The following is a 461,373-nucleotide window of genomic DNA, read 5'->3' on the forward strand; positions in this document are numbered from 1 at the left end:
ATCGTGTTCGAACCGCGCCAGGTGCTGGCGCAGGTGTTGGACCGGCTCGCCGGCAAGGGCATTCATCCGGTGGTGGCATTCGAACTCGAGTTCTATCTGTTCGATAAAAAGCTGCGCGACGGGCTGCCGCAGTTTCCCCGGGATGACCTGACCGACGATGCCGACGATCAACCGAACATGCACATCGAGCGCCTGTCGCGCTTTGCGCCGGTGCTTGATGACATGGTCGAGACGTCGCAGGCGCAAGGCATCGACACCACGGTGATCACCGCCGAACTCGGCCCGGGCCAGTTCGAAATCAATTTCGGCCATCTCGACGATGGTTTGCGTGCGGCGGACTGGGCGGCGTTGTTTTGTCGCAGCACCCGTGGCGTGGCCCTGAAACACGGCTACCGCGCCAGCTTCATGGCCAAGCCTTACTTGCAGCACCCGGGCAGCGGCATGCATGTACACGTCAGCCTTTATGACGCCGCCGGCAATAACATTCTCGCGGCGAATCAGCAGCAATCACTGCGTCATGCCGTGGCGGGATGCCTGGAACTGCTGCCGCATTGCATGCCGATCTTCGCACCGAACCAGAATGCTTTTCGTCGTCTGGGCGGCACGACTAACATCGCCACGCGGGCGAGCTGGGGCTTCGAGGATCGTGATGCGTGCCTGCGCATTCCGGAATCCGATGCGAAAAACCTGCGCATCGAACATCGCCTGTCGGGTGCCGATGCCAACCCGTATCTGGTGCTGGCGGCGATTCTGGTGGGACTCGAACATGGCCTGGAAGCGGGCAACGAACCGATCCTGCCGCTTAACGAAGACCGCAGCAGCGGGGTCGACTTTCCGCTGGAGATGCTCGAAGCGGTGCGCGCCATGCAGCATCAACCGCAGTTGCGCGAAGGGCTGGGGGCGGAGTTCGTCGACGTGTATTGCGAGAACAAGCGCCAGGATCATCTGGCGTTCATGCAGGAGATCAGTGCCCGGGAGTATCGCTGGTATCTGTAATGCACTTTTATAAAGCTTTCGTGGTGCGTCATGCACTACGCCAAGGCAGAAACGGCAGAACCGATCCCTGACAAACCCCGGCGCAAGCCTTAAAACACTGATATTCAGCGCTTGGCACAATCGCTGCATTACATCGATCAGGCCCACCGTAAACGCAGTCGAGTGGGCAGCCCCCTCGGTCAACGACGATCGATTCGTGGGCAACATCGGTGGGTCAGGCATAGACGTCTGGTTTCAACACCGCAAAAGAACAGGCAAAGACGCCTGGAACCGCAAGGTTTCAGGCGTTTTTTTTTGCTTTTTGAACCGTGATGGGCTTAGCCGGGTGCTTCTTATGAATTCCAATGTGGCCGCGTTGAACAAGCTGCAAACGCTGATCGTGATCGGTAACGGCATGGTCGGACACCATTGTGTCGAACAGCTGATCGAGCGCGGGGCGCTTGATCACTATCGGCTGCACGTCTTCAGCGAGGAGCCGATGCGTGCCTACGACCGGGTGCACCTTTCCGAATACTTCACCGGCCGTGATGCCGAATCGCTCGCCTTGGGTGAAGCTTCGCTGTACCAGACTCCGGGTGTCACCTTGCATTTGGGTGTGCCGGTCCTGGAAATCGACCGCGCCCGACGCCAGCTGGTCACCGCCCAAGGCTGCGTCGCTTACGACAAATTGGTCCTGGCCACCGGGTCCTATCCGTTTGTGCCGCCGATCGAAGGCGCCGAGGGCGATTCGCGCCTGGTGTACCGCACCCTTGAAGACCTCGATGCGATCCGTGCCGCTGCGTCCAATGCCCGACGCGGCGTGGTCGTCGGCGGTGGCTTGCTCGGGCTGGAAGCCGCCAACGCCCTGAAAAGCCTGGGCCTGGAAGCCCACGTGGTGGAATTCGCCCCGCGCCTGATGCCGGTGCAGCTGGACGAGCAGGGCGGCCGTGCGCTCAAGGCACAGATCGAACGCCTCGGCGTCGGTGTGCACCTGTCACGCGGCACTCAATCGATCAGCGCCGGCGAGGAATACCGCTATCGGATGAATTTCGCCAATGACGAATTCCTTGAAACCGACCTGATCGTGTTTTCCGCCGGTATCCGCGCCCAAGACACCTTGGCCCGCCAGTGCTCGCTGGAAGTCGGCCCGCGTGGCGGTGTGGTGATTGACAACCAATGCCTGACCAGCGATCCGCACATCTACGCGATCGGCGAGTGCGCCGCGTGGAACGGCAGCATCTTTGGCCTGGTCGCCCCGGGTTACCAGATGGCCCGCGGTGTTGCTGCACTGTTGTGCAACGAAGCCGCCGAGCCGTTCATGGGCGCGGACATGTCGACCAAGCTCAAGCTGCTGGGCGTCGACGTCGGCTCCATCGGCGATGCGCACGGCAGCACGCCGGGCTCGCGCAGTTATCAGTTCATCGACGAAACCACCGCCAGCTATCGCCGCCTGGTGGTCGATGCGACCGGCAAACACGTGCTCGGCGCGGTGCTGGTTGGTGACAACAGCTATTACGACACGCTGCTGCAATACATGCAGAACGCGATCGCACTGCCGGCGGAACCTGCGAGCCTGATTCTGCCGTCGTCCGAAGGCGCGCCAACCCTGGGCCCGGGCGCATTGCCCGAGTCGGCCACGGTGTGCTCGTGCCACAACGTCACCAAGGGTTCCATCTGCTCGGCCATCGACGGTGGCTGCACCGACCTCGGCCTGCTCAAGTCGCAAACCAAGGCCTGCACCGGTTGCGGCGGTTGTGCCGGGTTGCTCAAGCAAGTGTTCGAGCATGAGCTGATCGCCCGTGGCGTCAGCGTCGACAAGAGCCTGTGCGAACACTTTGCCTACACTCGCCAGGAGCTTTACGCGCTGGTACGGGTTGAAGGCGTGATCACCTTCGAAGAACTGCTGGCCAAGCATGGCCGTGGCCACACCGGTTGCGACGTCTGCAAGCCGGCGGTGGGCTCGATCCTCGCGTCGTGCTGGAACCAGCCGATCATGGACGCCTCACTCGTGCCGTTGCAGGACACCAACGACACCTTCATGGCCAACATGCAGAAAAACGGCACCTATTCGGTGGTGCCGCGCATCCCCGGTGGCGAGATCACCGCCGACAAACTGATCGCCATCGGCGTGGTGGCGAAGAAATACGACCTCTACACCAAAATCACTGGCGGCCAGCGCATCGACCTGTTTGGCGCGCAGTTGCACGAGTTGCCGGACATCTGGGCCGAGCTGATTGAAGCGGGCTTCGAAACCGGGCATGCCTACGGTAAATCGACTCGCACGGTGAAGTCCTGCGTCGGCAGCACCTGGTGCCGTTACGGCGTGCAGGACAGCGTGCAAATGGCGCTGACCATCGAGGATCGCTACAAAGGCCTGCGCTCGCCGCACAAGCTCAAGTTCGCGGTGTCCGGTTGCACCCGTGAATGCGCCGAAGCCCAGAGCAAAGACGTCGGCGTGATCGCCACCGAGAAAGGCTGGAACCTTTACATCGCCGGCAACGGCGGCATGCGCCCACGTCACGCCGAGCTGTTTGCCACTGACCTGGACGATGAAACCCTGATCCGCTACATCGACCGCTTCCTGATGTTCTACATCCGCACCGCCGACAAATTGCAGCGCACTTCGGTATGGCGTGAAAGCCTGGAAGGCGGCCTCGATTTCCTCAAGGACGTGATCATCCACGACAGCCTTGGCCTGGGTGAAGAACTCGAATCGCAGATGCAGTTGGTGGTCGACCGTTATGAATGCGAGTGGGCCAACGCCCTCAAGGACCCGGAAAAACTCAAGCGTTTCCGTACCTTCGTTAACGATAAACGCCCGGACCCGGACATCCACTTTGTCCAGGAACGCGGCCAGCGGCGCCCGATCATGGCCGCCGAACTCAACCTTATCCCTGTCACCGAGGAGATTGCCTGATGAGCCAGCCCACTACCCGCCGCATCGCTTCCCTGGAAACCGCCGACGCTTGGCAAACCGTGTGCGAACAACAGGACCTGGTCAGCAACTCCGGCGTGGTCGTGTGGCTTGACGGCGCGCAAGTGGCGCTGTTCTACCTGCCCGGCGCTGAGGGCAAGACCCTTTTCGCCATCGACAACCATGACCCGCAATCCGGGGCGAATGTCATCGGCCGCGGCCTGGTCGGCAGCATCAAGGGCGATCTGGTGGTTGCGTCGCCGATCTACAAACAGCATTTCCGGCTTGAGGACGGCAGTTGCCTGGAGTACCCGCAACAGCGTTTGCGGGTCTGGCCAGTGCGGTTGAACGGCGGGGTGGTGGAAGTCGGGGTGGTTTGACGGTCATTAACGGCATTGGAGGCAAGTATGAAAACAGCCGCACAGCTGCTCAAACTCAAGGTCGTGCAAAACCGTCAGGTGCATAGCATCGCGCCTGACGAAATGGTGCTGGACGCATTGAAGCTCATGGCCGAAAAGAACGTCGGGGCACTTCCCGTCATCGAGAAAGGCCAGGTGGTCGGGGTGATCAGCGAGCGCGATTACGCCCGCAAGGTCGTGTTGCAGGGACGTTCTTCGGTGGGCACGCCGGTGCGTGACATCATGAGCGCGCCGGTGGTGACGGCGCCGAGTCAGCAGAGCATCGAGCGCTGCATGGAAGTCATGACCGACAGCCATCTGCGTCATTTGCCGGTGGTGGACGACGGTGAACTGATCGGCCTGTTGTCGATTGGCGATCTGGTCAAGGAAGCCATCGTCGAGCAGGCCGATCTGATTCGGCAGCTGGAGCATTACATTCGCGGGCACTGAAACGGTGGGTGGTCTTGCGCCAAGGCCATCAGCCGACCGGCTCGACGGTACAACTCATTTCCCGTGAGCCTGGTTTCTGGAAAAGCACCACGCCGCCGTCCTGCCAGAAACTGTAGTTGCCCTGGTAATCCTTGCCGGTATAGCGGGTGCCTGATTCGCTCGGTACCTGGTTCAGGGTGATCGCGGTGTTGGCCCATTTCAGGTACACGACACCCGGTTGTGTGCTGAAGAAGGTGGCGGCAATCAACGCGTTGAACCCCGCACAACGATACGCGAGGGGGCCTTCGGTGAGTCGGTCCGGGTCCTTGGTCCGGACAATGGCCGAGCCTTGGCGCAGCTGGTGCGCACGTTCGGCATAACTGCGGATGACGCAGCCTTTTTGCTCCGGTCCCGAGGCACACTCGTTGCGGGCCGCGATCCAGAACTGCTGGTCGATGATGATGCTGTCCGGGGGCGGCACTGAGCGTTGATCCGTGAGCGCGAGGCGATAAAGGCGCGTCAGTTCATTGTCCATCTGCATCAGTTGCGGATCACGACAGATCAGCTTTTCGACGGAGGCCTTTGCCTGGGCACAATCGATGCCGGGAGGGGGGGCTGCATTGGCGCAGGTGCTCACCGCCGCGCACACGCTGGCAGCGAGCAGACAGGTGAAAAGGGCCGTGACCGTTTTCATGTTGGCTTCACCCAGATCATTGCTTGATGCCCGGATTGCCGTGGGTGTACGCAGTGTAAGTCAGTGCTCAAAACTTGCCACACCCGCCCGGCGGCGGGTGTGCCTCAGAATCGATCCAGACGGTACGGATCAATGGCTGGTAACCCATCGGCAGCGGTCGCCGGCGAAGCCAGTTGCGCGATGAGTTCGGCAGTGACCGCGGCCTGCGTCAGGCCCAGGTGCTGGTGACCGAAGGCGAGCAGCACCTTGCCGTCGCACACCCGGTCGATGATCGGAAGGGAGTCCGGCAAGGACGGGCGAAACCCCATCCATGGTGTCGCCGCCTCAGCGCTCAAGTCGCGCTTGAACAGGCCGTCACTCAGCCGGTGCAACTGCCAGGCGCGTTCCATCACCGCAGGCCGGTCAAGGCCGGCGAACTCGACGGTGCCGGCCAATCGCAGTCCATCGGCCATCGGGGTCATGATGAACTTGCGCTCCAGCGAGGTGACGGCGAACGGCAGCCGTCCGTGTTCATGGGGCAACATCAGGTGATAGCCGCGCTCGGTATCCAGCGGCACCTTTTTACCGGTCAGCGCTGCCGTCAGCTTCGCGGAGTGCGCGCCGCAGGCAATCAAGGTCTGGCGGGCGGTTAATCGGCCCTGGTCGGTGATGAGCGAGACGCCGTTCTCCTGCAGGTTTGCGCCCAGAACCTGCTGCTTGAGGAAATGCACGCCGCCGGCCTTGGCGGCATGGACCAGTTCGCAAACCACCCGGTAAGGGTCGAGAAAATGCCCGGTGCGCGGAAAGAACAGCCCGCCCTGAATCAGCTCGCTGAGTTGTGGCGCGGCCTCGCGTACGGCGTTGGCGTCCCAAAAGTCGACCGGCACCTGTTGATGACGCATCCGTGCCTCTAGCGCTTCGATCGCCTGACGCGAGTCGGCGCGCTCGAACACCAGCAACGAACCGTCCTCACGCAGCAGATCGGGGCGGGCAATGTCCCCCAGCAGACGGTGCCAGGCGCCAAGACTGCTTTCATTGAGCGCACGGATACCGGCCACGGTCCGCTGGAAGGGAGCCGGGCGCAGATTCAGCAACAGGCGCGTGAACCAGGGCAGGGCGCGCGGCAGGTATTTCCAGTCCAGGCGCAGCGGGCCCATCGGGTCCATGAGCATGCCGGGCAGGCGCTTGAGGATGGACAGGTCGGCGATTGGAAACACCTGTTCGGTCGCCAGATGCCCGGCATTGCCGAACGAGGCTCCCCGGCCGGGGTCCTGCTGGTCGATGACCACCACCCGCAGACCCTGGCGTGCCAGTCGCAGGGCGCAGGCGACGCCGATGATGCCGGCGCCGACCACGGCGACATCCGCGTTGTCGTGCGGGTTGTTTGCAGCGGGGGAGTCAGACATTTTCCTGGGTTTCCCTCTGGCCATCGAGCAGGCGACGCAACTGCAACGGATTGCTGTGCTTGAGCGCGGCAGGCAACAGGGAATCCGGGAAATCCTGATAGCAGACTGGCCGCAGGAACCGCAGAATGGCCGCCGTGCCGACCGAGGTCGTGCGCGAGTCGGAAGTAGCCGGGAAGGGACCGCCGTGGACCATGGCGTCGCACACCTCGACACCGGTTGGCCAGCCATTGACCAGCAGGCGACCGGCCTTGCGTTCCAGTGCAGGCAATAACGCTTGGGCGCTTGGCAGATCGGCGTCATCCAGGTGCAGGGTGGCGGTCAACTGACCTTCAAGGTGTTCGATGACCTGATGAATTTCGTGGTCGTCGGCACATTGCACGATCAGCGATGCAGCACCGAACATTTCTGCCTGCAACATCGTGTCGGCAAGGAAATCCTGTGCCTGAGTGACGAACAGATGGGCCTGGCACTGGTTCGGCGTTTCACCCTCAAGGCCGTTGGCGGACGCCTCGACACGTTGAAGCATCGAACCGACGCCTGCCTCATAAGCTTTGAAGATCCCGGGCGTGAGCATGGTCTGCGCGGGGCTGCGCCGGACGAGGTCCGCCGCCGCGTTGATGAAACGATCAAGGGCCGGACCTAGACGGGCAATCACCAGGCCGGGGTTGGTGCAGAACTGTCCAGCGCCTTGGGTCAGGGAGGCGACAAACCCTTGGGCCAACGCTTCGGCGCGGGATTCCAGGGCAGTCGGGAACAGCAACACCGGGTTTATCGAGCTCATTTCCGCGTACACCGGAATGGGTTCGGGACGTGCCTGGGCCGCCTGGCACAACGCGATGCCGCCACTGCGCGAACCGGTGAAACCCACAGCCTTGATACGCGAATCGGTGACCAGGGCGATTCCGACTTCGCGGCCGGAACCGAACAGCAGCGAAAACACACCTTCGTGCAGCGCACATTTCGCCACGGCCCGGGTCACCGCGCGGCCCACCAGTTCGCTGGTGCCGGGGTGCGCGCCATGGGCCTTGACGATCACCGGACAACCGGCGGCCAATGCCGACGCGGTGTCACCGCCAGCGACCGAGAACGCCAGCGGAAAATTGCTCGCGCCGAACACGGCCACCGGCCCCAGCGGCACCTGCCGCTGACGCAGGTCCGGGCGCGGCAGGGGTTGGCGTTCAGGCAGCGCTGTGTCGACCCGAACATCCAGCCATTCGCCGGCCCGCACGGTGCGGGCAAAGGTGCGCAGTTGCTGGCAGGTGCGGCCACGCTCACCCTGGATACGCGGGCGCGGCAGGCCTGTCTCGGCGACAGCCCGCTCGATCAGCTCATCGCCCACGGCTTCGATTTCATCGGCAATCGCTTCGAGGAACTGCGCGCGTGCAGCCAGTGATGTTTCGCGATAGCTGTCGAAGGCTGAACTCGCCAGAGCGCAGGCTTGTTCGACATGCTCGTGGGTACCACCGGGATAGGCCGGTTCGAGCGGTTTGTCGGTGGCGGGATTGATCGCCCGGATCGCTTCGCGAGTGCCGGTAATGGCGTGCTGACCAATCAGCATCTGGCCTGTCAGAGTCATGGCGCTTTCCTGGAAAAGAGGGTGGCCCGCTGTGGTTTCACAGCGGGTGCGTTCAGGTGAGATCAGGCGACGTTCTGTTCTGCCGACCAGTTTTTGTACCACTGGCGGAACAACGTGTACTGGTTCTCGGCGTAATGACGCTGGGCATCGCTGAGCGCATCGGTCTCGTTGAAATGCAGCGTGTATTCCTTGTCGCCATTGAGCACCATCAAGTGCTTGTAATAGAGCACCAGGTCGCAGCCTTCATCAAAGGACGACAGGACGGCCAGCGCCGATTCCAGCTCCCTCGCCAGGCGACGAGCCTTGGCGTCGCCTTTGGCTGCCTGCTTGCTCAGGGCGACCAATTGCAGCACTTCGCGGGGCAGCGCGTTGCCGATCCCGGTGATGGCGCCGGTGGCATTGCAGTTGACGAAACCGTGTACCACTTGAGTATCGACACCGACCATCAGGGTGACGTCATCGTCCTTGGACGTGATGTTCTCGGCGGCGTAGCGCAGGTCGGCGGCACCGCCGAACTCTTTGAAGCCGATCAGGTTCGGGTGTTCGCGACGCAGTTCGAAGAACAGATCCGCACGGGTGGCGAACCCATAGTAAGGGCTGTTGTAGATCACCGACGGCAGATTCGGGGCCGCCTTCAGGATGGCGGAGAAGTGAGCTTTTTGCGCGGCCGGAGAGGCGCCCCGGGACAGAACGCGCGGGATCACCATCAGACCATGGGCGCCGACTTTGGCCGCATGGGCGGCGTGGGAAATCGCTTCCCGGCTATTGACCGCGCCAGTACCGACAATCGTCGGAACGCCGGCGGCAACCAGGCGGGCCACGCCTTCCTGACGCTCGCCTTCGGTAAGCAGGGGCCAGTCGCCCATGGAGCCGCAATACACGACCGCACTCATGCCGATATCAATCAGTTCGCGACCTTTGGCCACCAGCGCGTCGAAGTCGGGTTTTCGCTCGGCCGTGCAGGGGGTCATCAGTGCCGGAATGCAGCCAGTGAAGATGCTATCGCTCATTGTTGTAACTCCTTGAAGCGTTCATTCAAATGGATTGAGGGAAGTGCCGCGTGGTCGCTCAAATGCCCCACGCGAAGGGATCCTGTTCGTCGATCAGCAGCGTGCTGTCGGCGGTCATGAAGGCCTGGCCGGTAATGAACGGGCGCACACGTTCGCCTTCCCATTCATAGCTGCCGACGAATTGGCTGGCAGTGATGCTCGCTTGTACCCAAGGCTCACCGGCGGCCAGTTTTCCATCGGCCGCCAGGCACGCCAGTTTGGCGCTGGTGCCAGTGCCGCAGGGCGAGCGGTCGTAAGCCTTGCCCGGGCACATGACGAAGTTGCGGCTGTCGGCCTGGTCGTCGTCGGCGAACAATTCGACATGGTCGATGAGGGCGCCGTCCTCGCCGTGAATGCCCTGGGCTTCAAGGGCTTTGAGCATCGCCCAGGTGTATTCGGTGAGGGCTTCGACGTTGTCGAGTTGCAGCACCTGCCGGTGGTCGGAGACCAGGAAAAACCAGTTACCGCCCCAGGCGATATCGCCATAAACGCAGCCGTGTCCGGGGACTTCCACCGACACCTGTTGACGGTAACGGTAGGCGGGCACGTTGCGCAGGGTCACGGTGCCGTCGTCATGCAGGGTGGCGCTGACCGGGCCGACGGGGGTGTCGATCTTGTGCACGCCGGGGGCGATGTGCCCCAGGTAGTGCAACGAGTTGACCAGGCCGATGGTGCCGTGACCGCACATGCCGAGATAACCGGCATTGTTGAAGAAGATCACGCCGCAAGTCGCATCCGGCGAGACCGGCTCGCAATACAGCGCGCCGACCAGCACATCGTTGCCACGGGGCTCCAACAGGCAGGCTCGACGCCAGTGGTCATGCTGATCGCGCAGCGCATCGCGCTTCTCGACCATGGTCTGGCCGGGCAGCTTGGGAAAGCCGCTCATCACCAGGCGAGTCGGTTCGCCGCCGGTGTGGGAGTCAATGACATGAACCCGTTTCATAAACCTATCCTTTAGAAGTGCGCAGGGGCAGGGCGCTGGGCCGTTGTGGTGCAGGCGCGAGTCAAATCGGCTTCGCTTTCATCGTCCTCGGATTCCAGACGGACCAGATGCGCCGGAACGCCAGTCGCCGCGCCCCAGCAATAGATGCCCAGTGCGCAGACCGCCACGACCAGAGTGTCGAAGGGATGGCTGAGGACGCCCAGGCCACCGAAGCTGCCGAGTTTGGAGAGCACGATGGTCACGGCGTAGAAGCCGATCAGCCATGCGGACGAGCGTACTTGTTGGGTCAGGCTCAGATGCTGGGTCGGCACAAAACGACCACACATCAGGTACACGACGAACATCAGAATCTGCAGGCCCAGCAGCCATGACACGGTGCTCCAGCCCGACCAGTAGACGATCAGCGCCGCGATGACGAATGACAATGGACCGAGGACGCTCATCCACTTGACCCTGAACGGGCGCGGCATATCCGGCGCATTGCGGCGCAGCGCGGCAACAGATACCGGCGCGACGGCGTAGCTCAACACCAGAGCGGCGGAAACCACATTGATCAGGGCTTCCCAGGAGGGGAAGGGCAGGGTCCAGAACACCGACAGGGCGAAGGTCAGCCATAGCGCCGGGCGCGGGATGCCGGATTGTTCGTCGATACGGGTGAATACCTTGAAGAAGGTGCCGGTTCGCGCCCAGCCATAGATCACGCGGGGTGTTGCGTTCATATAGATATTGCCGCAACCGCTGGGGGAGATCACCGCGTCGGCGACCACCAGGTAGGCCAACCAACCCACGCCCAGCGCCAGGGCGATGTCGCGATAAGGCAGGGCCAGTTCCTTGGCGACACCGGCCCAACCGTTGGCCAGCATCTCGGTGGGCACGCCGCCGAGGAAAGCGACCTGCAACAGCACGTAGATCAAGGTGGACAGCAGCACGGACAGGATCAGTGCAATCGGAATGGTCCGTTGCGGATTCTTCACTTCGCTGGCCACCGATATGATCGGCGTCAGTCCCAGGTAAGCGAAGATCACACCGCCGGCGGACACCGCCATCTCGATGCCCGACAGGCCGAATGGCGCGAAGCCTTGTGCCTGGAAGTTTTCTGGTTTGAAGAAGGTGAACAGCACACCGATGACCAGCAGCGGGACGATGAACTTGAACACGCTGACCAGGTTATTGGCCATGGCGAAGGTCTTCACACTCCGGTAGTTGAGCAGGAAAAACAGGCAAAGCAGGCCGAATTGCACGAGCCAGCCGATGATCGTCGGATCGCTGGAGCCGGCCTTGGTCAGCTCCGGAAACCAGGCGGCGGCATACTGCCGGGAGGCGACCACTTCGATCGCCACCAGGCTGGTGAAAGCGATCAGCGTGATAAAGCCCATCAGGTAGCCGAGCAACGGACCATGGGAATAGACCGGATAACGAACCACGCCCCCGGCACGCGGCAGCGCCGCCCCCAATTCGCAATAAACAATGCCCAGCAGCAGGACGGCAAAGCCGCCCAAGAGCCAGGAAAATATACCGGCCGGCCCCGCAATCGCAGAGACGTGACTGGCTGCAAACAACCAGCCGGAACCGAAAATGGCGCCCAAGCCGATAAACGTTAGGTCCATCAACGAAAGTTGTTTTTTGAACTTGCCTTTGCCTGACATAGCGTCGCCTTCTTGTGAGTTATTGGATAGGCAGGTGTGCATGCAATGGCGATAGAGTGAACGCGTCAGGACGCTGGCGATTGATGTTTTGCATGGATGCGAATGACGAAATCAGCACAATGCGGATGGCTGATCCGGCTATGTTCCTATCAGCTCGACACGGGGTAAGCCTTGGGGCAATCTGCCTGCGCGCGCCTCAATAACGCCGCTGAAAGGCACTGGACAACGTGCTGAGCGAAGAGGGCGCAAGCGTGTTTTTTCAGTGGGAGATCAAGATTGATGACGCAGAACGCATTGGCGATCCTGTGCCAGGGAAACGACCAGAATCGTCCCGATACCCTCGAAGCATTACTGGCGGGCGTGGCACTTCTGTTGCCGATGCTGGATGTGATCCCCAATGCCGCGATCTTTATCAAAGACATCAAGGCGCGCTATGTCATGGCCAACAGCACGCTGGTTCAGCGCTGTGGATTGAAACAGTTGCAACCGCTGCTGGGGAAAACCAGCGCCGAAGTTTTTCCAGAACAATTGGGGCCGGGCTACACCGAACAGGACCGTCGTGTACTGGAACAAGGCTTTGTCCTGGAAGACCAACTGGAATTGCACTTGTACGGCAGTCGAGAACCCGGTTGGTGCCTGACGCATAAACGCCCGCTGTATAACCGCCACGGTGAAATCATTGGCCTGGCCGGGATTTCGGTCGACCTGCAATCGGCCAGTGACACGCATCCGGCTTATCAACGGCTGGCCGCCGTGGATGAATACATTCGCGCGCATTTCAATCGCCGCATCACCTTGGGCGAACTCACGCGGATCGCCGGCATTTCAGTGGCGCAACTGGAAAGGTATTGCAAACGCGTGTTCCACCTGACGCCGCGGCAGATGATTCAAAAGGTTCGCCTGGAACACGCACACCGTTTGCTGCACACCGAGATTCCCATTACCGACGTGGCATTGCAGTGCGGCTATACCGACCACAGTGCGTTCACTCGGCAGTTCAAGGCATTGACTGGATTCACGCCACGGCAGTATCGGCAGGCGACGGGGTATTGAGTCGGACCGAACCCTGATCGGAGATAGAATTGAGACCCGTTAGCCAGAAACCACGTTAGAGTGTTCATCAATGTCTGTTCATAAGGGCCCTTCACTCGATACGCGTAGCCGCGCCAAGCGGTTCCAGCGAGCGAACCGGGCAAAAAAAACCGTGTATCAATCGTTGTTTGAAGAATGAATCCTCCACTGTTTGTTTCGCTAGATGGGCCCAAGGGAACCGGCAAAACCACACTGTTGGAGGCCGTTACGAAAGTACTGAGGGCGGACAACAAAAAGGTGATCCGACTTTCCGAGAGTAAAAGCGATCCCTTTAGGGGTGAAACAATGGCCCTCGTTAACAAGCTCGTCAGAAATCCCACCCGGGATTTGGAGTTCGAGGTTTGTGAGCGCCTTGCGGATAGCCGTACCTGGATTTCCCGGCACGTGCTGGCAAAACAGCCACCCGGCAGCATCATCTTGATCGATCGCTGGTACCCGTCTGATGCCGCGTTCCGCCGGATAATTCCGTTTGCGCAGATCCTGCAGTTGAACATTGATCGAAACGTGCGAGTGCCAGACCTGCATGTCGGGGTTGTCACCGTCCCTGAAATTTCATGGGCGAGGGCTGCGGCACGATCGCGTGGGCTGAGCAGTACGGTGATGCATAAGCTGGAAGAACATGTCGCTTGTACCCAGGCGTTCGAGCGAGCGATTGCAGATAACGGCTGGGTTTTATGCCGTAATGAAGGAACGATTGAAGACGCAACGATGCAGGTGATTTCGGAGATCTATAAAGTCCTTTGATGCCCTTTAGGCGAAGTTCGCTGCGCTGGCCTTGATGCGGTTGAGAGCGTTATAGATTTAGATCGTTAGCGGGATCGAAGGGGGATTTTGGGGTGGTCGATCCAAAGCAACACTCCATCCCATGCGCCACGCTAATAGAAAGCCTCGCAGCATAGAGCATTCAGAACAAGCGAAAAGACGGGTGTTGGCAAGCGACGGCTTGGGTAGTACAGGTGATAACCCGAGAACAAAGGGCACCAGTCCTTTAGGACTTTTACCAAACCGCACCGGCACGGTGAGCATCGTTTTCGAATTGCAGAAATGAATAAAGCATCAATGCACCGTTTCACTCGGGCACATAATAACGACGGGGAGATACATCAATGCCTAATGCGGTTCTTGTCAGCAGAACCATTTTGTTTGGAGACTGTGATCCTGCGGGAGTGGTTTACACTCCGCGATTTTCATATTTTGCTGTAGAAGCTATTTATGTAGCCCTTGATAAGTGGTTGGGAGTGCCCGGGCTTAGAACTTTGATGGGGTTTGATATATTGCCGCCAGTACGCGCCATGTCATTTGAGTTGCTGGCGCCTGTGACATGGGATGATAAATTAAATATTAAAGTCGGCGTGGCCAAGTTGGGTGCTCACTCTTTCACTTTTTTGGTTGAGGGTTTTTTAGATAATGGAACACTGTCCTTCGTCGCGAATATCACACATGTATGTGTCTCGCCAAAAACCAAAGAAGTTGTAGCCGTGCCAGCCCAGTTGAGAGCGCTTCTTTCATAAAAGCGTCAATGGTGGACAAGTCCAGCAGCAGTGTCCCGGCGACAGAGGCACTAAGCCCCACCGCATGCAGGCATGCGGTTTTCGTCCGGGCAGAAAATATCAGCCGGCCATCGAAGCGCTGCCTGCGTCCTGGTGGCGGCGGAACACTTCTAGTGCGTGACAGGCTAATGGCCAATCGAAAGCAAGCGGGTGTGCTATTACCTGACTGTTTCTTATAGTGATGCCCTGACCACCAATGGGCAATCAACTGGCTGGGCTCCCGATTCTTCAAGGGTCTCGATCAAGTGCCGGGCAGCCTTGCGACCGATCTCGTAGTACGGCAGTTGCACCGTGGTCAGCGGCGGGATGAACAGCTCGGCAATGCCGATCATGTTGTCGTAGCCGAGCACGGCGACATCGCTGGGAATTTTCAGGCCACGGCCCAACAACAGCTGATAGGCACAAAACGCAATGCGGTCGTTGCCACAGATCAGAATATCGAATTGGGGGCGACCATCAATGATGTGCCGGTCGAGGATGGCGGCGGTTTCACCATAGGCGTCATGATCGGAAAGGTCGTATTGCAGGAGCGCGTCAGGCGCTAGTCCGAATGCCTGGCAGGCACGCTGCATGCCTTTTTGTCGGAGCCCCCAGGCCAGACTCTGTTTTGGCAGATTGATACAAAGAGGGCGCCGATAGCCCTGGCTCAACGCATGATGTACCGCTCGATACTGCCCCGTTTCGTCGTCTGGCACATAACTGACCAGGCGACTGTCATCTGCCAGGCAATTGGCGAGTACCAGGGGTTTGCTCTTCAAGCGCTCGGGAATACTCACGTGGCGAAACCCCATAGCGCTGAAGATCAACCCGTCGGGACGGTGCGATAGCATCAGGTCGATATTCTGGTCGGTGGGCGGGTTGCTTAGCAGGTTGAGGATAAAGACATTCCAGCCGGCTTGTTGCGCAGTCTGTTCGATGGACAGCAGCAACTCGACCGCGAACGGTGTGGTCGCAGTGTCCAGAGCGAACACACCGATGGTGCGCGACTGGAGGTTGTCGCCGCGCATCTTGCGCGCCGACAGGCTCGGTACGAATTGCAGTTCATCAATGGCGAGACGTACCCGCTGAAGGGTTTCGGGGCTCAGTTTTTCCGGATTGTTGAGCGCTCGAGAAACCGTCATCAGGGACACGCCGGCCAGCTGTGCAACGTCTTTCACTGAAGTCATGCGTGGCGAAACCGGTCAGGTTGACGCAGGATCATGACACATGGCCCGCGCTTCTCGCGACTCGAATGAGGCTGCTCATAGCCATCCCGAGGCAAGAGGCCATGCCCTGGGAATCGAGACACGCCCGCCGGTCCCGCTTGCGAGAAGCTTTACACCCAGACTATCGCGTTGTGGATAGATGCGACTGCTGAGGCTGAAGCGCCCGTTTTCGTCGAACACCTCAATGGACGAGCGATCGAGGAACACACGCAATGCCAGTAACGCTTGTGTCGGGTCTATCGCCACGCTGCGCTGACCGGTGACTTGCGCACCCGAGCGGTTGCGGTCCAGCACCAGGCGCTGCAGCGCCGCATCGTAGTAGAGCAGGGTTTGTTCATCGCCATCGTCGCTGCAGCGCAACGCGATTCCCAGGTGGCCGTCGGTACAGCCGAGTAAATCCAGGTTCACATGGATTTCGAGCATATCGCCGTTCACTCCTGGCACCCACTGGGTGCCCGACGCCTCCCACCACGGCGTGCTCGGCAATAGCGTCTTGCGCAGAGCGGTGAGCTCCCGTGCGGGAAACACGCACAGGCGATCTGCGCACAGTTCAAGTTCGCGTGGCAACCCGAGCATGCCGCACCAGTGATGGGCCTGGCTCGGCATCGGGCTGTCCCACATGTCGAGCCACGCCCACACGAGGCGCCGACCATCGGCGGCCAGTAGCGTTTGCGCTGCATAGAAATCGTGGCCGTTATCCAGTTCGATAAAAGGCCCGCCCATGAAGTGCCAGTCGCTGTCGAGTCGACCCACGCGATAACCCGTCTGGTACTTGTTGAGCCGTTCGTAACCTTGGGATGACATGCCTTGGGGGGAGTACAGCAGCACATCGCTTCCGTTCAGTCGGAACAGATCCGGGCACTCCCACATATAGCCATCGCCCTCGCTGCCACCGGCCACATAGTCAAGGAACTCCCAGACGTGCAGATCCGTGGAGCGGTACAGCGGGAGCACCGGCCTGTCGCCCAGACGTGCGCCGGCAATGAGGTACCAATAGCCATCCTCCTTCCATACCTTGGGGTCACGAAAGTGCATGATCGTGTCTTGCGGTGCGGTCTCGATGACGGCGCCATGCTTGACGAACCGGACGCCATCGATGCTGGTGGCCAGGCACTGGACCTGACGGATGAAGCGCTCGTCACCCACTTCCCCCAGCCAGGTGTGCCCCGTGTAGATCAGCGCCAGGGTATCTCCGCACACCACCGCACTACCGGAAAAGCAGCCGTCACGGTCGAATTCATCGTCGGGTGCCAGCGCAATGGGCAGGTGCTGCCAATGAACCAGATCGGCACTCTTGGCGTGCCCCCAATACATCGGCCCCCATTTCGCTTCGAAGGGGTAATGTTGATAGAAAACGTGATATTCGCCACGAAAGAACACGACCCCGTTAGGGTCGTTCATCCAGCCTGCCGGGGGGGCGATATGATAACCGGGGCGATAGTCCTCGATGACGCGAGACAGGCCGTCACTCAGCGCACGCTGCGCAAGGTCAAGGGTAGAAGGCATTGGATCGCTCATGTGATTCGAAGGCAAGGTCATAGGGCCCGTGCTCGGACTGAGCGCAGAGAGACATCATTCGGCTGGTTTTCCATGGCTTGTGGGTGGCGCTCCAGGGCCGTGCCGTCGTCGTCGAACAGGTGCAGGTTGTCGATGTCCAGCTGCAGTTCGACCCGATCGCCCACCTGCCATCCGGCGTTGACCTCGCAACGACAGATCATTGACTCGTCCCGCCCCGTTTCGAGGTGCACATACGTTTCGCTGCCCAGGTATTCGACCCCGATCACGACGATGCCGACGGCTCCATCAGCCTTTTTGAGCGAAATGTGCTCCGGGCGAATCCCCAGGCTCAACAACGTCCCCGCCGCCAGGTTCGAGCTGTCGAAGGGCAGGGTGGTCATTCCCAAAACGGGGGTGTCGACCTCGCTTGTTTCGCCCGGGGCATGCAGGCGCGCCGCCATAAAGTTCATTTTGGGTGAACCGAGAAAACCGGCCACAAAGCGGCTCGCCGGGCGCTCATAGAGATCGCGCGGTGAGCCGACCTGCTCTACGTGACCGCCATTGAGCACAACAATTTTGTCGGCCAGGGTCATCGCTTCCACTTGATCGTGGGTGACGTAGATCATGGTCGAGCCCAGTCGATCATGCAGCCGGGCGATTTCGTTGCGCATCTGCACCCGCAACGATGCATCCAGATTGGAGAGCGGCTCATCGAACAACAAAATGTCCGGCTCCCGTGCCATGGCTCTGCCCATTGCCACACGCTGACGCTGTCCTCCAGAGAGTTCTTTTGGTTTGCGTTGCAGCAGTTTGTCCAGTTGCAGGATTTGCGCAGTTTTCAGCACGCGCTCGCGCAGGCTGGTCTTTTCAGTCTTGGCCAGTTTGAGACCAAAGCTGATGTTGTCGTAGACGCTCATGTGCGGGTACAGCGCATAAGACTGAAACACCATGCCGACGCCACGCTCGCGCGGCTCCAGGTCGTTGACCCGACGCCCGTCGATCAGCAGGTCGCCGCCGCAGATCGAATCCAGTCCAGCGATCAGTCGTAGCAGGGTCGATTTTCCGCAGCCCGAAGGGCCGACGAACACCACGAATTCACCCGCCGCGATTTCCAGGCTGACGTCGCGAAGAATGCGCATCCCGCCCAATTGTTTGTTCACGTTGTCCAGTTTCAATTTGATCACGATGCTGTTCCTTGTATTTGTTGGGCATCAACCCTTTAACGCGCCGGCAGTGAGACCGGAAACGATTCGGCGCTGGAAGATCAGCACCAGAATCACCAGTGGGACGGTGACCACCACCGAGGCGGCCATCAACAACCCCCAAGGCAACTCATGAGGGCTGCCGCCGGAAATCAAGGCGATGGCGACCGGCACCGTGCGTTGTGTGTCGGTGAGGGTGAAGGTCAGGGCAAACAGGAACTCGTTCCACGCTGCGATGAAGGCCAATAAGCCCGTGGTGACCAGTGCGGGCCAGAGCAGCGGCAACAGCACGCGGGTCAGCGTGACCCAGGGGGACGCTCCGTCCATGATTGCTGCTTCTTCCAGTTCATGGGGCAGTTGGCCCATGAACGTGGTCAGCACCCAGACGGTGAAGGGCAGGGTGAAAATCGTGTAGCTCAGGATCAATGCCCAAGACGTGTTGTACAGGCCCAGGGCGCGAATCACTTCGAACAGCCCCGACAGCACAGCGACCTGGGGAAACATCGACACGCCTAGAACCATCATCAAGACCGTGCCACGTCCACGGAATTTCACCCTTCCCAAGGCATAGGCTGCGGTGACACTGAGGAACAACGCCAGCGTCACAACGCTAAGCGCAACTACCAGCGAGTTACCGATAGCCCGCAGGAATGAGGCTTGGTGGAGTACCGCCGCGTAATTGGAGAAGTCGGGGCTTTCGATCCAGTAGCTCACCTGGAACAGGGCACTGGATGGCTTCAGCGAAGTCACGATGGCGTAGTAGAAAGGGAAGACCGCATACAGCAGCAAAACCCCGATCAGACACCAGAATCCGAGGCGCAACAGCGCCTTTTTGAGTAGGCGCAGGCTCATGACCGAACCTCCATTTGACGGCGTCCGAGGTAGAGATAAAGCATGGCGATTGCCGCAACGACCAGAAACAGCAGAGTCGAGGCCGCACTGCCATAGCCAACATCCTGGAACTCCACCAAGTGTTGGCGGGCATAGACCGACATGCTCATGGTGCTCGAAGAATTCGAGGTCAGCACATAGATGACGTCGAATACCCGCAGGGAATCGAGGATGCGGAAGATCGCCGCCACCAACAATGCAGGCATCAACAGCGGAAGCGTGACGCGCCAGAACACTTTCAATGGATGAATGCCATCGACCCTGGCGGCTTCGTAACAATCGCTCGGCAACATCTGCAAGGCGGCCAGCATCAGTAGCGTGACAAAAGGTACGGTCTTCCAGACGTCGACGATGATGACCGCCCACATCGACAGATCCGCATCTGCTGTCCAGGCCAAGGGGGCATCAATCAGACCGACGCTCAGCATCATGTGATTGATGATGCCGAACTGGTCGTTGAGCATCCATGACCAGATCTTCGCCGAGACAATGGTAGGAATCGCCCAAGGAATCAGAATCAACGCACGCACCAAGGAGCGGCCGGTGAACTTGATGTTCAACAGCAACGCCACCAGTAGCCCCAGGACGACTTCCAGTCCTACCGACACCACGGTGAAATGCAAGGTGTTGCGCACAGCGTTCCACCATTGAGGATCAACCAGGATGCCCGACCAGTTGGAGCCGTTGTGGAACAGATAATTGCTCAAACCTATGAAGGTTCCGCCACCGGTGTCCGCCAGGTTGGCGTCGGTCAGGCTGAACCAGAATGTTCGCAGCAGCGGCCAGGCGGCCACCAGGGTCAGACACAGCAACATGGGTGTCAGAAACAGCCAGGCGGCGCGTACTCGGCGGCGCTGTACAGGCGTTTCCCTGGTGAGCAGCAGCTCGTCACAGGGGGCATGGATAGTAGAGACAGACATGGTGATTTCCTTCCTTGTGGCTTACCAGTTCCGGCGTTTGATGCGCGTGAGTTCGCTTTCCAGTTCAGCCAGCGCCTGATCGACAGGCAACTCGCCCGCCAGCACGCCATGCACTCGATCGAAGAACGCGTTGGAGACCCGTGGATAGCGATCGGCGGTTATTGACGCGGGGCGCATGACCCCTTGGTTGAGAATGCTGAGGAGTTGACTGTAATAAGGCATGGCCGCGAGTAACTCGGGATCCTGATAAAGCGACTCGATAACCGGGTTATAGCCACCTACCAAAGCTCGCTGTTTTTGCTGCTGGGCACTGGTCAGGTAGGTCACCAGTTCTGCGGCAAGTTTTGGATGGGCGCTGTAACGCGATACCGCCAGACCCCAACCACCGAGGGTGGAGGCATGGGTGCCGGACATGCCGCCGCGGGGCAGGGGAGCGACGCCGACTTTATCTTTTACGGCACTGTCCTGGCTTTGTACCAGGGCCCAGACATAAGGCCAGTTCCGCATGAACAACGCATTTCCCGACTGGAATACGCCACGCCCTTCTTCCTCGGTGTAGTTGAGTACGCCACGCGGGGAGATGTCTCCTACCCAACTTTTCGCCAGGGCCAAAGCAGTTCTTGAGGCCTGACTGTTGACCACGATATCGCCTCGTGGGTTGACCAGTCCGCCTTCCGGTTGGCTGCTGATCCACTCCAGCGCATTACACGTCAGCCCCTCGTAAGCGCGCCCCTGAAAGATGTAACCCCATGCATTGGGGTTCCCGGCAGTGCGCTCTGCCTGTTGAACATCCCTGGCGGTAGCGGTCATTTCCTCCCAGGTCTGGGGAACCTGCTTGGCGTACTTCTCAAGCAAGTCCTTGCGGTAATACAGCAGGCCCGAGTCGGTGAACCACGGCATCGTCACCAGCCGTCCATTCACTGTGGCGTTATCCACCTGTGCCTGGAAGTAACCGTGAGTGGCGTTGGCGGGCAGCACCTCACGCAGATCCATCAGGTGTTTGGCCAGCATCCCCGGCCACACCATATCGATCTGAATGATGTCGATGTCGCTGGACTGCGCACTGAGGATTTGTTGGTAGAACGACAACCTCTCGGTCGCCGAGTTAGGCGTGGAAACCACCTCAACGTTGTTGCCGGTCTGCTTCGACCAGGTCTCGACAGCTTCCTTGCACAGTTGTAATTCCGCACCCACTGCACCGCACGAGATCGTCAAATCGGCTGCGCTCGAGAGCGATGGAAGCCCGGCACAAAGGGTAAGCAGTGCTGCTGGAAGGAGAGATTTGAGCAGTTTCATAAAGCCCTCTTTATTTTTGTTTTTAGAAAAGTTAACGTTAACATCGCCAAATGTAGCAGCGTATTTGCGATGAGGCATCCTTTTTTTCGTCGATTGCGACAATTCGCAACTCACGAAAAATGGCCGGTCGCGGGAACAAAACAATAAAAACAAAACAGGGAAATCCACATGCAGAAAGCACCAGGCTGGCTACTCGCAGGCGTGCTCGGCACTTCGGCGGCAACCTCTCAGGCCGCGACTCTGGAAGAACGCATGGCCGCGTTTGAAGCCCGTGCCGCCGCAGCGGAAAAGCGCGCAGCCGCAGCCGAACAGGTAACCCAGGCACTCGCCAGGGAATTGCAGCAGATCAAGCTCGCCACTCCCGCCTCGCAGCCCGTTGCGTCCACTGCGACAACCATTGCGGCGCCCACTTTGGACACCCGGCTGGCAAAACTCGAAGCCCGTCAGCAAAGCATGGAGAAAGAGAGCAGTACCGCACACCTCACTGACGGGTTCAGCTTCAAGGGCTACGCCCGTTCCGGATTGCTGATCAACGATGGGCTGGGTGGTGGTCGTGGAGGACCTTATACAACCCCGGCCGGTTCAGTCGGTGGCGCCGTCGGGCGACTCGGCAATGAAGACGACACCTACATGCGCATCGACCTGTCGAAAGAGGCCTATGCGCAGAACGGCACCCATTCCAAATTCACGGTTTCCATCGCCGATGGTGTGGAAAGCTCCAATGACTGGACGGCCGACGAGAGCAACCTGAACGTGCGTCAGGTCTTTACCGAACTCGATCATCTCGCTGCATTCAAGGGTAATTCAGTGTTCGAGAACGCCACCTTGTGGGCAGGTAAGCGCTTTGATCGAGATAACTTCGATATCCACTGGCTGGACTCGGACGTTATCTATCTGGCTGGTACCGGGGGTGGAATCTACGATGTGCAGATGAACAAGAATTGGCGCTCGAATTACTCTTTGATCGGGCGTAACTATGGGGATTTCAGTGAGGGCGGCATCAACGCCGATGTGGAAAGCTACATCCTGACCTCCAACCAGTTCTTCGATAATGGTCAATGGCAGTGGATGTTCAATGCCATCGGCTCAAAGAAAAACGACATTGGCACTCGCAGCAATGAAGCAGGTCTGGCGCCTGCGGATTCTGGCTTGCACAGTATGCTGGCCAATCATCAGAAAACCTTTTTCGGCAGAGAAGGCTTCTTCAAAACCGCGCTGCTCTATGGGCAAGGTCTGGGGGCAGAGGTCAAGAACGTCGGCTCGGATGGTGAGCTGATTGACGATGCCCGCGCTCTACGTCTGGCACTCTACGGCGAGACTCCCATTGCGCCTGGTTGGCGCATCGGTCCCAGCTTGTTGGCCGAACAAAGCAAGGATAGATACGTCAAGGGTGACAATTACCGCTGGATGACCCTGAACATGCGTTTGGCCAATGAAATCAACAGCAACTTCGAGATGGCTTACGAAATGAGCTGGCAAACCATGAACCTCGACCCGAAGGGGTATCTACAACGTAATGCGGTCGACGGTAACTTCTGGAAATTCACGATCGCCCCGACATTTAAACCTGACGTTGGAGACCTGCTCACACGTCCTGAACTGCGTGTGTTCGCGAGCTTCATGAATTGGTCTTCGGATCTGGACAGATACAGTTCCTCAGACTCCTTCGGCAAGACGGACTTCAACGCCGGAGGTGTATGGCAATACGGTATACAAATGGAAACCTGGTTCTAATGTTTGAACGCGTCGGCCAACACACCGCGAAAAAGAGGAGGAGGGTGAAGCGTGTTCTTGATCTGCTGATCAGGTCTCCGCGAACCTCCATTACTGTCGAGTCGGCTCTAGGCTGCCCGGGAACGGATTCTTCCCGGCGCCCGGGCGAATCAGTGTGCGAACGATCTGAAGTCGCGTATCTGTCAGGCTGCGGAAAATTTGCCGTTTCAGATTGCCGATCAGGGCGACCAGGTTGTCGGCTTGACGACCGCTTTGGAGCCAGATGGCGTAACCGTCCTGTAAAGCCAGAATCGCCTCGAAGTGGCAGGCCAGGATTGCGTCATCAATTGAGGTCACTCGCGCGTGAATGTGCCGCAATAATGTTGTAAGCGCGGTGCCTGAGTTTTAGGAACGAGTGTGGGCACCGGCGCCGCATCTTCAGTCTGCATGAGCAGCGGTGCGCGCTGACTGAAGAGAAACGGCATTCAATGACTCGCCGTGAATACGTTTGCAAATGGCCCGTTTTGAGACTGGACGTCAGAAGCGAATTTGTCGAATCAGTGCCTTACGAGACTCATGATGTCAGGATTTCCAAATTAACGGACACCCCCTAACTCCCTGAATGTCCGAAGCTTTCGGTTAATTAAATTTTCTTATGTTGGAATTTTCACTACAAAATCCAACATCAAAAAATTTCCAACATAAGAAAATTATCCAATTAAAACAAATATCTAAAAGAAATTTATTTTGAAGGTTTTGATTTTCTCAGAAAAAGGGCTATACCTTCGATTTCCATGTAGTCGTGGGAACGGTCATGAAATCTGGCGCGTTTTCAACCCTCGATTCGCTGGCCAACACAGGCCATTCCATACGGGAATATCTGATTTCCGGCACAGCTGAGCGCGTTATCGACCAACCCCAGGCTAATCATTGGACGCCCCATAAGCCACGAGGGAGCGCTTTCAAATGATCGAAGTAGGCAACCTGGTTACTGAAAAAGGCCCCGATAACGAGCTCTACAAAGCCCTGGAGGTAGTAGATCGCGATCGCCATCTCGTAAAAATTCGCTCAGTGCTCACTGATGCAATAAAGGTTGTTGATGTCAACAATCTGATCCCCGTGACGCCCAGCGACATTATCAAAATGCAAGAGGGTGTCAAAGGGCGTGCCGAAGATTTAGATAACGACGTATCGGAGGATCCGATTACACAAGAGCAATACGCACTTGCGCAGGATCGGTTTAATGCATTCAAAAAATTCAAAGATGGGCATTTCAAAACTAAAGAGCAGGTCTACTCTGAGTTGAATATTAGCCGGAGTACTTTTTATAATTTGCTTGACCAGTTTGATGAGAGCGTTGGTGTCGCGTCGATGATCGTAAACTCTAAGGGGCGGAAGAAGGGCAGCACCCTGCTGACCGAAGATCAAGAAGACGCTATTATGTACTGTTACAATACATATGCCGGCGAAAACTGGACACTCTGTTACCTCCACTCAAAGCTTCAAACAGAATGCTCTGAACGCGGTATTCCCTGCCCATCCCTGTCGGCCATGCGCAAGCGGATAATGCGCATCGACCCTGAGGATAGAGTTGCTCGTAGGGAGGGTGAACGCACCGCAGACGATACATATGTCCTCCGGAAGTCGAGGAGACTTACCCGCGCCCTGCAAGAGGTGCAGCTTGATCATACTCTGGCCGACATCTTCCTGCGCTCCGAAGTCGACGGCGAGCCCATCGGGAGGCCGTATCTTTCATTAGCTATTTGTCGCCACACGGGCGTTATTGTAGGATTTCATCTTTCCTTCGATCCGCCAAGTTCTCGGACAGTCTCGAATTTGATGCTGCATGCTCTCATGCCCAAAGTAGCATTCATGGAAGAACTTGGCCTAGGCGGGCTGCTTTATCCGTACTATGGCAAACCAGAAGTCGTATTTACGGACAATGCCAAGGAGTTTCATGCCAAAGCATTTCGTCGTGCCTGCGATAAATGGAACATTAAAGTAAAATTCCGTCAATCGAAACAAGCAGGAGGTAAGGTCGAAAGGACTTTTGGATCTTTAAATACAAAATTTATACATTTGCAGCGCGGAACAACCTGTTCACGTCCTAAGCGGACAAGCGACTTTGACCCAGCTAAAGGCTCTGTAATGGCATATAGGGAGTTTTTGATCGAGTTGACTAAGGCGATTTGCCAATACAACGAAACTGCGGACTACTCTGGCAAATCTCCAGCCCGACGCTGGAAAGAATATTATACTGGTGCGGATGGTCAAATGCTGCTGCCGGAAGCCATACTCAACCCTAAACGCTTTGCGCTTGAAATACTGCCAGAATTCTCAATCACGTGCACAAACACTTACGCAGAATATCGCAGCATCCAATACGATATCGGGGAGGCCAAGGATCACACTCGCCGGAAACTTCTTGTCAAACCCGATGCGCTCAATATTCACACGATCTGGGCTTATTTGTCGGCCGAGGATAGATGGATCGAACTTGATGCAATCGACGAAGATCTCCCTCGCACGATGACGGAGTACTTGCTCCGGAAAAAACTGCTTGATCAGCCAGGCTATCTAAGTCTCGAAGGCATCAAAGCCACGCAACTTCTGAACGAAGGGCATGCGCAGAACGAAGCGAAGTTCCGGCGTGCCCGGGAGGCCGGCCTCGTCGACAAGCAGTATCACTCCCGGAGTGAGCGCAAGCCGAAGTTGCCAACCACCTACATCAAGCGTGATTTCACACAACGGGCATCCGCGATGCTCGGGGAGAGCTAGATGAACCATCTCAGTGAAGCCGCACGCACGTATATGGACAAATCTGACGAGGAGCGAATCCAGGCGTGTCGCCGGAAGATTTTCATGGCCATGCCTGAATTCATGAAGACCTACGACATAGTTTCTGACCTTGTCGCTGCCGAGCGATCGGACAGCAACATTGGTCTCATCATCGTGGGCCCACCCGGCGCTGGCAAGACGACCATAGGCAAAAAGATCGCAGAGGTTTTCGAGGACTCGCCGCATGGCAAAATTCTGTACATCGACCTGGCCAACTACGCGGAGGACATGGATCTGCGGGCTATTTTGCACCGTGCGTTGGGGGTGGTCAAAACACCCCATAATCCTTACACCGCCTACGATAACGTCCATGAGGCGTGGCGCTTGATTAGGGAGAAGAACATTCGTTGCTTGGTGCTGGATGATACTCACGATCTGGGGCGTGCAGTCAGTGCTAGGCGTGGCCAGGCAAATCTCACCGCCTTAAGGTCATTTTCCAACGCCGACTACGGGCTCACGGTGATCATCATTGGCATCAAAGAGCTCTACAAGGTGCTCGAACCCGATCCGCAGCTCACAAGCCGCTACACGATCCGTCGGGTGACGATTGAGGAATGGAAAGCAGATAGCGAGTTGCTGGCAAACTTTCTCACGGGTTACGTCAGCCATCTTCCGCTCAAAAAGGAGTCCATCGTTGACGGTATGGACTTCATGGCTGCAGTCGTTAAGTTGCGGGGTAACACCAGGGCCATCACGGATTTGCTCCGTGCTTGTGGCATTGAGGCCATCCGCAGCGGGCAGGAGTGCATCACGCTGGAGTTGTTTAAAACCATGCACTTTGAGTACTTCGGTATGTTAAGCGTGGAGGACATCGTGCTGGAGTCGGATACTGAAGCTGGGTCAGCGCAGAGTACTCAAGTCGTCCTGGAGCAGCGTCGCGCAAAGTCCGGGAAGCGCAAGCGCACTCCGAAGGCCCCCAGTATCCCGGCAACCCCAGAAATTTTTGCATTCACGGGCTCCTAAAACGTCGGCGCCCTCAAGATAGCTTGTTGTGCCCGAACAGCATTACGAATAGGGCTCTCTGAGGCGCTGTAGATCGTTTCTCTACCACTACACAGGTCGGCCAAGGCCGACCTGTATTTCGTGTCGACACGCGTGGCTGGAGGCAGGATGGGGCGATTTCCGCGGTGGATCAGCTCCTCAGATAACGAATCGGTGCTTCAGCGATGCCTGAAGATAGTCCGAAGCTCCCTCGCGCTAACAGCAACCCGTCAGGCGGCAAACAGTCACAGCGTAGAGCAGCATGCAACAGCGCAGCAGTCACTACCACACCAACCCAGAAACGAAGCTCCCAAGTCCAATGCTGACACCCAGGTAATCTTGCTTTCTGGCGATGCTGGCTGCGGTATGAGCGCGCTAACTCATCAATTATGCAGGAGGCTCTGCCGGCAAGGCATCAACGCGTTGGAGTTGCCGGAAATACCTGTTCACCCGAACCCGACGTTGGTTGACGGGCTTGTGGAAGCTCTGGGGTTGCCACCTCAAATGATGGCGGGTCAGAAGGCCCAGATTGAGTCCATCTACAACGCTACGTTTAAGTTGCGCGATATTCAGGTAACCATCGTGAATGACGTGCAATCGTATATGAGGCGTCCGTACAGCAATGCTTCGCCGGTGGTGACCCAAATCGCCGGGTTTATCCACTCCGGGATTTCAAAATTTGTTTTCTTGAGCGCCACTACGCGATGTTGCGACGCCTTGGCTGAGGGCCTTCAGGTTGAAGGGATCACGTACTCGAGGATACACGTGCAGAGAATGCCATTCGGTGCCAATTACATCGGTTATGTCACCGATGCCGTTGAAAGGTTGACCGGAATTTCCGAGCTCCCTGGGTACCTGCCGTTAGAGCTGTACCAGCTTTCAGATGGCTTGATCGGTATGACCATGAGTCATATTCGGTGCTTGGTAGCTCCCTGCTCTAAAACGAGACGCTCCGACACGCCCCAGAACAAAACGTGGTTCGGCGGCTTCTGTCGGCCCGCCGATGATGAGACGTTCTCCTCCTGGCTCATGCGGAACGCGTTCAATAAGGGCGTTTGGTGGATAACCGGTAGAGAACTGGACGATTGCCGGCAAGCAGCGAGGTTGTACAGGGGGAGGGACGTAGATCGCATTTCAGACCTGATAGCGGCCGGTAAGGGCGGTAAAGTATTGTCGAAAGCGCTCGGTATCCCAACGCTCGCCGGTACATTCGAACTGCAAGATACCCGGGTGTTTCCGAGTGACTACCTTTTAGCGTATTGCCCGCAATGCCTGGCTGATGATGTGGCGTGTGGGCGACTTCCATCATGGCGCAAAGCGTGGAGGCAGTACGGGTATTGCGTGTGTGATAAGCACGAGATGCCCGTAACGCTCTCTGTTCTGCAACATCCCAATCCTGATCCTTTCTTTAGGGCGTGGGAGGCGTTCACTGAATACGTCCAGTCGCCACTTTTCCGGCTTAAAAGAAGGTTGGTAAGCGGCACGCTCTCTAATGAGAAACTGCAGATGCGGGAACGAAAGGTAGGACTACTGATCTTGCGGGTTCAAAGCTGGATACTAAACGAGGTTCTCACTGGCAGCTGTCCTCATCTTTCCTCCATCGGAGCTCGGTTTTTACTAAACGTCCTTTTACACGAGCCGATTCACAAAGGATCGCCGGGCGGATTCGCTAGAGCGTATTTCGACTCACGAGACCTAGCTCATGTCTTCTATACGAGCAATCGGAATTCAGGTGATCTTCATGGACACTATCTGACCGCAAGCCCCCGGCAAACCCTGACAGCCTATCTCCTGATCGGCATCGCTTATGACGTGATTAAACGACCGGAAGCAGCCTTTCTTCAAAGCGTGTTGGGAGTCACCCGCGCAGCTTTTCCGACCTGCCGTTCCGAAGTTTCTCACGCTGCGGTCACAATATTCACGCCCGAACATTGGGCAGCTATAACACGTACGGCGAAACGGGACTTATCCTTCGAGGATATATTGCAGCTCGATTGGATTTTTAAACATGAGTCGAAACGCAAATGATCTGAGGATAATATCAATCAAATGCACTTCGGCTATCGTGTCGTATTTAAGAGTGTTCTGTTCATGCACTGAAAAGTTAAGAAATGGAGCAATAGCGACCCACTTATTAACAGATTTTTAGCTATTTGTGATGACGAGCCTGAACCGGATAATGTGCGGATTAAGACCTTTATTGACAAAAAAGGTCAGCTATACTGACTTCGTAGGCTACGGTACGAGGTTTGATTGCCATGACTAAGCTATTGACTCGTAAGGATTTAGAGCGAGAGCTGGCCCAGGCCAAACAGAGGCTTGCTCAGCAGAGCGAGGAGCTTGACACTCTACGGGAGCGCATGGAGTCTACGAGATCAAGAGATTTCTTTGAGAAATTTTATGCTATTGCTGATCGATACGGTTTTACTGCTGAAGAAGCTCGCGCAATAATATTAAGTGATAGTGCTCAAATTTCTGATGAGCAATGGGATGTTCGTCAGAGACAAGTTTCAGAATCGCTCTCTAATTCGTTGGAAGACCTGTTTGAGTTCGCCTGCACGGGCGAGATAGGACAGACTGCGCTACGTAAAGTCTTGGATACTGGGTTGGCTAAGCACAGCCGTGAGGTGGAGGAGAGCGCTTAGGCACTTTTCATAACTGGCTACGAAATTCAATGATAGCTCAAGCGGACAATGTATGTGAGTAACGGGTCAATGTGTTGGTTAAGACTGAGAGGAGAGTAAAGTGGCATCTGTGATTTTGCGACCCAAGACTAAAGAGTATCTTGAAGGGCTTAAGAGGGCCATGGATGGGTCTGCGCTTGCCCTCCAGGCGGGTTACAAATATTTGTTCCTCAGTGAAGTCTGTCATCTGCTGGAGGCCTACGATTATTCATTGGATGACATTCGCAAGATTCTAAATGGAGATTCTTCACCTCAGCCATCTTTTCCATATCGCTTATCCAGGGGTCATAGAAAAAATGGCGTCCCGGTTCGTTCGGATTCACAAAGCACCGGCCCCGTAAAAGGGGTGACTCGCAAAGAGAAGAGCTATCGGAATCCTCACACTGGAGAAACTATCTCGCTACGAAGTAGTAAGAATAAGGTACTAAAGCTGTGGCAACAAACGTATGGGGTTGAAGCCGTTGAGCAGTGGAGACTGAATGTCTAAGCATGCTAAATCTCTGCTCGAGACGGAGTTACGTGTCATAGACTCAATATCAGAGAGCCCAGTCGGCAATATCGCCTAACGAGTCCAAAGTGAAAGAAGCTTGCAGCCACTGTTCGCCAATTTGAACGTCCACATCATGGTTGAGGCGATGATGTTTTTTGCTCAGGGAGTGAGACAGAAGCGGTGAGTGCAGACGCCATCGCTAATTCTCCAAAGGAATCTGAGCTGTCGATGTAGCGCATAGCTGACTTCATATCCTTCCATCCGACGTACTTCATCAGTGCTTTTAAATCCCAGCCGTTCGCTGAAGCCCAGGTCGCGAATCCGCGTCGCATGGAATGACTGCTATAGAGGTCAGCCGATACGCCAGTCTGCTCGAAGATTCGTATGCGTCCGGGCATCCCGTCTTTCGTAACTAAACCGGTTGCCACCGACCCGAACCTCACAGAGAAAGCTACAGCTGCGAACGCGCTGATTGACCCGAATGCGGCAACCAAGCCTATGCGTCCGGCCATCACGCCCTGCGTGATTAAACCGGTTGCCACTTATGCGGCAACAACTGATCGATTTCATTCGCCCGCTGCGTCGGCAGGCGTGTGAGTACATCTTTCAAGTAAGCATACGGATCATGCCCATTCAGCCGCGCAGACTGGATCAAACTCATGATCGCTGCCGCACGTTTTCCGCTGCGCAGCGACCCTGCGAAGAGCCAATTTTTACGTCCAAGAGCCCAAGGGCGGATCTGGTTCTCACACCAGTTGTTATCTATGGGTACGGCCCCGTCACCAAGGTAGCGCGACAGCGCTGCCCAGCGTTTCAGGCTGTAATCGAGTGCTCTGCTGATGGCCGAGCCTTCGGGCACGAGGTCACGCTGGGCGATCATCCAGGCATGCAGCATATTCATCACTGGGACGGCTTTTTCTTGCCGTATTCGGCGCCTTAAATCCGGCTCCAGGTCGCGGACTTCTCTTTCGATTTCGTACAACAACTGGATATAGCGCAGGGCTTGCTCGGCGAGCGTGCTTTTATTCGTAGCGTGCAGTTCGAAGAACTTGCGCCGTGCATGGGCCATGCACCCAATCTCGGTCACGCCGAGTTCAAAGCTGGCCTTGTAGCCGCCAAAATCGTCGCAGACCAGCTTGCCCCTCCAGTCTTGCAGGAAGTTGCGAGCATGCTCACCGGCACGGCTGGGACTGAAGTCATAAACCACCGCTGCCAAGTCCGAGAACTGGCTGGTGGCGTAGGCCCACACATAGGAACGGTGAGTTTTCTTTGTTCCCGGCATGAGCATCTGCACCGGTGTTTCATCGGCGTGGATGACTTGTTGCCCAAGCACTACGTCGCGCAGCGCGTCGACCAGAGGCTGCAACTGCACGCCCGTCACGCCAACCCATTGAGCCAATGTTGAACGTGGAATCGCCAAGCCTGCTCGACCGAAGATCGATTCCTGACGGTAAAGCGGCAGATGGTCAGCAAACTTGGCAATCATGACGTGTGCAAGTAGGCCCGCAGTCGGGATGCCCTTATCAATAACCTGCGCCGGAACCGGTGCCTGGATCAGCGTTTCGCAGTCATCGCAGACCCACTTGCCACGGACATGGCGTTCGACGGTGAACACGCCGGGCATGTAGTCCAGCTTCTCGCTAACGTCCTCACCGATGCGCTTGAGGGCGCAGCCGCATGGGCAGTGAGTGTTGTCCGGTTCGTGATGGATCAGTGTGCGTGGAAACTCAGCCGGTAATGCAGTGCGCTTGGGTTTCTGCTTTTTCTCGGTCGCCGCTGGCACTGTCTGCAAGGCCTGAAGCTCTGCTTCAATCGCTGCGATATCGGTATCGATCAGGTCATCGAGCAAACTGGCCTGCTCAGAATTCATCTGCTCGCTGCGCTTGGCAAACTTCAAACGCTTGAGCTGGGCGATCTCGTGGGTCAGCTTCTCGATCACCGTCTGATCGCGGTTGATCTTCTTGCCCATCGTCTCAACGGTTTTACCCATCGTCTCTACCGTCTTGCCCAGCGTGTCGACCTGGTGGTCGAGCGTTTCGACACGCTGCATCAACTGCGCCGCCAAGGCGCGCAGTTGTTCAGGGGGCAGGTGATCGAGATTGGGTAGCGAAGTCATGGGGCCGATTTTGCCAGAGCAGGCAATTCGCGACGATAGACCGATAGGCTAATGGCAGCCGTTAAAGCAGTGTGATCGAGCCTTCAGAACCTGCGCGTTGCCATGGCAGACCCAGCACCAATGCCTGAAGTTGCTCGGCATCCAGTTCCATCTCAGAACCATGGCGAATGCCAGGCCAGTGGAACTTGCCTTGGTTCAACCGGCGCGCCGCCAGCCATATTCCGAAGCCGTCATGCACCAGCACTTTCATGCGATTGGCGCGGCGGTTGGCGAACAGATAAGCGCAGTGCGGCTGCGCCGCACCGAACACTGCGATCACCTTGGCTAACGCCGTTTCGGTGCCTGCGCGCATGTCCATCGGTTCGGTGGCGAGCCAGATGGAGTCGATGCGAATCATCGCAAAAGGTCTCGAAGAAAAGTCGCACAGGCGGCAGCACTTTCAGTTGGCCAGTTCACTTTGATGGTGCCGCGCGGGTGCTGTATTTCAACGCAGATATTCGATGATGCTGGATGGGAGTTTGCCCCGGCCAGCGGCATGGCTAACGGAATAAATGCAGGTGGGAGCGCCGGGCTTTTCTGCGCTTGCAGCCGAATCCATTTGTGGACGAGGTTTGCGTTGAGGCTATGGCCGAGCGCGACGCTGGCAATCGAAGCGCCGGGCTGTGCACACTCTTGAATGACCTGGGCCTTGAAGGACTTGGAATAGGAACGGCGTGTTGGCTGCATGAAATACCCGCTTAAAAGGCTAGAACTGGTGCCCACTTAAATTTAAGTGCACACCATGTCTTGGCTTTGCGGGGCTGGGTAGATGACTTGGCCGGACGGTTACGAAGATTCGACGAAGAAGGGGTATCAGGCTGCCGGAGTTGATGCCGTCCTTAGACAAATTACCCCAGCGATCCACTTTCCTAAATACTGGCCCGCGCGCAATGCCGGCGACGGTGACCCAGTTGATGTACGCCTGCACAGGGCAAAGCTTCCTAAGGGCCGGGGGGTGGAACGAAGTACCCAGATGTTGTCGATCGCCTTTCGTGTGCGGGAGATAGAAAGTGATTCCTTTCCCTGATTCGGCTTGGGTGTGTTCGACCTGAAGACGTGCCAGCTCGTCACCCCGGAACCCGCGCCAGAACCCGATCAACACCAGCGCGATGTCTCGCCGATGCCTGATCATTCTTCCCAATTCACCGCGCTCCGCCGCGAGAGCTGCCTCTCGCTCGAGCCAGCTTACTGCTTGTTCCAGGTGAAGTAGAAGGAGAGGGGCTGCCTGTTTTTCTTGGGTCGGATGCAACGTCCGGATGCCCTTGATCATTTGCCTAACCGTCGGCGTTTTTGTGGGATCCGGGAAACCCTGCGTGACGTGCCATTGCGCCAGCGCGGCCAGGCGTTGCTTGAGCGTGTTGATGGTGTGCTTGTCCGCGTACTCGGCGAGGTAACGCACGATGCCATCGCCAGTCGCCGGTAGAAACCCACCCCAGGTCACTTCGAAGTGTTCTATCGCTGCACGGTAGCTGCGCCGGGTGTTTTCCCGGGTACCGGCCTGCAGGTAACGATCAACCTTGTTCATCTCGACCCTTCTACGCGAAACGTGCCATTTCCGGCGACGGAAAAAGCTAAAAACAGACTTATGATGCGATAACGCTCGATTATTTGATCATAGAAACTCGATTTTTGTGATTGATTTTTTGTCTTAATGTAATATGTAAATACACATTACATTTACACTACGAAATCGTAGGAGATGACATGGCACGGGGCGGTATTAACAGGGCAATCGTCCAGATAGCACGGGATGCGCTGATCGCTCGAGGTGTAAATCCCAGCATCAACGCTGTGCGGGTCGAGCTTGGAAATACTGGTTCTATGACGACCATTGCCCGATATCTAGGCGAACTCGGGAAAGGAGATCCACTCCCGATGGGGCGCCGAGAACGCTTGAGTGATGAACTCAGCGGTTTGGTTGGTCAGGTGTTGGATCGCCTGCTTGAAGAGGGCGCCGAAGAAGTGGCCGAAGCCCGAGCTGAGCTCGATAAGTACCGAGCGTCAGTCAATGAGCAACTTTCGCAAACGCAAGCCGCTCTGGCGGAATTGCAACGCCAGCACGATAACCTTCAGGCAGCGCTCGACATCCAGGCCGGAGAGCTGAGTACGTGCCAAAGCAGTTTGCAGTCCGAGCTCACTCGCAACGCTCGCCTGAGCCAAAGCTGTGCTGACCTAGAAGTACGGGTACATGAGAAAGACGAGCAGGTTCGTTCGCTGGAAGAAAAGCACCTGCACTCTAGAGATGCGCTTGAGCATTACCGTAATGCTGTCAAGGAGCAGCGAGATCAGGAGCAGCAACGGCACGAAGGACAGGTGCAGCAAGTTCAGGTTGAGCTGCGCCAACTCCAGCAGACATTGATGGTCAAGCAGGACGAACTGACTCGACTCAACAGAGATAACGAGCGCTTGCTGAGTGAGGCGCGGCAGCAGGCCAAAGCAGCGACGACGCATGAAGACGCGGCGCTTCGATTGACCGGTGAGATTGCCGCCATGAAGACAGCAGTTGCCAAGGCTGACGGTGCGAAAGAAGCACTTCAGGAACAGCTTGGTCTGTCCCACGCGGAATCTAGGCGGCTAGAGGAGGGCCTGTCGCGGGCAAGTGCGCAATTGACCGAAGCCCAAAGACTGTCGGAACAATATTTTGCGGAGCTCACTCAGTTACGGCAAACCATGGATCACCCTGCCGTTGAAAACCAGAGCAAAAACCAAATCGAAAACCAAAGCAAAAACGCCACAAAATAAAACCAAGGGAGAGTTAGATTGATCAAATTTGACGCAGCGTGTAGCGGTACTGTTGCAAGCACTCTTGACCAAAAATATGCGCATGAGCGCCTGAATCAGATAGTTTTTTCTGACGATTTTTTGGGGCCACTTAAGCGCATTGGGCGAGTCGCGTCTCGTGTGACTGCGGTGACACCTAAAGTGGGCAGGAGGGAGAACCTTCATGCGTAGAAAGCAAAAAGGCGCTGAGAAATTCTAGGGGTTGTTTTGACTTGTGGCTTCTGATTGGGAAGGTAGCCTAGATGGCGGGTTGCTTTCATCCCTACCTAGGAGCTTTTATGCAGTTGAAAAAAGGTTACATCCTAATTCCCGCCCTCATCGGGCTGGTCATCAGTACGATGTTCCTCGTCGTTCAAACCCGAGCGTTCGATCTGATTGAGTGGAATTACAACTTCTGCCATGCGCTGTACGGCTTTACCTTTCCTTTCGTGATGAGCTATCTCTCATTTGAATTGAGCAAGGTGCAGAAGATTCCTCTGATCCTAGTGATCAAGCGAATCCTGAGCATCCCCTGGTACACCTGGCCTTTGGCATTTGTGCGTGTGATGTGGCGATCGATTGTGCGAGATGTCAGCGAAGGGATTTGCTGGATCCCGCTCGCCGGCGTTGCCTATGTTCTCTTGGGTTCGATTGGTAACGAAGTGTTCGTCGACCCTGCGACCAATGGAATCCCGTTTACCTTGGCCTATGAGAATTTCGTGGCTGACGTCTTCGGCATGTCGCTATTTCTGCTGGTCACCTTTCCGTTTGTGACGCGCCAGAAAAAAGCACGAGCGTTGTTAACCAGCAACGCATAAACCATTCTCAATGGAGGCGGCTGCGCCGGTAGGCAAGTAATCACACCCCTCCAGACCGGCGCAGACCCTCGCTGAATAGCCAGAACAAGCCAAACAGGCTTTATGTTTTTGATCGTATGAGGCGAGGTGTTACAGGAATCACTCCTCAATGCGCTTCCAGATTCTTCCGACCGTTGATGTCGGAATACCCAGAATGTCCGAAGCCTGCTTTTGAGTCAGCCCGTGTGCGCGGCATCGGAGTACGGCGTCGACCTTCTCCGGAGGAGTGCGCTGACCTGGCAGCCGAGGTTTCAAGGCGCCGTCTACGAACTGCGTCGGCAATCCCTCCAAAACCCCCAGATCTTTCAGCTTCTTGATCTCTTTGTTGAGGTACTTGAGAAAGTCTTCGGGGGACTGCTGTTTTTGAAAACTCGCCGCAACGGCGAGGAGAGCCAGCGGCTCTACATCCAGATGTTCAGCGAGAATTTCCAGCGTGTCGAGGGTCACACTGGCCTTGGCGTGCTCCAAGTTATAGACATGCTTGGCATCCAATTGGCCATGGAAATCTTCTTTCGCCAGGCCACGGGCCGACCGAACGAGGCGGATGACTGCTGCCAACGGATCTCTCAACGGCATTACAAATCCCCAAAGCTGAGGATAAAGCCATATTGATCAATCCCAATCCATGGAATATAGTCCCCGTACTGGGATTATCACTTGGCCACGGCTTTCCCTTGGATTGTCCTTCGCTGGGTTGAACCTGATCCAGGCGCATGCAATCCGTGCTGATCTTCTCCTTGCGTCTCTACTCGGCTAGCCCGAAAGGTGTGAGTGGTAAGACGGTTATCAATATATCGCCTAATCGAAGTTGCCGGTTCACCATGAAGCTCCAAATTTATTCAGATTTGCACAACGAGTTCGCCTCCTTCGCGGCGCCTATTGGCGCCGCGGATGTCGCCATTCTCGCGGGCGACATTCATACGAAGACCAGAGGTGTGGTGTGGGCCGGCGAGACCTTTTCTTGCCCGGTGATTTACGTCTGCGGCAACCATGAGTTTTATGGTGGCCACATCGATCACACGCTGGAAAAAATGAAGGAAGCTGCCTCACCGCACGTCCATGTCTTAGAAAATGAGGTCTTTGTTTGGAATCAAACACGGTTCCTTTGCGCCACTGGGTGGACTGATTTTTCCGCTACCGGCGATATCGGGGCCGCGACGCGAATTGCATGGGAGTGGATGAATGATTTCCGTGTGATCCTTGCTGATGACAGCTTCCGTAAGCTGCGCCCCTGTGACCTGGTCAACCGAAATCATGCAACGCACGACTGGCTTGCCCATGAACTGGATAAGCCTTTCGACGGCAAAACAGTTGTCGTGACGCATCACGCACCTGTGCCCGAAGTGGTCGGGGATAAGCATGAGGGGCATCTGATCGCTGCTTACACCAACGGCTGGCATGCGCTTCTGGAAAAAGCGGATCTCTGGGTTTTCGGTCATACGCATCGCGCCATCGACGTCAAGCAAGGCCGGTGTCGCGTGGTCTCTAACCCACGCGGCTACCCACGGGAAGACATTGGTTTTGATCCTAGTCTGGTGGTCGGCCTTTAATGAGTGCGGTCAGAGGTCATGCGCCCACTGAGTGCGCCTTCAAACCGGTGAAACGGTTCCGGCACATGTCGACCCTGTCTACATTCAATGCTGTGAACACGCCTGTCGGTGTCCGATTTTTTCATGATATGCGGACTTTGAATGATGCATAAAAAAGACCAAACACGACCCTTGCTGACTCAGATGAACTCCTTAGGCGCAGCGGCATGAGTGAGGGAGACCTTGGCCCGTCGATTCCGGCAGCAGTCGTCATGGCAATGGCGATGGATTTCGGTATGCCCATCACAGCGTATTTGCTTGCAGCCGTCGACAGCCCTCCAATACTGATGGGGACAGTTTATGGCGACACAACGGGGCGCTTTCGCGAAGGCGCCAGCATCCGCACGTCAAGGATTACAAGCGTCGACTTCGTCAATGGCTATGCAATATGTCAAACCATTGCAGGAAGTCGGTACTTGATAGTCAGTTGGGCGCCCGGCGGCAACAACCTCTATATGAATCGGATTTATCACTGAGCCATCCGCAAATGCGGATACGCGTCGCAAAAAAGCTTCGGGTTATCCAGGTGGTAACGGGATCGGGAAAATGATTCTTGGCCTGGTACCCGCGGCAAGAGTTGAAGCGAGATTATGAATACAAGAGTTACGAATGCAGACCTTCTGGGCGATTTACTGTTCGGCTCAGCACTCCCTCTAGGAGGCTCAAAACTTGGCGACGATGAGTTGATCGAATTGGCCGCCGATACCTTCAGGGAAAAGCCTTTTTGCATCGTCAGACATTGGATGGTTTTGGATGTGATGCTCCCAGAATTTCAGGAGCGAGAAATCAAAGCGCAGGGGCTTGAGGCAACACTTTTATACGCCCAATCCGCGGTGTTCGACAGCCAGAACACGTACAAGCCTGGCGATCGGATCGTAAGCGGATATCAACGTGATTTTGACGGTTGCTTTTTTGAAAGTAACGACACGATCTTCATCCTGGCAGGCCGAGGCGCGCGCAAGCATGCGAGCTTTCCCGCTGTCCAGGCACTATCTGTGTGTGAGTAAGCGAGCACAAAATCCAATGATTGAAGATCTGCTGCCTGTCCTGCGTGATCGTTACCCAACGTTTTTCTGCAGCGCGCCTCTTCGCGAAATCGGATGCCTGCCAGGTTGGCTGGATTTAATCGATGAGCTTTGTCGCACGCTGAAAACTTACATGGATGCTCACCCTGAGCTGCCGTCGATTCAGGTGCGTCAGGTCAAGGAAAAATTCGGGGGGTTACGCTTCTACTATTCCGGAGGTGATGCGGCGTGCCGTGAAATGATTACTTTTGCAGAGCAGCGGTCAATGTCGATCTGCGAGGTTTGCGGGCAAGCCGGGACTTTGGGAGGGGAGCGATGGATCAGCGTGCGATGCCTCGATCACGTCAACTGGTCACCTTGCAGCGATTGCGCGTGAACCAGGGAAAGCTCCTTGTTGAATTCATGAAAACGGACATTTGGGTCACTGTGAATTGGCCCTCGCCAGGCATTGAACTTCACGATGTCGTTCGGCGCCGTATGCCTTTTCGCCCATTTCAGTTTCTAGCCGAGATGTTGTGTATCGATGAAGAGCTGCTTGGTAAGCACATGGGTTGTCGGCGCTGATTGAAAACTGACCCACCCTGCCGATTGAAAATTGACCCAGGGCGGATTGCTGATTTTGGCATCAGCAATTGTGGATAAGCTTAGCAGTCGTGTCCCGGTGGAAGAGGCATTAAAGTCCCACCGCATGTGGGCATGCGGCAGGGTATTTTCGGTGCAGATCAAAACAGCTCATCGTCCTCGGCACCATCATTGTCTTTGCGCTTTCGTTCACGTGATTTGATCTTGGTCTGGGCGACCAAGCTGCTGTGTTGCAGGCGGTAGGACTCGTTGCCCGTTTCGACGATGTGGCAGTGGTGTGTCAGCCGATCCAGCAACGCCGTGGTCATCTTGGCGTCACCAAACACACTCGACCATTCCGAGAAGCTGAGGTTGGTGGTGATCACCACGCTGGTGTGCTCGTACAGCTTGGACAGCAAGTGAAATAACAGGGCACCACCGCTCTGGCTGAAGGGCAAATACCCCAGTTCATCGAGTATCACCAGGTCTGTTCGTAACAGCCCTTGAGCGATGCGGCCCGTCTTGCCATCGTACTTTTCGCGCTCCAGCAGATTGACCAGATCCACCGTGGAGTAGAAGCGCACGCGTTTGTGATGCGTCGTGATCCCGGACACAGCCAAGGCGGTGGCGAGGTGTGTTTTGCCTGTTCCAGGCCCGCCGATGAATACGACATTCTGCGCGGTATCGGTGAACTCCAGGTTGGACAGATCCCTGACCAGGCGGGCGTCTGCGCTGGAAGCGCTAAAGTCGAAGCCGGCCAAATCACGATGCATGGGGAGTTTGGCCATATTCATCTGGTGGTTCACTGAGCGCACCGCTCGATCCGCATGTTCTTGTTGGAGAAGATGCTCAAGCAGCCATTTCGACGAGGTTGTTGAGGCTTCGCCTTGCGAGGCCAGTTCTTCCCAGGCGCTGGCCATACCATGCAGACGCAGTTCTTTGAGTTCCGCCTTAAGATCACGCATTGCGAGTCTCCTCATCGGTGGTACGGAGCCGGTCGTAACGTGCCGTATTGGCAACAGGCACTATCTTGAGTTGAAGGCTGGTTTCGGCGGACGGAGGGGCTGCTGTCGATGTCAGTCGAGCCAGGACATTCAGGATGTGGTCAGCACTCAAGCTGCCTGATTCAAGTACCAACTCCACAGCCACTAACACCGCATCGAGCCCGGCGATGGGAACAGCCGCCAGTACCTGCGTCATGATTCGATCACCGTTGGTGTGACGCCTCAGACCGCGTTTTAGCAGTTGCAAAGGCTTCGGCAGATCAGCAAACGGAGCGCCATTGCGCAGCGCTCCGGGCTTGCGCTCGATAAGCGGGATGTAATGCTGCCAGTCAAAACTGACCTGATCTCGATCAAACAGGCGCTCATGACTGGCAATCGTCGTTTCATCGACGATGACTACAATCCGGGAAGGATACAGACGGCTGCTGACCCACTGGCCGACCCGCTCACACGGCACCGAATAGCGATTTCGCGCCACGCTGATCAGGCAGGTGCTGGAGACCCGCACGGTGCGCTCGACGTAGCCATCAAAGGCAGTCGGCATCGGCATCAATTCAGCGCGTTCCAGCTCCAGGACGTCCGCCACGGTCAGCCCGTTGTACTGCGGGTGCAGCAGTTCGCCCCAGAGTGCACGGCAGCGTTGGCCGAGCCAGGCATTCAATTCCTCGAAGGTGTGGAACATGCAGTTTTGAGCATCGAGCCAGATGCGCCGTCGGCTGTCTTGGACGTTCTTTTCAACGATGCCTTTTTCCCAGCCGGAAGCGACGTTGCAGAAGTCCGGGTCGAACAGGTAGTGCGCACACATCACGGCAAACCGAGCATTGACCGTGCGGCCCTTACCCTTGTTGACCTTGTCGACAGCGGTCTTCATGTTGTCGTAGATGCCGCGACGCGGCACCCCACCTAACGCGCCAAACGAGCGGGTATGGGCATCGAACAACATCTCGTGGCCTTGGCTGGGATACGCAACCAACCAAAATGCGCGACTGGCGCACAGCTTCATATGGGAGACCTGGATGCGTCGGAACAGGCCGCCGATCAGCAGACCTTCTTCGCTCCAGTCGAATTGAAAAGCCTCCCCGAGTGCAAAGGTCAGCGGCACAAAGGCTCGTAAAGACTTGCCTTGCTCGCCGCGCCACGAGCGTATAAAGGCGGTGAGCTGGCTGTAGCCGCCGTCGTACCCCTCGGCCTTGATCTGTTCGAAGAGTGCTTTGGCACTTCTGCGGTTGTGCTTTGCCCGAAACGAATCGGCCTTGAGCGCCTGCTCCAGCGTCTCGTGAAATGGACTGAGTTTGTTGAAGGTTGCGCACCGTTGGTACGCCGGCTGAGTGGCTTCGGGTGCTCTGACCCATTTTCGAATGGTGTTTCTCGACAGCCCGGTACGCTTGGCTATCTGATGCAGCGAGAGCTTGTCGCGGAAGTACATCCGCCGGATTTTTCCCAACATTTCCATGCTGATCACCCTGTGTTCTCCTGCTCGAAAAGTGAGCAGAAGCAGTTGAACACCTGGGTCAGTTTTCAGTCGGCAGAACAGCCTTTACTGGGTCAGTTTTCGGTCAGCGGCAACACACATGGGTATTTCTTCCGAACTCATGTCGAGCGCGACGACTATAGGATTTTTTCCTTTGTGCGAGAGCCGACGCCTGTATGGATTGATTGTTGCTCTACAGGCGTCCTACGAACTGTTCGAAGGCGACGCACAGGCAGCCGGGGCTTTCTTACGCTCGCCGTTGCGTTGTTTTAACTCAAAGGCTCCTTTGGAAATGCTCATTACGGAGGAGGGCGCGAGCGCCGTGATCGATCTGATCGGACAGCTCGAACACGGCGTGCTCACCTGATCGGTTTCCTTTTTACGCGCTGACAAAAACGACGCCGAAATGGGAGCCTCTTGAAAGAATATTGCGCGGTAGTCCAGATGCTGACTTTGTTGAGCGCTGACATTTTTCACCGGCCCGAACGGTTGCAGCCGTTTCACTAAGGGTGATCGGACAGCATGCCATGCAAAGCCACGTATAAGGGGTAGGGGATGTATAGGGAGCGTGATATGGCCATTTGGAGGTCTGTGTATGAGAAATTTGGCGTCACGACGTTTGTGAGCCTTATTGAAGCGGCGCTCGACAGCTACAAGCCTATGCCTAGGGTTGATTGGCCCACTCGAGTTACCGTATCCGAACTCGGGTTACCGTGCGTTCAGGTATTGCAAAACGTAGTGAGCGGTCGAGATTTATATGCCCGCATCTCAGAGAACTACATCGAGATCGGATCGCGTTTAACAAATCATTTGTCGCATCAACTGCAATGGCATCTCGTGGTCAATAACCTGGCCACTGACCACATGAAGGAGGATCAATTGGTCAGAGATTTAGGGCTGTAACTGGCTGACTTGCTGCCGCGTCGCCGTACTTTCGAGACGATCCTTTTGACGCGTGTCATTTACTTCAGCCCGCACCTTGAGGGTCGGGTACAGCAGTCTTGCGCTACCAAACCAGGTCAGCTTCCCGGACTCTTTTTTTGTGTGCGACAGGCTGGTGGAGAGGAGGGGATAGTCGGCGTCGCGAACCAAGAGAAATTACGCGAGACGGTGAGCCGCTAAATGCTCCATGTCTCGAATCCAGACCCTCAGAAAACGACGCCAGTCATGGGCATAGCTTCCTTGCGAAAAACGTTCGGCGAGCGCGTTGGCTGCTTCGAATCTCGTTCGCCAAATTTCAGGTATGTGGTGGTCTAGAACGATCACGAAATGGTGGCCGTCGCTGCTTTCGTACGGCGTTTCCGGTACAGAGTCTCTCAACTCATCGATCGTCACGGTCTGAGCTTCCCCATGAGGTTGTTCGAGATCTTGTCGCTCAATTTCATCGAGAATTCTCAGGAGAGGTTTTGCGCGGTCATCGCCGGGTCGCAATTCCTCCAGATCCCACAAAGCCGCCCGCCTTGCACGCTCACGCTGCCACAGGCTTTTCAAATCGACTGCCATCCAGGTTTCCTTAATTCACATTCTGCGCTGACGTGTATCGGCAGGAGTGGAATTAATTTCAGTCACCACCTTCCTGGACGACCCAGACGTTTCTACACCTAGCGCAATTGTACGCTGTTAGGCGTTTAGATCTGCAACCACGCATCACACACCCTTCAAACAGAAGAAAATCGGTGCGTTGTGGATGCTTGCTGGTCAGTGTCAACAAAAATATATTTTCAGATCTCCCCTTGAAATTTTTTTTCAGCGACGGATCTTTATATTTGAGGACAACAGAAAAGCAGAGGTCTCGGAGCTCCATCTTTCGAAGTTTCTGCTGAAGAAACGGTGTGTTTTTTTTGCTTTTGCAGTGCTTCTGCTTCGGGCCTTTTCTTGCGATTTATCCTGCTAACGCTGATGTGTGATTGCCGTATGGCCATAGCAAAATCGCCACTTCGCGGCGTAAGCCGCTGCTTTCCAGTTTGATTTCAAAACAACGAGCATTTTCTTAAAAAATACTCATGCCGGACAACTTTCAAATGAGGGGAAGTCCGCGTAGGAACTGGAGAGAACAGATGGAACAAGAACTTGAGTTGGAGGTTTGGCGTTTGGCGCATCGGACATGTGGCACGCCGGCGTTTGTACGACTGATTGAAAAGGGGGTCGACAGTTTCAGGAGAAATCCTGGGTACGATCCTTCCCTGAGACTGCACGCCTCAGGGATTGGCGTTGATAGCATCAGGGTGCTACGTGAGGTGCTGAAACGTCGTGGTATCTATGCAGGGCCAACTGCAGGCTACGTTGAGCTCAGGTCTCGTCTGAATTTGCATTTGCGAGGACATTTGCAATTGCATCTTATGGAGGCGGGGCGGGCCACCGAAGAAATGAAAGCGGATCAGTTGGGTCGAGATCTGGGGCTCTAAAAGGATCCGTTTCAGCATCCCACCTGTCTAAATTTTTCGGCTGAGATTGACCGCAAGCAGTCTTCGACGTTAACTGTATGCATATACAGTTTATGTTAAGGCATGCCTCATGAGCGTCACCATTCTCGGCCCGCTGGTGGAGGGGGGAGTCCAGCTCCCTTTTTACTTGTTCAAAGTCCCTGCAGGTTTCCCATCCCCTGCGGCTGATCACCTTGAGCAACACATCTCCATCGACGAGCTTCTGGACATTCGAGCACCGCATATCTACCTGGTGCGCATCGAGGGAAGCAGCATGGAAGGTGCTGGAATATTCGATGGGGATATGGCTGTGGTTGATCGCTCGATCACCGCTGAGCATGGACACATCGTTATTGCGGCTGTGAATTGCGAGCCGGTCTGCAAGCGTCTGTGCAAACGTGGGCCCAACATCATCTTGATGTCCGAGAACGTAGGTTACCCGCCGCGATACATCCTCGAAGGCGATGAGCTGATCATCTGGGGGGTGGTGACATTCAGCGTGCGTGCACATGATCCAAAAGCCTAATCCCGTCTTCGCCTTGATCGATTGCAACTCCTTCTACGCGAGCTGCGAGCGCGTTTTTCGTCCAGATTTGGCCAAGACGCCCATCGTGGTGTTGTCGAACAATGACGGGTGCGTAATTGCACGTAGCGCAGACAGCAAACCGTTCGTAAAAATGGGTGAGCCGTACTTCCAGATCAAGCACAAGCTTAAGCAACATGGCATCGTCGCGTTCTCTTCGAACTATGCGCTTTATGGCGATATGAGCGAGCGCGTGATGAGCGTAATCGAGTCGCTAGTACCGGCTGTTGAGGTCTACAGCATCGATGAAGCGTTCGCTGATTTGGCAGGTGTGCCAGGTGATCTCGAGGCGCTCGGTCGGCGAATTCGGGCACAGGTATATCGGAGTACCGGCATCCCGGTCGGCGTCGGCATTGCCGGTACGAAAACGTTGAGCAAGCTCGCCAATCACGCGGCCAAAAAATGGCAGGTGCAGAGTGGCGGTGTCGTTGATCTACGTGACCAAGTTAAGCGCGATTGGGTACTCAAGAAATGCTCGGTCTCGGACGTATGGGGTGTCGGACGCAAGATGACTCTTCACTTGGAGGGTATGGGCATTAAGTCAGCTTGGGATCTCTCCAAAACCGATCCCTGGACGTTGCGCAAGAAATTCAGCGTAGTGATTGAGAAGACGGCACGGGAGCTCGCGGGTACGCCATGCCTTGAGCTCGATGAACCTGACCCACCGAAGCAAGAGATCTGCTGCAGCCGGATGTTCGGCAAGCGTCTCACCGACATTGGGCCGATCAAAGAAGCCGTGGCTACCTACATGCAGCGCGCTACCGAAAAGCTCCGCGCTCAACAGTCGCTGTGTAAGAAAATTCGAGTCAGCATCCGCACCGGGATGTTCAGTCCAGAGGAAGCCAAGTACGCCAACGGTGTACTGGTGGAATTGCCCTATCCAACAGACGACGTTCGGTTGATGACAAAAGCTGCGGTGGACGCGGTGGATAGGGTCTTCCGACCTGGCTTCAAATACAGCAAAGCCGAGGTACTCCTAGTCAACCTATGCTCAAAAGGCGAGTACACCGAAGATCTCTTTTCGATCTCCCAGCCGGTCGCCACTGAAAAGGTCATGACAGTGCTGGACTCCATCAATAAGAGATGGGGTAGGGGAACACTGCGCTCGGCGAGTGTGCCAATCAATCCTGATTGGGGGATGCGGCGGGAGATGATGAGCCAAAGCTTCACCACACGTGTGGATCAGCTTTGGACTGTGTACTGCAAATGAGTAGGTCTAAAGCTGGTGAACAGATTTGATTTTGAGTTGCTTTCAATGTCGAACTTGGCAATGGGGTTGACGTAGGAAATACGCCGTTCGAGGAGGAGCTGTTCATTGGGGCTAACGACGTCAAGGCCTCAGCACGGTTTTATGATCGTCACGCCAGGCTGGGCTTCGCATCGCTAAATGCAATTTTCGCCTTCGGAAAAAAAGCCTCCGATTATCGCGGCTCGGCTTTTACTGAACTGCTCGTGGAGTCACCAGACCGGGGCTCAGTTTGCAGGCTATACAATTCCGACAAACGATAGAATCACCAAGACAATCACGACTGCTCCAACGATGTAGATAATATTGTTCATAACAACCTCTCTATCTCAACAGGGTGTACTACACCAAGGTGCCTAATTCAAATGACACCCTGGTTCGCATTTCCGTTCCGTAAAACGTTGCGACCTCGCATCATTCTCTCGTCGCCACTGGGCGTTCTGGCTGCTGGGACTACTGCAATGGATGCTACTTACTGATCAAAGTGAACGCCGTTGCTTTATGTAAGTCCAAGTTTTGGTGTACCGTTAGGAAACTAACCACATAGAGATTTCTCATGTCCAAACTCGCAGAATTTCGTCAGCTCGAAAAACACCTAGCAGAACAGCTACAAGCGCTGGAGGCCCTCAAAGGTGATGCTGGCCTTAAGAAAGAAATCGAATTCGAAACAAAGCTTCGGGCTTTGCTGGCCAAGTACGGCTACAGCCTGAAAGACATCGTCAATCTGCTTGATCCACATGCCAGTCGCAAAGCACCTGTGGCAGAGCAAAAATCCGGCAGCCGCAAACCTCGCCAAGTGAAGATTTACAAGAATCCTAAAACTGGCGAAGTCGTGGAAACCAAAGGTGGCAACCACAAGACGTTGAAAGAGTGGAAAGCTGAATACGGCTCCGACACAGTCGAATCTTGGCTGACCAAGTGAGTTTGGTTTGAGTACAAAGGGCCCGAGAGGGCCCTTTTTGCTGTGTGGATTTTATTCAGAACTGGTCTTTACCTGGTCACTGATAAGTTGGGCCAAAATTCGTACAGGCTCGGTAAAACTCTGCCGAGACCGATGTACGAGCCCGATATCACGATGGAAGGTGTGCTGTCCGAGGTCGAGTGCTCGTACACCCGCAGGCCATTCCTGGTGGGTTGCTGTCTGCGGCACTAGAGCTACACCGACACCATTTTCAACTAGCTTGATGATGGCCTCCAGTTCATCCAGCTCGCAAACTTCACGCAAGGTGAAATGCATCTGCCGAAGGAAGCGATCCACTTGTCTGCCCCCGAATGATGATCGGTCATACCGTATGAACGGTTGGCTGGAAAGTATTGCTGACCAATCTTCTCCCGGCAGTTCGCGCGGCACAATCAGACGGTAGGGCTCGAGCGCCAAGGTCGTCCAGCGCAGATCGCTTTGAAGCGAGAAGGGCGGGCGAATGATTGCGGCCATGTCGATTTCGCCGGCATCCACGAGGTTGACCAACTCCATGGATAGTCCCGGGATTACGCGGGTACGGCATTGCGGGCATTGTTGGTGAAACTTGGCTAGTGCATCGGGAAGATAGGAGCGCTGAACGGAGGCGATAGCACCGATGTTCACCAGTACGCTCGCAGGAAGTCCCACCGTGGTAGAGCCCAGATTATCGTAAAGACGAAGCAGCTCTTGCGCTTGCAGGAGTATCTGGTGGCCCATCCTGTTGAGGTGAGCCGAGCGTCCCTTCCTGTCGAATATCTCAAAGCCGAGCTCGGCCTCCAGACGCTGAATCTGGGCGCTCACCGCTGCTTGGGTGAGGCCGATTTTATTCCCGGCAGCGGCAAACGTACCTTCCCGTGCAACGGCGATGAGTGTTTTCAGTTCTTTGATCATTCACAAATAATAATTGTGTTTCTAAGAAAATTATATTGATTTTTTTGCTTGGTTAGCCGCCCTACGATGTACCTATCCCCCGGCAACGGCCCGAACCTACAAGCCGATGTCGGTGGGACGGCGGAGTTTGAAGCGTCGCTAAAAAACAACGACCAGCATTCATATGCTTCGTCCTTCACCAACAAAAAAACCGCATTGGAGTTCTGATGAGCCTCTCGCCTTTCCACCTCGCAATTCCCGTTTACAACCTCGCTGGCGCACGCACATTTTACGGCGAAGTGTTCGGCCTGGAAGAAGGTCGTTCCAGCAACCAGTGGGTCGACTTCAACTTTTATGGCCACCAACTGGTTATTCACGAACACCCAAAAACCGCTTCCCAGGAAAGCGTCCATAGCAACCCGGTAGACGGCCACGACGTACCTGTTCCGCACTTCGGCATCATCCTGGGCTGGGAAGAATGGGAGGCTCTGGCCGAGCGCTTGAAGTCTTTCGGCACAGAGTTTGTGATCGAACCCTACATTCGTTTCAAAGGGCAGGTAGGCGAGCAAGCCACTATGTTTTTGTTTGACCCTTGTGGCAATGCCCTCGAATTCAAGGCGTTCAAGGATATGAGCCAGCTCTTCGCTAAATAAGAAAAGTGTAGGCACAACAGCGTTGTGCCATTTGAACTCAAGTGAGCTGGAAGCTCATGAATCTAGCAACTGCCAATTAACGCAGTCCTTTCATTCCAACAAGAAGGCTAGACATGAAACGTATTCCCTTGGTGTGGCAAATCATTGCCGGGCTGTTGCTTGGCGTGCTCGTCGGTTGGTATTTCAATACCCATCCGCAGTATCAATCTTGGGTCAGTGCAGAAATTCTGAAACCGCTTGGCGATATCTTCATCAAGATGATGAAGATGGTCGTTGTACCGATCGTGTTCTGTTGCATGATCCTCGGCATTGCAGGAGGCGGCGATAACAAGTCATTTGGCCGTATGGGCATAAAATCGCTGGGGTATTTTTTTGCGATCACCGGCCTGGCGATTGTGATGGGTCTTTGTTTCGCGAATATCTTCGAGCCTGGCACAGGCACTGATATTTCCGGCATTACGCATAGCGCTGCGTCCATTACGATGGAGCCTTCGAAGGGGGCTCTGGTGATTGTGCAGAACATCGTCCCGGACAACGTCTTTGTGGCAATGTCGGAAGCAAAACTGCTGTCGGTGCTGTTCTTCGCTGTCCTGTTCGGCATGGCATTGAACTCGCTACCTAGAGAGAAAAGCGCGCCAGTGGTCGCGCTGGTTCAGGGTATTTCCGATGCGATGTTCAAAGTCGTCTCAATCGTCATGGCTTATGCGCCAATAGGCGTGTTCGGCATGATCGGCGCTACCGTCGCAACCTTTGGCTTTGCCTCGCTATTACCCTTGCTCAAGCTGATTGGAGTGGTCTACCTGGCACTGATTGTCTTTGCATTGGTGGTACTTGGCGGTATTTGCTATCTGATCGGCGAGAACATTTTCAAGCTGATCAAGTATTTCCGGAATGAGCTGATTCTTGCGTTCTCGAGTGCCGCATCGGCAGCGGTCATGCCGCAGCTGATGAGCAAGCTGGAGAGCTATGGAGTCCCACGCCGAATCGTAAGTTTTGTGGTGCCAGTGGGGTATGCATTCAATCTGGATGGTGCATCGATTTTCCTGGGCGTTGCGACGATTTTTGTCGCTCAGCTTTATGGAATTGATCTGTCGTTGTCTCAGCAGATCTTGCTGGTGGTCACAATGGTGCTGACCTCCAAAGGTGCTGCAGGGGTGCCTGGATTCGCCATCATTATCTTGTCTGCGACGTTGGCTTCTGCCGGTCTTCCATTGGAAGGGGTGGCGCTTATCGCTGGCATCTTCAGGATCATCGATAGCGGTACCACCACATTGAACGTGTTGGGGAATGCCATTGCACCGTTGGTTATCGCCAAATGGGAGAGGGCGGCCCTTGAGCCTTCACGAGTCAATCCGGTAACGCAAAAAGCATAGCAATCCACGAGTAGAGATCTGATAGGTAACGCTAACGACTCAGTCAATTCGTCAGGTGGGGTGAGAGCTTGTAGACGACCGGTCTATTTTTGTGTAGGCTGCCTTCCCTATGAAGAAACCTATCCAAGATATGCGACAGCACATTATCGATGTGGCCAAGTCGCTGATGACCAACAAGGGTTACACCGCCGTGGGGCTGTCAGAAGTGCTGACAACCGCTGGTGTACCTAAAGGGTCGTTCTATCACTACTTCCGCTCAAAAGAGGAATTCGGCCAGGCGCTGCTCGAAGAATATTTTCAGGAGTACATCGGGCGCGTCGATATCGTGATGGCCGCAGAAGGAACCGGAGCCGAGCGGCTACTGGGCTATCTGCACTACTGGGCAAAGACGCAAGCGTTCGATCATCCCGAGGAGAAATGCCTGGTGGTGAAACTGGGCGCTGAAGTCTGCGACTTGTCAGAAGACATGCGCACGGTGCTGGAGGAAGGCACCGCGCTGATCATTCAGCGGATCATGCGTTGCGTCGAACAGGGCATGGCCGATGGTTCCATCTCGCCGACCCAGGACGCGGCGATATTAGCCGAATCGCTTTATCAGCTATGGCTGGGCGCTTCGCTGTTGGTCAAGGTCAAGAAGACCACGGCCCCGTTTGAAACCGCACTGATCACAAGTAAACGCCTGCTGGCCTAGGGGCGTTTTTTTTAACCAAATTACTAGACGACCGGTCTAATATTTGAGGTATTCAACATGATTGATAACAGTCATAACACCGACCTTTTTTCGCCCACGCAGATGGGCGCCTTGCAACTGGCCAACCGTATTGTCATGGCTCCGGTGACACGCAGCCGGATGGCAGAGGACGGCGTGCCGAATGAACTGCACGCCACTTACTACGCCCAACGTGCCGGCGCAGGCCTGATCATCGCCGAAGCCACGAACATTTCTGCCCAGGGCCGCGGCTATGCGATGACGCCGGGTATCTGGTCGGAAGAACAGGTGGCAGGCTGGAAAAAAGTCACTGACGCGGTACACGCGGCAGGCGGCAAGATCGTCAGTCAGCTATGGCACGTAGGCCGCTTCTCCAGCGTCGAGTTACAGCCAAACGGCGAGGCACCGGTCGCGCCCTCGGCAATCAAGGCCGAAGGCACGACCTACACCAACAATGGCATGGTCGAAGTGTCCATGCCTCGGGCGCTTGAGACTTCAGAGATCCCGGGGATCATCGAGCAGTACCGGCATGCGGCAGAAAATGCAAAGCGAGCCGGTTTCGATGGTGTGGAAGTCCATTCTGCCAACAGCTATCTGCTCGATCAGTTCCTGCGTGATTCCACCAACCAGCGCACTGACCAGTACGGCGGCTCCATCGAGAACCGGACGCGGCTGACGCTTGAAGTCACCGAAGCCGTGGTCGCGATCTGGGGCAGTGACCGGGTCGGCATCCGTCTTTCGCCGGTGACACCTGACGCTGGCAATACACCTCCTGACAGCAACGTCATGGCGACTTACGGCTACCTCATTCAGCAGTTGAACAGATTCAACCTGGCCTATCTGCACTTCGTCGAAGGCGCCACCGCCACTTCTCGTACCGTTCCGGAAGGGGTGGATCTGGACGCGCTGAGTGCGCAGTTCGAAGGGCCGTTCATTGGTAACAACAACTACGACCTGGATATGGCGCTGGAACGACGGGCACAGGGCCGGATTGACGCGGTAGCGTTCGGTCGTTTGTTCATTGCCAATCCAGACCTTGTAGAGCGCCTGCGTCGTGGTACCGAACTGACCATCGCGCCACGTGAGAGTTATTACGGCGGAGGCGCCAAGGGCTACACCGATTGGCCAACGGCCAACTCCAACTAATCACAGGTTCCCCCTGCGTCGACTCGGCGCGGGGAGGCTCCGTCGCGAACGCATTTCGCCGCACAAGAGGCACTCAAGTATGAATTATCTGCAAAACAAGGTCGCCATCGTCACTGGCGCATCTTCCGGCATCGGCGCCGCCACCACTCGTGCACTCGCCGCACAGGGTGTCCGCGTAGTAGCGGCAGCACACGATCAGAAAGGGCTGGAAGCGTTTGTTGCAGAACTGCTTGAGTCAGGCAGCGATGTGGTTGCCTTCACCACCGACGTCACTCATCTGGATCAAACCAAAGCGTTGGCGAAGTTTGCACAAGACACCTTCGGCGCCGTGGACATCTTGGTCAACAACGCCGGCCTGATGCTCTTTTCCAACTGGGTCGATCTGGCCGTGCACGATTGGGAAAAGATGATCGATGTGAACATCAAGGGCTACCTCAACGCTATTGCTGCTGTATTGCCGTTCATGCTTGAACAGAAATCCGGGCAGATTCTCAACATGGACTCTGTTGCAGGTCATCAGGTCGGGCCGGCGGCGGGTGTTTACAGCGCAACCAAGTTTTTCGTCCAGGCCATGACCGAATCCATGCGCAAGGAGTTGGGCGTGCAGCACGGTATCCGCGTCAACACAGTCAGCCCCGGCGTGATCAATACCGGCTGGGCGGACAAGGTCAGCGATCCTGAAGGGCGCAAGGCTGCTCAGGAGCTGAACCGGATTGCCATTGCGCCTGACGATATCGCCCGTGCTGTGATTTACGCGCTCAACCAACCGGAAAACGTCACCGTCAACGATCTGATCATCTCGCCGACACGCCAGGATTGGTGATCGTTGGTGGGCCATGCCCGCGCCCATACAGAGCTGATGGGCAATCGGAAATTTTTCAATCAGAAGTTCATCATGAGCAATCCAACTTACGTCCAGGAATACAACGCGATCGTCGACGTGCTTAGCCAATACAACGAAGGTGGGGCCAAGGCTGACAGCGCTTTGATGAAGCCCGCGTTCAACGAGCAGGCCACCATGTTTGGGGTCGACGGCGACAAGCTCGTCGGCGGCGCGATCCAGAATCTGTATGAAGTCATCGACAACGTATTCCGCCCATCTCCCGAAGCCAAAGCCGCGATCGTTCGCATCGACATCGTGGGCACTGCCGCCAGTGCTCGCGTCGATACCGACAACGTTTCGGGATTTCGTTTCACCGACTTCTTCAACCTGCTGAAGGTAGAAGGCAAGTGGACGATCGTCAGCAAGATTTACCACACCCATCCGAGCGCTTGAGCAATCGAGCGCCTGTGGCGAGGTGTGTTGTACCTCGCCCTTATTGAAAGGAAAGAACCATGTCAAAGAACATCAAGACAGTACCGACTTCCGAGTACAACGCTGTCATCGCTACCGCCAATCAGTACGTTGAAGGTCTGCGTGTGGGCAGTGCAGAAGGCGTTGCCCAAGCTTTCCATAAAGACGCCGTGATGTACGGTTTCACTAATGGCGAGCTGCTTGGCGGCCCGATCAAGAATCTGTTTGATTTCGTCCAGAAGAACGGCAGTGCCCCAGAAATCACGACTCGGCTCGACATACTGGCGATCACACCCACGACAGCCGTGGTGCGTGTCGATATGGAAAAGGATGCGATCGGTGCCGACTACAACGACTACCTGACCCTGATCAAAATCGACGGCACCTGGAAGGTCATCGCCAAGGTTTATCACCAGTTCGAAGGTTGAGCGTCCACCGATCCCGGTTGAGTCAATGCCGGGGTCGGAGCTCGTTTATCGTCAAATGGAGAAGCGATCATGAGTAAGGTTTTCATCATTGGCGCCGCTGGCAAAGTAGGGCGGCGATTGGTTAAGCAACTCGTTGGACGAGGTCACGAAGCGATCGCACTGCATCGGAACCCTGAGCAGGGAAGTGAGCTAGCGGCTCTGGGCGCGATGCCCGTTAAAGGCAATTTACTTGAGCTTGATCCCGGGCAAATGGCGCGACTTATGTCGGAAAGTGATGCCGTGGTCTTCACGGCAGGGGCAGGCGGCGCGGGTATGGATCTGACCAATGCGATTGATGGGCGGGGATTGGAGTTGGCAGTGGCCGCAACTGTTCAAGCAGGTGTCCGGCGTTTCATTCTGGTCTCGGCCTTCCCCGATGCGCTGCGTGGTAGCCCGGTATCCGAAGGTTTCGAAAATTACATTGCCGTGAAAAAACGAGCTGATGCTCACTTGGTGGGGACGGGTTTGGATTGGGTGATTGTACGCCCAGGAACGCTTCTGGATGACACAGGCACTGGCAAAATCCGTGCTGACGTCGCTATTCCTTACGGTGAAGTTTCAAGAGATGACGTGGCAGCGACACTTGCCGAGTTGATCGATCAGTCCAAGGTGAGCCGGGTCATTATCGAACTTACTCAGGGTGACACGCCAGTCTCCGACGCGGTTCGCAGGCTTGATCGTGGACGTTGCTCGCAATGAAGTTGATGTTGGTTGGCGCTACCGGTCTTGTTGGGCGCGAGGTACTGAAACAGGCGCTCGATGATCCACGAATCAGTCAGGTGGTTGCACCGACTCGCTGTGCGCTTGCTGCGCATCCCAAGTTACATGCGCCTCTAACAGACTTCGACAATCTACCGGAAACAGTCGACTGGTGGCGGGCGGATGCCGTGATTTGCACATTGGGTACGACGATGCGGCGCGCTGGATCGAAAGACATTTTTCGACTTGTTGACTACGAGTACCCGTTGGGTGTGGCGCGCTTGGCCAGGATGAATGGCGCCTCAGCATACATTCTGAACTCGGCCACCGGAGCAAACCCAAACTCCGGCTTTTTCTACAACCGGGTAAAGGGAGAGTTAGAGACATCTCTCGCAAGGCTTGATTTTGAATCACTCACTTATGTGAGGCCCGGTGTCATCAGTGGGGCGCGCGAGGAATTGCGGTTGGGTGAGCGTGCACTGGTAGTGGTACTGGGCCTGGTGGGGAGATTGTTACCCGTTCGCTGGCAACTTAACCCCGCGTCGCGAATCGCCCAGGTGTTGCTCGAATCAGCCCTTGAACACAGACCGGGTGTTCACATCATCACCTCCGAGCGCTGCATTTGAGCAAAGGTTAGTTGTTTTTTCAAAAATAGATAATTTGAACGGAGGTACACAATGCCAATGGTTGAGTTTTCCGCTGTCTTGGACAGCAATACAGGACACGCCTGGAGCGTGTTGAAAAAATTTGGAGAGATTCATAAATGGCATCCGTCGATTGTCGAAAGCAGCATTGAGGACAACCAACCTGATGGATTGGTCGGCTGTATTCGCAGACTCACGCTGGCCGATGGCGCAGTTGTCAGGGAGCGTTTGTTATCGGTCGATGATCACAATACAACGCTATCCTACCGCTTCGAGGAGGCTCCATTACCGCTGGACAACTATGTTGCCACGGTGAAATTGGCCTCTCTCACTGGACAGTCCAAGACGTTCATCAATTGGTCTGCAAGCTTTGACCTGCAAGATTTGAATACAGCAGACCACTACCAAGAACTCATACGAGGACTGATCATGGATGGTCACAATAGTCTTCAGTTGTTTCTAATCCGGCATTAAACATTTCAAAGAATTGACACGTACAGTCTTGGCTAGGCAAGTATTCTAAACTTGAATACAAAGGGCCCTGGAAGCTGATGATAGTCGGCTAAATATATCCAGCATTTGACGAGACCTAATTATCTGGAGTAATACAGCGCCTGATTGTTGGGTGCCGGGTGAAGTCGCCATCGCTTGGGCACGAGAGGCGCCGCCAGCCCCAGCATTTCCACCAATATTTCGCTTGGCAAGATGGATTTGTTGGCATGATCGCCGATCACGTTAGGGCGTATTGAGGCCAAAGCAGTGCTGAAGCACAACGCCCTCGCGTGATCAAATGGTGGAACAGGAGGCGACCGAACTTACCGGTACCGCAGAGCGCCTGAGTTCCAAAATCTTACGCTCATGAACAGCTCCCCATTCCCGCATGGCACTCACCAAGGGCGCGAGAGAATTACCTAATTCCGTCAGCGAATACTCCACCTTTGGCGGCACCTCGCGATAGATTTCTCGATGAATAACCCCATCAATCTCCAGCTCTCTCAACTGGAGTGTCAGCATCCTCTGAGTGATATCTGGGATTAGGCGCCGCAGTTCGTTGAAGCGCTTCGTTCCTGACATCAAGTGGAACAGTATGAGCGATTTCCATTTTCCACCAATGACACCGACAGTAAACGCGACGGGACAAGCGAAGGCTTCAATTTCATCTTGAGGGTTACATTTTTTCACTGCTGTCACCATGGTATAAAAAGTGTGCCTACAGCACATAATTGTGCGTACTTACGCGTAGGTGCTGTGTAAGCTAGCATGATTCCATATTGACCATTATGGAATCCGCTAGATGAGCTTGTTGCTATCCCCCCACCAAATCAAAGGCCTGAAACTGAAAAACCGGGTCGTCATGTCCCCTATGTGCATGCACATGGCAGCGGATGATGGCTTCGTCACTGACTGGCACCGTGTTCATTATGGGGCGCGCGCTCTGGGTCAGGCGGCGCTGATTTTTCCCGAAACGTTGGCTATTCAGGCTGCCGGTCGTATCGGAGCCGGTGACCTTGGTATCTGGAGTGATGAACACGTTGTCGGCTTAAAGTCTTTGACTGAACTGCTTCACAGCTTTGGTGCAAAAGCTGGTGCCCAAATCGGTCATGCAGGGCGCAATGCCGATCTGCCCAACCTTATTCATATCGCACCTTCGGCGATTCCGTTCACGGATACCAGCCCTGTGCCACGTGCACTCTTGGCTGACGAAATTCCGGGTTTGGTAAAGCTCTATGGCGATGCCGCACGACGCGCCAGTGAAGCAGGCTTTGATGTGCTTGAGATCCATGCCGCACATGGTTATTTGCTGAGTGAGTTCCTCTCTCCACTCGCCAATACCCGCGACGACGAATACGGTGGTGATGCCCAGCGTCGCTATCGCTTCCTGCGCGAAGTGCTGGAGGAGGTCAAAACGCATTGGGGCGATCGCCCTTTGTTTGTTCGGATATCCAGCTCTGATTACGCCGAAGGTGGAAATACGCCTGAGTCATTCCTTGAATACGGTCGCTGGATGAAAGAGCAGGGCGTCGATCTGATCGACTGCAGCTCCGGCGGGATCAAGATGATCAAGGTTCAGACCTATCCAGGTTACCAAGTCCCGGCTGCTGAGTTGCTGCGTAAGGAACTGCATATTGCTACAGGGGCCGTGGGTGTAATCCAGAGTGGTAGTCAAGCCGAAGAAATCCTGCAGAACGGCCGAGCCGACCTGGTGTTTGTCGGGCGGCCAATGCTGCGTGATCCATTCTGGGTGCGCACTGCGGCGGATGATTTGAAAGAAATCATTGAGATTCCTGCTGCCTACACTCGTTACGGTTCTGTATGGCTTGATACCAAAGCGTGAATTAGTCCACGTCCTAAGCGGGCGGCTGGAAGGCGCTAGTCCTCAACCCAATCCAACGAAGCAGGAGTAAAACCATGAGCAAACCTACTTACGTACACGAATACCAAGCCATCACCGAGGTGCTGAACAATTACATTGAGGGCTGCAAGCAAGCGAAGAGCAGCATCATGAAGTCTGCTTTCAATGAGCAAGCGACAATGTTTAGCGTCGATGGCGACGGTAAGCTGGCCGGCGGCGCAATTGCAATCCTGTTCAAGGGGATCGACGAGGGTTTTCGCCCATCTCCAGATGCACCGGCAGCTATCGTACGCATTGAGATTGTCGGTACGGCGGCTAGCGCGCGCATCGACGCCAACGACATGTCAGGAATTTCCTTCACCGACTTTTTCCATTTGTTGAAAGTCGATGGCCAGTGGACGGTCGTCAGCAAGATCTTTCACACCCACGTCGCGTCTTGAACCTCTGTCGTCCTTGAGCCTGCGGTAGTTGAGGCTTCCCAGCACTCAGACATAAAAATGGAAACGTCATGAAAACCCTTACCTCTGCTCTCGCTCCTACCGTCGTTGCTCTTGCGCCTGGTACTGCCTCCGCCACCACATACCCGGGAGTTGAGCACAACACGGCGAAACTCTTGCAATCGCTTGAAGGTGGCCAGACGCTCGACTCCATGACGCCGGTCGATGCCCGTGCCGCGCTGGCGGGTGCCCAGGCTGCCCCCCAAGTGGCCTTGCCGGCAACTGATGTCAGCGAGATGACGATACGAGTCAACGGCAGCGATCTGAAGTTGACCATCGTGCGTCCGGTCGGTAGCCAACAGAAGACGCTGCCCGCGTTCATGTATTTCCACGGCGGCGGCTGGGTGTTGGGCGACTTCCCGACCCACGAACGACTGGTGCGTGACCTGGTGGTAGGCTCGGGTGCGGTGGCGGTCTTCGTCAACTACAGCCTCTCGCCAGAGGCGACATATGGCGTCGCCACCGAGCAAGCCTATGCCGCGACAAAATGGGTCGCCGAACATGGCGAAGATATCAAGGTAGACGGCACTCGCCTCGCCGTAGCTGGCAACAGCGCAGGCGGGAACATTGCCGCCGTAGTTGCCCTGATGGCCAACGAGAAGGGTGAACCCGCACTGCGCTCGCAAGTGTTGCTGTGCCCAGTTACAGACTCCAAATTTGACACGCCGTCGTACAAGGAGTTTGCCAACGGCTATTTCCTGACGAAGGACATGATGGCGTGGTTCTGGGACAATTACGCACCCGACGCCGAGGCACGCAAACAGATTTACGCTTCTCCACTGCAGGCAACGAGCGAGCAACTGAAGGGCTTGCCGCCGACGCTGATCCAGACCGCCGAATTTGATGTTTTACGCGATGAAGCTGAAGCTTACGGCCGCAAGCTCGACGCTGCGGGTGTAGCTGTTAAGTCGGTACGCTACAACTGCATGATTCACGATTTTGGGCTTTCGAACGCATTCAGCCATCTGCCGGCACCTCGCACCGCGATCGAGCAGGCATCTCAAGAGCTCAAAACCAGTCTGAGTGAGTAGTTTCAAGAAAAAAGAATCCGCAGGTTACGGTGAATCTGCAGAAATCATCGTTGAAACACATCGTTGGTTTCACTGCGAAGCTACAGTAGCATCAAAGTTTTTCGGATCGCCCGCTGTGTTTTTGCAGTTGAGCATAAATTAATACTCGAATTACTTATTAAATTAAGAGTTAAAAATGAAAATTACTTTTATAAAGAGTTTGTTTTTTGTCGCCCTGATTTCGAGCTTTGGCGCGATTGCTCAAGCAGAAAACCTACCGGGCGACCCACAAGTTATCAGTAATAAAACAATGAACAAACCTACGTACGTAGACGAATACCAAGCTATCACTGAGGTGTTGAACAAGTACATTGAGGGCTGCAGGCAGGCTAAGAGCAGCATCATGAAGCCCGCGTTCAACGAACATGCAACGATGTACAGCGTCGGTGCCGATGGAAAGTTGTCCGGCGGAGCGATTCCAATCTTGTTCGATGGGATCGACAAGGATTTCCGCCCATCTCCTGACGCAAAGGCTGCTATTACCCGCATAGAGATTGTCGGTACTGCCGCTAGTGCTCGAATCGACGCCAACGATATGTCAGGCATCTCTTTCACCGACTTCTTTCATCTGCTGAAAGTCGAAGGCAAGTGGACTGTGGTAAGCAAGATTTTCCAAACGCATATAGCGCCCTAATGACTTGAGCCGTCCGGCGGCTTAAAAACGAGATCTACACCTAATAGCGTAAAGCAAACTGATACAAGGTGTGGATTGAAAAAAGCTACTGGGAGGCTCCAGGAGGTTGCTCATATAGACCTGAAAAAATTTGGGCATGAAATGCCTACAATGTTTCGGAACGCCTCATACGAGACGAATTATTACAGAATCTGACAGAGCGGCAGTAGATGTTGGGTATGGCTGTGCACCGAATTTTCCCCCCAGTGACTCGTAACACCATCCGGCCAGCACATCTTCCTGGCCCCATCGCTTTAATAATCTGTGTCAGGAAGATGTGTTGGCCGGACTTTACTTTCGAGAGTGGGCAGATTTAGGATCAACGTAGCGAAATAAAAGTTACCCCTCTCGAGTGGATGACTCGGCTCTGTGGTCATCAGTAGGATAAAGACCTCGCCATTCTTGCGACGCTTTCCTGTACCCACTGCTCTGCTATGGGGTGCGTAGCAGGGATAAAAAGGCCCGATTCACTGACCTCCTTTTCGCGATGCATTGGCATTGAGTAACTGGTGGGCATAGTCGCTGGTGGTTCTTCTAACTTCGCCATCTCAAGGTTTTTTAGCGTGATGCGATACCAGCCGCTCCCGAATACGGCCACCTGGAAGCAGGAAAGGAGCAGTTTAGAGAGATGAGTGGGAGACACGAAGTAGAGGCCAGCCGAACGACCTTGCACAGGCACACTTGCATCTGTCTCGATGAGAATCAGCCCGTCGTCGAAAACCCGCCAGGTTGTATCTCCCGACTTCAGGCCGGTAAACGATTTGTCATCCCAATCTGAATAGCCTTGCTTGAGTGTTGCGAGGCCCAAGCTAAGAAGACTTTGAAAAATCTCATCACGGCGCTGAGACGCTTCATGCACCGCTTGATTCTCGGTAGGCTGCGGTAAATATGCGAACTCGAGGCGCGGTGCGTACGAATGGCTTCCGTAAGCACGCGAGTTCGAAGCCCCATTTAAGCGTTCTAGAAACTCCTTTTCGGGAACAGAGCTTTTGGACTTTTCCATCCTGGTAAGGCCTTGGATGATCGCCGTTAGCAACTCCTGCGGGCCGGAAAATGAGGCGCGAAAGAAACCTAGCTTGTAGTCAGATACTTCGTTGACGAACACGGCCTGCTTTTCATCAAATTCCGTCTGCTGAATGAAGACCAAGATCGGTTTTCGCCTGCTGACTGCTTGGCGAAATTCCTGCTGAGTAACCGACATACCGGGCTCAGGCTCGTAGCCGTAGTTAACGCCCAAAATGAGCACAAAGACGTCGCACTGATCAACCTCTGTCAGGCAGGCATGCTCGGAGGAATAGGTGCGGGCTCCAAAATGCTCACTCATGATCGGCTTCATATCCAGAGCTTCTACAGCGTCCTTTGCAGCCGCTCTGAATTGCTCAAATCCCCTTACCACCGAGCTTATGAATACCTTCATCTGTTCCTCCTCAAAATGCTGGCGCCTGTCGATTTGACTGATGCCTAGTGGGATTGTTTCCAGAAACCATCACCTACAGCGTCGAGTGCTCAGCGCCGTTGACCAGATATCATGATCGCACCGTGAGCAGCGTGCTTGTTGCCCTGCATGAATAGATTGTGCAAAGCCACAACTCACGCAGCAATAGAGTCCCGAGGCGGGCACTTTTATAAACTCCGCACTATGCTCTAAAGGTAAGACTGACAAACCAGGGCGAACGTCTTCTTGATCGTAAAAATAAAGACTGATGTCGCCATCTGTTTCCATAAGCGCCAATCTTACTTGGCCTAAGTGCTCAACGCCCCGTTGTCGAAGCTCCATCAATATTTCACTCGATGAAATATTCAGCTTCTCCAAGGATTTAGGTTCATATAAGCCATTGCGAATGACGGTTACAGGTAGACCATCAATCCATGCTTCAAATTTCTTGCTTTTGGTCATGACCAAAACGGTCATGCGATAGAGCAGCAACAGCGTGAGGAAAACGACTGCGACGGGCAACAGTGGTACATCATGGTAGAAGGACACGTCTCCGGCAGCGGAGCCCAACGTCAATATCACGACCAACTCAAAAAGTGAGAGCTGTCTTATCCCGCGCCGGCCACTTGATTTTAAAAACAAGAAAACGGCAAGAAAGGCAAAAGTTGCCCGAAACCCTACCTCTAGCAAAAATGATAGTGGAAACTCATCTATCAAAATCCGTTGAATATCAAAGGGAGACATCATCACCTCTTTTTTGGTTTTTTAGATAATCATTGAATTGTGCGAGTCCTGCCCATCTAAAGAGTTACATCCTCTGAGTAGCTCCACGGGGGCGATGAAAACGGTCTAGTCGTGGAATTTGAATCTCCATTGCATGAACCTTAGCCTCGATTCACCAAAGAATGGTGAGCCTGATTTGCACAGTCCTTTACTCACCGGAAGGCTTGCTAGCGAAGGCGCGGAATCAGCCCTGTAGGTGCTTGTCGTTTCGCTGGCACGGATTTTACGATCCGGTAAGGTGGGTGAGGGATAGACCTGCGGGCAGCGCGATCATTGCCACCACCCACTGGATGATCGCAACGGTCTGTGTGCGTTTCCTGACATCAACATGAATCTCACGGTGCTCATGACGCCAGAGACCTGACCTAATGCAATTTTTCACACGGAGAATTCCAGAATGGCAGCGCATCATAAAGAGAAACACCCAATAGACAACATTGGTTGGCTGCGCGCTGCCGTATTGGGGGCCAATGACGGAATCGTTTCAACTTCAAGTCTGATTCTGGGCGTAGCCGCCTCTCACGCAACTCACAACAGCATCCTTATAGCGGGTGTCTCTGCTCTCGTCGCCGGTGCTATGTCGATGGCTACCGGAGAGTACGTTTCCGTGCAGTCCCAAGCCGACACGGAAGCGGCTGCCCTAGAGGCGGAGCGAATTGAGATTCAGGAAAATCCGAAGGGCGAGAATCGTGAACTGACAGGAATTTATGTTGAGCGAGGACTTGAGGTGCCGCTTGCAAAAGAAGTCGCGACTAAACTAATGGATCACGACGCCTTGGGGGCGCATGCCCGAGATGAGTTGGGAATCACCGATGCGATGAGTGCAAAGCCATTACAGGCTGCTCTTGCATCTGCGCTAAGCTTTGCCGTAGGTGCGGCACTACCATTACTCGTGGTCGTAGTAGTTCCACAAGAACATCTCATCCCAGTCATCGTCGTCGCGTCGTTGGTCTTCCTTGCTATCCTTGGCGGCTTGGCGGCCAAGGTCGGCGGGGCGAATATTAAAAATGGGGTTTTACGTGTGACTTTTTGGAGTGCGCTTTCGATGGCGGTGGCAGCAGGAGTCGGTACCCTGTTGGGAACCACAGTATAATACCCGGAGCGGGTTCCAGAATTAAATTCTTGATGGTGAGAGTGGGCCTTTATACAAGGATGGAACAGGGTTTATATATTTGAAGGCAAGAGAAAAGCAGCGCTGCCCCCACACACCTTTATCCGATAGGATGCCGCCGGTTTTTTCTTCTGTTTTCTTTAGCTTTTTAATCCCACAGGATTGAAAGCTGGAACAGAAGCTGAAACTGAAACGCAGGCCTTGGGGCCCATCCTATCAAGCATGCTAGCGCATGCCCCGACGCTACTGCTCGCCACGAAAACCTAGGCGGAGGCGGCATACGAATTGCAATCAAGTTACCTTCACCAACCGGTATAAGTTTTGATACAAAAGGATCATTTCTCGGGTTTCACGACGTTCAGAATTTTCCTCTAAACCCTCACCCTGCACGTCGTGCTGCTCGAGCAATTCATCCTCTTCCTCGTGAACTTCCAGGACTGAGGATGGCACCAGTTCCAGTACTCGGTTGTGACCACGTTCCGCGAACAAGCATGCGCCCTTGGCTGTGAGAACTATCGACTGCCGAGCTTTCAAGAACGAAAGGATTGTTTGTTGGCGACCTCGCGAGTCAACCAGCAACAACCGGGAACGGTGCGTGGCGTCCTCCCTAATCCACAATCCACAATCCACGCTCATCGCACTTTAAGAACGTAGGCTGGTTTAAATTTGCCGACACGGCAGGATCGTTGCGGGCTTCGGTCAACTGATGAACCACACCTTTTTCCTTTTCTGTGAAGAGCATACGGCCATCATTGCAGCGAGTGACCAAGCAGGGTACTTATGACGAGCGCGAAGGCTTTCGGCCTTGGAATTACGTGACCTGCAGGGAGGACATTGAAGGCCAGGAAGTCTGGCGGATCAACGTCGAGGTGAAGCGTGGTGATTCCGCTTGCAGCGGCTGACCATGGGCTGGTGCAGGTTGCTGAGCACGAGGTCGGGGCGCGGATGATGGCGGAGCGCCCAACGCAAAGATGAAATCAGGAATAAATACCCTTCGGCAGTCGTTAGTGAATGACCAACGCTGACGTGGGAGATATCCAGTTCAATTCGCGGATTGGGATGGGTGGTAAGCCGGCTTCACATGTTTGATAAGGATGAACCCACCGTGCCTAGAATTTTGACTTCCCAGATAAGTGATACCGCACTAAACGAGCGCAATGCCAGGATGTTCGGATCGCCAAAGGAGCGCCTGGATTTTTACCGAAGAGAGATTCAGTACGAAACCAGCATCTTGGCTAATCGAACTGACGCCTTCTTGGCATCTCAGTCTTTTTTGGTCATCGCATTTGCCTCTTCTATGGGCAATCTCAACCCCGAATGGGGCAAGTTGTTCACGCTGGTAGTACCACCGTTTCTTACGTTGCTTGGAGTGCTAAGTTCGTTGAATGCTTGGCCCGGTATTCGTGCGGCATACGACATTATCGGCCATTGGCATTTCAAGCAGAGCGAGCTATTGCATAGCGAGCCTGTAATGGGATTGGCTTATGACGAGTCGCCTTTATTTTGTGAAAGAGAGTCCACGCAAAAGGGGTATCGAAAGGCGTTGCTGTTTTCGGTGCGCACACCTTGGATCTTTGCGACATTCTGGATATTGCTTGGCATTTGGTCGGTTTGTATCCAAATCACAAATCCAGGTGCTTGAGACGTAAACAGAGAGGTAAACCCTTGCTGTTTGGGACTACTTTTCTTCAGCCACCTAGCAGGCTCCGAACATCATCAGCTCTGCGCCCAAATGAAAACTCGATCACAGATTATAGGGTGTACCATCGATAGGTGCCCATCAAAAATTAGTGAGCCATGTCCAGGGAAAGCGAAGAGGGCCGCCAGATCGTAGCTTCTCTGGCGCGCCGGGTCGGTGACATTGCTGATCTTGCAAAGACCGCCCACGCAATTATTTCAACCTTGCAGGATATGGACGCAGCCCTCAGGCCCATCATCGGCCAGCAAGGGGTTGTCGCGCTTTATCGCCGCAGCCTCCATCTGTGCGTTTCCAATCATCCGCGACTGGCCGGCACCTGTGACAGAGTGCAGGCAGGCATGGATCTGATTGCCCTCAAATCCGTAATCGTTGAGCAAAGCGACGCCGATGCGCTCTTTTTCGGTGAAGTGTTGCTGACTACCTTTTACGCACTGCTGACCACGCTGATCGGGCCCTCGCTCACCGCACGTTTGCTTCGTGGTATGTGGGAACCTTTATTGAGCGACACCCCTTCGCAGGAAAATTCGCTATGAGCACCAAAGTGACTATCAACCGCCTGGCCACCGGTGTGCCAGGGCTAGACGAGGTGCTGGGCGGAGGACTGCCTGAGTTTTCGTTCAACCTGATCGCCGGCCCGCCGGGTTGCGGCAAAACTACCCTGGCGCACCAGATGATGTTTGCCCTGGCCACGCCCGAGCGCCCGGCGCTGTTCTTTACCGTACTGGGCGAGCCGCCGCTGAAGATGTTGCGTTATCAGCAGCAATTCGACTTTTTCGACAGCGAAGCGATCAACCAGTCGATCCGCTATATCAACCTGACCGACGACACCCTGGCCGGGAATCTGGACGAAGTGCTGCGGCGCATCGTCAGCGAGGTGGAGGCTTACTCCCCGGCGCTGGTGTTCGTCGACTCTTTCCGTTCGGTGGTGCTGGCCAGCCAGACTCAGGACAACCCCAACAACAACCTGCCGCAGTTCGTTCAGCAACTGGGCATGTTGATGACCACCTGGCAGGCGACGACCTTCCTGATTGGCGAATACTTCAACGAAACCGACACCAACCCGATTTTCACCGTGGCCGATGGCCTGATCTGGCTGCGCCAGAGCGTTCAGCGCAACTCGATGGTGCGCAAGATAGAAATCATGAAAATGCGCGGACAGCCAACATTACCGGGGCTGCACACCTTCCGCATCGGCCCCTCGGGGATAAAGGTCTTCTCGCCTGCAGCGTCAAATCTGACGGAAGTGCCTCTGGAATTCCCGATCAAACGCCTGAAGATGGGTGTCCCGCAGCTCGACGAAATGCTCGGTGGAGGCCTACCTCGGGGTTATTCCTTGCTGGTGGCTGGGCCGTCGGGGTCGGGCAAAAGCATCCTGGCGGCGACGTTCCTGGCCGAAGGCGCACGCAACGGCGAAACCGGCGTCATCGCGGTGTTCGAACAACGGCCCAATCATTTTCAAAATGCCGCCCTCATTCAATTGATCCAAAACGGTCAGGTCGGCTTGGTGGACAGTCGCGCACCGGACTTGTCCATCGACGAAATCGTGCAGTTGCTGCTCAGCGAGATCAGCCGACTGAAAGCCACCCGGGTGGTGATCGATTCGTTGTCGGGCTTCGAACTGGCGCTGGCGCCGACCTTCCGCGAAGACTTCCGTGAATCGCTGTCGCGTATGGTCACCGCGCTGACCAGTGCCGGGGTCAGTGTGCTGATGACCTCAGAGCTGGAAGACCGCTACACCGACTTGCGTTTCAGCCCTTACGGCACGGCATTTCTCACTGACGCGATCATTGTCCAACGCTATATCGAAGTAGAGAGCCGCTTACTGCGGATCATGGCAGTGGTCAAGTTGCGGGCCAGTGCCCACTCCGATGAGCTGCGCTTATACCGCGTCGATGAAAATGGCTTGCAGATTGGCGAAATGCTTCATGACCAAGAAGGTCTGCTCGGAGGCCGACCTACAAAGCGGATTTCAGGTGTACCACATCCAAGAGAAAAAAATGCTTGAGCCCGACTCATGAGTAATGTCGATGGCAAGAAAGAGCGTGAGATCGCTAATGCCGCTAACGAGCTCTTCCTGCTTGGCCAGCCGTTGAAGCGCGCGCCGTGCTGGCAGCCTTGCAAAAAGAGTTGAGCGACGCTAGCAACCCGCTGGTGGACAGTCAGCAGATCGAGCAAGTGATTGAGGCCGATCAGCAGTTGGTACCGGCTAAACTCCTCGTGCAGTCAGACGCAGTAGTTGCCCCTCGTTTGGAAGAACAGCGGATGTATCAGGAACTGCGTGAGGCTAATGCGCAATTGGTCATAGCTGCGCTCAGCGCTCAAGACCTTCAAGCTGTAGCCGAGCGCGCACTGAGTCAGCAAAAAAGCATACTGGCGACAGTGGCCCATGAGCTACGTAACCCATTAACACCTATCAGCATGATTGCAGAACGTATGGTTCGGATGCCTAGTGACGAACTGCCTCGAATGCGGGAGTTGATCGAGGGCCAAGTGCAACATATGTCACAGCTGGTCGACGATCTGCTGGACGTCTCCCGTGTCAGCACTGGGAAGTTGCGACTCAATCGCCGCGATGTCGACATGATTCAAGTTCTACGTGAGGCCATTGATGCGTGTCGCCCTTTAATGAGCGCACAGGAGCAGCGTTTCGACGCCCATCTTCCCGATGGCATCTTGATGGTAAATGGTGACCCGGGGCGCCTCGCGCAGATTATCCACAACCTTCTGGCGAATGCGGCTAAATACACCCCACCCCACGGTGGAATCGCACTGTCTTTAACAGTAGCGTCCGACGTTTTGAAGATAAAGATTTCCGACAATGGAATCGGTATTTCCGCTAAAGCACTCCCGTTTATTTTCGATCCCTATATTCAAGACGTGCATGCCGTCGGCTTCAATGGATCAGGCTTGGGCATCGGACTGACGGTCGTCCGCGAGTTGGTTGAGGCGCACGGCGGTAAGGTTACTGGTATGAGTGAGGGTGATGGCAAGGGTAGCGAGTTCGTGGTCACGTTACCGTTGGCGATCCATTCAAGCGGATAAAAAAGGCGTGGACGCTGATTTATCTGAGTCCAGGGGCACGCGCCAGATCCCACCAGGCATTACGATGGCCGTCCTTCGCTATGGCTGTACGCGAATTCCTCTGCCAGGAGCACAGCGATGAAGAGCCCGCACCGATGATCGCCAACGGCATGTTAAAGCCAAGCCCACCGGAAGCTAGGGCGTAAAGCCCTAGCGGATAGCAGATGTCACTTTTTCTTTTTCTCCGGCTTTTCTGCCTTCTCTGATTTCTTAGCCTTTTCTGGCTTGCTATCAGCTTTTTTTACAGATTTCTTCGGTTCGGCATCTTTTTTCTTGTCTTTCTTTTCGGAGGATTTCGAAAGAGCCGAGGCAGCAGCTGATTTCTTTGCCGGTGATGACTTTTTGTCTTTTAATTCCTTGCTGGCTTTGGAAGCTTCACCTTTGCTTTTCTTCTCGTCTTTAGCCACGTTGCCCACCTCTCGGAGTATGCCGCTATTGGCAAATTGCCTGTGGGATTATCCACAAGCTGATCATTAGGAGAGCGCGTCTAAAAGCGGTTCAAATTATTTTGAAGCGTCGAGACAGGCTTTGGGTGATGGGCTTCCACCGCAATCTGGTGTAAGAGCTCATTAAGGAAGGGTTGCCGATTCTCCCGGTGTATCTCGGCAACTCGGTTAAGATGCGTGAATCCAATGAGCGGTGCCTACCCTTGATTCATTTCGACAGGCATCACAAGCTGACAGGCCAGTTCGTTGAGCTCTTGAATGTGTTGGAGGAAGCAAAGTGAATCAGCGCTGCTCAATCTGACCTGTCTACCGCCACCGCAATGCCCACCGATGACGCGGGCATTGAAAGATTTGGAAATAGTACATTCCATCGACTTGAAGCCGGGTGATCACAAACGCTGCTTAACTGAGATTGTCGTTTTCTCAGATCACTGTTCGAGCGGAGGAGAAAGGAATGACTGGCAAAATGCGGGTGCTGTTTGTCTGCGCCAAGAATGATGTCCGTTCCCTGTGGGCAGAAGCGCTGCTTCGCCACACTGACTCCTCAAACTTCGAAGCTTTTAGTGCTGGCCTTGAGCCTGGTGAAGTTGATCCGACAACCTTGGAGTCTCTCGAGCACATAGGCATAGAGACCAATGGCCTGCGCAGCAAATCAATCGGTGAATTTGAGGGGCAGGAGTTCCATTACGTGATCACACTGTGTGACAGGTCTTCCGAGGAGGCAGCACGGATGCCGACCTCCGGCGAGGTCATCGTGTGGAGTTTTGAAGACCCGACGACCAGTGAGCGACATGAACCTTTTCGACATGCGCTTCAGGAGATTCACGACCGGATTAAGATGTTTGTCACGGTAAAGACTAGGCAGTGAAGATATGAGCGCTCAGCAAATTTATCTGCAAAAAGGATGAGCTGATTCGACTTCCATTTATGCATGCAACGTAATGTCTCGTGCCAACGAGCCTCAAACCCCGTAGCGTTTATTTCCGCCAGAAGTGATGCAGTAACGACCGACTCTTGGGCCGATGAAGACACTGCCTGAAGAGCAGGAGCATGAGGAACCGTAGGCAGGCGTTTGCTTGCGAGGTGCTGTGCTGTTGGTTCCATCGGCGATTTTCGATCAGAGGCGACGGAGCAGTTCGATCCGCTGCAAAGGCTTTTGGATAAAAGCCATTGTTCCGGCTGACCGTCGATGCTGATTCGCACCCAATCATTACTCTTTTCGAAGACTTGAACCTCGTTACGATGAGTCAACGGCGACTCGATTGCACGCTTTAGCCCGAAAGATTAGTGATGAATGTTCGGGGCGGGTGGGGAATATTTTTGAGGTGAGTGGCGATCACCTTGAGATCGAAAAGCGATTGAAAGAATTCGATGGGATTGGCCAGAAGACTGTTAAAATTTTCATGCGTAAAGTACGCAGGTTGCTAGCCTAATCGTACGTGCTCACCTCATGAGTTTGTACGCCCTCGTAGGTACGTTTTGTAAATTCGGATAATCATCGAGCGCAAGGCTGAGCACGTCTCTATCCTCAGGTTCGAGCTTCGGTTTGTGAATCACTCCAACTTCAGCGTCAAGTGGCTACCGCCTCATAGCTACCGATACACCGAGCCATTGAGGTCGATCAACTGCTACCGCACCTATGGCACCCAACTGTTTGAATATTTGAGCCTACCGCCGCACGCGAATTTAAGTGTCAAAGGCGTAACCAAAGACTGGATGATGGAGGAGAGCAGCAGCGATCTAAGTTTAGTGTGAGGCTCTGATGCCAGAGCTAGTAAATAGTTGTTTGAGCCAAACTTCATAATCTGCTGCAGGCATTGGGCGTCCATACAGGTACCCTTGGCCTTGATCGCATCCTATATCTTTTAGAAACCTGTTTTGCTCTTCGGTTTCAACGCCTTCTGCTATGATTTTGAAGCCCAGAGCATGTCCAAGCTCCACGATGGTTTTAGTAATCGCCACATCACTGGGGTCGAGAGGTAATTCTTTAATAAAAGTCCGGTCAATTTTCAAGCTGTTGATGGGTAAGAGCTTAAGATAAGCTAAAGAAGAGTACCCTGTGCCGAAGTCATCGATGGCGGTCGTTACACCAAGACTTTGTAGCGTTCTTAATACCTCTCTCGAATGTTCTGGGCTCGCCATCATTAAGCTTTCAGTCACTTCAACCTCTAAAACACTGGCAGGCAAATCATATTCTTCCAGAGTGCTTCTGATGGTTTCGATGAAATCGCTTTTGTCGATTTGCAATGCGGCTACGTTCACCGCGATTACCCCGGGTTCAATTCGCCGATCACTCCACCGCTTTATGTCCCTGCAAACGATATCAATTACCTGCTCACCGATCTGAATAATCAATCCTGTAGTTTCTGCCAAAGGAATAAAATCGGCAGGTGAAATAAGCCCCTTTACAGGGTCGCGCCAGCGTATCAGCGCTTCCGCTCCCTCAACATTGTTATTTAAGAGGTTTATTTTAGGTTGATACCAAACTTCGAATTCATGGTTTTGCACCGCTCGCCTTAAAAAGCGTTCGCTGTTCAATCTTTCTTGAGCGCGCAACGTCATCTCTGGCTGGTAAAAGCGATAGCCGTTACGTCCGCACTCTTTGGCACCATACATGGCCGTATCAGCCTGCCTCAGCAACTGCTCTGGCGTTTCGGAATCATAGGGCGCAACAGATATTCCGATGCTGGCCGTCAGCAGAGTAGATGTGCCTTTTAAATCGAAGGGCTCCTGCAGCGCATTCAACAGTTTTTTCGCGATGATAATGGCATCGGTAGGGTGCGCAAGATTGTTCAGAATCAACGCGAACTCATCTCCACCTAATCGCGAGACAGTGTCCTCCGAACGCACGCACGATAAAAATCTGGTCGCTGCCTGTTGTAACAGCAGGTCTCCCATTGAGTGGCCAAGACTTTCATTCACTGTTTTAAAACCGTCCAGGTCTAATACGATCACGGCCAAGGATTGGTTGTAGCTCAGAGTCAGGTCGAGCGAGTGTTGCAATCGTTCGTGGAACAGCGACCGATTAGGGAGAGCCGTCAACGGGTCGTAGTGCGACATGCGTTCGAGATCAGTCTGCGACTGATTGATGGCTGACATGTCGGAGAATACGGCAACGTAGTTAATGACTTTGCCAGCATCATTGTAAACTGTATTGATGGTCAACCATTCTGGATACTGCTCTCCATTTTTTCTACGACTCCAAAGTTCGCCGCGCCAAAAACCTGTTAATTTCAGGTTGTCAAGGATGTCGCGATAGAATGCATTGTCTTGTTTTTCGGAAGTCAGGATGTTGTGTTTCAGGCCTATGGAATCTTCGGCGCTGAAGCCCGTAATTTTGGTAAAGGCGGCGTTGACCGATAATATATGTCCACGTGCATTGGTGATGATCACTCCGTCAGCAGTATTATCCAGAACGATGCCGGCGAGACGAAGCTGTTCAATATTCTGTTTGATTTCGGTGATGTCAGTAGAAATCCCCAATACCCCAGTGGCTTGCCCTTCGGTGCCTCGCAATACGCACTTTGTCGTCAAGTAGGTATGCAGTTTTCCATGCTTGAGGATCTGATCTTCAAAGCGAAAGATTCCGCCCTTTGAGAGCACTTTTTTATCGTTGTTCCGAAGGGTACTCGCTTCTCCAAGGGGCAGATGCTTTTCTCGCGTGCTGCCCTCCATCTCTTGGAATTTGAAACCCGCCGTTTGTTCAAAAAGGCGATTGCACAGGCGCAGCCGTCCTTCGGTGTCATACACATAAATTAGAGAAGGGGCGTTATCAACAATATCCAGCAACAAGGCTTTTTGGGTCAGTAAGGCTTCTTCAGCCTGTTTCCGGTCAGAAATATCGCGTACCACGGCGTACAGCATCGGCTCGCCGGACAGCGTTACCGCACAAAGTGTTAATTCGGCAGGAAAGACAGTCCCATCAGCGCTTCTGTGTAGCCACTCAAAACGATGCACGCCATTCGCCAGGGCAGTTTCAAGCATCACTTGTGCTTTGATCGTGGTCGATTGGCCATCGCTCTGCAGTATCGGCGAGATGTCGGTTGCCCTGATCCGATGTAGCTTCGCTAGATCATTAAAGCCGAACATCTTGATGGCCGCTGCGTTCGCATCGGTGCAAATGCCTCTTCGACTCAGGATGCAAATGGGATCGGGAGAACGCTCAAAAAGGGCTCGGAAACGAGCCTCACTTTGTACCAGAGATAACTCCACGGTTTGGCGATCTCTGATTTCTTTCGCAAGCTCTGTATGACGCTGGTGTATGACCCTGTTGCTTTTGCTGAGCTGGGCTGCGAAATATGTGAAAAACCCGGTACACGTGAGGGCAATGAGAAAAAGAGGAGAAGTGAATAAGGAGGTGGTTGGCCAACCGTTCACGGGTATCGCCGCAAGTTGCCAGGTGCCACCGGGCACCTCGACATCGGTGGTGACAGCTTCTTCCAGAAAGACCCGGCCGTTCCCGAAGAACGTGTCTCCACGGGCACCCAATCCGTCTTTTCCGCGAACTGCTACCTGGAGGCTATCAGGCACGTTAACGCCGCTAGCGTTGAGAAGGGGGGCAACATCTGCAACCACCGATGCGTTACCCCAATAGCTCTCTTCGTCGGTTGAATTTTTCACAAAAATCGGACGACGATAAATAAACCCTTGACCGCCTTGCACTAACTCAACGGGGCCAGCCAGCAGTGACGTTTTCTGCTTACGAGACCGTAAAAGCGCGTCGTATTGATCGGGTATCTTGCGATAGTCCATGCCTATGACTTTCTCGTTTCCTTCAACGGGAAAGACGTTACGCACGATATCGTTGGGGGCCAACGCGATGTGGTGAATATGGGATTTCGACGAAATAGCTTGTTTGGACATGCCGACAAAATGCTCGGACGAAATTCCGCCATCCAGCCTAAGCAACTGCGCTATGCCGTCCGTGACGTCAAAGGTCGAGCGCACTTCACTTTCAAGTTGTGTCCGCACATTCGCTAATTTTGAAATAACTTGAGCTTTCGCCTCGAAGGATTTTTCTCGTACATCAAAGTTGCCAAGAGCTACAGAAAGCGCGACTCCAGTGAGAAAAATGCTTACCGGTAACCAACAGGTACGCCACAAGTTTTGGTGCGCGTTACCTAACACAGATTCATCCTGATTTGCATGTGCCGCTCGTGATTTTTTCAAGCGTCACTCCTAAGGATCAATCATTTTAAAGGCTCCTGCGGCATCGCCTGGGTGCACCGTGATTCGCTTCAGAGTGATTCCATTTGATAAGATCGGCTGCAGGCCGCACTTGGGGGCAGAAAATTGAAGAAAGAATGAGATTGAATGAGGAAAAGGGGCTCCTCTACTGAATCATCAAGAATCGGATGGTCAGAGTCACCCTATATCAGCTGACCGCAGCTGAGCTGGATAGGTTCACATTTTCACGACAAGCGTTAGGGGGGGAGGGAACCCCACTTCTCGTGAGCCATTTAAGCAAGTTGGCTGACTGACGTCGGTGTCAATTACCAGCCAACAGGCCTCTAACAGTGGCAAGGATCGAATCGATGTTGAACGGCTTTTCCAAAACAGCATTGAACAAATCTGATTTCTTCATACCGATGTGGCTTGCGCGCCGCTGATCAAGATGATCGGTAAGTGGTTAACTGAGGGCAAGGCGCGGATGGCTTTGGCGAATTCGAGTCCGTCCATGACAGGCATCATGAAGTCGGTGATGATTAAGGCAGGCCGCTCTCGCTCAAACACCTCTAGACCTTTTTGGCCATTGCTGGCTTTCACGACCATGAAGCCTTCATCCTCGAGCGCGTAGCAGAGAATATCAGCGATTAAATATTCGTCGTCGACGACCAGGATACCAACAATTCTGATCCCCATGACTGATAACCCCTCGTGCAAGTGGGCGGTGACGTCACTCACTCTGGCATAGCGATACGATTATGGGCGGAGGCGTCCATCCCATTGCCTACTTGATGCTGCGCGTCGAGACGACGGGCATGTAACTCACCATCACAAAACAGTTATTTGGATTGCGGGTGCAACGGTAGCGTGACGATAAACTTGCTGCCGAGCCCTAAGCCACCGCTGAACACGCTTACCGAGCCTTGGTGCCCCTCGACCAATTCGCGAACGACTGTCAGACCAACCCCCAGGCCTGTGCCGTTTACCCCAATCGCGTGGGCGTCCTGAACGAAGGGATCGAAAATAAAAGGCAGAACCTCAGCGCTAATACCTATTCCGGTATCGGAGAAGGTCAAGGTGATGTCCTCGGTACCGGCACCGACTACTAGCTCGATCGAACCATTATTGGGTGTGTACTTGGAGGCATTGCCAAGCAGGTTGCATAAAATTTGCGTCAATCTGAGCTGATCGCCATTGATCATCAGCGGGCGACTTGGCTGGTGTACGACAAATTGCTGAAAGCGTAGATTGATCGCTGGACGACAAACATTGACCGTCTCATCGATAATCGTTGCTATGTCCACAGGCTGGAAGTTCAGGTTGAGCTTGCCTGTCTGGGCCCTGGATACGTCCATCAGGTCGTCGACCAGCCGCGCAATATGGCTCGTCTGACGCTCAATAATTGCCTGTATAGTAGCCAACCGTTCAGGGGAGGAGCGCATCAGCATCCCCGCCGCCAGGGTTAGCGGTGTCAGTGGATTGCGCAACTCGTGGGCAACTATTGCCAGAATTTTTTTCTGCTTATTAAGGGCGTCCTCCGCAGCGGCCTGGAGTTGTTGCGCGTTGAGGGCCGTTAATACCAACTGCTCGTTGGCCTCCCGCAATTGAGCACGCCGTCTTTCGTATTCCCCGGGGGCTATGTAGTGGTGGGCGCCGGGGTTTTTTTGTGTCTGGATAATGAAGAGGCGGGTAGGCAGCGGTACTGGAGGCAAGTCGGTGCTATGAAAGGCTACCCCTAGACCATGCCGTTTCGCCCGATACATTGCCGCGTCAGCACAGTCGATCAACGTGTGCGGGTCATCTCCATCTTTCGGGTAATAACTCACTCCAATGCTCGCTGCCAGTTGCAGAACTTGATTCCCGATAGGATGTGGCACTCCAAGCGCCTTGATTATTTTCTCGCAGATACCCAATACATCGGCATGGCTGGTAGCGCCTCCCAGCAAAATAATGAACTCGTCCCCGCCGTATCGTCCAACCGTATCGTTCTTGCGTACCGCGCCACTGAGTCGCAGTGCAGCCTCCTTGAGCATTTCATCGCCGGCACTATGCCCCAAAGTGTCGTTGATCAATTTGAAGTGATTTAAATCCAAAAAGAGTACCGCGAGACCATTTCCGTCCGGCTTCGCCTCTTCGACCGCCTGGGCCAACCGTCCGAGTAGCAATCTGCGATTGGGTAGCCCCGTCAATACATCGAGCTGCGCGGCGTGAGAAACTTCACGCAGTGCAGTGGCTGCCTGTTCAACGCCAACTTGGGCTTGGAGAAGCGCCAGTACCAGTTGTTCATTGGCTTCGATTAACTGCCCGGACTGGTGGTTTTCCAGCACTTGGTGCTGAGTGTTCACGACTTTCTGCTCAAGAGCATCAAGCTTTAGGCGAGCCTCCTGAGTTTTTTGAACAACCAGAGTCAGCTCGATGCTCGCAGCAGCGAGCGCTTGTTTGTCGTTGTCCGTTTCGCGGTTCACGAAAGCGCCCCAAGTTCATCCGTCTCAAACTGCGGCAACGGCATTTGATTGTTCTTCTGAGTCGGGCGGCCCCCTAAGAGACCTTCTTGCTCAACAAGCATTTTGCTAATACGAATGCCGTAATCGTCGATTTGGTACAGGCGTAACTCATCGGAGTAATCGCTTGCACGAACCTTCTCCTCTGCCATGACTCGCAGCAACCGACTTTCAATTTCGATACAGCGCTGAACAATAATCGTATCGGTCGAGAACGCCATGCCGTAAGGGCTGAAGCGGAGGTCGGTGATGTACCGGATCGAACGCGTCACTGCTTCGTTGTCGAAGAACTCAAACTGCTGCTGATACCGCAACATCTTTAATGGCGGCTCACCCAGCACGATGAAATACAGAGCTGGTCGTTCCGGTGTAGCCAGGGCGAACATCATGTGATGCGCCAGCGTTTTCTTTCCGCAGCCCGGTGGGCCGGTGATCAGATTGAACGAAAACTCCGGCAATCCTCCGCCTAGCACCTCATCCAGTCCTGGCACACCTGTGCGCAAGCGATTGATTGTCATTTTGGTATTCATGACGAGGTATCCTGCGCAGGGGTGTCGCTAAAAGAGTTTTCCCACACGGGCTGCAACAGACGTTCGGATAGAGAAGATCCTATAAACGAGATCAGCAGCTCATTCAGAGTCTTCAGTAAATCGTCACCATATGCTGTGGCTGTGTCGCTGGTTTGCTGCGCGAGCAGGGATCTCAACCTAGAAAAGTCTTTCTCGGGGTTGTCGTTGAGGCTGGAGAGACAATTGTGACGTGAGGCACAGATAAAAACGCTTCGCCTATAAAGCGCTAACACTCCTCCCTGGCCAATAATCGGCGCGAGAGTAGTATAAATATCCCTGAATGTTGCCACTACCGCATTGGCGATTTGTCCGGCGTTCGGAGTGTCCCCGGCGCGTTTAGCCGTCGATGCCGAAATCCTACGGCTATCATCCCTTTCCATGCATAGGTATCACTTCATGATGATATTTCTCGATGTTACACCCTGTTCCCCAGATCAACAGGCCTATTTTCAGCAAGGGATTTTGCGGGCGACTCCCGCTATTGTACAGGTAAAGTATCACTAAAACTTAACGCTTCCACTCTCCGACTTTGAACTCTGGCACATCGGTTACGTGGACACCATTACCTGTAGCGTGAGCATTTGAGTAGGTGTATTGGCCAGGCGCCTACTTTATGCTGAAATAGTTGCCAGTATTCAGGTACGTAGACTTCTGTGAGCGCTCAGCTCGGTTTCATTGCTCGTCGTGGGCTCATTGGCGATGACGGCTGCCAGGCTACTATCAATTGATTGACGGCGTTAGGAACTAGAAATGAAGTGCTTTCTGTGAATTTTCTTTATCCAACGGATCATCGATAGTAAGGGTTGATGTTCGGCATTTGAAGAAATGGGAATGTGTCGTACGACAATCTACAGGTATCGAGCGTATTTACATAAAAAGCCCATTCGATATGTGCTCATTGAGCAAAAAAAACAAACTTATCAAGCCTTGTTTAGCCCCGGCATCCTTGCGCGAATGTCGATTCAGCTCAGTTTGGATACTAATCGCTTGTCAGTGATATTAGTAGCTTACGAGCAGAACGCAAGCTTCTCGCGCACCAGCCTGGGTGGAAACACAGCCTGATGAAGTTGAATCTCAGCATGTGGGGCCTAAATTTGCTGGCTTTAATTCGACTCAATGCGTTTGTGTTGAGGTCTGTGAGAGAATTTTGCCAAGCGCTAAAATGGCCTGGCAACCGAATTTGTACGAAAGTGTCAGGGGCAAATCTCAGAAAATAAATAAATGCCTTGAATAATTAGTATTCGCTTTCGAAAACGATAGGGTTATTTTTAGTAACCTAAACAGTTATTTAGAGCGGCATATGTATAAATTAGCGAGCCCGCTTCGAGATTTAATCGTATCCAATGACTTTTTCATGCTGGATAGATTTATGCGTTGTAGACCAAAGTACTATGTTTTATTAATAACGATTGAAATCAGGAGGTTGAAAGACCATGGCGTATCGATAACAGGGGCGAGTTTTTTTTTCGGGATTTAATTTTATGTTTTTTACATTTAAAAACCTTTGTAGTGCTAGGATGCTGCTAGCCATCTAATAGCAAAACAAATTTTATCATATAAAGTTTTTATGAAAGTCAGAAGTATTACCATTGCTACTAGGGCCACGCTTACAGTCCGATTGGGAATTGCTCAAATTACTATTGTACTTCGCGGATGAGCGGGAAAATGAATCTTACATTCGAAGAAACATCGATACAGGCATTATTGGCAGCACCTGACCGATTGGATACTCTAGACTTCGGTATTATTGGCTTCAACGACGCCTCAGAAGTGGTGGTGTACAATACTTATGAAGCCTCAAGTGCGGCCTTAAGACAGACACGTGTTTTAGGTAAAAATTTATTTTTGGAAATTGCTCCCTGCTTGAATAATTCTATGGTCGCTCAAAGATTTGACAGTGAATCTGAGCTGGATGTGATCATTCCTTATGTCCTGGCGCTTAGAATGCGGCCAATACCCGTTAGGTTAAGGCTGCTTAAAGATAGCAATACTAGCACCCGCTTCCTATTGGTTGATCGGGCGATTTAAAAATGATTAGTGATGAACAAGATAATGATTCAATTGAGTTAGAGTATGAAGCACTACTGTCATTTATGTATCTATCGCCCGTAGGGCTGGTAAGAACCGACCCCAGCGGAAAAATTGATATGCTTAATCCCATGGCAACACAATTGTTGATGCCATTGGTTAAGTCTTTTGGTCTTGAAAATCTTTTTGAAACACTTGCTTCCGTGGCGCCTGAGTTACGTAACCTTGTAACGAGTTTTAGAGAGTCATGCGGATCAATATGTGTAAATCATAGAATCCACGTGTCGTCCGCAGCCGACGGAGGTATTGTACTTGCTTGTACAATTGTAAAGGTCATCGAAGAGGTTCTAATAACAGTTCTGACTGATATCTCTTGCCAAGTTGCAACTGAACGGAGGCTAAGGCAGACCGACTCATGGCTGGACGCCATCTACACGATTGTTAACGATTTTGCAGTTCTCGGCTTGACTAATCAAGGAGTAATTAATAGCTGGAGCCCTTCGGCAGAGCGTTTAACAGGTTATACGGAATCCGAGGCTGTTGGTGAGACGTTGCGCCGCTTCTGTAGTTTGTCTGCCATGGAAGCTGATGTTTTGGAAGAACAACTCACATTCGCACGTGAAGAAGGTTGGCATTCACGAGACTATCTTTGCCAATACAAATCAGGGCACTTTTTTTTCGCTCAAACAATGATCGCCGTTTTGCGTGACGAAAATGACGAGTTTTCTGGCTATACCGTTGTGTTTCGAGATATCACCGAGAGAAAGGTGTCGAGTGATAATCTGGCCAATTTGCTCACTAAAGACCACCTCACAGGCGCAGTTAATCGCGCTCATTTTTTCAACTTGGCAGATAAAGAATTTGCTCGGGCAAATCGATACCAGCACTCAATATCGATAATCATGCTAGACGCCGATCACTTCAAGCATGTTAATGATAGCTGGGGGCATCCAATTGGCGACGAAGTTCTTAAGTCTATTGTGAAAATTGCTGAGGGAGTTATTCGTCCCGGAGATACTATAGCTAGGTTTGGAGGCGAAGAATTTGTCGTTATGTTGCCTAAAAGCAATAGCCTCGATGCTTCAGTTATTGCGGAGCGACTAAGGAGCAGCATTGAAGCATCTAGTGTCGATGCTGGTGGTGAGGAAATCAAAATCACAGTCAGTGTTGGGTGTGCCTCGATGAGTCAATCGCGATCCACTCTCAAGGAGCTGTTAATCTCCTCAGATAGTGCTCTCTATCATGCAAAAGCCAATGGTAGGAATTGTGTAGTTGATATTGATGACTGCTAATTTATGGCATCACCTGGGTTAACAAGAGATATGTCGCAAAGACATTAATGAAGATATTTAGGAGACGTGCCAGCTGTTCCCGATACTGAAGAAGACGCAAGCAGCATGCGGGCACGATTGACACGACGCACAACTCGGTTTAGGGCAACGTATGCGCGCTCTGAAAGGTGGTTAGGTTTGCGACGATAGTCACGGATCAGGTTGCGTGTGAGCTCCAAGTCAGTAAGGTAGCTGAAACGGCATATGAGATTTCTCAGCAGACCGATGTTAGTGTTCAACACGGCGCGGTCGTAGGGATGACCACCTTTTATCTCCAATCGAATCGAAGCTCTGCAGCAATATAGGCGATTTTTGCAGAGAAAAAATCCTGGCGGTCGGTGACTTGGACTCGGAGTTAGTACCTTGCTAAACGACAACCAATATTTGGTGTTTGAACAGGGGACTTTATTAGACCGGACATTGCTGGAGCGTTAACTTATCAAGTCCGTACGGAGTTAATCTTGGCGCTCCAATTATCCGAGTTGCTTCTTCAACAGTGCGAGTTCAGCTTCCAGTTCGCGCACTCGCTCGCTAGCCTCAACCTCGACGCTGACGTCCTTCTGGATACCGATGAAGTAGGTGAGTTGATCTGCGTCGTTGAACACTGGGGTAATCGACAGTTCGTTCCAGAAGGCGCTGCCGTCCTTGCGATAGTTGCGAATGACTTGGCGGCAGGGGAGAAGGTTCCTTATCGCCTCGCGGATTACTGTCAAACCAGCTTGGTTACGGTCATCACCCTGCAGGAAGCGGCAGTCCTGGTACAGGATGTCGTCAACGCTGTACCCCGTCAGGCGCTGAAAGGCGGGGTTGGCATAGATCAGGATGTTTTCGTCGCCTTCCTGCTCTGCTACCACGATGCCGTCGTTGGATGCTTCAACCACCAGTTTCAGCAGTTCTGCGTCGATCATTTTCAGAGCCCCAGTGAGTGACATCTCATTTTCAGCGGTTACCCGCCATACACGGAGTAATCAGTATAACCCTCGGCATACCGCCATACAGTATGGCTGAGTTCTGAGGGTTCAGCGGCCAATCGTTCGCGATTCTGGCTGGTAGATCCGGGGTGGCCATGAACGTACGGCCGAAAGCGACAAGGTCGGCCAGTCCTGAATCCAGCAACTGTGTAGCGCTTTGTGCAGTGTACCGACCGGCGTAGGTGATCGCCCCGCTGAAGGAGCTACGGACTGCGCGACGGAACGATTCCGGCATCCGTGGTGCATTATCCCAGTCCGCTTCGGCGATGGAGAGGTAAGCAATGCCAGCATACTCAAGAACTTTGATCGCTTCGATGTAGGTGGTATGAGGATCGTCTTCAACCATCCCTAGGTAAGTGCGCTCCTCATCGGTGCTGCTGACAATGGCGCGAAACGGACGCCAACCTTCTCTTTGCCAATACACTCGGCTACCCCAGCAACCACCTCACGCAAAAACCGTAGGCGGTTGTGAAGGGAGCCGCCGTACTGGTCTTCGCGATGATTGCTATGGACTGAAATGAACTGATTGACCAGGTAACCATTGACGCAATGTAGCTCAATACCGTCGAAGCCTGCTTCCATGGCATTACGTGCCGCCTGAATACAAAGCTGTACAAGTTCTTCTACTTCACGGGTGGTCAGAGCTCTTGGGGCTGATGGCCTCACCAAGGCTCCGGCACCTGGTTCTGTTTCTATGAAGACACTCACTTGTTCGGTCGCAATGGCAGAAGCCGAAACAGGAGCTGCACTCTCAGGTTGCAGGGAGGTGTGAGAGACGCGTCCTACGTGCCAGAGCTGCTCGAAGATACCGCCTTCGCGGGCATGCACAGCTTCGGTCACTTTAGGCGATCCAGCGATCTGCTCGGTTGTATGGATGCCTGGAGTCCAAGCATAACCTTGTCCCCGGGTTCGATCTGAGTGCCCTCGGTAACAATCAAGCCCGCACCCGCGTAACTCAATGGTAAGCAGGCGGTGGTGGTACTCAAGGTGAGCACGAAGGAGATGGGACAATTCGAGTAATGCTGGGAGCAAACAGATTCTCCGCAAAACACTCAGAGTATTGATCGCCTCGATTTATAAAAAATCAGGGTACCTTATCCCTAGTCAATGTTCTGAGGCGGCCATTTCACGTTAGGCAGTGTTTCATATTCGGGCCTTGCGAACAGATAGCCTTGATAGAAGTAAATGCCGAGGGCTAGTAACTGCTGTAATTCAGCATTGGTCTCTACGCCCTCTGCAATCACTTCAATATTGAGCGCCTTGCATACACCGAGGATGCCTTGGACGATTGCCTGTCGAACCGGGTCAGTGCCTATGCTACGTACCAGGGTCATGTCCAGTTTTATGATGTCGGGTTGAAACTCTGCCAGCAAATTGAGCCCCGAGTACCCAGCACCGAAATCATCTATCGCTGTCTTGAAGCCTTTAAGGCGATATTCTCGAATGATGCTTTTTAGATGTTCCTTGTCCACCAGTTCTTCGTTTTCGGTGATCTCGAAAATCAGCCTTTCGGTAGGAAATCCAAATCTGCGTGCGGCTTCAAGCGTCGCACGAATGCACGTGGCTGCTTGATATACCGCATTGGGTAAGAAGTTGATGCTGACAAAGCAGGGTGTTTGTAAGCGCGAAGCAAGCTCAACAGCCTTGACTCGACATGCTTGGTCAAAGGCATAACGGTTCTGTTCGTTCACCTTTCCAAGAATGGCAGCGGCACCTCTGCCATCGCAACCACGTACCAAAGCCTCGTAGGCAAAAATACTGTTGTCGCGCAGATCTACGATTGGCTGGAACGCCATACTGAACTCAAAATCCAGTTCATTGCCCTCCCGGCAGGCGCTACAAGGAGATAATGGTGGTTATTTTTCGTTCATTCAAACCCCGCTTTCAATCACTATCCATGTGTCGATCAAACCAAGATTTTGCACATGCCGCAAGGCTGAATCATCTAGCTAATGTCGACGAGAAATTGCTGATCGCCTTTACGACTTGGCGAGCACTATCCTGAATATCCAGGATTACTTGACCAGCCTCACCGGCTAATTTGACTCCTTGTTCTGCCTTGTCTTTACTCGCCTCCATCCTGGCCACTGCCCCCTGGGCCAATAAACGATTGTGCTGCACCACCTCGACAATTTTGATGGTGGCCTGGCTTGTGCGCGAAGCCAGATTGCGCACTTCGTCAGCGACCACCGCAAAACCTCGACCCTGCTCTCCGGCACGAGCGGCTTCGATGGCGGCGTTTAGCGCAAGAAGATTCGTTTGTTCGGCGATGCCACGGATGGTCTGCACGATGCTGCTGATTACTTCCGACTGCTGGCTGACATCATTGATACCTTCGGCTGCGTGATTCAATTCGCCAGCCAGGCTTTGCATGACATCCACGGTCTCCTGCACCACTCGGGCGCCTTCGTGTGCTGTATTGTCGGTTTTCAGTGAAGTCTCGTAAGCCATGCGTGCTGCTCGTGACTCAGTTTCCTGCTGGAGAACCTGAGCCGTGATATCGCTCGCAAACTTAACTACTTTGTAAAGGCTGCCGCTGGCGTCGAACACCGGATTGTAAGTCGCACGTAACCAGACGATTTGTCCCTGGTTGTTGAGGCGTTTGAAGTTACCGGAGAAAAATTCGCCGTGATTCAGGCGCTCCCAGAACTGGCGATACTCGTTGGATTCACTTTCGCTACGCTCACAGAACAGACGATGGTGCTTGCCAACAATCTCATCCAAGCGGTAACCCATCACTGCAAGGAAGTTTTCGTTGGCGCTGATGACTTCTCCCTGCCGGTTGAACTCAATGGTTGCCATGGAACGGTTAATCGCTTTGATTTGGCTCTCCTGCTCTTGTTCCTTCCGCACCCGGTCAGTTACATCAGTAGCAATCTTGACGACCTTAATCACCCGTCCAGAGGCGTCGCGAACAGGGTTATAGCTGGCCTCCAGCCAGATCTCACGCCCCTGTTTGTCCAGGCGCAGGAAGCGGTCGTTTATGAACTCACCATTACTCAGCCGTGACCAAAAACCTTGATAAGCGACGCTGTTGGCGTATTTCGGTGTACAGAATAAGCGGTGATGCCGGGAGTGAATTTCCTCAAGACGATAGCCCATTACGCTCAGAAAATTGTGATTGGCGCCGAGGATCGTGCCATCAGGTTGGAACTCAATCAGAGCCATGGAACCACCTAATGCTGCGAGGGTGGCTTCGTAGTCAGCCAAACGCTGCTTGCTGATGGTCAGTTCTTTTTTGATTTGCGAGTTGAACATACGAACCTCAGTGGCTATGGACTGCTTGGCACTTTCATCAATCCAACGCAAAACCTATACAGCGACATGGTGATTGTACAAGAAATTTCCAGATTGAACACGAGGGAAGCATGTTGATCGCGAGTAATGCGATGATCGGGTAGGGGATTGCGCTCCGGCAATAGACTATCGGTTTACGTAGCTTTTGCACTCTCGGCAGAGCACTCGATATCCGACTGAAAGGGGCGTGCGGATTGCACCTCAAGTGATTTTTGTGGCCTAAATTCCTAACGTTTACAGCACGAGAGCGTCAAGGCGAGGGTTCAATCCGATCACAACGGATACCAATAAATAGCGGTTGGGACTCATTGGCGCCTCTGCGCAGGTCATTGATGTATAGCGCGCAGAACGGGCATTCATCGATAAAGTAAGGCGTCACCGCCTGCTGATCAGTCTTGTGCGAATTTCAGGGTCTTGTATAGGTTTGTATCAAGTAAGCACAGGAACACACTGAGGATGGACGCTATTCTTTGCGCCTTGAAATCCACCGCATGCCTTGTCTCGGCATGACCAATCGGGTGGGGTGATAAGTGGCCTGCAGTTCATGGTCGAGGATCAGAAAGGTGCTGTCACCGGCACCCCCCCCTGAAACGTGAACCAAGCCTAAGGAGTGAGCGTGGTCATTGCTTAAGGTTTTGATGCCGAAAAAGTTAATCGACAGTGCCGCCCTTTTGAGTAGGGCGGCTGTCTTCACGTTCGTGCGGTATCCATTTGGTATCGTTTAACGATCAATTTCCTCGGTATGTGGAGAAGCCGTAAGGGCTGAGAAGTAACGGGATGTGATAGTGAGGAACGGTACCGTCCACTTCAAAAATGACGGGCACCTCCGGAAAGAAGCTGGACGTTTTGTGCGCCTTGAACCACTCACCAGTCTTGAAGGTGACACGGTAGGTACCTTTCTCCAGACCCCGACCTTCCGGATACAGCCCGGTGATACGACCTTGCTCGTTGGTTGCCGCGCTGTTGAGCATGTCCCAGTCTTTCCCATCCTGTTTTTCCAACGTGACATTGACTCCAGGGGACGGCAAGCCATCCTGCAAGTTGAGTACATGCACGCTCAAAGGATTTGTTGCCGCTGATGCAAGGGCTGAAATGGCACTCAATACAGCGCCAGCGAACAAGCTTTTCAATACAGTCATGGTGATGTCCTTAGTTTTTAACGGCAGGTAGAACTTTGTTGATAGCGATCTCTGCACAACCTTCATCGTTTGCAGCGCCACCCGCACCGGCCACACCGATGGCGCCGATGACCTGACCCTCGAACTTCAATGGCACGCCTCCGCCCAGCAGCAGCAACTCATCAAGGGTGTTGAGGTTTTCAGCCTCTGGATTAGCGCGAGCGCGTTCAGCTAGCAACCGCGTCGAAGTCTTGGTCGACAGGGCGGTATAGGCTTTGCGTTGCGCGGCTAACGTGTTGTGTGGGCCGACATTGTCATCGCGTTGCACGGCAACCAGATTGCCGCCTCGGTCAACAACTGCGGCAACGGCTGTGCGGCCATCGGCGTGACAGGCGGTCAGCGCGGCCGTTAGCAAATCGTTGGCCATTGCAAGTGACACGTCCTTGCGCTGCGCAACCTGATCCGGGGCTGCAACGGCGAATGCAGAGTTCATTGCGAGTGTGATCAGCAATGAAGTCGATAGGCTTGTACGCATGCTGTTTCCTTGGTTGGTTGAGTCTGTCTGGGTCATTGCCAGACATCATGACCAGCCCGCTCCGTCAGAATGATTACCTCCTGATTACCAATATGTAATGTGAGAAATCAGCGAAGCGGGCTAGCCTGTGCGCCAGTCCTGGAGGAAAAAATGCGTATCCTGGTGGTTGAAGATGAAACGAAAATGGCGGATTACCTGCGTAAAGCCCTGACTGAATCGGGCTATGCGGTAGAGATCGCCCTTGACGGGCTGGACGGCCAGCATTTGGCACAGGAGAGTGAGTTCGATCTGATCATTCTGGATGTCATGTTGCCGGGGTTGGACGGCTGGCAATTGCTGCAAATCATCCGGCGTAAGTGGCAGACCCCGGTACTGTTTCTTACCGCACGTGATTCGGTTGATGATCGGGTCAAAGGGCTGGAGTTGGGGGCTGATGATTATCTGGTGAAACCCTTTTCCTATGCCGAGTTGTTGGCACGCGTACGCACTTTGCTGCGCCGTGGCCCGCCTCGCGAGGTGGAGCATTTTGTGGCTGGCGACCTGAGCCTGGACTTGTTGCGACGCAAGGTAACGCGCAACGGCGAGCGCCTCACCCTGACCAACAAGGAATTCGCCCTACTGCACTTGCTGCTTAGTCGTGAAGGGGAAGTGCTATCTCGTTCGTTGATTGCCTCACAGATCTGGCAAATGAACTTTGACAGTGACACCAATGTGGTGGATGTCGCTATTCGTCGCCTGCGGGCCAAGATTGACGATCCATACTCACTTAAGTTGATACACACAGTGCGTGGTATCGGTTACATGCTCGAGGTGCAATCCTGAAACTGTTTCCGCGCACCCTGAGTCTGCGCCTGGCGATCATGTTCGCGTTGGTCAGCGCACTGTTACTGGGCTCCATTGGTTTTTATCTTTATCAATCGTTACAGCGAGAGATTGCCTGGCGCGATGATCAGGCCCTGCTGGGGCGCCTGGAGCGAATGCAAGCATTGATCAGCGATAGCGACAGCATCGAGCAACTGCAAGGTCGACCCAAGCTCTACGAAAACATGTTGGGCAATCGCGACAATCTGCTATGGATTGTCGATGGCACCGGCAAGGTGTTGATCGAAATCAACCCTGTGGGTATGACTTTTCCAAAGTTGCCGGCTGCACCCCAGGCTCGCCTCGTTGACGATCACTCTTCCGAGCCAGTGCGGCTTGCCTGGCAGGATGTCACGCAGGGTGATCGCGGTTTGACCCTGATCGCTGGCAAGTTGTTGAGTGAGCGCGACCAAATGCTGAGGGCCTACCGACTCAAGCTCTGGCTGGCCATGTCAGTCGGCGCGCTGTTGGCTTTCGCATTCGGCTGGTGGGTGAGTCAACGAGGCTTGCACCCTGTGCGACTGCTGGCCAAGCGCGCCGCTGGAATCGATGTGCAGCATCTGCATCTGCGGCTGGACGAGTTTAATGAACTGGATGAGCTCAAACTGCTGTGTAGTGCCCTCAACCAGATGCTTGCACGCCTTGAGGACGGATTCGCCCAGCTTTCACGCTTCTCGGAAGACCTCGCCCATGAGATGCGAACCCCGCTTGGCAACCTGATGGGACATACCCAGCAAGCTTTGAGGCGCAGTCGCTCTATCGAGGACTATCAGAATTTGCTGGTTTCCAATCAGGAAGAGTATGAAAGGCTGGCGCGAATGATCGACAGCATGCTGTTTCTCGCTCGCACCGAGCAGCCAAACGCCTGCGCAAAATTCGAGCAAATCAACCTGCACGATCTAATTGAGCAACTATGTGAGTATTTCGAAGGCGTGGCGCAAGAGCGAGATGTGCAACTGATAAACCAGACCCGGCATCAGTTGCTGGGGGATCCAGGTTTGATCCGTCGAGCATTAGCTAACTTGCTGGCTAATGCGCTGCGCTACGCAACTCCCGCCTCTGCAGTGACGATCAGCAGCGAGATTTCGGAGGACACGCTCGAAATCACGGTGCACAACCACGGCGAGCCGATTGCAGCAGAACATCTTCCACGATTGTTTGAGCGCTTTTACCGGTGTGACCCATCACGCAATCAACCCGATGATTCCGGTGGTCTGGGATTGGCCATCGTTCGTTCGATTATGCAACTGCATGGCGGTTGTATAACCGTTGATAGCACTGACGCAGGTACGAGCTTTCACTTGGAGTTTCCCCTTATAAACGACTGAGCTCGAACCGAAGGTATTGCACACGACACAGCGAATGCTGGCAAATTGCCCTATAGTGAGTTTCGTTGCAGTGATGACCATCTAGGAAGCAGCAAATGGGGCTCGAAAATTTTTCTTTCGAGCACATGCGAAAGGGGTAGTCGCAAGTGCAGAGCAGAAATCGTATCGGATCTGATCCCTTGGGAGTTGTTTTCAATGCTCAGCGACCTTCAAATCGGCATTTATCGGTCGTTCACCCGCGATCTCGTTTAGCTTCAACGGTGCTTGCCAAGGCTCGGCTCTCGCTCTGCGCCTTGGAAAAGTTAAAGTGATGCTTACTAGGCGGCGCAGCTCCCTAGCAGGTTTCATTATCCTCGCTGTCGGATTGGTTGGTTTTTCAGCTCTGTTACTGCTGAAGTCCGAGACTGAACGTAGAGAAAAGCGTTTCTCGGAATACGTGCAGAATATTTCCGGCATCGTGCGCAATCAGCTTGATACTAATGAGGCTGTGTTGGCCGGTTTCTCTGCATTTCTTCAGGCCGTCGATCAGAGCGATACGGAAGCTGCGGCCCGGTATGCGGCAGTCGTTTTAGCCGCTTATCCTCATATTTACATGCTTGAGGCGGCGAGGGCGGTACCCATCGCCGAACAGTCGGCTTTTGAAGATCTGTTGCGTCGTACTTGGCGTCCAGACTTCCAACTCAAGGATTTTCCGAGTCTCACTCATCAACCTGCACAACATCAGGTCTATCTCAATGAGACTTGGCCTGTGTTGTTCATGTACCCGTTACTCCCTGAATCCAGTTCGATCTTTGGCGTCAAGCTAGAAACCGTCGCCTATCTCTCCTATGCGTTGGCTCGAACCCACAATAATCAGAAGCCGGTCGTATCTCCTGTTTTCTCAATGTATGAGGGTGGTGACGCTTACATTCTGATGCAGTCAGTCAGTCGTCCTGAACAGGATCGAGAGAACACTCGCCCCAATTTCTTTGGTAGCACGATGGTGTCTTTGCTTTTGATCAAGACGGATTCGCTACAGGATGCTGTGAGTTATGCGAACGTAGATCCCCTGGTTCGCGTCAGTGCTGTCCTGAAAACCGCTGCAGGATCTCAAAGCAATGTCTTTTCAACGCAGACCGAGCAAGCCGGTATCCTGGATCGCTTCCTATTACCGGCGCTATCTGACCGAGTCGAGATCAGGAGTGTTTCACAACCGATGACCTTGTTGTTTGAGCGTCAGTTGCGATTGGGCGATATTCTGACAGCGGAAACATTGATCATCCTTGCGGTTCTCGCGGGGGCATTCGTGCTTGTGCCTGTGGTGTTGATTCGGCATTTCAAAGCGATCGAAAAAGCAGAGGTTGAACACGAACGCTCGGCTTATCTCGCAACACATGATGTTCTAACCCAATTGCCGAATCGCTACCTCTTCGCCGACCGTTTTGACCAAGCCCTCTCAAACTGGACAGTGCGTGGGACTGCGTTCGCCGTTCTGTTGATAGATCTGGATCATTTCAAGGACATTAACGATAAGCATGGCCATGAGGTGGGTGACCAGGTTCTCAAGGCAGTCGCCAATCGCATGCTTCAGGTCACTCGTTCTTGTGACACCGTCGCACGCTACGGTGGAGATGAATTCGTGATTCTGATCACGGATCTTATCAACTCAGAGAGTGCTGAACTCAACGCTGAAAGAGTGCTGGAAGTCATTGCGCAGACAGTAGCGACAAGCGCAGGAGAGCTGTCACTGTCGTGCAGTATCGGAGTCTCTCTGTGCCCTGATCATGGCCAAAGTTTGGGCTCATTGCTGAAAGCGGCGGATCAGGCGATGTACGGCGTTAAACAACTGGGGCGAAAAGGAGTCGCGATGACTGATTCCCCGGAAGCTTGAGGTGCTTATAGGATATTCAGGCTCAATTAATCGCTAAGTTCGGCAACAAAAACCCAGGGAGCCAGGCTTTGTTAAAGGTTCTCTGGATGCAGATATCATTTCTGCATATCGGCATTCCGACTTCTGATGCGGCCTACTAGCTTGAAACACCTTTCAACCCTTGTGTGATTGAGAAACCGCACGCGTCTCTCTAGATTTGATGTCGCAATGCCGGGCCCCTATGACAGCTACCCGCTGCCATGTCGGAGTTGCAGTTTTTATAACTTCGACACTTAGAGGAGGGGCTCATGACTGCCCTAGAACCGTTCGTTCCGGCCGAGTTCCTCGGCACCGCCACTTGGTTGTGGCTAGTCTTTATAAGCATCGTGATAGGCCTGTTGGTCTTCGACCTCGGGGTTCTCCACCGTGAGCAGCGAGAAATCGGCGTTACTGAAAGTCTGCTGCTGTCTGCTGGCCCCGGCGCTAAGCGTTGCGATAAAAGCGTAGATCCTCGGGTGCTTTGAGTCCCTGCACGAGACGTACTCTTATCTGCTTCACGTTCTCACCATTCTATGCTCCTGCGCCGTTGGCAACGCTCCGAGCAGTAGCGCACCTCAGCCCAGCAGCGCGCCCATTTCTTGCGCCAGGCGAAAGGCAATCCGCAGACCGCACACGCCTTTACGGGCAGTTCACTCTTCTTCAAAACGACTCCCCTGCATCGAGTTTGGCGAGCAGTTTTTGGCCCCGTTTCCAGAGCGCGTCCTGCTTGGCTTCAGTCATCCGATCGAGGTTCTTGTAGACCATGCCCATGCGCTGATTGCTGCGCAATAGGTCGCCGTGACGCATCAGGAAATGCCAGTAAAGCGAATTGAAAGGGCAGGCGTCGTCGGTCGTGCTTTCACTGACTTTGTACGCGCAGTTACGGCAGTAATCCGACATGCGCTTTATATATTGGCCACTGGCGCAGTAAGGCTTTGAGCCTAGGTAGCCGCCATCGGCATGCATCACCATGCCCAGTGTGTTGGGCAGTTCGACCCAGTCGAACGCGTCCATGTAGATCGCCAGGTACCAGTCGCAAATCTGGCTCGGCGCGATGCCGGCCAGCAGCGCAAAGTTGCCGGTCACCATCAGCCGCTGGATGTGGTGGGCATAGGCATGTTTCAAACTTTGGCCGATCGCCTGGCCCATGCAGTTCATCTTGGTGTCGCCTGTCCAATAGAACTCTGGAAGCAGCCTGCTGTTACCAAACAGATTGCCGCCGGCGTAGTCGGGCATTTTCAGCCAGTAGACGCCCCGTACATATTCACGCCAGCCGATGAGTTGACGGATAAAGCCTTCGGCGGCGTTTAATGGAATGTTGTGCGCCCAATACGCTGCCTCGACGTCGCTGCACAATTGACGCAGATCCAACAGGCCAATATTCAGCGCGGCGCTGATCCGCGCATGGAACAGGAAGGGTTCATCACTGACCATCGCATCTTGGTAGTCGCCGAAGGCTGCCAGACCCCAGTCGAGGAAGTAGTCCCACAACGCTTGGGCATCGGCGTGGGTTACCGGGTAATCAAAAGTGTCGAGTGCGCCGTAGTGGCTGGAGAAGTTTTTTGCGACCAGCTCAAGCACTTCCTGGGTGATTGCATCGGCTGAAAATCGCACTGGCGAGGGAGCTCTCACTCCTTTGGGCAGTGCCTTGCGGTTTTCGGCATCAAAGTTCCAGGCACCGCCGACCGGGCTGCCGTCGCCGTTGAGCAACAGACCACTCTTGCGTCGCATCTCACGGTAGAAGAACTCCATGCGCAGCTGCTTTTTGCCTTCGGCCCAGGACGCAAACTCGAGTCGGGTGCAGAGAAAACGGGTATCGGTATGCCACTGAATCGCCAAGCCGCAATCTTTGATCGACTGCTCCAGGCGCCAGTCACCGCATTCTGTCAGGTGCAACTCATCCGGTTGCAGCAGCGACTGCCAGCGCCGTAACTCGCCCGGCACCGAGCCGCTATTTTGCGGATCATCGAGCGTGACGTATTGCACGCGGATGCCGCGCTGCTGCAACGCCTCAGCAAAATGGCGCATGGCACTGAAGACCAGCGCGATTTTTTGCGGATGATGGGGCACATGGCTGGCTTCCTCCATCACCTCCACCAGCAAAACCGTATCGCGCTGCCTATCCAGCCCCTTCAATGAGGCCAGGTCAAAAGACAACTGGTCGCCCAAGACCAGGCATAGTCGGTGAGTCTTATTCATTCGACAGAGTCCAACGGAAGGTGACTCACCAAGGCGCAGTCAGCGAGAAAGGAATGCGTAACGGCTCAATGCGCCCTTCACGTGAGCCGCACATCTCGTCATGGACGCACTGCTGCACAAGCACGCAGGGAAATGGCGGGACAAACTGCAACAACTCACGCAGGTGATTGATGGAGCGAAGGCGCATAGGCTTTGCTTCGTCGTCCAGCAGTGTGAACTGGCCTTGATCCAGCCCGACTCGCGCCAGATAAAAACCGCCTTCCAGAGACAGCAGCTCCAACTCTCGTACTTCGCCATTCGCGGCCCGTTCGGTCAACGCTTGCAGATTCAAGGTTCACTCCCTGCCTACCACGGTAGGCGTTCTCCGTTATAAGCAAAGAAATTGCCGCTGTCGGCAGGCGCCAAGCGGTCAATCAGTGATAACAATTCGCGGGCAGCGAGGCTTGCAGGCCTGGCGGCAGAAGCGCCTTTAAAGGGCTGGGACAGGCCCGAGATGACCGTACCTGGATGAAGAGTCAGCAAGCGGGTCTGAGGGCGTGTTCGTGCCAGTTCGATCCCAGCCGTTTTAATCAACATGTTCAACGCAGCCTTGGAGGCGCGATAGGCATACCAGCCGCCCAAACGGTTATCACCGATGCTGCCCACCTTGGCGGAGAGCACTGCCATCGCACCACGAGGGTCAAGCAAGGGCAGGAAGTGACGCAAAACCAGTGCAGGGCCGAGTGTGTTGACTTGGAATATCGCCTGGAGCGCATCCGCTTCAATAGCAGAGTAACTTTTTTCAGGCTTGATATCGTCGCGATGGAGCAGACCGGCAGCATGCAAAATCAACTGGTATGGGGCTTCTTCAGCTAATTCATCGGCTGCCCTGGCGATACTGTCGGGCTTTTCCAGATCCAATCCTGGAGCACTGTTGCGTCCCAGCTCACGAACAACCGAGCATCTAGGATCTTCGTTGAGCAACTCACAAAACGCCTCGCCGAGCGCTCCACTGGCGCCTATCACCAAGGCACGGTAGCCCTCGCCAAGGGAGTTCATCTCAAAGGAACTGTTCATTTAGCCTCTCCGCAGACAGACGTGATTTATTGGCGCTAAGCGAGTCGCCCTATCAGTTGCAGGAACTCGAGACGCGTAGCGGATGACTCGCGAAAGGCCCCCAGCATCACTGAGGTCGTCATCACAGAGTTTTGCTTTTCCACGCCCCGCATCATCATGCACATGTGCTTTGCCTCAATGACCACGGCCACGCCGGCCGCATCGGTGATGTGATGGATGGCATCAGCAATTTGTTTTGTGAGGTTTTCCTGGATCTGTAAGCGGCGGGCGAACATATCGACGACTCGGGCGACCTTTGATAGACCCAGTACCCTTCCTGTGGGGATGTACGCGACATGAGCCTTGCCGATGAAGGGCAGCAGGTGATGCTCACACAATGAATACAGCTCGATATCGCGCACGATGACCATTTCATCGTTTTGCGATTCGAACAGGGCACCGTTAGTCACGTCTTCCAGACTCATCGTGTAGCCGTTGCAAAGGTATTGCATCGCTTTGGCTGCGCGCTTGGGCGTGTCCAGCAGTCCTTCACGCTCAGGGTTCTCGCCTACGGCGACGAGAATTTCCCGGTAATGCTCGGCTATTGATGGGTTCATTTAGACTCCTCGCAGCCATGCTGCGCTTAATGTGGCGGCAATCCTTGGCAGTAGGGGAGTGCCTGCTGCTAACCAGAAAAAACATTGTTCACCAGATCAGCTATGACCCAGCTTCTTCGTCCGGCCATGACAAAGCGAAGCTTTCTAGGTCTGCTTTGTTTTCAAAGTGGGCCGCTCGTCAGGTGCGGGTTTTGACTCCGGCACCCCGCAACGGTCATCGACACAGCGACGGCGGCCATCAGGGTGAGGAAGCCACGCCAAATGGGGGCGTATGCGGCAGAAGAGGCGATAACCTAAAACAAGCAGCGGTCGGATGGCACGCCATGTCAATGGCGCAGCCCAAAACCCCAAGCCGGCGGCTCGCCAGCTCCACAAGGTGGCGTCCAGACCGGTTACCCAGCGGCCATCGGCGAAACGGGCGTGCAGCGAGGACTGCATTTGCTCGAACGTGAACCCGAGTACCTTGGCGTCGAACGCTCCGCTGCTGATGTCAATAAATAGCAGTCGACTTTCTGCGGCGTGTCGATGCAGGATCTTGATTTCGCGCGCACACAGCGGACATTGACCGTCAAAGTACAGCGTCAGTGGCCAATCCTTTTTATTGTACATTTCTATTGGCCTTGTATAGGTTTTGCACAAGATATGCTGAAAGAAAAGGACTGACAATGGGCCCGCCCTAAGCCACGCTGAAAAATGCGACCTTCTGGGTAAGACGATCAGCAAGCTGCGCTAACTCCTGGCTGGCCGTTGCAACTTCACGAGAGCCAGTTGCCGACTGCACCGTTGAGCTATGGATGCGCGTGATATTTTGCGCAACGTCTTCGGCCACGACGCTTTGCTGGATAGATGCGCTGGCGATTTGGGCATTCATGTGGTTTATAGCGCCGACTTGCTGGCTAATTTTAGCTAACGCCGTCTGGGCGTTGCGGGTTTGCGCAACGGTGTGGCTTACCAGTTCGCAACTATTACGCATGGTTTGTGCAGCAGTTTCAGTACCGCTCTGCAAGGTGCCTATCATTTCGCGAATTTCCCGCGTCGACTCCTGAGTTCGATTAGCTAGAGAGCGTACTTCATCGGCCACAACTGCAAACCCTCGGCCATGCTCACCTGCTCGGGCCGCTTCGATGGCAGCGTTCAGCGCCAACAGGTTAGTTTGCGTGGCAATTGAATTGATTACCTCGATCACTATTTCAATCTCTTCACTACGCTTGGACACCTGTTCTACGGTATTGGTAGTTTCAACAAGTGTGTTGGCTAATTGTTCAATAGCGAGAGTGGTGTCCGAAACGACGCGATTACCGCTTACAACTTCAGCATCGGCTAGACGCGTTGCGTCCGCTGCTTGAGATGCATAGCCCGAAACTTCATTGACCGTTGCCGCCATTTGCGTGATTGCTGTTGCCACCTGCTCGGCTTCGTGGGTCTGCAGGCTGATTTGGCTGTTATTGGCAGACGATGTGGTCAACATATGCCTGGATGAATTGTTGACCTCTTGAGCAGCAATGCGTACTTCACTGATGGTGTCAGCCAAGCGGCTGAGGGCGGTTTTCAAAACGCCCATCACACTGTTCGGATAATCGGTATCAATCGTTTGTTGCAAATCGCCCGCGGCCAACCGTTGGATGGCCTGTGCAACCTGAGTCGGATCAGCACCCAGCGTTGACTTGACGAAGCGAATAATAGAGATTGCCAGGATGATGCTCAGCAGCAGCGCTATCCCGGTGGCCATGAGCATCAGTCCGCGAAACTCACTAGCGGTGGCTTGTACCGCACTGAGTTGGCTTTTGATTGAGGCTTCTTCATAGTCAATCAATGCATTCACGCGTTTCAACCACTCGCTGTATTCACCGGAGGTTTGGCGCAGCAGCAAAGCCTGTGCACCAGAAATATCCCCGGCGCGACGCAGGGCAATTACCGATTTAGTAGAAGCTAGCGTTTGCTTTTCAATGTCTTTAATCGCCCGTAACAGCTGTTGCTCCTGCGATGTTATTCCTGCAATTGCGAATAGCTGATCCATTGGTATGGCTGAATCGGAGTAAGCCTGTTCTAGATTGATAACTTCATTGAGGTGGACGTTTAAGTCTTGTTCACTATCCACCAACACTGCGTCCCGAATAGCAATGGCCCGGTTGTGCACGCTTCCGCGAAAGTTAATAGCGTAGCGTTGAATCTTTGCCGCATTTTTGCTTACGTCTTCCAGGGTGGAATCGATAAAACCCACACGTTGAATGCCCACGGCGGTGATTAGTATGAGCAACGACACAATTACGGCGAAGCCAAGCCCTATGCGCGAGGCTAGTGAGATTGAGTTTTTCATGGGCTGAGCTCTTAGATAGACCCTGTACGGGCAAGACGTGGTGGTTCCATTTTGCTATCCATGTCAAGGGCTGCTTGTGTGCCTCTACCGCCGATTTGAAAGTGACGACAGCCTGGCGAGGCACGAGCGCGAGCAGCTGGTGATAGCTGGCTGATGGCAGAGTGACACACATCGCGGAAAACCTATACACGAATTTAATTTTGTATAGGTTTATTGCTTCTCGCAAAGTCGAAGCGCTGCTGGCAGTCGCAGTCTGGTTTCGGTTATGCACCAAGATGGCGAGCGGATCGGCTCGTAAAATGCTAAGTGGCCCGATGAGTGAACTGGGATTGGTCAGCGAGAACCCGGGTTCTTATGCTTAAAAGCGACGGTGAACCTTTTTTACGATGCTTCCAATCGACTCATGTCCGGTCGTGCTTCTCATCGGAAATTGACTGTGGTCGCTTGCGATGGTGGCTCATAGCCGCTAATAGTGAGGAGGTGCTTGGAGAGGATGTGAAGATGATGTCGAGATTTGTTGTTGTCCCTGCAATCCCAACGGAAACGGGATCAATGCGTAACGGATCGCGCTTCTACTGCCAGACTGTACCTATAGGCTTTAACCTCTATGACAATGAGGAGAAGCTTCGGCTGAAGACTACCTATCAGATCCGAGAAGAAGCCGAGGGTGTTGTTGCGTAAAGAATAAATGTAGAAACAAAGGCCGCATTTGCGGCCTTTTTTTAGGGTGTTACTCGTGTGAATGGCCAAGCTCAGCGCTTTCGGAGGTTGCGCCTTTTTCACCGCCGCCGCATGCCGTCATCAGGCCAAGGAAGCAGATCAGGAGCATCGAACGGATCAGGGTTGTTGAGGTTTTCATCGGAAGACTCTTCAAAAATAGATGAAATAAAATGGCCTGTGGTCAGGCTGAACTCTGTATTCCTGGCTGTAGAACAGCCATCGCTGCTTCGGATTACTGTTTGACGCTCAAGTAATTACCGGTCGTTTTCAGTGAGATGGTCACGTCGTTGTTGCTGCGATTACGCCAAAACCAACCGTGGGTGCCGTCAAAAATGGCGGTGAACTCACCTTTGTCACTTTTGACTTGCTTGCCCTTGTTGTAGCTGTGGAAGTACCCCTTTTCACCGTTGAAAGGCTCTCCATGGGTGTCGTAGTTCACAGGCCCACCAGCCGCTGTCCATTCATAGCTGACGGTTTTGTTCTTCAACATTTCCAGCTTGATTTCTGTCCCTTCACCTGGCTTGAGCGTGACGGTCATTTGATCCGTCTTCAAAGCAGGGTCAGGTGTCGCCACCGGCTGGGCAGCAGGTTTCGCAGTAGGTTGGAATTGTGCAACCTGCGGAGCTGGAGCTGGAGCTGGAGCTGGAGTTGGAGCTGCTGGTTGCGCTGGCGCGGCATCCGCCAAAGCTTCCTGGGCAAGGATGATCTTCAGTTCGCCCATCTGGGTCAGACCCAGTGCGCGGCCCACACCCGTAGGATCAATGGCATATTCCGAAGGCATGACCACTGTCACCAGCAGGCCGACCGCAGTCAGCAGTGCAATGACAGTCGAACGCACCAGTTTGCGAGTGCTAGGCAATTCATTAACAGTTGGAAGCGGAGTATTGAACATGGTCAGAATTCCTTACGCGGAGACAAACAGGCCGGTGATCTGGTAACCCATCAGGAGGAAACCGGCACTCATCATGGCGACGTTGGCGGTATAGGCGTGGCGCCAGAAACTGCCCGTGCGACGCCAATACCCCATCAGAATGAGAATTGCGCTGAGAGCCAGCAATTGGCCGATCTCGACGCCGACGTTGAACGCGATCAGGTTCGGAATCAGGCCATCAGGCGAGATTTCGTACTCCTGGATCTTTGTGGCCAGCCCGAATCCATGGAGCAGGCCGAAGATCAGCGTGGCCACCTTAGTGTTGGGTTGGAAACCGAACCAGCGCTGGAACGCACCCAGGTTATCGAGCGCCTTGTACACCACCGAAAAACCGATAATGGCGTCGATGATGTAGGAGCTGATGCTGACCTCTGTAAGTACGCCAAGCAGCAGCGTGACCGAATGGCCTACAGCGAACAGCGTGACGTAGAGCCCCACGTCTTTCAGGCGATAGAGGAAGAAGATCACCCCGAACAGAAACAGGAGGTGGTCGTACCCAGTCATCATGTGCTTGGCGCCCATGTAGATGAAGGGCAGCAACATGACGCCGGAACTTTCCTGGATGAAGCCCTTGTCACCTTCCGCGACGGCGTGAGCCATCGCCTCGGGCATCCCGAGGAAAAGTGCAGCGACAAGTAAAAACAACAGCAGTAGCGGGCGGTGCGATGGCGCAGTGAATGCGACAACGCCGCTCATCGAGTGCGAATGCATAGATCAATCCTACGTTGCAGGGATCAAAGGCCGCAGTGCGGCGATGGTCAGGATGCGAACGAAGGACGGGGTGGACGCTCGATCAAGAAAATCGGCGGACGAGGAACGGAATATTGCCGTGCATCAACTCGTATGGACAGCTTCGGCTGTGCAGCCAAACTCAAGGCGGACGTGAGCTGTGGCGTTTCGTGCTGATGGTCAGGGGTCAACGGCGAGTGGTAATGATCCGAGTAGCTCGCACTCGACGTGTCAGCCTGTTGCTCATGGGAATGATGGGCGTCTTGTGCAATCTCCCAAGCTGGCTGTTTAGATGTCACCGACAACGTATAGGTATGCCCGGCCCAGGCCACAAACATGGCGAGAGCAAGCGCGATTACCACCGTCGTTGTCAGTGTTCTGCTGAACATGGCGTTAGGGATTCAACTCGTTTTATAGGGCTTTTACGCGTTTGACCGCATCCCCCTAGGGGGGATAGGATGCCAGCGTAATTCATTGAGGCCTGAGGCTCAAGTCATGAGTGAGCACGAACACGAACACAGCCATCCCCATACCCACCAAAGTCACGAGGCGATCATCAAGCGTCTAAAGCGGGCGGACGGTCATTTGCGCGGCATCATCACCATGATCGAAGAGGGTCGTGAATGCGTGGACATTGCTCAGCAGCTGCACGCTGTTGAAAAAGCAGTGTGCCAAGCTAAGCGCACGCTGATCCAGGATCACATTGACCACTGCCTGGAGGACACCGTTTCGGCGTTGGGCAATGGCGAGCGCGCACCACTGGAAGCCTTCAAGCAAATCACCAAGTACCTCTAGGTCTGACATGCCCAACTTCGCTGAACTGCTGCAACAAGGCGGGGCTCACGCCTGGCTGTATTTCCCGAGTGCTATTTTGCTCGGTGCCTTGCATGGCTTGGAACCGGGCCATTCAAAAACCATGATGGCGGCCTTTATCGTGGCCATCCGTGGGTCGGTCAAACAAGCTGTTTTGTTGGGACTGGCCGCGACGCTGTCGCACACCGCAGTGGTGTGGTTGGTCGCCATCGGCGGCATGTACCTGGGCAAAGGCCTGGATGCTCAAACCACTGAGCCGTACTTCCAGCTTGCGTCCTCTGCACTGATCATCGTGATTGCGCTTTGGATGCTGTGGCGTACCTGGCGCGGTGAGCAGATGTTCAAGTTCGAGCAAGCTGATGACCACCACCACGGTTCGCATGACCATGGTCATCATGATGAAACTCATCGAATCGATACCGGCCACGGGCGCATCGAACTGTCGATTTTTGAAGTAGGTATGCCACCGCATTGGCGCCTGAAGACATTGACCGGACATGCCTGGGCTGCCTCAGATGTTCGCCTGATGACTACCCGTCCAGACGGCAGCACCCAATCGTTCTCTTTCGTCGAGCGCGGAGGCTTCCTGGAATCGGCAGTCGATATCCCGGAACCTCATGAGTTCAGTGCTCGCTTGAGTCTTGGGCATGCGGGCCACTCCCATGATTATGATCTGGACTACCAGGAGCATGATCACGGGCATGCGCATTCCGAACTGGAAGGTCTGGAGTTGTCGATTGACGGCTATCAGGATGCGCATGAGCGTGCGCATGCCAACGATATCCGTAAGCGCTTCACCAACCGCGAGGTAACCACGGGCCAGATCGTCATGTTCGGTTTGACGGGTGGTTTGATTCCTTGCCCTGCCGCCATTACCGTTCTGCTGCTCTGCCTTCAAGTTAAAGAGGTCGCACTGGGAGGCATGCTCGTTCTGTGCTTCAGTATTGGCCTGGCGCTCACGCTGGTCACTGTCGGTGCTGCTGCGGCCATTGGCGCTAAACAGGCTTCCAACCGCTGGCCATGGCTTGGCACCGTTGCTCGTCGTGCGCCGTATCTCTCCAGCGTACTGATCATCGGTGTTGGTCTCTACGTGGGCTTCCATGGCTGGATAGGCCTAAACGTATAACGGGCTTCGATTGCTGAAGAAGTAGCGTTGGAGGTCGACATGAAAGAGGTTTTGCGTCATGCCATAACCGAGGCGTTCCATGAGGCTGGGCTCGCTATGAGGGCCCATGACTTTCAGGCTGCCTACCGCTGGATTGAGCGTGCGCACATCCTTACCCAGCGTATGCCGCTGGCTCACGCGAAATCTCATTGGCTTATGTTGAGCCTGGGGTTGCTGACGAAGGATTGGCGGGAGGTTGCAGGTCAGCTTTCTCGGATCATTGCCGCGTTGTTGTTTTCGAGGATCTGGGTGCCTGTCGGCAACACGGGAAGAGCGCGCGTCAGTGCTTTTGCCGCCATGCCGCTTTCTGCCGATCTAGAGGAACTGTTGCGCGAAGACTAGCGCACCCCACTGGCTCTTCTTTCCACAACCCTGAAACTCAGATGCACGGATGTTCCCTGATCTTCGTGGTGGGTCAGACTGGCTTCTCCACCAAAATTTTCCATGATCTGCTTCACTATGATCAGCCCTATACCGAGCTTGCCTTGCTTGGTGGTGTAGAAGGTCTTGAAAGCCATCATTTCCTGTTGTCGTGACGTTCCATCCCCGGTGTCACCAATGATGAGATGCAGCCACTGATGGGTGTCATCCACGTTCGCATGGATGGTTAGCTTCCCGCCTCCCGGCATAGCCTCTATTGCATTGGCAATGACGCTATTGAGAATTTGAGAAAGCAAAAGTGGATTGCTGATGATCCGGGGTGTCGGCTCATTGTTGAACTCGACCTGGATTCTTGATTGAGCCAGTTGCGCGCTGTAGCCGGCCAACGTGGCCTGTACCACATTCATCGGCTCCACCAGTTCCGCCTCTCCACGAATCGGTCGCAAGCACAGCAACAGTTCATGCACCCACTGCGACATCCGATCCACTTGGCTGACAATATCGTCGATGTTCTTCTTGGCGGGTTGGCCCTCCGTTTCGTTCGCCAGTTCTGCGCTGGAGCGGATACAGGCCAAGGGGTTGCGCAGACTGTGGGCGACTGCCGTGGACATCTCGACCAAGCCCACGTAAGTCTTGTTGGCGACGAGTTGCGCCTCTTGTGAGGCCAACTGAATCGATGCCCGTCGAACGATCCAATACAGCCCGAAATAAAGCAGTAGACCGCCCAGTGCGGTAGACAGCCAGATGATCCAGTGGCCCCGGTTAAGGCGTTCGATCAAATCGGCTGGTTCCTTATAAATTTCCACCACAGCCAGGGTATTCCCCAGATCATCTACAAGGGGGATGTAGCTCTCGATGAAGAACATTTTCGGTGCGAGCAAAAACTGCTGTTCGGGACGGCGTTCATCAGCATTGCTGTACTTAGTGGAAACCCTGTCTTTCGAGCTGAATGCCGCTTCAAGTGCTTCGTCGTTGAGGATTTTCTGTCCAATCAGTTGCGGATTGGTTGACCACATCACCGTCCTAAGTGGCGAGTAGATGCTAATCAGGAGTGAATCCGGGAGGTGTTAAAGGTGGTCGAGGAACTCGGAGCGGGCACGGTGCCGATTCAGCGCCATTTCTTCCGACAGCATTCCATATGGGGTGGCTGCCAAAACGTCACCCATCCGCATCCCGGACAACCCGTGGTGACGGATTTCACCCACAGCGATGGTCTGAATAAATTGCGCCGACAGCAGCGCGTCGCGCTCCAGGCTTTCGATGACCAGGAAGCGAGTCGATACTGAACCCAGCCCAAAAGCTATCGCGCTGATCAGGATGAAGCTGATGATCGAAAACCAGCGCAGGAGATTTGGTTGTCTGGTCGAAGCAACTGAGTCATCTGCTACCCGATGTAGGCGCCTAAACAATACTGATATTGCAGGCATGATAGCGTCCTATAGAGAATTTCCTAACTACACCTTCAATTTGAATTTCTCAATGAAGCCTAGGTGACATCCAGCATTCTCTATGCCAAATGTTCGCTACCAAGCAATGATGGTGCGCGCAGCCCGTATCTGAATTGCGCTGCGTTGAAACAGGAAAATTAAATCCGCGACCGTTCCGACAATCAGACACGAGCATTGGGGAAATACAGCCAACTCCGGGGAAAAATCCCCTTTGATTGGGGCGCGCAGGGCCGGGATTTTTTATGGTTAAAGCGATGGGTTAAATATCTATTTTTGACACGTAATTCTGTCTTAATTGATGTCAGGTGTGATTGCCTACATCACACCTTGACGACCGGGCGCTGTTGAAACATGACCAATTGTAAGAGCCATTTGCAGCGACTACACTCCAGCCCATGAAACGCTATCTGCGGTTTTGCATCATCTTCATGATTAGCTTGGCGCTTCCCCTCAGCGGGATGGCGGGCGTCCAAGCACCGACAGAACCGTGCCCAATGAAGACGATGGGCATGGCGATGATGGACGACATGGGCATGGACTGCTGCAACGACATGAAAAGCCCTTCCGAGCACGGTAAACCTTGCAAGCCGGGCCAGGAATGCAAGACGGGCGGCATGCTGCAAGTCTCGATCTTAAAGCCTCCAGTAACCGTATTCAGCCCCGTAGTGCTTTCATTCTTCAGCGATTCCTTACCTGTAAAGACCTCGTCCGGGGTTTGGCGACCGCCCCGCGTTTGATTCCTGTCCCACATTGAGCCTCATTCCGCATTAGCGGGATGGACTAGCTGCGCGCATGTCTTTTGACGCGTGCAGTGGATGATTACAGGAATCGTAAACATGAACTCCAAGTGCAATTGCACAGGCTGGTCTCTCGTGGCCGGCCTAGCAGCAAGCGTGCTGGCATTGCCGAGTTTCGCTGCCGCATTGACGCTCGATGAAGCATTGCGGCTGGCAGAAAACAATGCGCCGTCGCTGACCGCACAAGACGCGAAAATTCAGGCTGCCAGCAATGCAGCCATCCCTGCTGGTGAATTACCTGATCCCAAGCTCCTGGTGGGCCTGCAGAACTACCCCATCGGCGGCCCGGATCGTTGGAGTATCGACCAAGACTTCATGACTATGCAGATGGTCGGGGTCAGGCAGGAGATGCCCAATAGCGACAAGCGCAAAGCGCGTATCGAAGTCGCCGATGCAGCTATTGATCGTGCTTCTGCGGAGCGTCGAGTCGAACGTCTGAAGGTGCGCCAGTCCACGGCGTTGGCCTGGATCAGCAGCTACTCGGTTGAGCGCAAAGATGTGCTGTTCCAGGACTTCTACAAAGAAAACCGCCTGCTGAGCGATACCGTCCGGGCCCAAATTGCCGGTGGCCGCGCTCAACCCGCCGATGCGGTGACACCCAAGCAGGAAGCAGCTCAACTGGCGGAGCAGCAGGACGATCTGATTCTCCAGAGAGCACAGGCTCGAGCGGCCCTCAAACGCTGGATTGGCTCCGCCGCCAACGACAAGCCTGTGGGCAGCTTGCCTGAATGGCCCGTCGACACCTCAAGTTACTCTCATAAACTGCAACACCATCCCGAGTTGGCAGCGTTTGCACCGATGACCCGCGAAGCGCAAGCCAAGGTTCGTGAAGCTGTGTCGGAGAAGCATTCAGACTGGAGCTGGGAACTGGATTACCAGCGCCGTGGCCGTGAGTTCGGCGATATGGTCAGCGTGCAATTTTCCTGGGATCTGCCGCTGTTTCCTGACTCTCGCCAAAACCCCAAAATCGCAGCCAAACAGGCGGAACTCAGTCAGCTTGAGGCCGAGCGTGAAGCCCTGTCACGCGAGCATACCCAGCAACTGGAAAACGAACTGGCTGACTATGAGCGCCTGAATCGTGCGGTACGCCGTAACCAGGAAAGCCTGTTGCCGCTGGCTAAGGAAAAGGTCGAACTCAGCATGGCCAGTTATCGCTCGGGAAAAGGCGATTTAAACGCGGTTGTTGCCGCCCGACGTGAACTCATCGAGGTTCGTCTCAAACAGATCGACGTGGAAGAGCAGCGAGCACTGACCAGTGCGCGTCTGTATTTTGCTTATGGGGAGTCCAGCCAATGATCCTTAAAAAATGGAACGGGGCATTGCTGGTAGGCATCTCGCTGGCATTCGGTGTTGCCGGTGGTTACTGGTTCGCACATCAACGCATGAGCGGAGTACCTGTTGCCAGCCCGGAGCAGAGTCCCAACTCCCCAGAGGAACGCAAGGCTCTGTATTGGTACGACCCCATGTACCCGCAGCAAAAGTTCGATAAACCGGGTAAATCTCCTTTCATGGACATGCAACTGGTTCCTCAGTACGCCGGTGGCGCAGGAGATCGTGCGACCGTCAGTATCGATCCGAGTCTGATTCAGAATCTCGGTCTGCGTTTTGCGACAGTCACCCGTGGAATCTTTAACTCCAGTCTCGACGTCACAGGAGTCTTGGGATTCAACGAGCGTGATGTCGCTGTGATTCAGGCCCGCACCACTGGCTTTGTGGAGCGGGTCTATGCCCATGCTCCCGGCGATGTACTCAAAGCCAACGCGGCGTTGGCGGATATCCTGGTGCCCGAGTGGGAAGCCGCCCAGACAGAGTTCCTTGCCCTGAAGCGCAACGGTGATGCTGACTTGTTGGCTGCCGCCCGCCAACGACTGCGGCTCACAGGGATGCCGGCAACACTGATTACTCAGTTAGAGCGTGGCGGTAAGGTTCAGCCTTACCTGACGCTCACCAGCCCTATTGCCGGTGTGCTGCAAGAGTTGAATGTACGTGCGGGTATGACCGTGGCGACTGGCGACACTCTGGCGCGCGTCAATGGCTTGAGCAGTGTCTGGCTAGCCGTGGCAGTTCCAGAATCGGATTCCGGAGCTATCACCGTGGGGCAGGCGGTCGAAGCGCGTCTGCCAGCCTTCCCAGGAACAACACTCAGTGGCAAGGTCAGCGCGATTTTGCCCGAGACCAATCCGGACAGCCGCACCCTTCGGGTACGTGTCGAGTTACCCAATCCGGACGGGCGCCTCAGACCGGGTTTGACGGCGCAGGTACGCCTGAACCGCTCGACCGAGCAAAGTGTATTGTGGGTGCCCAGCGAGGCGGTGATTCGCACTGGCCGACGTGCCTTGGTAATGCTCGCCGAAGACGCGGGCCGCTACCGTCCCGTGGAGGTGCAACTCGGGCAGGAAAGCGATGGCAAGACGGCGATATTGAAAGGCCTGGAAGAAGGACAGAAGGTAGTTACCTCTGGCCAGTTCCTGCTCGATTCGGAGGCCAGTCTTAAGGGCATCGTTGCAAGCTCAGAGGAAGAGTCACCATCCAGCGCAGCAGCCTCCAGCTTTCATGAAGCGGATGGGCAGATCGTTGAGATCAACGAAAAAGAAGTCACGCTCGCCCACGGCCCCTTCAAGACGCTGGGCATGCCTGGCATGACGATGACTTTCCCACTCGCCAACCCGGCTCTGATGCAGGGCCTTAAAACGGGCGACAAGGTTCGGGTCGCGGTGAGCCAGACCGACGATGGCTTGCGTGTTGAGCGTCTGGAAAAATCGGGGAGCCAGCCATGATTGCTGCCCTGATCCGTTGGTCAGTGGCCAACCGATTCCTGGTGCTACTGGCGACACTGTTCGTCACGGCTTGGGGCATCTGGTCGGTGCGGAGCACGCCCATCGATGCGCTGCCCGATCTCTCGGATGTTCAGGTGATCATCCGCACCCCTTATCCGGGGCAAGCGCCGCAGATTGTCGAGAACCAGGTGACCTATCCGTTGGCCACCACCATGCTCTCGGTGCCGGGCGCCAAGACGGTACGCGGTTATTCCTTCTTCGGAGATAGCTTCGTGTACGTGTTGTTCGAAGACGGCACTGACTTGTACTGGGCTCGCTCGCGGGTGTTGGAGTACCTGAGCCAAATACAAAGTCGGTTGCCGGCCAGCGCCAAGCCGGCGTTGGGGCCGGATGCGACGGGGGTGGGCTGGATCTTTCAATACGCATTAGTGGATCGCAGTGGCGGACACGACTTGGCACAGCTCCGTGCTCTTCAGGACTGGTTCCTTAAGTTTGAACTCAAGACCCTGCCGAACGTTGCAGAAGTGGCCACCGTGGGTGGCATGGTCAAGCAGTACCAAGTACAGCTCGATCCGCTGAAATTGGCCAGCCTCGGTATCACTCAGGCTGAGGTGACCGAAGCCATCGGCAAGGCCAATCAGGAAACCGGTGGTGCCGTGCTGGAGATGGCGGAGACCGAGTTCATCGTGCGCGCTTCGGGCTATCTGAAGACGCTCAATGACTTCCGGGCGATCCCGCTTAAGTTGGGTGCGGGTGGTGTACCAGTGACCCTTGGCGATGTCGCAACGATCCAGTTGGGGCCGGAAATGCGGCGGGGCATTACCGAACTTGACGGCGAAGGCGAGACCGTCGGTGGCGTGGTGATTTTGCGCAGTGGCAAGAATGCTCGCGAGACCATTGCGGCGGTCAAGACTAAACTCGACGAACTGAAAAGCAGTCTGCCGTCCGGGGTGGAAATCGTTACCACCTACGACCGCAGCAAGCTGATCGACCGCGCTGTTGAAAACCTCAGCCACAAGCTGATCGAAGAGTTCATAGTCGTCGCGTTGGTTTGTGGAATCTTCCTCTGGCACCTGCGCTCATCCCTGGTGGCGATCATCTCCCTGCCTGTTGGTGTGTTGATTGCCTTCATCGTCATGCGCTACCAAGGCATCAACGCCAACATCATGTCCTTGGGCGGGATTGCCATCGCCATTGGCGCCATGGTCGATGCCGCAGTGGTGATGATCGAGAACGCCCACAAGAAGATTGAGGCATGGCACGCGGCCAATCCGAGGGAAGAACTGAAGGGTGAACGTCATTGGCATGTAATGACCGAAGCGGCGGCAGAGGTAGGCCCCGCGCTGTTCTTCTGTTTGTTGATCATCACCCTGTCGTTCATTCCGGTGTTCACGTTGGAAGCTCAGGAAGGACGGTTGTTCGGCCCTTTGGCTTTCACCAAGACCTACGCCATGGCGGCAGCGGCGGGATTGTCAGTGACCTTGGTGCCAGTGCTGATGGGCTACTGGATTCGAGGACGAATTCCCAGTGAACATCAGAATCCGTTGAACCGGTGGTTGATTCGGATCTATCAGCCAGCCCTGGACGCAGTCTTGCGTCGACCAAAGATCACTCTGCTGGTGGCGCTATTGGTTTTTGTCAGTGCGCTATGGCCAATGTCTCGCTTGGGTGGCGAGTTTCTCCCCCCGTTGGACGAGGGTGACCTGCTCTATATGCCTTCAGCTCTACCGGGATTGTCGGCGCAGAAAGCGGCACAACTGCTGCAACAGACTGACCGTCTGATCAAGACCGTGCCTGAAGTCGAACACGTCTTCGGTAAAGCGGGGCGCGCTGAAACCGCCACCGACCCCGCACCGCTGGAGATGTTCGAAACCACCATCCAATTCAAGCCGCACGAGCAATGGCGTCCAGGCATGACCCAGGAAAAGTTGGTGGAAGAACTGGATCGAGTGGTACGAGTCCCTGGGCTGACGAATATCTGGATACCACCGATTCGCAACCGTATCGACATGCTGGCTACGGGTATCAAGAGTCCAATTGGGGTGAAAGTTGCCGGCACCAACCTGACGGAGATCGATGCCGCTACTCAGGCGGTCGAGCGGGTGGCAAAGGATGTGCCCGGTGTCAGTTCGGCTCTGGCTGAGCGACTGACCGGTGGCCGCTATATCGACGTGGATATCGACCGCAAGGCCGCCGCCCGCTACGGACTGAATATCGCCGATGTGCAGTCCATTGTGGCCGGCGCTATCGGCGGTGAAAACGTCGGGGAGACCATTGAAGGGCTTGCACGCTTCCCGATCAACGTCCGTTACCCCCGTGAGTGGCGTGACTCGCTAGGCGCTTTGGAGCAGTTGCCAATCTACACACCGCTAGGTAGCCAGATCACCCTCGGCACGGTAGCGAAGGTCACGGTCACTGACGGGCCGCCAATGCTCAAGAGCGAGAACGCACGGCCTTCAGGCTGGGTGTATATCGATGTGCGTGGTCGGGACATTGCTTCTGTGGTCGCCGATCTACGCCAGGTCGTCAATGAGCAGGTCAAGTTGCAGCCCGGCATGAGCCTGAGTTACTCAGGGCAGTTCGAATTTCTGGAACGGGCTAACGCACGCCTCAAACTGGTGGTGCCTGCCACGCTGTTGATCATCTTCGTGCTGCTCTACCTGACTTTTGCCCGCTTCGATGAGGCGTTGTTGATCATGGCCACGTTGCCATTCGCATTGACTGGCGGGGCATGGTTCCTCTATCTGTTGGGGTTCAACCTGTCGGTCGCAACCGGGGTCGGCTTTATCGCACTGGCCGGTGTTTCTGCCGAATTTGGCGTGATCATGCTGCTCTACCTGAAGAACGCCTGGGCCGAACGTGAAGACCTCGGCGACAACACTGAGCGTGGGCTGGTTGCGGCCATTCGCGAAGGCGCTGTGCAGCGCGTTCGACCCAAGGCCATGACCGTTGCCGTGATCATTGCCGGCCTTTTACCCATATTGTTGGGCAGCGGTACTGGTAGCGAAGTGATGAGCCGCATCGCCGCGCCTATGGTCGGCGGCATGATCACGGCACCCTTGCTTTCCCTGTTTGTCATTCCGGCAGCCTATCGCCTGATGCGTCGCCGGCACCTCATAGTTGAACCCATCAGCTCTCAAGGAAAAGTCATATGAAATTGGCCATGATTGCAGTTGCTAGCACCGTAATTACGCTGTCTCTTTCTGCCCTGGCAGAGGACATGCCGGGCATGAAAATGGACGGTATGGAGGGCATGCAGATGGAGCAGGAAACAAAACAGGCTCCAGTCGCTAAAGCCGAGGGGACGATCAAGGCTATAGATACTACGAAACATACGGTGACCATCTCCCACGGAGCTGTTCCAGCCGTACAGTGGCCGCCGATGACTATGGCTTTTTCCGTAAAGGAGGATCAGCTGACAGGGCTGATGGCCGGAGACCGTGTATCGTTTTCCTTTCGGCTAGATGGTGGCAAAGCCGCAATTGTTTCCATTAAAAAATGAGACTGTAGTGATGAAAATTACCGGCACGCTCTGTCGCGCCGGTTTCTCCCCAACATTGAGCTGCACATTGTCGCCAACCTTGAAGTCGGGGTTGCTGCTGTCCTCACCCGCGTAGCAATCACACCCGGGTACCCGCCTGCGGCGCAGGCTGATTGAGACTCTGGAGGATAAAACTCGTGAAATCGCGTACCTGCTTGATCGTGAATCGGGGGCTCCGCTTTAAAGCCTCATGACGGGGGCCTGATTTGTATAAGTCTCCCATGCTGTCGGGCGAGCGCCGATGAGCCGCGCGACAAGTTTGAAAGTTTTTTGCGGTTGGAGCGATATTCGCCTAACGCCCCGGGGGCGACTGACTGCAACGGTCGATCAGTCGCAGACGGTAGGTGCTCACTGACGTTTGCAGCTCAGAACCATATCGCCGAATTCATTGAGGCTGCTGAAGTCTTTACCGCCCTGTCGGTTCAGAAGAAACCCCGGTATGCCCACGGCGTTGGGGCCATCACGGTCACATTTTTCAGAATCGCCGATCATGACCACATTGTCGCCTCCAGAGTAGTAGCTGGTGTCTGCTCCCAAAAGCTCACATGTGCCCCTGTAAAAGAAAGGCTCGGGCTTCATGGCCCCGAGCGCGAAGCTGAAGCCGTACGCATCCACAGTCGGGAACAGCCGCCGAATAGGCCACGCGTAAGGTGCAGCTAAATTCGACGCAACAGCTGTTTTGATGCCCTCAGCCTGCAGCTTTTCGACCGCGCGAAGACCATCTTCGAACGCTTCAATGCTCTGAAGATCGGCCTCTAGATCTCCTTCAATATCAGCCATGTGGGCTGAGTGGATTTTGATTCCAAACAGCTCTGCTGCCTCGGCCAAATTCAGGTTACGAGTCAGGATTTGACGAAGGTCGTCTGGGTGGGTCCGGCGCCCTTGTCGAGTACCTTCTCTCAAAATTTGGCGATAGGGGTGTCGGCCTTGGGGAATCTGAAGGAGGGTGCCGAAGGCGTCGAATAGAACGAATTTGATAGGCATCTGGGCGCTTGAGTGGATGGCGGGGACGAAGCCGACCCGCAACATGGGCAGAATATCTTGGATCAACAATGAGTGGTGGTGGGCCGCTCCTCAAGCGTTGTGCACGCAACGTTTCAACCGCGAGCTTCCAGATCTCACCCTTTCTCGGAATCGTCATCGAGATGCGAGCTCCAATTGGGATGGCCCTGAATAGTCACTGAGAACTTCGGGTGCTTGTTAATTCGGACGCTGGGAAGTTCATCATCTGTCCGCTATATGCCCTTATCCCACGAATTTTTAAGATGCTGAGCCAAAGCCTCCTTCAATTCAAGCAACGCCTCTCGCAGTCGTGAATCCTCACGAGCATCGCCTGAGTTCGGATTGAACGTTTCAACGTGCCTGAGTAAAGCTTCGGTGTCGTTTGTGTTGAGATCAAAAACAATCATGTTGAGTTCGAGGATTTGGGGGAGAGGCTCGCATTAGCAGGCGAATCCGTGACTGAGTTTTTCGAGCTCAGCCTTTACGAGTTCGTATCCCGCTTCAGTGGAAGCGAGTTCCAATGGTGTGCTGCCACTTAAGGCGATTTTCGGTTGGTGCAGCCAGGTATCGGCTTTGTCTTTGTTGCCAAATACCAGCTCGGCTTGAAGCTGAATCAGCTCGACGTAATTCATTTTCGGGCCCTCGGGCGACTCACCGACGTTCGTTCGGTATCAGTTGGCGGTCGACGTCGATGCTGGGGCCTTGGCGCAATATTCGCGAAACGCCTTGATGCCACGCGTGATGATCAATATTGGCTTAACCATGTAGCGATAGCTGACGAACAGATTGAGCGCGATCCAGGCTAGCTGGTAGGACGAGCCGTGAAATCCTCCGTGGTGCGTGCTGTTTTGCCAGAAGCCATAAGCAACAAATATAGTAAAGATGGCGACCGCCAGAGGCAGGATCCCTAGCCTTCCTAGGGAGACGCCAATGAAGGGAATCGTGACCACCGAACGAACAGGCTCTCCGGCTACCTGAATGGCCCAGATTCTGTTGACCTTGTCTTTGCCCAGTTGAGCCGTCACTCGAACCCGATCCCCTGCCTTCACATGAGCGTCCAGCACATCTGGGATCTCGATCGGTTCGAGTTTTTTGCCGTCAATTTTCCAAAAATGGTAGCTCACCATGTCGCCGCCGAAGCCGCGCGATTTCTCGTCGAGCCGGCCGTCTACGATCTGCATTTCCTTCATCTTGAGTCCCTGTCCGAGCGCTTGGAGTGATGGCAAAAGGATATTTCTGCCAAATACTAAGGATTACTTAGTATGCGGGCAAACCGAATCTAAGAATCTCTTAGCCTTTTGCGGCGAGAGAAAATGGGTACGTTCGGCAAGCGTTTGAAAGAGGCGCGCAAGGCAAGAGGGTTTTCACAGGAGCGTTTGGGGATTGAGGCGGGCATTGAGCCGGCCACAGCTTCGGCGCGGATGTCTCAATACGAAAAGGGCGTTCACCTGCCTGGTGAAAGCATTGTGAAGCAGATTGCGACGGTGCTGGATCTACCCGTGGCGTATTTTTATTGCGCAAACGACGATGAAGCTCATCTGCTGCAATGCTTTCATTGCCTGAAACAAGATGATCGAAAACAAGTGGTCGAATTGGCCGAGAGCCTTGCTTTCAGTTAATGATGCCCATCCGTTAGATTGGCAAGCTTTCCAAATGGCCTCCGCGCTACTGACAACGGCGCCTTTTCTTCGTTGTCGGGTGAATCGTCACGAACGCCATGTGAATTTAAGCCGGACACAGGTGTTCCCTCCGCGAGCGGTGCTGGGAGTGTTGGCAGTATTTTGGCTGAATCTGGATATCGGCGTGTGATTTCGGAGGGCGGCTGGCAACGACAATAGGCGCTCATTTATACAATTGCCGAGCCAGCTGAAATATTCACATCGCTTGATTCAAGGAGTTTTCTGAATGCTGGTGCAAGAGGCAGTGAGCTTTACTAAAGAGGATCAACGGATCCTGGATTCTTTGATGCCTGGACAGGAGGGATGGCACACGCCGAGTGATCTGGAGTGCTTGCCCACCTGCCCATATTCAAGTCGGTGTGACGGCCATGGGCCGGCAAAGAAAGTTTGCTCAGATGATTGGAGACGAGCGCGATGGGATGAAGATTCCTCCAAGGTCTTCGTGCATGTCCTGAAGAACTTTGATTTTTACAACCAGGGCGATTTATTGCATTTAACCACCCAATCAAATCAAGTAGCGGGGCTTCATTTCAAATTCCTGAAAGCAAGGGAAAGCTTGGTTGCCCCGGAGTATGCGGAAGGATCTCTGCAAATGACCACGCATCGTCGGCGTGAGCGAGCCAAAGGTGTTTCTCTGCAGCTGAAGAACGAGCGTTTTTCCCAAACAGAAAAGCTTGAGTGTGAGGCGTGTGGCGTTGATTTTTACGCGCTTTACGGCACGGATGGCTTTCGGGTAATTGAATGCCATCACCAGATCCCACTGGCTCATGCTGACCATAAAGGGAAAACCAATGTGGAGGATTTAGCGTTGCTATGCGCGAATTGCCATAGGCTCGCTCACACATCGGAGTCACTGTATCTAACTCAGGCTTTGCGCCAATACGTTCAGGGGAAGGCAGGTAAATAATGGAAGTCTCAGCGCGGCTTTAGAACCGCGCTGAGCGTCTTCCCTGCATGCTCCCATTCGTATCCCAGGGAGATACTGGGTATCAAATCTTCTTGGGTTAACCCAGGCCATCAGGTGGGTTTTGCGCTGCGTTTGCGTTCTCACGCTCGATTGTATGAGGGAGAGATATGGTTCATTAGCTCTTCAAATTCTCCTTCAGAGGCCGAATACAGCGGTTCGAATTGCCCCTCATCTCCCGCAAAGACATATTGAGAACAGCGACACGCGTCTGCGTCCTCTTCACAGTTTTGGCAGGGGGAGGAGCAAATTTCTATCATTCGATCGATCGCCGTCGAAGGGTCAAAAGGATCGTAGGTATCGGAGTAACCCCCATGCCAAATGATCACTTCACCTTTGGCAAATTCCAGCACACTCTCTGCACTGTCGAACTCCCAATTAGCCAAAGCCCTTAGCGCTGGCAGAAGCACAACCCGGCAATAGTCGAATCGGTAGTTTTCCAGATGACATAGCACGCAACCCTCATCCTCCACTAAGCTCTGAAAAGAAATCTGCCCGTAGCGCTCACCAAGGCTCTTGTATCGCCGAGGATCAACTCGAATATGTTTGAGCGCATTGTTGATCGCATCGATCAACTCCATTTTGCGGTTACTCAGATACGCACCCGATACCGCGAATTTTTCGTCAAAGGACTTCACGAGATCAGTGCGACTTTCTTTTATCCCGGCGGCCGATCGGATGGCCTGCAAGTAGTCAACACTGTGGGCCACAATCAAATTCACTCCAAAAGCCTGATGGAGCAAAACCTCATTGTTTCTTACTTTCGCCTCCAACTCTTCCTTTGCAGGCTCAAGGATGAATTCAATGTAGTGTTTGTAATCGTCGCAGGCGTCTCGGATAGAGGAGGTCATTTCGACCACTGGCCGAGACGTCGAGTCATTGATGATTGCCATTGAGTTTCCTTGTTTATTCGAGGTCAGGCGGCATCAGCGGACGCCGTCCGCCTTACACATCCCTCTGTGAGATACCGCTGACTGCCCACTGAATGATGTCACTTTTCGAAGGGAGTCAGAGGTGCTGACTCTATCCTCAAAATACGAATGGACAATTTGTGCTGTGCGATTTCAGTGGGTATTCATGCGCAGTGCTTTTGCGATGAAGCCCATTGATATCGCCATCCTCTTGACCCAGCGATAGGTGAGCGTCGGATTGGTCACCAGATGGTAACGATCATTGAGATCCTGAATTCGAACCAGGATCTGCTGGCGCTCGATAGCGGAAAGATCCCGCTGCATCAGGTGTGCTTCCAATTTAGCCAGCTTGGCTTCGTACTCACGTGTCCAGGCGGGCCTTAGGTAGTTCTGAATCTTTTCCAGGTTCAGGTAGAGGACTCCAGCAGCCGAGAGCGTGATGGAACTCGTCACGATGGTCAGGTCACCTTGATTCCACAAGGTGGCGAGTGCCATACATGGCGATAGTGCAACCAGACTTAGGTACAGCAGACGCTTTGGAGGATCTTTCCTGTCTTCCGGAGCCGTGCGCAGCAGAGCAGTGAACATGGATTCGTCCTTCAGTGGATTCGAAGCGGATGCTCTCATAAATTATTTGGCCAGAGAGGCCAGAATTTGTTACCGATTTTATGCATGGCCGCCGCTCTGCCAAAGCGCCACTCGCAGGCTTCTGAGACCGCTGACGGCAGTTATTTTCTCGATGACCTTCCGAAGCCCAGGTTGCCCGCGATTTCAGGCACTGCAAAGAATCAGCTAGGCACCAAAGCGCGTTCACAGCTTGTTGATTAACGCCTCTGTCAGCCGCCGAATTTCCCCAGCTGCATGCGAGTGCGCGTCGACGTCCGCAAAAGAATGGAAATAGCAATAACCATTCAAGAACGCCCGGCTTTCATTGTAATGTTCGATAGCAACTTTGTATGAGGCCGTCATTTCGGTGGAGAGTATCGGGAAGTCCAGCGCTCGGTTCATCTGATAAATGCGCTCGCGACGCAGGGTCTGCGCACGCTCGGCTTGCTTCCCTTCGTGAAAGCCCAAATCTAGCTGGTCATTTGTTCAGGACTCTGGGTGATGGACAACGAAGAGGGACGTTGCCTGCAATGGCATGCAACGAATCCGAAAGCGACTAAGGCTCGATCCAGGTCGACTTCGGCTAGATTCAGCTAAACCTGCTATTGAGGTACGATAGCTGACATGCGTTGCACCCAGGCAAATGTCCGGGAAACACCACTCCATGGAGGGAATCAATGTCTGACCAGAACCGTCACCTTTCGTTGTTTGAGGAAGACTATCTTCTCCGTGAACTGGGCCCGGTTGCGCACGTGCCGCAGGTGGCGCTGACTGAGCTTGTGGCCAACGCCTGGGACGCAGGCGCGAGCAAGGTCGATCTGTTTCTACCTACCGAGCTTGGCGGTACCCTGACCGTGGTCGATGATGGACACGGAATGTCTGCCCAGCAGTTCAGGAAACGTTGGATGACGCTTCGATATAATCGTCTCAAGCACCAAAGTGCCAAAGTTGAATTTCCCAAGGAGAGGAGCTCCAAACTCAGGAAAGCCTATGGGCGTAACGGGGTGGGTCGACATGGGCTGCTATGTTTCGGTGATCAGTACCAGGTCGACACATGGCGCGACTCCAAGCTCAGCACCTTCGTGGTGAGTACAGAGTCTGGGCCCAGTCCGTTTGTGGTGCGTTCAGAAGAGTTTGCCGAGCGTGAAGGGGCTGGCACACGGCTGTCTGTTTCAGTCACCCGCAAGATGCCGGATGTCAAAGAAATCATCACGGTACTCGCCGCACGATTCATCCATGACCCGGGATTCCAGATTCGAGTAAATGGTACGCCTTTGACCTTGGCGAAACTTGAGCAGCATGCCCGCACGCACGCCCTGAAGCTGAGTGATGGCCGCACGGCAAAAGTCATCGTCATCGACTCCACACAGCAGAACCATTCGTCCATCCACCAAGGCGTGGCATTTTGGGTTGAACACCGACTCGTGGGTAACCCCTCTTGGGTCATCGGCCAGGTCGCGAACTTCGATGGGCGTACGAGGTTCGCCAAACGTTACAAGGTTATCGTGGACACTCAGGGCTTTGAAGGTCACGTGACCCAAGACTGGACAGGGTTTCAGTCGACACCTGCCGTCGAGGAGTTGTACAAGGCCGCTGCGGAATGCATCACTCGGGTGGCGGATGAACTGGCGACAGAGGTCGTGGAGGCCACCTCCGAAGATGCCCTGGTACAGAACCGTTCAGAGCTCAAATCCCTGGGGCATGGTGCTCAACTCGAAGTATCAGAGTTCACGAAAGCTGTCGCCCAGGCCCACCCTATGGTGTCTCCAGAATTTCTCGCCACGGCGGTGAAAGCAGTCATCAACCTTGAGAAGTCCAAGAGCGGGGCATCCTTACTACAAAAGCTGGCTAACCTGCCTGCGACCGATATTGAAGGCTTGGATTCCCTCTTGGCAGACTGGTCAGTTAAGGACGCATTGCGCGTGCTTGACGAGATTGATGGCCGGCTCTGCGTCATTGAGGCCATCACCAGGCTGGCGGAAGATCCTGAGACGGATGAGCTCCACACCCTACACCCTCTGATTCTGCGATCCCGCTGGTTGTTTGGCCCCGAGTTCGAGTCGATGGAGTACTGCTCAAACATGACGTTGAAAAGCGTTGCGAAACAGCTCTGGGGGGATGGCGACGCCTCCTTTGCCAACGAGCGTAAGCGACCAGACATCGTGGTGCTGCCAGATCGATCCACAGTACAACTGGTGGGTATCGAGCATTTCGATCCTCAAGATGCGTCTATCGTCCAGATGCAGAACATCCTTCTGATTGAGCTCAAGAAAGGCGGCTTCAAACTCAATCGGCAGGAGGTCAACCAGGCCGACGGGTACGTCCAAGACATCGCGGGCTCAGGCTACGTCAACGGCTCACCGTTCATAACGGCCTGGGTCGTGGGGCAGTCGATCGCTGCCGGGGTTGGTACTTCCAAGACGGTAGGGGATGAGTCCCGTAAGTACGGGCAAGTCCGAGCTACTACTTATGGAGCTTTGGTTAGCACAGCCAACTTGCGGCTGATGCGGTTACGGAAAACCTTGGAAGACCGGTACGACAACATCAAAACGGACGCGCTCCTCGTCAAGGTATTGTCGACCCAAGAGCAGGGCAACCTCGACCTTGACGCGTCTCGTGCTGCTGAAACGCAGGACACCGCTATCAAGGAAGCGGTCTAACAACAGAGGAGGAGGAGAGCTGAATTTCGTGATCAGATTTATTGCCTGAATTGATCCTCAGCTCAGGCTTTCATTTGTAGGATGCTCTACAGCTCATGACTTTCAGCCCACGCTCTCTCGAAAAGCTGCGAGCGCGTCTGGATGTATAGTTCGGTAGAATGAAAACCCACCGCTGATTCCAGCTTGCCGGCCTTTCCGAAGTCACTGCTAGAGACCCAGACAGTATCAGGAGCCACCAGGACGGCTTTTGGACCTATGTCACGGTGCACAGCGATCCGGAGCCAGGGCCTCGCTGCCTTCAGGGTTTTAGCGCCAGCAGTGGCGTCTGCGTGCGCCACTATCCATATGTCTCGGGGCCGCTTATCCAGAATTTTCGTGATGTAATATATATCAGGCAGACCACGGGTCAGGATCAAGATTTCGCCGGTGGCTTTGCTGATTTGACTCAAACGCGTAGCCCATGTCGACGCGCCAATGGACATCTTTGCGTCCGAGCATGAAAAAGCGAATCCGCCGCTGTCATCGCTGAAAGCCATGTCATCTTCACCCCATTTGTCTAGTGCATGATCGTGGCATAGAAGGACGTATGAGGTCGACTAGCTTGCTCGACACGTTTTGTTCCATTCTTTCAAGAGTTAGGGGGTGAACGGCCTGTGTTGGAATGGCCGAACGAATTCCTCAGGCCTCGCGTTCTTGGGAAGGGCCAGATAGCATTCCCAATTCGGCATCTGCAAAGTTTTGCGCCACAATCACTCGCGTTGAAGTTTCTCCACAGCGCTCCGCACGCCCCCAGCTTTGGGTGATACTTGAGGAAGGTGGGTTAGATGGATCCCTACAAACGCAAACACTACGTAAGAAGAATATCCAGTGAAATCGGTTCAATAGGCCAAGCCTTCGAGGCATTCGGGGGGCTAGTCCTGAATCTGGTTCTCAAGGTGCCGGTGAGCTCTCGAGGAATCAATCCCAGAGGTTTCCCCGTTGCAGGCGTTGTTGATGGAGTCTCGCCGGACGGTTCTCACGCTGCAGAGTATTCCGCCGTTGAGAAGTACTTCGCGTCTGCCATGGACAAAGCACAGTCTGACGTGCGCCATGTGCTGGCGAAAGCTCCACATGCCAAAGAGATCTACTTGCTCGCCAGCGCTTTAAAGGCTCCCCAGATCGCTCAGGCCTTTGAAACTAAAGTGCTTGGTTGGCCAGAAATGAAAGGTCGATCACTCCATGTCCTGGGGGCTTCAGAAATCGCGGATGCGATCATAGAGAACGGCCTGGACGACGAACATGTCGTTCGCAAACTGGGCCATTACTTACCATCCCTGTCTCGTTTCTCAGAAGAGGAAGCGGCACAAGCACTTGTTCCTCAGATAGACCCCGCGCGCATCCCCCGGCCAGAAGTGGACGGATTGCTTGATAAGCTTTTTGCTGAGCGAAGCTGTGTGATTCTCGCGGGCTTGGCCGGTAGCGGGAAGTCGGACGCGGCGGCCGCTTATGCTCACCGTAACTGGCACAAGTACCACACGGTGCTGTGGCTTCCAGGGGGGGATCTGGAGAGAATCGAAGATCTCCAAGCGGTACCAATCACTCGAATGGGCGAACGCCGCAACGTAGCAGGCCTACTGAAAAGTCGCCCGTGCTTGGTGATCATTGATGATGCAAAGGAGCATTTTACATCCGGTGCGCTTTCATCGCTGTGCGGGCCAGGATCCCATGTGTTGCTAACCCGTAGAGCCCTCTCAGTTGACGCACACGGAATTCCTCCGATGTCACCATGGGATGCCCAGCAATTGCTGACGCGAAACCTGTCACCCTGTCCAACTCGGACTTGGGACAAGATTTGGCAGTCTGTCGGAGGGCATCCCCTAACCATCAATCTACTCAATGCAGCGGTTTGCGAAGGTGCGTCCTGGGCCGACATTGAGCAGGATTGCCAAATGCCTGGAACGCTCGAATCAAATGGCCAAATATTGGCCGATCGGCTGCTCGGTCGATTACGTATTGCTTCTGAGCAGGGGCTTGCATTCTTTGAATGGGCGGGCAACTCGCAAATTGATTACAAGCTGATGGTGGCGTTGTCCACTCCAGCGCTGGCAAGGACGTTGCGCAAGTACGGCCTGACCGCCCCGAGTAGGCCAGGAGTTTTACGCCTCCACGATGTGGTTTATGCCAGCCTTTCAGCCCAGACCTGGTGGACGCAGTCTCATCGGGATGCAATCACCGACAAGGTTTGCGCTTACATGGGTACCGTTGCGTTGGGTACCGATTTAGCTTTTTGGTCGGCAGCGATCAACCTGCGTGTCAAGATTGAGCGCCTGGTTGAAGGGGGAGATCGTAGACCCGCATTCATCTACGCCATGTTATCTACATGGGCGCCGTCGGAGGTACGACCAGATCTGTTAGCCAACCCACGCATGGATGCCGACCTGATAGGCGAAGGCGCTAACCCCGCTTCGCCGATAGCGACGATGGCCCTGATTGAGACGGTTGAGAAACTCTATCTGCATGAGAAAATCACCTCCCGCAGCGACGCACAGCACATGCTTGGTGAACGGATTGAGGTATTCGACAAGCTGGCTGTAGCGAAAGGGTTAACCATCAAGCAGCAGTCTGAGATCCAGCACCACAAGGGAAAGGCACTTGTACGCCTGAACCGTGAGGCTGAGGCACTCACCATTTTCGACGCAGTCTTGGCCGGGCCTCATCCCTTGCCGGAAACCGAAATCCAGATCATGCGCCTCTTCAAGAAAGGTGGCCCTCTTAATCAGGAGCGTGCTGCCGATATTGCCAATGGAATTTTCACTGCAGCCGCTTCCAACGAGCCGGTCTCCCATTCAGTGTTCTTTGCCGCGGTTGAGCTAGCGACCTGGCTGCGACTCGCTGACCTCATTATTAAGCATGAGACTCTCATCACTACGATGCTCGTCGAGGCAGCAGAACTAGGCATCTCCCAAGCTCTTCAGACGATGTCCTCCATTTCAAGATTCCTTTCAAAGGAAGCCCCCGATTTTCTAAACAGACTCATCTCGGCGATCCCTCCTAAAGTCATTGATGAACTGCCTCTTCCGCAGGACAGGTTTGCTTGGGCCGATATTCTGTTTGAAGCGTCACGTATCGCTGATGCCTCTGCTGAATCACAACGGGCAGAATCATTGCGTCTGTTCGAGACGCTCCCGCCTGAGAGTTTCCACAGCCAGCGCCATGCTGAGTTACTGCTGCTAATGCAAAGACCTGAAGAAGCCAAGGCATTGCTGAGTACACGAGAAGACTTACAAAACGGCCCCTTTGCCCAACGACTCATGGCAATTGCTGAATATCAGCTGGGGCATCCGACCGTTGCTCTAAAGTGGATTGACAGTGCGTTCGAACATCTGTCACCCAAGCAGTCGAAGTACCGATACGAGTTTCATGAACACCGTTTCGACTTCCTCGCCGCGATCCCGGGTGCATCACCTTTAGCTGAGCTCGAAAGAGCGATTGAGCTGAGTGCCTCCGGGAAAGAGCACGAGCGTTTGAAAGGTCGGTTAGCAGCTTTTCTGAAGGGTCGGTAAGAGCCAGCCGACGGAGCAACCCAGAATTGAGAAACAACTGCCGAGGATTGCTCGGTAGTTGGTCTCATTCGAGCGTTTCACTCTTGTTCACCTCGAAACAAAAAGCTCTGTCTCGGTACATTTGGCGTTTCTTTGCCTCCATCACGGATTACTCGAATGCTCGGCGTTAGCCTGAATTCCAGCAGCATCGCTACCTACGACCACTTAACCCAAACCATACATTTAAAACGAACTGAAGAGCCTGACCTGTTGAAACTCACCGAGGCCATCTACGCCCCAAAGTGGGATGCAGGCCTTGCATTGGTCGACGGCGCACACAACGTACTTGCTCCGCTGGCGCATGAGACCCGTCACTGGCTCGACATGAATTGTTCAATCAGGGGGCTCAAAACGCTGAAGGCGATTTTTGAACTCCAAGCCAATCCTGTGGCAGGTAACCCTTCGGTGAAGGCGCTGAAGCGAGACATTACTCTCAATCGTTTCATCGAACGTTTTGAACACCAGGATTTAGCCGCTCGCTATCCTTGGCAGGTCGATTTTAGCCTTAGCATCCCGCATTCCCACGAGCAAATCGAACACATTTCCCTATGCTTTTACGGAGGGCAAGACCGTTCTCGTAATACCATACTGTTCAAGTCCCCCATCTACCTCGGAAGCCTACTGGAGACATGCGCTGTCTACCAAGAGCAGCGTGATATCCTGCCTTTGTTTTTGCGGGAGGGTCTTCCTCAAGGCGCCCGTGATGAAGCCGAAGCGAAAGCTCTGCGTCTTTTTCAAGATCCCACTGCTCCGGAATATCACGCCATCACTCATGCTGTCTCGAGTGCAGCACGCCAGCCCGAAGCAGTCGATGGAATCTCGCTCGCCGCAGGTCTTTGTACGTTGCTGCTGAATATGCCAACGCAGATGCTTAAGGACAGTTGCCAACGGTTTGAGGATGCACTGGGTAACAGACGTTACGGAAACGGCCACGTCTTAGCGGCCGACCAGTTGAGGCGCATGGTAGGGGTTTCTCCGGAAGCAGCACTAATCCATAGCGTCGTGAACGAATTGGCTCGTCGCTCAACTGCCGGTGCGTTGTCCTTCAGCACTGACTTGATCTTCGATCTGGTGCCATTCTGGCGCAAAAGGCAGGATGAATTCTTCGAGCGCAGCCATGCCCATTTCGTGACGCAAATCAGCCAAATCAAAGGGCCTGAGTATTTCCATGACGCCGTTCCTGCACTGATTGAGAACAATCGGTGGCTGATGGAGCAAAAGTCCTTGGACCTGACCCTAGGCGGGCTACCGAATCGCCCTCCGATCATCTTTGGTGATGGATTTGTACTGAAAGGTGCTGATGCTTTCGAAGGCTTGGTACCTAATTTTGAGAGTGCGGATAACTCCGTAGTAGCATCCCTGCTGAACATCCAGGAACTGAGCCGTGACGCTGGATAAGGGCGGCATATCAGGGCTTTCGTCAGTCCCTTCATGAGCACGGTCTAATGATGATGAGCCCGTGCATGGGTTAGACACTCGCAGCCTGCTCAACACCAGCTAGATCAGGCGAGCCGCAGGCTGTGCCAAGCCATAGACTCAATCAAAAGCGACCCTTCCTCAGCTTCTCGGCAACCGGATGATCCTCTGCAATCTGCCGGGCTGCGTGAAGCGGGGAGGGAAGCCGAAGAAAACCATCCCACAATGGGGCATTCTTGCACCAGTATCCGGCCTGCAGCGCCATCTGGTCTTTGTTTGCAAAGTTGCCTTCCTGGATCATCACAAACTCCGTCACTCCCAGCTGCTGCCACGAATCCTTGAGCTGCGACTGGGTGACGTCGTAACGGGTGTGGTAACGGTGAGAGCGCACCTTATTGAAGGTCTTCGAGTAAGACGTGAAGTAATACACCAGTTCCTGGTGCTCAGCTTGGTGCACGCCGATTCGATTTCCTATGAACATCGGCGCCAGAGGTGAAAGTGACTGCACACCGGTCATTTGAGCTGTTTGATAATCAGACCGCGTGCGTATCAACCAAGCGTTTTTTGGAACGGGAGGCAATCCTTGGCCTGCGCCATCATTCATGCCTGGGTACAGGCGCTTCGCACCGGCGTTGATGTACACAATCAATGGACTCTCGGCCACGGCAGTAGGCGCGAGGAGTGCTTGCCTGATCAGCAGTTTGGCAGCGTCCTGATCCAGCAACTTCGGGCTTGCATGAATGGCACAGAGTCCTTCGCTGTAGCTTTTCCACTGACCTGGTTGACCACCTGCACCATCAACGTAGACCTGTAGATACCGGGTATTGACCAAGGAGCGCGTGATCACGGGCAGGTAAGTGTTGGACTTTTGGAGGTAATCGACATAAATCGAAACGACGGTCGTATTGGCCGGGATGCCTGCGGTACGTTTCAGTGGTAGCGGAACATAGCCGGTACCACGAGTCGCATCGATGAGGCTGTTGATGGCTGGGTAATCGACATGCGGATCAGACTCCTCAGTCTTGCCTTTGCGCAGCCGACTCTTCAATCCTGGAGCAGTGCCCTTCGATGACGTGGCTCCTTCACCTTGAGACGGCAGGTGGAAGATGAATTGCGTTGAGATCCCATGTTTGGCGCAGAGTGTCCGCAACACATGCTTCGGATCGTTTTCGTCCTTCGTGGCCACCTCGGGGGTTGTTTCGATAATCGCGGCGTCCGGCGCCAGGCTGGTCAGCCGTGGCAACAATTCATGGGTAAACCAGTTCTGAATGTCCATCGAGGTTGTCCTGGAAGTCAGTACCCGTTGCGCATCCTTGCACTGGATCTGCTGGAGTAGGACTTTAGGCTTGGGCTTTTCCTTGAACACGGGAGAAAGAGACTCCAGGTTTTCGTAGGCCGTGTTGATGCGCATCATGATGTCCGTGTGCGCGGTCACTACTGCGATTCGAATCGGCCGCTCTGGCTCGTCTGACGTTTTGTCTCGCTGAGCGATGAGCCGGCCCACATAGCGCGTCAGCATGGGCTTGGCTGAGATCAGGGTCTTCTGGACGTGAAAGCTTGCCTGGTCGAGGATGACCGTACCGACGCCACTGCCAATGGGCGAGCCAATCGGCGTGTGGGCATGAATCGGCCGGAGGGCCCCGGCCATAGAAATCTCATCGCCACCCAGCGCCGGCAAACTTCCTTCGCCCATGTGTTGGATGAGTTCGGCGGCAGGACTGGTGTAGACGGTCTGAAAGTGACCATCATCTGTCCGCAATGTGCGGATCTGGAACTTGGAAATTCCGCGAGCGGTTTTGATCCAGGTCGAGTGTGTGGTGTGACGCCACTCGGGCAAGATATGGCTCAGGTGAACCGTAACGGACGCGTACTGACTGGGCACCTTGTGCAGCAACAACAAACTCGTTGAAACGGAGTGCATAGCCACTGCGCGGCGATCGCCACGTTCGTAGAACAGCGGGTTGTCCCAGGCAAGCAAGGAGCCATCGCTGCAGACAGAGAGGTTTAACGGGACGGAAGACTCCATCGGTTTGCTCGATAATTGCTGCGCGAGCATCCACGGTACAACCTTGTAAGCCACCGTTGACTGTCGTGGGTCGTGCATTACGTCAGATGCATGGATAGGAATTGGGCGCTCTGGCACGAGCAGATCGATGAAGTCCTGTTGGCCTGGCATTGCTTTGCGCAGGATGTGCTGAGCCCATACGTTGATTGCCCGGTTCAGTTTGCCTGGGTCGATGGGCTTGAGTGACGCGATGGCTGGCGCCTCCTTGCTCTTGAGCAGTTGCGCGTTCACCCATACCGGGCCGCCTGACAGGTAACTGAGAATCTCTTCAAGTGACTCAGTGGGCAGATAGGGCTTACCGAAATGATTGGTGAGCAGTTGCCATCCATTCACGAAATCCCGTGAAGCGTGGTATTGCATGACGGGAGGAAGCTCGTCCGGGTCGAATCGGAACAGGTTAGTCCTCAGGGAAATCGTCATCAGGTAGCCCCTCTGTCTCTTGCGTGCCTGCAGTGGCTTGCGGGCCTACCGCTTCGATGTAAAGCGTCATGGCTTCCACCAGGCCCGCATGGTGCGTTGAAAATTCACTCCAGTGGCCATCCTGCTTGAGCTTCTCGATCGTCCGATTCAAAAGCATCGCCCAAGTGTAGCGGCTGTCGAAAAACGCCGCGTCAGCTAGATAGCAGGTGACGGGCGTGCCGCCACGCCTGGCACGCCCGACAAGCTGGGTGAGTGTCACCAGCACGTTCATGATGGTGAAGAACCGTATGCCTTTGGGTTGGCTGTAAAAGTAGGGGGGAGCCAGCCGGATGCCATTGAGTATTCGGTTCGCCATGGCTCGCTCCTTCAGTAGCGCCAGCCCCGGGCTGGGGGACGCTTCCACGCTTTCACCAACGCTGTAGCAAAGGTGTGCAAGGTTGTTGCCTGGCTGATCGGAAGAGGGCAACGGTCGCACACAAACGACTACTCCACCCAAGGCCGACTTCCCGTCCCTGGTCACTATGTTGTGACCACGCGCCATTGGGTAGATGGAGCTAACCATCAATTGCACATCAGCATTGGGGCCATCGGCAAACTCCACGAGATCGTCGTAAGTGAGCTTGTTCGCCAGGGGCAACCGCTCCTGTCGATCGGCTTTCTTGCCTCCCCGAATCCATACGACTTTGCGCTGGCCCGCTGAAATCTCGTAGAGCGTCGAGGCGAGTTGCTCTGCCTCGGCATCACTCCCCGTGACCAACAGCAATCGTGCTCGATGGCACGTGCTGTCATCTTGCTCCAATGCTGCTAAGCGACTGGTAAGCCATGGCCACAGCTCATAGGCCAGATCCCGGACATGAATGAGTCGAGAATCAAGCGATGCCCCCGATACATGCACTGAGACATTGACGTTTTCGAAGCGAATGTTCCCCTTGGCATCCGGTACGTCAATCAGCGTCTTTGCGTTCAAGTCGAAGCAGCTGGCGCCAGGGAAAAATGCCGTGGCACTGAAGCCAATAAAGGTGCGATTCACGCCGGCATGGATTTTCGATGTCAGGTTGGGCAGGTATTGAAGCGTCCGGTGAGGGTCGCCGGACATCGCCACTACCTGGAGCGACCACGTGTCCCGTCCATCCTGCTTGCGTTTGAATCCGTAAACTACACGCTGGAGAGGGCCAAGCGGCGTAGGGCTGAAGGGTGCTGATCCTGAAAGATCCTGCTGCACCCTCAGTGCTGCGGCTACTTTAGCGCGCGCCAGAACGGGGACATCTGCATAGAGGGTGCGAAGACTGCTTTCAATAAAGTGCAAACTCGTCCTGATGACCAATGACGACCTGAGCCTTTCGAGCTTTTTGTCGTTCAGCCGCTGCCCCAGGTTTTTCCGCTTCGCCAGCGTGCTGAGCAGCGCGCCGATGTTGACGACTACCTCAACCGGGCTCGGCAGTGGGTCGTTGTGTGAGAAGGCTTGCAAGAGTTCCCGCAGCGGCGCCAGGTGGGGAGGGATGGCCTGCTCACCATATCCGCAGACGCCGTCTAGCGCCAATGGATCGACGCCCAGGTAATCAGCAATCATCTGATCTTCTGCCCGCTCCCACACGGTCTCGCGGTCAGGCCAAGTGAGATGCTTCAGGGCCAACTGGAGCAGCCGTGTGGTATGGAGAATCACTGCATTGCACGCCCGTTGAGCACGGTACAGGGTAGACGCGTCGACGTCGGGAATGCTGTCTCGCCCAAAAATTTCCATATGTAGCTCAGCAAGGCTGCTGTGCTCGATGTGATTACTCAAAGGGAGTTCGAAGACGCTGGTATCGATCGCACTCAGCAGCAACCCATCGATCTCATCGACCATGAAGAGCGAGGCCGAACGGAGCAGCAGTTCGAGCAGGCTTCTCGACTCTCCGCCACCACCTTCTGTAGCGATGCGTGTGGTTCCGGAAATCAGGGCATGGTGGTTGACCACCACTATGTCGGCCGCCAAAGCTTGTTCGAGCATGGTGCGCTTGCCACACTGATTCAAAAACGGACAGCTACGAATGCGCTTGAACGTCTCCCGCCCCCGACGCTCGCCTGGAAGCTGCAGGTTGAAGCAGGGCTCCTCATCGCGCGGGCTCACGCTCCCGTCAGTGGCACAGGCATCGAGCAGGCATCGATAGTCGTAAGGATGATCCTCCCTTGCGCGGGCGAAGTAGTAATCACCCGCCTTGGCTATCCGGCGCTGGGAGTGCAGCGGGGCGATCTTCAGGTGAGGGGCCACGACCGGTACCGAGCGCTTCAAGGCTTCAACCATGTTGCGTACGTCAGTCAGGTTGGGCACCGCGATCACCACGCGATGGCACTGCAAGGCGGTGTGGATGCCCATCAACTGCATTACAACGGTTTTCCCCGTCCCAGTCGGCGCATTGACCCGATAGAACTTCCCGGCATGCGCTTCTACGTAACCATCGTTGCGCACGATTGCATTCAAGGAGCTTCGGTGGCTTTGGTGCAGATGGTTCGCGGGGTCACATCCCGCTTGATCCAGTGCACTGGCTATCTCGTAAAGCGAAGCCTTCTCCCAGGAGAACGTCGTGACATCCGAGGCCTCTACCAAGGGTAGACGGGTATCATCCAACACCAACCGCGAACGCTGCGCCTCGGAGATCACGAAAGTGCGGTAGCCATCAGAGTGTGTCTCCCGGAGGAGAATCTGCCCTTCAGTGGGCCATTTAGTGCATGACGGGGCAGTGGACTCCGTCTTGATGGCGTAGAGCTTCTCCTCGATCAGGCCGTCCAGGTCGAAGCCCACTTGAAAATAGTAAACATCAGTCTCCTTGAGGCGAGGAGGGGCTTGCTGGTCACTCAAGAGATCAGCCGCCGCTACCCGAAACGGCGCACCACCACCGAAGATTATTCGCCCGGCCTCTTCGAGAAATCGTCCAGTCTGGTTCAGGTCGACAGGGCGGTACTTGATGAGCGTGATGATCTGGTCGCGCACCCTCTCAGAAGCACTTTCCCAACCGCTCCAAAGATGGGGGCGCCCCACCAGGAATACTTCGGCATCAGCAAGGGTTGGCTCCTTGCTGATGTGCTTGATGGCCAACCCAAGCGCAAGAGCGGTGGCATTTTCAGTTAGCGTTGGCATAGTTTTTTCACCCAACGCAGGCACTGAGACTCAGACATGATCTGCCTGGGCGAGCACTGCTCATCAAGCGTGTGCAGGTATTGCGCCTGGTAGTCAGGGATGACGATGACCGTATCCGTTAGCGGAGTGCTGGCCAGGTGTTGCCCAAGGTTCTTGGTGGAATGCCATACCTTGGCATCCAGCGAGTAGGTTCGATCATCGAGGGTGAAGTGCAGGTCAGCCTGATCAACGTCGGGCCACAATTCGGCAGATACGCCCAGCCGACTGATGCCATCACGCAGGCGCAGCTCCAGTAGCCCAGGAATCAAGGTAAATGTCCACAGAGGTGGGGTGAGCCGGTACTTGTTCTTGGCAGGGTGTGGTGGTATTACCTTCGCGTTTCTAACGCTCACCAGTTCGTCATCCATCCACTGAAAAATTCCGACCGTTTGTTCACACCAGTGCGCGCCACAGGACACAGCGTGGCGGTGAATTTCCATTGGCCATCCACAGCTCGGGCACAGGTAGACCTGACCCAAACGGATCAGATGCTGAGGGATTGGCTCGTACAGCGAGTTGAAACTGACTTGCAGCGGGATCAAAAAGTCGAGGCTTCGGTCAGCATCAACGACACCATGGTCGATCAGAAACATCCGGAACAGCCGGTACTCATCATCCCCGCGGGGTCGCGTTCTGCAGAGGTCGCGAACGTTCTTCACGATCTGTTGAACACGCTCCCAGCCAACGCGAGGATTAGTCTCCAGCGCGATCGCATTGCACAGCATGGTGGGCTCGTCAGCAAACTGCAGTACGCCTTGGTACCCTTGCCTGAAACGGCTATCAAGCCATTGCTCAAGTGGCAGGCTTAGACAGGAGAGCAGGGTGGCGATTGTGCGGGGAGAGGATCCAGGCTCCAGCCACCAGAGCAATGCGCTGGCCTGACGCAGAAGGTCGTGCCGCTCGGCGTGCTGACGGGCATCGAGCTGCGCAGCCTTCACAATCAGGCTAAGCAAGCGTTGGGCGTTGCTGTCCACTGAGTCCATAAGCCCCCCTTGAATTGGAAGCATGCGTCCCTGCGCAGCATCGTGCTCGCATTTCTTACTATCTGATCAAGCAGGCTGGCCCAATATATCGGTAACCGCAAGACAGCCGGTCGGGCCGCGGTTAAAGGGATGGCCCCAGCGACCTAGCGCAAAGCCCATGATGCCTGGTCTGCTGTCTCGTCTCGGTTTCATATCGGGAGGGTAGTTCCGATAAATGGCGACGCGAGCGTGATGATAGCGATCGATTACCATACCGACGTTTCCAGAGCGAGGAAGCATGTTGCAGTATGTTCGCCCGACGCCAGGACAGTGCAACGTCTTGGGCTAGCAGGATTTAATACGACCGAATCGAGTAGCCCTCGACAGGCTTTCGTGGCATACAGCTACCGCATTCAGGGAGGAATGGTTCTAGCCAGGCTGGCGCTGGGCAAACCCTCTCCCTGCCACGGAATCAGGATGGGGGCAGCGCTGTGTACCTTTCGGCTTTGAAAATCAAAAATTTCCGTCAGTTCGGCCATGACAATCATGCGCTGAACATCCAATTCAATGAAGGCGTGACTGCTCTCGTAGGTGAGAACGATGCGGGTAAAACTGCCGTCATCGATGCGATCCGGTACGTTTTGCAGACCCGGGATGCTGAGTACCTTCGATTGCAAATCGAGGACTTCCACATTGCCAACGATGGCACTCAGGCGGAGACCATCACCCTCAGATGCACCCTGGAAGGCCTAAGCGTGGCGGAACTCGGCGCTTTCGCTGAGTACGTGACGTACACCGGTGGCGTTGGGCGACTGTACGTTCACTGGTCGGCTCGCCGCGTCGTTGCATCGGCCTCCACCCGCAAATGGGTCGATATCTCGGTTCGATCGGGTGAGAACGGAGAAGGCCCGGCTTTGGATGTGGGTGTACGGCAACTGTTAGCCACTGCATACCTGAAACCACTGCGGGACGCTGAGCGGGAAATGTCCCCAGGCCGCAATTCTAGGCTGTCCCAGGTATTGAGCAGTTTCCCTAATATTGAGGCGGGCAACTCGTTCGATTCGGCTGCACTCCCGGTCGACCTCTCTGACGCAGAAGCGCTGAGCATTGCCGGCATGGGCGATCTCCTGCGCCACCTTGTGAACCGCCACGGTGCCATCGTCTCCGCTCAAAAGGAGATCAACGAAACTTACCTTCGCCCACTATCCCTCGCTGGCCAACCCCTCACGAGTAGCATCGGTTTTGGGGAAGCCAGGACTGATCCAGCCAAGCTCAAGCAGATCCTGGAGCGATTGGAACTGGGGCTGCTGGATCATGCCACTGGAAAGGCGCGAGGCATCTACGGGCTGGGGTCAAACAACGTGTTGTTCATGGCCTGCGAATTACTGCTGCTCGGTAAGGAGCCCGACGGACTCCCGCTGCTCCTTATCGAAGAGCCAGAAGCCCACTTGCATCCGCAACGTCAGCTCCAATTGATGGAGTTTCTTGAAGCAGCGGCGAGGCCTTCGGCAGGCTTGAGGCCGGTTCAGGTCATCCTCACCACCCATAGCCCCAATCTGAGCTCGAAGATACCGTTGCAGAACTTGGTGCTAATGCAACGGCAACAGGCCTTCTCGCTAGCACAGAGTCAGACCTGCCTGGCGCCTGATGATTATCGCTTCCTCAGCCGCTTCCTGGACGTCACCAAGGCAGGGCTGTTCTTCGCAAAGGGCTTGCTTGTCGTGGAAGGCGATGCGGAAGCAATCTTGCTGCCTTCGCTTGCTCGACGCTTGGGTAAGGATCTTACCAAGCACGGCGTATCGATCATCAATGTTGGCGGTGTAGGGCTGCGGCGCTACTCAAAAATCTTGCAACGCAAAGATGCTTCAAAAGGCGAGATCACTGTGCCTACGGCATGCATCACCGACATGGACGTGATGCCGGACTGCGCGCCCGAGATTATGAGTTTGAAGGGGGTGAAGGGGTCGGTCTGGCCAGACAAAGCCGACCGGCGCTGGCGCGCCATGAAAGACTTTGGTATCACCCCGGCCGACCTTGAAAAAGGTCTCAAGGAGCATCGCGACAAGCGAACCGAGAGCGATGGGCAATGTGTGCGCACGTTCGTTGCCGACCACTGGACGCTCGAATACGACCTGGCGTTCCAAGGCCTTTCGAAGGAAGTCCATCATGCCGGATACCTGGCCATCAATGAGGACAAAATCGATGAAGGCAAGGAAACCAAGGACAGCCTGTTGAAAAAAGCGGACACGGCCTTCGCTAAAATCCAGTCCACCTATACCACCGAGGAAGCTCGGTGCTCCGCGATCTACAAGTTGTTTAAAAGGGCCTCCAAAGCGATCGCAGCACAGCACCTGATCGACCTGATTGACCAACGTTTCGAAGCTCGCACCCTGGATGCCATAACGCTGCGCGGGCTGCTGCCCACCTACGTTGTTCACGCGATCGAATATGCGACGGGGGGTTCAGCACTGGCCACGACCTCCAGTTCGGCTCACACCGTGACCGTGCCCACTGCACCGAATCCAGGATCGGCTGACCCGGTGGAGGAGGTCGCCAAATGACACTCAACCAACTGGTTGCCCCCATCACTGACGCCGATGTGGACTGGGTCATGGATCTGATGGGGCTTGAGGCGCTAGACGAGCCTCGTCGAGATTTTCTGAAGTCGATGGATACCGTTGATGTTGCGGCCTGTCCCGGGAGCGGTAAAACGACCTTGGTAGTGGCGAAGCTGGCGATTCTGGCACGCCATTGGAAGAGCCGTATGCAAGGAATCTGCGTGCTATCGCATACCAACGCGGCTCGAGAAGAGATTGAGAAACGGTTAGGCGGCACCGAGGTGGGGCAACGGCTGCTGCGTTTTCCTCACTACATCGACACCATCCATGGTTTCACCGGCAGATTCCTGGCCTCGCCATGGTTACGCTCGAAAGGGATTACGTTGCAGGCCATTGACGATGAGGCCACGCATAAAGCACGTCGAAGGGAGCTGACGTACCGCGAGCACTTAGGTGCACAAGCCGCCTTCGAGAAGAAATTCAAAAGTCTTCACAGCTTGCGGATCAGGTCTGCTGATTTCGACCGACCCCTCGGCGCTGAAGATATTGGTTTTGCGCCACACACGGCCACCTACAAGAGTGTGGTGAAATCGCTCAGTGGCGCAGCCAAGGCTGGCTACTTCTGCTTCGATGAGGTGTTCGTGCTGGGCCACGCCTTACTCGATCAGGAGGCGGGCGTGGGCGCTGCATTACGCGTGCGCTTCCCTTGCGTCTTGATCGATGAAATGCAGGACACCCAACCTGATCAAGCGGGCGTGCTTCAGCGTGTCTTTCCCCACGATGACCCAGACGTCCGAGTCATTCGCGTCGGCGATCCAAACCAGGAAATCTTCGAGAAGAAGACGCCAATGCAGGATCCGTTCCCTGATCCGGGCCGTCAGCTGGAGATCGCCAGCAGCTTCCGCTTTGATCAGGCCATTGCATCGATCGCCAACCCCTTTGCGTATGTCCCCATCACAAATGGTTTAGTAGGATTAAGGGCGCCGTGTACGCCAGACAGTGTCCCCAACACGATCATCGTCTTCCCTGACGAAGATGCGACCCAGGTATTGGATGAGTTCGCAAAACTGGTGCTTAAGCATCTGCCGACGGAAACCCGCAAGGCGGGTGTGTTCGCTGTCGGTGCGGTACACCGGCTTGAGAACTTCAAAGAGAACCAGTACCCAAAAGCCTTGGAGCATTACTGGCCATCCTATCGGTCTGATACGACCAAGACATCGTTCAAGCCTCGCACGTTCGCCGAAGGTGCACGCATTGCTCGGCGTTATGCGATGCGAGAGCCTACAGCCGCTTCAGCCGTTGAGCTGCTGGCTTACTGCCTGGCCAATCTGAGCGTATTGGCGTTTCCTAATAGCCCGGTGCAACTGAGAGGCCGACACCACGCTTCAGTCGAAGAGATACTCACAACCAAACCTGAAGCGTTCGCTCAATACCGCGAGTGCATCCAGCAAATTCTGTTCGTGCCATCGGAGGTCACAGAGCATGATTGGATCAAGGTCATTTCACCCAAGCTCTTGCTGCTGGCAGCTGTTCTTCATGATGTTGAGGGCGTAGCAGTTGATCTCCAAGCCCATCTGTACCTCGCTTGGGAGCCTGCACCCGCAGCCACTGAAGCCGGAGAAAGCGGCGGATCACTGATAAACACTTACCGATTCCAGGAGGGCGCCGACGGCGTCGATATCCGGATGTCATCCATTCATTCGGAAAAGGGCAAAACCCATTCTGCGACGCTAATTCTGGAGACCTTCAGGAAGACCCACTTAATTCAAAAGCTCATGCCGTGGCTTGAGGGCCAAAAGGCCGCTGCCAAGAGGCCACCGGACAGTGCTAAGAAAGACATGATGCTGATGTACGTGGGGATGACCCGGCCGACTCACATGCTGTGCCTGGCCATACGTCAGAGTACCTTGGGGGAGGGCGCCACTGGAGAGAAGCGCAGGGCGGCGCTCAAAACAGCCGGATGGTCGATTTTGGAACTGACAGCTCTGGCTCCAGTGCCAGCTACTCCGTTGCTCCCGTTACGCGAGGGGCAAAAACGCCTTTCGCTATGAATGACTGAGAGTAGGCCGGATCAAATAGAGAAATTTATTAACCCCTGAGTCGCGATTGCCCTTCCAATACAAACAGAAGGGCAATCGGGGGATCAGTCAGGCGTTGCCGCCAACCACTCTCACGAATTCATCCTTGGCATCCTTGTCGAACAGAAATACCCCATGCTTGTGGTGCTCAGTCTGCGACATGACATAGTAGAGTAGCTCTGACCTCTCACCATCGGATTTCTCGATGAGCTTCTGCAGAAGGGTGAGGCATTCTAGCTGTTTATGGGTAAGCGATTTCTTGGCTTCAGCCAGATCTGCAGCGCTCGTCTTGGCGATAAAAGTGAAATAGTTTTTGAGCAGGCCGCTTATCACATCAGAAACCTGGACAGGCGGGAATTGCTTGGAGTCCACAAACTCGAATTTGCTGGAGGCCAGCACGCCGTCCAAAGTTGAGACCTTTTTAAAGCTCTTCTCGATCTCAAATTCATTGTCAAAAATATGGTGCGACGAAGCGAAGAGGCTAATGCTGTGTCGGTAGAATACCGACAAACCGTCAATGAGTTTGTAGGGATCAGAGGTGTACACCATGTCCAGCGACTCGATGTTTCGACACAAATCAAAGAGTTTCGATAGGCTGATAGTGCGCGACAAGTCTTCCTTGCTCATCTTGCCACCAAGGCGAGCCGAAACCTGTCGATTTTTCTTCGCCACTTCGTTCAGCCGCTTGATGAAAGGTGCTGCATTCTTGGACGTTACGTTGGGATATCGATATTTTGAGAGCGCTGCTAGGAAGTCCCCCTTGTATTTGCACATGAGGTAATACAAGGCGTCCTTGTGGTAGTCCACATATTGCCGCCTCCCACCCGCCGGAGCGTAATTCAACATGCCGTGCTTGTCGGCATGGTCACAGCAGTCATCGATGATGTCGACCAGTGACCAATACTCCATGTTCAGATTCATGTAGTGGAGATAGTAGTCAGAATCAAGCAGCCATTTTAGAACCTGAGTGACTTTCGCCGATTTGAGATTGTCGAGAAAGCCCCCCTTTGCCACTTGCTTGAATTTGAGCTCAGTTGCAGTGGGTGGCAGTTGGAGTGAGTCAATCAGCTCCTGACAATTACTGGTTGCGTGGGCACCCTTGCAAGCGATGCCGGCCAGCACAAAGCAAGGGGAGGGGTTTTCGTGAGAGTCCGTGTTGAAACGGCCATTCGTCAAATATAGAGAACGGATGTTATTCGATTCGTCATAGTAAAACGTGTAACTCATTTGCCGCTCCTTTCAGTTTTGCTTCCACGGCAGGAATCACAAGTTCAAACGAAATCTCGCAAGATGCCCCCTTGTCAGTCATCGATGAAGTACGAGTCAACAGTGATCTGGGGGGGGGGCGGGCATGCTACCTGCCGATCTAAAGAGTTTGCGGGTTTGCAACCCTGTTGGGATCATCGCCACGCGAAGATGGCAAAATGCCATGCGCCTACCTCGCTTGCAAGCGCCAGAGGCTGTAAGAGTGTTTTTTGAGGTGGGACGTGGGGACTTGCTAGACACGTCGTCACCGTACCGAGAACGCCTTCAAGCTGGAAGTAACGATTGTCGATCTCGAGAGATAGGAGCACTTGGCACAGTGCATGGACACTGTGCTGCGCAAGCAACCGATCACTGAAGGTCTAAGGCCTGTTTCCTGAATACCCTAGACTAGCTACCCAATTACGCGAAATCGCGTGAAGGTTATAGGCCAGATTTCGGCAGCACTCTGGTGTGAAGAATGTCGGCGTATCCTCACGGGAATTCACATACTCAAGGATGTTGCCATGGCAGAGGTTGTGCCGCACTCGGGCTATTTCGACGTTCTGGCGTGTTGGTAGATTCGATTCGAAATCCTGCTCACCTGGAAACGCTAAACCGTCGATTGAAATGCCATTGGCTCTAGCTTGACGCAGCAGCGAGTTACTCAGCAGCGCGATATCGTCAACGTTGGCGACCTGAGCAGGAGCTTTCACTTGTGCCATCGTGTTGCGTAGTGACGCCTCGATTGCAGTAAGAAATCCCGCGCATGCTGGAAGGTAGAGCTCGTGCTTCAAGGCATCATAGGCCTGAATGAAAAGCCAATGATTCTCTGCACCCAATCAATGCAGGCGCCAATGGTCGCGTTCGTCGAATGCCCCACACTGATTTCGCAGAAAATGCTCAAGATCGTTGCCTGGAAGATCACGGTGGTCATTCACAATGTTTACCTCATCACAGCAGCCTAGGAGCCTCGTAGAGCTCCTGGGCTCCACGACAGTCGCGAAGTCTACACCCGCGGATAGCAACAGGACGTCATAGGGTGTTTGGGTTAGAGATCCATTGCAACACCTCATCGACACCTGCGCGATTACCCTGCGCACGCAGGGTCTTACAGATCCCGAATGGAGCTTCCTCTCTACAGCGCTCTGCAAATTGGACGAAATTCTTATCTGCGGAGATGAAGACGTCCGCGTCAACCAAGTGTGCCGCCAGTCGAGCGTCACCAGGCGTGCCGGTGGTTATCTTGTGCCAAGCCTGGAGAAACTCAAAAGACCCTCGTAGCCACTGCCGCGGAACCGCTACTGGATCGAGCTCATGAAGCCATAGCCGATTCATCGACTCAGGCGATGAAAGCATGGCGGCAACATCAATCTCGGAATCCAGCCATTCACTCACCGCACTTTCGTGAACACGGAGTTCCGTCATGAACATATGCAGGCTAGGTACACGCCAGTACTGAACGGGGGCACCTGACCAGCCTGGAGTACCGGTTTCTGGGATATATCCGACTTTCTGCAAGTGGTGATGGCTAGCAGGTTTGATTTTCTCCATTCGCTTTCTGATAGCGAATGCCTGTTCAACCGCCAGGCGCTTTTCTTCGTCCCGTCGAACGCTTTCGTTTGTTTCAACGGACTCTATCTCCCGGCGCGCACGATCCCAGAAACCACCATTGCGTCTTACCCAGTCATACCTGAGACGATTGAACTCCGCCATCTTCGGCTCGGCAATGGCCCACTCAGGGCGTAGCCTCATTATCTCTGCCTTGATCTCGGCGCATTCGCTGAACACCTCAGGCATCAGTCGCTTCCAGTCTTTTTTTGTAAGCAACTGAATCAGCCTGCGGCGTCCGACAGGCTCTGACATCTCTTGCACTTCATCTACCACAGCGGGAGAAACGACGATCTCCACGCCTGCCGCCCGGGCGCGCATAGCCAGTTCGTTGCCCGCGTCCTCATTCGCTATGTAGCTCCAGATGTTCGTGTCCAAAAAAAACCGCATCAATGCTGCCTCAATCAAAGAAAGTTGTGAACGTACTACGCTGTGAACACCCTCAGATTCTGGATTAGTACACGTCAAACATCCATCGCGATGCAGAGTTTGTGACACGGCACGCCAGAGCCTCCCGTGAGCGAACGGATGATATGATCAGCATCCTCTGATGGTCTTTCCACGCAGCTCGAGTTGTGCCTGCGAACATTGTTGATCGCCGCACGCCGTGCATACCTTCCTGTTACTTTCTCGCTGCCTTGCAAGGTAAATCTAGGAACAAGGAGCATGCCGTTTGGTAAGCGCGGGGCGTGCGACGGAAGAGATATTCTCTGGACGCTGATAGCATCAGAGCCTGGGCGATTGCTCATGGATGGAGGCCAAGTGCGGCAGATGAGCGTGCAACGCTGGCGGCCAAGACCGTCGCACTGAAAACCACATCTAAATTGATCGACTCAATGCTGCTGAAACTACCTATGCCAACTGGGTAGATGCTGCAGAGTAATAACGAAGGATGCCCGTTGAATTCGTATGGTCAGAGTTTGCAGCTGCTCGCACACGAGGCTGCAGCTTGATTCTGGCCACTAATATCCAACCTTTCTTGTTGTGTCGGCTCAAGCTCTGTCGCGGCAAGGCCTACGTGAAATAAGGAATTCAGACATGTCGTTCGCAAACGTGCATCAGGCAGCGATGAAGCAGCAAAGCCGGAAAGGTCGCTGCCTGCATTTCAGTGATGGACTGCAATGTAACGAGATCATCTCGGCCCACTCGATACAGAAGCGGGGGCAACTGGGCCTGATTGCTGAATCTGGTCACGTATATCGACTCAATGCAGATCTGTCGACGCTGAAGGAAACAGAAGGCAAACCACTGCCGAAAAAAATAGGAGTCAATCGCGCGTCCACCTTTCCCGGGATGTGCAAGCAGCACGATAACAAGCTCTTTTCACCCATTGATGACCACCCGCTGGCTATCGATCACCATCAGGTGGCGTTGTACGCATACCGCAGCATCTGCCGAGAATATTTTGTCAAAGAGAACGCATCGATCTCTCTCACTGAAATGCTTGGGCACCCAGGACTGACTTCCGAGCAGAGCCAGTGGCTGACCGGTGCTGCCTATGGACAGTCTCTAGGGTTTGAACGGCTCAAACGGCATAAGCTCATCTACGATGGCTGCCTCGCGGCCAACGATTTTACCGGTCTGAAGTTCATTGTCTTTGGGTCGACGTCTCGATGCTCGCTACAAGCCTCGGGGCTGATCTTCCCTGATTTTGATTTTCAAGGTCGTCAGTTACAGGACTTGGGCCCCGAAACCAGGGACTTGGATCTCCTGGTTTTCTTCACAGCCCCCACCGAATATGGTTGGGCATTTATCCTCGCATGGCATGAATCAAGCGATCTAAGCTGCCAGCGATTCATCAACTCCTTGGCGAAATCAGGGCGCGATGGCGGAAAGATTGAGGACATGCTGCTCCGATTTTCGCTCGCGTGCTGTGAGAACCATGCGATTCGAATCTCCTGGTGGGATTCGCTACTAACGGTTGCGAAAAATCAGGCGATAGATTTCATGGCGGTTATGGCGGATCCGACCTTGGGAGTACGAGCGGACTACCTGGCGACGGGTTGCGAGGGATTGGCGGACTGGTCATTTGACAACGTTCGAGATGTACGGTGATCCGCATGAATGGCCAGAGCACCTTGGGGGAGGGCGCCGCTGGAAAGATGCGCAGGGCAGCGCTCAAAACAGCGGGGCGGTCGATCTTGGAGCCGACAGCACAGGCTCCGAGGCCATAGCTACTGCGTTGCTTCCGTTACGCGCGGGGCACATGGACGTTTCGCAAGCGCTCGAAGTACTGATCACATTCAAGCGCATTAGGAGGCCATGAGCCTTCCCTCGGCATTACAGGTTGGTATCTGATCCCATTCCACTTAATTGGGATCGTTCATCCATGCTTCGACTTCGGCACTCCAATCCTTAGCGCAAAAATCTAGTGTCGGCCAATAGTTCTGGAATTTGCTGTAATCAAGTTTTAATGCCTCCGCCCTGGATTTTTTGTCAATAACGATCCAAGCGGAATACATTCTAACTTTCCAGCTGTCCGCGGAGAGCAATACATCCCCAATATCTAGACGCCCCCCTAATCCATAAAATCGCGTATTGAAAAAATCAACTCCAACGCGAGCATAGTTAGGCTGGCGCCGGGCGATTTCGTCAACCATGTGGTATAGCAGACCGATTCCTTGAAAAATTGATCGTTCAATTGACTCTTTTTTTTCTGTGGTGTGTTCTGCCTCTAACACGCGCCCAACATGAGTTTGTAATAGCCGAACATCGATGGAAAAGGTAGGCATGATCTGATCCTAATTTAATATCATGATTATCAGGCTAACAATGGATTTTTGGATGGCGCAAGAGTTTTCGGGTTGACAATTCAAATAAGAAGGTTAGAGAACTGGCCGTTATTAGGCAAAGTCTGCCGTGGATCGGATAAAATTTAAACATAATTACTGCGATGAATGGCTTCCGGAATCAGGATTGCAAACATTCGGCCAGTTACCTCGTGGTTGGCAGCACACTGTCTTTAGCTCAGAATGTACAAACGCGAGCTCTCTTCGTCCGAAGCTGTCCTTGATAGCTCATAGCAGAACAAAACAGATATCGCAGTTTTCTATAATAAAAAACTATGACCGTAAGGATAGAAGAAGAGAGCAGCCCACAAGCAACGGCTCCCTATAAAACAACAGCCGTCCTATTTATCGCTATAATTATCGCCAATCTATTTATGTAATAATCGAGCGTCGTATCTATCTGATATAAAAACGAATCTGCAGATTTTAGGTAAGGCTCCGTGTATTCTTTGTGTTTAATATTCGGCGCCGCGACCCTGAAACTTAATTTTCAATAAACACCTAATTAAACGAATCCTCAATATTCGGCTAATACGCACTAAAGCCGCTCGTCATCGCGACACCTTGGAAACCTTGACATGCAGCTTTGCTCAGCTACCGTAAACTATCGAGCACTTACACAAGTTGTATTGAGCCAAACTCAAAAATTATCACCCAATAAACACGTACAAACAATAGAGGACTTAATTTAAAAAGAAACTCATTAAGCGCACTTTTAAGACAAAATCACCAGATGAGTTATCCAACATTTATCACAATCACTCTCGATTCGAATGCGACATTCAGGGCCACAATCACTTGGAGACAACGATGGCTAATTTCATTGATAAGGCAGCCGATGATGCCGCAACAATATTGTTTCTTTCGGGTACAGAGGTCGATTACTCGATATTGAAGGAGGTTCTGGCGGGATGCCTTGGCTATGAATCTTTCAGTGCGCTAGAAGACGACGAAAATAACCTCGAACTCCCATACCATCTTGAGGATGCTGAGGCACTGGTGATAAACGTGGCTAGGGGAGCAGTGCGCGCTACCCAGCTATTTGGCCAATCCGAACCCATCATGGCAGCTTGTATAGGCGCCATTGAACGCACCTGTCAAATCTACCCGCAGCCCAAATTGGTTTCGCCTTCGAGTGGCTTTTCGGCTGACGCTAAAGCCTCCGGAATATCGGTTTATCTCGGGCTCGAGGACTTTTACTCCCGCCACGGTATCAACGCTATAAGGCGCTCCCTAGCCGCTAATGAAGATCTTGCCGTGAAGTTTGGTGAAGGCTGGATGGCGGTTGGCCGTTTTTGTGTGTCCAATACTCTTAGCCACTGCGTGACCGAGAACTTCTGGTGTGCTAGCGAGTATTGGACACTAAGGGGTGACTGTACCTGGCAACGTCCAGGCCACCCCGGGTGCTCAATTGACGGGCTGATCACATATGCGAGAGCGGGGCGGACGGGACTGATCTTTGACTCGCAAGACTTCAACGTGGGCAACACCCATAAGCTCACTGTGAAGCTTAAAATTTTCACCCCTGAAATTTTCGTCCAGAGAAAGGACGGCTCAATGCACCAACCTCAAATTGCGCTCATCTACGACCCCATATCCCAGTGCATTTTGGCAAGTGCGGTATCCGTTGAGGGCGACACTACGCAATTGGCAATGGGTGCCATTCAGGATTCATTCCGGGGATCCAGGGCTAGCGGCGCTGCGGGACAATCAGAGATCCGCCAATTCGTACTAGACACTGTTGAAATGGTAGACAGGCGCGATATCAGAGCGATGAGTGAACTCTGTAAGCAGTTGGGCATTGTTGTTGAGCCTGCGCGAACAAGGTATGCAGGACGCACGGAGCGCTTCATCTCATCGATGAACAAGCGCATTGTTAATCACTTAGGCGACAGTGCGAAGTCGCCCACGGTACTTTCACTAGACCAGGCAATTGACTGCGTGGCGAATCTGAAAGTGCAGTACAACAACACCGTCCGTGTCGATGTTCCAGAAACCCCCATTCAAAGCCGGAAGCGTTACCTCAAATCCTGACTCTTCACTATCCGTGGCGCCGCGCCAGCTAGGTTTTTGCAATGCACTTATGAAAATGCCTCGCTGGCTTGGCGCGATCGTCCAACGGAAACGAACGAGCCATGCGTGGAAGGTCTGACAGCGCCAAGGGCGCTCCACACCGAATCAAACCTTTGGATTTATTAATGCGTAACTCGAATTGCACCACATCCGGGTCACCATGCATCGTGTTAGCAATCGCGGCAATATTAGGGTTGTGGGGCAGGGGATTGAGCTCATTCCAATCCGAATGCCCCAGCCTCAACTGATTTTCCTACCGGCCAAGCCGCCGGCCGGGAACCCTATAATCGCTCCCCAAACCCAGCAACTCCCGAGCTAACACTGCAAGCGGAGCGCGCAGGCGTGAGGATGGATGCCCGCCAGGGTCAAGACACGCGCAGGGCGCGGGCTTGATTCACGACAGCCGCGCTCGAAGAGCCACGCCCATCGTTACTTCTTCTGCCAATGAGTTCGACACGGAGGGCCGTGCAGCTTCACATTGTCAGATGTAGGCGCCCCGTGAATATCATCGAGACCACCTATGAGTGGTCGGTTTTTTACAGGCGAGTTCCAGATTCGCACGCGCCGAACGCCTCACTTGGCTGAACGTCAACTGGGCGAGTTTTGCCGCGGTTTCTGCTGCGTCTAGCAATGTCTCATCATTCCTTGCAGCATCAGCAATAGCGACCCGATGTCGCCGAATCATGGTCTGGACACCTTCGCTAGCCATGACTTTCGAACTCTGAGTTTCCGTCAACGTGCAGACATCAGGGAGCGCACCTCCGGTTGGCAGTCCTCGAGATTCAACATAATCCTTCAAAATCCCAATGAACTGGGTGCAGAGCGGGCGCTCAGTTTCCAGAGGTGCCCCCGGGTTATCAATGTATACCCAGGAACTGCAGCGAGGCGGATCAACAGGTTCGGGCGGGTGCTGGTAAGTCATAAATTGGCTGAGCAAACCTACGTGCTGGCCGTCCCGAGACAAGCCGGATAGCGGAATAGTCGTGAATCTGGCCACCGCGAGCATGAATCGGCACATCTCGTACTCAGGACTGGTTAGGCGCCAGCGTTCGAGGTGTGCGAAGAGCCAATCCATTTCGAGGGGCGATAGATTGGCAGCGTCCAAGCCCTTATCAGACGGGGTTTCAGGAGGCTTGGCCATCACAGGAGCCGGCTGTTTTCGAACGCCGATACGCCACAAATATTGGAGAAAATGGAAAGTAACTCCATGGACTTGGCGCATCACCGTGCTGACGATCGGGGCCTTGGGGTCGGGTCGGTAACATGGGCGCCAGCTCGGATTGATTGGCTGATTTGTGAGAGCCGGATAGCCACTGAGCAAGAAGCGAAATCCAGCCGGACTCTGAGCGACCCAATTGTCGTCAGGCTGTTTTATAAAGTGTAGAAATCGCGTCAGGCTCTCGGTATCCCACTCGGTCATGGGCCGCCGGTCAACCAGGAAACTCCAGTTCAGGGCCATATGCAGCACAGAGGTGTAGTCGCTGTATCGACCTGCCCAAGGTGTTTGCTTGATTTGCATCGATTCGAGGATGAAATCCGCCGCGTGACGGCACATTTCGACTGGGCGGCAGGACGGGTCAATGTCGGATAACCGTCGCAGAACATGGATGTTTGCGGGGAAATCCATGCCTTCGTCTAAGCAGCGAACGAACACCCACATCGTAGGGAAAATGGGGAACGGGTTTGACGTCCAGTTCATAAGAAATGCACGTTTTGTGAGCTCAGGAAAAGTGTAGTTCGGAGAACTCAATGTGGCCGACGTAGGACTCGCCGTGATTATTTTGGAACGGTGATCCGCGGAAATGCTTTGATGCGGTGTCGAAGTCTTCGTCGATAAACGATCGCGAGATGCTTCAACTTATTGGCAAGAGATGCTTACGCCGGCGAGCAGATGTCGATTGTTGCTTGTCGCTTGTCGGCCGATGGAGATCCGTCGATGGGTGGATGTTTGGCAGATCAAGGGAAGGAGTATGATCAATCGACTGGAGATTCTCGGGGCTGAGATTTCACGCCCAGAGCATCCAGTATCAAAAAACGATTCTGAAGACACAGGATCGAGCAGAAAAGGGCAAGCCTATGAATTCTCAAAGGTTCTTGCGTCCAGATTTAGAAATTTTCCGTCCAGTAATTACGAAAGGCTGACACATGAACATTTTTAACATAGCACCTCGTTTAACATAATATACATTACACGTAACATTATGTTTCGAGATTAGCCCGGTTATTGCACCCAGATTTTGAGGCGATCAATTGGCCAGGCTCCTCATTCCTGCGTCAACTCTCCAATCAGCTGCGAATGCTTCGGGAATTGCTCGCTGAGCTTCTGCCGATTACCCAACTCCATATCCGCATAATCAAACCCGGGCGAAACCGCTTCACTGATCAAACCGTATCCCGACAATCCATCCGTAAGCCGCGAGGCTTTCCAGACACCGCCCGGCACATGCAGCTGCAAACATTCTCCGGCGATAACGTCGCTGCCCATCACCACAGTTTTCAACGAGCCGTCTGGAAAAATCAGGCTGTACTGAATCGCGTCTCCCAAATGGTAGTAATGCACGATGTCTGATTGGTTGAGATGGAAATGGCCTGTCGGCGAATCCTGGGTCAGCAAATAATAAATGGATGTCATCAGGTAACGCGGGCCGCTATCTGTTTCAACCATGGCATGGCGATCCGACTGGAAAGTCCTGCGGTAGAAACCACCTTCGGTATGAGGCTCCAAATCCAGTGCTGCGATTAGTGCATCAACGCCAGGAACGACGGTTTTGAACACATTGTTGGTCATTTGGCTTGAGCCCTCTCATTAAGTGACTATCAACCTTTATATATATATTGATTATAACTAATCTAAATGCCTGTTTAGTTTAGTTATATAAATTGTTCAACCCTAGCGACCGACCAGCGACGTTTCGAGCAATGCATCCAACCCCATCGGCTTGGCAAAGTAATAACCCTGGGCCTGCCCAGCGCCTATTTCGCGCAGCAAGACCAGCGTCGCTTCATCCTCGACACCTTCGGCCACCACGCTAAGGCCAAGCGATTCAGCCATTCGTACAATCGCCCGCACGATCGCGCGGCTGCGGGTGCTGGTGGTCAGTTCGAGGATGAATGACTTGTCGATCTTCAAGCCGCTGAAACGGTATTGATGCACGTAGCTCAGGGATGAAAATCCTGCACCGAAGTCATCGAGCACTACCGACATGCCGTTGTCGGCCAATTGCTGCATGTTCTGCCGGGCAATAGCCGGCTCGGCCACCAATGCACCTTCGGTCAATTCCAGGCAGATCCGCGACGGCGCAACCTGGTGCAGTGCCAACAGTGCAAGCACATCACTGGCAAAGTCCGGGCGCGTCATGCTGTAACTGGAGCAATTGACGTGCACCGCCGGCCAATTGGCGTGCTGGGGTTGTGCGAGGATCACTGCGACGCTGGTGAGCATGTACAGGTCCAGTCGACCGATCAGACGCAATCCCTCGACATTCGGCAAAAACTCACCTGGCCCGATCACTCGGCCGCCCGGCTGATGCCAGCGGATCAGCGCTTCAAGTGCCAACAGTTCGCCGCTTTCGACGCTGACAATCGGCTGGAAATACGGCAGCAATTCGTCGGTACGTTTGAGCGCATTGCGCAAGGCCCCTTCTCGCTCCATCTGGTCCGAGACTTCGCGGCGCACCTCCTGATTGAACACCGCGTAGCTGTCGCGACCGGCACTCTTGACCCGGTACATCGCCGCATCGGCATCGCGCAGCAAGTCGGCGGGTTCGTGATGGAACTGACTGTCGGCGCTGACAATACCGATACTGCAGGACGAAAAAACTTCATGGCCATTGATGAAAAACGGCAGGTCAAACGCCACCAGGATCCGTTCGGCGATTTCGATCAGCACATCCAGCGGCGCCTCGGGAGCGAGTACCGAAAACTCATCGCCCCCCAGTCGCGCGAGCATGTCGGTGTCGCGCAGGCAACTGCGTAAACGGTGGGCGGCCTGCATCAACAGCAGATCGCCAAAGTGGTGACCGAGACTGTCGTTGACCATCTTGAAACGATCGAGGTCGATGAACATCACCGCCAGGTGCCCGCCTTCGCTGCCGAATCGCGACCAGGCCAGATTGAGGCGCTGTTGCAGGTAGGTACGATTCGGCAGCCCGGTCAGCGCATCGTGGGAGTTTTCGTGCTGCAACTTGGCATTGGCGTGATCAAGTTCGCGTGTGCGGTTCTGCACCCGGGCTTCGAGCTTGAGGTTGGCAGCGTGGATCGCTTCGGCGGCCGTGCGTCGCGACAACGCTGTATCGATGTGCCGCGACACGAACGTGAGCAGTTCCTGGTCACGCAGCGAGTAGCGCACCTGCGAGGTATAGCTTTGCACCGCCAGCACGCCACGCACCACGTCGCCATCGAACAATGGAATGCCCAGCCAGGAGTAAGATCGGACAGACTCATGGCCCAATTCGATTTCGCCCTGTGCAGACAATCGCTCAGCCTCGCCCGAGTCAATCAGGCAAGGTCGACGCTGGCGGATGATGTACTCGGTCAAGCCCCTGCGCCCACGACGTGCCTTTGGACAAGTCGTCTGTCGCTCATCGACATAATAAGGAAAGGTCACTTCACCGGTCGCGTCGTCGAACAACGCGATGTAGAAGTTCTGCGCGAACAGCAGATCACCGACGATGCCATGCAAGGTTTGAAACAGTTCGGCCATATCGCCAGGCTGGCTCGACAGTTCAGCAATCTGGAATAGCGCACTCTGCAGATGTTCAGCGCGCTCTCGCTCTGCCACTTCCTGCCTCAATGCGGCGTTGAGCGCCGAAAGCTCGAGGGTGCGGCGCATGACAATCCCTTCCAGGTTCTCGCGGTGCAGAATCCGGTCCAGCGCCATGGCCACGTGACGGGCCACCACCAGAAACAGCGCGCGGTCTTCAGCGCTGTAGGTGCGGGAAACGTCGTAGACCTGCATGGCCAGCATGCCAAACACGTCATCCGAAGCATTTTTCAACGGTGCGCCCATCCAGAACTCGGGACGATCCCCCACGCAATAGAAGCGGCCCTCGGCCTGAGCCGCGCGAATACCGGCGGCGTCAATCAGCAACGGCTGACCCGTGGTCAACACCTGGCCGGTCAACGACAGGTGCGAGGCATCAAGGTATTCGTAGTGCTCGGCCTCCACGGCATCAACGTCGATGATGTCGACGTAATACGGGTAGTCGATCTTGCCCGTGTGCGGGTCATACAGCGCGAGATAGAAGTTCTCGGCATCGATCAGGCTAGCCAGCAACTGGTGAACCCCCACCAGAAACACTGACCGGTCGCGGGTCGAACTGGCGAGATAGGTAATTTCATACAGCACACGCTGAGTAATCTGCGCACGGGCCAGGGTGTTGGTTTGTACTTGAATGCCCAGGCGCTGCGCAAATTCTGCGAGCGCCGACTCCTCGGCGTCATCGACTGGCGCGAGTACCCAACCCAGCACACTTTCGCCTCTGCCGGTTGGCCAGCGGTGCAACTGCCGAGTCAGGCAAAAGGCTTCGAACTCTTCATTGGCAACGCTGGATGGCCACTGCGCCTGTGGGTCGCCCTGCCCGACCAAGTGCATTTGTTCACCGGCGCGGTACACCACCCATGCGGTGGTGTGGCACCAGTGGCGCGCTGAGGCCAGCAATTGTTCGACCGCGTCGTCGTTGCCAGTGTTGGACATGCCGACAGATTCCGAACTTCCGTTTAGTTGAGCGGCGACAACGTCGCAATCGATCGATTGCCGCGGGGAGTCGGTCAATGGACGAACACTCATCAGCGCTCCCTGAGCCAAAACTGGCGATACTCATTTATTATTTTCCGGCACTACGCCAGAGAGCCTCCCGTTTAAAGCTTATATACGTTTTTATCAATCGTTTTATTCGCTTTAGTACAAACCTACGGGTGTGCCCCAACAAGTTCCGCCGGGCGTTCGGTGGCCCTTGATGGAACGGGCGCAATGTTTCGCAGCAGGAAATGCGACAGCGCCGGGATAAGGATCAGCGCACCGAGCATGTTCCAAAGGAACATGAAGGTTAGCAGGATGCCCATGTCCGCCTGGAACTTGATCGGTGACCAGGCCCAGCACACCACTCCGGCGGCCAGGGTGATGCCGACCAGACCCACCACCCGGCCGGTGAACGACACCGCGTTACGGTAGGCCTGTGCCAGCGGCAAGCCCTGGCGCTGGTAGTGCAGCTGCACGCTGAGTAAATACAGCGCGTAATCCACGCCGATCCCGACCCCCAAAGCGATCACCGGCAACGTCGCCACCTTCACGCCGATGCCCATGACCACCATCAAGGCCTCGCACAGTATCGACGTCAGCACCAGCGGCAACAGCGCCACCAGCGTGGCGCGCCAACTGCGGAAGGTGATCAGGCAGAACAGCGTCACCGCCGCGTACACGTAAAGCAGCATCGTATGGTTGGCTTCACGCACCACGATGTTGGTCGCCGCCTCGATGCCAGCGGTGCCGGCGGCCAGCAGAAATTGTCGGTCCTCGGTGCTGTTTTCCCTGGCGAATCTGTCGGCGATGGCGACCACTGCGTCCAGGGTTTCTGCCTTGTGGTCCTTGAGAAAGGCAATCACCGGCATGACCGAACAGTCGGTATTGAACAATTCCGGCGCATTGACCGAAGCCTGCTGCGCGGCATAGTTCAGCACGTTCTGGTTGCGTTGGATGCTGTTCAGCTTGGGGTTGCCCTCGAACGATCCCGCGGTGATCTGGCGCACCGCGTTAACCAGCGATGAAGTCGCTTGTACACCAGGGTATTGCTGCAGTTCCCAAGCCAAACGGTCGGCCAGGATCAGCGTCTGATAATTCAGGCAGCCTTCCGGCGGAGTCTTGATCATCACCGCGAACAGGTCGCTGGACAGCGCATAGTGGCTGGTGATGTAAGCGTTATCGCGGTTGTAACGCGAGTCCGCGCGCAACTCCGGCGCGCCGCTGTCGAGGTCGCCGATCTGCAGTTGCAGACTGACCACAAAGCCTGCGATACCCAACGCCACGGCACCGAGCACGATACCCATGGCCCACTTGCGGGTGGTGAAACGGTCGAGCAAATCCCACAGTTTGCCAAAGCCGCGACTCTGCGCAGCGCGGTTGTCGATCTTCAGTGCGCGCTCGGCAGCCTTGGCGCCAACGCCGATGTAAGACAGGGCCACCGGCATCAGCAACAGCGATGTGAAGATCAGCACCGCGACGCCGATACTGGCAGTAATCGCCAGGTCCTGGATCACCGGAATATCGATCAGCATCAACACCGCAAAACCCACCGCGTCGGCCAGCAACGCGGTGACACCGGCGATAAACAGACGCCGGAAGGTGTACCGCGCCGCCACCAATTTATGGGTGCCAAGGGCGATGTCCTGCAGGATGCCGTTCATCTTCTGCGCGGCGTGGGACACGCCAATGGCGAAGATCAGGAACGGCACCAGCACCGAGTACGGATCGATGGCGTAACCCAGCCAGGCCACGATACCCAACTGCCAGACCACCGCCGTCAGCGAGCAGAAAATCACCAACAATGTGCTGCGCAGGCAACGGGTGTAGAGGTAGATGATGACGAACGAGGTGACCACGGCCAGACCGAAAAACATCATCACCTGGATCAGGCCGTCGATCAGATCACCGATCAACTTGGCAAAGCCGATCACGCGGACCTTGTACTTGCCCTGCCCCTCCTCCCCCGCCTGGCGTGCCTTGCTGTCGCCGGCAAACTCGATCTTGTCGCGCAGTTGCTCTTCAAGCATCTGTGCGAACGCGTGGTAATCGATGCTGTGACCGGTCGCCGAGGTCTTGTCCTGCAGCGGCACAATCAACATGCTCGATTTGAAATCGCTGGCCACCAAGCTGCCGACGATGCCCGCGCGGTTGATATTCTGGCGTAGCTGTTCGATGTCTTCGGGGGAGCCGTGGTACGCATCGGGCATCACCGGGCCACCCTGGAAACCTTCCTCGGTCACTTCGTTCCAGCGCACCGAAGGGCTCCACAATGACTTCATCCAGGCGCGGTCAACGCCTGCGGTGAGGAACAAGTCGTCGTTGACTTGCTTGAGCACGGCCAGGTATTCGGGGTCGTAAATATCGCCCTGGGTATTCTCCACCACCACCCGCACGGAACTGCCCAGGCCGCGCAACGATTTGCGGTTCTCCAAAAAGTTTTTAATGTAGGGCTGGCTCTGCGGAATCATCTTTTCGAAGCTGGGACGCAGCTCCAGGCGGGTAGCCGCCATGTAGCCCAGGACCAACGTGATCAACGCCATGAACAGCATGAACAGCGGGCGGTAATTGAATACCCAGCGCTCCAGCCGGTTGCCGGAGTGCTGATCGAAGTCACGCAAGTGGCGGATCACCGGCATGGTGTCTTGCTTGATGTTTGCCATGTCTGGGTACTCGCTCTTATCGATTCGGTTGTTACTTGACGTTCAGTACGCGTGCACCACGGCTGCCCACCAACACCAGGCTGCCGTCGGGCGCCTTGATGGCGCCGGCTGATGGGGACAGGTTTTGCTGAGGCACCAATGTCAGGCGCGCGCCGTCTACGTGGACCAGCATTTGTCCTGCCTGGCTAAACAGCAGGTATCGACCCTTGGCGTCCACCGTGGCAGTGGAGATGCTGACCTGCAGGCCGGTCTTGAGCGGGGTCCAGCTGGAACCGCCGTCGAGGCTGCGAAACACATGCCCGCGCAGACCGTAGACAAGTACTTCGCCAGGCCGGCCAACTGCCCCGAAAAAGCTGCCCTGATAAGGCGAATCGAGTGCCACGAAACGCTGGCCCGGGTCATCCCACTTGAGCAACAACCCCTGTTCGCCAACGATGTAGAGCGCATCCCCCGTGGAGGCGATGGCATTGAGGTGCAACCCTTGCGGGTTGTCGGTGCGGTCCTGGAACGGTGTCCAGTGATGACCGCCATCGTCGGTACGCAGAATCAGGTTGAACGCACCGACCACATAACCGGTTTTTTCGTTGGCGAACCAAACGTCGAGCAGCGGCTTGTCGGCGCCCTCCTCTGTCAGCCGCTGTCCGTCGGCGGCGAGCGTCGCCCATTGCTCATTGGCCGGTTCGGCGCGGGCCAGCGCACCGTAATGTTCAACCAGCAACGCACCGATCTGCCGACCGTCCAGTTGTCTGGTCCAGGTTTCTCCGGCATCGCTGCTGTGCAACACCACGCCATCATTGCCGACCGCCCAGCCCTGGGCTGCTGAAGGAAAACTGACGGCATTGAGGTCGGCACTGACCGGTACGGCGGCCTGTTGCCAGTCTTTGCCGCCATCATCGGAATAGAGAATGTGGCCACGTTGCCCGACGGCGACCAGCCGCTCTCCCGCACGGGCCACGCCCAGCAACGGGCTGCTGACCGCCAGGGCGCTGGCCTTGGCCGGCTGGTCCAGCACGTCGACGAAGCTGGTGGCGTGGGCAAAGCCCTGCAACAGAGCAAGGGCCATGCCCAGCGCCAACTGCCGGTACTTTTTGTACGAACACATACGGCGTCCTCATGAAAAAACGGTGCCGGGCGCACGTCGCGTGCAGCCCGGCGTTGCAACAGGTCGCTTTAGCGAATACCGGCGCCCGCCAGGGACTCCGGCGACCACTGCGCCTTGGACAGCGAGTCGATGTAACGGATGCCGCCGTAAGGGCCCACCACACCGTTGATGTTGTAGGACCCGCCGATCAGGTCGTAGATCATGAAAGGCGTGGAGTCAGGAACCTGCTTGTCATAGCTCTGGCTGAGGAACGCGAAAGAACCACGGTAGAGCTGACCGCGCGCGTCGTACTGGTCAGAAGCCAGTGCGGCCCAGCTGTCTTCATCCAGGTAGAAGCGGCGCTTCTGATAGACGTGACGTGCACCTGCCTTGAGGTTGCCTTCCACCACCCACACGCGGTGTTTCTCCCAGCGTACGAAGTCGGGCGCAAGGTGATTGGGCGTGGTCAGGCTTTTCGGATCCTGGGCGTAGGTCAATTTGTAGGTGTTGTACGGCACGATCATTTCTTGCTTGCCGACCAGCTTCCAGTCGTAACGATCCAGTGCGCCGTTAAACACAAACACATCGTCGTAAGTACCGGCGCCGGCAGTCCCCGGGTTCGGCGTGTCGTACGCCAGGTTCGGCGCCAATTTGACGCGGCGCTGGCCCGGCAGGTACTGCCAGGCGCGGCGCGGCTGCTCCAGCGGGTTGGCCGCATCCTTGAGCATGATCGACTCGCCGGCCCGACGCGCCGGCCCGGTGTAATACAACTTCATCTGGTAGTACACGTCAGCGCTGCTGATGGGCTGCGCCATATTTTCGTAGATCGGGTAAGTGATGAACGCCTGCCCCGTGGTCGCCAGGCTCGCCACCCCGGCCGAGTCGACGTTCCAGGAGTCGTACTTGGAGTTGATGTTGACGCCCTGATAACGCAGCAGGAAATTCCACATCGCCTCGCTGCCCGATTGCGGAATCGGGAACGGCACTCCGGGCAATACGTTGTCGATGGCCAGCCCGCCTTCCAGCGACTTGGCGCCATTGGCGTTCTTCACGCTGTTGTCCAGCACCGCTTGCGGCAAGGCGACGGTGCGATGGGTCGGGTAGACATCGACGCGGTAGCTGGGGAAGCGCTTGGCCAGTTCAACCGTGGTGGCACTGAGCATGCCCTTGTACTGATCAACGTTCTTGCCATCGATCACCAACACCGGTTTCTCGCTGGCGAAAGGGTCCGGACGCATGCTGTCGCCGGCCTTGAAACTGGCCGGGGCGGTGGTCAACCCGCCGGCATAGGCGGGAATGGAACCGTCGGCGCTGGCGGCTTTTTCGGCGCCGATCAGGGTCAGGCTGCTGCCCAGCCGGGCGGCTTCTTGTGTCGATACGGCTGCCTGTACATGAACGGCAGCGGCCATGGCCAGGGACGCGGCCAGCAGAGTTGGGACGAATTTCATGGGTCATACTCCTGCTTAGTGACTAAGTATTGGGTGAATCAGAAGGTGGTTTTCAGCGTCAGGTACAGCGCGCCACGGTCTTCGGTGGTCGCACCGCCGCCCGAGAAGGCTGAATAGCCACCGGCGTAGCACGCATAGTTTTCGTTACCGCTGAAGGCGTTCGGCGTGGAGCCGTCGCCACTTCCGGCGTTGGCAGCACCGGTGCTGTTGCCGCTGACATTGCACTTGTCAGCCTTGCCGAAGGCGTCCACGTACTTGAGGTCTACGAAGTACTTGTTGTAGATCGCTGCACCGACGCCTAACGCATAGTTGCCGGTGTCTTTCGCGCCACCGCCAGAGACAGGTGAAACACCGTCCAGCCCCACGTTGACGGACATCGGCAGGCTCATGTCCACGCCCGGGAATACCTGGTACCAGGTCGGCGTGAAATTGACCGCGATGCCCCAGTTGTCACGGGTCGGCGCATCGAGACCGCGGTAAGTGCTCTTGCCCTTGTAGAGCGCCTCGTTCTTGCTATCGAGCTTGAGCAGGTTGCTGTAATAGAGCTCGGCGAGCAGAACCGCCGAGTCGAACACCGGGGTCTTGGGCAGGGTCATCAGACCGTTGATCGTCCAGTGCAGCGTGTCGCCGGTGGCGCTCATGCTGTCGCCATCGTGCGGGGTGTCGTAGATGACACCGGTGGCCGCAGTTCGCGGAGGCAACAGACCGAGACCACGCCCCAGCCCAAGCGGACTGCTGGTGCTGACAATCGCCGGGATACTGGCCAGCGGCATGTGATGGCGGATGTTCAGGTCACTGCCGACGCTGATACCGCCGATGTCCTTGGACAGGCTCAGGCCAAAGATGTCGATCTTGTCGGAGTACGCCAGTTGATAGGTGGCGGTGCTCAGCGAGTTCAGTGTGTTGACCACCGCCGGCACTTGACCTGCCGGGGCCGTGCCATTGGCATTGGCCGAGCTCAAACCCCTGGCGTCGAGCCAGGCCTGAGGCAAAATGTCCGACGTCTGGCGGTAGTAAACGCCGAGGGTGCCGTCCAGCCAGGCGGGCGACCATCTGGCCATAACGCCCCAATCGCCAGAATTACGAGGTGTCAGGTCATCGCCACGACGCACGTTGGTCAATGCGTTGCAAGGTGCCAGGCCGCAACCCAACGGGCTGCCTGGGACCACGGAATTGGTGTTGCCCAGCAGGAACGACTGCGCGCCGAAACCCACCAGATCGGAACCGCCATAGTAGGTGCCCGCCTCTGGCAGGCGCGCGGCATCCCAATCGAAGAAATACTGGGCACCCACCGTCAGCTCGGGATTGACCGTGAAGGACATCGACATCTGGTTGCGCGGGACAAACAGCTCCTTGGCCTCGGTGCCGGGCGATGCCGCCAGCTTGGCCAGGTCCAGGCCAGCCTGGCCGTAGCTGATCGAATGCACCGGGTTCAGGATGGTTTCGCCCCAGAACACGTTGTGTTGCCCGGCCTTGACGCTGAACAGCGACTCCTCGCCCACTTCGGTGCTGTAAAACACGAAGGCGTCGAGGATTTCCCCGGAAGGACCGGTGTAGTAGCGCTGGGCGTAGTTGCTCAGGTGGGGACTGCCGTTACCGACATTGTCGCGAGTCACGGGCGCCAGGCGCGGGTCATTGGCGACCAGGCCCGAGGTGCCGCCATTGCCGTTGACGAACGGGTTGGAGTTGGAACCGGTGTTTTCATAGGCCTTGTCGTACCAACTCGCGGCACTGACACGAAAACCCATGTGGTCCTTGTAGACCACATCCATCTCGGTCAACAGGTCGACACGGTGGGTGATGTTGGTTCCGGCCTTGCGAAAGTTGTAGTCGCCGTCGTTGTTGTTCGGCGTGCCCAGCATGCGCTTGTCCGCACTTTCGGTGCGCACGCCGTAGTTGTACTTCACGGTGTTATCAAAACGCACGGCCCAGTCAGGATTGCCGGTATCGAGCTCGACGGCGTGGGCCACCGGCATGGATGCAGCGAGAATGGCCAGGGCCAACAGACTGTGACGCGAAGGGTGTGTGTGGCCGTGACTCTTATTGTTATGCATTACGGTGTCTCCGCCATGTTGTACTTATTTTTAAGCGCAGCTTTCCTTGCACAGGCCCTGGTGAAAGGGCCGGCGTTTTTTTCTCGCGTCAGAGCAGTTGCCGGACGTATCGCGGCCGGCCAGATGCCTGACTAGCGATCCAGTTCGAGAATGAGTGCTTCGGCTTGCGGGCAATGGCCAAAGCCCGAGGCAGGATTGAGATGGCCGACCTCGCCGAGGTTGACCAGTTCGCTGCCCCAGTCGCGGGCCATCCGGGTGACGGCCTCGAAGCTCGCTAGGTGATCATTGGTGCTGCCGGCGACGATGCTGCGAAAAGGCAGAGCGCCGGCAGGCAGAGGGTCCCAGCCGTGGGTTCGAAGGGTTTCAGCGGACGGATAGCCCTGGGGCCAGGAGGCATTGAGGTCCGGCGGCGTGGCCAGCAGCGCGCCCTTGATCGGGGCGCGATGCCGGGCCGCCCAGTGCGCGACCATCAGCACACCGGCGCTGTGGGCGACGAGAATCACCGAGCCGTCGATCTGCTCCAGTTCCTGCTGGAGCGCCCGGACCCGGGCCGCGCAGTCGAGCTTGTCGGTTTCAAGCGGCGGGACGCTGCGCACGTTGCTCAACCGGGCCTCCAGCAGCGTTTGCCAGTGCTCGGCAACGTGGTCGCGCAGACCCGGTACGATCAGAACGGTTGCGGCAGTTTGCAGTTTGTTCACTTGAACACCTTCGCCTTCACGATGACTCGACTGGCTGTGTTGCCAGCATCTTTTTGTAGGTCCGACATTAAAGAGCCCACACCCGGTTCGCTTTTCATTTGACGACAGCGATTTTTCTTTTGATGACACCGGGATTGCCGCCGATCAGTCGTCGTTGAGAAGCTGAAAACGCCTCTGCAAAAACTTTTCATTTCATGACGTGCTGGCTATAGTCGGCCACGCTCATTTCCATCGAGTCCCCACCAGGGAAGACTTCTGCATGACCAAGCTTGTTCGCGCCGCCGTCTTGACCAACTACCTGGAAGTGGCCCACTACCTGGCGCTCAATCCCCATGATTTGCTGGCGAACGTCGGACTGAGCAAGGCCCGCCTGCAAGCCCCCGAGCATCGTATTCCGATCGATTCGGCGGTGCGCCTGCTGGAGGATTCGGCGGCGGCCAGCGGTTGTCAGACCTTCGGCCTGAGCATGGCCGAATCGCGTCAGCTCTCGGATTTCGGCGTCGTCAGCCTGCTGCTGACTCATCAGCGAACGCTGCGCGATGCGTTGCACGTGTTGGTGAATTACCGCCATCTGATGAACGATTCCCTGGCGATCTTTGTTGAGGAAGCGGGCAGGATGGTGATCATTCGCGAGGAAGTGGTCACCGAGTCCCCCATGCCCTGTCGCCAAGCCAATGAACTGGCCATTGGTGTGATGTTCCGGCTCTGCGCCGCCCTGCTCGGTGCGCATTGGCACCCCTACAGCGTCAACTTCACTCACCAGGCTCCGGACAACCTGCAGCTACATCGGCGTCTGTTCGGTTGCAACCTGGAGTTCGGCAGCGAGTTCAATGGCATCGTCTGCCCCGATGCCAGTCTCGACATGACCAACCCTCAGGCCGACCCGGCCATGGCCCGTTACGCCCAACGCTACCTGGACTCGCTGCAGAGCCCCGAAGGACCGTCGACCCTGTTCGAAGTGCGCAAGGCCATCTACCTGCTGCTGCCCATGGGGCGCGCCACCATCGAGCAAATCGCCCAGACCTAGGGCATGAACGTGCGCACGCTGCAGCGTCGCCTTAAAGACGATGGCTGCGCGTTCAACGACCTGATCAACGAAGTGCGCCGCGACCTGGTGCTGCGTTATCTGGAGAACCCGAATTACTCGCTGGGCCGGATCGCCGACATGCTCGGCTATTCCATGGCGAGCTCTTTCACACGCTGGTTTATCACGCAATTCGGCATGCCGCCCGCCACCTGGCGCAGCACGCAAAAGCCCGGTCTTTCCAAGGCCTCGACGGACACCCCACCCTCCCTTGGCCCCACATAATCCTGAGCAAAAAAAACGGCGACTGCTGGTGCAGTCGCCGTAAAAAACCGGTGCTTGTGACGCCGGTCGAGTGCCGCACGACGCTGGAGTTAACGCAATGCGGCGGCTGTGGAACAGGGTGCGGCATGCCGTGGGACTTACATCCCCCAGCGCAGTAAAAGCAGCACAAGAATCACAAGGAACACGGTCTCCCCCACCATCAGCAGGATCGGCTTGAGGCCAACGGCGGCCAGTTCCTTGAGTTGGGTTTTCATGCCCAGGGCGCTGATCGAAACCACTAGGCACCAGCGCGACAATTCATTGATCGCCCCCTGCACCTGCGGCGCGACCCATCCGGTGCTGTTGATACAGGCCAGAATCAGAAAACCGACAGCGAACCACGGCAACAGCGGCGGCCGTTTGCCTGTGGGGTCGGCACCTTGCATTCGCGTAATCATGGCCGCGCAGACGATCACTGGCAGCAGCATCGCGACACGCATCAACTTGACGACCGTGGCCGTATCGCCGGTCTCGGTCGACAGGCTGTAACCGGCGCCGACCACCTGGGCGACATCGTGGATGGTCGCGCCCAAAAACACCCCGGCCACCTGCGGCGACAACGACAGCCAGTTGGCGATCATCGGATAGACGATCATTGCCAGGGTTGAAAGCGCCGACACCCCAATCACGGTAAATAACGTGGCACGCTCTTTCTGCGGATGGTTTGGCAGCGCCGCCGCCAGCGCCAAGGCTGCCGAGGCACCGCAGATGGCGGTCGCCCCGCCAGTGAGCATCCCGAACAAACGCTGAAAACCCAGAGCCTTGGCCGCGATCACCGAGACGCCGATGGTCACGACCACCAGAATCACCACCAGGGCCACCGGTTTCCAACCCAGCGCCGCCATCTGTTCAAGGGTGATGCGCATGCCCAGCAACGCCACGCCGATGCGCAATACAGTGCGCGCCGTGAACTCGATACCGGCCTTGCACACGCCGTCACTCGCCAGGAAGTTGAGCGCCATGCCCAGCAACAAGGCAAACAGCATCACCGGCGCACCGTAATGCTCGGACAGAAAGGAAGCGGCAGCCGCGACGATCAAGCTGACGATGAAGCCGGGCGCCAACTCGCGCGTTCGGCTATGGATTCGGGTGAGAGCAATGGCGCTCATGGCGCGGACTCCTGGGAAACGATGACAATAAAGGCCTGGTCGTCGACCACCTCGACCGGGTAGTTGGCGACTTTGAGTGCGTTGGAGTTGAGCAAATAGCCGCTGGCCAGATCGAAACGCAGCCCATGGGCGCAGCATTGAATCGTTCGCCCGTCGAGGCGCCCGCCACACAGCGAGGCGCCCTGGTGCGGGCAGCTATCGTCGATGGCGAACAAATGCCCGTCGACGTTGAACAGCGCCAGACTTTTGTCTTCAAACTCGAACAGCGCACGGCCACCGGCCTGCGGGTGTTTGCCGGCAGGTACGGGAATACGTTTGATCATGCCGGCTGCCGCTCGCGATCACTTTCCTTGAGTGCTTCATTCATGGCCCCGAGCAGCGCCTGGGCAGGTTGTGCTCCGATCACTGTCATACGGCCGTCGAACTGAAAGCCTGGCACGCCACTGGTCGCTCCGGGGAATCCGTCAAAAGGCGTGGCGTCGCCCTTCAGGCAATCGAGCACCGTGTTCGTATCGACGCCGCAGGAGCGGGCAATCGCGAGCAACGTCTCACGGCAACCGAGGTTTTCGCCTTTGCGGAAATAAGCGGCGAACAGTCGTTCGAGCAACATTTCACGCTGAGTAGCATTGCCCAGCGCGCTGACCCGCTCGAACAAACGATGGGCGTCAGCGGTGTTGGGCATCGTTTCGATGCGGCCGAGGTCGATGGCCAGTCCAACTGCCCTGGCAGCCTGCTGAACCTGGGCCTGACGCACGGTCATGGCGCCGGCATTACCCAGACGCTTGCGATAGAAATCGGCGAAGGGTTCACCTTCTACCGGCAACTGAGGCAGCAACTGCACCCCATGCCACGCCGTGGTGATCTGCACACCCGGATGGCGACTGCGAAACTGGACCTGCGCATGCTCCAATTGGCGCTTGCCGATCAAGCACCAGGGGCAGATGAAATCGAAAAACACGTCAATCCGTAAACGACCACTCACAACTTCACCTCGCACGCTGCTGTACCGGGCACGTCATCGACGCGCTCATCCCTCATCCGAGCGATGTCTTTGTGGTAATGACACAGGGCATAAAAGAACACCGCCGCCGCCAGGACACTGACGAGGGGCACCAGTTGGAAGGCGCCGTGCAGGCCGATCACATCGGACACTCGGCCGGTGATGAACGGCCCCGGCGCCAGGCCCAGCATGTTGTTGGCCAGGGTCAAGGTGGCGAACGCCGTGCCGTGGACCGAGTGATGGGTCAGATTGGCAACCATGGCCCCGGCCGGGCCGGTGGTGCCCGCGGCAATCAGCATGCCCAGGCAGATCATCCCCAGTTGCGCAGGCCCCGGCGGCAACGCGAAGGCCAGCGACAACAGCACGCAGCTGCCCAGGCAGTATGCGATGGCCAGGGACACCTTGCGCTCCGGTGAATGACGGCACAGACGGTCACTGAGCATGCCGCACAGGATCATCCCCACGCCGCTGCACAGCACGATGATCGCTGCCATGCCCCCGGCTTTGTCCGTGCCCATGTCGTAGTAGCGATTCAAATAACTGGGCATCCACACGATGACCGTGCCGCCGACGAACAGTTGTAAGCCACTGCCAACATAAGTGGCGATCACCGAGCGGCTGGAAAACAGCGTGCGCAACGGGTGCTTGATCGTCGCGGCGGCCTTGCTCACCAAGCGCTGCGGGGCGATGCGTGCTTCCTTGACGATGATCGGGTAAAGCATTGCCAGGACCAGGCCGAACAGCGCCATGCCGGCAAACGACCAGCGCCAGCCAAGCTTGGCCGCGATGGCGCCGCCCAGGGCCATGCCCAATACCGATCCAAACATGCCGCCCGCCATGAAGGCACTGGCCAGCGTGGCCCGCATATGTTTGGGGAAGACGGAAATCACCACCGCGATGCCGACGCTGCCGTACGCCGCTTCGCCGACGCCGACCATGAACCGTGCAATGAACATCTGCTGATAGTCCTGCGCCACTGCGCAGCCCAGTGTCGCCAGACTCCACAGCAAAGCCATCAGCGCCAGGCTCTTGACCCGGCCGAAGCGATCCGCCAGCAATGACAGGGGAAATGTCAGCAGCCCCACCATCAGCGCGACAATGCCACTGAGCAGGCCGAGCTGACCGTCGCTCAGGGCCCATTCGCCCTTGAGCATCGGAAACACCGCGTTCAGCACCTGGCGCGACATGTAATCGGAAATCAACAGCCCGAACGTCAGGGCGAAGACTATCCAGGCATATTTGCGCGCAACCACGACAGCACCGTCGTCATCGTCTGCGGCGATTGGGTGAAAGGCCATGCAGCCTCCTCAAAGCTTTGTTTTATTGTTGTTATCAAGCGCGTTGCAGTGCAGTGAGCGGGAGGCCACTGACCTCCCCCTTCGTCTGTCGATCAGCCGCGTTGCGGCACACCTTTCTGCCCGGCCTTGCGGTTGGGGGCCATGCCGTTGGCCAGCAGCGTTTCTTCAATGCTCTGGTACTGCACGCCGATGCGGTAGATCTCACGGGCTTCTTTGCCGGTGGCGATTTCGCGACCCAGTTCATGGGCGATGCGCACAGTCTGCTGGATCTGCGCCACTGAGCCGAAACGATCGCCCTTGTGATCAATGATAGTGTCTTCATTGCCCACACGCGGGTGCATCCCCATGGCCATCGACATGGTGTTGAACGGCATGACGTTCTTGAGCAGCGACTCGGAGGTCAGGGTGCAACCGTCTGGCGCGCGGTGGATGAAGTTGAAGAAGTTGAATGGATTGGGGCCATCGAAACCGCCGCCGATACCGATCCAGGTCAGGTTCAACGGGCCCTTGTAGACGCCCTTGCGCACCAGGCGCTCGAGGGTTTCCAGCGCGTGCATGCCGGTCAGCTGGAAGTGCGGCTGGATGCCGTTGTCCATCAGACGCTTGAGGTGCTCGGCGACCCACGCCGGGCCTGCCGGCACGGTCATCTCGCTGTACGCTGCCTGAAAAAGGGGGTTGGCCAGGGACGTGCCTTCCAGGTATTGCGGATAGAGCAGTTCCATGATGTTCATCTGGGTGGTGTTGATCGCCACGGTCACCTGATCCGGTTTTGGCGTCAGCTCGGCCAGCATGTGACGAGTATCGTCGGACAACCACTTGGCCGCTTCTCCATCGCTTTCCGGCGCGAAGGAAATCGAGCCCCCGACCTGAATGATCATGTCCGGCACGGCTTCACGCACACCGGCAATCAACTCGTTGAACTTGGACAGGCGCTTGGAGCCCTTGCCGTCCAGTTCTCGCACGTGCAAGTGCAAAACCGTTGCACCGGCCTCATAACAATCCACCGCCTTCTGCACCTGCTCGTCCATGGTCAGCGGGATGTCTTCGGGAAAGTCTTCCGGCATCCATTCCGGGCCGTACGGGGCCACGGTGATGACGACCTTTTCCATGTTTTCCGGGTGCAGGGAATCGTCGAAGAATTGCATGGGTTACTCCTGTTCTTATTGGTTATCCGCCCAGCCGGGATCGTGCCCGGTGGGCGCAGTGACGAGTGCGAATGCAGAGGGGTCGATCAGTAAGTCTTGTCGCCGATGATCCCGGCACGCTCCATCTTGCGGTGGCACGGCGGGTAATCCATGACCGCGTAGTGCTGGGTGCTGCGGTTGTCCCAGATGGCGATGCTGTTCGGCTTCCAGCGCCAGCGCACTTGATACTCGGGGATGTACGCCTGGCTGATCAGGTAACGCAGCAATTCACTGGCGCCCGGATTGGCGTCCTGGCCGAAGCGCACGCGCTCGGGAGTGTGGTAGTTGCTGAAGTGGGTGGTGAAGGCGTTGACGAACAGCACCTTTTCCCCGGTTTCCGGGTGGGTGCGCACCACCGGGTGTTCTGCGTCCGGGTACATGGCTTTGAGTGCCAAGCGCTTTTCGACCGGCATGGCCGCGCCAAAGCTGGCTTCAATGCTGTGCCGGGCGCGCAGGTCGGCGATCTTCGACTTCACATCATCAGGCAGGTTTGCGTAGGCTTCGACCATGTTCGCCCACATGGTGTCGCCGCCCACAGGTGGACATTCCACGCAGCGCAGCACACAGCCCATCGGCGGCGCCTCGCGCCAGGTTGCGTCGGTGTGCCAGGCGTTTTCGTAGCGGTCCATCGGTTGGTCCGGCTTCTTGTAGATGCGCACCAGACCCGGGTGATCCGGGTCACTGCCGGCCACCGGATGATCCTCCAGGTCGCCGAAACGACGGGCGAAGGCCACGTGCTCGGCACGACTGATGTCCTGATCGCGTAAAAACACCACGCGATGCGTGAGCAACTGGGCACGAATCTCGGCAAAAAGACCGTCGTCATGGATCGCGTCGGCGAGGTTGACGCCGATCAGTTCCGCGCCGATGTTGCAGGTCAATTGTTCGACTTTCATGGCTGGCCGCTCCCTTAAATGACGAAAATCGACGAGCCGGTGGTCTTGCGCGATTCCAGGTCACGATGGGCCTGCACGGCATCCTGTAGAGCATAGTGCTGGTTAATCTCGATCTTGATCCGGCCGCTGCCGACGTGATCGAACAGCTCGCTCGCCAGCGCGGCTTTTTCCGCAGGATCGGCGATGTAGTCGGCCAGGGCCGGGCGGGTCAGGAACAGCGAGCCTTTCATCGCCAGCATCACCGGATCAAAGGCCGGGATCGGACCGGAAGCCGTGCCCACGCACACCATCAGGCCGCGCCGCTTGAGCGAGTCCAGGGAGCCCATGAAAGTATTCTTGCCCACACTGTCGAACACCACGTTGACGCCGACGCCGTCAGTCAGCTCACGAACGCGCTGGGCGACATCTTCATGGCTGTAGTTGATGACATGGTCGCAGCCATGGGCGCGGGCGATTTCACCTTTGACGTCCGTGGAGACGGTGCCGATGACCGTCAGGCCGAGCAACTTGGCCCACTGCGAAACGATGAGCCCCACACCCCCGGCGGCGGCATGCAGCAGAATGCTGTCGCCGACCTTGAAATCATAAATACGCCGCATCAGGTACGCCGACGTCAGGCCGCGCATGGTCATGGCCGCAGCGGTTTCGAAGCTGATGGTTTCCGGCAGTTTGATTAGCGGTGCGGCCGCGATCAGGCGCTCGGTGCTGTACGCGCCCAGCGTATTGAGAAAACCGGTGTAGGTAACGCGATCGCCGACTTCGACTTGGGTAACGCCCTCGCCCACAGCCTGTACGACGCCAGAGGCTTCAACGCCCATGCCGTTAGCCAACGGGATCGGGTAGGTGCCATTGCGAAAGTAGGTGTCGGCATAGTTCAGGCCGACGGCCACATGACGCAGACGAACCTGACCCGGGCCAGGTTCCCCGACCTCGACGTCTTCATAACGAAGGACTTCGGGACCACCGGTTTCGTGGAAGCGGATGGCTTTGGCCATGTTTTCTTATTCTCCAGTCTGCAATGCGTCGATTTACGCTGACTGGACTGTAGGACGCCGCCTGATGAGACGCTTCTCATCAGACGACAATGGCTTTTCATTTCATGACAATCGTCAGAACTTCTCAGCGACCCGTTTGAGCGGGTAATTCGGTTCACGGTAGCCCCCCGGCCGCTGCCGTTTAGGCAACTTCACTTTCTCGCGCGGCACCTCCTCATAGGGAATACGGCTCAGCAAGTCGGTGATGATGTTCAGGCGCGCCCGCCGCTTGTCATTGGAGTTGGCCACCAGCCACGGGGCATGTCCGGTATCCGTCGACTTGAACATGTCATCGCGTGCCCGGGAATAGTCATACCAACGGCTGTAGGACTTCAAGTCCATGGCAGTCAGCTTCCAGATCTTGCGCCCATCCTTGATGCGTTCCTCAAGCCGGCGAGTCTGTTCTTCAGGGCTTACTTCCAGCCAATACTTGAGCAGGATAACGCCCGAGTCGACGATGGCGCGCTCCACCAGAGGGATGGCCTTGAGGAAACCGGCGACCTGCTCTTTGGTGCAGAACCCCATCACCCGCTCGACGCCCGCACGGTTGTACCAACTGCGATCGAAGATCACCACTTCGCCGGCCGCCGGCAGATGCGGCAGGTAGCGCTGCACATACATCTGGCTTTTTTCCCGGTCGGTGGGCGCAGGCAGCGCCACGACCCGGAAGATCCGCGGGCTCACCCGTTCGGTCAGCGCCTTGATCGTCCCGCCTTTGCCGGCCCCGTCGCGGCCCTCGAAGACAATGCAGATCTTGATGCCCTTGTGCTTGACCCACTCCTGCAACTTCACGACCTCGACATGCAACCGGCGCAGTTCGCTCAGGTAGTCCTTGTTTGACATCTTGACGCTGTCGTCGCTTTTTTTGGTGCGTTTCTTGTCCTTTGCCATGACCCAGACCTCACGAGTGCCTCATTCGTTTATCGCCATGAACCAACCGCGTCAGTCTAGTCCATGGCGCGACTGTCTACCGTCATCGAGCCTCTTCTTGCCGATCCACCGGGTGGGTCAGCACATAGCTGTCGACAGCGGCGCCAATTGTTGGAAAAAACGCCTGTTCGCCCAGCTGCTCGAAGAGTCCGAACCGCTTGAGCTTGTCCTTGACCGGGTCTTTCATTTCGGCAATACACAGCTCGATGCCAGCGGCGTGCAACGTTTCGGTCAGTTCAACCAGCATGTCAGCAGAGGTCACGTCCACGCTGGTAACCGGTTCCGCCGTCACGACCAGCCACCGCACTGGCGTCGGCGATGCCGCCAAGGCACTCAGCACGCGGTCCTGAAACTGTTCGGCATTGGCGAAAAACAGCGGTGCATCCCAGCGAAACAGGACCAGTCCGGGGATAAGGCGCGCCTCGGGATAGCGCTGGATGTCATGGTAGCCCTTGAGACCTTCCACGCGTCCGAGCACTGCAGAATAGGGACGCCAGCCATCCCACAGGAATTCGATCACCGCAATCACGATAGCCAGGCCAATGCCCTCGATTGCTCCGAACACGGCCACGCCCACCGTGCAGGCGATCGACAGCCAGAACTCCCAGCGTTGCATGCGATAAATTCGCCGCAAGTCGCTGACCTCGATCAAGCCGATGGCCGATGCAATAACGACAGCCGCCAGTGCACTGGTGGGTAAATGCTGCAGCAAGTTCGGCGCCACCATCAGCAGCAAGGCGACACACAGCGCGCCGACCACGCCGGTCAGCTGGGTTCTGGCACCGGCAGCCTCGGCCACGGGAGTGCGCGACGAACTGCTGGACACGGGAAACCCCTGAAAGAACCCGGCGGCCAGGTTGGCGATGCCAAGCCCGACCATTTCCTGGTTCGGGTCGACATAGGTGCGCGTCCTGGCGGCATAGACACGGGAAAGCACGCTGGTGTCGGCGAACGAGATGAGGGCCACCGCGCAACCACCGATCAGCACGGGGACGATATCGGCGGTCGTGATCCAGGGGATGGCAAAAGAAGGCAAGCCCTGCGGGAGGGAGCCGAGAATCGATACATTTGCCCGCTCGGCGAGGTCCAGCGCACCCACGGCGACGGTCGCCCCAACCACGGCAATTAGAATGCCCGGCACGCGCTTCTGGCCTTTGAGCAGCAAGATGACTGCCAGTGTGGACAGGCCGACCGTGAACACGGTCCAGTTGGTTTCGCCCTCCATGACCGCCGTGGCGATGGCCCACAGGTTTCTCAGCGGCCCGTCAGCTTCGATCGAAAAGCCGAAGAGTTTCGGCAGTTGGCTGATCAATACGGTCAGGGCTATCCCGTTCATGTACCCGTAGCGGATCGGTTTGGACAGCAACTCGGTGACGAAGCCAAGACGCGCGATCCCCGCCAAGACGCAGACCGTCCCTGAGACGATGGCCATCATGCCCGCCAGGGCGACTGCGCGCTGCGGATCGCCGCCGGAGAGTGGCAGGACGACGGCGAGGATGACCGCCACCAATGAGGAATCCGGGCCCAATACGAGAATCCGACTGGGCCCGAAAAACGCATAAGCGAGTAGCGGGACGATGGTCGCGTAAAGACCATAAATGCCGGGCAGGCCTGAAGCTTGCGCGTAGGCGATGCCGACCGGCACCAACATTGTGGTCAGCACCAGCCCGGCCATGATGTCGTGCCGCAACCCGGCAATCGGGTATCCGCGCAGTGTCTGCAGTCCCGGCATCCAGCGACCCCAGCCGGTCTGATCGCCCGCCTTCACCCGCGGTGCAATACGCCCCGGCTCCGGGACTGGGGGCGAAACATTGGAGTCGCTCATAACTCGGTGGCCGCTGAATGGCTGAAAAAAAAAGCATAGCCGCTGGCGAACGCGCATGCCTCACCGGGGAGCAATCAGGTAGTGCGACGACGGCGAAGGCAAAGAAAAAGCCCGGATGACCAGCGATGACGATCTTGAGATCGCTATCGCTGGTCATCCGGGCTCCATGAGAGCGACCCGTTACCTAAGTGCCATTATTCAACAACACTTCGGCCCAGCCTTGCTGCCGTAACGTGCCTCCTGGCGTTCCCGAAAGAACACCTCATAGCTCATCACCGGTTTGTCCGGGTGTTTGCTCTGCATATGTTCGACGTAGGTGTCGTAGTCCGGCATCCCCACCATCAGGCGTGCGGCCTGACCGAGGTATTTGCCGAGACGACTCAGGTCATTGAACATGGGCGCCCTCCTCCGTCACGCTTGCGGCAGCGCCTGGTACGGTGCTTCTTTATCCGTACGCTCCTTGGTGCCCCAGGCGGCGATGCCGACCTTGAGCGCAAAGAACAGAATGCTGAAGACCACCAGCAGGAACAGCGCCGTGAGCGTTGCGTTGGTGTAAGCGTTGTAGATCACGTGGTGCATCTGGTCGATGCTTTTGGCCGGGGCGAGGATCTGACCGTTGGCCAGCGCATCGCTGTACTTCTTGGCCAGCGACAGGAAACCGATCGCCGGGTTGGCATCGAACAGCTTGATGAAGCCTGCGGTGGTGGTGCAAATCAGCAGCCACACCGCTGGCAACATGGTCACCCAGACGTAGCGCTGGCGTTTCATTTTGATCAGTACGACGGTCGCCAACATCAGCGCGATACCGGCCAGCATCTGGTTGGAGATGCCGAACAATGGCCACAAGGTGTTGATGCCGCCCAGTGGATCGATCACGCCCTGGTACAACAGATAACCCCACATCGCCACACAACCGGCAGTTGCGATCAGGTTGGCGGTCCAGGACTCGGTGCGTTTCAGGGATGGCACGAACGAGCCGAGCAAATCCTGGAGCATGAAACGTCCGGCACGGGTGCCCGCATCGACGGCTGTCAGGATGAACAATGCTTCGAACAGGATCGCAAAGTGGTACCAGAACGCCATGGTGTTTTCACCCGGCAGAACGTGGTGCAGGATCTGCGCGATGCCGACTGCCAACGTTGGTGCGCCACCGGCACGGGCCAGAATGGTGGTTTCACCGATGTCCTTGGCCACCGCTTGCAGCGCTTCCGGGGTGATTGCAAAACCCCAACTGCTGACGGTCTGAGCAACCGAAACAGCATCGGAGCCCACCAGCGCCGCCGGGCTGTTCATGGCGAAATACACGCCCGGTTCGATTACCGAAGCCGCGACCATGGCCATGATGGCGACGAAGGATTCCATCAACATGCCGCCATAACCGATGTAGCGGGCATGGCCTTCACTGGCCAACAGTTTCGGCGTGGTGCCGGAGGCAATCAGCGCATGGAAACCGGAGACCGCGCCACAGGCGATGGTGATGAACAGGAACGGGAACAACCCGCCTTTCCATACCGGGCCAGTGCCGTCGATGAACTGGGTCAGTGCCGGCATTTTCAGGTCGGGCATGGTGACCAGAATACCGATCGCCAAAGCGACGATGGTGCCGATTTTCAGGAAGGTCGACAGGTAATCACGCGGCGCCAGAATCAGCCACACCGGCAATACCGCGGCGACAAAACCGTAGCCGATCAACATCCAGGTGATCTGTACGCCACTGAAGGTAAAGGCTTTGGCCCAGACCGGATCAGCGGCAATCTGCCCACCGAGCCAGATCGAACCCAGTAGCAACAGCACACCGACAATGGAGATTTCACCAATGCGGCCCGGGCGGATGTAGCGCATGTAGATGCCCATGAACATCGCGATCGGGATAGTCGCCATCACCGTGAACATCCCCCACGGGCTCTCGGCCAGGGCTTTCACGACGATCAGCGCCAGCACCGCGAGGATGATGATCATGATCAGGAAGCAGCCGAACAGCGCAATGGTGCCAGGGATGCGGCCCATTTCCTCACGGACCATGTCGCCCAGCGAGCGGCCGTTGCGGCGAGTGGACATGAACAGGACCATGAAGTCCTGAACCGCACCGGCCAGCACCACCCCGGCGATCAGCCACAGCGTGCCGGGCAGATAGCCCATTTGCGCCGCCAGAACCGGGCCGACCAGCGGACCCGCGCCAGCGATGGCCGCGAAGTGGTGACCGAAAAGGACGTGTTTGTTGGTCGGCACGTAGTCCAGGCCATCATTGTTGATGACGGCGGGCGTGGCACGATTGGGGTCGAGTTGCATCACCTTGGTGGCGATGAACAGGCTGTAGTAGCGGTATGCGACGAGGTAGATAGCGACGGCTGCGACTACGATCCACAGGGCGTTGATCGCTTCGCCGCGGCGCAAGGCCACGACACTTAGCGCGAACGCTCCCAGGACAGCCACGGCAAACCAGGCGAGGTGTTTAGCCAGACGGGGCATAGCGTGTCTCCTGCCGACAGCCAGTGACTGCGGCGGTAATTTTTATAATTGTGTCCGCGGTGCGGAGCTGGCCCAATATCCCCGCATGCCGTCTACAAATAAATCCGCGTTACTACGTACGTGGCGTCTACGTAGTTCTACGTAGACGCCACTGATCTTTAAGCTGAAATGCAAAACCTGTGGGAGCGGGCTTGCCCGCGAAGGCGGTGTAACAGCCAACAGAGATGTTGGATGTGATGGCCTCTTCGCGGGCAAGCCCGCTCCCACAGGGTTTTGCATTTCAATAGGCGGACACCACCGCCGCAGGTCATTCCGTCCAGCACCGCTACTGGAGCCGCGTATCTTTGGCATATGATGCCGGGCCATCGCCTTCCCTCGGTCCGGCCAGGAGCCAAGATGCAGCTCAAACACAAAATCGTCGCGCTCGGGATTCTGCCGCTGGTGCTGGCGATCGCCGTGATCTGCGCGCTGGTGATTTCCCTGAATCGCCAGCTCGGCGATCAACAGGCGCAACTGATCGAAGACAGCATTCTGGCGAGCAAGCGTGCCGAGCTGAAAAACTACGTGGAAATGGCGCAAAGCCTGATCGCGCCGCTGTACGACGACGGCCACGGTGACGAGCGTGCCCAGCAAAAAGTGCTGGAGGAACTGCGCAAACTCAGCTTTGGCATCAATGGCTACTTCTTCGTCTACGACCGCGAGGGTCGCAGCCTGATGCACGCACGCCAGACGGAACTGGTGGGCAAATACCTGTGGGACATGAAGGACCCGCACGGTTTGCCGGTGATTCAGGCGCTTCTCAAAAGTGCGCAGTCCGGCGAAGGTTTCCAGCGCTACGCCTGGAACAAGCCCTCCTCCGGCCAGGTGACCGACAAACTCGCTTATGTGGTGATGCTGGATCGTTGGGGCTGGATGCTTGGCACCGGCATCTACCTGGAAGACGTTGAACGCGCCACCCAGCAAGCACGCGACGAAGTGGCTCACGGTATCCGCAAGACCATGCTGGCGATTGCCGCCGTCGCCCTCGTGGCCGTGCTGTTTGTCTTCGCCAGCGGCATGACGCTCAACGTCAGCGAACATCGTCTGGCGGACAAAAAGCTACAGCGTCTGACCCAGCGGATCGTCAGCTTGCAGGAAGAAGAGCGATCACGGGTTTCCCGCGAGCTGCACGACGGCATCAGTCAGGTGCTCGTCTCCATCAAGTTTCAGTTCGAACTGGCCAGTCTGCTGCTGGAGAACGACCAAGGACAAGACAAGGGTTTGAGCACGCTGAAAGACGCCACGGCGCGCCTCGGCGACGCGATTGGTGAGGTTCGCAGCCTCTCCCATGACCTCCGTTCGTCACTGCTCGACACCCTGGGCCTGCCGGCGGCGATCGGCCAGCTCGCCGCAGAATTCGAGCAGCGCAGCGGTCTCACCGTGACCTACGACGACAATGAGTTCGACTGCGATCTGGTGGAAGGCGCAGCGGTCTCGCTGTTCCGTATTGTGCAAGAAGGCCTGACCAACATCGAACGCCATGCGCAGGCTAAAAACGTTTCGATTACCCTGCACGGCTCGGAAGATACCGTTCGGCTGACCGTGATCGACGACGGGATCGGTTTCAACGTCGCCCAGGTCGAACGTCGCCACGCCGGCATTGGCCTGCGTAATATCCGTGAGCGAGTCGAACATTTTGGTGGGCGTTTCGACCTGATTTCGATGCCCGGCAGAAGTGAGCTGGACGTGCTGCTGCCAATGAAAATGCCGGGCACAAAACGCTGACTCGCCCCCTTACAACAAGAGTGAATACCGCGATGAACCTGCCCCACCCGATCCGCGTCGCCCTGGTCGACGATCACTCCCTGGTCCGCGACGGGATCAAAGCGCTGCTGGCGGTCATGGCGCCCCTGGAAGTGGTGGGCGAAGCCGAGAGTGGCGCGCAGGCCATCGAGATGGTCGGGCGCTGCCAGCCAGACTTGCTGCTGGTCGACATCAGCCTGCGCGACATGAACGGGCTTGAATTGACCCGCGTGCTGCGCGCCCAGTACCCGTCGCTGAAGGTTCTGGTGCTGAGCATGTACGACAATTACGAATACGTGAGTGAGTCGGTTCGCGCCGGTGCCAGCGGCTATGTGCTGAAGAACTCACCGTCGCGGGAAATCATTGCGGCCATCGAAGCCATCGCCAGTGGGGGCACGTTCTACAGCGCCGAAATCGCCCAGCGGCTGATTGCCGAAAAAAGCACCGACAACGAGCTGACACCCCGCGAAAGCCAGGTGTTGTACAAAATGGCCCAGGGGCTGAACAACAAGGAAATGGCGCGCGAGCTGGACATCAGCGTGCGCACCGTAGAAACCCATCGCCTGAGCATCCGCCGCAAGCTCAACATCGATAAACCCGCGGCGCTGGTCAAATACGCGATCGATCACGGGATCATTTCGCGCTAGCAGGCAGGCCTCACACCGCGTCTGGATTGACGACCTTTGCCGTGCGGATAAACAACGCCCGCACCTTCTCCCAGAAATTGCCCCCCAGCACAAAAAAGCTGCCGATCAGCATGGCATCGCCCAGCAATTGAAGCTGCCAAAGGTTCGGTCTGAACCCCGGCCAAAACGTGTCGACGTAGGGTTCAAGAAAGGCCGAGATCAACGGCAGGCAAAACATCACGATACCGATCCTGTGACGGATCGGCCCCACTTCGGTATCCATGGTCGGCGCCAGCCCGGATACGTAACCGAACAGCTTGCTTTTCAACTGCTGGAACCCGGCCTTGCCCATGACCGCGATGACGATGATCAGCAGGACTTTGTTACTGATGAACAGAACACCGGTCAGCGCAGCGACTCTTGAACCTGGAATATCGAGCGCCGCGGCAATCGGCACCATCAGCCACGACCCCAACATGACACAGATAATCGCGATGCCTACTTTGAAGCGCCAACCAGCGGAATGCGGTTCGACATAACCTTGGGGGTTACTCATGAGTGTCCTGCCTATAAGTGATCGCAGAAGGTTTGAGGGTGCTTGAGAAGCTTAGCAGCCGGTTGCTCATTTGGACGGCTATGCTCCAGTGACCTTTCCCGGTTGGACGATACGCGATGCATCGAGGCCGTTCCTTGCTGAGGCTGCCAGGCCACCTCCTCTTGTTCGCTGCACTTGGCCTGAGTGGCTGCGTGCGGCTGGGGCCGGACTTCCAGCCACCGGGCGAAAAATGGGTCGAACGCTGGAACACCGCCGCCCTTGAACAGGCCAGTCAGCGCGCAACCCATCCGGATATCCGCCAGTGGTGGCAGGTCTTCAACGATCCGCTGCTCAATGAGCTGATTGCCGCGTCCGATGCGCATAACTCCAGCCTGAAGATCGCCGGCCTGCGCGTGATGGAGGCCCGTGCCCAATTGGGCATTGCGCAAAGCGGTCTGTACCCGCAACTGCAGCAAGCCAGCGCCGACAGCTTGTACTTCAACCGCCGGCAATCCGGTGGCACCAATCCTCAGGACAGCCATTTCTGGCAATACAGTGGCGGGTTCGACATTGGCTGGGAGCTGGACTTCTGGGGGCGTTTCGCCCGCGCCATCGAATCGTCCGACGCCAATTACTTTGCGGCCCAGGCCAACTATGAAGACGTGCTGGTATTGCTGCGCGCCCAGGTTGCCGACACTTACTTCTCGTTGCGCACCACCGAGGCGCGGTTGCGCGTCGCCCGGGAGAACGCCAAACAGCAAAAGCGCAACTTCGAGATCACCGAAAAGCTGTTCAACAGCGGCCAGCAAGCCGAACTCGACCTGCAACAGGCCAAAACCCAATACCTTGGCACATTGAGCACCATCCCCACCCTTGAAGACCAGTTGCAACGAACCCGCAACGCCTTGGCCGTGTTGATCGGGCAAGCGCCGGGCGCCTTACCGTTGCTGGTGAATAACGAAGGCTTGATCCCGCTGGTCGATCGCGCCGTGCTTCAGGATGTACCGGCCAATCTTTTGCTGCGTCGGCCCGATGTGCGCGCCGCCGAGCTGAATGTCGCGACCCAGTCGGCGTTGATCGGCGTGGCCGAAAGTGATTTCTATCCGTCGCTGACCTTGCTCGGCAGCATCGTCTGGTCGGCCGACACGCTCAACGGGACGTCCCGGAGCCTGGACCTGATCGGCGGCCCCAGCCTGCGCTGGAACCTGTTCGACCATGGCCAGATCAGCAACAACGTGCGCATCCAGGATGCGCGGTTGCAGCAACTGATCGAGGCCTATCGCGACAAGGTCCGCCAGGCCGCGCGCGAGGCTGACGATGCCGCCACAGGCTTGATCAAATCCCTGGAGCGCGAACGCATCCTCAGTGAGGCCGAAGTGGCGGCCAAACGCTCACTGGTGCTGGCCAGCGCGCAGTACCGCGAAGGTTACTCGGACTTTCAACGCGTGCTGGATGCTCAGCGCGCATTGCTCGAACAGCAGGACAACTACCTGGTCGCCCGCAGCAACGCCGTGAGCAATCTGATCGCCCTGTACAAATCCCTGGGCGGCGGTTGGTACAGCGCCCAGCCCAAAGTCGATGAAGCCACCCGCCAGCAGATGGAAAAACGCACCGACTGGGGCGACCTGCTGAGCGAGCCCGCCGCCCCTCTGCCCCACAAGGTAAACAGCCATGAGTGAAGTCGCGCAGCCTGTCCCCGAGGCACCTGCCCCCAAGCCTCCCGCGCCTGCCGCCGACCCGGCGAAAAAAGGCATCAAATGGGTGCTGATCCTGATCCTCCTGAGCCTGGCGTGGTACTTGGCGGCGGACCGCTTCACGCCTTATACACAACAAGCGCGAGTGGGGGCCTTCGTCATTCCGGTCGCCTCGGAAGTGGCCGGCCGGGTGATTCGCGTCAACGTGCGCAACAATCAGGACGTCAAGGCTGGCGATGTGCTGTTCGAAGTGGACCCGCAGCCGTATCAGATTGCCGTCGACCGCGCCCGTGCCGACCTTGAATCGACCCGTCGGCAAATCGGCGCCAGCACCGCCGGCATCGCGTCGGCGCAAGCCAATTTGCGCGCTGCCCAGGCCAATGAACTCAAGGCGAGACAGGACAATCAGCGCCTCGAAGGTCTGTACCGCGAAGACCCTGGCACCATTTCCGTGCGCCTGCTCGAAGTGTCTCGCGCCAACCGTGAACAGGCGGTCAGCCAGGTCGCGGCCGCTCGCGCCGAAGTGCAACGTGCGCGCGAGCAAGAAGGCGGCAGCGAGGAAGACAACGCCCTGCTGCGTAGCGCCGCCACGGCCCTGTCAAAAGCCGAGCTGGACTTGTCCAATACGCAGATTCGCGCCCGCTCAGCGGGGCTGATCACCGACCTGCGCACCGACGCCGGGCAGTTCGCCGCGGCCGGTGGCCCGGTCATGACGCTGATTGCCATCCACGATGTATGGATCAGCGCGGACATGACCGAAAACAACCTCGGCCTGGTGAAAGTCGATACGCCGGTGGCGATCGTCCTGGATGCACTGCCCGGCGAAGTGTTCGATGGGCGGGTGCGCAGTGTCGGGTATGGGGTCAGCGTCGGCCAGCCTCCCGCGCCCGGTACCTTGCCTGGCGTGCAAAACAGCCGCGACTGGCTGCGGCCGGCCCAGCGGTTCCCGGTGATCATCGAGTTCTCCGAGGACGCCCGAAAAGCCTTGCGTGACAGCCGCGCCATCCGTGCCGGCGGCCAGGCCGAAGTCATGGCCTTCCCTACCCAGGGCAATCCGCTGAACCCGTTGGGCCGGGTGTTTGTGGGGTTCATGAGCTGGTTGTCGTATGCCTACTAAACGCACGCCCCGGGAACAGCGCGCATTGCGCCTCGCCACGGGCACGGCGTTGTGCCTGGCCGCGAGCTTCGGCCTGGGATTGCCGATCCCCTTTCTGGCGCCGGTGCTGTGCCTGATCCTGCTGGCCTCGATCAACCGCCCGTTGCCGTTCAAGGCCGCGGTGGTGCTCGCACTGGCCGCGATGTTGACCACGGGCCTGGGCCTGTTGCTGATCCCGATCCTGCGTTATTACCCTGTCACTGGCGTTCTGCTGATCGGCTTGAGTCTGTTCCTGGTGTTCTGTTTTGGACTGCGCGGCGGCAATGCCCTGATCGTGACGTTTCTGGTGATTGGCCTGACAATGATTTCCTCGGCCGGGGTCGCCGAATTCGATCTGGCGGCGATGGTCATCGGCGCTCTGGTCAAAGGTTTATTGCTCGCCGTTGCGGTCATGGCGCTCAGTCATGGGTTATTCCCGGATCCGCCCAATGCCCCTTCCCCGCCTCCCGCGCCCGCTTTGCCCGCCGAAGAAGTCAGTCGGGTGGCGCTGCGTGCAACCTTGATCGTGTTGCCGACGTTCTTGCTGGCCTTGATCGACCCGGCCGGTTACCTGCCGATCATCCTCAAGGCCGTCAGCCTGGGTCAGCAAAGCTCCACGACCAACGCCCACACCGCCGGCCGTGAACTCGTCGGGTCGACCTTGCTTGCCGGTTTGCTGGCGATCCTGTTCTGGAGCGCCCTCAGCCTGTTTGTGCACCTGTGGATGTTCTACTTGTGGATGCTGCTGTTCGGCCTGGTGCTCGCGCGCAAGCTGTATGCCCTGAGCCCGACCCGGTTCACCCCGGGGTTCTGGCTCAACACGTTGATCACGCTGATCATCCTGTTGGGCCAATCGGTTCAGGACAGCATCGCCGGCAAGGACGTGTACACCGCGTTTGCGGTGCGCATGGGCTTGTTCCTTGCCGTCACGTTGTATGCCTGCCTGATGGTTTATCTGCTGGAGCAGCGGCCACAAAAAGCTCAGGGATTGACCTGATAGCCCTTGCCTTGCAGGCAACTGGTGTACGCCGTCGAGGTGTTCGCGGCACTGGTTTTTTCTTGTGCCCGACGCTCCTGACGCTGACGCGAACCGCCGACCACCGCCCCCGCCGCGGCGGTCTCTTTGGCGCGATTCTGCCGATAGTCCTGCTTCACGTCGTCATCGACACGATCATAAGCCTCGTCATGCCGATTCCCACGCACTTGTGCCCCGGCCGCTCCGGCGGCGGCCCCCACGGCAGCACCTTTCAGGCGCCCTCCTGAGGGAGACGGCGCCGTCGACGCAGCCTGGCTGGCCGCGATGCTGTTGCATTCATTGATGTCCAACTGGGTCTGTTGCGAACTCTGCCCTTTCATCGGAACGACCGTTGCAGCCCAAACCGGGGTGCATGAAACCGACAAGAGAACGCACAGGCCAAAGGACGATACCTTGCTCATTTTGACCTCCAACGCAGCTCGTCACTCTGCAAGAACGCAGGCTGGGTAAAACGCTGACGGCTGATGACGGGCTCGATTCAGCAACAAGAAGTGTAGATCACCCGGCACTCGCTCTCCGTTGGAGGCTGCTAATTGAGGGCCTGAATTAAGGGGTCACCTGGTATCCCTTCGCCAGCAGGCAGTTTGTGTACGCCTGCTTCGTGGCGTCATCGCCTCCTTCATAAAACTCGTCATGCTGACGCCCGGGCTGTTCAGCCACGGTTGTACCTGCAGCAGGCGCCGCCGCAGTGCCCTGGCTGAGCGCTACGTCATGGCAGTCATCAATATCGAGTCGGGTTTGTTGCGAGGTCTGTCCCTGCACCGGCACGACCGTTTCGGCCCAGGCCTGGGTGCATGAAACCGACAACAGAACGCACAGGCCAATAGACGGAATCTTGTTCATGGTGACCTCCCCGGGGCCTTGTTGAGCAACCAAGAGTGTAGATCACGCGGCATCCACTCCCAGCGCGGTATTGCCTCTTCCGGACAGTCAGCAGGATTCTTTTCGATCGTTTTGGCGTGATGGCCTACCCTCATAGGTTGAGCGACCCACAACAGAGTCGAGCACTCCCATGCGTAATGCATTGAAGTTAATGATGTTCGTCGTGCTCACGCTGCTTGGAACCAGTGGCGGAGTGGTGTCGGCCGCCGACCTGCCGGCGACGCCAACCCCTATGTCAGGCACCGCGACTGTTGCTATCTCCCAGAGTGATCTGCTGGAACTGCAACTCCGCCTTGACCGAATCAAGCAACAGATTTCGTTGGCCAATAACCTTACCCAAATGACCGGCCTGCAAGACTCCGTGCAATCGTTTATCAACGATGTGGACAGCCTCCAGTCATCCCTGCTGCCCGAACAGAAGCAACTGCAAGCCCAGCTTGATGTGTTGGGCCCGGTATCACAGGAGGATGTCGCGTCCGAGAAAACGGATATTTCGACGCAAAGGGCCTTCCTCTCCGAACAAAAGACCAAAGTCGACTCCAATCTGAAAACCCTGACGGCGCTTCGAAACAATGCCGCCGACCTCATCATTCAAATCGCCGGCATTCGCCGCAGCCTGCTGGAAACCGAAGTCACGTTGCGCAGCGGCAGCATCCTGGGCCCGGGATTCTGGGCGCCGTTGTTCAATCCGCTGAAGGAGGACCGCCAGCGGCTGAGCAATTTCCTCCAGCAGGCCTCCAGCGCCATCAAGAATGCCTGGCAACCCGGCGAGCGTCTGTTTGCCGTCGCCTTGATCTTGCTGGCCGTGGGCATCTGGTCCTGGGGCCGAAGAATCGCCGAGCGCGGGCTGACCTGGGTGTGTATTCATCGAATGCCGGAAGGACGTTTGCGGCGAAGTTCGCTCGCACTGGCTTCCGTTGTAGCCACGGTATTGGCCACCGCTATTGCGATGCAACTGCTGTTTTATGCGCTGACCCGACAACTGCCGTTGACGCCCCTGATTCAGAACTTTGCCGAAGAATTCGAAAAAGTCATCTACGTCTGCATCCTGATTACCGGCCTGAGCCGGGCGATGCTATCGACCAAACATCCCTCCTGGCGACTGCCGGCGATTGCCGATCCCGTGGCACTGGCGATCCAGCCGTTCCCCGGGATGCTGGCCGTCACGCTGCTGATTCTGGTGGGCCTGGCACAGATCACCAACGTCACCGGCATGAGCCCGCCCGCCATCCTCTTCGGCCGGGGTTTGATCGCGCTGGCGGTCACCCTGATTATCGGTACGTTGTTCCTGCGGGCCAGCAAAGTCCGCAGAGCCGTGGCGGCCACCGGGGAGGCGCCGGAATCGAGTACCACCGTCGCCGGCCTGATTTACTCATTCGCCGGTATCGCCATTGTTGTCGCGATGATTGCCCTGCTGATCGGCTACATCTCCCTGGCGCGATTCATCACCTACCAACTGGTCTGGGGTTTTATCATCCTGTCCGGCTTCTACTTGCTGACCCAGTTGTTCAGAGACAGCTGCGAGTACCTGTTTTCTCCCAAGAGCCCCAGCGGCAAAGCGCTCAAACAGTTGCTCGGGATCGGCGATGTGCGTCTTGAACAAGTGTCGATCATTCTGTCCGGGGTCGGTCGTGCCGGTTTAATGCTGCTGGCGGTCATTTCACTGTTTGTCGGTGGTGTCGGCACCACACTCGGGCAATTGTTCACCCAGACGTTCGCCATCCTCGGCGGCGATGGCCTGCGCAAACTCAATATCATCCCGGGCCACTTGTTGAATGCGCTTCTGGCCCTTTTCGTCGGTATCTACCTGATTCGCACACTGCGCCGATGGCTGGACAACGAGTTCCTGCCCAAGACCGACATGGACCCCGGCATGTGCGCTTCCCTCAGCACACTGTTCGCCAACATCGGCTATGCCCTGGTGATTCTGCTGACACTATCGTCTCTGGGCATCAAATGGACCAATCTGGCGTGGATCGTCAGCGCCTTGTCGGTGGGGATCGGTTTCGGCTTGCAGGAAATCGTCAAGAATTTCGTCTCCGGCCTGATCCTCCTGACCGAACGCCCGGTCAAGGTCGGCGACCTGATCAGCATCAGCGGCGTCGAAGGCGACATCCGCCGCATCAACGTCAGGGCCACGGAAATACAACTCAGCGACCGCTCGATCGTCATCGTGCCCAACTCACAACTGATTTCGCAGAACCTGCGCAACGTCACCCTCGGCGGCAGCGCACAAGGGGTGGCGACACTGGAACTGATGTTCCCGCTGGACATTGACCCCGAGGAGGTACAAAACCTGCTGTACACCACCTACGCCGAGCACGAAACCATCCTCGACAAACCGGCGCCCTTCGTTCGGTTCAGCAAACTGAGCCCCGAGGGCATCACGCTGACGGTCACCGGTTACGTCAGCAGCCCGAGGATTGTCGGCACGACCAAGAGCGATTTGCTGTTTGAAATCCTCAAACGGTTGGGCGCGGCGGGTATTGAGCTGGCGAAACCTGCATCAACCACTTGATAAAACCGGCTATGGCGACGTCAGTGTTGCGCGAGCGTTAACCGCACGCTTGAGCGTTTCACTCGGCAGCTCCTTGAACAACGCCCGGTAACTGCTGGAAAACCGCCCCAAATGCCAGAACGACCAGTTCATCGCCACTTCGGCGACGGTGGTGTCATTCGGTGTTCGCGCGAGCAATTCGCGGTGTGCGCTGTTAAGGCGGCGCAGGCGCAGCCAGTGGGTCGGCGTCATCCCGGTGAAAGCCTTGAACGCGTGCTGCAACTGCCGCAGGGAAACCCCGGCGACCTGGGACAGCTCCAGCAGGTTGAGGGTTTCTTCCGGTGAATCGGCGGCCCATTCGCCGATGCGTTTCATCACCGCGCGTTCTTCGGTGCGGCGCTGCAGGCCGCCGCGATCGAGGCACACGCAGGCGTTGTCGAGGATGTACAGGCAATCCTCGAGCAGTTGCTGGGTCAGCGCTTCTTTGCTGGGCGGGTCGAGCGTTTCGGCGAGCCGGGTCAAGGTGCCGCTCAGCCAGCGGCTGAACAAGGCGTTCTGCCCCGAGTTCAGCGGTGACATGAACAAGCCTTCCAGCCGTGCGACATTCAAACCGTGACGCTGAACGAACTCCGGACCGAACACCACCGCGACTTCCTGATAGTTCTCCGGGGTGATCCAGATGTTGCGGCTTTCGCCATTCAACACATACAGCGCGTTGTCGCTGCGATCGAAACAGAACGCCAGCGAACCCTCGGGCGCGCTGAAATTCTGCTCGACCCGGGTGTTCATCTGCTCTTCGTAAATCTCCACGCCTTGCAGGTCCAGGTAGCGCACACGCCCGGCGAAATGCCCCGGCGACATCTGCTGATAATGCTGGACCCAACCCGGCGTGGCGCGGATTTGCGCGGCGACATCGTCGGTGTTGAACGCTTGAACCTGGATCGGACTGGACGCTGACATGAATGACCTTACGCACTCGTTTGGTGCGTTTTGGTGCTGCTGAAAGTGGATAGATGGAACCGCAAGGCTCGCCCAAGATAGTCGTCAACGCGTCTCAGGGGAAGTGTGTGGTGGATGAAACCACCCTCCCCGGCGTTAATAAAACCAATAACGAGGTCTTTATGAATGCCCCTTTCGATCAGCTGTTCACTTGGCTGAAAGATCACAAGATTACCGAAGTCGAGTGTGTCGTCAGCGACCTGACCGGCATTGCACGCGGCAAAATCGCACCCACCAACAAGTTCCTGCATGAGCGAGGCATGCGCCTGCCGGAAAGTGTGTTGTTGCAAACGGTAACCGGGGACTTTGTCGACGACGACATCTACTACGACCTGCTCGACCCGGCCGACATCGACATGGTCTGCAAGCCCGTCGCCGACGCGGTCTACGTGATTCCATGGGCCATCGAGCCGACCGCCATCGTGATCCACGACACCTTCGACAAGTTCGGCAACCCGATCGAACTGTCGCCGCGCAACGTACTTAAGAAAGTCCTGCAGCTGTACACCGACAAAGGCTGGCGGCCGATTGTCGCGCCGGAAATGGAGTTCTACCTGACCCAACGCTGCGAAGACCCGGACTTGCCACTCAAGGCACCGCTGGGCCGTTCGGGCCGTGCGGAAAGCGGTCGTCAGTCGTTTTCCATCGACGCCGCGAACGAATTCGATCCGCTGTTCGAAGACGTCTACGACTGGTGCGAACTGCAAGGCCTGGACCTCGACACGCTGATCCACGAAGACGGCCCGGCGCAGATGGAAATCAACTTCCGTCATGGCGACGCGCTGGACCTCGCCGACCAGATCACCGTGTTCAAGCGCACCATGCGTGAGGCGGCGCTCAAGCACAACGTCGCCGCGACCTTTATGGCCAAGCCGATTGGCGATGAGCCCGGCAGCGCCATGCACATCCACCAGAGCGTGGTCGACATTGCGACCGGGCAGCCGATCTTCGCCAATGCCGACGGCACGATGAGCGAGCTGTTCCTGCACCACATCGGCGGCCTGCAAAAGTACATTCCGAAAGTGCTGCCGATGTTCGCGCCCAACGTCAACTCGTTCCGCCGCTTCCTCCCGGACACTTCGGCACCGGTCAACGTCGAATGGGGCGAAGAAAACCGCACCGTCGGCCTGCGTGTGCCGACCTCCACGCCGGATTCGATGCGCGTGGAAAACCGCTTGCCGGGGGCTGACGCCAACCCGTACCTGGCGATCGCGGCCAGTTTGTTGTGCGGTTACCTGGGCATGGTTGAACGCATCGAGCCGAGTGCGGCGGTGCAAGGCCGAGCCTACGAGCGCCGCAACCTGCGCCTGCCGATCACCATCGAGGATGCGCTGACGCAGATGGAAGAGAGCGAAACCATCGGCCGGTATCTGGGCGACAAATTCGTGCGCGGTTACGTGGCGGTCAAGCGTGCCGAACACGAGAACTTCAAACGGGTGATCAGCTCCTGGGAGCGTGAATTCCTGATGCTTAGCGTCTGACATTTGCGTTGTCTGTGAAGGCCTCATCGCGAGCAGGCTCGCTCCCACAGGGGAACGCATTCCAAATGTGGGAGCGAGCCTGCTCGCGATGGCGGCCGCCAGGACACCAGAAAAAATGCGGAAGAATCCAATAATTAGAAGAGGTGTCGAATGCGTCTATTGAAATCCATGGTTCCGGCCGCGCTGGCCGTGCTGTTCAGTGCTGTTGCCCAGGCTCAGCCCACCGTCAGCGTCTACAACTGGACCGATTACATCGGCGAAACCACCCTCGCTGACTTCCAGGCCAAATCCGGGATCAAGGTGACCTACGACGTCTTTGATTCCAACGAAACCCTGGAGGGCAAGTTGCTCGCCGGCCGCACCGGGTATGACGTGGTCGTGCCGTCCAACCACTTTCTGGCACGTCAGGTGAAGGCCGGCGCGTTCCTTAAACTGGACCGCGCGCAGTTGCCCAACTTCAAGAACCTCGACCCGAAACTGTTGGCGCTGCTGGAGAAAAACGACCCGGGTAACGAGCATTCCGTGCCGTACCTGTGGGGCACCAACGGCATTGGCTACAACGTCGACAAGGTCAAGCAAGTGCTCGGCATCGACCGCATCGATTCCTGGGCCGTGCTGTTCGAGCCGGAAAATATCAAGAAGCTCAGCCAGTGCGGCGTATCGATGATGGACTCGGCCGATGAAGTGTTCCCGGCGATTCTCAATTACATGGGCATGGACCCGCGCAGCGAGAACCCCGAGGACTTCAAAAAAGCCGAAGCCAAGCTGTTGAGCATCCGGCCGTACATCACCTATTTCCACTCGTCCAAGTACGTGTCGGACCTGGCCAACGGCGACATCTGCGTGGCTTTCGGCTATTCCGGTGACGTGTTCCAGGCCGCGAACCGGGCCAAGGAAGCCAAGAACGGCGTGAACATCGCCTACGCGATCCCGAAGGAAGGCAGTAACTTGTGGTTCGATCTGTTGGCGGTTCCTGCCGATGCCGGCAACCAGAAAGAAGCCCACGCCTTCATCAACTACCTGCTCGATCCGCAAGTGATTGCCAAGGTCAGCGCCTCCGTCGGTTACGCCAACCCGAACCCGGCCGCCAAGCAATACATGGACGCTGAACTGGTGAACAACCCTGAGGTTTACCCGCCCCAGGCAGTCCTCGACAAACTCTACATTTCGACCACCCCGCCCCAGGCGATCATGCGACTGATGACCCGTTCCTGGAGCAAAGTGAAGTCCAACCAATGAATAACGAACACGCACATTCCTATTACACGGCCACCGCCAATGGCCTGACGTCCTACCCCACGCTGGCCTCGGACCTTGCGGCCGATGTCTGCGTGATCGGCGGCGGTTTTACCGGGGTCAATACCGCGATCGAACTGGCTCAACGCGGGCTTTCGGTGATTCTGCTGGAGGGCCGGCGGATCGGCTGGGGCGCCAGCGGACGCAATGGCGGGCAACTGATCCGCGGCATCGGGCATGACGTCAGCGGTTTCACCCGGCATGTCGGTGAGGACGGCGTGCGCTATCTGGAGCGTGCGGGTGTGGAATCGGTTGAACTGGTGGGCAATCGCATCCGTGAACACGGGATTGAGTGCGACCTGCGCTGGGGCTTCTGCGAGCTGGCCAACACCCAGGCGCAGTTCGCGGCGTTCAAGGCGGAGCAGGAAAGTCTGGCCGAATCAGGTTACGCCCATGAAACCCGTCTGGTCGGGCCGGAGCAGATCCGTCAGCAAGTGGTGGATTCAGGTGTGTATGCCGGTGGCCTGATCGACATGGGCTCGGGCCATTTGCACCCGCTCAATCTGGTGCTGGGCGAAGCAAAACTGGCGCAATCCCTTGGCGTGCAGATCTTCGAGCAGAGCCCGGTACTGGAGTTGATCCATGGCAGTACGGTGCAGGTTCGCTGTGCCGGTGGCACCGTGCGCGCCGGCAGCCTGGTGCTGGCCTGCAACGCACACCTGGAAGAGCTCGAACCGAAACTCAGCGGCAAGGTACTCCCGGCGAGCAGCTACATCATCGCCACCGAGCCTTTGGCACCTGAGGTCGCCGCGCAGTTGATCCCGCAGAACCTGGCGCTTTGCGACCAGAAAGTCGGTCTGGATTACTACCGGCTCTCGGCGGACCGGCGCCTGCTGTTCGGTGGCGCCTGTCATTATTCCGGGCGCGATCCGGCCGACATCACGGCGTACATGCGCCCGCAGATGCTCAAGGTCTTCCCGCAATTGCGCGATGTGCGTGTCGACTATCAATGGGGCGGCCGGATCGGCATTTCTGCCAATCGTTTTCCGCAGGTTGGCCGCTTGAGTCAGCACCCGAATGTGTTTTATGCCCAGGGTTACTCGGGGCATGGGCTGAACGTCACGCATTGGTGCGCGAAGCTGTTGGGCGAAGCGATTCATGCCGGGCACAGTCAAGGGTTTGATGTGTTCAGCGCTGTACCGCACATGACATTCCCCGGTGGGCCGATGCTGCGTTCGCCACTGCTGGCGCTTGGGATGTTGTGGTATCGCCTGCGCGAACTGGTTGGCTGAGTACCTGTGGCGAGGGGGCTTGCCCCCGTTGGAGTGCGAAGCGCTGCCAGATATTTTGACAGTTACCTGAATTTTGGGGCTGCTGCGCAACCCAACGGGGGCAAGCCCCCTCGCCACAGGTCGCCGTCTATCCCAATGAAATGTTTAGGCCTTTCGATTTGCTCAATCGCAAGGCACTTCTATATTGAGGAGGTGCTCTGACTTTCCTGCGTTCTGGCGAGTGCGGCCTATGGCTACGACTGACCAACTGATCATCTGCGAGCACTGCGACTGCGTGTATGAAAAAGTCACGCTCGCCAAACATCAAAAAACCCTGTGCACGCGCTGCGGCGGTGTGCTCCAGCGCTATAACGGCCTGACGGTGGAACAACGCCTGGCGTTGACCTGGACGGCGTTGATGCTGTGGATTTTCGCCAATTTCTACCCGGTCATGAGCATCAGCCTCAAAGGCCTGAAAAACAGCGCAACCCTCTGGGATTCGGTCTTGGCCCTGAGCCTGGGACCGATCACCTTCATCGCCATGGTGGCCGCGATCTCGATGATCATCGCGCCGATCTTCCAGCTGTTGTTGTTGATCTGGGTGCTGAGCTACGCCCTCGCCTCCCGACGCGCACCCGGCTTTAAATTCTGCATGCGCTGGCTGGAAACCCTGCGGCCCTGGAGCATGCTCGAAGTCTGCCTGCTGGGGGCGATGGTCGCGGTGATCAAACTCGCCGGGCTGCTGGATGTGCTGCCCGGCATCGGTCTGTTTGCGCTGGCCGTGCTCAGCCTGATGATGATCCGCATCGCCGGGCGCGATGTCCGTGATCTGTGGGACACCTTATGACAAGGCCTCCGGTCGCCAGCGAACTCAACCTGTGCCTCTGTCACAGCTGCGGGCTGGCTTGTGACATGACCCATGATCCCCACGAATGCGAGCGCTGCGGCGCGCCACTGCATCGGCGCAAAACCAACGCGCTGGCCCGGACCTGGGCCTACCTGTTGGCCTCGTTGGTGTTTTACATCCCGGCCAATCTGTTGCCGGTGATGAACACCAAAATGGTCGGCAACGGCGCTGACAGCACGATCATGAGTGGCGTGCTGGATTTCTGGCAGCACGGCGCCTGGGACATTGCCCTGATCATTTTTATCGCCAGCATCGCGGTGCCGGGCATCAAGTTCGGCGCCCTGATGCTGTTGCTGGTCACGGTGCAGCGCGACAGCCTGTGGGCGCGCAAGGAACGCTCGAAGCTTTACCGTTTCGTCGAGGTCATCGGTTACTGGTCCATGCTCGATGTGATCGTGGTGGCCCTGGTGGCCTCACTGGTGAAGTTCCAGGCCCTGGCCGATATCGAACCGCGCCCGGGCATTCTGTTTTTTGGTCTGGTGGTGGTGTTCACCATGCTGTCAGCGATGAGTTTTGATCCGCGCATGATCTGGGATCAGGAGCGCGATCAACCCTCACAAAACGAGGAGGACATGGATGAAGTCGCAAGCCACTGACGGGCCGCAAGCCCCTGGGCAGGCCCCCATCAAGACCCGTCGATTCAGCATTTCGATGGTCTGGATCGTGCCAATCGTTGCGGTACTGGTGGGCATTTCCCTGGTCGTCCACAGCATGATGCAGGAAGGCCCGACCATCACCGTCACCTTCAAGACCGGCAACGGCCTCACCGCCAACAAGACCGAGGTCAAATACCGCAACGTGGTGATCGGGCAGGTCTCGGACGTGGAACTGAGCGACGATCAGAAGAGTGTCAACGCCACGATCAAACTCGCCAAAACGGCGGAAAGCTTCACCCGCGAAGACTCGCAGTTCTGGGTGGTGCGCCCGCGTATCGGTGCCGGCGGCGTGTCGGGCATCGACACGTTGCTTTCCGGTGACTACATCGGCGCCGACATAGGCCAGGCCAACAACCGCTCGAAAAACTTCACGGGTCTGGAAAATCCGCCACCCATCACCTATGGCGAGCCGGGCAAACGCTTTACCTTGCACACCCAGGACCTCGGGTCGCTGGACATTGGCTCGCCGGTTTACTACCGGAAAATCCCGGTCGGCCAGGTCGTGGCCTACGCCCTGGACCCTGACGGCAAAGGCGTGAACATCGACCTGTTCATTCACTCACCGAATGACGCCTATGTCACCGAAAATACCCGGTTCTGGAACGCCAGCGGCATCGACGTCAGCGTGGGCGCCAATGGCTTCGCAGTGAAGACCGAGTCGTTGTCCTCGCTGTTGGTGGGCGGCATCGCCTTTCGCGCGCCGGAGTACAGCCCCAACGATAAACCGGCGCCGGAAGAGTATGCCTACGAACTGTTTTCCGACCAGCAAACGGCCCTCGCCCCGCCCAGTGGCAAGGGCCAATACTTGAGCCTGCGTTTCGACCAGGCCCTGCGCGGCCTCAAGATCGATGCACCGGTGGAGTTCCTCGGTGTGGAGTTCGGCAAAGTGGTGTCGATCAATCTGGATTTCGATGCGAAAAAGCGCACCTTCCCGGTCAACGTCGGCATCGTGATCTACCCGCAGCGCCTCGGTATGGCCCACACCAAAATGCTACAGGCGCTCAATCATGATCCCAATGATGAAGCTGCGGGTGTGCGGTTGATGGGCACCTTTATCGAGAACGGTCTGCGCGCCCAGGCCCGTAGCGGCAATCTGCTGACCGGCCAGCTGTACATCTCGCTGGATTTCTACCCCAAGGCCGAGAAAGTCGCGTTCGACCCGAGCGTCCGTCCGGTCAGTATTCCCACCGTCCCCGGCAGCCTCGAACAGTTGCAGGAGAAACTGGAAGGCATGGTCGACAAGATCAATCAACTGCCGATCGGGCGGATTGCCGGCAATCTGGACAGCAACCTCGTCGAACTGCGCAAAGGCCTCGCCCAGTTCAACGCCAAGACCTTGCCGGGCGTGCAAACCACCCTGGCCGATGTCAGCAAGACGCTGCAATCGGCCAGTTCGACCCTGGCCGAAGACTCACCGCAGCGGGAACAGTTGACCCAGACCCTGGACGAACTCGGACGCATGTCGCGCTCCTTGCGTGAACTCTCGGATTACCTGGGACGGCATCCGGAATCGCTGATTCGCGGCCGACCCAATAATGCCGCACCGATCGACCTACAGGCACCACCGCGCAACTGACCACAGGAGCAACACCATGGCTTTATCGCTGAAGATCACCTTGGTCACCGCGCTGTTACTGCTCACCGCTTGCCGCAGTGATCCAATCCAGTTCCACACCCTGATGCCGACCCAATTGGGCACTCAATCCAGGGCCGGTGCGGCGGAGATTCAGATTGAAGGCATCAGCGTTCCGCCTCAGGTTGATCGTCCGCAGATCGTCATCCGCCAGGGCAACAGCGGCCTGGCCATACTCGAAACCGAATGGTGGGCCGCCAGTCTGGTGGATGAATTGCGCAGCGCCATGGTCGATCAACTGCTCAACACTAACCCTCAGCGCAAACTGTCCGTGCGCCTGGATGTGCAGCGCTTCGACTCAATTCCAGGGCAATATGCATTGATCGACGTCAAATGGCGCCTGCGCAACCTCGGCGAAAGCGATGCCACGCTGCTGACCTGCCGCAGCACCTTGCAGACCCCCTCCGGCCCCAGCATCGATGAATTGGTGGTGGCGCATCAAAACAACGTCAAGCGTCTGGCCGCGGCGATCAGTCAGGCTGCCGGCGGAGCGTCGAGAGGCTGCCCATCCAGTCAATGATGACATCGTTTGATTCAGATCCATCGGGCAAGGAGCCGAGGTGCTGCTAATCTGAATGAAAATGACATGCATTAACGGTTTCTTTGACGTTATTTTCTCATTTTGCTCTCTACATTCCCTGCGACTCACACCCTGCAAACGGTTCGCATCGATTTGCCAGCGAATAGACGTGCATGACTTCCAACAAGAACAGGAGCTGCCGACAGAATGATCCCCCCTATCCCTTCCTTCCTCAAAACAGCCTTGCTGGCCACCACACTGCTCAGCGCCGGACAGGTGTTTGCAGCGGACGACGGCATCGTGGTCTACAACGCGCAACACGAAAGCCTGACCAAAGCCTGGGTCGAGGGCTTCACCAAGGAAACCGGTATCAAGGTCACCGTGCGCAATGGCGACGACACCGAGATGGGCAATCAGATCGTGCAGGAAGGCGCCGCCTCCCCGGCTGATGTGTTTCTGACTGAAAACTCCCCGGCCATGGTGCTGGTGGACAATGCGGGGCTGTTTGCACCGGTTGCGCCAACGACGCTGGAGCAAGTCGATGCGGCTTATCGTCCGGCCCACGGCAAATGGGTCGGGATCGCCGCGCGCTCCACGGTGTTTGTCTATAACCCGAGCAAACTGCCTGAAGCGGACCTGCCGAAATCGCTGATGGACCTCGCCACCCCCGCCTGGAAAGGTCGTTGGGGCGCTTCGCCGGCCGGGGCCGATTTCCAGGCCATCGTCGCTGCCGTGCTGGAACTCAAGGGCGAAGCAGCCACACTCGAATGGCTCAAAGGCATGAAAACCAACTTCACCGCCTATCGTGGCAACAGCTCGGTGCTCAAAGCGGTTAATGCCGGGCAGATCGACAGCGGCGTTATCTATCACTATTACAGCTTCGGCGACCAGGCCAAGACCGGCGAGAACAGCAAGAACACCGCCCTGCACTACTTCAAGCACAAGGATCCCGGCGCGTTTGTCAGCATTTCCGGTGGCGGCGTTCTGGCATCCAGCAAACACAAGGAACAGGCCCAGGCATTGCTGAAATGGATCACCGGCAAGGACGGCCAGGAGATTCTCAAGACCGGCAAATCGTTTGAATATGCCGTGGGCAAAAACGCCGAATCCAATCCGAAACTGGTGCCTTTGCAGCAGCTCGACGCCCCTGCGGTCGATGCCTCAAAACTCGACAGCAAAAAAGCCGTGGAGCTGATGACTCAGGCGGGACTGCTTTAAGTGATGCCTGAAACCCTGCCAACGGGTATCCCCACGGCGATACCCGACAACCTGCGACGCCGCGCCCGCGGCATCTTCGCCGGTCGCGGGGGCGCGTGGGTGGTCGGTTTGTCGGTGCTGGTGTCGCTGCTGGCATTGATGCCGATTGCCTTCGTCATCGGCGTGTCGATACAAACCGGTTGGGCGACGCTGGTGCCGCTGGTATTCCGGCCACGTGTCGGCGAATTGCTGGTCAACACCGTGTTGCTGGTGGTGATCACCATTCCCCTGTGCGTGGTGCTTGGCCTGGCCCTGGCCTGGCTGACCGAACGCACCAACCTGCCGGGACGACGGGGCTGGTCGTTGTTGGCCACCGCGCCGCTGGCTGTGCCGGCGTTCGTTCACAGTTATGCGTGGGTCAGCCTGGTTCCACCGATCCATGGCCTGTTTGCCGGGGTGCTGGTCTCGGTGATCGCCTACTTCCCGTTCCTGTACCTGCCGATCGCGGCGACCCTGCGCCGGCTCGACCCGGCGATCGAAGACGTCGCCGAATCCCTTGGGCTCAAACCCTGGGCAATCTTCTGGCGAGTGGTGATACCGCAACTGCGCCTGGCCATCTGCGGCGGCGCCTTGCTGGTGGGTCTGCACCTGCTGGCCGAATATGGCTTGTACGCAATGATCCGCTTCGACACCTTCACCACGGCGATCTTCGATCAGTTCAAATCCACCTTCAACGGCCCCGCCGCGCACATGCTGGCCAGCGTGCTCGCCCTGTGTTGCCTGCTGATGCTGACCGTCGAATCCGCCGCTCGCGGCACAGCGCGTTACGCCCGGGTCGGTTCCGGCAGCGCTCGTGAACAGCGGGTTGTGCGTCTGGGCGCGCAAGCCACCGTGTTCGGATTGATCCTGCAAATCACCACCTGCGCGCTGGCACTCGGTGTGCCGCTGATCACCCTTGGCAAATGGCTGATCGCCGGCGGCACGCAAGTCTGGGACCTGGCCGAACTGATGCCCGCGCTGGAACAAACCCTGCTGCTGGGGATTTGCGGCGCAATCCTCACCACGGGCGCCGCCATTCCGATTGCCTGGCTGTCGATCCGCTCACCGGGGCGGCTACAACGATGGCTGGAAGGCTGCAACTACATCACCAGTTCGTTGCCCGGGATCGTCGTGGCCCTGGCCCTGGTCACCATCACGATTCATTTCGCCCGGCCTATTTACCAGACCACGGTCATGGTGTTGCTGGCGTATCTGCTGATGTTTTTGCCCCGCGCCCTGGTAAGTTTGCGTGCAGGCATTGCGCAGGCGCCGATAGAACTGGAATACATGGCGCGCAGCCTCGGCCGTTCGCCTGCGCGGGCCTTGTGGCTGATCACCCTGCGCCTGGCCGCGCCGGGGGCTGCCGCGGGTGCTGCGCTGGTGTTTCTGGCGATCACCAATGAGCTGACCGCCACTCTGTTGCTCGCCCCCAACGGCACGCGCACCCTGGCCACCGGTTTCTGGGCACTGACCAGCGAAATCGACTACGCCGCCGCGGCGCCCTATGCCCTGCTGATGATTGTGCTGTCGCTTCCGTTGACCGGACTTCTTTATCACCAATCCAAACGAACGGCTGGCCGATGAACGCTCTGGAACTCCACTCGATCTGCAAATGTTACGGTTCTCAGCGAGCGCTGGAGAACGTCAGCCTGTCGGTGCCCAAAGGTAGCCGAACAGTCATTGTCGGCCCCTCAGGTTCCGGCAAAACCACGTTGTTGCGGATGATCGCCGGCTTCGAATTTCCGGACACGGGCAGTATTTCGCTGGATGGCCAGACACTCGTCGACGACACCCATGAAGTCCCGGCCCACCAGCGCCTGATTGGCTATGTTCCCCAGGACGGCGCCCTGTTCCCGCACATGACCGTGGCCGCCAATATCGGTTTCGGGTTGGCGACCAAGGGTGACGCCAAACACCAGCGAGTCGCCGAGCTCATGGACAGCGTGGCTCTCGATTCGAGCATGGGCAAACGTTGGCCCCATGAGCTTTCCGGCGGCCAGCAACAGCGTGTGGCACTGGCGCGGGCCCTGGCGCAGCAGCCGCGCTTGATGTTGCTGGATGAGCCGTTTTCGGCACTCGATACCGGCCTTCGCGGCGCCATGCGCAAAATGGTCGCACGGTTGCTGAGCGACGCCGGCGTCACCACCATTCTGGTGACCCATGACCAGAGCGAAGCGTTGTCGTTCGCCGATCAACTGGCGGTGATGCGCGACGGTCGGCTGGTGCAGTCGGGCCATCCGCTGGACCTTTACCGCTATCCGGACGATGAACAAACCGCGTTGTTTCTCGGCGACGCCGTGGTCATGCCCGCCCGGATCGAGGCCGGCTGGGCCCATTGCGATCTGGGCCGAATTCCGGTCAACAACCACCGCAACAACAAATCGGCGCAGATCATGCTGCGCCCCGAGCAGCTGCAATTGGTCAGCATCCAGCCCAGCCCGACCGAAGTCGCCGGGTGCCGCGCCGTGGTGACCGAGCGGGATTTCAGCGGCAACACCTGCACCCTGACCGTGGAGTTGCAGCCTACCGTTGCCGGCGACCCGCACGGTCGATCATTGATGGTGCGCGGTTCCGGCATGTACGCGCCACCCGCTGGCAGTGCGGTTCACGTCTCGACCATCGGCCATGCCCATGTGCTGAGCGAACCGTGAACATCAGAGATCGAAGCGATCCACCGCACGCCGCCGCTCGTTGTCGTCGCGCACGTCGTAGTTGGCCGTTGTCTGGATGTTGCTGTGATGAGCGAGTTTCTGCGCGATCGACAGGTCGTGTTCTTCGATCACCCGGGTAATGAACGAACGCCGAAAATCGTGGGGCATGATTTTCACCCCGACCTGCGCGCCGCGCTGACGGGCGATGTAATAGATCGCGTGCTTGGTGATGCGCTCGCGGGTGATGTGGCTGCCACGACGGATGCGGTTGAACAGAAACGGGTCGTCCACCTCGCCTTCCTTGAGGTGCGAACGGCGCAGTTCCAGCCAGGCCTGTAGTTTTTCAAAAGCCCAGGCCGGGGCGTATTTGATCAACTGTTTGTTGCCCTTGGCGGTGACCTGCAAGCTGCGCTCGCTGAAATCCACCTGTGACAGGTCCAGGTTCACCGACTCGGATTTACGCATCCCCGAGCCATACAAAATCCCGATGATCGCTGCGTCTCTCAACCCTTGAGGACGCGGGTCAGCGGCACACACCGCCATCATTTCCTGAATCAGCGAGCGCCGCAGGTTGCGGCCCTGGGACAACCGAGTGCCGGCAATCCCCTTTACCGTACGCATTTTCAGCAGGTGTTCCTGGCTGATCAGGCTCATGCGCCACGCTTCGTTCATCACCCCGCGCACCGCGTTGACGTACAGCGAAGAGGTGTTCGGCGCGTACCCGTCTTCGCGCAACGCCGCGACCAGCGCAATCACGTTGTCGGGCTGGAGTTGATGCCAGGGAATGTCCTCGACGTTCATGTCTTCGAACCCCAGACGGTCGGCCGCATCCTGCAAAACGTAACGCATGGTCAGCTGACTGGAGGGCGCCAGTCGGGCCAGGTAGACGGTCATTGGGTTGGTCTTTGAAGCAATAGGATCAGTATTAGCTAAGTCAATCAAACGAAACGGCCTTGAGTGGAAACAATTCAGTAAAGACAACTAAGGATTGAAACATTGTTCATATAAAGGGGGACACTTCTGTAGGACCATTCTTCTAAAAATCGCGATAAACGGCAGAAGCCTGAACAGCGGCTGTATGACTTTCAGATAAACGATTCGAAGACCGTTTTTTCATGTTCCTTTTACAAAATCGGGCATAACCTTCAATCAACCCGACGAACCCTTGTGGGGCGTCACGCTGCCGGTCGCGGTCCGGAAAGTCAATTGATGGCTTCCTGCTCCGTCAGCCAAACCCTTGAAAACACGCATCTTTCGGCGATTTCGCTGAAGGGCGTCGTTCGCCCGGAGATTCTTATGAATGAGGCGTTTCTGCCCTTCTCCCGCCCCACTATCGGCGAAGAAGAAATCGCTGCTGTAGAGCAAGTACTGCGTTCCGGCTGGATCACTACCGGGCCGAAAACCCAGCAACTGGAAGAGCAATTCGCCCACTATGTCGGCTGCCGTCATGCCGTTGCACTTTCTTCGGCTACAGGCGGCATGCACATCGCATTATTAGCCTTGGGCATCGGTGCGGGCGACGAAGTCATTACGCCGTCCCAGACATGGGTGTCTACCGCCAACATGATTTGCCTGCTGGGTGCCAAACCGGTGTTCGTCGACGTTGACCGCGACACGCTGATGAGCGACCTGGCCAGCATCGAAGCAGCCATAACACCGCGCACCCGGGCCATCATTCCGGTGCATTACGCCGGTGCCGCCTTCGACCTCGATCCGCTTTACGCCTTGGCCGACAGACACGGCATCCCCGTCATCGAGGACGCCGCCCATGCGGCAGGCACCTTCTATAAAGGTCGGCATGTCGGCGCGCAAGGCACGGCGATCTTTTCGTTCCACGCGATCAAGAACATGACCTGCGCCGAGGGCGCGATGTTCGTCAGCGACGATACCGCGCTAGCCAACCGGGTACGCATGCTCAAGTTTCATGGTCTGGGTGTGGATGCCTACGACCGGCTGACCCATGGCCGTAGACCTCAGGCACAGGTGATGGAACCGGGTTTCAAATACAACCTGGCCGACATCAATGCCGCCATTGCCCTGGTGCAGCTGGAACGTCTGGACGCGATCAACGCCAAGCGCACCGAGCTGGCGCGTGCCTACCTGCAACGCCTCGAAGGTTCACCGGTGCAACCGCTGGCCATTCCGACGTACCCGCAGCGGCACGCCTGGCACCTGTTCATCCTGCGCATCGATGCCGAGCGCTGCGGACTGGATCGCGATGCCTTCATGAAGTCCTTGCAGGAACAGAACATCGGCACCGGCATTCATTTCATCGCTACGCATCTGCACACCTGGTACCGCCAGCGTTTTCCTGACATTTACCTGCCCAACACTGAATGGAACTCGGCGCGCCTGTGCTCGATCCCGTTGTTCCCCGACATGACCACCGATGACGTCAATCGAGTCGTCGATGCCATTGAACACACCCTGGACGCCAGCCTGTGAAACCCTATCCGATCCGTTGCGTGTCGATCGTCATCCCGGTCTACAACGAACAAGACAGCCTGCCCGAATTACTGCGGCGCACCGAAGCGGCGTGCCAGCAGCTGCACCATGACTATGAAATCGTGCTGGTCGATGACGGCAGCCGCGACAACTCCGCGCAAATCCTCGAGGACGCAGCCAATCGCGAGTGCAGCCCGGTGGTGGCGGTCATTCTCAACCGCAATTACGGCCAGCACGCGGCAATCATGGCCGGGTTCGAGCAGTGCAAAGGCGATGTGGTAATCACCCTCGACGCCGACCTGCAAAACCCGCCGGAAGAAATCCCTCGCCTGGTGGCGCAGGCAGAGCTGGGCTATGACGTGGTCGCCACGGTGCGTAGCAACCGCCAGGATTCGGCGCTGCGCCGTTGGCCTTCAAAACTGATCAACCTCGCCGTGCAACGCTCCACCGGCGTCGCCATGAGTGATTACGGCTGCATGCTCCGCGCCTACCGCCGCAGCATCGTCGACGCGATGCTCGCCTGCCGCGAACGCAGCACCTTCATCCCGATCCTGGCCAACAGTTTCGCCCGGCACACCACGGAAATCCTGGTGATGCACGCCGAGCGCGAACACGGCGAATCCAAGTACAGCCCCATGCGCCTGGTCAACCTGATGTTCGACTTGATCACCTGCATGACCACCACACCGCTGCGCCTGCTGAGCATCGTCGGTTTCGCCATGGCCGGATTGGGCGTGGCGTTCGCCACCGCGCTGATCATCCTGCGCCTGGTGTTCGGCGCCGAATGGGCCGGCGACGGCGCCTTCGTGTTGTTCGCCGTGCTGTTCGTGTTCACCGGCGGGCAATTCATCGGCATGGGCCTGTTGGGCGAATACCTGGGCCGCATGTACAGCGACGTCCGCGCCCGCCCCCGGTTTTTCGTCGAGAAGGTCCTGCGTAGCCAACCCGCCCCCCCGGCGCCGGTTCTCACCTTTGACGGCCTCACTTCCACTTCTTCCGATCAGGTTCTCTCATGAGCGCAAAAGCTGTTGTCTTCGCCTATCACGATATCGGCTGTGCCGGCATCGAAACCCTGCTCGACTCGGGCTTCGACATCGCTGCGGTGTTTACCCACGCCGATGATCCGAAGGAAAACGCCTTTTACGCCTCCGTTGCGCAGTTGTGCGCGCGCAAGGGCATCCCGATTCACGCCCCGGAAGATGCCAATCACCCGCTGTGGATCGAGCGCATCAGCCAGCTCAATCCCGACTACCTGTTCTCGTTCTACTACCGCCACCTGCTGAGCGAACCGCTGTTGGCCACGGCCCGCCAAGGCGCATTCAACCTGCACGGCTCGTTGCTGCCCCGCTACCGCGGTCGCGCGCCGGCCAATTGGGTGCTGGTCAACGGTGAAACCGAAACCGGCGTGACCCTGCACCGCATGGTTCAGCGTGCCGACGCCGGCGCGATCATCGCTCAGCAACGGTTGGCCATCGAGCGCAGCGACACGGCGCTGAGCCTGCACGGTAAATTGCGCGTGGCCGCCATCGACCTGCTGCGCGATGCCTTGCCGGCGTTGCTCGCGGGTCAAATCAGCGAAACCGCGCAGGACGAATCCCAAGCCACGGTGTTCGGTCGTCGCACCGCGGCCGATGGCAAACTGGTCTGGCAAAAACCGGCCGAAGAACTGTTCAACCTCGTTCGCGCCGTCACCCAGCCTTACCCGGGCGCATTTTGCGCCGTGGGTGAGCACAAGCTGATTGTCTGGAGCGCAGAAGTCGCCAAGGGCAATGAAGGCCTGGCGCCGGGGCGGGTTATCAGCGTCAATCCGTTGCGCATTGCCTGTGGCGAAGACTCTTTGGTGATCAGCGCCGGCCAGCGCAACGACAACGGCTTTTACCTGAGCGGGCCGCAACTGGCCAACGAACTGGGGCTGGTCGAGGGTTCGGTGTTGCGTGGTGCCGAGTCTGGCCGCGCGCCGCGTCGCACTCGGGTGCTGATCCTTGGCGTCAACGGGTTCATCGGCAATCACTTGTCCGAGCGTCTGCTGCGTGACGACAAATACGAGGTGTACGGCCTCGACATCGGTTCCGATGCCATCGACCGCTTGCGCAGCCATCCGCGTTTTCACTTCGTCGAAGGCGATATCAGCATTCATTCCGAGTGGATCGAATACCACATCAAAAAGTGTGACGTGATCCTGCCGCTGGTGGCGATTGCCACGCCGATCGAATACACCCGCAACCCGCTGCGGGTGTTCGAACTGGACTTCGAGGAAAACCTGAAACTGGTGCGCTACTGCGTCAAATACAACAAGCGCGTGATTTTCCCTTCCACCTCCGAAGTCTATGGCATGTGCCAGGACCAGAACTTCGACGAAGACAGCTCCAACCTCGTCGTCGGCCCGATCAACAAGCAGCGCTGGATCTATTCGATCTCCAAGCAATTGCTCGACCGGGTGATCTGGGCCTACGGCCAGAAAGGCCTCAACTTCACGCTGTTCCGGCCTTTCAACTGGATGGGCCCGCGTCTTGACCGTCTGGATTCGGCGCGGATCGGCAGCTCCCGGGCCATCACTCAATTGATCCTCAACCTGGTGGAAGGTACGCCGATTCGCCTGTTCGACGGTGGCGAGCAGAAACGCTGCTTTACTGACATCGCCGACGGCGTCGAAGCGCTGGCCCGGATCATCGACAACGAAAACGATGCCTGCAATGGTCAGATCATCAACATCGGCAACCCCGACAACGAGGCCAGCATCCGCCAGTTGGGCGAAGAGCTGTTGCGTCAGTTCGAAGCGCACCCGTTGCGTGGCAACTTCCCGCCGTTCGCCGGTTTCCGCGACGTGGAAAGCAAGGCTTTCTACGGCACCGGCTATCAGGACGTGTCCCATCGCAAACCGAGCATCGTCAACGCCAAGCGCCTGCTGGACTGGACGCCAACGGTGGAGATGAGCGAGACCATCGGCAACACGCTGGATTTCTTCTTGCGCGAGGCCATGTTCGAGCAAGCGGAGCGCTCTTCAAAAGAGGCATGCTGATGCAGGCAGGCCTTCGAATCGATGTCGACACTTACCGAGGCACCCGCGAGGGCGTGCCGCGGCTGCTGGACATCCTCGATGAAGCGCAGGTCAAGGCGACGTTTTTCTTCAGCGTCGGGCCGGACAACATGGGGCGCCATCTGTGGCGCCTGATCCGCCCGCAATTCCTCTGGAAAATGCTCCGGTCCAACGCCGCCAGCCTGTATGGCTGGGACATCCTGCTGGCCGGCACCGCCTGGCCAGGCAAACCGATCGGCCGCGACCTCGGGCACCTGATGCGTCAGGCCCGGGATGCCGGCCATGAAGTCGGCCTGCACGCCTGGGATCACCATGGCTGGCAAGCCAATGCCGGGCGCTGGAGCGACGCGCAATTGATCGAACAGATCCGCCAGGGCGTGGACAGCCTCAGCGATATCCTCGGGCAAAAAATCGAGTGCTCGGCGTCTGCCGGCTGGCGCGCGGACGAGCGTGTGATCGAAGCCAAGCAAGCCTTCGGTTTTCGCTACAACAGCGATTGTCGTGGCCAATGCCTGTTCCGGCCGACGCTGGCTGGGGGTGGATTGGGAACGCCGCAGATTCCGGTGGACCTGCCGACCTTCGATGAAGTGGTGGGCCCGACCGTCGCAGCCAAGGACTTCAACAGTTTCACTCTCGATCGATTCACCCCCGAAAAACTCAACGTCTATACGGTTCATGCCGAAGTAGAAGGGATTCTGATGGCCAACGATTTCCGCCGACTGCTGGCCGATGCGCGCCTGCGTGGCATCGGCTTCAAACCTTTGGGCGATTTGCTGCCCGAAGCCCTCGACACCTTGCCAACAGGCCGTGTCGTGCGCGGCACGCTCGAAGGCCGGGAAGGCTGGCTGGGAGTGCAAGGCGTATGAGTCAACGCTGGGCACTGCCGCTGCTGCTGGGGATTTTTCTGTTGGCGTATCTGCTGCCATTGAGCAGCCATGGCTTGTGGATCCCCGACGAAACCCGCTACGCGCAAATCAGCCAGGGCATGCTCCTGAGCGGCGACTGGGTGTCGTCGCATTTCATGAACGTGCGTTATTTCGAAAAACCGGCAGCCGGTTACTGGATGATCGCCGCCAGTCAGGCGCTATTTGGTCAGAACCTGTTTGGGGTGCGCTTTGCCTCGGCCCTAAGCACTGGCCTTAGCGTGATGCTGTGTTTCCTGATCGCCAGCCGACTGTGGAACGAACCGCGCAAGAGCTTTGCCTGCGCGCTGCTGTACATGAGTTTCACCGTCATTGCTGGTGCTGCGGGCTACGCCAACCTCGATCCGCAATTCACTTTTTGGGTCAATCTGAGCCTGGTCGCTTTGTGGTTTGCGCTGGACAGTGTCCGCCGTGGCCCGCGCCTGATCGGCTGGGCGGTGCTGGGACTGGCGTGCGGCATGGGTTTCCTGACCAAGGGTTTCCTGGCCTGGTTGCTGCCGGTGCTGATCGCCCTGCCCTTCATGATTTGGCAAAAACGCTGGCGTGAGCTGCTGGTCTACGGTTCGCTGGCGGTTGTCGTGGCTATCGCGGTGAGTCTGCCGTGGGCGCTGGCGGTTCACGCCCGGGAGCCCGATTACTGGCGGTTCTTCTTCTGGCACGAACACATCCGTCGCTTCGCTGGCGACGATGCCCAGCATGATGCGCCGTGGTGGTTTTATCTGCCGTTGCTGGTCGCCTTCAGTTTGCCGTGGGTGGGTTTATTGCCTCCCGCTTTGAAGCAGGCATGGCACACGCGCGCGCAGGCCCCCATCGGGTTCCTGTTGTTGTGGTTGCTGATGCCGCTGCTGTTTTTCAGCCTCAGCAACGGCAAGTTGCCGAGTTACATCCTGCCGTGCCTGCTGCCACTGGCGTTGTTGCTGGGCCACACGCTCGCCGACCGCTTGAAGCTGGAACAGGGCCGGGCCCTTGGGATCAACGGCTTGCTGAACCTGCTGTTGGGCCTGACCACCCTGTTCATCCTGATCTATCTGCAACTGCAAAAGCCGATTTACGACCATGAACTGCACAACCTCGTGCTGGTGTTCATCGGCCTGATCGGCTGGATCATGGCCAACCTGCTGCAAGCCTTCAGACCCCTGCAATGTTGGGCGGCGCCGGCGTTCGGCAGCCTGCTGCTGATCGGGCTGCTGCCCGCCGGGCTGCCCGATACGGTAGTGGCCAACAAGATGCCCGACCAATTCATCCGCGAACATGCCCGGGAACTCGGGCAGACCGACCGCCTGCTGAGCAACGATCTCGGCGCTGCGGCCGCCCTGGCCTGGCGCCTGAAACGCCCGGACGTGGCGTTGTACAACACGATAGGCGAACTGAAATATGGCCTTGCTTATCCTGACTCGGTGCAGCAGCGCGTCGATCCCGATCAGGTTCAGCAATGGATGCGCAACGCCCGGCAGAGCGGCTCGGTCGGCGTGGTGATGCGGGTCAAGGGTGAGGACGAGCTGCAAGAAATCGAACGCCTGCCCAAGGATGGCAAACGCTATGAACAAGGCAATCTGGTGATTCTGATCTTTCCTCAGGGTGCGTCATGAGCCTGCTCCTGTTGTTGGCCGCGTGCCTGCTGACCTGCCTGGGCCAGATCGCCCAGAAGTTCGCCGTCGAGAGCTGGCGCGCGAAGCCGTCGGCCTGGGGCGAGAAACTGCGTTCGCCGTGGTTGTGGCTGGCACTCGCAGCGCTGGGTGCAGGCTTGCTGGTCTGGCTGCTGGTGTTGCAGCGCCTTGAAGTCGGCATTGCTTATCCGATGCTGAGCCTGAATTTCGTACTGATCACCCTGATCGCCCGCTTTGTCTTTCACGAGCCCATCGACCCCCAGCACTGGCTAGGCGTGGTGCTGGTGATTGGCGGCGTGATGCTGCTGGGGCAACACGCATGAGCCTGCGTCGCGGAATCACCTTCGCCATGGGCAGCGTACTGCTCGGCAGCGCGGCGCAGTTGGGCATGCGCTGGAGCATGACGCGCCTGCCATCGCCAGAACATTTACTGACTTCCAGCATCGATCCGACGGCAGTCGCCGTGGTGCTGGGCGCGATCCTGGCCTACGCCCTTTCAATGCTCTGCTGGCTGGCCGCCCTGCGCGATGTGCCGCTGGGCCGGGCCTATTCGCTGCTGAGCATCAGCTACGCGCTGGTGTATCTGCTGGCGGCCAGCCTGCCGCTGTTCAACGAAACGTTCAGCCTTTCAAAAAGCCTCGGGGTGGCCCTGGTCATGCTCGGGGTCATCACCATCAACACCCGTCCAGCTCGCGCGCCCGAACTCAGGAGTGGCTCATGAAAATCAGTGTATTTGGTAGCGGTTACGTTGGCCTGGTGCAAGCCGCCGTCCTGGCGGAAGTCGGCCACGACGTGGTCTGCATGGACATTGACGAGAAGAAAGTCGAGTTGCTGCAACAAGGCCACGTGAGCATCTTCGAACCGGGTCTGGCCAGTCTGGTGCGTGAAAGCCTGGAAGCCAGGCGGCTGCAGTTCACCACCGACGAAAAACTCGCAGTGCAGCATGGTCAGGTGTTGTTTATCGCCGTCGGTACGCCGTCCCGGGACGATGGCTCGGCGGACCTGCGTTACGTGTTGTCAGTGGGTGAAGCGGTAGCGCGGCACCGTGAGCAGCCGGTGATTCTGGTGGAGAAATCCACGGTGCCGGTAGGCACGGGCGACACCTTGCGCGCGCATATCGACAAGTGCCTGATCAAGGTCGGCCGCTTGCTGCAGTTCGATATCGTCTCCAACCCCGAGTTTCTGAAGGAAGGCTCGGCCGTGGCGGACTGCCGGCGCCCGGACCGGATCGTCATTGGCTGCGAAAGTGATGAGGTGCGCGACGTGATGCGTGACCTCTACGCGCCGTTCAACCGCAACCACGACCGCATCATGTTCATGGACCTGCGCAGCGCCGAGCTGACCAAGTACGCGGCCAACTGCATGCTGGCGACCAAGATCAGCTTCATCAACCAGATCGCCGAACTGGCCGAACACTTGGGTGCAGACATCGAATCGGTGCGCCTGGGTATCGGCGCCGACTCGCGCATCGGCTACCACTTCATCTACCCCGGCTGCGGTTATGGCGGCTCGTGTTTCCCCAAGGACATGCGCGCATTGATCCACAGCGCCGAAGAGGCGCACTGCTCCAGCGATCTGCTGCAAGCGGTGGAAGCGATCAACCAGCGGCAGAAGCACAAGCTGTTCGAGCGCATCAATGCGTTCTACCAGGGCGACTTGCGCGGCAAGACGTTCGCAGTTTGGGGGCTGGCCTTCAAACCCAACACCGACGACATGCGCGATGCGCCGAGCCGGGTGCTGCTGGAATCGCTGTGGGCCGCCGGCGCCAGCGTGCGGGCGTTCGACCCGGAAGCCATGCAGGAAACCCAGCATCTGTATCCCGACGAGTCGAAGCTGATGCTGATGGGCACGCCGGAATCGGTATTGGCCGGTGCCGACGCGTTGATCATTTGCACCGAATGGCAGCAGTTCAAGGCGCCGGATTTCAACCTGATCCAGCAGCGCTTGAACGCGCCGGTGATCTTTGACGGACGCAATCTGTACGACGCTGAACGCCTGGCGCGCAATGGTTTTCTGTACTTCCCGATGGGGCGTGGGGAATCGCGCAAGTTGCCGATTCCGCATCAGCAATGGCCGGCGGCGCAGGTCGTCGCTTGATTGCGTTGCCACAACCCCTGCAGCTGTTGTGGCGAGGGGGCTTGCCCCCGTTCGGCTGCGAAGCAGTCGTGAAACCTGCAAATGCGGTGTGACTGACGGAATGCTGGGGGCCGCTTCGCAGCCCAACGGGGGCAAGCCCTCTCGCCACAGGAGCGCCCGAACCACAAAGCAGGCTAGTCAGCTGCTACAGTGGCGCGCATGAATTTTATTGTCCGTCGTGCCCAACTTTCCGACACCGCCGCCCTCCCTGCCATCGAGCGTTCGGCGGCTGAACTGTTTCGCTGTGACCCTTCACTGGCCTGGCTCGCCGATGCTCAGGTGCCCGATGCTGAACACCATCAACGGGCAATAGAGACGGATGACGTCTGGGTGGCACAATCGGTCGATGGCGTACTTATGGGATTCGTCAGTGCGGTTGAAATCGACAACGAATTGCATATTCAGGAACTGTCCGTCAGCCAATACTTTCAAGGGCGAGGCGCTGGACGAAAGTTGCTGTTAGCGGCCATTGAATATGGCCGGAATCGAGAACTCGATGGTCTGACCCTGACCACGTTTCGCGATGTGCCTTGGAATGAGCCGTTTTATCAGCGCATGGGCTTTGAAACATTGAGCCCGGCACAACTGAGCCCACGTTTAACAGCAGTATTGAACAACGAAGTGGCCCACGGTTTACCCGGCGAACGCCGTTGTGCGATGCATTTGAACCTTAGACCGGCGCCTTCAGATCCACACCCAACGCCCGCGCAAACGCCTTGACCAGCGGACTGCGCACGGTGTTGTGCCGCAGGATCAGATTGAACGGCGTGACGATGCTGATCAGGTCCGGGCGCACCGCGCGAAATTGCCCCTGAGCCACCATCGATGCGGCGTAATGCTGCGGCAGAAAGCCCAGGAAGCGCCCGGTCTTGATCAACAATGCCACGGCTTCCACCTGGGTCGCCGACGCGGAAAAACTGTCGTAGTGGGCAAAATTCAGTTTGTCGCGATGAATCGCGTAGCGGTGGTTGATGAACTCGTAATCCTTGAGCATATGGCTGCCGATTTCGGCATCCGGCACCGAGAACAAGGGATGGCCGACCGCGCAGTAAACCTCCGAGCGTTCTTCATAGAGCGCGTAGTAATCAAACTCTTCACGCTTCTGATAAACCGGGACGATTCCCGCCACTAACCGCCCCTCGACCACGCCTCTTTCAACTTCATCCAGTTGCGACGCCTGAAGTTGAAACCTTACTTTAGGCGACTCTTCATTCATCCTTCTAAGTGCAGTAACTAACGGCGAATGAGCATCAGAGATTGTATTGTCAATAACCCCCACACCCAGATCACCGACAAGTTCATTCTGCGCTGAACTAAGCCGATCACGAAAGTTGTCGACCGAGGCAAACAAGTCGATGGACGCCTGATACACCAGGCTGCCTTCTTCGGTCAGGTGAAAACCTTCCCGGCCTCGGGTGCACAGGCGCATGCCGATGCGGATTTCAAGGTCGGAGATCTGTTTGCTGATGGCCGCCAGCCCCACATTCAGCTCGTTCTGGGCCGCACTGAAACCGCCGGCCTCGACCACGGCCTTGAACACTTTGAGCAGTTTGAAATCCAGCCCACTGAGGGTCAGCGGCGCGCGATGCGACGTTTTCAGCGGCGGGTTTCCGGAATTGGAAAGTGGGGTTTCCATAATGCTTATTTACCTCTGGCGCCCTATTCAACACTCTGTGTCCAACAACAAAAACAGTGCTGGTAAATAATAATGACCACAGAAAACCAGGCTTGGCAACCGCTAATAATCCCCGTACTTCAGTGCCAACTCACTGATTTCGAACTATTAAAAGCTGACACTTCGATCAGCTCTCGCAACGATGCAACTGCCCTCTTGAAACCTGCTTTGGCCTAACCACGCCCGAATAATGTCCGGCGAGTGTTCAGGGCCTTGCACACCGATTTCAGTTCGCTTTACCGACGAGGAAAACAACAATGTCTCAAACCACCGACCGTCTCTGGGGTGCGCGCTTCAAAAGCGGCCCGTCCGAAGCCCTGGCGGCCTTGTCCCGTTGCCCTGAGCGCTACTTTCGCCTCACCCCGTATGACCTCGCCGGTTCCAAAGCGCATGCCCGTGAATTGCAACGCGCCGGACTGTTGAGCGAGCAGGAAACCCTGACCATGCTCGATGCGCTGCAGCGCATTGGCGATGACTTCCGCGCTGGCAGCATCGCGCCGACCCTGGATGACGAAGACGTCCACACCTTCATCGAGCGCCTGCTGACCGAACGCCTCGGCGCCCTCGGTGGCAAGCTGCGCGCCGGGCGTTCCCGTAACGACCAGACCGCCAACGACCTGCGTCTGTTCCTGCGCGATCACGTGCGCACCCTGGCCGTTGAAGTGCTGGCCTTGCAGCAAGCGTTGGTGGATCAGGCCGAGCAACACATCGAGAGCATCTGCCCGGGTTTCACTCACCTGCAACAGGCCCAGCCGATTGTCTTCGCCCACCATTTGCTGGCCCACGCGCAATCGATGCTGCGTGACGTGCAACGCTTGGTGGATTGGGACAATCGCACTTCGCTGTCACCACTCGGTGCAGCGGCCATGGCCGGTTCCGCCATCGCGCACCTGCCACAGCAGTCGGCCAAGGAAATGGGCTACAGCGGCGTCTGCGAAAACTCCATCGATGCGGTGGCAAGCCGCGATCACGTCGCCGAGTTCCTGTTTATCGCCAGCATGCTCGGGATCAACATCTCCCGCCTCGCCGAAGAATTCTGCCTGTGGTCGTCGCGGCAATTTCGCTGGGTCGCGCTGGACGATGCCTACGCCACCGGCAGCTCGATCATGCCGCAGAAAAAGAACCCGGACATTGCCGAACTGGCCCGGGGCAAGGCTGGCCGTTTGATCGGCAACCTCACCGGTTTGCTGTCGACGCTCAAATCCCTGCCGCTGTCGTACAACCGCGACTTGAGTGAAGACAAGAATGGCGTGCTCGACAGCGTCGACACCTTGTTGCTGGTGCTGCCAGCCATGGCCGGAATGGTTGCGACCATGAAGGTCAACGTCGAAGAACTGCGTCGTCAAGCGCCACTGGGCTTCACCCTCGCCACTGAAGTTGCTGACTGGCTGGCGGTGCGCGGCGTGCCGTTCAAGGAAGCGCATGAAATCACTGGTGCGCTGGTCCAGGCCTGCGAGAAACACGATATCGAACTGTGGGAGGCCTCCCCGGCGCTGCTGGCCGAGATCGACCCGCGCCTCAAACCGGAAGTGCGCGACAGCCTGACCCTCGAAGCCGCCATCGCTGCGCGCAGTGGCTGGGGCGGCACCGCGCCGCAGCAGGTGCGCGAGCAGATCGGCCGCTTGAAATCCGCCCTTGCCGCGCAGCACGAGTGGACCGAGAACTATCAGGGTTTCCGACTCTAACGGCCGCCACGCATAACCCTGTGGGAGCTAGCCTGCTAGCGATTTGGCTCTGTCTGACAACCATTCGCTGATTGACACACCGCAATCGCTAGCAGGCTAGCTCCCACAAGGATCTGTGTTGGATTTGAAAGAACAGTGTACGGAGAAACAACATGAGCCAGACTCAGGCAGAACGACTCCAGCGGGAGCGAAAACTGGCGGAAAACCAGTTCGACATCACCCAGTACCACCACGTCCCCCGGCGTTACTACGGGCGGATTTTCTTCGCCACCGTGATCGTCATTGCGATTCTCGGGCTGGTGCGGGCCTTCGCCGAAGGCAAGATCGAATGGTCGTACATCGGCCAGTTCCTTACCTCACAGGCGATCATGTGGGGTTTGCTCAACACCATCGTCATGGCGGTCCTGGCGATGGCCCTGGGCATCGTCTTCGGGGTCATCACGGCGATCATGCGCATGTCGGCCAACCCGATCCTGCGTTATGTGGCAGTGACCTACACCTGGCTGTTTCGCGGTACGCCGCTGATTCTGCAACTGCTGTTGTGGTTCAACCTGGCGCTGATCTTCCCCACCATCGGCATCCCGGGTCTGTTCGAAATGGACACCGTGAGCCTGATGACGCCGTTCGTGGCCGCCCTGCTCGGTTTGAGCATCAACCAGGGCGCTTACACCGCCGAGGTGGTGCGTGCCGGGCTGCTCTCGGTGGACACCGGCCAGTACGAAGCGGCCAAGTCAATCGGCATGCCGCGCCTGCAAGCGCTGCGCCGGATCATCCTGCCGCAAGCCATGCGCGTAATCATTCCGCCGGTCGGTAACGAGTTTATCGGCATGGTGAAAATGACTTCGCTGGCGAGCGTCATCCAGTACTCCGAACTGCTCTACAACGCCCAGAACATCTACTACGCCAACGCCCGCGTGATGGAGCTGCTGATCGTCGCCGGTATCTGGTACCTGGCCACCGTCACCGTGCTGTCCTTCGGTCAAAGCCGTCTGGAGCGTCGTTTCGCTCGCGGCGCCGGCAAGCGTTCTTGAGGAGTCGAACATGAGAAGCATCGTCAAGGCCGTGAGCCTGAACAAGTATTACGACCAGTTCCACGCGCTCAAGGACGTCAACATCGAAGTCGAGCAAGGCGAAGTGCTGTGCATCATCGGCCCGTCCGGCTCCGGCAAAAGTACCTTGCTGCGTTGCGTCAATCAGCTGGAAAAGATCGACAAGGGCGGCCTCTGGGTCGACGGCGAACTGGTGGGCTACCGCGTCGTCGGCAACAAACTGCACGAACTCAACGAGGCGCAGATCGCCCGTCAACGCCTGTCCACCGGCATGGTGTTCCAGCGATTCAACCTGTTCCCGCACATGACTGTGCTGCAAAACATCATCGAAGGGCCGTGCCAGGTGCTCAAGCGCTCGCCCAAAGAGGCGCACGAAGAAGCCTTGGAACTGCTCGCCCGCGTCGGCCTTGCCGACAAGCGCGACAGCTACCCGATCGAGCTTTCGGGTGGTCAGCAACAACGCGTCGCCATTGCTCGTGCATTGGCGATGCGTCCCAAGCTGATGCTGTTCGATGAACCCACTTCGGCACTCGACCCGGAACTGGTCGGTGAGGTGCTGTCGGTGATGCGCGACCTCGCGCAAACCGGCATGACCATGATCGTCGTCACCCATGAACTGGGCTTCGCCCGTGAGGTTTCCAACCGCATGGTGTTCATGGACGGCGGGCAGATCGTGGAGGCTGGAAGCCCCGAAGAAATACTAATAAGTCCGCAAAACCCGCGCACCCAAAGCTTCATTTCTGCCGTTCGAACCTAAGCGCCAGCTGGCGTAACAACACTCATAAGAGAACGACCATGAAGAACATAGTTATCCCCGCAGTACTCGCAAGCGTTATGTCTTGCGGCTTCGCCTTCGCCGCCGAGCTACCGGCCAGCATCAAGGAAAAAGGCGAGGTCGTGGTAGCGATCATGCCGAACTACCCGCCGATGGATTTCAAGGACCCGGCCACCAACACCCTCACCGGTCTCGACGTTGACCTGGGCAATGCCCTGGCCGAACGTCTGGGCGTGAAGATCAAATGGCAGGAAACCGGCTTCGAGCAAATGATCAATGCGCTGACCACTGACCGCGTGGACATGGTCATGTCGGGCATGACCGACACCGCCGAGCGCCAGGCCAGCGTGACCTTCGTCGACTACTTTACCAGCGGCCCGCAGTTCTACACCTTGCAGAAGAACAAGGACTTCAACGAGATCACCGACCTGTGCGGCAAGAAAGTCGGCACCAGCCGCCGTACCACCTTCCCGGCGGAAATCGCTGAATACAGCAAGGCCCACTGCGAAGCCGCCGGCAAACCGGCCATCGTGGTCGTCGGCACCGAAGGCTCGGCCGACGCCCGCGCGCAACTGCGCCAGAGCCGTATCGATGCGGCGATGCAGGGCAGCGAGACCCTGCCGTATCTCAAGACTCAGGAAAAGGATATGTACAAGACCGTGGGCCTGCCGATCTCCCAGCAGTTCACAGGCCTTGGCGTGAGCAAGAAAAAGCCTGAGCTGAGTGAGGCGTTGAAGGTGGCATTGCAGAGCATGGTGGATGACGGCACTTACCAGACCATCCTGAAAAAATGGGATCTGGAACTGGGTGCAATCAAAACCGTGACCATCAACGCCGGCAAGTAATCTGGTTCGAAATCGCCCCCTCACCCCAACCCTCTCCCCAAGGGGGCGAGGGGGCTGACCGAGGTGATCTTTCGAAATTCTGCGACCTGCATTACCGAGTCGAGCTCAGGTTTTGAAAACCCTGGAGATCGGCCCCCTTTCCCCCCTCTCCCCTTTGGGGAGAGGGTTGGGGTGAGGGGTCGATTTTGACCGCACCAACGATCAACAACCGGAGCGCCACAACGATGTCCTCCTCACCCCAACCCACTTGGCCCGACCAGCACAAAGCCTGCCTCGCCCTGGCCTTCGACCTTGATGGCCCGACTGGCGATGCGATGCTCAACGGCTCGATCTGGCGCAAGCCTGAGTATTTCGGTTTCGGCGGTTACGGCCCCTATCGGGCCTTGCCACGCATCCTCGATCTGCTCGACGACTACAGGATCCCGACGACGTTTTTCGTCCCGGCCTGGGTCGTGGAAAACTGGCCAAAGCAGTGCCAGGCGATTGTCGAGCGCGGGCATGAGGTGGCGTACCACGGCTACAAACACGAATCCTTTTACGCCCTGACGCTGGAACAGCAAAAGGACGTCATGAAGAAATCCCGCGAGGTGTTCTGGAAGCACCTGAACATCCGCGCCGAAGGTTTCCGCACCCCGTCCGGTGACTGGCGAGCCGAGACCCCGGCCATGCTGGTGGAAGCCGGCGTGACCTACTCCAGCAGCATGCGCGGCGATGACCGCCCGTACCTGGTGAAAGTGCCGGGCCATGAAACGCCACTGGTGGAAATCCCCGGCCGCTGGGAAATGGACGACTACGCCTCCCTCGCCTACACCCGTGCGCCGGACTTTCCTTGCGGGCTGGACCGCACCGCCAGCTACGAACTGACCCTCGACAACTGGTGCCGCGAATACGACGGCGCCATGAACGAGGGCCTGTGCCTGACCACCCTGTTCCACCCCAAAATCACCGGCAAACCCGGGCGCATCCTGCTGCTGGAGAAACTCTTCGAACACATGCGTCAGCGCGACGACGTGTGGTTCGCCACCTGCCGCGAAGTCGCCCAGTGGTGGCTCAAGGAGCATCACCATGGCTGATTCCACCGTCTGGCCAAAAAGCTACCGCTGCGCCGTGGTCCTGACCGTCGATTACAACGACGTCCACGGCATCCTGACCCAAGCGCCGGAAGTCGCCGGGCGCGACAAGACGCTGTCGGTCTGGCGTTACGGCAGCCAACGCGGCGTCGACCGTTTACTCGGTTTGTTCGCCGAACTCGGCGTAAAAAGCAGTTGGTGCATTCCCGGCATCGTCGCCGAGGAAAACCCGGAACACATCAAGGCGATCCAGGCCGGCGGGCATGAAATCGCCTGCGCCGGCTATCGCCATCAGAACTACGACCTGCTCGATCTCGCTGAACAAAACGCCGAGATCGCCAAAGGATGCGACGCACTGACGGCATTGACCGGCCAGCGGCCAACCGGGTTCCGCATCCCGGCCGGTAATGGTGCGCCGGGCTTCATCGAGGCGTTGAGGGACCAAGGCATTCGCTGGTCCTCATCGTGGCGCGGCGATGATTTGCCGTTCGCCCACCCCACGGCACCCGAAGTGATCGAGCTGCCGTTGCACTACGAACTGGAAGACGAACCCTACTTCGCCTTCAACCTCAGCCCGGCGGTGCCGCCGGCGCAATCGCGAATCGCCTCTTACAGCCACACCCTGGGCAACCTGCAAATGGACTTCGCCGGGTTTCATCGGTTTGGCCTGTGTTACGTGCTGCGCCTGCACCCGGAAATCATCGCCACGCCGGGGCGGATTGGCGTGTTGCGAGAACTGCTCCAGGGCATCCAGCAGCACGATGATGTGTGGATCGCCACGGCTGGCGAGGTCGCGCAATGGTGGGCGGATTCCCCCGTACCCGTGACCGAGGATCACCCGGCATCAGTGTATGAACGGCATTATCGGGATTACCTCGTATGACTGAACGCATGCAGCGACTGGCGCAGTTTTGCGTCGACACCAATTTTGAAGACTTGCCACCGGCCCTGGTGGCGCAAGCCAAACGGCACATCCTGGACACCTTCGGCGTGACATTGGCCGGGGCTGGCAGCGAAGTGGCGAAACAGGCGCGTCTGGTGTTTACCGGTGAGTCCGGCGACACCTTGGTCTGGGGCACGGACCTGCGGGTCGGCGCCGCTCAGGCCGCGATCCTCAACGGCATCGCCGCCCATGCCCTGGAACTGGACGACACCGGCGGCTGCGACCACTCCGGCGCGGTGGTGCTGCCGGCGGTGATGGCTGCGGTGTCGATGCAAACGGAACCGGTCAACGGTCGCGAGTTGATGACCGCCGTGGTAATTGGCTACGAAGTCAGCCGTCGCGTGCTCGAAGCCTGCGGCGGCTACTCGGCGCACAACGGCGCGGGCTGGCATTCGACCGCGACTTGCGGGGTGTTCGGCGCAGCAGCGGCGAGTGCGCGGATTCTCGGCCTGGACGTCGCGCAAACCGTGTCGGCACTCGGCATCGCTGGAAGTTTCAGCGGTGGTTTATGGGCCTTCATCCACGACGGCTCGCAGAGTAAAAAGCTGCACAGCGGTCGCGCGGCCGAAGGTGGATTGCTGGCGGCGCGGTTTGCTCAACAAGGCATCAGCGGGCCGAAGAAGTTGTTCGAGGATGCCTGGGGCGGGTTTCTCAGAACCCTGGCCGGCGTGGCTTCAGACCCGAGCGCACTCGATGCGGATCTGGGCGTCGTGTGGAAACTCGCGCGCTGCTCGATCAAGCCGTACGCCGCGTGCCGGGGGACGCATTCGGCGATCGATGCGTTGGGGTTGTTGCTGGATCAACTGCAGGTCCGCGCCGATCAGATTGAAGACATCGACGTTTCGGTGTGCGGGTTTCTTCAGGACATGTGCGGTGGCCAGGAGGTCCGCACCCTGGCGGCAGCGCAGATGAGCCTGCCGTATGCCCTCGCCGCTCGGCTGGTGCATGGGCATTGCCGGCTGGAGGCGTATGACGAAGCACAACGGAGCGATCCGCGGATTGCCCACTGGATGTCGCGCATTCGTCTTGAAGTGGACCCGCAACTGTTCGAGGATGGCGAGCCCGTTGTCAGCGTGCGGACCTTGGATGGTCGGCAGGCGAGCCTGTGTGTCGACCCGCCATTGGGTGCGCCGGGGAATCCGTTGAGTGATGCGGCGCTGGAGGAGAAGTTTTTCAGTCTGGCGTCGCGGGTGATGCCGCGGGAGCAAGCGGCAGAACTGCTTGAGCAATTGTGGCGGGTTGAAGAGCTGGAATCTGTCGAGGCACTGGGTGCATGGCTTGGGGGTTTGGGTGGTCGTTAAAACCACCCCTCACCCCAGCCCTCTCCCCACAGGGGAGAGGGGAAAGGGAGCTGATCTTCATGCTCTTCAAACCTGAATTCGACTCGGAGTTTCAGGTCGATGTAACTCGAAAAACACATCGATCAGTCCCCTCGCCCCTCTGGGGAGAGGGTTAGGGTGAGGGGTGGATCCCAAGCCAAACACCAAAATAAGGACATCCGCACCACCGTGGCCACTTACTCGCTCGTAATCCGCCGGTTGATGATCGTTTCGCTGACCATCGTCGTCAGCCGCGCCATCACCAGCCCGCTGCTCACCTTGTTCCTGAGCAACAAGCTCGGCCTCAACCAACAAGACGTCGGCTTGTTGCTGGGTATCGCGGTGTTCATCGCCACCCTGCTCGCGCTCTACGGCGGTTACATCATCGACCGCCTCGAAAAGCGCCGGCTGCTGATCCTCGCCATGCTCTCCAGCGCCATCGGTTTCGTGCTGCTGACCTTTGCCGAAAACCTCTACCTGACCACCGCCACCCTGGTGATCACCGAAACCGCCTCGGCGCTGTTCCTGATCGGTTCGAAGGCGATCCTCAGCGAAAACCTGCCCATGGGCCAACGCGCCAAGGCCTTTTCGCTGCGCTACACCCTGACCAACATCGGCTATGCCACCGGCCCGATGCTCGGCGTGGTGATTGCCGGCGTGTACCCGATTGCGCCATTCCTGATTGCCGGCGGCATCGCGTTCTTCAGTATTTTCCTGATGATCGGGATTCCCAAGGACTCGGCCCAGTCACCTGCAATTGGCCAGCCCCAGAGTTTTCTCAAGACGCTGATCACCCTGAAAAACGACCGCACCCTGATCATGTTCACCTTCGGCTGCCTGCTCAGCACCGTGGTCCACGGCCGCTTCACCTTGTACCTGTCGCAATACCTGCTGGTGACTCACGACTCCAAACGGGCGCTGGAAACCATGGCTGCCCTGCTCGCCTGCAACGCCATCAGCGTAATCCTGCTGCAATACCAGATCGGTCGTTTCCTCAAGCGCGAACAACTGCGTTACTGGATCGCGGGCGGCACCAGCCTGTTCATCGTCGGGCTGATCGGCTTCAGCCTGGCCGACAGTCTGGTGAGCTGGTGCGTGGCGATGTTCATCTTCACCCTCGGCGAAATGATCATTTACCCCGCCGAATTCCTCTTCGTCGACACCCTGGCCCCGGAAGAACTGCGCGGCAGTTACTACGGCGCACAGAACCTCGCGGCCCTCGGCGGTGCGCTGAGCCCGGTGATTTGCGGATTCCTGCTGATGCACACGCCGGCACCGACGATGTTTTACGCATTGAGCGCGTTAACAGCCATGGGTGGGTTCCTGTGTTTCATGAGTGGCCGCCGCGTCGCTTTACAACAAAAATAATGCACTCAAACTGCATTAATATGAATTTGTCAGCATCGGCAATGAACGGCACACTGTGTCCCGTTCCTCCCCCAATAGTTGGAACTCTTTCAAGGGCTTTCTGGGTTTCCCAGCTAAGCCTTTTTTTTTCCTGAATTTTTACCAACGGAACGTTTGTCTCATGCTCGCTCGCTGGTTACCCGCCGCCGTCAACACCCGTCCTTCCGAATGGAGCCGCGCCGCCATTGGCATGTCCTTGGGAACGCTGTTCAGCGTCTGGCTGTGCGCTCAAGTGTTCGGCATGGAAGTGGCCCAGCATCTGATCGGGCCGCTGGGTGCCTCGGCGGTGCTGCTGTTCGCGGTGTCCTCCGGTGCCCTCGCGCAGCCGTGGTCGATTCTCGGCGGATACTTGAGCGCCGGCGTTGTGGCGCTACTTGTCGCTCACGTACTGGGGCGAACCCTCGGCAGTGCTTGCCTGGCGGCCGGCATGGCGCTGATTCTGATGTGCTGGTTGCGTTGCCTGCATCCGCCGGCCGGGGCGTTGGCGCTGCTGTTGGTGTTGGCCGACCCGGCGACCATCGCGCTGGACTGGAAAGCTCTCGGCGCGGTGATGCTCGCCGCATTGACCATGCTGCTCAGCGCCCTGGCCTATAACAACCTGACGCGCATTCGCTACCCCAAACGTGCCGCAGAACCGGTGGCCGTGGTGCCGGCCGATCATCCGCCGATCGACAGTCAGGCGATCACCGCGCAGGACTTGAAACTGGCGTTGGCGGAGATGGAAGCGTTCTTCGATGTCACGCCGGAAGACCTTGAACAACTGATTCATATCAGTGAGTTGCACGCTAAACGTCGCAGTATTGGTGAAGTGTTGTCACGTCGCGCATAGCGTCGCAGGGATCGAACAGCGATCAACACGTCACCTTGCCTGCCGATAATCTGCAACTAGACTTCCCGGCGGGCTCTGATGATGCCAAACGCTGAAAACCCTGTGGCGAGGGAGCTTGCTCCCGCTGGGCTGCGAAGCAGCCCCAAAACTGCAACCGCGAAACTTTCGGACACACCGCGTCATCCGGTTTACGACTGCTGCGCAGCCGAGCGGGAGCAAGCTCCCTCGCCACAGGTAAGTGGACCACCTCAGGTAAGTTCTCTCTTCAGAATTGAAGCTAGCCCTGCGGGCCGACGTTATCCAGCACCCGGTTCGCCGTAATCTCCGCCATCATGATGCTGTTAGAAATACCCAAAAGCGCGTAACGCGACTCCCCCTCCAGATGATCCACCAACTGGTGCACCATCACATCAACCGAGGCCAGCGTCTCGACCAGATACACCGCCAGGGTTTCAGTCGTGGCCTCTGGGTCTACGGAAAACAGGGTGCTGCGTGTTCGCGGGGTGGCTTTGATGTCGGCGTTCGATGGGAAATGGAAGTCGAGGGCTCGCTCGGCGGCTTCGTTGAGCTTTTTGTAATCGGTGGATTCGTGGGGGGAAACGTCGTCGGTTTCGGGTAGGTTGGGTGTTGGTTTGAACATAGGTGAAACTCCTTGTGCTACCAAAAAAGGAGCCATCACCCTCGCTACCAAACAAAGGGTGGTGGCCATACGCAGGTTGGTAGACCGGGCACAAGGAAACCGGCGCGTCCGAAGACGCCCTGTGCATGACCACCATAAAAGTCGAGACGAAAAGACGCCTCAATTTATGGTGCGTTGCACTCTTGTGAAAAACCGGGCTACCAAACCCCATCGCTGTTCTTCAGCGACGGGGAAACGATAAAACCCAGGCCCAAGGCGCACAAGCCGGCGAATTCTGGCGCAGTCGTAGGCAACGACGCAAGGATGTGTAGCCTGAGTGAGTTTCTGAAGATGTCTATTAAACAACGCTGTTTAATTCTCGCCCTGGCTGAACGGAAGCGTTCTTCGACGTCACCCCGGAAGACCTTGAACAACTGATCCATATCAGTGACTTGCATGCGAAACATCACAGCATTAGTGAAGTCCTGAGCCAAAGTTCCTGACGACACGCCTCCCCCATTTAGAGCCATGCAAATATGCAGGAAGCACCTGCACATATCCCGGTTGTACATCACAAATTTGCACTGTTACGATCCAGCATCGCTCGCGCGCGAGCTTCTCTATAAAGAACAATAAAAGCAGGGAGTTAGTGATGACTGCTCAGGTTTCATCGAAGGGGACTTGGTCCATGGATGCCACCCGAAACGAAGTGCTGGCCGAGGTTCGCAACCACGTCGGTCACCTGACCCTCAATCGCCCCGCCGGTCTCAACGCCATTACCCTCGACATGGTCCGCCACCTGCAGCGCCAGCTTGATGCCTGGGCGTTGGATTCCAACGTACACGCGGTGGTCTTGCGCGGTGCCGGCGACAAAGCGTTCTGTGCCGGCGGCGATATTCGCTCGCTGTACGACAGTTTCAAAAGCGGCGACACGTTGCACCAGGATTTCTTCGTCGAGGAATACGCCCTCGACCTCGCCATTCATCACTACTGCAAACCGGTGCTGGCCCTGATGGACGGTTTTGTCCTCGGCGGCGGTATGGGCCTGGTGCAAGGCGCTGACTTGCGGGTGGTTACCGAGAAAAGCCGTCTGGCGATGCCGGAAGTAGCCATCGGTTATTTCCCGGACGTCGGCGGCAGTCACTTCCTGCCACGGATTCCCGGTGAACTGGGGATTTATCTGGGCGTCAGCGGTGTGCAGATCCGCGCGGCCGATGCGCTCTATTGCGGTCTGGCCGACTGGTACCTGGAAAGCGAAAAACTCAGCACCCTCGACGAGCAACTCGATCAGCTCGAATGGAGCGATACGCCGCTCAAGGACCTGCAAGGCTTGCTGGCGAAACTCGCGGTGCAACAACTGCCCGATGCGCCATTGGAAGCGTTGCGCCCGGCCATCGATCACTTCTTCGCCCTGCCCGACGTGCCGAGTATTGTTGAGCAACTGCGCGAAGTGACGGTCGCCGACAGCCATGAATGGGCGACGACCACGGCGGATCTGCTGGAAAGCCGTTCGCCGCTGGCGATGGGCGTGACCCTGGAGATGCTGCGTCGCGGTCGGCACTTGAGTCTCGAAGACTGCTTCGCCCTTGAGCTGCACCTGGACCGTCAGTGGTTCGAGCGCGGCGACCTGATCGAAGGCGTGCGCGCCTTGCTGATCGATAAAGACAAAAAACCGCGTTGGAACCCGCCGACCTTGCAGGCGCTGTACGCCGAGCACGTCGCGAGTTTCTTCAGCGGTTTTGACCAGAGCGGGAGCTGAGCCATGCACGATATCGAATTGAGCGAAGAACAAGTCATGATCCGCGACATGGCCCGGGACTTTGCCCGCGGCGAAATCGCGCCCCACGCGCAAGCCTGGGAAAAGGCCGGCTGGATCGATGACGGCCTGGTGGCGAAGATGGGCGAGTTGGGTCTGCTAGGCATGGTGGTGCCGGAAGAATGGGGCGGCACCTATGTCGACTACGTCACCTACGCCCTGGCGGTGGAAGAGATTTCGGCCGGTGACGGCGCCACTGGCGCGCTGATGAGCATCCATAATTCCGTGGGCTGCGGCCCGGTGCTCAATTACGGCACCGAAGAACAGAAACAGACCTGGCTGCCGGACCTGGCCAGCGGCCAGGCGATCGGCTGCTTCTGCCTGACCGAGCCGCAAGCCGGTTCCGAAGCCCACAACCTGCGCACCCGCGCCGAACTGCGCGACGGCCAATGGGTAATCAATGGCGCCAAGCAATTCGTCAGCAATGGCAAACGGGCGAAACTGGCGATTGTCTTTGCCGTGACCGATCCGGACCTGGGCAAGCGCGGCATCTCGGCGTTCCTGGTGCCGACCGACACCGCCGGTTTTATCGTCGACCGCACCGAACACAAGATGGGCATTCGCGCCTCCGACACCTGTGCGGTAACGTTGAACAACTGCACGATTCCCGAAGCCAACCTGTTGGGTGATCGCGGCAAAGGGCTGGCCATCGCCCTGTCCAACCTCGAAGGCGGACGCATCGGCATCGCCGCACAAGCGTTAGGCATTGCACGCGCAGCGTTCGAAGCGGCGCTGGCTTACTCGCGGGATCGGGTGCAGTTCGACAAGCCGATCATCGAGCACCAGAGCATCGCCAATATGCTGGCCGATATGCACACCCGGCTGAATGCCGCACGTTTGCTGATCCTGCACGCGGCGCGGTTGCGCAGTGCCGGCAAGCCGTGTCTGTCCGAGGCTTCACAGGCCAAGCTGTTTGCGTCGGAGATGGCCGAGAAGGTCTGCTCGTCGGCGATGCAGATTCATGGCGGGTATGGGTATCTGGAGGATTACCCGGTGGAGCGTTATTACCGGGATGCGCGGATCACGCAGATTTATGAGGGGTCGAGCGAGATACAGCGGATGGTGATAGCTCGGGAGTTGAAGCATTACTTAGTGTGATGGCTGGAATTGGGGGGTGGTCTTGAAATCCACCCCTCACCCCAGCTCTCTCCCCATAGGGGAGAGGGGGAAAGGGAGCAGATCTTCAAGCTTTTCAAAACTTGAGTTCGACCTGATATTTCAGGTCGCCAATTTTCTACAATCACATCGGTCAGTTCCCTCGCCCCTCTGGGGAGAGGGTTAGGGTGAGGGGGTGGATTTCAAGGCCACCCCCGCAATATCACTTACCGGTGAACTCGGCTTCACGCTTGGCAATAAACGCCGCCATCCCTTCCTTCTGATCCTGCGTCGCAAACGCCGCATGGAACACCCGACGCTCAAAGCGCACGCCTTCCGACAGGCTCACTTCAAACGCGCGGTTGACGCTTTCCTTGACCATCATTGCAATCGGCAGCGACTTCTTGGCAATCAATGTCGCGACTTTCAGGGCTTCTTCCAGCAATTCATCTGCCGGTACGATCCGCGCGACAATCCCGCAACGCTCGGCTTCCACTGCATCAATCAAACGCCCGCTCAGGCACATTTCCATGGCCTTGGCCTTGCCCACGGCGCGGGTCAGGCGCTGGGTGCCGCCCATGCCCGGCAGCACGCCGAGGTTGATTTCCGGCTGGCCGAATTTCGCGTTATCGCCGGCAAGGATGAAATCGCACATCAGCGCCAGTTCACAGCCGCCGCCCAGGGCAAAACCGTTGACCGCGGCGATGATCGGCTTGCGGCGGTTGGCCACGCGATCGCTGTCGCTGAACAGGTCGTCCAGATAGATCTGCGGGTAGGTCAGCTCGGCCATTTCCTTGATGTCGGCACCGGCGGCGAAGGCTTTTTTGGAGCCGGTCAGCACGATGCAGCCAATGTTCGAATCGGCTTCCAGGCCATCGAGGGCGTGGTTCAGTTCGCTGACGATCTGCGCATTCAACGCGTTTAGCGCCTGCGGACGGTTGAGGGTGATCAGGCCGACGCGACCATGGGTTTCCAGCAAAATCGTTTCGTAGCTCACAAATGGACTCCTTTTAAAGATTGCGCGAAATAACCATGCGTTGAATATCGCTGGTGCCTTCGTAGATCTGGCACACCCGCACGTCGCGGTAGATCCGCTCCAGCGGGAAGTCGTTCAGGTAACCGTAACCGCCGAGGGTTTGCAACGCCGAGGAGCAGACCTTCTCGGCCATTTCCGAGGCGAACAGCTTGGCCATGGACGCTTCGACCAAGGCCGGTTTGCCGCTGTCCCTCAGTGCCGCTGCGTAATGCACCATCTGCCGGGCGACGGCGATTTGCGTCGCCATGTCCGCCAGGCGGAAGGCTACGGCTTGATGTTCGATGATCGGTTTGCCGAAGCTCTCGCGTTCACGGGCGTAGTCGCGAGCCGCTTCAAACGCGGCGCGGGCCATACCCACCGATTGCGAAGCGATGCCGACACGGCCGCCTTCGAGGTTGGCCAGGGCGATCCGGTAACCCTCGCCCTCCTCACCCAAACGATTGGCCACCGGCACTTTGACGTCTTCGAAGAGGATCTGACAGGTGTCGGAGGCGTGCTGGCCGAGTTTGTCTTCGACTCGGGCGACTTTGTAGCCCGGCGAATCGGTCGGCACGATCAGCGCCGTAATGCCGCGCTTGCCGGCACTCGGGTCGGTCACCGCGAATACGATCACCACCCCGGCGTTCTGCCCGGAGGTGATGAACTGCTTGCAGCCGTTGAGCACGTAGTGATCGCCTTCCAGGCGCGCGCGGGTTTTCAGGCCGCTGGCGTCGGAGCCGGCTTGCGGTTCCGTCAGGGCAAAGGCGCCGAGCATCGCACCGCTGGCCAATGGCTTGAGGAAGCGTTCTTTCTGATCGTCGTTGCCGTACTTGAGGATCGGCACGCAACCGACCGAGTTGTGCACGCTCATGATGGTCGAACAGGCGCCGTCACCGGCCGCGATCTCTTCCAGGGCCATGGCGTAGGCCAGGTAACCGGTGTCGCAACCGCCCCACTCCTCCGGCACCAGCATGCCGAAGAAACCCAGCTCGGCCATCTCGCCGATGGCTTCCTTGGGGAAGCGATGCTCGCGGTCCCACTCGGCAGCGAACGGTTTCAGCCGTTCCTGGGCGAATTGCCGGGCGGCGTCGCTGATCTGAAGTTGTTCGTCATTGGGAATCATGCCAAATCCTTAAATGGGTCAAGACACAGAACCTGGGGGAGTCTTGTGGCGAGGGGGCTTGCCCCCGTTGGGCCGCGTAGCGGCCCCAAGAATCTGCGAGCGCTGCGCACTCGAACGGGGGCAAGCCCCCTCGCCACAAAGCCCGCTCCCACAGGGGCTTGCGTCAGCCTTAGTAGAGGCATTCCACCGCCATGGCCGTGGCTTCACCGCCGCCGATGCAGATCGCTGCAACGCCGCGTTTCAGGCCTTTCTGGCGCAGGGCCGAGAGCAAGGTCACGAGGATCCGCGCACCAGACGCACCAATCGGGTGGCCCAAGGCGCAAGCGCCGCCGTGGACGTTGATTTTCTCGTGGGGGATTTCCAGTTTGGTCATGGTCACGAGGCTGACGACGGCGAACGCTTCGTTGACTTCGAACAACTCGACGTCATCCACGGACCAGCCGGTTTTCTTCAGCAGCTTCTTGATCGCACCCACCGGCGCCACCGGGAACAGGCCCGGGGTGTCGGCAAACGCGGCGTGGCCGTGAATCACTGCCAGCGGTTTCAGACCTTGTTTCTGTGCTTCGGACCGGCGCATCAGCACCAGCGCCGCCGCACCGTCGGAGATCGAACTGGAGTTGGCCGCCGTCACCGTGCCGCCCTCGCGGAACGCCGGTTTCAGCGAAGTGATCTTGTCCAGCTTGGCTTTTGGCGGCTGTTCGTCGTTGCTGATCAGCACCTGTTCTTTGCCGACGGTCACCGTGATCGGCACGATCTCGTCCTTGAAGTTGCCATCCTTGATCGCCTGCTGTGCGCGGGTGGTCGAGGCGATGGCAAACGCGTCCTGGGCTTCGCGGCTGAAACCGTTGGTTTCGGCGCAATCCTCGGCGAAGGTGCCCATCAGGCGGCCCTTGTCGTAGGCGTCTTCGAGGCCGTCGAGGAACATCGAATCGAGCACGCGGCCATGGCCCATGCGGTAACCGCTACGGGCGCGGTCCAGCAGGTACGGCGCGTTGGACATGCTTTCCATGCCGCCCGCAACGACCACGTCGGCGCTGCCGGCGACGAGCATGTCGTGGGCCAGAATCGCCGCTTCCATGCCCGAGCCGCACATCTTGTTCAGCGTGGTGCAGCGGGTCGATTTATCCAGCCCCGCGCCCAACGCGGCCTGGCGCGCCGGTGCCTGGCCGAGACCGGCGGGCAGTACGCAGCCAAACAGCACTTCTTCGACCGATTCAGGGGCGATACCGGCGCGTTCGACCGCTGCACGAATCGCAGCGGCACCGAGTTGCGGTGCGGTCAGGCTTTTCAGTTCGCCCTGAAAACCGCCCATCGGAGTGCGGACGGCGCTGACGATAACAATAGGATCGTTGGAAGTAGTCATGACAAATCCTCCTTATTTGGCGGCCATGCGCAAGGCACCGTCGAGACGGATCACCTCGCCATTGAGCATGCTGTTTTCAATGATATGCCTGACCAGCGCGGCATACTCGTCCGGTTTGCCCAGGCGCGGCGGAAATGGCACGCCGGCCGCCAGGGAGGCGCGGACTTCCGGGGTCATGCCGGCCATCATCGGGGTTTCGAAAATGCCCGGGGCGATGGTCATCACGCGGATGCCGAAGCGCGCCAGTTCACGGGCGGCGGGCAAGGTCAGGCTGACGATCGCGCCTTTGGACGCTGCATAAGCCGCCTGACCGATCTGGCCATCGTACGCGGCCGCCGATGCGGTGTTGATGATCACGCCGCGCTCGCCGTCGGCATCCGCTTCGGTTTCGGCGATGGCCGCCGACGCCAGACGCAGCATGTTGAAGCTGCCGATCAGGTTGACGTTGATCACCTGGCTGAAACTGGCCAGCGCGTGCGGGCCGTTCTTGCCGAGGATCTTCTCGCCCCGCACGATGCCGGCGCAGTTGACCAGACCGTTGAGGCCGCCAAAGGCTTTTACCGTCGCTTGCACGGCAGCTTCGGCGGCAGCTTCGTCGCTGATGTCCGCCACCACGCTTTGCGCACCGAGACGTTCAGCCTGTGCCGCAACGGCCTCGGCGTTCATGTCCACCAGCATCACTTTCGCGCCCGCTGCGACCAGCATTTCAGCGGTGGCCGCACCGAGGCCCGACGCACCGCCGGTGACGAGAAAAACCTTGTTTTCGATCTGCATCATTGTTTCCTTGATTCAAGCTGAAACGTTCTTCGCGGCGGCCTCTTGAGCCTTTGCGATTTCCTGGTTGCGCAAGATAAAGCGCTGCAATTTGCCGCTTGGGGTTTTCGGCAACTCGCTGACAAATTCGATTTCACGCGGGTACGAATGCGCCGCCAGACGCTTGCGCACGTGTTGGCGCAGTTCTTCGGCCAGTTCCGGCGTCGCGCGGTATTGCTCACAAATCACCACGAAGGCTTTCACCAGTTCGGTACGCTCCGGATCGGGTTTGCCGACGACGGCGGCTTCGATCACGGCCGGGTGTTCGATCAGCGCACTTTCCACGTCGAACGGGCCAACGCGGTAACCGGAGGTGGTAATCACGTCATCGCTGCGGCCGACGAAGCTGATGCTGCCGTCCGGGTTCCACTCGACGGTGTCACCGCTCAGGTAATAGTTGCCGACGAACGCTTTGGTTGGCGCGCCTTCGTAACCGGCGAACCAGCACATCGGTGACTGGGTACGGTCGATGGCGAGGATGCCGGGCTGACCGACGCCGAGTTCCTTGTATTCGTCGTCGAGCACCACGATGCGGTGACCCGGCGAGGCGAAACCGGCGGCGCCCATGTGGATCGGGTGTTCCAGGCCGTGGTGATTGCACAGGACCATGCCCAGTTCGGTCTGCCCGTAGTGGTCGTGAATGACCACGCCGAGGTTGTCGGCGAACCAGCGGATCACTTCCGGATTCAGCGGCTCGCCGGCGCTGCTGACAATGCGCAGTTTGCCCTTGATCGATTTGGCGAATTCATCGCCGCCGGCAATCAGCAAGCGGTAGGCCGTCGGGGAACCGGTGAGGTTAGTGATGCGGTATTTGTTGATGACCCGGCAGGTGCTTTCGAGGGTGAACGGGCCGTCGTAAAAGGTGATCGGATGCCCCATCGCCATCGGCCCGGTAACGCCGAAATAGATGCCGTAGGCCCAGCCCGGATCGGCCACGTTCCAGAACGCGTCTTCGGGGCGCAGGTCTACGGCGTCGCGGGTGTAGCTTTCGAAGGCGACGATGGCCTTGAGCGGCACCGACAAGGCTTTCGACGGGCCGGTGGTGCCCGAGGTGAACATCAGCAGGAACGGGTCTTCGCCGGTCAGCAGCACCGGTTCGCACTCGGCGGAGTAATTGGCCAGTTCGGCCCAGAAACTGTAATCGCCACGGACAATGCCTTGGCCTTTCGCACCGCCGACGGTGACGATGGTCGGGCAGTCAGCAACTTCAGCGAGTTTGGGGCGGTTGACCGCGTCGGTGACCACCACTTTGGCGCCGGAGCTACTGAGACGGTGCTCGATGGCTTTCGGGCCGAAGGCGGTGAACAGCGGCTGATAGACCGCGCCGATGCGCCAGGTCGCGAAGACGGTGATCAATAATTCAATGTTGCGTGGCAAGAGGCCGGCGACCTTGTCGCCCCTCTTCACGCCTTGGGCCAGGAGGAAATTGGCAAAACGCGCGGCCTTGTCCTGCAGGTCGCTGAAGGTGTACGTCGCGCTGGCGCCGTCGCGGCCTTCCCAGAACAGCGCAATGCGCCCCGGCAAGGCATGCCGGTCGCAACACTCGACGCAGGCGTTGAGGGCAGTCAAATCACCGGCAAGAGCGGCGTCGACGGTGTGCTGATAATTGAACTGTGACGTGGCAGACAAGTAATCGCGCATTGCCAGAATCCCTCTGTATTTTTGTTAGGTTGGGGGAACCGTAAAAACCACAGAAATACTCGCCCCGCGCGGTGATCGGGGCAATGGTCAAAGCTATCAAGTTGTCTGACTGGTTTGGCCAAGGTTCAAGAGGTGGGTTGCCTTTCCGGGCCTGCTCGCGATGGCGTCAGCCCTGTCAACACAGAATCCGGATCAGTGTGCTTCGTTGAGGATCAAGCTCCGGTAATGCCCCGGATTCGACCCCGACCACTTGCGAAACGCCTTGTAGAACGAACTCGCATCCGCAAACCCCAACCGCGCAGCGATTTCGGCGAAGCTGATGTGCGGCTCGGCCAGCCACACAATCGCCAATTCCTTGCGCACGCTGTCCTTGAGCCCTTGATAAGTCTGCCCTTCTTCCGCCAGCCGCCGGCGCAAGGTCGAGGCCGACATGCACAGTTGTTGCGCCAGCGGTTCAGTCTCCGGCCACTGTTCGGCAGGCAACTGCCGCAGATCATGCTTGATCCGGCTCGCCAGGCTTTCCGGGTCGCGGTACTTGACCAGAATATTCGCCGGCGCATGGGCCAGGAACCGCTTGAGCTCTTCCGGGCTGCGCTTGATCGGCAGGTCCAGGCAATCGGCCGAGAAAATCATCCGCGTGCGAGGCCGATCGAATCGCAGGTTCTCGGAGAACATCACCTGATAGTCATCGCAGAAATCCGGCTCCGGGCAGCGCAGTTCGATGGCCAGAATCGGTATACGTCGCCCGGCCAACCAACAGGCGACACCATGCACGATCATCCAGTAAGTGAAATAGGTAAAGGCGCGGCGCGGGTCCTGGTCGTCTTCCAGCAACACGATCTCCGCCAGGCTTTGCTGATGAACCAACTGCGCGGGCATGCGTTCGAGCATCAACGACAGAAAACTCAGGCCTGAGGTCAGGCCGGCCGCCAGGCTCGGCTGGATCATCGAGCTGCGACAGAGAAACTCAAGGCTGCCGGACTTGAGCTTGCGCGGGTCCATGCCAAAAAACTCGTCATCCCCGCGCCGGGCGAGCAAGCGCCATAGCCGCGCATAGGCAGTGGCCGGGACCCGGGCATCGGTGGTGTGCAGCAGCGCCGGATCGATGCCGACCTTGTTCAACACCTCGTCGGTGGCGGCTCCAGGGGCGCAGCTTTGCAACAGGGCTTCGCGCACCAGTTGAATGGCGATGGTGTCTTTTTCCGACATTGAGCGAGGTGGGCCTTGTTCTTGTTTGAGTGCCGGCATATTAGCGCAGCCGTCAGTTCAATGCAGATCCCATGGACAGCCAAAATCCCTGTGGGAGCGGGCTTGCCCGCGATGACGGCTGCATATTCAAAATAAATGTCGACTGACACTCCGCCATCGCGGGCAAGCCCGCTCCCACAGGGATTAGTGTGATCTTCAGAGTTGTTCAGGTTAGGTTCAGGTAAATGCCAATGAATGCCATTTGGGAATTAGTGTCATTATGTTACAAATTAGCACCCTATCTAATTTCGCGACGGTGCTGAATGCTTGTCCCTTTTTTGATCATGCTGCGCGAAGGCATTGAAGCTGCATTGATCGTTGGCATCATCGCCAGCTACCTCAAGCAGACAGGCCGTGGCCAGTGGATGCCCGCGGTGTGGATCGGCGTGTTCCTCGCCGTTGCGCTGGCCCTGCTGGTGGGCGGTGGTCTGGAACTGGTGAGCGCCGAGTTCCCGCAGAAACAACAGGAACTGTTTGAAGGCGTGGTCGGCCTGGTGGCCGTCGGCATTCTCAGCTCGATGGTGTTCTGGATGCGCAAAGTGGCGCGTTCGATCAAGCACTCGCTGCACGTCTCCCTCGATCACGCGCTGACCGGCTCCAAACATCAGGTGACCGCGCTGATCGCCATGGTGTTTTTCGCCGTGGCCCGCGAGGGTCTGGAAACGGTGTTCTTCCTGCTCGCGGTGTTCCAGCAGAGCGAAGGCCCGGCAGCGCCGATTGGCGCCCTCCTCGGCCTGATCCTTGCGGTCATCGTCGGGTTCCTCATTTACACCGGCAGCATGCGCTTGAACCTCGGCGCATTCTTCCGCTGGACCGGTCTGTTCATCCTGGTGGTCGCGGCCGGCATTCTCGCCAACTCGGTGCAGGCGCTGCATGAGGCCGGGGTGTGGAATCACCTGCAAACCGTGCTCTTCGATTTCAGTGCGACGCTGCCGATGGACGGCCCGGTAGGTTCGGTGCTGGCCGGCATGTTCGGTTACCAGGACGCGCCGACGGTCAGCACCCTCGGGGCCTATCTGATTTACCTGGTAGTGGCGCTGGTGATGTTTTTTCTCCCTGCGCCCGCACTCGCTGAACAACCCTCTTCCGTTTCCAGCCAGTAAGGGCACCCATGCCAAATCAAGCCCCTCTCCAGGCCTTGCCTCCCCGCGCCTTGCGCTGGGCGGTGGCCGGTTCGGTGATCGTGATGATCGCCGCCGGTGGCCTGTTCTACTACGCCTCGAAAATGGCCGCCGCCAAGCGCCAGACCAACCATGATGAAGTGCTGGTGACCATTCACTCGCACAGCTGTGAGCCGAATGCGCTGACCGTTCCGGCGGGCCGCGCCAGTTTCCGTATCGTCAATCGCTCGGATCGGGCCGTTGAATGGGAAATCCTCGACGGCGTGCTGGTGGTCGAAGAACGGGAGAACATCGCGCCGGGCCTGAGTCAGGTCATCAACGCCAACCTGCTTCCCGGCGACTACGCGATCACCTGTGGACTGCTGAGCAACCCGCGCGGCACTTTGCACGTGACCCCGACCGCCGCTTCCGACGCGGCGGCCAAGGCCAAACCGTCGATGGTCGCGTTCGTGGGGCCGTTGTCGGAATTCCGCGTGTACCTGAGCAGCCAGGGCAGCGCACTGATCAAAGCCGTCGCCGCCCTTGAGCAAGCCATCGCGGCCGGTGACCTGAGCCAGGCACAAGCGCTGTATGTGCCTGCCCGCGCGGCCTATCAACGGATCGCGCCGGCTGCCCAGCGTCTGGCCGAGCTGGACAACGCGATCAACGCCCGCGCCGATTACTTCGAGAAACGCGAGCAGGACCCGGCCTTCAGCGGTTTCCACCGGATCGAATACGCGCTGTTCCAGCAACGCAACCTCGACGGCTTGACGCCGGTTGCCCAGCGCATGAGCAACGACGTCACCACGCTTAAGCAGCAACTGCTCGCCCAGTCGCTGCCACCGGAGCAACTGGTGAGCATTGTCGTGCGCGATCTCAACAGCCTCTCCGATGTGCGCGCCAGCAGCGGCGAAGAAGAGCGCTACAGCCACATCGACCTGAACGGTTTTGCCGCCAACCTCTTTGCTGCGCGCAAAGTCGTCGACCTGTTGCGCCCGTTGTTGACCAAGTCTGCCGCCGAGTTGCTGCCCAAGATCGACGGTGCGATCACCGCGCTCGATGCCGAACTTAATGGCCTGAAGGTCAAGGACGGCTACGCGACCTATGACACGGTCACCGCCGAACAGTGCAAACAGATCGCCGACAAGACCAAGGCCCTGGCCGACGCACTCGACGCCATCGATCCCGCCCTCGGCCTCTCCGGCCTTTAAGCAGAAGACTCAAAACGATGAACGATTCAGAACACTTCAACCTCCAGCGTCGCCGGGTATTGATGGGCATGGGCGCCGCCGGTGTCGCGCTGGCAGGCTCCGCACTGAGTTGCCCGGCGATGGCCGCGAGCCCCGCGCAAGTCACCGAGGCGCCGAGCAGCGACAAGACCGAAGACCGCCACGCGTTCCACGGCCAGCACCAGACCGGCATCGTTACCCCGCGTCCGGCGTCCGGCATGTTGGTCTCGTTCGACGTGTTGGCCAGTGATCGCGAGGACCTGGAGCGGCTGTTCCGCACCCTCAACGAGCGCATCGCGTTCCTGATGCAGGGCGGCCCGGTGGCGCAAGTCGATCCGAAACTGCCGCCGGTGGATTCAGGAATCCTCGGCCCGGTGGTCACGCCGGACAACCTGACCATCACCGTGTCGGTGGGCGAATCGCTGTTCGACGAGCGCTTCGGCCTGGCCGCAGCCAAACCGAAACGGCTGATGCGCATGGTCGGTTTCCCCAACGATGCACTGGAAGCCGATTGCTGCCACGGCGACCTGAGTTTGCAGTTCTGCGCCAACACCACCGACACCAACATCCACGCCCTGCGCGACATCGTGAAAAACCTGCCGGACCTGCTGCTGGTGCGCTGGAAACAGGAAGGCAGCGTGCCGCCACAGGCGCCGACGAAACCCGGTGTACCGGCGCAGAGCGCACGCAATTTCCTGGGTTTTCGCGACGGCTCGGCGAACCCCGATTCCAACGACGCCAAGGCCATGGACAGCATTGTCTGGGTGCAACCGGGCAGCGACGAACCGGCGTGGGCGGCCAATGGCAGCTACCAGGCGGTGCGGATTATCCGCAACTTCGTCGAGCGCTGGGACCGCACACCCTTGCAGGAACAGGAAAGCATCCTCGGGCGCATTAAAAGCACGGGCGCGCCCATGGGCGGCGAACATGAAACCCAGCTCCCGGACTATGCCAAGGACCCGGAAGGCAAGCTGACCAAGCTCGACGCGCACATCCGCCTCGCCAACCCGCGCACCGCCGCGACCCAGGCCAACCTGATCCTGCGCCGGCCGTTCAACTACTCCAACGGGGTGAACAAAAACGGGCAGCTGGACATGGGCTTGCTGTTCATCTGCTACCAGGCCGATCTGGAAAAAGGCTTCATCACCGTGCAGACCCGACTCAACGGCGAGCCGTTGGAGGAATACCTCAAGCCCGTCGGCGGCGGTTACTTCTTCACCCTGCCGGGTGTGACGAGCGACAAGGACTTCATCGGTCGCTCGCTGCTTGACGCTACCTCACCCAAAACAAACACCTGATCAACCCCCACACGGAACCGTCCCATGAAAAAGTCGCCACTCGCGTTATTGCTGACCCTTGGCTTGCTCAATACCCCGCTTTCGGCTTTCGCGGCGACGGTGACGGCGCCGTTGGAGCTGGTGCAGCCGATTTCCGATTACAAAATCTACGTCACCGAGCAACTGGATGAGTTGGCCAGCCACACCCAGCAGTTCACCGATGCCGTGAAAATAGGTGACCTGGCCACCGCCAGGAAACTCTACGCGCCGACCCGGGTTTACTACGAGTCGATCGAGCCGATTGCCGAGCTGTTCAGTGACCTCGATGCGTCCATCGACTCTCGTGTCGATGACCACGAAAAAGGCGTGAAAGCCGAAGACTTCACCGGTTTCCACCGCATCGAGTATTCGCTGTTCTCGGAGAACAGCACCAAGGGCCTCAATGAACTGGCCGATGGCTTGAACAAAGACGTCAAAGACCTGCAAACCCGCGTGGTCGGCCTGACCTTCCCACCTGAGAAAGTGGTAGGCGGTGCTGCTGCGCTGCTGGAAGAAGTGGCGGCCACCAAGATCTCCGGTGAAGAAGACCGCTACAGCCACACCGACCTGTACGACTTCCAGGGCAACATCGACGGCGCGAAGAAAATCGTCGACCTGTTCCGTCCGCAGATCGAGAAGCAGGACGCGGCGTTTATTGCCAAGGTCGACAAGAACTTCGCCAGCGTGAACAAGATTCTGGCCAAGTACAAAACCAAAGACGGTGGGTTTGAGACGTATGACAAGGTGAAGGAAAACGACCGCAAAGCGTTGGTTGGGCCGGTGAATACGTTGGCTGAGGATTTGTCGACGTTGCGTGGGAAGCTGGGTTTGAACTGATTTTTTTGTAGCGTCTGAGCGGGCCTCTTCGCGAGCAAGCCCGCTCCCACAAGGGGTTTGTATCGTTCACAATTTCAGTGTCGGAGCGGGCTTGCTCGCGAAGGCATTATCACTGCCGCCGATATTCCTCCTGCCAAGCACACAACCCGCGCTAACATCCCCCGCCAATAACAAAAGCTCACGGAAGACTCACCATGACCACCCCTGCCTTCGACCTGCGCCCACTCATGGTCGCCAACATGGCCTGTTCCATGTCGATGATGGCGTTCGTCTCCCTGATCGGGCCGATCGCCCGGGTGTTGGGCCTGGCCACCTGGCAGGCCGGCGCGGCGGTGACGGTGTCCGGGGTGATCTGGATGTTGCTCGCCCGTCCGTGGGGCCAGGCCAGTGACCGCTATGGCCGGAGACGGATTCTGCTGGTCGCCACGGCCGGCCTCACCCTTGCTTACTGGGCCTTGTGCCTGTTCATCGACGCCTCGCTGCGGTTTCTGCCGTCGGCGCTGCTGGGGTTTATCGGGTTGATGATCGGACGCGGCCTGATCGGCGTGTTCTATGCCGCGATTCCGGTGGGTGGCAACGCGTTGATCGCCGATAACATCGAGCCGCAACACCGAGCCAAAGCCATGGCTGCCTTGGGCGCGGCCAACGCCTGCGGCCTGGTGATCGGACCGGCGATTGCGGCCTTGTTGTCGCGCTTCAGCCTGAGCTTGCCGTTCTATGCCATGGCGGTCCTGCCGTTGCTGGCGTTCGTGGTGCTGCACTACAAGCTCAAGGGGCAGGAACTGCACCTGCGGCAAGCGCCGCGCAAGGTTCATCTGAACGATCCACGGCTACGCCGCCCGATGGCCGTCGCGTTCGTGGCGATGCTCTGTGTGTCGATTGCGCAGATCACCGTCGGTTTTTTCGCCCTCGACCGTCTCGGCATGAGCCCGGCCGATGCCGCGCAAACCGCTGGCATTGCCTTGACCATGGTCGGTTTCGCGTTGATCTGTTCGCAACTGGTGGTGCGCCGGCTCGAATGGCCGCCGCTGCGGCTCATCCGCGCGGGCGCGCTGGTGGCGGCCGTGGGCTTTGCCGGCAGCATCCTGGCGGATACAGCATGGGGGTTGTGGCTGTGCTTTTTCGTGTCGGCGGGCGGGATGGGCCTGATCTTTCCGTCGTTCGCCGCACTGGCGGCCAACGCGGTCGATGCCTCGGAACAAGGCGCCACCGCCGGCTCCATTGGTGCCGCGCAGGGCTTTGGCGTGGTTATCGGGCCGCTGGCCGCGACGTTGATCTACGACATCGAACCGCGCCTGCCCTATCTGGTCGCCGCTGCGCTGTTGCTGTTGGTGGCCCTATGGCCACAACCCCGGCAACACTGAGCCTTACAGAATGCGATAGAGCAACCGCTCGATCCGTACCCGGCTGACGCGCTTGAGGAACTTGGCCACCGCCGCCGGGTATTCCAGCAGCGTCTCCAGATCCTGATAACGCTGGATGCGCGTGGTGTTCTGGAAAATCTCGCCCAGTTCTTTACTGCGCGGTTCCAGCAGTTCGCCTTTCGGGTCGTCGATCAACAGCGCGTTTTCCAGGTCAAGACGGAACGCCCGTGGATTGAGGTTATTGCCGGTCAACAAGGTGTAGCGCTTGTCGATCCACATGCCTTTGAGGTGATAGGTGTTGTCGCCATCCTTCCACAAATGCAGGTTCAGCTTGCCGCTGTCGATGCTGTGCTGATGGCGTTTGGCGAAGCGTCGCAGGCTGATCTCGTAGAGATACGGCAGCGCCGCGATCACCTTGAATGGCTCGCTTGGCGGGATGTAGAAGTCGTTGGCGGTCTTGTCACCGACCACGATGTCAATCTTCACGCCACGGCCCAGGGCCCGGTTGATTTCCCGGGTCACCGCCAGCGGCAGGTTGAAGTACGGGGTGCAGATGGTCAACTGATGCTGAGCGCTGGCGATCAGTTCGCAGATCACCCGACTCAACGGGTTGTTCTTGCCCACACCGAGCAACGGACTCACCGACAAACCGCCCTTCGCGGTACTGCCGGCCGTGGTGTCGTACGCCGCGTGCTTGAGGCGGCTGCGTAAATCGCCAATGTCGTTGCGCAGGCTGCGGGTGGTCGGCAGGTTCGGCAGGTCGAGGCGATGCACCGCTTTGGAGGCGACCAGACCGTGCTGGATCAAGTGCTGCATGGAATCAGCCAATGCGGAGTTCCGCAGCAGGTGATAACGGTCGTAGCGGTACTTGTCGAATTTGTGCAGGTAAACGTTGTTCAGGCTCGCGCCGCTGTAGATCACGCAGTCGTCGATCACGAAGCCTTTCAAATGCAGCACGCCAAACAGCTCGCGGGTTTGCACCGGCACGCCGTAAACCGGCACAACACTTTCGTGGGTGCGCGTCGCCTCTTGATACCAGGCGGAGTTGCCCGGCTGCTTGCCGGCACCGATCAAGCCGCGCTGAGCGCGCAGCCAGTCCACCACCACGACCACGTCCAGTTCTGGACGCGCCAGTTTGGCGGCGTGCAAGGCATCAAGGATTTCCTGACCGGCCTCGTCCTGCTGCAAATACAACGCGACGATGTAGATGCGCTGGGTGGCGCTGGCGATTTTTTCCAGCAGGCAACGACGGAACTCGGCAGCGCCGGAAAGAATGGTGACGGCATCGGCGGTCAGCGGAAAACTGCGCAGTTTAGGCAGCAGAGAGCGTTTGAAAAGCGACGGCATAGGGCTCGCAAAGGGTCAATTCCGAAGAGTCCGAGAGCTTACACCATGGATGGGCTTGGGTCTTGCTGGCGTCTGTGCTACCCCCATCGCTAGCAGGCTAGCTCCCACATTTGAAATGCATTCCCCTGTGGGAGCTAGCCTGCTAGCGATGGCTTTTTAATCAACAATAAAATATCCGCTTGACCAAGGAGAACGATCGTTCTACTGTTTGCCACATGAACGAACTAACCAGCAACGACACACGCGACATCATTCTGGATGTCACCGAAAAGTTGATCTATAAAAGTGGCATCGCCGCCACCGGGATGGATCTTCTGGTGAAAACCGCCGGCGTCTCCAGAAAAAGTATCTACCGTTACTTCGCCAACAAGGAGGAGCTGACCGTCGCCGCCCTGCAACGCCGCGACGTGCGCTGGATGCACTGGTACCGAAGTGAAGTCGATCAGGCTGAAACCCCGGCCGACCGCCTCCTTAACCTGTTTGCCGTGCTCAAGGCCTGGTTCGCCTCCGAAGGCTTCCGTGGCTGCGCATTCATTAACACCAGCGGCGAAACCGGCGACCCGCAAGACCCGGTCCGCCTGGTCGCCAAAGACCACAAACAGAAGCTGCTCGACTACGTGCGCGAGCTCTGCACCGAACATGGCGCTACCGACCCGGAGACGTTGGCCAAACAGCTGCTGATCCTGATCGACGGTGCCATTACCGTAGCGCTTGTGATGGGTGATCACAGTGCCGCCGATAATGCGCAATGCATGGCGCGAAAGTTATTGGACCTGTAACACTTGAACCAAGCCCGACAACTTGCTTGAACTTTAATTTGAGAGGGAGACGTTAAATGTCTAACGCAGAAGTTCGTCCGCCATTGCCGCCCTTCACCCGTGAATCGGCCATCGAAAAAGTTCGCCTGGCCGAAGACGGCTGGAACTCCCGTGATCCGGAACGCGTGTCGCTGGCCTACACCCTGGACACCAAGTGGCGTAACCGAGCCGAGTTCGCCTACAACCGCGAAGAAGCCAAAGGTTTCCTGACCCGCAAATGGGCCAAGGAACTGGATTACCGCCTGATCAAGGAACTCTGGGCCTTCACCGACAACCGCATTGCAGTGCGTTATGCCTATGAATGGCACGACGACTCGGGCAACTGGTTCCGTTCCTACGGCAACGAAAACTGGGAGTTCGACGAGAACGGCTTGATGGCCAACCGGTTTGCCTGCATCAACGACATGCCGATCAAGGAAAGCGACCGCAAGTTCCACTGGCCGCTGGGGCCTCGTCCGGATGATCATCCGAGTCTGTCCGACCTGGGCCTGTAACTTCACCTAAATCCATTGTGGGAGCGGGCTTGCCCGCGATGACTGACTGACATTCAACGATGATGTTGTCTGTCACTCCGCTATCGCGGGCAAGCCCGCTCCCACAGGGATCTATTGTGTTCAGACGACAGCCGTCTGCTTCTTGATAGCTGCTTTCGCCTCCAGCTCCCGCACCAGCGGCAACACCCGCTTGCCGAAATACTCCACTTCTTCCTGGAAGTGCAGGAACCCCGCCAGCACCAGGTCCACGCCCACCGCTTTCAACGCCACGATGCGCTCGGCAATCTGTTGTGGCGTGCCGATCAGGTTGGTCTTGAAGCCATCGTTGTATTGCACCAGATCCTCAAACGTCGATTTCGCCCAGTTGCCCTCGCCCTCTGGTGACGCCCTGCCCGCTTGCTTTGCCGCGTCACCAAAGGCACTCACTGCTTCCGGATCGGCCTGATCGATGATTTGCGCCAAGACTGCCCGGGCCTCTTCTTCCGTGTCGCGGGCGATGACAAACGCATTCACGCCGATTTTCACCGAGTGATGATTGGCTGCCGCCTTGAAGCGGATGTCGTCGACCTGAGCCTTGATGCCTTCAGGCGTGTTGCCGTTGGTGAAGTACCAGTCCGACACCCGCGCCGCCATGTCCCGGGCTGCGCGGGAACTGCCGCCCTGGAATATTTCCGGCTGGCCCAGTGGCTTGGGCTTGAGGCTGTAGTTGTCGAAGCGATAAAAGTCACCACGAAAGGTGAAGTTCTCCTGAGACCAGATGCCTTTGAGTGAGCGAATGAATTCTTCGGAACGGCGATAACGCTCGTCGTGCTCGAGCCAGTGTTCGCCAATCGCCTGGAATTCGCCCTTGAACCAGCCGCTGACGATATTCACCGCGACCCGGCCGTTAGTCAGTTGATCGATGGTCGCCAGTTGCTTGGCCGCCAATGCCGGTTGCCAAGGCCCCGGCAGGATCGCGGCGATCACCTTCAGTTTGGTGGTTGCGGCCAGCAGCGCATGGCTGAAGGCGACCGACTCGTGCTGGAACTCGGCACCGTAACCGGCGGTGAAACGAATCTGCGTAAGCGCATATTCGAACCCGGCCTCTTCAGCCAGTTGCGCCAGCTTGCGGTTGTAATCGATGCCCCAGTGGGTACGTTGCTCGATCTTGCTGACCACCAGCCCGCCGCTGACGTTCGGCACCCAGTAGGCAAATTTGACGGCTTGCTGACTCATTGGCATGTCCTCGGGACGTTGGGAAGTCCTTGGGTCAGAGCAGCAACCGTGCCAGTGCTGGTTACTTGTGAGAGAACTGTGGCGAGGGAGCTTGCTCCCGCTTGAGTGCGCAGCGCTCACAAAAATTCTGGGGCCGCTGCGCAGCCCAGCGGGAGCAAGCTCCCTCGCCACAGATGTCGGTGTGTCCGGGGCAATTTGCGGATGCGCTGTTGGCTGGGCAACAGTTGGGCACTTCTGAACAGCGACCATGTCGCGCAAAACCTGGCCTGAAGTGCCAGGCATGGTCCGTGCAATCCCTCCTTGGCATTCACTGCCCAAGGAATCCTCCCATGACCGAACACCAGATCATCAACCCTCTGTCCATCGGCACTGACTATGAGGCACTGGCCTCAAGATTCCGGCCGATCTTCCAGCGCATCGCCGCCGGCGCCATAGAACGTGAGCAGTCCCGCAGCCTGCCCTTCGAGCCGATTCAATGGCTCAAGGACGCAGGTTTCGGCGCCGTACGGGTGCCGGTGGAATATGGCGGTGGCGGCGCGTCCGTGCCGCAATTGTTCGAATTGCTGATCGAACTGGCCGAAGCCGATTCCAATGTGCCCCAGGCCCTGCGCGGGCATCTCGCCTTTGTCGAGGACCGCTTGAACTCGTCGCCGGGACCGGGCCGGGATTTGTGGTTCAAGCGCTTTGTCGACGGTGACATCGTTGGCAATGCCTGGACCGAAATTGGCAGCGTGGCCATCGGCGACGTCATCACCAAAGTCTCGCCCCACGGTGATCAATGGCGACTCAATGGTGAAAAGTTCTACAGTACCGGCAGCCTGTTTTCCGACTGGATCGACGTGTACGCCCAGCGTAGCGACACCGGCGGCGATGTGATTGCCGCGGTCCGCTCCCGCCAGCCCGGGATCGTGCAGAGCGATGACTGGGACGGTTTCGGCCAGCGCACCACCGGCAGCGGCACCTCGCGGTTTATCGACGCTGAAGTGGACGCCGAGAACGTCATCGACTTCGCCACCCGCTTTAAATACCAGACCGCGTTCTATCAGCTGGTACTGCTGGCAACTCTTGCCGGGATCGGCCGCGCGACATTGCGCGACGTGGCACATCAGGTGCGCGAGCGCAAACGCATTTACAGCCACGGCAATGCTCAGCACGTCAGCCAGGATGCGCAGGTTCAGCAAGTGGTCGGGGACATCGCGGCATGGGTGTATGCCGCAGAAGCGAGTGCCTTGAAGGCTGCGGAACCGGCGCAACGGGCGTATCTGGCGCGGTTCTCGGGTGATGAAGTGCTGGAGCGGGCAGCGAATGTCGCGGCGGAAATCGAATCGGCCAAGGCGCAAGGGGTGGTTTCTGAATTGATCCTGCGGGCGACCACCCAGTTGTTCAATGCGCTGGGCGCTTCGGATGTTCGTGAAGGGAAATCGCTGGACCGGCATTGGCGCAATGCGCGGACGGTGTCGTCGCACAATCCGCTGATCTACAAGGCGCGGATTGTCGGGGACTGGACGATCAACGGGACCGAGCCGCCGTTTGTGTGGCAGATCGGGAATGGGCCGCAGCCAAAGTGATGTGTTGTTTGGGCTGACGCCATCGCGAGCAGGCTCGCTCCCACAGGGGATTTGTGACCGCCACAGATCCAGTGTGGGAGCGGGCTTGCTCGCGATGGGGCCAGACGGGTCGCCGCAAAGTCAGGATCTAGGTAAGATATCGGCCCTTCCCCGCAGCCCCTTGCTGCACCCCGCCGAATAAGCAGATTTCCATGCCTTTCGAACTCAGCGTTGACCTCACCACTCTGGCCATTCTGGCCTTCGTCGCTTTCATTGCCGGTTTCATCGACGCCATTGCCGGCGGTGGCGGTCTGCTGACCACTCCGGCGCTGTTGACCGCCGGCCTGCCGCCGCACCTGGTGCTGGGCACCAACAAACTGAGTTCGACTTTCGGCTCCGCCACCGCCAGTTTCACCTTCTACCGCCGCAAGCTGTTCCATCCAAGGCAGTGGGTGCACGCCATCGTCGGCACGCTGGTCGGTGCGCTGACCGGCGCCGTGGTCGCGCATTACCTGCCCGCCGAATGGCTGAACAAAATGCTCCCGGTGATCGTGTTCGCCTGTGGCCTGTATTTGTTGTTCGGCGGCACGCCAAAAGCGCCGCTGGACAGCGACGCACCGATCAAGAAAAAGTGGCAATCGACCCAAGGCTTCAGCCTCGGTTTCTACGACGGCGTGGCCGGTCCGGGCACCGGCGCGTTCTGGACCGTCAGCAGTATGCTGATGTATCCGATTGACCTGGTGAAGGCCAGCGGCGTCGCGCGCAGCATGAACTTCGTCAGCAACATCGCGGCGCTGTCGGTGTTCGTGTTTTCCGGGCAGGTGGACTGGATCATCGGTCTGAGCATGGGCCTGTCGGTGATGGTCGGCGCGTTCTTCGGGGCTCGCACCGCCATCAGCGGCGGCGCGAAGTTTATTCGCCCGGTGTTCATCACCGTGGTGCTGGGCCTGACCGTGCGGTTAGCCTGGCAACACTGGTTCAGCGTGGCCTAAGCGCCGCGCCACGTAGACGTCGATGAGGTAACGGGCAATCGAGCGCGACGCCGGCAAAGGCGGCAACTCATGCACGTTGAACCACTGGGCGTCTTCGATCTCGTCTTCCTGGCAGACAATCTCGCCGCCAGCGTACTCGGCGTGAAAACCGAGCATCATCGAGTGCGGGAACGGCCAGCACTGGCTGCCCAGGTACTGGATGTTCTTGACCTCGATCTGCACCTCCTCGCGCACTTCGCGAATCAGGCAATCCTCGGCTGACTCACCGGGTTCGGCAAACCCGGCCAACGTGCTGTAGACCCCAGTCACAAAGCGCGGCGAACGGGCCAGCAGCACTTCATCGCCGCGGGTCACCAGCACAATCATGCTCGGCGAGATGCGCGGGTAATAACGCAAATCACACGGCTCGCAGTACATCGCCCGTTCACGGGGCACTTGCGTCGCCGCCTGGCCACAGTTGCCACAAAAGCGATGCTCGCGATACCAGGTGCCAATCTGCGCGGCATAACCGAGCACCTTGTACACCGTGTGGTCGCCATCGAGCATGAACGCCCGCAGGCCTTTCCAGTTGCAGCCCGGCACATCGCTGTGACTGCGCAATTCCAGCAGATAGACCGGTTCACCATCGAGGTGACCGATGCCATGTTCGGCCAGGATCGACAAGTCCTGACGCTTGAGCCATTCGCGAGGGAACAGCGCGCCATTGTCATCGAACAAAAAGCCTTCGGGGCTGCGAGCCACGGCCCAGCCGCCGGGTTGATCGGTGTCCAGTACTGCAGTGGTCCAGCGTGAAGTCATGTTTAATCAATCCAGAAATTCGGGTTTCTGTTTGCTCATATGGGCGGCCATGGCCACGCGCAAATCGGTGGATTGCAGCATGGCGGCGTTCCAGGTGGCGACGTATTCGAGGCCGTCGTCGATGCGGTGGTCGCGCATGTAGCTGATCATCTCTTTGGTGCCGGTGACCGCGATCGGCGACTTGCTGGCAATTTCCCGGGCAATGCCCATCACTCCGTCCAACAGGCTGGCAGGGTCGCTGTAAACGCGATTGACCAGACCGATACTGCGCGCTTCCTCGGCGCCGAAGTTGCGACCAGTGTAAGCCAGTTCACGCAGCATGCCGTCACCGATGATCCGCGGCAAGCGTTGCAAAGTGCCCACGTCGGCGGCCATGCCGATGTCGATTTCCTTGATCGAGAATTGCGCGTCTTCGGCAGCGTAACGCATGTCACACGCGGCAATCAGATCGATGGCGCCACCCAGGCAATAACCCTGAATCGCTGCCAGCACGGGCTTGCGGCAATTATCGACGGCATTGAACGACGCTTGCAGGGCGAGGATTTTGCGGCGCAGCAGGCGTGCATTGCGGCCGACGTCCTTGCCCAGTTCATTGGCCACCCCGGCCAGCATCATCAGGTCGATGCCGGAGGAAAAGTGCTTGCCGGCGCCACTGAGCACCACCACCCGGGCTTCGTCGGTGTCGTCGATCCACTGGAAAATCTCGATGATCTCGCTCCAGAACGCGGCGTTCATCGAATTGATCTTTTCCGGGCGGTTGATCTGCACATGGGCGATTTTATCGGCCAGTTCAACGGTGAACGCGGTGTACTGAGACATGGCAGTGATCCTTTACCGGGGTAGAAATGAGGCCCGGACTATAACAAGGCATCTAGGTGGGGAGTAAGGCAGTGGTTCGGCCAAAAGCGGGACTGGCTCATGAATCTTCAGTGGATGGGCTTGCTCGCTAAGGCCGCACCGCTGAATCAACTGCCCTTCACCGCCACAAACGCCACAGTTTCATACGGCACGGTCACCACATCCTTCCCGCGCAACTCAGGTTCCCCGGCTATCAACGCGTGCAGCTGTTCATCCACGATCTTGCGCTGCTCTTCAGGCAATGCCGCAATAAAACTGGTCGAGCGCACCCGATTGAAAATCACATCCTCCGGCGCTCCCGTGTGCCCATGGCTGAAATGCTGCGCCTGCAACGGCCCGAACGCCGGATGAGGAAAGGCCCGACGCCAGGCTCCCGTGTAATAGCGCGGCGTATCGCCTTCCAGCGCATTGACGATCGCATCCAGTTTCGGCACCCAACTCACCTTGGTGTCCCGCCGGTTCCACACCAGGCCCAGCTTGCCGCCGGGCTTGAGGACCCGCGCGATTTCGGTCAAGGCTTCGGTGCTGGCAAACCAGTGAAAGGCCTGGGCGCAGACCACCACATCCACCGAGGCATCGGGCAGTGGGAGATCCGTCGCCGTGCCACTGACTGCCAAAACGTCCGGGAAGGCCAGCGTCAGTTTTTCAAGCATCTGCGCCACCGGCTCCACCGCAATCACCTGCGCGCCGGTCGCCACCAGTCGTCCGGTAAATTTACCGGTGCCCGCGCCCAAGTCGATGACGGTGGTGTCCGCATTCAATCCCAGGGTCTCGCTCAGCCACTCGGCCACTAGTGGCGGATAATCCGGCCGCCCGCGTACATAAGTGTCGGCGGCGGTTTTATAGCCCGTGGCGGCAGAATGATGGACCTGATCTTTCATGGCAGTGCTCCCGATCGACAACGAATGCTGTCGAGCATAGCGCCTCGATTTGCGCTTTCCCTGCCAAAGAAATGAATAATTGTTCACCCTGCGGTGTTCTCCAATCAACACTTCATGAGAATTGCCCGTGAACAACCTGAACCCCGATTCACCGCCCCGTTACGACCGCCTCACCATGAGCCTGCACTGGCTGACTGCACTGCTGGTGATTGGCCTGTTCGCCAGTGCACAGGTTTGGCAGCAACTGGAAAAAGGCACGCCGTTGCGCAAGGAATTGCAGGCGCTGCACATTTCCTGCGGCATCTTGTTGGCCGTGATCGTGATCGGCCGACTGCTCTGGCGCATGTCCCGCGGACGTCGTTTGCCATCCGCCAATCAGGGCGCTATGAATGTGCTGGCGACGACCGCGCACTGGGCGCTCTATGCTTTGTTGTTGAGCCAGATTGTGCTGGGTTTCGTGTTTCGCTGGGCCCAGGCAGAACCTTTCAACTTTTTCGGCCTGTTCGATGTCCCAACTCTGCTGACGTTCGACAAAAGCATGCGTTCGGTCTTCGGCGGCCTGCACGAACAAGTGGCTTGGGCCATCATCATTCTGGCCGGTCTCCATGCGGTCATGGCGCTTGTTCACCATTACGGCTTGCGCGACAACACCTTGCGCCGGATGCTGCCCGGGCGTGGTTCAAACTGAAACGAATTCAACTGCGGAGCCTTGCTCATGAACATCCGTCTTGCTGTTTTCGCCGCCGCCCCGCTGTTGCTTGCCGTGGCATTGTCCGGCTCGCTGGCCCTGGCCGATGGCGACGATGACGCCCCTGCCAAACCCAACTGCCCCAAAGGCCAGGTTTTCGACACCAAGTCGCAGAAGTGCATGATGCAGACCAGCCGCCTGGTACCGGACGCCGACCGCACCGATTACGCTTATCGCCTGGCCAGGGACGGTCGTTACGAAGAAGCCCTGGCGCTGCTCGACACGCTCAAGAATCCCAATACCGCCAAGGCCCTTAACTATCGCGGCTACGCCACGCGTAAACTGGGGCGCACCGACGAAGGCATCGGTTATTACCTGCAATCGGTCAAACTCGATCCTCGGTATGCGCAAGTGCGTGAATACCTCGGCGAGGCCTACGTGATCAAAGGTCGGCTGGACCTGGCGCAAGAGCAGTTGCAGCAGATCAAATCGATCTGTGGCAGCACGTGCGAGGAATACCAGGACCTGGCCGAAGCCATCAACGATTCATCGAAAACCTGACACACCGAACAGATGGAGGTCGCCATCGCCAGCGATCAGACAATACGAGCAGAACTGGGCCAGCATCTGACGCGTTTATGGCGTTACGGCCTGCTGCTGTCCCGGCAACGACATGTCGCCGAAGACCTGGTGCAAGCCACGTGCGTTCGGGCGCTTGAGCGTGCCGGGCAGTTTGTACCCGGCACTCGCATGGACCGCTGGCTGCTGAGCATTCTGCATTCGATCTGGCTCAACGAAGTACGCTCCCGGCGGGTGCGCCAGGGTCAGGGTCTGGTGGATGCCGATAGCCAGTTGTCGTTTGACGGTGAATCCGTGGCGCAGACCCATGTGCTCGCCGCCCAGGTCATCCGCCGCGTCGACGCCCTGCCCGAGGCCCAACGCGAGACGGTGTACCTGGCGTATGTCGAAGGCTTGTCGTATCGCGAAGTCGCCGATGTGCTTCAAGTGCCCATCGGCACCGTCATGAGCCGCCTCGCCACTGCCCGGGTGAAGCTGGCGGAATATCCGCCGCTGCACACAGTACCGAACCCTTTCACGGGAGAACGTCGATGAACGACCGAACGACACCCACGGACGAGCAACTGGTGGCGTACCTCGACGATCAACTTGATGCCGACCAGCGCACCCGCATCGACGCGGCCATTGCTGAAGACTCGACACTCAACCTGCGCCTGCAATGGCTGGCCCGCAGCAGCCTGCCGTTCAAAGAAGCCTACGACGAACTGGCTCAACAGGCGCCCATCGACCGCTTGCAGTCGATGCTCGACACCTTGCCATCGCCTGAACGCCCGGCCCTGAATCGGCGCTGGTTCCTTGCCGCTGCGGCGAGCCTGGTGGTGGGCGGTGTGGTAGCGGATCGTTTGTTTCTTGGCTGGCAAATGAGCCAGGAAAAGAGCAATTGGCGGGGCCTGGTCGCCGACTATATGTCGCTGTACGTGCCGCAAACCCTGGAGCACTTGCCCGTCGACGAAGCTTCGCAACGGGCGCAATTGCGCACCATCGACGCGCGGCTGGGCTTGAGCCTGACGCCTGCGCAACTGGCCCTGCCTCGGTCCGAATTGAAGCGTGCGCAAATCCTCGAGTACGACGGCATGCCCATCGCGCAGATTACTTATCTGGATCCGTCGCATGGTCCGATAGCCTTGTGCGCCAAGCGCTCCAACAGTGGCAGTCGGCATTTCACCCATGAGATTCGGCACAGGATGAATGTGGTGTATTGGGCGGACATGGAGCATGCGTGGATGCTGATCGGGCATAACCCGGCGGCGGAACTGGAGAGCATGGCGAAGTTATTGCGCAGCCGACTTAGCGCGTGAGCGAAGTTGTCCTATGCTTGGCGTCCGTTTTCCAAGGAGGAACCTAACCATGCCCAACGCTTCTCGCACAGCCTTGCTGGTCATCGACGTACAGAACGACTTCATTCCCGGCGGCCAACTGCCGGTGCCTGAAGGTGACCTGATCGTGCCCTTGATCAATCGCCTCGGCGGCCAGTTCAAACAGGTCATCATCGCCCAGGACTGGCACCCGCCGGGCCATGCTTCGTTCGCCTCCAGTCACCCCGGCCGCGAGCCTTTCGACGTCATTCAGCTCCCTTACGGCGAACAAACGCTATGGCCGGACCATTGTGTTCGAGCGACCGCCGGGGCCGAGTTGCACAAGGATCTGGACCTGCCCCACGCACAATTGATCATCCGCAAAGGCTGTAATCCGGACATCGACAGTTATTCGGCGTTTCTGGAAGCGGATCGCACGACTACCACCGGGCTGGCCGGCTATTTGAAAGAACGCGGCGTCGATACCGTTTACCTGGCCGGCCTCGCGCTGGATTTCTGCGTGATGTTTTCGGCGCTGGATGCACGGGCGGCAGGGTTCAATGCGTTTGTGGTGATGGATGCGTGCCGGGCGATTGATCTGGACGGATCATTGGCAGCGGCGATCGAGCGAATGCAGGTGGCTGGGGTTGGGTTGATTCCCTCCACCGAAGTACCAGGCTAATCCCCTGTAGCAGCTGCCGTTGTGGCGAGGGGACTTATCCCCTCGCCACAGGTGTTACGGGTGTCAGGGCCTCCGGTCAGGTTCGGAACAAACCTACAAATGAACCGCCGGTTTCACGCGTTCAGGCTGTTGACTGCCTTACCTCACTCCCTATCCTCGCGTCCGTCACGACTCATTCGTGATCGGGTTTGACGGCTCGGTAATTCCAAGATGCGCATAGTTCTTCAACTTTGCTCGTGCACTCGTGTGCCCGCGTGCAGCTTAATGGTGACTGTGTGCGGGGCACTTTCGAATGCGCCGGGTTTCTTGGACCGGTCCGTCAACCTGCACACAGTTGCCACCCAATTCGTTTGACGGCGTAAAGCTTCATTACGCTGGGCCAGCCAGCAAATGCTCGGCACCGCACGCTCACTGGTGCAAGCCATCAATCGATGGCCTGCGCGACGCCCAAGCGGGAGGTGAAGCATGAACCCGCACATGCCGATGACCAACAACGACTGCGACATTCCGGTGTTTCTGGTCGCAACCCAGGCACCGCTGGATGTCTTGCACAGCAACGCGTCCACGCGTTTCCTGGCCGTCACGCAGATGATGGAAAGCCTGGCCAACCTCGACATCACCCGCGCCAGTGGCGCAGACGTGCCGCAGGTTACTCATGCGGCGACGCTGCTGCGCGATGGGGATACGCCGGAAATAGTTATCTCAGTAAGAGAATGAAAAATTATCCAGTACAAACCAGTCTCCTCCTGAGTTTTGGAACTCTATCCGCACAATACCGGCCTCGGAACAAACTATTTTATTTGCAGAGTTCAAGTTCAAGAGCAAAAATTGCTGCCCTAACAATCCGTTTACCCCATAAAAATATGCGACATTCGTGGCGTCATTCGTCCCCCCGTACCAGAACGAAACTTCGTTGCATGGTTTCTTCAGGTGTAACGCAATGCGTTGTACTCCCGGGTGTTTGTAACTGATATGTAAAACTTGAAGTTCTGTTTTCGCCGGAATGGTAACGAACCCATCAGTAGTCGGTGCGATCCCCATCATCCCGCCCCCTGATACAAACCCTATTCTCATAGTTGAGGTTTCGATCGTTTGACCTGAAACTACAAGTTGTGTCAATTGACCATCAAAATTTTCAGTGAGAGTACGCTGCACAGTCAACTCACATATCGGAAATAAAACCGGCCTAACCTGATCAGTATTCTGACCGAGAAAAACACTCAAGCTCACATTTGCCTGACTGTCATGTTTCAGACTTTGCAGTTCTTTTCTCCGCAAGGGCACCCTCAGTCCGGAATTCACCTCTTGCATTGTGACTTTATATGCTTTAAGTAGCGGAATCACATACTCGCCGCCTTCGCTACTGATCCCGACGCACTTGAGTTCAACTTCTTGCCCTTCCCGAATCCCCAACCAAGGCAATACCTTCACCTCGGCATCACCTTCAAACTCGCTCAAATTCAACACCTTGTCATCCAGCGCCTGAGGCACCTTCGGCGTTGGCAGTCTCGGATCGCCGTCGACAATCTTCTGCACCGTCAACAATGTCGGCTTCGACCGGGTCTGGACACCGTTTCGCATCAGATCCCACAGCAAGCGGATGACCGTACCGTGTCGAGCAACCAGATCCCGAATTGTCAGCGTGTTATTGACCCGCTTATTGGCATTGAACACCTTGGCGGTAAACGTCGGCAGACCGTCCGCCGTGACCGGTCGGGCATGGAGTTGGCACTGGTCACCCGACTGTGCCTGGGCAAACTCGATACGGGCGATTAGGCCTTCCGGGAAGGCCAGTGCATCAACCGCCAGCCCCGGCTGGCCAACCACGGTCACCGGCGACAGATCAATCAGTGCCTCACCAATCACGTCAACCGTAGTCGTGAAGGATCGCCCAACTTCCTTACCACCGCGCAGCAGCTTGTATTTGAAACTGGCCGAACCGCCCACTGCCTTAACGAAATGAGCGTGGGGCACCGACAGTTTGTAAATGAACGGTGCGCGATCCACGGTTTCCTTAAGAATCAGCACCTCGGTCGAGCCCGTCGCCGAGGTGAACGTGCAGGTCAGTTCAATGACGTCGTTCTTGAGCCATGAACGTTGCGCGTGGACTTGAGCAATCGCTGCTCTCCCCGCCAGCTTGCCCAAATCGATGCTGTCCGGATCGTCCGAGGCGTCGTTCGGGTCTTCGCTGACCAGAGGTGGTTCGTACCATGTGCCGTTCAGGCTGATGAACAGTTCGATGGCCGCCGACCACAGGGCATCCAGATCCACGCTGTTTCCGATCCAGTCCCACACGGTATAGGTCACGACGCACTTCGGAGTGTCACCGATCTTTTTGAACACCGCTTCGTCGATCAAGATCTCCACAGGCTTGCCGGATTTCGCCTCCTCTTCCGAAACCACATGCTCGATCGACTCGCCGCCGCACCTCACGCGGATCTTGTCAAACGCTCGGGTCAGGGGATACAACGCCGTGCAAATCACTCCTTTTCGGGCCTGTTCAGGGTCTACTCCGTCGTCCAGCACGCATGGCGGCCGAATATTGATCGTCAGTTCAGAATGCCATTCGTGGTTACCTTCGAGATCCTTGAGGCCTGGCCGTTGCTTGTGAAACCATGCCCGCAACGTCGTCGACGAGTCGATGTTTTCCGAGCCGCGCCGGACGGTGTAGTGGATTTCATTTGGCCCGTTGAACAGCGCTTTTACTGGTAAATACAGTGTGAAGAATTTATCGGTCAAAGACTCCACGATAGCGACGGACACCACAACACCGTTGAGATAGAGGTCGATGTTGTCACCGACTTCCTGTTGCGCATAGGCGTCGACAAAGACTTTCACCCCTTGCGGATAAAGGTAGGTCAGCGCCAGTGGGATCCCTACGTGCGCATCAACCGGGGCGGGCACGACATCTTTGCAGCCGGGAATTCGTGGGGCGTAGAGGGTCAGTACGGGAATGTCGGTCATGGCAGCGCTTCCAGTCAGTAACGCCGCTCAAGGTGGAGAGAGGCTTCATTGATATGAGAGCGCTATGGTCGGGGGCTTGGCTACTGTCATTTCTGACAGGTGGGGCCTGGGAATTGCTACCGTCTGTCGGCTGGCGCGTCAGTGTTCTTTCAGTCATGCCGCATTGGCTGGTTTCGCGACTGCTTCGCAGCCGAACGGGGGCAAGCCCCCTCGCCACAGGGTTCGGTGTTGGATCAGGCGGAGGTGGGGAGCCACAATCGGAACCGTGCACCACCCAACGGCGACGATTCGACGGTCAGCGTGCCGCCCTGCGCTTCCAGCGCTCGACGGCTGATCGCCAGCCCCAGGCCAAACCCACCCGTTGCCCGGTCGCGGCTGCGGTCCAGTCGATAGAACGGTTCGAATATCCGCTCGCGTTCATCATCGGGAATACCGATGCCGTCGTCATCGACCCAGATTTCGCAACCCTTCGCGCACACCTGCACGCCAATCTGAATGCGCTTTTCGCAGTAGCGCATCGCATTGCGCAGCAGGTTTTGAATCGCGCGAGCGGTAAGTCGCGGATCCAGCACAAAGCGTTCGAGCTGCCCATGCAGCACTACATCGATCACGATGTCCGGCGATTCCAGCTCTTCATCGACGCTGCCCAAAATACTGTCGATAAACTCATCCAGCGACACTTCGACCTGCTCCGGCAGCCGCGCCGGGTTTTGCAGTCGGCTGTAGGACAGCAACTCCAGCACCAACTCATCCAGTTCCCGAATGTGCGCGACCAGCCCCAGCAGTCGTTCGCGGCTGGCGGCCGGCAAGTCGTCGGACAGCGCCAGGGCCAGGCCGAAGTCCAGCCGCGTCAGTGGCGTGCGCAGTTCGTGGGAGACGGCGTTGAGCAGGTCGCGTTGCTGGTTGAGCAGGTTTTCGATATCGCCGGCCATGGTGTCGAAGACGTTGGCCAGGCTGCCGATGTTGGAGTGCGGGGAAATCTGCGTGCGCTCGTCGAGGTGGCCTTTGCCGAAGCGTTCGGCGGTGCCTTTGAGGCGTTCCAGGTCGCGCCAGTGCGGGCGCAGCCACAGTAACAGACAGGCGAGCATGGTCGCGCCGATCAGGACGTTGATGCTCCAGTACAACAGGCTGACGTCCATCGGGTCCGGCGGCACGACCATTTCGACAACGGTCTGCGGGTTCAGCGGCGCCACGGCCAGAGTGCGCCAGCCCCAGTCGCCGATGCGCACGACGTTCTCGCCACGCTGCAAACGCTGGCGTTCATCGGGGGTGAAATCGGGGTCGTCATGGCGGGTCAGGACGATCTGCAGCGGCGCGAATTCCTTGTCCATCTCGCTCGCCAGCGCCGGCCACTGCGCTTCGGGCACGGCGTGGAACTGTTTGACGATGAGGGTTTGCAGCCCGCGCGAATAATCGAGGTTGTAGGTGACAAACCGCTCATGGAATACCTTGATCACCAGGTCCGGCATCAAGTAGATCGCCGCGCTGTACGAAACGATCATCACCAGATAGAGGCGAAACAGGATCCTGAACATCGTCTCAGCATTCCCACTCGGAACGGCTGAACAGGTAGCCCTTGCCCCACACGGTCTTGATCTTGCGCGCCTCGCCCGCGTGGTCGTCGAACTTGCGCCGCAATTTGGAAATCGCCACGTCCACCGAGCGGTCGGTGCCGTTGAATTCGATGCCGCGCAGGCGTTGCAGGATCTGGTCGCGGCTCAACACTTCGCCGGCATGCCGGGCCAGCACCACGAGCAGGTTGTATTCGCCACTGGACAGTTCGACCAGTTGTTCGCGCCAGGTCACGGTGCGCTCGGACAGGTCGATGCACAGGTTGCCCATGAGGATGCGGTCGTTGGCGGTCTGCGGTTCGCTGAGGCTGCTGCGGCGCAACAGCGTGCGCACGCGGGCCAGCAACACGCGGGGCTCGCAGGGTTTGGTGACGTAATCGTCGGCGCCCATTTCCAGGCCCAACACCTGGTCGTGGCTGTCGTCGCGGGCGGTCAGCATCAGGATCGGCAATGTCGCCGAATCCGCCCGCAGCAACCGGCAGACTTGCAGGCCGTCGAGCCCCGGCAGCATCAAGTCGAGGATCACCAGGTCCGGCGGATTGACCCGCGCCCGCTCACGCACATGGTCGCCACGGCTGATCACACTGACGCAATAGCCATTGCGTTCCAGGTAGCTGGCAATCAGTTCGGAGAGCGCGGTGTCGTCTTCGACCAGGAGGATATTGGGCATGGGGTGTTTCCAGAAAGTGCAGTGGCGCCTGTCAGGCCGCCATCGCTAGCAGGCTAGCTCCCACAGGGATTTGATGTGAGCACAGATTTTGTGAACATCCCCAATCTACTGTGGGAGCTAGCCTGCTGGCGATGACGGCATGACCGTCGCAAAAAGTTTCAAGCGGCCAAGGATATACGCCCGCGCCCGCCCGTGAGTAAAACCCTTACACAATTTCACACAGCACCAACAAAGCTTCACCGCTACTCTCCTCGCCTCCCCGTAGGATGCGGGCAGTCATTATTGGGGTATTTACATGTCAAAGAACCTGCTTGCCAAGCTCAGCCTGATGGCTTTGGCATTGACACTAAGCGCTTGTGACAAGTCCTCAAGCGCCGAAGAACAGGCGCCTCTGGCCACGGTCCGCGTCGAAACCATCGAAGCCCGGCCCTTGTCGATCACCAGCGAATTGAGCGGGCGGATTGCCGCGCCACGGATTGCCGAAGTGCGTGCACGGGTTGCCGGCGTCGTGTTGCAACGCGCCTTTCGCGAAGGCAGCGACGTGAAAAAAGGCGACGTGCTGTTTCGTATCGACCCGGCGCCGTTCAAGGCAGACCTGGACAGCGCCGAAGCATCCTTGCGCAAGGCTGAGGCCAACGCCTTCCAGGCCAAACTGCAAGAACAGCGTTATGCCCAGTTGATCGAAGGCAACGCCATCAGCGGTCAGGATTACGACAACGCCCGGGCCAGCGCCCGGCAAACCGCCGCCGACGTCGCCGCCAACAAAGCCGCCGTGGACCGGGCGAAACTCAACCTCGGTTACGCCACCGTCACCGCGCCGATTTCCGGGCGCATCGGCCGTGCGCTGGTGACGGAAGGCGCACTGGTCGGGCAGAACGAAACCACGCCACTGGCACTGATTCAGCAGCTGAACCCGATTCACGCCGACCTGACCCAATCAACCCGCGAACTCAACGACCTGCGCCGCGCCTTCCGCTCAGGCCAATTGAAAGAAGTGGGCCAGGGTCAGGCCAAGGCCACGCTGATTCAGGATGACGGCAGCCTCTACCCGCTGCCGGGCAAATTGCTGTTCACCGACATTACCGTCGACCCGGGCACCGGCCAGATCATCGTGCGCAGCGAATTCCCCAACCCGGACCTCGATTTGCTGCCGGGCAGCTTCGTGCGGGTGCGCCTGGAGCAAGCGGTGAACCAGCAAGGCATCAGCGTTCCGCAACGGGCCATTCAGCGTGACAGCGCCGGTATCGCCCAAGTGCTGGTGCTCGACGCCGAGCAGCGCATCGGCCAGCAACCGGTCGAACTGGGCGCGGTGCAGAACGATCGCTGGATCGTCACTGGCGGCCTCAAACCCGGCGACCGCATCGTCACCGAAGGCCTGCAACACGCCAAGCCCGGTGAAAAAGTCCAGATCGACAACACCCCTCTTCCACTTGCCCAGGTTTCTGGTCAGTAAGCAGGACGCTTTTTTATGCCGCAGTTCTTTATCGATCGCCCGGTGTTCGCCTGGGTGGTCGCCCTGTTCATCCTGCTGGCCGGCGCGTTGGCCATTCCTCAGTTGCCGGTGGCGCAATACCCCGACGTCGCGCCACCGCAGATCGAAATCTACGCCGTGTATCCTGGCGCCTCGGCGCAGACCATCGACGAGAGCGTGGTCAGTCTGATCGAGGAAGAGCTCAACGGCGCCGATCACCTGTTGTATTTCGAATCCCAGAGCAGCCTCGGCAGCGCCACCATCAAAGCCACTTTCCAGCCGGGTACCAACCCTGAAATGGCCCAGGTTGATGTGCAAAACCGCTTGAAAGTCGTGGAGTCGCGTCTGCCACAAGCGGTCAATCAGCAAGGCTTGCAGGTGGAGAAAGTCTCCGCCGGTTTCCTGTTGCTGATCACCCTGACCTCCAGCGACGGCAAGCTCGACGATGTGGCGCTCAGTGATTATCTGGCGCGCAACGTCATGAACGAGATCAAGCGTCTCGACGGTGTCGGCAAGGCCCAACTGTATGGCGCCGAACGGGCGATGCGGATCTGGATCGACCCGCAGAAGCTGATCGGTTTCAACCTGACCCCGGCCGACGTCAACGCCGCCATCGTCGCGCAGAATGCTCAGGTCTCGGCCGGTAGCATCGGTGATTTGCCGACGCGCACCACCCAGGAAATCACTGCGACCATTCTGGTCAAAGGCCAATTGTCGACGCCGGAAGAGTTCGCCGACATCGTCCTGAAAGCCAATCCCGACGGTTCCACTGTCCGGATCAAGGATGTGGCGCGAGTCGAGATCGGCAGCCAGGAATACCAGTTCGGCACGCGCCTGAACGGCAAGCCGTCCACCGCCGTCAGTGTGCAGTTGGCGCCGGGCGCCAACGCCCTGAGTACCGCGACCCTGGTGCGGGCGAAGATGGATGAACTGGCGCGCTATTTCCCGGCAGGCGTGGAATACAAGATTCCGTACGACACTTCACCTTTCGTCAAAGTCTCGATCACCAAAGTGGTTTTCACCCTCGGCGAGGCGATGCTGCTGGTGTTTGCGGTGATGTTCCTGTTTCTGCAGAACATCCGCTACACGCTGATCCCGACGCTGGTGGTGCCGGTGGCGCTGATGGGCACCTTTGCGACCATGCTGGCGCTGGGCTTCTCGATCAACGTGTTGACCATGTTCGGCATGGTGCTGGCCATCGGCATTCTGGTGGACGACGCCATTGTGGTGGTGGAGAACGTCGAGCGGATCATGGCCACCGAGGGCCTGTCGCCCAAAGAGGCGACGCGCAAAGCCATGACGCAGATAACCGGGGCGATCATCGGCATCACCCTGGTGCTGGTGGCGGTGTTCATTCCGATGGCGTTCATGCAGGGTTCGGTCGGGGTGATTTACCGCCAGTTCTCGCTGTCGATGGCCACCTCCATCCTGTTCTCGGCGTTCCTTGCTCTGACGTTGACCCCGGCGTTGTGCGCGACGCTGCTCAAGCCGATTGCCAAGGGCGAGCACCACGAGAAAACCGGTTTCTTCGGTTGGTTCAACCGTGGTTTCGAGCGGTTGACCGCGCGTTATCAAGGCTGGGTCGCCTATGCACTGAAACGCACCGGTCGATATCTGCTGATCTACGGTGTGCTGCTGATCGGTCTGGGTCTGTGCTTCAGTCGTTTGCCCTCCTCGTTCCTGCCGGTTGAAGATCAGGGTTACACCATCACCGACATTCAGCTGCCACCGGGCGCGAGCAAAAACCGCACGGTGCAGGTCGTCGAGCAAATTGAAGCGCACAACGCCACGGAACCGGGTGTGGGCGACAGCACGGTGATTCTCGGCTTCAGTTTTTCCGGCAGCGGGCAGAACGCCGCACTGGCATTTACCACGCTCAAGGATTGGTCGGATCGGGGCAGCGACGACTCGGCAAGTTCCATCGCCGACCGCGCCAACATCGCGCTGAGCCAGATCAAGGATGCCGTGGCCTTCTCGGTGCTGCCGCCGCCGGTTGACGGCCTCGGCACCTCCAGCGGTTTCGAGTTTCGCTTGCAGGACCGTGGCGGCCTGGGTCATGCCACGCTGATGAAAGCGCGCAGCGAATTGCTCACCGCCGCCGAGAAAAGTCCGATCCTGATGAACGTGCGCGAAAGCGCACTAGCCGAAGCACCGCAAGTGCAGCTGGAAGTCGACCGCAAACAGGCCAACGCGCTCGGCGTGTCGTTTGCCGACGTGGGCAACGTGCTGTCCACGGCGGTCGGTTCGGCCTACATCAACGACTTCCCCAATCAGGGGCGGATGCAACGGGTGGTGGTCCAGGCCGAAGGCGATCAGCGCAGTCAGGTGGCCGATCTGCTGAAGATCCATGTGCGTAACGATGCCGGGAAGATGGTGCCGTTATCGGCGTTTGTTCAAGCGAAATGGATTCAGGGGCCGGCGCAATTGACCCGTTACAACGGCTACCCGGCGATCAGCATTTCCGGTGAGCCGTCGCCCGGTCACAGCACCGGTGAAGCCATGGCGGAAATCGAGCGGCTGGTTGCGCTCGGCCCGGCGGGATTGGGTCAGGAGTGGACCGGGTTGTCATTGCAGGAACGTTTGTCCGGCAGTCAGGCGCCGATTCTGCTCGGTTTGTCGCTGCTGATCGTGTTTCTGTGTCTGGCGGCGTTGTATGAGAGTTGGTCGATTCCGACGTCGGTGCTGTTGGTGGTGCCGCTGGGTGTGCTCGGCGCCGTGCTGGCCGTGACCTTTCGCGGAATGCCCAACGACGTGTTCTTCAAGGTCGGGCTGATCACCATTATTGGCCTGTCGGCGAAGAACGCGATCCTGATCATCGAATTCGCCAAGAGCCTGTATGACGAAGGCCATGACCTGATCGACGCCACGCTGCAAGCGGCGCGTCTGCGATTGCGGCCGATTGTGATGACGTCGCTGGCGTTCATTCTGGGTGTGGTGCCGTTGGCGATTGCTACCGGGGCCAGTTCGGCCAGTCAGCAAGCGATCGGTACCGGAGTGATTGGCGGGATGATCACGGCGACGCTGGCGGTGGTGTTTGTGCCGGTGTTTTTTGTGGTGGTGATGAAGTGGGTGAAGCGCATGAATAAAGGGTGACTACCGCCCTCGCGGGTGATGACAATAGTTTTCACCCGCCGAACACAAGTCTGGCCTCAGCCAGAAAAAATCCACTTCAGTTATAAAAAACAGGACTCTTACACCTGTTATATCTGACAGTTACTTAGGAACGATCAAACACATAAGCTGTTTCCTGCCGCGCGGCAATTAAATACTCCCCTACCGGTTCAGGAGCGCATATGGAAATCACCACCACGGGCTTTATCACAGCGAAGTTGAATGACGAGGTCAATTTTCACGGAGACAAGAAACCGACTCTTTACCATGACCCTGTGTACAATTTTTGGGTCGCGAATTCAGCTGATGTAAAAGACGACGGGCAAAGCTTCTTGATCGAGCTGCGGATACCGGATGAGGGAGATGTGACGAACAAGGAGTATTCCATTGACAGTGACTATTCAAACCTTGCCACCGCCAAGGCAAGCTGGATTGAATTTCGGGATTCTAACTGGACGCCTTTTCTGGCTAAATCGGGCAAAATAAATGTAACGATCGATACTAAGCAACAAACTGTAACGGGCACTTTCAACTTTACCGTTCGCCTTTTAGAAAACAAGGAGCTTGTTGTCAGTCAAGGCTTATTGGAGATGAAAGGCTTTGAAGTCCTGGCAACTTCAAAGGCAGATACCGCTGGCACCTTCACGGCTGCGCTTGAAGGTGGCGCGTATAAAAAATACAACGCCAATCAATTTCTACTCGAGGCACGTCCCGGGAATCCGGAGGTAGGCCTGAAGGTTCCACATTGGCTGGCCTGGTCCCAGACCTATTCAGACGGTGTACCCAACCGCCCGCTGGATATAGTCACTATCTCATTTGCACGCGACCTTGGACCTGGCACTTTTGAACTGGACGCATGCAAGGATAAAATCCTCGTCAGTTACAACGAGGTTTATCCGGGAGCGGCAGGCTATCCGGCAAAAAGCGGCAAACTGGTGGTCGAGCAAGTGCCCGCGGATGGTTCATCGCATGGTTTGTTCACGGGCCGCCTGGAATTCATCAGTGAAGTAGCCTCCAACGGGACGCAGATTACGTTCAAAAATGGAGTTTTCACTTTAGACAGTAATCCTCAAACCCCTTGACGCTTTTGACCTGCCCCTTGATTGACCTGAAAGGCAGCGCTTGATGCACCACTCACGGCAAGGCTATGGTGCTGCAGAGCCCCTGACCGTGAGTCTCCATGCCTTTCCTCGCCCGCACCCACCCTCGCCTGTCCGGCGCCACCCTCCTTGGCGTCGCGGCAGGCATTCTGGCTCCGGCCGATTCGATCATCAGCAAAATCCTCATTGGCTGGAATGTCGGGGTCTGGACGTACCTGATCCTGATGCTCTGGCTCACCACGCGCGCCAAGGCCCCGGACGTGAAGCGCATTGCCGAAGTCGAAGATGAAAACGCCGGTCTGGTGCTGTTCGTGGTGTGCATCGCCGCGATTGCCAGCCTCGCGACCATCACCTTTGAACTGGCCGGCAGCAAAGACCTGGAAACCACCCGCAAGCTGCTGCATTACGGCTTCACTGCGCTGACGGTTCTCGGTTCATGGCTGCTGATCGGGGTGATTTTCAGCGTGCATTACGCCCGTCTGTTCTACACCTGGGACGGCAAAGACCTGGCGCTGCGCTTTGCAGAAGGCCTGGAAACGCCCAATTACTGGGACTTCCTGTACTTCTCTTTCACCATTGGCGTGGCGGTGCAGACCTCGGACGTCGGCGTGGCGACCCGGGGCATTCGCAAAATCGTGCTGGCACAATCGCTGATCGGTTTTTTGTTCAACACGGCGATCCTCGGCTTCTCGATCAACATCGCGGCAGGACTGTTCAACTGATGCGTGCACAAACGTTCTAGGCATCGACCTCGGCATCGGCGTTAAATAAACCGGCAATCCGTCCCACAGGTGCAGCATGACCACTCACAACTGGATCGATCTGGCCCAGGACGCCGATACCGGCATCGAGACCCTGCGCGCGCATTTCCAGGGCCACGCCTACGACCCGCATTGGCACGACAGCTACCTGGTGGGCGTCACCGAACAAGGCGTCCAGCAATTCAATTGCCGGAGGGCGACGCATCAAAGCACGCCGGGCAAGGTATTCCTGCTCGAACCGGGTGACATCCACGACGGCGACGCGCCGACTGAAGACGGTTTCACCTATCGCATGCTGTACCTCGATCCGCAGTGGCTGAAACGTGAACTCAGTGCCGTCTTCGAAAATGCCCCCGACAACAGTCAATTGAGTTTCGCCAACACCCTGGCCAGCGATCCACGACTGGCCCACGCCACCAGCCTGGCGTTTCAAACGCTGCATCACGGCGAGCTGAAAATCGTCCGCCAGACCGCGCTCGACAGGTTGCTCGAACGTCTGACCAGCCATTTACACTGGCGCACCCGTTACGGCGAAGACCCGCGCCTGCCGTTGGTGGCGCAGAGGGCTCGTGAGTATCTACACGCCAATGCTCAATACGATATCGGCCTCGATCAATTGGCCGCAGCAACGGGTGTCGACCGTTTTCGTCTGACTCGCGCCTTTAAGGCCGCCTATGGCATGGCACCCCACGCCTACCTCGTGCAATTGCGCCTCGCCACGGCCCGGAGAATGCTGGCCCTTGGCAGTCAACCGGCAGCAGTGGCGATGGAACTGGGCTTTGCCGATCAGAGCCATCTGGGCCGCTGGTTTGTCCGGGCATATGGCTTGACTCCGGCGCTGTACCGCAAGCGCTGCTCAAATCTTCCAGACGCATGACCCGAACTTTGTGAGGATCGGCTCCAGAGATCATTCACGGAGCCCGCTGCCATGTTGTCCACCGTTCCCACACTGCTGCCATTTTTGCTGTTCGCTTTTGTCGCGTCCATCACGCCGGGACCAACCAACATTCTGGTGCTGAGCAACAGCGCCCGCTTTGGCTTCAAGGCAGCGCTGCCGATCATTTTCGGCGCCTGTGCCAGTGCGGCGCTGATTGTGTTGCTGGTGGGGAGCGGTGTGGGTGAGTCGCTCTCCGGATTGCCAGGGGTGCAATCGCTGATGAAATGGGCCGGGATCGCCTGGCTGAGCTTCCTGGCATGGCAGATTTACCATGCGCCGCTCTCGACATTCACCGTGGATGGTGGAAAAAGACGCGAGTTTGGATTGTGGGCAGCCGCGAGCTTGCAGTTGGTCAATCCAAAAACCTGGATGATGGCGTTTGCCGTGGTCGGTGTGTTCGCCGGGGTCGGCGATGATCGTCAACTTCAGATTATCGGGCTGTCGCTGGCATTTTTTCTGGTTTCGCTGCCGTGCCTGACTGTTTGGGCACTGTTGGGAAAGGGTGCAAACCGATGGCTTGGCTCGGCAAAGGCCCTCCGGCGTTTTAATCGCGCAATGGCGTTACTGCTATTGGTTTCTGCCTGGCTTGCGCTGATGTGACGCGAGTCTTTAGCTAAAAAAATGCCCCGAAACGTTCAGGGCATTGTTGTATCGAGTTAGCTGAGAATCGCTGACTCCATCAGAAGAAGTAGCTCAACCACAAGTTCCCACTCCAGTCCTGGCTGACCGTCTTGCCTTTGCTGCCACCGACTTGACCGGACACTTGCCAGTTTTTTTGTGCAGGCGTCCACTTCAGGCGTACACCGTATTCAACGGCACTGCGACCACGATCGTCATCGAAGGCGTCATCGTCATTGATCGTGACCTCGTTGGTTTTTACAAACTCATGAGTGACGGCGGTGACCAGACTCGGCTCCAGCACACCCCCGCCTTCGAGCGCAATTGCTACCCCGCCCCGGATGCCGACTTTGCCTTGAAACGAACGCATGGCATCGCTTTCTACTTCCAGCCCATTGTCCAGTCGATAGTTGTCGCTCTGGGTGATGGCTGTGGCCAGTTGCACTTTAGGTTCGATAAAGTAGCCGCTGTCGAAACGAATATGTTTGCCCACCGCCACCGACCCGCTGACACCCAATGCTTTGAAGTCACCTTTGGCAGGTGTGCCATCGCTCATGATGACCTTGGCCTTGTGATCAAACTCGTTGATCTTGGCCATGACGTTAACGAAGACACCGCTTTTAACATCGAACGTATTGCCATAGACACCGGCGTTCAGGCTTGTAACCGTTGCACTGGATCCGTACTTGAGATCCATCTCGGTATGACTCGACCCGAAAAACCCTCCCAACACCCATAGACGGCCCGCCAAATCGACCGCCGTATCGGCACCTGCAGTGATTCCCCTCTGGTTCTGGGTATACCCGTCGCCGTAGGCATTCTTGACGCTGTATTGATTGCCGTACGTGTGCACCCAGACGCTGTTGCTGAGGTTCATGACCGCGTCGTCACCGGCTGCACGTAACGAACCCATCTGATTGTCGCTCATGCCACGCTCACCCACCTGCTCGCTGAGCATGGTTGTTTCAGCGTACGTGATACTGCGCGCGCTGCCTGCCAGTGCCAAGGCCGTATTGGTCGACTTACTGACTGTCTCCTTGTCCGGGCGCAGGTACAAGCCCTCGCCTTCCCTCGCCAGCCGGTAGACAAACGTGCCGCCGTCCACTGTTTCCCCATTATTCAAGCTGACGTCAGCGTTGCCCGAATTGATAATGCCGATGTGTACGTCCTCGGCAGTCAGCGGATTGTTGCCGGTAGCGGTGACATCAAATTTAATTTGACCGTCCGCGTGCCCGGCATTGAAAAAATCGGTATTGCCGGTGCTCAAGTCTGTCCCCGTGAAAACAGTGACGTTGCCGGAGACGTTAGCGACATCCAGCCGAAGGAACTGCTCGTTGGTGCCCATGCGCACGATGCCGCCGTTGGACGTCAGGTTCTGTATGGCGTTATCCCCGGTCATCACCCACTGCGCCGCGTTGTTGATGCTCAGATTGCCTGAATTGTTGACTTTGCCGGTCAATACCGACCCATTGTCCAGCAGCACGTTGCCATTGATACCGGTAACTACATCACCGGTCATGCTGCTGCCATTGGTCAGCGCAAGGCTGGAAACATTGTCGGCATTGCCGTTGAGCACAGAGCGGTTGTCCAGCGACACGCTGCCATTGGCATCGGAGAGCACGTTACCGGTGATACGACTGCCATTGTTCAGTGCGAGGCTGACGACATTGTCGACATTGCCGTTGATTGCAGAATTGTTGTTTAAATTGACCGTTGCCGCTGTCCCCGCAACAGCCTGCACATTACCGTTCAACGTGCTGTTGGAATCAAGGCTGACCTGAGTGACATTCTGCAAATTGCCATTGATGGAGGCTGCGTTTTTCATCAACAGCGCAACGGTGCTGCCGGTATCGGCAACGACATTGCCATCCAGAGCACTGCCGTCAATGGTGAGATTGGCGGTGGAGCGATTGGTCGCTTGCAACAGGTTACCGTTGCCACCGATCAGCTCGCTGGTGCCAGAAATACTGATATTCGCAACTGTACCGGCAGCACCCGAAGAGCCCAATAAGATGGCTGACCCTGTTCCCCCCGTTACACGGGTACTGTTCAACGTCACAGTGTTGGCATTGACACCGGTTAAATCAGTGTTGATTTGCAGGCCGTTCTTCTCTCCGGACAGAACGCTGCCGTTGGCCGAAAGCGTCGCCCCACCAAGCCTCACACCATAACTGTCCGAACCCGTGCCTCGGACGGTGGAGTTCTCGACGTTTAATACGGCAAAGCCCACCGCATCCGCGCCATTCAGGCCGATGATCGTGCTTCCTCCCTTGACCGTCGCGCTCGAAGACGCCGGGGTAGTGGTATTGCGACCCAAGAGAAGACCGAAACTGTTGGTACTGATGATGGTGCTGTTGTCGATAATGGCGCTGCTGTCGATCAGTTGTATCGCCCCCCTGCCAGCCGCGCTGTTTACAGTCGCACCAGAGAGGTTTACCACTGAAGTGTTGGCATCGATACGGGCGCTTTGACCGCCATTGAAAACGACGTTGGCATTTGATGACGAGATGGTCAGCGCCTGTGCGTTATCAATGGTTAGTGTGCCCCCTTGGGACACCACCCAGGCTTCCGGTGCGGGTGGGTTCGTGACGACTGCGCTCTCACCTGGATTTAGTGTTCGACTGAAGGCCTCGCTGGAGGATAGAAGTGCCGCAGCAATCACTAACTTCTGAAAAGTCACAGAGGGCGGAGATTTAAAACAAAAATGCATGGGGAATTCCTCAAACTGCGCAACTACTGACATTGCTTTTTGGCAGTATTGAAAGCTCCCACCAAAAAAACGTTCGACACTTTAATGAGAAAATCGAGACTTATATGTAGGAATATTCCTTAACAAAAGAGGAATTATTCTCGCCGACTGTAGCGTGTCTACCGTTCCCTTGCCGTTAACACGGGCAATCACGAAAGAAACATCCGTGTCTCTCTCGCGACACCGATCAGCTAATACGCCAACTAAAGAGCAGCCGGAGCAGGTGTCAGATCGCAATAATTGAAACTGTTGCTGATATTGTCGATCTGTTTGATGACTGGGTCAGACGATTGCTGTCCATTGATATCGGTCGTGTACCAATACTTGCCATACGCTATTGCTCCCCTGACAGGTTGTGCCAATTTGAAAATGGCAGGGTTGGCCACTGGCGCGACATCAGGAAGATTGGCGGCTTTGATCTCATAATCTCGAGAGTCTTCAGTACCAGCAATCAGATCAGTGCATGCCACGTCCCTGTAAGCTGCGAAATGTGCTGTAATCGTTTTACCTGGTGGTAGAAGCGGATCTTTTGGAATCTGCAAGCCTAGAACCATGCTACTGGTTGGAGTGATCATGCCGTAGCATTCGATGTAATCACGCAAGGCCGGATTGCGGACCCTGATTGTAGGTGGAGGTAAAGGTACTGCTGCACCAGCAACAGTCACCGGTTGGTTAAGGGATTTCATTACGTTTTTATCACTATCTGCCTTCTGAATGGTCCAGTGAGCATCTACTGTGCCAATGGGCAACCTGGATATGATCTCTGCCGAAACAGGAACATCAAATTCATCCGCATCTTCAAATGGATTAAATTCACCTACAGGCTGACCATTAATGAAACACTTCGCCAACTCGGCCGAAGTAATAGGAGGCTGACCGATTGCAAAGGTAACTTTAAATTTGCCCGGACTGTTTCTGTCACCGGGCCGCAAGTCGTTAGGCGTATTCGAGGCACCCGTCACTACAGGCAACACGAGATCTCTGTTGGTAAGATCTGGAAGATCCGGATTCGTAGGTCCCGCATGGTCGAATGCCAACGTGATGAGTTGAACCGGAGATTCAGCGTTTGGAATACCGGTTCGAAAGATCTCATACCAGATATTGGCCATTTTAGGCTCATCGGCATCGTTAAATATTTGGGAGAGATCCGTGTATGTCAGGGCAAACGTTAAATTGGTATTGGCGACCCACGGTTGGGAGGTAAGATTTACAGAGTTAGTTGCGTCAGTGGCGTCTTCAATGGTGATGAAAATTTCATCGCCTGGCTCTGCATTCGTGATGAAAGCGCTTTCAACGATCGCGGTTATCCCGTCGGCAAAATCGTCCAGATAAAGTGCCGTGGTATAGTTCGGATCGGTTTTCGGTACCAGAGGACCTTTTGTTGAAACTGGAGGTTGTGCCAATGCCAGTGTCAGTACGTCACTTGCGGCAGACTCCCGACTTTCATTACCAGGCAGATCTGTCCATTGATACTGAATTCTGACGCGGCCGTTTGGAAATGTGCGTAACACGGTGTTGTCGATAGTAAATGCGCCGCTAGCGGGTACCGCATCGTTCCACACCTCGACTCTCTGAGCGCCAGAAATCAACCAAACGCGAAGATTTTCGTCAAGACGCCGCAGCGGATAACCAACGTTCACGGTGAAATTCAGGTCGGCGTTAGCCGGCTCCGCCAACCAGGCTTCGTTAATTGTGCGTTGCGCATCCGAGGGTGAATTAACGAACGCGGGGGTTGGCGTTGGTACGGCGAGCGTGACAACGGCATTGCCATTGGCGTCTGACCTTTTTGAACCAAACGGTGCAGTCTTGTCGATAACAAACTCCAACACATTGGAGGGTTCATTAACACCGCCCCCCTCTTTGTAGAGTTGAAACATAACTTCATGAGTGGTGGGCGTTGCCGGTGTTGGAAGTTCTGGAAACAAGCTTGCTGGTAACGGGATCGGTATAGTCCCAACCGGCCGGGTAGCAACCGGACCAAGTGCAATTTTTTGACTCCACGTTGTCAGCGTCTGGCCTTTAACACCGTATTCCAGCTCCAGTTCATCCTCGTCAAACTCTTCTGCAGTGCGGGTAAAGTCAATCGTCACAAACCCGGTGTCCAGCACGCTTTTGGCGATCAGACCGTCTGCAAGTGTGTCTATAGAAATATCAGCCAAGGGGTCAATATTCTTGACACCGTTGAATTCAGGTCTTGGAGTTCTTGGTACGATTTTTATAGCCATTTTTCCATCTCCTTGTGTATTCAGGCCGAAAGGGCCGCTTTCGCCAGGTGTTACCCTGTCTATTTTCACCAAACCTTTTTTCGACTCGCCGACAAGTCGCCCGCCTTTGAACAACTGCCAGTGAGCAATGGCTGAATCATTATCAATAAGTGGCTTGACATTGGGGTCAAACGGAACAACAAACAGCCAATGTCCATTTATATGCTTCGGCTCCAGCGTTATCTCCCAGTCACCGTAAGTACCCCGCACTGGTGGCCCGCTTCCATTCAAACTTGAATACCCTTGCCAATATAATTTGGCTTTATCGCCATCTGCCGCAGGGCTATTGGCTGTAGGTATCAAAACGGTTGCTCCGCAGGTCAACGGCGGTACTGTCTCGTTATTCAAGTAACCCCAAATCGTTGCATGGGGAAACGTAGGTTCATTCAGAACAAGAATGGGCGTGTGATCTATCGTCAGTTTTCTTTCAGGTGATGGATCCGCGATGCCACCGCTCGCTTTCCAAACCAGGTAGGACAAAAGCGCAACGCCGTCAGTTGCGAGGTGCGCTGGCGTCAAATTGAAATAAAGATAAGGTGGTTGTGGTGGACTATAGAATTCTGTGTAGAGCCTTGTAACAGTGCCACCCTGATCCAGTTCAATCCAAAGTTCGTCCAGTGGCTCCGGGTCGGGCCAGTAAGGAATAATGATTCGAGTACCATTAAGCAAAATATTGCGCGGCACGTATCCGTCGAGATCATTATCATCAATACCTTCCACCGATAGCGGGCTCGCTAGAATCCCTGTACTTCTATCGGTCGCCTTCCTCATCGTCATGATGTACTCGCCCGTTCACTTTAATTACGCGGAAGATTTGAGATTCTTCTGGGGGAGATTAAGCGCTCAGACACTGCACCTGCCTACTGTCAGATATGACAGGTAAAGCTACCGTTCGTCGGTTTTAAACGGGCTTTTGTCCATTCCCACATCAAATGCTTCTTGACGGAGATGTGTGGAATGATGTTTCCTGAAACCGGTTTCATAAATTTACGCAGCAGACTCCGACAATAAGAAAATCAACGCCATGAACGACTTCTCCACCGCCCAACGCAGCCGTGTAACCATGCTCGATGTCGCCGAACGCGCCGGCGTATCCAAGGCCAGCGTCTCGCGCTTCATCGGCGATGACCGCGCCCTGCTCTCCGATGCCATTGCCCTGCGCATCGAGCAGGCGATTGCCGAACTGGGCTATCGCCCCAATCAGATGGCCCGTGGATTGAAACGCGGTCGTACGCGCCTGATCGGCATGCTGGTGGCCGATATCCGTAACCCTTATTCGATTGCCGTGATGCACGGGGTGGAAACCGCTTGCCGTCGTCATGGTTACAGCCTGGTGGTGTGCAACACTGATCGCGATGACGAGCAGGAACGTCAGCACTTGGCGCTGCTGCGCTCGTACAACATCGAAGGCTTGATCGTGAACACCCTGGGCCATCACCGCGATGAGTTGCGCGAGTTGCATCGGGAAATGCCGATGGTGCTGGTGGATCGCAAGGTCGAGCAGCTTGAGAGCGATCTGGTCGGGCTGGACAATCCGGCCGCCGTTGAAATGGCCCTCGCCCATTTGCAGGAGCGCGGTTACCGCGATGTGCTGATGGTGACGGAGCCGTTTGACGGCACCAGTTCGCGGATTGAGCGGGTGAGCAGTTTCAAGGCACAAATCGCGCAACGCCCTGCTTTAACCGGCGCGGTTGTTGAGACCGGCAACGAACTGACCTCACGGCTGAAAACCTTCCTGAACACGCCCGGCCCTGGCCCGAAAGCGTTGTTCTGCGCCAACGGCATTGCGGCGCTGGCCAGTACGCATTCGTTGCGCGAGTTGCAGTGCAATCTGTTTGAGGATTTGGGGCTGATCGCGCTGGATGATCTGGATTGGTATCCACTGGTGGGCAGCGGGATTACGGCGCTGGCCCAGCCGACGGCGGAGATGGGCGCGAGTGCCTTTGAGTGTTTGCTCAAGCGGTTGCGCGGGGATGATGGGCCGGTGCGGACGATGGATTTTTCGGCGCGGTTGATTGTGCGTGGGTCGACCCTGGGGGATTTGCGGTGAATGTGCGGGCCTCTTCGCGGGCAAGCCCGCTCCCACAGGGATCGGTGGCGTTCACAAAACCTGTGGGGGCGAGCCTGCTCGCGATGAGGCCCTGAAGAACAGCAGAAAACTTAAGACAGCTCCTTTTTTTTGAACAAAAATGAAACCGGTTTCAGAGGTGCAAAACAATGAATAAACCACCCGTTTCCATCAGCCTGTCGAGCTATGGCGCCGACCTGGTCCGCCAACGCGGCCAAGGCAGTTTTATCGAGGTCTTGGCCGCTGCCGGCGCCTCGCGCATTGAATGGCGCGAAGAGTTGCTGACTGATGAAAATCCGCTGCAACTGGCCGCCGACACCCAGGCCCGAGGTCTGGAAAGCATCTATTCCTCGCCGATGGAGTTGTGGCTGGCCGGCCAGTCGAGACCCAATCCTCAACTGCTCACCACACTCCAGCGCGCCGAAATATTCGGCGCCAAGTGGCTGAAAGTCTCCCTGGGCTATTTCACCGACAACAACGATCTCCAGGCCTTGAGCCGAATCCTCGCGCAAAGCCCGGTGCACTTGCTGGTGGAAAACGACCAGACCTTGCACGGCGGTCGTATCGAACCGTTTCAACGTTTCTTCGGCGAGGTCGAGCAACACAACCTGCCGATCAAGATGACCTTCGACATCGGCAACTGGCAATGGCAGGACCAGTCCGCCGCCAGCGCGGCGCGGTTGCTCGGACGGCATGTCGGCTACGTGCATTGCAAAGCCGTGGCGCGCCGGGCCGACGGCAAACTGGTCGCCACCCCGCCGGTGGCCAGCGACGTGCATCTATGGGAACAACTGTTGCGGCACATGGGCCATGGCGTGATGCGTGCGGCGGAATATCCGCTGCAAGGCGATGACCTAGTGCAGTTGACCACCGAACACGTCGCCACCCTCGCCCGCCTCGGCCAATCCCGCCGGGAGAGTGCTCATGTCTGAGTTCGATATCCTGTCGTTCGGTGAAACCATGACCATGTTCGTCGCCGAGCAGAACGGTGATCTGGCGGCCGTCAGCCAATTCCACAAGCGCATTGCCGGGGCGGACAGCAACGTCGCGATCGGCCTGTCGCGGCTGGGGTTCAACGTGGCGTGGCTGAGCCGGGTCGGTGCCGATTCGCTGGGGCGGTTCGTCGTCGATACGTTGGAAAAAGAAGGCCTGGATTGCAGCCATGTCGCCATCGACCCGGCACACCCGACCGGTTTTCAACTCAAGTCCCGAGCCGACGATGGCAGTGATCCGGTGGTTGAGTATTACCGCCGTGGTTCGGCAGCCAGTCACTTGTCGGTGCAATCGATCTCCGAGCAGTTGCTCAATGCCCGCCACTTGCACGCCACCGGCATTCCGGCGGCGCTGTCTGCGTCGACCCGGGAAATGTCTTTCGAATTGATGTCTCGCATGCGCAACGCCGGGCGCAGTGTGTCCTTCGACCCGAACCTGCGCCCGAGCCTGTGGGCCAGCGAACAATTGATGATCACTGAGATCAACCGCCTCGCCGCCCTCGCCCACTGGGTGTTGCCGGGGTTGAGTGAAGGCCGTTTGCTGACCGGATTTGAAGACCCGGAAGACATTGCCGCGTTTTACCTCGATCAGGGTGCAGAAGCGGTGGCGATCAAGCTCGGCCCGCATGGCGCGTATTACCGCACGCCTCTGGATCAGGGTTTTGTCGCGGGCGTGCCGGTGGCAACGGTGGTCGATACCGTCGGCGCCGGTGATGGCTTTGCCGTCGGCATGATCAGCGCCTTGCTGGAAAACCACAGCTTTGCCAATGCCGTGCAGCGGGCCAACTGGATTGGCAGCCGGGCGGTGCAGAGTCGAGGGGATATGGAGGGGTTGCCGACCCGGCTTGAACTGTCTTCTGAATTTGAGGCCGCCATCGCGGGCAAGCCCGCTCCCACAGGATCGAGTCCAGACGCAAAACCTGTGGGAGCGGGCTTGCCCGCGATGGGGCCCGCCTAGTCACCGCAATATTTCCCCGTTACCTGCTGCGACAAAAACAACAAGCTCAGGAGCACCACCATGAAAACCGCCTCACTCGCCACCCGCCGCTGGTGGTACATCATGCCCATCGTCTTCATCACCTACAGCCTGGCGTATCTGGACCGCGCCAACTATGGGTTCGCTGCCGCCTCCGGGATGGCCGCCGACCTGATGATCACCCCCGGCCTGTCGTCGATGCTCGGCGCGCTGTTTTTCCTAGGCTACTTTTTCTTCCAGGTACCGGGCGCGATCTACGCGCAAAAGCACAGCGTGAAGAAACTGATTTTCGTCAGCCTGATCCTCTGGGGCGGGCTCGCCACACTGACCGGCATCGTCTCCAACGCCTATTGGCTGATCGTGATCCGCTTCATGCTCGGCGTGGTCGAAGCCGCGGTGATGCCGGCGATGCTGGTGTACCTGTGCCACTGGTTCACCCGGGCCGAACGCTCGCGGGCCAACACTTTCCTGATCCTCGGCAACCCGGTGACCATGCTCTGGATGTCGGTGGTGTCGGGTTATCTGGTGCAGCATTACAGCTGGCGCTGGATGTTCATCATCGAAGGCTTGCCGGCGGTGCTCTGGGCATTTATCTGGTGGCGTCTGGCCGACGACCGCCCGGCCCAGGCCAAGTGGCTGACCGACCAGGAGAAGCACGACCTGGAAAGCGCCCTCGCCGCCGAACAGGTCGGCATCAAGGCAGTGAAGAACTACGCCGAAGCCTTTCGCTCACCGAAAGTAATCATCCTGGCGTTGCAGTTTTTCTGCTGGAGCATTGGTGTCTACGGTTTCGTGTTGTGGCTGCCGTCGATCCTCAAGGCCGGCGCACAGATGGACATGATCGAAGCCGGCTGGCTCTCGGCGCTGCCGTACCTGGCCGCCGTCATCGGCATGTTGCTGGTGTCGTGGGGCTCGGACAAATTGCAGAAGCGCAAACGCTTCGTCTGGCCGCCGCTGCTGATTGCCTCGATTGCGTTCTACGGCTCCTACGCCTTGGGCGCTGAACATTTCTGGTGGTCCTACACACTGTTGGTGATTGCCGGCGCCTGCATGTATGCGCCTTACGGACCATTTTTCGCGATTGTCCCGGAGATTCTTCCTGCCAACGTAGCCGGCGGCGCGATGGCGCTGATCAACAGCATGGGCGCGCTGGGTTCGTTTGGCGGTTCATATCTGGTCGGCTACCTGAACAGCTCCACCGGGTCGCCCGGTGCTTCTTACCTGCTGATGAGCGGTGCGTTGATGCTCTCGGTGGTGCTGACGATTTTCCTCAAGCCCGGCGCCAGTGACCGGGTCGTGGCCAAGGCCGCTGCGCAACGGCCAGTGACGGCTCACCCTTGAATTGAAGTTGAGATGATGACGATGACGATGAAAAAGCAGGTCGTGCTGTACAAGAAACTCTCGCCGCTGTTGATGGCTCGCCTGCATGAGCGCACCGAGGTGACGCTGATCGACAATCTCAAGCCGGAGGGCATCGCGCAACTGCGCGACGCCCTGCCCCGCGCTCACGGACTGCTCGGTGCGAGTCTGAAGCTGGACGCCGAACTGCTTGATCTGGCGCCCAATCTTGAAGCCATCGCCAGTGTCTCCGTCGGTGTCGACAACTACGACATCGACTACCTGACCGAGCGACGCATCCTGCTCAGCAATACGCCGGACGTGCTGACCGAAACCACCGCCGACACGGGTTTTGCGCTGATTCTGGCGACGGCGCGGCGCGTGGTGGAGTTGGCCAACATGGTCCGCGCCGGTCAGTGGAACCGCAACATTGGCCCGGTGCATTTCGGCACCGATGTGCATGGCAAGACGCTGGGCATCATCGGCATGGGGCGGATTGGCGAGGCGCTGGCGCAACGTGGGCGTTTTGGCTTTGGCATGCCGGTGATCTACCACAGCCATTCGCCGAAACCGGCGGTTGAGCAACGTTTTGATGCTCAGTACCGCAGCCTGACGGAGCTGTTGCAGCAGGCCGACTTCATTTGCCTGACGTTGCCACTGACGGCTGAAACCGAAGGGTTGATTGGCGCTGCAGAGTTCGCACTGATGCGGCCGGAGAGCATTTTCATCAACATTTCCCGAGGGAAAGTCGTGGATGAGGCAGCGCTGATCGAAGCGTTGCGCACCGGACAGATTCGCGCGGCGGGCCTGGATGTGTTTGAGCGTGAGCCGCTGAATGTTGACTCGCCGTTGTTGACGTTGAACAACGTGGTGGCGACGCCGCACATGGGGTCGGCGACGCATGAGACACGGGAGGCGATGGCTCAATGCGCGGTGGATAATCTGCTGATGGCGTTGGCTGGGGAGCGGCCCAAGAATCTGGTGAATGTTGGGGCGTGGCAGGCTTAGGACATTTGACGCCTGTCAGGCAGCCATCGCGAGCAGGCTCGCACACAGTGGATTTGTGAACGCCACAGATCCCCTGTGGGAGTGAGCCCGCTCGCGATGAGGCCGGCACTGACAACACAAATCAGTCAGGCGCGCCGCGCTTCCAGCAGGTCCGCCGCACACAAGGCGATTCGCCGACAAGCATCGGCCAGTTTCACTTGATCCACCACCAACCCGATCCGGATATGCCCCGCCGCACTCGGCCCGAACGCCTCACCGGCCAGCACAGACACGCCGTACCCCTCCAGCAAACGCTCGGCAAACCCTTGGGCACACAACCCGGTCGGGCGCACATCGACCATCACGAACATCCCGCCATCCGGCCGGACCGGTCGGAGCCCCGCGCAATTGCTCAACCGCGCACACACCAGATCGCGTCGCTGGCGATATTCCTCACGCATCAGCGCGACTTCCGGCAGGTCTTCATCCAGCGCCACCTGCGCGGCTTTCTGCACAAAATCGGGAATACCGAACAGCATGCACAACGACAAATGCACCAGATGCTCGGCCAGCATTTTCGGGCCGATCGACCAACCCACGCGCCAGCCGCTCATGGCGTGGGACTTGGACAAGCTGTTGATGGTCGCGGTGCGTTCGGCCATGCCCGGCAGGCTCGCCGGGCTGGTGTGCTCACCCTCGAACAACAGATCGCTGTAGACCTCGTCACTGATCAGCCACAGATCATGGCGCACGCACAACGCGGCCAGCGCTTGCCAGGTCTTGAGCGGCAAACTGGCACCCGACGGATTGTTCGGACTGTTGAGCAACAGGACGCGGGTCTTCGGCGTGATCAGCGCCGCCACATCCGCCGGGTCAACGCGAAAGCCGTCCTCCGGGCGCACCGCCACCGGCACCACTTTGGCGGAGCAGGCGCCGAACACGCCTTCGTAGGTGACGTACATCGGCTCGGCAACGATCACCTCATCGCCTGGATCGAGCAGGCATTGCGCAACCGAATACACCGCACACTGCGCCCCCGGAAACACAATCACATGATCGGCGTCCACCGCCTGACCACTGCGCTGTCGATGGCGCCGCGCGATGCTGCTGCGCAATCCGCGACTGCCACGCACCTCGGGGTAATGCGTGTCGCCGGCCCGCAAGCTGTCGATGGCGGCCTGGACGATGGGCGGCGGTGTGTCGAAATCCGGATCGCCAATCGACAGAAGCAGCACATCGATTCCCTGCTCGCGCATTTCCAGCGCTCGGTCATGAATCTGCCAGGCTGCCGCTCCGTCGCCGGCGATTCGTTGGGTCAAGGCTGAATAGCGCATGTAATTCTCCTGTCGCGCGCGGACTCCCAGCCACAACCCTATCTCAAATCACGAAACGCGCCACCATCGCATTCAAATCCACCGCCAGGCGCGACAGTTCATGGGTCGCGGCGCTGGTCTGATTGGCACCGGCGGCGGACTGGGTGGCGAGGTCGCGGATGTTCACCAGGTTGCGGTCGACTTCACGGGACACCTGGGCCTGTTCTTCCGAGGCGCTGGCGATCACCAGGTTGCGTTCGTTGATCAAGTGGATCGACTGGGTGATCTGCTCCAGCGCCACACCGGCGGCGCGGGCCATCTCCAGCGTGCTTTGGGTGCGCTGATTGCTTTGCTGCATCGACGAGACCGCTTCGCCCGTGCCGTTCTGGATGCCGGCGACCATTTTTTCGATTTCCTGGGTCGATTGCGCCGTCCGATGAGCCAGGGCCCGGACTTCATCCGCGACCACGGCAAAACCACGTCCGGCTTCACCAGCACGCGCCGCTTCGATCGCCGCGTTGAGGGCCAGCAGGTTGGTTTGTTCGGCGATGGCGCGGATCACGTCCAGCACTTTACCGATGTCGCGGCCTTGCGCGGCCAGGCCTTCGATCATCAACGAAGTGTTTTGCACGTCATGGGTCATGGTCTGGATCGCGTCGACGGTTTCCACCACACGGTCCCGGCCTTCGCGCGCGGCTTGGGTCGATTGGTTGGACGCTTCTGAGCGTCGACACGGCGTTGCGCGCGACTTCTTCCACGGCGGCGGTCATTTCGTTGACGGCGGTGGCGGCCTGTTCGATTTCGTTGTTCTGTTGTTGCAGGCCGCGGGACGCTTCCTGGGTCACGGTGCTGAGTTCTTCAGCTGCGGCGCCCAGTTGCGTGGCGGAGCCGGCGATCTGTTCGATGGTTTGGCGCAGGTTGGCCTGCATGACGGACAAGGCCCCGAGCAAGCGCGCTGGTTCGTCCTTGCCGTCAACCTCGATGGCTTTGGTCAGGTTACCGCCGGCGATGGTTTCGGCCGCCGCCACGGCGCGGTTCAGCGGTGTGACGATGCTGCGGGTCAACAGCCAGGCCAGCAGCACGGTCAAGAGCGACGCCACCACCGACACCGCGATAATGCCGGTCACGGCGGTGTTGTAATTTTCTTGCGCGATAACACCGGCCGCTTTGGCGCCCTCCTGGTTGTACGCCACCAGTTTATTGAGCTGTTCGCCCATCTGGTCGGTGCCTTCCTTGATCCGCGTGTTGATCAAGGTGCGCATCTCATCGACTTTGTTCTGGCGTGACAGGTCCAACATCTCGCGCTGCGCTTGTATGTATTTGTCCAGCGTGGCGCTGAACACTTTATACAGCGCCGCTTCGTCCGGGCCCGCCTTCAATTCGGCATAACTGGCCTGGGCCTTGCGCGCTTTGTCGGTGAGCACGGCAATCCGGGCTTCAGCTTCCTGCAGACTGGCCGGCTCGCGGTTGACCAGAATGCGGAACGACAGAATGCGCATGCGCAGGATGTTTTCGGTGACATTGCCCAGGTACCCAACGCTGGGCAGTTGGGTACTGCCCATCTCGACCGAGGCGTGGCGGATGATCGACATGCGGTTCACCGCGAATACACCCAGCACGATGACGAGCAAGGCAATGAACGCAAAACCCAGGAAGGCTCGAGGCGCGATATTCAGATTACGCAGGGACATAGGACGATACTCGGGTGATTGAAGCGGCGAGCGTCCTTGCGGTGATGGCTGAGTGGCGGGCATGAGGCGCGCGCGGGGTCAGCGTGGCGCCACTGTTGTAATAGGTTTGTGTGCGCCTATTGGATGTATCGGCTGGGGATGAGGTTTTTCGCGGGGATCTCAGAAAAATATTTTTGCTGGGCGACATCTGTTTCAACGCTGAAACACAGTGGCGGCCCTGATGAACATTTGTGGCGAGGGAGCTTGCTCCCGTCCGGCTGCGCAGCGGCCGTAGATTTTGGGGCCGCTTCGCAGCCCAGCGGGAGCAAGCTCCCTCGCCACAAGATTCCTGTGTGCTGACAGTTTTGGTCAGCGCTTGCGGCTGGCCATCCGCCAAACACGCGCGATATCACTCGCCCGATCACGCAACAACCGCGGCGCCTCGGCACACGCCTGTTCCAGCGTCATCGGCCCGCTGGCCAAGGCAAACGCCGCATCAATGCCATGTTCATACAACGCCTGATAACCCTCACCCAACGTCCCCGCGATCACAATCACCGGCACGCCCTGCTCACGGGCAATGCGCGCCACGCCAAACGGCGTTTTGCCGCGCAACGTCTGGGCGTCAAAACGGCCTTCGCCGGTGATGACCAAGTCAGCGCCCTTCACCGCTTCTGCGAGCCCGACCAACTCGGCGACGACTTCCACGCCCGCCTTGAATTGCGCCTCCAGAAACGCCTTGGCCGCAAACCCCAAGCCACCCGCCGCGCCGCTGCCCGGTTCGTCCTGGACGTCCTTGCCCAACGCCTGGGCGCAGAGCTTGGCGAAGTGCCCGAGGGCAGCGTCCAATTGCCGGACCTGCTCAGGCGATGCACCTTTCTGCGGACCAAAAATCGCCGAAGCGCCGTGAGGACCGCACAGGGGATTGTTGACGTCGGCAGCGATGTCGAAGCGCACCTTGTCCAGACGCGGATCGATTTCACTCAGGTCGATCTGAGTCAGGTGCGCCAACGCCAGACCACCCGGTGCCAGCGTTTGCCCCTGCGCATCCAGCAACTTCACGCCCAACGCTTGCATCGCCCCGGCGCCGCCGTCGTTGGTGGCGCTGCCGCCAATGGCCAGGATCACCCGTTGCGCCCCGGCATCCAGCGCGGCGCGAATCAGTTCACCCGTGCCAAAGGTGCTGCTGACGCACGCATCGCGTTGCCCCGGCGCAACCAATTGCAGGCCGCTGGCTTCGGCCATTTCGATGATTGCGGTGTGGGTTTGCGGCAACCAGCCCCACGCGGCATCGACGGTGATGCCGAGCGGACCGCGAACCTGGGTCCTGCGCAATTCACCTTCGCACGCCGCCAGAATCGACTCGACCGTGCCTTCGCCACCGTCGGCCATCGGGCATTTGACCAACTGCGCGTCAGGCCAGACCTGCGCCAATCCCAGAGCAATGGCATCGGCCACACCTTGGGCACTCAGGCTGTCCTTGAACGAATCGGGGGCGATGACGATTTTCATGCGAATTCTCCAGTTCCAATGCGTTCCATGCTGCCAGCAGCCCCGAACAATAACGCCGGTCCGCTGCACAAGCGGGGGTGGCGTTTATTGTTCATTTCTACAAACCTTGCCGACCTACACACTTGTTGTAGCAGCTGACGTTGTGGCGAGGGGATTTATCCCCTCGCCACAGGGCAGCTACAGAAAGAGGGCTTCAGTCGGTTTGGGGGAGGAGTTGGACGCCTAAGTACAGCGCAAGCATCCCGTCCAGTTTCAGCGGGTCAACCCCGCTCAACTCGGCAATCCGCTCCATTCGATAGCGCAAGCTATTGCGATGAATCCCCAGCGCATCCGCACACGCCTGACTCTGCCCGTCGTGCTCACACCAACTGCGCAAAGTCGCCAGCAGTTGACCGTTGCCATCCTTGGCGATGACTTTGCGCAGCGGCTTAAGCAATTCATCCAGCGCATCATCATTGCGATGCCGCCACAGCATCACCGGCAGCCGATACCGGTGGAGCGTCAGCAATCGCGATCGCGGCAACACATCGCGCCCATACGCCAGCAAATCGCCGACCCGTCGATAACAGCGGCGCAACCCGGACAACCCATCCGCCTGCCCGCCCACGGCAATACGCAAAATGTTCCAGCCTAGACCGTCGAGTTTCTCCAGCAGCCGATCATTCTCGATCGCCTGACTCGCCGGCCGGCACCACAGCAACGAAGACTTCGCCGAACTCACGCACCAACTGTCCGGGTACCGCGAGGTCAGCCAGGCACTGAGCGCATCCACCGTTTGCCCCGGCCCATGCTCCATGCCCAACTCGAACAGATACGGCACCCGGGTCATCTGCGGCTTGAGCCCCAATTGCTGCGCTTCATCCAGCAAGCGCGGTGAATCCCCGGCCTCGCTCAGCAGCAACGCCAGTAGATCGTCGCAACGCTGACGCCGCCATTGCTGCTCGGCCTGCTGATTGCGCTGGCCGACCAGCATCTCCGCCGTCATCCGCACCAGCTCGGCATAGGTGCGCAATTGCTCGGGCTCGCCGGTAATCCCCAGCACACCAATCAGGCGCTGATCGAGCAACAACGGCAGGTTGATCCCCGGCTGCACGCCTTTGAGATGAATCGCCGTCTGCGCGTCGATTTCCACCACCCGCCCGTTGGCCAGGACCAGTTGCGCGCCTTCATGGCGGGTGTTGATCCGCTCCGGTTCGCCGCTGCCGAGGATCAAGCCCTGACTGTCCATGACGTTGACGTTGTACGGCAGGATGGCCATCGCCCGGTCGACGATGTCCTGGGCCAGGTCGTGATCGAGTTCGAACATATCGGGATCCTTGAAAGCGTGATGGGGCGGGTTGTTCACCCGCACAGGGCTGGGTTGCAAACCCTGTGCTCAGGCACAAAGACAGCAACCCCGAGGGTGGCCGAGACTCTCTGGGCGATCAACGTTACCCTGCGCATCGCAAAAAATCATAATAAAGAGAGAGCCCGCCATGTCACAGAGCGCCGCCGCTACCCAGGCCATCGTTGACGACAAAAACGCCGTCTACAAACGCATCACCCTGCGTTTGATCCCCTTCATCTTCATCTGCTACCTGTTCAACTACCTCGACCGGGTCAACGTTGGATTCGCCAAGCTGCAGATGCTCGACGCACTGAAATTCAGCGAAACCGTGTACGGCCTCGGGGCCGGGATCTTCTTTATCGGCTACGTGCTGTGCGGCGTACCGAGCAACCTGGCACTGACCAAATTCGGTCCACGGCGCTGGATCGCGTTGATGATGATCGTCTGGGGCACGCTCTCGACCTGCCTGCTGTTTGTCACCACCCCGACCGAGTTCTACACCTTGCGCCTGTTCACCGGCGCGGCCGAAGCCGGGTTCTTCCCGGGCGTGGTGCTTTACCTTTCGCAGTGGTTCCCGACCTTCCGCCGTGGCCGCATCATGGCGCTGTTCATGTCGGCGATCCCGGTGTCCGGCCTGCTCGGCAGCCCGTTTTCCGGCTGGATACTTAACCATTTCGCCGCCGGCCAGGGCGGGTTGGCCGGCTGGCAGTGGATGTTCCTGCTGCAAGGTATTCCGACCGTGATCCTCGGCGCCCTCGCCTATTTCCTGCTGAGCGACAGCTACGCCAACGCCAAGTGGCTGACGCCGTTTGAGCGTTCGGTGCTGGAAGCCGACCACGCCATCGATCTGGCCAACAAACCGAAAACCTCTACCGACTCGTTGCTGGCCGTATTCAAGAACCCGGCGATCTGGGCGTTCGGTTTGATCTACTTCTGCATTCAGAGCGGCGTCTACGCGATCAACTTCTGGCTGCCGTCGATCATCAAGAACCTGGGCTTCAGCGATAACCTGGTGATCGGTTGGTTGAGCGCGATTCCGTATCTGCTGGCGGCGCTGTTCATGTTGATGGTTGGGCGCTCGGCGGACCTGCGCAAAGAGCGTCGCTGGCATTTGGTGGTTCCGATGCTGATGGGCGCGGTGGGCTTGCTGATTGCCGTGAACTTTGCCACAACACCGGCCATCGCGATTCTCGGTTTGACCATCGCCACCATGGGCGCCCTCACTGGCCTACCGATGTTCTGGCCGGTGCCTACGGCGATGTTGAGCGCAGGCGCGGCGGCGGGCGGTTTGGCGCTGATCAACTCCATGGGGCAGATGGCGGGTTTCCTGAGCCCGTACCTGGTGGGTTGGGTCAAGGACAGCACCGGCTCGACCGATGCCGCGCTGTACATGCTGGCGGGTGTGATTGTGTGCGGGAGTTTACTGGCGCTACGCATGACCCGAACGCTGCGGGTGTAATGATCGTTCCAACGCTCCGCGTGGGAATGCAGCCCGGGACGCTCCGCGTCCCCTTCCCGAGCTGGAACGCGGAGCGTCCCTAGAGGCATTCCCACGCAGAGCGTGGGAACGATCAATCTCCAACAGAAACGGCCCTTTCGGGCCGTTTTTCATTTTTCGTTTGCACACACGTTTTATGTGGGCGGGCACACTTTTGTGAACACCCAAGCTTTTGTGGCGAGGGAGCTTGCTCCCGCTGGGCTGCGAAGCAGCCCCAAAAGCTGCAACCGCGAACTTTCAGGCACACCGCATATGCCGGATTTACGACTGCTGCGCAGTCGAGCGGGAGCAAGCTCCCTCGCCACAGGTAAGTACACATCCAGTGGCAAGTGCGCTCTTTAAGCTAACCCTGCGGTCCGACGTTATCCAACACCCGGTTCGCCGCAATCTCCGCCACCATGATGCTGTTGGAAATACCCAAAAGCGCATAACGCGACTCCCCCTCCAGATGATCCACCAACTGATGGACCATCACATCGACCGAGGCCAGCGTCTCGACCAGGTAAACCGCCAGGGTTTCGGTCGTGGCTTCGGGGTCCACGGAAAACAGGGTGCTGCGGGTTCGCGGGGTGGCTTTGATGTCGGCACTCGACGGGAAGTGAAAATCGAGCGCTCGTTCGGCGGCTTCGTTGAGCTTTTTTGAGTCGGGGAATTCGTAGGGGGAAACGTCGTCCGCTTCTGGTGGGTTTGGCGTTGGTTTGAACATAGATGAAACTCCTAATTGAGATTAAGGAGCCCTCACCCTCGCTACCAAACGAGTGGGTGGTGGCCATACGCGGGTTGGTAGACCGGCAATTAGGACCCGGCGCCCCCGAGGGAGCCCTGCGCATGACCACCATAAAAACAGCGACCTGAAAAGGCCTGCAAACGGTGGCGCTATGCGCCTAATTGCCGGGCTACCAAACCCGATCGCTGATATTCAGCGACGGGGAAACGATAAAACCCAGGCCCAAAGCGCACAAGCCGGCGGATTCTGGCGCAGTCGTAGGCAACGGCGCAAGGATGTGTAGCCTGAGTACGTGTCTGAAGGTGTCCGTTAAACAGTGCTGTTTAATACTGTCGCGCCTGCGCCGATAAATTCACTTTTCTGCGCCCGAACGTTCTGGTATTTGATTGAAGCTTTCCCACCGGTAAAAGGATTTCGTCATGAGCTATCGCACGCTGGGTCATTCGGGTTTACAGGTGTCGACCCTGACGTTGGGCACCATGATGTTCGGCGAACAGACCAGCACCGAAGATTCCCTGCGGATCATCGACAAGGCCTGGGACCAGGGCATCAATTTCATCGACACGGCGGACGTTTACACCAACGGCCGTTCCGAAGAGATTGTCGGCGAAGCAATTGCCGGCAACCGTCACGAATGGGTGCTGGCGACCAAGGTCGGTTTTGGCCCGGTGGATGGCGTGCCGAACCGCGCCGGTTTGAGTCGCAAGCATATTTTCAATGGCCTCGATGCCAGCCTGACGCGTTTGGGCACTGACTACCTCGACATTTATTACCTGCACCGCGAAGACCACAACACACCGCTGGAAGTAACCGTGTCGGCGATTGGCGATTTGATTCGTCAGGGCAAGATTCGCTATTGGGGGCTGTCGAACTATCGAGGTTGGCGGATTGCCGAGGTGATTCGGGTGGCGGATCAATTGGGTGTTGATCGGCCGGTGATCAGCCAGCCGCTGTACAACATTGTCAACCGTCAGGCCGAGACTGAGCAGATCACTGCCGCGCAAAACTATGGTTTGGGCGTGGTGCCTTACAGTCCGTTGGCGCGGGGGGTGTTGAGCGGTAAATATGCACCCGATGTCAAACCGGATGCCAACAGCCGTGCCGGACGTGCGGATAAACGCATCCTGGAAACCGAATGGCGCGTGGAGTCGTTGCGCATTGCCCAGCAGATTCAGGAATACACCCAGGGGCGCGGCGTGGGGATTGTCGAGTTTGCGATTGCGTGGGTGTTGAACAACAGTGCCGTTGCTTCTGCCATCGTCGGGCCGCGGACGGAGGAACAGTGGGATGCGTATACCAAGGCGCAGTCGGTGAAGATCACGGCGGAGGATGAGGCGTTTATTGATTCGCTGGTGACGCCAGGGCATTCGTCGACACCGGGGTTTAATGACGTGAGCCATTTTGTGTCGGGGCGTAAATCGCGTACGACTTGAGATTTATCGCGGGCAAGCCCGCTCCCACAGGATTTGTGTTGATCCGCTGGCGGTGATTTGACGCGAATACTTGTGGGAGCTGGCTTGCCTGCGATGGCGGTCTATCATTCATTGCGATGTTGGAAATATTGAGCACCCGACCAATATTCAGCACAAAAACCACGTATCCTCTGCGCCCCGTTTCACCTTCGACCTCGCGAGGGCAGTTTGTCTAAAGGTATCGCTTTATCGGTTTCAGCCTCGGTGCTGTTTGCCGTCATGTATTACTACACGTCGTTGCTCACGCCTTTGAGCGGCGTGGAAATTTTCGGTTGGCGCATGCTGCTGACCGTGCCCTGCATGACCGTGTTCATGGTGGTCTCCGGCGAGTGGAGACGCGTGACCGATATTCTTCGGAGCCTTAACGGCCAGCCGAAACTGATCGCTGGCCTGATCGTCTCCTCGGCCCTGCTTGGTGTGCAGCTCTGGCTGTTCATGTGGGCGCCGCTTAACGGCTACAGCCTCGATGTGTCCCTCGGCTACTTCCTGTTGCCGCTGACCATGGTGCTGACCGGGCGGCTTGCCTATGGCGAGCGCCTCTCCTACCTGCAAAAAATCGCCGTGGTGCTGGCCTGTCTCGGGGTGGTCAACGAGGTGTATCAAGTCGGTGGTTTTTCCTGGGCGACCTTGCTGGTCTGCATCGGCTATCCGCTGTATTTCATCCTGCGCAAACGTCTGGCCGCCGACAACCTTGGCGGTTTATGGCTGGACATGGCGTTGACGCTGCCGGTGGCGTTCTGGTTCGTGCAGAGTGGCGAACAGGGTTTCGGCGTGTTTGACCAACATCCGTGGTTGTCACTGCTGATCCCGATACTCGGGGTGATCAGCGCGTCGGCGCTGGTGGTCTACATCATCGCCAGCCGGTTGTTGCCGTTCAGTCTGTTCGGGCTGTTGAGCTATGTGGAACCGGTGTTGCTGCTGGGCGTTGCATTGCTGCTTGGGGAAAGCATCAAGCCCGGAGAATGGCTGACCTACATTCCGATCTGGCTGGCGGTGGTGGTGTTGATGTTCGAAGGGTTCAAGCATTTGATGCGTCAGCGCAGACCTTAAATACAGCACAAGCAAATGTGGGAGCCAGCCTGCTGGCGATTGCAATCTGTCAGTCAACATCAATGTTGACTCTGAAGACGCTATCGCCAGCAGGCTGGCTCCCACAGTTTTTAGCGGTGAGGCGGATTACTCGGTGGCAAGTACGCCACGACGAACCTGATCACGCTCGATCGATTCGAACAGGGCCTTGAAGTTGCCTTCGCCGAAGCCATCGTCGCCTTTACGCTGGATGAATTCGAAGAACACCGGGCCCATCAGGGTTTCCGAGAAGATCTGCAGCAGCAGACGCTTGTCACCTGACTCGGACGAACCGTCCAGCAGAATGCCGCGCGATTGCAGCTGATCAACCGGCTCACCGTGGTTCGGCAAACGGCCTTCGAGCATTTCGTAATAGGTTTCCGGGGGCGCGGTCATGAAGCGCATGCCGATGCTTTTCAGGTGATCCCAGGTCTTGATCAGGTCATCGGACAGGAAGGCAACGTGCTGGATGCCCTCGCCATTGAACTGCATCAGGAACTCTTCGATCTGACCGGCACCCTTGGACGATTCTTCGTTCAACGGGATGCGGATCATGCCGTCCGGTGCGGTCATGGCTTTCGAGGTCAGGCCGGTGTATTCGCCCTTGATGTCGAAGTAACGGATCTCGCGGAAGTTGAACAGTTTCTCGTAGAAGTTGGCCCAGTAAGCCATGCGACCGCGATACACGTTGTGGGTCAGGTGGTCGATGATTTTCAAGCCTGCACCGACCGGGTTACGGTCCACACCTTCGATGAACACGAAGTCGATGTCGTAGATCGAGCTGCCTTCGCCGAAACGGTCGATCAGATACAGCGGCGCGCCGCCAATGCCTTTGATCGCCGGCAGATTCAGTTCCATCGGACCAGTCTCGATATGGATCGGCTGGGCGCCGATTTCCAGCGCGCGCTTGTAAGCCAGTTGCGAATCCTTGACGCGGAACGCCATGCCGCACACCGACGGACCATGCTCGGCCGCGAAGTACGAGGCGACGCTGTGGGGTTCGTTGTTGAGAATCAGGTTGATCTCGCCCTGACGATACAGGTGCACGTCTTTGGAGCGGTGGGTCGCGACCTTGGTGAAGCCCATGATCTCGAAGATCGGCTCCAGGGTGTTCGGGGTCGGCGATGCGAATTCGATGAATTCAAAGCCCATCAGGCCCATCGGGTTTTCGTATAAATCTGCCATTTTGGCGCCTCATCATTTTTTAGAATTAACGGAACGTTAGATGCTAAGAATGCTGAAGCCGGCGGGTGGCGCGCAGGAGATGCCCCGCACGCTGCGGGCGAGGAAGTCACCGTAGATCAATTGAAACCCAAAACTCTTCATTGTCGACCCAAGGCTGATGCGGGCGAGTCTTCTGCTGCCAGAAGACGATTATTATTGTATGCGTAACCCGATTCTACACAGCGTAAATAGGTTTGTCCGCCTTCTGTATCAAATCCCCTTTTTCCCTGATCGCGCAAGGGGTTTGTTGCACAGGAAAATCCCCACAAGAATCAACCCTCCTCCCAGGCACATCGCCAGCGTCAACTGCTCGTCCAGCAGCAACGCACCAAGGATCACGGCGGTCAGCGGATTCAAGGCAATGAACACCCCCGAACGCGTCGCGCCAATCTGGCGAATGCCGTCGTAATAGCCAATGTAGGCCAGCGCCGAACCCAAGACGCCCAGGTACATCAGGCTCAACCATTGTTGCGGACCGAGGCTGATGAGCGCGCTGACACTCAGTTCACCGCGCACCGCACTGGTCACCCACAGCATCAGCGTGCCCAGCAGTATCGAATAGGTCACCGTCTGCACCGCCCCCAGCGAGTGGTTTAGCTCTTTGGAGCACAGCGAGTAAATCCCCCAACCAATCACGCAGCCGAAAATCAGCAGGTCACCGATCCAGGCGTCGGCATTGCCGGTCAGCAGCTGCGGGTTGCGGCTGACGATCACCAGGCTCGCCCCGACGATGCACACCGCGATCCCGATAACCTTCGCCCGACTCAAGCGCTCCTTGAACAGCAGCCACGACGCCAGCCCAATCACGGCGGGGTTCAGCGCCACAATCAATGACGCACGCGAAGCGTTGATGTAATGCAGTCCATAAAAGAAGCACAGGTTGTAGAAGAAGATCCCGAAGAAGCCCAGCAACGCCAGTTGCAGCCATTGCCTGCGGCTCGGTTTCGCCAGTGGCACCCGGGCAAGCAGCAAAAACAGCAGCAACGCCACGCTGGCCAGGAGGAATCTCAGACTGGCTGCGAACAAGGGGCTGAGGCTGTCCGCGAGAAACCGGCCGGCCACGAACGTGCCGCCCCAGATCATGGTGACGGCGGCGAGTTTGAAATAAACCGGCACATCCGATGACGTTGTTTGCGCGTAAGTATTCATAAGGCGTCGGGACTTCAATCAGGGTAGATGACGTATCATTCGACTAATGCACGATCATCGTAAAATGAGTAAATCCTCATGACCCTGACACAACTCGAGATTTTCTCGCTGGTCGCCGAACTGCGTGGCTTTACGGCGGCGGCCAATCGGTTGGGGATTTCCCAATCAGCGGTGTCGCATGCCTTGAAGTCGCTGGAACAGGAATTGGGTGTCGAGTTATTCAGGCGTCACCAGTCCCATGTTGAACCGAGCGACATCGGCGAACAGCTCTTGTCGCGTGCTCGGGCGATGCTCGGGTTGGCCAACACGTTGCGTCAGGAAGCCGCCGATGCTCGCGGAATGAAGCGTGGCACCCTGCGCATCGGCTCGTTCGGTCCGACTTCATCGATCAAACTGCTGCCGCAGATCCTGCAGCACTACCGCGCTGCCCACCCTGGTATCGAAGTCCACATCGATGAAGGTCCGGACCGGCAGATTATCCAGTGGCTGGAAGAGCGACGAATCGATATCGGTTTCGTGGTGCTGCCAGAAGATCGCTTCGACACCTTCGCGTTAATGGAAGACCAGATGGTTGCGCTGCTACCCTGCGAACATCCGCTGGCAGTTCGCGACCACCTGAGTTTGAGCGACTTGTGTCACGACCCGTTCGTGCTGACCGAAGCCGGGTCCTCGGAGCTGGTTTCACGGCTGTTCAGTGCTGCCCGGCTGACACCGAACATCCGTTATCGCTGCTCGCAGTTGCTCAGCACCCTCGACACCGTGGGCCGCGGCGACGCCTTGACCGTGGTCGCCGAAAGCTCATTGCCCGACGACGACAGTCGCTACGTGAAAAAACCACTGATGCCACCGGTTAAACGGCAGGTCGGTCTGGCAGTGCTCGACCAGCGTCAGTCGTCACCCGCAACGCTGGCGTTTATCCAACTGGCTTCAAGCCTTGACTATGGTTGAGCGGCATAAGTGTTGACGGCCATCTATCATGCCCACTATCTGAACTCTTTATGGGAGGCGTGCCGTTGTCCTCCCGGCTTTTGAGAGCCGTCTTTCATCCTCCCAGGCTTTGCGAATGCCACTGAACGCCAAAACCCGCCATAAACGCGGCAAACGAATGGCTGTAACCATTTTGAGCGGGTTGCTTCCGGTGCTCTTGGGGAGTCTCATCCTCTATGCGCAGGCTGAGCGTGCGCTCGAGCAAAGCACTGAGCTGACGGCCGAAGAAGCCATCCGCCAATTCGAACTGATGCTCGACAATACCGCCCAGGCCGCACGGGAATTGTTGCCGCTGGCCGGCCAGACCTGTAACGACGTCAAGTTGGCCCTGCGCGAACAAGTTACCCGCCGACCGTTCGTGCGCTCGACGAACCTGGTGTGGGACAACAACCTCTATTGCAGTTCGTTGTTTGGTGATTATCAGGAGACGGTCAATCCGGGCGACTACACCCAGGGCAAGTTGTGGTTGATGAATGGCAACCCGGTCACGCCCAATACCGCACTGTTGGTGTATCGACTCAGCGAAGGTAACCAGGGGGCGCTGACGACCCTGGACGGTTATCACTTGAGCAACGTGTTGCGACTGATTGGTCGCAAGACATTGCTGTTGTTGCAAGTCGGCCCTGATTGGTTGTCCGCCGACGGCAAGGTTCACGAAGATGCCCTGCCCGCCTTGCCCGTGGCCAAAAGCAAACTGACATCCTCGCGTTATGCCTTTACGGTCGCGGCCGGTTTTCCCGAAGGTGAAACCTGGCGTTACATGAGCAGCGAGTACCCGCCGCTGTTCAGTTTGCTGATCTTCTTCGGCGTGGTCTCGGGCGCAATCGGGCATGTCCTGCAACAGCGTTCGTCGTCCCCCAGCCACGAATTGCGGCGCGCGCTGGAGGCCGAAGAGTTTGTTCCGTACTTTCAGCCCGTGGTGTATGGCGATACTAAAGCGTGGTCCGGGGCCGAAGTGCTGATGCGCTGGAATCATCCGAAGGAAGGCCTGGTGCGACCGGACCTGTTCATTCCTTTTGCCGAACATTCCGGGTTGATCGTACCGATGACCCGCTCGCTGATGCGACAGACCGCAGTGTTGCTGGCGCCTGCTGCTGCGTCCTTCGACGGCCCCTTCCACATCGGGATCAACATTACCGCCAGCCATTGCAAGGACCTGGAGCTGGTCGAGGACTGCCGGGAGTTTCTCAGTGCTTTCGCGCCGGGTGCCATCAACCTGGTGCTGGAGTTGACCGAGCGCGAACTGATCGAGCCCACGACCATCACGCTCCAATTGTTCGAGCAGCTTCATGCCTTGGGCGTAATGATCGCTATCGATGACTTTGGCACGGGTCACTCAAGCCTTGGTTATCTGCGCCAGTTCAATGTGGACTTCCTGAAGATCGATCAGAGTTTTGTCGCGATGATCGGCGTTGACGCGCTTTCCCGGCACATTCTGGACAGCATTATCGAACTGTCGGCCAAGCTTGATCTGGGCATCGTCGCCGAAGGCGTGGAAACCGAGGAGCAAAGTGACTATCTGGCCGCACACGGCGTGAACTTCCTGCAAGGTTATTTGTTCGGTCGACCGATGCCCGGCACAGAATTCATTAATGCATTAAGGCACCATTAACCTGCGGTTCTAAGCGACGAGGCAACGAAGCGGCGCACCAAATTGAATCAAAAGACTACTGTTGTTACATGAAGAAAAAGACAGGATTTACTCTTGGCCAATTAACTACTACAATTTTTCGTGCCTGCGCTAGATTGGCAGGTGAGCCACTATCACCGAGTCGCTTCAAGGCTCTTGGCTTATAGCTTTGTTTGCGGTTGGTCTCAGCCAAACACACTATTGGAGTAATGAATTTGTCCAGACTCGCTGAATATCGTGCCGCTGAAAAGGCCCTTCAAGACCAGCTCAAGCAGCTGGAATCGCTGAAGAATGACGCCGGACTCAAGAAAGAAATCGAATTCGAAGAAAAGCTCCAGGGGCTGATGAAAACCTACGGCAAAAGCCTGCGCGACATCATCGCCATCCTCGATCCGAACCCGGCAAAATCCGGTCTGCAGGCAGCCGCTCCGAAAACCCGCCGCGCTCGTGTGGTCAAGGTTTATCACAACCCGCACACCGGTGAGCTGATCGAAACCAAAGGCGGCAACCACCGCGGCCTGAAAGCCTGGAAGGAACAATACGGTGCCGCTACCGTAGATTCCTGGCTGCGAGGTTAAGCACTCGCGGTGATAAAAAAAGCCCTGCCGATGCAGGGCTTTATTTTATGGACGACCTTTGAATTCAGCGAGCGCAGCCGATCAACTCGGTACTTGCCGACTCAACTTTAACGCTTAATCCGTTTAGGTATCTAAAGATTTCGGATCGTGCTGAAATCTGCAGTCATGCAAACCGGCCACTAAAGTTTCAAGCTGTTACGGGTCGCCGCTATTTCATCCTGACTTGCCTTATAAGCCTCAGCCTGCCCCGCGTAGGAAAGAACATAGGCTTTATCGGCGTCCACCGCCGCAACCAATGTTTGCGACAGAACATGTCGACCATTCTGTGTAATCGTACAGGTAGTTTCCAATCCCGATAAGCGGCTCAAGGTTGCTGGATGGATTTTGTTGCAGACGCTTTGATAGCCGCCTTGAAAGAAGTCCTTCTGCACCGACTTGCGCATTTCCAGCAATACACCTTCCAGATTGACCTGATGACCGCGCTCTACTTGTGTCATGGTCAACTCCATTACCATTACCGGCGTGCCGCCCTGGTCGTTTTTCACGGCACGCTGGCGTGAAACCGTTGAGTTGGCATCGTCCAGCGGGACGGCCTCGACTTCCCAACCTTCCGGCCACGTCACCACTGGCGTATCCGCATGAGCGCTGGCAATACCCGACAGCAGGCAGAACAGAACGAAGGTTGATTTACAGAATCGGATCATTGCAATGAGCACTCACGAATTGAACCGTAAAGTCTGAGCCTCACCCGTCCGTCAGGCAATAGCCGACTGTTTGCGTTTGGTGATGTCCCAGCCCTTGCGTATCATTGTCGCCATTCGTTAGCCCCACTTATTTTCCGGAGGGCCCATGAGCCTGCACGAATTGAACGCTTTCCCCGGCGTTACCGCCCAACCCGACACCGCCACCCAGAAGTTCGTCTTCAACCACACCATGCTGCGTGTCAAGGACATCACCAAGTCCCTGGATTTCTACACGCGCATCCTGGGTTTTTCGCTGGTAGAAAAACGCGACTTCCCGGAAGCCGAGTTCAGCCTGTACTTCCTGGCGCTGGTCGATAAAAACCAGATTCCGGCCGATGCTGCCGCGCGCACCGAATGGATGAAATCCATCCCCGGCATTCTCGAACTGACCCACAACCACGGCACCGAGAACGACGCAGATTTCGCCTACCACAACGGCAATACCGACCCGCGCGGTTTCGGCCACATCTGTATCTCCGTGCCGGACATCGTCGCCGCATGCGAGCGCTTCGAAGCACTGGGCTGCGATTTCCAGAAGCGCCTGAATGATGGCCGCATGAAGAGCCTGGCGTTCATCAAGGATCCAGACGCTTACTGGGTTGAAATCATCCAGCCAGCGCCGATGTGACACTTAGCCCGCTCCCACATTGGGAATGCGTGAGACACAAAAAACCCCATGATCGCTCATGGGGTTTTGTGTTTTCAGTGTCGGCGTTTAGGCCGGTGCGGAGGTACGGATCAAGTGATCGAATGCGCTCAGCGAAGCCTTGGCGCCCTCGCCCACTGCGATCACGATCTGCTTGTACGGCACGGTAGTCACGTCACCGGCAGCGAACACGCCCGGCATTGAAGTTTCACCACGGGCATCGACGATGATCTCGCCGCGAGGCGACAGTTCGATGGTGCCTTTGAGCCAATCGGTGTTGGGCAGCAAGCCGATCTGCACGAAGATCCCTTCCAGTTCGACGTTACGCAGTTCATCAGTCTGACGATCCTTGTAGCGCAGACCGTTGACCTTCTGGCCGTCACCCAACACTTCAGTGGTTTGCGCACTGGTGATCACGGTGACATTCGGCAGGCTGTGCAACTTGCGCTGCAACACCGCATCGGCGCGCAGCTGTACATCAAACTCCAGCAACGTAACGTGAGACACGATGCCCGCCAGGTCGATGGCCGCTTCGACGCCGGAGTTACCGCCGCCAATCACCGCTACACGCTTGCCTTTGAACAGCGGACCGTCACAGTGCGGGCAGTACGCAACGCCTTTGTTGCGGTATTGCTGCTCGCCCGGGACATTCATTTCACGCCACCGCGCACCGGTCGCGAGGATCACGGTCTTGGCTTTCAGGGTCGCGCCGCTGGCGAAGTGGACTTCGTGCAGCTCACCACTCTTGCCCGGCACCAGTTTGTCGGCCCGCTGCAGGTTCATGATGTCGACGTCGTATTGCTTGACGTGTTCTTCCAGCGCCACCGCCAGTTTCGGCCCTTCGGTTTCCTGCACAGAGATGAAGTTCTCGATGGCCATGGTGTCGAGCACCTGCCCACCAAAACGTTCAGCAGCCACACCGGTGCGAATGCCTTTACGAGCGGCGTAGATCGCGGCCGAAGCACCGGCCGGGCCACCGCCGACGACCAATACGTCAAAGGCTTCCTTGGCGCTGATCTTTTCGGCTTGACGCTCGATACCGCTGGTGTCGATCTTGGCAAGGATTTCTTCCAGGCCCATGCGCCCCTGGCCGAAGTTGACGCCGTTGAGGTAAATGCTTGGCACGGCCATGATCTGACGATCATCGACTTCAGCCTGGAACAGCGCACCGTCGATGGCGACGTGACGGATATTCGGGTTCAGTACCGCCATCAGGTTCAGCGCCTGGACCACGTCCGGGCAGTTCTGGCAGGACAGCGAGAAGTACGTCTCGAAGCTGAACTCGCCTTTTAGCGAACGGATCTGTTCGATCACTTCAGCACTGGCCTTCGATGGGTGGCCGCCGACTTGCAGCAGCGCCAACACCAATGAAGTGAATTCGTGGCCCATCGGGATGCCGGCGAAACGCAGGCTGATATCGGCACCCGGGCGGTTGATCGAGAACGATGGTTTGCGTGCATCGTCACCGTTATCGAGCAAGGTAATTTGGTTGGAAAGACTGGCAACGTCTTTGAGTAATGCGAGCATTTCCTGGGATTTCGCACCGTCGTCGAGGGAGGCAACGATCTCGATCGGCTGGGTGACCCGTTCCAGGTACGATTTCAACTGGGCTTTAAGATTGGCGTCCAACATACGGGCGATTTCCTTTTTGAATTCGAAAAAAAACGCCCGAGCGAATCTCGCCCGGGCGTTTTTGAGGGCGGTTGCGGCTTACTTAGGTGCGGAAACCCGCCCTGATAGTGCTTTCACAGACTTAGATCTTGCCGACCAGGTCCAGGGACGGAGCCAGAGTGGCCTCGCCTTCTTTCCACTTGGCTGGGCAAACCTGGCCTGGGTGAGCAGCGACGTATTGAGCAGCCTTGATTTTGCGCAGCAGCTCGGAAGCGTCACGGCCAACGCCGCCATCGTTCAGTTCAACGATTTTGATCTGGCCTTCAGGGTTGATCACGAAGGTGCCACGGTCAGCCAGGCCAGCGTCTTCGATCAGCACGTCGAAGTTGCGGGAGATGGCGTGAGTCGGGTCGCCGATCATGGTGTACTGGATTTTGCCGATGGCTGGCGAAGTGTTATGCCAGGCAGCGTGAGCAAAGTGGGTATCGGTGGAAACGCTGTAAATCTCGACGCCCAGTTTCTGGAACGCGTCGTAGTTGTCAGCCAGGTCTTCCAGTTCGGTCGGGCAAACGAAGGTGAAGTCGGCTGGGTAGAAGAACACGACGGACCACTTGCCTTTCAGGTCAGCGTCCGACACTTTTACGAAATCGCCATTTTTGAAGGCGTCAGCTTTGAACGGTTTAACTTGGCTGTTGATGATAGGCATCGATGACTCTCCGTCAGGGTTGAAATGATTGGTTGAGAAGTTGATGGGGTGAATCCTACCCACTCGATCGCCGCCTGGCTCATTGGCAAAGCTCATGCTGCTGATTGGTTTTCGCTATTAGGGGACAGTATTAATAGAAGAAAACGGTATCTAGCGCGACAATGGCTTTTCAGCGACCCGGGCCATTCCGAGAAACGGGCTGGCTTCAACATAGCGCATGGCTGACTTCACATCCTTCCATCCCACGTAATTCATCAACGATTTCAAATCCCAACCACTTTGATGGGCCCAACTGGCAAAACCGCGCCGCAGGGAATGGCTGGTGTAGTGCTCGGCGGGGATACCGGCACGCTCCAGGGCTTGGCGGAGCAACGGGATCACGCTGTTAGCGTGCAAACCCTCCTCGCTCAAGTTGCCCCAACGGTCGATACCGCGGAACACCGGACCGCGGACCAACGCAGCTTCGGTGATCCATTGGATATAGGCGTGGACCGGGCAGAGCCGCTGCAAGGCCGGGGTTTGGTAAGTCTTGCCGAGATTTTCGCGATCGCTCTTGCTGCGTGGCAAGTAGAGGGTGATGCCTGAACCGGCGCTCGCCTGCACGTGCTCGATCTGTACGCGGCACAACTCATCGCTGCGAAATCCGCGCCAGAAGCCCAGTAAGATCAGCGCGGTGTCGCGTCGGGCGCGCAGCAAGCCCGGCTGATCGTTTTGCGTCTTGGCGGTTTGCGCTTCCAGTTCCAACCACGCCACCACTTGCTCCAGATGCTGAAGTTGCAAGGGCTCGGCCTGTTTCTCCTGCGCCGGGTGCAGCGCACGAATGCCTTTGAAGACCTTGCGCACCACCGGCGACTTGGTCGGGTCAGCGAAACCCTGGCTGTTATGCCACTGCGCCAGCGCTGACAACCGCAGCTTCAACGTATTGATCGACAGCACGCCCGCATGAGCCGCGAGGTAACGCGCCACGCTGTCGCTCGTCGCCGGCAGGTAACCACCCCAATGGACTTCGAAGTGTTCAATGGCCGCTCGATAGCTACGCCGGGTGTTGTCGCGGGTGGCGGCTTGCAGGTAGCGATCCAGATCGGTCATGGGCTCATCTCTCGAAAACGTACCGCTTTAGCGGTGTAAAACCCGCCGTACGGCGCATCACACGGGGTAATACCAGTATATCCCGCATTAGCATCCTACATTTTTTATCTTTTTATAAACGATGGTACACTGCGTACTATAGTGGCATGTACCACAGTACGAAATCGTAGGAGAACACATGGCTCGTGGCGGCGTAAATAAAGCGGTAGTGCAGGCGGCACGTTTGGCAATCCTTGCCCGTGGCGAAAACCCCAGCATCGATGCAGTACGGATCGAGATGGGCAATACCGGCTCAAAAACCACCATTCACCGCTATTTAAAGGAGCTGGATGACGGCGGCGAACGCGTCGAAACGCCCTCAGAGCCCATTGATGACGAACTGGCTGGTCTGGTTTCGCGTCTGGCGCAACGCCTGAAGGAACAGGCCCAAGAACCCATCGAACACGCACGCGCGCAGTTCGATCAGCAACGTAAAGAACTGGAAATCCACCTGACTGCGGCCCGGCAAGACAACGCGGAATTACACCAGCAATACGAGATTCAAAGCCTGGCGCTGACTCAAGAGTCCGAAGCCCTGCAAGAAACCCGCTCCATGCTGCAGGCAGAACAAACCCGCAACGCCGGACTGAACCAGGCACTGGCCGATTTCGAGCTGCGCTTGCAAGACAAGGACGAGCAGATCCGCTCACTGGAAGAAAAGCACCTGCACGCACGCGATGCCCTGGAACACTACCGCAACGCCGTCAAGGAACAGCGCGAGCAAGAGCACAGCCGCCACGAAGGCCAGGTGCAGCAGATTCAAATGGAATTGCGCCAGGCCCAGCAAAGCGCATTGGTGCGCCAGGATGAGATCACTCAGTTGCATCGCGACAACGAGCGCTTGCTCACCGAGAACCGTGGAACGCTGCGGGAATTGGGATTGCTGCAGGAGCAACTTAAACACACTCACAGCCGCCAGGACCAACTGCTGGAGCAGGTCAACCGCATCGACAGCGAACGCACCCTCCTCCAGGAACGCTTGCGTGCCGCCCTGCTGGAAAGTCAGTCGCTCAAGCAGAGCGTCGACGAGCAGTCGCAGATCAACAAAGGGCTGGAGATTGAATTGCTCAAGACTCAGGCGAGCCTCGATGAAAGCCTGCGCCTGGCGGCTGTCACTGCAACAGCGCCAGACGCATCAGAGGCCGATAAAAACGATTAACCGCTAACCGGCGTACGCATGGTGACGAACTCTTCGGCGGCAGTTGGATGCACGCCAATTGTTTCGTCGAAGTCGCGCTTGGTCGCGCCAGCCTTCAAGGCAATCGCCAACCCCTGAACGATCTCACCGGCATCCGGCCCGACCATGTGGCAACCCAGGACCTTGTCGGTCTTGGCATCGACCACCAGTTTCATCAGCGTGCGCTCCTGGCATTCAGTCAGGGTCAGCTTCATCGGGCGGAAGCGACTTTCGTAGATCGTGACCTCGTGGCCGGCCTCGCGAGCCTCTTCCTCGCTCAAGCCAACCGTGCCGATGTTCGGCAAGCTGAACACAGCAGTCGGGATCATCTTGTAATCCACCGGACGATATTGCTCAGGCTTGAATAGGCGACGCGCCACGGCCATGCCTTCAGCCAGCGCGACGGGGGTCAGCTGAACACGGCCGATCACATCGCCCAGCGCCAGGATCGACGGCTCGGCGGTCTGATACTGATCATCGACCTCGACGAAACCTTTCTTGTCGAGTTTGACCCCGGTGTTTTCCAGCCCGAGGTTGTCGAGCATCGGACGGCGACCGGTGGCGTAGAACACACAATCCGCCTCCAGCTCACGACCGTCCTTGAGCGTCACCTTCAGGCTGCCATCGGACTGCTTGTCGATACGCTCGATGTCGGCGTTGAATTGCAGGTTCATGCCGCGCTTGGTCAGTTCTTCCTGCAAGTGCTTGCGTACCGCTCCGTCGAAGCCACGCAGGAACAGCTCGCCGCGATACAACAACGTCGTGTCGGCGCCCAGACCGTGGAAGATCCCGGCGAATTCGACAGCAATGTAACCGCCGCCCACCACCAGAACGCGCTTTGGCAGCTCCTTGAGGAAGAACGCCTGGTTGGAACTGATCGCGTGTTCATGCCCCGGAATCTCCGGGATCTGCGGCCAGCCGCCGGTGGCAATCAGGATGTTCTTGGCGGTGTGCTGCTCGCCGTTGATTTCGACCGTGTTGGGGTCGACGATCTTGGCGTGGCCTTCATGCAAGGTCACACCGCTGTTGACCAGCAAGTTGCGGTAAATGCCATTCAGGCGATTAATCTCGCGATCCTTGTTGGCGATCAGCGTTGCCCAATCGAACTTCGCCTCGCCCAGCGTCCAGCCAAAGCCCGAAGACTGCTCGAAGTCTTCGGCGAAGTGCGCGCCGTAGACCAGCAATTTCTTCGGCACGCAGCCGACGTTCACACACGTACCGCCCAAGTAACGGCTCTCGGCCACAGCCACCTTCGCTCCAAAACCGGCAGCAAAACGAGCAGCCCGTACACCGCCGGAACCGGCACCAATCACATAAAGGTCAAAATCGTAGGCCATTTTCAATCTCCTCGGCAGGAAACCAGCATACCCGCAGACGTCCGTTGGGCAAGCGCTGCAAGCGATATGGGGGCGGAAAATGAAAAAGCCACCCGAAAGGTGGCTTTTCAATACAAGCGGGTAAGGCGCTATCAGTAAGCCTTGCCAGTCTTGTAGAAGTTCTCGAAGCAGAAGTTGGTCGCGTCGATGTAGCCTTCGGCGCCACCGCAGTCGAACCGCTTGCCTTTGAACTTGTAGGCCATGACGCAGCCGTTCTGGGCCTGCTTCATCAGGGCGTCGGTGATCTGGATTTCGCCACCCTTGCCTGGCTCGGTTTGTTCGATCAGGTCGAAGATGTCCGGGGTCAGGATGTAACGACCGATGATCGCCAGGTTCGACGGTGCATCTTCAGGTTTTGGCTTTTCAACCATGCTGTGAACACGGTAGATGTCGTCGCGGATCATCTCACCAGCAATCACGCCGTACTTGTGAGTTTCTTGCGGATCGACTTCCTGGATGGCAACGATCGAGCAGCGGAACTGCTTGTACAGCTTGACCATCTGGGTCAGGACGCCGTCGCCTTCGAGGTTGACGCACAAGTCATCCGCCAGGACCACAGCGAACGGTTCGTCACCGATCAACGGGCGACCGGTCAGAATCGCGTGGCCCAGGCCTTTCATTTCGGTCTGGCGGGTGTAGGAGAAGGAGCAGTTGTCGAGCAACTTGCGGATACCGACCAGGTATTTCTCTTTGTCGGTGCCTTTGATCTGGTTTTCCAGCTCGTAGCTGATGTCGAAGTGGTCTTCCAGGGCGCGTTTACCGCGACCGGTGACGATGGAGATTTCAGTCAAACCAGCGTCCAGTGCTTCTTCGACGCCGTACTGGATCAGTGGCTTGTTTACCACCGGCAGCATTTCTTTGGGCATGGCTTTAGTCGCTGGCAGGAAGCGAGTACCGTAACCGGCTGCTGGGAACAAGCATTTCTTGATCATATAAGTCCTTGAAAGGGCTGTGTGTACGAGTTTCGGCGCAGTCTAATCAGGCGGCGTGCACCTTACAATGCCCCGCGCTGGCTAACCGATGCCATCATAGAGAAATATTCCCGCGGATAGTTCCATCCGGATTTTTGCGCGGTCAAATCAGCGTAGCTCAAAGAGGCCGGCAAACTGGACCACCATACGCTTATCGCCCCCCAATGCGAGCATTTGCCGGTATCATGGCGACTTTGAACCAGTGAACGAGACAGATAGATGACCGCAGCAAAAATCATCAACGGGTACACGGTCGACAAAGGAAAAGATGGCCAGTGGCACATTACCGCCACCAATGGCGAAGATGTTTCCGGGCCGTTACCCAGCGAAGCGATGGCGATTGAAGTGGCTTCGGTGCTCGACTACACACCTCCCGCGCCGAAGCGACGCGGCAAGAGTCAGGACTGATCGCCTGCGGCACTCGCAGAGCCCTGCCATCGAGCAGGGCTTTTTTGTGGGCGGGTGCAAACAAGTGGCCAATCGCTATAACCTTTTCACACTGGCGCTGTCAGAGCGTCTAGCCCCCCTCGCTGAAGACGACTATGAACATGAACAGATTTTTGCCCCTGATTGCACTCCTGGCCCTGAGCGGCTGCGCCACTTCCGAAAAGATGTACCTGAACAACGGCGAGCAAGGCCTGGCGATCGACTGCTCCGGTGAAGCCAACTCCTGGGCCACGTGCTACGAAAAAGCCGATGCCTCTTGCGCCGGCACCGGCTACCGGATTGTCGGCACCGACGGATCACCGTCGACCAAGGAAAGCGACAAGACCCTGGGGGTCGACGTCGGCAACTTCAAAAACCGCAGCGTCGTGGTGGTCTGCAAGTAAGGCGCCCTGCCCTACATGTGAATTTCGGCGAATTTGATCCCGAGGCCGCGCACGGTCTCGATCAAATCGTCGAGACGGCCAAACGATTCGACCTCATCGTTATCGTCCACCAGGAAATAACTGCGCCCGGCGCTTTTCTTGAAAAACACGATCCATTCCCCGGGGTTCGCCGGATTCTGAATGACGTGGGTGGCAGAGATCAGTCCCTCTGCATGGCGTTCCCGAACTTGCTCTCGCTTCATGCGCGACTCCAGAAATGACAATGCCGCCAAAGCATGACTTTGACGGCATCAGTATGAACGGTGGCCAGTCTATCAGCCGGAAATGCACGCATTGGCGGCTTTTTGCACGTCTTTCGGACGCACCGGCACATTGGACATGCGCTCATGCAGCTTGATACCGCTGCCACCCGAGCGGTCTTCGATGTCGAATACGGCTGCCGGGGCCGACGAGAATTTCGCCGGCACGATTACACGCATCCCGTCCTTGTGCGACTCCACTTGCAGGGCGCCACGACTGTCGGCCAGTTTTTCAACCAGGCATTGCGCGTACTCATTGGGCTTTTTGCCTGAGATCACGTTCATGGTAGGCAACGTCTCGTTAATCTCCGAGACATTCGCACAGCCACTCACTACCAATGCCAACGGCAAGACCAACACACCCCACTTCATACAAAACCTCCGATAAAGACCCTCCGACAGCACAAATGCTGATTTTCTCCGAGGTTCGTTGCGTTTATCGCTCATAGAATTCCGAATAACTGTTTTTAATTGTCAAAGCGAACCCCGACGACCGGATAATAACCTGTTCGGGCTGATAAACTGCGTCAATCGCCCATGCTATCGTTTTGATTTTGTAGAAAAAGCCCTTCTGGAGGCGCCTCATGAAATTTATCCACCAGCGCGAGCACCTCAATGAAGACGACATTGTCGTCATCCAGTGCTCCCAAACCTGCAACATTCGCTTGATGAACGACGCCAACTTTCGCAGCTTCAAGAACGGCGGCCGTCATACTTATCACGGCGGTGCGTTCGACACGTTCCCGGCGCGGATTACTGCACCGAGCACCGGTTTCTGGAACATCACCATCGACACGGTCAACCGCCGGCCGATCAGCGTGACCCGCAAACCGACCCTGACGCACTCGATCAAGATCATCCGTCGCTCCAGCACAAAACTGAGCTGAGTGACGTTCCCGCACGAATAAAAGAAGGTATGACCGTGGCCCAAACGACCAAGTACGTCATCAAATACAAACTCAACGGCGAACGCCGTTTCGAATTTGCCCAGCTCGAAAACGGCACCGAAGAAGAAGCCAAGGCCGCGCTGGACGCCATTCATGGTTCGAGCGAAGACGTCATCAGCGACATCGCCGTCAGCAAAGCGCTGTAACGCGACCCGGCACCCGGAGCGACAACAAGGACGTCATGCTCCGCGCCTATATGAATTCCACCGCAAGCGCCGGAGTGTTCACTCCCTTGGCGCTCCCTAGACTGGCCACCTCGACCTTTGGTTAAGGAGTCAGAACATGTCTACTTCCTCGATTCGCTACATCAGCGGCACTTCCAGCCTTGGCCTCCTGTTACTGGCATTCAGCGCCGAAGGCCTGTGCGCGTTGTTGCTCGGTGACGACTTGATCACGCTCGAGCAGGATCTGGCACGGCGTTTCCCTGGATTGCCAACTCCGCAGCGCGATGAAAGTCTGATGCCGGCCTTGGAGCAAACCCTGCGCCACCTCGAAGACCCGCGCATTGCACTCGATCTGCCGCTGGACCTGACCGGCAGCGTATTTCAACGGCGCGTCTGGGAAATCCTGCGACAGATCCCACTCGGCGAAACCGCCAGCTACCGTGATATCGCTCAACGCCTCGGCAAGCCCGGCGCTTTTCGGGCGGTGGCAAATGCCTGTGGAGCCAACCCTGTGGCCGTAATCGTGCCTTGCCATCGGGTGCTGCGCCAGGATGGCAGCCTTGGCGGCTATCGCTGGGGACTGGAGCGCAAACGGCAGTTGCTGGACCGTGAGGTTTCACGATGAGCGAGCAAACCTTCGATTCGCTGGACTGGGCAACCCTGGAGCAACAACTCGATCAGGATGGCTGTGCCGTCATCAAGTCGCTGCTGAGTGCAAAGACGTGCAACGAAATCAGCGCCCTCTACGCTCAGACAGCGCCCTTCCGCTCTCAAGTGATGATGGCGCGTCATGGCTTTGGCCGTGGCGAGTACAAGTATTTCAAATACCCGCTGCCGGACACGGTCGCCCGACTGCGCAGTGCGCTCTACCCTTGTCTCGTGCCAATCGCCAATCGCTGGTACGAATGCATGGACCTGCCGATCCGTTTTCCTGAAAGCCACCAAGCATTCCTGCAACGCTGCCATGCCGCCGGTCAGGAGCGCCCGACGCCGTTATTGCTGCAATATGGCCCGCAGGACTACAACTGCTTGCATCAGGATCTGTACGGAGAACACGTGTTCCCGCTGCAGGTGGCGATTCTTCTGTCAGAACCGGACGAAGATTTTACCGGCGGCGAGTTTGTGCTGACCGAACAACGCCCGCGGATGCAGTCACGCCCGCAGGTGATCGGCCTGAAGAAAGGCGATGGTGTGATCTTTGCGGTCAGCCAGCGCCCGGTCAAAGGCGTTCGCGGCTATTACCGGGTGACGATGCGACACGGCGTGAGTCGCCTGCACAGCGGAAAACGGCATACCCTTGGAATCATCTTTCACGATGCGTTATGACCCCATGATCCCGACCACCTTCGATCTGTTTGCCGATGCCGAGCCCGAACAGAAACCCAGGCGCGAGCAAATCGGCGAACAATCCTACGTCTTGCGCGGCTTTGCCCTGCAGTGGATAGATCAGTTGCTGCCGGCACTGGAAGCGATTCTAACGGCCGCCCCCTTTCGGCAGATGGCCACGCCGGGCGGTTTCACCATGTCGGTGGCGTTGAGCAGTTGCGGCACCTGGGGCTGGACCACGGATCGCAGCGGTTACAAATACACACGCAACGACCCGCAGACCGGACAACCTTGGCCCGCGATGCCCGACGTGTTTTTCGAATTGGCACAAGCGGCGGCCCGGGAAGCGGGATTTGTGGACTTTATTCCTGATTCCTGCCTGATCAACCGTTATGTCCCCGGCGCCAAGATGTCATTGCACCAGGACAAAGACGAAGGTTCCTACGCCGCTCCGATTGTTTCGGTGTCATTGGGATTGCCTGCCATCTTCCTGTTCGGCGGGTTTCAACGCAGCGATAAAAGCCAACGCGTGCCATTGCTGCATGGCGATATCGTGGTCTGGGGCGGCGTCGATCGTTTGCGTTATCACGGCGTGCTGCCGATCAAGGACGGCCATCACCCGCGCCTGGGCGAACAACGGATCAACTTCACCTTTCGAACCGCCGGATGAAACCCTCGAATTCAACCGCAAGACTCGGGGTGCAGCGCTGTTGCCGGATGGTTAATCTGCATGAAACGAGTCAACGGACATGAAGCCATGACAACTCATTCGACCAGGCTCGCCACCGAAAACGATCCTCGCTGGGCCGCCGTCGTTGCACGAGATCCCAGCGCCGACGGGCAGTTTGTCTACGCCGTGAAAACCACCGGAATCTATTGCCGTCCCAGTAGCCTGGCGCGCTTGCCGAAACCGCAGAATGTCGAATTTTTCGACACCGCCGAGCAGGCCCAGGCGGCGGGATATCGCCCGAGCAAGCGAGCCACAAGGGATCAAAGCGACGTGGCCGCACAACATGCGGCAACCGTAGCGGCCGCCTGCCGACACATCGAGTCCGCGGAAAATCTGCCTGCGTTAAAGGAACTAGCGAACGTAGCGGGCCTGAGCAGCTTCCACTTTCATCGCGTATTCAAAGCCGTGACCGGCCTCACACCCAAGGGTTACGCCACCGCCCATCGTTCACGCAAGGTTCGAGAACGCCTGGCCGACGGCGGTTCGGTCACCGACGCCTTGTACGACGCCGGGTTCAACTCCAACAGTCGCTTCTATGAGTCGGCCGATCAGTTGCTGGGCATGACGCCCGGTGATTACCGTGCGGCGGGCCAGAACAACGATATCCGCTTTGCCGTCGGCCAGTGCTCCCTGGGGGCGATTCTGGTGGCACAAAGTGAACGCGGCGTTTGCGCAATTTTGTTGGGAGACGATCCGCATCAGCTGGTCTGCGACCTCCAGGACAAGTTTCGCCGTGCCAATCTGATTGGCGCCGATCATGCGTTCGAACAGCTGATCGCCAAGGTGGTCGGTTTTATCGAGGCGCCGGCGATTGGCCTGGACTTGCCGCTGGACGTGCGTGGTACGGCGTTTCAGGAGCGGGTCTGGCAGGCGCTGCGGGAAATTCCAGCGGGCAGCACCGCCAGCTACGCCGATATCGCTCAGCGTATCGGCGCGCCCAAAGCCGTGCGCGCCGTGGCCCAGGCCTGCGGCGCGAACAGTATCGCGGTAGCGATTCCGTGCCATCGCGTGGTGCGCAGCGACGGCAACCTGTCGGGCTATCGCTGGGGTGTAGAACGCAAGCGCCAGTTGCTGGAACGCGAGACTCGCTAATCAGCGATTCACATCAACTACAACCCGCCCGCGCAATTGCCCGGCGAGCAAGCGTGGCGCGGCGTCGATGGCTTCGCTCAAGCCGATCTCATGGCTGATCAGCGGTAGCAACGCGAAGTCCAGATCCTTGGCCAGACGATTCCAGGCTTCTATCCGCTTGGCTTTGGGTTGGGTCACGCTGTTGATTCCGGCCAATGTCACGCCGCGCAAAATGAACGGTGCGACGGAGGCTGGAAAGTCCATGCCTTGCGCCAAACCGCAAGCGGCGACCGTGCCATTGGCCTTGGTGCTGGCGCAAGCGTTGGCCAACGTGTGACTACCGACGGAGTCGATCACCGCAGCCCAACGCTCCTTGGCCAACGGTTTACCCGGCGCGGACAGCGTGGCGCGATCGATGATCTCGTTGGCACCCAGTTGCTTGAGGTAATCGTGCTCGGAGGTGCGGCCCGTGGATGCCACGACCCGATAGCCGAGTTTGCTCAGCAGCGCGATGGCGAAACTGCCTACGCCGCCGTTGGCCCCGGTGACCAGCACTTCACCCTGCTCAGGCGTGACGCCGTTGTGTTCCAGCGCCAGGATGCACAACATCGCCGTGTAACCGGCGGTGCCGATTGCCATGGCCTGGGCCGCGGTGAATTCCTTGGGTAGCGCAATCAGCCAGTCACCCTGGAGGCGTGCCTTTTGTGCCAGCCCGCCCCAGTGCCCTTCGCCCACACCCCAGCCGTTGAGCAGTACCTGGTCACCGACCTTGTAGTCCGGATGATTACTGACTTCGACCGTACCGGCCAGATCGATCCCTGGCACCATCGGAAATTTCCTGACCACCGGACTGCTGCCGGTGATCGCCAGGCCATCCTTGAAGTTCAGCGTGCTGTACGCCACGCGTACCGTCACATCACCCTCGGGCAGCTGGTCGTCATTGATCTCTTGCAGTGTCGCCCGGTAACCGCTGTCGTCTTTGTCGATCAAAATACCTTTGAACATCATCGCCTCTCAATGGAGTCAATCTGGGTGTGGGGCCATTGAAATACCACAAAGAAACATCGCGCCGTACAAGACTTTAGCCAAACCGCCAACGCGCCGAGCGTTTCCATGACGTGCGGCTACGCTTTTTTTCCGCGCTTATGGAAGACATGAAAACCTCCCGGATACAAAAGTCGGCTGGCCCTGCGACAGCCATTGCTGGTAAAAAACCGGTTCTACCCGTCGGAGAATCATTGAAATGAGCCAATGGCCAGACACCCGCATCCTTGACCTGCTCGGCATCGAACTGCCGATCATCCAGGCGCCCATGGCTGGCGCTACCGGCTCGGCCATGGTCATCGCCGCGAGCAACGCTGGCGGCCTGGGCTCGATGCCCGCCGCAATGCTGAGTATCGAGCAGTTGCGCGAAGAGCTGAAGACGATTCGCCAACACAGCCAGCGCCCCTTCAACATCAACTATTTCTGCCACCAGACGCCGGCGGCCGATGAGCAACGTGCCCAGGACTGGAAGAATTTGTTGGAGCCGTACTATCGGGAACTGGGCGTCGATTTCGAGGCGCCTACCCCGGTGTCCAATCGCGCACCTTTCGATCACGCTGCCTGCGAAGTGCTCGAAGAATTTCGCCCCGAAGTTGTGAGCTTTCACTTCGGCCTGCCGGAAAAATCCTTGATGGATCGCGTAAAAGCCACCGGGGCGAAAATTCTCTCCTCGGCGACGACGGTCGAAGAAGCCATCTGGCTGGAGCAGCATGGCTGCGACGCGATCATCGCCATGGGCTACGAAGCCGGCGGGCATCGCGGGATGTTTCTCAGCGATGACTTGAGCAGCCAGGTAGGCACATTCGCCCTCGTGCCTCAGGTCGTCGACGCGGTGAAGGTGCCGGTGATTGCAGCGGGCGGGATCAGCGATGCACGGGGCGTTGCGGCGGCTTTTCTGTTGGGCGCTTCGGCGGTGCAGGTGGGGACGGCCTACTTGTTCACGCCGGAAGCCAAGGTCAGCGCGTCTCACCACAAAGCATTGCGCACGGCCAAGGAAAGCGAGACTGCGGTGACCAACCTTTTCACCGGCCGCCCTGCACGGGGGATTCTCAATCGGGTGATGCGCGAAATCGGGCCCATGAGCGATAAAGCACCGGCCTTCCCGCTGGCTGGCGGAGCGTTGATGCCGTTGCGGGCGAAAGGTGAGGCGGACTTCAGCAATCTCTGGGCTGGGCAGGCGTTCACGTTGGGGGTTGAAATGGGGACGGCGGAGCTGACTCGGCGGCTGGCGGAGGAAGGCTTGGCCAAATTGCTTCGTCGGTAGCGAACGTTGTTGTAGCAGCTAACTTGTGGCGAGGGGATTTATCCCCGTTCGGCTGCGAAGCAGTCGTCAATCCTGACAACTCACTGTTTGAACGGACGCTGGGGCCGCCTCGCAGCCCAACGGGGATAAATCCCCTCGCCACCGGCAACAGGTCGTGCGCAATCTCAGTACCGACACATTCCGTTGGCAGGCATTTCGCTATATATTCCGCTATACAGCGTTCCACCCCCTCGTTGCATTTGCCGATAACGGAGCCGTTTCATGAGCATTCGTGCCTCACGTTTTGCCCCCACCTGCCTCGCAAGCCTGCTCGCCGTATTCGCCTTCGGGTCCGCCCAGGCTGACGAAATCCAAGTGGCCGTCGCCGCCAACTTCACCGCGCCGATCCAGGCCATCGCTGCAGATTTCGAGAAAGCCACCGGGCATAAACTGGTCACTTCCTTTGGCGCAACCGGTCAGTTCTACACCCAGATCAAAAATGGCGCACCGTTCGAAGTGCTCCTCTCGGCGGACGACACCATCCCGCAAAAACTTGAGGCTGAAGGCGACACCGTCAAGGGTTCGCGCTTCACCTACGCTATCGGCACACTGGCGTTGTGGTCAGCCAAGGAAGGTTACGTCGATGCCAAGGGTGATGTGCTGAAAGCGAACGAGTACAAGCACCTTTCCATCGCCAATCCGAAAGCGGCGCCTTACGGCCTGGCCGCCACTCAAGTGCTGGCGAAGCAGGGCCTGACCGACAAGGTCAAAGACAAGATCGTTGAAGGCCAGAACATTACGCAGGCCTATCAGTTCGTTTCCACCGGCAACGCCGAACTGGGCTTCGTGGCCTTGTCGCAGATCTACAAAGACGGCAAAGTCACCGGCGGCTCGGCCTGGATTGTTCCGGCCGACCTGCACGACCCGATCAAACAAGACGCGGTGATCCTCAATAAAGGCAAGGACAACCCGGCTGCCAAGGCGCTGGTTGACTACCTCAAGGGGCCGAAAGCCGCCGCGATTATCAAGTCCTACGGTTATCAACTCTAAATGACGCTGACGAGTGCCGACTTTTCCGCCATCTGGCTAACCCTGAAACTGGCGTCCCTGACGACGGTTATCCTGCTGATCATCGGCACTCCGATTGCGTTATGGCTGTCGCGCACCCAGTCCTGGCTGCGTGGCCCGGTCGGGGCGATCGTCGCCCTGCCCCTGGTCTTGCCGCCCACAGTGATTGGCTTTTATCTGTTGCTGGCGCTCGGCCCGAACGGCTTTGTCGGCCAATTCACCCAGTCGCTGGGGCTTGGCACGCTCACCTTCAGTTTCGCGGGGCTGGTGATCGGTTCAGTGCTGTATTCGATGCCTTTCGTGGTCCAGCCGCTGCAAAACGCTTTTTCTGCCATCGGTACTCGCCCACTGGAAGTGGCCGCAACCTTGCGCGCCAATCCCTGGGACACCTTCTTCAGCGTGATCCTGCCGCTGGCTCGACCCGGCTTCATCACCGCGGCCATTCTCGGTTTCGCCCACACCGTCGGCGAGTTCGGCGTAGTGCTGATGATCGGCGGCAACATTCCCGACAAGACCCGCGTGGTCTCGGTGCAGATCTACGATCACGTTGAAGCCATGGAATACGCCCAGGCCCATTGGCTGGCCGGGGCGATGCTGGTGTTCTCCTTTGTCGTGTTGCTGGCGCTCTATTCCAGCCGGAAAACCAAAACAGGCTGGAGCTGATCGATGATTCATACGCGTCTGAAACTGCGTTATTCGGGATTCGCCCTGAAGGTGGATCTGCAACTGCCAGGCCGTGGGGTGACTGCACTTTACGGTCATTCCGGCTCGGGCAAGACCACGTGCCTGCGCTGTATTGCTGGCCTGGAGCGGGCTGAGCAGGGCTTTATCCGGGTCAACGACGAAGTCTGGCAGGACAGCGACAAGGGCATTTTCGTACCTCCGCATAAACGTGCGCTGGGGTATGTGTTTCAGGAAGCGAGCCTGTTTCCTCACCTGTCGGTGCTCGCCAATCTGGAGTTCGGCCTCAAGCGTATCCCTAAGCAACAACGCCGGGTCGACATGGCGCATGCCACCGAACTGCTGGGCATTGGTCATCTGCTGGACCGCCATCCGCAGCACCTGTCCGGCGGTGAACGGCAGCGAATCGGCATCGCCCGCGCGTTGCTCACCAGCCCCAAACTCCTGCTGATGGATGAACCGCTGGCGGCGCTGGACAGCCAGCGCAAAAACGAGATCCTGCCTTACCTGCAACGCCTGCACGATGAACTCGACATCCCGGTGCTCTACGTCAGCCACTCGCAGGATGAGGTCGCCCGCTTGGCCGACCACATCGTCCTGCTCAGCGACGGCAAGGCGCTGGCCAGCGGCCCCATCGGCGAAACCCTGGCGCGTCTCGACTTGCCCCTGGCGCTGGGTGACGATGCCGGCGTGGTGATCGAAGGCCATGTCAGCGCCTACGATCCCCACTATCAATTGCTGACGTTGCAACTGCCCGATACCAACATGAGTATTCGCGTGACGCATGCGCCGATGACTCCGGGCCAGGCATTGCGCTGCAAGGTCCAGGCGCGTGATGTGAGCCTGAGCCTGCAAGGCGTCGAGCACAGCAGCATCCTCAATCGCTTACCGGTGACGGTGATCAGTGAAATCGGCGCCGACAACGCCGCCCACGTGCTGATCCGATTGAACGCCGCCGGGACGCCCCTGCTGGCACGCATCACCCGCTACTCCCGGGACCAGTTGGGCGTGCACCCCGGCCAGCAACTCTGGGCGCAGATCAAAGCGGTGGCCGTCCTGGCGTAAATCTGTCGGCACCACGGCGAACGGGCGCGGTCAATGGCTGTACAGGCCCCCTGACTTCGTTGCCAAGGATTTCTCGCCATGTCCGATACCGCGCTGCCCGATGTGCTGCCACCCGACCTGCATTATGTCGACGACACGCAGCCTGGAATCACCCGCAAGCGCTTGCGTGGCAAATTCTGCTACTTCGATCCCGCGGGCCAGCGCATTACCGATCCAGACGAAATCAAGCGCATCAATGCCCTCGCCGTGCCGCCGGCCTATACCAATGTGTGGATCTGCGCCGATCCGCGCGGCCATCTACAAGCCACCGGGCGTGATGCTCGCGGTCGCAAGCAATACCGATACCACGCACGCTGGCGCGAAGTGCGCGATGCCGACAAATACTCGCGCCTGCGGGACTTTGGGCTGGCGCTGCCGAAACTGCGCAAACAGCTTGAACCCCTGCTGGACGCTCCGGGGTTCAGCCGGGACAAAGTCATGGCGACCGTCATTACTTTGCTCGATGCGACGTTGATCCGCGTCGGCAATACGCAGTACGCCCGGGAAAATCGCTCCTATGGCCTGACCACCCTGCGCAGCCGTCACGTCGAGGTCAACGGCAGCGCGATCCTGTTCCAGTTTCGCGGCAAGAGTGGGGTCGAGCACCAGATCACCGTGAAGGACCGGCGCCTGGCGCGAATCATCAAGCGCTGCCTGGAAATTCCCGGGCAAGACCTCTTTCAATACCTGGACGAAAATGGCGAGCGCCATACCGTCAGCTCCTCAGACGTCAACGCCTACCTGCAAACCCTCACCGGTGCTGACTTCACGGCCAAGGATTACCGCACCTGGGCGGGCAGCGCGCTCGCATTGTCGGTGCTGCGCGAATTGCAGTGGGAACCCGAATCGGACGCAAAACGGCATGTGGTGGAGATGGTCAAGAATGTCGCCAGGCAACTCGGCAACACCCCGGCGGTGTGCCGCAAGTGCTACATCCACCCGGCGGTAGTTGAAGGCTTCATGCTCGGTGCCTTGGCCCAACTGCCGCGGCCGAGACTGCGTAAAGGGCTCAGGGCAGAGGAAGTCGGGCTCGCCATGTATCTGGAGAAGATGATCGAGGCGGCCGAATCGACGAAATGACCCGCCCATTTTTTGCACGATCGCCAAGAACTTCTATAGTTGATGTGGACATGAATCAGCTGCGGTGACGCCATGGAAGACATTTTCGTTGTGAAGCGTTGCAACAAGATCATCATTCATGGCCGCCGGGCCGGAGAAGCCGGCCACCCACCACCCGACGCGGCGGAGTTTTATCGAATCTTCGACACCCGCACCTTGGGCTTCTGCGGTGACGACTACGATTGTGAAGAAGATGCCCAACGTAAATGCCTGCAGCTCAATGCCAAGTCACAAGTGACGGCCCGACAAGCCTGAAGTCCGGGTCTATACTGAAATCAGCTGAAGGAACAGCGACCCCATCGGCAGAAAGCTCGCACACAGCGGGCTTTTTGCTGCTATTTGCCAGGTTTCTTGAACGGAGGTGTTTGCCATGTCCGAAAAAGAGTCCATCACCACCCTGCTCACCCTGCTCGACTCCCGCCAGGCTCGACTTGCCGCTGCGTGCAAGGAGATTGCCGACTGGGTAGATCATCAAGGAGGGCACCCGACAGCCCTCAGAATTCGTGACCGCCTGAACGACATCGAGAAAGACGCGCCACTGATTCGAAATACCCTGTCTTCGTTAAAACCTGTCGATCCCCCTCTTCCGCGGTTCAGATGATCCGATCTGGACGCGCGATTCGAGAAAGGGCCTGATACAGGGAGTATGAACGGCGACTTCATCGTCACCGTGCTCGTGCCTGTCTGATTATCTTGTGTTGCACCCGCACCCGGCCTGGCGCTGGGCTTTTTTTTGCGACCGTCTTTTCACGTAATGTTCACAACACACGCCTTACAGTGAACCACTCCTTTGAGAAATACCCTGGTCTGCCCGCATGCAGACCTTTTTTTTGCCCGCCAGTCAGCCGGCGAACGTCACTGGCTGCTGGAGGTCAAACAATCACACGTCACGAAGGAGACGTTCCATGGTCACCCACTTCAAAGTTGGCGGGCATCTGGCCTGCGGTCACAAGGGCAGCAATCTCACCTCAAGCAGCGAATTGACCCGCGTCAAGTGCAGAAGCTGCCGAAACACCGACGCGTTCAAGGACGCGCGCAAAGCCGAACGTAATGCAGCACGCCGTGCTGCGCGCAAGGCCAAAGTCACTCACACCGCCAATGACTGGCGCGCAGCCTGGGTAGAACGGCTTACTGCCATGGCCGGGCTGCAAAGATTACCTCGTGGTTTTACTGGCCAGCCTTTTGTTTAGAGGGCTGATTCGATACCTGGGTCGACTTTGCTCGACCCAGTCCTGTCGATGCCTCGGGCGTATTCATGCTCGCGGGCTCCATGATTTCAGCGAGCGACATGCGCTTGAACGCTTCAAACAACCTCCTCCCCTCTTCGGGCGCACAAGAAATGGCCAGGCGCATGGTCGCTTCACCGAGTTGCCAGATCAGAAAGGCACAATCCGTAACCCGCTGTGCATCGCGGCCTGGAAAAACCCGCAACATCGCATCGGCTAGTATTCCGCCCGCCACACGACTCTCCTCCAGCTCCAACGCCAACAACTGCTTGTCCGCCTGCATGCCTGACCAGATATCACGCATCGCGGGCTCGGCCTGAACGATTTCGTAATACTGATCCAGCAGGCTCGAATAAGCATCCGCCAACCCTTGGGCATCCTGAACCGCTACCAATGCCTCTTCGATACAACGGCGGCTTGCAGCGTTGTAGCGCTCGGCCAACGTGCGAATGACCGAGCTCTTGTCGGGAAAGTACTGATAAAGCGATCCGATCGAGATCTCCGAGCGCTCGGCAATTTCGCTCATCTTGACCTGGTCGCTGCCCTTGGTCGCGATCAGTTGAGTCGCCACAGCAAGAATCCGCTCCTGCCGCTCACGACTGCGTTGTTGAGTGGGATTGCGTCGGCTCGGCTCTGAAACAGATGGCTCAAGCCCGGCGGCGACTTTCTTTGGCACTGGCGTAATTCCGTTAATAACATGACGAGCACTCACCTTAGCACCAGCCACGGATGCCCCCAAGCGCTTATGTCCGTACGTCGGCTTCCTTTCTAAGGTTGGTTGACGAAATAACGTGAGGGATTATCATCTTTTTAACGTGAGTATCACTCACATTAAACCGATGGAGATGAACGCGATGAAATCCGCTCAAGACACTTTCCTCGTTCTCGGTGCGACCGGTAAAACAGGCAGCAGGGTCACTCAACAGCTCAAAGCCTTGGGGTTGCCTGTGCGCCTCGGGTCGCGCAATGCGAATCCGCCCTTCGACTGGGAAGACCGGGCGACTTGGGATGCAGCGCTTGATGGCGTTCACGCGGTTTATATTTCCTATCAACCGGACCTCGCCATTCCGGGTGCCGTCGAGACGGTTCAGGCGTTTACCGACCTGGCCGCCAAAAGCGGTGTCGGCAAACTGGTGTTGCTGTCCGGACGCGGCGAGATCGAAGCGGAACAAGCCGAACGCGTCATTCAGAACAGTGGTGTCGACTGGACGATCTTGCGAGCCAGCTGGTTTTTCCAGAACTTCAGCGAGGCGCATTTTCTGGAACCGATTCTTCAGGGAGAACTGGCCCTGCCCGTCGGCAATATCGCGGAGCCCTTCGTTGATGTGGATGACATTGCAGAAATTGCCGTCGAGGCTCTGACCCAACCCGGACACTCACGCCAACTCTATGAATTGACCGGACCTCGCGCGCTGACGTTTGCCGAGGCGGTCAGTGAGATTGCTCAAGGGACCGGGCGCGAGATCAGCTTCGTCGCTGTTACGCCGCATGACTATCGGCAGGCGCTGGAACAGGCACAACTTCCAGCCGAGCTGATCGACCTGGTGCTGTATCTCTTCACGACGGTGCTCGACGGACGTAACACACCACTGGCTGATGGCGTTCAGCGCGCACTGGGCCGGCCCGCGCGAGATTTCAGCGATTATGTGCGGCGCACGGCTGCTACCGGGGTCTGGCAGAAACAGGTTTGAGGTCGACGAGACGGCCTGTCAAAAAATCACGGAGCAGAAACGACAAAGGCCTGCATGAGAAAACTCATGCAGGCCTTTGATATGTATGGTGCCCGAAGCCGGAATCGAACCGGCACGCCCTTACGAGCGGGGGATTTTAAGTCTCTCGTGTCATTTACTTGTTTGTATAATAACATTGACAAATTTAACTAAAAACACCTAAAACCGCCGTAATACCGCCGCTTTACTGCTAAAAAAGCAACCACACTTCTAATTCGTCAAGTTATTATCTCGTTTTTTACCATCCCAAGAACGGCGGCTTGTTACCAAAAGGTTACTAATCATTTGGCATCTCGCGAAAGACACACTAAGCTCTGTTACCAAAATTGTGCCGAGCCGCTCATGACCGCCAAAAAAGCCAAAGAATCAGTCCTGGAAATCGTGTTCAAAAAGAAGGAGATCGACAAGATGCCCTTCGCCGATCCTGGCACCGAACGACAACTCAAGGACGCTGACTCTCCACTTCGCTTACGCATTGGCACCGGAGTGAAGCGATTCTACGTCAACGGTCGCAACGCCAGTGGCAAGCTCATCAAGCGAAACATCGAGCACGACCCATCGGCTTATGATCTGGACGATCTCCGGTCTAAAGCACGCGCCATTCTCGATGAAAAAGATGCGGAAATCGAGCTAGCGAAAGTCGGCGGAAAAATCACGCTGATGGATGCCATTGAGCTGCGTTTTTCCGCTTTTGGTATCAAATCTCCGGACAATGAACACGGACGGAAGGTAGCAACCCGCCTACATTATGAGCAGGTCTTAAGGAGGTATGCGGACGATTGGCTTGATTTGGACATGCGCCAGATCAGCGAGCAGATGTTTGAAACTCGATATAAGGCTTTGAAGGAAAGCTTTCGCATAAAGCGAAGTAAAGGGGTTCCAGTACTCGACGCGGCTGGAAAAGAAATTCCGCAGCTCGATGAGAACGGCGAACCAAAAAAGCAAAAAACAACGGCCAGAATCCTGAGGACGTACATTTCAGCACTGTACTCTTTTATCCGTGAAAACAAGGATGATCCTGCATTTGCTGACCCTACCGCCATTCTGAAAAGAACAAAGATCAAGGATACGATACCGCGTCGAAAGCACGACATTACGGTTGAGTCAGCAACAAAATTCCTTAACGCTGCCCTCAAGTTTCGGGAGGAGCAACCGGGCCGAGGTCGCAGTACGAATCAGGCCCGAGCATGCACAAACGTGATTTTAACCAACGTTTTTGTAGGAATGCGCAGCGGTGAGTTGAGAAGGACATCAAACTCAATGCTAATGCTTTCAAAAACAGGCTCTCCAATTGGGTTCGATTTCACCGCCGAGTATGCCGATCAGTACCTTAAGACTTCAGGACGATACGTCGTCGCCTTTTCAGACGTGTTGAGGTCGATTGTCGTCGAGCAGTACGACCCTCAGAAAACGTATCTTTTTCAAAGCGATGTAAGAGATGCACCGCTGTCTGAGTCCTCTCTTAGGCCTTATATGGCAAAGATTTGCGAGTTGGCGGGCATCAAGCGCTACAACCTGAACGCCATGAGGAACTTCTTCATCAACCTCGGTGGTCGCGCAGGGATTGGTGACGTTGAAATGAAGCACCTTGTGAACCATTCGACGAAACAGAACATCACAGACGGCTACGCAAACCTCAAAAACGACTTCGACTATCTGCTCAAAAACAGCCAGAAAGTCACTGATTTCATCATGAGGGAATGCGGAATCTCGAAGGCGGAATTTGGCATTGAGCAGGGCCAAGCGAACGAGCTGCAACACGCGATGGAGCTGTTTGACAAGTTCGATCCTGAGATTCTGAGGCTCGTGATGGAAATGCATGAAAAGAAACTGGCCGGAAAGTAGTTATTATATTGACAAGTAAATAAAGCAACGTCATAATAGTGACTGTTGGAACGTTTTGTTTTTTGCGTGTCAATTTGGTTCGGCGACCAAACAAAGGGGCTCTCGGTGAGAGCCCTTTTATTTTGCCTGAAATAGGCCCGTGCCCACAGGCGGCTAAGGACGACGGCGCGGAACATCCTGAGATTCAGGCGTTCCTCCGCCAAGAGCAATCAACCGTTTGGCCGTTTGTATCCGAACAAAAACCCTCAGCGACTCTTCAAAAATGCTTTCTTTATTCATTTCCGCATCGGCCATCTCTAAAGCTTGACGGTAAAGCTCGTCATCAATTTCGACTGTAATTTTCATATGACCGCCCTTACGTCAAGAATCGAAAACCTACGGGAACACCCCATTTTCAAGCTGGCCAACAAGCCTCAGAACGAATTTCGCCTCGACCTCAGTGCTCAACATGTCTAACGGCCTGCGACCACCCAGGCCATACACGGGGCTTTGAAGCCAGGTTTTTGCTGACAAACTATTGCCTTCGAAAAGATCCAGGGCGGCAAGAATGATGGAGGCTAGGCGGAAAATGGAGTCGCTTTCATAAGTGTTGAAGCGCCCTGCCCTGAACCGTCTGATCAAAGTTGTTGGGCTCAGGGAGATGGCTTGGCAGAGAGTTTTTGTGTCGATTTGGATGACCTGGGAGAGGCTTTGAATGGTGTTGATGGAGAAGCCCTGGTGCAGCTGAGTGAGCAGCTCAGAACCGCCCGAAGGGATGCCGAGGCGATCCCAGGGGGTTGGAGCTAGTGCTGCTGAATCAGGCCGGTATTGACGCATTTTTGCCTTTGCTAACCGAACGGGTACGTTTTAATTTAGCAGGAGGACAGACCTCACTGATGAGTTTTTTCATGCGGCGCTCACGCTTTTTCAGCACACTCTCACTAAGATCAGCTTCAACTGGCTGAGTAATCCCAACGCGTTTCTCTGCATACATACAAGCCGTAGCGTACAGCTTTGAATTTATAGTGTACTGATCTTCATCATCTTTCGAAACAGAAAGAGTGAATCCCAGCAATCCCAAAAGATTCTTGACGGTTATGTAATCGTTTTTCGAACTCACAGAAACGTCGAATAGAGTTTTTGTCAAGAGGGTAAATTTGGATATCTGCTTCCCGTCCCACTTCATCTTTTCACTCTTAAGATTCTCGACGAAATTTGAGCATGACACCTTTGTGAAGACCCCACTATTTGCAAACCCAAGCACATCTCTAAGCAGACTTCCAACGGCTTCGTCTTGATAAGTTTGGCAATCTGTATTCATTAAGCAATTAATTCTGGATATCAACTCGATGCCATTTTTACGAACAACAAATTTTGCATTTTCCTCGCTAAATGCTCCGTTAATACCCATAACGTACGAAGCAATAGACTTTTCAAGCATCCAGGCTTGGCCCGTTGAAACCCCAGTCGTTTTGATCTTTTGATCTATCTCATTTAGCTCAAAATCTGACAGGTATGTGGAATTCATGAAAACCGCTTCTTTCTTGTCCAAAACCTCGGAGTTACTCTTTTTTCGTAATAAACCGCTATTTCTATCAGAAACATGATCTGTGTACGCAAATATTACGTTAAATCCAAGAACCTTGAGTGCATCTACAACAAATGGCTCATAGTTATTTCTTGACCAGTTTTCTTTAGATATAATGTTGCAAATTGAATGACCTAGGCTATCTGATATAAACTCTTGAGCTTTTGCGTATATTTCATCGTGTTCGAATGCCCGATCAATAATTTCTTTTGACGCCATTTTGAATGCGATAGAATTTATGTCAATCGGAAGCGAGCGATTGTATTTTCGAGCAAAGGCGATTGACACAGTTATAACACAACGAAAACGCTTAATATTTTGAAGAATTGTCGAAGGGCTGACAGTACCCTTAGAATCAATTACAACGTTGGTAAATTCTGGAAGACATGTCCCCCAACCCGGACCTATGAATGGAGAGCAAATAACTACATCCAGATTTTTCAATGCTTCATCTGGATTTCTTGAAATATCTAGCACACCGCTTTCATTACGATTCCTGTCATCGGCATGCACATACTTAGCACGGAGGCCGCGCTTTTGAAATTCAAGTTCAAGACCACGCCCCTTTTCGATTGATCCGTCAAACATGTAGCCCGTTTTGACTCCATGAGTCTTGAAGAGATTTTCAATCAAATCGAGCATTTCATTATCCGTTCTTCCAAGAGTCACTTCGATCTGAGAATAATTATTGACTCCAGGATCGTAACAACTGATGTTTTTACCGCTTTCAGTCTTGATGATATCAATTATATATTGAGGCATAAATGCATCAGCAATATGCACCGCTTTTGCATTTCGAATTTGATTGAATAGAAAGGACCAGCCCTTCTTTTTATCTGCCATCGTTCCTTCGTAGAACGCAGAGCCATTGATCTGCTCGCTGAGCCGCACCATTTCATCAATTTGAAAAATTTCACACTTTTCCATAGTTTCTTTGAATTGAGGGCGAAGAGCTGAGTTATGCGTAGTGCGGAGTGCCGTTCTTGGCTTTCCATTACTTTCAACAATAGATCTGTAATGATCGACTTTTCCGAGATGCTTATCCAAAATTGCAACGTTTGGGACGGTCTGGACAGGATACATTCCGGCTAGCTCGGCTTCCTTATAGAGCTTATCCATCGTGAAACTTTTACCGAAACCCATCCCAGCGACAAGCGCAAAGGACCAGTTCAATCCAATGTCGCTGTAATCGTTAGAAAAAACTTTTGCTGGGCGAATCATTGCTTTCACTTGGGCTACGAATCTTGCACGAAATTGATCGTACGAAACGAGCAGGATCTCCTTAATGGAATCAGAGATGTTTGCTGCACTTATAATACAGCGTAATGTATCACTGCTAAATTTATGAGCAAGGCCATTGAGAGCCCGATTCACTCTGAAGGATATTTCTGTAGCTTGTTCGGTCGAGTCGCAGGACTCTATCAGCGTTTTGATGGTGGCGATACGATTATCGACAGGGACAAACTTCATCGATGCATCTATGAGCGGGAAGTCACGCTCCATCGCAAAGATAGCTAGATCTGTATTTTGAGAATGAATTGCAAATGGTACGCCCTGGAAGGCCAGATCAAGAGCGCGCTCTTTCAGATCCGACAGGGTGGGCATGGTTACAATAGAGAAATTTTCGTGTCTATCGATCTGCGTCGATAGGGTTAGAACGTTCATGGATTATCCTTTTTATATCAATTTTACTTCGGCTTTCATAGTATAACGTCCTTTTTCGTAATTATCAAGCAATGTTAGTTATTTTACCTATAAAAGAAGTTATTTTTTCTTAAGGGATGACTTGATTCCCTGCAAGCCACGTAGGACGAGGCTTACAGCGCTTTCAGCGCTAAAGTGGCCAGCGGGTGGTTGTGCTTACGATTGGGAGTGACAATCCCCTTTTAAATCAGTATGATCCGTCTCTGCCGCAAGGCATGCGGGGTTGGCGAAATTGGTATACGTAGCGGACTTAAAATCCGCCGCCTCACGGCATGCGGGTTCAAGTCCCGCACCCCGCACCATTTTTATTTTATAGAACACACCTCTTTCTAATCTTCCGTACCCCCCCCCCCCCTCTCTAACAACAGCCACCCCGCTGGACAAATTCAGGCGCTAGCCTGGACTGCTTTTTCCTCGCCAATTTCTTCCCGAAAAATCAAAATCTTTTCTAAAGAGATCCGGTACAACTTTTTGGAAGCTGAAACCCGCTAAAGACGTGGCCTCCAGCCAATTCCCGATGTGAAATTTCGGCCCGAAAATTGACCCGAAAAAGGTTCCTCATCACCCATCAATTGTCAGCCAGGTAAACAGTCGCCGCCCTCAAGACAAAACGCTATAATGAGTTTCAACAGGGAGATGTTATGGTAATTTTAGGGATAGACCCAGGACTAAGCGGCGAATTGGCGTTTTTGGAAAACGGACGGCTGCTCGAAATAGTAGATATCGAAGCGTCTCAAAGTCGCATCAACAGCGTTCATCTCGCGCCCCTCATAACAGCGACACAACCCAGAGTTCGCCATTTGTGAGTGCGTCACAGCTCGTCCAGGACAGGGCGTTACATCGATGTTCACGTTCGGTCACGCCCTCGGATCAATTACCGGTGTGTTGGCTGCTCTCGGCGTTCCACATGCTGATCAGACCCCAGGCATGGCAAGGCCATTTCAGCATTCAATGAAGCTCAAAAGAAAAGCAGATTCACAAGCAAGAAATCGCAGATCTCGCCCAGCGCCTTCTACCGCCCCCCTGCATGGCCCAGAGGCGGCTTGAGGGATGGGCGTAGCGATGCTCTTCTGCTTTTCCCACTATGGCCATCAACACCTCTCAGGTAGCACCCCGGAAGCACTCATCCAGTCACAAAAGCCCAAGGCCAAGAAAACGACAAACAGTAGGAAGAAACCCAACAAAACCGGCATTTCTGCCTCTGACACTGTCGTCCTATAAAAGCAAAATGGAAATCGTGTGGACTCAACGGAGGGCTCCGGCCCCTGTTCTATAATCGCTCTATAATCCCCTATAAAAGGAGATGGGCCTCGCTCCTAGTCTTCCAGCCCCAGATCTTTCCTGATGTCCGCTGCCGAATGCACTGGCTCCATCCCATTGCGCACACGCTTCAGGATTTCAACGGAAAGGTAGTATTCCTCCAGTTCCGGAAGTCCACGGACAACGATTTCCCGTAGAAAATACGCCTTCGGGCGACCGGTACTCGCTGCCAGGAAATCCAGTCTCCGATGGGTTTCAGGGCTGAGTCGAACTGACGCCATTTCTACGCCTCTCTATGATCGCTAAGACCATGGTTCGCCAAGGCGGCCTACACATGGATGGCCTTCTGTTGAACATCCCTGCGCTCGACCTATCAATGACTTGGAGTGCCACCTCAGATACGGAATTGGCGAACGTTGGTAGCGCTCCCGTATCAGCGATCACCACTGTGAAAAAGGTGCAACTCTTGGCCTCCTCGTTTCAAAGTAGTAAGCAGCGTAAAAATTTTCTTCATCAATCAGGCATCAAACCCAGTCATTGTTGTATTTGTTGACGATTGAAATTAAGCCTCTAGCATGTTTCCGTATGTTTTAAAGCATCTAGCCTAGTTTACATTAGACCTATCTTACATAACAAAAGTATCGTTAGTTCCTCTGGTTCTTGGACTACTGCATGCGGCCAACTTAACATCGACGGAGCGCGCCCAGGCGGCGTGATTGCGACGGTCAGATACGCAATTGCTAGACTTGAACAAACATTGCGAAACTCTGAAAAAAATCACAACGAACCAAAAAATCTTTATTCCCGATGTACCTTCAATTTGGAGAAGTCATCATGGCTGAATCTGAGACCCGTCCCCCGCTACCGCCTTTTGATCGTGAGTCTGCAATCCTTAAAGTTCGTCTGGCTGAAGATGGATGGAATAGCCGAGACGCAGAAAAAGTTGCCTTGGCCTATACCACCAACACCAGATGGCGCAATCGAGTCGATTTCGCGGTCAACCGGGCCGAAGCCCAAGCTTTCCTGACACGAAAATGGAACAAGGAATTGGATTATCGACTGATCAAAGAGCTATGGGCGTTCACCGAAAATCGTATTGCTGTCCGATACGCCTATGAGTGGCACGACGATTCAGGGAACTGGTACCGCTCGTACGGAAATGAAAACTGGGAATTCGCAGAAAACGGTTTGATGGCTCATCGTTTTGCCTGCATTAATGACATGCCCATCAAAGAGTCAGAAAGAAAGTTTCGTTGGCCGCTAGGCCGTCGACCCGACGACCATCCGAGCCTTTCAGAGTTAGACCTCTGATGAGGGTTGGAGGCTCGCTCGAAAAGACAAAGATACTCAGAAGGCTAGCGATAGGCGGAGCTTTGATAAGGCCGCTGATGGTTATCAACATGGCGGGTACAGCTGTGCTTGCCAATCGGAGGCAGCATGAAACGCTTTTATGTAGTTACCCTTACCATTGGACTTTCCCTATTACACGCCACGTCCGCGAGCGCTGACGAGGTGCTTTCGCAAGCTGACGACACCACAGCTGGCGCGGCATTTGGAGCAGGTACTGGCGTATTAATTGGCGGAGCCGCAGGCGGTCCCTTGGGCGCACTAATAGGAGCTGGGCTTGGACTTTTAGGTGGACGGGAAGTGCAAAAGGCTACTGGCCTAGAGGAGCGTGCCTACACAGTCCGTAGCAACACCGGTGAAGAACGAGTGGTCCGTTCGCCGCGTGAAGAGTTTGCCATCGGTCAACAGGTGGACGTTAGAGGGAGACGACTGCATGCCACCTCTCCCTAAATATTGCAGTGGTCGCCATTGAGCCCGCCGCCCGCGGGCTTTTTTTCACTTGCAATCCTGACTGTTGCCGCTGACCGAAAACTGACCCAGTAGAGGCTGTTCTGCCGACTGAAAACTGACCCAAGGTTACAGTGTCTAAGCACATCTAAGAACTCGAAGGCCATTTGCGCGTCCGTCTTATCTGAGCGTTGCCCCTTGAAGTCACCACGAAAAGCGCCGCGGGATTAACACCGAAGATCACTAGATTTAATGGATCACTGCATTGCGATTGGAGAATGAGGCTATCGTCCCTCAATTAATCGATCACGGATACCTGCAACCGCAGCCTGAATCTCCATGACTTTTTCTATGTTCATTCCCACTGCCGACTGGATGCAGCCCGGGACTTTTAGTGCTTCAGACTTCAACGCCCTTCCCTTGTCGGTGAGCTTAACCCGCACCTGGCGCTCGTCTTTCGGGTCCCGGCAACGGGTTATGAAACCCGCGCTTTCCAGACGCTTTACCAACGGGGTCAGGGTGCTCGACTCAAGGAACAATTTGCTGCCCAGATCCTTGATGATCTGATCATCCTTTGCCCACAGGGCCACCATCAGCAAATACTGCGGATACGTGAGACCTATGGCCTCCAGAATCGGCCGATAAAACTGCGTCAGCGCATGGCCTGTTGAGTAAATCGTAAAGCACAAAAACTCATTCAGTGGCGCGAAACCATCGCCACGAATTTCTGATTCAGACACCTGCATCTCCCCCTCCTACGTATGGAGACAAAATATTACGTGCACGACTCAATCGCAAGCTATTGACAAAAAAATATACTTGCAGCACGATTTGTACCGCGGCGATTTGTTAGCGCGCAAAACATATTTTGCCCCTCCCTTACTGGTAGACATTCAAATGAAAAAGATTTTCTCGGGTTTAGCACTCGCAACTGCCTTCGCTACCGCCAGCCTCGCGTACGCTGCTGACGTCAAGCCAACCGTAGTTCTAGTGCACGGCGCTTTTGCTGACTCGTCGAGTTGGAATGGCGTGATGAATATTCTGCAAAAAGATGGCTATACAGTAATCGCAGCGGCAAACCCATTGCGCGGCGTAACAAGTGACGCCCAGTCCGTTGCGAGCATCGTCAAAAGCATCAAGACGCCCGTTGTGCTGGTTGGGCACTCTTACGGCGGGCCTGTCATTAGCGAAGCTGCTTATGGCAACCAAAATGTGAAGAGCTTGGTTTTCGTCGCTGCATTTGCGCCAGAAGCTGGCGAAACGGCAGCGGAATTGTCGGGCCGTTTCCCAGGCGGCACACTGGGCGGTGCCTTAGCTCCCCCTGTCGACCTGGCAGATGGCGGCAAGGATCTATACATCGATCAGGGCAAATTTCACGACCAGTTTGCCGCCGATGTATCCGAGGCTGACGCTCGCCTGATGGCTGCCGGTCAGCGTCCCGTTACCGTTGCCGCTTTGAACGAGGCGGCTACCGAGCCGGCTTGGAAGACCATTCCGTCATGGTTTGTTTACGGCGACAAAGACAAGAACATCCCACCTCAGGCCCTGGCTTTCATGGCTGAGCGCGCACACTCCAAACAAACAGTTGTCGTTAAGGGTGGCTCACACGTTGTCATGGTGTCCAATCCGAAGGCTGTCGCCAACCTGATCGAAAAAGCAGCAAAGTAAAAACTTGGTAACTGCTATGAGGTTCGGCCGTTGGCAACTATCTGAATGCCCAATAGCTCTATCCACTCTAGAAGCCGTAAGAACCTAAGGCACCTAAAGTATGTGGCCTTACTCTGCAATCAGATTCTTCACAGCAAATAACTTTCGTTAATCTCGCTCCTTCTGCATTTATTTAGCCCGCGCTTCCACGCGGGTTTTTCTTGCCTTATCGCGTCGGAACTTGCATCTCCTTCTGTCTGATCCGCATATTTTTTAGAGATCTGACGCTGTACCGAAAAAAGCCCTGCGCCAACAATGAGTCAAGTATTTTCTAAGGCGGGTTATCTCAGTGCCCATCAAATGGTCGTTACGCAGCGATTCAACAACACAAACTTGGGTCCGGCGATTGGATAGCCTTCACCTGCGAGGTTCGTTGTCTAGCTACATTTTTTAACGGATCTTCCAGCACATATGCTTGCCGCGTCGGCACACATGAGCGCCCGAATCTAACAGTTAATTTTAACACTCCAGTTCGTCTGATCCACCAGCCGCTGTGTGAATCAAGGAGCTGCACAGGAAGCATTCATGAACACGTTGTTAAGTCGTCGCACGATCTTACGTGGTATGAGCGTGTTAAGCCTTGGCATGCTTGCCGGTTGCGAATACAGCAGCAAGCTGTCCTACAAGCACGGAACGGACCTCAGCGACAAGATTATGGGACGAACCTTCAAACTAACAGACGCCCAGGGTGAGACGAGGCTGCTGACCAGCTATCGCGGCTTGATGCCGATGATTTTCTTCGGTTTCACCCAGTGCCCCGCGGTCTGTCCGACAACGTTAGCTCGTGCGGCACAGGCCAAAAAACTGATGGGTCGCGATGGCGATAGGCTGCAAGTGATCTTCATAACTTTGGACCCCGAACGCGACAAGCCAAAAATGCTAGACGCTTACGTCAAGTCGTTTGATCCGAGTTTCGAGGCGTTGCACGGCAACTTGGAGGAAACCGCCGCAGTTGCGAAGGAGTTCGGTGTTTTTTTTGAAAAAATCCCCAGTGGAACGAGCTACACCCTCTCCCACACCGCGACCAGTTTTGTTTTCGACTCCAGAGGCAGCTTACGATTGGGGCTATCGGCGTCTCTTACTGCTCAAGAATTTGCAGAAGATCTGCTCACCGTTATGGAGATCTGTTGATGCCAATAAAAATTACAAATATTCCATTTTTGAAAAATGTGATACGGCTGCTCTTCGGTTTTTCATTGACGGTCTTGGCCTGGCAGGTATCGGCCGAAATTCAAGTAAAGAATGCTTGGGTCCGCGCAACGGTCGCGGGGCAGCAGTCATCCGGCGCATTCATGACGCTAAAAGCGAGCAAAGATAGCAAGCTGTTGAGCGTACAATCAGCAGTTGCGCCGACTGTACAAATTCATCAGTCAAGCATGAAAGACGATGTGATGAGCATGCATCAAGTTGAGTACGTTGCACTGCCAGCTGGAAAATCGGTTAGCTTCGAACCACATGGCTACCATGTGATGCTACTTGAGCTAAAGGCACAAATTAGGAAAGGCGATACCGTGCTGTTGACGATCATCGTGGAAAACGCTGACGGTGAAATAGATAGAATTGGCGTCGAAGCAGAGGTTAGGTCACTGGGCACTGATGATCACGGTGACATTCACAAGCAGCCTTAAAGACTCTCTACCGCGATCACTGCTCAAGCTAAGCGCCACCCCGGTGGTGATTGACCTTGCATTGGTCACCATATGAGCCTTTTTGACGATCCCGTAATCCGATCGAAGTATCAACGCTTAACGAGCCCCATGAAATACAGGCCACCATTTCCTCCTGACAAAAAGGGAAAGGCAACCGCTATCCATTGGATTGAATAAAACTTGGGCAATCGCTTTTAGTCTGAAGCCCCACGAAAAACAACCCTGATCCGTCCGCTATACTGATTTGACCCATTGCTGCAAAGAAACTTCAAGCATGGCAACCAAAACTGCAATTGTATTTGCTGGCGGTGGCAGCTTGGGTGCTGTCCAGGTGGGCATGTTGCGGGCTTTGATTGAGGCCAATGTTCGATTTGACATGGTGGTGGGCGCTTCGGTGGGCGCCATCAACGGTTCCTACTTTGCCGCAAGGCCCGATGTCGAGGGCGTCGAGGCGCTCGCCGATTTCTGGCGCGGCCTGAGTAAAACGGACATATTTCCCCTGTCCTGGCTCGATACCTGTAGAGGACTGATCAAACGGCGCGGCTTTCTGTTGCAGCCGGCGGCCTTGAACCGACTGCTGAGGCAGGCGCTACCCATTCGCCGCATTGAGGATGCGGCGTTGCCCCTCCACATCGTCACCACTGACCTCCTCAGCGGTGCCGAGACAGTTCTGTCCAAAGGCGAACTCGGGCAGGCTTTGCTGGCCAGCGCTGCCATCCCGCTGGTGTTCCCCTGCGTACAAATTGCCGATCAGTTCCTGATTGACGGTGGAGTGGCAAGCAATACACCAATTTCAAGTGCCGTAGCCCTAGGGGCCACCAACGTCGTGGTGGTACCCACCGGAGTGAGCTGCGCCCTACCGCAACCGCCCCGAGGCTTGATCGCTTTAGCCCTGCATACCGTTAATCTGATGACCATGCGCCAGTTGGTGAGCGACATCGAACACTTCCGCACCCTCACCAGCCTACATATCGTCCCGCCTTTGTGTCCCGTGGATGTCTCGGTGTTCAACTTTGCCCAGACGGAGTCTTTGTTGCAGCGCGCTTACGAGCAGACCCTCCGGTGGCTGGACGATGGGGGGCTTGAGCGCACTAAGGTACCGGGTGCCCTGACGATCCACTCACATCTCCATGATCATTGAGTGTCCGCTGATCTAAGCGCCAAGCCTGAGATTCGAGCGTAAGCGTCCAGTCAACACAACATTCGAACTCGCATTCGGGGGCGATGGCGTCCGCATAGGCAGCTTGATATGGACAAGAAACGTTTCTGTTATCGATCAGGCTGCCATTGTGAGTGCTCTGGGCGACCTTCCCCCATCCAGCCACGCTACGTCCTGCTCCGTCCAGATGTGATACTCGGGCCTAGAGCCAGGCTCCTCCGGGACACGGCTGCTAAGCTGATCCACAATTTCTGATGCATGAATTAGCAATCCGCGCTGGGTCAATTTTCAATCGGCAGGGTCGGTCAGTTTTCAATCAGCGCCAACATGACGGCCATTGTCAGTCGGTTTTTTTCGGCCTATCTTATACACAACCTATACAAGAAGATCCGTCATGCACAAGAAAGAGCAGTGGCCACTCACGCTTTACTTTGACGGGGAATGCCCGCTATGCGCTCGGGAAATCAAGTTTCTGAACCAACGCGCCAAGGACGCCCGACTGCGATTTGTTGACATCGGCAGCGATGAGTTCGACGCAATGGCCTTGCGCATACTGCGGGTTACCGATGTACTTCGTACCCGATAACGACAGGCAACGGTTCGATATCGAGTGCGAGCATTGCCATAAGGTCAACATAGTGAGTTGAAAGTTTGGGCAACGGGCGTTTGGTACACAGGATTATCGCGGCCATTGAGGCCGAGCTGGAGGCGCTGCAAGCCACGCCCGTGTCGACCGAGAGCAAGCAGAAGCCTAAGCGTACCGCGTTACCACCGCTGTTCCCGCGTACTCTGATCCACCACGAACCGGATAACACGCAGTGCACCTGCGGCTGCGCCCTCAAACGCATCGGCGAGCATGTCAGCGAAAAACTCGACTACACGCCGGGCGTATTCACCGTCGAACGTCATATCCGTGGCAAGTGGGTCTGCGATGACTGCGAAACGCTGATCCAGCCTCCGGTACCGGCACAGATCATTGACAAAGGTATCCCCACGGCCGGTCTGCTTGCGCAAGTAATGATCGCCAAGTACGGTGATCATTTGCCACTGTATCGCCAGGAACAGATCTTTGGCCGGGCCGGCTTGGCCATTCCCCGCTCAACTCTGGCGCAATGGGTCGGCACCTGCGGTGTGCAGCTGCAACCGCTGGTCGATGCCTTGCGTGAGGTGGTACTCGGTCACAATGTGGTACACGCGGACGAAACCCCGGTGCAGGTGCTCATGCCGGGCGCGAAGAAAACCCATCGCGCCTATGTCTGGGCCTACTCCACCAGCGCGTTTGCCGATATCAAGGCGGTGGTTTACGACTTCACCCCAAGCCGTGCGGGCGAACACGCTCGCCGCTTCTTGCAGGGCTGGAAGGGCAAGCTGGTATGCGACGACTTTGGAGGTTATAAAGCCAGTTTTTCACTCGGGGTGACCGAAATCGGCTGCATGGCTCATGCCCGACGCAAGTTTTTTGAGCTGCACGCCACCAACAAAAGCCAGCTGGCTGAACAGGCTCTGCGCTACATCCAGGTGCTCTACGAAATAGAGCGAGAGGTTCGCGACCTGGAGCCGGATTTACGCCGCCGAATACGGCAAGAAAAAGCCGCACCAGCGATGGATACGTTGCATACCTGGATGATCGCCCAGCGCGAGCGCGTGCACGACGGAGTGGCTATAGCCAAGGCCTTGGATTACAGCCTGAAACGCTGGATGGCATTGTCACGCTATCTCGATGACGGTGCGGTGCCTATTGATAACAATCACATCGAGCAACAGATCAGGCCGTGGGCTCTAGGACGCAAGAATTGGTTCTACGCAGGATCGTTGCGCAGCGGTCAACGTGCGGCGGCGTTGATGAGTCTGATCCAATCGGCCAAGCTCAACGGACATGATCCGTACGCCTATTTGAAGGACGTACTCCAGCGGCTGCCAACGCAACGGGCGAGCGAGATCGCTGAACTGTTGCCGCATAGTTGGATGCCGTTACGCAACCTGTAACGCCCGTTCGCTTACGTTGCTTACGTTGCTTACGTTGCTTACGTTGCTTCCGCATAAGTGGCAGCCGGTTTAATTACGCAAGACGGGATGCCCGGAGCGCTTACAAAGTGAGTTTGTGGACCGAAGCATGCTGTACACCGGCATCTCACGATCAAAGCGACTGGCGTTGATCCTAAGTACCCAAGAGATTGTGCAACAGGGCGTAGCTAGGCCGAACCGTAGTGACACCTTGTGCGTTGGCTTCTCGATTTGATTTTGATGGTCATTTCTTAGACCACTACAGTATTGTCAAAAAAATCACGGAGTGTCTGCCTGTGCGAAGCACGGGTAGAAACCGTTCTATTTATTAACAACACACTAACGAGCGAAGCGATCAGCCTTGGATATGGAAGTGGTTAGGCTCTGCCTGACCGCTTCCCAAGCCCCTCGGGCGGCGTAGAGCAGGGTCTGGGGCAGCGCCCCAGGGTATTGCTGCTCTAGATTTTGTTGGAATTCCCCCCTATTTTTTGATCCGAAGACGGTTTTTGACTAAGATCTCGATATAGGCGCTATTTAGTTACAAATAATATTAACTTGTTAGTCACTATTGATAGTAACATTTTTTGCATCACTGAATTGTAAAGCTGGCACCCCATACTCGATTCGTTGCATCACGCATCTACCATTTTTTAGGAGAAACATATGTCCGACAACAAAAACATTACAAGCCCATTAGATACTAGGCGCATTGATGTAAATGATCCGAACGAAGTGCGTAACTGGTGCAAATCCATTGGCTGTACTGAATTACAGCTGTTAAGGGCTGTAAGAGCCGTAGGCACATGGGCCAGCGATGTGAAAGTTCATCTAAACAAGTAACGCTCCTATTGACGAGCCTCTCCCTATACGGTGGAGGCTCGTCTGGCCGTAAAATCTAGACGATCATCTACTAGGCTGCTGCGATCTCGTTTTGCGAGAATCAAAGCCCCATCCCGCATCGACGAATAGCTACACCGCCTTTCAAGGTAGTTGCCGCTTCAACCGTCTGACTTACAGAAAACTCTTTGTATTGAATAGTTACCATCAGGCTCATCCAATAGCTAAGTAGTAGAGTCAAAACGATGAAGCTTAGGATTGGTTAGAAACGGCGCGTCAGTTTTTATTCTTTTACATACACTGCCGCGGTGGGTGGACGGAATGTCGTGGCGAGAGAGCGAAGAGAACCTCTTCAAGTGGGCAAGCGAATTGCGCGATAGACTTCACAGTGGACTCTATCTGGCGATGGCCTCACGCCGGGTCTAGATTGCTGGCGGCAGGCAGCGCCCGCTGGGCATGCTCCTTGTACAAAAGGCAACGGTGACTGGTCTGCGGTTGTTGGCCAAGCAGGCGCGCATGCCCCCAGGCAGCTAACCTTTTCTTTTTACCTCAAGGAAATTTTGCCATGTCAGCTGACTCTCAACTTCATGACGTGCTCGAAAAGCTCCATGAAAACCAGCTCGCGCTGGCCGACGCCATTGAGTCGATAGGAATGTGGATAGATCAGAGAGGTTCCACTGGAGTTTCCAGTCATGTCCTTGGAGCCATCGCCACGCTCGACCTGAACGCCGAATGCATTAGGAATGGTATCGAATCATTGAAGAATCAGTGAGATGACAACGAACGAACGAACGAACGAACAATGCAAATGACGGTGCTGTGAAGCGATTTACTGGCTTTGTAGGCTGTGCATTGGCAATGACCCACCCCTTAATCATAGGAGTTTAATCGTGCTGATCAGTATCGAAGAAGCGGACAAATACTCTGAAGGTATTGTCGTCATCGGCGCTTGTCGCGTCAGATTTCGTAAGTATGCGGAGGCCGAAGCCTTCGTTGAAAGGCTGAAACAACGTATAAATGCGCCACATACATTGCCTATCACTATCCACCGACCTTTAGCAGGCCCGCCTTTCAAAAGATGACTTCCAACATATCGTCATCATATTGCAACTATTGCACATCAATATTTACGTTGCTCCTCGCTTGTTCTTTTTTTCTGCTGCCACTTTAGGCAGCTTTTTTTGCCTGAAAAATTTGGCAGCGAATGTGTCAGGTCTACCAATTGAGTTTCTGCTTTTTCAAGGGCGGTTGCCGCAGAAGACAACCAGGCCCGCACCAGCGGCTGCAAGTCGGTTTCGACCTGCGCTTTTTGACACCATTGATAATGATCATGCCAAGAACCCAATGCTGATTGCAGCTCCTTCAGCGATTTAGCTGTATGTCTCGAAAAGGGCGATAGCTCGGGAAACGCTTCGGTCAGATAACGGGTTCGCTTGACAAGTATTCTCAATTCGTGACGGTCAAATTGAGTGTCATCCACGGCTGTATGTAGCCTATCAATCTGTTTTTGAAACGTTTTCTTAATTTTTTGCCGAGCATGGTTCAAATCGCCATTGATTTCAGCCATACGAAAATTAGTCGGCCAATCATCCAGTTGAATCATCAGCGTCTTGATTGTCGAGCCATTAACAATTCTGGAGTAGCTTGAAACTAAGCGAGACTGCCTGGATTGCGCTTGCCTTGGAAAGCCTCTTTCTTCGAGTTCCTGAATCATCACCTCCAAATCGCGGGTCGGTGTCGTCAGCCTTCCGACCTCAGTCGCTGCATCGCTCAACGCTGTGACTTCATTCATTGACCGAAACGGCCTCAACAAACTTCTGATACGTCTGATGGCAATCCTTAGATCGTGCAACGCTTCATCGTCGGTTCTGGATTCCAAGCGAGCGAGCGCGTGATACACGGCGACCTGAAGGGTCAAAATTTCTGCCACGAACCTATCTACAAATGACATTCAGTGAGGCTCCATTGAGAGACTATGCGCTGAGATTAGCAGAGGCCGAAAGCTGCACCATGCACCTCTCAGGGATCATGATTGCTTGCCAGCCGGCTGCACCTCTTAAGAGTCAATCAAGCTTACGAAATGAGCACGCCCAGGACTCACTGTGTCGCCAACACGGTAATCTTGCCTACTACAAAGCGTGCTGACTGTGGCTTACAATCAGGTTTCAGCTTTAAAGCGGATGCTTGCCTCTTTAGCATCGAGTCCTGATCAATGATCAAAATCACTCCAGCTCAAATAGAATCCCGACAATATTGCCCCCCAAGGATCTTAGCTATGCACTCAACGCTGGATGTAGTTCGCGCTCAAATGCAGGAGGCGGAGCCGATATTGAAACGACTTGATGAGGAGCTTGAAGCTATTAACTTTGACCCAACTGTCCCTTCAAGCGTCGACGCAGCCACCGAGAAGGTCACAGCAATTATAGATACGCTGCTGGCGAGCTTTAAGGCAAACCCGATACTTGGCCCGTTAGCCGACCAACTGAAATATCAATATCTCGACTCGATTCAACACCAAGTTGCTTCAGCTCAAGAAGAATGAAATTCAAAGCTAACGATTATTTGTAGTTAGCCTGAAGTTCTCTAACCTTCGATCATCTCAGCCAGCAAGACCTGTCTACTAGAGGCGTGAGGTGGAAGGGCGATTGCTTTTCTTACAGCCTCTACATCTTCCACCAGAATCACCTGAACCTGCGCACGCGTGACTGCGGTGTAGATGAAAGTGCGATCCTGCACTCGTGCCTTACCGGTACGATTGCTCACCTGCCAACGCAGCGGGCGAGTGAAATCTTGCAGTTGCTTCCGCATAAGTGGCAGCTGGTTTAATCACGCAAGATGTGATGCCCGGACGCATACCTTGAAAGGGCTGAAGAAAGCACAGGGATAGCCACTTGTTCTGGATGACCGCTATGGGTCGATTTTGTTGAAAAAGTCGGCCATGGTTTCCACGGCAGAAAAGTACGCGCTTGAGATTAAAATCTTTACTTCGAGCAAAGGAATTCCGGGCTCAGATTTTGCGTAGCGGCGCGCAAAAAAGGCGTTTTCAGCGGTCGGTATTCGGGCAGTCTGGAAGGACCGACTTTTTCAACAGAATTGGTCGGTTGCCGTCCTTCGCGACAAGCAAAAATCGGCCAAAAGCAGCAGTCCAGACGCTCCCAGGAAAGTTTGGATAGATTTAGCTTCACTGTCTGGTTTTGACGGTGATGAACATTTTGATCCGGTCGTGAATTTCCTGGAGAGCATGACGAAAAGGCTCATGCCTCTCACTGATCGTCGGATCTTCAAAGCTCCACGCTATCACCTCGCCGGAAGATGGCATCCGAGTTGCCTCCTCGGACGATTTATCACACAGAGTGATTACGTAGTCGAACTGCTTCCCCTCAAGCTCTTCGATTGCCTTACTACGCAGCCCCGTGTGGTCTACGCCGATATGATCGAGAGACTCCAAAGTGCGTGGGTCGATCCCATTGGCCGCAAGGCCAGCGCTAAAGGCTTCGAAGTGCACCGAGTCAGTATGTCGAAGAAGTGCTTCTGCCATGAGTGAACGAACGTCATTTTTTGCGCAAACGAACAGCACTCGAAATTTGTCAGCCATGACTTTCTCCCCCAATCTCAGTCTGTTGAACCAGTAAGCTTAGTCGACGGGAAGCCGCCCCGTTTAGGACTGGCTTTCAAGCAAGCTGAACAGCGCCGCGAATTGCCGGGTTAGCTTGTGTTGCGGTTCCAGATAGATCAGCGGCCTGCTGGCTTGATGTGACTCACGCATCTTCACCGAACTCATCAGGTACGCTGGCAGCACCGGCATGCTCTCGGCAATCAACTCGTCGAGCAGTCGTTGCGGCAGTGCGTTACGAGTTTGGAATTGGTTAACGACAATACCTTCAACCTCCAACCTCTCGTTATGATCGCTTTTGATCTCCTCGATTTCTCTCAGCACACCGTAAATCGCTTGGCGAGAAAAGCTGTCGCAATCGAAAGGGATCAAACAGCGGTCAGCGGCAATCAGTGCCGAAACACTGTAAAAATTCAGACCCGGCGGAGTATCCATATAGATCCGCTCATAGTCTTCGTCGAGCCGGTCGAGAAGCTTGCTGAGTTTCTGAATTTTGTAGCGGGTCTCCAGCTTGGATTGCAGCTCACCCAGCTCCGACGATGCAGCGATCAAATGCAGGTTATCGAAGGATGTTTCATGAATATTGGCTTGAGCTTTCTTTGATGCGGGCCCTGGGAACAGAGTCTGCTTGAAGAAATCGGCAATCCCAACGGGAACGTCCTTTCCGCTGAGACCAGTCAAATAGTGCGTAGCATTGGCTTGGGCATCCAAATCTATCAGTAAGGTGCGGTATCCTTCGAAGGCACTGATGGCCGCGAGGTTACAAGCGATGCTGGATTTGCCGACGCCACCTTTTTGATTGAACACTACGCGTCTCATGAAATGTCCCAAAATTTATCGTATGTGGACATATCTCTTCCCCTGAGTTTACAGGCCAGCATGATCAGGCCTTTGTATCCTCTCGCTAGCATATCGTACCTGGAGTAATCGATTGCCTTGGCCATTGCGTAGCGGTGTCTCCCGCTTCATGCAGGGCTAGAAGACTCGTTTATCGGGCATTCCAGGCTGCTCTGTAATAGGTGGGCGGGTGATGTATTACCAAACTAGGAGAGCTTACAGACGAGCTGTTCGAGATTGAGCGGCCACTATTTAAGGATGCTGTAGGGCAGCAGTCGGAGTTGGGTTTTGGATAACTGTGATGATCCGCCCCCCCGCCTTGGCGCTGCTAAGCTTTGAGTTCGCCCTGAGGAAATGCCGCCATGCCAGCAAACACTGATTTGCCGGACGTTCTCGAAAAACTCCACGAAAACCAGCTAGCACTTGCCGACGCCATTGAGTCGATAGCGATGTGGATAGACCAGAGAGGATCCACAGGTGTATCAAGTACAGCGCTGGGAGCGATAGCTACACTCGACGTGAACGCCGAGGCCATCAGAACGGGAATTGACTCGCGGAGAAAACCATCGGATGAACCCGATTAACCAATTCGCCATGTCGCTTCCGATTCAATACCCGGATCTCGAAAGGGTACGAGCTTCTCTGACTAGGCTCATAGTGGGCCTGGACCACCACACGAAGGGATTCTAGTGATGCAGATCAGAATCGAAGAAGCGAACACACCCGAAGGCTGGCTTGTCTGGATAGGCGCCTGATGCGTCCAATTTCGCAGCTATGCAGAAGCCGAAGCCTTTGTGAAAAGGCTGGAAGACCGGATAAACGCAGCCCACCCATTGCCGATCAGCATAAATAGACCTGTGTTAGAGAACTCTTAAGACGTTGGCTTCGAAATGGCTACAAATCCGTCATCGTTTTGTAATCTTGCGCCAGTAATACTCAGATCATTCAACGCGTGTTCGTTTCTTCCGCTGCCCTCCAGGCAGCTTTTTTTTTGCCTGATGATTCTGGCAGCAGTTTTGCCAAGCCTACCAACTGGGTCTCTGCTTTTTCGAGCGCGGTGGCAGCGCAACTCTGCCAAACCTTTTCCAACGAACGCAGGTCGGATTCGATCAGCGCCTTTTGGCACCATTGATGATGGTCATGCCAGGCACCCAAAGCCGATTGCAGGGATTTGAGAGAACTCGCCGCTTTACGCGATAGCGGTGACAGATTGGGAAACGCTTCAGTGAGATAGCGCGTTCGCTTGACCAGGATGCGCAACTCGTGACGATCAAACCCAGTGTCATCCACCGCAGCGTGCAAACGGTCGATCTGCTTTTTCAGCGCTTTTTCAATTTGAGGCTGAAGGTGCTTTAAACCGCCGTTGACTTCAACTGAGCGGAAGGTGGGAGGCCATTCATCCAATTGAATGAACAGGTTGTTGAGGGCTGGGCTCTTTAGAATCTTGGAGTAGCTAGACGCCAAGCGTGCTTTTCTGAGCTGAGCCTGACCAGGAAAGTCCCTGTCCTCCAGTTCCTGAATCATCACCTCAAGGTCACGAGCGGGCGTGGTCAGCCTCCCCACTTCCGCCGCCGCATTATTCAGCGCCGCGACTTCGCTCATAGAACGCATCGGTCGGAGCAAGCTCCGGATGCGCCTCACAGCTATCCTGAAATCGTGCAATGCCTCGCTATCAGTCCGCGCCCCCAATCGAGCACGCGAGTGATACAGAGCAACCTCTAGAGCCAATATCTCAGCGACAAACTTGTCTACGAATGACATTCGGTCATCTCTTTGAAACGGTATAGACACGAGCTTAGCAGAAGCATGGATCATCAATTATTGCCTGCGCTTCAGTGTTGCTACGCCATTCGTGACCGGTCACAGGAAAGAACCTCCGACTACAGATGCTCGCATGAAATGTCTGCGCTGGGTCGGAACACATCGGCGAATTCACCAAGTACGAGGCGGTGATATGAGACAATTGGTCATCGTATCCAGGAGGTCGACTATGCATTCTTTACTTGATGAACTTCGTACGCAGATGCAGGACGCTGAACCGGTATTGAAGGTTCTGGACTTGGAGCTGGAAAAAATACAGTTCGATCCATTAGCTCCAGCAAGTGTCGAAATTGCCAAGGCTCAGGTAGACGCACTGATCGAGACTCGCTTGGCAGCTTTCAATGAAAATCCAATACTTGGCCCACTGACTGAGCAACTTAAAACTCAGTATATCGAGGCCATCCAGGAGCAGGTTGAGGACGCGCCTGGCCACGAACAGAATAAAGTTCCAACCTAATCGCGTTAGTGAAAGCGTTCAAAAAATAAACCATGCTGCACCGCGCTACGGCCTCGATTCACTACAAGGTAACCACTTAAGGCAATAACAAGGCTTCGTGGATTTCAATGCTTGGCGACTCGACCGTCATGCGCTGAGTATCAAGCCACTGGCGCATCTTTACGGTGTCGAAAATCTGCCCTTGTTCCATGAGCGTCAGGACGAGCGATTGGGAGACTCGATACCTGCCACAGCGTCCACAGCTTCGCTCTTCCCATCCAGCTTGATTTTCGATGGTGTCGGCATCACCCGCGCATATGAGGCAGCTCATGAGCGTCCTCCTGTCTTGTTATTTTGCTTTGGCAAGGCCCTGCGGCGACGCGCTTTTTGGCCTCTCGCTGCACACTAAGCCACATCCGTGACAGTCGGGAGCGCCCCTGGACCGGTGGCAATGTTTTGTAGAGATAATTGCCACCTGTCGCCTACCTGCCCAAGGAGGAGGAGTACGATCAATGACGTAGGAAAACTGTCATGTCGAGGTTCTAACTTGGATATTTAGGCTTCATTAGGTAGGTGGTTAGAACCATGTCACATACCGAGTCGCACCCCAAGTCGCCAGCACAAAATCCGCGAGTAGCTGACGGCACGAATGAGATGCGAGCAGCACTAAAATCGCTGCTGTTCTTGCGCAGAAAAATGCAGAGTGCAGCAGACTCCGCCATTGACCTTTCACACATCCACCCGGACTACCATTCCAGCGCAGTCAATCTGCTCAGCTACCTGGCCCTTCGACGGCACGATATCCGATTGCCGCAAAAACAGCTGGCTGGATTAGGGCTGTCATCTTTAGGCCGCTGTGAAGCGGATGTTCTGGGTTCTGTTGACCGGATAATTAATCTGCTGCAACGCGTTACGTCGGGTGAAGAGCATTCTGTCCTTCCGGTGATGGCTCCATCGACGGCACTTGATTCATCCTCATTGCTGGATCACGGATTGGCACTTTTCGGTTCTCATCCCAAGGCCAGAGCAGTCCGTATCATGGTGACCATGCCCAGTGGAGCAGCTGACGATTATCGAATGGTAGAAAGCCTGCTTGCGGCAGGGATGGATTGCCAGCGAATCAATTGTGCCCATGACGATCCAGACACATGGCTACAAATGATTGAGCATTTACGTACCGCGAGTAAGAGACTCGGAAAACCCTGCCAAGTGGTTATGGACCTTGCCGGCCCCAAGCTGCGAACGGGGCCCATAGCCCTTCGGCCGCCCGTGATGAAGATCCGGCCAGCGCGTGATTCATCCGGCAACGTGAAAAAGCCAGGCCAGGCCCATTTGATCAGCGATGCGAATCACCTTGGCAACGACTGCATACTGCTGCCACAAAAATGGCTTCGGCATATCGAGGTCGACGATGTGCTGAAGTTTCGTGACTCCAGGGGTTCAAAGCGTGAAATGAGAGTATCTGAAGCTGATGACTTTGGTTGCTGGGTAGAACTTCACAGGACCGCTTACGTCGTGCCGGGGACAGCCCTGAAGCTGAAGGCACCTCGTGGCCGCAAGCCATCGGCGAAGGTCCTGGCAGTTCATCCTCAACCTCAGACAATCAGGCTCCACGAAGATGATCTGCTAGTGCTGTGTCAGGAGAATCTCGAAGGGCTCGCGGCCAGCTACGATGATGACGGCAATCTGATTTCGCCGGCACGCATCAGTTGCAACTCATCGGCCATATTTGAAACAGCGGTGGTGGGTGATCCCATCTGGTTTGATGACGGCAAGATCGGTGGGGTGATCGTCGCCAGACAGACCGATGCGCTAGAGATCAAAGTCCACCATGCCCCTGATGGCGTGAAGCTCAAAGCTGACAAAGGCATAAACCTACCGGCGACCGATCTTAAACTTGGCGCACTTTCCGACGATGACATCACAGCCTTAGAATTTGCCAGCCAACACGCCGACATCGTCGAACTCTCGTTCGCTAACGAAGCGAAGGATGTCACCGCCCTGCTCGGTCATCTTGAGAGGTTGAATTCGAACAGTCTCGGGATCGTACTCAAAATAGAAACCCGCCGTGGTTTCGAAAATCTCCCCGAGCTACTACTGGCAGGGATGCGTAGTCCGCGCCTAGGCGTGATGATCGCGCGCGGCGATCTCGCTGTGGAAACAGGATTTGAGCGCACAGCTGAGTTACAAGAAGAAATGCTCTGCCTCTGTGAGGCAGCACATGTCCCCGTCATCTGGGCCACTCAGGTACTCGAAACCTTAGCAAAAACCGGCGCACCTACGCGCGCAGAGATTACCGATGCGGCCATGGGTGTTCGAGCCGAATGCGTGATGCTGAACAAAGGGCGGCACATCCTCAAGGCCATCGCCACCCTTGATGACCTGCTCAAGCGAATGCAAAACCATCACGACAAAAAGCGAGACATGATGAGGAAACTCAACGTAGCGCGGCTGCCCACACAATTAGGCTGATTTGTACAGCCTCTACCAAGCTGCGCTCAGCCAATTCGAGCAGTAATGTCTTTCGTCTAAGGCCGACAAAGTCGAATGACTGCAATGGGTCGATTCTGATGAAAAAGTCGGCTTCGGTTTTCACGGCAGAAAAGTACGCGTGTGAGATTGAAATCCTGAATCTTCGCAGAGGTTTTCGGGCCGAGATTTCACATAGCAGCGAGCTAAAAAGGCGCTTCCACCGATCAATGTTCCGGCATTTTTGGAAAACCGACTTTTTCAACAGAATCGGTCGTTTTCTGCCCGTCGCGAGAGGCAGAAAACGGCCGATTGTGTTGAAAAAGTCGGTGCTTCCAGACTGCCCGCGTACTGACTGCTGAAAACGCCTTTTTTGCGCGCAGCTACGAGAAATCTTAACCCGGAACCCTCTGCTCAAAGTAAAGATTTCAATCTCAAGCGCGTACTTTTCTGCCGTGGAATCCATGGCCGACTTTTTCAACAGAATCGGCCAAAAGCAATGGGATGGACTCCTCCTCACTTCGGCATCTTGAGTGCCAGACTGAAGGTGCGAACCACAGTCAACAGTGAGAAGGAGTCCACACATGAAGTTTATGCGCATTGGGGTCGACCTGGCCAAGAACGTGTTTCAGATCCACGGTGTGGATTGCCATGAGCAGCCGGTCTGGCGGCAGCGGCTGCCACGTGATCGCTGGCTTCAAACGGTGCTGGAAAAGGTCGAACCTGGTTGTGAGATCGGCATGGAGAGTTGCGGTGGGGCCCATCATTGGGCGCGGCAACTCGAAGCTCGCGGATTTAGAGTCAAGCTGATCGCCCCCCAGTTCGTTAAACCTTATGTCAAAAGCAACAAGAACGACGCGAACGATGCCGAGGCGATCTGCGAAGCGATGAGCCGTCCCAGCATGCGCTTCGTCGCCATCAAGACGATCGAACAACAGGATATCCAGGCGACGCATCGCATCCGGGCCGGCTTAATCGAACAGCGGACGGCCAAAGCCAATCAGATCCGTGGGCTGGTTGCCGAGTACGGCCTCGTTGCACCGAAGGAATTACTGATGCTGCGTCGTGCGATCCCGTGCTGGCTAGAAGATGCGGATAACGGTTTGACGGCACGCTTTCGTCGTCTGCTGGATGGCTTGTGGGACGACCTTCGTGCGCTGGATGAACGCGTATGCAAACTCGACGGCGAGATCACTGCGATCGCGGCAAGCGAGCCGTCCGCCGTCCGTCTTCAACAGCTGCGCGGCGTCGGCCCAATGATCGCCACAGCGCTCGTCGTCGCTCTCGGTGATGCCCGTCAGTTTGCCAATGGCCGACAGTTTGCCGCCTCGCTGGGACTGACACCGAGGCAACACAGTTCTGGTGGTAAGGATCGATTGCTCGGTATCAGCAAGCGCGGTGATGCGTATCTGCGAACATTAATGGTGCATGGCGCACGCTCGGCGCTACGCACAGCCAAATCTAAAGAGGATCGACTCAGCCAGTGGGCCGTTCGTTTAGCCGAGCGATCGCATCCCAATGTGGCCGCTATTGCGCTGGCCAACAAAACTGCACGCATGGCTTGGGCGATGCTGCGTCACGGCACTGATTACCAACCGGATCAGGCAGCGGCCTGATCTATTTACCCGACGTGTTCCACGTGAGAAACAACTCTTAACCACGATTGCAAAGCAACCTGAACTATGGCAAACCGGTCGAACCGGCGTCGGCAAAACCCTCTAATGTCTAAGTGCGAAAAGCACGAAAAAGCAATCGGGAGCTGACGCGCGAATAGCCCATCATGGCCCTGCATCGAAACGTTGCCGTATTTAGAGGCCGAATATACGTGTGCAGTCGGCACGGGCGCCAAAGCAACGGGGCTTGCAATGAGGAGGAGTCCATATACGGACGTTCCAACTACGTCTGCTTCTGGTCAAAAGCCGCGTACCGGCTGTGTCTAAGAAGTAAGTTGCGATTCAATGGGATGGACTCCTATTCACCTCAATATTTTAATTATCAGGCAGAAGGGGCGAACCACAGTCACAGTGAGAAGGAGTCCACACATGAAGCTAATGCGCATTGGGGGCGACTTGGCTAAAAACGCGTTCAGAACCAATCCACTGCGCTGATCACCCTATCGCAGTCGTTGGCTAGATAGTCACGGTTAAATCCACTGTGTAGATGTGATTTCCAGACTGGCAGTTAACGGGATGCCTCTGCACCAACCAGACCTCCCGGAGCTGCTTGGAGTTTGAGGTCGCGTCGGGCTTCCTCCCAGGTATCGTACTGGTCTGACGTTAGGATCTTGTTAAGAGTTGGCGTGTGCTTACCTTCCCAGTTAAGTGACATGAGGCAAACCTTGGCGGCGGCCTCCCGCGCTTCCCGTGCAATCTCGGCATCTACCCAAGCTTTCCAGGGCAGGACCTCCGTCCACCCGTATTCTGCGAAATTGCACCCTACTTGACCACCCAAGCGCACAGCTAATGACCACCTATTTGCATTCGACCTGACCAGTCATTTTGATTGGATTTGGCTAGGTCAGTTGTACTGATCTCAAACTTGCGACGATAGTCAGTGGTGGAGTCGCTGGATAACTAGCGATTTTCAACCCCACTACCATTGAAGCCAGCGCGGTCCGAGCAGCGCACCGATAACGGTTGGTATCAACATGCCAAGCAAGTACCAGACGCCCCAGAACGGGACTTCCATTTCAGGGCAATGCAGGCAATAGGCAATGGTAGCCATCGCCCCTGAAAGCAGTCCGCCGCAGGCGCCGGCCAGTCTCAGGCGAGTGGGTGCCAACCCGCGCAGCGCCCAAAAGACCGCAATGAACCCCGGAATCGAAAGCAAGGTGATGTTCAGCGAACACACGCGCCAGGTTTTACCGAAGATCATCGAAGCACGTCCGTCAGGGGCTGCTGTCATCAGGACATAGAGGGCGCCCGCCCACACCGCTGCAACCGCAGCAATGACCAGCAGTTGTCCGGCGCCTGGCGAAAGTCCGGGCCTCGCCAGGCGCACAACCTGGCTCAACGCGCCGACCATCAGGCACAGGGGCAAGGCAATCTTTGCCCAGAAAATCGGAGTTGCCGCCACTTCAGCCAGATCCGGACGTGCGCCAAACATGACCATCACCAGCAAGAAGGCCGTTATCAGACCGACCAGCACCGCGACGCCGAAACGCTTTACGAGCGCATGCCGGTCGACCGGTGTAACCCCGGTCGCCAGCATGGAAATAAGATCGTCAGTTTTCATCGTGTACCTCTAATCCTGTCGGCCAACGCCTTAAGCCCGCGATGGATGCCAATCTTTACCGCTGACTCCGAAAGCCCGGTCATTTGCGCGGACTCGGCGACCGACAAGCCTTCAAGCTTCACCTGCTGGATCGGCAAGCGCTGCCGCTCAGGCAGTTGCTCAAGTAACTTGCCGAGGTCGCGATGGGCCTGCTCCGGCTCCAGATGCGGCTCGGCAAACAGCTCCGCCACATCGTCGAGCGAGTCATTGAGTAGTTCATGGCGTGATCTGCCTCGAAAAAAATCTGTGAGCTTGTAGCGGGCTATGGCAAAAACCCACGCCGTCAGTGGCTGATCTGCCAGGTACGTGTTGCGGCTGTTATGAACAGCCAGCAAAACCTCTTGCAGCAAATCCTCGACTTCACCTGGTTGTCGTTGGAGTTTCGCCCGCAGAAAGCCGCGTATATGACCACTTAATTCCGACATGAATACACGGTAAGCCTGTTCGTCTCCCTTTAAACCGGCGAGGAACAGGGTCTGAAGATGCATCTCCCGGCTGCGCAATGCGTCGTTATGTGTAGTTCGTTCCATCGTCTGCTCTAGTTACACGAAGGGAAAAAATATTTCGTACCTACATGATGACGCCAGCGCTAATGACGAGCAGCGGATCATGCTAGCGCTCAAGGGCATAAGGCAACCAGCGGATTTATTTTGCGATTCTGAAAAATATTTTGCGATGCCTGTAACCGGATATGAAATCTCAGCGAACTACTTTTCGGATCGCAAGCACAGCGCACTCCTGCACTGATGCGACGCCCCCTCATCATGACCCCGGAGAATAACCATGAACAATCTGAAACTCGCCGCCCTCGCCGTTGCTTTCTCTTCCTTCGCAGCTGGTGCTATCGCCGCCGAGACCCCAGCCGCAGCCGGCGCCATGGAAAAATGTTACGGCGTCGCCCTGGCCGGTCAGAACGATTGCAAAGCCGGTGCAGGCACCACCTGTGCGGGCAGCGCCAAAATGGACTACCAGGCTAACGCCTGGAAAAACGTCCCGGTAGGGACTTGCACTTCCATCAAGACCCCAAAAGGCATGGGCACTTTGGCACCGAAGTAACTTCCACACCACGGGGCACACGCCAATCATGAAGAATCAAATCCAGATAGGGGCCGGACTCGGCCTCAAACCGAACCACTATCAGGACGCCTTCGACTGCACAGACGAGGGGCTCTGGTTCGAAGTTCATCCGGAAAACTACATGGTCGGTGGTGGCCCCCGTTTGGCATGGCTGGAGGCGATTGGTAGCCGACATCCACTGTCGTTGCACGGTGTATCACTCTCGTTGGCGGCCGATTGTGCGCCGGACGCAGAGCACTTGAAGCGTCTAAAAGAACTCGCTGACCGCATTCAACCCGTATTGGTTTCCGAGCATCTGGCCTGGTCGGCCTGGCGCGGCCAGTACCATCCCGATCTGCTGCCATTTCCCCGCACAGGCGAGGCATTGCGGCGCATAACCCGCAATATCCAACGCACACAAGAGGCGCTTGGGCGTCGAATCGCGATTGAAAACCCGACCCATTATTTACAACTCGATCTCCATGACTACAGCGAACTCGATTTTCTGACTGAGTTGAGTGAGAGGACTGGCTGCGGCTTGTTGCTGGACGTCAACAACGTGCACATCAGTGCGCACAACCTGGGTTTTAACGCCGCCGATTATCTGGATGCCTTTGCGGCCGACGCCATCATGGAGATTCATCTGGCGGGGTTCACCAAGGATCCGGGTGAATCCACGTTACTGATCGACAGCCATGATGCCCCTGTCGCGGAAGATGTCTGGTCGCTGTACCATCGGCTGATCGAGCGGATCGGCCAGCGTCCGACACTGATCGAACGCGACGACCACATCCCCGCTTTCGACGTTTTACTGGCCGAGCGCAACCGAGCGCAGACGTTATTGAACCTTGGGCAAAACCTGCAATTGAAGGTGGCGATATGAACCCCTCACTCGCAAGTTTTCAGGATGCCTTCGTGAGTGCGTTGTTTGGCACTGAATCATCCACGATGGACTCGCTGACCCAACAACCAGGCTTTGCGGTCTATCGCAATACCGTCCTCAAGGGCACGACGGACGCGTTGCTCGCTAATTTTCCTACCATAGAACGGCTGGTCGGCACCGACTGGCTCAAAAGCGCTGCCACCATACACGCCCGGCTTTCACCGCCAACGGATGCCCGATTGCTGAACTACGGAGCGGACTTCCCCGACTTTCTCGACCGCTTCGAACACGCGCAAGACATGCCGTATCTGGGCGACGTCGCCCGTCTGGACCTGCTCTGGACACAGGTTCATTGCGCCGCTGATGAGTCTGGTCTTGGGCTGAACGACTTGGCGCAGTTTCCCGCAACGGAATTGGGCAACTTGCGGCTGACACCACGGGACACCGCCCGTTGGGTCTGGTTGCCGGACTGTCCTGCCTACACGATCTGGTGCGTCAATCGTGAACAACGGGAAATGCCTGAAAAACTCGAATGGCAAGGTGAAGGTGCACTACTGACACGCAAGGCCAGCCTCGTGCATTGGCAGGCTGCCAGTGCCGCAGACTGTGCCTTTCTCGACGCCTGCGCGGCCCACCTGCCCCTCGATGTCGCCGCTGACAGGGCCATTGATGTCGAGTCTGACCTGAACCTGGAAAACCTCATTATTCGCCTGGTGAGTGCTGACGCATTTGTAACGGCGGAACTCCTGACAACCAGTTAATGAAGCCATCAACGGAGCACAGCATGGATAATATCCACACCCGCTCACCTGCCGACGACAATTCCTTGCGTAGCCTCTGGAACCGCGTTGCAACCCGATTGGGCAATCTGATCAGCGATTCGTTTCTGGTGTTGGTGGCACGCATCGCCATCGCCGCCATTTTCTTCATGTCAGGGCGCACCAAAGTCAGTGACGTTCTGACGATTACGCCGAGTACCTACGAACTGTTCCGTACGGAATACGCCTTGCCTCTGATCTCTCCAGAACTGGCGGCACACCTTTCGACCTACAGCGAGCACCTATTTCCACTGCTGCTGGTACTTGGGCTGTTCACCCGTCTATCCGCCTTGGCATTGCTGGGTATGACCTTTGTCATCGAGGTTTTCGTTTACCCCGATGCCTGGCCGACGCACCTGTCCTGGGCGGGATTGCTGCTAATCATCATCGCACGCGGTGCAGGAGCACTTTCGCTGGATCGCAGACTGGGCATCCGGTGATCCATTCACGTATGAAGAAACTCTTGGGCAGGAGTATGCGATTAGTTAACGGCACCCCGACGGCACACATCCAGCGTGAATCGTTGGCTACAACGTGCAGACAGCGGTCGATACGCAGCACCATTTGATCGTTGCGCATGAGGTGACCAACGTCGGTTCCGACCGCGATCAACTCAGCTCGATGGCCAAGCAAGCCCGCGAGGCGACACAAGTAGCCTGATCGAGAGCTACGCTAATGCCTAGTGAGGCCCGGTCCATCAAAATCAGCAGTGGCGCACGAACATGGTTTTCTCTTTACTGATGGCGTTGGTATTAGCGTTCCTGATTGGCTGGGTTTCGCAGCGCATGGGTATGTGTCTTGTCAAAGCGAGCGAACAATTGCTTGCGGGGCGCCCGACCTTGTTTGTGGCACTGACATCGTGTGGATTGTTCGGGTTGATGCTGGCCCCGCTCTATCGTTTCTCCGAGGTCAGCCTGCCGTTGTACTCGCCTGGTATTTCCTATCCTTTACTGGTTTCGGGAGGCTTGTTGTTCGGGGTGGCATCGGTGCTAAACAACGGTTGCAGCGTAGGCACGCTGACCAAGTTTGCCTGTGGCAATTTCAATAAACTGTTCACAATGATCGGCTGGGTCCTGGGGATCGTGCTCTGGCATTACATGCGCATGATGCCCGAACAGAAGACCATTCTGATGCCGGAAATTTCCAGCCGCCATTACTGGCTGTTGATCGGTGTAGTGGCACTGGTGCTGATATTTTTGGTCGGCATACATGGTAATAAACACCTGGTGCTCTCCAGTATCCTGCTGGGTGCGTTGACAAGTGCGCTCTATACGTTAGAACCGTTATGGACACCTAGTGTGTTTTTTTACAATGTTGCGCAGATGTTCTGGCAAGCCGATATGGCAATCAGCACCCGGCGTATTGCGGTGTTCGTTATGTTGCTGGCAGGTATGCTAAGTTTTACCCTGTACAGGAAAACGTTCCGTTTCGAGGCCTTTACCCCATCAAAGGTTGGCGTTCATTTGTTGGCGGGTATTTTGATGGGGATCGGGGCTTCGATGATGCTCGGCGGTAACGACTCGCAAATACTGTTGGTGTTTCCAACACTGGGCGTTACTTCAAGCATTCCACTGGTGTCGATTGCCACAGGCATTCTGGTGTCATTGTGGTGCAAAAAACGCGGTACGAGTTGAACTCGTCAAAACCAACCACTTGAAGCTGCCTTCTTGAATTTTGGCATTTCATTAATCCACAAGCCGCAGAATTTAACTTACTGTAAGACGCCGCGTACATCACTCAATTTCATACCAACAGCACATGCTTGACTGACGGCCCACGCCTACCAGCGCCGTTGGCTGGCAATTGCCTGGACTTGTTTCACTTGTTCGATCCGGGCTGTGTGAAAACGTAGCGAGCAGAGGCAGAACAAGGCAAAAAATAGGCAAGAAACGGCCTGGGTCGCGCCCGACTTTACGAGTTGTAAATGAGCATTCCGAGCCTGTTTTTAACGCAATAATGCCGAGCGCATTAGTTTTCACACATTCTACACCCGGACAGGACGCGCAAGAATTTTTTGCCGCAGATCGGCTAGTCCAGTCGATTGAAAGTGCCTAGGCACTTGTCGACACTTCATCCCACGCAAAAGTCAGAAGCCATTTCAAAGATACTGGCTCGTGATTAGGATGAAGAAAAAAAGTCCCCTAGTGCAGGCATTGGGGCTATGGCTGATTTCATCCGATTCTGTTGAAAAAGTCGGTCCTTCCAAGCTACTCGCGTACTGACTGCTGAAAACGCCTTTTTTGCGCGCAGCTACGCGAAATCTGAGCCCGGAATCATCAAAAGTAAAGATTTCAATCTCAAGCGCGTACTTTTCTGCCGTGGAAACCATGGCCGACTTTTTCAACAGAATCATCCATTAGCTGTCCTTCACGAAGGGCAGCTTTGGGTCGATTTTTGCCTGTCGCAACCGTCACCTTTGGGTCGAAAACGATCGCATAAGCAGTTGCTGCAATTCCTTCCCAGCGAAAAAAGTCGAAGCACAATGGATCTAAAGCCGCATCATTGGGAGTGGACTGAACGGATGGGAAAGCAGCCGATTCAAAGACAATTTTAAAAGACGAAGGTGAAAGCCCTTGTCCGGAAAATAACCGAAAACCAACTGGCGCTGAGTTTTCGTGATGCCAAATGCGAGAAGACCGTGTGTCACGTCCACCCAATCAGCTTTTCTGAAAATCTCCACCAGCCCCTGCGGGTCGCCCTGGCTGCGTAAGATCTTATGATGATTCTGAATCATGGCGATGATCTCCTCGCACCAGCCATGACGACCGGTTTCCTCAAGAAAGTCCTTGGCTAGGCCTTCGGATGGAGCCAAATAGTCGAATGTCTTGTGAGTCCAGATACCGAGGTCATGGAATGCGCCGGCGATGGCAACTTTCTCAAGATCAACCCCAGTAAGTGAACTCATCAATGAGCAAAAATTGATCATTCGGTACACGTGATTTCGATAGGCCAAAAAATCTGAGCCTAACGCCATGTGGTTCCGTTGAAGAAGATCGTCTAGCAGCTCGATTTTGGTGATCATCCCTTCTCCTTTCGTGCCTCGACTCGCTATCCAGCATACTCAGTATTTAGTAGCACCGTGTCATCCGGTGATAACACCAATCTTGTGAGTTCGGCGCCCAGCTTTAAAGGAGTAATGGCTCGTATTCGGTCCAGCCTGACTTCACGCACCGCCTCCGCGAAACCGAGACATAAGAATTCTCCGTGATGCTGATTAATTCTTATCATTAACGCCAAGGCCGCAAACTGGCCGCCCTCCTTCAGCTCTACCAAAACACGATAGTGATGCCTGCACGCGATCGCTAGATACTCATGCAGCTCACGACTGATCGGCTCGTACGAATTTTGCGAAAGCTGGTTCAATACCCTCAAATCTCATCCTTGGAGGTTGGCCATCAAAAGCAGTCGTCGAAGGTTTATTAAATAAGGAGGAAGTCTCGATCAGACTGAGCAGCATGAGACGCCGGTTGAAAGCATTAGCTCGGGCCACGCTTTTGCATTCAACGCCTCGCCTATCACGATGCTTCTCGGCTGGTAGCGAACCGCGTCACGCGGTACCGGCTAGACGGTGTGACCTGCGGATACTCACAATTTGTGCGGCCGCGCCTACCAGGTAAATCAGGAAACAAACCCCGACCAGCATCTTGAGTGCAGGGTCTTCTGGACCAGCAAAAACTGGGTGGCCCACGGGTACTCTCGTTCCCGTTTCAGTGAGGCCGGGGATGAAGTGGAAGAAGAAAGTTAGTGAGTAACCCAAAACAGCAATGTACCGGTAAAGGCCACGCTGGCTAGCGGGGCTCTCTGCCAAATAAGCGATGGCCAACACAATTAGTGTTGTGATTGACAGAATATGCGGAGCGCCAAAACCTCCGTGATGAAAGATAAACAGCCCTGTGATACTGGTTGCTACGGTGAACCACACGTAGATCCGACCTGAGCGCGTGCGAGAGTTGATTTCGCCGTGATTCAGGAGAGTAACGATTGCTCCGGCGACTGCTACTAGGGCGAGGACTGTGTGCAGCATGCCGAAAGGTGTCATACCCAACATAAGACGGCCTCCAACTAAGGCGCTTCGGTGGAGCTACGCGCCGTTTCAGATATGTGCTTCTCAGGATTTTACAAATGCCAGAAGGTCGGCATTCAGCCGTTCCTTGTGGGTGTCGGTAATGCCATGAGGAGCGCCTTCGTAGACGATCAGTTTGCTGTCCTTGATCAGTTTGGCCGAAGCACGACCCGCTGCATCGATCGGTACGATCTGATCGTCATCACCATGAATGATCAGCGTTGGCACATCGAACTTCTTCAGATCCTGGGTGAAATCGGTTTCCGAAAACGCCTTGATGCTGTCGTAGGTGTTCTTGTGCCCCCCCAACATGCCTTGCATCCACCAAGCATTGATGACGCCTTGCGATGGCTTCGCACCAGGGCGGTTGTAGCCAAAGAATGGACCGCTCGGAATGTCGATGAACAACTGAGATCTATTGGCTAAGAAGGCTTCGCGAATGTCATCAAAGACCTTAATGGGCAGGCCGTCGGGATTGGCTTCAGTTTTGACCATCAAGGGCGGCACGGAAGATATAAGCCCGGCCTTCTTCACGCGTTTGGTGCCATGACGACCAATGTACCTCGCCACCTCGCCTCCGCCCGTGGAGAAACCGAACAGGGTCGCGTCCTTCACATCAAGGTGGTCGAGCAACTGCGCCAGGTCATCCGCATAGTGGTCCATGTCATTGCCGTCCCAGGGTTGGCTGGAGCGGCCATGACCACGCCGGTCGTGGGCGATGCAGCGACAGCCGTTGGAAGCTAGGTGAAACATCTGCGACTCCCAACTGTCCGCGTCGAGCGGCCAGCCATGGCTGAAGACCACAACCGGGCCTTTGCCCCAATCCTTGTAATAGATGTCTACGCCTTCTTTGGTGGTGAAAGTACTCATGGTTTTACGCACTCCTTTGGAGGTTTTCTGGGTGGAAGCGGGTGTAGCTGATTGCGAAGCCGCCAGGCTCAAGCCCGGCAGCCAGGCGCCGATCGCCAGGACTGCGCCGCCCATGAGGAGCGCGCGCCGGGCTTCATCGATGTCGAATTTTTGTTTTGTCATGATTCCCTCGAACTGTTGCCATGGCTGAAACCTCACTGCGTATCGAGCAGCGGAATCACGAAACTCACCAGATTCCACCGCGTGACCTCCTCTTCCCACTCATCCCCGCTGGCAGCCGTCAACGGGAAAGCCAGGTTGGCCACGATCATCCGCTCGCCCTGGACCGCACCGCCGGATGGAAACAGCAATCCCTTGGGCGCACCGTCTGCGCCGATGCCAAGAAATTGCCCGACACGCGCCCTCACCCGACCCTGCTCGTCGAGGGCGACCATCGCATCAGACTGATTGGACGCCACCCATAAAAAGCCATCGTGAAACAGCAAACCATCCGCCCCGAAAACACTTTCAGCGAGGACGCTCACTGGCCCTCCGGGCATCGGCATGCGCAATACGCGACCATCGCCGGCATTGTTGATGTAGAGCAGCGTTTCGTCGGCATTGAATGCGAGCCCGTTGGCGCCGAATGGCAATGCGGCTGTCGTGGCGAACAACGGATCACGGGCGATGGTTGACAAGGCGCAAGGCGCGCACGAGGTAGCCTTGTCGACGCGATAGATCGCACCTTGAAAAGAGTCGGAGATGTACAAGTTGCCGTGACGATCGAAAACCATACCGTTAGGACCGGGCATGCCCTTGGAACCAAAGGTGATCACATCCTGGCTGCCGTCCGGATTATCGACGTGGCGCGGCGGTGGCGCTGGGGGCGTCAGCGCGAGGAATGTCAGAAGGTGCTCGACGGGGGTTGCGGACGTGAAATCGGCAGCGATGCGTTGCAATTTCGCAGCACCAAAATTCAGGATGTAAATCTGGTTACCCTTGAATTCGACGCCAGTGAGTGGCGTCTGACCAAAATCACGCTGGGCAAGTAGTTTGCCGTCGGCCGAGTAGCGGAGCAGCTGGTTGTTGCGCAATGTCGCGGGAGCACGTACGTCAAAAGTGCCGACATATACTTCGCCATTCAGCGGATTCACCGCCAAGCCCTCGGGATTACGAACCCCTTCAGGAAGTTCGGCGAAAGGTTTTACCGGCCCGTACATCACGTCCAGCTGCGCCGCGTTGATTAGGCCGACCGGTAACAAGGCGCACACCACGGCCATGCAGAGCCTTATGCTCACTTCTGACACTCCCATCACGGTGAGTCGGACAATCAAGCGGATTTGCTTACAGGTTCGACACTCAAAGCATGCGCAAACTGATCACGTGCGGACTACGTAAATTCGGCAAGTTGAACAGCTGCAAGCAGATTCACGAAACTACGCCGTCAAGAGAATATCTCGTGATTTGCCGGTTTTACGTAGTGCAGTCCTTCAGATGGAGAGAACCTTGGCCTAACCCAGTTTGATCGCAGGTTGAGTGGAAAGCCCCAGGCAATGATCTTGATTACAAACACGGTGCCGTCAACGGCGCGTCCACCTGGCAGCAAGTGAAGCGTAAGCCAAGAATGGAGAGGGTGATGGAGTAATGAAACGCTACGACGACTAACCGATTCGCCAGCCCGAGTTATGCCATCAGGCCGGAAGGGCGAACATACATTGCGCTCGATAGATCAGGAAGTGTTTTGGCGTCGGACAAAATCGCTTCCTGCACACCCGTCGACTGCACCTGGCACGCGTAGTGCTAGTCTATGCAGAGTATTGGTCGAGGGTGTAACGAGGAATCGCTTCTCCGCTCCACCCCTACAATGTAGAAAAGTCTGCAATAAGCAATCGGTACGGCCTTTCTGCTAATCGAGAATTGGTGAGGACAATTTAAACAATCAATTGTCTTGTTGACGGGTCCAAATACCCAACTTGATTATGGGTTGAGCGTGAAAAAAACCAATAACTTGGCAGACCGCCGATCGATTTTAAGCGAACCAAAAATTTTATAAATGCGCACGTACTCCCATACGCAAACTATGAGACTTAAGAGAAAATCGACGATCATAATGTCTACCACAAGTACAAATAACCACGCACTCGACTTGGGTAATTTCAACTAAACATAAGTTCAGATGCATTATATCTCTGACACTAAAACTGATATATGTAGACAACCATTGTATGCCCTAGTCGTTCAGGAGTTCCCTTATGCTTAGCGCTCAAGACCGTGCCATCGTGAAATCTACTGTTCCTCTTCTGGAAAAGGACGGTGAAGCCCTGATAACTCACTTCTACCGCATGATGTTGTCCGAGTACCCGGAAGTGCGCCCGCTATTCAACCAGGCGCACCAAGCTTCCGGCGACCAGCCGCGCGCTCTTGCCAATGGCGTACTGATGTATGCGCGACACATCGACCAGCTCGACCAGTTGGGCGACTTGGTGACCAAGATCATCAACAAACACGTTGCTCTGCAAATCCTGCCGGAACACTACCCGATCGTCGGTAACTGCCTGCTACGCGCCATCGGGGAAGTGCTGGGCAAGGAAATCGCCACCCCAGAAGTCATCGCTGCGTGGGGTGCGGCTTACGGTCAACTGGCGGAAATCCTGATCGGTGCCGAAACCAGCATCTACGACCAGAAAGAACAGGCACCTGGCGGCTGGCGCGGAGCGAGAGAATTTATCGTGTCGGCCAAGGTAAAGGAAAGCGCGGAAATCACATCGTTCTATTTTGAACCGGCAGACAAAAGCCCGATTCTGGCAGCAGAGCCAGGCCAATACATCGGCATGAAACTGATCCTCGATCGAGAAGAAATTCGCCGTAACTACTCGCTGTCGGCCCTCGCGAACAAAGGCCAGTACCGTATCAGCGTTAAGCGGGAACCCGGTGGTCGCGCCTCTAACCATCTGCACGATGAGTTGCATGTTGGTTCGAGCATTCTGCTTTTCCCACCGTCGGGGGAATTCACTCTGACACATAGCGACAAGCCATTGGTGCTGATCAGCGGCGGCGTCGGCATCACCCCGACTTTGGCGATGCTTGAAGCTGCCCTGGAAACCGAGCGCCCAGTGCACTTCATCCACTGTGCCCGTAACGGTGTGGTCCACGCGTTCCGCGACTTCATCGACGGGCTGGCTGAGCGTCATCCACAACTCAACCACTTCTACTGCTATGCCGAAGATGATGGCGTCAGCCCGGCCGCGCACAAGATTGGCCAATTGAGCCTGGAGCAACTGGAGGAGTGGCTGCCAGCTGAGCGTGACGTGGACGTTTACTTCCTTGGGCCGAAAGGCTTCATGGCAGCGGTCAAGCGTCATCTTAAGGCGCTGGGTGTGCCTGAGAAGCAAAGCCGTTACGAGTTTTTCGGCCCTGCCTCCGCGCTGGAGTAACGTATAGATCAGAAAGGAGGTATGTCCCGAGGCACCCATCGAGGATCCTTCGCGGGCAAGCCACTTTCAAGTTTTCGGCTCCCAAGCAAAAAAAGGAAAAGGTAACATTTGGGCAGTTACAACAAAAGTTGCGGTGCATTCTGTATGTGACTCGAACAAGTATAGATAACGCATGACCAACCAATCTGATTTAACAGAAAGTTGGTACAATCGCTCAAGCGGTAATTTATCGACGAACCGTTTTTTGGCAAAAACGGAACTCAGCGGAAAAGTTGCGAGCATGAACAACTAGTTTGCTTAGTGACGCGACAGATAAATAAATTGTGCGCCTGATCAGGTTTCTGATTTTTCTTCCGCTGCATTTAGAGTGTGACGTATGAATGAAGTTAACGATTCAAACAGGCACTTGGAGCAGATCCGTCGCTCGCCTCTATTTCGCTGGGCCCTAGCCCTACAATGGCTGGGAATTTTTCTATTTTTACTTGCGCTGGGTCTTGCGCTATTTTCTGATCTGCTTCAGGTGATTGGAGGAGTCACCCTAATTGCAGTGCTTGGAATGCTAGGTTTGCTGTCACTCGTGCCAGCACGTTTTATTTTGACGGTTCAATTGATGTCGCCTAAACGCTCTCATCATGCAGACGCAATCAAAAAGCCGCCTGATGTCTAACTCTTTCAAAACGCCTACTCTTAATTGTTTCCCACCTGTTAAATTTTAGCATTTACCAGACAAAGCCAAGCAATAAACCAAGCTCAACCAGATAAATTCGCACCGTATGTCTTCTAATGAGGATTATAAATAGAGCACTATATAACTTATACCGGGCGGAGGCTTGATCCTCCCCACCGCTGAAGCGGGTCGCCAGTTGGCGATTAACGTGGCCAGACTGTCCATCAAGGTCAACAAACTTGATGATGCCGTTCGCTCCAGACTGCGGCCTAGCTCGATTGCAGGGGACGACCTATCTTGGCGAGCATTTAGCGCCAATTAGGTCAAAACGACACAGCTGCGGTCATTCTGACTACATTCATAATGCAGTCACAATGACAGCAATCTGCCCAAATATCTGATTTTCCTTATTATTTTAATTGGCACGCTTTCTGATGAGGTCATCTTCCCTTATTTCGCAAACCCAAGGAGAGATCCAATGATTAATGAATTCGAAAACCGTCTCGCAGTAGTGACTGGAGCCAGTTCCGGTATTGGGCTGGCCGTTACCCACCGCCTGCTTGAAAACGGCGCAAAGGTTCTGGCGATGGCTCGTAATACCGGCGGTCTCAGCGCATTGATTGAGCAGTTCGAAGACAACTTGTTTCTACTGGACGGCGATGTAACCCTCGCGGACGATCAAGTCAGGCTTGCACAATGCGCAGCGGAAATCGGCCCAGTGCATTTTCTGGTACCCAATGCTGGTATCGCACAACTGGCTGATGGGCTGGACATATCGGCTTTCGATCGGCAGTGGGCAGTCAATGGCGCGGCCGCGCTCTGTACATTGAGCAGCCTGCGCAGCCAACTGGCGGACAAGGCCTCAGTAGTGTTTATTGGAACATTTTTGCAACAAAGCACTTTTCCTGGTCTGGCCGCCTACATTGCTTCCAAGGCTGCACTAAGGGCGCAAGTGCGCACACTGGCGGTCGAACTCGCTCCCCAGGGCGTACGCCTTAACATGGTTTCTCCAGGGCCGACGGCGACGCCGATCTGGAACACCCTTGGTCTCGATGACGAAGCACTTGGCGCTGTCGCCAGCACGGTAAAGCAACGCCTATTGGCTGGCGAATTTTTGGAGCCGGGTGCCGTAGCGGATGTCATCCTTTTCCAGCTGAGCCAAGGCGCACGAAGTGTGTTTGGACAGGACTGGGTAGTAGATGGCGGCTACACCTTGCGTTGAAACTTCTGCCGCTCGTCTCGGTAATACGAATTATGCCCTTCTGACAGACATGCGAGATGCGGTCTGTGACCACACGGCAGTCTAAATTGTCCAGCCTTGTCCTCCCTCAACCCGAGGACAAGCACACAATTGCCTCATATCGGGATCAGCCTTGGAGCAAGGGAGCTTGTAGACAGAAGGCCCCTCCCCGCTCAATTAGAGATGACTGAAAACCACGTCAGCTCCCAAATTGCGGAATAGAAACGAGATCTGGCTCTCATCAACTCGGTAATCGACAGCAAACTGCACGCCTTTAGGTTAACCAAGCTGCGAGTACGAGACATTGTATATAGGAGCGTCTGTCATCAGGAGCCATCGTGATACAGTAGAAACTTGCTCAGATCTTCTCTCAACCAAGCAAGTCGATGCAAGTGTTGCAACCATTGGTCTTGACACGACGATGGAGAGCACTAATGCGTTTTTCTAATACTATAAATGGTCTTTTTAGAAAATTTTAAAAGGAAAAAGGTGACAGGCGTTGTTTTTGTCAAAAACATATATGCATTTCCGACTTTCACGAAACTTCGAGTTGCAAACACTTCCAAGCATACCCGCAATTGGCTTCACCTATCAGTTCACTACGTCATGCTGCGCCGCTGCCGGCATCCTCGCCGGCTACAGAGGCAAGATAAACACCATGACAATGGAGTGGCTAGTGCTCACGTCTGACACTCCCATCACGACGACTCGAACAACCAGCAAATTAGTATAAAAGCTCCAAACGACTACAGCATGCGTAAATCAAAAAAGTCATAACTACGTAGATTCGGCAGATGTAGGATTTCCAATGTTTGCAGAGCAAAAAATTCCCCATGTGGAAAAGTTCCTAAGTTTGCCTGTTTTACGTAGTGCGTATCTGGAGATGGGGAGAGTCTTGAACAACTCGTTCCACTTGACTGAGCTGGCTAGGAGGTGGAAATGGAAAAGCACCTAGGCACACTTTTGAATCCACATCCCGCGCCGTCAGCCGCGCGCATGGGCTGGCAACAGGCGAAGCGCCAAGCCAATATCGATAAAGTGTTGGAGTTGCTGCAACACAACGATGATCACGCGATTAGCTTATCCGACCTGCGTCGCTGTGCCGGTATCAGCGAACGTACATTGCGATCGATTTTCAAGGAAGTGTTCGGCGTCGGTCCCAATCGTTACTTGCATATCCGCCGACTTCATTTGGTCCGAGTAGCGCTGTCGATCGCCAATCCGAATACGGGGTCTGTTAGTCAGATTGCATGTCGATTCGGCTTCTCAGACGCCGGACGTATGGATTCTGATTACCACCGGATCTTCGGAGAGTACCCCCGTCAAACGCTCATCAGGACGCTGCTTTGAGCCCTAGGTTCGTGCAGACGTCAACTCCTTCGCGGTCTTTAGCGATTGCGCCGGCAGCACTCCAAAATACTGGCGATACAGACTGGCGAACCGGCCAAAGTCCCAGACGCCGAAGCGCGCACAGATAGTGGTAATCGTATCCTCGGGTCCGGCGTGGCGGATGGCGTCGCGAATCCCATGCAAGCGGCGAATCATCAGATACCGATGCGGGCTCATGCCCAAGTATTCGTTGAACACATTGCGTACAGTGCGCTCCGAGGCACAGGTGGCCTGACAGAGGTCTTCAGTGTAAACGGACTGGATCTCCAGCGTATCCAGCAATTCCAATGCTCGCTTGAGTATCTCTTTGTGATCGCGATGGTGCCGTGGTGCGGCGTGAAGCGGGTCTACGGGCAGCAGCATGCGGAAGACCACATCCATCACCTCCCGCCGTGCGGCCTCCTCAGCCGACTCGTTGTGCAGTATTTCGGGGGTTTGGGCCTCGATCTGGAACAGACGACGTGCCAGCCATAGCAACGGACCGAGATTACGCTGGGCATTGCTGACCAGGTTGCGATGCAATACGCAAAAGTCAAACTCATCCTCACGCACCGATGCCCAGCGCAGCACCAACTCGCAGGACATCGCCACCGTTAGCCAACTGGCCGGGCTTTTTGCGTTGATGTGGAACATGGCATTGGGCACCATCCAGCCGATGCGTCGGCGATTGAACGGATGGCCGTCGACCAGGGTGGACTCATGCCCCGTCAGCGGCAGGAAAATGTTGAAGTAGCCGGGCAGGCCGATACCCGTGTACACCGTGCCTGCGCCCTCGCGCCCGCTCATCAGGGCCACGCCGTTCAAATCGACGACGTTAAGTTGCCAGTCCCGTTGCTGCCGCGTGCGCAGCACATAGCGGCCCTGAACCCCGTACAATGCCTCTTCGAATTCGTCGAATTCCGAGCAAATCAGCTGCATCGCCACACCTCACCTGTCCCGAACAGTAGAAGGCAGCCTCCGTGCCAGATCGGTCCAGGTGATCAGCATAGACCACGAAATGGCAGGCGGATGGACGACTATGGCCGTCCATCCGCCTGCCCGGTGCAATGGATCAACGGCTCAGATATTCGCTGGTGGATATGACCGGCGCGTAACCGAAACTCAGTGCAGCCATAAACGCGGCATGCACATGCGCGGCCGGCACCTTGACCCCATTGAACTCCAGGTCGAGCGTGGCACAGGCGTCGTGCAGTACGGTGGTGGTGTAGCCGAAGTCGATCGCCGCGCGGGTCATACCGTCCACGCACATGTGGCTCATATTACCGACGACCACCACTTCGTTGACCCCGTGCTGATCTAGTATGGCTTTCAGTTCGGTCTCACGGAACGAATTGATGAAGTGTTTGAGCACCACGGGCTCGTCTTCGCGATTTTTTGCGCTGTCGTGTATCTGCGCACCCTCACTGCCGGGGCGGAAAAAGGGCGCGTTATCGTCCTTGAATTCGTGACGAATATGCACCACCAAATCGCCGCGCTCACGAAAGCGATCAATCACTCGCGCCGCCTGGGCGGCCGCGTCCTCGACGTGCGAAAGAGCCCATCTGCCACCTGGAAAATAATCGTTTTGGATATCAACGACCACGAGTGCTTTCTTGTTCGAATCAGTACTGCCCATGATTTTTCTCCCAATCGCGTATTACAGAAATGGGGTGGCCTGCCGGGCTTGTCCCTTCAAGTTGGCCGGACGCCCTTAGACTTACTTCGCATTTTCCAATTCTTGCGCTACGAGACTCAGACCAAGTGCTTGCGCCACTCCATCACCGTATGCAGGATCGGCCTTCGAGCAATTGACGATATGGCGGTGCTTGATCATCACCGGAGCGTCACCCATAGCCCGTGCCGTATTCTGGAACAACAGTTGTTGCTGAAGCGGCGTCATTAGTCGAAAGAGATTACCGGGCTGCTCGTAATGATCTTCGACCACACTCTGATCCCAATGGGCCGCATCGCCGTCCAGGGCCAGCGCCGGCTCGTGGAGTTGCCTGTGATCCTGCCATTCGCCAAAACTATTGGGAAAATAGGACAACGTTGAACCGAGGTTGCCATCAGTGCGCATTGCACCATCGCGGTGGTAACTGTGGAATGGACACCGTGGTGCGTTGACCGGGATATGGTTGAAGTTCACGCCCAGCCGATAGCGCTGTGCATCACCATATGAAAACAGGCGTGCCTGAAGCATTTTGTCTGGCGAAAAACTCACGCCAGGCACAACGTTAGCGGGCGAAAATGCCGCTTGTTCAACCTCGGCAAAATGGTTTTCCGCGTTCCGGTTTAGCTCCAGTACTCCTACCTCTTCAAGCGGAAATTCGCCATGTGGCCACACTTTGGTCAAGTCGAAGGGGTTGTGACGATGCGTACGAGCCTGTTCCTCAGTCATAGTTTGTATGCACAGTTTCCAGCGTGGAAATTCGCCGCTCTCAATGCATTCATAGAGATCACGCAAGTGGCTCTCGCGATCGCTGCCCACTACCTCGGCCGCTTCTCGGAAGAAGAACACAGGGGTGTTATTGCCAACGATGTCCCAGTTACCTTCGTCGGTATACAGCTTCACCGCAAAGCCGCGAATGTCGCGTTCGGCATCGGCGGCGCCGCGCTCCCCCGCCACAGTGGAAAAACGCACGAATGCCGGCGTCTGCTTGCCGACCTCGGCAAACAGACTGGCTTTGCTGAAATGGCTGATATCGGCGGTGACGGTGAAGGTTCCGTAGGCACCGGCACCCTTGGCATGCATGCGCCGCTCCGGAATAACCTCCCTGTCGAAATGCGCCAGCTTTTCCAGCAGCCAAATATCTTGCAACAGCGCAGGCCCGCGTGGCCCAGCAGTCTGGATATTGAGGTTGTCGACGACCGGCGCGCCGGTGGCGTGGGTCAGGTTTTTATCGTTCATCAGGTTGACCTCTCAGGGCACTAACGAAGCAATTCGACCAGATCGCTAGTGGTAACGATGGCATGCGCGTATGTCGGTCCATTGATCTCATGCGCCGCATTCATGGCCTCTTTGGAAAACGCTGCTGTGGCGTCCTTCACAAGCGTCACGTGATAACCCAACTCAGCCGCAAATTTTCCGGTCGTCTCGATACAGGTGTTGGCCAGCATGCCGACGATGATGACTGTGTCGATGCCGTGTTGTTTGAGCTGGAAATCAAGATCTGTGTTGGCAAAGCCGCTACCGCCCCAATGTTCCTGAATGACCACATCATTCGGTTGCGGTAAAAAATCAGGATGCCACTCCCCTCCCCAACTACCGGCGGCAAAAACCTGGGCCTTGCCTGCGCCCAATTGATAAGGGCTAGGGTGCTTCCATCCCTGGAAATCCTGCGGCGTGGAACGATGATGAGGAACATAAAAAACAGGCAGCCCCGCACTTCGAACTGCCGTGACAACTTTGCAAAGATTGTTTAGCGTGTCGACCGAATCAGCGATTGTTTTGGCTAATCCCGACAGCTTTCCTCCCTCGCTGAGGAAGTCGTTATAAGGATCAACCAATAACAAGCCGGTGCTCTTGCGAGAATAATTGGCAGCGCTCATGAGACCTCCAGGAATGGCGTTATTGGAGCCTTTAGGCCTCAGGGCTTTTCCTTGGCATTCCATGTACCCGGTAAAGAAAGATCACCCGATGCGACATCCCATACCGAACTCACACACAGCAGTGGGTCGTGCAGGTCGGCGTTAACCTTAAGCCCTGCCGTCACACCGTCGTATTTGAAGTTCTCGGGAAATCCAACAGCTGCCAAGGGCACTTGGATTGTCACTGTGTCCTTGCCGACATTGAGGCCATAACCTGGAGAGTCGATGTACAGCGGAACGCCAGGCCAAGTCGCCGGCATCTTCGGCTTCATTCCCTTGGGAATATCGCGGACTTTCAGACCGCTGGGCCCACAACTGGCTTCTTTGGTCAGCACCACCCAATGGGAATGCCACAAGCCACCATCATTGTCTTTTTTGCCGTCGTTGTTCTCATCCAGCTGGGGGGTATCGTCGAAGTCAGGGTGCGACGTCAGTGCCAGAGCGAGGATCCCGGACTTGGCTTCGAACCCCACGGCGTCGCTGCCCAGACTAGTTGGCCAGACATAACTGTAAACATCCGAGCCAGCGAATTTTCCGGTGGATTTCGGCGTGCTGCTGCCTGCTGTTCCGGCGACTACTTGCTGAAAGACAAGGTTATTGCCTTCACGATAAATATGCGTGTGGACCAGATCAAACGCAGCATCTACTTGGCTTTTGGCGCTATTGATGCCCCCCGGCTCATGTGCCATCAAAGGCAAGCTCACCGCTGAGCACATGATCAAACACGATAAACGTCGCATGCTTCGCCCCTCGAATTAAATGATTCGCTCAGTGCACGCGGGGCTTTCGCATCAGTTTCGCCAGCATTTTTTAGTCCGGTAACTGCTGGCAGCACTCAGCCGTTTGGCACCATTCGTATCTTGTGAACGAGCGGATGATCCGGAAATACCAACACGCGAGCTACGTAAAAACGGCAAATTGCGAGGAGCGCGTCTCTCATGATGAACACGTCACTGACACGGAAATCCGTCAAGTAATGGACGAGCATTGGCGCAACGTGGAATACGGCCTATGCCTTAGGACCTTCCAGCCTTGGGTTCCAATCTTCGATCTGGCTTTTTTCCAGCCGCTTTTCAAGGGTTCGTCGCCAAGAGGCAGTTAGCGGCAAACCGAGACATTCTTCAATCTGCTCTTTACTGAACCCGGAGCTAAACAGCACTGAGGCGACACGTGCGACGGTCCAGGCTGGATAGCGGCGCTCTACCAGTGCGATTCGATCACCAGTGACAATAGTTCCCCCTTCCAGCACTCGGTAATACCAGCCCGTCCGGCCGGACCGCTGGACACGCAAGGACATATCCTTCACAGCCAAACGGTCGTTGAGTTTCCAACAGGGCATTCGTCCCTGGGAAATTTGTAAAGTGACAGTACCCACCTTAAAGCAGTCTCCGAGACAAACCGTCTCTTCGGTCCATCCCAGCGTGCTGAGGTTCTTACCAAATGCTCCAGGGGCTTGCAATAGGGCAATCGGCCCAAGCTCTCGGACCCATGCGGAGTAGTGGTCGAAGGGGTAATGATGAATCGCTTTCTCCGGCCCGCCATGAACGCGTGGATCACCCTGCTCGTCTCCGACCAAACCCATTTCGGTCACGGCGACCTGATGACAGGGCGACTTCAAAATTCCGCTCAACGATCCTCTTCGTGTATAGGGCACTGCCTTGCCTGTCAGGATCGTCTTGATAGTCGGGTGGTCAGACATTTCTACCTCGCCGCTTTGTAGATTCGCTCAAGGGATTATTCGGATTGCTGTCGCACGACATCGCGTACTGATCACGCACAACAGCTGAATTGCATGTCAAAAGATGATGCTGGAAGGCTCACGTGGAGATGCCCAATGTCCGAACACGCTCTTGCATTCTTTCTGCAATCTCGACCGCATCAGAAAGAACTGTATTGGGCAAAACGCAGGCGAACTCTTCGCCACCATACCGAGCGACTAGGTCGTAGGGCCGTCTAACCGTTTCAGATAACGTTTGGGCAACGGATCTCAAGCAGTCATCTCCAGCCTGGTGTCCGTACCGGTCGTTGTAGCGCTTGAAATAGTCGACATCCACCAAAATGAGCGATAGCGGCTTTTGCTCTCGAAAGCACAGACGCCAATCCGCCAATATGTCCTCATTAAATTTGCGTCGATTGGCCACCCCAGTAAGACCATCCATCAATGCCATGGAACGCAGCAGATCGCTCTGTAGTTTCAAGGTTAGATGTGTTCGTACCCGTGCTCTGACAATGGTGGTATTGATGGGTTTGCTGATGAGGTCCACCGTGCCAAGCTCCAGACCTAGCACCTCATCTGACTCCTGCTGCTGTGCGGTAATGAAGATGATGGGGATGCCCTGGGTTGCAGAGTCAGCCTTGAGTCGACGGCATACTTCATGCCCATCCATGCCTTCCATGGTAAGGGGCCGGGGAACACACCTTCCTCACCCGGCCGATAAGGGCGATTGTGTCCGCGTATTTTTAAGCGGACGCAATTGCCCTTAACGCAAGGATCGCCATGCGCCAACGTAAGTCCTACCCGAAAACCGATGCACGCTGGGTGTATCTTCGCGAACCCCGCGCTCCTAGGCGATATGCGTCGTCTAAGTTTTTTGATCGCCACAAACCGCTGCGCAGAGCGCCATACAGAGGTTTAATGTGGTCTACCCTCAGGCTTCGAGCGTAGCGATTATGTTTGTGCATAGAACACTCTCAGCAGCGGGAAACTAACAAGCCTCACCAATCAACGATTTGTACCCCACTGTATCCAACGCCCGATTTGATACGTTTCACGTCAATCCGAGCAACTTTACGACACAGCGCAGATACCTCAGGCCGGTTTAATGGGTTCCATAGAGGCAAGACGACTTGTCTCACACAGACCCCATTGCTACCCGGAGAAATAATCGTGAATTGGTACAAACTCACTGCCGCCATTGCTCTCTCGGCTTTGAACCTAGCGGCGTTCGCGGCTCATGCCAATCCGCAAGAAGCGTCGCAGCCAACGGAACAGGCTGCGCACCTGGACATCAAGAAAGTGATCTCCATTGTAGATAACGACGACGGAAACTGTGGCATCGTCGATGCTCGCATGACCTACCTTGATTCCACCGGTAATCAGAAGGTTCTTGAATACCGCAAATTCGCAGCGTGCGATAACCAAGGGGGCTAATACGCTCACTGCCGTCGATAATGGATCCAGCAGCGCAGTGGTCATCTTGGCGTCGCCAAACACACTCGACCATTCCGAAAAGCTGAGATTGGTGGTGATGACCACGCTGGCGTGTTCGTACAGCTTGGACGGCAGGTGAAATAGCAAGGCACCACCGCTCTGGCTGAAGGGCAAATACCCCGGCTCATCGAGTATCACCAGGTCTGTCCGAAGCAGCCCTTGAGCGATTCGGCCCGTCTTGCCGTCGTATTTTTCACGCTCCAACAAATTGACCAGATCCACCGTGGAGTAGAAGCGCACACGTTTGTTATGCGTCGTGATACCGGATACGGCCAAGGCGGTTGCCAGGTGTGTTTTGCCTGTTCCAGGCCCCCCATGAACACCACATTCTGCGCGGTATCTGTGAACTCCAAGTTGGACAGATCCTTGACCAGTCGGGCGTCTGCGCTGGAAGCGTTGAAGTCGAAGCCGGCCAAATCACGATGCATGGGGAGTTTGGCCATGTTCATCTGGTGGTTCACTGAGCGCACCGCCCGATCCGCATGTTCTTGTTGGAGAAGATGCTCAAGCAACCATTTCGACGAGGTCGTTGAGGATTCTCCTTGCGAAGCGAGTTCTTCCCAGGCGCTGGCCATGCCATGCAGACGCAGTTCTTTGAGTTCCGCCATAAGATCACGCATTGCGAGTCTCCTCATCGGTGGTACGAAGCCGGTCGTAGCGGGCCGTATTGGCGACAGGCGCTACCTTGAGTTGAAGGCTGGTTTCGGCGGACGCAGGTGCTGCTGTCGATGTCAGTCGCGCCAGGACATTCAGGATGTGGTCGGCGCTCAAGCTGCCTGATTCAAGTACCAACTCCACCGCCACCAACACGGCATCGAGCCCGGCGATGGGAACAGCAGCCAGTACCTGCGTCATGACTCGGTCACCATTGCTGTGACGTCTCAGGCCGCGCTTGAGAAGCAGCAACGGCTTCGGCAGATCGGCAAACGGAGCGCCAATGCAAAGCGCTCCCGGCTTGCGTTCGATGAGCGGGATGTAATGCTGCCGGTCAAAACTGACCTGATCTCGATCAAAGAGGCGTTTGTGGCTGGCAATCATCGTTTCATCGGCGATGACTACAATCCGGGAAGGATACAGACGACTGCTGACCCACTGGCCGACCCGCTCGCAAGGCACCGAGTAGCGATTTCGCGCCACGCTGATCAAACAGGTACTGGAGACCCGCACGGTGCGTTCGACGTAGCCGTCAAAGGCGGTGGGCATCGGCATCATCTCCACTCGTTCCAACTCCAGGACTTCTGCCACCGTCAGCCCGTTGTACTGCGGGTGCAGCAGTTCGCCCCAGAGAGCACGACAGCGTTGACCGAGCCAGGCATTCAGTTCTTCAAAGGTGTGGAACATGCAATCTTGAGCATCGAGCCAGATGCGTCGCCGGCTGTCTTGGACGTTCTTTTCGACGATGCCTTTTTCCCAGCCGGAGGCGACGTTGCAGAAGTCCGGATCAAACAGGTCATGCGCGCACATCACGGCAAACCGAGCACTAACCGTCCGGCCTTTGCCCTTGTTGACCTTGTCGACAGCCGTCTTCATGTTGTCGTAGATGCCGCGACGCGGCACTCCACCTAACGCGCCAAACGAGCGGATGTGGGCATCGAACAACATCTCGTGGCCTTGGCTGGGATACGCAACCAACCAAAATGCGCGACTGGCGCGCAGCTTCATGCGGGAGACCTGGATGCGTCGGAACAGGCCCGCCAATCAGCAGACCTCTTCGCTCCAGTCGAATTGAAAGGCCTCACGAGTGCGAACGTCAACGGTACAAAGGCACGTAGAGACTTGCCTTGCTCACATCGCCACAAACGAATGAAGGCGGTGAGCTGGCTATAGCCACCCTCATAACCCTCGACCTTGATCTGCATGAAGAGCGCTTTGGCGCTCCTGCGGTTGTGCTTTGCCCGAAACGAATCGGCCTTGAGCGCCTGCTCCAACGTCTGGTGAAATGGACTGAGTTTGTTGAAGGCTGCGCACCGCTGGTACGCCGGCTGAGTTGCTTCGGGCGCTCTGACCCATTTTCGGATGGTGTTTCTCGACAGTCCGGTACGCTTGGCTATCTGATGCAGCGACAGCTTGTCGCGAAAATACATCCGCCGAATTTTGCCCATCATTTCCATGCTGATCACCCTGTGTTCTCCTGCTCAAAAATTGAGCAGAAGCAGTTGAACACCTGGGTCAGTTTTCAGTCGGCAGAACAGCCTTTACTGGGTCAGTTTTCGGTCAGCGGCAACACGCTTGGCCTTTTGTGCGAGTTTTCCTATCACTCGGACGACGATGGCAGAAAACATGATGCCAAACGGCAGCACGTACCAGGCACTCAACGGTATGCGCTTGAAATTGGAGTAGGTGAAGACTGCTGCCAGCACCCACATCCCGCTGACGTGCAGAGCTTTCCAGGCTTTGCGGCCGATTAAACGCGTCGTCGTTTTGAATGAGGTCAAGGTCATCAATATTATGAATAAATAACCTATTGAACCCGGGATGTTGCCAACGGTGGTACGACCAGGCCAGAACTCCGGATTCAATTGACCATAGGTATAAATCAGAGCCGCATGCACGAGGTGGGAAAATGCAAAGGCTAGGCCGATGAAGCGTCGTTCGCGTACTAGGGTTTTGGAGAGTGGCGAAGGTACCAAAACCGCGAATGCGGAGGCAGTGAAAGCGGCTAGGAACAGTGCAAAAGAAGTGCGTGCTGTGGCGCGGATCGCGGTACGAGTGGCTTCTATCAAATCAGGGTTAAATGCCAAGATCAGCGCAGTCATCGACAGGACAAGTAACGACAGCAAGCCGAATAATGACCAGCCATGGTAGCGAGGTATTTGGGCGTTCATTGCAACACTCTTGAGAAAGGGCCGAGCCTCGTTTGTTCGGTAGTCGGCGAAGAGCAAAGTGTTACAAGCGGGTGTGTTGACGATGTGTCCAAAACCTACCTCAGTGAATCACGATGTATACCGGGTGGGGTCAGATACATTTCAGTACAGACCGTGGACCATAGCTCGCGAACGTCATGTACCGATTCTCCTCAAGGTGCCCCACATAATTCGCAGCGTGGTTGTACACAGCAGTACTCAGTAATTCGCTTAAAAACTGTTAAGCAAACAGGTTTGCGGGGCCGGCTTTTCAGCGTTGGGCCTTAAAGTACTTTTAGACGCCGTCGATAAAGAAGGGTAGCTCGACCAAACCAATGACGTACTCACACTCAAAATTCCTACGAGACTGCCATGATTGCCACTCGTCAAAGTCTCCCGCTAGGTACACGTCCATTGGGTGTTCAAGTCCGTTGTGCTGAGCAAGATGCACCTTTGTTTTAGGGACTGTGAGAGAGGGTAAGAGGCTTGTGAGAAGCTGAATCAGCATGTCGTGGCTCTAGTGAGTTTGTGGACGGCAATCGCCCAAAATTCGCTGCAATTGCGTAGGGATTTGAGGTCTAGGTTCATTGATGGTTGGCTGATGCTTTTGAACGTCATGCACGCCAGTTTTTTAAGGATCTGAGGCTGTGCAGGCTGGGTGATGACGTGCTGTATCGCATGAGCCGGGTCTTGCTGGGAATCGAAGCTGTATGTGGTGGCGCGAGCTGGACGAAGCCTGATGAGAGATCTCTGGGTATGAGTCTCATCCGTGAAGGGCTGGAAGAACACTCGCCTTGCCAGGCGGTAAGCGCTACTGGATATGACGTGTGCCGTTTCTTCCGGGTATTGGCTGATGAGGCGGAGAGTCTGAGAGGGCAGAGCATCAAAACCGATTCTTATGGCTATATCATTTGGGTAAAACGTCAGATAGAGACCGTACATCGTGTCTTCGAGGTCGATCAATCCGCTATCCATTTCCACCACTCCGTGTGTATGCCAGATCTGTAGATTTTATTACCAAGCGCTCAGTTCGGGGGTGAATGGTGCCACCTTGCTGAGTCAATTGTAATGGCATTGAGGGTATGTCTTCGCGAGCGGTTGCGTCGAGCGGTGACAGGGCTATTGGAAGACCGAGGTTTCTCCTTTCCGAACCACTCACCATTTCTAGTGACATGAAGGTCAAAGTGCACCCTACCCTCCCTCCACGCCTCACGCAATTCATCGGGTGTCACGGCAACAGGCGCGAAAGCAGTCGCCGGTTTGCCATTGATGAATGCCGAACCCCATCGAAAGCTCCCGGAACAGGTGAGCCCGCATATTGGCAGCAACCCTGTCCCAGTGTTGCCGAAGCTGGCCAGCGGTTTATAGTCTTAGACTCCCCTCCCTGGTGCAGGCTGTGGTCATGACCAAAGTCACAGTTGATTCAGAATTTCGAATTAAGATTCCTCAAGACCTGCGCGACGGGTTTCCTGCCGGTTGCGCTGTCAGCATCGAAATAGATTCCGAGGGTCGTCTTCTCATCTCCCCGCATAAGTACACGCTTGATGATCTGCTGACTGAGACGCCGCCAGATTCAATCATTCGCGATTGGGATGCTATGAGCCCGTTGGCCGTGAATAGGAGTAATTGACCTAGTAGCCATTCACGTCGCTCGTCCACCGGGGCTTGGCGATTCGGAAAATCGACCTATACTGTATTTATGTCCAGTATTTGCGCGTGATTCCATGAAAGCAGTAGATGTTCGCCCGATTGTTCCGTCTGATGAACCCAAGCTAATGCAGCAGCTCGGCCAACTGGCCTGTGGCTTTCCCTCACCTGGGCTCGACCACGAAGAACCTTCTTTGTCGCTCGATGAGCTTGTTGGTATGCGCGCACCCTCAATGTTCGTGGGTCGTGCAACCGGTCGCTCGATGACAGGAAAAGGGATTTTCGACCGCGACTTTTTGATAATCAATCGAGCCCTCACGCCCGCCCAGGACGACGTGATCGTTGCAAGGATCGGATCTGAATTCACCGTGAAAACGTACTGCGTTTCCAATGGTGTTCCATTTCTTCAGGCCGAAAATCCATCTGGCCCACCTATCCGCCTGGGAGACGACGAAGAGTGCGAAATCTGGGGCGTTGTGACGTTCAATTTGCACCCGCTGCGTGGAGCATTCGCATGATCACTTTCCAGCAGCTCCTGGCGATGAAGTGGTCCAGTGAACAACTGAAGATTTACATTGAAAACACGCTGACCGCTGAGCAAATCATTGAGCTGAATAACCAAGGCGTTGAACATCTAAAGTCGCTGAAATCTGACATGGGCTGCCATCAGCAGCTCGGCTTGCTAGACCCCAAGGATGACATATGAAGAGATTCGGCCTCGTTGATTGGTTCGCTTCGCTAGCGAGCCTGCTGTCGCGCCCTGGTCCATGAAGCAGCAGTTGCTTGGCAAAAATTACACAACCCGATGGGAAGACGTTATGAGAGTGAACGCATGATAAATAGAGTAATGGCGAACGAGCCAGACCTGCTAAAGAAGCTTCTGAACGTGCTGCAACACCATCCGAAATCTTCGGAGGGCCTTATAGATATTGAGCGGGTGAAAGATTACGTTTCAACTCCGAGGCTCGCTGATTTTCATGTACGCGGCCCCCGAGGAGCCGATGTGATCAGGGGGTATTTCGAAAAAGCGAGGCCTTCTGATCCTGAAATACGAACTCACAACGGCGTTGCATTAACCGAAGTCGGTGACAGCTTTCTCAGCGAAAGAACAATGCTTGCTGACGGCGTGCAGAAAACGTATGCCATCTCTATTCACGAGCTGGAAGAATTCAAGCGAGGCAAGGATATTGTCCTGGATGACGAAAATTTCGAGCACGATTACTCGGATGTGAATGTCGCGAGCATTCAGATTTGGCCGTTCAATCCAGCAACGCTTTCGGAAGAACAGCTCATCTTGGCAGTCGCGATAAGCTACTCACCAAGAGATTGGCTCGTCCAAGAAAGAGTTGCTGGCGCTGTCGATCAGCTCATCCGGCCCTTGGGTTTCTACGTTAACTGGGACAACATAAAGTTCTAACCCGGCTTCGCCGTAAGCTGGCCAGCGGGTTTGAGGGTGGTTGCCGATCGTTCTCATGAAAGCCAGGTAAATCGCTGTAACCCTACCCAATAAATCCACCGTGTCAAAAACGTCTCTGCGCGAAATCAACAGACCTACGGGCACTGCAAAAACCCGGATTTCAGACAGCAGCGAAACCTATCCAATGTTTTTTTGTTGTCAAACCAAGGGGTCTGAGCGTGAGCGATGATCGAGAAAAGTCGGTAGATCCACTGGCGTCCATGGTATCTGCTGCCCGATGCAAAATCTGAAGTGCGGACCGCTAGAAGCTGCGGCCGCCGGATCTTTCGAGGGTTCAGCGGCACTCAATCGGTGCCAACTACCTGCAAAATAGTTTGTCACAAAACAGCAAGAAGTTGGGTGAATTTGCGGTCTGTTTGGCACTGCGGTTTGGGCCCAAAAACGTCGAATTTGGAGGTATGAGGCAGGCTCTCGGACGCGCTGATTTGATTCCAAATCGGCTCCTGGGCTTTGTAATCAACGGGTCTTCAGAAGGCCCACACCCTCAACTTGGGTGAGCGGGACATCGAAGCACGCCGTGCTTTCGATACATGCTGCTGATCAGACGTTATTTGCCGATCGTCAGTTTTGGGTTCTGCCTCATGGGATGCCGCGCCTAATAGAGCAAGGCGCATTTCTTCTTCGCTCAGATTTTCTTTCATGTCGCTGTCTCGTGTACTTTTGCCCATCAAATTTCCAAAGGGGGAATGAGAAGTTTGAAATTTTCGGCAGAGGAGTCCTGAGCGTAAACGAAAGCAACGCCCATCTCTCCTCCATTGGCGGGCCTAGCAAATTATGACGCAGGGCATCCCCTCATAAAGCTGTAGCAAGCCGCTAAAACTCATCGTGGGAAATTTTGCCAAGAGAAAACCACCTTGGAAAACTCACGACGACACGCTCCAATCGTCATTAGATTGGCGTCATTTTATAGCGCTGACATTTTTTTGACCGGCTCCCTTGAAAGGCCATTTGCCACCCCCAGATATACTCGCTCGGTGATGTGGTGTTCATTTTCATAAGGACAAAAAATAGATGGCAGCCCCTCGGATGATTGATCGTTTTACAGGCTCGGCGGGACGAGCCTCGTTGATTGAAGTACTTCTGGAGCAGCGCTTGATTTTGGGCAAGGAGGATCTGGCAACCCGGTTTGCCGAGGTTGGGGAACTCGTTCAGATTGAGAAAGATCGCGAATTCATCACGCAAGGGGACCAAGATTCAGACGTTTATTTCATCATCACTGGCGCAGTCGAAGTGCGGGTGCATGATCGTACAGTTGCTGCTCGCGGGCCACAGGATCATGTGGGTGAAATGTCTGCACTGGTGCCCACGGCGACCCGCTCTGCAACAGTAGTCGCTACGGAACCCACCTTGGCATTGAAGGTGCCTGCCCACGACTTCAAAGCTGCGGCGGACAATCACCCGTCAGTGTGGCGTCATGTAACCAAGCAACTTGCGGAACGGCTTACCCAGCGAAATCAGCACGTGCGACCGTCTCATGAAGCGGCGCTCGTCTTCATTATCTGCTCTACCGAGGCCCTGCCAGTAGCGCGAGAAATACAAAATCAGTTTCAGCACGATAAGTTCTTCGTAAAAATTTGGACTGAGGGCACCTTCAGGGCATCGCAATATGCTCTTGATAGCCTAGAAGAACAGCTCGACGAAAGCGATTTTGCGATCGCTATCGTGACGCCTGATGATCTCGTTGAAAGCCGAGGGGAGGAGCAAGGTGCCCCGCGAGACAACGTCATTTTCGAGCTTGGACTTTTCGTCGGCCGCCTCGGCCGCCCTCGTTCATTTCTCGTCGAACCCCGTGGCGACGAGGTTCGGCTTCCGTCAGACCTCAAAGGAATCACCACTATCGGCTACAGCACGCGCTCGGCTCAGGATTTGGCCTCGCGGCTTGGCCCTGCCTGCAACCAAATGCGAGAAATTTTCAACGAACTGGGCCCGAAGTAATTTCCAGGGACCTGCCTTAAGGCTACTTCAAATAAAGGTACGCAGAATACGTACCGATTGGGGAGAGGATGATGAGCAAGAACTGGAACCATGATCGAGCGCTTCAGCACATCAACAAAAAACTGAAAGACGTAGAGAGCGTCACTATCAAAGACTATGTTCGCGACATGTCGCTGCAATCGATTCCGACGAACGTTGCGTATCGGGTTGATGGCGTCCACCTTTACGCGGATATCCAAAATCTGAGCGACATGCTGAACATTACGGCAGTCGAAGGTACCGATTGCCATAAGCGGACGCTGCGCTTCCTGGATCAGCACTACCGTGCGGTGAAACGCATTCTGGACCGTGTTGATGGGCGTCGTGTCGACTTTCACAGCCAACGTCTACATGCGCTTTTCACTAAACCCTACAACAGCGATACAGACGCTGAGAAGAAGCGCGTGCAGCGCGCAGTAGCCACCGCGCAATTGATCATCGATGTTCTTGCTGAGACGGGTGATGATGATCAGCAAATTCCAGCTGCGAAGGTTCGTATCGGCATCGATAGCGGCTTAGCACTGGCAGTCAACAACGGCCGTAATGGTTATCGTGAGCCCTTATTCCTTGGCGACCCGGCGAACCATGCTGCCAAACTCGCTAGCAACAATACGGCCCGCGGCATTTACCTCACCAATGCGGCCCGAGCTGCAATAGACCTTGTTGAGAAAGACTCCCCTGAAAAGTCGGCCCTTTCCAAGGATGAGGTGAGCGCGTGCCAAGACGCTACGAAGCTTGGTGTGACTGCGGAAGACATCGTTGAAGAGTGGCGAGAGGATTTGAAAAAGAACCCTATTGGCATTTTTCAGTTTTCTCGACAGACCCCGCCGCTCTGCAACATGGACATCATGGCGCTTACACCTGGCAACTCTAAACGGCAGGAAATGGTGAGCCTGTACGCGGATATCGACGGCTTCACGGCTTACGTTGCCGATAACATCGACGACAACGCAGAGGATGTAGTCCGCACCCTGCACGTGCTTCGAGCAGAAATGGAGCGGGTAGTAACGTCCGATTTTGAAGGGCGCCGGGTGCGGTTCATTGGCGACTGTATACAAGCGCTCACTTGCGAGGGTACATCGCAGACCACTGATGAAGAAAAATCTGTGTCCGAGTCTACCCGGCTCGCCGGTGCACTGCGAAGCAGCTTCAATCTTTCTATCGATCGATTGAAGGAATCGGGATACGAAAGCGGCGACCTCGGGCTGGCCATTGGTTTTGACCTCGGCCCGGTTTCGGTTACTCGCCTAGGACGGCACGCTGATCGCGTACGTTGCGCGATTGGCCGCAAAGTCATCGAGTCAGAGAATCGTCAGTGCGCCTGCAAGGGCGATGAAACTGCAATCGGCCAGGCAGCATATGACGCCGGCTCTGAAGCGGTGAAAAAGCTATTTGGTACTCGTCGAAAGGTTGCCAATCTAGACTACGTAGAAGCCACAGAGGGTTTGGCTGACGACGGGGATGAGTCGGCAAAGAATGCTCGTGCGGCTGCTTATGCTGGTTCTCCTGCCATCATCAAGTCAGACGAGCGCATAGTTGAGCCTTACATGACTGGTGTGCTTGAAGAAGTAGGCTTGCGTTGAGCACAGCACTTCACTCACTTACGCAGATTGCTCCCGATTACGGGGGCACCTGCGTTCAATCTCCCAACCTAGCCGGCATCTTGAAGTTGCCGGTTCAACTGGTTGATGGCCGGACAATACCTTATGTCTTAGAGGTTCGCGATTTTGACGGTGTTGTTTCGGTGCGTGAGGAGATTTCCGAGCACTTACCTCCATTTTGCCCGGAAAGGCACATCAACTCAGACGGTACCTTTTGCCTAAATTACTCACCGGTCCATTCTTTGAAGATTGAGGACGAAGCGACTGCTCGCGCCTGGATGGAGACAGTTTACAAGTTTTTGAAACTACAGGAGCGGGCGAAGGGGCTGCGCAAGTGGCCAAACGACAAGGCGTGGGCACATGGCAATGCCGCGCGCCATCAGATGCGGGTGCAGGCGGCTGTAAAAGTTCTGGGTAAAAACCTGGCGAAAGCGCAGTCCTCGCGCTTACTTACGGTTAGGCGTAGGTACTCAAAGGGCCGTGCAATTTTTGAATTGCTCCATAACGGTGAATGCCTATGCCGGGTTTGGGAAGCTACAAGAAAGGTCGCGAATCAGAGTAGGAAATGCCTCTGCGGGATTTCTGGGAGACGACGTCCCAAGGCGCTCCGGAAATGCCTTGACCATGGCGCGCAAGTGGTAGAGCTAGTGCTAGCGCTGCATGAATGGGACCTGGAGGAAAAGCGCTACTGGGATACTATGCAAAACAGGATGTGCTGTGGGACTTGCGATAACTGTCCGCTTGCTTCTTCCAGCAGTGGTGCTGCGCCCGACTTGACTGCGATCCATCAGACGAACTTGCTGTGAGTCACCGTAGTGATTTGGAGGTGCTAAGCTTTTCTCCTCTCAGGAGGACCAAGCTCATTCAAGCGTTCTCACACATCTAGCAAAAGGCCCATTTTGTGAAAAATGCGACCTGACGTTTTACTCAAATTCTGGAGAGCCCCTCTTAAGACGGAAAGCTCGCGCACATCCACCGCCAAGCCGCACAAGCGATCCATGACAAATTACCGTCTGTTGGCAGACACCATTTGCTCCTTTGTTAAATGGCCATGCACCTCGATGGCCCCCTTTCGGCGAAGCCAGCAACACTGAAATTTTCCTTGGGCTAAACTGTATTCGGATGCTGGAGATCTGCAATGGCGCACCGCAAAAAGCAACATACTCGGACTAAACACAGCCCCTCCATCCCTGAAACCTCTACGATTGAAAATTCTCGGCTGGGTCCACGCAAGCCGAAGCTTGACCTGACAACACTCTTAGCTGAAACGCCGAACGACAGCATCGACTTCGGTTGGGAAATTTTGCCGCCCATTGGACGTGAGTTTCGATGACCTGCATTAACGCGGCTAACCGTCCGGTTATCTATGAAGGTTGCAGCGCGTCACAACCCACCCTTGTATTACTTCAGACGAAGCGGCACCACCACAAATATCACATGTGATATTTGATAAATCCTCAGCCAACTTGACAAGTTCATGAATAATATCATCACCGCCAGTATAGTAAAATCTTAAGCCTCCATATTTTTCCTTAACCTGCCTTGCCTCTACTTGCAACAGATTGTTGGCATCGACATGACGTTGAATCTCCCCACAAAGTGTATCAAGAAGCACAAGCCAACCGTCTCCGCATTCAAAACCAAAGTAATCATAACCGCCGACAATATCGTGCGCCTTAAGGCGGAAAATTTTTGAATATTTCTTGCATAGATATGCCTCGAATTCAGGCTTCATTCGAGCTATCCATGGGGCAGTTCGACGACGCCATTTCTTCCTCGATGCGCTGTTTCAATGCGACCATGGGAATAGTCCAATGTTGCTCTACTTTTTGAAAGCTAAACCGCCTAATTAATTTACTCCCAGGGCTTTGCTGATCGACCACCTCGCAGCTTGTCACGTTTTCCAGCCCCAAATAGAAAAAACCCACCTCGCTTTGAATTGATATTAGAAAATTTAACAGCTCTAAGAAGAAATCTTTTATCAATGTATCGAACACGCAAGGAATATTCGATATAACCAGCGTATCCTTTGACCACCCTGCGCCACTGGCTTGTATGCGAAAACAAATATCTAACGCCTGATCACAGTGGAGCGAAACATTTTCGTGACAACTATCGTCAACAGTAACATTACTGCTCGGGTATCTCTGCTTATAAAAGGATTCAATACGATGCGAAAAAATTTCTTTGGCATTAGACACGCGCACCCATTCAGGGTGGGTCGGTTTAGCCGCAAAAGACAGACCCGAAAATCCCCCTGGCGGTAGCAAAGGTTCAAGCCCTCGCCCCAATCCACGCTTCTTAGATCGAGTCCCAGTTTCAATTCCCGCTCCACTCTCGTTTCTTGAATTCATCAAATGCGCTCCAGAATTAATTGCCTTTTTAATTTAAACAGAAAACACAGTCAACATTTATTTTTACGAATCGCAAAAGTATGACATCAAGTAGAGCTGAATAAAACTGAACGATCGAAAAGTATATTTTCCGATATTAGGAATTATCGGAAACATAGCCACCCTGAGTTGGCAGTATCCTTTCTGGGTTCACAGACTTGGCCGCTTCCATTATCAGAATAACCCTAAATACATCACGGCACTCAAGAAAATTTTCTTAACTCACGGATTCTCTACGGCTGACTCTAAAAGCCAATGCCATAGACGAAACAACAGCGGCTAAAACTTAGTGCGTGGATCCTCTTCTGGTCGAGACTTACCACCCAAGTCCGAGCTACCTCTGCGCCAGGCTGCTCGATAAGCTTGAACACGCTCAGCTGTTGATCTCTTTTCTAATGGTCTGGTCGACGGTTACTTTTACATCACTTGAACCCATCGTCTTACATCAGAAACACCCACTCACCATTACGCCGCAAAAATGACGGAATGAACCGGCAAACCGAGTGCAACACGATGGCCGACACGGGGGGTCGCATCGCTATATCGTCATAGAAAGCTCTACAGATCTTTCACCCTCACCCTTTTTCTCGCTCATGAATCACAATTATATTTTACCCACCTTGACTTTCCCAAAACCTCCGCCAGTCGGAGGTTATAGAATTTTCAATATATAAACGCAAAAATATTTTAGTTGCATGCAAAAAAAGCATTGTCATACTCGAAAACAAATAACAAACCAGCGAATGCATGTTCTTTGTTATTAACAGATAAAATGATCAAAACGATTCCATTAGATTAAACCCCACAAACCAATTAGAGGACAAATATGCATAACTACATCGCATTGGGCGTAGGCAGCCCGTACCCACTTGAAACCCCTTGCCATGAAGGCGCTGCGGCTCAATTTCTTGTAAAACCAGGAAACATCTTGCAAGTAATGATGCCCTCGATTATTAATTCAGAGCTATCCGCACTAAAAAAGGGCAAAATACGTGCTGGATTCATAACTCAAGGTAAAACAATTTTTATACTTTTTGAAATTGGCGACATCCTGTTTGAGTGCCCTTTTAATCCAAGCATAATTCCTCAAGATCTCATTTCTATTCCTGACCTAACAAACGCAAATCAAAGAATGGTAGTGGATATGCACGTCATTGATACTGACACCAACAACCTCTGCGCTTTGCGCTCATTCACCTTGGCACCAGTTCTAACAGAAAAATTCATCACCCACGCAAATAAAATAAGGGAGACGGCAAACGTCATTTGTGAGCCCGAAAATATCAGACACCAATCACTTATAAGCATGTTTAAGACCGCTAAACTATATAAATGCGGTGTGTAGTGCCTTTTAGACGATCCGGACATTTTGGATATGAGCGTTGCAAGGATCCAGCTTTGGCCTTTTGATCCTAGTGAGCGTTCTTTGGAGCAACTGACACTGACACTGGCAGTTGCAGTTGCAGTTGCAATCAGCTACTCGCCTATGGCTCATGCAAGAAAGAGTTGCCGGTGCAATCGATGCTCTCATCCATCCACTGGGCTTCTACGTAAACTGGGACAACATCAAATTTTTACACGGCTTCGCCGTAAGCTGGCCACCGGGTTTGAGGGCGGTTGCCGATCGTTCTCGTGAAAGCCAGGTAAACCGCTACAACCCTATCCAATTGATCTACCCTGTCAAAACGGCTTTACGTGAAATCAGCAGATCTACGGTGCATGCGAAACACCGGATTTCACGTAGCAGCGAAACCTATGCAATGTTTTTTTGTTGTCAAACCAAGGGGTCTGAGATCGTGAGTGCTGATGGAGAAAAACCGGTCGATCCGCTTGCGTCAATTCGGCACATGCTGCCCGATATCCAATCTGAAGATGCTTGGCTCGGGGAAAATTACCGGGGCTGGCAAAGCTTTGCCAACGCCTTGAAAATTGCGAGCGAAGATTACGACACTGAAATCGTCTGTCGGCCTGAGCAATGCTTCCTTCGCGTCGATTGCTTCTTTGCCCCGCCACACATCAAAACTCTTGGTTACGCCGTTGAAGCAGCGACGAACCAGATCTGTCAGCGCTGCGGCGAGTTCCCCGCTGAAAAAGAGGTCATTGATGGCTGGATCTGGAAGCTGTGCCAGCGGTGCATCAAGAAGGGCAAATCACGCTGATTCTTACGCCCTGGGGACGTAACGCTGTGTCCGTTTTAAGAGGGTGGAAAATGCAAAATGAGCCAACTTTCAGTGGATTTTCAGGAACAATTTGGTAGCACATGCCGGCATGTGTACACACATTGTTCCAGGCGTGAAAAAGCCCGTTCTGAACCGAGCTGCTTGTTTAATCTGTTGATATTTTGGGGTGTCTTGTATGAGGCTATCCGCCTCATCTTTTCATGAGCCCGCCATTGGGCAGAAATCTCTCAAGGCCAGAGCATCGAATCGGTAAAGGCGCACCTCCACGAAGCCGAGGGAAAGTTGATCCAAAACGAGCGTAAGAGCCTCAACACCCAATTACACACCCAATTACACCCATTTAACGCCATTCAGCCTAGGAATGGGTGTGAATCAACCTGTGATGCTCTTCCTTAGCTCTTTGAACATCACCCTGCCCTCCCTCGCAGCTATCCGCCCATTACGCGGGCCTTCAATTTTACCTTGCCCAGTTACGTCGTCTTCCAACGACGCTCCAAGGGCACACCACGCAGCACGAATATCCAGCAACTCGTCAACGGTGTACAAGTCGTCACCCTTGAACCCGGTGCGATGCTGATGCCTCAGAATTCTGGAAGAGATTTCCAAAATCGACTGAATGAGGGACTGAGTATCTATTCCATCAACTGGTCCTTTCGGGAACGCTGGCCCACGTTTCTGACTGGACATTGCGCTTTTGATCAGACCTGTCTGTACTTCAACCACCGGATGGATGATTCCGCTGAACTCACCCACTTTAGCCTGAGGATCACCGAAATCTGTCCGAGTTTTCAGGACTGGCGTGCCGCCCAATTTGCCAGCAGCAGCAGCGTCGATGAATGCTTTGTGAATGCGTGAAATCTGGGTGAATCTCCAGGATTCAAATTCGACCGCTTGTTCAAGGGGAATCTCAGCGTGAGCTATTGGCTCCAACAGGTCGAACGATGCGATCTGGATCGTCGTGCTTTTGCGTACGCCTTTGAGTGGATCGCCGTTTGCATCGAATGCAGCAACAGCTAATGAAACTGATTTGAGAACGACTACGCGGTCACAGTTTTGAGTCATGCGAATATACATTGATTGTTACTCCTTATTATTGTTCTTATGTTTTAATTATAACATGTAAGGATGAGTTCTGAAGCACACTAAACGTATTGAATTTAGCGCTTAGTTGATTTATAATAGAAGAATGATACGGAAGTCCTAATAGTCCTTCTAAGCATGATTCTGACGATCCGGAAAGACGGGTACAAGGACTTACGTTTCATCAAATTTGCAGTACAACTTTTGCTCGAACACACCTGAGCGTTGGCTTTGGGCTCCGGTGTTTTGTTTTTTTGGGGCAAATAAAAACCGGGAAGATCCCGGCTTTGGTTATGCTTCTAGTTTCTGCTCTGGTTCAGCGACAGTGACACCTCTGCAAAGGGATGCCAAGTATTTCACCTGCTTTTCAATCTCTTCCTCAGCGACCAGTTCCATTACATCAATCATATCTCCCACAGGCAGATCGACCCCCGCTGGTACATTTAGCCGTAAGGCGGTATCCGGCAGCTCATTCGATGGAGCCATTTCTTCGAACTCGACTTCAAGGCCATCAAAGAAATCGTCAATTGCGCGCTTAATTATGCTCAACATTAGCTTCATGATTTTAGCGACGCGCTCTGCCTCAATTTCAATTTCGACCTCGTTCCTAGATTTCTTTCTAAGGCGAAGGTGGAAAGAAGCATTGAACCCGAGGTAGCTTGAGCCCGCGTCCGCATAGATACCGAACAACCGCCCCCTATTCTTTACGTATGACCGCATGCGTACGTTGTTCTGTGGAAGCTTTACGTACACACGCCTGAACGCAGTCACGCACCCAGCCTCCTGGTACGTAGGCATGGGGTTCTTTACGCTCTGGACGAGGGTATAAGCATTAGGAGGCAGGCCGAGTAAACCGTTGTCACGTGACGGATTGTAATTGATGCCCTCCTTCCGAATTAGCTGCTCAAACGTAAGGCGCGTGCCTTTTAGCTTTGAGCCAGAGATCCATCTGCCGTCCGGTCGGTTTAATTTGAACATGATGCCTTTAATGTGCGTAGGGTTCTTTGCCTCAGTTTTGACCTGGGCTGCTACACCTCTTTCATTCAAAGCCAAAACTAGTTCGGAGAATGTTTTTGGCTTGCCCTCTTTCCATAAATCTCCAAAAATCCCTCTGAGTATTTTTGCCTGATCATTACCCTTTCTAAATAAATCTCCGTTTTTGGCGAAGCAATGATCAGGATTCTCTATGGCCTGCAAATTATATTTGGCCTCAAGCTCTCGGCATGCTTCCCAGCCTTTTTTATATCCACTGCTATCACTAACAACTGAGAATTGAGGTGGACGAGGTTTTCCATTTGGCGCTATTTCACCATGAATCATATGAGCGCGACATGCAACAATGTGAACATGCTGGTTATCAGTGTCGTTATGAACGGTTGCAACCCATTTTGCGCCCTTTCCATAGCCTAGGGCTTTCATATAATGTTTGGCGCAGTCTAACAATTCCTTATTGCTGAGTGACTCGCCTGTTGCCAACGAAAGCATATAGTGTGCAAACAGTTGCTTAGATGTCCCCTTATATTTATTCGCATGACCATTCATCTCAGCAGCAATCTGAGAGGTATCGACCTCGACACGCCCAGTTCCGTCACTGTTTATAGAACGTACCAATGGGTCGCCCGCAATGATATTACCTCCTAAAAATTCAATGAATGGGCGCTTTTCACGATCCTTCTCCAGCTCAGCAAAAATGTAGGAAACTCTGCTTTCCGATGAGTCTGAATAATCAAATTGTTCATTAATCATTTTATTGCTCCTTTTTTATTATTTTTATTGTGTTAGGAAGCTTTCTATCATTTCGATTTTTCCGAGTAAGCCGTGAATCGTATCCACTACATCTTCCGGCAATTCAGACTCACTGGCGTACTGTTCTAAATCGTGGCACGAGAAGGCCAAACCCCCTAAATAGGCAGAGGCTGCCTGGATTTGTGGGTTGTTTGCAGTCGAAATTCTGCGCTTGCTACAAAACTCCAGGATCTTTTCCCTAAAAAGCCCAGATATCGTTGGATAACCCAATTCCTCGCTTACACCTTTGATTACACTGAACTCGTCCAGGGTTAAATACACCTTGAATGCCTTGCTCTGACGGATTTCTTTGCGAGGCGCACCGCCTTTGTTCTTAATCAATACCTTCGACATGTCGCTCACCATTTATTATTTTTATTTTTTGGCTTTTAGTTTTTTGATTCAAATCGCGCAGAACCCGCAGGGTTTGAGCAGAAGCCCGTCGAAAGCACCGTGTACCAGAGAATCGAGGTATCACGGGGCTGTGAGACATAGCTTGCAGATTTAATCAAAAAAAATATTATATCACCTTAGTATTGACTTTTTTGAAGCTTTATTAATTTTTTTTAATTATTTTCTTGCAATCTATCCTCTATCTACTATGCTTTGAGGAAGGTGATGGTTTTCATAGCGTAAAGTCAGCCCTGTCTACGTATGCGTTCAGACCAGCTGACGCTGAAATCGGCCAGCGGGTTGATGTGTAGGCTTAACCATCCTTATGCGTGACGAAAATTAGAAGTGAAGTGCATGCCTGAAAACGTAGAACTGGCATTGAAACAAGCGGAGTACGACGATGGAAGAGCATGCACTTTCAGTAAAACCTTTGCGTATTGACACCACAACGCAACACCCGTTTTTCAAGATGTTGCGTGGTGCATTCGGCCATAAGCCCAGCGCACCAGGGCTTAAAGAGGAAAAATACATGCGGCCCAGAAAGGCAGAGACCGACAAACTAGTTGATAAATGCGGCGTCTTGTATTGGAAATGGCAAGAGTTGCTCGAAAAAAATGAAGACGACGTTGAGTCTGAGCGCCAAGGGAACAAGCGGATGGGTCGTCCCCCAGTACCGCTTAAAACTCTGCGCCAGCGAGCTGAACTGGCCTATACCGAAAAGCTGGCTGAACTGCGAGAATACGAAAAACAGCTTGGCCGTGATGAGATCCCGGAAGATGACATCATTGAGAAAGGCGAGCGTCTCCGCGAGAAAGGCCCAGGTCGCCCCAGTATCAGCGAGATAGGCAGAAAATATCGGCATCTACGACGCAAACTAAAGCATATGGAAAACGCAATAGCTGCAATCGATGACTCCAACTCGCCTGTTTATGATGGTCTCGGCCGACCGGCAATGTCATCGCGTGAACGAGTTCAGTATTATCAGCGCGACATTGACGCCATCAAAAAGGAGATTGAACTTGAGATGTCGAAAATGTCGTCTATGGAATGCACAAAAATTATGCTCGACAATGCGCGCATTGATCGGCGTGATTTGAATATAAGGCTGAGAAAAGAGCCTGAAAACGCTGAGGTCATTCAGGATCTGATTTTGAAGGTATCCATTGAAATTGACTCGCTGCATCAAAAGCTAGAAGAAGAATGGCGTGCTTCAGAGCCAGTGATCCAAACGCCGCTGATTACGCAAGTCGTTCGCTCACAACGAGAATATTCGCCAGCTGTTTCGGAACTCATTCGAAAGCTGGAATCTCAGCTGATAGTAACGAATCCACCATCCGAATTGACCCTAGAATCGCTGGAAAAATATAAGGCCGAAGTAGCCCTAGCAAATGAATTCAACGGGGCTATTGTTAGCCAAATAGAAGCACTGAAATCCGTTTAACCGAATATCAGCCAAGGACGGCTCGCCTCTTACACCAAAATACATTGAGATCAAAATGTCAAAAATTGCAGAATTCAAAGCCCTCGAAGCCCAGCTCGCTGAACACATGCGTCAGCTGGATGAAATGAAGAACGATGACGGCCTCAAAAAAGAAATTGAATTCGAAACCAAGCTTCGCGCTTTGATGGGTGAATATAGTGTTTCACTGCCTGCGATCATCGCGTTGCTCGACCCTAGTGCTCGCCGCAGTGCTAAGCCATCCGAACCCAAGTTGGTTCGCAAAGCGCGCTCTGTGAAGCGCTACAAAAACCCTCACACCGGCGAGCTAATTGAAACCAAGGGCGGCAACCACAAGCTCTTGAAAGAGTGGAAAACCGAGCACGGTGGTCAGGAGGTTGAATCCTGGCTCCAATGAGGCATCGGCCTATAGTCGGCCTATAATCATCTATAATCGACTATAAAGATCACGCCCCCAACAAATCAAGCGCCCTTCCCCTCCGGATCGGCGCTTTTTTTGTGCCCAAGCTCAGTCAGACACGCCGAAATCACGCTCGATTTCAGAGATGCCCATGCGATCAAAATCTTCAAGATTCGCATGCCGAGAATCCCTGACTGAAATGAATGAGTCTAGCCATTTCCAGCCTGCCACAGGACTGCCTTTCCGCCCTATCAGCAGTGACTCGCCGAGATGAATAGCATCGCTGCCATCTCCTCCACAAGCCGCCCTGACCGCTTCCAGGAGCACCAGATCCGTCAATTTTGGTTCCCACTCCAACACTCCGGTCGACTACTCCCAGGGCCTTCGTGGTGGCCAATTGTTACCAAAATGGCCTCAAAATCACATCATTAAATCCTGTTAATGGCGGCGTGTTACCAATTTGTTACCAAGAGGTTTTTAAAAGAAAAACAAAAAACCCGCGCAGCCCAGAGGCCATGCGGGTTTCAGATAAATACTTTAAGCTTTAATAATTAACGAGCGGGGGATTTTAAGTCCCATGCGTCTACCAGTTTCGCCATTCGGGCGGTAGCGCGGTGAAGCGGTCTGGCTTGTGCAACAGAGGACGAAATATATACATCCCGTCCCGGTGAAGCAAGTTCGCAGATACCCTTTTCAAGACAAAATCTTGCAAGGCTGCGGAAATAAAAAAGCTCCGTAAATCATAGATCTACGGAGCTTGTTTATAGTGGAGGCCGAGGTCGGAATCGAACCGGCGTAGGTGGATTTGCAATCCACTGCATAACCATTTTGCTACTCGGCCTCAAACATTTGCTGTCATGTAGCGCGACGTCAAATGCATACAAACTTGGAGCGGGAAACGAGACTCGAACTCGCGACCCCGACCTTGGCAAGGTCGTGCTCTACCAACTGAGCTATTCCCGCGTCTTGGTGTGGCGCATTCTATAGAATCCAGAAGCCCCGTCAACCCTTTGATTCAAAAAAGTTTTATTTCTTTTCCACGTCGGTCTTCAGATGCGGCCAGGCAGCCCGCAGGTATTGGACCATGGACCACAATGTCAGCCCGGCAGACACCAGTAGCAAGGCATAACCGATCAAGACCCAGAAGGTGAAGTCTGACGGATTAGCCAGCAGGATCACCAGCGCCAGCATTTGCGCGGCGGTTTTCCATTTGCCCAGGTTCGACACGGCGACGTGAGCGCGTGCGCCGAGTTCGGCCATCCATTCGCGCAGTGCCGAGACGACAATTTCGCGACCGATGATGACGGCGGCCGGCAGCGTCAGCCACAGGTTGCCGTGTTCTTGCACCAGCAGCACCAGCGCAACGGCCACCATCAGCTTGTCAGCCACGGGATCGAGGAAAGCCCCGAACGGTGTGCTTTGTTCCAGACGACGGGCCAGATAACCGTCCAGCCAGTCTGTGGCGGCGGCAAATGCGAAGACCGAGGCAGACGCCAGGTAGCTCCATTGGTAAGGCAGGTAAAACAGTAAAATAAAGATCGGGATGAGCAGGACGCGTAGAACGGTAATCAGATTAGGGATATTCATCGGCACAACTGGCTACGAGGTGAGGTGGCATTCTACTCGCTGTGCAGATTTGCATAAATCAACTCTGCGAGCTTTTTACTGATCCCGGGTGCTTTGGCGATCTCTTCGATGCTGGCACGAGACAGCTCCTGCAATCCACCAAAATGTTTTAACAAATCGCGCCGCCGTGTCGGACCGACGCCGGCAACCCCCTCAAGTGTCGAGGTGCGACGGGTTTTGCCACGGCGCGCGCGGTGCCCGGTGATGGCAAAACGGTGGGCTTCGTCGCGTATCTGTTGAATCAGGTGCAGCGCGGGGGAATCGCCGCGCAAGGTGAATTCGTGGGCCGCGTCGTTGAGGTACAGGGTTTCAAAACCGGCCTTGCGCGTCGCGCCCTTGGCCACGCCCAACAGAATCAGGTCAGGCACTGCCAGTTCATTGAGCACATCGCGAGCCATCGACAGCTGCCCCTTGCCGCCGTCCACCAGCAGAATGTCCGGCAGCTTGCCCTCCCCGTCCTTCAGCTTGCTGAAGCGTCGGGTCAGGGCCTGGTGCATGGCCGCATAGTCGTCGCCCGGGGTAACGCCTTCAATGTTGTAACGACGATAGTCGGACTTGATCGGGCCTTCCGGACCGAACACCACGCAAGACGCCACGGTGGCTTCGCCACTGGAATGGCTGATGTCGTAGCACTCAAGGCGCTGCGGCGGCTCGTCCAGATTCAACACTTCGGCCAAGGCATCGAAACGTGCGGCGACGTGCTGACGGTTGGCCAGCCTCGCGCCCAACGCTTGCTCGGCATTGGTGACGGCCAGTTGTTGCCAGCGCGCTCGGGTACCGCGCACCCGATGGCTGATGGTCAATTCACGACCGCGCAACTCTTCTATGGCTGTGATGAGCGTCGGGAAGTCCTCGTGAACCACGTTGACGATCAGTTCGCTCGGCAAGTCGCGCTCGGGACTGGTAATGAAGTACTGCCCCAGAAAGGCCGCCATGACCTCGGAAACGTCTTCGTCGATGCCGACCTGAGGGAAGAAGTTCTTGCTGCCCAGCACCCGCCCACCGCGCACGCTGATCAAGTGAACGCAGGCGCCGCCCGGATTGACGAACGCAGCAATCACATCTATATCGCCCGTTCCACCCTCCATGCTTTGCTGGTCCTGGACCCGGCGCAACAGTGAAATCTGATCACGCAGCTCGGCCGCGCGTTCGAACTCGAGGTTGATCGCCGCTTCTTCCATGCCGGCGGACAACTCGTCCGTCAGCGCATTGCTGCGACCTTCGAGGAACATCACCGAGTGGCGAACGTCTTCGGCATACACCTCGGGCTCCACCAGCCCGACGCACGGGGCCTTGCATCGTTTGATCTGGTATTGCAGACAAGGACGCGTACGGTTCTTGTAATAGCTGTCTTCGCACTGGCGAACAAAAAAGGTCTTCTGCAGCAGACTCAGACTTTCGCGAATGGCGCCCGCGCTGGGATACGGACCGAAATACTTGCCCTTGGCCTTTTTCGCACCGCGATGGATGCTCAGGCGAGGAAACTGGCCATCCGAGAGAAAGACGTAAGGGTAGGATTTGTCGTCGCGCAGCAGGATGTTATACGGAGGACGCCATTCCTTGATCAGCGTCTGCTCAAGCAGCAACGCTTCCGTTTCGTTAGCCGTGATGGTCGTTTCGACCTGGGCGATACGGGCGACCAGCGCAGCGGTCTTGGGCGCGAGACCGGATTTGCGGAAGTAGCTCGACAAACGATTTTTCAGGTTCTTGGCTTTGCCGACATACAGCAGACGTGCATCGCTATCGAACATGCGATAGACGCCCGGACGCCCACTGACCGTGGACAGAAAAGCGCCTGGATCGAAGACTTCAGTCATTTTCAGAGGCTGGCATCGACCATGCCGTGACGCACCGCCAACAGCGTCAGCTCGACATCACTGCTGATCGAGAGCTTCTCGAAAATGCGGTAACGGTAAGTATTGACCGTTTTGGGTGACAGGCAGAGCTTGTCGGAAATGATCTGGACTTTTTGACAGCCGACAATCATCAATGCGATCTGGATTTCCCGCTCCGACAGCGCGTCGAAGGGCGAATCGTTGGTCGGCTGAAAGGACTTGATCGCCAGCTGCTGGGCAATCTGCGGGCTGATGTAGCGTTGCCCGGCAAAGACCAGGCGAATCGCCTGGACCATTTCCGGCAACCCGGCGCCCTTGGTCAGATAACCTGCGGCACCGGCCTGCAACAGCCGCGTAGGAAACGGATCTTCTTCGCACACGGTGACCGCGACGACTTTGATGTCCGGATGACTGCGCAATAACTTGCGCGTGGCTTCAAGACCGCCGATCCCGGGCATCTTGACGTCCATCAGCACCACATCGGGTTTCAACTCACGCGCCTTAAGCAGGGATTCCTCCCCGGACTCAGCCTGGCCGACTACTTGCAGGCCATCGATGTCAGCCAGCATTCGAGTAATGCCTGTACGAACGAGATCATGGTCATCGACTACTAGCACCCTAATCAAGCAGACACCTCGCGATATGGTCTTATTGGGTTGCCGGACACCTTAGCAAAAAGCGACTGGCAGACCTAGCGGCAAGCGCTATATAAAAAGTTTCAATACATCTTGAAAGGCTTGTCGCCAGCGTGTTTCAGCGATGTAGCTCATCGACATCGCGCTGCATTCTCAGGAAACACTCGTCTTGGCCGACTACCTTCAGCCCTTTTCGCTCATACAGTGCCTTGGCTGGATTCGTTTCAAAAACTGTCAGGCGTAACGCCGGACGCCGTTCCTTGCATGCCATGGCAAATACCTGATCGATCGCCCAGGAACCGGCGCCCTGCCCCTGGAACGCTTCGAGCACGTGCAATTCGCGGATGTACAAGGCTCTGGCGTCGCGACTGAGACTGACATAACCCACCGATAAGTCGCCGCACACGATCACCCGGCTCTCGCGCCCCGCCCAAGCCACATTGAACGCCTCGTCCAGCCAGAGCAGATCATTCTGAATGTAATAGCGGAGCATATTGCGACAGGTCAGCTCGCGAGCGAAGTCAAGGTCGCCGGATGTCGCCGGACGCCAGTCAAAAGTCATTAAAACCTCCGCGGACGGCAATGCTCAGTGCCGTCATGGTTTGTCCTTGTGGCATCACGCGTTGACCGAAGCGCGAAGTGTGTCATAAACCCCGATGCGCTCAAGCGATAGAAAACAGGATCGGTCATCGATAGCATTTTCTGATTGAAACGGCGCACCGGCCTCTAGTAAGCTCGGCGCATTCATTGGAGACAGACCATGTTCAACGCCCTCTCACAGCTTCGTACCGCCAGCGCCCCGCGCTCGGTTGCGGCTGCCCGGGCGACTGACGTTTGTGCTCCGGTCAGCTTTTATTTTGGGTATTGGTTTAGCCACTGGCGCGCCTGATACCCACACGGCGCCCATTTTAAAGGGGTCGCCGCCAGAGAATTCTCAACCCCCGGTCGGCCTCCCGACCGGGGTTTTTGTTTTTTCAGCCCCACTCATTTTTAGCGACACACCAGACAACCAGAGGATTCACGAAATGAACTACGCCACTTATTACCGTTACGACAGCTTTTCCGCCTGGCGATTTAGCAGCCTCCGCTCGGGACAGCCTGCCGCCTCCGATCGGTCACCCACAGGTGGCAAGCACACACACGCAGCCAATCCGGCCAATTGTCGAACACCCCAGTAGGGCCGAGCGCGCGGGAACGAACCCGCCGCCAGCCCAGGAAGCCTGAATATGAACTCGTCCGTCTCTGCTCTGCCGCTGTCCACCTTGAGCCCTGCCAATGAAGCGCTGACCCTGCGTCTGCCCAGCTCATTGCAACTCAAACAGCAACTGCCCCTCAGCAATGCCCTGACCCGGCAAGTCGCCGATCACCGCGATGCGGTCCGTGCGATTCTCAACGGTAAAGATTCCCGTCTGCTGATCATCGTCGGCCCTTGCTCGATTCACGATCCCCAGTCCGCCCTCGAATACGCGGCCAATCTCGCTCGTCTGGCCTCCGAAGTCAGCGATGAAATGCTGCTGGTGATGCGCGCCTACGTCGAAAAACCCCGCACCACGGTCGGCTGGAAAGGCCTGGCCTACGACCCGCAGCTCGATGGCAGCGATGACATGGCCGGCGGTTTGACGCTGTCACGCGAACTGATGCGCGAAATGCTGCGCCTCGGCTTGCCGATTGCCACCGAACTGCTGCAACCGATGGCGGCTGGCTACTTCGACGATCTGTTGAGCTGGGTCGCTATCGGCGCCCGCACCACCGAGTCGCAAATCCACCGGGAAATGGCCAGCGGCCTGAGCATGCCGGTCGGTTTCAAGAACGGCACCGATGGCGGTGTCGCCGTAGCCAGCGACGCCATGCGTTCGGCCGCCCACCCGCATCGCCATTTCGGCGTCGACAGCCAGGGGCATCCTGCGATCATTCAAACCCCAGGTAATCCCGACACCCATCTGGTGTTGCGCGGCGGCCATCGCGGGCCGAACTACGATCGCGACAGCGTCACCCAGGTAAATAGCGATTTGGCCAAACTGAAGATCCCGGCACGGATCATGGTTGACTGCAGCCACGCCAACAGCGGCAAAGACCCGGCGCGCCAGCCCGCCGTGTTCAACGATGTGCTGGAGCAACGCCTGCAGGGTGATTGCTCGCTGATCGGCATGATGATCGAGAGCCATTTGTTCGAAGGCTGCCAGCCATTGAGTCCATCGCTGCGCTACGGCGTATCGGTAACGGATGGCTGCCTTGGCTGGACCGCAACCGAACAACTGCTGCGCCAGGCAGCAGAGCGGTTGCGAGCACAGAACAGCGTCCAGCAACCGGCATAACCACTGCCGACCTTCCAGCCCTCGATCGAGGGCTGGGCGTCTGAAAAGCGAATCGGTTTACAGGTAAACGGCGTGCGCACGGTAGGCCGTTGCAATGATGTGCGCCACGAACGACAAAAAGATGTCCAAATATTCCGAACAGGACCTCAAGCTCTTTCGAACTTTCCTACGTTTTCTATACCTTTTTCATCAGCTTACAGCGGATTCCTCATACATCGCCGAGCTGCCGGTGTGCTTTAGAGTGAGCCCATATTCACACCTCTGAACCACCGAGAAAAAGGAATGAACATGCTACGGAATGCAACCACTCAGTATCCAATCCTGCTGATCCACGGGCTCTTCGGCTTTGATCGCATTGGTAAAGTCGAACTCTTCCATGACGTCAAGCAGGCCCTCAGGAGTGCTGGCGCAAGAGTGTTTGTCCCCCACCTCTCGGCAACCCAGAGCAACGAAGTGCGCGGCGACCAACTGTTGGCACAGATCGAACGGGTGCTGGAAGGAACCGGCGCCCGGCAAGTCAACCTGATCGGCCACAGCCAGGGCGCCCTTGCGGCACGTTACGCTGCGGCCATCGCGCCGGAGATCATCGCGTCTGTGACTTCGGTCAGCGGCCCGAACCACGGCTCGGAACTGGCCGACTTCCTGCGCAAGGCATTGACACCCGGGCGCCTGCCGGAACATGTCGCATCCACGGTTGCAACGCTGTTTGCGGACTTTGTGTCGTTGCTCAGCGGCCACCAGGCCCTGCCGCAAAATGCCGTCGCCGCGCTGAATGCGTTGACCACCGAAGGTGTGGGCGCTTTTAACGACAAGTACCCACAAGGGCTGCCGAAAACCTGGGGTGGCAAGGGCCGCGAATTGGTTAACGGGGTGCGCTATTACTCCTGGAGCGGGATATTGCAGGGCGATCTCCTGGACAAAGGGCTGGATGCGATCGATCCGCTGCACGGTTTCCTCCAGGCCTTTTCGCGCTATTTCACCACCGAAGCAGAGCAGAATGACGGCATGGTTGGCCGCTACAGCTCCCATCTGGGCAAAGTTATCCGCTCCGACTATCCACTGGATCATCTGGACAGCCTCAGCCAAACCGCCGGGGCACTGCGCAAGGGCATCGACCCGATTACCTTGTATGTGCAACACGCCGAGCGCCTGAGAAAGGCTGGCCTATAATCCGTGCGGAACTTTGACGAGAAATAGGCCACTGAATCCGGTAGGCTCCGCACTTTACTGAACATTGAAAGGAGTATTTTTCCATGGCTAAAGCCACTGCCCGTCACATCCTGGTTGCCTCTGAAGACAAGTGCAACGAACTCAAAGCCCAGATCGAAGGCGGCGCCGATTTCGCCGAAGTTGCCAAAGCCAACTCCACCTGCCCATCCAGCCGCCAAGGTGGTGACCTGGGTTCGTTCGGTCCAGGCCAGATGGTCAAAGAGTTCGATACCGTCGTCTTCAGCGCACCGATCAACGTAGTGCAAGGCCCGGTGAAGACCCAGTTCGGTTATCACCTGCTGGAAGTGACCAGCCGCCAGGACTGATCAGCGCCCTGGTTTTGTGTATGACGGCCCACCTTTTGGTGGGCCGTTGTGTTTCGGTTATGTAATACGGCTGGCGAGGGACGCGCCGCTAGCGTACAAATTGCGGTTATCGATCACCCGGCTCTAAGGCTGACAATGCGACTGGCTTTCCCCACTTTGTTGTTCACTGCCGTGGCCCTGCTGTTGGGCGCCACCGGTGTGAATGCTGCACCGCAACAGGCGTTGACCGTGTACGGCGAACCGGCGAAGTATCCCGCCGGCTTCAGTCATTTTGCCTACGCCAACCCGCAAGCCCCCAAGGGCGGCACAATGCGTCGCTCCGCCATCGAGATCGGGCATTTCGACCATATACTGCCGTACATCGACAAAGGCATCGGCGTCACGCAAATCGACGGTTTGCTCTACTCGCCCCTGGCCCAGCGTTCGCTGGACGAGCCCTACACCGTTTACGGCTTGGTGGCACAGAAGATGGAGCGCTCGGAGGACGGCATGTCCCTGCGCTTCTACCTGAACCCGAAGGCGCGTTTCGCCGACGGCACCCCGATCACAGCCCAGGACGTGCGCTATACCTTTGACCTGCTGATGACCCAGGGCAGCCTGCGTTATCGCACCCAGTTCGCCGACGTCAAAGGCGTCGAAGTCGAAGCGCCGCTGACGGTTCGGTTCGACTTCAAAAGCAACGAAAGCCGCACCCTGCCCCTCGATATCGCCACCTTGCCGGTATTTCCCGAACACTGGTGGAAGACCCGTGATTTCGCCAATGGCGGTGGTTATGAAGCACCACTGGGCAGCGGCCCGTACAAAGTGGGCAAGGTCGATTCCGGTCGCAGCATCACCTTCGAGCGCAACGCCACCTGGTGGGGCAAGGATCTGCCGGTCAGCCGCGGCCTCTATAACTTCGATCATTTCAGCATCGAGTACTTCGGCGACACCGACGTCGCACGCCAGGTCCTGCGGGGTGGCGCCTATGACTACAACCGCGAATTCTCCGCCACCGGCTACTCGATCGGCTACGAAAGCCCGGCCCTGAGCGATGGTCGACTGCAAAAAGCGCATCTGGCCAAAGAAGCCCCGCAATCGGCCCAGGGCTTTGTCTTCAACCTGCAAAACCCGATGTTCCACGACCGCCGCGTGCGCCAGGCCCTGGCCATGCTCTGGGATTTCGAGTGGAGCAATCGGCAGATGATGCGCGACCTGTACATTCGCCAGCAGAGTTTCTTTTCCAACACCGACCTCGCCGCCCGCAAACTGCCGGATGCCGGCGAGTTGGCGATTCTCGAGCCACTGCGTGGGCAGATCCCCGACGAGGTCTTCACCCAAGTCTTCGAAGCACCGAAAACCGATGGCAGCGGCCTGATTCGCGACAAGCAACTGCTGGCGCTGAACCTGCTCGAGCAGGCCGGATGGAAACCCGATGGCGACCAACTGGTCAACGCCGAAGGCACGCCGCTGAGCTTCACCTTTCTGGTCAGCCAGAACGGCATGGACCGACTGCTATTGCCGTATAAGCGCACCTTGAAACAGATCGGCATCGACCTGAACATCCGCCGCATCGACTCCTCTCAGTACGTGAATCGCCTGATGAGCCGCGACTACGACATGATCGTCACCGGCTATCCGGTCACCACTTCCCCCGGTGGCGAGCTGTTCAACTACTTCGGCTCGATCTCGGCCAACGACCCCGGCGCCAACAACTACATGGTGCTGAAAAACCCGGCGGTCGATACGCTGATCAACGGGCTGGTGCGCGCCAACACCCAGCCAGAAATGCTGCGTTACGCCCATGCGCTAGACCGGGTGCTGCAATGGAACTACTACTGGATTCCCAACTATTACCCGCCGGGCACTTCGACGGTGTGGTGGAACCGCTTCGGCATGCCCAACGAGCAGGCCAGCAATGACGAAGCCATCGAAAGCTGGTGGGAGGTGAGCTCCACGCCGCTGACCAACCAGCAGATGACGGCCGAGAAAATCCGCCGTGGCAAACCCGGAGGGCCGCATTGATGTGGGCTTATATACTGCGGCGCCTGCTGCTGATCATCCCGACGCTGGTGATCATTCTTCTGGTCAACTTCGTCATCGTCCAGGCCGCACCGGGCGGTCCGGTGGAACAGGCCATCGCGCACTTACAAGGCATCGGCGGCGCGAGTGTCGGCGGCGGCTCCGGGGAAACCATGTCGGGCACCTCCCGGGCCAGTCGCGGCCTCGACCCGCAATTGATCAAGGACATCGAAAAGCAGTACGGCTTCGACAAGCCCGCGCACGAACGCCTGTGGCTGATGCTCACCAGCTACGCGCGCCTGGACTTCGGTAAAAGTTTTTTCCGCGGTGCGACCGTCACCGACCTGATCCTGGAAAAAATGCCGGTGACCATTTCCCTCGGGCTCTGGGCCACGCTGATCACCTATCTGGTGTCGATCCCGCTGGGCATCCGCAAGGCCGTGCACCATGGCAGTCATTTCGATATCTGGAGCAGCACCGCGATCATCATCGGCTACGCGATGCCGGCGTTCCTGTTCGCGATGTTCCTGATCGTGGTCTTCGCCGGTGGTACCTCGCTGAACTGGTTCCCGGTGCGCGGGCTGGTTTCGGACAATTTCGAATCGCTGTCGACCGTGGGCAAAATCGCCGACTACTTCTGGCACTTGGTGCTGCCGGTGACGGCGTTGGTGATTGGCGGTTTCGCCACCCTGACGATCCTCACCAAGAACTCGTTCCTCAATGAAATCACACGCCAATACGTGGTCACCGCACGGGCCAAAGGCTTGAGCGAACGACGCGTGCTGTACGGCCATGTGTTCCGTAATGCGATGCTGCTGGTGGTGTCGGGGATTCCCCAGGCGTTCATCAGCGTGTTCTTCGCCGGTTCGCTGCTGATCGAAGTGATCTTCTCGCTCGATGGCCTCGGGCGCATGAGCTATGAGGCTGCCGTCTCGCGGGACTATCCGGTGGTGTTCGGCTCGCTGTTTATCTTCACGCTGTTCGGGCTTTTGATAAAACTGATCGGCGACCTGTGCTACACCCTGGTCGACCCGCGTATCGACTTCGCCGCGAGGAACGCCTGATGTTCCAGCTCTCGCCGTTAGGCCGCCGCCGCTTCGAACGCTTCAAGAAAAACCGCCGGGGCTGGTGGTCGCTGTGGCTGTTCATAGGCCTGTTTCTGCTGACGCTGGGCGGCGAGTTGATCGCCAACGACAAACCGCTGGTGGTCAGTTATCAGGGGCAGTGGTACTTCCCGGTATTCAAGCGCCACACCGAGCAGGAATTCGGCGGGCAACTGCCGTTCCAGGCTGACTATCGCAGCGACTACGTGCAGAAGCTGATTCACAAGGACGGCGGCTGGATGCTGTTCCCGCCGATCCCGTTCAGCGACGACACACCCAACTATGAACTCAATAAGCCGGCGCCGAGCCCACCCTCGAGTGTCAATTGGCTGGGCACCGACGACCAGTCCCGGGACGTCATGGCCCGGGTGATTTTCGGTGCGCGGGTGTCGATCCTGTTTGCGTTGATGCTGACCTTGGTCAGTGCGTTGATCGGTATCGCCGCCGGTGCGCTTCAAGGCTATTACGGCGGCTGGGTCGACCTGTTGGGTCAACGCTTGCTGGAAGTCTGGTCGGGGCTGCCGGTGCTGTACTTGCTGATCATTCTGTCGGGCTTCGTTGAGCCGAATTTCTGGTGGTTGCTGGGGATCATGGCGCTGTTTTCCTGGCTGGCGCTGGTCGACGTGGTGCGCGCCGAGTTCCTGCGCGGGCGCAACCTGGAATACGTCAAGGCCGCCCGGGCACTGGGCCTTTCGGATCGAAAAGTCATCGTCCGGCATATCCTGCCCAACGCCATGAACGCGACATTGAGTTACCTGCCATTCATTCTCACCGGGGCCATCTCCACCCTCACGGCGCTGGACTTCCTCGGCTTCGGCATGCCGGCGGGCAGCGCATCGCTGGGCGAGCTGATCGGCCAGGGCAAGCAGAACCTGCAAGCGCCGTGGCTGGGGCTGACGGCGTTTTTCACCCTGGCGCTGATTCTTTCCTTATTGGTGTTTATCGGCGAGGCGTTGCGCGACGCCTTTGACCCCCGATCCTGACGCGGACTGTAGATATGAGTACCAACCTGATCGAAATCCGTGACCTCAGCGTGGCCTTCAATGGCCAGACGGTGGTGCGCAACCTGTGCCTGGACATCCGTCCCGGTGAATGCCTGGCGTTGGTCGGTGAATCGGGCTCCGGCAAATCGGTGACCGCCCACTCGATCCTGCAACTGCTGCCCGAGACAGGCACCCAAACCACTGGCAGCATTCGCTATCGCGGCAAGGAACTGCTCGGCGCCCCGACCCAGGTGTTGCGTGAGTTGCGCGGTAACCGGATCGCGATGATCTTCCAGGAGCCGATGACCTCGCTCAATCCGTTGCACAGCATCGAAAAACAGATCGGCGAAACCCTGCTAGTGCATAAAGGCCTGACGGGCAAAGCGGCGCAAGCGCGGATTCTGGAATTGCTGCAACTGGTGGGTATCCAGAAGCCCAAGGAACGGCTCAAGGCCTACCCCCACCAGCTGTCCGGTGGCCAACGGCAACGGGTGATGATCGCCATGGCCCTGGCCTGCGAGCCGCAGTTGCTGATCGCCGACGAACCCACCACGGCGCTGGACGTGACGGTGCAGCGCAAGATTCTGATTCTGCTCAAGTCCCTGCAACAGCGGCTCGGCATGTCGCTGCTGTTGATCAGCCACGACCTCAATCTGGTGCGCAGCATCGCCCAGCGCGTGTGCGTGATGAAGGCCGGGGAAATCGTCGAAGAGGCCACGTGCGAAACGATCTTCACCGAGCCGAAACACCCCTACAGCTGCGTGCTGCTGAACGCCGAACCGGAAGGCGAAGCCCTGCCCCGGGACGAGCGCGAGAACGTGCTGGAAGTGGACAATCTGCGCGTGCAATTCGCCCTCGGTGGCGGGCTGTTCCAGCGCAAGACTTACCTGAACGCGGTGGACGGCATCAGCCTTAACATTCAACGCGGCAAAACGTTGGGCATCGTCGGCGAGTCCGGCTCGGGCAAGTCGACGCTGGGTCAGGCGATCCTGCGCTTGCTCGATTCCGAAGGCAGCATTCGCTTTCAGGGCGAGGCGCTGGACGGCCTGACGCAAAAGCAGCTGCGGCCATGGCGCAAGAAAATGCAGGTGGTGTTCCAGGACCCCTTCGGCAGTCTCAGCCCGCGCATGTCGGTGGCGCAGATCATCAGCGAAGGGCTTGAAGTGCATAGTCAGCTGACCGCTGAAGAGTGCAAAGCCGAAGTGATTCGCGCGCTGGAAGAAGTCGGCCTCGACCCGCAAAGCCGCAATCGTTATCCCCACGAGTTCTCCGGCGGCCAGCGTCAGCGCATCGCCATTGCCCGGGCGCTGGTGCTGAAACCGGCACTGATCCTGCTCGATGAACCGACCTCGGCGCTGGATCGCACGGTGCAAAAACAAGTGGTCGCCCTGCTCCGCCAGCTTCAGGAAAAACACGGACTGACCTATCTGTTCATCAGCCATGACCTGGCGGTGGTGCGCGCCCTGGCCCACGACATGATCGTGATCAAGGACGGCAAAGTGGTGGAAAGCGGCGCCAGCCATGACGTGTTCGATTCGCCGCAGCATCCGTACACTAAAGAGCTGTTGGCGGCGGCGCATTCGCGGTAGGCATAGGACCGCGTCGCCTCAATCGCTAGCAGGCTAGCTCCCACATTGAATCGCGGTCCACTGTGGGAGCTAGCCTGCTAGCGATAGGGCCCGCCAAGACAACACATATTCTGGATCTGACCTCTATGAACACCACCGAAAACCTCAAGGATTACCAGCGCGTTCGCCTGCTGGCGATCCGTTCGCTGTTCGAAATCATCGAGCAATCGAGCGAAGGCACGGTGATTGTCGACCGCGACGCGAACATCGTCTGGATGAACGAGCGCTATGCCCGGCGTTTCGGTCTGGAGTCCGCCGAAGTGGCCATCGGCAAGGCCTGCGAAAGCGTGATCCCCGGCAGTCTGTTGCGCGAAGTCGTGCGCACCGGCCGGCCGATCTTGCTGGACATGCAGGACACGCCGAAAGAACCCCTGGTGGTGATGCGCCTGCCGATTCATGACGACGCCGGCGCGGTGATCGGCGCCATCGGTTTTGCGCTGTTCGACGAGTTGCACAGCCTGTCGCCCATGCTCAAACGCTACCTGAGCATGCAGGAAGAACTGGCTTCCACCCGCTCGTTGCTGCGGTCGCGGCAGACCAAGTACAACTTCGCCCACTTCATCGGCACCAGTGCCGCCAGCCTCGAAGTCAAACGTCGCGCCCGGCGCAGTGCCAGTGCCGAGTCGCCGGTGCTGTTGCTCGGCGAAACCGGCACCGGCAAGGAGTTGCTGGCCCAGGCGATCCACGGCGCTTCGCCGCGCGCGCACAAAGCCTTCGTCAGCATCAACAGCGCGGCGATTCCCGAGTCGTTGCTGGAAGCCGAGTTCTTCGGTACCGCGCCCGGCGCCTTCACCGGCGCCGATCGCAAGGGCCGCGCCGGCAAGTTGCAGATCGCTCAGGGCGGCACGCTGTTTCTTGATGAAATCGGCGACATGCCGCTGCCGCTGCAAAGCAAGTTGCTGCGCGTGTTGCAGGAAAAGGAGTTCGAGCCGGTCGGTTCCAATGAAGTGATCCAGAGTGATGTGCGAGTGATCGCGGCCACCTCCACCGATCTGGAAGCGGCGATCAAGCGTGGCGAATTTCGCGCCGATTTGTATTACCGACTCAACGTGCTGCCGATCAACGTGCCGCCCCTGCGCGATCGCCTCGATGACGTGCCGGCGCTCAGCGAAGCGATCCTTGAGGAACTGCGCAGCCAGCATGAACTGAACCGCGAAGCCTTGGACCTGCTGGGGCAGCACGCCTGGCCGGGGAATATTCGCGAACTGCGCAATGTGCTGGAGCGCGCAGCGCTGCTCAGCGATGACCTTGTGCTGAATGCGGGGGATATTCGCGCGGCGATTGGGACGTTTACGCCAGTTGAGCGTGTGGCGCCGAGGGTGATTGAGGCGGTTGCGCATGAGACGTTCAGTGAGGCGCGGGAACGGTTTGACCGGCAATTGATTGAAACGGCCCTGGCGCAATGCGGGGGCAAGGTGATCGAGGCGGCGGCGCGGTTGGGGCTGGGGCGGTCTACTTTGTATAAGAAGATGGTGGCGTTGGGGATTGTTGAGTCTCTATAGAGAGACATTGATCTCTATTGGTAGATAGGGCCTCTTCGCGGGCAAGCCCGCTCCCACAGGGTTTGCGCCGAGCCATAAATTCAAAGGCAACCACAAAACCTGTGGGAGCGTGGCTTGCCCGCGAAGACGTCCGTACAGCCACTACAAATCTCTAAACAGAGACAAATAATTCAAAACCGCCTCACAAATAAATAAATATCCTTATATTTCAACACCTTAAACAAATGGCACGAATCTCGCTAAAGCCCTCTCCCACAAAAGATCCACCCACAAAAATAACAATCCAGGAGACACACCATGAGTGTGATCATTGCCTTGGCAGCCCTCACGCTGCTGATGCTCGCGGCCTACCGTGGCTACAGCGTTATTCTCTTCGCCCCGATTGCCGCCCTCGGCGCTGTCTTGCTCACCGACCCGTCCGCCGTCGCCCCTGCCTTTACCGGGGTGTTCATGGAGAAAATGGTCGGCTTCATCAAACTGTATTTCCCGGTGTTCCTGCTCGGCGCGGTGTTCGGCAAGCTGATCGAGCTGTCGGGTTTCTCGCGCTCGATCGTCGCGGCAGCGATTCGCCTGCTCGGCACCCGCCAGGCGATGCTGGTGATCGTGCTGGTCTGCGCACTTCTGACTTACGGCGGCGTGTCGCTGTTTGTGGTGGTGTTCGCGGTCTATCCGTTTGCCGCTGAAATGTTCCGCCAGAGCAACATTCCCAAGCGTCTGATCCCGGCGACCATCGCCCTCGGTGCGTTCTCGTTCACCATGGACGCCCTGCCCGGCACCCCGCAGATCCAGAACATCATCCCCAGCACCTTCTTCAACACCACCGCGTGGGCGGCGCCGTGGCTGGGTGTGATCGGCGCGATCTTCGTGTTCAGCGCCGGCATGCTGTTTCTCCAGCGCCAGCGCAACAAGGCTCAGGCGTCCGGTGAAGGCTATGGCACCGAACTGCGCAACGAGCCTGAAACCGCGCCCGACATCAAACTGCCGAACCCGTGGATCGCCCTCTCGCCGCTGCTGGCCGTGGGCATCATGAACCTGCTGTTTACCCAGTGGATTCCGCAGTGGTACGGCAAGACCCACAGCCTTGCGCTGCCGGGCATGGCCGCTCCGGTGACCACCGAAATCGCCAAGCTCACGGCGATCTGGGCGGTCCAGGCCGCCTTGCTCGTGGGCATCATCATGGTGCTGGTGTTCGGCTTCAAGGCGATTCGCGGCAAGCTGGCCGAAGGCAGTCGCAGCGCTGTCGGCGGTTCGCTGCTGGCGGCGATGAACACCGCATCGGAATACGGCTTTGGTGCGGTGATTGCTTCCTTGCCAGGGTTCCTGGTATTAGCCGATTGGCTCAAGAGCATTCCCAATCCGCTGGTCAACGAAGCGATCACCGTGACCCTTCTTGCCGGCATCACCGGTTCAGCGTCGGGCGGCATGAGCATTGCGCTGGCGGCCATGGCCAATGACTTCATCGCAGCGGCCCACGCGGCCAACATCCCGCTGGAAGTGCTGCACCGGGTGGCCTCGATGGCCAGCGGCGGCATGGACACCCTGCCGCACAACGGCGCGGTGATTACCCTGCTGGCGGTGACCGGCCTGACCCACCGCGAAGCCTACAAAGACATTTTCTGTATTACGCTGATCAAGACCCTGGCGGTCTTTGTGGTGATCGGTACTTTCTACGCCACTGGCATTGTGTGAGGTATTCATGACGACTCTTTCGGGCAAGACTGCACTGGTCACCGGCTCCACCAGCGGCATCGGCCTGGGCATCGCCCTGAGCCTGGCCAAGGCTGGCGCCAATCTGATCCTCAACGGTTTCGGCGATGCTTCCAAAGTGATTGCCGAGGTTGAGCAATTCGGTGGCAAGGTCGGCCATCACCCGGCCGACGTCAGCGATCCGGCGCAGATCGCCGACATGATCGCCTACGCCGAGCGTGAGTTCGGTGGCGTGGATATTCTGGTGAACAATGCCGGGATCCAGCATGTGTCGCCAGTGGAAGACTTTCCCGTGGAGCGCTGGGATTCGATCATTGCAATCAACCTGTCGTCGGTGTTCCACAGCACCCGCTTGAGCCTGCCGGGCATGCGCGCCAAGGGTTGGGGACGGATCATCAACATCGCTTCGGTGCACGGCCAGGTCGGATCGGTGGGTAAGGCTGCATACGTGGCGGCCAAGCATGGTGTGATCGGCTTGACCAAAGTGGTCGGGCTGGAAACGGCAACGACCAATGTGACCTGCAACGCCATTTGCCCGGGTTGGGTATTGACTCCGCTGGTGCAGAAGCAGATTGATGATCGCATTGCCAAAGGCACCGACCCGCAACAGGCGCAGCATGATTTGCTGGCCGAAAAGCAGCCGTCGCTGGAGTTCGTCACGCCGCCGCAACTGGGTGAACTGGTGTTGTTCTTGTGCAGTGAGGCCGGCAGCCAGGTGCGTGGCGCGGCGTGGAATATTGATGGTGGGTGGTTGGCGCAGTAATTAGTCACCCCCCTGTGGCGAGGGAGCTTGCTCCCGCTGGGTGGCGAAGCCGCCCCAAATGGGTTGCACCAGCCTATTTACGTCTGCTGCGCAGCCGAGCGGGAGCAAGCTCCCTCGCCACAGAAGCCTGCTCCACAGTAGCCTGTGTGTACGCATAAGAACAAAGAGGCAAGCCATGTCCGACATCCTCTGGCAACCCAGCGCCGAGCGCATCAACAAAACCCGCATGGACGCCTTCCGGCGCTTCGTCATAAAGCGGCACAACATCCACCTCGACGACTACCCCGCCCTGCACCAATGGTCGATCGATCAGCGGGTCGCATTCTGGCAGGCGATCGTCGACTTCTTCGACATCCGTTTCCACGATCAACCGGACACGGTGCTGCTGGAAGGCCTGCAAATGCCCAGCGCCCAGTGGTTCCCTGGCGCCACGCTTAATTTCGCCGAGCACCTGATGCGCCGTCGCGACGATGCCATCGCGGTGATTGCCATTGGCGAGAACGGCCAACGTGAACACCTGACCTGGGCTGAACTGGCCGAGCATGTCGCCGGTTTTCAAAACAGCCTGAAAGCCGCCGGCGTCGGCCTCGGCGACCGGGTCGCTGCGTGCATGCCCAACACCTGGCAAACCTTGGTGGCCATGCTCGGCACCACCAGCCTGGGGGCAATCTGGTCCTGCTCATCGCCGGACTTCGGCACCCAGGGCGTCATCGACCGCTTTGGCCAGATCGAACCGAAAGTGCTCATCACCTGCGCCGGTTACCGCTATGCCGGCAAGGACATCGACCAGACCGCCAAGGTCAATGAAATCCTTGAACGCCTGCCCTCCTTGCAACAGTTGATCGTGGTGCCGTATGCCCGGCCACAGGCACACATCGAGCAGTTCCACACCCGGGCCAACGTAACGCTGTGGGATGATTTCTACGACATCGGCGGCGAGCCGGATTTCGTCCCCGTGCCTTTCGCCCATCCGCTGTACATCCTTTATTCCAGCGGCACCACCGGCGTGCCGAAATGCATCGTCCACAGCACCGGCGGCGTGCTGCTGCAACACGTCAAGGAACACGGCCTGCATTGCGATCTCGGCCCCGGCGACCGACTGTTCTACTACACCACCTGCGGCTGGATGATGTGGAACTGGCTAGTCTCGGCCCTGGCCGTGGGCAGCGCAGTGGTGCTGTACGACGGCTCGCCGTTTCATCCAGAGCCTCAGCGTTTGATCGACCTGATCGACGATGAACGCATCAGCGTCTTCGGCACCAGCCCCAAGTTCCTCGCAACCCTCGAAACCAACGGCGTCAAACCGCGCGAGAGCCATGACCTGACCAGCCTGAAAACCTTGCTTTGCACCGGATCCGCCCTATCGCCGCAGAGCTACGATTACGTCTACCGCGATTTCAAGAGCGACCTGTGCCTGGCCTCAATGTCCGGCGGTACCGACATCGTTTCCTGCTTTGTGAACAGCAACCCTTTTGAACCGGTGCGCCGTGGCGAAATCCAGGGCAAGAGCCTGGGCATGGCGGTTGAAGTCTGGAACGACGACGGTAAACCTGTGATCGGCGAAAAAGGCGAGCTGGTCTGTACCCGGCACTTCCCTGCAATGCCCATCGGCTTCTGGAATGACCCACAGCAAGAAAAGCTGCACGCTTCATATTTCAGTCAGTTCCACGGCGTCTGGGCCCAAGGCGATTACGCCGAACAACTGCCCCACGGCGCGATGATGATCCACGGGCGCTCTGACGCGGTGCTGAACCCCGGCGGTGTGCGCATCGGCACGGCGGAAATCTACCGTCAGGTGGAAAAAGTTCCGCAGGTGCTGGACAGCGTGGCCATCGGTCAGCAGTGGCAGGATGACGTGCGGGTGGTGCTGTTCGTTAAGTTGCGCGACGGTGTCGAACTCGATGAAGCCTTGCAGCAGCAGATTCGCCAGGTCATCCGCGCCAACACCACGCCCCGGCACGTACCGGCGAAGATTGTCGCGGTGACCGATATTCCGCGGACCATCAGCGGCAAAGTCGTCGAATTGGCGGTGAGGAACGTGGTGCATGGGCAGAAGGTGAAAAACACCGATGCGCTGGCCAATCCCGAAGCGCTGGAACAATTCCGCAACCGCCGCGAACTCCAAACCTGAAAAAGATCCACTGTGGGAGCGGGCTTGCTCGCGAAGGCGGAGTATCAGCCAGCATCAACGTAGGCTGACACACCGCTTTCGCGAGCAAGCCCGCTCCCACATTTGATGGATTTCAGTCTATTAATCCCCACTCTCCCGAGGGCGGTTGAGTCGGCGGTGACGCATCGCTATGCAACTTCAGCCGCAAGCGCAAGTTGTTCACCGAATCCGCATGCTTCAACGCTTCCTCCTCATTGATCGCCCCTTCGACAACCAACGCATACAGCGCACCGTCAAACGTCTGCATCCCCAATTCCAGCGATTTCTCCATGATCCCCTTCAGCTCGGCAAACTCATTGCGCCGGATCAGGTCACCGATGGTTGGTGTCCCCAGCATCACCTCCACCGCCGCCCGGCGCTGCCCGTCGCGGGTACGCACCAATCGTTGGGACACGAATGCTTTGAGGTTGTTGCCCAGATCATGCAGCAGCTGCGTATGTCGCTCCTCAGGGAAGAAATTGATAATGCGGTCCAGCGCCTGATTGGCGTTGTGCGCGTGCAAGGTGGAAATCACCAGATGACCGGTATCGGCAAATGCCAGCGCATGCTCCATGGTTTCGCGGTCGCGGATTTCGCCGATCAAGACGACGTCCGGCGCCTGACGCAGGGTGTTTTTCAGGGCAGCATGAAAACTGCGAGTATCGACGCCGACCTCACGCTGGTTAATGATCGACTTCTTGTGCCGGTGAATGTACTCGATCGGGTCTTCGATGGTGACGATATGGCCACTGCTGTGACGGTTGCGGTAATCGATCAGCGCCGCCAGGGAGGTCGACTTGCCGCAATCGGTGGCGCCGACGAACAGCATCAGGCCTTGTTTGAGCATCACGGTTTCGAGCAGCACCGCCGGCAACTTGAGGTCTTCGAAGCGCGGAATGTCGAGCTTGATGTTGCGTGCCACGATTGACACATCGTTGCGTTGCTTGAAGATGTTGACCCGAAAGCGCCCGACACCTGCCAGGGAGATCGCCAGGTTCATCTCCAGTTCGCGATCGAACTCCAGACGTTGTTCGGCGTCCATGATGGACTCGGCAATGGCTGCGACTTCCCCCGGTTTGAACGGTTGATCGGTCAGCGGTTTGAGCACGCCGTCGAACCGTGCACTGGGTGGCGCGCCGGGGGAGAGATAGAGATCGGATCCGTTCCGGTCAGCCAGTATCTGCAACAGTGCATCGATTTCCATGGCAAAAAGCACCCGCGAAGCATTCAATGAAAAAACAATGACCCCAAACAGGTCATCCAGCGTCTACCGCCCTGCAAGGATAGTAGACGCCGCCACACCGACTTAAGCGCAGGACAATTTGATGAACGCATCACCGACGGGCAGCGATGCCCAGGCCTTGATCGCCAGACTGGACTGGACACGCACCCCGCTGGGCGCTGCCAGTACCTGGCCACAGAGCCTGCGCACCGCGGTGGACATCGTGATTCACTCACCGATGCCCATGCTCTTGCTGTGGGGCCCGCAGCTCACACAGATCTACAACGACGGCTTCGCCCTGCTTGCCGGCAGCAAGCATCCACACGCTTTCGGACAACCGACGCACCAGATCTGGCCTGAACTCCAGGACTTTACCGACCCCATTTACAGCGCCGTCCTACAAGGACAGGTGCGAACCTACAGCGAACAACGCTTTACCTTGCAGCGCGACGAAGGTGATTCCGACTTCTGGCTCGACCTGACCTACAGCCCGATTCGCGATGAAAACGCTCAGGTCGCTGGCATTCTGGTCACCGCCATCGAAACCAATGAACGCCGCCGCATCGCGCTGGAACTGGAACAGCGTTCAGCCGCCAGCCTCAAGGCCCAGCACGAAACCGAAGAGCGCCTGCAACTGGCACTGGCAGCCACCGACGCCGTCGGAACCTGGGACTGGGACATTGGCGAAGACCGCTTCATTGCCGACACCCACTTCGCCGAATTGCACAACATCGACCCGCTGCTCGCCAGTCAGTTGCCCATCAGCGCCTACCTCCAGGCCGTGCACCCGGAAGACCGCGCGATGGTCGCCCGCAGCATCAAATACTCCATTACCCACGGCACGGAATACGCCGAGGAATATCGGCTGCTGCGACCCGACGGCCACCTGCGCTGGGTGTTTGCCCGCGGTCGATGCTACAAGGACCACCACGGCCGGCCGATTCGGTTCCTCGGCGCCGCGCTGGATCTGACCGAACGTAAACTCACCGAGCAAGCCCTGCGCCAGAGCCAGACCGAGCTGCAACTGATCATCAACGCCATGCCCATTCTGATCAGCTACGTGGACAGCGAAGAGCGCTTTCGCTTGAACAACGCCGCTTATCTCGACTGGTATGGCCTGACGCCCCAGGAACTCTACGGCCGGACCATTCGTGAAGTGTTGGGCGAAGAAGCCTATGCCTTGCGCGCCGAGCACATCGCCTTGGCAATGACGGGCAAGCCGTGCTGTTTCAGCATCAGCACCCCGCACCGGGACGGCAGCATCCGCCATGCCCTGATGAATTATTTGCCGCGCCACGGTGCCGACGGGGCGGTGAATGGTTTTTACATCTTCGTGATCGACGAAACCGAGCGCAAACAGACCGAAGAAGCCCTGCGCAATCTCAACGAAACCCTTGAGGAACGGGTCGCCGCCCGTACCCAGCAACTGGCCGAAGCCAACCAGCGGCTGCAAAACGAGATGTTCGAACGTGAGCGCGCCGAAGATGCCCTTCGCCATGCGCAGAAGATGGAAGCGGTTGGCCAGCTCACCGGCGGCATCGCCCACGATTTCAACAACATGCTGACCGGGATTATCGGCAGCCTCGACCTGATGCAGCGCTATATCGCTGACGGGCGCGCCGCCGAGATTGGCCGTTTCACAGAAGCCGCGGTGTCCTCAGCCAATCGCGCCGCGGCCCTGACCCATCGCCTGCTGGCGTTCTCACGGCGCCAGTCGCTAGATCGCAAGCCGCTGAATGCCAATACGCTGGTGCACTCCCTGGAAGATTTGTTCAGCCGAACCAAGGGCGACCACATCGAGCTCAAACTGCTGCTGGCCGACGAGGTGTGGCCGGTGAGCACCGACGTCAGTCAACTGGAAAACGCTCTGCTCAACCTCGTCATCAACGCCCGGGACGCCATGCCCGATGGCGGCGAGTTGTTGATCGAAACCGCCAACGTGTACCTCGACGGCAGCGACATCACCACACTGGAACCGGTCAAGGCCGGGGATTACGTGATGATTGCCGTCAGCGATAACGGCACCGGGATGACACCGTCGGTGCTGGCCAAGGCTTTTGACCCGTTCTTCACCACCAAACCCATCGGCCAGGGTACCGGCCTGGGGTTGTCGATGATTTACGGGTTTGCCCAGCAATCAGGCGGGCACGTCAGCCTGTTCAGTTTGCCGGGCAAGGGCACCAGCGTTCGCCTGTACTTGCCGCGGTTTTATGCCATGGAACCGGAAAACGTGCTGATGCCGTTGACGGGCGAAGCGCCGCCAGCGATTGCCGGTGAGACCGTGGTGTTAGTGGAAGATGACCCGGCAGTGCGCATGCTGGTGCTCGACCTCCTCAACGAGCTGGGCTATCACGCCCACGAAGCCGAGGACGCGAAGACCGCCCTGCCCTTGCTGGAATCCAACCTGCGGGTCGATCTGCTGGTGACCGACGTCGGCTTGCCGGGAATGAACGGTCGACAGCTGGCAGAAATCGCGCGTCAGCACCGCCCCGAACTCAAAGTGTTGTTCATGACCGGTTACGCGGAGAAAGCCGCCGAGCGCCAGGGCTTCCTGGAAGAAGGCATGGACATGGTGGCCAAACCGTTTTCCATCGACCTGCTGGCCAACAAGATTCGCACGATGATCGGCCAACCGTAGTGAGTTGAGGCATAATCGCGCGCCCCCGCCGCCACCAATGTTGCAAGGTACGCCCCATGAAAGCTCAAGCCCGCCATATTCTGGTGAAAACCTCGGAAGAAGCCGAGCAGCTCAAACAACGCATCGCCAAGGGCGAAGCCTTTGATGTGCTGGCCAAGAAATACTCCACCTGCCCGTCCGGCAAACGCGGCGGCGACCTGGGTGAAGTGCGGCCAGGGCAAATGGTCGGGGTGATCGATGCGGTGATCTTTAAAAAACCGCTGCGCGTGGTGCATGGACCGATCAAGAGCAAGTTCGGGTATCACCTGGTGCAGGTGTTTTACCGGGATTGATGGGTTTGGCTTAAAGGCCTCATCGCGGGCAAGCCCGCTCCCACAGGGGTTTTTGAGTCGCATGGGATAGCAGCCACACCACAAATCCTGTGGGAGCGGGCTTGCCCGCGATCCGATGGCGCAGCCAGCGGCCATCCACGGATCATCTCGGGATCAGCGCTCCGGGCACCTGAATCACCCGACTCGCCAACCGATGCCCCGCTTCAGCCGCTTCAACCGCACTCCCACCCTTGAGCCGGCTGGCCAGATACGCCGCACTGAAGGAATCCCCCGCCGCCGTGGTGTCCACCACCCGCTCGACCTTCTGCGCCGGCACTTCAAACGACTCGCCAGCACAGCGAATCAGACACGCCTCGGCACCGCGCTTGAGCACCACTTCGGGTGTGCCAATCTGTTCGTAAGCGGCAAACACCGCCTCGCAATCGGAAAAATGGAACAGAGCCTGCTCGTCATCAACCGTCAACAACGCCAAGTCAACATAGGGCAAGACGCTGCGATAAGCCGCCCGTGCCTCTTCGACTGACGCCCACAGGCGAGGTCGATAGTTGTTGTCGAAGACGATCCGCGCATCCCGCTGCCGGGCCTCGATCAGGGTTTCCAGCAACTTCTCCCGACCTTGCACACCGAGCACCGCCAGGGTAATGCCGCTGAAATACAGCACGTCGTAATCCGGCAGCGCGGCCAGGATCGGCGCGGCGGCTGGCGTGGTAAAGCAATCGCGCACGGCCGCTTCGTTGCGCCAATAGAGGAAACGTCGCTCGCCAGCCGCATCGGTCTGGATGCAGTACAAACCGGGCAGTCGCCCGGGCAGGCGCTGGACCATGCTGAGCCCGATGTTTTCATCGGCCCAGGTCTGGCACATGGCATCGCTGAAACTGTCGTCGCCCAGCGCGGTGACGTAATCGACGACGCCGCTCGCGCCCAGTTCCCGGGACAAATAGACCGCGGTGTTGAGGGTGTCGCCGCCGAAGCTTTGTTGCAGCGTGCCGTCGGCGCGCTGTTGCAGCTCGATCATGCACTCGCCGATCAGGGCGATGCGCGGGATGTTGGGGCCGAGGGTGTTGATGGTGTTCATTGTTGTGGGGTCTCTGGTATTGCGGTGTTGTCTGGTCGGCCGCCTTCGCGAGCAAGCCCGCTCTCACATTGGATCTTCAGCGTTCACAAGATCCCTGTGGGAGCGGGCTTGCCCGCGAAGGCCGCACCTCGGTCTCAAGCCTTAGAAACAGGTTTCCATGGTTTCGATGACGTTCAACTGCTCATCCACCAGACATCCCGTGCGCCATTTGTCGAACGTCAGGCACGGGTGCGACGTGCCGAACGAAATAATGTCGCCCACTCGCAATTCAACCCCAGTCGCCACGGTCATGAACGCATGCTGGTCCATCACCGCTGTCACCTTGCAGGCACTCACGTCGTCGCCAATCGCCGGCACCACGCCGGCCTTGTAACGCAACAATGGCACCGGCAAACCGGCGTCATAAGCCACGTCGCGTTTACCCAGGGCGATCACCGCGAAACCCGGCTCCGGCAACGACTGCACATGCGCCCAGACTTCCAGCGCCGGGCGCAGGCCCTCGTGCAGATCGCTGCGCCGGTCGAGCACGCAGCATTGCGCTTCTTTGTAGATGCCATGGTCGTGAGCCACGTAGCTGCCGGGGCGCAATACGCTGAGGAAACGTCCACCCGCGTTCTGCGCTTCGAAGGACTCAGCGATCAAGTCGTACCAGGCCGAACCCGAGGCGGTGATGATCGGCTTGGGAATCGCAAAGGCGCCGCTGTCCTGCAACTGCACGGCCAGACGCACCAGGGACGCAGCGAATTCACGAATGCCCGTGACCGCATGATCACCATGGATCACACCTTCGTAGCCTTCGATACCGGTCAACGCCAACGCCGGTTGTGCGCCGATGGCTTTGGCCAGCGCGACCACTTCCTCTTCCGTGCGGCAACCGCAACGGCCACCCACCACGCCGTACTCGATCATCACGTTCAAGCGCACACCGCGAGAGGCGAAATACGCGCCGAGGTCGGCGACGTTGTCCGGATGATCGACCATGCAATGGAAATCGAAGGTCGGGTCCGCCAGCAAATCGGCGATCAGCGCCATGTTCGGCGTGCCGACCAGTTGGTTGGCCATCAGCACCCGACGCACGCCATGGGCATAGGCCGCGCGGGTTTGCGTGGCGCTGGCCAGGGTGATACCCCAGGCGCCGGCGGCCAGTTGGCGGCGGAACAGCGCTGGGGTCATGCTGGTTTTGCCGTGGGGCGCGAGTTCGGCGCCGCTGTTGCTGACAAACGCTTGCATCCAGCGAATGTTGTGCTCAAGCGCTTCGCGGTGCAGCACCAGCGCAGGCAGGCTGACGTCGCGTACCAGGTTGGCGCCGGTCTGGGCAAAGCCCTTTTCCACGGCAGCAGTATGTTGGGCAGAAGACATGGTCGAACTCCTCACAGTCGCGGCTGCAGCCAGCCGCTGTTATTCGTTGATACGCCGGGCCAGGCTATTGGCGCTGTCGATCAGCACCCGGCGATAGTCGTCGTAGTTGTTCTTGGCGTCGTCCCGCGGGGCGACGATGCACAGGGTCGCAATGGCCACGCCGCTGGGGTCTTTGACCGGGGCGGCGAAGCAATGGGTGAAGGTGTCGGCGACGCTATCGAAGGAGAAAAAGCCATCGATATCAGCCTGACGGATTTCCTTGAGAAACTGCTCCAGCGGCAGCCGGTCGCCGTCGGGCAGGATGAAGTCGTCGTGGTCGATCAGGTCGACGATTTCCTGATCGCTCAAGTGCGCCAGCAGCAGGCGCCCGGATGCGGTCCAGGGGATTGGCGCGTTCTCGCCGATGTCCGAGGAAATGCGGAAATGCCGCTCGCCCTCTTTCATCAATGCCACCGTGTATTTGCGCCCGTTGAGCAGGCACATCTGCGCGGTTTCGTGGGTCTGGCTGACGATTTCCTGCAAGGCGTGATCGGCCTCACGGGTCAGGTCGAAATGGCGCAAATGTGCCTGCCCGAGGAAGTACAGCTGACGGCCAAGGTAGACGTGACCGTCCTTGCCCACGGGCTCGAGAATGCGTCGTTCCAGCAGGGAAGCAACCAGCTCGTAGATCGTGGATTTCGGGCTGTCGATGCCGCTGGCGATTTCATTCGGGCGCAGCGGTTTGCCGACTTCCTTGAGGAAATCGAGGATATCGAACGCCCGGTCCAGACCGCGAGCCCGGCGCTTGATGGTGTCTTCGGTCATGTCAGTGGTTCCCATACAAAGTGCCGGGAGTTTACCTGGAGTGCAGCGACAACCGTCAGGTCGCCATCGCTAGCAGGCTAGCTCCCACATTTGGAATGCGTTTCCCTGTGGGAGCTAGCCTGCTAGCGATGAAGCCCCTCGGTTCAGGCCTTTTTCTTGTACGCGATGCAGTCGATCTCGACCTTGCAGTCGACCATCATGTTCGCCTGCACACAGGCCCGGGCCGGTGCGTGTTCGCTTTTGAAGTACTCGGAAAACACCTTGTTGAAACTGGTGAAGTCCCGCGGATCCTCCAGCCACACGCCAGCACGCACCACGTCTTCCAGGCCATAACCGGCCTCTTCGAGAATCGCGATCAGGTTCTTCATGGCCTGGTGAGTCTGCTCGACGATGCCACCGGTAATGATCTCGCCGTCCACCGCCGGCACCTGCCCGGAAACGTGCAGCCAGCCATCGGCTTCAACGGCTCGGGCGAAAGGGCGAGGCTGACCGCCAGCGGCGGTGCTGCCGGTGCCGTAACGAGTAATGCTCATGAGTGTTTCTCCTGATTGAAAAGATAAAAGTCAGAACCGCGTGTTCTTGAGAAATTCCGCCAGACGCGGTGATTGCGGGCGTTCGAACAGTTCCTTGGGAGGCCCCTGCTCTTCGATCCGCCCCTGGTTCATGAAGACGATTTTGTCCGACACCTCGAAGGCAAAACGCATCTCGTGAGTGACCAGCAACATGGTCATGCCTTCATCGGCCAGGCCCTTGATCACGTTCAGCACTTCGCCGACCAGTTCCGGGTCGAGGGCCGAGGTCACTTCGTCGAACAGCATCAGGCTCGGGTTCATCGCAATCGCCCGGGCAATCGCCACGCGCTGTTGCTGACCGCCGGACAACTGACCGGGATAGTGGTCGCGCCGCTCCAGCAAGCCGACCCGCTCCAGCCATTTTTCCGCCAGCGCCACGGCTTCGTCCTTGTGCAGCTTCTTGACCTTGAGCAAGCCGAGGGTGACGTTCTGCAACGCGGTCAGGTGTGGGAACAGGTTGAACTGCTGGAACGCCATGCCAGTCATGGCCCGATGGCGGGCGATGACTTTTTCCGGGTGGCGCACGCGCTTGCCGTTGACCTCGTCATACCCGATGGACTCGCCGTCGAGCATGATCTGCCCGCCCTGGAATTCTTCGAGCATGTTCACGCAACGCAGCAGCGTGGTCTTGCCCGAACCGCTGGAGCCGATCAGCGTGACCACGTTGCCGCGCTGCATGGTCAGGTCGACGCCCTTGAGCACTTCAAGCTTGCCGTACTGTTTGTGCAGGCCGCGAATGTCCAGCAGGGCCTGGTTTTGTGTCGAAACTTGAGGTTGAGTCATGGCAAGGCCACCCGCTTTTCAATGTGCCGGCCGAGTAATTCGATGGCGTAGTTGATGACGAAAAACAGAAATCCGGCGAACAGGTAAAACTCCAGCGTCATGAAGGTGCGGGCGATGATCTGCTGCGTGCTGAGCAGCAACTCCGCCACACCGATGACCGACAGCAAGGTCGAAGCCTTGACGATCTCCGTGGAGGAGTTGACCCAGGTCGGCAGGATCTGCCGCAACGCCTGGGGCAACAATACGTAGCCGAGCGCTTGGTAAAACGTCAGGCCAATCGCCTTGCTCGCTTCCATCTGGCCGCTGGGCAACGCTTGCAACGCACCGCGCACAATCTCCGCCACGTGGGAGCCGCAAAACAGCGTCAGCCCCAAGGCGCCGGCCTGAAACGCACTGATCTGCCAGCCCAGTGCGGGCGCCATGTAAAAGCAGGCCAGCACCAGCACAAACACCGGCGTGCCGCGAATAATGTCCACGTAAAACCGGAACGGCGCGCGCATCCAGAACTTGCCGTAAGTCAGCACCAGACCGGCGACAATGCCGACCAGCGTGCCCAGCAAAATCGCCAGGGCCGAGACCTGCACACTGGTCAGAAAGCCTTGCCACAGCACTTCGCGGGCAACCCATAACTCATGTAACCAACTGGGTGATTCGTACATGGGGCCTCCTATCGGCGGATCGCCAGACGCTGCTCGAGGTAACGCAGCATCATGGCAATGAGGTAACAGGCCGCAACATAGAGCGCTGTGGTCACCATCCAGGTTTCAATCACCCGGTAGCTCTCGACATTGATCTTGCGTGCGTAATAGGTCAGCTCCGGCACCGCAATCGCAGCGGCCAGCGAGGTGTCCTTGAACAGCGAGATGAAGTTGTTCGACAAGGCCGGCAACACATTGCGCAACATCACCGGCACGGTGACGTAGGCCTTGACCTGCCACTCACCGAGACCGATGGCCAGTCCGGCTTCACGTTGTCCTTTCGGGATGCTCAACAAGCCGCCACGGAACACTTCAGTCAGGTACGCCCCGGCATACAGCGACAGGGTGATGATGAACGACGGGATCTTGTCCAGACGGATCCCAAGGCTCGGCAAGGCAAAGTAGATCAACAGAATCAACACCAGAATCGGCGTATTACGGATCACCGTCACATACACCGACGCCAGTACCCGTAATGCACGGTGCTTTGACAGCAAAGCAAACGCCATCATCAGGCCGATCACGCAACCGATGGCGATCGACACCAGCGCCAGTTCGAGGCCCAGACCGAGCCCCGCCAGCAAGGTGTCGAAATCGCGCCACACGGCGGCAAAGTTCAACTGATAGTTCATGGTCAGCAGTACCTTTTGAACGGGGCGATGCATCACCGCCCCGCTCTCACGGGATCATTTGAATTCGACAGGGAAACCGATGGCTGGCGACGGCAGATCGACACCGAACCACTGCTTGAAGGACGCCGCGTAAGTCGGGAACTCAACGCCGGTCATGGCTTCATGCAAGGTGGTGTTGACGAAGTTCAGCCAATCCTGATCGCCGCGTTTGACCGCGCAGGCGTAGGTCTGAGGGCTCCAGGCGTAAGTCGGGCTGCGATAGCGGCCAGGGTTCTGCACCATCAGGTATTTCACCGACGACTGATCGGTGGCAGCGGCGTCGGCACGGCCGGAGTTCACGGCCTGATACATCAGGTCCACGCTGTCGTACTGATCGACCTTGGCTTTAGGCAGTGCCTGGTGCACCAGCTCTTCGGCGTACACGTTCTGCAGCACGGCCACGGTGACGCTGTCGTTCGCCGCTTTGAGATCTTCGATTTCCTTGTACTTGCTGTTGGCCGGCAACAGCAGGCCGACGCCTTCGCGGTAGTACGGCAAGGTGAACGCCACCTGCTGGGCGCGGCTGGCAGTCACGGTGATGAACTGGCAACTGATGTCGACCTTGTCGGTCAGCAGGTTGGGAATCCGCGCATCGGAGGACTGCACCACGAATTCAACTTTGGTCGGATCGTTGAACAACCCCTTGGCAATCATTTTCCCGATATCGATATCGAACCCCTGCAACTTGCCATCCGCTCCCTGGAAGTGCCACGGCGCATTGGTACTGCCCGTACCCACAATCAGTTTCCCACGGGACAGCACGCTATCGAGCTTGCTGTCCGCCGCCTGGGCCACGCCCATGGCAGCAGCCGAAGCGGCGACAAGAAAAATACACGCTTTGAACAAAGAAGGTCGGCGATGCATGGCAAGCACTCCAGGGTGATGTTTATTCCGCTATACCGGACGTTGGTATGTAACAACGGAATAGACAGCAGAAAGTGTGCCACAGGATCGGCGCGGAATCCTAGGGGTGAGGTAAAGCTAATGAATTCAACCGGATAGTTAATATTCAAGTTGAACGGCTGCATTGCGCGGTTCGTGGGAAAACGCTACCCCAAGCAACAAGTTGGGTAACAAGGCCACATTTGGGTGCGTTGTCACCCACTCAGAAGCGAGCGCGAACGAGGAAGAAATACCGATTTTCACGGTGCCGTTCGTCTGGAAGTGTGCTTTACCTGTCAGATCTGACAGTTGTGGTGACGCTGATATCAGCGCTCAATCTCTTCACCGTCGCCGGGGCGTATGCCAAGTGATGGAACACCGAATTGATGTATTGCCACTGACAGGAGTTTTTAAATGTCCCAACAATCCGAAAAAGATAATTCCAATTTACTGCTCAACGGTAATTTCCTAAACGGCGGTACGCACTGGAATCCTAACTCGCAAGCCAAAGTCAGGTTTGAAGAGGGTCACTGTGCCTTGCAGGTCGATGCCCTGATTACTCAACGCGTCGAAATCAACGCGGAAGGTGACTTCGAGTTTTCCGTGCGAATGAAAACGGACAGCGGTTCCGCGTGTCGAGCAACATTGGAGTTGCTGCCTTCAAATCAAACCGTTCATTTCAACATTGGCGGCGGCATTCCATGGACGAAGCAAGAACAGATTGTCAACGCGCCTGCTGGCACCACCGAGATGATTGTAACGTTGAGCGCAAACGATGGTACCCGAGGCGAGTTTGGGTCCTGTTTTGATTTTGCCTTGCTCATTCCTTTATCAAATTGAGCAGCTCTACCTAGGCTGGCCATCAATTGGTAATCAGCCTAGGTTCACTCCCCCGCTAAAAATAGTCCCTGTGCGTTTGTTGAATAAAGAGATTCCAATGCGCTCGATAGCTGCCCACAACGCGCTGCCTCCGGTCTATCGCAAATCCCTGAAAACCTGGCGTCCAGTGATTTTGTACTTTGGCAGTCAGCACTGTCCGGCCTGCGATTGGGCCGGGCCGATCTTCCGCCAGATCGCCGAGTCTTATCGGCATCACGCGGACATCTACATGCTGGATACGGGTGAATCACCTCGGCACCCGTGCGTCACCGGGACACCGACCGTGCTGTTTTACAAGGACGGGAAGCTGCTGAAAAAGCTCAAGGGCATCGGCACTGAACAAACCCTGCAGGAAGACTTCGCCAGGCACATCGGAAACGTGAGACCGGCAACGGTGGCCCGTAAACCGGCTCACGATCTGGCGTGGTTACGCCAGACCCTTCGCAGACTGTGCACTGTTCCTCGGGCGCGAACGTTGATGGGGGTTTGAGAGGATCGTTCCCACACGTGGGAACGATCTAAACAGCGCGCACCAGCAACACCCGCGTCACCCGCCGCTCCTCAACCGCCGCCACCGTGAGCCGCCAGCCTTCCCACTCGTGGCTGTCACCGATCATCGGCAGGCGATCCAGCAGGCTGACCACCAGCCCGGCCAGGGTTTGATAGTCATCGGTAGGCTCTGCCGCAAAACCGGTCCGCTGTTGCACCCGCGCCAGGTTCAACGCGCCGCTGACCATGAACCCACCCTGCTCCTCGACCACATCCGGGCCCTCGATTTCGCTAGCGTCCGGCAACTCGCCGGCAATCGATTCGAGAATGTCAGTCATGGTCAAGACACCGACAAAGTCACCGAACTCATTGACCACGAACGCAATGTGAGTCGAGGCTTTGCGCATCTGTTCCAAGGCATTGAGGATCGAGTAGCTGTCCAGCAAATTGATGGTCTTGCGAGCCAGATACTCAAGACCTGGCTGGTTACCAGCCAGGTATTCCTTGAGCAACTCCTTCTTGTGCACGAAGCCCAGCGGCTCATCCACCGCGCCATCGCGAATCAGCGGCAGGCGTGAATAGGACGAGTTCATCAGGCGCGTGCGAATGGCTTCGGCATCATCGGACAGGTCGATGTGATCGACATCAGCGCGCACGGTCATCAAGGTGCGGATCGGTCGCTCGGCGAGTTGCAGCACACCACTGATCATCACCCGTTCGCGCCGGTCGAACAGACCTGTGCTCGGTGCTTCACCGTTGTCCAGCATGTCGGCAATCTCCTCGCCAACCTCTTCCACCGCGAGCGTGCGGCCACCCAGCAAACGCATCACGGCGTGGGCCGTGCGCTCACGTATCGGTCGCAGGCCCTGCACCGATTTTTTACGGCGAGCCCGGGCAATCTGGTTGAAGATCTCGATCAGGATGGAGAAACCGATGGCCGCGTACAGGTAGCCCTTCGGAATGTGGAACCCCAAGCCTTCAGCAGTCAGCGCGAAGCCGATCATCATCAGAAAGCCCAGACAGAGCATGATCACTGTCGGGTGTTCATTGACGAAACGGGTCAGCGGCTTGCTGGCGACGATCATCAGGCCGATGGAAATAATCACCGCGATCATCATCACGGCCAGTTCATCGACCATGCCCACAGCGGTAATGACCGCATCGAGGGAGAACACCGCATCGAGCACCACGATCTGCGCCACGATCGGCCAGAACATCGCATAAACCGCATTGGAAGCGCGCTGGCCGACATGGCCTTCGAGTCGCTCGTGTAATTCCATGGTGGCCTTGAACAACAAGAACACACCACCGAACAGCATGATCAGGTCACGGCCGGAGAAGCTCTTGTCAAACACCTCAAACAACGGCTGAGTCAGGGTCACCAGCCACGAAATACTCGCCAGCAGGCCCAGGCGCATCAGCAACGCCAGGGACAAACCGATGAGTCGCGCACGGTCACGTTGCTCGGGTGGCAGCTTGTCGGCCAGGATGGCGATAAACACCAGGTTGTCGATGCCCAGCACCAGCTCCAGCACAATCAAGGTCAATAGCCCCAGCCATGCGGTGGGGTCAGCTATCCATTCCATAAAAACGTCTCGATCTCTTCAGTAAATTCAGAAAGCCGGGCACGGCAAGGCGCGGCGCAGAGGCCGTGGCGGTGAAGTGACAAGGGGATTCGGAAGTCGGAAAACCGGATGTTTCGCGTGCATCAAGACCGCGTGGAAGCGCGAGGAGAAAGGATAACCGGGAGGCTCCAAAAGGGTGTTCATGCAAGTCCTGAAAGGAATATGGCCTTGGATCGTACAGGCGAAAGCGACATTTCCTACAGTTGGAAATCATTACAAAAATTGTAATCAGCGCTTTTTGACTTGCTCGATGTACCTGACCACCGCTGCCGACTTCTCGAACCGCCGATGAATCAACGACAACCACGATGTCGCCTCGCAGCCCTTGATCGCCCGGTACAACACACCCGGCAATCCGACATGCCCGACCACCGACTCCGGCACCACCGCCACGCCCTGCCCCAACGACACCAGCGCAATCACCGCCACCAGCCCGCCCGGCTGCGCACCCAGTTTCGGTGCAAACCCGCCCTCGGCGGCGACTTGCAACGTCCCGCTGATTTGCTCCGGCAGGATGAACGTCTCGCTTTGTAGATGCTCGGGACTGATGTCCGGCAGATGACACAGCCAGGACTCGGTGGACAGCGCCAGCACGAAGCCTTCCGAATTCAGACGAATGGCCTCCAGGCCGTCAGGCAGAGTCATGGGCGAGCGGACGTAACCAATGTCGAATCGTCCCTCGACCACCATGGTCGGCAATGACGCCATGGGGCTTTCCCGCACGTTCAGGCTGACGTCCGGGCACTCGCGACTGAAGGCCTGCACCTGCCTTTGCAGCACCCCCGAGTACACCGCCGACGCCACGTAACCCAGTTCGATATGACCGATATCGCCGCGTCCGGCGCGCTGGGCATTTTGCTGGGCGTACTCGAATTGCCGCACCGTCGCCTCGGCTTCGATCATTAGTGCGGCACCGGCCTCGGTCAGGCTGACTTCACGGGTCTGGCGCACGAACAGTCGCGTGCCGAGTTCGTTCTCCATGTCCTGAATCTGTCGAGTCAGCGTCGGAGGCGCGATACCGAGTTGTTCGGCGGCGCGGGTAAAGTTGCCTTGCCGGGCAACGGCCAGAAAGTAGCGGAAATGCCGTATGTCCATGGGTGCATTAGCTCAAAGGTAATGAAATCCCGATAACAGGCTAATAAAGCCTGTAATCGATCGCGATAAGCTCAGTGCCAATCACAGTAGAGAGCCAACCTCATGTACGTCAAACCTCTTTTCGCCGTCGCGGTCATCGATCTTGCCCAAAAGGCAATCACACCATGAGCCGGGTCAGTCCACGCCTGACACTGCTGACAGCCTCCGGCGTCTGCTCGCTGATCGTGCTCGACACCAACATCGTGGCCGTGACCCTGCCGACCATCGCGCGGGACCTGGGCGCGAACTTTGCCGACATTGAATGGGTAGTCAGCGCCTACATGCTGGCGTTCGCAGCGTTGTTGTTGCCGGCAGGCAGCATCGCCGACCGCTTTGGCCGGCAGAAAACGCTGCTGTGGGGCCTGGGCATTTTCATCCTCGCCTCCATCGGTTGCGGAGCGGCGCCCACGGCGTTGTTCCTCGACATCGCGCGGGCGGTCAAGGGTGTCGGCGCGGCCTTATTGTTGACGTCGGCGCTGGCCTCCATCGGCCACACCTTTCACGACGAAGTCGAACGGGCCAAGGCCTGGGCGTTCTGGGGCGCGTGCATGGGCGTGGCGATGACCGCCGCGCCGACGGTCGGCGGGGTGATCACCGAATATGTCGGTTGGCGCTGGATCTTCTACCTTAACCTGCCGGTGGGCGCGTTCCTGATGTTCATGGTCTGGCGCGCCGTGCCGGAATCCCGGGACACCCAGTCGGCGCGCCTCGATCCTTGGGGCAGCCTGGCGTTCAGTGCAAGTTTGCTGTGCCTGATCTGGGGCTTGATCGAGGCCAACCGCATCGGCTGGAACAACCCGCTCACCTACGCCCGGCTCATCGGTGGCGCCCTGCTGTTGGGATTGTTCGTGCTGATTGAGCGGATGCAGCAGCGGCCGATGGTCGACCTGCAATTGTTCAGGCATCCGCGTTTCATCGGCGCCCTGCTCGGCATGTTTGCCTATGCAGGTTGCGCCCAAGTGATGATGACGTTGTTGCCGTTTTACCTGCAAAACGGCCTGGGCTTCTCGGCTATCGCGTCGGGGTTGGGGATGCTGCCGTTTGCCGTGACCATGTTGATTTGCCCGCGCATCGGCGCTCGCCTTGCCCATCGTTTTGCACCTGCGACGCTGATGGCGGCGGGTTTGACCCTTGTCGGGAGCGGCAACCTGCTGAGCGCCTGGGCCGTCAGCAGCGGCGGCTACCTGCCCTTCGCCCTGGCCATTGCCGTGACGGGCGCCGGGGCCGGCTTGCTCAATGGCGATACGCAAAAGAACATCATGGCCTGCGTCCCTCGCGAGCGCACCGGCATGGCGTCCGGCATGAGCACCACCATGCGGTTCAGCGCGATCGTGCTGGCCATCGGCGTCTTCGGTGCGTTGCTGTCCAGCCATACCGAATTGCTGTTGCGCACCAGCCTGTCGGCGCAAGACGCGCAATGGCTCGGACAGTCCAAGGGCATTGCGTCACGGGTGGTCGCCGGTGACATGACGGCAGCGATGAACCTGCTTCCGGAAACCGCGCGTGCGTTGGTCGAGCCGTTGGCACGTCAAGCGTTCGTCGGTGGCTTCAGCCTGCTGCTTTTGGTCGCCGGTTTGCTGGCCTTGCTGGGGGCGTTGGTGGTTGGCACCTTGATGCGCAATCCGATCCCGGCACAGAAAAGTTTTTCCCTGGGCCTGGAATAAACCCCGACGGGGCTCGTCGTACTGCCACTGAAATCGTTCAGTAGCCACTACGAGAGCCCATCATGAAACGCATTCTGTCCGCCCTGTTTCTCATCAGTCTGAGCGGTGTTGCAGCGGCCGCTTCCGTCGATAATTCCAGCACGCCGAAAGTCGAGGACTATAAGTATTCGACCCCGCTTCATATCGCCAAAGTGCTCAACATGACCAGCAGCGATGGGTGCGGTCCCCTGCCTCGGGAGATGACCTACATTGATACTGCGGGCACCACTCACGTCCTGCGTTACCAGGCCTTTGGCGAAAACTGCCTTGGTCAGAACTAATGCTTCATCGACGCCAGCACCCGCTCGGCATTCTCACCGCAGGCCATCCCTTCGGGCCGTGCCTGGATGTTCTCGATCAACCCCAGTAACTGCGCCTTGCTCTGAGCCAGGTGCAGTTGCATCGCTTCGATCTGTTCGACTTTGCGCCCCAGGCTCGCCACCAGTTCATCGTGTTTGAACTCGCCTGTCACCGTGTCCGGCAATAACAACTTCAGCTCTTCAAGGCTGAACCCGGCCTGCTGCGCGCACTGGATGATCTTCAGGGTTTGCAGGACTTGCGGCGGGTAACGTCGATAGCCGTTGGCCAGGCGTTCGACTTGCCGGATCAGGCCTTGAGCCTCGTAAAACCGAATGCGCGACGCGTTCAACCCGCTCAACTGCGCCAATTCACCAATCTTCATCTCGGCCTCATTTGCCTGCTTGACATTAAAGTTAACTTTAAGCTTAGCCTCTACGCATCACTGATGAGGAGTCAAGCATGTCGCCTTTCCAAACGCTGAATTTGCCCAACGGCCAGACCCTCGGCAATCGCATCGCCAAAGCCGCAATGGAAGAGAACCTTGCGGATACCGGGCAAGCCCCTTCCAGTGCGCTGTTTCAGTTGTATCAAGCCTGGGCCAAGGGCGAAACCGGCCTGCTGTTGACCGGCAACGTGATGATCGATCGCCGCGCCATGACCGGCCCCGCAGGCGTGGTGCTGGAAGACGAACGGCATCTTGAGCAGTTCCGGCAGTGGGCGACCATCGGCCGATCCGGCGGTGCGCACTTTTGGGTGCAGCTCAATCATCCTGGCCGGCAGACCATGGCCAACCTCGGCCAGCAAGCCTGGGCACCGTCGGCCGTGGCGCTGGACCTGGGTTCGTTCTCCAAGATGTTTGCCGAACCCAAACCGATGTCGGAAAGCGATATCGCCGAGGTCATCCAGCGCTTCGCCACCAGTGCAGCACTGGCGGAAAAAGCCGGCTTCACCGGCGTGCAGATTCATGCCGCACACGGCTACCTGCTCAGCCAGTTTCTCTCGCCGTTGACCAATCGCCGCACTGACCGTTGGGGCGGTTCCCTGGAGAATCGCGCCCGTCTGCTGCTGGACGTGGTCAGCGCCGTTCGCCAGGCCGTGTCGCCAGAGTTTTGTGTGGCGGTAAAACTCAACTCGGCGGACTTCCAGCGCGGCGGTTTCGACGCCGACGACGCCCGGCAAGTGATCCTGTGGCTCAACGATCAGAACATCGATTTGCTGGAACTTTCCGGGGGCAGCTACGAAGCGCCGGCCATGCAAGGCGAAGCCCGCGACGGCAGGACCTTGGCGCGGGAGGCGTACTTTCTGGAAATGGCCGGCGAACTGGCCAGCGTCGCGAGTATGCCGGTGATGGTGACCGGTGGGATTCGACGCCTGGCCATCGTCGAACAGGTGCTCGATAGCGGCATCGCCATGGCCGGTATCGGCACGGCGCTGGCCATCGAACCGCAGCTGGTCAGGCGCTGGCGCGAAGGCCAGGACAGCCATCCGCAATTGCCGCCGATCCGCTGGAAGCGCAAACCGCTGGCGGCCCTGGCGAGCATGGCCGTGGTGAAATTCCAACTGCATCGCCTGAGCCGTGGGCGCAAGACCCGGCCACAGGTTTCGGCGATATGGGCGTTGATCCTCGATCAGTTGTACATCGCCCGGCGCACGCGTCAGTACCGGCAGGCGATGGGCAAGTAATCACACATCCGGGTGAGTCATGGGTGCCACCGTGTTGTCCTCTTTTAATCGCGAGGACAATTCATTCATCAGTGGAGCACCCCATGGCGAAAATCAACCTTGCCCAACAACTGGCAACCACCCTTGAACAGGCCGGCGTCAAACGCATCTGGGGCCTGACCGGCGACAGCCTTAACGGTCTGACCGAGGCCCTGCGCACCATGGACAGCATTGAGTGGATGCACGTGCGCCACGAGGAAGTCGCCGCGTTCGCCGCCGGTGCCGACGCGGCGGTGACCGGACAACTGGCGGTGTGCGCCGGCAGTTGCGGGCCGGGCAATCTGCACTTGATCAACGGGCTGTACGATTGCCACAAAAACCATGTGCCGGTGTTGGCCATCGCCGCGCAGATTCCATCCTCGGAAGTGGGCCTGAACTACTTTCAGGAAACCCACCCGCAGGAACTGTTCAAGGAATGCAGCCACTTCGTCGAACTGGTGAGCAACCCGGCGCAGATGCCTCAGGTGCTGCATCGGGCGATGCGCAGTGCCATCCTCAATCGCGGCGTCGCGGTGGTGGTGATTCCCGGTGACGTGGCGCTGCAGGAAGTCGAAGACAACCTCAAGCCCTGGCCGGCGCTTTCAAAGCCGCGCACCCTGCCCGCGCCTCAGGACCTGGATCGGCTGGTCGAATTGCTGAGTCAAAGCAAAGCCGTAACGCTGATGTGTGGCGCCGGCTGCGCGGGTGCCCACGATCAGGTGGTGGCGTTGGCTGACGCCCTAGGCGCGCCGGTGGTACATGCGTTGCGCGGCAAGGAGCACGTGGAGTGGGACAACCCGTTCGACGTCGGCATGACCGGGCTGATCGGCTTCAGCTCCGGTTATCACGCCATGCTCAACTGCGACACGCTGGTGATGCTCGGCACTGACTTTCCCTATCGCCAGTTCTATCCCACCGACGCCACCATCATTCAGATCGACCACGACCCGCAAGCCCTCGGCCGGCGCACTACGCTGGATCTGGGCATCGCCGCCGACGTTAGCGAAACCCTCGCCGCGTTGCTGCCGCGCCTGCCTTATCAGGGCGACCGGAGCTTTCTCGAGTCATCCCTCAAACACTACCAAAAGGCGCGTCAGGGGCTGGATGACCTGGCTCAACCGTCGGCGCCGGGTCGGCCGATTCATCCGCAATACCTCACTCGCCTGCTCAGTGAACTGGCCGATGACGATGCAATCTTCACCGCCGACGTGGGCACGCCGACGGTCTGGGCCGCGCGCTATCTGAAAATGAATGGCCAGCGCCGGCTGCTCGGCTCGTTCAACCACGGCTCCATGGCGAACGCGATGCCTCAGGCCATCGGCGCGCAAGCGGCGTTTCCCGGGCGACAGGTGATTTCGCTGTCCGGCGACGGTGGTTTCAGCATGCTGATGGGGGATTTCATCTCGCTGGCGCAACTGAAGCTGCCGGTGAAAATCATCGTCTACGACAATGCCTCGCTCGGCTTCGTGGCGATGGAAATGAAATCCAGCGGACTGCTGGACACCGGCACCGACCTGCACAACCCCGACTTCGCCGCGATGGCCAACGCCATGGGCATTCTGGGGATTCGCGTCGAGGAATCCGAGGCGCTGGAACCGGCCTTGCGCCGGGCGCTGACCCATGACGGGCCGGTGCTGGTGGACGTAATAACGGCGACCCAGGAACTGGCGATGCCGCCGTCGATCAAGCTGGAACAAGCCAAAGGGTTCAGTTTGTACATGCTCAAAGCGGTGATGAGCGGGCGTGGGGATGAGGTGATTGAGTTGGCGCGCACGAATCTGTTTCGCTGACGCGCTGAAACCGTGTCGCCCCCATCGCTAGCAGGCTAGCTCCCACAAGGATCTTCGTCATAAGGAGATCCAATGTGGGAGCGAGCCTGCTCGCGATGGGGTCTGTGAGGTCAGCAATTACTGCCCGGAAAAACGCAGTCGCGACAACTGCCGCAAATTCCCCTCAACATAATAATCATCAGTCCAACGGTCATCCGCCGCCAACGGCTTGACCTGCTTGAGCGCCAGTTTTTTCGCGTAATAGCGAAACCGGTAATGCTCATAAAACCGCAGCAATTCCAGACCATAACGGTCCGCCAGGTCAGTATCGCCGCGGATGATCAGGTAGTTTTCGTCATTGCTGTGACTGGCTGCCGCACTGAGGTTATGGCTACCGCTGATGATCGTCGGCGAATCGCTAGTGAAATCCGTGACGATGGCTTTGGTGTGCACCAGCAGGTTGCCCTTCTGGCCTTCCTTGCTTTCCAGGAGCCAACCTTCCAGGCCGGTATTGAGCAGCGCAACCGTGGTGAACTCGGCGGTGCGGTCGGCGTGAAATCCGGTGATCTTGCTCGCGGAGTTTTGCAGGCCATAGCGCAAAATGTCGTCGTGGGGTTCGCCGAGTAACGCATTGAGGATGGCGTCGGGCAAGGTGAACGCGGTGACGAACAGCAGGTCTTTTTTCGCCGCATTGATGATGTCGACGAACTCATGCAAGTCGCCCTGACCCGAGCGCGGGGAAAAGCCGGCGAATATCGGTTGCGTCGGGTCCATCGGGTTGTGTTGCGTGATCCATTTCCGCGTGGCACCGACGTCCGCCGGTGTGCTCCAGACCTGCTCGAACATTTGCAGGTAGCTGGCGCCGACCCGAGGATCGTCCAGCACATGCACCACGTTGGCCTGGCGGTAGATGCCGTTAGGGGTGAAGTTAGTGCTGCCGCAGAGCACCGCTTCAGGCTGACGCAGACCCGCGCCGTCGAGCCGGCTCAGGACCATAAACTTGTTGTGAAAAATACTGTGGGTGACGCGCCCGCGCTTGTTAGCCGCCGGGATCTTTTCCAGGCTCGCCTCGTTCATGGCGGTGGTGTCTTCGTCTGGTTGCGCGTGATAAAGGACGCGAAGGTCCACGCCCCGTTCCTGCGCCGCGTTCACCGCCTCGACAATCACCGGCAACTGGTACTCGTAGATGGCGATATCCAGTGCCCACTGGCCATCGACGGCCCGCTCGATAAACCCCAGCAAACGCCCGAGCAGCCCGTTCTCCAGCCACTGGCGCGGGGCATCGGGCCAGGCTTCGATGGGCAGTCTGTCTTGGCCGCTGAGGAGTGTGTCGAGCTCGGGAAACTTGCGCTGGAATGCCTGGCTGGCAGCCACGGCGCGGTTGAAATTGACGCTTTGGTTGCCGGGATGACCGTCATCGGAAATGACCGTCACCTCCAGGAACTCACCCAGTTGCGGCGCATCGACGCTGCCGTAGGCCAGATAGATTCGGTAATGGATGGTCAGCCCCGGATTGACCGCGTAATCGGCCCAGCGAAATTTCTGAAACGGCGCGATATCGCTCGGGGTGGCGCGATATTGGGGGAAGGTATGGGCCTTGCCCGGGAACGTCAGGCTATTGAACAAAAACAGCCAGGGCTTGCTCCCCTGCTGTTTTTCGATGGCGAAACCCAGCAGGCCTTTGCGACGGGGTTCGGCCACGTCCATGGCCAACAGCACACCATTGGTGCCGGCGTAGACTTTGACGCGGAAGTCGTTCTGGGGGTTGACGGCCAGTACGCGCATGATTCATTCCTTTGATCGAATGCATTCAGAGCATAGGGGAGCGATGCGGATTCGCCATGAATATCCGGAATCGAGGTGATGCCTTCGCGAGCAAGTCCGCTCCCACAGGGTTTGTGAACGCCACAGGTCCCCTGTGGTCGCGGGCTTGCTCGCGAAGGAGCCCTTGCAGACAACACAGTCCTCAGCCTGAAACCAGCGCATCAATGTGCCGATAATCCGCCTGCAACTCTGCCGCCATCTGTCTGGCCCGCCCTAATCGAATCGGCCCGCGCTCGATATCAATCAATAATCCCGGACAATCCAGAACCGGCAACCCCGGCCATTCCTTCAATCGCCCATCGGTCACCAGCAGCAGCCTTTGCTGTTCCGCCGGAAAGCGTTTTTGTCGCGCCGCAAGCCAGCGCCCCGCTTCGCCCAGCGCAGCCAACATCGGCGTACCGCCGCCCGCACCCAAGCCATCGAGCCAGGCACGCAACCCCGTCGACGCTTTCAAGCCTTGCACCTGCCACTTCGGCGCCTGGCCGCTGGCGGTCAGCAAAGCCAGGCGCGCGCGCTGTCGATACGCATCGTCGAACACTTGCGCGAGCAACCCCTTGGCATCGCTCAATGCCTGATGACGGCGAGTCGAGGCCGATGCGTCAACGATCACCAGCCACAGTTCATGAGGGCAACGGGTGCGCAGGTGGAACAGCACATCGCTGCGCTGACGCGGCCGGCCATTGAGCAAGGTGCCGGGCCAGTTGATCGAGCCGCTGCGCGCGGCGTGGCGCTTGCCCTGTTTACCGTTATCCAGCCGTCCTGCGCGGGGTCTGGCATTCGCCCCCGCGTCAGATCGAGGGCGAATGCCTAGGGCTTTTTTGGCCAGCTCGGCACTTCACGGCGGGCGCCGACCGGCAGCGCCTGAGCGGGCATTTCACCCCATTGGCCCTGGCCCTCGCTCGGGCTGGAAGACTGCGCCGAGGGTGACTGATTGTGTTGCGGCGCCGGAGGCGATGGCTCGCGACGGCGATGACGCAGGGCGAACTCGGCAACGGCGTCGATATCTTCCTCGCTGATCGCACCCGCTCCTCGCCAGGCGGCGTGGGCCCGGGCCGCGCGCAACCAGACCAGATCGGCGCGCAGGCCATCGACACCGGCGGCAAAACAGCGCTCGGTGATCTGCGCCAGTGCTGCATCATCCAGAGGGATGCTTGCCAATGCGCTGCGCGCCTTCTGGCAACGTTCTCGCAACGACTGTTGCTGGCTTTCCCACTCGACGCAGAAACCTTGGGGATCGCTGTCGAAATCCAGACGCCGACGGATGATCTGCCCGCGTTCGGCCGGTGCTGTATGACCACTGAGGGCGACGTTCAGGCCAAAACGGTCAAGCAGTTGCGGCCGCAGTTCGCCCTCTTCCGGGTTCATGGTGCCGATCAGGACGAACTTCGCCGAATGCCGATGGGAAATCCCGTCGCGCTCGATCAGGTTGGTGCCGCTGGCGGCCACGTCGAGCAACAGGTCGACGAGGTGGTCGGGCAACAGATTGACTTCATCGACGTACAGCACACCGCCGTCAGCCTTGGCCAATACGCCGGGGGAAAATTGTGCGCGGCCTTCGCTCAGGGCGGCGTCGAGATCGAGGGTGCCGACCAGCCGTTCTTCGGTGGCGCCGAGGGGCAAGGTGACGAATTGACCGCTGGCCAGCAAGTCCGCCAGGCCTCGGGCGAGGGTCGACTTGGCCATGCCGCGTGGGCCTTCGATCAGCACGCCGCCGATCTTGGGATCGATGGCGGTCAGGTAGAGCGCGAGCTTCAGATCGTCGGCGCCGACCACGGCGGAGAGCGGGAAATGTGGGGTGTCGGTCATTTTCAATACTCGGTCATGGTCGATAGCAGGCACACCTTGTACCTTGTGGGAGCGTGGCTTGCCCGCGAAGCGTCCGGTCAGTCGATATCAATGTTGAATGTGAGGGCCTCTTCGCGGGCAAGCCCGCTCCCACAGGTTCTGCGGCGCATCAGCTGTCTTCTTCTATGTCCAGCAACAGGTTTTCCAGCGCCTCGCGATACGCCCCCGGTTCCTGCCACATCCCCCGCTGTTGCGCCTCGAGCATGCGCTCGGTCATGTCGCGCAGCGCGTGGGGATTATGCTCGCGGACAAAATCCCGGGTCGCCGGATCGAGCAAATACGCATCCGCCAGCAACGCGTATTGATGATCGTCGATCAGCTGAGTCGTAGCGTCGAACGCGAACAGATTATCCACCGTCGCCGCCAATTCAAACGCGCCTTTATAGCCGTGACGTTTGACCCCGTCGATCCACTTCGGATTCGCCGCCCGGGAGCGGATCACCCGGTTCAACTCTTCCTTCAAGGTGCGAATCTTCGGCAAGTCTGGCTGACTGTGATCGCCATGGTAACTGGCCGCCGCTTCGCCGCTGAGGCTTTCCACGGCGGCGAGCATGCCACCCTGGAATTGGTAATAGTCGTTGGAATCGAGCAAGTCATGCTCGCGGTTGTCCTGGTTTTGCAGCACGGCCTGAACCTGGCTCAGGCGCTGGGCGAATTGTTCGCGAGCGGCGGTGCCTTCATCGGACCCGCCGTAAGCGTAGCCGCCCCAATTCAGGTAAACCTCGGCCAGGTCCTCGCGGCTTTGCCACAGGCGACCGTCGATGGCGCCCTGCACACCTGCGCCATAGGCACCGGGTTTGGCCCCGAAAATGCGCCACCCGGCCTGGCGCTTGGCCGCTTCTTCATCAAGGCCCGATTGCATCAACGCTTCGCGCTCGGCGCGCACTTTGGCGGCCAACGGGTTGAGGTCGTCCGGTTCGTCCAGCGCGGCGACCGCTTGCACGGCGGCGTCGAACAGGCGGATCAGGTTGGCAAAGGCATCGCGGAAGAACCCGGACACGCGCAAGGTCACGTCCACGCGCGGGCGGTCGAGCAGGCTCAGCGGAAGGATTTCAAAGTCGTCGACCCGTTGACTGCCAGTGGCCCAGACCGGGCGCACGCCCATCAAGGCCATGGCCTGGGCGATGTCGTCGCCGCCGGTGCGCATGGTCGCCGTGCCCCAGACGGACAGGCCGAGCTGGCGCAGGTGATCGCCGTGGTCCTGCAAATGCCGTTCGAGAATCAGGTTCGCCGACTGGAAACCGATGCGCCAGGCGGTGGTGGTTGGCAGGTTGCGCACGTCCACCGAATAGAAATTGCGCCCGGTGGGCAGCACGTCCAGACGACCGCGACTCGGCGCACCGCTGGGACCGGCCGGGACGAAACGACCGCTCAGGGCATCGAGCAGGCCGCGCATTTCTGCGGGGCCGCAGGCATCCAGACGCGGGGCGACGACTTCGCACAGGCTGTCGAGGATGGCGCTCACTTCAGACCAGGGTGCCTCCTGTGGGAGCGGGCTTTTGTGGCGAGGAAGCTTGCTCCCGCTGGACTGCGCAGCAGTCCCATTTTCTGGGTCCGCTTCGCGAACCAACGGGAGCAAGCTCCCTCGCCACAGAGGATCGTTCCCATGGGGTTCGGCGTCGGTATTCAGAGTTCGCGCGATGAGTTGAGCGGCGAACAGTTCTAGGCGCTCTCGGGTATCCCCGGCGGTGCGCCAGACTTCATCGTTAATTGATTGCAGTTCAACGGGACGCGGTCCGGTCCACGGCTCGGCCAACGCGCAATCCAGCGGATCAAACCCCAACTCGAACGCCTTGGCCAACGCCCGCAACAGACTCGATTGCGCCCCACGACCATCGCCACGGGGGATCCGCAACAGCGCCAACAACGTATCAATGCGCAAACGCCCGGTCGGCGACTCGCCAAAGATGTGCAAGCCATCGCGGATCTGCGACTCTTTCAAGTCGCACAGGTACGTGTCCAGCCGAGGCAACCAGATCGCCGCATCGGCGTCGCTGTTGAGCTTTTCGTCCAGTTGCAGTTCACGGTCGATGTGCGTGTCGCGCACCAGTTGCAGGATGTCGCGCTGCAACTCCCGGGCGCGGCGCGGGTCGAGCAACTGCGCTTCGTAATACTCGTCCGCCAGCAACTCAAGGTTGCGCAACGGTCCGTAGGTTTCGGCGCGGGTCAGCGGCGGCATCAAGTGGTCGATGATCACCGCTTGGGTGCGACGCTTGGCCTGGGCGCCCTCGCCCGGATCGTTGACGATAAAGGGATAGATATTCGGCAGCGGCCCGAGCAGCGCATCCGGCCAGCAGTTTTCGCAGAGCCCGACGCCTTTGCCCGGCAGCCATTCAAGGTTGCCGTGCTTGCCGACGTGAATCACGCCGTGGGCGCCATAGGTGTTGCGCAACCAGAAGTAGAACGCCAGGTAGCCGTGGGGCGGTACCAGATCCGGGTCGTGATACACCGCGCTCGGGTCGACCTGATATCCCCGCGCCGGCTGAATGCCGACGAAGGTCAGGCCAAAGCGCAGCCCGGCGATCATCATGCGTCCGTCGCGGCACATCGGATCGCTGTCAGGCGTGCCCCAGCGCTCCAGCACGGCTTGCTGATTGGCTTCGGGCAAGGCCTTGAACATCGCCCGATAGTCGTCCATCGCCAGGCTTTGCTGACAGGGACGCTGGTCAATCGTGTCGAGGTCGTTGCTGACGCCGCCGAGCAATTGTTGAATCAACGCAGTGCCGCTTTCCGGCAACTCGGCGGGCAGCGGATAGCCTTCGGTGTGCAGCGCACGCAGGATGTTCAGCGCGGCAGCCGGGGTGTCGAGTCCGACACCGTTGCCGATGCGACCGTCGCGGGTCGGGTAGTTGGCGAGGATCAGCGCGATGCGTTTTTCGCTGTTTGGCACCCGCGCCAGATCGATCCAGCGCCGCGCCAGTTCGGCAACGAAATCCATGCGTTCCGGTTGCGCCCGATAGCACACCACGTCCGACTGACTGCGCTCACTGCGCCACGCCAAGTCCTTGAAGCTGATCGGTCGGCTGATGATCCGTCCGTCCAGCTCCGGGAGCGCGATGTGCATCGCCAGATCACGCGGGCCGAGGCCCTGCTCGCTCGCGAGCCAACCGGGCTCGTTGTCCTGGGCGCAAATCGCCTGGATCACCGGAATGTTGCGGCGAAACGGCCGCAAATGCGGCGCTTCAGGGCTTGATTGCGCGAAGCCGGTGGTGTTGAGAATCACCCCCGCCTCGACTTCGTCCAGCAGGTCCTCGACCACCGTCAGGCAGCCGGGCTCTTTCAAACTGGCCACGGCAACGGGCAACGGGTTCAACCCCGCCGCCTGCAAACGCTGGCAGAAAACATCGATGAACGCCGTGTTCGCCGCCTGCAAATGCGAGCGATAGAACAGCACCGCCGCCACCGGTTGACCGGCCTGCCAGTCGGCTTGCCAATCGCTCAGTTCAGCGGGGCTTTTTTGTGGATGGTAAATCGCTGTGCGCGGCAGGGTTTGCGGCTCGGCCCAGGCGTAGTCGCGATCCAGCCAGCGATTGGCCAGACAGCGGAAGAAATCCAGGGCATTGGCCATGCCGCCCTGACGCAAAAACTGCCAAAGCCGGTCGCGGTCTTCGGCTATCACGGTGCTCAGGTCACTGAGCTCCGGGTCAGGACGATCATCGCCGGGCACCAGAATCAGTTGCACACCACGTTGGGACAGCTCCACCAGACGCTCGACACCGTAACGCCAATAGGCGATGCCGCCGTGCAGCGAAATCAGGATCACCTTGGCATGGCGCAGCACTTCGTCGACATACAGGTCGACCGAGGCGTGATTCTGCACCTGCATCGGGTTGGCCAGACGCACGCTGGGGTAATCGTCGGGCAACTGCTGCGCCGCTTCGGCGAGCAACGCCAGGCTGGAATCGCCGCTGCACAGGATCACCAACTCGGCGGGGGTTTGTCCAAGGTCGGCAATGTTGTCATCCGACACGAAACCGCCGGGCTGGGTCCTGAGCAGGTGCATGGCTTAAACGCTGAGCGCGGCGCGCAATTGCGCTTCAAGCAGCGTGGCGTCCAGTTCCTGGCCGATCAGCACCAGGCGCGTGGTACGCGCTTCTTCGGCGCCCCACTGACGGTCGAAATGCTTGTCGAAACGCGTGCCCACGCCCTGGATCAGCAAGCGCATCGGCTTGTTCGGAATCGCCGCGAAACCTTTGACGCGCAGGATGCCGTGCTGGACCACCAGTTGGGTCAGCGCGTCCAGCAGCAGGCTTTCGTCGGCTTGCGGCAGTTCGATGGAGATGGAATCGAAGGCGTCGTGATCATGATCGTCTTCACCTTCATGGTGGTAATCGTGATGGCTGTGACGGCTGTCGATGTGTTCTTCGGAACCGGCACCGAGGCCGATCAACACGTCCAGTGGCACACGGCCGCTGCTGGCTTCGATGACTTTGACGGCGGGCGGCAACTCTTCGGCGACTTCCAGGCGTACACGGGCGAGGTCTTCAGGGCTGATCAGGTCGGCCTTGTTGAGGATCACCAGGTCGGCGCTGGCCAGTTGGTCGGCGAACAGCTCGTGCAGCGGCGATTCGTGGTCCAGGTTCGGGTCGAGTTTGCGCTGGGCGTCGACCTGGTCCGGGAAAGCCGCGAAGGTGCCGGCGGCAACGGCCGGGCTGTCGACCACGGTGATGACTGCGTCAACGGTGCAGGCGCTGCGGATTTCCGGCCACTGGAAGGCTTGAACCAGCGGCTTTGGCAAGGCCAGGCCCGAGGTTTCGATCAGGATGTGATCAAGGTCGCCGCGACGGGCGACGAGTTCGCGCATCACCGGGAAGAATTCTTCCTGGACGGTGCAGCACAGGCAGCCGTTGGCCAGTTCGTAGACGCGGCCGTTGGCTTCTTCTTCGGTGCAGCCAATGGAGCATTGCTTGAGGATTTCGCCGTCGATGCCCAGCTCGCCAAACTCGTTGACGATCACCGCGATGCGGCGGCCCTGCGCGTTGTCGAGCATGTGCCGCAGCAAGGTGGTTTTGCCCGAGCCGAGGAAGCCGGTAACGATGGTGACGGGGAGTTTGGCCAGTGTTTTCATCGGATGCCCTTTGGCAAGGTGGCGGGCATACGGGACGACAATCGCAGCGACGGGCGCGCGCGGAAGAGTTCGCCACCGGATCACCCCGCCCGGTTGTAGTGAGAATCTGTGTCGAGGCAGGTCTCCTGGCTGACGGTGTGCCAAATGCAGATTGGCATTCGCTGCGCCTTCCCGCGAACCCGCTGGACAGGGTTTGCAGTGGCGTGGCAGCGAACATCACCGTTCACAGTTGCGGGGGCAGCCGCGGCATCGACCGCGTTCCCTTCTTAGCTTCGGCAAATGCCGAAGAACCTCGAAAGCGCAAGGCTACGCATCGTGTGGGGGCGGGTCAATGTCTCGTGAGACCTCACGCCCCCCTGTGGCGAGGGAGCTTGCTCCCGTTCGGCGGCGAAGCCGTCGCAATACCTGCTTGAGAGGTACGCCTGAAGGAATGCCGGGGGTCGCTTCGCAACCCAGCGGGAGCAAGCTCCCTCGCCACAGGTATTGGGTGTCGAATGAGAACCCATGGCAATTGACGCCAAACCCCCGCCCATGCTCTCCTACACGCCTTGTTACGGGTGCCCTTCACAGGGTGAAACGGGAAACCGGTGAATCATGTGCTTTACTCAAAGCCATGTCAGTCCGGTGCTGCCCCCGCAACGGTAAGCGAGCGAAGCGTCAGATCCACTGTGCCAGCAGTTCGGCATGGGAAGGTGATGCTTGCAGGTTCCGGCGAAAGCCAGCACCCCTCGTGAGCCCGGAGACCGGCCCGCAACACAAAGTGACCACTACGATCACTGAATAACAAACCCGCGGTGGGCGGGCGCTGTTGAACCTCTGCGTGCCCGACTCGCAGGGGTCTTCCATGCGCTCTATTCACCCGCTGACAGACCAGAGGGAAGCGCCATGTCGATCATCAGCAGCACCGGCCACAGCACCGCCAGCACCACCACAACCCTGAGCCAACGCCTGACCGCCGCCGTGTGTGCGTCGATCCTCGGCGCGTGTCTCGTCTATTTCGCCGGTTTCTCGCACATCGAAGCGGTGCACAACGCCGCGCACGATACCCGTCACAGCTCCGCCTTCCCGTGCCATTGAGACCTGTCGACATGATCAAGCGTATTGCGCAAACCGCAGGTTTCAGCGGGCTGCTGGCCGCCCTGTTGCTGACCCTGCTGCAAAGTTTCTGGGTGTCACCGCTGATTCTGCAGGCCGAAACCTACGAAAAATCCGAGCCGGCCGCGGTTGAAGTCCACGAGCACGCCGCCGGTGTCGCCGCTCACACTCACGACGCCGAAGCCTGGGAGCCGGAAGACGGCTGGCAGCGCCTGCTGTCGACCACGGGTGGCAATCTGGTGGTGGCTGTCGGTTTCGCCCTGATGCTCGCCGGTCTCTACACCTTGCGTGCACCGACCAAAACCTCTCAGGGCCTGCTCTGGGGCCTGGCCGGTTACGCGACCTTCGTGCTCGCGCCGACCCTCGGCCTGCCGCCTGAACTGCCGGGCACTGCCGCGGCTGATCTGGCCCAACGGCAACTCTGGTGGATCTGTACGGCCGCTTCCACCGCCGCCGGCATTGCGTTGATTGTGTTCAGCCGCCACTGGCTGATGAAGATCCTCGGCGTGGCGATTCTCGCCGTTCCGCACGTAGTCGGCGCGCCACAACCGGAAGTGCACTCGATGCTCGCTCCGGAAGCCCTCGAAGCGCAGTTCAAAATCGCTTCGCAGTTGACCAACATCGCGTTCTGGCTGGCCCTGGGCCTGATCAGCGCCTGGTTGTTCCGCCGCAAAAGCGATGGCCAATACCACGCATGATTGATACCTGCACGGCGCCGACTTTAGTGGTCGGCCTGGGCTGCCAGCGCGGCTGCCCCGCCAGCACGCTGCGGGCGTTACTCGATCAGGCACTGCAGGCTCATAAAATCGGACTTCACCAGATCAAGGCCCTGGCCAGCATCGACCTGAAGCGTGATGAGCCTGGCCTGGTCGAACTCGCCGAACAACTCGCGTTGCCGCTGATGTATTTCAGCAGTGAGCAATTGAAAGGTTACAAACCGCAACTCAGCCACCATTCGGACATCGCGTTCGAACGCACCGGCTGCTACGGCGTGGCGGAAAGTGCCGCCCTGGCCCTGGCCGAACACCTGGCCAAGGCACCGGCGAAACTGCTGATTTCACGACAAAAATATGCCCAGGCCACCCTCGCATTGGCCTGCGTTGCGTAAGATCCCCGATAATCCCCACCTCCGATCATGAGCAATCTTCATATCAAGCGTTGCCCGAGCCCTTTTTCCAACAGACTCTTTATTCAAAGGAACGGACGATGACCGTCTACTTCATTGGCGCAGGTCCCGGCGACCCGGAACTGATCACCGTCAAAGGCCAACGGCTGATTCGCAGTTGCCCGGTGATCATCTATGCCGGCTCTTTGGTGCCTGCCGCGGTGCTCGAAGGCCATTGTGCCGAACAGGTGGTCAACAGCGCTGAATTGCACCTGGAGCAGATCATCGAACTGATCAAGACCGCCCACGCCAACGGTCAGGACGTCGCGCGGGTGCATTCCGGTGATCCGAGTCTTTATGGGGCGATTGGTGAGCAGATTCGCTATCTGCGTGAACTCGGGATTGCGTTTGAAATCGTTCCCGGGGTCACGGCGACGGCGGCGTGTGCGGCGCTCTTGGGGGCGGAACTGACGCTGCCCGACGTCTCACAGAGTGTGATTCTGACCCGCTATGCCGACAAGACCGTGATGCCGGCCGGTGAAGAACTGGGGAGCCTGGCGCAGCATGGGGCGACCATGGCGATTCATTTGGGCGTGCAGCATCTGGAAAAGATCATCGCCCAATTGCTGCCGCATTACGGCGCAGACTGCCCGATCGCGGTGATTCACCGAGCGAGCTGGCCGGATCAGGATTGGGTGGTGGGGACGATTGAGGACATTGCCGGGAAGGTTGCGGCGAAAGGGTTTCGGCGTACGGCGTTAATTCTGGTGGGCCGGGTGTTGGGAAGTGATCAGTTCAGCGAGTCGTCGCTGTATCGCGCGGGGCATGCGCATCTCTACAGGCCCTGAGCCAAGCACAACGCTGAGATAAGTGGCTCTGTGGTGAGGGGATTTAGCGAAACGTCGCACCGCCCCGTTCGGCGGCGAAGCCGTCGCTAAACCTGATTGCGAGGTGCACCCGGAAGAATGCAGGGGGCCGCTTCGCTGCCCAACGGGGATAAATCCCCTCGCCACAGGTAAGTCCATTCACTCACAGATAATCGATCACCCATAAAAAAACGGCACTCACGGGTGCCGTTTTTTCATTTCGCAGCGAACACCTTAGTAGTAGGCGTTTTCTTTCTGCGTGTGGTCAGTCACATCGCGTACACCCTTGAGCTCGGGAATGCGCTCGAGCAAGGTGCGCTCGATGCCTTCGCGAAGGGTGACGTCTGCCTGGCCACAGCCCTGGCAGCCGCCGCCGAACTTCAGCACCGCGATGCCGTCTTCGACCACATCGATCAGGCTGACCTGACCGCCGTGGCTGGCCAGCCCCGGGTTGATCTCGGTTTGCAGGTAATAGTTGATACGCTCGTTGACCGGGCTGTCGGCGTTGACCATCGGCACTTTGGCGTTGGGCGCCTTGATCGTCAGCTGGCCGCCCATGCGGTCGGTGGCGTAGTCGACAACCGCGTCGTCCAGGAAAGCTTCGCTGAACGAATCGATGTAAGCGGTGAAGCTTTTCAGCCCCAGCGCGGTGTCTTCAGGTTTCTCTTCGCCCGGCTTGCAGTAGGCAATGCAGGTTTCGGCGTACTGGGTGCCAGGCTGGGTGATAAAGACGCGGATGCCGATACCCGGGGTGTTCTGCTTGGAGAGCAGATCAGCCAGATAATCGTGGGCGGCGTCAGTGATGGTAATAGCGGTCATGGAAACTCCTCGCAGGCTTGGGCGCAGTTTACGCCAATCATCGCGCCGTACAAAGTCCTAGTATTTTTGTCGGGAAAGAGCCGGAACAACGTTGCTTGCCGATTCGCCGTCAATCCAGCCTTTAAGCCACCGATAGCTGCTTTTTTCCACAAATTCGTAACTTGCCCAGGAGGCCACACCGATGGTCAGCACGCAAACAGCGAACATCACGTAGGGATTTACCCCATAACGCTGTGCGAAAAATCCGCCGGCAGACAGCACCAGCACGTGCATCAGGTACACCGAGTAGGAACAATCGCCGAGCACCTTGAACAGCCGGGTGTTCTCGAAAAAGCGTTCCAGCGCCATGCACGCCATCACCAGCACCGCACTGGGCACGCCCCAGGCGATGAAACGTGGCTGCGGTGCCAGGTTATAAATCGCCAGCAATGCGCCGCCAATCCCCAGCAAGGGCAGCCAGAAACCGGGTTTGATCCAGCCGCGCCGGTAAATCATGCCGATGGCGATCCCCAGCAGAAACTCATAAACAATGTCCGAATGGTAGAACTCGCTGATCCAGCCATATCCGGTCCAGGCCTGACACACCACAAACAACAGCGCGCCAACAATCAGCAGCCGAACCTGCAAGCGAAACAGCAATGCCCAGGCAAACAGCACGTAGAAGAGCATTTCGTAGTTCAGCGTCCAGCCGACATTAAGCGTCGGATAAATCCCGTAGCCGCCGGGGTTTTCCGTGGGAATGAACAACAGCGACAGCAGGAAATGCGACCAGTCGATCGTCTGATCCGGCAATACAGGCTGTGCGAACACGACCACCAGCGCCATCAGCACCGTGTACAGCCAGTACGCCGGAACGATGCGAAACAGTCGATACAGAAGAAACCGCCCGGGCGGCAGCGATTTGCCTTCGGTGGACAGGAAGATCACCAGCCCGCTGATGACAAAGAAGATATCAACGCCCACCGCGCCCTTATCGATGAACATCTGCCCCACCGGGCCACGGGCCTGGAAGTCGAAGAAAATCTGCATAAAATGGTGGCAGACCACCGTCCAGGCCGCGACGGCGCGCAGTGCCTGTACTGAAATCAACATGGTGGCCCTCCGATCGCTAATCTCCAAACCACCACACATCCGCTGTGGGAGCGAGCCTGCTCGCGATAGCGGAGTGTCAGTCGATATTGATTTGCCTGATACACCGCTATCGCGAGCAGGCTCGCTCCCACAAGGGATTGGCGGTGCCTATGAAATCCGACACCTGCTCACCCTTAAAGGTCGATCAAAGATTCTCGTACCGGTTCATGTCCAGCACGCCCTCTTCCACCGGCTCGGTTTCGTGGATGTAGCGGCTCAGGTCATGGAAGTAGAACCAGAACTGCGGATGGCTGCGGCGAATACCCCAGCGCTCGACGATTTTCTCGAAACGGTGCGCGTCCTTGGCGTTTTCCATGGCATCGACGAACGCCGGCACCTGGTCGGCCGGAATGTTGAACATGAAATTCGGATAGCTGCTGAGCACGCCCGGAAAAATCGTCACGGTGTCGAGCCCTGGCTGATAACGCCGCGACTCACCGAGCAGGAACGCCACATTGCTGTGGGCCCGGTTGCGCAACAGGCTGTAGACCTCGCGCTTGCCGCTCGCCGTCTCGATGCGCAGCATGGTCGCCTCCGGCAACTGATCGATGACCTTCAAACCCGCCGCCGGGCGTGACGTCAGGCGACTCAAGGCCTGCTCGGCACTCTGCAATGCCGGGTCGATGTTCGGCCGCGAGCAGTAAGCGCCATCGCAGCGGTTGATTGGATCGGGCCTGGCATTGAGTTCGCCGTAACGGGTCAACAACTGCATCGCGAAGTCGCGTTTGGGATCTTTCTCATCCAGTTTCAGCGCCGTTGGCGTGTCGTTGTCGATGGCTTCGTAATCCAGCCACATCTTGAATTGGCCGCCGGCCTGATACCAATCGTTGAGGTAATCGTCCCGTGAATCGGCCGGCATCAGGCGCAGGAAATTCTGCTCTGCGCCGTTGCGGATCAGGTCGAAATACAGGCGCGTCTGCGCTTGGTGCGACACGTTGCCGAACACGTCGAAGTTGACCGCCAACTGATAATACGTGCGCTCCAACAGCGGAAAGTCGAACAGCCAGAGGGTTTGCGGCACGTCGCCGATCAGGCCTTTGTTTACCGAAGCACTGTCGAAATGCCGAAAGATGCTCAACAGCGCGTTGTCATTGCCCGCCCACAAGGTCGACCAACTCGGTGCTGGCAATTCCCCGTAATTGTCTCGACGCAGCGCTTCGTACTCGTTGCGTTTGTTGCGGTAGTCATGCCACAGGCTCAGGACGCTGCCCACATCGTCGTTCTGCCCCGGCATCGCCAGCAACGGCGTGGCCTGGCCGCGGTAGTTCGGGTCGGTGATGTAGAGGTCGTGTTCCGGCGCCTGGAACAGTGCCCAGAAGTGATCACGGATCACGTCGGTAGCAATCTGGCCACGGCAGACCGGCCCACGAATGAAGGTGCGCACAAAGTATTCGGCGTTATCGAGCATGAACTGATAACGCGCCTGCGCCGGGATCGCTTCGAAAGTGGTGAACGGATTGGCCCGGCGTTCCGGACCGTACCCCGGCAAGGCGTTGACCTGCCATTGACCGTTGTAAAACAGGCTTTTGATCCGCGCCATCTTCGCTGCGCTCAGCGGATAGGTGATGTGGGTCTTGTGCACGATTACGCCTTGCACCGGCCACAAGCGGTAATACACCTGAGTGCCCGGATCGTCGTTCGGGCGCCGGGTATTGATCAGATCGATCGGCTGGCCAGTCGGGGTTCGCGAACGGACCCACTGGAAGAAGTGCCCCGGCTCGCCGTCCTTGAAATAGAGATGAGCGAGGAACCAATGCTCGAATAACCAGCGGCCGACCAGGCTTTGTCTGGCACCCGGCGAATTGAGCAGATTTTCCCACTGCACCACCTGTAACGCTTCTTTCGCTGAAGGCACCAGGCCTTGCTCATCAATGGGCGCGCCGGAGGCCAGCCAGCGTTGCAGCGTCTGGTATTGCTGGTCGGTCAGGCCGGTGACCGCCAGCGGCATGCCTTCTTTCGGATGGGTGCTGGCGTAGCCGCCGAACTCCGCCGGCATGGCGCACATGTTTTCCCGGTTCAAGCCCAGGACGATGTCTTGCGGCAACTTGGCATTGGGTTGCAGCGGGGTTGTGTGGCCCAGCTCCAGCATTCGCGCCATCAAAGCAGCCTGGCTGCCTTGGGCGTCAAGGACCGAATAGAAGCCCTTCTGCTGCCAGGCGCGTTTACCGAACGCGTCATAAAACAACCGGGTCGGCGCGGCGGCCTGGCTGCGTTCGCCATCGTAGACCGGGGATTTGGTCGCGCCACGCGACACCCCTTCACCGCTGCCCAGATTGAGCTGACAGGCGGAGTCGTAGCAGGCATGGCAGGCCACGCACTTTTCGGTGAAGATCGGTTGGATATCCTGCGTGTAGGAAATCGCCGGACCTTGCGCAACGGCACCCCAGCTTAAAAGCAGCATAAATATGCTGGTGATGACGCGATACGACATGTCCCTGATCCTGATCCTGAAAAAACGCCGCGATTCTACCGGGCCAGCACGCGCCCCAACATGAGCGATATTCATGAAAAACCGGGACATGCTCTAAAACCGCACAGGTTTGCTATTATCCCGGCCCTTCGTCATGGTCTTTTCGAGTAGTCCCAATGTCCGATCGCAGTGTTCGCCTTCAAGCTCTCAAGCACGCCCTCAAAGAGCGCATCCTGATTCTCGATGGCGGCATGGGCACGATGATCCAGAGCTACAAGCTCGAAGAGCAGGATTACCGGGGCAAACGCTTCGCCGACTGGCCGAGCGACGTCAAGGGCAACAACGACCTGCTGGTGCTGACCCGCCCTGACGTGATTGGCGGCATCGAGAAAGCCTACCTGGATGCCGGCGCCGACATTCTGGAAACCAACACCTTTAATGCCACCCGGATTTCCATGGCCGATTACGGCATGGAAGAGCTGGCCTACGAACTGAACGTAGAAGGTGCCCGCCTGGCGCGCAAGGTCGCCGATGCGAAAACCCTGGAGAACCCGGACAAGCCGCGCTTCGTTGCCGGCGTCCTCGGCCCGACCAGCCGCACCTGCTCGCTGTCGCCGGACGTGAACAACCCCGGCTATCGCAACGTGACCTTCGATGAACTGGTGGAAAACTACACCGAGGCCACCAAAGGCCTGATCGAAGGTGGCGCCGACCTGATCCTGATCGAAACCATTTTCGACACACTGAACGCCAAAGCGGCGATCTTCGCCGTGCAAGGGGTGTTCGAAGAGCTGGGCGTCGAACTGCCGATCATGATCTCCGGCACCATCACCGACGCCTCCGGCCGCACCCTGTCCGGCCAGACCACCGAAGCGTTCTGGAACTCGGTGGCCCATGCCAAGCCAATCTCCGTCGGCCTGAACTGCGCCCTCGGTGCCAGTGAGTTGCGTCCGTACCTGGAAGAGCTGTCGAACAAGGCCGGCACCCACGTTTCGGCGCACCCGAACGCCGGCCTGCCGAACGAATTCGGCGAATACGACGAATTGCCGTCGGAAACCGCCAAGGTCATCGAGGAGTTCGCCCAGAGCGGCTTCCTCAACATCGTCGGCGGCTGCTGCGGCACCACGCCGGGCCACATCGAAGCCATCGCCAACGCCGTGGCCGGTTATGCGCCACGTGTTATTCCGGAAATCCCGAAGGCTTGCCGCCTCTCCGGTTTGGAACCGTTCACCATCGATCGCAGTTCGTTGTTCGTCAACGTCGGCGAGCGCACCAACATCACTGGTTCCGCCAAGTTCGCCCGGCTGATCCGTGAAGACAATTACACCGAAGCGCTGGAAGTCGCCCTGCAACAGGTTGAAGCCGGCGCGCAGATCATCGACATCAACATGGACGAGGGGATGCTCGATTCGAAGAAGGCCATGGTGACCTTCCTCAATCTGATTGCCGGTGAACCGGACATCTCCCGCGTGCCGATCATGATCGACTCCTCGAAGTGGGAAGTGATCGAAGCCGGCCTGAAATGCATTCAGGGCAAGGGCATCGTCAACTCGATCAGCATGAAAGAAGGCGTCGAGCAATTCATTCACCACGCCAAACTGTGCAAGCGCTACGGTGCCGCAGTCGTCGTGATGGCGTTCGACGAAGCCGGCCAGGCCGACACCGAAGCGCGCAAGAAAGAAATCTGCAAACGCTCCTACGACATTCTGGTCAACGAAGTCGGCTTCCCGCCGGAAGACATCATCTTCGACCCGAACATCTTTGCCGTGGCCACCGGCATTGAAGAACACAACAACTACGCCGTGGACTTCATCAACGCCTGCGCCTACATCCGCGACGAGCTGCCGTACGCGCTGACCTCGGGCGGCGTTTCCAACGTGTCGTTCTCGTTCCGTGGCAACAACCCGGTGCGCGAGGCGATTCACTCGGTGTTCCTGCTGTATGCGATCCGCAACGGCCTGACCATGGGCATCGTCAACGCCGGCCAGCTGGAGATCTACGACCAGATCCCGGCCGAGCTGCGCGACGCGGTTGAAGACGTAGTACTCAACCGCACTCCGAACGGCACTGACGCCCTCCTCGCCATTGCCGACAAGTACAAGGGCGACGGCAGCGTCAAGGAAGCCGAGACCGAAGAGTGGCGCAACTGGGACGTCAACAAGCGTCTGGAGCATGCGCTGGTCAAGGGCATCACCACGCACATCGTTGAAGACACCGAAGAATCGCGCCAGTCGTTCGCCCGCCCGATCGAAGTGATCGAAGGCCCGCTGATGTCCGGCATGAACATCGTCGGCGACCTGTTCGGTGCCGGCAAAATGTTCCTGCCGCAAGTAGTGAAATCCGCTCGTGTGATGAAGCAAGCCGTAGCCCACTTGATCCCGTTCATCGAGCTGGAAAAAGGTGACAAGCCGCAAGCCAAGGGCAAGATCCTGATGGCCACGGTGAAAGGCGACGTGCACGACATCGGCAAGAACATCGTCGGCGTGGTGCTGGGTTGTAACGGCTACGACATCGTCGACCTCGGCGTGATGGTCCCGGCGGAGAAGATCCTGCAGGTTGCCAAGGAGCAGAAGTGCGACATCATCGGCCTGTCCGGTCTGATCACGCCTTCGCTGGATGAAATGGTCCACGTCGCCCGTGAGATGCAGCGTCAGGACTTCCATTTACCCCTGATGATCGGTGGCGCGACCACTTCCAAGGCGCACACGGCGGTGAAGATCGAGCCGAAGTACAGCAACGATGCGGTGATCTACGTCACCGACGCCTCCCGCGCCGTGGGCGTGGCGACGCAGTTGCTGTCCAAGGAATTGAAACCGGCGTTTGTCGAGAAGACCCGCCTGGAATACATCGACGTTCGCGAGCGCACCGCCAACCGCAGCGCCCGCACCGAACGCCTGAGCTACCCGGCCGCCATCGCCAAGAAGCCGCAGTTCGACTGGAGCGCCTATGAGCCGGTCAAACCGACCTTTACCGGATCGCGTGTGCTGGACAACATTGATCTGAAGGTGCTGGCCGAGTACATCGACTGGACGCCGTTCTTTATCTCCTGGGACCTGGCCGGCAAGTTCCCGCGCATCCTCACGGACGAAGTGGTCGGTGAAGCCGCCACCGCGCTGTACGCCGACGCCCAGGAAATGCTTGCCAAACTGATCGACGAAAAACTCATCAGCGCCCGCGCAGTGTTTGGCTTCTGGCCGGCCAACCAGGTGCGCGAGGATGACATCGAAGTCTATGGCGATGACGGCAAGCCACTGGCCAAGCTGCATCACCTGCGTCAACAAATCATCAAGACCGACGGCAAGCCAAACTTCTCCCTCGCCGACTTCGTCGCGCCGAAGGACAGCGAAATCACCGACTACGTAGGTGGCTTCATCACCACCGCCGGCATCGGTGCAGAAGAAGTGGCCAAGGCCTATCAAGACGCTGGCGACGATTACAACTCGATCATGGTCAAGGCTCTGGCCGACCGTTTGGCCGAGGCCTGCGCCGAATGGCTGCACCAGCAAGTGCGTAAAGACTACTGGGGTTACGCCAAGGATGAGACGCTCGACAACGAGGCGCTGATCAAAGAGCAATACACCGGCATCCGCCCTGCTCCCGGCTATCCGGCCTGCCCGGATCACACCGAGAAAAGCACCCTGTTTGCCTTGCTCGACCCTGAAGCCAGCGAAATGCAGGCTGGCCGCAGCGGTGTGTTCCTCACCGAGCACTACGCAATGTTCCCGGCAGCGGCGGTCAGCGGCTGGTATTTCGCTCACCCGCAGGCGCAATATTTTGCGGTAGGCAAGATCGACAAAGACCAGGTGCAGAGCTACACGTCGCGTAAAGGGCAGGAATTGAGCGTGACTGAGCGGTGGCTGGCACCGAACCTCGGTTACGACAACTAACCCAGTGTCATGGCCACAATACTGTGGCCAACAGAGATCCCCTGTGGGAGCGGGCTTGCTCGCGAAGACGGTGTAACAGTCAGCGAAAGTGTTGGATGTTACGGCCCCCTCGCGAGCAAGCCCGCTCCCACAGTTGTTTTGGGTCGTTCACAAATGTGCGGATCAACCCGCTCCCACATTTGGTTTGTGCATGCCGGGGATTGTCTATGCTTAGCTCTCACACATAAGTGACGAGGGGTTTATGGACGATCCAGTCGACAACAAGCCGCCGAGCTTCTGGCAGATGCTGCACAGTGTCATGGCTGCGGCGTTCGGGGTGCAGAGCGGGAAGAACCGGGCGCGGGATTTCACCCACGGCAAGCCGAGTCATTTCGTGATTCTGGGGATTCTGTTCACGGCGGTGTTTGCCCTGACGCTGTTTGGCATCGTGCAATTGGTGGTGCATCTGGCGGGACGTTAGTGCATCAGGGTTTTCAGGCTGAACGGATAGCGATAGGACGTCGGCCGCCCCTTGGCCGACAAGCGACGGAAGTTCACCCCGTAATTCGGCGATGCGCCCATGGCCAGCAACCGCTTGGCCTGGGCCTTGTCGATCAATTGCAGTAACGGAATCAGCCGGTCGCGCCCGCCGTACTGGTCCAGGTCCACGCCCTGTTCATGGTCATGCAACTCCACGAGCGCCCAACCGCCCAACGTGAAGTGTCCGCCCAACAATACGCTCAAGCGCCCGTCAACCATCGCCTGCAACGCGGCGGGCGACGCGTTCACTCCGCTGAACAACGCATCTTTGCCGGGCACTCCACCCGTCTCCGAATACGCCTGCATGGCGCCAAACGCCATTTCGTCATTGGCCGACCACACCAGCGAGACCTTCGGATAACGCCGGAACAGCAATTTGGCTTGTTCATAGGCCCGGCCCTGGGTCCAGCCGCCGTAAACCAGTTGGCGCAAACGCACTTCAGGGTGCTCGGCCAAGGCGCGCATCATGCCTTGCTCGCGCAACTGCGCCGACGGTGTGATCTTCAAGCCGGAAAACGCCAGTAGCTCGATGACCTCGCCGGGCGCTACCGGGGGATGCTGGCGGATCAGATCCTTGAGCATCAGGTAACCGCCCTCCTCGTCGTTCGGCACCAGGCTGCCCAATCGATCGGAGCGTTCGCCCAACAGACTCAGCTGGTTGGCCGTCAGCGCAGCGTTGACCGTGAACAGTTTGACCCCGCTGCCTTGGGCCAGACGCAAAATTTGCGGAGCGACATACTGTTCGTTGACGAACACCAGATAGTCCGGACGATCAGGACCTTGCAGCGCAAGACGGGCTTGCGCCACGGTGAGTTCGGGCATGCGTTGGGAATAGAGAATCCGCAGATCGATGCCCAGATCCGTGGCAGCCGCCTGCATAAATTGCGAATAGCTGACCCAGAAGGTTTCATCCGTCTTCCCGGGATTCAGGAACAACACCGATTCCGCATGCGCAGCAGGGCCGTAAGCCGCGCCAAGCATCAGCAAGAAGGTGTAGAAAAACTTCAACATTAACGTCCGAGCCCCCGAAATTTCGCCGCGCATTATAGCCAGCGAAGCCCCGGAAAACGGCGTTTATTCCGGCTTTTGTCCGACAATCGTCGGAACCGGGCCCGGACGGGGTCGGTTATTGATGGCTGACCCAAAATACCGCAGTGCCCACGACCAGGATGATCAGGAACAGAATCGCCCAAGCATCGACCGTGCTGTCAGGCTTTGTCGCTTTGGTAGGGTTGCTCATTGCATCGCCTCTTGTCGGTTTTATCGGTGATTGCATAAAGACTCGACCACAGTAAAGACGACGATTGCCCGCACGACAAATACGGGTTTATCAATAACGGCTCTCGTTAGTCGTTTTGGTTCTTTACATATACTCAAACATCACTTTTGCGCATAACTGCAAACTGGTATCTTGCCCCGGCTCCATAGGGAGTGCGCGGCCGTGCGCGCAGAATTGCCGAGGCAGTACCGGAGACCTCCAGGCGAAAAAACGCAACGGGATCCGACCGGCCCAAGCCTGAGAACAGGACTTATATGTACGTATATGACGAGTACGATCAGCGGATCATCGAGGACCGCGTCAAGCAGTTCCGTGATCAGACCCGACGCTATCTGGCAGGCGAGCTGAGCGAAGAAGAATTCCGCCCCCTGCGCCTGCAAAACGGGCTTTATATCCAACGCTTCGCGCCGATGTTGCGGGTGGCGGTGCCTTACGGCCAACTGACTTCGCGCCAGACGCGAATGATGGCCAAGATCGCCCGCGACTACGACAAGGGCTATGCCCACATCAGCACCCGGCAGAACGTGCAGTTCAACTGGCCGGCGCTGGAAGACATCCCGGACATTCTCGCTGAGCTGGCCACCGTGCAGATGCACGCGATCCAGACCAGCGGCAACTGCCTGCGCAACGTCACCACCGACCAGTTCGCCGGTGTCGCGGCCGATGAGCTGATCGACCCGCGCCCATGGTGCGAGATCGTTCGCCAGTGGACCACGTTCCACCCTGAATTCGCTTACTTGCCGCGCAAGTTCAAGATCGCCATCAACGGTTCGACCTCCGACCGTGCCGCCATCGAAGTCCATGACATCGGCCTTGAGCCGGTGCACAACGCCGCTGGCGAACTGGGTTTCCGTGTGCTGGTCGGTGGTGGCCTCGGCCGTACGCCGGTGGTGGGCGCGTTCATCAATGAATTCCTGCCGTGGCAAGACCTGTTGAGCTACCTCGACGCCATCCTGCGGGTCTACAACCGCTATGGCCGTCGTGACAACAAGTACAAGGCGCGGATCAAGATTCTGGTGAAGGCCCTGACGCCTGAAGTCTTCGCGCAGAAAGTCGACGCGGAAATGGAACACCTTCGCGGTGGCCAGACCACGCTGACCGAAGCCGAAGTGCATCGCGTCGCCAAACACTTCGTCGATCCGGACTACAAGGCCCTGGATAACCAGGCTGCCCAACTGGCCGAGCTCGACAAGGAACACCCGGGTTTCGCGCGCTGGCGTACCCGCAATACCCTGGCCCACAAGAAGCCAGGTTATGTGGCGGTGACCCTGTCCCTGAAGCCGACCGGCGTTGCACCGGGCGACATCACCGACAAGCAGCTCGACGCCGTCGCCGACCTGGCCGATCGCTACAGCTTCGGTCAACTGCGCACCTCCCACGAACAGAACATCATTCTGGCCGACGTTGAACAGACCCAACTGTTCGCGATGTGGGGCGAGTTGCGCGAGCAAGGTTTCGCCACGCCGAACATCGGCTTGCTGACCGACATCATCTGCTGCCCCGGCGGCGATTTCTGCTCGCTGGCCAACGCCAAGTCGATCCCTATCGCGGAGTCGATCCAGCGTCGTTTCGAAGACCTGGACTACCTGTTCGACATCGGCGAGCTTGACCTGAACATCTCCGGCTGCATGAACGCCTGTGGTCACCACCACGTCGGCCACATCGGTATCCTCGGGGTGGACAAGAAAGGCGAAGAGTTCTATCAGGTATCCCTCGGTGGCAGCGCCAGCCGCGATGCCAGCCTGGGCAAGATCCTCGGCCCGTCCTTCGCCCAGGAAGCCATGCCTGATGTGATCGAGAAGCTGATCAACGTGTACATCGAACAACGTACCGAAGACGAGCGTTTCATCGATACTTATCAGCGTATTGGCATCGACCTCTTCAAGGAGCGCGTCTATGCAGCGAATCATTAAGAACAACGAAGTCGTCGACGAAACCTGGCACTTGCTGCCCAAGGACTTCAACATCGACGAGATCAGCAACTGCGACGACCTGATCGTCCCGCTGACGCTATGGCGTGAACACAGTCGCATGCTCAAGGCCCGCGATGGCGGCTTGGGCGTGTGGCTGGATGCCGATGAAGAAGCCGAAGAAATCGGTGACGACGTCGATCAGTTCCAGGTGATTGCCCTGAATTTCCCGGCCTTCACCGATGGTCGCAACTACTCCAACGCCCGTCTGCTGCGTGACCGCTACGGCTTCAAAGGCGAACTGCGGGCGATCGGCGATGTGCTGCGCGACCAGTTGTTCTACCTGCATCGCTGCGGTTTCGACGCATTTGCCATTCGCGCCGATAAAGACCCGTACGAAGCCCTTGAAGGCCTCAAGGACTTCTCGGTGACCTATCAGGCCGCCACCGACGAACCGCTGCCGCTGTTCCGTCGCCGCTGATCGTCACACCTTGAACCCCTCCCGGGGTTCAAGGTTCTCCCTTTACGGCGCGTCTATCGGAAACGGCTGCCCCAAGGCCACCCAATCCCGATAAAGCCGGGCACGGCCTTCAAGTGCCGTGAACAGCGTAAACGGATTTTCCGGGTCGACCTGAGCCTCTTCAATTTCCTGAACCAGTTGTGCCCATAGCACCTCTGACGCATCGGCGTCGCCGAGAAGTCGCCACATCCTTGCCTGTAGCGCCAGATAGTCGACCCGGAAATCCGCCGTCAGACTCAGTCCATCCGCTATTCTCAAGAACCGGTCGCCATGGGGCCTGGCTGCCAGTCTCTGCCATGTCAATACTCGGGCTTCCCGTTGCCCGCTATCGCCTTCGCGCAACCAATCGATGGGGTTGCCGTAATTGGGGCCGGGTTCGCTTAACCACAGGTTGATTCCTGTTCGCCGCCGGTGGTCCACAAGACGCAACAGGGTGTCCTCGTCCGTTAACTGATTGCCCTGCAACAGCACGCGATCCCTGGCGATAGCTTGATTCAGCACCGGCCGGGGAACCCGGTTTATCCAGTTATTGCGCAAGTCCAGGCTCAGCAGATAAGGCTCGTCCATAATCCCGACCGGACAAGATCTGATCCGGGTACGTCTCAAGTCGAGCCAGCGCAAGTCGTTCATTCCCAGCACCAAAGGCGGGACACCTAGCGGGTTATCGCTCAAAACCAGGGTGCGTAAACGGGTCAGGTCAGTCAGTTGAGCAGCCGCGGGCTCACTGAAAGTCAGGTTTGTCGACCTGAGATTCAGCGTAGTGAGATGCCGCATCTGATTGATTGCAGGAGGCAGGGAGCGTTGTGCGTCGCCGCCTGGGTTGAAGTGACTCAGGTCGACATTTTCCAGATTCAGCACTTCAAGATTTGGAAAGCTTTGAAGAAACCCGTTCAGGCTTTCGTCTACGGTCAGGTGGAAGCTACGCATCGATAACTCAAGAACGTCGTTGAACCGAACATTCAAATCGGGTAGCCGGTGGTAATTCTCGAAGTCGAGATCCAGCTTGACGCCGCGTATCTGATCCCCTGCCGGGAGAACATCCTGCGGCGGTCTGCGCTGTTGCCAAATGTCGACCAACTGCTCCGCCAACTCATTTCGAATGGCACGTTCGTTTTGTATTTCAATCTGCTCCAGCTGAGCGTTATAGGCTTCGATTTGGGCAGCGTTCAGTCCCGCCGCTGCGGGATCATTCGCGTTCAGAAAATCGATATCCATGTCATGGACGTCGTCCTCCACCTGATTTACCCAGGCGGTCAGGTCGGTGTCGAGTTGCTGCAGCTGTTGCTTCAACCACTCAATGTGAGTCTGTGCGTTTACGCCTTCCCGTTGCAGAACCGCATCCGCCTGGGCATCGGTGAACTCCGGATAGACCTCTTTGAGTTGCAGCCGCATCATCTGGTGCGTCAGCGCCTCGGACTGGGGCGTTGACGGAAAGCCGCCGCCTCTGAGTCCCTGCGGCTCGAAGGGTAACCGGGCGTCCATTCTCCCGAGGCCGAGTCTGAATTCTGACCGGGGTAATGCCTGATCACTGATTTTCAGCCGCAATTCACTGGCCGGATCAAGCGATACCAAATGCAACGCTGAACGCTCGTCTTCTGACAGCACACCCAGCAGCGCTTGGTAGAAGTCAGTCTGCATGCCGTGATGCAGGTAGTGATCGCTGGTCTTGATCAGGTGTCGGACGTTCGTTGCGTCAAGTGGACCGATGCGGTCCAGCACTCTTCCGATGGCGGTTTGATCGAGCACATCGATCCGAAGGCTTTTCGGCCAACCGGGCAGATTCTGGAGTGAGTGCAAAGCCAGTGTGTCCGACTCCGGATTAACGACGGAACGAAGATATAGGCCTTCATAGGCTCGATTGAGCCGCACATGCTGCTGGTATTGCCGTGCCTTGCCGTCCAGGCGTGCGAACACTTGCCTGACCTCCGTCACGTTGGGCGCCGCTTGGATATTCACGCCGTAGCGGTCGAGCATTTGTTCAATGGCGTTTTTGGGCAGTCCCGGATATTCGCGTTGAAACAGCCGAACCCACTCATGCTCCGAGTGTTGAAGCGCTGCGTAACGGCTGTTGAACGGCTCGGCTGCGCCGCCCGGACCAAGCTCCTGATCGATCTTGAAGCGACTGATGGTGTCAGCCAGCAGAGGCGTCGGTGGATGCCCTGTCTGCATCAGCCGCAACATATCGTCGTCTATCGCGCTGACTTTGCCGATCTGTGCCAGGACGTCATCACTGAAAGACGCCACGGACGGGCCGATGCCGCGGATCAGCTCGACCCGTGTCGGCAGTGCCAGGCTCGTTGGGTGTGGCGCTGAGGCAACGGATATTTCCGTCGCAGGTCTCACACCTTCTTCTGAATGGGCGACCGCGGTTTCACCCTTCAGCGCCACCTCAGCGGCTATCGGCAGCGCATTCAGCAAACCGAACACGGTGCGCGTCACGCCTTCCGACCGTTCGCGCGGGGTTTCACCGTTTACTGCCTGATCAAGACCGTAACCGGCGTCAATAAGCCCGGCCAGCGCCAATACGCCTTCGCCTCCCGGAACGAACAACGCCAAGGGCGCGAACCGGTTGATCCATTGCACCACCGGTTCGACAACCGCACTTAAATTGTCACGATTGACCTGTGCATCGGTACGAATGCTTTTGATACTGGCGCGGGCCGCTTGCTTCATGGTCAGCACCAGTTGCGCAAACGGATCGGTCGCCGATGGGGGATCGTCGTAGCCAATGTAATCGGCGGGGCTCCAGTAACCGTCGTTATTGAAAAAACCGGCGTTGCTGGTCAACCGGTGTATCGCGGGGTATTGCGCCATGCCGTCCAGTGCCGTGAGCACGCCCGCATGAAACGTACCGTCCTCGCGATCATCTTCGGCAAAATGGGCGGCCAACGCCTGTTTTGTCTCGCTGGGCTTGCCCTGCTCGACAACCCATTGGTGCAGTTGAGTGGCATCGGTGAATTCGTGCAGCGGGGAAGAGTTGCCCGGGATGTACAACAGCACCCGGGATCCGGAAGTATCACGGAACGCCCAGATATCTGTTGCGGTGTAACGGTATAGCTTCAAACGGCCGGCCCTGACGGACAACGGGGTGTGCGTCGCCGCTTGCAGTTGTTCGATGGTCAGCGTTTGCCATGTCTGACCGGGCGGCAAGCCAGCCGCTTGCATCGCGAGTTCAAGTCCTTTTTGAGACAGGCATCGTTCCTTGAACTGCAACCAGGCCGTCATTACGAACGCAGCTTTGACCGATGTCCTCAAGGCGTACGGTCTGGACGCCATGAGCATCTCGTCAGAAGGCCAGGCCTGATCAAGATAGGCCTCGTATACGCGCTTGAAGTCCAGCTCCCAGATCCATTTCTTGAAGTCGGCCGGCCTCAGTTTCAATTGTGAGGCGGGACCGTAAGTCTGCGGAGTTGTTTGCCGATAGATGCCTTCATAGGTTTCGTGATTGCCGCTGCCGTGATCGGCGAACTCGTCGACATGCTCGACAATCCGCACCGTCGGTCCGACGTCTGGCGGTGTGTACAGACCAAAGGCGGTCTCGGCAAAACGCCCGTCCCCAACCGTCTGATAATTTGAAAGCAGCGCTTGCAGCAGCGACCGCGAGCTCGCCACCTGGCCCTGCTGGAAACCGTTCTCCTCTGGGTGGCCCTTGTAGTGGTAATCGAGGGTGACCATCAGCGTCGTCTGCGGGTCAATGTCCTGCCCCCATTTTTCCTTGATCAGACGTTCGCCCCATTGGCCGGGCGTTTGTGGAATGGCGATGTCCAGCGCAGCTTTCAGTTCGTCGCGCATTCGCAGCGACGGGGCCGGATGAGGACCGGCAACGTGGTGAAGGAGATCATTCATGGCGCAATCCATTGCAGTCAATTCAGGTCTGTCACCCTACCCGACCTGACTCCAAACGAAAGCGCGACCGATCGACAATGGCATTAGGAAAATTCGTTATTTACGCAAGAAGCATGAACACGTTCTGAAGGCCAAAAAAAACCGTGGGCATTCCACGGTTTTTTTACTGACGGTGATGCCTGGGACGATTACCAGAAACGTTGCTGGGTCAACCGGCTCCACCAGCTCAGCAAGACGCGATCGACCGAACCACTGGCCGCCATGCCGATGCGCTCCTGAAGGCTTTTACGTTCGGCGTAATGCAAGTGGTACAGCTCGGACTTCTTCGCCCGTTCTGCGAGGTATTCGTCACTGGTCTTGAGCTCGTCCACCAGCTGTTTGTCCAACGCAGCGATGCCGAGCCAGATTTCGCCGGTGGCGACCTCGTCGATGGCCAGTTGCGGGCGATAACGCGAAACGAAGTTCTTGAACAGCTGATGGGTGATGTCCAGGTCTTCCTGAAACTTCTCGCGGCCCTTCTCGGTGTTTTCGCCAAACACGGTCAAGGTGCGCTTGTATTCGCCGGCGGTTAGAACTTCGAAGTCGATATCGTGTTTTTTCAGCAAGCGATTGACGTTGGGCAACTGCGCCACGACGCCGATAGAACCCAGGATTGCGAACGGGGCGCTGATGATCTTCTCGCCGATGCACGCCATCATGTAGCCGCCGCTGGCCGCGACCTTGTCGATGCAAATGGTCAACGGCACACCCGCATCGCGAATGCGCGCCAGTTGCGAAGACGCCAGGCCGTAGCTGTGAACCATGCCGCCGCCGCTTTCCAGACGCAGCACAACTTCATCCTTTGGCGTCGCCAACGTCAACAGCGCGGTGATCTCGTGGCGCAGGCTTTCAGTGGCCGACGCCTTGATGTCGCCGTCGAAATCCAGCACGAACACCCGTGGCTTGGCCTCGGGTTTCTTCTTTTGCTTTTTATCGGTTTTAGCCTGGGATTTGCGCAAGGCCTTGAGCTGGTCCTTGTCGAGCAAGGTTTGCTCCAGGCGTTCACGCAGCTCTTTGTAGAAATCATTCAGTTTACTGACTTGCAACTGCCCGGCCGACTTGCGCCGCCCCTTGCTGCGCAACGCCGCGAAACTGGCCAGGACCACCAGAATGGCGATCACCAGTGTCACGGTCTTGGCCAGGAAACTGGCGTATTCGGACAAAAACTCCACAGTGACTCCTTCAAAAACGATGCGCAGCCTGATAAACGCGCGGGATAACTCAAGCATACCCATGCTCCGCCTCGGCGGCCAGCCGTGAAACCTCTGGCAACAAGCCTGTAACGGGCATTTCAAACAAGCGTATGTTTTTTCATTGACAGCTCACTGCCATACTCATAACCTCGCCAGACCTTCAACGTACCGGGATGACGCGGACGTGGGCAGCATCTACTTGATTCGACATGGCCAGGCCTCCTTTGGTGCAGACGACTATGACGTCCTGTCGCCGACCGGTGTTCGCCAGGCAGAAATCCTCGGCAAGCACCTTGCCGAGCTGGGTGTCAGCTTCGACCGATGCCTTTCGGGCGACCTGCGCCGCCAGCAGCATACGGCCACCAGCGCGCTGGAACAGTTCGCTGCCGTGGGCCTGCCGGTGCCGACCCTGGAAATCGATTCCGCCTTCAACGAATTCGACGCCGACGCGGTGATCCGCGCGCTGCTGCCAGCCATGCTGGAGGATGAACCCGAAGCACTGGAGATCCTGCGCAACGCCGCGCAGAACCGCGCCGAGTTCCAGCGCATCTTTGCCCTGATCATCGAACGCTGGCTTGCCGGCACCTATGACACGCCGGGGCTTGAAAGCTGGCTGGGCTTTGTCGAACGCGTGCAGGCCGGTCTTCACCGCATCCTCGAAAGCGCCGACAACACCCAGAAAATCGCCGTGTTCACCTCCGGCGGCACCATCACTGCCCTGCTCCACCTCATTACGCAAATGCCGGCACGGCAGGCATTTGAACTGAACTGGCAAATCGTCAACACCTCGCTCAACCTGCTGAAGTTTCGTGGTCGCGAGGTAGCACTGTCTTCTTTCAACAGTCATGCGCACTTGCAACTGTTGAAGGCACCGGAACTCATCACGTTTCGCTGAGTCCGGACTATTGTGACCCTGGCTGTAATCACCAGCTGTAATTACCCTGCTCTTATTACCCAAGAAAGGATCGAACCATGACCTCCGTAGCTGATGCCGTACAAGCAATGAAAGCCAAGTTCAACCCAGCCGCCGCTGCCGGTCTGGACCTGGTATTCGGTTTCCGCATCGACGACACCAAGAACTTCTCGCTGATCGTCAAAGACAGCACCTGCGAGCTGCAAGAAGGCGAAAACCCTGATGCCCAGGTCACTCTGGTGATGGACGGCGATACCCTGCAAGGCATCGTCGACGGTTCGACCGACGGCATGCAAGCGTTCATGGGCGGCAAACTGCGCGCTGAAGGCGACATGATGCTGGCCATGAAACTGTCCGAGCTGTTCCCGGCCTAAGCGCGCCGCTCCCGGTCTTCGGGAGCACGTCTGGCTGCAAACGAATCCCGCCCCTCGAGGCGGGATTCGTCGTTTTCTGCCTCCGGAAAACGGCTACCTGTGGATTCACCGTCTATATTCCTTCTGGCCGCATGCGTCAGACATCGGCTGCTTGCCTCCCAAATGAATTGCGTGGAGCACTGCCATGAGCCCACCTGACGACCACGACGGTTTCAATCGCCGACGTGTACTGCAAGGCCTTTCGGCAGGTGCCGTCGGTGCCTGGATCAGCCCGCTATTCGCAGGGAGTAAAACCATGCCCGATGCCCCCGCCGACCTCATTCTGTACAACGGACGCCTGCACACTGTCGATCGCAAGAAACCCCAGGCCAGCGCCGTCGCGATCAAGGACGGACGCTTCGTGGTGGTCGGCAGCGACGCCCAGGCCATGGCGCTGCAGGGCCCCGGCACGCAGATCATCGACTTGCATGGCCGCACGGTGATCCCCGGCCTCAACGACTCGCACCTGCACCTGATCCGCGGTGGCCTGAACTACAACCTCGAACTGCGCTGGGAAGGCGTGCCGTCACTGGTCGATGCCTTACGCCTGCTCAAGGACCAGGCCGACCGCACGCCGACGCCACAATGGGTGCGAGTAGTCGGTGGCTGGAACGAATTCCAGTTCGCCGAAAAACGCCTGCCGACGATTGATGAGCTGAACAAGGCTGCGCCGGATACCCCGGTGTTTGTTCTGCACTTGTACGATCGCGCCCTGCTCAACCGCGCCGCGCTGAAAGTGGTCGGTTACACCCGTGACACGCCAAACCCGCCGGGCGGAGAAATCCAGCGTGACGCCAACGGCGATCCCACTGGCATGCTGATCGCCCGCCCGAACGCGATGATTCTCTACTCGACCCTCGCCAAGGGACCGAAATTGCCACTGGAGTATCAGGTCAATTCGACCCGCCAGTTTATGCGCGAACTCAATCGCCTCGGCGTGACCAGCGCCATCGATGCCGGCGGCGGTTATCAGAATTACCCGGACGACTATCAGGTCATCCAGCAACTGGCCAAAGACCAGCAGCTCACGGTGCGCATCGCCTACAACCTGTTTACGCAGAAGCCCAAGGAAGAGCTGACCGATTTCAAAAACTGGACCAGCACTTCCCATTACGGCCAGGGCGACGACTTCCTGCGACACAACGGTGCGGGGGAAATGCTGGTGTTCTCGGCGGCGGACTTCGAGGATTTCCTCGAACCGCGCCCGGACCTGCCGCAAACCATGGAACAGGAGCTGGAACCGGTGGTGCGCCATCTGGTGGAGCAACGCTGGCCATTCCGCCTGCATGCCACCTACAACGAATCCATCAGCCGCATGCTCGATGTATTCGAGAGGGTCAATCGCGACATTCCGTTCGATGGTTTGCCGTGGTTCTTCGATCACGCGGAAACCATCACACCGCAGAACATCGAGCGGGTGAAAGCCTTGGGCGGCGGCATCGCCATCCAGGATCGCATGGCCTTTCAGGGCGAATATTTCGTCGACCGTTATGGTGCCAAAGCCGCCGAAAACACGCCACCGATCGCGCGCATGCTCGCCGAAGGCCTTCCGGTCGGCGCCGGCACCGACGCCACGCGGGTGTCCAGCTACAACCCGTGGACTTCGATGTACTGGCTGGTCAGCGGCCGCACCGTCGGCGGACTGGAGCTGTACCCGCAAGGCTTGAGCCGCGATACGGCGCTGGAGCTGTTCACCCACGGCAGCGCCTGGTTTTCCTCCGAACAAGGCAAGAAAGGCCAGATCAAGGTCGGGCAACTGGCGGATCTGATTGCACTGTCGGCGGACTACTTCCACATCGACGATGAAGCGATCAAATGGATCGAGTCGGTGTTGACCATCGTCGACGGCAAGATCGTCTATGGCGCCGTCGAGTTCGAAAAACTCGGGCCGCCGCCCGTGCCGGTGGTGCCGGAATGGTCGCCCGTGGCCAAGGTGCCAGGCCATTGGAAGCCCATGGCGCCGCTGACGGCGCAGATGCATCAATGCGTCGGCGCGTGCGCGGTGCATGCGCATAGTCATGAGCGGGCACGGTTGTCGTCAGCCCCTGTCAGTGATTTCCAGGGATTCTGGGGGGCGTTTGGCTGTTCCTGTTTCGCGTTTTGAACAAAGACCTCACCAACACCGACTATCCCCTGTGGGAGCGGGCTTGCTCGCGAACGCGTCTTGTCAGCCGACATCAATGCTGAATGACAGGATGCCTTCGCGAGCAAGCCCGCTTCCACAGGGGTACTGCATCGACTTCTCAAACTGTATAAGCCGTCGCGAACCCATCCATCCCCTTCGTTCGCTACCGCCGCCATCGCAAACTCGTCTAAAAAACTGTTAGTTCTTACAGGTGCCAGTACGAGTGCGTCCGCTCTACTCTTTCAACTGACAAGCAAGCCGGAATGGTTTGACCCAAATCAACTTCCAGCGCCTGTAATTCCCGCACGATAACTTGCATCGAAGGCCAATGAAGGCCCAGTCGAGGCCGATGGCCAGTGGTGATTATTCATCCAGGCATTGTCGGTGACCGGGGCGCCAGCGCACTCGACTGGGCCATCACCCATAAGCTGACCCGTTGGGGTGTCACTGCGCTGCAAGCCGTGGAAGAAATGGATGCCGGGCCGGTCTGGTCCACCTGCGAGTTCAACCTGCCCCAAGGTCTGCGCAAATCCGAGCTGTACAACGGCCCGGTCAGTGATGCGGCGGTCCGCTGTATTCTTGATGTCGTGGACAAATTCATCGACGGTTATGTGCCGGTACCTTTCTCGCGGTGCGTGACGACGCGGTCTTGGTCGCCACCGGCGATCGCAGTGTGTGGATCGGTTCGTTGCGCCGCAAACCCCGGCCCGGCGAAGAAACCTTCAAACGTCCGGCCCGGCACGTACTGGCTGCACAGCTGAACGACGTGCCCATCCTCCACGGATCGATCGCCTCAACCCCTGACACCGAAACCTATCAACCGATCCGCTACCGTGAATCAGGGCCTGTCGGTGAGCTGACCTTCGAGTTTTACAACGGCGCCATGAGCACCGAGCAATGCCAGCGACTGGTCACCGCTCTGAGCTGGGCCAAATCCCGAGCCACCCAGGTGCTGCTGATCAAGGGCAGGCGCGGCAGTTTCTCCAACGGCGTGCACCTCAACGTGATCCAGGCCGCCGAGGCGCCAGGACTGGAGGCCTGGGCCAATATCCAGGCGATCGACGACGTCTGCGAGGAATTGCTCAGTGCCCGGCAATTGGTGGTCAGCGGTCTGACGGGCTGTGCCGGAGCCGGGGGCGTGATGCTCGCGCCGGCCGCCGATTTTGTCTTCGCCCGAGCGGATATCGTGCTCAACCCGCACTACAAAACCATGGGGCTGTATGGCTCCGAATACCGGACCTACAGCCTGCCCCGCGCCGTCGGCCCACAGATGGCGGAAAAACTCTGCGAGGAGTGCCTGCCGGTCAGCGCGACCCAGGCGATGCAACTGGGCATGGTTCAGGAGATCGGCCCACGCTGCCCGGAGGCGTTTGGCGTATGGTTGTTGCAACGGGCGGGCAATGCGCTGACCGATCCGGCCTATGCCGCTGTGCGCGAGCGCAAGAACCGGCTCGACACTCAACTTCTGCAGCATTGCAGAAATGCCGAGCTGGAGGAGATGGAACTGGACATGGTGCACAACCGCAGCCAATTTGCCGAGAAGTGCCGTCACTTTGTGTTCAAGCGCAAGGCGTGTGGCACCCCGATGCGACTGGTGGCGCAGTGGGCACGCCAGCGCAGTCGGACGCAGCCGTTCGCCGCGGCAACCTGAGCCGGCCCGCGTATATCCGTTTACAATGCCGGCACTTCCCGCACCGGCCTGCCCATGGACATCGATCTCGCTCGCACCTTCCTGGAAATTGTCCGTCACGGCAGCCTGGCTGCCGCGGCTGAAAAACTCCACGTCACCCAGACCGCAATCACGGCGCGCGTGCAAAAACTCGAGAGCCAATTGGGCAGCACGCTGTTCGTGCGCAACCGCGCCGGGGCGCGGCTGACGCCCAATGGCGAGGCGTTTGTGGTGTACGCCAATCAACTGGTCGAAACCTGGGAAGCCGCGCGTCGGGACTTGCCGTTGCCCGAGGGTTATCACGACGTGCTGCACATCGGCGGCGAGGTCAGTCTGTGCAACCCGCTGATGCTCAGTTGGGCCGGCGAATTGCGCGAGAAGATTCCCAGCCACGCGTTGCGCATGGAAATCCGCGATGGCGAGACGCTGTTGCGGCAACTGGAACTGGGAGTGCTGGACGCAGCGCTGGTCTATCAGCCGGAATACTGGCCGCGCCTGCAAGTCGAGCAGATCCTCGAAGAAAAACTCATCCTCGTACGCCTCGCCGGGCGATCCGATCCTTACGTGTATATCGACTGGGGTCCGGATTTCCGCCGCCAACACGATGCCGCCCTGCCGGAAAAAGCCAAGGCTGCCTTGAGCTTCAACCTCGGTCCGCTGGCCCTGCAATACATCCTGGAAAACGGCGGCAGCGGTTACTTCCGCACCCGCGTGGTCCAGAGCTACCTGGAAAGCGGCGTGCTGGAGCCCGTGCCCAAAGCTCCGGAATTCAGCTACCCGACCTACCTGGTCTACTCGCGCGATCGCGACTCGACGACCCTTCAACGGGCCTTCGACTTATTGCGTGAAGTGATCAAGACCGACGACGACTGGTCCCAACGCTGGAACCCGCTGACCTGATACACCGGATCATGGCGCTTGTGTCATCCAGGTTTGCCCGAGGCTGCGCGGGCAGATCAGCTAATCTGCTGGTGATAACAATAACCAGAGGTGACCGCAGTGAGGCAGACCACCCAGGCATTTCGCGACCGCTATCGCGCTGACATTCATCCGCTCTACAACCCCTGGCTGCACGGCACCTTTGTGCTGCTGTTCGGCGTGCTGGCCATCGGCGGGTTCTGGAGCACCGTGCATCAGGTCCAGCCGCTGGAATGGCTGGCGGTGCCGTTGACGCTGCTGTTCTTCAATTTCGGCGTGTACATGGTGCATCGGCATCTGGGGCATCACAAAAAGAGCTTCGCGCGGATGTTCTACGCCCGCCATGCCGGCGACCATCACAGCTTTTTCGCCCCTGGGCACATGACCTACGACAGCGCTCGGGACTGGCGGGTGATTCTGTTTCCGGCCTGGTTGATCGTGTTGCACACCGTGGTCATCACCCTGCCCCTCTGGTGGCTGCTCAAGCAGGTCGATGCCAATGTCGCGGGACTGTTTGGCGGCTGCCTGGTCCTTGGGTACCTGATGTACGAGGTGTTTCATGCCTGCGAACATTTGCCCCCGGACAACCCCGTCACACGCCTGCCATGGATCCGCCAGATGCGTCGCCTGCATGAACTGCATCACCGCCGCGAGCTGATGCAGGAACGCAATTTCAATATCGTCTTTCCGCTGATGGATTACCTGTTCGGCACCCTGTACTGGGAACCGGAGCCTGCCCCCTTGCCCTTGACGAGAACGGCCATGACCCGCATGCAGCACCAGATCGCTATCGCTGGAAATCCGATAGATGTGCTCGCCTATGCCAGCACCGTCACCCGGTGGCCGGAGTGGCATCCGTCGTCCCTCAAGGTCGAGGGGCAAGGTGGCCCGCTGCATGCCGGCCAGCGGTTCGAGGAGGACATTCGTGCCGGCGGGCGTACGGGGCACTTGAGCTGGGAGGTCAACGAATACTTGCCAGGCCGCCGCTGGAGTGCCAGGGCGCGCGGTGATCATGGGTTGTCGCTGGTCGTGACCTACGAATGCGAGGCGCAAGGCGAAGGCACGCGTTTTGTGCGGACGCTGGAGTATCAGTTTTCGGGCCTGGCGATGCGTATCACCAATCGATTGCTGCTCAAGCGGCGTATCGAGCATGAGTCCGCAGCATCGATGCTGGCGCTGCGCGAAATGGCGCAGAAAAACCTCACCCCTGCGGGAGTCAGCGTGTGAGAAGAGCCTTCAGGTTTCGCCATCTGCTGTGGCTGCTTATCATCGTCCTCGGCGCTTTTCTGTTGTTTTTCCCGACCAAGGTTCGGCCGGTGGCCTGGACACCGTCGCCGGCGCCTTCCCTCACCAGCGGTGTATATGCCGACAATCAGCGTCTGAAAGGGGTGGAGCGCGTCGGCCCGGCCGGCATCGAAGGGCCGGAGGCGCTGTTGCTGGAAGACAACGCGCTCATCACCGGGCTGCACGATGGCCGGTTGATCCGCACCAGCCTCGACGGCAAGGACACCAAGGTGCTGGCCGATACCGGTGGCCGGCCTCTGGGCCTGGCGCGGCACCCGAGCGGGTTGCTGGTGATCGCTGACGGCGTCAAAGGTTTGCTGTCCCTGGATGCCCAAGGCCGGCTGATCCCGCTGGCCACCGCGGCCGACGACGTGCCTTTCGGTTTTACCGATGACGTGGTCATCGACAAGTCCGGGCACTACGCCTATTTCAGCGACGCCTCCAGCCGCTGGGGCTACGGCAGGGATGGCGAGGCGATCATCGAGCACGGTGGCGATGGACGTTTGTTGCGCTATGACTTCCAGACCGGCAAAACCTTGGTGTTGCTGGACAAGCTCGAGTTTGCCAACGGCGTGACGCTGGGGCCGGATGACAGCTTTGTGCTGGTCAACGAAACCGGCGCTTACCGCATCACCCGCTTTTGGTTGAGCGGGCCGAAAGCCGGAACCCACGACGTGTTTATCGACAATCTGCCGGGCCTGCCGGACAACCTCGCGTTCAATGGCCGCGACCGTTTCTGGGTAGCGCTCTACGCACCGCGCAATGCGCTGCTCGACGCCACGGCACCGCACCCGTTCGTGCGCAAGATGATCGTGCGAGCGATGACGGTCTTGCCCAAACCGGTGGAAAAGCGCGCGTTTGCGCTGGGCCTGGACCTTGAGGGCAAGGTGATTGCCAACCTGCAGGATGCGGGCAATGGCAATTACTCGCCGATTACCACGGTGCGCGAGTATGGGGACTGGTTGTATTTGGGTTCGCTGAAGGCCATGAACATGGCGCGCCTACCCCTGACCACGGCCCTCCAGAAGTAAGACACAAACCCTGTGAGAGCGGGCTTGCTCGCGAAGGCGTCGTGTCAGTCGATATCTGCTTTGGCTGATATATCGCTTTCGCGAGCAAGCCCGCTCCCACAGGGGATGTGTGGTGGATTGGGTTAGCGGGGATCGATCTCGTTATCGCGCACGGCGTTATCCGATTCTTCCCGCACCCGTTCCGGGTCCATCGCGGTGGAATCGTCCTCATCCAGCGGGAGCACACCCTCATTGTTCGGCAATTCGTCGATGCCCGGCTCGTCTTCCGGGTTGACTGTCGTGCGGCCGGGGCTCAGCGGTTCGGGATGAGTCGGGATGGGGTCGAACCCGCCCTGCTCTTCACTAGGAAATTTCGGGTTGGTCATAAGGCACCTCGCAGGGAGTCGAAAGGGTCGGACTCTGATCTTTCGAGGTGCCGGTTTTGATCACCGTTCCAATTTTTCAGTCACCGGTTGTCGGTGAGTGGGCAAGGCGCGTCAGGATGGCGATTGGAGCCTATCAACGATCTTTTGCTTAACCTGTACACGCGCCTCCTTGAGCTTCTTCAGTGCGTCATCGCTCGGCGCATCCGATTGTGCGGTTTCAGCCTTGACTACCTCGGCGTCCGCTTGCGAATACTTGTTGATCAGTGAATCCAGTAACGGATCCTTGGAGCGTTTTTGCTGGATATCTTCCTTTGAAAGTTTCAGGTCCTGATAAAGGTCGTGTGGCACCGGCATGGAACACCTCCGTTTGTTGATCGGCAGCAAACGCGATCAATTGCGTTCGCCAACTATCAGAATGGCCTCGGTTGACGGGTTCTGTCGACCGCCTATCAGACCAGCGGTGTCCGTTCGTCGTCCGGCCGCAAACCCGATAAAACCTTTGCGTGAGCGCCTGCCTCCATTGAATAACGATCACCTCGATCGCTTACCCAAACCTGTGTGGAGAATAACCAATGGACGGATTCACCCTGCGCCACCTCGCTCTGGCCGTAGCTTTGAGCACCAGCATGGGCACCGCTTTTGCCGCCACTTCCAATGACTTTGTCGACAACGCGGCCGCGGGCGGTATTGCGGAAATTGAAACCAGCCGTCTGGCGCTGGAAAAAAGCTCATCGGCCGACATCAAGGAATTCGCCACCATGATGATCACCGATCATTCCAAGGCCAACGATGAACTGGCGGCCTTGGCGAAAAAGAATGACATCGAAGTGCCGGACGAGACGACGCTGGTCAAACAGGCCAAGGAAAAAATCCTCGACATGCGTGATGAGTCCTTCGACGCGGCCTATGCCAATAATCAGGTGAAGGCCCACGAAGACACCATCAAGCTGTTTGAAAAACAAGCCAACACAGTGACGGATGACAAGGTAAAAGGCGCCACCGAGCTGAAAGGCTTCGCGCAAAAAATGTTGCCGGCACTGGAAAAACACCTGGAGATGGCGAAAAAACTCCAGGCGGCTCACCCAAGTAAATAACCCACAAAAAGAAGGCCGCATCGATGGATGCGGCCTTTTTGCATGCTGCCGGAACTAGCCGCCATCGGTATCGATGTCGGCATCCGTGTCTTCGCCGGGTTTCGGCCGGTCGGGTGTCGGTTTGAAACCAGGGCTGAACTCATTGTCGTTATCGGTGTGGAGATTCTTCTGATCCACCGCTGCATCGGCGCTCTGCGAGCCGGTGGATTGGCTCTGCCGCTGACCCTCTGGCGCGGCTTCACCCGGAGTTCGCGGGTCTATGGCCGGGTCATTGCGGTCGACCGGCGTTCCCGATTGATCCTGTTGTTGTGTCGATTCGTCTTTCATACGTACCTCGCTTGTGACGGCCAGCCCGATTGAAACAGCCGGGGCCTTGAAAGTTCGAAGCCATCCCGGCACAGGGGTTCAATCCAATGGACCGCCCGCCGCCAGAATCAAGGACAAAAAAAACCTGCCCGCAGCAAACAACTATTTCAGACGGCAAATGTCACTGATTCGGGCCGATTGTTTTTTGGGGAATCAGCCCGTCATATTTCAGGAGCACAAGGACATGGCAGCAATGCAAATCAGCACACTCGACGCGATGAAAAACAACCACACGCAGTTGCTTGGGGAATGGATCACCAGCCTGGAAGCCAGTGGTGCCAACCGTAATCTCAAGGACCAGGATCTAAAGCAGCAGACCACGGACTTCCTGCAACTGGTGGTCGCGGGCCTGGAAAACGGCAACAGTCAGAACATCGCCGCGCCGGGCTGGGATGAGGCTCGACAATTCCTCGAAAAACTCTCCCACAGCCGCGCCCTGCTCGGCCAGGATTCGCACCAGACTGCCAGCTTCATTTTCTCGCTGAAAGGCCCGCTGTTTTCCTTGCTGCAAGCTCACTACAAAGACAATCCGGGCGTATTGGCCGAACAGCTCTGGGAAGTGTCTGAGCTGCTCGATGCACTGGGCATGCACACCATCCGCACCTTCCAGAAATCCCGTGAAGCGGTGATCAAACGTCAGCAGGAAGAACTGCTGGAGCTCTCGACCCCGGTGGTCAAGCTCTGGGACGGCGTGCTCGCCCTGCCGATGATCGGCACCCTGGATTCGCAACGCACCCAGGTGGTGATGGAATCGCTGCTGCAACGGATCGTTGATACCGGTTCGGAAATCGCCATCATCGACATCACCGGCGTGCCGACCGTCGATACCCTGGTGGCGCAGCACTTGCTCAAGACCGTGACCGCGATCCGCCTGATGGGCGCCGATTGCATCATCAGCGGCGTGCGTCCGCAAATCGCCCAGACCATCGTTCACCTGGGCCTGGACCTGCAAGGCGTGGTCACCAAGGCCAACCTGGCCGACGCCCTCAAACTGGCTCTGACCCGCCTGGGAATCACCGTCAGCAAGGCAGTCTAAGCCGATGGATAGAATTCCAATTCTGCAGATGGGCGACCTTCTGCTGGTGACCATCCAGGTCGACATGCACGACCAGCTCGCCCTGACGCTTCAGGACGATCTCTCAGAGCGCATCAGCAAGACCACGGCGCGCGGGGTCCTGATCGATATCTCCGCCCTGGACATGGTCGACTCATTCATTGGCCGCATGATCGGGACGATTTCCGGGCTGTCGAAAATCATGGACGCCGAAACCGTGCTGGTCGGCATGCAACCCGCCGTCGCCATTACCCTGGTCGAACTGGGCCTGACCTTGCCCGGCGTCAGCACCGCGCTGAACGTCGAGCGCGGGATGAAACTGCTTCAGGATCGAGTACGCGAGCAATGACTCTGCGCAGCAGCGGCACTCAGCCGATTCAGATCGAGCAGGACGTGGTCCTGGCCCGGCAGACTGCGCGCAAGCTGGCCACTGAATGCGGCATGCGCCTGATCGACCTGACCAAACTGGTGACCGCCGTCAGCGAGCTGGCGCGCAACACCATGGTGTATGGCGGTGGCGGCGACATGGATTGGCAGATCCTCGACGAAAACTCGAGGGTCGGTTTGCGCCTGACCTTTCGCGATGAAGGCCCGGGCATCCCGGACATCAAACTGGCCATGACCGACGGCTGGACCTCCGGCAGCGGCCTGGGCCTTGGCCTGACCGGCGCCAAGCGGCTGGTGGATGAGTTCGAACTCGACACCGCGCCCGGCCAGGGCACTCGCATAACGATCACCCGATGGACATGAATATCGCGGGGTCGCTGACCCAAGTGCTGTTGATCGAGGACAGCAGCCAGATCGGCTTTGCCCGGCGCACCGCGCAGAAGCTCGCCGAAGACAATGGTTTCGACATGACCGATGCCGGTCGCGTGGCGCTGGTGGCCACGGAATTGGCCAGCAACGTGCTCAAGCATGCAGCCCAGGGCGAATTGCACCTGCGAATCCTGCCCGGTAAAAGCGCCAACGGCATCGAAATGCTCGCGGTGGACCGTGCCCAGGGCTTTGACCTGCAAGCGTGCATGACTGACGGGTTTTCCACCGGAGGCACTCAGGGCATAGGCCTCGGTGCGGTGTCGCGCCAGACCGAGGTCTTCGATGTTCACACCGACTCGCGCGGCACAGTGTTGCTGGCCCGTTTGTACCCGCGCGCCAGCAAGGACGCGGACTTGCGCATCGGCATCAGTCAGCACTCGCTGCACAACGACCCTGCCTGCGGTGATGTCTGGCACCTGGCGTTCGACGGGGCAAACCTCAGCGTTTTGGTGATCGACGGCCTGGGCCATGGCGAAGAAGCCGAACACGCTGCACGCGCCGGGGAAAAAGCCTTCGCCCTGGCACCGTTCGCCTCGCCGGTGTTCCTGCTCGAAGACATTCACCACGCGATGATCGGCACCCGCGGCGGCGCCCTGGCGATTGCCCAATTCGACGGCCACCGTGGCACGCTGAAATTCACCGGCATCGGCAACATCGGCGGCAGCCTGATCAGCCCGGACAAGTCCCGTGGCCTGGCGTCCCACCCGGGGATCGTCGGCGGGCAATACCGCAAAGCCCAGCCTTTTGATTATGCACACGTGGACGGACATCTATTGATCATGTACAGCGATGGCCTGCAGTCCCGCTGGAACCTGCACGACTACCCTGGCCTGGTGCACCGTCATCCCGCCGTGATCGCTGCGGTCCTGCATCGCGATTTCTGTCGCGGCCGGGACGATGTCACGGTCCTGGTCGTTGCCTTGGAGGCCGCCCATGGCTGAGTCGCCCCTGCCGTCTATCGACGAACAATCGGCGCTGATTGCGCACTTGCAGAGTGAATCTGCAGCACTGCGCGAAGAGCTCGACGAAACCAATCAGGGCGTGCTCGCGCTGTACGCCGAGCTCGACAACCAGGCTGAAGAACTGCGCCAGGCGTCGGACCTCAAAAGTCGCTTCCTGTCCTACATGAGCCACGAGTTTCGCACGCCGCTCGGCTCGATCCTGAGCATTGCCAGCCTGCTGACCGATGAAATCGACGGTCCGCTGAGCCCGGAGCAACACAAGCAGGTCGCGTTCGTCAGCACCGCCGCGCGGGAGCTGAGCGACATGGTCGACGACTTGCTCGACCTTGCGAAAATCGAGGCCGGACGCATCACTATCTCACCCGCCTGGTTCGACATGTTCGACTTGTTTGCCGCCCTGCGTGGCATGTTTCGGCCTATCGTCGACGCTACGGCGGTGGATTTGATCTTCGAAGAACCGGTGGGATTGCCGCGCCTGTACACGGATGACAAGAAGCTGGCGCAGATCCTGCGCAACTTCATTTCCAACTCGCTGAAGTTCACCACCCGTGGCGAAGTGCGGGTCTCAGCCTCGCTCGAAGGTTCCAGCCAGGTACGCTTCGCCGTCACCGATACAGGAATAGGTATCGCTGCCGAGCTACATGGCGCATTGTTCGAGGACTTTTCCCAAGTCGATTCGCCGCTGCAAAAACGCCTGCGCGGTACGGGCCTGGGCTTGTCGTTGTGCAAACGCTTCGCCGCACTGCTGGGTGGCGAGGTCGGGGTCGAGAGTACGCCCGGGGTCGGTTCGACCTTTTTCGTGATCATCCCGCTGGCCATCGCCATGGAGCCTGCCGATGAAACGTGAGATCCGACTGCTGATTGTCGATGACAACGCCGCTACGCGCTATGCGCTGCGTCGACGCCTGGAGCCGCACGGCTACCTCGTGCTGGAGGCCGGAACCGGCGGCGACGGCCTGGCGCTGATCGACAACGAATGCGTCGATGCGCTGATTCTGGACGTCAACCTGCCCGACATGAGCGGCTTCGATATTGTCCGCAAACTGCGTGCGGAACCGGCCACGGCGTTATTGCCGGTGATTCACGTGTCGGCGGCGTCGATCCAGACCGGAGACATCATCACCGGCCTGGATGCCGGGGCCGATGCCTACCTGATCCATCCCGTGGACCCGGACGTGTTGCTCGCGACCCTGCGCACCCTGTTGCGGGTGCGTGAGACGGAAAACGCCCTGCGTGATAGCGAGGCGCGGTTTCGCGAGATTTTCGTCAACGTCTCGGCGCCCATCGCGGTGCTGGACGCCCAGTTCAAAGTCCATGAATGTAATCATGCCTTCTCCCGACTGATACAGGACAACCGCGACCCGGACTCCTTGCGCGATTGCTTCGCCGACCAGCAGCAGGCGATCCTCGATGAACTGCGCCTGCGCCTGACCGCCGGGGAACGCTGGAAAGGCACGCTGAACATGCGCATCGAGGGCGAGCTGCGGGAAACCGAGTGGCAGATTTCCCCCTACCGCACCCCTGAACTGAGCCTGGTGTTCGTCGAGGATGTCACCGAACATCGTCACCGCGAACGCTCGCACCTGGCCCGTCTCGACGATGCCACGTCGCAACTGGAACACGAGATCGCCGCGCGCGTGCGCACCGAGAGCCAGTTGTTGCAAGTGCAGAAAATGGACGCACTGGGCAAGCTCACCGGCGGCATCGCCCATGACTTCAACAACCTGCTGACCGGCATCATCACCAGCCTGGAATTGATCCAGAAACGGGTGGCCGATTCGCGTACCGACAAGGTCCAGTTCTACGCCGAAGCCGCGCTGAACTCGGCCATGAGTGCCGCTTCCCTGACCCATCGCTTGCTGGCCTTTGCCCGTCAGCAGCCGCTCAACACGCGGCCGGTGGACATCAACGAACACATCCGCTCCCTCGAAGAATTGCTGGTGCGCACCATCGGCGAACACATTGCGCTGAAACTCGAACTGACCTCCAAAGCCGCGATAGCCCTGGTCGATCCGATCCAGCTGGAAAGCGCCGTGCTCAACCTGGTGATCAACGCGCGCGATGCCTTGCCGCAAGGCGGGAATATCTGGGTCAGCACTTACGCGGCGTATTCCCACGGAGACCTGAAACTGGCGGACGGGGCGTATGTTGCGCTGTCCGTGCGCGATGACGGAACGGGCATCGAGCACAATGTGATCGACAAGGTCTTCGACCCGTTTTTCACCACCAAGCCACTGGGCCAGGGCACCGGGCTGGGGTTGTCGAGTATTTACGGGTTCGCCCGCCAATCCGGTGGCGACGCGCACATCCGTAGCGTGGCCAGCCGCGGCACCGAAGTGACCATCATGCTGCCCGCCAGCGCCGACCCGAGCACCACGCAAGCAGAACCTGCGAGCGTCGATCAACAGGGCTCGGGTGAGCATGTACTGATTGTCGAAGACATGCCGTCGGTGCGCATGTTTGTCACCGAAGTGTTGGTGGACGCCGGATATCGCTGCACCCAGGTGGGCGATATCGAAGACGCCCTTGAACGCCTGAAAAACGACCCCTCGATTGATCTGATGCTCACCGACGTGGGGCTGCCACGCATGAACGGCCGGGAACTGGCGGATGTCGCCCGAGGCTGGCGTGAAGGGTTGCCGATCCTGTTCATGACTGGTTACGCAGAAAATGCGATCAACCGTCAGGTGTTCCTCGGTGAGGGAATGGAGATGCTGATCAAGCCGTTTCAGATCAATGAACTGCTGGACAAGGTCCGGCGCACGCTCGACTGCGCCTGACAGGCCGCCTTCGCGAGCAAGCCCGCTCCCACAGTGGATCGGTGTGACTCCCATATCCTGAGTCCACAGAGATCAAATGTGGGAGCGGGCTTGCTCGCGAAGAGGCCAGCAAAACCACCACACCTCTCAAGCTACGCCTAAGGTCCTGGCCAGGAACGGGGCCGTTCGGCTCTTCTTGCTCTTGGCCACTTTCTGCGGCGTGCCGGCAACGACGATCTTCCCGCCCTGATCCCCCGCCCCCGGCCCGATATCGATCACCCAGTCACTCTGCGCAACCACACGCATTTCATGCTCGACGACAATCACCGTGTGCCCCGCCACCACCAGCGTATTCAACTGTTCAAGCAGCCGGTCAACGTCCCGGGGATGCAAACCGGTGGTCGGTTCATCGAGCACATACAAGGTTGCGCCACGCTGGTTACGTTGCAACTCGGTTGCCAGTTTGATGCGCTGGGCTTCGCCTCCCGAGAGTTCCGTGGCCGGCTGACCGAGGCGCAGATAACCCAGGCCGATGTCGCGCAGCACTTCCAATGAACGACGAATGCCCGGTTGCTCGGCGAAAACCTCCACCGCTTCGTCCACCGTCAACTGCAACACCTGGGCAATGTTCAAACCTTGCCAGGTGATCGCCAGCGTCTCGGGGTTGTAGCGAGCGCCATGGCAGGTCGGGCACGGTGCATAGACGCTGGGCATGAACAGCAACTCGACGCTGACAAAACCCTCACCTTCGCAGGTCGGGCAACGGCCCTTGGCGACGTTGAAGGAGAACTGTCCGGCGTCGTAGCCCTCGGCCTGTGCCTGGGGCGTGGCGGCGTACAGTTTGCGCACGTTGTCGAACAGCCCGGTGTAGGTCGCGAGGTTCGAGCGCGGCGTGCGGCCGATGGGTTTCTGATCGACCTGTACCAGGCGCTTGATCGATTCCAGCCCAGCTGTTACCTGGCCGCCGCTGACCTGTGGCGCATCGTCCTCAAGGCTCAACTCTTCAGGTTCGCCGGCATTGGTGCCGCGCCCCAGATGCGCACCGACCAATTCCAGCAAGGCCTGGCTGACCAGGCTTGATTTGCCGGAACCGGAAACACCGGTCACCGAGGTAAAACACCCCAAGGGAAACTCGACGCTGAGGTCGTTCAGGTTATTGCGCGTGATGCCTTCCAGGCGCAGCCAGTCGGTCGGCTTGCGGCTGGTCCTGACATCGGTGACCTGCTTGGCGAACAAGTAGGCGCGGGTCTGGGAGTCCTTGATTTCCGCCAGTCCCTGGGGCGGTCCGCTGTAGAGGATCCGTCCACCATGCTCGCCCGCCGCCGGGCCGACATCGATCAACCAGTCCGCGCGACGCATGGTTTCCAGATCGTGCTCGACCACAAATAGCGTGTTGCCCGCCGCCTTCAAGCGTTGCAGCGCTTCGAACAGCGCTTCGCCATCCGCCGGGTGCAGACCCGCCGATGGCTCATCCAGCACGTAGATCACGCCGAACAACTGCGAACCCAATTGAGTGGCCAGTCGCAGCCGCTGCAATTCGCCGGATGACAGCGTTGGCGTGCTGCGCTCCAGGGCCAGATAACCGAGGCCCAGGTCGGTCAGAGTGCTGACCCGCTCCAGCAAATCCTGAGCGATCCGTTGCGCGGCCAGGCGTTTTTCAACCGACAGGTTTGGCGTATGCCGCACATCCGGCGCGTTGGCATGAGCCCTGGCGCCGTGGGCTACACGCTGTTCACGGGCCTCGCGGGTCTGACTGTGAGTCAACACTTCGCCCGCCTCGTCAACCTGTTCCAGGTAACTGTGCGCCGCCACCGGTTTCAACACCTCGGCCACTTGCAGCAACGGCATTTGCGACAGCTCGCCGATGTCATAACCGGCAAAGGTCACCGACAACGCCTCGCGCTTGAGCCGTTTGCCGTCGCACAACGGGCACGGGCTGCCGAGCATGAATTGCGCGACGCGTTTCTTCATCAGCGCACTTTGCGAGTGGCTGAAGGTGTGCAGGATGTAACGTCGGGCGCCGGTGAAGGTGCCCTGATAGCTGGGCTCCATTTTGCGTTTGAGCGCGACTCTGGTTTCTTCCGGGGTGAGCCCGGCATACACCGGGACGGTCGGCGTTTCCTCGGTGAAGAGGATCCAGTCACGCTGCTTTTTCGGCAGCTCGCGCCAGGGTTTATCGACGTCGTAGCCCATCGTCACGAGGATGTCGCGCAGGTTCTGTCCTTGCCACGCCGTGGGCCAGGAAGCCACCGCACGCTGGCGGATGGTCAGGCTCGGGTCGGGGACCATCAGGGCTTCGGTGACTTCATAGACCCGACCCAGACCATGACATTCGGCGCAGGCGCCTTGAGGCGTATTGGGCGAGAAGTCCTCGGCATACAGCATCGGCTGGCCCGGCGGATAGCTGCCCGCCCGGGAGTACAGCATGCGGATCAGGCTCGACAGCGTTGTCACGCTGCCCACCGAAGAGCGCGTACTCGGTGTGCCGCGCTGCTGTTGCAGGGCCACGGCCGGTGGCAGGCCTTCGATGGAATCGACGTCCGGCACGCCCACCTGGTCAATCAGCCGCCGCGCATACGGCGCCACGGACTCGAAATAGCGACGTTGTGCTTCGGCATACAGGGTCGAGAACGCCAGTGATGACTTGCCCGAACCCGAGACGCCAGTGAACACCACCAGGGCATCCCGGGGAATATCGACGTCAATGTTCTTGAGGTTGTGTTCCCGGGCACCGCGTACCCGGACCATGCCGGAAGGAGGGTTGGAGGTGCGCTTTGACGTCATCGGGAGCCCTTATTAGATTGCAGAAAAAACACAAGCCCTGTGAGAGCGGGCTCTTGTGGTGAGGGGGCTTGCCCC

At 57.0% G+C, this 461,373-nt stretch carries 409 protein-coding genes, 3 tRNA genes, 22 pseudogenes and 2 riboswitches (1 of these 436 cut by a window edge); of the genes and pseudogenes, 242 read left to right on the plus strand and 192 right to left on the minus strand.

Going from position 1 to position 461,373, the window contains the following annotated elements; translation table 11 throughout:
• The 4 genes from DJ564_RS16045 to DJ564_RS16060 form a co-directional block, all read left to right on the plus strand.
• Positions 1 to 996 carry the 3' portion of a glutamine synthetase family protein gene (locus DJ564_RS16045; RefSeq protein ID WP_371921920.1) on the plus strand. 345 nt of this gene lie to the left of the window's left edge, so 996 of the gene's 1,341 nt are visible here — the last part of the coding sequence; its start codon lies off the left edge, out of view; it ends in the stop codon at positions 994 to 996.
• Between the two features lie 334 nt (positions 997 to 1,330).
• A complete protein-coding gene (gene nirB, locus DJ564_RS16050; RefSeq protein WP_109631255.1) occupies positions 1,331 to 3,892 on the plus strand; it encodes a nitrite reductase large subunit NirB in 2,562 nt (853 codons plus the stop codon).
• Positions 3,892 to 4,269 carry a nitrite reductase small subunit NirD gene (gene nirD / locus DJ564_RS16055; RefSeq protein WP_109631257.1) on the plus strand — a complete coding sequence of 126 codons (378 nt, stop codon included), beginning with the start codon at positions 3,892 to 3,894 and terminating at the stop codon, positions 4,267 to 4,269. Before nirB ends, nirD begins: the two co-directional genes overlap by 1 nt.
• 27 nt (positions 4,270 to 4,296) lie before the next feature.
• Positions 4,297 to 4,737, plus strand: coding sequence for a CBS domain-containing protein (locus tag DJ564_RS16060; protein WP_109631260.1), 441 nt, complete (start codon positions 4,297 to 4,299; stop codon positions 4,735 to 4,737).
• 28 nt (positions 4,738 to 4,765) lie between these two features.
• Here the strand turns inward: DJ564_RS16060 and DJ564_RS16065 are convergent, their stop codons facing one another.
• From DJ564_RS16065 to DJ564_RS16090, 6 genes are all read right to left on the minus strand, one after another.
• Positions 4,766 to 5,410 (minus strand): MliC family protein, encoded by a 645-nt coding sequence (locus DJ564_RS16065; protein WP_109631263.1) that lies wholly within the window; start codon positions 5,408 to 5,410, stop codon positions 4,766 to 4,768.
• 104 nt (positions 5,411 to 5,514) lie between these two features.
• Positions 5,515 to 6,795 (minus strand): FAD-binding oxidoreductase, encoded by a 1,281-nt coding sequence (locus DJ564_RS16070; RefSeq protein WP_109631266.1) that lies wholly within the window; start codon positions 6,793 to 6,795, stop codon positions 5,515 to 5,517.
• Positions 6,788 to 8,371 carry an aldehyde dehydrogenase (NADP(+)) gene (locus DJ564_RS16075; RefSeq protein ID WP_109631269.1) on the minus strand — a complete coding sequence of 528 codons (1,584 nt, stop codon included), beginning with the start codon at positions 8,369 to 8,371 and terminating at the stop codon, positions 6,788 to 6,790. The genes DJ564_RS16070 and DJ564_RS16075 overlap by 8 nt, the downstream gene beginning before the upstream one ends.
• Before the next feature lie 62 nt (positions 8,372 to 8,433).
• Positions 8,434 to 9,381, minus strand: a complete 948-nt coding sequence (locus DJ564_RS16080) for a dihydrodipicolinate synthase family protein (protein WP_109631272.1) — start codon at positions 9,379 to 9,381, stop codon at positions 8,434 to 8,436.
• A gap of 58 nt (positions 9,382 to 9,439) precedes the next feature.
• Positions 9,440 to 10,366 (minus strand): 4-hydroxyproline epimerase, encoded by a 927-nt coding sequence (locus DJ564_RS16085; protein WP_109631274.1) that lies wholly within the window; start codon positions 10,364 to 10,366, stop codon positions 9,440 to 9,442.
• A gap of 11 nt (positions 10,367 to 10,377) precedes the next feature.
• Complete coding sequence (locus DJ564_RS16090) at positions 10,378 to 12,012, minus strand: APC family permease (protein ID WP_109631277.1); 1,635 nt, start codon at positions 12,010 to 12,012, stop codon at positions 10,378 to 10,380.
• 279 nt (positions 12,013 to 12,291) lie between these two features.
• Here DJ564_RS16090 and DJ564_RS16095 point away from each other — a divergent pair, with 279 nt between their 5' ends.
• On the plus strand, positions 12,292 to 13,065 hold the full coding sequence (locus DJ564_RS16095; RefSeq protein WP_109631279.1) for an AraC family transcriptional regulator: 774 nt from the start codon (positions 12,292 to 12,294) through the stop codon (positions 13,063 to 13,065).
• Between the two features lie 174 nt (positions 13,066 to 13,239).
• Positions 13,240 to 13,848, plus strand: a complete 609-nt coding sequence (locus DJ564_RS16100; protein WP_109631282.1) for a dTMP kinase — start codon at positions 13,240 to 13,242, stop codon at positions 13,846 to 13,848.
• A 131-nt stretch (positions 13,849 to 13,979) separates the two neighbouring features.
• Here the strand turns inward: DJ564_RS16100 and DJ564_RS32420 are convergent.
• A pseudogene (locus tag DJ564_RS32420) lies at positions 13,980 to 14,108 on the minus strand (LysR family transcriptional regulator); the annotation flags it as partial.
• A gap of 102 nt (positions 14,109 to 14,210) precedes the next feature.
• Here DJ564_RS32420 and DJ564_RS16110 point away from each other — a divergent pair.
• Positions 14,211 to 14,615 (plus strand): thioesterase family protein, encoded by a 405-nt coding sequence (locus DJ564_RS16110; protein ID WP_109631285.1) that lies wholly within the window; start codon positions 14,211 to 14,213, stop codon positions 14,613 to 14,615.
• Positions 14,616 to 14,827: 212 nt separating this feature from the next.
• Here DJ564_RS16110 and DJ564_RS16115 read toward each other — a convergent pair whose 3' ends face one another.
• The 6 genes from DJ564_RS16115 to DJ564_RS16140 all read right to left on the minus strand — a co-directional run bounded on the left by DJ564_RS16115 (position 14,828) and on the right by DJ564_RS16140 (position 21,665).
• Positions 14,828 to 15,820, minus strand: coding sequence for a LacI family DNA-binding transcriptional regulator (locus DJ564_RS16115; protein ID WP_109631287.1), 993 nt, complete (start codon positions 15,818 to 15,820; stop codon positions 14,828 to 14,830).
• Between the two features lie 75 nt (positions 15,821 to 15,895).
• Positions 15,896 to 17,398 carry a sucrose-6-phosphate hydrolase gene (locus DJ564_RS16120; protein ID WP_178082303.1) on the minus strand — a complete coding sequence of 501 codons (1,503 nt, stop codon included), beginning with the start codon at positions 17,396 to 17,398 and terminating at the stop codon, positions 15,896 to 15,898.
• Entirely contained in the window at positions 17,395 to 18,540 is a 1,146-nt protein-coding gene (locus DJ564_RS16125) for an ABC transporter ATP-binding protein (protein WP_109631293.1), read from the minus strand. The genes DJ564_RS16120 and DJ564_RS16125 overlap by 4 nt, the downstream gene beginning before the upstream one ends.
• Before the next feature lie 27 nt (positions 18,541 to 18,567).
• A complete protein-coding gene (locus tag DJ564_RS16130; RefSeq protein ID WP_109631296.1) occupies positions 18,568 to 19,410 on the minus strand; it encodes a carbohydrate ABC transporter permease in 843 nt (280 codons plus the stop codon).
• Entirely contained in the window at positions 19,407 to 20,369 is a 963-nt protein-coding gene (locus tag DJ564_RS16135; RefSeq protein WP_109631298.1) for a carbohydrate ABC transporter permease, read from the minus strand. Before DJ564_RS16135 ends, DJ564_RS16130 begins: the two co-directional genes overlap by 4 nt.
• A gap of 21 nt (positions 20,370 to 20,390) precedes the next feature.
• A complete protein-coding gene (locus tag DJ564_RS16140; protein ID WP_109631301.1) occupies positions 20,391 to 21,665 on the minus strand; it encodes an ABC transporter substrate-binding protein in 1,275 nt (424 codons plus the stop codon).
• Positions 21,666 to 21,833: 168 nt separating this feature from the next.
• Between DJ564_RS16140 and DJ564_RS16145 the strand changes: the two genes are divergently transcribed.
• The gene (locus tag DJ564_RS16145) at positions 21,834 to 23,399 is read left to right on the plus strand and encodes a carbohydrate porin (RefSeq protein ID WP_109631304.1); all 1,566 of its coding nucleotides are present in this window, start codon (positions 21,834 to 21,836) and stop codon (positions 23,397 to 23,399) included.
• Between the two features lie 90 nt (positions 23,400 to 23,489).
• Here the strand turns inward: DJ564_RS16145 and DJ564_RS16150 are convergent, their stop codons facing one another.
• Entirely contained in the window at positions 23,490 to 23,735 is a 246-nt protein-coding gene (locus DJ564_RS16150; RefSeq protein WP_256597418.1) for a hypothetical protein, read from the minus strand.
• Between the two features lie 609 nt (positions 23,736 to 24,344).
• Here DJ564_RS16150 and DJ564_RS16155 point away from each other — a divergent pair.
• The 5 genes from DJ564_RS16155 to DJ564_RS32020 all read left to right on the plus strand — a co-directional run bounded on the left by DJ564_RS16155 (position 24,345) and on the right by DJ564_RS32020 (position 30,368).
• Positions 24,345 to 26,156: a DDE-type integrase/transposase/recombinase gene (locus tag DJ564_RS16155; protein ID WP_109631305.1), complete on the plus strand. Its 1,812-nt coding sequence runs from the start codon at positions 24,345 to 24,347 to the stop codon at positions 26,154 to 26,156.
• On the plus strand, positions 26,157 to 27,179 hold the full coding sequence (locus DJ564_RS16160; protein ID WP_109631309.1) for a TniB family NTP-binding protein: 1,023 nt from the start codon (positions 26,157 to 26,159) through the stop codon (positions 27,177 to 27,179). It abuts the gene before it with no gap.
• A 384-nt stretch (positions 27,180 to 27,563) separates the two neighbouring features.
• Positions 27,564 to 29,225, plus strand: a complete 1,662-nt coding sequence (locus DJ564_RS16165; RefSeq protein WP_162556207.1) for a TniQ family protein — start codon at positions 27,564 to 27,566, stop codon at positions 29,223 to 29,225.
• A gap of 230 nt (positions 29,226 to 29,455) precedes the next feature.
• Positions 29,456 to 29,842, plus strand: coding sequence for a hypothetical protein (locus DJ564_RS16170; RefSeq protein WP_109631315.1), 387 nt, complete (start codon positions 29,456 to 29,458; stop codon positions 29,840 to 29,842).
• Between the two features lie 100 nt (positions 29,843 to 29,942).
• Complete coding sequence (locus DJ564_RS32020) at positions 29,943 to 30,368, plus strand: DNA binding protein (RefSeq protein ID WP_162556208.1); 426 nt, start codon at positions 29,943 to 29,945, stop codon at positions 30,366 to 30,368.
• A gap of 134 nt (positions 30,369 to 30,502) precedes the next feature.
• Here the strand turns inward: DJ564_RS32020 and DJ564_RS16175 are convergent, their stop codons facing one another.
• From DJ564_RS16175 to DJ564_RS16195, 5 genes are all read right to left on the minus strand, one after another.
• Complete coding sequence (locus tag DJ564_RS16175) at positions 30,503 to 30,883, minus strand: tyrosine-type recombinase/integrase (RefSeq protein WP_109636050.1); 381 nt, start codon at positions 30,881 to 30,883, stop codon at positions 30,503 to 30,505.
• Positions 30,884 to 30,897: 14 nt separating this feature from the next.
• Positions 30,898 to 32,487: an IS66 family transposase gene (locus DJ564_RS16180; protein WP_109629173.1), complete on the minus strand. Its 1,590-nt coding sequence runs from the start codon at positions 32,485 to 32,487 to the stop codon at positions 30,898 to 30,900.
• Positions 32,488 to 32,548: 61 nt separating this feature from the next.
• Entirely contained in the window at positions 32,549 to 32,884 is a 336-nt protein-coding gene (tnpB, locus tag DJ564_RS32425; RefSeq protein ID WP_109629175.1) for an IS66 family insertion sequence element accessory protein TnpB, read from the minus strand.
• Entirely contained in the window at positions 32,881 to 33,213 is a 333-nt protein-coding gene (locus DJ564_RS16190; protein ID WP_256597419.1) for a transposase, read from the minus strand. The genes tnpB and DJ564_RS16190 overlap by 4 nt, the downstream gene beginning before the upstream one ends.
• Before the next feature lie 19 nt (positions 33,214 to 33,232).
• On the minus strand, positions 33,233 to 34,051 hold the full coding sequence (locus DJ564_RS16195) for a hypothetical protein (protein WP_109631318.1): 819 nt from the start codon (positions 34,049 to 34,051) through the stop codon (positions 33,233 to 33,235).
• Between the two features lie 179 nt (positions 34,052 to 34,230).
• Here DJ564_RS16195 and DJ564_RS16200 point away from each other — a divergent pair, with 179 nt between their 5' ends.
• Positions 34,231 to 35,268: a DNA-binding protein gene (locus DJ564_RS16200; RefSeq protein ID WP_109631321.1), complete on the plus strand. Its 1,038-nt coding sequence runs from the start codon at positions 34,231 to 34,233 to the stop codon at positions 35,266 to 35,268.
• Positions 35,269 to 35,585: 317 nt separating this feature from the next.
• Complete coding sequence (locus DJ564_RS16205) at positions 35,586 to 36,104, plus strand: hypothetical protein (RefSeq protein WP_109631324.1); 519 nt, start codon at positions 35,586 to 35,588, stop codon at positions 36,102 to 36,104.
• A 138-nt stretch (positions 36,105 to 36,242) separates the two neighbouring features.
• Here DJ564_RS16205 and DJ564_RS16210 read toward each other — a convergent pair whose 3' ends face one another.
• Positions 36,243 to 36,719 (minus strand): helix-turn-helix domain-containing protein, encoded by a 477-nt coding sequence (locus DJ564_RS16210; RefSeq protein WP_109631327.1) that lies wholly within the window; start codon positions 36,717 to 36,719, stop codon positions 36,243 to 36,245.
• A 245-nt stretch (positions 36,720 to 36,964) separates the two neighbouring features.
• On the opposite strand from DJ564_RS16210, the gene DJ564_RS16215 reads away from it, so the two are divergent.
• The 4 genes from DJ564_RS16215 to DJ564_RS32025 all read left to right on the plus strand — a co-directional run bounded on the left by DJ564_RS16215 (position 36,965) and on the right by DJ564_RS32025 (position 39,133).
• The gene (locus DJ564_RS16215; RefSeq protein WP_109636051.1) at positions 36,965 to 37,693 is read left to right on the plus strand and encodes a metallophosphoesterase family protein; all 729 of its coding nucleotides are present in this window, start codon (positions 36,965 to 36,967) and stop codon (positions 37,691 to 37,693) included.
• Positions 37,694 to 37,899: 206 nt separating this feature from the next.
• Positions 37,900 to 38,208 carry a hypothetical protein gene (locus tag DJ564_RS16220; RefSeq protein ID WP_109631330.1) on the plus strand — a complete coding sequence of 103 codons (309 nt, stop codon included), beginning with the start codon at positions 37,900 to 37,902 and terminating at the stop codon, positions 38,206 to 38,208.
• Positions 38,209 to 38,322: 114 nt separating this feature from the next.
• Positions 38,323 to 38,739, plus strand: coding sequence for a hypothetical protein (locus DJ564_RS16225; protein ID WP_109631333.1), 417 nt, complete (start codon positions 38,323 to 38,325; stop codon positions 38,737 to 38,739).
• Between the two features lie 16 nt (positions 38,740 to 38,755).
• A complete protein-coding gene (locus DJ564_RS32025; RefSeq protein ID WP_162556209.1) occupies positions 38,756 to 39,133 on the plus strand; it encodes a hypothetical protein in 378 nt (125 codons plus the stop codon).
• A 346-nt stretch (positions 39,134 to 39,479) separates the two neighbouring features.
• On the opposite strand, the gene istB (DJ564_RS16235) is transcribed toward DJ564_RS32025, so the two are convergent.
• Complete coding sequence (gene istB, locus DJ564_RS16235) at positions 39,480 to 40,283, minus strand: IS21-like element helper ATPase IstB (protein WP_090321778.1); 804 nt, start codon at positions 40,281 to 40,283, stop codon at positions 39,480 to 39,482.
• Positions 40,276 to 41,775 (minus strand): IS21-like element ISPpu27 family transposase, encoded by a 1,500-nt coding sequence (gene istA, locus DJ564_RS16240; RefSeq protein ID WP_109635997.1) that lies wholly within the window; start codon positions 41,773 to 41,775, stop codon positions 40,276 to 40,278. Before istA (DJ564_RS16240) ends, istB (DJ564_RS16235) begins: the two co-directional genes overlap by 8 nt.
• 118 nt (positions 41,776 to 41,893) lie before the next feature.
• Here istA (DJ564_RS16240) and DJ564_RS16250 point away from each other — a divergent pair, with 118 nt between their 5' ends.
• Together DJ564_RS16250 and DJ564_RS16255 are read left to right on the plus strand one after the other, a co-directional pair.
• Positions 41,894 to 42,160 carry an MbcA/ParS/Xre antitoxin family protein gene (locus DJ564_RS16250; RefSeq protein ID WP_109631336.1) on the plus strand — a complete coding sequence of 89 codons (267 nt, stop codon included), beginning with the start codon at positions 41,894 to 41,896 and terminating at the stop codon, positions 42,158 to 42,160.
• Positions 42,161 to 42,366: 206 nt separating this feature from the next.
• The gene (locus DJ564_RS16255) at positions 42,367 to 42,696 is read left to right on the plus strand and encodes a hypothetical protein (protein WP_109631339.1); all 330 of its coding nucleotides are present in this window, start codon (positions 42,367 to 42,369) and stop codon (positions 42,694 to 42,696) included.
• Positions 42,697 to 42,891: 195 nt separating this feature from the next.
• On the opposite strand, the gene DJ564_RS16260 is transcribed toward DJ564_RS16255, so the two are convergent.
• On the minus strand, positions 42,892 to 43,296 hold the full coding sequence (locus DJ564_RS16260) for a hypothetical protein (protein WP_109631342.1): 405 nt from the start codon (positions 43,294 to 43,296) through the stop codon (positions 42,892 to 42,894).
• Positions 43,297 to 43,850: 554 nt separating this feature from the next.
• Between DJ564_RS16260 and DJ564_RS16265 the strand changes: the two genes are divergently transcribed.
• The 4 genes from DJ564_RS16265 to DJ564_RS16280 all read left to right on the plus strand — a co-directional run bounded on the left by DJ564_RS16265 (position 43,851) and on the right by DJ564_RS16280 (position 46,967).
• Positions 43,851 to 44,198 carry a hypothetical protein gene (locus tag DJ564_RS16265; RefSeq protein ID WP_109631345.1) on the plus strand — a complete coding sequence of 116 codons (348 nt, stop codon included), beginning with the start codon at positions 43,851 to 43,853 and terminating at the stop codon, positions 44,196 to 44,198.
• A gap of 109 nt (positions 44,199 to 44,307) precedes the next feature.
• The gene (locus DJ564_RS16270) at positions 44,308 to 44,742 is read left to right on the plus strand and encodes a LexA family transcriptional regulator (protein ID WP_109631348.1); all 435 of its coding nucleotides are present in this window, start codon (positions 44,308 to 44,310) and stop codon (positions 44,740 to 44,742) included.
• Positions 44,729 to 46,009: a translesion error-prone DNA polymerase V subunit UmuC gene (umuC, locus tag DJ564_RS16275; protein ID WP_109636054.1), complete on the plus strand. Its 1,281-nt coding sequence runs from the start codon at positions 44,729 to 44,731 to the stop codon at positions 46,007 to 46,009. Before DJ564_RS16270 ends, umuC begins: the two co-directional genes overlap by 14 nt.
• 592 nt (positions 46,010 to 46,601) lie before the next feature.
• A complete protein-coding gene (locus DJ564_RS16280; RefSeq protein ID WP_109631350.1) occupies positions 46,602 to 46,967 on the plus strand; it encodes a histone-like nucleoid-structuring protein, MvaT/MvaU family in 366 nt (121 codons plus the stop codon).
• Between the two features lie 51 nt (positions 46,968 to 47,018).
• Here the strand turns inward: DJ564_RS16280 and DJ564_RS16285 are convergent, their stop codons facing one another.
• The gene (locus tag DJ564_RS16285; protein WP_109631353.1) at positions 47,019 to 47,897 is read right to left on the minus strand and encodes a LysR substrate-binding domain-containing protein; all 879 of its coding nucleotides are present in this window, start codon (positions 47,895 to 47,897) and stop codon (positions 47,019 to 47,021) included.
• Positions 47,898 to 48,103: 206 nt separating this feature from the next.
• Between DJ564_RS16285 and DJ564_RS16290 the strand changes: the two genes are divergently transcribed.
• From DJ564_RS16290 to DJ564_RS16335, 10 genes are all read left to right on the plus strand, one after another.
• A complete protein-coding gene (locus DJ564_RS16290) occupies positions 48,104 to 48,529 on the plus strand; it encodes a VOC family protein (RefSeq protein WP_046054868.1) in 426 nt (141 codons plus the stop codon).
• Between the two features lie 113 nt (positions 48,530 to 48,642).
• Positions 48,643 to 49,902 (plus strand): cation:dicarboxylate symporter family transporter, encoded by a 1,260-nt coding sequence (locus DJ564_RS16295; protein ID WP_109631356.1) that lies wholly within the window; start codon positions 48,643 to 48,645, stop codon positions 49,900 to 49,902.
• A gap of 109 nt (positions 49,903 to 50,011) precedes the next feature.
• Positions 50,012 to 50,593, plus strand: a complete 582-nt coding sequence (locus DJ564_RS16300) for a TetR/AcrR family transcriptional regulator (protein ID WP_054614722.1) — start codon at positions 50,012 to 50,014, stop codon at positions 50,591 to 50,593.
• Between the two features lie 57 nt (positions 50,594 to 50,650).
• Positions 50,651 to 51,757 (plus strand): alkene reductase, encoded by a 1,107-nt coding sequence (locus DJ564_RS16305; protein ID WP_109631360.1) that lies wholly within the window; start codon positions 50,651 to 50,653, stop codon positions 51,755 to 51,757.
• A gap of 79 nt (positions 51,758 to 51,836) precedes the next feature.
• Positions 51,837 to 52,580: an SDR family oxidoreductase gene (locus DJ564_RS16310; protein WP_109631362.1), complete on the plus strand. Its 744-nt coding sequence runs from the start codon at positions 51,837 to 51,839 to the stop codon at positions 52,578 to 52,580.
• Between the two features lie 72 nt (positions 52,581 to 52,652).
• A complete protein-coding gene (locus DJ564_RS16315) occupies positions 52,653 to 53,033 on the plus strand; it encodes a nuclear transport factor 2 family protein (protein ID WP_109636056.1) in 381 nt (126 codons plus the stop codon).
• Between the two features lie 59 nt (positions 53,034 to 53,092).
• Positions 53,093 to 53,479 (plus strand): nuclear transport factor 2 family protein, encoded by a 387-nt coding sequence (locus DJ564_RS16320; protein WP_109631365.1) that lies wholly within the window; start codon positions 53,093 to 53,095, stop codon positions 53,477 to 53,479.
• A 69-nt stretch (positions 53,480 to 53,548) separates the two neighbouring features.
• Positions 53,549 to 54,217: an NAD(P)-binding oxidoreductase gene (locus DJ564_RS16325; RefSeq protein WP_109631369.1), complete on the plus strand. Its 669-nt coding sequence runs from the start codon at positions 53,549 to 53,551 to the stop codon at positions 54,215 to 54,217.
• Positions 54,214 to 54,843 carry an NAD-dependent dehydratase gene (locus DJ564_RS16330; protein WP_109631372.1) on the plus strand — a complete coding sequence of 210 codons (630 nt, stop codon included), beginning with the start codon at positions 54,214 to 54,216 and terminating at the stop codon, positions 54,841 to 54,843. The genes DJ564_RS16325 and DJ564_RS16330 overlap by 4 nt, the downstream gene beginning before the upstream one ends.
• A 51-nt stretch (positions 54,844 to 54,894) precedes the next feature.
• On the plus strand, positions 54,895 to 55,335 hold the full coding sequence (locus DJ564_RS16335; RefSeq protein ID WP_109631374.1) for an SRPBCC family protein: 441 nt from the start codon (positions 54,895 to 54,897) through the stop codon (positions 55,333 to 55,335).
• A gap of 312 nt (positions 55,336 to 55,647) precedes the next feature.
• Here DJ564_RS16335 and DJ564_RS16340 read toward each other — a convergent pair whose 3' ends face one another.
• Entirely contained in the window at positions 55,648 to 56,043 is a 396-nt protein-coding gene (locus tag DJ564_RS16340; protein WP_109631377.1) for a helix-turn-helix domain-containing protein, read from the minus strand.
• Between the two features lie 112 nt (positions 56,044 to 56,155).
• Here DJ564_RS16340 and namA point away from each other — a divergent pair, with 112 nt between their 5' ends.
• The 4 genes from namA to DJ564_RS16360 all read left to right on the plus strand — a co-directional run bounded on the left by namA (position 56,156) and on the right by DJ564_RS16360 (position 59,415).
• A complete protein-coding gene (gene namA / locus DJ564_RS16345; protein WP_109631379.1) occupies positions 56,156 to 57,196 on the plus strand; it encodes an NADPH dehydrogenase NamA in 1,041 nt (346 codons plus the stop codon).
• A gap of 74 nt (positions 57,197 to 57,270) precedes the next feature.
• On the plus strand, positions 57,271 to 57,654 hold the full coding sequence (locus DJ564_RS16350) for a nuclear transport factor 2 family protein (protein WP_109631381.1): 384 nt from the start codon (positions 57,271 to 57,273) through the stop codon (positions 57,652 to 57,654).
• Between the two features lie 68 nt (positions 57,655 to 57,722).
• Positions 57,723 to 58,742 (plus strand): alpha/beta hydrolase, encoded by a 1,020-nt coding sequence (locus tag DJ564_RS16355; protein ID WP_109631383.1) that lies wholly within the window; start codon positions 57,723 to 57,725, stop codon positions 58,740 to 58,742.
• A gap of 289 nt (positions 58,743 to 59,031) precedes the next feature.
• Positions 59,032 to 59,415 (plus strand): nuclear transport factor 2 family protein, encoded by a 384-nt coding sequence (locus DJ564_RS16360; protein ID WP_109636058.1) that lies wholly within the window; start codon positions 59,032 to 59,034, stop codon positions 59,413 to 59,415.
• 415 nt (positions 59,416 to 59,830) lie between these two features.
• Here the strand turns inward: DJ564_RS16360 and DJ564_RS16365 are convergent, their stop codons facing one another.
• Both DJ564_RS16365 and DJ564_RS16370 read right to left on the minus strand, forming a co-directional pair.
• Positions 59,831 to 60,871 (minus strand): DUF4062 domain-containing protein, encoded by a 1,041-nt coding sequence (locus DJ564_RS16365; RefSeq protein WP_109631387.1) that lies wholly within the window; start codon positions 60,869 to 60,871, stop codon positions 59,831 to 59,833.
• Between the two features lie 69 nt (positions 60,872 to 60,940).
• Entirely contained in the window at positions 60,941 to 61,633 is a 693-nt protein-coding gene (locus tag DJ564_RS16370; protein ID WP_109631389.1) for a DUF421 domain-containing protein, read from the minus strand.
• Between the two features lie 436 nt (positions 61,634 to 62,069).
• Between DJ564_RS16370 and DJ564_RS16375 the strand changes: the two genes are divergently transcribed.
• Positions 62,070 to 62,765 (plus strand): VIT family protein, encoded by a 696-nt coding sequence (locus DJ564_RS16375; RefSeq protein WP_109631392.1) that lies wholly within the window; start codon positions 62,070 to 62,072, stop codon positions 62,763 to 62,765.
• 459 nt (positions 62,766 to 63,224) lie between these two features.
• Here DJ564_RS16375 and DJ564_RS32430 read toward each other — a convergent pair.
• A pseudogene (locus DJ564_RS32430) lies at positions 63,225 to 63,549 on the minus strand (hypothetical protein); the annotation flags it as partial.
• A gap of 339 nt (positions 63,550 to 63,888) precedes the next feature.
• On the opposite strand from DJ564_RS32430, the gene DJ564_RS16390 reads away from it, so the two are divergent.
• The 4 genes from DJ564_RS16390 (at position 63,889) to DJ564_RS16405 (ending at position 67,524) form a co-directional block, all read left to right on the plus strand.
• Positions 63,889 to 64,425 (plus strand): hypothetical protein, encoded by a 537-nt coding sequence (locus DJ564_RS16390; protein WP_109636060.1) that lies wholly within the window; start codon positions 63,889 to 63,891, stop codon positions 64,423 to 64,425.
• A 155-nt stretch (positions 64,426 to 64,580) separates the two neighbouring features.
• Positions 64,581 to 65,015, plus strand: a complete 435-nt coding sequence (locus tag DJ564_RS16395; RefSeq protein ID WP_256597421.1) for a hypothetical protein — start codon at positions 64,581 to 64,583, stop codon at positions 65,013 to 65,015.
• Entirely contained in the window at positions 65,012 to 66,487 is a 1,476-nt protein-coding gene (locus tag DJ564_RS16400; protein ID WP_109631396.1) for an ATPase domain-containing protein, read from the plus strand. Before DJ564_RS16395 ends, DJ564_RS16400 begins: the two co-directional genes overlap by 4 nt.
• A 98-nt stretch (positions 66,488 to 66,585) precedes the next feature.
• Complete coding sequence (locus DJ564_RS16405) at positions 66,586 to 67,524, plus strand: sensor histidine kinase KdpD (RefSeq protein ID WP_256597422.1); 939 nt, start codon at positions 66,586 to 66,588, stop codon at positions 67,522 to 67,524.
• Positions 67,525 to 67,730: 206 nt separating this feature from the next.
• Here the strand turns inward: DJ564_RS16405 and DJ564_RS16410 are convergent, their stop codons facing one another.
• Positions 67,731 to 67,979, minus strand: a complete 249-nt coding sequence (locus DJ564_RS16410; protein ID WP_109631399.1) for a hypothetical protein — start codon at positions 67,977 to 67,979, stop codon at positions 67,731 to 67,733.
• A gap of 146 nt (positions 67,980 to 68,125) precedes the next feature.
• Between DJ564_RS16410 and DJ564_RS32435 the strand changes: the two are divergent.
• Together DJ564_RS32435 and DJ564_RS16415 are read left to right on the plus strand one after the other, a co-directional pair.
• Positions 68,126 to 68,290, plus strand: a pseudogene (locus DJ564_RS32435) (ParA family protein); the annotation flags it as partial.
• A 173-nt stretch (positions 68,291 to 68,463) separates the two neighbouring features.
• Positions 68,464 to 68,877 carry an arsenate reductase ArsC gene (locus DJ564_RS16415; protein ID WP_109631402.1) on the plus strand — a complete coding sequence of 138 codons (414 nt, stop codon included), beginning with the start codon at positions 68,464 to 68,466 and terminating at the stop codon, positions 68,875 to 68,877.
• An 878-nt stretch (positions 68,878 to 69,755) separates the two neighbouring features.
• Here DJ564_RS16415 and DJ564_RS16420 read toward each other — a convergent pair.
• The 4 genes and pseudogenes from DJ564_RS16420 to DJ564_RS32810 form a co-directional block, all read right to left on the minus strand.
• Positions 69,756 to 73,178, minus strand: a complete 3,423-nt coding sequence (locus DJ564_RS16420; protein WP_162556210.1) for an EAL domain-containing protein — start codon at positions 73,176 to 73,178, stop codon at positions 69,756 to 69,758.
• A gap of 319 nt (positions 73,179 to 73,497) precedes the next feature.
• Positions 73,498 to 73,859 (minus strand): annotated as a pseudogene (locus DJ564_RS16425) (response regulator).
• Between the two features lie 155 nt (positions 73,860 to 74,014).
• Entirely contained in the window at positions 74,015 to 75,640 is a 1,626-nt protein-coding gene (locus tag DJ564_RS16430) for a diguanylate cyclase domain-containing protein (protein WP_109631408.1), read from the minus strand.
• A 284-nt stretch (positions 75,641 to 75,924) separates the two neighbouring features.
• Positions 75,925 to 76,206 (minus strand): annotated as a pseudogene (locus DJ564_RS32810) (RAD55 family ATPase); the annotation flags it as partial.
• Positions 76,207 to 77,910: 1,704 nt separating this feature from the next.
• On the opposite strand from DJ564_RS32810, the gene DJ564_RS16445 reads away from it, so the two are divergent.
• The 3 genes and pseudogenes from DJ564_RS16445 to DJ564_RS32445 form a co-directional block, all read left to right on the plus strand.
• On the plus strand, positions 77,911 to 78,273 hold the full coding sequence (locus DJ564_RS16445) for a phosphonate transporter (RefSeq protein ID WP_109631411.1): 363 nt from the start codon (positions 77,911 to 77,913) through the stop codon (positions 78,271 to 78,273).
• A gap of 2 nt (positions 78,274 to 78,275) precedes the next feature.
• A complete protein-coding gene (locus tag DJ564_RS16450) occupies positions 78,276 to 79,565 on the plus strand; it encodes a sensor domain-containing diguanylate cyclase (protein ID WP_109631413.1) in 1,290 nt (429 codons plus the stop codon).
• Between the two features lie 164 nt (positions 79,566 to 79,729).
• Positions 79,730 to 79,870: pseudogene (locus tag DJ564_RS32445) on the plus strand (chemotaxis protein); the annotation flags it as partial.
• Between the two features lie 207 nt (positions 79,871 to 80,077).
• On the opposite strand, the gene DJ564_RS16460 reads toward DJ564_RS32445, so the two are convergent.
• From DJ564_RS16460 to DJ564_RS16490, 7 genes and pseudogenes are all read right to left on the minus strand, one after another.
• Positions 80,078 to 80,512 carry a PAS domain-containing protein gene (locus DJ564_RS16460; protein ID WP_109631416.1) on the minus strand — a complete coding sequence of 145 codons (435 nt, stop codon included), beginning with the start codon at positions 80,510 to 80,512 and terminating at the stop codon, positions 80,078 to 80,080.
• Positions 80,513 to 80,550: 38 nt separating this feature from the next.
• Positions 80,551 to 81,525: pseudogene (locus DJ564_RS16465) on the minus strand (alkene reductase); the annotation flags it as partial.
• 150 nt (positions 81,526 to 81,675) lie between these two features.
• Positions 81,676 to 82,371, minus strand: a complete 696-nt coding sequence (locus DJ564_RS16470; RefSeq protein ID WP_109631419.1) for an EAL domain-containing protein — start codon at positions 82,369 to 82,371, stop codon at positions 81,676 to 81,678.
• 145 nt (positions 82,372 to 82,516) lie between these two features.
• Positions 82,517 to 83,026 (minus strand): methyl-accepting chemotaxis protein, encoded by a 510-nt coding sequence (locus DJ564_RS32815; protein ID WP_256597518.1) that lies wholly within the window; start codon positions 83,024 to 83,026, stop codon positions 82,517 to 82,519.
• 33 nt (positions 83,027 to 83,059) lie between these two features.
• Positions 83,060 to 83,833 (minus strand): annotated as a pseudogene (locus tag DJ564_RS32820) (PAS domain-containing protein); the annotation flags it as partial.
• A 767-nt stretch (positions 83,834 to 84,600) separates the two neighbouring features.
• On the minus strand, positions 84,601 to 85,011 hold the full coding sequence (uraH, locus tag DJ564_RS16485; protein ID WP_109631429.1) for a hydroxyisourate hydrolase: 411 nt from the start codon (positions 85,009 to 85,011) through the stop codon (positions 84,601 to 84,603).
• Positions 85,012 to 85,021: 10 nt separating this feature from the next.
• Positions 85,022 to 85,525, minus strand: coding sequence for a heme-binding protein (locus tag DJ564_RS16490; protein WP_109631432.1), 504 nt, complete (start codon positions 85,523 to 85,525; stop codon positions 85,022 to 85,024).
• A 150-nt stretch (positions 85,526 to 85,675) separates the two neighbouring features.
• Here DJ564_RS16490 and DJ564_RS16495 point away from each other — a divergent pair, with 150 nt between their 5' ends.
• From DJ564_RS16495 to DJ564_RS16510, 4 genes and pseudogenes are all read left to right on the plus strand, one after another.
• A complete protein-coding gene (locus tag DJ564_RS16495) occupies positions 85,676 to 86,347 on the plus strand; it encodes a heavy metal response regulator transcription factor (protein WP_109631435.1) in 672 nt (223 codons plus the stop codon).
• Entirely contained in the window at positions 86,344 to 87,714 is a 1,371-nt protein-coding gene (locus DJ564_RS16500; RefSeq protein WP_109631438.1) for a heavy metal sensor histidine kinase, read from the plus strand. The genes DJ564_RS16495 and DJ564_RS16500 overlap by 4 nt, the downstream gene beginning before the upstream one ends.
• Positions 87,715 to 88,024: 310 nt before the next feature.
• Positions 88,025 to 89,584, plus strand: coding sequence for a sensor domain-containing diguanylate cyclase (locus DJ564_RS16505; protein ID WP_109631441.1), 1,560 nt, complete (start codon positions 88,025 to 88,027; stop codon positions 89,582 to 89,584).
• 287 nt (positions 89,585 to 89,871) lie between these two features.
• A pseudogene (locus DJ564_RS16510) lies at positions 89,872 to 90,039 on the plus strand (TerC family protein); the annotation flags it as partial.
• 86 nt (positions 90,040 to 90,125) lie between these two features.
• Here the strand turns inward: DJ564_RS16510 and DJ564_RS16515 are convergent.
• From DJ564_RS16515 to DJ564_RS16545, 7 genes are all read right to left on the minus strand, one after another.
• Complete coding sequence (locus DJ564_RS16515; protein WP_109631443.1) at positions 90,126 to 90,266, minus strand: DUF2256 domain-containing protein; 141 nt, start codon at positions 90,264 to 90,266, stop codon at positions 90,126 to 90,128.
• Positions 90,263 to 91,801 (minus strand): cryptochrome/photolyase family protein, encoded by a 1,539-nt coding sequence (locus DJ564_RS16520; RefSeq protein ID WP_109631445.1) that lies wholly within the window; start codon positions 91,799 to 91,801, stop codon positions 90,263 to 90,265. Before DJ564_RS16520 ends, DJ564_RS16515 begins: the two co-directional genes overlap by 4 nt.
• Positions 91,802 to 91,826: 25 nt before the next feature.
• Complete coding sequence (locus DJ564_RS16525) at positions 91,827 to 92,132, minus strand: DUF6482 family protein (protein ID WP_109631448.1); 306 nt, start codon at positions 92,130 to 92,132, stop codon at positions 91,827 to 91,829.
• Positions 92,133 to 92,146: 14 nt separating this feature from the next.
• Entirely contained in the window at positions 92,147 to 92,857 is a 711-nt protein-coding gene (locus DJ564_RS16530; RefSeq protein ID WP_109631451.1) for an SDR family NAD(P)-dependent oxidoreductase, read from the minus strand.
• Positions 92,858 to 92,892: 35 nt separating this feature from the next.
• The gene (folE, locus tag DJ564_RS16535) at positions 92,893 to 93,453 is read right to left on the minus strand and encodes a GTP cyclohydrolase I FolE (RefSeq protein WP_109631454.1); all 561 of its coding nucleotides are present in this window, start codon (positions 93,451 to 93,453) and stop codon (positions 92,893 to 92,895) included.
• Positions 93,454 to 93,597: 144 nt separating this feature from the next.
• On the minus strand, positions 93,598 to 94,062 hold the full coding sequence (locus tag DJ564_RS16540) for a thiol-disulfide oxidoreductase DCC family protein (protein WP_109631458.1): 465 nt from the start codon (positions 94,060 to 94,062) through the stop codon (positions 93,598 to 93,600).
• 67 nt (positions 94,063 to 94,129) lie between these two features.
• A complete protein-coding gene (locus DJ564_RS16545) occupies positions 94,130 to 95,770 on the minus strand; it encodes a methyl-accepting chemotaxis protein (protein WP_109631461.1) in 1,641 nt (546 codons plus the stop codon).
• Between the two features lie 217 nt (positions 95,771 to 95,987).
• On the opposite strand from DJ564_RS16545, the pseudogene DJ564_RS32460 reads away from it, so the two are divergent.
• Positions 95,988 to 96,129 (plus strand): annotated as a pseudogene (locus tag DJ564_RS32460) (IS3 family transposase); the annotation flags it as partial.
• Positions 96,130 to 96,500: 371 nt separating this feature from the next.
• Here DJ564_RS32460 and DJ564_RS32465 read toward each other — a convergent pair.
• From DJ564_RS32465 to DJ564_RS16560, 3 genes are all read right to left on the minus strand, one after another.
• Entirely contained in the window at positions 96,501 to 96,629 is a 129-nt protein-coding gene (locus DJ564_RS32465; RefSeq protein ID WP_256597423.1) for a hypothetical protein, read from the minus strand.
• 93 nt (positions 96,630 to 96,722) lie between these two features.
• Positions 96,723 to 97,382, minus strand: a complete 660-nt coding sequence (locus tag DJ564_RS16555) for a transmembrane anchor protein (protein ID WP_109631467.1) — start codon at positions 97,380 to 97,382, stop codon at positions 96,723 to 96,725.
• A 12-nt stretch (positions 97,383 to 97,394) separates the two neighbouring features.
• Positions 97,395 to 98,132: a HupE/UreJ family protein gene (locus tag DJ564_RS16560; protein WP_109631470.1), complete on the minus strand. Its 738-nt coding sequence runs from the start codon at positions 98,130 to 98,132 to the stop codon at positions 97,395 to 97,397.
• 513 nt (positions 98,133 to 98,645) lie between these two features.
• Here DJ564_RS16560 and DJ564_RS16570 point away from each other — a divergent pair.
• From DJ564_RS16570 to DJ564_RS16580, 3 genes are read left to right on the plus strand one after another with little or no spacing between them, the layout of a single operon-like run.
• On the plus strand, positions 98,646 to 98,945 hold the full coding sequence (locus tag DJ564_RS16570; RefSeq protein ID WP_032894820.1) for a metal-sensing transcriptional repressor: 300 nt from the start codon (positions 98,646 to 98,648) through the stop codon (positions 98,943 to 98,945).
• Between the two features lie 7 nt (positions 98,946 to 98,952).
• Positions 98,953 to 100,089, plus strand: coding sequence for a nickel/cobalt efflux protein RcnA (locus DJ564_RS16575; RefSeq protein ID WP_109631476.1), 1,137 nt, complete (start codon positions 98,953 to 98,955; stop codon positions 100,087 to 100,089).
• 39 nt (positions 100,090 to 100,128) lie between these two features.
• Positions 100,129 to 100,470 (plus strand): DUF3703 domain-containing protein, encoded by a 342-nt coding sequence (locus DJ564_RS16580; RefSeq protein ID WP_109631479.1) that lies wholly within the window; start codon positions 100,129 to 100,131, stop codon positions 100,468 to 100,470.
• Here the strand turns inward: DJ564_RS16580 and DJ564_RS16585 are convergent.
• A pseudogene (locus tag DJ564_RS16585) lies at positions 100,467 to 101,936 on the minus strand (sensor histidine kinase). The gene DJ564_RS16580 and the pseudogene DJ564_RS16585 sit on opposite strands and share 4 nt — an antisense overlap.
• A gap of 416 nt (positions 101,937 to 102,352) precedes the next feature.
• Between DJ564_RS16585 and DJ564_RS16590 the strand changes: the two are divergent.
• The 5 genes from DJ564_RS16590 (at position 102,353) to DJ564_RS16610 (ending at position 109,033) form a co-directional block, all read left to right on the plus strand.
• Positions 102,353 to 102,694, plus strand: a complete 342-nt coding sequence (locus DJ564_RS16590) for a hypothetical protein (protein WP_109631482.1) — start codon at positions 102,353 to 102,355, stop codon at positions 102,692 to 102,694.
• Positions 102,695 to 102,793: 99 nt separating this feature from the next.
• Positions 102,794 to 104,050, plus strand: coding sequence for a TolC family protein (locus DJ564_RS16595; protein WP_109631485.1), 1,257 nt, complete (start codon positions 102,794 to 102,796; stop codon positions 104,048 to 104,050).
• The gene (locus DJ564_RS16600; RefSeq protein ID WP_109631486.1) at positions 104,047 to 105,531 is read left to right on the plus strand and encodes an efflux RND transporter periplasmic adaptor subunit; all 1,485 of its coding nucleotides are present in this window, start codon (positions 104,047 to 104,049) and stop codon (positions 105,529 to 105,531) included. The genes DJ564_RS16595 and DJ564_RS16600 overlap by 4 nt, the downstream gene beginning before the upstream one ends.
• Positions 105,528 to 108,686, plus strand: coding sequence for an efflux RND transporter permease subunit (locus DJ564_RS16605; protein ID WP_109631489.1), 3,159 nt, complete (start codon positions 105,528 to 105,530; stop codon positions 108,684 to 108,686). The genes DJ564_RS16600 and DJ564_RS16605 overlap by 4 nt, the downstream gene beginning before the upstream one ends.
• Entirely contained in the window at positions 108,683 to 109,033 is a 351-nt protein-coding gene (locus DJ564_RS16610) for a copper-binding protein (protein WP_109631492.1), read from the plus strand. Before DJ564_RS16605 ends, DJ564_RS16610 begins: the two co-directional genes overlap by 4 nt.
• Before the next feature lie 387 nt (positions 109,034 to 109,420).
• Here the strand turns inward: DJ564_RS16610 and DJ564_RS16615 are convergent, their stop codons facing one another.
• The 3 genes from DJ564_RS16615 to DJ564_RS16625 all read right to left on the minus strand — a co-directional run bounded on the left by DJ564_RS16615 (position 109,421) and on the right by DJ564_RS16625 (position 111,255).
• Entirely contained in the window at positions 109,421 to 110,056 is a 636-nt protein-coding gene (locus DJ564_RS16615) for an HAD family hydrolase (protein ID WP_109636063.1), read from the minus strand.
• 458 nt (positions 110,057 to 110,514) lie between these two features.
• Positions 110,515 to 110,706: an MbcA/ParS/Xre antitoxin family protein gene (locus DJ564_RS16620; RefSeq protein WP_109631496.1), complete on the minus strand. Its 192-nt coding sequence runs from the start codon at positions 110,704 to 110,706 to the stop codon at positions 110,515 to 110,517.
• A 39-nt stretch (positions 110,707 to 110,745) separates the two neighbouring features.
• Complete coding sequence (locus tag DJ564_RS16625) at positions 110,746 to 111,255, minus strand: hypothetical protein (protein WP_162556211.1); 510 nt, start codon at positions 111,253 to 111,255, stop codon at positions 110,746 to 110,748.
• 132 nt (positions 111,256 to 111,387) lie between these two features.
• On the opposite strand from DJ564_RS16625, the gene DJ564_RS16630 reads away from it, so the two are divergent.
• Together DJ564_RS16630 and DJ564_RS16635 are read left to right on the plus strand one after the other, a co-directional pair.
• Entirely contained in the window at positions 111,388 to 111,693 is a 306-nt protein-coding gene (locus tag DJ564_RS16630; protein ID WP_109631502.1) for a helix-turn-helix domain-containing protein, read from the plus strand.
• Between the two features lie 286 nt (positions 111,694 to 111,979).
• The gene (locus tag DJ564_RS16635; protein WP_109631504.1) at positions 111,980 to 112,660 is read left to right on the plus strand and encodes an HNH endonuclease; all 681 of its coding nucleotides are present in this window, start codon (positions 111,980 to 111,982) and stop codon (positions 112,658 to 112,660) included.
• A 140-nt stretch (positions 112,661 to 112,800) separates the two neighbouring features.
• On the opposite strand, the gene DJ564_RS16640 is transcribed toward DJ564_RS16635, so the two are convergent.
• The 3 genes from DJ564_RS16640 to DJ564_RS16650 all read right to left on the minus strand — a co-directional run bounded on the left by DJ564_RS16640 (position 112,801) and on the right by DJ564_RS16650 (position 114,702).
• Positions 112,801 to 113,610, minus strand: a complete 810-nt coding sequence (locus DJ564_RS16640) for a hypothetical protein (RefSeq protein WP_109631507.1) — start codon at positions 113,608 to 113,610, stop codon at positions 112,801 to 112,803.
• A 171-nt stretch (positions 113,611 to 113,781) separates the two neighbouring features.
• Entirely contained in the window at positions 113,782 to 114,216 is a 435-nt protein-coding gene (locus DJ564_RS16645; RefSeq protein ID WP_109631510.1) for a hypothetical protein, read from the minus strand.
• 222 nt (positions 114,217 to 114,438) lie between these two features.
• Complete coding sequence (locus DJ564_RS16650) at positions 114,439 to 114,702, minus strand: hypothetical protein (protein WP_109631513.1); 264 nt, start codon at positions 114,700 to 114,702, stop codon at positions 114,439 to 114,441.
• A 209-nt stretch (positions 114,703 to 114,911) separates the two neighbouring features.
• Between DJ564_RS16650 and DJ564_RS16655 the strand changes: the two genes are divergently transcribed.
• The 3 genes from DJ564_RS16655 (at position 114,912) to DJ564_RS16670 (ending at position 121,873) form a co-directional block, all read left to right on the plus strand.
• Positions 114,912 to 116,894 carry an ATP-binding protein gene (locus tag DJ564_RS16655; RefSeq protein WP_109631516.1) on the plus strand — a complete coding sequence of 661 codons (1,983 nt, stop codon included), beginning with the start codon at positions 114,912 to 114,914 and terminating at the stop codon, positions 116,892 to 116,894.
• Positions 116,895 to 117,718: 824 nt separating this feature from the next.
• Positions 117,719 to 120,436, plus strand: coding sequence for a hypothetical protein (locus tag DJ564_RS16665; protein ID WP_109631523.1), 2,718 nt, complete (start codon positions 117,719 to 117,721; stop codon positions 120,434 to 120,436).
• A 156-nt stretch (positions 120,437 to 120,592) separates the two neighbouring features.
• Complete coding sequence (locus DJ564_RS16670; RefSeq protein WP_109631525.1) at positions 120,593 to 121,873, plus strand: hypothetical protein; 1,281 nt, start codon at positions 120,593 to 120,595, stop codon at positions 121,871 to 121,873.
• Between the two features lie 142 nt (positions 121,874 to 122,015).
• On the opposite strand, the gene DJ564_RS32030 is transcribed toward DJ564_RS16670, so the two are convergent.
• From DJ564_RS32030 to DJ564_RS16685, 3 genes are read right to left on the minus strand one after another with little or no spacing between them, the layout of a single operon-like run.
• Complete coding sequence (locus DJ564_RS32030; protein WP_162556212.1) at positions 122,016 to 124,376, minus strand: RNaseH domain-containing protein; 2,361 nt, start codon at positions 124,374 to 124,376, stop codon at positions 122,016 to 122,018.
• Positions 124,354 to 127,494, minus strand: coding sequence for a hypothetical protein (locus tag DJ564_RS16680; RefSeq protein WP_109631528.1), 3,141 nt, complete (start codon positions 127,492 to 127,494; stop codon positions 124,354 to 124,356). Before DJ564_RS16680 ends, DJ564_RS32030 begins: the two co-directional genes overlap by 23 nt.
• Complete coding sequence (locus DJ564_RS16685) at positions 127,482 to 128,516, minus strand: hypothetical protein (protein ID WP_109631531.1); 1,035 nt, start codon at positions 128,514 to 128,516, stop codon at positions 127,482 to 127,484. Before DJ564_RS16685 ends, DJ564_RS16680 begins: the two co-directional genes overlap by 13 nt.
• 470 nt (positions 128,517 to 128,986) lie before the next feature.
• Between DJ564_RS16685 and DJ564_RS16690 the strand changes: the two genes are divergently transcribed.
• Positions 128,987 to 131,056: an ATP-dependent endonuclease gene (locus DJ564_RS16690; RefSeq protein ID WP_109631534.1), complete on the plus strand. Its 2,070-nt coding sequence runs from the start codon at positions 128,987 to 128,989 to the stop codon at positions 131,054 to 131,056.
• Positions 131,053 to 133,104 (plus strand): UvrD-helicase domain-containing protein, encoded by a 2,052-nt coding sequence (locus tag DJ564_RS16695; protein WP_109631537.1) that lies wholly within the window; start codon positions 131,053 to 131,055, stop codon positions 133,102 to 133,104. Before DJ564_RS16690 ends, DJ564_RS16695 begins: the two co-directional genes overlap by 4 nt.
• Before the next feature lie 96 nt (positions 133,105 to 133,200).
• On the opposite strand, the gene DJ564_RS16700 is transcribed toward DJ564_RS16695, so the two are convergent.
• The 3 genes from DJ564_RS16700 to DJ564_RS16710 all read right to left on the minus strand — a co-directional run bounded on the left by DJ564_RS16700 (position 133,201) and on the right by DJ564_RS16710 (position 136,374).
• Positions 133,201 to 134,358 (minus strand): DUF3800 domain-containing protein, encoded by a 1,158-nt coding sequence (locus DJ564_RS16700; RefSeq protein WP_109631539.1) that lies wholly within the window; start codon positions 134,356 to 134,358, stop codon positions 133,201 to 133,203.
• A gap of 398 nt (positions 134,359 to 134,756) precedes the next feature.
• A complete protein-coding gene (locus DJ564_RS16705) occupies positions 134,757 to 135,215 on the minus strand; it encodes a hypothetical protein (protein WP_256597424.1) in 459 nt (152 codons plus the stop codon).
• A 193-nt stretch (positions 135,216 to 135,408) separates the two neighbouring features.
• A complete protein-coding gene (locus tag DJ564_RS16710; RefSeq protein ID WP_109631542.1) occupies positions 135,409 to 136,374 on the minus strand; it encodes a PIN domain-containing protein in 966 nt (321 codons plus the stop codon).
• A 648-nt stretch (positions 136,375 to 137,022) separates the two neighbouring features.
• On the opposite strand from DJ564_RS16710, the gene DJ564_RS16715 reads away from it, so the two are divergent.
• Positions 137,023 to 138,039 carry a hypothetical protein gene (locus DJ564_RS16715; protein WP_109631544.1) on the plus strand — a complete coding sequence of 339 codons (1,017 nt, stop codon included), beginning with the start codon at positions 137,023 to 137,025 and terminating at the stop codon, positions 138,037 to 138,039.
• Between the two features lie 254 nt (positions 138,040 to 138,293).
• Here DJ564_RS16715 and DJ564_RS16725 read toward each other — a convergent pair whose 3' ends face one another.
• Positions 138,294 to 138,716: a hypothetical protein gene (locus tag DJ564_RS16725; protein WP_109631550.1), complete on the minus strand. Its 423-nt coding sequence runs from the start codon at positions 138,714 to 138,716 to the stop codon at positions 138,294 to 138,296.
• Between the two features lie 867 nt (positions 138,717 to 139,583).
• On the opposite strand from DJ564_RS16725, the gene DJ564_RS16730 reads away from it, so the two are divergent.
• Positions 139,584 to 140,807 (plus strand): hypothetical protein, encoded by a 1,224-nt coding sequence (locus DJ564_RS16730; protein WP_109631553.1) that lies wholly within the window; start codon positions 139,584 to 139,586, stop codon positions 140,805 to 140,807.
• A 544-nt stretch (positions 140,808 to 141,351) separates the two neighbouring features.
• On the opposite strand, the gene DJ564_RS16735 is transcribed toward DJ564_RS16730, so the two are convergent.
• The 8 genes from DJ564_RS16735 to DJ564_RS16770 all read right to left on the minus strand — a co-directional run bounded on the left by DJ564_RS16735 (position 141,352) and on the right by DJ564_RS16770 (position 154,527).
• The gene (locus DJ564_RS16735; RefSeq protein ID WP_109631555.1) at positions 141,352 to 142,545 is read right to left on the minus strand and encodes a hypothetical protein; all 1,194 of its coding nucleotides are present in this window, start codon (positions 142,543 to 142,545) and stop codon (positions 141,352 to 141,354) included.
• 564 nt (positions 142,546 to 143,109) lie between these two features.
• The gene (locus tag DJ564_RS16740) at positions 143,110 to 143,634 is read right to left on the minus strand and encodes a cupin domain-containing protein (RefSeq protein WP_109631558.1); all 525 of its coding nucleotides are present in this window, start codon (positions 143,632 to 143,634) and stop codon (positions 143,110 to 143,112) included.
• A gap of 102 nt (positions 143,635 to 143,736) precedes the next feature.
• The gene (locus DJ564_RS16745; RefSeq protein WP_109631560.1) at positions 143,737 to 146,634 is read right to left on the minus strand and encodes an EAL domain-containing protein; all 2,898 of its coding nucleotides are present in this window, start codon (positions 146,632 to 146,634) and stop codon (positions 143,737 to 143,739) included.
• 122 nt (positions 146,635 to 146,756) lie between these two features.
• Positions 146,757 to 149,246: an RND family transporter gene (locus tag DJ564_RS16750; RefSeq protein WP_109631562.1), complete on the minus strand. Its 2,490-nt coding sequence runs from the start codon at positions 149,244 to 149,246 to the stop codon at positions 146,757 to 146,759.
• A 31-nt stretch (positions 149,247 to 149,277) separates the two neighbouring features.
• Positions 149,278 to 150,348, minus strand: coding sequence for a YCF48-related protein (locus DJ564_RS16755; protein ID WP_109631565.1), 1,071 nt, complete (start codon positions 150,346 to 150,348; stop codon positions 149,278 to 149,280).
• Positions 150,349 to 150,416: 68 nt separating this feature from the next.
• Entirely contained in the window at positions 150,417 to 151,775 is a 1,359-nt protein-coding gene (locus tag DJ564_RS16760) for a DUF1329 domain-containing protein (protein WP_109631568.1), read from the minus strand.
• 38 nt (positions 151,776 to 151,813) lie between these two features.
• Positions 151,814 to 153,829, minus strand: coding sequence for a DUF1302 domain-containing protein (locus DJ564_RS16765; RefSeq protein ID WP_109631570.1), 2,016 nt, complete (start codon positions 153,827 to 153,829; stop codon positions 151,814 to 151,816).
• 131 nt (positions 153,830 to 153,960) lie between these two features.
• Positions 153,961 to 154,527, minus strand: a complete 567-nt coding sequence (locus DJ564_RS16770) for an alpha/beta hydrolase (protein WP_109631573.1) — start codon at positions 154,525 to 154,527, stop codon at positions 153,961 to 153,963.
• A 259-nt stretch (positions 154,528 to 154,786) separates the two neighbouring features.
• Between DJ564_RS16770 and DJ564_RS16775 the strand changes: the two are divergent.
• A pseudogene (locus DJ564_RS16775) lies at positions 154,787 to 155,836 on the plus strand (AraC family transcriptional regulator).
• Positions 155,837 to 155,973: 137 nt separating this feature from the next.
• Here the strand turns inward: DJ564_RS16775 and DJ564_RS16780 are convergent.
• The 11 genes from DJ564_RS16780 to DJ564_RS16830 form a co-directional block, all read right to left on the minus strand.
• Positions 155,974 to 156,984 carry a YeiH family protein gene (locus DJ564_RS16780; protein WP_109631576.1) on the minus strand — a complete coding sequence of 337 codons (1,011 nt, stop codon included), beginning with the start codon at positions 156,982 to 156,984 and terminating at the stop codon, positions 155,974 to 155,976.
• Entirely contained in the window at positions 156,981 to 157,307 is a 327-nt protein-coding gene (locus tag DJ564_RS16785) for a Rieske 2Fe-2S domain-containing protein (protein ID WP_109631578.1), read from the minus strand. The genes DJ564_RS16780 and DJ564_RS16785 overlap by 4 nt, the downstream gene beginning before the upstream one ends.
• Entirely contained in the window at positions 157,304 to 157,966 is a 663-nt protein-coding gene (locus tag DJ564_RS16790; RefSeq protein ID WP_109631581.1) for a DsbA family protein, read from the minus strand. The genes DJ564_RS16785 and DJ564_RS16790 overlap by 4 nt, the downstream gene beginning before the upstream one ends.
• On the minus strand, positions 157,963 to 159,282 hold the full coding sequence (locus DJ564_RS16795; RefSeq protein ID WP_109631583.1) for an MFS transporter: 1,320 nt from the start codon (positions 159,280 to 159,282) through the stop codon (positions 157,963 to 157,965). Before DJ564_RS16795 ends, DJ564_RS16790 begins: the two co-directional genes overlap by 4 nt.
• 92 nt (positions 159,283 to 159,374) lie before the next feature.
• Positions 159,375 to 160,427 (minus strand): 3-keto-5-aminohexanoate cleavage protein, encoded by a 1,053-nt coding sequence (locus tag DJ564_RS16800; RefSeq protein WP_109631586.1) that lies wholly within the window; start codon positions 160,425 to 160,427, stop codon positions 159,375 to 159,377.
• An 86-nt stretch (positions 160,428 to 160,513) separates the two neighbouring features.
• Entirely contained in the window at positions 160,514 to 161,362 is an 849-nt protein-coding gene (locus DJ564_RS16805) for a TauD/TfdA family dioxygenase (RefSeq protein WP_109631589.1), read from the minus strand.
• A 14-nt stretch (positions 161,363 to 161,376) separates the two neighbouring features.
• Complete coding sequence (locus tag DJ564_RS16810) at positions 161,377 to 162,357, minus strand: quinone oxidoreductase (RefSeq protein ID WP_109631592.1); 981 nt, start codon at positions 162,355 to 162,357, stop codon at positions 161,377 to 161,379.
• Between the two features lie 114 nt (positions 162,358 to 162,471).
• Positions 162,472 to 163,287: a polyphosphate kinase 2 gene (gene ppk2, locus DJ564_RS16815; RefSeq protein ID WP_109631595.1), complete on the minus strand. Its 816-nt coding sequence runs from the start codon at positions 163,285 to 163,287 to the stop codon at positions 162,472 to 162,474.
• Positions 163,288 to 163,369: 82 nt separating this feature from the next.
• Positions 163,370 to 165,151 (minus strand): SulP family inorganic anion transporter, encoded by a 1,782-nt coding sequence (locus tag DJ564_RS16820; RefSeq protein WP_109631598.1) that lies wholly within the window; start codon positions 165,149 to 165,151, stop codon positions 163,370 to 163,372.
• Between the two features lie 198 nt (positions 165,152 to 165,349).
• Positions 165,350 to 165,547 (minus strand): YbdD/YjiX family protein, encoded by a 198-nt coding sequence (locus DJ564_RS16825; RefSeq protein ID WP_109631600.1) that lies wholly within the window; start codon positions 165,545 to 165,547, stop codon positions 165,350 to 165,352.
• Positions 165,548 to 165,562: 15 nt separating this feature from the next.
• Positions 165,563 to 167,620 carry a carbon starvation CstA family protein gene (locus tag DJ564_RS16830; protein WP_109631603.1) on the minus strand — a complete coding sequence of 686 codons (2,058 nt, stop codon included), beginning with the start codon at positions 167,618 to 167,620 and terminating at the stop codon, positions 165,563 to 165,565.
• A gap of 396 nt (positions 167,621 to 168,016) precedes the next feature.
• Between DJ564_RS16830 and DJ564_RS16840 the strand changes: the two genes are divergently transcribed.
• Entirely contained in the window at positions 168,017 to 169,384 is a 1,368-nt protein-coding gene (locus tag DJ564_RS16840; protein WP_109631606.1) for a cache domain-containing protein, read from the plus strand.
• Positions 169,385 to 169,416: 32 nt separating this feature from the next.
• The gene (locus DJ564_RS16845; protein ID WP_109631609.1) at positions 169,417 to 170,049 is read left to right on the plus strand and encodes a response regulator transcription factor; all 633 of its coding nucleotides are present in this window, start codon (positions 169,417 to 169,419) and stop codon (positions 170,047 to 170,049) included.
• A 10-nt stretch (positions 170,050 to 170,059) separates the two neighbouring features.
• On the opposite strand, the gene DJ564_RS16850 is transcribed toward DJ564_RS16845, so the two are convergent.
• The gene (locus DJ564_RS16850) at positions 170,060 to 170,584 is read right to left on the minus strand and encodes a transporter suffix domain-containing protein (RefSeq protein WP_109631612.1); all 525 of its coding nucleotides are present in this window, start codon (positions 170,582 to 170,584) and stop codon (positions 170,060 to 170,062) included.
• A 116-nt stretch (positions 170,585 to 170,700) separates the two neighbouring features.
• On the opposite strand from DJ564_RS16850, the gene DJ564_RS16855 reads away from it, so the two are divergent.
• Genes DJ564_RS16855 through DJ564_RS16865 form a run of 3 tightly spaced genes read left to right on the plus strand, consistent with a single transcriptional unit; the run spans position 170,701 to position 174,389 of the window.
• On the plus strand, positions 170,701 to 172,242 hold the full coding sequence (locus tag DJ564_RS16855) for an efflux transporter outer membrane subunit (RefSeq protein WP_109631615.1): 1,542 nt from the start codon (positions 170,701 to 170,703) through the stop codon (positions 172,240 to 172,242).
• Entirely contained in the window at positions 172,235 to 173,374 is a 1,140-nt protein-coding gene (locus DJ564_RS16860; protein WP_109631618.1) for an HlyD family secretion protein, read from the plus strand. Before DJ564_RS16855 ends, DJ564_RS16860 begins: the two co-directional genes overlap by 8 nt.
• Positions 173,364 to 174,389 carry a DUF2955 domain-containing protein gene (locus DJ564_RS16865; RefSeq protein ID WP_109631620.1) on the plus strand — a complete coding sequence of 342 codons (1,026 nt, stop codon included), beginning with the start codon at positions 173,364 to 173,366 and terminating at the stop codon, positions 174,387 to 174,389. The genes DJ564_RS16860 and DJ564_RS16865 overlap by 11 nt, the downstream gene beginning before the upstream one ends.
• Here DJ564_RS16865 and DJ564_RS16870 read toward each other — a convergent pair.
• Together DJ564_RS16870 and DJ564_RS16875 are read right to left on the minus strand one after the other, a co-directional pair.
• Positions 174,374 to 174,829, minus strand: coding sequence for a YMGG-like glycine zipper-containing protein (locus DJ564_RS16870; protein ID WP_109631623.1), 456 nt, complete (start codon positions 174,827 to 174,829; stop codon positions 174,374 to 174,376). The genes DJ564_RS16865 and DJ564_RS16870 overlap by 16 nt on opposite strands.
• 145 nt (positions 174,830 to 174,974) lie before the next feature.
• Complete coding sequence (locus DJ564_RS16875; RefSeq protein WP_109631626.1) at positions 174,975 to 175,271, minus strand: hypothetical protein; 297 nt, start codon at positions 175,269 to 175,271, stop codon at positions 174,975 to 174,977.
• Positions 175,272 to 175,440: 169 nt separating this feature from the next.
• Here DJ564_RS16875 and DJ564_RS16880 point away from each other — a divergent pair, with 169 nt between their 5' ends.
• Positions 175,441 to 177,828, plus strand: a complete 2,388-nt coding sequence (locus DJ564_RS16880) for a DUF3772 domain-containing protein (protein WP_109631629.1) — start codon at positions 175,441 to 175,443, stop codon at positions 177,826 to 177,828.
• Positions 177,829 to 177,837: 9 nt separating this feature from the next.
• On the opposite strand, the gene DJ564_RS16885 is transcribed toward DJ564_RS16880, so the two are convergent.
• Entirely contained in the window at positions 177,838 to 178,767 is a 930-nt protein-coding gene (locus tag DJ564_RS16885; protein WP_109631632.1) for a helix-turn-helix domain-containing protein, read from the minus strand.
• Positions 178,768 to 178,928: 161 nt separating this feature from the next.
• Here DJ564_RS16885 and DJ564_RS16890 point away from each other — a divergent pair, with 161 nt between their 5' ends.
• From DJ564_RS16890 to DJ564_RS16940, 10 genes are all read left to right on the plus strand, one after another.
• Positions 178,929 to 180,287, plus strand: coding sequence for a glutamine synthetase family protein (locus tag DJ564_RS16890; protein ID WP_109631634.1), 1,359 nt, complete (start codon positions 178,929 to 178,931; stop codon positions 180,285 to 180,287).
• A 150-nt stretch (positions 180,288 to 180,437) separates the two neighbouring features.
• The gene (locus DJ564_RS16895) at positions 180,438 to 181,526 is read left to right on the plus strand and encodes a polyamine ABC transporter substrate-binding protein (protein ID WP_109631637.1); all 1,089 of its coding nucleotides are present in this window, start codon (positions 180,438 to 180,440) and stop codon (positions 181,524 to 181,526) included.
• Entirely contained in the window at positions 181,523 to 182,815 is a 1,293-nt protein-coding gene (locus DJ564_RS16900) for an FAD-binding oxidoreductase (protein ID WP_109631640.1), read from the plus strand. The genes DJ564_RS16895 and DJ564_RS16900 overlap by 4 nt, the downstream gene beginning before the upstream one ends.
• A gap of 229 nt (positions 182,816 to 183,044) precedes the next feature.
• Positions 183,045 to 183,641, plus strand: a complete 597-nt coding sequence (locus DJ564_RS16910) for a paraquat-inducible protein A (RefSeq protein WP_109631646.1) — start codon at positions 183,045 to 183,047, stop codon at positions 183,639 to 183,641.
• Positions 183,638 to 184,297 carry a paraquat-inducible protein A gene (locus DJ564_RS16915; protein WP_109631649.1) on the plus strand — a complete coding sequence of 220 codons (660 nt, stop codon included), beginning with the start codon at positions 183,638 to 183,640 and terminating at the stop codon, positions 184,295 to 184,297. The genes DJ564_RS16910 and DJ564_RS16915 overlap by 4 nt, the downstream gene beginning before the upstream one ends.
• Positions 184,278 to 185,933, plus strand: coding sequence for an intermembrane transport protein PqiB (locus tag DJ564_RS16920; protein WP_109631651.1), 1,656 nt, complete (start codon positions 184,278 to 184,280; stop codon positions 185,931 to 185,933). The genes DJ564_RS16915 and DJ564_RS16920 overlap by 20 nt, the downstream gene beginning before the upstream one ends.
• A 16-nt stretch (positions 185,934 to 185,949) precedes the next feature.
• Complete coding sequence (locus DJ564_RS16925) at positions 185,950 to 186,510, plus strand: membrane integrity-associated transporter subunit PqiC (protein ID WP_109631654.1); 561 nt, start codon at positions 185,950 to 185,952, stop codon at positions 186,508 to 186,510.
• A gap of 207 nt (positions 186,511 to 186,717) precedes the next feature.
• Positions 186,718 to 187,728 (plus strand): iron ABC transporter substrate-binding protein, encoded by a 1,011-nt coding sequence (locus DJ564_RS16930; RefSeq protein ID WP_109631656.1) that lies wholly within the window; start codon positions 186,718 to 186,720, stop codon positions 187,726 to 187,728.
• Between the two features lie 3 nt (positions 187,729 to 187,731).
• The gene (locus DJ564_RS16935) at positions 187,732 to 189,330 is read left to right on the plus strand and encodes an iron ABC transporter permease (RefSeq protein WP_109631659.1); all 1,599 of its coding nucleotides are present in this window, start codon (positions 187,732 to 187,734) and stop codon (positions 189,328 to 189,330) included.
• Positions 189,327 to 190,397 (plus strand): ABC transporter ATP-binding protein, encoded by a 1,071-nt coding sequence (locus tag DJ564_RS16940; RefSeq protein ID WP_109631662.1) that lies wholly within the window; start codon positions 189,327 to 189,329, stop codon positions 190,395 to 190,397. The genes DJ564_RS16935 and DJ564_RS16940 overlap by 4 nt, the downstream gene beginning before the upstream one ends.
• A 3-nt stretch (positions 190,398 to 190,400) precedes the next feature.
• Here DJ564_RS16940 and xerC read toward each other — a convergent pair whose 3' ends face one another.
• Complete coding sequence (gene xerC / locus DJ564_RS16945; RefSeq protein ID WP_109631665.1) at positions 190,401 to 191,291, minus strand: tyrosine recombinase XerC; 891 nt, start codon at positions 191,289 to 191,291, stop codon at positions 190,401 to 190,403.
• Between the two features lie 402 nt (positions 191,292 to 191,693).
• On the opposite strand from xerC, the gene arnB reads away from it, so the two are divergent.
• From arnB to DJ564_RS16990, 9 genes are all read left to right on the plus strand, one after another.
• On the plus strand, positions 191,694 to 192,842 hold the full coding sequence (gene arnB / locus DJ564_RS16950; RefSeq protein WP_109636066.1) for a UDP-4-amino-4-deoxy-L-arabinose aminotransferase: 1,149 nt from the start codon (positions 191,694 to 191,696) through the stop codon (positions 192,840 to 192,842).
• Positions 192,839 to 193,858, plus strand: a complete 1,020-nt coding sequence (gene arnC, locus DJ564_RS16955; RefSeq protein WP_109631668.1) for an undecaprenyl-phosphate 4-deoxy-4-formamido-L-arabinose transferase — start codon at positions 192,839 to 192,841, stop codon at positions 193,856 to 193,858. The genes arnB and arnC overlap by 4 nt, the downstream gene beginning before the upstream one ends.
• Positions 193,855 to 195,861, plus strand: coding sequence for a bifunctional UDP-4-amino-4-deoxy-L-arabinose formyltransferase/UDP-glucuronic acid oxidase ArnA (arnA, locus tag DJ564_RS16960; protein ID WP_109631671.1), 2,007 nt, complete (start codon positions 193,855 to 193,857; stop codon positions 195,859 to 195,861). The genes arnC and arnA overlap by 4 nt, the downstream gene beginning before the upstream one ends.
• Positions 195,861 to 196,745, plus strand: coding sequence for a 4-deoxy-4-formamido-L-arabinose-phosphoundecaprenol deformylase (gene arnD / locus DJ564_RS16965; RefSeq protein WP_109631673.1), 885 nt, complete (start codon positions 195,861 to 195,863; stop codon positions 196,743 to 196,745). Before arnA ends, arnD begins: the two co-directional genes overlap by 1 nt.
• Positions 196,742 to 198,391, plus strand: coding sequence for a lipid IV(A) 4-amino-4-deoxy-L-arabinosyltransferase (gene arnT, locus DJ564_RS16970; protein WP_109631675.1), 1,650 nt, complete (start codon positions 196,742 to 196,744; stop codon positions 198,389 to 198,391). Before arnD ends, arnT begins: the two co-directional genes overlap by 4 nt.
• On the plus strand, positions 198,388 to 198,732 hold the full coding sequence (gene arnE / locus DJ564_RS16975) for a 4-amino-4-deoxy-L-arabinose-phosphoundecaprenol flippase subunit ArnE (RefSeq protein WP_109631678.1): 345 nt from the start codon (positions 198,388 to 198,390) through the stop codon (positions 198,730 to 198,732). Before arnT ends, arnE begins: the two co-directional genes overlap by 4 nt.
• Positions 198,729 to 199,130, plus strand: a complete 402-nt coding sequence (gene arnF, locus DJ564_RS16980) for a 4-amino-4-deoxy-L-arabinose-phosphoundecaprenol flippase subunit ArnF (RefSeq protein ID WP_109631681.1) — start codon at positions 198,729 to 198,731, stop codon at positions 199,128 to 199,130. Before arnE ends, arnF begins: the two co-directional genes overlap by 4 nt.
• Positions 199,127 to 200,506, plus strand: coding sequence for a UDP-glucose/GDP-mannose dehydrogenase family protein (locus DJ564_RS16985; protein WP_109631683.1), 1,380 nt, complete (start codon positions 199,127 to 199,129; stop codon positions 200,504 to 200,506). The genes arnF and DJ564_RS16985 overlap by 4 nt, the downstream gene beginning before the upstream one ends.
• Positions 200,507 to 200,704: 198 nt before the next feature.
• Positions 200,705 to 201,265, plus strand: coding sequence for a GNAT family N-acetyltransferase (locus DJ564_RS16990; protein ID WP_109631686.1), 561 nt, complete (start codon positions 200,705 to 200,707; stop codon positions 201,263 to 201,265).
• Here DJ564_RS16990 and DJ564_RS16995 read toward each other — a convergent pair.
• Positions 201,216 to 202,181: a LysR family transcriptional regulator gene (locus tag DJ564_RS16995; protein ID WP_109631689.1), complete on the minus strand. Its 966-nt coding sequence runs from the start codon at positions 202,179 to 202,181 to the stop codon at positions 201,216 to 201,218. The genes DJ564_RS16990 and DJ564_RS16995 overlap by 50 nt on opposite strands.
• Positions 202,182 to 202,477: 296 nt before the next feature.
• Between DJ564_RS16995 and argH the strand changes: the two genes are divergently transcribed.
• From argH to DJ564_RS17040, 9 genes are all read left to right on the plus strand, one after another.
• On the plus strand, positions 202,478 to 203,905 hold the full coding sequence (gene argH / locus DJ564_RS17000; RefSeq protein WP_109631691.1) for an argininosuccinate lyase: 1,428 nt from the start codon (positions 202,478 to 202,480) through the stop codon (positions 203,903 to 203,905).
• Between the two features lie 152 nt (positions 203,906 to 204,057).
• On the plus strand, positions 204,058 to 204,936 hold the full coding sequence (locus DJ564_RS17005) for an amino acid ABC transporter permease (protein ID WP_109631694.1): 879 nt from the start codon (positions 204,058 to 204,060) through the stop codon (positions 204,934 to 204,936).
• A 10-nt stretch (positions 204,937 to 204,946) separates the two neighbouring features.
• Entirely contained in the window at positions 204,947 to 205,711 is a 765-nt protein-coding gene (locus tag DJ564_RS17010; RefSeq protein WP_109631697.1) for an amino acid ABC transporter ATP-binding protein, read from the plus strand.
• 38 nt (positions 205,712 to 205,749) lie between these two features.
• Entirely contained in the window at positions 205,750 to 206,574 is an 825-nt protein-coding gene (locus tag DJ564_RS17015) for an ABC transporter substrate-binding protein (RefSeq protein WP_109631699.1), read from the plus strand.
• Positions 206,575 to 206,798: 224 nt separating this feature from the next.
• Entirely contained in the window at positions 206,799 to 207,647 is an 849-nt protein-coding gene (locus DJ564_RS17020) for a polysaccharide deacetylase (RefSeq protein ID WP_109631702.1), read from the plus strand.
• The gene (locus DJ564_RS17025) at positions 207,640 to 208,527 is read left to right on the plus strand and encodes a polysaccharide deacetylase (protein WP_109631704.1); all 888 of its coding nucleotides are present in this window, start codon (positions 207,640 to 207,642) and stop codon (positions 208,525 to 208,527) included. The genes DJ564_RS17020 and DJ564_RS17025 overlap by 8 nt, the downstream gene beginning before the upstream one ends.
• A complete protein-coding gene (locus tag DJ564_RS17030) occupies positions 208,524 to 209,888 on the plus strand; it encodes an MmgE/PrpD family protein (RefSeq protein ID WP_109631707.1) in 1,365 nt (454 codons plus the stop codon). The genes DJ564_RS17025 and DJ564_RS17030 overlap by 4 nt, the downstream gene beginning before the upstream one ends.
• 207 nt (positions 209,889 to 210,095) lie before the next feature.
• The gene (locus tag DJ564_RS17035) at positions 210,096 to 211,274 is read left to right on the plus strand and encodes an MFS transporter (RefSeq protein ID WP_109631710.1); all 1,179 of its coding nucleotides are present in this window, start codon (positions 210,096 to 210,098) and stop codon (positions 211,272 to 211,274) included.
• 160 nt (positions 211,275 to 211,434) lie between these two features.
• Entirely contained in the window at positions 211,435 to 212,142 is a 708-nt protein-coding gene (locus tag DJ564_RS17040; RefSeq protein WP_109631713.1) for an HPP family protein, read from the plus strand.
• A gap of 277 nt (positions 212,143 to 212,419) precedes the next feature.
• Here the strand turns inward: DJ564_RS17040 and DJ564_RS17050 are convergent, their stop codons facing one another.
• Positions 212,420 to 212,782, minus strand: a complete 363-nt coding sequence (locus tag DJ564_RS17050; RefSeq protein WP_109631717.1) for a DUF6124 family protein — start codon at positions 212,780 to 212,782, stop codon at positions 212,420 to 212,422.
• Between the two features lie 374 nt (positions 212,783 to 213,156).
• Here DJ564_RS17050 and DJ564_RS32470 point away from each other — a divergent pair.
• The 3 genes and pseudogenes from DJ564_RS32470 to DJ564_RS17065 form a co-directional block, all read left to right on the plus strand.
• Positions 213,157 to 213,264: pseudogene (locus tag DJ564_RS32470) on the plus strand (HPP family protein); the annotation flags it as partial.
• Between the two features lie 149 nt (positions 213,265 to 213,413).
• The gene (locus DJ564_RS17060; protein ID WP_109631719.1) at positions 213,414 to 214,520 is read left to right on the plus strand and encodes an enoyl-CoA hydratase/isomerase family protein; all 1,107 of its coding nucleotides are present in this window, start codon (positions 213,414 to 213,416) and stop codon (positions 214,518 to 214,520) included.
• 3 nt (positions 214,521 to 214,523) lie between these two features.
• A complete protein-coding gene (locus tag DJ564_RS17065) occupies positions 214,524 to 215,675 on the plus strand; it encodes an acyl-CoA dehydrogenase family protein (RefSeq protein ID WP_109631722.1) in 1,152 nt (383 codons plus the stop codon).
• Positions 215,676 to 215,895: 220 nt separating this feature from the next.
• On the opposite strand, the gene DJ564_RS17070 is transcribed toward DJ564_RS17065, so the two are convergent.
• The 6 genes from DJ564_RS17070 to DJ564_RS17100 form a co-directional block, all read right to left on the minus strand.
• Positions 215,896 to 216,669 (minus strand): enoyl-CoA hydratase, encoded by a 774-nt coding sequence (locus DJ564_RS17070; RefSeq protein WP_109631725.1) that lies wholly within the window; start codon positions 216,667 to 216,669, stop codon positions 215,896 to 215,898.
• Positions 216,670 to 216,682: 13 nt separating this feature from the next.
• Positions 216,683 to 217,810, minus strand: a complete 1,128-nt coding sequence (locus DJ564_RS17075; protein ID WP_109631727.1) for an acyl-CoA dehydrogenase — start codon at positions 217,808 to 217,810, stop codon at positions 216,683 to 216,685.
• Positions 217,811 to 217,979: 169 nt separating this feature from the next.
• Entirely contained in the window at positions 217,980 to 219,173 is a 1,194-nt protein-coding gene (locus tag DJ564_RS17085; RefSeq protein WP_109631730.1) for an acetyl-CoA C-acyltransferase, read from the minus strand.
• Between the two features lie 12 nt (positions 219,174 to 219,185).
• The gene (locus DJ564_RS17090; RefSeq protein ID WP_109631732.1) at positions 219,186 to 219,947 is read right to left on the minus strand and encodes an SDR family NAD(P)-dependent oxidoreductase; all 762 of its coding nucleotides are present in this window, start codon (positions 219,945 to 219,947) and stop codon (positions 219,186 to 219,188) included.
• 15 nt (positions 219,948 to 219,962) lie between these two features.
• Entirely contained in the window at positions 219,963 to 221,627 is a 1,665-nt protein-coding gene (locus DJ564_RS17095) for an AMP-binding protein (protein ID WP_109631735.1), read from the minus strand.
• A 192-nt stretch (positions 221,628 to 221,819) separates the two neighbouring features.
• Positions 221,820 to 222,836, minus strand: a complete 1,017-nt coding sequence (locus DJ564_RS17100; RefSeq protein WP_109631738.1) for an AraC family transcriptional regulator — start codon at positions 222,834 to 222,836, stop codon at positions 221,820 to 221,822.
• Between the two features lie 302 nt (positions 222,837 to 223,138).
• Here DJ564_RS17100 and efeU point away from each other — a divergent pair, with 302 nt between their 5' ends.
• The 5 genes from efeU to DJ564_RS17130 all read left to right on the plus strand — a co-directional run bounded on the left by efeU (position 223,139) and on the right by DJ564_RS17130 (position 228,721).
• Complete coding sequence (efeU, locus tag DJ564_RS17110) at positions 223,139 to 223,978, plus strand: iron uptake transporter permease EfeU (protein ID WP_109631741.1); 840 nt, start codon at positions 223,139 to 223,141, stop codon at positions 223,976 to 223,978.
• 8 nt (positions 223,979 to 223,986) lie between these two features.
• Positions 223,987 to 225,186, plus strand: coding sequence for an iron uptake system protein EfeO (gene efeO / locus DJ564_RS17115; RefSeq protein ID WP_109631743.1), 1,200 nt, complete (start codon positions 223,987 to 223,989; stop codon positions 225,184 to 225,186).
• Between the two features lie 17 nt (positions 225,187 to 225,203).
• Positions 225,204 to 226,502 (plus strand): iron uptake transporter deferrochelatase/peroxidase subunit, encoded by a 1,299-nt coding sequence (efeB, locus tag DJ564_RS17120; RefSeq protein ID WP_109631746.1) that lies wholly within the window; start codon positions 225,204 to 225,206, stop codon positions 226,500 to 226,502.
• A gap of 24 nt (positions 226,503 to 226,526) precedes the next feature.
• The gene (gene efeO / locus DJ564_RS17125; RefSeq protein ID WP_109631749.1) at positions 226,527 to 227,357 is read left to right on the plus strand and encodes an iron uptake system protein EfeO; all 831 of its coding nucleotides are present in this window, start codon (positions 226,527 to 226,529) and stop codon (positions 227,355 to 227,357) included.
• Positions 227,358 to 227,551: 194 nt separating this feature from the next.
• Complete coding sequence (locus DJ564_RS17130) at positions 227,552 to 228,721, plus strand: MFS transporter (RefSeq protein WP_109631752.1); 1,170 nt, start codon at positions 227,552 to 227,554, stop codon at positions 228,719 to 228,721.
• Positions 228,722 to 228,724: 3 nt separating this feature from the next.
• Here the strand turns inward: DJ564_RS17130 and pssA are convergent, their stop codons facing one another.
• Positions 228,725 to 230,068 (minus strand): CDP-diacylglycerol--serine O-phosphatidyltransferase, encoded by a 1,344-nt coding sequence (gene pssA / locus DJ564_RS17135; RefSeq protein ID WP_109631754.1) that lies wholly within the window; start codon positions 230,066 to 230,068, stop codon positions 228,725 to 228,727.
• Positions 230,069 to 230,283: 215 nt separating this feature from the next.
• Between pssA and DJ564_RS17140 the strand changes: the two genes are divergently transcribed.
• Positions 230,284 to 230,847, plus strand: coding sequence for a TetR/AcrR family transcriptional regulator (locus DJ564_RS17140; protein ID WP_109631757.1), 564 nt, complete (start codon positions 230,284 to 230,286; stop codon positions 230,845 to 230,847).
• Between the two features lie 56 nt (positions 230,848 to 230,903).
• Positions 230,904 to 231,380 (plus strand): nuclear transport factor 2 family protein, encoded by a 477-nt coding sequence (locus DJ564_RS17145; RefSeq protein WP_109631760.1) that lies wholly within the window; start codon positions 230,904 to 230,906, stop codon positions 231,378 to 231,380.
• A gap of 120 nt (positions 231,381 to 231,500) precedes the next feature.
• Here the strand turns inward: DJ564_RS17145 and sfnG are convergent, their stop codons facing one another.
• Positions 231,501 to 232,595 (minus strand): dimethylsulfone monooxygenase SfnG, encoded by a 1,095-nt coding sequence (sfnG, locus tag DJ564_RS17155; protein WP_109631763.1) that lies wholly within the window; start codon positions 232,593 to 232,595, stop codon positions 231,501 to 231,503.
• Between the two features lie 329 nt (positions 232,596 to 232,924).
• Here sfnG and DJ564_RS17160 point away from each other — a divergent pair, with 329 nt between their 5' ends.
• Together DJ564_RS17160 and DJ564_RS17165 are read left to right on the plus strand one after the other, a co-directional pair.
• Positions 232,925 to 234,163 carry an acyl-CoA dehydrogenase family protein gene (locus DJ564_RS17160; protein WP_109631765.1) on the plus strand — a complete coding sequence of 413 codons (1,239 nt, stop codon included), beginning with the start codon at positions 232,925 to 232,927 and terminating at the stop codon, positions 234,161 to 234,163.
• A 191-nt stretch (positions 234,164 to 234,354) separates the two neighbouring features.
• Entirely contained in the window at positions 234,355 to 235,134 is a 780-nt protein-coding gene (locus DJ564_RS17165; protein WP_109631768.1) for a TSUP family transporter, read from the plus strand.
• Here the strand turns inward: DJ564_RS17165 and nudC are convergent.
• The 3 genes from nudC to DJ564_RS17180 all read right to left on the minus strand — a co-directional run bounded on the left by nudC (position 235,102) and on the right by DJ564_RS17180 (position 237,671).
• Positions 235,102 to 235,932, minus strand: a complete 831-nt coding sequence (nudC, locus tag DJ564_RS17170; RefSeq protein WP_083376822.1) for an NAD(+) diphosphatase — start codon at positions 235,930 to 235,932, stop codon at positions 235,102 to 235,104. The two genes, DJ564_RS17165 and nudC, sit on opposite strands and share 33 nt — an antisense overlap.
• A gap of 6 nt (positions 235,933 to 235,938) precedes the next feature.
• Positions 235,939 to 236,751 (minus strand): crotonase/enoyl-CoA hydratase family protein, encoded by an 813-nt coding sequence (locus DJ564_RS17175; RefSeq protein ID WP_109631771.1) that lies wholly within the window; start codon positions 236,749 to 236,751, stop codon positions 235,939 to 235,941.
• Between the two features lie 146 nt (positions 236,752 to 236,897).
• Positions 236,898 to 237,671, minus strand: coding sequence for a class I SAM-dependent methyltransferase (locus tag DJ564_RS17180; protein ID WP_109631773.1), 774 nt, complete (start codon positions 237,669 to 237,671; stop codon positions 236,898 to 236,900).
• Between the two features lie 127 nt (positions 237,672 to 237,798).
• Between DJ564_RS17180 and DJ564_RS17185 the strand changes: the two genes are divergently transcribed.
• The 6 genes from DJ564_RS17185 to DJ564_RS17210 all read left to right on the plus strand — a co-directional run bounded on the left by DJ564_RS17185 (position 237,799) and on the right by DJ564_RS17210 (position 241,632).
• Complete coding sequence (locus DJ564_RS17185; protein WP_109631777.1) at positions 237,799 to 238,359, plus strand: cytochrome b; 561 nt, start codon at positions 237,799 to 237,801, stop codon at positions 238,357 to 238,359.
• Positions 238,360 to 238,386: 27 nt separating this feature from the next.
• On the plus strand, positions 238,387 to 238,920 hold the full coding sequence (locus DJ564_RS17190) for a tetratricopeptide repeat protein (protein WP_109631779.1): 534 nt from the start codon (positions 238,387 to 238,389) through the stop codon (positions 238,918 to 238,920).
• A 12-nt stretch (positions 238,921 to 238,932) separates the two neighbouring features.
• Positions 238,933 to 239,472: an RNA polymerase sigma factor gene (locus DJ564_RS17195; RefSeq protein WP_178082307.1), complete on the plus strand. Its 540-nt coding sequence runs from the start codon at positions 238,933 to 238,935 to the stop codon at positions 239,470 to 239,472.
• Positions 239,469 to 240,236 carry an anti-sigma factor gene (locus DJ564_RS17200; protein ID WP_109631782.1) on the plus strand — a complete coding sequence of 256 codons (768 nt, stop codon included), beginning with the start codon at positions 239,469 to 239,471 and terminating at the stop codon, positions 240,234 to 240,236. Before DJ564_RS17195 ends, DJ564_RS17200 begins: the two co-directional genes overlap by 4 nt.
• Before the next feature lie 49 nt (positions 240,237 to 240,285).
• Positions 240,286 to 240,915, plus strand: coding sequence for a bifunctional nicotinamidase/pyrazinamidase (gene pncA / locus DJ564_RS17205; protein WP_109631786.1), 630 nt, complete (start codon positions 240,286 to 240,288; stop codon positions 240,913 to 240,915).
• A 465-nt stretch (positions 240,916 to 241,380) separates the two neighbouring features.
• Positions 241,381 to 241,632, plus strand: coding sequence for a short-chain dehydrogenase (locus DJ564_RS17210; protein ID WP_109631788.1), 252 nt, complete (start codon positions 241,381 to 241,383; stop codon positions 241,630 to 241,632).
• Here DJ564_RS17210 and DJ564_RS17215 read toward each other — a convergent pair.
• The 3 genes from DJ564_RS17215 to DJ564_RS17225 form a co-directional block, all read right to left on the minus strand.
• Positions 241,618 to 243,879 carry a hypothetical protein gene (locus tag DJ564_RS17215; RefSeq protein WP_109631791.1) on the minus strand — a complete coding sequence of 754 codons (2,262 nt, stop codon included), beginning with the start codon at positions 243,877 to 243,879 and terminating at the stop codon, positions 241,618 to 241,620. The genes DJ564_RS17210 and DJ564_RS17215 overlap by 15 nt on opposite strands.
• Before the next feature lie 233 nt (positions 243,880 to 244,112).
• Entirely contained in the window at positions 244,113 to 245,414 is a 1,302-nt protein-coding gene (locus tag DJ564_RS17220) for an ATP-binding protein (RefSeq protein WP_109631793.1), read from the minus strand.
• 4 nt (positions 245,415 to 245,418) lie between these two features.
• Entirely contained in the window at positions 245,419 to 246,120 is a 702-nt protein-coding gene (locus DJ564_RS17225) for a response regulator transcription factor (protein WP_109631796.1), read from the minus strand.
• A gap of 295 nt (positions 246,121 to 246,415) precedes the next feature.
• On the opposite strand from DJ564_RS17225, the gene DJ564_RS17230 reads away from it, so the two are divergent.
• The 6 genes from DJ564_RS17230 to DJ564_RS17255 all read left to right on the plus strand — a co-directional run bounded on the left by DJ564_RS17230 (position 246,416) and on the right by DJ564_RS17255 (position 254,100).
• Entirely contained in the window at positions 246,416 to 247,573 is a 1,158-nt protein-coding gene (locus DJ564_RS17230; RefSeq protein WP_109631799.1) for an efflux RND transporter periplasmic adaptor subunit, read from the plus strand.
• A gap of 15 nt (positions 247,574 to 247,588) precedes the next feature.
• The gene (locus DJ564_RS17235) at positions 247,589 to 250,684 is read left to right on the plus strand and encodes an efflux RND transporter permease subunit (protein WP_109631802.1); all 3,096 of its coding nucleotides are present in this window, start codon (positions 247,589 to 247,591) and stop codon (positions 250,682 to 250,684) included.
• Between the two features lie 200 nt (positions 250,685 to 250,884).
• Entirely contained in the window at positions 250,885 to 251,784 is a 900-nt protein-coding gene (locus DJ564_RS17240) for a hypothetical protein (RefSeq protein ID WP_109631805.1), read from the plus strand.
• 98 nt (positions 251,785 to 251,882) lie between these two features.
• Positions 251,883 to 252,524 (plus strand): DUF1345 domain-containing protein, encoded by a 642-nt coding sequence (locus DJ564_RS17245; RefSeq protein WP_109631808.1) that lies wholly within the window; start codon positions 251,883 to 251,885, stop codon positions 252,522 to 252,524.
• A 76-nt stretch (positions 252,525 to 252,600) separates the two neighbouring features.
• Complete coding sequence (locus DJ564_RS17250; RefSeq protein WP_109631811.1) at positions 252,601 to 253,440, plus strand: AraC family transcriptional regulator; 840 nt, start codon at positions 252,601 to 252,603, stop codon at positions 253,438 to 253,440.
• Between the two features lie 51 nt (positions 253,441 to 253,491).
• Positions 253,492 to 254,100, plus strand: coding sequence for a LysE family translocator (locus DJ564_RS17255; protein WP_109631814.1), 609 nt, complete (start codon positions 253,492 to 253,494; stop codon positions 254,098 to 254,100).
• A gap of 79 nt (positions 254,101 to 254,179) precedes the next feature.
• Here the strand turns inward: DJ564_RS17255 and DJ564_RS17260 are convergent, their stop codons facing one another.
• Together DJ564_RS17260 and DJ564_RS17265 are read right to left on the minus strand one after the other, a co-directional pair.
• Entirely contained in the window at positions 254,180 to 256,828 is a 2,649-nt protein-coding gene (locus DJ564_RS17260) for an autotransporter outer membrane beta-barrel domain-containing protein (protein WP_109631816.1), read from the minus strand.
• A gap of 242 nt (positions 256,829 to 257,070) precedes the next feature.
• Entirely contained in the window at positions 257,071 to 259,851 is a 2,781-nt protein-coding gene (locus DJ564_RS17265) for a hypothetical protein (RefSeq protein ID WP_162556214.1), read from the minus strand.
• A gap of 304 nt (positions 259,852 to 260,155) precedes the next feature.
• On the opposite strand from DJ564_RS17265, the gene DJ564_RS17270 reads away from it, so the two are divergent.
• The 5 genes from DJ564_RS17270 (at position 260,156) to DJ564_RS17290 (ending at position 265,513) form a co-directional block, all read left to right on the plus strand.
• Positions 260,156 to 261,181: a LacI family DNA-binding transcriptional regulator gene (locus DJ564_RS17270; RefSeq protein WP_109631822.1), complete on the plus strand. Its 1,026-nt coding sequence runs from the start codon at positions 260,156 to 260,158 to the stop codon at positions 261,179 to 261,181.
• Positions 261,182 to 261,348: 167 nt separating this feature from the next.
• Positions 261,349 to 262,131, plus strand: coding sequence for a sugar phosphate isomerase/epimerase (locus DJ564_RS17275; protein WP_109631825.1), 783 nt, complete (start codon positions 261,349 to 261,351; stop codon positions 262,129 to 262,131).
• Entirely contained in the window at positions 262,124 to 263,149 is a 1,026-nt protein-coding gene (locus DJ564_RS17280) for a sugar kinase (RefSeq protein ID WP_109631827.1), read from the plus strand. The genes DJ564_RS17275 and DJ564_RS17280 overlap by 8 nt, the downstream gene beginning before the upstream one ends.
• A 60-nt stretch (positions 263,150 to 263,209) precedes the next feature.
• Positions 263,210 to 264,508: an MFS transporter gene (locus DJ564_RS17285; protein ID WP_109631829.1), complete on the plus strand. Its 1,299-nt coding sequence runs from the start codon at positions 263,210 to 263,212 to the stop codon at positions 264,506 to 264,508.
• 27 nt (positions 264,509 to 264,535) lie between these two features.
• The gene (locus DJ564_RS17290) at positions 264,536 to 265,513 is read left to right on the plus strand and encodes a D-glycerate dehydrogenase (protein ID WP_109636069.1); all 978 of its coding nucleotides are present in this window, start codon (positions 264,536 to 264,538) and stop codon (positions 265,511 to 265,513) included.
• A 125-nt stretch (positions 265,514 to 265,638) separates the two neighbouring features.
• On the opposite strand, the gene DJ564_RS17295 is transcribed toward DJ564_RS17290, so the two are convergent.
• The 4 genes and pseudogenes from DJ564_RS17295 to DJ564_RS17315 all read right to left on the minus strand — a co-directional run bounded on the left by DJ564_RS17295 (position 265,639) and on the right by DJ564_RS17315 (position 271,293).
• Positions 265,639 to 266,826 carry a pyridoxal phosphate-dependent aminotransferase gene (locus DJ564_RS17295; RefSeq protein WP_109631830.1) on the minus strand — a complete coding sequence of 396 codons (1,188 nt, stop codon included), beginning with the start codon at positions 266,824 to 266,826 and terminating at the stop codon, positions 265,639 to 265,641.
• Positions 266,827 to 266,869: 43 nt separating this feature from the next.
• Positions 266,870 to 268,559, minus strand: a pseudogene (locus DJ564_RS17300) (methyl-accepting chemotaxis protein).
• 285 nt (positions 268,560 to 268,844) lie between these two features.
• A complete protein-coding gene (locus DJ564_RS17310) occupies positions 268,845 to 269,987 on the minus strand; it encodes a glycerate kinase (protein WP_109631834.1) in 1,143 nt (380 codons plus the stop codon).
• Positions 269,988 to 270,180: 193 nt separating this feature from the next.
• Positions 270,181 to 271,293 carry a sugar diacid recognition domain-containing protein gene (locus DJ564_RS17315; RefSeq protein ID WP_109631835.1) on the minus strand — a complete coding sequence of 371 codons (1,113 nt, stop codon included), beginning with the start codon at positions 271,291 to 271,293 and terminating at the stop codon, positions 270,181 to 270,183.
• 169 nt (positions 271,294 to 271,462) lie between these two features.
• On the opposite strand from DJ564_RS17315, the gene DJ564_RS17320 reads away from it, so the two are divergent.
• On the plus strand, positions 271,463 to 272,773 hold the full coding sequence (locus DJ564_RS17320; RefSeq protein ID WP_109631837.1) for an MFS transporter: 1,311 nt from the start codon (positions 271,463 to 271,465) through the stop codon (positions 272,771 to 272,773).
• A 382-nt stretch (positions 272,774 to 273,155) separates the two neighbouring features.
• Here the strand turns inward: DJ564_RS17320 and DJ564_RS17325 are convergent, their stop codons facing one another.
• The gene (locus tag DJ564_RS17325) at positions 273,156 to 273,518 is read right to left on the minus strand and encodes a DUF6124 family protein (RefSeq protein WP_109631839.1); all 363 of its coding nucleotides are present in this window, start codon (positions 273,516 to 273,518) and stop codon (positions 273,156 to 273,158) included.
• A 440-nt stretch (positions 273,519 to 273,958) separates the two neighbouring features.
• Here DJ564_RS17325 and DJ564_RS17330 point away from each other — a divergent pair, with 440 nt between their 5' ends.
• Both DJ564_RS17330 and rarD read left to right on the plus strand, forming a co-directional pair.
• Positions 273,959 to 274,972, plus strand: coding sequence for an aldo/keto reductase (locus tag DJ564_RS17330; RefSeq protein WP_109631841.1), 1,014 nt, complete (start codon positions 273,959 to 273,961; stop codon positions 274,970 to 274,972).
• A gap of 207 nt (positions 274,973 to 275,179) precedes the next feature.
• Positions 275,180 to 276,061, plus strand: a complete 882-nt coding sequence (gene rarD / locus DJ564_RS17335; protein WP_109631843.1) for an EamA family transporter RarD — start codon at positions 275,180 to 275,182, stop codon at positions 276,059 to 276,061.
• A 126-nt stretch (positions 276,062 to 276,187) separates the two neighbouring features.
• Here the strand turns inward: rarD and hppD are convergent, their stop codons facing one another.
• Together hppD and DJ564_RS17345 are read right to left on the minus strand one after the other, a co-directional pair.
• Positions 276,188 to 277,264, minus strand: a complete 1,077-nt coding sequence (gene hppD, locus DJ564_RS17340) for a 4-hydroxyphenylpyruvate dioxygenase (protein ID WP_109631844.1) — start codon at positions 277,262 to 277,264, stop codon at positions 276,188 to 276,190.
• Positions 277,265 to 277,513: 249 nt separating this feature from the next.
• Positions 277,514 to 278,452, minus strand: a complete 939-nt coding sequence (locus DJ564_RS17345; RefSeq protein ID WP_109631846.1) for a DMT family transporter — start codon at positions 278,450 to 278,452, stop codon at positions 277,514 to 277,516.
• Positions 278,453 to 278,530: 78 nt separating this feature from the next.
• On the opposite strand from DJ564_RS17345, the gene DJ564_RS17350 reads away from it, so the two are divergent.
• From DJ564_RS17350 to DJ564_RS17360, 3 genes are all read left to right on the plus strand, one after another.
• Positions 278,531 to 279,400: a LysR family transcriptional regulator gene (locus tag DJ564_RS17350; RefSeq protein WP_109631848.1), complete on the plus strand. Its 870-nt coding sequence runs from the start codon at positions 278,531 to 278,533 to the stop codon at positions 279,398 to 279,400.
• Between the two features lie 115 nt (positions 279,401 to 279,515).
• Positions 279,516 to 281,051, plus strand: coding sequence for an EAL domain-containing protein (locus DJ564_RS17355; RefSeq protein WP_109631849.1), 1,536 nt, complete (start codon positions 279,516 to 279,518; stop codon positions 281,049 to 281,051).
• A 233-nt stretch (positions 281,052 to 281,284) separates the two neighbouring features.
• A complete protein-coding gene (locus tag DJ564_RS17360; protein WP_109636070.1) occupies positions 281,285 to 281,647 on the plus strand; it encodes a histone-like nucleoid-structuring protein, MvaT/MvaU family in 363 nt (120 codons plus the stop codon).
• A gap of 179 nt (positions 281,648 to 281,826) precedes the next feature.
• Here the strand turns inward: DJ564_RS17360 and DJ564_RS17365 are convergent, their stop codons facing one another.
• The gene (locus tag DJ564_RS17365) at positions 281,827 to 282,351 is read right to left on the minus strand and encodes a DUF4946 domain-containing protein (RefSeq protein ID WP_109631851.1); all 525 of its coding nucleotides are present in this window, start codon (positions 282,349 to 282,351) and stop codon (positions 281,827 to 281,829) included.
• A gap of 145 nt (positions 282,352 to 282,496) precedes the next feature.
• Here DJ564_RS17365 and gloA point away from each other — a divergent pair, with 145 nt between their 5' ends.
• Entirely contained in the window at positions 282,497 to 283,018 is a 522-nt protein-coding gene (gene gloA, locus DJ564_RS17370; protein ID WP_109631853.1) for a lactoylglutathione lyase, read from the plus strand.
• A gap of 87 nt (positions 283,019 to 283,105) precedes the next feature.
• Here gloA and ahpF read toward each other — a convergent pair whose 3' ends face one another.
• From ahpF to DJ564_RS17385, 3 genes are all read right to left on the minus strand, one after another.
• Positions 283,106 to 284,668, minus strand: a complete 1,563-nt coding sequence (gene ahpF, locus DJ564_RS17375) for an alkyl hydroperoxide reductase subunit F (RefSeq protein WP_109631855.1) — start codon at positions 284,666 to 284,668, stop codon at positions 283,106 to 283,108.
• 121 nt (positions 284,669 to 284,789) lie between these two features.
• On the minus strand, positions 284,790 to 285,353 hold the full coding sequence (ahpC, locus tag DJ564_RS17380) for an alkyl hydroperoxide reductase subunit C (RefSeq protein ID WP_010460707.1): 564 nt from the start codon (positions 285,351 to 285,353) through the stop codon (positions 284,790 to 284,792).
• A gap of 150 nt (positions 285,354 to 285,503) precedes the next feature.
• Positions 285,504 to 286,442, minus strand: coding sequence for a site-specific integrase (locus DJ564_RS17385; protein ID WP_109631857.1), 939 nt, complete (start codon positions 286,440 to 286,442; stop codon positions 285,504 to 285,506).
• Between the two features lie 178 nt (positions 286,443 to 286,620).
• Between DJ564_RS17385 and DJ564_RS17390 the strand changes: the two genes are divergently transcribed.
• A complete protein-coding gene (locus DJ564_RS17390) occupies positions 286,621 to 287,640 on the plus strand; it encodes a DNA-binding protein (RefSeq protein WP_109631859.1) in 1,020 nt (339 codons plus the stop codon).
• Here the strand turns inward: DJ564_RS17390 and gorA are convergent.
• Both gorA and galU read right to left on the minus strand, forming a co-directional pair.
• Positions 287,637 to 288,995, minus strand: coding sequence for a glutathione-disulfide reductase (gene gorA, locus DJ564_RS17395; RefSeq protein WP_109631860.1), 1,359 nt, complete (start codon positions 288,993 to 288,995; stop codon positions 287,637 to 287,639). The genes DJ564_RS17390 and gorA overlap by 4 nt on opposite strands.
• Before the next feature lie 131 nt (positions 288,996 to 289,126).
• On the minus strand, positions 289,127 to 289,966 hold the full coding sequence (galU, locus tag DJ564_RS17400; protein WP_010460715.1) for a UTP--glucose-1-phosphate uridylyltransferase GalU: 840 nt from the start codon (positions 289,964 to 289,966) through the stop codon (positions 289,127 to 289,129).
• A 258-nt stretch (positions 289,967 to 290,224) separates the two neighbouring features.
• On the opposite strand from galU, the gene DJ564_RS17405 reads away from it, so the two are divergent.
• Both DJ564_RS17405 and DJ564_RS17410 read left to right on the plus strand, forming a co-directional pair.
• On the plus strand, positions 290,225 to 290,413 hold the full coding sequence (locus tag DJ564_RS17405; protein ID WP_109631862.1) for a hypothetical protein: 189 nt from the start codon (positions 290,225 to 290,227) through the stop codon (positions 290,411 to 290,413).
• 140 nt (positions 290,414 to 290,553) lie between these two features.
• Positions 290,554 to 290,835 carry a hypothetical protein gene (locus DJ564_RS17410; RefSeq protein ID WP_109636072.1) on the plus strand — a complete coding sequence of 94 codons (282 nt, stop codon included), beginning with the start codon at positions 290,554 to 290,556 and terminating at the stop codon, positions 290,833 to 290,835.
• A gap of 11 nt (positions 290,836 to 290,846) precedes the next feature.
• On the opposite strand, the gene DJ564_RS17415 is transcribed toward DJ564_RS17410, so the two are convergent.
• Together DJ564_RS17415 and DJ564_RS17420 are read right to left on the minus strand one after the other, a co-directional pair.
• Complete coding sequence (locus DJ564_RS17415) at positions 290,847 to 291,077, minus strand: hypothetical protein (RefSeq protein WP_109631864.1); 231 nt, start codon at positions 291,075 to 291,077, stop codon at positions 290,847 to 290,849.
• Between the two features lie 72 nt (positions 291,078 to 291,149).
• Positions 291,150 to 291,506: a hypothetical protein gene (locus DJ564_RS17420; RefSeq protein WP_109631865.1), complete on the minus strand. Its 357-nt coding sequence runs from the start codon at positions 291,504 to 291,506 to the stop codon at positions 291,150 to 291,152.
• A 212-nt stretch (positions 291,507 to 291,718) separates the two neighbouring features.
• On the opposite strand from DJ564_RS17420, the gene DJ564_RS17425 reads away from it, so the two are divergent.
• The 6 genes and pseudogenes from DJ564_RS17425 to ada all read left to right on the plus strand — a co-directional run bounded on the left by DJ564_RS17425 (position 291,719) and on the right by ada (position 295,393).
• Positions 291,719 to 292,021, plus strand: coding sequence for a DUF1883 domain-containing protein (locus tag DJ564_RS17425; RefSeq protein WP_007946189.1), 303 nt, complete (start codon positions 291,719 to 291,721; stop codon positions 292,019 to 292,021).
• A gap of 29 nt (positions 292,022 to 292,050) precedes the next feature.
• Entirely contained in the window at positions 292,051 to 292,227 is a 177-nt protein-coding gene (locus DJ564_RS32180) for a hypothetical protein (protein ID WP_178082308.1), read from the plus strand.
• A gap of 352 nt (positions 292,228 to 292,579) precedes the next feature.
• A pseudogene (locus DJ564_RS32825) lies at positions 292,580 to 292,870 on the plus strand (methylated-DNA--[protein]-cysteine S-methyltransferase); the annotation flags it as partial.
• Positions 292,867 to 293,571, plus strand: a complete 705-nt coding sequence (locus DJ564_RS17435; protein ID WP_109631869.1) for a 2OG-Fe(II) oxygenase — start codon at positions 292,867 to 292,869, stop codon at positions 293,569 to 293,571. The pseudogene DJ564_RS32825 and the gene DJ564_RS17435, both read left to right, overlap by 4 nt.
• On the plus strand, positions 293,561 to 294,241 hold the full coding sequence (gene alkB, locus DJ564_RS17440; RefSeq protein WP_109631871.1) for a DNA oxidative demethylase AlkB: 681 nt from the start codon (positions 293,561 to 293,563) through the stop codon (positions 294,239 to 294,241). Before DJ564_RS17435 ends, alkB begins: the two co-directional genes overlap by 11 nt.
• Positions 294,242 to 294,328: 87 nt before the next feature.
• Positions 294,329 to 295,393, plus strand: coding sequence for a bifunctional DNA-binding transcriptional regulator/O6-methylguanine-DNA methyltransferase Ada (ada, locus tag DJ564_RS17445; protein WP_109631873.1), 1,065 nt, complete (start codon positions 294,329 to 294,331; stop codon positions 295,391 to 295,393).
• Here the strand turns inward: ada and DJ564_RS17450 are convergent, their stop codons facing one another.
• Entirely contained in the window at positions 295,394 to 296,377 is a 984-nt protein-coding gene (locus DJ564_RS17450; RefSeq protein ID WP_109636074.1) for an MDR family oxidoreductase, read from the minus strand. It abuts the gene before it with no gap.
• A 238-nt stretch (positions 296,378 to 296,615) separates the two neighbouring features.
• Between DJ564_RS17450 and DJ564_RS17455 the strand changes: the two genes are divergently transcribed.
• The 8 genes from DJ564_RS17455 (at position 296,616) to DJ564_RS17490 (ending at position 302,821) form a co-directional block, all read left to right on the plus strand.
• Complete coding sequence (locus DJ564_RS17455; protein WP_109631875.1) at positions 296,616 to 297,680, plus strand: nitronate monooxygenase family protein; 1,065 nt, start codon at positions 296,616 to 296,618, stop codon at positions 297,678 to 297,680.
• Positions 297,681 to 297,941: 261 nt separating this feature from the next.
• On the plus strand, positions 297,942 to 298,709 hold the full coding sequence (modA, locus tag DJ564_RS17460; protein ID WP_109631876.1) for a molybdate ABC transporter substrate-binding protein: 768 nt from the start codon (positions 297,942 to 297,944) through the stop codon (positions 298,707 to 298,709).
• Positions 298,710 to 299,390: a molybdate ABC transporter permease subunit gene (modB, locus tag DJ564_RS17465; RefSeq protein WP_109631879.1), complete on the plus strand. Its 681-nt coding sequence runs from the start codon at positions 298,710 to 298,712 to the stop codon at positions 299,388 to 299,390.
• A 3-nt stretch (positions 299,391 to 299,393) separates the two neighbouring features.
• Positions 299,394 to 300,473, plus strand: a complete 1,080-nt coding sequence (modC, locus tag DJ564_RS17470; protein ID WP_109631881.1) for a molybdenum ABC transporter ATP-binding protein — start codon at positions 299,394 to 299,396, stop codon at positions 300,471 to 300,473.
• A 78-nt stretch (positions 300,474 to 300,551) separates the two neighbouring features.
• A complete protein-coding gene (locus tag DJ564_RS17475) occupies positions 300,552 to 301,592 on the plus strand; it encodes a DNA topoisomerase IB (protein ID WP_109631883.1) in 1,041 nt (346 codons plus the stop codon).
• A gap of 72 nt (positions 301,593 to 301,664) precedes the next feature.
• Complete coding sequence (locus DJ564_RS17480) at positions 301,665 to 301,886, plus strand: hypothetical protein (protein ID WP_109631885.1); 222 nt, start codon at positions 301,665 to 301,667, stop codon at positions 301,884 to 301,886.
• A gap of 115 nt (positions 301,887 to 302,001) precedes the next feature.
• Complete coding sequence (locus tag DJ564_RS17485; protein WP_010460746.1) at positions 302,002 to 302,232, plus strand: hypothetical protein; 231 nt, start codon at positions 302,002 to 302,004, stop codon at positions 302,230 to 302,232.
• Between the two features lie 304 nt (positions 302,233 to 302,536).
• Complete coding sequence (locus DJ564_RS17490; protein WP_109631887.1) at positions 302,537 to 302,821, plus strand: hypothetical protein; 285 nt, start codon at positions 302,537 to 302,539, stop codon at positions 302,819 to 302,821.
• Here DJ564_RS17490 and DJ564_RS17495 read toward each other — a convergent pair.
• Entirely contained in the window at positions 302,799 to 303,533 is a 735-nt protein-coding gene (locus tag DJ564_RS17495; protein WP_109631889.1) for a TetR/AcrR family transcriptional regulator, read from the minus strand. The genes DJ564_RS17490 and DJ564_RS17495 overlap by 23 nt on opposite strands.
• Before the next feature lie 178 nt (positions 303,534 to 303,711).
• On the opposite strand from DJ564_RS17495, the gene DJ564_RS17500 reads away from it, so the two are divergent.
• Complete coding sequence (locus DJ564_RS17500; RefSeq protein WP_109631891.1) at positions 303,712 to 304,548, plus strand: NAD(P)H-binding protein; 837 nt, start codon at positions 303,712 to 303,714, stop codon at positions 304,546 to 304,548.
• A 381-nt stretch (positions 304,549 to 304,929) separates the two neighbouring features.
• Positions 304,930 to 306,432 carry a hypothetical protein gene (locus DJ564_RS17505; RefSeq protein ID WP_109631893.1) on the plus strand — a complete coding sequence of 501 codons (1,503 nt, stop codon included), beginning with the start codon at positions 304,930 to 304,932 and terminating at the stop codon, positions 306,430 to 306,432.
• A 153-nt stretch (positions 306,433 to 306,585) separates the two neighbouring features.
• Here the strand turns inward: DJ564_RS17505 and DJ564_RS17510 are convergent, their stop codons facing one another.
• The 3 genes from DJ564_RS17510 to DJ564_RS17520 are packed head-to-tail and all read right to left on the minus strand — an operon-like array spanning position 306,586 to position 309,664.
• Complete coding sequence (locus DJ564_RS17510) at positions 306,586 to 306,777, minus strand: DUF2191 domain-containing protein (RefSeq protein WP_109631895.1); 192 nt, start codon at positions 306,775 to 306,777, stop codon at positions 306,586 to 306,588.
• A gap of 30 nt (positions 306,778 to 306,807) precedes the next feature.
• Positions 306,808 to 307,248, minus strand: a complete 441-nt coding sequence (locus DJ564_RS17515) for an antitoxin Xre/MbcA/ParS toxin-binding domain-containing protein (protein WP_109631897.1) — start codon at positions 307,246 to 307,248, stop codon at positions 306,808 to 306,810.
• Positions 307,229 to 309,664: a hypothetical protein gene (locus DJ564_RS17520; protein WP_109631898.1), complete on the minus strand. Its 2,436-nt coding sequence runs from the start codon at positions 309,662 to 309,664 to the stop codon at positions 307,229 to 307,231. Before DJ564_RS17520 ends, DJ564_RS17515 begins: the two co-directional genes overlap by 20 nt.
• A 256-nt stretch (positions 309,665 to 309,920) precedes the next feature.
• Between DJ564_RS17520 and DJ564_RS17525 the strand changes: the two genes are divergently transcribed.
• Positions 309,921 to 310,005, plus strand: a tRNA-Leu gene (locus tag DJ564_RS17525).
• A gap of 1,014 nt (positions 310,006 to 311,019) precedes the next feature.
• On the opposite strand, the gene DJ564_RS17530 is transcribed toward DJ564_RS17525, so the two are convergent.
• The gene (locus DJ564_RS17530; RefSeq protein WP_109631900.1) at positions 311,020 to 311,244 is read right to left on the minus strand and encodes a CopG family transcriptional regulator; all 225 of its coding nucleotides are present in this window, start codon (positions 311,242 to 311,244) and stop codon (positions 311,020 to 311,022) included.
• Positions 311,245 to 311,797: 553 nt separating this feature from the next.
• Here DJ564_RS17530 and DJ564_RS17535 point away from each other — a divergent pair.
• On the plus strand, positions 311,798 to 312,274 hold the full coding sequence (locus DJ564_RS17535) for a nuclear transport factor 2 family protein (RefSeq protein WP_109636076.1): 477 nt from the start codon (positions 311,798 to 311,800) through the stop codon (positions 312,272 to 312,274).
• A 767-nt stretch (positions 312,275 to 313,041) separates the two neighbouring features.
• Here the strand turns inward: DJ564_RS17535 and DJ564_RS17545 are convergent.
• Entirely contained in the window at positions 313,042 to 313,503 is a 462-nt protein-coding gene (locus tag DJ564_RS17545) for a MarR family winged helix-turn-helix transcriptional regulator (RefSeq protein ID WP_109631902.1), read from the minus strand.
• Between the two features lie 151 nt (positions 313,504 to 313,654).
• Here DJ564_RS17545 and DJ564_RS17550 point away from each other — a divergent pair, with 151 nt between their 5' ends.
• The 9 genes and pseudogenes from DJ564_RS17550 to DJ564_RS17590 all read left to right on the plus strand — a co-directional run bounded on the left by DJ564_RS17550 (position 313,655) and on the right by DJ564_RS17590 (position 321,195).
• The gene (locus DJ564_RS17550; RefSeq protein WP_109631904.1) at positions 313,655 to 314,425 is read left to right on the plus strand and encodes an alpha/beta fold hydrolase; all 771 of its coding nucleotides are present in this window, start codon (positions 313,655 to 313,657) and stop codon (positions 314,423 to 314,425) included.
• 564 nt (positions 314,426 to 314,989) lie between these two features.
• Positions 314,990 to 315,595: an SCO family protein gene (locus DJ564_RS17555; RefSeq protein WP_109631906.1), complete on the plus strand. Its 606-nt coding sequence runs from the start codon at positions 314,990 to 314,992 to the stop codon at positions 315,593 to 315,595.
• On the plus strand, positions 315,595 to 316,092 hold the full coding sequence (locus tag DJ564_RS17560) for a copper chaperone PCu(A)C (protein WP_109631908.1): 498 nt from the start codon (positions 315,595 to 315,597) through the stop codon (positions 316,090 to 316,092). The genes DJ564_RS17555 and DJ564_RS17560 overlap by 1 nt, the downstream gene beginning before the upstream one ends.
• A gap of 295 nt (positions 316,093 to 316,387) precedes the next feature.
• Positions 316,388 to 317,254: a patatin-like phospholipase family protein gene (locus DJ564_RS17565; RefSeq protein WP_109631910.1), complete on the plus strand. Its 867-nt coding sequence runs from the start codon at positions 316,388 to 316,390 to the stop codon at positions 317,252 to 317,254.
• 412 nt (positions 317,255 to 317,666) lie between these two features.
• Positions 317,667 to 317,819 (plus strand): annotated as a pseudogene (locus DJ564_RS17570) (thiol-disulfide oxidoreductase DCC family protein); the annotation flags it as partial.
• A gap of 134 nt (positions 317,820 to 317,953) precedes the next feature.
• Positions 317,954 to 319,258, plus strand: a pseudogene (locus DJ564_RS17575) (IS66 family transposase); the annotation flags it as partial.
• 681 nt (positions 319,259 to 319,939) lie between these two features.
• Entirely contained in the window at positions 319,940 to 320,116 is a 177-nt protein-coding gene (locus DJ564_RS17580; protein WP_109631914.1) for a DUF3606 domain-containing protein, read from the plus strand.
• 562 nt (positions 320,117 to 320,678) lie between these two features.
• Positions 320,679 to 320,885, plus strand: a complete 207-nt coding sequence (locus DJ564_RS17585; protein WP_109631916.1) for a hypothetical protein — start codon at positions 320,679 to 320,681, stop codon at positions 320,883 to 320,885.
• Positions 320,886 to 321,003: 118 nt separating this feature from the next.
• Complete coding sequence (locus tag DJ564_RS17590; protein ID WP_109631918.1) at positions 321,004 to 321,195, plus strand: hypothetical protein; 192 nt, start codon at positions 321,004 to 321,006, stop codon at positions 321,193 to 321,195.
• Positions 321,196 to 321,233: 38 nt separating this feature from the next.
• Here DJ564_RS17590 and DJ564_RS17595 read toward each other — a convergent pair whose 3' ends face one another.
• The gene (locus tag DJ564_RS17595) at positions 321,234 to 322,064 is read right to left on the minus strand and encodes a CHAD domain-containing protein (RefSeq protein ID WP_109631920.1); all 831 of its coding nucleotides are present in this window, start codon (positions 322,062 to 322,064) and stop codon (positions 321,234 to 321,236) included.
• Positions 322,065 to 322,388: 324 nt separating this feature from the next.
• Here DJ564_RS17595 and DJ564_RS17600 point away from each other — a divergent pair, with 324 nt between their 5' ends.
• Entirely contained in the window at positions 322,389 to 322,655 is a 267-nt protein-coding gene (locus DJ564_RS17600) for a hypothetical protein (protein WP_109631921.1), read from the plus strand.
• Positions 322,656 to 323,294: 639 nt separating this feature from the next.
• Here the strand turns inward: DJ564_RS17600 and DJ564_RS17605 are convergent.
• Complete coding sequence (locus DJ564_RS17605) at positions 323,295 to 323,708, minus strand: arsenate reductase ArsC (protein ID WP_109631923.1); 414 nt, start codon at positions 323,706 to 323,708, stop codon at positions 323,295 to 323,297.
• 63 nt (positions 323,709 to 323,771) lie between these two features.
• Positions 323,772 to 324,545, minus strand: a complete 774-nt coding sequence (locus tag DJ564_RS17610) for a ParA family protein (protein WP_109631925.1) — start codon at positions 324,543 to 324,545, stop codon at positions 323,772 to 323,774.
• A gap of 380 nt (positions 324,546 to 324,925) precedes the next feature.
• Here DJ564_RS17610 and DJ564_RS17615 point away from each other — a divergent pair, with 380 nt between their 5' ends.
• The gene (locus DJ564_RS17615; RefSeq protein WP_109631927.1) at positions 324,926 to 325,147 is read left to right on the plus strand and encodes a hypothetical protein; all 222 of its coding nucleotides are present in this window, start codon (positions 324,926 to 324,928) and stop codon (positions 325,145 to 325,147) included.
• A gap of 361 nt (positions 325,148 to 325,508) precedes the next feature.
• Here DJ564_RS17615 and DJ564_RS17625 read toward each other — a convergent pair whose 3' ends face one another.
• Positions 325,509 to 326,378: a CHAD domain-containing protein gene (locus DJ564_RS17625; protein WP_371921928.1), complete on the minus strand. Its 870-nt coding sequence runs from the start codon at positions 326,376 to 326,378 to the stop codon at positions 325,509 to 325,511.
• Positions 326,379 to 326,553: 175 nt separating this feature from the next.
• Between DJ564_RS17625 and DJ564_RS17630 the strand changes: the two genes are divergently transcribed.
• Positions 326,554 to 326,841 (plus strand): hypothetical protein, encoded by a 288-nt coding sequence (locus DJ564_RS17630; protein ID WP_109631931.1) that lies wholly within the window; start codon positions 326,554 to 326,556, stop codon positions 326,839 to 326,841.
• A gap of 76 nt (positions 326,842 to 326,917) precedes the next feature.
• Here DJ564_RS17630 and DJ564_RS17635 read toward each other — a convergent pair whose 3' ends face one another.
• Positions 326,918 to 327,151 carry a hypothetical protein gene (locus DJ564_RS17635; RefSeq protein WP_109631932.1) on the minus strand — a complete coding sequence of 78 codons (234 nt, stop codon included), beginning with the start codon at positions 327,149 to 327,151 and terminating at the stop codon, positions 326,918 to 326,920.
• Between the two features lie 254 nt (positions 327,152 to 327,405).
• Here DJ564_RS17635 and DJ564_RS17640 point away from each other — a divergent pair, with 254 nt between their 5' ends.
• Both DJ564_RS17640 and DJ564_RS17655 read left to right on the plus strand, forming a co-directional pair.
• A complete protein-coding gene (locus DJ564_RS17640; RefSeq protein WP_109631934.1) occupies positions 327,406 to 329,292 on the plus strand; it encodes a pyruvate kinase in 1,887 nt (628 codons plus the stop codon).
• Between the two features lie 581 nt (positions 329,293 to 329,873).
• Positions 329,874 to 330,905, plus strand: a complete 1,032-nt coding sequence (locus DJ564_RS17655) for an IS110 family transposase (RefSeq protein ID WP_109631938.1) — start codon at positions 329,874 to 329,876, stop codon at positions 330,903 to 330,905.
• Between the two features lie 976 nt (positions 330,906 to 331,881).
• Here the strand turns inward: DJ564_RS17655 and DJ564_RS17665 are convergent.
• The gene (locus DJ564_RS17665; RefSeq protein WP_109631942.1) at positions 331,882 to 332,523 is read right to left on the minus strand and encodes a DUF1109 domain-containing protein; all 642 of its coding nucleotides are present in this window, start codon (positions 332,521 to 332,523) and stop codon (positions 331,882 to 331,884) included.
• The gene (locus DJ564_RS17670) at positions 332,520 to 333,092 is read right to left on the minus strand and encodes a sigma-70 family RNA polymerase sigma factor (protein ID WP_109631944.1); all 573 of its coding nucleotides are present in this window, start codon (positions 333,090 to 333,092) and stop codon (positions 332,520 to 332,522) included. Before DJ564_RS17670 ends, DJ564_RS17665 begins: the two co-directional genes overlap by 4 nt.
• A gap of 253 nt (positions 333,093 to 333,345) precedes the next feature.
• Here DJ564_RS17670 and DJ564_RS17675 point away from each other — a divergent pair, with 253 nt between their 5' ends.
• From DJ564_RS17675 to DJ564_RS17695, 6 genes and pseudogenes are all read left to right on the plus strand, one after another.
• On the plus strand, positions 333,346 to 333,618 hold the full coding sequence (locus DJ564_RS17675) for a DUF2282 domain-containing protein (protein WP_109631946.1): 273 nt from the start codon (positions 333,346 to 333,348) through the stop codon (positions 333,616 to 333,618).
• Positions 333,619 to 333,646: 28 nt separating this feature from the next.
• Positions 333,647 to 334,501 (plus strand): DUF692 domain-containing protein, encoded by an 855-nt coding sequence (locus DJ564_RS17680; protein ID WP_109631948.1) that lies wholly within the window; start codon positions 333,647 to 333,649, stop codon positions 334,499 to 334,501.
• Positions 334,498 to 335,262 (plus strand): DNA-binding domain-containing protein, encoded by a 765-nt coding sequence (locus DJ564_RS17685; RefSeq protein WP_109631950.1) that lies wholly within the window; start codon positions 334,498 to 334,500, stop codon positions 335,260 to 335,262. Before DJ564_RS17680 ends, DJ564_RS17685 begins: the two co-directional genes overlap by 4 nt.
• 23 nt (positions 335,263 to 335,285) lie before the next feature.
• Positions 335,286 to 335,759 carry a DoxX family protein gene (locus tag DJ564_RS17690; RefSeq protein WP_109631952.1) on the plus strand — a complete coding sequence of 158 codons (474 nt, stop codon included), beginning with the start codon at positions 335,286 to 335,288 and terminating at the stop codon, positions 335,757 to 335,759.
• Positions 335,760 to 335,838: 79 nt separating this feature from the next.
• Positions 335,839 to 335,967: pseudogene (locus tag DJ564_RS32480) on the plus strand (hypothetical protein); the annotation flags it as partial.
• A 74-nt stretch (positions 335,968 to 336,041) separates the two neighbouring features.
• Positions 336,042 to 336,953: a YeeE/YedE thiosulfate transporter family protein gene (locus DJ564_RS17695; protein WP_109631954.1), complete on the plus strand. Its 912-nt coding sequence runs from the start codon at positions 336,042 to 336,044 to the stop codon at positions 336,951 to 336,953.
• A 464-nt stretch (positions 336,954 to 337,417) separates the two neighbouring features.
• Here the strand turns inward: DJ564_RS17695 and DJ564_RS32035 are convergent, their stop codons facing one another.
• The 6 genes from DJ564_RS32035 to DJ564_RS17725 form a co-directional block, all read right to left on the minus strand.
• Positions 337,418 to 337,672: a hypothetical protein gene (locus DJ564_RS32035; protein ID WP_162556153.1), complete on the minus strand. Its 255-nt coding sequence runs from the start codon at positions 337,670 to 337,672 to the stop codon at positions 337,418 to 337,420.
• A 135-nt stretch (positions 337,673 to 337,807) separates the two neighbouring features.
• Positions 337,808 to 338,341, minus strand: a complete 534-nt coding sequence (locus tag DJ564_RS17705; RefSeq protein WP_109631958.1) for an HD domain-containing protein — start codon at positions 338,339 to 338,341, stop codon at positions 337,808 to 337,810.
• 26 nt (positions 338,342 to 338,367) lie between these two features.
• The gene (locus DJ564_RS17710; RefSeq protein ID WP_371921929.1) at positions 338,368 to 338,691 is read right to left on the minus strand and encodes a Rho-binding antiterminator; all 324 of its coding nucleotides are present in this window, start codon (positions 338,689 to 338,691) and stop codon (positions 338,368 to 338,370) included.
• A 175-nt stretch (positions 338,692 to 338,866) separates the two neighbouring features.
• Entirely contained in the window at positions 338,867 to 339,367 is a 501-nt protein-coding gene (locus tag DJ564_RS17715; RefSeq protein WP_109631960.1) for a hypothetical protein, read from the minus strand.
• A gap of 60 nt (positions 339,368 to 339,427) precedes the next feature.
• Positions 339,428 to 340,252, minus strand: coding sequence for an alpha/beta fold hydrolase (locus DJ564_RS17720; protein WP_109636081.1), 825 nt, complete (start codon positions 340,250 to 340,252; stop codon positions 339,428 to 339,430).
• A gap of 194 nt (positions 340,253 to 340,446) precedes the next feature.
• Positions 340,447 to 341,511 carry an SMP-30/gluconolactonase/LRE family protein gene (locus DJ564_RS17725; RefSeq protein WP_109631962.1) on the minus strand — a complete coding sequence of 355 codons (1,065 nt, stop codon included), beginning with the start codon at positions 341,509 to 341,511 and terminating at the stop codon, positions 340,447 to 340,449.
• Positions 341,512 to 342,483: 972 nt separating this feature from the next.
• Here DJ564_RS17725 and hmpA point away from each other — a divergent pair.
• The 5 genes from hmpA to DJ564_RS17745 all read left to right on the plus strand — a co-directional run bounded on the left by hmpA (position 342,484) and on the right by DJ564_RS17745 (position 346,922).
• Complete coding sequence (gene hmpA / locus DJ564_RS17730) at positions 342,484 to 343,665, plus strand: NO-inducible flavohemoprotein (RefSeq protein ID WP_109631964.1); 1,182 nt, start codon at positions 342,484 to 342,486, stop codon at positions 343,663 to 343,665.
• Positions 343,666 to 344,041: 376 nt separating this feature from the next.
• Entirely contained in the window at positions 344,042 to 344,332 is a 291-nt protein-coding gene (locus tag DJ564_RS32040; protein ID WP_162556215.1) for a hypothetical protein, read from the plus strand.
• Positions 344,333 to 344,495: 163 nt separating this feature from the next.
• Complete coding sequence (locus tag DJ564_RS32830; RefSeq protein WP_218277757.1) at positions 344,496 to 344,654, plus strand: hexameric tyrosine-coordinated heme protein; 159 nt, start codon at positions 344,496 to 344,498, stop codon at positions 344,652 to 344,654.
• Positions 344,655 to 344,810: 156 nt separating this feature from the next.
• Positions 344,811 to 345,554, plus strand: coding sequence for an SDR family NAD(P)-dependent oxidoreductase (locus tag DJ564_RS17740; RefSeq protein ID WP_109631968.1), 744 nt, complete (start codon positions 344,811 to 344,813; stop codon positions 345,552 to 345,554).
• Between the two features lie 957 nt (positions 345,555 to 346,511).
• The gene (locus DJ564_RS17745; protein WP_109631970.1) at positions 346,512 to 346,922 is read left to right on the plus strand and encodes a helix-turn-helix transcriptional regulator; all 411 of its coding nucleotides are present in this window, start codon (positions 346,512 to 346,514) and stop codon (positions 346,920 to 346,922) included.
• A 3-nt stretch (positions 346,923 to 346,925) separates the two neighbouring features.
• On the opposite strand, the gene DJ564_RS17750 is transcribed toward DJ564_RS17745, so the two are convergent.
• From DJ564_RS17750 to DJ564_RS17780, 7 genes are all read right to left on the minus strand, one after another.
• Positions 346,926 to 347,879, minus strand: a complete 954-nt coding sequence (locus DJ564_RS17750; protein WP_109631972.1) for a helix-turn-helix domain-containing protein — start codon at positions 347,877 to 347,879, stop codon at positions 346,926 to 346,928.
• A 133-nt stretch (positions 347,880 to 348,012) separates the two neighbouring features.
• A complete protein-coding gene (locus DJ564_RS17755; RefSeq protein WP_109631974.1) occupies positions 348,013 to 348,576 on the minus strand; it encodes a cysteine hydrolase family protein in 564 nt (187 codons plus the stop codon).
• An 81-nt stretch (positions 348,577 to 348,657) separates the two neighbouring features.
• Entirely contained in the window at positions 348,658 to 349,848 is a 1,191-nt protein-coding gene (locus tag DJ564_RS17760) for a catalase (RefSeq protein ID WP_109631975.1), read from the minus strand.
• 20 nt (positions 349,849 to 349,868) lie between these two features.
• Positions 349,869 to 350,489, minus strand: coding sequence for an isochorismatase family cysteine hydrolase (locus tag DJ564_RS17765; protein WP_109631977.1), 621 nt, complete (start codon positions 350,487 to 350,489; stop codon positions 349,869 to 349,871).
• Between the two features lie 38 nt (positions 350,490 to 350,527).
• A complete protein-coding gene (locus DJ564_RS17770) occupies positions 350,528 to 351,268 on the minus strand; it encodes a hypothetical protein (RefSeq protein WP_109631979.1) in 741 nt (246 codons plus the stop codon).
• Between the two features lie 269 nt (positions 351,269 to 351,537).
• Entirely contained in the window at positions 351,538 to 352,227 is a 690-nt protein-coding gene (locus DJ564_RS17775; protein WP_109631981.1) for an MOSC domain-containing protein, read from the minus strand.
• A gap of 118 nt (positions 352,228 to 352,345) precedes the next feature.
• On the minus strand, positions 352,346 to 352,924 hold the full coding sequence (locus DJ564_RS17780; RefSeq protein ID WP_256597426.1) for a diguanylate cyclase: 579 nt from the start codon (positions 352,922 to 352,924) through the stop codon (positions 352,346 to 352,348).
• Between the two features lie 620 nt (positions 352,925 to 353,544).
• On the opposite strand from DJ564_RS17780, the gene DJ564_RS32835 reads away from it, so the two are divergent.
• Positions 353,545 to 353,679: a DUF2790 domain-containing protein gene (locus DJ564_RS32835; protein WP_371922081.1), complete on the plus strand. Its 135-nt coding sequence runs from the start codon at positions 353,545 to 353,547 to the stop codon at positions 353,677 to 353,679.
• 15 nt (positions 353,680 to 353,694) lie between these two features.
• On the opposite strand, the pseudogene istB (DJ564_RS17790) reads toward DJ564_RS32835, so the two are convergent.
• The 5 genes and pseudogenes from istB (DJ564_RS17790) to DJ564_RS32485 form a co-directional block, all read right to left on the minus strand.
• Positions 353,695 to 354,359: pseudogene (istB, locus tag DJ564_RS17790) on the minus strand (IS21-like element helper ATPase IstB); the annotation flags it as partial.
• Positions 354,352 to 355,841, minus strand: a pseudogene (istA, locus tag DJ564_RS17795) (IS21 family transposase). The pseudogenes istB (DJ564_RS17790) and istA (DJ564_RS17795), both read right to left, overlap by 8 nt.
• A gap of 93 nt (positions 355,842 to 355,934) precedes the next feature.
• Positions 355,935 to 356,564 carry a ferric reductase-like transmembrane domain-containing protein gene (locus DJ564_RS17805; RefSeq protein WP_109631983.1) on the minus strand — a complete coding sequence of 210 codons (630 nt, stop codon included), beginning with the start codon at positions 356,562 to 356,564 and terminating at the stop codon, positions 355,935 to 355,937.
• A gap of 519 nt (positions 356,565 to 357,083) precedes the next feature.
• Entirely contained in the window at positions 357,084 to 357,557 is a 474-nt protein-coding gene (locus DJ564_RS17815) for a hypothetical protein (protein WP_109631985.1), read from the minus strand.
• 170 nt (positions 357,558 to 357,727) lie between these two features.
• Positions 357,728 to 357,902 (minus strand): annotated as a pseudogene (locus DJ564_RS32485) (fumarylacetoacetate hydrolase); the annotation flags it as partial.
• Positions 357,903 to 357,984: 82 nt separating this feature from the next.
• Between DJ564_RS32485 and DJ564_RS17825 the strand changes: the two are divergent.
• The 8 genes from DJ564_RS17825 to DJ564_RS32845 all read left to right on the plus strand — a co-directional run bounded on the left by DJ564_RS17825 (position 357,985) and on the right by DJ564_RS32845 (position 364,087).
• On the plus strand, positions 357,985 to 358,212 hold the full coding sequence (locus tag DJ564_RS17825; RefSeq protein WP_109631987.1) for a hypothetical protein: 228 nt from the start codon (positions 357,985 to 357,987) through the stop codon (positions 358,210 to 358,212).
• Positions 358,213 to 358,306: 94 nt separating this feature from the next.
• Positions 358,307 to 358,747 carry a LexA family transcriptional regulator gene (locus DJ564_RS17830; RefSeq protein ID WP_109631989.1) on the plus strand — a complete coding sequence of 147 codons (441 nt, stop codon included), beginning with the start codon at positions 358,307 to 358,309 and terminating at the stop codon, positions 358,745 to 358,747.
• Positions 358,744 to 358,935, plus strand: coding sequence for a hypothetical protein (locus DJ564_RS17835; protein ID WP_109631991.1), 192 nt, complete (start codon positions 358,744 to 358,746; stop codon positions 358,933 to 358,935). Before DJ564_RS17830 ends, DJ564_RS17835 begins: the two co-directional genes overlap by 4 nt.
• Before the next feature lie 19 nt (positions 358,936 to 358,954).
• Positions 358,955 to 359,065 (plus strand): DUF4113 domain-containing protein, encoded by a 111-nt coding sequence (locus DJ564_RS32840; protein ID WP_109631992.1) that lies wholly within the window; start codon positions 358,955 to 358,957, stop codon positions 359,063 to 359,065.
• An 11-nt stretch (positions 359,066 to 359,076) separates the two neighbouring features.
• Positions 359,077 to 359,646, plus strand: a complete 570-nt coding sequence (locus DJ564_RS17845; RefSeq protein WP_162556216.1) for a hypothetical protein — start codon at positions 359,077 to 359,079, stop codon at positions 359,644 to 359,646.
• Positions 359,647 to 360,717: 1,071 nt separating this feature from the next.
• Entirely contained in the window at positions 360,718 to 361,641 is a 924-nt protein-coding gene (locus tag DJ564_RS17850) for a TIR domain-containing protein (RefSeq protein ID WP_109631996.1), read from the plus strand.
• A 71-nt stretch (positions 361,642 to 361,712) separates the two neighbouring features.
• Positions 361,713 to 363,263 carry an adenylate/guanylate cyclase domain-containing protein gene (locus tag DJ564_RS17855; protein WP_109631998.1) on the plus strand — a complete coding sequence of 517 codons (1,551 nt, stop codon included), beginning with the start codon at positions 361,713 to 361,715 and terminating at the stop codon, positions 363,261 to 363,263.
• Positions 363,260 to 364,087 (plus strand): E2 domain-associated cysteine-rich protein, encoded by an 828-nt coding sequence (locus tag DJ564_RS32845; protein ID WP_109632000.1) that lies wholly within the window; start codon positions 363,260 to 363,262, stop codon positions 364,085 to 364,087. The genes DJ564_RS17855 and DJ564_RS32845 overlap by 4 nt, the downstream gene beginning before the upstream one ends.
• A 554-nt stretch (positions 364,088 to 364,641) precedes the next feature.
• Here the strand turns inward: DJ564_RS32845 and DJ564_RS17865 are convergent.
• A complete protein-coding gene (locus DJ564_RS17865) occupies positions 364,642 to 365,016 on the minus strand; it encodes a hypothetical protein (RefSeq protein ID WP_109632002.1) in 375 nt (124 codons plus the stop codon).
• Complete coding sequence (locus DJ564_RS32045; protein ID WP_162556217.1) at positions 365,006 to 365,635, minus strand: hypothetical protein; 630 nt, start codon at positions 365,633 to 365,635, stop codon at positions 365,006 to 365,008. The genes DJ564_RS17865 and DJ564_RS32045 overlap by 11 nt, the downstream gene beginning before the upstream one ends.
• Positions 365,636 to 366,500: 865 nt before the next feature.
• On the opposite strand from DJ564_RS32045, the gene DJ564_RS17875 reads away from it, so the two are divergent.
• Positions 366,501 to 367,019: a hypothetical protein gene (locus tag DJ564_RS17875; RefSeq protein ID WP_162556218.1), complete on the plus strand. Its 519-nt coding sequence runs from the start codon at positions 366,501 to 366,503 to the stop codon at positions 367,017 to 367,019.
• Positions 367,020 to 367,128: 109 nt separating this feature from the next.
• The gene (locus DJ564_RS17880) at positions 367,129 to 367,833 is read left to right on the plus strand and encodes a hypothetical protein (protein WP_109632007.1); all 705 of its coding nucleotides are present in this window, start codon (positions 367,129 to 367,131) and stop codon (positions 367,831 to 367,833) included.
• Positions 367,834 to 368,226: 393 nt separating this feature from the next.
• Here the strand turns inward: DJ564_RS17880 and DJ564_RS17885 are convergent, their stop codons facing one another.
• The 3 genes from DJ564_RS17885 to DJ564_RS17895 all read right to left on the minus strand — a co-directional run bounded on the left by DJ564_RS17885 (position 368,227) and on the right by DJ564_RS17895 (position 371,073).
• Positions 368,227 to 368,928, minus strand: coding sequence for a hypothetical protein (locus tag DJ564_RS17885; protein WP_109632009.1), 702 nt, complete (start codon positions 368,926 to 368,928; stop codon positions 368,227 to 368,229).
• A 297-nt stretch (positions 368,929 to 369,225) separates the two neighbouring features.
• Entirely contained in the window at positions 369,226 to 370,680 is a 1,455-nt protein-coding gene (locus tag DJ564_RS17890; protein WP_109632011.1) for a relaxase/mobilization nuclease domain-containing protein, read from the minus strand.
• Positions 370,681 to 370,704: 24 nt separating this feature from the next.
• Positions 370,705 to 371,073 carry a hypothetical protein gene (locus DJ564_RS17895; RefSeq protein ID WP_109632012.1) on the minus strand — a complete coding sequence of 123 codons (369 nt, stop codon included), beginning with the start codon at positions 371,071 to 371,073 and terminating at the stop codon, positions 370,705 to 370,707.
• Positions 371,074 to 371,512: 439 nt separating this feature from the next.
• Here DJ564_RS17895 and DJ564_RS17900 point away from each other — a divergent pair, with 439 nt between their 5' ends.
• Both DJ564_RS17900 and DJ564_RS17905 read left to right on the plus strand, forming a co-directional pair.
• Positions 371,513 to 372,553 carry a hypothetical protein gene (locus DJ564_RS17900; RefSeq protein ID WP_109632014.1) on the plus strand — a complete coding sequence of 347 codons (1,041 nt, stop codon included), beginning with the start codon at positions 371,513 to 371,515 and terminating at the stop codon, positions 372,551 to 372,553.
• A 55-nt stretch (positions 372,554 to 372,608) separates the two neighbouring features.
• A complete protein-coding gene (locus tag DJ564_RS17905; protein WP_109632016.1) occupies positions 372,609 to 372,968 on the plus strand; it encodes a histone-like nucleoid-structuring protein, MvaT/MvaU family in 360 nt (119 codons plus the stop codon).
• A gap of 111 nt (positions 372,969 to 373,079) precedes the next feature.
• On the opposite strand, the gene DJ564_RS32050 is transcribed toward DJ564_RS17905, so the two are convergent.
• From DJ564_RS32050 to DJ564_RS17935, 7 genes are all read right to left on the minus strand, one after another.
• The gene (locus DJ564_RS32050; protein ID WP_162556219.1) at positions 373,080 to 373,310 is read right to left on the minus strand and encodes a hypothetical protein; all 231 of its coding nucleotides are present in this window, start codon (positions 373,308 to 373,310) and stop codon (positions 373,080 to 373,082) included.
• A gap of 428 nt (positions 373,311 to 373,738) precedes the next feature.
• Positions 373,739 to 373,812, minus strand: a tRNA-Cys gene (locus DJ564_RS17910).
• A gap of 46 nt (positions 373,813 to 373,858) precedes the next feature.
• Positions 373,859 to 373,934: transfer RNA gene (locus tag DJ564_RS17915), tRNA-Gly, on the minus strand.
• Between the two features lie 63 nt (positions 373,935 to 373,997).
• Positions 373,998 to 374,558: a CDP-diacylglycerol--glycerol-3-phosphate 3-phosphatidyltransferase gene (gene pgsA / locus DJ564_RS17920; protein WP_109632018.1), complete on the minus strand. Its 561-nt coding sequence runs from the start codon at positions 374,556 to 374,558 to the stop codon at positions 373,998 to 374,000.
• A gap of 32 nt (positions 374,559 to 374,590) precedes the next feature.
• Positions 374,591 to 376,414 (minus strand): excinuclease ABC subunit UvrC, encoded by a 1,824-nt coding sequence (gene uvrC, locus DJ564_RS17925; RefSeq protein WP_109632020.1) that lies wholly within the window; start codon positions 376,412 to 376,414, stop codon positions 374,591 to 374,593.
• Positions 376,415 to 376,416: 2 nt separating this feature from the next.
• On the minus strand, positions 376,417 to 377,058 hold the full coding sequence (gene uvrY, locus DJ564_RS17930) for a UvrY/SirA/GacA family response regulator transcription factor (protein WP_008015884.1): 642 nt from the start codon (positions 377,056 to 377,058) through the stop codon (positions 376,417 to 376,419).
• Positions 377,059 to 377,185: 127 nt separating this feature from the next.
• Positions 377,186 to 377,629, minus strand: a complete 444-nt coding sequence (locus tag DJ564_RS17935; RefSeq protein WP_109632021.1) for an N-acetyltransferase — start codon at positions 377,627 to 377,629, stop codon at positions 377,186 to 377,188.
• A gap of 664 nt (positions 377,630 to 378,293) precedes the next feature.
• On the opposite strand from DJ564_RS17935, the gene DJ564_RS17940 reads away from it, so the two are divergent.
• From DJ564_RS17940 to DJ564_RS17990, 11 genes are all read left to right on the plus strand, one after another.
• Positions 378,294 to 379,382, plus strand: a complete 1,089-nt coding sequence (locus DJ564_RS17940; protein WP_109632023.1) for a 3-deoxy-7-phosphoheptulonate synthase — start codon at positions 378,294 to 378,296, stop codon at positions 379,380 to 379,382.
• A 288-nt stretch (positions 379,383 to 379,670) separates the two neighbouring features.
• Positions 379,671 to 380,552 carry a triacylglycerol lipase gene (locus tag DJ564_RS17945; RefSeq protein WP_109632025.1) on the plus strand — a complete coding sequence of 294 codons (882 nt, stop codon included), beginning with the start codon at positions 379,671 to 379,673 and terminating at the stop codon, positions 380,550 to 380,552.
• Positions 380,553 to 380,635: 83 nt separating this feature from the next.
• Positions 380,636 to 380,917 carry a peptidylprolyl isomerase gene (locus DJ564_RS17950; protein WP_003445034.1) on the plus strand — a complete coding sequence of 94 codons (282 nt, stop codon included), beginning with the start codon at positions 380,636 to 380,638 and terminating at the stop codon, positions 380,915 to 380,917.
• A 135-nt stretch (positions 380,918 to 381,052) separates the two neighbouring features.
• Positions 381,053 to 382,921: an extracellular solute-binding protein gene (locus DJ564_RS17955; protein ID WP_109632027.1), complete on the plus strand. Its 1,869-nt coding sequence runs from the start codon at positions 381,053 to 381,055 to the stop codon at positions 382,919 to 382,921.
• Positions 382,921 to 383,982, plus strand: coding sequence for a microcin C ABC transporter permease YejB (locus tag DJ564_RS17960; protein ID WP_010460849.1), 1,062 nt, complete (start codon positions 382,921 to 382,923; stop codon positions 383,980 to 383,982). The genes DJ564_RS17955 and DJ564_RS17960 overlap by 1 nt, the downstream gene beginning before the upstream one ends.
• Positions 383,982 to 385,004 (plus strand): ABC transporter permease, encoded by a 1,023-nt coding sequence (locus DJ564_RS17965; RefSeq protein WP_109632029.1) that lies wholly within the window; start codon positions 383,982 to 383,984, stop codon positions 385,002 to 385,004. Before DJ564_RS17960 ends, DJ564_RS17965 begins: the two co-directional genes overlap by 1 nt.
• Positions 385,005 to 385,018: 14 nt before the next feature.
• The gene (locus DJ564_RS17970; protein WP_109632031.1) at positions 385,019 to 386,593 is read left to right on the plus strand and encodes an ABC transporter ATP-binding protein; all 1,575 of its coding nucleotides are present in this window, start codon (positions 385,019 to 385,021) and stop codon (positions 386,591 to 386,593) included.
• Positions 386,594 to 386,718: 125 nt separating this feature from the next.
• Positions 386,719 to 388,134: a sigma-54-dependent Fis family transcriptional regulator gene (locus tag DJ564_RS17975; RefSeq protein WP_109632033.1), complete on the plus strand. Its 1,416-nt coding sequence runs from the start codon at positions 386,719 to 386,721 to the stop codon at positions 388,132 to 388,134.
• A 297-nt stretch (positions 388,135 to 388,431) separates the two neighbouring features.
• Positions 388,432 to 389,823 (plus strand): GntP family permease, encoded by a 1,392-nt coding sequence (locus DJ564_RS17980; RefSeq protein ID WP_109632035.1) that lies wholly within the window; start codon positions 388,432 to 388,434, stop codon positions 389,821 to 389,823.
• 7 nt (positions 389,824 to 389,830) lie between these two features.
• Entirely contained in the window at positions 389,831 to 390,604 is a 774-nt protein-coding gene (hbdH, locus tag DJ564_RS17985; protein ID WP_109632037.1) for a 3-hydroxybutyrate dehydrogenase, read from the plus strand.
• A gap of 175 nt (positions 390,605 to 390,779) precedes the next feature.
• Entirely contained in the window at positions 390,780 to 392,735 is a 1,956-nt protein-coding gene (locus tag DJ564_RS17990; protein ID WP_109632039.1) for an acetoacetate--CoA ligase, read from the plus strand.
• Positions 392,736 to 392,847: 112 nt separating this feature from the next.
• Here DJ564_RS17990 and DJ564_RS18000 read toward each other — a convergent pair whose 3' ends face one another.
• Positions 392,848 to 393,957 (minus strand): PilT/PilU family type 4a pilus ATPase, encoded by a 1,110-nt coding sequence (locus tag DJ564_RS18000; protein ID WP_109632041.1) that lies wholly within the window; start codon positions 393,955 to 393,957, stop codon positions 392,848 to 392,850.
• A gap of 121 nt (positions 393,958 to 394,078) precedes the next feature.
• Between DJ564_RS18000 and DJ564_RS18005 the strand changes: the two genes are divergently transcribed.
• A complete protein-coding gene (locus DJ564_RS18005; RefSeq protein ID WP_109632043.1) occupies positions 394,079 to 396,613 on the plus strand; it encodes a PAS domain-containing protein in 2,535 nt (844 codons plus the stop codon).
• A 56-nt stretch (positions 396,614 to 396,669) separates the two neighbouring features.
• Positions 396,670 to 396,945, plus strand: a complete 276-nt coding sequence (locus DJ564_RS18010) for a peptidylprolyl isomerase (protein WP_007898282.1) — start codon at positions 396,670 to 396,672, stop codon at positions 396,943 to 396,945.
• Between the two features lie 142 nt (positions 396,946 to 397,087).
• Here DJ564_RS18010 and DJ564_RS18015 read toward each other — a convergent pair whose 3' ends face one another.
• From DJ564_RS18015 to DJ564_RS18050, 8 genes are all read right to left on the minus strand, one after another.
• On the minus strand, positions 397,088 to 398,020 hold the full coding sequence (locus DJ564_RS18015) for a sugar kinase (protein WP_109632045.1): 933 nt from the start codon (positions 398,018 to 398,020) through the stop codon (positions 397,088 to 397,090).
• 141 nt (positions 398,021 to 398,161) lie between these two features.
• Entirely contained in the window at positions 398,162 to 399,379 is a 1,218-nt protein-coding gene (locus DJ564_RS18020) for an amino acid deaminase (RefSeq protein ID WP_109632047.1), read from the minus strand.
• A 39-nt stretch (positions 399,380 to 399,418) separates the two neighbouring features.
• The gene (locus DJ564_RS18025) at positions 399,419 to 400,183 is read right to left on the minus strand and encodes an IclR family transcriptional regulator (RefSeq protein WP_109632048.1); all 765 of its coding nucleotides are present in this window, start codon (positions 400,181 to 400,183) and stop codon (positions 399,419 to 399,421) included.
• A 143-nt stretch (positions 400,184 to 400,326) separates the two neighbouring features.
• Positions 400,327 to 400,716: a RidA family protein gene (locus tag DJ564_RS18030; protein WP_010460883.1), complete on the minus strand. Its 390-nt coding sequence runs from the start codon at positions 400,714 to 400,716 to the stop codon at positions 400,327 to 400,329.
• Between the two features lie 30 nt (positions 400,717 to 400,746).
• Positions 400,747 to 401,538 carry an amino acid ABC transporter ATP-binding protein gene (locus tag DJ564_RS18035; protein WP_109632050.1) on the minus strand — a complete coding sequence of 264 codons (792 nt, stop codon included), beginning with the start codon at positions 401,536 to 401,538 and terminating at the stop codon, positions 400,747 to 400,749.
• Positions 401,535 to 402,197 carry an amino acid ABC transporter permease gene (locus DJ564_RS18040; protein ID WP_109632052.1) on the minus strand — a complete coding sequence of 221 codons (663 nt, stop codon included), beginning with the start codon at positions 402,195 to 402,197 and terminating at the stop codon, positions 401,535 to 401,537. The genes DJ564_RS18035 and DJ564_RS18040 overlap by 4 nt, the downstream gene beginning before the upstream one ends.
• An 8-nt stretch (positions 402,198 to 402,205) precedes the next feature.
• Positions 402,206 to 402,868: an amino acid ABC transporter permease gene (locus DJ564_RS18045; protein ID WP_109636084.1), complete on the minus strand. Its 663-nt coding sequence runs from the start codon at positions 402,866 to 402,868 to the stop codon at positions 402,206 to 402,208.
• Between the two features lie 54 nt (positions 402,869 to 402,922).
• Positions 402,923 to 403,771 (minus strand): transporter substrate-binding domain-containing protein, encoded by an 849-nt coding sequence (locus DJ564_RS18050; RefSeq protein ID WP_109632054.1) that lies wholly within the window; start codon positions 403,769 to 403,771, stop codon positions 402,923 to 402,925.
• A gap of 432 nt (positions 403,772 to 404,203) precedes the next feature.
• Here DJ564_RS18050 and DJ564_RS18055 point away from each other — a divergent pair, with 432 nt between their 5' ends.
• Positions 404,204 to 404,629 carry a hypothetical protein gene (locus DJ564_RS18055; RefSeq protein ID WP_109632056.1) on the plus strand — a complete coding sequence of 142 codons (426 nt, stop codon included), beginning with the start codon at positions 404,204 to 404,206 and terminating at the stop codon, positions 404,627 to 404,629.
• A 97-nt stretch (positions 404,630 to 404,726) separates the two neighbouring features.
• Entirely contained in the window at positions 404,727 to 405,158 is a 432-nt protein-coding gene (locus DJ564_RS18060; RefSeq protein WP_109632058.1) for a thioredoxin family protein, read from the plus strand.
• A gap of 28 nt (positions 405,159 to 405,186) precedes the next feature.
• Here the strand turns inward: DJ564_RS18060 and DJ564_RS18065 are convergent, their stop codons facing one another.
• Both DJ564_RS18065 and DJ564_RS18070 read right to left on the minus strand, forming a co-directional pair.
• Positions 405,187 to 406,743: a TerC family protein gene (locus DJ564_RS18065; protein WP_109632059.1), complete on the minus strand. Its 1,557-nt coding sequence runs from the start codon at positions 406,741 to 406,743 to the stop codon at positions 405,187 to 405,189.
• Between the two features lie 267 nt (positions 406,744 to 407,010).
• Positions 407,011 to 407,877: a LysR family transcriptional regulator gene (locus DJ564_RS18070; RefSeq protein ID WP_109632061.1), complete on the minus strand. Its 867-nt coding sequence runs from the start codon at positions 407,875 to 407,877 to the stop codon at positions 407,011 to 407,013.
• A gap of 164 nt (positions 407,878 to 408,041) precedes the next feature.
• On the opposite strand from DJ564_RS18070, the gene DJ564_RS18075 reads away from it, so the two are divergent.
• Both DJ564_RS18075 and DJ564_RS18080 read left to right on the plus strand, forming a co-directional pair.
• On the plus strand, positions 408,042 to 409,580 hold the full coding sequence (locus tag DJ564_RS18075; protein WP_109632063.1) for an MFS transporter: 1,539 nt from the start codon (positions 408,042 to 408,044) through the stop codon (positions 409,578 to 409,580).
• A 62-nt stretch (positions 409,581 to 409,642) separates the two neighbouring features.
• The gene (locus tag DJ564_RS18080; RefSeq protein WP_109632065.1) at positions 409,643 to 409,900 is read left to right on the plus strand and encodes a DUF2790 domain-containing protein; all 258 of its coding nucleotides are present in this window, start codon (positions 409,643 to 409,645) and stop codon (positions 409,898 to 409,900) included.
• Here DJ564_RS18080 and DJ564_RS18085 read toward each other — a convergent pair.
• On the minus strand, positions 409,897 to 410,301 hold the full coding sequence (locus DJ564_RS18085; RefSeq protein WP_109632067.1) for a MerR family transcriptional regulator: 405 nt from the start codon (positions 410,299 to 410,301) through the stop codon (positions 409,897 to 409,899). The genes DJ564_RS18080 and DJ564_RS18085 overlap by 4 nt on opposite strands.
• Before the next feature lie 77 nt (positions 410,302 to 410,378).
• On the opposite strand from DJ564_RS18085, the gene DJ564_RS18090 reads away from it, so the two are divergent.
• The gene (locus DJ564_RS18090; protein WP_109632069.1) at positions 410,379 to 411,602 is read left to right on the plus strand and encodes an NADH:flavin oxidoreductase/NADH oxidase family protein; all 1,224 of its coding nucleotides are present in this window, start codon (positions 410,379 to 410,381) and stop codon (positions 411,600 to 411,602) included.
• Between the two features lie 83 nt (positions 411,603 to 411,685).
• A complete protein-coding gene (gene poxB, locus DJ564_RS18095) occupies positions 411,686 to 413,410 on the plus strand; it encodes a ubiquinone-dependent pyruvate dehydrogenase (RefSeq protein ID WP_109632071.1) in 1,725 nt (574 codons plus the stop codon).
• A gap of 117 nt (positions 413,411 to 413,527) precedes the next feature.
• Here the strand turns inward: poxB and DJ564_RS18100 are convergent, their stop codons facing one another.
• From DJ564_RS18100 to cobW, 5 genes are all read right to left on the minus strand, one after another.
• The gene (locus DJ564_RS18100; RefSeq protein ID WP_109632073.1) at positions 413,528 to 415,174 is read right to left on the minus strand and encodes a phospholipase D-like domain-containing protein; all 1,647 of its coding nucleotides are present in this window, start codon (positions 415,172 to 415,174) and stop codon (positions 413,528 to 413,530) included.
• 181 nt (positions 415,175 to 415,355) lie between these two features.
• Positions 415,356 to 415,967, minus strand: a complete 612-nt coding sequence (locus DJ564_RS18105) for a VWA domain-containing protein (protein WP_109632076.1) — start codon at positions 415,965 to 415,967, stop codon at positions 415,356 to 415,358.
• A gap of 53 nt (positions 415,968 to 416,020) precedes the next feature.
• On the minus strand, positions 416,021 to 417,019 hold the full coding sequence (locus tag DJ564_RS18110) for an ATP-binding protein (RefSeq protein ID WP_109632078.1): 999 nt from the start codon (positions 417,017 to 417,019) through the stop codon (positions 416,021 to 416,023).
• Between the two features lie 148 nt (positions 417,020 to 417,167).
• Entirely contained in the window at positions 417,168 to 421,061 is a 3,894-nt protein-coding gene (gene cobN / locus DJ564_RS18115; RefSeq protein WP_109632079.1) for a cobaltochelatase subunit CobN, read from the minus strand.
• A gap of 3 nt (positions 421,062 to 421,064) precedes the next feature.
• Positions 421,065 to 422,126 carry a cobalamin biosynthesis protein CobW gene (gene cobW, locus DJ564_RS18120; RefSeq protein ID WP_109632081.1) on the minus strand — a complete coding sequence of 354 codons (1,062 nt, stop codon included), beginning with the start codon at positions 422,124 to 422,126 and terminating at the stop codon, positions 421,065 to 421,067.
• A gap of 97 nt (positions 422,127 to 422,223) precedes the next feature.
• Positions 422,224 to 422,436, minus strand: a riboswitch (cobalamin riboswitch).
• 228 nt (positions 422,437 to 422,664) lie between these two features.
• Positions 422,665 to 422,893: riboswitch (cobalamin riboswitch) on the plus strand.
• A gap of 118 nt (positions 422,894 to 423,011) precedes the next feature.
• Here cobW and DJ564_RS18125 point away from each other — a divergent pair.
• The 4 genes from DJ564_RS18125 (at position 423,012) to cobM (ending at position 425,174) form a co-directional block, all read left to right on the plus strand.
• Entirely contained in the window at positions 423,012 to 423,203 is a 192-nt protein-coding gene (locus tag DJ564_RS18125) for a CbtB-domain containing protein (protein ID WP_084322810.1), read from the plus strand.
• Between the two features lie 11 nt (positions 423,204 to 423,214).
• Positions 423,215 to 423,919 (plus strand): CbtA family protein, encoded by a 705-nt coding sequence (locus tag DJ564_RS18130; protein WP_109632083.1) that lies wholly within the window; start codon positions 423,215 to 423,217, stop codon positions 423,917 to 423,919.
• Positions 423,916 to 424,329: a cobalamin biosynthesis protein gene (locus DJ564_RS18135; protein ID WP_109632085.1), complete on the plus strand. Its 414-nt coding sequence runs from the start codon at positions 423,916 to 423,918 to the stop codon at positions 424,327 to 424,329. The genes DJ564_RS18130 and DJ564_RS18135 overlap by 4 nt, the downstream gene beginning before the upstream one ends.
• Before the next feature lie 98 nt (positions 424,330 to 424,427).
• A complete protein-coding gene (cobM, locus tag DJ564_RS18140) occupies positions 424,428 to 425,174 on the plus strand; it encodes a precorrin-4 C(11)-methyltransferase (protein WP_109632086.1) in 747 nt (248 codons plus the stop codon).
• Between the two features lie 252 nt (positions 425,175 to 425,426).
• Here the strand turns inward: cobM and nfuA are convergent, their stop codons facing one another.
• The 3 genes from nfuA to DJ564_RS18155 all read right to left on the minus strand — a co-directional run bounded on the left by nfuA (position 425,427) and on the right by DJ564_RS18155 (position 429,573).
• Entirely contained in the window at positions 425,427 to 426,011 is a 585-nt protein-coding gene (nfuA, locus tag DJ564_RS18145) for a Fe-S biogenesis protein NfuA (RefSeq protein ID WP_007898222.1), read from the minus strand.
• Between the two features lie 57 nt (positions 426,012 to 426,068).
• The gene (locus DJ564_RS18150) at positions 426,069 to 427,103 is read right to left on the minus strand and encodes an acyltransferase (RefSeq protein ID WP_109632088.1); all 1,035 of its coding nucleotides are present in this window, start codon (positions 427,101 to 427,103) and stop codon (positions 426,069 to 426,071) included.
• Between the two features lie 184 nt (positions 427,104 to 427,287).
• Entirely contained in the window at positions 427,288 to 429,573 is a 2,286-nt protein-coding gene (locus DJ564_RS18155) for a fatty acid cis/trans isomerase (RefSeq protein WP_109632089.1), read from the minus strand.
• 155 nt (positions 429,574 to 429,728) lie between these two features.
• On the opposite strand from DJ564_RS18155, the gene metH reads away from it, so the two are divergent.
• Both metH and DJ564_RS18165 read left to right on the plus strand, forming a co-directional pair.
• The gene (gene metH / locus DJ564_RS18160) at positions 429,729 to 433,439 is read left to right on the plus strand and encodes a methionine synthase (RefSeq protein ID WP_109632091.1); all 3,711 of its coding nucleotides are present in this window, start codon (positions 429,729 to 429,731) and stop codon (positions 433,437 to 433,439) included.
• A gap of 241 nt (positions 433,440 to 433,680) precedes the next feature.
• Entirely contained in the window at positions 433,681 to 433,899 is a 219-nt protein-coding gene (locus tag DJ564_RS18165) for a DUF2970 domain-containing protein (protein ID WP_109632093.1), read from the plus strand.
• Here the strand turns inward: DJ564_RS18165 and DJ564_RS18170 are convergent.
• Positions 433,896 to 434,969, minus strand: a complete 1,074-nt coding sequence (locus tag DJ564_RS18170; protein ID WP_109632095.1) for an ABC transporter substrate-binding protein — start codon at positions 434,967 to 434,969, stop codon at positions 433,896 to 433,898. The genes DJ564_RS18165 and DJ564_RS18170 overlap by 4 nt on opposite strands.
• A 522-nt stretch (positions 434,970 to 435,491) precedes the next feature.
• Between DJ564_RS18170 and DJ564_RS18175 the strand changes: the two genes are divergently transcribed.
• Both DJ564_RS18175 and DJ564_RS18180 read left to right on the plus strand, forming a co-directional pair.
• Positions 435,492 to 437,150 (plus strand): nitrite/sulfite reductase, encoded by a 1,659-nt coding sequence (locus DJ564_RS18175; protein WP_109632097.1) that lies wholly within the window; start codon positions 435,492 to 435,494, stop codon positions 437,148 to 437,150.
• Positions 437,134 to 437,628, plus strand: a complete 495-nt coding sequence (locus DJ564_RS18180; RefSeq protein WP_109632099.1) for a DUF934 domain-containing protein — start codon at positions 437,134 to 437,136, stop codon at positions 437,626 to 437,628. Before DJ564_RS18175 ends, DJ564_RS18180 begins: the two co-directional genes overlap by 17 nt.
• A 42-nt stretch (positions 437,629 to 437,670) precedes the next feature.
• On the opposite strand, the gene DJ564_RS18185 is transcribed toward DJ564_RS18180, so the two are convergent.
• Positions 437,671 to 441,513 carry a dermonecrotic toxin domain-containing protein gene (locus tag DJ564_RS18185; protein ID WP_109632101.1) on the minus strand — a complete coding sequence of 1,281 codons (3,843 nt, stop codon included), beginning with the start codon at positions 441,511 to 441,513 and terminating at the stop codon, positions 437,671 to 437,673.
• Between the two features lie 188 nt (positions 441,514 to 441,701).
• Positions 441,702 to 442,724: a protease SohB gene (gene sohB, locus DJ564_RS18190; protein ID WP_010460936.1), complete on the minus strand. Its 1,023-nt coding sequence runs from the start codon at positions 442,722 to 442,724 to the stop codon at positions 441,702 to 441,704.
• 205 nt (positions 442,725 to 442,929) lie between these two features.
• Between sohB and DJ564_RS18195 the strand changes: the two genes are divergently transcribed.
• The 7 genes and pseudogenes from DJ564_RS18195 to DJ564_RS18230 all read left to right on the plus strand — a co-directional run bounded on the left by DJ564_RS18195 (position 442,930) and on the right by DJ564_RS18230 (position 451,098).
• Entirely contained in the window at positions 442,930 to 443,640 is a 711-nt protein-coding gene (locus DJ564_RS18195) for a histidine phosphatase family protein (protein ID WP_109632102.1), read from the plus strand.
• Between the two features lie 77 nt (positions 443,641 to 443,717).
• The gene (locus DJ564_RS18200; RefSeq protein WP_109632104.1) at positions 443,718 to 444,032 is read left to right on the plus strand and encodes an SCP2 sterol-binding domain-containing protein; all 315 of its coding nucleotides are present in this window, start codon (positions 443,718 to 443,720) and stop codon (positions 444,030 to 444,032) included.
• A 295-nt stretch (positions 444,033 to 444,327) separates the two neighbouring features.
• The gene (locus DJ564_RS18205; protein WP_109636085.1) at positions 444,328 to 446,175 is read left to right on the plus strand and encodes an amidohydrolase; all 1,848 of its coding nucleotides are present in this window, start codon (positions 444,328 to 444,330) and stop codon (positions 446,173 to 446,175) included.
• Between the two features lie 374 nt (positions 446,176 to 446,549).
• Positions 446,550 to 447,847, plus strand: a pseudogene (locus DJ564_RS18215) (enoyl-CoA hydratase-related protein); the annotation flags it as partial.
• A 54-nt stretch (positions 447,848 to 447,901) separates the two neighbouring features.
• A complete protein-coding gene (locus DJ564_RS18220; RefSeq protein WP_109632105.1) occupies positions 447,902 to 448,765 on the plus strand; it encodes a LysR family transcriptional regulator in 864 nt (287 codons plus the stop codon).
• Positions 448,766 to 448,864: 99 nt separating this feature from the next.
• Positions 448,865 to 450,010 carry an SRPBCC family protein gene (locus DJ564_RS18225; protein WP_109632107.1) on the plus strand — a complete coding sequence of 382 codons (1,146 nt, stop codon included), beginning with the start codon at positions 448,865 to 448,867 and terminating at the stop codon, positions 450,008 to 450,010.
• Positions 450,007 to 451,098 carry an SMP-30/gluconolactonase/LRE family protein gene (locus DJ564_RS18230; protein ID WP_109632110.1) on the plus strand — a complete coding sequence of 364 codons (1,092 nt, stop codon included), beginning with the start codon at positions 450,007 to 450,009 and terminating at the stop codon, positions 451,096 to 451,098. The genes DJ564_RS18225 and DJ564_RS18230 overlap by 4 nt, the downstream gene beginning before the upstream one ends.
• 122 nt (positions 451,099 to 451,220) lie before the next feature.
• Here DJ564_RS18230 and DJ564_RS18235 read toward each other — a convergent pair whose 3' ends face one another.
• Positions 451,221 to 451,463, minus strand: coding sequence for a hypothetical protein (locus tag DJ564_RS18235; protein WP_109632112.1), 243 nt, complete (start codon positions 451,461 to 451,463; stop codon positions 451,221 to 451,223).
• Between the two features lie 111 nt (positions 451,464 to 451,574).
• Positions 451,575 to 451,817 carry a hypothetical protein gene (locus tag DJ564_RS18240; protein WP_109632114.1) on the minus strand — a complete coding sequence of 81 codons (243 nt, stop codon included), beginning with the start codon at positions 451,815 to 451,817 and terminating at the stop codon, positions 451,575 to 451,577.
• A gap of 218 nt (positions 451,818 to 452,035) precedes the next feature.
• On the opposite strand from DJ564_RS18240, the gene DJ564_RS18245 reads away from it, so the two are divergent.
• Positions 452,036 to 452,557, plus strand: coding sequence for a DUF4142 domain-containing protein (locus DJ564_RS18245; protein ID WP_109632116.1), 522 nt, complete (start codon positions 452,036 to 452,038; stop codon positions 452,555 to 452,557).
• Between the two features lie 54 nt (positions 452,558 to 452,611).
• Here the strand turns inward: DJ564_RS18245 and DJ564_RS18250 are convergent, their stop codons facing one another.
• Positions 452,612 to 452,884, minus strand: a complete 273-nt coding sequence (locus DJ564_RS18250; RefSeq protein WP_109632118.1) for a hypothetical protein — start codon at positions 452,882 to 452,884, stop codon at positions 452,612 to 452,614.
• Positions 452,885 to 453,107: 223 nt separating this feature from the next.
• Here DJ564_RS18250 and DJ564_RS18255 point away from each other — a divergent pair, with 223 nt between their 5' ends.
• From DJ564_RS18255 to DJ564_RS18280, 6 genes are read left to right on the plus strand one after another with little or no spacing between them, the layout of a single operon-like run.
• Entirely contained in the window at positions 453,108 to 453,959 is an 852-nt protein-coding gene (locus DJ564_RS18255) for an STAS domain-containing protein (protein WP_109632119.1), read from the plus strand.
• Positions 453,960 to 453,963: 4 nt separating this feature from the next.
• Entirely contained in the window at positions 453,964 to 454,326 is a 363-nt protein-coding gene (locus tag DJ564_RS18260; protein WP_109632121.1) for an STAS domain-containing protein, read from the plus strand.
• Positions 454,323 to 454,727: an anti-sigma regulatory factor gene (locus DJ564_RS18265; protein ID WP_109632122.1), complete on the plus strand. Its 405-nt coding sequence runs from the start codon at positions 454,323 to 454,325 to the stop codon at positions 454,725 to 454,727. The genes DJ564_RS18260 and DJ564_RS18265 overlap by 4 nt, the downstream gene beginning before the upstream one ends.
• On the plus strand, positions 454,724 to 455,734 hold the full coding sequence (locus DJ564_RS18270) for an ATP-binding protein (RefSeq protein WP_109636087.1): 1,011 nt from the start codon (positions 454,724 to 454,726) through the stop codon (positions 455,732 to 455,734). The genes DJ564_RS18265 and DJ564_RS18270 overlap by 4 nt, the downstream gene beginning before the upstream one ends.
• Positions 455,727 to 456,602, plus strand: a complete 876-nt coding sequence (locus DJ564_RS18275) for a sensor histidine kinase KdpD (protein ID WP_109632124.1) — start codon at positions 455,727 to 455,729, stop codon at positions 456,600 to 456,602. Before DJ564_RS18270 ends, DJ564_RS18275 begins: the two co-directional genes overlap by 8 nt.
• Positions 456,592 to 458,535, plus strand: a complete 1,944-nt coding sequence (locus DJ564_RS18280) for a response regulator (RefSeq protein ID WP_109632125.1) — start codon at positions 456,592 to 456,594, stop codon at positions 458,533 to 458,535. Before DJ564_RS18275 ends, DJ564_RS18280 begins: the two co-directional genes overlap by 11 nt.
• A gap of 126 nt (positions 458,536 to 458,661) precedes the next feature.
• Here DJ564_RS18280 and uvrA read toward each other — a convergent pair whose 3' ends face one another.
• Positions 458,662 to 461,298 carry an excinuclease ABC subunit UvrA gene (gene uvrA, locus DJ564_RS18285; protein WP_109632127.1) on the minus strand — a complete coding sequence of 879 codons (2,637 nt, stop codon included), beginning with the start codon at positions 461,296 to 461,298 and terminating at the stop codon, positions 458,662 to 458,664.
• Between the last annotated feature and the right edge of the window lie 75 nt (positions 461,299 to 461,373).

This window comes from Pseudomonas sp. 31-12, assembly GCF_003151075.1.
GTDB lineage: Bacteria > Pseudomonadota > Gammaproteobacteria > Pseudomonadales > Pseudomonadaceae > Aquipseudomonas.

Coding starts and splice junctions, on each gene's coding strand:
- DJ564_RS16285 (WP_109631353.1), bottom strand. CDS start 47,897: ATGATCAAAGAACTGAAAACACTCATCGCCGTTGCACGGGAAGGTACG.
- DJ564_RS16845 (WP_109631609.1), top strand. CDS start 169,417: ATGAACCTGCCCCACCCGATCCGCGTCGCCCTGGTCGACGATCACTCC.
- DJ564_RS17905 (WP_109632016.1), top strand. CDS start 372,609: ATGTCAAAAATTGCAGAATTCAAAGCCCTCGAAGCCCAGCTCGCTGAA.
- DJ564_RS18260 (WP_109632121.1), top strand. CDS start 453,964: ATGGATAGAATTCCAATTCTGCAGATGGGCGACCTTCTGCTGGTGACC.
- DJ564_RS17625 (WP_371921928.1), bottom strand. CDS start 326,378: ATGATCCATGCTTCTGCTAAGCTCGTGTCTATACCGTTTCAAAGAGAT.
- DJ564_RS16085 (WP_109631274.1), bottom strand. CDS start 10,366: ATGAAACGGGTTCATGTCATTGACTCCCACACCGGCGGCGAACCGACT.
- DJ564_RS17025 (WP_109631704.1), top strand. CDS start 207,640: ATGGCTGATTCCACCGTCTGGCCAAAAAGCTACCGCTGCGCCGTGGTC.
- arnB (WP_109636066.1), top strand. CDS start 191,694: ATGAATGAGGCGTTTCTGCCCTTCTCCCGCCCCACTATCGGCGAAGAA.
- DJ564_RS16785 (WP_109631578.1), bottom strand. CDS start 157,307: ATGATCAAACGTATTCCCGTACCTGCCGGCAAACACCCGCAGGCCGGT.
- DJ564_RS18280 (WP_109632125.1), top strand. CDS start 456,592: ATGAAACGTGAGATCCGACTGCTGATTGTCGATGACAACGCCGCTACG.
- DJ564_RS16370 (WP_109631389.1), bottom strand. CDS start 61,633: ATGTCTCCCTTTGATATTCAACGGATTTTGATAGATGAGTTTCCACTA.
- DJ564_RS17690 (WP_109631952.1), top strand. CDS start 335,286: ATGGATAATATCCACACCCGCTCACCTGCCGACGACAATTCCTTGCGT.
- DJ564_RS17805 (WP_109631983.1), bottom strand. CDS start 356,564: ATGAACGCCCAAATACCTCGCTACCATGGCTGGTCATTATTCGGCTTG.
- DJ564_RS18040 (WP_109632052.1), bottom strand. CDS start 402,197: ATGTACGAATCACCCAGTTGGTTACATGAGTTATGGGTTGCCCGCGAA.
- DJ564_RS17775 (WP_109631981.1), bottom strand. CDS start 352,227: ATGTCTGACCACCCGACTATCAAGACGATCCTGACAGGCAAGGCAGTG.
- DJ564_RS17720 (WP_109636081.1), bottom strand. CDS start 340,252: ATGAGTACTTTCACCACCAAAGAAGGCGTAGACATCTATTACAAGGAT.
- DJ564_RS16140 (WP_109631301.1), bottom strand. CDS start 21,665: ATGAAACTGCTCAAATCTCTCCTTCCAGCAGCACTGCTTACCCTTTGT.
- DJ564_RS16080 (WP_109631272.1), bottom strand. CDS start 9,381: ATGAGCGATAGCATCTTCACTGGCTGCATTCCGGCACTGATGACCCCC.
- metH (WP_109632091.1), top strand. CDS start 429,729: ATGTCCGATCGCAGTGTTCGCCTTCAAGCTCTCAAGCACGCCCTCAAA.
- DJ564_RS16315 (WP_109636056.1), top strand. CDS start 52,653: ATGAGCAATCCAACTTACGTCCAGGAATACAACGCGATCGTCGACGTG.
- uvrA (WP_109632127.1), bottom strand. CDS start 461,298: ATGACGTCAAAGCGCACCTCCAACCCTCCTTCCGGCATGGTCCGGGTA.
- xerC (WP_109631665.1), bottom strand. CDS start 191,291: ATGACCGTCTACCTGGCCCGACTGGCGCCCTCCAGTCAGCTGACCATG.
- nirB (WP_109631255.1), top strand. CDS start 1,331: ATGAATTCCAATGTGGCCGCGTTGAACAAGCTGCAAACGCTGATCGTG.
- DJ564_RS17005 (WP_109631694.1), top strand. CDS start 204,058: ATGAGCCAGACTCAGGCAGAACGACTCCAGCGGGAGCGAAAACTGGCG.
- DJ564_RS16120 (WP_178082303.1), bottom strand. CDS start 17,398: ATGACCTTGCCTTCGAATCACATGAGCGATCCAATGCCTTCTACCCTT.
- DJ564_RS16795 (WP_109631583.1), bottom strand. CDS start 159,282: ATGGCCTTTCACCCAATCGCCGCAGACGATGACGACGGTGCTGTCGTG.
- DJ564_RS17225 (WP_109631796.1), bottom strand. CDS start 246,120: ATGCCCAATATCCTCCTGGTCGAAGACGACACCGCGCTCTCCGAACTG.
- DJ564_RS16810 (WP_109631592.1), bottom strand. CDS start 162,357: ATGGCCAAAGCCATCCGCTTCCACGAAACCGGTGGTCCCGAAGTCCTT.
- DJ564_RS16735 (WP_109631555.1), bottom strand. CDS start 142,545: ATGAACTGGACGTCAAACCCGTTCCCCATTTTCCCTACGATGTGGGTG.
- DJ564_RS17390 (WP_109631859.1), top strand. CDS start 286,621: ATGGCTCGTGGCGGCGTAAATAAAGCGGTAGTGCAGGCGGCACGTTTG.
- DJ564_RS17365 (WP_109631851.1), bottom strand. CDS start 282,351: ATGATCCGATTCTGTAAATCAACCTTCGTTCTGTTCTGCCTGCTGTCG.
- DJ564_RS16160 (WP_109631309.1), top strand. CDS start 26,157: ATGAACCATCTCAGTGAAGCCGCACGCACGTATATGGACAAATCTGAC.
- DJ564_RS16615 (WP_109636063.1), bottom strand. CDS start 110,056: ATGCCTATCAAATTCGTTCTATTCGACGCCTTCGGCACCCTCCTTCAG.
- DJ564_RS16800 (WP_109631586.1), bottom strand. CDS start 160,427: ATGCAATTCTTCGACGATTCCCTGCACCCGGAAAACATGGAAAAGGTC.
- poxB (WP_109632071.1), top strand. CDS start 411,686: ATGGCGAAAATCAACCTTGCCCAACAACTGGCAACCACCCTTGAACAG.
- DJ564_RS16730 (WP_109631553.1), top strand. CDS start 139,584: ATGGCTAATTTCATTGATAAGGCAGCCGATGATGCCGCAACAATATTG.
- DJ564_RS17675 (WP_109631946.1), top strand. CDS start 333,346: ATGAACAATCTGAAACTCGCCGCCCTCGCCGTTGCTTTCTCTTCCTTC.
- DJ564_RS17940 (WP_109632023.1), top strand. CDS start 378,294: ATGAACTCGTCCGTCTCTGCTCTGCCGCTGTCCACCTTGAGCCCTGCC.
- DJ564_RS18070 (WP_109632061.1), bottom strand. CDS start 407,877: ATGGACATACGGCATTTCCGCTACTTTCTGGCCGTTGCCCGGCAAGGC.
- DJ564_RS17165 (WP_109631768.1), top strand. CDS start 234,355: ATGCCTTTCGAACTCAGCGTTGACCTCACCACTCTGGCCATTCTGGCC.
- DJ564_RS16095 (WP_109631279.1), top strand. CDS start 12,292: ATGACGCAGAACGCATTGGCGATCCTGTGCCAGGGAAACGACCAGAAT.
- DJ564_RS17345 (WP_109631846.1), bottom strand. CDS start 278,452: ATGAATACTTACGCGCAAACAACGTCATCGGATGTGCCGGTTTATTTC.
- efeU (WP_109631741.1), top strand. CDS start 223,139: ATGCTTGTCCCTTTTTTGATCATGCTGCGCGAAGGCATTGAAGCTGCA.
- DJ564_RS16395 (WP_256597421.1), top strand. CDS start 64,581: ATGTCCAGGGAAAGCGAAGAGGGCCGCCAGATCGTAGCTTCTCTGGCG.
- DJ564_RS16640 (WP_109631507.1), bottom strand. CDS start 113,610: ATGGCAATCATCAATGACTCGACGTCTCGGCCAGTGGTCGAAATGACC.
- DJ564_RS17705 (WP_109631958.1), bottom strand. CDS start 338,341: ATGATCACCAAAATCGAGCTGCTAGACGATCTTCTTCAACGGAACCAC.
- DJ564_RS18255 (WP_109632119.1), top strand. CDS start 453,108: ATGGCAGCAATGCAAATCAGCACACTCGACGCGATGAAAAACAACCAC.
- DJ564_RS17505 (WP_109631893.1), top strand. CDS start 304,930: ATGACCGCCAAAAAAGCCAAAGAATCAGTCCTGGAAATCGTGTTCAAA.
- DJ564_RS18180 (WP_109632099.1), top strand. CDS start 437,134: ATGCAGCGAATCATTAAGAACAACGAAGTCGTCGACGAAACCTGGCAC.
- DJ564_RS16595 (WP_109631485.1), top strand. CDS start 102,794: ATGAACTCCAAGTGCAATTGCACAGGCTGGTCTCTCGTGGCCGGCCTA.
- DJ564_RS17635 (WP_109631932.1), bottom strand. CDS start 327,151: ATGAGCTGCCTCATATGCGCGGGTGATGCCGACACCATCGAAAATCAA.
- DJ564_RS17405 (WP_109631862.1), top strand. CDS start 290,225: ATGACCGCAGCAAAAATCATCAACGGGTACACGGTCGACAAAGGAAAA.
- DJ564_RS16415 (WP_109631402.1), top strand. CDS start 68,464: ATGACTGGCAAAATGCGGGTGCTGTTTGTCTGCGCCAAGAATGATGTC.
- DJ564_RS16145 (WP_109631304.1), top strand. CDS start 21,834: ATGCAGAAAGCACCAGGCTGGCTACTCGCAGGCGTGCTCGGCACTTCG.
- DJ564_RS16250 (WP_109631336.1), top strand. CDS start 41,894: ATGGGTATTTCTTCCGAACTCATGTCGAGCGCGACGACTATAGGATTT.
- pssA (WP_109631754.1), bottom strand. CDS start 230,068: ATGCCGTCGCTTTTCAAACGCTCTCTGCTGCCTAAACTGCGCAGTTTT.
- DJ564_RS32465 (WP_256597423.1), bottom strand. CDS start 96,629: ATGAAAACCTCAACAACCCTGATCCGTTCGATGCTCCTGATCTGCTTC.
- DJ564_RS17010 (WP_109631697.1), top strand. CDS start 204,947: ATGAGAAGCATCGTCAAGGCCGTGAGCCTGAACAAGTATTACGACCAG.
- DJ564_RS16630 (WP_109631502.1), top strand. CDS start 111,388: ATGGGTACGTTCGGCAAGCGTTTGAAAGAGGCGCGCAAGGCAAGAGGG.
- DJ564_RS16875 (WP_109631626.1), bottom strand. CDS start 175,271: ATGAACAAGATTCCGTCTATTGGCCTGTGCGTTCTGTTGTCGGTTTCA.
- DJ564_RS16490 (WP_109631432.1), bottom strand. CDS start 85,525: ATGCGTACAAGCCTATCGACTTCATTGCTGATCACACTCGCAATGAAC.
- DJ564_RS16670 (WP_109631525.1), top strand. CDS start 120,593: ATGCTCGGCGTTAGCCTGAATTCCAGCAGCATCGCTACCTACGACCAC.
- nudC (WP_083376822.1), bottom strand. CDS start 235,932: ATGACTTCACGCTGGACCACTGCAGTACTGGACACCGATCAACCCGGC.
- DJ564_RS17520 (WP_109631898.1), bottom strand. CDS start 309,664: ATGAACGTTCTAACCCTATCGACGCAGATCGATAGACACGAAAATTTC.
- DJ564_RS16305 (WP_109631360.1), top strand. CDS start 50,651: ATGATTGATAACAGTCATAACACCGACCTTTTTTCGCCCACGCAGATG.
- DJ564_RS16375 (WP_109631392.1), top strand. CDS start 62,070: ATGGCAGCGCATCATAAAGAGAAACACCCAATAGACAACATTGGTTGG.
- DJ564_RS16295 (WP_109631356.1), top strand. CDS start 48,643: ATGAAACGTATTCCCTTGGTGTGGCAAATCATTGCCGGGCTGTTGCTT.
- DJ564_RS16205 (WP_109631324.1), top strand. CDS start 35,586: ATGCAGTTGAAAAAAGGTTACATCCTAATTCCCGCCCTCATCGGGCTG.
- DJ564_RS16885 (WP_109631632.1), bottom strand. CDS start 178,767: ATGTCAGCGTCCAGTCCGATCCAGGTTCAAGCGTTCAACACCGACGAT.
- DJ564_RS16060 (WP_109631260.1), top strand. CDS start 4,297: ATGAAAACAGCCGCACAGCTGCTCAAACTCAAGGTCGTGCAAAACCGT.
- DJ564_RS16990 (WP_109631686.1), top strand. CDS start 200,705: ATGAATTTTATTGTCCGTCGTGCCCAACTTTCCGACACCGCCGCCCTC.
- modC (WP_109631881.1), top strand. CDS start 299,394: ATGATTCATACGCGTCTGAAACTGCGTTATTCGGGATTCGCCCTGAAG.
- DJ564_RS17550 (WP_109631904.1), top strand. CDS start 313,655: ATGAAAAAGATTTTCTCGGGTTTAGCACTCGCAACTGCCTTCGCTACC.
- DJ564_RS16995 (WP_109631689.1), bottom strand. CDS start 202,181: ATGGAAACCCCACTTTCCAATTCCGGAAACCCGCCGCTGAAAACGTCG.
- DJ564_RS17845 (WP_162556216.1), top strand. CDS start 359,077: ATGGCGAACGAGCCAGACCTGCTAAAGAAGCTTCTGAACGTGCTGCAA.
- DJ564_RS18015 (WP_109632045.1), bottom strand. CDS start 398,020: ATGAACACCATCAACACCCTCGGCCCCAACATCCCGCGCATCGCCCTG.
- DJ564_RS32030 (WP_162556212.1), bottom strand. CDS start 124,376: ATGACGATTTCCCTGAGGACTAACCTGTTCCGATTCGACCCGGACGAG.
- DJ564_RS16825 (WP_109631600.1), bottom strand. CDS start 165,547: ATGTTCAATGACCTGAGTCGTCTCGGCAAATACCTCGGTCAGGCCGCA.
- DJ564_RS17500 (WP_109631891.1), top strand. CDS start 303,712: ATGAAATCCGCTCAAGACACTTTCCTCGTTCTCGGTGCGACCGGTAAA.
- DJ564_RS17285 (WP_109631829.1), top strand. CDS start 263,210: ATGAAAACCGCCTCACTCGCCACCCGCCGCTGGTGGTACATCATGCCC.
- DJ564_RS16590 (WP_109631482.1), top strand. CDS start 102,353: ATGAAACGCTATCTGCGGTTTTGCATCATCTTCATGATTAGCTTGGCG.
- DJ564_RS17145 (WP_109631760.1), top strand. CDS start 230,904: ATGTCTAACGCAGAAGTTCGTCCGCCATTGCCGCCCTTCACCCGTGAA.
- galU (WP_010460715.1), bottom strand. CDS start 289,966: ATGATCAAGAAATGCTTGTTCCCAGCAGCCGGTTACGGTACTCGCTTC.
- DJ564_RS17815 (WP_109631985.1), bottom strand. CDS start 357,557: ATGGATAGCGGATTGATCGACCTCGAAGACACGATGTACGGTCTCTAT.
- DJ564_RS17830 (WP_109631989.1), top strand. CDS start 358,307: ATGAAAGCAGTAGATGTTCGCCCGATTGTTCCGTCTGATGAACCCAAG.
- DJ564_RS16530 (WP_109631451.1), bottom strand. CDS start 92,857: ATGAACAGTTCCTTTGAGATGAACTCCCTTGGCGAGGGCTACCGTGCC.
- DJ564_RS18055 (WP_109632056.1), top strand. CDS start 404,204: ATGTCCCAACAATCCGAAAAAGATAATTCCAATTTACTGCTCAACGGT.
- DJ564_RS18235 (WP_109632112.1), bottom strand. CDS start 451,463: ATGACCAACCCGAAATTTCCTAGTGAAGAGCAGGGCGGGTTCGACCCC.
- DJ564_RS17295 (WP_109631830.1), bottom strand. CDS start 266,826: ATGCGCTATTCAGCCTTGACCCAACGAATCGCCGGCGACGGAGCGGCA.
- pgsA (WP_109632018.1), bottom strand. CDS start 374,558: ATGAATATCCCTAATCTGATTACCGTTCTACGCGTCCTGCTCATCCCG.
- DJ564_RS32180 (WP_178082308.1), top strand. CDS start 292,051: ATGACCGTGGCCCAAACGACCAAGTACGTCATCAAATACAAACTCAAC.
- DJ564_RS16090 (WP_109631277.1), bottom strand. CDS start 12,012: ATGTCAGGCAAAGGCAAGTTCAAAAAACAACTTTCGTTGATGGACCTA.
- DJ564_RS17480 (WP_109631885.1), top strand. CDS start 301,665: ATGGAAGACATTTTCGTTGTGAAGCGTTGCAACAAGATCATCATTCAT.
- DJ564_RS18205 (WP_109636085.1), top strand. CDS start 444,328: ATGCCCGATGCCCCCGCCGACCTCATTCTGTACAACGGACGCCTGCAC.
- DJ564_RS17835 (WP_109631991.1), top strand. CDS start 358,744: ATGATCACTTTCCAGCAGCTCCTGGCGATGAAGTGGTCCAGTGAACAA.
- DJ564_RS16520 (WP_109631445.1), bottom strand. CDS start 91,801: ATGAATAAGACTCACCGACTATGCCTGGTCTTGGGCGACCAGTTGTCT.
- nirD (WP_109631257.1), top strand. CDS start 3,892: ATGAGCCAGCCCACTACCCGCCGCATCGCTTCCCTGGAAACCGCCGAC.
- DJ564_RS18060 (WP_109632058.1), top strand. CDS start 404,727: ATGCGCTCGATAGCTGCCCACAACGCGCTGCCTCCGGTCTATCGCAAA.
- efeO (WP_109631749.1), top strand. CDS start 226,527: ATGAAAAAGTCGCCACTCGCGTTATTGCTGACCCTTGGCTTGCTCAAT.
- DJ564_RS18240 (WP_109632114.1), bottom strand. CDS start 451,817: ATGCCGGTGCCACACGACCTTTATCAGGACCTGAAACTTTCAAAGGAA.
- DJ564_RS18085 (WP_109632067.1), bottom strand. CDS start 410,301: ATGAAGATTGGTGAATTGGCGCAGTTGAGCGGGTTGAACGCGTCGCGC.
- DJ564_RS17275 (WP_109631825.1), top strand. CDS start 261,349: ATGAATAAACCACCCGTTTCCATCAGCCTGTCGAGCTATGGCGCCGAC.
- hbdH (WP_109632037.1), top strand. CDS start 389,831: ATGACGACTCTTTCGGGCAAGACTGCACTGGTCACCGGCTCCACCAGC.
- DJ564_RS16860 (WP_109631618.1), top strand. CDS start 172,235: ATGAGTGAAGTCGCGCAGCCTGTCCCCGAGGCACCTGCCCCCAAGCCT.
- DJ564_RS17970 (WP_109632031.1), top strand. CDS start 385,019: ATGAGTACCAACCTGATCGAAATCCGTGACCTCAGCGTGGCCTTCAAT.
- DJ564_RS18025 (WP_109632048.1), bottom strand. CDS start 400,183: ATGACCGAAGACACCATCAAGCGCCGGGCTCGCGGTCTGGACCGGGCG.
- DJ564_RS18245 (WP_109632116.1), top strand. CDS start 452,036: ATGGACGGATTCACCCTGCGCCACCTCGCTCTGGCCGTAGCTTTGAGC.
- DJ564_RS17600 (WP_109631921.1), top strand. CDS start 322,389: ATGCACTCAACGCTGGATGTAGTTCGCGCTCAAATGCAGGAGGCGGAG.
- DJ564_RS17235 (WP_109631802.1), top strand. CDS start 247,589: ATGCCGCAGTTCTTTATCGATCGCCCGGTGTTCGCCTGGGTGGTCGCC.
- DJ564_RS17610 (WP_109631925.1), bottom strand. CDS start 324,545: ATGAGACGCGTAGTGTTCAATCAAAAAGGTGGCGTCGGCAAATCCAGC.
- DJ564_RS18165 (WP_109632093.1), top strand. CDS start 433,681: ATGGACGATCCAGTCGACAACAAGCCGCCGAGCTTCTGGCAGATGCTG.
- DJ564_RS32025 (WP_162556209.1), top strand. CDS start 38,756: ATGATTGAAGATCTGCTGCCTGTCCTGCGTGATCGTTACCCAACGTTT.
- DJ564_RS18050 (WP_109632054.1), bottom strand. CDS start 403,771: ATGCATCGCCGACCTTCTTTGTTCAAAGCGTGTATTTTTCTTGTCGCC.
- DJ564_RS17980 (WP_109632035.1), top strand. CDS start 388,432: ATGAGTGTGATCATTGCCTTGGCAGCCCTCACGCTGCTGATGCTCGCG.
- DJ564_RS16320 (WP_109631365.1), top strand. CDS start 53,093: ATGTCAAAGAACATCAAGACAGTACCGACTTCCGAGTACAACGCTGTC.
- DJ564_RS17510 (WP_109631895.1), bottom strand. CDS start 306,777: ATGAAAATTACAGTCGAAATTGATGACGAGCTTTACCGTCAAGCTTTA.
- DJ564_RS16920 (WP_109631651.1), top strand. CDS start 184,278: ATGAAGTCGCAAGCCACTGACGGGCCGCAAGCCCCTGGGCAGGCCCCC.
- DJ564_RS17220 (WP_109631793.1), bottom strand. CDS start 245,414: ATGTTCAGGATCCTGTTTCGCCTCTATCTGGTGATGATCGTTTCGTAC.
- DJ564_RS32040 (WP_162556215.1), top strand. CDS start 344,042: ATGAATGAAGTTAACGATTCAAACAGGCACTTGGAGCAGATCCGTCGC.
- DJ564_RS17975 (WP_109632033.1), top strand. CDS start 386,719: ATGAACACCACCGAAAACCTCAAGGATTACCAGCGCGTTCGCCTGCTG.
- DJ564_RS18125 (WP_084322810.1), top strand. CDS start 423,012: ATGTCGATCATCAGCAGCACCGGCCACAGCACCGCCAGCACCACCACA.
- DJ564_RS17095 (WP_109631735.1), bottom strand. CDS start 221,627: ATGCGCGATTACTTGTCTGCCACGTCACAGTTCAATTATCAGCACACC.
- DJ564_RS32045 (WP_162556217.1), bottom strand. CDS start 365,635: ATGAATTCAAGAAACGAGAGTGGAGCGGGAATTGAAACTGGGACTCGA.
- DJ564_RS18035 (WP_109632050.1), bottom strand. CDS start 401,538: ATGACTCAACCTCAAGTTTCGACACAAAACCAGGCCCTGCTGGACATT.
- DJ564_RS16215 (WP_109636051.1), top strand. CDS start 36,965: ATGAAGCTCCAAATTTATTCAGATTTGCACAACGAGTTCGCCTCCTTC.
- ahpC (WP_010460707.1), bottom strand. CDS start 285,353: ATGCCTATCATCAACAGCCAAGTTAAACCGTTCAAAGCTGACGCCTTC.
- DJ564_RS16270 (WP_109631348.1), top strand. CDS start 44,308: ATGAGCGTCACCATTCTCGGCCCGCTGGTGGAGGGGGGAGTCCAGCTC.
- DJ564_RS16610 (WP_109631492.1), top strand. CDS start 108,683: ATGAAATTGGCCATGATTGCAGTTGCTAGCACCGTAATTACGCTGTCT.
- DJ564_RS16750 (WP_109631562.1), bottom strand. CDS start 149,246: ATGGCAAACATCAAGCAAGACACCATGCCGGTGATCCGCCACTTGCGT.
- alkB (WP_109631871.1), top strand. CDS start 293,561: ATGCGTTATGACCCCATGATCCCGACCACCTTCGATCTGTTTGCCGAT.
- DJ564_RS18150 (WP_109632088.1), bottom strand. CDS start 427,103: ATGTTGATTTCAGTACAGGCACTGCGCGCCGTCGCGGCCTGGACGGTG.
- DJ564_RS18170 (WP_109632095.1), bottom strand. CDS start 434,969: ATGTTGAAGTTTTTCTACACCTTCTTGCTGATGCTTGGCGCGGCTTAC.
- DJ564_RS16645 (WP_109631510.1), bottom strand. CDS start 114,216: ATGTTCACTGCTCTGCTGCGCACGGCTCCGGAAGACAGGAAAGATCCT.
- sfnG (WP_109631763.1), bottom strand. CDS start 232,595: ATGAGTCAGCAAGCCGTCAAATTTGCCTACTGGGTGCCGAACGTCAGC.
- DJ564_RS17485 (WP_010460746.1), top strand. CDS start 302,002: ATGTCCGAAAAAGAGTCCATCACCACCCTGCTCACCCTGCTCGACTCC.
- DJ564_RS16165 (WP_162556207.1), top strand. CDS start 27,564: ATGAGCGCGCTAACTCATCAATTATGCAGGAGGCTCTGCCGGCAAGGC.
- DJ564_RS16570 (WP_032894820.1), top strand. CDS start 98,646: ATGAGTGAGCACGAACACGAACACAGCCATCCCCATACCCACCAAAGT.
- DJ564_RS16895 (WP_109631637.1), top strand. CDS start 180,438: ATGCGTCTATTGAAATCCATGGTTCCGGCCGCGCTGGCCGTGCTGTTC.
- DJ564_RS17890 (WP_109632011.1), bottom strand. CDS start 370,680: ATGATTAATGAACAATTTGATTATTCAGACTCATCGGAAAGCAGAGTT.
- DJ564_RS18030 (WP_010460883.1), bottom strand. CDS start 400,716: ATGAGCATTACTCGTTACGGCACCGGCAGCACCGCCGCTGGCGGTCAG.
- DJ564_RS17740 (WP_109631968.1), top strand. CDS start 344,811: ATGATTAATGAATTCGAAAACCGTCTCGCAGTAGTGACTGGAGCCAGT.
- DJ564_RS16840 (WP_109631606.1), top strand. CDS start 168,017: ATGCAGCTCAAACACAAAATCGTCGCGCTCGGGATTCTGCCGCTGGTG.
- uvrC (WP_109632020.1), bottom strand. CDS start 376,414: ATGACTGAAGTCTTCGATCCAGGCGCTTTTCTGTCCACGGTCAGTGGG.
- DJ564_RS17280 (WP_109631827.1), top strand. CDS start 262,124: ATGTCTGAGTTCGATATCCTGTCGTTCGGTGAAACCATGACCATGTTC.
- DJ564_RS16545 (WP_109631461.1), bottom strand. CDS start 95,770: ATGAAAAACTCAATCTCACTAGCCTCGCGCATAGGGCTTGGCTTCGCC.
- DJ564_RS17965 (WP_109632029.1), top strand. CDS start 383,982: ATGTTCCAGCTCTCGCCGTTAGGCCGCCGCCGCTTCGAACGCTTCAAG.
- modA (WP_109631876.1), top strand. CDS start 297,942: ATGAGCATTCGTGCCTCACGTTTTGCCCCCACCTGCCTCGCAAGCCTG.
- DJ564_RS17215 (WP_109631791.1), bottom strand. CDS start 243,879: ATGACCGACATTCCCGTACTGACCCTCTACGCCCCACGAATTCCCGGC.
- DJ564_RS16935 (WP_109631659.1), top strand. CDS start 187,732: ATGCCTGAAACCCTGCCAACGGGTATCCCCACGGCGATACCCGACAAC.
- efeO (WP_109631743.1), top strand. CDS start 223,987: ATGCCAAATCAAGCCCCTCTCCAGGCCTTGCCTCCCCGCGCCTTGCGC.
- DJ564_RS17745 (WP_109631970.1), top strand. CDS start 346,512: ATGGAAAAGCACCTAGGCACACTTTTGAATCCACATCCCGCGCCGTCA.
- DJ564_RS16180 (WP_109629173.1), bottom strand. CDS start 32,487: ATGACTTCGCTACCCAATCTCGATCACCTGCCCCCTGAACAACTGCGC.
- DJ564_RS17825 (WP_109631987.1), top strand. CDS start 357,985: ATGACCAAAGTCACAGTTGATTCAGAATTTCGAATTAAGATTCCTCAA.
- DJ564_RS16110 (WP_109631285.1), top strand. CDS start 14,211: ATGCCTAATGCGGTTCTTGTCAGCAGAACCATTTTGTTTGGAGACTGT.
- arnA (WP_109631671.1), top strand. CDS start 193,855: ATGAGCGCAAAAGCTGTTGTCTTCGCCTATCACGATATCGGCTGTGCC.
- DJ564_RS16695 (WP_109631537.1), top strand. CDS start 131,053: ATGACACTCAACCAACTGGTTGCCCCCATCACTGACGCCGATGTGGAC.
- DJ564_RS16745 (WP_109631560.1), bottom strand. CDS start 146,634: ATGAGTGTTCGTCCATTGACCGACTCCCCGCGGCAATCGATCGATTGC.
- DJ564_RS17725 (WP_109631962.1), bottom strand. CDS start 341,511: ATGGCCGTGGTGTGCGCCTTGTTACCGGTCGGCCTAATCAACGCGGCG.
- DJ564_RS16200 (WP_109631321.1), top strand. CDS start 34,231: ATGGCACGGGGCGGTATTAACAGGGCAATCGTCCAGATAGCACGGGAT.
- DJ564_RS17850 (WP_109631996.1), top strand. CDS start 360,718: ATGGCAGCCCCTCGGATGATTGATCGTTTTACAGGCTCGGCGGGACGA.
- DJ564_RS16225 (WP_109631333.1), top strand. CDS start 38,323: ATGAATACAAGAGTTACGAATGCAGACCTTCTGGGCGATTTACTGTTC.
- DJ564_RS18175 (WP_109632097.1), top strand. CDS start 435,492: ATGTACGTATATGACGAGTACGATCAGCGGATCATCGAGGACCGCGTC.
- DJ564_RS17085 (WP_109631730.1), bottom strand. CDS start 219,173: ATGACTACTTCCAACGATCCTATTGTTATCGTCAGCGCCGTCCGCACT.
- DJ564_RS17250 (WP_109631811.1), top strand. CDS start 252,601: ATGACCACTCACAACTGGATCGATCTGGCCCAGGACGCCGATACCGGC.
- DJ564_RS17780 (WP_256597426.1), bottom strand. CDS start 352,924: ATGGAAGGCATGGATGGGCATGAAGTATGCCGTCGACTCAAGGCTGAC.
- DJ564_RS16580 (WP_109631479.1), top strand. CDS start 100,129: ATGAAAGAGGTTTTGCGTCATGCCATAACCGAGGCGTTCCATGAGGCT.
- DJ564_RS18010 (WP_007898282.1), top strand. CDS start 396,670: ATGAAAGCTCAAGCCCGCCATATTCTGGTGAAAACCTCGGAAGAAGCC.
- DJ564_RS17410 (WP_109636072.1), top strand. CDS start 290,554: ATGAACAGATTTTTGCCCCTGATTGCACTCCTGGCCCTGAGCGGCTGC.
- DJ564_RS16830 (WP_109631603.1), bottom strand. CDS start 167,620: ATGCCCCGTCTGGCTAAACACCTCGCCTGGTTTGCCGTGGCTGTCCTG.
- ppk2 (WP_109631595.1), bottom strand. CDS start 163,287: ATGGCAAAGGACAAGAAACGCACCAAAAAAAGCGACGACAGCGTCAAG.
- DJ564_RS17260 (WP_109631816.1), bottom strand. CDS start 256,828: ATGCATTTTTGTTTTAAATCTCCGCCCTCTGTGACTTTTCAGAAGTTA.
- DJ564_RS17665 (WP_109631942.1), bottom strand. CDS start 332,523: ATGAAAACTGACGATCTTATTTCCATGCTGGCGACCGGGGTTACACCG.
- argH (WP_109631691.1), top strand. CDS start 202,478: ATGTCTCAAACCACCGACCGTCTCTGGGGTGCGCGCTTCAAAAGCGGC.
- DJ564_RS16450 (WP_109631413.1), top strand. CDS start 78,276: ATGATTAGTGATGAACAAGATAATGATTCAATTGAGTTAGAGTATGAA.
- DJ564_RS17945 (WP_109632025.1), top strand. CDS start 379,671: ATGCTACGGAATGCAACCACTCAGTATCCAATCCTGCTGATCCACGGG.
- arnD (WP_109631673.1), top strand. CDS start 195,861: ATGCAGGCAGGCCTTCGAATCGATGTCGACACTTACCGAGGCACCCGC.
- DJ564_RS18220 (WP_109632105.1), top strand. CDS start 447,902: ATGGACATCGATCTCGCTCGCACCTTCCTGGAAATTGTCCGTCACGGC.
- DJ564_RS17435 (WP_109631869.1), top strand. CDS start 292,867: ATGAGCGAGCAAACCTTCGATTCGCTGGACTGGGCAACCCTGGAGCAA.
- DJ564_RS17895 (WP_109632012.1), bottom strand. CDS start 371,073: ATGTCGAAGGTATTGATTAAGAACAAAGGCGGTGCGCCTCGCAAAGAA.
- hppD (WP_109631844.1), bottom strand. CDS start 277,264: ATGGCAGATTTATACGAAAACCCGATGGGCCTGATGGGCTTTGAATTC.
- DJ564_RS16855 (WP_109631615.1), top strand. CDS start 170,701: ATGCATCGAGGCCGTTCCTTGCTGAGGCTGCCAGGCCACCTCCTCTTG.
- gorA (WP_109631860.1), bottom strand. CDS start 288,995: ATGGCCTACGATTTTGACCTTTATGTGATTGGTGCCGGTTCCGGCGGT.
- DJ564_RS17475 (WP_109631883.1), top strand. CDS start 300,552: ATGTCCGATACCGCGCTGCCCGATGTGCTGCCACCCGACCTGCATTAT.
- DJ564_RS16445 (WP_109631411.1), top strand. CDS start 77,911: ATGAATCTTACATTCGAAGAAACATCGATACAGGCATTATTGGCAGCA.
- DJ564_RS16910 (WP_109631646.1), top strand. CDS start 183,045: ATGGCTACGACTGACCAACTGATCATCTGCGAGCACTGCGACTGCGTG.
- DJ564_RS17315 (WP_109631835.1), bottom strand. CDS start 271,293: ATGTTCGAACTCGATCACGACCTGGCCCAGGACATCGTCGACCGGGCG.
- DJ564_RS16505 (WP_109631441.1), top strand. CDS start 88,025: ATGCTTACTAGGCGGCGCAGCTCCCTAGCAGGTTTCATTATCCTCGCT.
- tnpB (WP_109629175.1), bottom strand. CDS start 32,884: ATGATTCGCATCGACTCCATCTGGCTCGCCACCGAACCGATGGACATG.
- DJ564_RS17015 (WP_109631699.1), top strand. CDS start 205,750: ATGAAGAACATAGTTATCCCCGCAGTACTCGCAAGCGTTATGTCTTGC.
- DJ564_RS16070 (WP_109631266.1), bottom strand. CDS start 6,795: ATGTCTGACTCCCCCGCTGCAAACAACCCGCACGACAACGCGGATGTC.
- DJ564_RS17755 (WP_109631974.1), bottom strand. CDS start 348,576: ATGGGCAGTACTGATTCGAACAAGAAAGCACTCGTGGTCGTTGATATC.
- DJ564_RS17290 (WP_109636069.1), top strand. CDS start 264,536: ATGAAAAAGCAGGTCGTGCTGTACAAGAAACTCTCGCCGCTGTTGATG.
- DJ564_RS32035 (WP_162556153.1), bottom strand. CDS start 337,672: ATGATTCTGTTGAAAAAGTCGGCCATGGTTTCCACGGCAGAAAAGTAC.
- DJ564_RS17060 (WP_109631719.1), top strand. CDS start 213,414: ATGACTGCTCAGGTTTCATCGAAGGGGACTTGGTCCATGGATGCCACC.
- DJ564_RS18135 (WP_109632085.1), top strand. CDS start 423,916: ATGATTGATACCTGCACGGCGCCGACTTTAGTGGTCGGCCTGGGCTGC.
- DJ564_RS17765 (WP_109631977.1), bottom strand. CDS start 350,489: ATGAGCGCTGCCAATTATTCTCGCAAGAGCACCGGCTTGTTATTGGTT.
- arnT (WP_109631675.1), top strand. CDS start 196,742: ATGAGTCAACGCTGGGCACTGCCGCTGCTGCTGGGGATTTTTCTGTTG.
- DJ564_RS16680 (WP_109631528.1), bottom strand. CDS start 127,494: ATGCCAACGCTAACTGAAAATGCCACCGCTCTTGCGCTTGGGTTGGCC.
- DJ564_RS16665 (WP_109631523.1), top strand. CDS start 117,719: ATGGATCCCTACAAACGCAAACACTACGTAAGAAGAATATCCAGTGAA.
- DJ564_RS16260 (WP_109631342.1), bottom strand. CDS start 43,296: ATGGCAGTCGATTTGAAAAGCCTGTGGCAGCGTGAGCGTGCAAGGCGG.
- DJ564_RS17770 (WP_109631979.1), bottom strand. CDS start 351,268: ATGCGACGTTTATCGTGTTTGATCATGTGCTCAGCGGTGAGCTTGCCT.
- DJ564_RS17760 (WP_109631975.1), bottom strand. CDS start 349,848: ATGAACGATAAAAACCTGACCCACGCCACCGGCGCGCCGGTCGTCGAC.
- DJ564_RS16195 (WP_109631318.1), bottom strand. CDS start 34,051: ATGAACAAGGTTGATCGTTACCTGCAGGCCGGTACCCGGGAAAACACC.
- DJ564_RS18265 (WP_109632122.1), top strand. CDS start 454,323: ATGACTCTGCGCAGCAGCGGCACTCAGCCGATTCAGATCGAGCAGGAC.
- DJ564_RS16865 (WP_109631620.1), top strand. CDS start 173,364: ATGCCTACTAAACGCACGCCCCGGGAACAGCGCGCATTGCGCCTCGCC.
- DJ564_RS17450 (WP_109636074.1), bottom strand. CDS start 296,377: ATGTTCAAAGGTATTTTGATCGACAAAGACGACAGCGGTTACCGGGCG.
- DJ564_RS16280 (WP_109631350.1), top strand. CDS start 46,602: ATGTCCAAACTCGCAGAATTTCGTCAGCTCGAAAAACACCTAGCAGAA.
- DJ564_RS16850 (WP_109631612.1), bottom strand. CDS start 170,584: ATGAGTAACCCCCAAGGTTATGTCGAACCGCATTCCGCTGGTTGGCGC.
- DJ564_RS16685 (WP_109631531.1), bottom strand. CDS start 128,516: ATGGACTCAGTGGACAGCAACGCCCAACGCTTGCTTAGCCTGATTGTG.
- namA (WP_109631379.1), top strand. CDS start 56,156: ATGAGCTTGTTGCTATCCCCCCACCAAATCAAAGGCCTGAAACTGAAA.
- DJ564_RS16760 (WP_109631568.1), bottom strand. CDS start 151,775: ATGAAATTCGTCCCAACTCTGCTGGCCGCGTCCCTGGCCATGGCCGCT.
- uraH (WP_109631429.1), bottom strand. CDS start 85,011: ATGACTGTATTGAAAAGCTTGTTCGCTGGCGCTGTATTGAGTGCCATT.
- DJ564_RS16355 (WP_109631383.1), top strand. CDS start 57,723: ATGAAAACCCTTACCTCTGCTCTCGCTCCTACCGTCGTTGCTCTTGCG.
- DJ564_RS18080 (WP_109632065.1), top strand. CDS start 409,643: ATGAAACGCATTCTGTCCGCCCTGTTTCTCATCAGTCTGAGCGGTGTT.
- DJ564_RS17200 (WP_109631782.1), top strand. CDS start 239,469: ATGAACGACCGAACGACACCCACGGACGAGCAACTGGTGGCGTACCTC.
- DJ564_RS18155 (WP_109632089.1), bottom strand. CDS start 429,573: ATGTCGTATCGCGTCATCACCAGCATATTTATGCTGCTTTTAAGCTGG.
- DJ564_RS16655 (WP_109631516.1), top strand. CDS start 114,912: ATGTCTGACCAGAACCGTCACCTTTCGTTGTTTGAGGAAGACTATCTT.
- modB (WP_109631879.1), top strand. CDS start 298,710: ATGACGCTGACGAGTGCCGACTTTTCCGCCATCTGGCTAACCCTGAAA.
- DJ564_RS17535 (WP_109636076.1), top strand. CDS start 311,798: ATGGCTGAATCTGAGACCCGTCCCCCGCTACCGCCTTTTGATCGTGAG.
- DJ564_RS16805 (WP_109631589.1), bottom strand. CDS start 161,362: ATGAAAGTCGAACAATTGACCTGCAACATCGGCGCGGAACTGATCGGC.
- DJ564_RS17160 (WP_109631765.1), top strand. CDS start 232,925: ATGACCGAACACCAGATCATCAACCCTCTGTCCATCGGCACTGACTAT.
- DJ564_RS16330 (WP_109631372.1), top strand. CDS start 54,214: ATGAAGTTGATGTTGGTTGGCGCTACCGGTCTTGTTGGGCGCGAGGTA.
- DJ564_RS16560 (WP_109631470.1), bottom strand. CDS start 98,132: ATGCATTCGCACTCGATGAGCGGCGTTGTCGCATTCACTGCGCCATCG.
- DJ564_RS16740 (WP_109631558.1), bottom strand. CDS start 143,634: ATGACCAACAATGTGTTCAAAACCGTCGTTCCTGGCGTTGATGCACTA.
- DJ564_RS17685 (WP_109631950.1), top strand. CDS start 334,498: ATGAACCCCTCACTCGCAAGTTTTCAGGATGCCTTCGTGAGTGCGTTG.
- pncA (WP_109631786.1), top strand. CDS start 240,286: ATGCCCAACGCTTCTCGCACAGCCTTGCTGGTCATCGACGTACAGAAC.
- DJ564_RS17425 (WP_007946189.1), top strand. CDS start 291,719: ATGAAATTTATCCACCAGCGCGAGCACCTCAATGAAGACGACATTGTC.
- DJ564_RS17140 (WP_109631757.1), top strand. CDS start 230,284: ATGAACGAACTAACCAGCAACGACACACGCGACATCATTCTGGATGTC.
- DJ564_RS17330 (WP_109631841.1), top strand. CDS start 273,959: ATGAGCTATCGCACGCTGGGTCATTCGGGTTTACAGGTGTCGACCCTG.
- DJ564_RS16255 (WP_109631339.1), top strand. CDS start 42,367: ATGGCCATTTGGAGGTCTGTGTATGAGAAATTTGGCGTCACGACGTTT.
- DJ564_RS16300 (WP_054614722.1), top strand. CDS start 50,012: ATGAAGAAACCTATCCAAGATATGCGACAGCACATTATCGATGTGGCC.
- cobM (WP_109632086.1), top strand. CDS start 424,428: ATGACCGTCTACTTCATTGGCGCAGGTCCCGGCGACCCGGAACTGATC.
- DJ564_RS17555 (WP_109631906.1), top strand. CDS start 314,990: ATGAACACGTTGTTAAGTCGTCGCACGATCTTACGTGGTATGAGCGTG.
- DJ564_RS17900 (WP_109632014.1), top strand. CDS start 371,513: ATGGAAGAGCATGCACTTTCAGTAAAACCTTTGCGTATTGACACCACA.
- DJ564_RS16880 (WP_109631629.1), top strand. CDS start 175,441: ATGCGTAATGCATTGAAGTTAATGATGTTCGTCGTGCTCACGCTGCTT.
- DJ564_RS16755 (WP_109631565.1), bottom strand. CDS start 150,348: ATGTGTTCGTACAAAAAGTACCGGCAGTTGGCGCTGGGCATGGCCCTT.
- DJ564_RS16130 (WP_109631296.1), bottom strand. CDS start 19,410: ATGAGCCTGCGCCTACTCAAAAAGGCGCTGTTGCGCCTCGGATTCTGG.
- DJ564_RS17310 (WP_109631834.1), bottom strand. CDS start 269,987: ATGAAAATCGTCATCGCCCCCGATTCGTTCAAGGACAGCCTGAGTGCC.
- DJ564_RS17670 (WP_109631944.1), bottom strand. CDS start 333,092: ATGGAACGAACTACACATAACGACGCATTGCGCAGCCGGGAGATGCAT.
- DJ564_RS17655 (WP_109631938.1), top strand. CDS start 329,874: ATGAAGTTTATGCGCATTGGGGTCGACCTGGCCAAGAACGTGTTTCAG.
- DJ564_RS16555 (WP_109631467.1), bottom strand. CDS start 97,382: ATGTTCAATACTCCGCTTCCAACTGTTAATGAATTGCCTAGCACTCGC.
- cobN (WP_109632079.1), bottom strand. CDS start 421,061: ATGCACCTGCTCAGGACCCAGCCCGGCGGTTTCGTGTCGGATGACAAC.
- DJ564_RS17455 (WP_109631875.1), top strand. CDS start 296,616: ATGAGCCAATGGCCAGACACCCGCATCCTTGACCTGCTCGGCATCGAA.
- DJ564_RS16620 (WP_109631496.1), bottom strand. CDS start 110,706: ATGAATTACGTCGAGCTGATTCAGCTTCAAGCCGAGCTGGTATTTGGC.
- DJ564_RS16220 (WP_109631330.1), top strand. CDS start 37,900: ATGAGTGAGGGAGACCTTGGCCCGTCGATTCCGGCAGCAGTCGTCATG.
- DJ564_RS17950 (WP_003445034.1), top strand. CDS start 380,636: ATGGCTAAAGCCACTGCCCGTCACATCCTGGTTGCCTCTGAAGACAAG.
- DJ564_RS17325 (WP_109631839.1), bottom strand. CDS start 273,518: ATGTTCAAACCAACGCCAAACCCACCAGAAGCGGACGACGTTTCCCCC.
- DJ564_RS17585 (WP_109631916.1), top strand. CDS start 320,679: ATGTCAGCTGACTCTCAACTTCATGACGTGCTCGAAAAGCTCCATGAA.
- istB (WP_090321778.1), bottom strand. CDS start 40,283: ATGCGTGATCTTAAGGCGGAACTCAAAGAACTGCGTCTGCATGGTATG.
- DJ564_RS17075 (WP_109631727.1), bottom strand. CDS start 217,810: ATGATTCCCAATGACGAACAACTTCAGATCAGCGACGCCGCCCGGCAA.
- DJ564_RS16605 (WP_109631489.1), top strand. CDS start 105,528: ATGATTGCTGCCCTGATCCGTTGGTCAGTGGCCAACCGATTCCTGGTG.
- DJ564_RS17350 (WP_109631848.1), top strand. CDS start 278,531: ATGACCCTGACACAACTCGAGATTTTCTCGCTGGTCGCCGAACTGCGT.
- DJ564_RS17855 (WP_109631998.1), top strand. CDS start 361,713: ATGAGCAAGAACTGGAACCATGATCGAGCGCTTCAGCACATCAACAAA.
- DJ564_RS17030 (WP_109631707.1), top strand. CDS start 208,524: ATGACTGAACGCATGCAGCGACTGGCGCAGTTTTGCGTCGACACCAAT.
- DJ564_RS16175 (WP_109636050.1), bottom strand. CDS start 30,883: ATGGCCGGACGCATAGGCTTGGTTGCCGCATTCGGGTCAATCAGCGCG.
- DJ564_RS17100 (WP_109631738.1), bottom strand. CDS start 222,836: ATGTCGGAAAAAGACACCATCGCCATTCAACTGGTGCGCGAAGCCCTG.
- ada (WP_109631873.1), top strand. CDS start 294,329: ATGACAACTCATTCGACCAGGCTCGCCACCGAAAACGATCCTCGCTGG.
- DJ564_RS16335 (WP_109631374.1), top strand. CDS start 54,895: ATGCCAATGGTTGAGTTTTCCGCTGTCTTGGACAGCAATACAGGACAC.
- cobW (WP_109632081.1), bottom strand. CDS start 422,126: ATGAAAACACTGGCCAAACTCCCCGTCACCATCGTTACCGGCTTCCTC.
- DJ564_RS17415 (WP_109631864.1), bottom strand. CDS start 291,077: ATGAAGCGAGAGCAAGTTCGGGAACGCCATGCAGAGGGACTGATCTCT.
- DJ564_RS16635 (WP_109631504.1), top strand. CDS start 111,980: ATGCTGGTGCAAGAGGCAGTGAGCTTTACTAAAGAGGATCAACGGATC.
- DJ564_RS18270 (WP_109636087.1), top strand. CDS start 454,724: ATGAATATCGCGGGGTCGCTGACCCAAGTGCTGTTGATCGAGGACAGC.
- DJ564_RS16100 (WP_109631282.1), top strand. CDS start 13,240: ATGAATCCTCCACTGTTTGTTTCGCTAGATGGGCCCAAGGGAACCGGC.
- DJ564_RS16915 (WP_109631649.1), top strand. CDS start 183,638: ATGACAAGGCCTCCGGTCGCCAGCGAACTCAACCTGTGCCTCTGTCAC.
- DJ564_RS16135 (WP_109631298.1), bottom strand. CDS start 20,369: ATGTCTGTCTCTACTATCCATGCCCCCTGTGACGAGCTGCTGCTCACC.
- DJ564_RS17990 (WP_109632039.1), top strand. CDS start 390,780: ATGTCCGACATCCTCTGGCAACCCAGCGCCGAGCGCATCAACAAAACC.
- DJ564_RS17230 (WP_109631799.1), top strand. CDS start 246,416: ATGTCAAAGAACCTGCTTGCCAAGCTCAGCCTGATGGCTTTGGCATTG.
- DJ564_RS18005 (WP_109632043.1), top strand. CDS start 394,079: ATGAACGCATCACCGACGGGCAGCGATGCCCAGGCCTTGATCGCCAGA.
- DJ564_RS18110 (WP_109632078.1), bottom strand. CDS start 417,019: ATGACCGACACCCCACATTTCCCGCTCTCCGCCGTGGTCGGCGCCGAC.
- DJ564_RS17615 (WP_109631927.1), top strand. CDS start 324,926: ATGCCAGCAAACACTGATTTGCCGGACGTTCTCGAAAAACTCCACGAA.
- DJ564_RS16210 (WP_109631327.1), bottom strand. CDS start 36,719: ATGCCGTTGAGAGATCCGTTGGCAGCAGTCATCCGCCTCGTTCGGTCG.
- DJ564_RS16925 (WP_109631654.1), top strand. CDS start 185,950: ATGGCTTTATCGCTGAAGATCACCTTGGTCACCGCGCTGTTACTGCTC.
- DJ564_RS17420 (WP_109631865.1), bottom strand. CDS start 291,506: ATGAAGTGGGGTGTGTTGGTCTTGCCGTTGGCATTGGTAGTGAGTGGC.
- DJ564_RS17885 (WP_109632009.1), bottom strand. CDS start 368,928: ATGTATATTCGCATGACTCAAAACTGTGACCGCGTAGTCGTTCTCAAA.
- DJ564_RS16715 (WP_109631544.1), top strand. CDS start 137,023: ATGTCGTTCGCAAACGTGCATCAGGCAGCGATGAAGCAGCAAAGCCGG.
- DJ564_RS16350 (WP_109631381.1), top strand. CDS start 57,271: ATGAGCAAACCTACTTACGTACACGAATACCAAGCCATCACCGAGGTG.
- DJ564_RS17560 (WP_109631908.1), top strand. CDS start 315,595: ATGCCAATAAAAATTACAAATATTCCATTTTTGAAAAATGTGATACGG.
- DJ564_RS16470 (WP_109631419.1), bottom strand. CDS start 82,371: ATGGCGTTCCAGCCAATCGTAGATCTGCGCGACAACAGTATTTTTGCC.
- DJ564_RS16310 (WP_109631362.1), top strand. CDS start 51,837: ATGAATTATCTGCAAAACAAGGTCGCCATCGTCACTGGCGCATCTTCC.
- DJ564_RS18130 (WP_109632083.1), top strand. CDS start 423,215: ATGATCAAGCGTATTGCGCAAACCGCAGGTTTCAGCGGGCTGCTGGCC.
- gloA (WP_109631853.1), top strand. CDS start 282,497: ATGAGCCTGCACGAATTGAACGCTTTCCCCGGCGTTACCGCCCAACCC.
- DJ564_RS17020 (WP_109631702.1), top strand. CDS start 206,799: ATGTCCTCCTCACCCCAACCCACTTGGCCCGACCAGCACAAAGCCTGC.
- DJ564_RS18045 (WP_109636084.1), bottom strand. CDS start 402,868: ATGAACTATCAGTTGAACTTTGCCGCCGTGTGGCGCGATTTCGACACC.
- DJ564_RS18185 (WP_109632101.1), bottom strand. CDS start 441,513: ATGAATGATCTCCTTCACCACGTTGCCGGTCCTCATCCGGCCCCGTCG.
- DJ564_RS17580 (WP_109631914.1), top strand. CDS start 319,940: ATGTCCGACAACAAAAACATTACAAGCCCATTAGATACTAGGCGCATT.
- DJ564_RS18200 (WP_109632104.1), top strand. CDS start 443,718: ATGACCTCCGTAGCTGATGCCGTACAAGCAATGAAAGCCAAGTTCAAC.
- DJ564_RS16820 (WP_109631598.1), bottom strand. CDS start 165,151: ATGAGCGACTCCAATGTTTCGCCCCCAGTCCCGGAGCCGGGGCGTATT.
- DJ564_RS16625 (WP_162556211.1), bottom strand. CDS start 111,255: ATGCAGATCGTAGACGGCCGGCTCGACGAGAAATCGCGCGGCTTCGGC.
- DJ564_RS32815 (WP_256597518.1), bottom strand. CDS start 83,026: ATGGCTTACGAGACTTCACTGAAAACCGACAATACAGCACACGAAGGC.
- DJ564_RS16600 (WP_109631486.1), top strand. CDS start 104,047: ATGATCCTTAAAAAATGGAACGGGGCATTGCTGGTAGGCATCTCGCTG.
- folE (WP_109631454.1), bottom strand. CDS start 93,453: ATGAACCCATCAATAGCCGAGCATTACCGGGAAATTCTCGTCGCCGTA.
- DJ564_RS16540 (WP_109631458.1), bottom strand. CDS start 94,062: ATGTACAATAAAAAGGATTGGCCACTGACGCTGTACTTTGACGGTCAA.
- DJ564_RS16460 (WP_109631416.1), bottom strand. CDS start 80,512: ATGATCGACGCAGAACTGCTGAAACTGGTGGTTGAAGCATCCAACGAC.
- DJ564_RS17355 (WP_109631849.1), top strand. CDS start 279,516: ATGCCACTGAACGCCAAAACCCGCCATAAACGCGGCAAACGAATGGCT.
- DJ564_RS16930 (WP_109631656.1), top strand. CDS start 186,718: ATGATCCCCCCTATCCCTTCCTTCCTCAAAACAGCCTTGCTGGCCACC.
- DJ564_RS17955 (WP_109632027.1), top strand. CDS start 381,053: ATGCGACTGGCTTTCCCCACTTTGTTGTTCACTGCCGTGGCCCTGCTG.
- efeB (WP_109631746.1), top strand. CDS start 225,204: ATGAACGATTCAGAACACTTCAACCTCCAGCGTCGCCGGGTATTGATG.
- DJ564_RS17190 (WP_109631779.1), top strand. CDS start 238,387: ATGAACATCCGTCTTGCTGTTTTCGCCGCCGCCCCGCTGTTGCTTGCC.
- DJ564_RS17130 (WP_109631752.1), top strand. CDS start 227,552: ATGACCACCCCTGCCTTCGACCTGCGCCCACTCATGGTCGCCAACATG.
- DJ564_RS17595 (WP_109631920.1), bottom strand. CDS start 322,064: ATGTCATTTGTAGATAGGTTCGTGGCAGAAATTTTGACCCTTCAGGTC.
- DJ564_RS16780 (WP_109631576.1), bottom strand. CDS start 156,984: ATGAGCGCCATTGCTCTCACCCGAATCCATAGCCGAACGCGCGAGTTG.
- DJ564_RS17320 (WP_109631837.1), top strand. CDS start 271,463: ATGTCACAGAGCGCCGCCGCTACCCAGGCCATCGTTGACGACAAAAAC.
- DJ564_RS16890 (WP_109631634.1), top strand. CDS start 178,929: ATGAATGCCCCTTTCGATCAGCTGTTCACTTGGCTGAAAGATCACAAG.
- DJ564_RS16325 (WP_109631369.1), top strand. CDS start 53,549: ATGAGTAAGGTTTTCATCATTGGCGCCGCTGGCAAAGTAGGGCGGCGA.
- DJ564_RS17050 (WP_109631717.1), bottom strand. CDS start 212,782: ATGTTCAAACCAACACCCAACCTACCCGAAACCGACGACGTTTCCCCC.
- DJ564_RS16710 (WP_109631542.1), bottom strand. CDS start 136,374: ATGCGGTTTTTTTTGGACACGAACATCTGGAGCTACATAGCGAATGAG.
- DJ564_RS16290 (WP_046054868.1), top strand. CDS start 48,104: ATGAGCCTCTCGCCTTTCCACCTCGCAATTCCCGTTTACAACCTCGCT.
- DJ564_RS17090 (WP_109631732.1), bottom strand. CDS start 219,947: ATGCAGATCGAAAACAAGGTTTTTCTCGTCACCGGCGGTGCGTCGGGC.
- DJ564_RS16940 (WP_109631662.1), top strand. CDS start 189,327: ATGAACGCTCTGGAACTCCACTCGATCTGCAAATGTTACGGTTCTCAG.
- DJ564_RS17605 (WP_109631923.1), bottom strand. CDS start 323,708: ATGGCTGACAAATTTCGAGTGCTGTTCGTTTGCGCAAAAAATGACGTT.
- DJ564_RS17245 (WP_109631808.1), top strand. CDS start 251,883: ATGCCTTTCCTCGCCCGCACCCACCCTCGCCTGTCCGGCGCCACCCTC.
- DJ564_RS17240 (WP_109631805.1), top strand. CDS start 250,885: ATGGAAATCACCACCACGGGCTTTATCACAGCGAAGTTGAATGACGAG.
- DJ564_RS17565 (WP_109631910.1), top strand. CDS start 316,388: ATGGCAACCAAAACTGCAATTGTATTTGCTGGCGGTGGCAGCTTGGGT.
- DJ564_RS17180 (WP_109631773.1), bottom strand. CDS start 237,671: ATGAAAGATCAGGTCCATCATTCTGCCGCCACGGGCTATAAAACCGCC.
- DJ564_RS17065 (WP_109631722.1), top strand. CDS start 214,524: ATGCACGATATCGAATTGAGCGAAGAACAAGTCATGATCCGCGACATG.
- DJ564_RS18275 (WP_109632124.1), top strand. CDS start 455,727: ATGGCTGAGTCGCCCCTGCCGTCTATCGACGAACAATCGGCGCTGATT.
- DJ564_RS17175 (WP_109631771.1), bottom strand. CDS start 236,751: ATGTCTCAGTACACCGCGTTCACCGTTGAACTGGCCGATAAAATCGCC.
- DJ564_RS16900 (WP_109631640.1), top strand. CDS start 181,523: ATGAATAACGAACACGCACATTCCTATTACACGGCCACCGCCAATGGC.
- DJ564_RS17630 (WP_109631931.1), top strand. CDS start 326,554: ATGCATTCTTTACTTGATGAACTTCGTACGCAGATGCAGGACGCTGAA.
- DJ564_RS17960 (WP_010460849.1), top strand. CDS start 382,921: ATGTGGGCTTATATACTGCGGCGCCTGCTGCTGATCATCCCGACGCTG.
- DJ564_RS17270 (WP_109631822.1), top strand. CDS start 260,156: ATGAACGACTTCTCCACCGCCCAACGCAGCCGTGTAACCATGCTCGAT.
- DJ564_RS17210 (WP_109631788.1), top strand. CDS start 241,381: ATGAACCCGCACATGCCGATGACCAACAACGACTGCGACATTCCGGTG.
- DJ564_RS18000 (WP_109632041.1), bottom strand. CDS start 393,957: ATGGAAATCGATGCACTGTTGCAGATACTGGCTGACCGGAACGGATCC.
- DJ564_RS16575 (WP_109631476.1), top strand. CDS start 98,953: ATGCCCAACTTCGCTGAACTGCTGCAACAAGGCGGGGCTCACGCCTGG.
- DJ564_RS17545 (WP_109631902.1), bottom strand. CDS start 313,503: ATGCAGGTGTCTGAATCAGAAATTCGTGGCGATGGTTTCGCGCCACTG.
- DJ564_RS16360 (WP_109636058.1), top strand. CDS start 59,032: ATGAACAAACCTACGTACGTAGACGAATACCAAGCTATCACTGAGGTG.
- DJ564_RS17385 (WP_109631857.1), bottom strand. CDS start 286,442: ATGACCGATCTGGATCGCTACCTGCAAGCCGCCACCCGCGACAACACC.
- DJ564_RS17195 (WP_178082307.1), top strand. CDS start 238,933: ATGGAGGTCGCCATCGCCAGCGATCAGACAATACGAGCAGAACTGGGC.
- arnF (WP_109631681.1), top strand. CDS start 198,729: ATGAGCCTGCGTCGCGGAATCACCTTCGCCATGGGCAGCGTACTGCTC.
- DJ564_RS16495 (WP_109631435.1), top strand. CDS start 85,676: ATGCGTATCCTGGTGGTTGAAGATGAAACGAAAATGGCGGATTACCTG.
- ahpF (WP_109631855.1), bottom strand. CDS start 284,668: ATGTTGGACGCCAATCTTAAAGCCCAGTTGAAATCGTACCTGGAACGG.
- DJ564_RS17040 (WP_109631713.1), top strand. CDS start 211,435: ATGCTCGCTCGCTGGTTACCCGCCGCCGTCAACACCCGTCCTTCCGAA.
- DJ564_RS16725 (WP_109631550.1), bottom strand. CDS start 138,716: ATGCCTACCTTTTCCATCGATGTTCGGCTATTACAAACTCATGTTGGG.
- DJ564_RS16985 (WP_109631683.1), top strand. CDS start 199,127: ATGAAAATCAGTGTATTTGGTAGCGGTTACGTTGGCCTGGTGCAAGCC.
- DJ564_RS16155 (WP_109631305.1), top strand. CDS start 24,345: ATGATCGAAGTAGGCAACCTGGTTACTGAAAAAGGCCCCGATAACGAG.
- DJ564_RS16870 (WP_109631623.1), bottom strand. CDS start 174,829: ATGAGCAAGGTATCGTCCTTTGGCCTGTGCGTTCTCTTGTCGGTTTCA.
- DJ564_RS17255 (WP_109631814.1), top strand. CDS start 253,492: ATGTTGTCCACCGTTCCCACACTGCTGCCATTTTTGCTGTTCGCTTTT.
- DJ564_RS17640 (WP_109631934.1), top strand. CDS start 327,406: ATGTCACATACCGAGTCGCACCCCAAGTCGCCAGCACAAAATCCGCGA.
- hmpA (WP_109631964.1), top strand. CDS start 342,484: ATGCTTAGCGCTCAAGACCGTGCCATCGTGAAATCTACTGTTCCTCTT.
- DJ564_RS16075 (WP_109631269.1), bottom strand. CDS start 8,371: ATGACTCTGACAGGCCAGATGCTGATTGGTCAGCACGCCATTACCGGC.
- nfuA (WP_007898222.1), bottom strand. CDS start 426,011: ATGACCGCTATTACCATCACTGACGCCGCCCACGATTATCTGGCTGAT.
- DJ564_RS18090 (WP_109632069.1), top strand. CDS start 410,379: ATGTCGCCTTTCCAAACGCTGAATTTGCCCAACGGCCAGACCCTCGGC.
- DJ564_RS16065 (WP_109631263.1), bottom strand. CDS start 5,410: ATGAAAACGGTCACGGCCCTTTTCACCTGTCTGCTCGCTGCCAGCGTG.
- DJ564_RS17695 (WP_109631954.1), top strand. CDS start 336,042: ATGGTTTTCTCTTTACTGATGGCGTTGGTATTAGCGTTCCTGATTGGC.
- istA (WP_109635997.1), bottom strand. CDS start 41,775: ATGGAAATGTTGGGAAAAATCCGGCGGATGTACTTCCGCGACAAGCTC.
- DJ564_RS16365 (WP_109631387.1), bottom strand. CDS start 60,871: ATGAAGGTATTCATAAGCTCGGTGGTAAGGGGATTTGAGCAATTCAGA.
- DJ564_RS18020 (WP_109632047.1), bottom strand. CDS start 399,379: ATGTCTTCTGCCCAACATACTGCTGCCGTGGAAAAGGGCTTTGCCCAG.
- DJ564_RS17750 (WP_109631972.1), bottom strand. CDS start 347,879: ATGCAGCTGATTTGCTCGGAATTCGACGAATTCGAAGAGGCATTGTAC.
- DJ564_RS16765 (WP_109631570.1), bottom strand. CDS start 153,829: ATGCATAACAATAAGAGTCACGGCCACACACACCCTTCGCGTCACAGT.
- DJ564_RS18075 (WP_109632063.1), top strand. CDS start 408,042: ATGAGCCGGGTCAGTCCACGCCTGACACTGCTGACAGCCTCCGGCGTC.
- DJ564_RS16400 (WP_109631396.1), top strand. CDS start 65,012: ATGAGCACCAAAGTGACTATCAACCGCCTGGCCACCGGTGTGCCAGGG.
- DJ564_RS17680 (WP_109631948.1), top strand. CDS start 333,647: ATGAAGAATCAAATCCAGATAGGGGCCGGACTCGGCCTCAAACCGAAC.
- DJ564_RS16190 (WP_256597419.1), bottom strand. CDS start 33,213: ATGCAGCCAACACGCCGTTCCTATTCCAAGTCCTTCAAGGCCCAGGTC.
- DJ564_RS17935 (WP_109632021.1), bottom strand. CDS start 377,629: ATGACTTTTGACTGGCGTCCGGCGACATCCGGCGACCTTGACTTCGCT.
- DJ564_RS17865 (WP_109632002.1), bottom strand. CDS start 365,016: ATGAAGCCTGAATTCGAGGCATATCTATGCAAGAAATATTCAAAAATT.
- DJ564_RS16170 (WP_109631315.1), top strand. CDS start 29,456: ATGACTAAGCTATTGACTCGTAAGGATTTAGAGCGAGAGCTGGCCCAG.
- DJ564_RS18250 (WP_109632118.1), bottom strand. CDS start 452,884: ATGAAAGACGAATCGACACAACAACAGGATCAATCGGGAACGCCGGTC.
- DJ564_RS17875 (WP_162556218.1), top strand. CDS start 366,501: ATGCATAACTACATCGCATTGGGCGTAGGCAGCCCGTACCCACTTGAA.
- DJ564_RS16265 (WP_109631345.1), top strand. CDS start 43,851: ATGGAACAAGAACTTGAGTTGGAGGTTTGGCGTTTGGCGCATCGGACA.
- DJ564_RS17715 (WP_109631960.1), bottom strand. CDS start 339,367: ATGTTGGGTATGACACCTTTCGGCATGCTGCACACAGTCCTCGCCCTA.
- DJ564_RS18100 (WP_109632073.1), bottom strand. CDS start 415,174: ATGCGCGTACTGGCCGTCAACCCCCAGAACGACTTCCGCGTCAAAGTC.
- arnE (WP_109631678.1), top strand. CDS start 198,388: ATGAGCCTGCTCCTGTTGTTGGCCGCGTGCCTGCTGACCTGCCTGGGC.
- DJ564_RS18065 (WP_109632059.1), bottom strand. CDS start 406,743: ATGGAATGGATAGCTGACCCCACCGCATGGCTGGGGCTATTGACCTTG.
- DJ564_RS16700 (WP_109631539.1), bottom strand. CDS start 134,358: ATGAGTTACACGTTTTACTATGACGAATCGAATAACATCCGTTCTCTA.
- DJ564_RS17515 (WP_109631897.1), bottom strand. CDS start 307,248: ATGCGTCAATACCGGCCTGATTCAGCAGCACTAGCTCCAACCCCCTGG.
- DJ564_RS17490 (WP_109631887.1), top strand. CDS start 302,537: ATGGTCACCCACTTCAAAGTTGGCGGGCATCTGGCCTGCGGTCACAAG.
- DJ564_RS17530 (WP_109631900.1), bottom strand. CDS start 311,244: ATGGCGTCAGTTCGACTCAGCCCTGAAACCCATCGGAGACTGGATTTC.
- DJ564_RS16115 (WP_109631287.1), bottom strand. CDS start 15,820: ATGACTTCAGTGAAAGACGTTGCACAGCTGGCCGGCGTGTCCCTGATG.